The organism is Mammaliicoccus sciuri (assembly GCF_025561425.1).
GTDB classification, from domain to species: Bacteria; Bacillota; Bacilli; order Staphylococcales; family Staphylococcaceae; genus Mammaliicoccus; species Mammaliicoccus sciuri_A.
Map to the genome: position 1 here is coordinate 865,070 of NZ_CP094824.1, position 461,373 is coordinate 1,326,442.

Genomic DNA, 461,373 nt, shown 5'->3' on the forward strand with positions numbered 1-461,373 from the left:
AAGTAATGTGTCATTGGTTCAGCTACGCCCCAGAATACAATCCCGACACCGAGACCAGCAGAGAATAACATGCCGACCCATGATATAAATGAGAATTCTGGTTCTTCGTCGTCTCTACCGAGTTTAAATCGACCAAATCTCGTTATAGCCAATCCGATTAAAAAGATATCTAATACGAATACGATGATTAAGAATAACCATCCTGTACTGTTAGATATAAATGTATATAATATATTAGCGTATTTACCAAAACCATTTGGAAAAATTCCAGCAGTTAAAGTTACTAATAATATAATAGACATAGATACCCAAAATACTAATGTTGTCTTATTATTATGCTTGTCTGTATTGTCTTTTGACTGTTTCATTAATATCCCCCTTTAAATTATGCAGTCTTATTTCTATTACCCTCATCCAAATCAAACTAACATGTGTACTATAATTAATTACGTTTTCTAAGGTTCTTAATTGCGCAATGAATGTAAAATTCGTTATGATATATATAAACAAACGGGGGGATATCAATCATGAAAGCTAAATCATTCGGTGAAATCGTCATTAAACCATTTGAAGAACATATGAGAACGGCACTATATGATTTTGAATTAAATGAACGACAACAAATTTATTCTTCATTACCTAAAGAAGTGTTGGATGGTGCTATCGAAGATCCTGATAGAAGACCTAATGTTGTCGTAAACGATCAAGACGACATAGTTGGTTTTTTTGTATTGCATAAGTATTATCAACACGAAGGTTACGACACACCACATAAAGTTGTATATATACGTTCATTAGCAATTAATGAAAAGTATCAAGGAAATGGGTATGGCACAACTATAATGATGAATTTACCTGAGTACGTTCAACATGTGTTCCCTGATTTTGATCATTTATATTTAGTAGTAGATGCTGAAAATGAGGCAGCATGGAATTTATATGAAAGAGCTGGCTTTATGCATACAGCAACAAAAGAAGAAGGACCAATAGGTAAAGAACGATTGTATTATTTAGATTTAGATTCAAAATATGTATCTTCATTGAAACTTGTATTAAATGAAGATGATTTAGATAATGAATTTGTCGATATACATTTAATGAAAGATAATCAAAAAGTAGGTATCATCGTATTAGAAGATAAAGGTCACTATTTTGATATTCGTAGTATAGAAGTCGAAGAAGACGAAAGAAAAGAAGGTATTGCAGAGAGTGCTTTAAGACAGTTAAGTACTTTTGTGAGAAGAAGGTTTGAAGATAAGAAAGAAATACACATCACTTTATTCGGTTCAAACAATAAATTGAAACCTTTATGTGAGAAAGCACGATTTGTAGAAATACAAAAATCTGAGGACTATATTAAACTCATGAAATATATTAAGTATTAACTAACATTTGCTAAAAATCATCTTGTCAATTATAATCGTAAACTGTTATGATTATAAATATTAATGTGCGACAATAGTTCGATTGTTGAAAGGAAGAGTAAAGCATGAAATTAAAAGATTTCACAAAAGAAATGGTAGATGAGCATTCATTTATCGAAATGGCTTATATTTTATTAACAGAGAACGGTAAAGAAACAAACTTATATGATATGATAGACGAATTCAAAAGCTTAGGTAATTATAATGATTCAGAAATTGAGAACCGTATTTTACAATTCTATACGGACTTAAATACTGATGGACGCTTCTTAAGTGTGGGTGAGAATATTTGGGGACTTCGTGACTGGTATTCAGTTGACGATATCGAAGAAAAAATCGCACCAACAATTCAAAAATTCAACGTTCTAGACGAAGACGATGAAGCTGATTCAGAAATCTCATTATTAGGGGAAGAAGATAAATCTAAAGATCTTGATATTACAATTGATCAAGACGATGAAGAAGGTTTAAATGATCCTGAAGACCCTGAAGATGAAGATGTAGAAGATGAATTAGATGAAGCGGGTCTTGTTGTAGATGAAGAAGACGAAGAAGACGAATTTTAATTGACTTTTCTTTAAAAGATGGTAATATTTTATTTGGGCTCCTTTAAATAGGACAATCGTATAAATATAGCGCTCCCTCCTTACATTTTAAATAATGTAAGTGGGAGCGTTTTTTATTTTTTAAAAAATAAATGGAGGTACAAACATGACAAAGTTCATTTTCGTAACAGGTGGCGTAGTATCGTCTCTTGGTAAAGGTATTACAGCAGCATCACTAGGGAGATTACTTAAAAATAGAGGATTAAATGTAACAATTCAAAAGTTCGACCCATACTTAAATGTTGATCCAGGTACAATGAGTCCATATCAACACGGTGAAGTTTTTGTAACTGAAGATGGTGCAGAAACAGACTTAGACTTAGGACATTATGAAAGATTTATTGATATTAACCTTAATAAATATTCAAATGTAACGGCAGGTAAAGTTTATTCTCACGTACTTAAAAAAGAAAGACGTGGAGATTTCTTAGGTGGTACTGTCCAAGTTATCCCACATATTACAAATGAAATTAAATCAAGATTATTAATGGCTGGCGAAAGTACAAATGCTGATGTTGTTATTACCGAAATTGGTGGTACAACAGGTGATATTGAATCTTTACCATTTATAGAAGCAATTAGACAAATCAAGAGTGATTTTGGTCGTGAAAACGTTATGTACATCCATTGTACGTTACTTCCATACATTAAAGCTGCTGGTGAAATGAAGACTAAACCAACACAACATAGTGTTAAAGAATTAAGAGGTTTAGGTATTCAACCAGATTTAATTGTGGTACGTACTGAATATGAAATGACTCAAGATTTAAGAGATAAAATTGCATTATTCTGTGACATTAACAAACGTGCAGTCATTGAATGTAGAGATGCTGATACGTTATATCAAATTCCATTAGCATTAAAAGAACAACATATGGATGATATCGTGATTGAAAGATTAGATTTAGAAGCTGCTCCAGAAGCGGAATTAACAGAGTGGAACCAATTATTAGACACTGTACGTAATTTAGAAGGTTCAGTGAAAATTGGTTTAGTAGGTAAATATGTTAGTTTACAAGATGCATACTTATCAGTTGCAGAAGCTTTAAAACATGCTGGTTATGATTTTAAATCAGATGTTGAAATTAAATGGATTGACTCTGAAAAATTAAACGAAAAAAACTATCAAAAAGAACTTGCAGATGTAGATGGTATATTAGTACCTGGCGGATTCGGCGATAGAGGCATAGAAGGTAAGATATTAGCCATTCAATATGCACGTGAAAATAACGTACCATACTTAGGTATTTGTTTAGGTATGCAATTAGCAACAGTTGAATTCGCTAGAAACGTAGTTGGATTAAACGATGCACATTCAGCTGAATTAGATCCAAATACACCATACCCAATTATCGATTTGTTACCAGAACAAAAAGACATCGAAGACTTAGGCGGAACATTAAGATTAGGTGTTTACCCATGTAAAATTGAAGAAGGTACAATTGCACATAAAGTCTATGGTGAATTAGAAGTAGACGAAAGACACCGTCACCGTTATGAATTTAATAACGAATATCGCGAAAGATTAGAAGAAAAAGGCATGAAATTCTCAGGCACAAGCCCAGATGGTAGATTAGTAGAAATCGTAGAATTAGAAAATCACCCATGGTTTGTAGCATGTCAATTCCATCCAGAATTCTTATCTAGACCAACACGTCCGCAAAAATTATTCAGAGGATTTGTAGAAGCAAGTATTCAAAATAAATAATATATATAAAGCGCCCTTTATCCTAATACTTTCTCAAGTATTTAAGATAGAGGGCGCTTTTTTGTATGAATATGTGAGTGGGGATTATTAAGTGCTGCGTTGTGTACACTTTTGGGCAAACTTGTTTATAACGGGTGTGTTAATTACAAAAGTCGGCGGAATTGTAACTAAAAGCTCCGTTATCAAACTACTAGCAAACTACTCCCGTTGTCACAGACCTGTTATCTACTATTACTAGATTTCTTCATTCAAATCTTGTGTAATCTCGTGCATTTCAGCAAACATGATATAATATATATAATTTAAAGCCATTAGATGTGGGGTAATAATTTTACTGTAATCAGCGGTTGGAACGATTGCTCTTGGTGTTGATAAGTCAATATAATGCATGAGTGTTTCATGTGTTTTATTGTCTTTATCTTTGTTGGCTATTACGACAAAATCTATATCGTGGTCGTTTAATTTTGTAATCCATTCGTTGAGTTCATCAGTAAAAGAGGTACCGGCTAATAATACGCGGTCAGTAGAATCGATCTTTTCGATTTCTTCTAAAGTATTGAGTGTTTCTGCATGTGGTAAGCTTTCGTTACTGTCAGTCATAAATGTTTGTAAATGATTAATTTCATCGAAAGTTTTGATGCATATATTGCCTTCACCGTTTGCTGCTTGCATAAGCAGTTGTGATGCAATTTCAATTTCTTCGATTTGGGCATCTATTTTACTAAATATGCCATTTAATTGTGTATTAAAAATTTTAAGCAATTTGTATTCTCCTTATTAACGTCATTAAATTTATTTTATAGAAAAAGAGGGGTATCTTCAATGGATGTACTTATTATAGATGATGAAAAGAATATTAGACAATTATTAAAAGAAATTATGGAATTAAATCAATTTAATGTAGATACTGCTAAAAATGGAGCGGAGGGCATTGAATTATTTCATAAAAATACTTATAAATTGATTTTTATAGATAAAAGAATGCCTGGAATTTCTGGTGAAGAAGTATTTGCTGAAATTAGAAAATCTGACAAAAATATTCCAGTTTATATCATTTCAGCATTTCAATCATCTACCGAGTTGGAAGTTTTGAAAAAAGGAAGTATTACAGGTGTTCTAATGAAGCCGTTTACAATTGAAGAAGTTATGAAAATTGTAAGAAAACATTTAGGATAGGGCTTTCAAAAGGTGCATATATTCACAAAGTTTGATATAATAATCTTGTAAATAATTCGTGCCTTGCACATTAGGAGGAAACTCAATGCCTTTAGTTTCAATGAAAGAAATGTTAATTAAAGCAAAAGAAAACGGTTATGCTGTTGGTCAATACAACATCAATAACTTAGAATTTACACAAGCTATTCTTCAAGCTTCACAAGAAGAAAATGCGCCTGTTATCCTTGGTGTATCTGAAGGAGCTGGACGTTATATCGGTGGTTTCAAAACTGTCGTTAAAATCGTTGAAGGTTTAATTGAAGATTACAACATTACAATTCCAGTTGCTATTCACCTTGACCACGGTTCAAGTTTCGAAAAATGTAAAGAAGCTATCGATGCTGGATTCACTTCAGTAATGATTGATGCATCTCATCACCCATTCGAAGAAAACATCGAAATTACTTCTAAAGTAGTTGAATATGCTCATGCTAACGGTGTTTCTGTTGAAGCTGAATTAGGAACTGTTGGTGGACAAGAAGATGACGTAGTTGCAGAAGGCGTTATCTATGCTGACCCTAAAGAATGTCAAGAATTAGTTGAAAGAACTGGTATTGATACTTTAGCACCTGCATTAGGTTCAGTACACGGACCTTACAAAGGTGAACCAAACTTAGGTTTCAAAGAAATGGAAGAAATCGGTGCTTCAACTGGTTTACCATTAGTATTACACGGTGGTACTGGTATCCCAACTCACGATATCAAAAAAGCTATCACTTTCGGTACAGCTAAAATCAACGTTAACACTGAAAACCAAATCGCATCTGCTAAAGCAGTTCGTGAAGTGTTAAACAACGACAGCGAAGTTTATGATCCACGTAAATACTTAGGACCTGCTCGTGAAGCAATTAAAGCAACAGTTAAAGGTAAAATCCAAGAATTTGGTACTTCTAACCAAGCTTAATTTTAATTAAATTCAAACTACTACAATCATCGTGCTTGTAGTAGTTTTTTCTGTTTTTTAAGATAAATTGAATATTTATTCAAAACGTTTACTCAATTTATTTTAATGTCAAAAATTTAAAATTTGATACTTCTTTCGTAGTAAATTATGTCATTTCTATTTACTTTTTATGTTTTTGCGTTTATCTTATTGAATAGTATATAATGGAAATAATTATCTATTCATGTTGAGAGAGTATGCATTCTCTAAGACGATGAAGTAAAGGAGTAAACATATGTCTCAAGAAGTTATAAAAATAAATGGTGGCAAAAAATTAAATGGTAAAGTGCAAATAAACGGTGCTAAAAATAGTGCAGTTGCACTTATTCCAGCAAGTTTAATGGCGAATGATGTTGTGACATTAGATGGACTGCCAGATATTTCAGATGTCAAAACTTTAATGAGCCTACTTGGTGATTTAAATATTAAAACAGAATTAAATGGTGATCAGCTTGTCGTTGATTCAAGCGATGCAGTGAATCTACCTTTACCTAACAATAAAGTACAATCTTTAAGAGCATCTTATTATATGATGGGTGCTATGCTCGGACGTTTTAAAAAATGTGTGATTGGTTTACCTGGTGGCTGTCCTTTAGGCCCTAGACCAATTGACCAACATATTAAAGGTTTTGAAGCACTTGGTGCAAAAGTAACAAATGAACAAGGTGCAATGTATTTAATTGCTGAAGAATTAGTTGGCGCTAAAATATTTATGGATGTTGTGAGTGTTGGTGCAACAATCAATATAATATTGGCAGCTTCATTAGCAAAAGGTAAAACAGTAATAGAAAACGCAGCGAAAGAACCGGAAATTGTTGATGTTGCGACATTATTAAATAATATGGGTGCTAAAATTAGAGGTGCAGGTACAGATACATTGAAAATTGAAGGTGTAGAATCCTTGCACGGTACAAAACATACAATTATTCCTGATAGAATAGAAGCAGGTACATACATGTGTGCAGCAGCAGCAATGGGTGAAGAAGTGTACATCGAAAATATCATTCCTTTACATTTAGAACCATTAATCGCTAAATTAAGAGAGATGGGCACTGAAATCGATTTAGGTGAAGATTCAGTTGTTATTAAAGGTAAAGATGAATATAAACCTGTTGATATACAAACTGCAGTTTATCCTGGCTTTGCAACAGATTTACAACAACCATTTACACCTTTATTATTAAAAGCAAATGGTCAAAGTAAAATAACAGAAACGATTTATCCTGCAAGATTTAAACACGTAGATGAACTGATCAGAATGGGTGCTAATGTGAATTTAGAAAATGGCACAGCTATTTATTATCCATCTCAATTGACAGGTGCAAGTGTAGCAGCAAGTGATTTAAGAGCAGGTGCATCTTTATTAATTGCTGGATTAATGTCTGAAGGCGTTACAACGGTTTATAATGTGAAGCATATTCATAGAGGATACAGTGGAATTGTTGAAAAATTAAAAGCACTAGGTGCTGATATTTGGACTGAAACCGTATAATAAGTATAAATTATACACTTTGTATATAAAGTGTAGTATAATGGCAATATAGAAGTTAAAGAGGTGAGTAACATGGAAGTATGTCCTTATTTGGAAGAAACTTTTAAAGTAATAGGACGCAGTTGGAATGGTTTAATACTTAATTATTTATCACGTTGTGATGAACGTTCGGCTCACTTTTCTGATATGAAAAGAGACTTAAGACGTATTACACCAAGAGCATTATCTCTTAAATTAACTGAATTAAGTGATTGGGGATTAGTTGAAAAGAAAGTTGTTACAACAACGCCTCTATCAGTTGAATATCATTTAACAACTAAAGGATACGAATTAGCACAAGCGCTTGTACCATTAGAAGAGTGGGCACAAAAAAATGTGGAATTGCAAGAGAATCATTCCTAAATGAATTGAATATTATAAAGTACCCGTCAATGTGATGAAAATCATTTCGTTGGCGGGTATTTTATTTGTTTAAAATTTAAAATATTCAATTCTCAAACAGATTATTTTAATTATGACTATCATCCATACTATAATAACCAATGTAACAAATATAAAGGAGTAGATAATTCATGAGACAAGATATCAAGCAATATATAAATGGCGAATGGGTTGAAAGTCATAGTGGACAAACATTAGATGTTATTAACCCTGCTACAGAAGAAGTTATGGGTAAAATTGCTGCAGGTAACAAACAAGATGTTGATGACGCTGTAGCTGCCGCTAAAAAAGTGTACGTGAAATTTAGAAATACTTCTTTAGAAGAAAGAAAAGCTTTATTAGAACGAATTGCAGATGAATATGAAAATAGAAAAGAAGACTTAATAGATGTTATGACTGATGAGCTTGGCTCACCAATTGAAAAATCAGAATCTGTTCATTATCAAATGGGATTAAATCATTTTAGAGAAGCAAGTAAAGCGATCGATTCAATTCAATTTGAAGAACGTCGTGGTGATGATTTAGTTATTAAAGAAGCTATCGGTGTTTCTGGATTAGTAACACCATGGAACTTCCCAACTAACCAAACTTCATTAAAATTAGCTGGTGCATTTGCTGCAGGTTCACCTGTAGTCTTAAAACCATCTGAAGAAACACCATTTGCAGCGATTATTTTAGCTGAAATATTTGAAAAAGCTGGCGTGCCTAAAGGTGTGTTCAACTTAGTAAATGGTGATGGTCAAAGTGTTGGTGATCCATTAAGTTCACATCCTGATGTACGTATGATGTCATTTACAGGTTCAGGTCCAACTGGTAGAAAAATCATGGAAAACTCAGCTAAAGACTTCAAAAAAGTATCATTAGAGCTAGGTGGTAAATCACCTTTAGTAGTGTTAGATGACGTTAATATCGAAGAAGCAGCTAAAGGTGCAGTTGCTAAGTTCGTACAAAATACTGGTCAAGTTTGTACAGCAGGTACACGTACATTAGTACCAGAAAGTATTAAAGATGAATTTATCGCAGCAGCTAAAAAAGCAATTGAAAATGTTAAAGTTGGTAATCCTAGAGAAGCTGGCCAAGATGCAGGTCCAGTTGTATCTAAAAAACAATTTGATACAGTTCAAAGCTATATTCAAAAAGGTATCGATGAAGGTGCAATATTATTACATGGTGGTGTTGGTAAACCAGACGGTCTTGAAAAAGGTTACTTCGTTAAACCAACATTATTTACTGATGTAACTAATGATATGACAATTGCTCAAGAAGAAATCTTTGGTCCTGTAGGTACAATTATTACTTATAAAGATTTAGATGAAGCAATTGAAATTGCAAATGATACAATTTATGGTTTAGCAGCATATGTTTATGGTAAAGATTTAGAACGTGTAAGAGAAGTTGCTAAAGCGTTAGAAGCAGGTACTGCGGAAATTAATGACGCAGGTAGAAAACCTAATTTACCATTCGGTGGTTATAAACAATCAGGTATTGGTAGAGAATGGGGCGACTACGGAATTGAAGAATTCTTAGAAATTAAAGCAATTCCAGGTTATTTTAAAGAATAGTAAAATTACAAAAGACAATATATTTTTAAGACTGAAACATTTCGTTGTTTCAGTCTTTTTATATGATAGTTATAATTGAATAAAAAAGTGAAATATTTTAACATAATTTATATATAACTTATTTTGTCATCTTCATAAAAAAATGCTATAGTTTAAAGGCAGATTATAAATCTGATAAAAATGAATGAGATATTTAAGAAATGGGTGTCATAAATATGGCTGAAAGAGTTAGAACAAGTCCTCAGTATGAATCGTTTCACGAATTATACAAGAACTATACAACTAAAGAATTAACATCAAAGGCAAAAGAACTAAGAATAACAAATTATAGTAAATTAAATAAAAAAGAACTTGTCTTAGCAATTATGGAAGCTCAAATGGAAAAAGACGGCAACTATTATATGGAAGGTATCTTAGATGATATTCAACCTGATGGTTATGGCTTTTTACGTACAGTTAACTATTCTAAAGGTGAAAAAGATATTTATATATCTGCTAGCCAAATTAGACGCTTTGAAATTAAAAAAGGTGACAAAGTAACTGGTAAAGTTAGAAAACCTAAAGAAAATGAAAAGTATTACGGATTGTTACAAGTTGACTTTGTAAATGATCAAAATGCAGAAGAAGTTAAAAAAAGACCACACTTTCAAGCGTTAACTCCTCTATACCCACAACAACGTATCCAATTAGAAACTACAAGTAAAAATTATTCAACTAGAATCATGGATTTAATTACGCCAATAGGTTTAGGACAACGTGGAATGATTGTAGCGCCACCTAAAGCTGGTAAGACATCATTACTTAAAGAAATTGCAAATGCTATCGCAATTAACCAACCAAAAGCGAAATTATTTGTATTATTAATTGGGGAACGTCCAGAAGAAGTAACGGATATTGAACGTTCTGTTGAACAAGCTGAAGTCGTTAACTCAACATTCGATGAGCCGCCAGAACATCATGTTAAAGTGGCTGAATTATTACTTGAAAGAGCTAAACGTCTTGTTGAAATCGGTGAAGATGTCATTATTTTAATGGATTCATTAACAAGATTAGCTAGAGCATATAACTTAGTCGTACCACCAAGTGGTAGAACATTATCAGGTGGTTTAGATCCAGCATCACTTCATAGACCTAAACATTTCTTCGGAGCTGCTAGAAATATTGAAGCGGGTGGTAGTTTAACAATATTAGCGACTGCATTAGTTGAAACAGGTTCTCGTATGGACGATATGATTTATGAAGAATTTAAAGGTACAGGTAACATGGAACTTCATTTAGATCGTAAGTTGTCTGAGAAGAGAGTATTCCCTGCAATTGATATTAGAAGAAGTTCAACACGAAAAGAAGAATTGTTATTAGATAAAGAAGAACTTGAAATGATTTGGCAACTACGTAATTTATTTACTGATTCAAATGATTTCTCTGAAAGATTTATTAGAAAGTTAAAACGCACGGATTCAAACGAAGAATTCTTTGAAGTCTTAAGAAAATCTATGGTCGATAGTGCCAAGACTGGTAAACCGATTATATAAATTTAAGGTTGCATTTTAATACTTCAACATATATAATATGTAAGTATTGAGTGAATAAATCACAAATAAACTCTGTTCCAGATGGTTCAGGGCAAAGGAGCTGAAAAAAATGAAACAAGGAATTCATCCAGAGTATAATAAAGTTATCTTTTTAGATACAACTACAGACTTCAAATTCTTAAGTGGTTCAACACGTACTTCAAATGAAACTATGGAATGGGAAGATGGAAACGAATACCCAGTTATCCGTTTAGATATCTCTTCAGATTCACATCCATTCTATACAGGACGTCAAAAATTCGCATCTGCGGATGGTCGTGTGGAACGCTTCAACAAAAAATTTGGTTTCAAATCAAACAACTAATTATGAAGCGAATCAAGCATCCTTTTATAAAGGGTGCTTTTTTTGTGAAAATTAATAAATAAGTAAAAATAATATGATATAATTAAGCGATTATGTTGAAAAAGGTGGATAAGTAATATGTACGAAAATTACCATTCCGGATGGATAGAATGTATTTGCGGAAGTATGTTTAGTGGTAAGTCTGAAGAGCTTATAAGACGTCTGAGAAGAGGTTTATATGCGAAACAAAATGTAAAAGTATTTAAGCCATCTATTGATAATCGATATAGTGAAGAAGCTGTAGTATCTCATAATGGAAATCAACTTGATGCAATCAGCATAGAACATTCTAGTCAAATATTAAAATATGATTTACAAGGCATCGATATTATTGGAATAGATGAAGTCCAATTTTTTGATAATGAAATCGTAAGCGTAGCACAAAAGTTAGCAGAAGAAGGCTATCGTGTTGTTGTAGCTGGATTAGATATGGACTTTAAAAGTGTGCCATTTGAACCAATGCCTGAAATGATGGCAGTTGCGGAAATTGTTACAAAATTACAAGCGGTATGTGCAGTATGTGGATCTCCATCAAGTCGAACACAAAGACTTATAAATGGTGAACCAGCACATATTGATGACCCGATTATATTAGTTGGTGCAGACGAAAGTTATGAACCAAGATGTAGAGATCATCATATAATTAGAACTGAAATAAGGAGTGATATAAATGTTTGATCAATTAGAAATTGTTGAAAATAGATATGAACAATTAAATGAATTACTTAGTGATCCGGATGTCGTTTCGGATACAGACAAGCTAAGAAAATATTCAAAAGAACAATCCGACTTACAAAAGACAGTTGATGTATATAAAACTTATAAATCTGTTAAAGGTGACATTGAAGATGCGAAATTAATGTTAAACGAAACAACAGATAAAGAAGAACAAGATATGTTGAAAGAAGAAATTAACAGTCTTACTAAACGAGTACCTGAATTAGAATCTGAATTAAAATTCCTACTTATTCCTAAAGACCCTAACGATGATAAGAACGTTATTATGGAAATTCGTGGCGCAGCGGGTGGAGATGAAGCGGCTATTTTCGCAGGTGACTTATTCAGAATGTATTCAAGATTTGCTGAAGCACATGGCTACAAAATTGACGTCGTTGAAGAGAATATTAGTGACCATGGTGGCTATAAAGAAGTCAGCTTTTCTATTCAAGGAAACGGTGCTTTCAGTAAACTTAAATATGAAAATGGTGCACACCGTGTACAACGTGTACCAGAAACTGAATCAGGCGGACGTATTCATACTTCTACAGCAACAGTTGCAGCATTACCTGAAGCTGAAGATGTTGAAATTGATATTAGAACTGAAGATTTAAAAATCGAAACTTACCGTTCTAGTGGTTCTGGTGGTCAGCACGTCAATACGACAGACTCAGCTGTACGTATCACGCATTTACCAACTGGTATTGTTGCAACATCATCTGAAAAATCTCAAATTAAGAACCGTGAAAAAGCATTTAAAGTATTGAAAGCCAGAGTTTACGATATGATGGTTCAAGAAGAAAATGCTAAATACGCTGAAAAAAGAAAGTCAGCTGTTGGTACAGGAGATCGTTCAGAAAGAATTAGAACGTATAACTATCCTCAAAACAGAGTAACTGACCATCGTATTGGATTAACTTTACAAAAGTTAGATCAAATTATGGAAGGTAAAGTTGACGAAATTATCGATGCATTAACGTTGCATGAACAAACGGAAAAATTGGAAGAATTAAATAATGGCCAATTATAATTTTCAACAGTTACTAAATGAAACTTATGATGGATTATCAGCACGAGGGTTTGAAACTTCTCGTGCTGATTGGTTATTAGAGGATATTTCAGGCATGTCTAGAACGCAAATTGCCATGAATTTAAATCAAAATGTACCTGATAATATTTTGAATGCTTACTTAAATAGTAGAGAACGTATGTATGAAGGTGAGCCTGTACAGTATATCGCAGGTTTTGCAGAATTTTATGGTAGAAAGTTCAAAGTGAACCAACATGTATTAATACCTAGACCTGAAACAGAAGAACTTGTCTATCAAACATTACAAATGATTAAGAACGAGCAAGTAGTCGTATGTGATATAGGAACGGGTACAGGAGCTATCGCAATTACACTGAAAAAAGAGCGACCTGATTTATCTGTTATCGCAACTGATATTAGTGGAGAAGCATTATTAATCGCTCAAACAAATGCATCAACACTTGAAGCACCGATAGAATTTCTAAAAGGTAAATCTTTAGAACCACTGATCAAAGAAAATATTAAAGTGGATGTACTCGTCTCCAATCCACCGTACATTTCGTATGAAGAACAAAAAGAAATGTCTGATACTGTCTTAAAGTATGAACCACATTTGGCTTTATTTGCAGAAGATGATGGCTTAGCGATCTATAAAGATATTATTCTAAATTTAGAACACGTTATGTCGGATAATGGACTCGTCATTTTTGAAATTGGTCATTTGCAAGGTGAACTATTAAAAGACTTTATTGAAACCCATTTGAATGTTGAACATGTAAAAATCATTCAAGATATAAATCAAAACAATCGTATGATACAATTTAATTGGAATAATCAATAGAAGTTATGCACATTTAACGGGAGTTATCCACGTTGTGTGGATAACTTTTGTTTTAATACTATAAATGCTTTAAAGAAGGGAAGAATTGCATTGGAAACAAATGTTTGGGATGTGCGCAAGTATGTTCATAACTTACAAAGTTATCCACAAATCGATGAGATTATTGCAGGATATCATCAAAATAAACTGATTGCTTTACCAACTGAAACGGTATATGGATTAGGCGCTAATGCAAAAGATGAAGAAGCGGTTAAAGAAATATATGTAGCAAAAGGTAGACCGTCTGATAATCCACTTATCGTACATATACATGATAAATCTCAATTAAATGAGTTCACCCAAAATATATCTCAAGAAACTGAAATTTTAATGGATGCTTTTTGGCCAGGACCAATTTCGTTTATTGTTCCTTACAAGTCAGGATTTTTAAGTGATCATGTTACGGGTGGATTACAATCTGTTGCTGTACGCATGCCAAGTCATCATGTCGGTAGAGCAGTTCTACAATTAACGAATTTACCTATTGCGGCACCAAGTGCAAACATTAGTGGACGTCCTTCACCAACTAAATTTGAACATGTTAAACATGACTTGGATGGAAGAATATATGGCATCATTCAAGCAGAAGATATTGATGAAGGTATAGAAAGTACTGTAATAGATTGTACAAGTTATCCATTTAAAATTGCGCGACCTGGTTCTATAACAATAGAGATGATTAATAAAGTTCTGCCAAACAGTGTTATTAACGAAAAGTTAGATTTGGAAAAACCAATTGCACCAGGTATGAAATATAAACATTATGCACCTGCGCAACCTGTAACATTAATTGAAGGTGGTATTACAAAACAAATGAGTTTGCCAGATAATTCTTCTAAAAAGATAGCAGTAATAGGTCCTAAAAGTATTGAGCCATTAATCTCAGAACAAATGACTTTTATACCGCTTGGTAGAGATATTTCAGATATAAAAGGTGCACATCACGATTTGTATGATGCTTTGCGCATAGCAGATCAACTGACAAACATTGATGAAATTTATATAAGTGGCTACGAAAGAAATGACGATACAATCGCATTAATGAATAGAATTGATAAAGCAAGTGGTCACAATATTAAAGGAGAAGATGAATTGTGAAAATAGTTTTTGTATGTACAGGCAACACTTGTAGAAGTCCATTGGCTGAAGCGATAGCCAAAGATATTAAACCTGAATATAATATTCAATCTAGAGGCATTTCAGCTTTTGATGGGACACCAATATCTCCGCAATCAATGGAAATCATCTTTAAAAATGATTTGCCAATACCTGATACTGCTAAACAATTTTCTGAACAAGATTTAGATGCTGATATTATCTTAACTATGACTGAATCTCATAAAATGATTCTAGAATCACAATTTACACATCACAACATTCATTCAATAAAACAATACGTAAGAGGCGAAAAAGGAGATGTTTCAGATCCCTTTGGACAGTCACAAATCATTTATCAAAATACTTACGAAGAATTGAGAGCACTGATTGAAGATTTATTACAAAGTAATTAAGAATTCAAATAATTTGCAGAATTGCTATAACAGACATAAAAAATAAGTTATAATATTATAGTATAAACAAATTGGGAGGTGGGAAGATGAAAGTAGCTATTGCAGCAGACCATGGTGGCTATGAATACAAAGAAGCAATCAAACAATTACTTGATGAAATGAACATTGAATATAAAGATTTTGGTACACATAAAGGTGAGTCGGTAGATTATCCAGATTATGCAAGACCAGTATCTGAAAGTGTTGCAGATGGAACGTTTGATAAAGGAATTTTGATTTGTGGAACTGGAATTGGTATGTCTATCGCTTCAAATAAAGTAAAGGGGATTCGTTGTGCACTAGTGCATGATGTTTTTACTGCTGAAGTGACGAGACAACATAACGATTCTAATGTATTAGCAATGGGCCAACGTGTTATAGGTGAAGGTTTAGCACTTCTCATCGTCAAGACTTGGTTGACAAGTGAGTTCGAAGGCGGTAGGCACCAAAGACGTATAGACAAGATTGAAGGCGGTTGTTCATGAAAGAAGATTTAAAACAATTGTTGAATGAACTAAAGTCTATTGATTTTTTTAACAATCAAGAACTATGCATCATTGGGTGTTCAACTTCAGAAGTTAAAGGTTCAAAGATAGGTTCAGATGGTTCGATTGATGTTGCTAAGGTTATATATGAAAGTCTTGATTTTATACATAAAGAGACAGGTGTTCACTTTGCGTTTCAAGGTTGCGAACATATTAACCGAGCTATAACAATCGAGCGAGAAATATTTGATCCTTATACAATGACTGAAGTTTCTGTTGTACCACAAGCAAATGCTGGAGGTAGTTTGTCAACTTATGCATATCAACACATGAAAGACCCAATAGTTGTTGAACACATTCAATGCGATAAAGGTATTGATATTGGTCAAACACTAATTGGTATGCATTTAAAGCACGTCGCAGTACCTGTATCAATTGAAACTAAGCGCATTGGAGAAGCTATTGTTACAATAGCTAAGAGTCGTCCTAAATTAATAGGCGGCGAAAGAGCAAAGTATTAAATTCTTAAAAGTGAGGGATTGTACATGTCATTAATTAAAAAGCAAGACGAAGAACTTTTCAAAGCAATGGAAAAAGAGTTTGATAGACAAAATAATAATATCGAACTTATAGCATCAGAGAACTTTGTTTCTGAAACAGTAATGGAAGCACAAGGTTCTGTATTAACTAACAAATATGCAGAAGGTTACCCAGGTCGTCGTTATTATGGTGGCTGTGAATACGTTGATATCGTTGAAGATTTAGCACGCGATAGAGCTAAACAACTTTTCGGTGGAGAACACGTAAATGTACAACCTCATTCAGGATCACAAGCAAATATGGCTGTATATTTTGTGGCTTTAGAACCTGGTGATACTGTACTTGGAATGAACTTAAGTCATGGTGGACATTTAACTCATGGAGCAAAAGTTAACTTCAGTGGTAAGTTATACAACTTTGTAGAGTATGGTGTTTCTGAAGAAAATGAACAAATTGACTATGAAGAAATCTTGAGAGTTGCAAAAGAAGCGCAGCCTAAATTAATCGTAGCAGGTGCTTCAGCTTATCCAAGACAAATTGATTTTAAGAAATTCAAAGAAATAGCAGATGAAGTTGGCGCTAAATTAATGGTTGATATGGCTCATATCGCTGGTTTAGTTGCAGCAGGTTTACATCAAAACCCTGTTGATTATGCTGACTTTGTAACAACGACAACGCACAAAACATTAAGAGGACCAAGAGGCGGTATGATTTTCTGTAAAGAAGAATATGCTAAAGAAATTGATAAAACAATCTTCCCTGGTATTCAAGGTGGTCCATTAATGCATGTTATCGCTGGTAAGGCAGTTTCATTTGGTGAAGCATTACAACCAGAATTTAAGGAATATCAAAAACAAGTAATTAAGAATGCTCAAAAATTAGCAGCAACTCTAGAAGACGAAGGTTTAAGAATTGTATCAGGCGGTACTGATAATCATCTTATCTGTGTAGATGTTAAAGGTTCTCTTGGCATTACTGGTAAATTAGCTGAGAATGCTTTAGATGAAGTTGGTATTACATGTAACAAGAATACAATTCCATTTGATCAAGAAAAACCTTTCGTAACAAGTGGTATTCGTTTAGGTACACCAGCAGTTACATCTCGCGGATTTGATGAGGAAGCAGTTGAAGAAGTAGGTAGAATAATAGCACTTGTGCTTAAAAATCCAGAAGATGAACAAACATTAAAAGAAGCACATGAACGCGTATTATCACTAACTTCTAAGTTTCCACTTTACAACAAATAAATATTTATTGGAGGCTAGACTTATGGGTAAAGTACACGTTTTTGATCATCCATTAATTCAGCATAAGTTGAGTTATATTCGTGATCGTAAAACTGGCACTAAAGAGTTTAGAGAGCTTGTCGATGAAGTCGGTATGCTTATGGCGTATGAAGTTACGAGAGATTTTGAAACACAAGATGTTGAAATCGAAACACCCGTAACTAAAATGAACGCTCAAAGATTATCTGGTAAGAAATTAGCACTTATTCCTATTTTACGTGCTGGCCTTGGAATGACAGATGGTATTATGAAACTCGTTCCAGCTGCTAGAGTAGGACATGTAGGGTTATATCGTGATCCAGAAACTTTAGAAGCGGTAGAATATTTTGTGAAATTACCACAAGATATTGAAGAAAGAGAAATTATTGTAGTAGATCCTATGCTTGCTACTGGTGCATCAGCAATCGAAGCGATTCAATCATTAAAGAATCGTGGAGCAAATAAAATACGTTTTATGGGCTTAATTGCTGCACCTGAAGGGGTTAAAGCATTACAAGAAGCACATGAAGACGTAGATATTTATATTGCTGCATTAGACGAAAAATTAGATGACCATGCATACATTACACCTGGTTTAGGTGATGCAGGTGATCGATTATTTGGCACTAAATAGATAATAGGAGGATTTTATTACAATGAAGAAAATTATGACGATATTTGGTACGCGACCTGAAGCTATTAAAATGGCACCTTTAGTTTTAGAATTAAAAAATGAACCGGAGTTACAACCAATTGTTGTTGTAACAGCGCAACATAGAGAAATGCTAGATTCAGTTCTAGAAACATTTGATATTACACCAGATTATGATTTAAATATTATGAAACAAGGGCAAACACTTTCAGAAGTAACATCAAGAGTATTAGGTGGACTTGAAAGTGTTATTCAAGAAGCTAAGCCAGATATGATATTGGTACATGGAGATACAACGACTACTTTTGCAGGCAGTTTAGCAGCATTCTACAATGAAGTTGCAATTGGCCATGTAGAAGCAGGGTTAAGAACTTGGAATAAATATTCTCCATTCCCAGAAGAAATGAATCGACAAATGACGGGGGTCCTTGCTGATTTACACTTCTCACCAACTGATCAGTCTAAACATAATTTACTTCAGGAAAATAAAAAAGACGAATCTATTGTTGTGACAGGTAATACAGCTATAGATGCGTTATCAACTACTGTAACTGACGATTATGAAAGTGAAATTATTAAACGTCACGAAGGTAAACGCATCGTGCTATTAACTGCGCATAGACGTGAAAACATTGGTAAACCGATGGAGAACATTTTTAAAGCTGTGAGACAAATTGTTGAAGAGCATGAAGATGTTGTTGTCGTTTATCCAATGCACAAAAATCCTAAGGTTAGAGAAATTGCTAACCAAATATTGAGTGATCATGATCGTATAGAATTGATCGAACCTTTAGAAGTTATAGATTTCCATAACTTTGCAGCTAATTCTCACTTGATCTTAACTGATTCAGGTGGTGTTCAAGAGGAAGCACCTTCATTAGGTAAACCAGTACTTGTCTTAAGAGATACGACTGAGAGACCTGAAGGCGTTGAAGCTGGAACTTTGAAACTTGTAGGTGTAGAAGAAGAGAACATCTATAACGAAACTAAAGCGTTATTAAATGATCAATCATTATATGAAAAAATGAGTATCGCTCAAAACCCTTATGGGGATGGTCTCGCTTCTAAGAGAATATGTGTAAATATTAAATATTATTTTGATATCTTGAAAGAAGCACCGGAACCATTTAGAACAAAATAATTAAAGTGGTGGTTTGTGTCAATTCTGTGACGAAAAAATGACGAAAATTTGTTTTCTATTTTTGTCATAGCATTGACACTATAAGTCCACTATATTATCATGAAAATTGTGTGATGAAACGGTTTTCAAAGATATGCCACTTATCTAAGGAGTTTCAGCTGAATATTTGATATAAAGGGCTTTTTTAAGTCTTATTTACAGTATTTTATTTTCTTTATTATTATTCTAGTTGTAGTGTACTTCTTCTTGAAACATGAGTTCGTTTTAGGACTTATTATTGGAACAATAGCATCAGCTGTTAACTTGTTTTCATGGGAAGTTTACCTCAATCGAGCTAAAAATGCTGAATCATTACAATTATCAACAGGAAACTGGGTCAGATATCTTGTGACAATCGTTGCTTGCTGTTTTTGGCTTAAATATCCACTAATCGTTGATATTATCGGGATTTTATTTGGTTTGATGATAGCATATGTATTAATTATGTTTAAATCACTGAAAAGTCTCGATTAAATAATTAAAATTGTGAAAAGAGGTGAAGATATGGAACACGAATCACCTATGTGGTCCATCAATTTGGGAGGATTTGATTTAGTTTTCAATCTTTCAAGTATGTTAATGTTGTTAGTTTCTGCAGTTATCGTCTTTGTCATAGCTGTTGTCTGTACTAGGAATCTAAAAATTAGACCTACTGGTAAACAGAACTTTATTGAATGGGTATTTGACTTTGTAAAAGGTATTATCCAAAGCAATATGGCATGGAAAGACGGAGGAAGATTTCACTTCTTGGCGGTTACACTTATATTCTTCATATTTGTATCAAATATGTTAGGATTACCGTTCTCAATTGTTGTAGGACATACATTATGGTGGAAATCACCTACAGCAGATCCAACAGTTACATTAACGTTAGCAACATTGATGGTTCTTTTAACACATTACTATGGTGTTAAAATGCGTGGTACTGGCGCGTACTTGAAATCATTTATACAACCAGTAGCATTTATGGTGCCATTCAAAATTGTTGAAGAATTTGCTTCAACATTAACGCTTGGTCTACGTTTATACGGTAATATATTCGCAGGTGAAGTATTACTTGGTTTATTAGCAACATTAGCAGCTGGAGGCGTTTTAGGCGCGTTCGGAGCAGTTTTACCAGCGATAGTATGGCAAGGATTCTCAATATTTATTGGTTCAATTCAAGCTTACATATTCGTAATGTTATCAATGGTTTATATGTCCCATAAAGTGGCAGACGATCATTAATATATAATTTGAAAAAACAATTAATATTTTTATTTCTAGGAGGAAAATTATAATGAGTTTAGGTGTATTAGCAGCAGCAATCGCGATTGGTTTAGCAGCATTAGGAGCAGGTGTCGGTAACGGTCTTATCGTATCAAGAACAGTAGAAGGTGTTGCACGTCAACCAGAAGCACGTGGTCCATTAATGACAATCATGTTTATCGGTGTTGGTTTAGTTGAAGCCCTTCCTATCATTGCAGTAGTAGTAGCATTCATGGTAATGAATCGATAAGCTAAAATATTTTTAGAACAGGCGGAGTCTATCTAAAAAGGATTTCGCCATTCATTTATGAGATGTTATTCATCTTTAATTGCAGTGAAAGGAGTGTAGTTGGCAGTGGATCAAAACGTATTAGTTTTAGGAGCAGCAGGTGGCGGTGTCGAATGGGGAACAGTCTTATTTACATTGATCACATTTATTATCCTGCTTGCCTTATTAAAAAAGTTTGCTTGGGGACCATTAAAATCAATTATGGATGAGCGTGAGAACGCTATTAATAAAGATATTGATGATGCTCATGAAGCAAAAGTAAACGCTAAGAAATTAGAAGAAGAAAATAGAAATCTATTAAGAAAAACTCAAGAAGAAGTACAAACAATTCTTGATGATGCTAAACATCAAGCTAAAGTACAACAAGAGCAAATTATTAATGATGCAAATGTTAAAGCAAATGGCTTAGTACAATCAGCTCAAGCAGAAATTCAACAAGAGAAACAAAGAGCTATTGCAGATATTAATAATAGAGTATCAGAACTTTCTGCATTAATTGCTTCTAAAGTAATCAATAAAGAAATCTCTGAACAAGATCAAAAAGACCTTGTTGAAAAATACATTAAAGAGGCAGGGGATAAATAATGGCGAATATTAGTCAGAAATATGCCCAAGCCTTATATGATGTAGCTGAAGCGCAAGACTTAACAGACAGCGTCTTAGATGAACTTACTCAAGTAGCAGAAAGTGTTAAAGAACAAATTAGTGATTTAAAAGCAATTGATAACAATCCTAAATTAGCAAAAAACGACAGACAACAATTTGTTGACAATGTATTTAAAGGTGCTTCTAAACCTTTGTTAAACACATTATACCTACTTGCTAATAACAGTAAATTGTCACTAATTCCAGAAATTTATAAAGATTTTAGCAAAATATACAATCAGGTACATAACCAAGATTTAATGAAAGTTGAATCTGTGTATCCTTTATCTAATGAAGAATTAGACGAAATTGGTAAAGCATTTATTAAAAGAACAGGTTTGAAAAAACTTATTTTAGAAAATCAAGTTAATGATTCTTTAATTGGTGGTATTCGTGTTTCCATAGGTACTAAAGTATACGATGGTTCCATTCAGAATGACTTAAATCAATTAGCAAAATCATTTCAACAAATGAAATAATATTAAGGAGTGACATAGATGGCCATTAAAGCTGAAGAAATCAGTGCTTTATTACGCTCTCAAATTGAAAACTATGAGTCAGAAATGTCAGTTACCGATGTTGGTACAGTTATCCAAGTCGGCGATGGTATTGCATTAGCTCATGGCTTAAATGACGTTATGGCTGGCGAACTATTAGAGTTCCATACTGGCGTTTTAGGTTTAGCACAAAACTTAGAAGAAAATAATGTAGGTATCGTAATTTTAGGACCTGCAGAAGGTATTAAAGAAGGCGACGAAGTTAAAAGAACTGGTCGTATTATGGAAGTACCTGTAGGGGAAGAATTAATTGGTCGTGTTGTAAATCCATTAGGTCAACCATTGGATGGACAAGGTCCAATCAATACATCTAAGACTCGTCCTGTAGAATCACCTGCAACAGGTGTTATGGATCGTAAATCAGTTGATGAACCATTACAAACTGGTATTAAAGCGATTGATGCATTAGTACCTATTGGACGTGGACAACGTGAGTTAATCATCGGTGACCGTCAAACTGGTAAAACAACAGTTGCGATTGATACAATTCTTAACCAAAAAGACGAAGATATGATTTGTATCTACGTTGCAATTGGTCAAAAAGAATCTACGGTTCGTACAGCGGTAGAAACTTTACGTAGACATGGTGCTTTAGATTATACAATCGTTGTATCTGCGTCAGCAGCTCAACCAGCGCCATTATTATACATTGCACCTTATGCTGGTGTAAGTATGGCAGAAGAATTCATGTTTAACGGTAAACATGTATTAATCGTTTATGATGATTTAACAAAACAAGCAGCAGCTTACCGTGAGTTATCACTATTACTTCGTCGTCCGCCAGGTCGTGAAGCTTACCCAGGTGACGTATTCTACTTACACAGTCGTTTATTAGAACGTGCTGCTAAATTAAATGATGACTTAGGTGGCGGTTCTATTACTGCATTACCATTTGTTGAAACTCAAGCAGGGGACATCTCAGCATACGTTCCAACAAACGTTATCTCAATTACTGACGGACAAATATTCTTACAATCAGATTTATTCTTCTCTGGTGTAAGACCTGCGATCAACGCTGGTTTATCTGTATCACGTGTTGGTGGTTCAGCTCAAATTAAAGCGATGAAAAAAGTAGCAGGTACATTACGTCTAGATTTAGCATCATACCGTGAGTTAGAATCATTCGCTCAATTTGGTTCGGATTTAGACCAAGCTACGAAAGCTAAATTAGAACGTGGTAAACGTACAGTAGAAGTACTTAAACAAGATCAAAACAAACCATTGACTGTAGATCGTCAAGTTGTTATTTTATACGCTTTAACTAAAGGTCATTTAGATGATATCCCAGTTGAAGATATTACACGATTCGAAGATGAATTCTTAAATTGGATTGATGCAAATGCAAGCGATCTATTTAAAGAAATTCGTGAAACAAAACAATTACCATCTGATGATAAATTTGTTTCAGCAATCGATGCATTCAAAAAAGTATTTAATAAATCTCATGTAGAGTAATATTAAGCTTTAAATAAAAGGTGGTGAAATTGTGGCTTCACTAAGAGAAATCAAAGGTAGAATCACTTCTACTCAAAAGACTAGTCAAATTACAAAAGCAATGAACATGGTTTCAAACTCTAAATTGCGTAAAGCAGAAGAGAACACGAAAGCATTTCAACCATATATGGATAAGATTCAAGATGCTGTAACAGCTATTGCGTCTAAGAGTACAGATGTTAATCATCCAATGCTTAAAACAAGACCTGTAAAACGTTCTGGTTACTTAGTTATTACTTGTGATAAAGGACTTGCAGGACCATATAGTGCTAACATTTTGAAAAATGTCGTTAACGATATTAAAGAAAAACATAACAACAATAGTGACGAATACGGCATTATTGTTGTCGGACGAGTAGGCCGAGACTTCTTCAAAGCTAGAGGTTATAACATCATTGAAGAGTATGTAGGTTTACCTGACCAACCAACATTTAAAAATGTACAAGCTTTAACTGAAAAAGCTGTAGACTTGTTTAATGAAGAATTTTATGATGAGTTAACAATTTACTACAGTCATTTCGTGAGTGTGCTTGAACAACAAGTGAAATCTAAAAAAATCTTACCATTATCTGATGAAGATACTGGAAAAGGTTCTAGTATGATGGCTGGTTATGAATTTGAACCAGATAAAGAAACGATTTTAAAAGTTATCTTACCGCAATACGCAATTAGTTTAATTTATGGTGCATTATTAGATGGTAAAGCTAGTGAGCATGCATCAAGAATGACAGCTATGAAGAATGCAACAGATAACGCTACAGAATTAATTGATGAATTATCATTACAATATAACAGAGCTCGACAAGCTGCAATTACTCAACAAATTACTGAGATTGTAGGCGGAGCAGCTGCACTCGAATAATGATTAGGAGGAATTTACATGGGATTAGGCCGAGTAACGCAAATTACAGGGCCAGTTATTGATGTACGCTTCCCACATGGTGAATTGCCAGAACTTAATAATGCTTTAACTCTTAAAGTTGAACGTCCAGACGGATCAAGCTTTGACTTAGCATTAGAAGTTGCATTACACCTTGGTGATGATGTTGTACGTTCTATAGCAATGGCATCAACTGATGGTGTTAAACGTGGACAAGAAGTTACTGATACAGGAAGACCTATTTCAGTACCAGTTGGTGATGCTACATTAGGTCGTGTTTTTAATGTATTAGGAGAAAAAATTGATTTAGGTGAAGAAATTGATGAAAGCGTACGTCGCGATCCAATTCATCGTTTAGCACCTAAATTCGAAGATTTATCTACAAAAGTAGAAATTCTTGAAACTGGTATTAAAGTAGTAGACTTATTAGCACCTTATATCAAAGGTGGTAAAATCGGTTTATTCGGTGGTGCCGGAGTAGGTAAAACAGTACTTATTCAAGAATTAATCAATAACATCGCGCAAGAACATGGTGGTATTTCTGTATTCGCAGGTGTAGGTGAACGTACACGTGAAGGAAATGACTTATACTATGAAATGAGCGATTCAGGTGTTATTAAGAAAACAGCGATGGTATTCGGTCAAATGAACGAGCCACCTGGTGCGCGTGCAAGAGTTGCACTTTCTGGTTTAACAATGGCAGAATACTTCCGTGATGAGCAAGGACAAGACGTGTTATTGTTCATCGATAACATCTTCCGTTTTACACAAGCAGGTTCAGAGGTATCAGCATTATTAGGCCGTATGCCATCTGCCGTTGGTTACCAACCAACACTTGCTACTGAAATGGGACAATTACAAGAACGTATTACATCTACAAATAAAGGATCAGTTACATCTATCCAAGCAGTATTCGTACCTGCCGATGACTATACTGACCCAGCGCCAGCAACAGCTTTCGCTCACTTAGATGCTACTACTAACTTAGAACGTAAATTAACGGAAATGGGTATTTATCCAGCCGTTGACCCATTAGCTTCAACATCACGTGCTTTAACTCCAGAAATTGTTGGAGATGAACACTATGATGTTGCGCGTCGTGTACAACAAACGTTACAAAAATATAGAGAGCTACAAGATATCATTGCCATACTTGGTATGGATGAATTATCTGATGAAGATAAGAAAACAGTTGAACGTGCTCGTCGTATTCAATTCTTCTTATCTCAAAACTTCCATGTAGCTGAACAATTTACTGGTCAAAAAGGTTCATACGTACCAGTTAGTCAAACTGTACAAGATTTCAAAGCTATTCTAGAAGGACAATATGACCATATCCCAGAAGATGCTTTCCGTTTAGTCGGTGGTATTGAAGCAGTTCTTGAAAATGCTAAAAACATGGGTGTAGAGGTCTAATAATAATTAGGAGGAATGGAAAATGAATACATTTACCTTAGATGTTGTCACTCCTAATGGATCTGTTTACTCAGCAAAAGAAGTAGAACTTGTTGTTTTACATACTGAAACTGGTGAAATGGGTGTAATGGCTGGACATATTCCAACTGTTGCAGCTTTGAAAACAGGATACGTTAAAGTAAACAAAGCAAGTGGTACGGAGTATTTAGCTGTTTCCGAAGGATTTGTTGAAGTAAGAACTAATAAAGTTACAGTTCTAGTTCAAGCGGCTGAAACTGCCGATGAAATAGATAAAGACCGTGCGATTAATTCTAAAGAACGTGCTGAAGAACGATTGAAAATGAATCGTGATGAAGTAGACTTTAGACGTGCTGAACGTGCACTTCATCGTGCAATTAATCGAATTGAAGTGGCTAAATTTAGATAAAATATAAGAGTCTGGGACATAACGTAATGTCTCAGACTCTTGTATTTTTAGAAGGAGTTGTTAATATGGAATATTATGGTCAATTAGGTATTATCGGACTTTTACTACATGTCATTTGTGTATGCTTAGCATTTTGGGCACTCCAAGGCGTACGATTAGAACAAATTTTTAAGAAAAATCACGTTGCACAAGCTCAAACATTTATTATCATCTTATCTATCATATTAGGTACGGCTGTAAGTCGTTTTATTTTAGATATACTCCAATATTCGCTACAATTAAGATTGCTATTCTAATAATAAGAAAAAATTACATAAATATATGAAAAAAGAACAAAAAAGTAGTATAATATTTTGGTGATGTTTAGGAATAAAGAAAAATGTGTATTAAATAAATATATACATTTGTAAAATAAATAAAAGTGAAGTTTTTTGGAGGATAATTATATGGATAAAATCGTCGTGAAAGGCGGAGCAAGTCTTAATGGCACAGTTGTAGTCGAAGGGGCAAAAAACGCAGTATTACCAATATTAACAGCTACACTTTTACCAAGTGTTGGTCAAAGTGTATTAACGAATGTACCTAAATTAAGTGATGTAGATACAATTAACACAGTACTTACGCATTTAAATGCAGATATAGAATATGATGCAGATCAAAACACTGTAAAAATAGATGCATCAAATACATTAAAAATCGAAGCACCATATGAATACGTAAGTAAGATGAGAGCGAGTATTTTAGTTATGGGTCCTTTATTAGCAAGAGAAGGTCATGCTAGAGTCGCTTTACCTGGTGGTTGTGCAATAGGTTCAAGACCTATTGAACAACATTTAAAAGGATTCGAAGCTTTAGGTGCAGAAATTGAACTACATAACGGATTTATTGAAGCAACAACACCTAATGGCTTAAAAGGGGCTAAAATTTATTTAGATTTCCCAAGTGTAGGTGCTACTCAAAATATTATGATGGCAGCAGTACTTGCAGAAGGAAAAACTGAAATTCAAAACGTAGCAAGAGAACCAGAAATTGTAGATTTAGCTAACTATCTAAATGAAATGGGTGCACAAGTACACGGTGCTGGCACAGACACAATTAGAATCACAGGTGTTAGTCAATTAAACGGTGCAGAACATGCTATTATTCCAGATAGAATTGAAGCTGGTACTTTTATGATTGCAGCAGCGATTACTAGAGGGAACGTCAATGTTATTGGTGCAATTAGAAAACATATGACTAGCCTAATTTCTAAATTAGAAGAAGCTGGTGTTCAAATTACTGATATCGAAGATGGATTAAATATTCAAGTACCTGGTGAAATTAAAGCAATTGATGTTAAAACAATGCCACATCCAGGATTCCCTACAGATATGCAATCTCAAATAATGGCTTTATTATTAACAGCTAATGGAACTAGTAAAGTAACTGAAACAGTATTTGAAAACAGATTTATGCATGTAGAAGAATTTAAACGTATGAATGCAGATATTTTCATTAACGGTAGAAGTGCAATGATTACAGGTAACAGTAAATTACAAGGTGCAGATGTAAAAGCTACAGATTTAAGAGCGGGTGCATCATTGATTCTTGCTGGACTTGTGTCTGATGGATATACAAACGTTACAGAACTTAAACATTTAGATAGAGGTTATGTTGATTTTCATGGTAAACTTAAAGCATTAGGTGCAGATGTTGAACGCATCAATGATAATGGCAAGTTAAACGATAAAGCGAGGGTTTAGTATGGCTGAAACACAATCATCAAGATCTGACGATAAAAAAAGAAAGTCAACTTATCAATCTGTTAAAGAGAAACTTCAAAGAAATAGAGTAGAAACAATTCAAGGAGTGGAAGTGGAGCATCGTGTCATTCCATTATGGATTAAATTACTTATATTATTAGTATTAATGATTTTATTATTTATTGTTGGAACTATGATTGGATACGGTATACTTCATAATCCATTTGGGGTGTTTAATCCCGAAACTTGGCAACACATCTTTGATTTAACTGGAAGGAGCTCATAATGGAAACTATTTATGACTTTAACGAAATTAAAAAAATTATACCTCACCGTTACCCATTTTTATTATTAGATAGAATAGTAGAATTAGAAGACGGAAAACGTTGTGTAGGTATTAAACAAGTAGCAGGTAACGAACCATTTTTCCAAGGACATTTTCCTGATTATGCAGTAATGCCAGGCGTATTAATCGTAGAAGCATTAGCACAAACAGGTGCAGTTGCAATGTTACGCTTAGAAGAAAACCAAGGAAAACTAGCAATGTTTGCAGGAATTGATAAATGTCGATTCAAAAAACAAGTTACACCAGGTGACACTCTAAGACTTGAAGTAGAAATAAACAAAATAAAAGGTCCAATAGGAAAAGGAACAGCAAAAGCAACAGTAGATGGAGAAGTTGCATGTAGTTGTGAAATTAGCTTTGCTATTGTAGATCAATAAATAGAAAAGAGAAAACAGTCGCCTGTTTTCTCTTTTTTTCTGCTTGAATATGATTTGATTTTCTTAGGGACAGAATTCCGAGAAATGTCTCTAAGTTAGCACGTTCTAACTACCAGAATTCAGAATAATGGAAGTTACAGCGTTCTAACTACCACAATTCAGAATAATGGAAGTTACAGCGTTCTAACTACCAGAATTCAGAATAATGGAAGTTACAGCGTTCTAACTACCAGAATTCAGAATAATGGAAGTTACAGCGTTCTAACTACCACAATTCGGAATAATGGAAGTTACAGCGTTCTAATTACCAGAATTCAGAATAATGATCGTTAAACACCCAAATATATATCTAATAAAACATACTAAGATTAGTAGCGAAGTAATCTACGACGGTAGATGAGCTTCGCTACTTTTTTATATTCTTTATCTTACCGTTGGTAGTTATTTTAAGAATATGAAATAGTAGAAGAGAGAAGTACTCCGAATAGATTTTAGGGTCAAAGAATCCGTAATAAAAACTGGAGAACTTCACTCTCCTTATGAATTCGATTTTAGTATGTTGGGTCCACTGAGATCGTGTACAGGAAAATGAACTAAGTAAGGTTCAGTGAAGTTAAAACTTCTTAAATTAGAAGATTAGGAGTGGTTTTTATCGAATATTTTGGAATAGATGTTGGAAAAGGAAAGAGTTTTATTGCACATTATTCAAACAATGAATTTGTTAAAGAATTTGAAATTACCCATGATAATAATGGTTTTGATTCACTAAAGAAATATATAAAGAATTTCTCAGGAGTATATTTCTTGTTTGAAGCTACTGGTATATATTCAAAAGTATTGGAGAAATTTTGTACCGTTAATAAGATTTCGTTTTGTGTAATTAACCCTCTAGAGGCAAAATTACTAACTAATTCTTTAAGAAACTGGAAAACAGATAAATCTGATGCACATAAACTTGCTGTTTTAGCTAAAAATATAAACAAAAAACCTTCTAGAAATTTATTGGAAGAAAAGTATGTAAAAATTAGAGAGCTGACAAGATACTATGAAGAAATTAACAATCAACAAAATTACTTAAAAAACCAATTGATTCAGTTACTAGATATGACTTTTCCAGAATTACAAAACCTATTTAAGGACAGATATTCAAAATTGGCTTTACAAGTAGCTAGTAAGTTCCCACATCCGGACTTTGTTGATTCTAATGATATAGAAGAACTAAAAAAGATAATTAATAGTTGTACAGAAAAAAATCTATCAGAGAAAAAGAAAGCACAATATGCAAATAAACTCGTAGAGTTCTCTATGGTCAGTTATCCTTCTGTTTCTAAAGATTCATTTTTAACAGATAAATTAGTTTATGTGATTGAAGATTTATTAAGCCTAATGAAACGGCATGCTTCTATAAAACAAAGATTATTAATGTTAGCTGAAGAATTTGAAGAATTTAAAATAATTAAATCTATTCTTGGCATTGGTGATTTAACTGCCATAATGATTATTGGCGAATTAGGTGATATCAAATCCTTTGATTCTCATAAGCAATTGAATGCATATGTAGGTATTGATATAAAAAGATATCAGTCTGGTAAAACGCATTTTAAAGATAAAATAAACAAACGTGGAAACAAACATGCTAGATCATTATTTTACTTAATCATTAAAAATTTTCTGTTGGGTCAAAGGTTATTTAAAAATCATATTATCGACTATTATTACAAATTAAAAAAGCAGCCTAATGGCAAAGGCCACAAGACTGCATCAGTAGCTTGCATTAACAAACTACTTAAAACCATTCATTATCTCGTAATAAATAATAAAGAATATGATTATCACTTGTCTCCACACGGATAATATATTCATCTAAATCATAACATATTGAAAAAATTATTAAATAATAAAGGCTTATTTAGTGATGCCAATTTTAAATATTTTTTACTACGTAGTAGTTGACAAATCGTAGGAAAAAACTAGGACCGTTAGCTGTCCTAGTTTTTTCTTTATATATTGCTTTTTTCGTCTTTTAATTTTGGTTTAGATTGCATCAATCTATTAAATGATGTTTTAAGCTCATCTCCTGATAAGCCTTCATCTATGAGCTGCTCTAATAATCGTTCTGCATATACTTGTCGTAATGTATAGATATGACATTCAAATACGACGGATATTTTATCGTCTAGTTGTTCTATGTATTTGATGGTTGCATCAAATAATGCTGGGTCGTTTGAAGGTCTAGTTATTACGACACGTGTATCAAGTAAGGTTTGGTTATCGTGATATTCTTTCATTTGTTCATAATGGATATCTGAAATTAAAATCTCTAGTAGCCATCCTGTACCACTATTTTCTTTATTTATAATGATACCATCTAATAATTCATATTCTGTAATCTGTTCATCATCTACAATTTGAAAGCGTACGGCTTTAAATGTTTTCATAAACATCCCCCTTATCGTTAAATCTACGAATGTTTAACTTTATTATCTATTATAAAGCACTTTTGGATGAAATAACAATAATCATAAAATAAAGTGAAGAATAAGTGTTTATTTTATGATTTATCGGACTTTGACTGAAAAAAATTGACTCATTATATTATAAGTATAAGGAGGTGAGAATATGTTAAATAAATCTGTATTAGTTGGACGTTTAACTAAGGACCCTGCATATTATAAGAAAGGCGAAATTATCATTTCTACATTTTGTTTAGCTGTTGAACGCGGATATAAGACTAAAGATGGCACGATTGCTGTTGATTTTATTGTATGTAAAGCATTTGGTAAACTTGCACATAATATTCATGAATATACTAAGAAGGGACAGCTTGTTGCATTAACGGGGCAAATTCAATCAAGAGCATATGTTAAAGATGATAAGAAACACTATATAACAGAAATTATATGTGAAACGATTAAATTCTTAAATATGCCTGCATCAAGTAAATCAACGATCCCTCAAACGAAAGAGGAAATGAGTGAATTAATTAGTGAAAGTGCTGAAAGTTATGCTAGTGACCTTTCATCTAAAGTAGCAAAAGAAAAATTACGAGCTGAAGCATTAGCTAAAGAAAATGGTGAAAATAACTTAGATGAAAAGTTATATAGCGAATATCATAATGTCGTTGACGTTATTAAAGAAACTGAACAACAAACTCCTGATGCTGATGCATCAAAAGTAACAACCTCGTAGCATTAAACTTCAATAAAAACTGTTTATAGAAATACTTCCGAAAATAAATATTCTTGATTCTAAATTCCGAGACTTGCTGTCTTGCTGTAGGGCAGCAAGTATACATAATTAAAAGTAATTGTTTAAAAAATTACATGAATATGACAAATTGTCTGATAATTAATTTTGTTCAATCTTTATAAATCCCTTTGTTTAGCTATTTTAATCATTAATATTCAGAATATTGTCTGAAAATCAACGTAATCTAACTGTAATATTAGCTCTAATTTTTTCATATAGCTGTAACCTATGACATAAAAATTAGTGGTATAGTTTAAACAGTAAAAATCATATAAAAAGTGAAAACCTTACAGGAGGAAACATTCAATCATGAAAAAATTATTAGCAGTTTCAACTGCGGCAGTTGCAGTTACTACAGGGGTAACAGCTACAGCCGATGCAGCAACACATACAGTAAAATCTGGTGATACTTTAGGTAGTATTTCACAACAATACGGTACTTCAGTAAGTGCTATTAAAGCAGAAAATGGTTTAAAATCTAACTTAATCTTCCCTAACCAAGTAATCAAGGTTAACGAGAAAAGTTCAGAATCAACTACAGAATACACTGTAGTAGCAGGAGATACTTTAGGTGAAATCGCAGCTAAATACGATGTAACTGTATCTCAATTAAAAGCATGGAACAACTTATCTTCAGATCTAATCATTGTTGGACAAACTTTATCATTACAAGCACCAGCTCAATCAGCTGAGCCAGCCAAAGCGCCTGTAGCACAACAAGCGCCAGTTCAACAAACTCAAGAACAAGTTGCAGCTCCAGCTCAACAACAAAGCTACCAAGCGCCTGTTCAATCTTACCAAGCGCCAGCACAACAAACATATAAAGCACCAGCTCAACAATCATACCAAGCGCCAGCTCAAAAAGTTAGAACTACTCAAACTTCAACAGCTAGCACTGGTGGATCTACTAAAGCTCAATTCTTAGCTGCTGGTGGTTCAGAAGCTATGTGGAATGCAATTGTATTACCAGAATCAAGTGGTAATCCAAATGCAGTTAACCCAGCTGGATACCGTGGTCTTGGCCAAACTAAAGAATCTTGGGGTACTGGTTCAGTAGCTACACAAACTAAAGGTATGTTAAACTACGCTAAAAGCCGTTACGGTTCAGAATCAGCTGCTATTGCTTTCCGTCAAGCTAACGGATGGTGGTAAGCCACACACTTTAATCTAAAGTGGCTATAAATTAATTTATCCAATCGCCTAGGAAATATCCTAGGCGATTTTTTAATTTGACCACAATACGTCTATTTGATAATCTTAAATAAACTGAATATATGAGTGACTGCTAGGGGCGCCAATTGGCTGAGATGATTTAATTCAGTCCCTTAACACCTGATTTGGATAATGCCAACGTAGGAAAGTGGTCGATGAACGTTTTTACAACTATTAATTGACCTCTTTCTTATGAAAGAGGTCATTTTTTATGAAGTTATAGATAAAAGGATTATAAATATAAATTTGAGGTGGATTACAATGAAAAAACCGAATATAGCATTAACGATTGCTGGAACGGACCCAAGTGGTGGAGCGGGTATTATGGCAGATTTGAAGTCATTTCATGCGTCAGGCGTTTATGGAATGGCAGTTGCTACTAGTATCGTTTCTCAAAACAGTCTAGGTGTACAAGATGTTTACCATTTACCTGTTGAAGTTATTGAAAACCAATTAAAAAGTGTCTTTGATGACGAAGTACCACATGCTATCAAAACAGGTATGATTGCATCAGAAGAAATGATGCAATCGATTAAACCATTTATTGAACAATCTGGTAAGCCGTATGTAATTGACCCAGTCATGGTTGCTAAAAGTGGTGATGCGCTAATGGGTGATGAAGGGAAAGGGAAACTTAAAGAAATATTATTACCATTAGCTACAGTTGTTACACCAAATATTCCAGAAGCAGAAGATATTACTGGATTTAAAATTCAAACTGAAGAAGAAATTAAAAAAGCTGGTGCATTTTTCTTAAATGAAATTGGATCTAAAGGTGTCGTTATAAAAGGTGGGCATCTGGAAGGTGATGCAATCGACTATTTATTTACTGAAAATGGTGTGAAAAGTCGGAAAAGTGAAAGATTTAATACGAAACATACACATGGAACAGGTTGTACATTTAGTGCAGTGATAACAGCAGAATTAGCTAAAGGTCATACAATTGAAGAAGCGGTAGAAGTAGCTAAAAGATTTATTACTTTAGCTATTCAATATACACCTGAAATAGGCAAAGGTAGAGGTCCAGTAAACCACTTTGCATATCAAAAGATAGAGGGATTAGATTATGAGTAAATTAACAAATATTAGAGAAAATAGTCTATTAATCGTATGTTATACAAATGATGTTGTTAAAAACTTTACAGCTAATGGTTTAATTTCATTAGGTGCGAGTCCAGCAATGAGTGAAGAACCTGAAGAAGCAGAAGAATTCTCAAAAGCAGCAGGTGCTTTTCTTCTTAACATAGGCACGATTACGACTGATAAAGCTTATGATATGAAGCAATATGCTGAAATTATGCATCAAAGTGATGTTCCAGTAGTTCTAGATCCAGTTGCTGTTGGTGCATCACAATTAAGAAAGACTTTTTGTACGACATTATTAAATGATGAAGTAGTTGATGTTATAAGAGGCAATGCATCAGAAATATTAGCGCTTATAGAAGAAGATACGATTATGAAAGGTACAGATAGTGATGATACGCTTGATGCTGTTAAAATTGCGAAAAAAGCACATCAACAATTAAAGCTACCGATTATCATAACTGGTAAAGTCGATGTCATTGCATGTCATAATAAAATCATTGAATTGCACAATGGTAGTGAGATGTTAACGAAAGTAACTGGTGGAGGTTGTTTATTAGGTGGGGTAATTGCTGCATTCTTATCTCATGAAAAAAACATCACAATAGACGTATTAGAAGAAGCATTATCAACATATAATATTGCAAGTGAGTTGGCATATCAACAACCTGGAGCACATTTACCTGGTACATTCCAAATTTCGTTTATAGATCAACTGAATGTTATAACAGAAGAAATTGTTAAAGAGAAAAAGATTGTGAAAGAAGTGAACTAAATGTTTGATCCAAAAACGTTAAAAGTATATTTTATAGCAGGCAGTCAAGACATTACTGATGGTAATCTTATAAGAGTTGTTGAAGAAGCTTTAAAGGCAGGCATCACGATGTTTCAGTTTCGTGAAAAAGGTAAGACGAGTAAAAAAGGGGCAGAAAAAGAAGCCCTTGCGCAATCTTTATTTGAGCTTTGCAAGCAATATCAAGTTCCATTTATCGTTAATGATGATGTAGATTTAACAATTAAATTAAATGCTGATGGTATTCATGTTGGACAAGATGACCGAAACGTATCTGATTTTAAAGATAAGTTTAAAGACAAAATCATTGGCTTGAGTGTTGCAAATAAAATGGAATATGATCAATCTGATATATCCGAAGTGGATTATATTGGAACCGGACCTATACATTCTACAAATTCTAAAGCTGATGCAGGAGAAGAAGGTGGATATCAAATGATTGAGAACATGAGAAAAATCAATCAAAATATTCCTATCGTTGCAATCGGTGGCATTACTGAAGTTGATGTACAACCGCTTATTAAAGCTGGCGCAAATGGTGTAAGTGTTATTTCTGCTATAGCGAAAAGTCAAAATATTGAACAAACTGTGAAGGGCTTTCATAAACAGTATAAAAATATTTGATAAAATTAATATATTGATTTATGTTGTCGCTATTCTATGATAGAATGAGTTTTATGTGAGTATATCAATAGAGGTGGAAAAATGAAGAAAAAAGCTTTATGGCCATTATTATTTGGTGTAATGGTTGTGCTAGCTGGTTGTGATTATTCTAAACCTGAGAATAGGGATGGATTCTTTTATAATACATTCGTAAAACCGATGGATAGTGTTATTCATTGGCTTGGTACAAATTTGAATCACGATTATGGTCTAGCTATTATTGTTATAACATTAATTGTTCGTTTTGCGTTATTCCCATTTATGATGAAGACGTACAAGAATCAAAAGTTAATGCGTGAAAAAATGAAACTTGCTAAACCTGAAATGGAAGCAATTCAAGAAAAAGTTAAACGTGCTCGTACTCAAGAAGAAAAAATGGCAGCCAATCAAGAAATGATGGCATTATACAAAAAACATGGTATTAATCCTATGAACATGGGTTGTTTACCAATCGTTATACAAATGCCAATCGTCATGGGATTATTCTATGTATTAAAATATCCTACTGAAGGCGGAATTACAGAATATCCGAATTTCTTATGGTTTAATTTAACTGAACCTGATTTAATTATTACGATCATTGCAGGTATCATTTATGCATTACAAGCATTTGTTTCTATGAAGTATGCGAATGTTCCAGATGAACAGAAAAATATGATGAGAATGATGATGTTTATTTCTCCAATTATGATTATTTGGATGTCATACATTTCAGCATCTGCATTAGGTTTATACTGGGCAGTCGGTGGTGCATTCTTAGTTGTTCAAACATGGTTAGGTAATGTCTTCTATAACAACAAAGTTGAAGAAGAAATGAAACCAATCATTGAAGCACATGAAAGAAATCAACAAGAAGCTAACAAAGAGAAGAAACCAGCTAAACTCGTATCTAATAAAAAGAAAAAGAAATAAAAGCAAAAAAACAAACTAATCATCGTGATTAGTTTGTTTTTTTAGTGACATCCCATTCTTTATAAAATTGTTTTAAAAAGTTTTCCATAAATAGATGACGTTCTTCAGCGATTTGTTTGCCTCGTTTAGTATTCATTAAATCTTTTAATAATAATAATTTTTCGTAAAAATGATTGATTGCCGTATTCGGTTCATCATGATATTGACCTTCTTGTAGATCATTTAAATTACGCGGTTGTTGAGAAGAGATATGCATAGGTTCTTTAAAATGACCGGCATATTGAAATGTTCTAGCTATTCCTATCGCGCCAATCGCATCTATACGGTCTGCGTCTTGAACGATCTTTCCTGCTAAGCTTGTAAGTTTACCTTCATTTTTACCACCATTATAACTAACATACTTTAGAATATGGATAATCTCTATTTGAATCGTTTCGCTTATATCCATGTCATTCATCCATTGATAAAGTTGTTGCCACGCTGTATTCGCATCTTTGAATAATTTCTTATCAACAGCATCATGTAGTAAACTTGCTAATTCAACTACGAATAAATCCACGTCCTCAAACTGTGCAATATCTAGAGCATGATGTCTTACTCTTAGAATATGCTCAAAGTCATGACCAGTCGTATCGTTTTGGTGTAATGTTCTAACATATGATTCTGCTTCTTTAATAATCTGTTCTTTATTCATATCTTTCTCCTTAAAAAAACAGGTAGAAAAGTTTGATCAATCATCTCTTCTACCTGTTTAGAATTTATAGTAAAGGTGATAGTAAACGTGCTATACCTTCTTTTAATTTAATCCACGTGCTTCTATTTTCATATCTTTCAACTGTTAATAATGATGAATGTGTCATATCATTCTCATAAGCTAATCGTGAATTCTTTGCGATTTCTTCGTCGTAAATAAAGGCATTAACTTCGAAGTTTAATACGAAGCTTCTATTATCCATGTTTGCTGTACCAATACTTACAACTTCATCATCTATGGCCACCATCTTCGTGTGTATAAAGCCTTTTTCATAAATATGAACTTTGACGCCAGCTTTTATTAATTCTCCGACATTGGCAAATGTTGCCCAATAAACAAATGGGTGATCGGGCTTATTAGGAATCATCACATTAACATCTACGCCTGATAGGGCAGCAATCTTAATCGCATCTAAAAATGATAAATCTGGAATGAAATAAGGTGTTTGAATGTAAATATGCTTTTTAGCTTCAGATATCATTTTTAAATAACCATATTTGATTTGTTCCCATTCTTCATCGGGGCCACTTGATGCAATTTGAATACCAACTTTTCCGCCAGACTCAACATCAGGGAAATATTTGGGTTCATAGCGCATCTTGTCACGTGTAGATTGAGAGTTCCAGTCCAACATAAACCTAAGCTGTAATGCATTGACTGAGTCGCCTTCTAATCTTAAGTGCGTATCACGCCAATAACCAAATTTTTTATCTAAACCTAAATATTCGTCTCCTACATTAAAGCCGCCTACGTAACCAACTTTTCCATCAATCACAACAATCTTTCTATGGTTACGGTTGTTCATTCTAAAGTTAATGAGTGGTAGTTTAGAAGGAAAGAAACTTGCAACTTCTCCACCTTGAGCTCTAAATTTTTTAAATGAAGATAAATTTAATTTTCGAGAACCCATATCGTCGTATAACATTTTAACTTCTAATCCTTCTTGAAGTTTCTTTTCAAGTTCAAATAAGATCTTTTTACCTAAGTTATCCTTCTTAAAGATATAATATTGAATATGAATATATGACTCAGCTTTTCTAATATCTTCAATAAGTGCATCGAATTTATCATGTCCATCTGTAAACATTTCAACTTTGTTATCAGTCGTTAAGAAGGCTGAGTTATTGTAAAGCAACATATGAATCAGATGCTTATAATTAGAAATCTCAGGCTTATCAATTTCGAAATTATTTTCATCAATTGCTTTGATTTGTTCATTTATGATGTGTTCAAGACCTATTTTATCTTGTTCATCTAAGTTGAAAATACTCTTTCTTTGAATTTGTCTCCCAAATAGCAAGTAAAGTATAAATCCTAATATCGGAACAAATAAAAGCACTAACAACCAAGCCCAAATTGCACCAGCTTCTCTAGGTTCTAAGAAAATGATAATAAATCCAAACACAACATTCAGAATAAATGCTGTAATAAGTAGCACTGATACTATGATGGAAAAATCAAATGAAAAATATGAGAAGTAGTTCATATCAATGCCTCCGTTTCTTTATCTTAAACTAGTATAATACATTTAAATTAAAATTGAAAAGGTTGTATTTGACCCTTCTAAAACATATGCATATAATGATTATGAAAAGGCATCAGTTAAAATATCATTTAAATATATAGGAGTGTTATAAATGAAAGAACAAATCATTAATGTTGAAGGTATGTCTTGTGGACATTGCAAACAAGCAGTTGAGGAATCAGTAGGCCAATTAATCGGTGTAAAAGAAGTTGTTGCTAGTCCTGATGATAATCAAGTACGTGTCGTTTATGAAGATCCTGCAAGTATCGATAATATCGAAAATGCTATTTTCGATGCTGGATATGAAGTTGTTTAAGATATCATTCATATAATTATTATAAAAAAATAACAAATTAAACAAAAAAATAACAATATAGGCCGAATGAACTATAGTCAAACTACTTAATTTAGAGTAGAATGAACTTAAGGTAATTAAATTGAATAAGAGGTGGTACCCATGAATCAACCTAAGTCAAAGGTAAAGAATGTGGTCAAACTTTTATCATCATTAGGCGTAAACATAACAGAAACTAAGTCACGATTAGAAATAATGCGTAGTTTGCCGAATGTTGCAACTAACAAGTTGAAATAAATGGGTAAACTAAAAACCGCGTCCTCAAATTGAGGATGCGGTTTTTTATATGCCGGCTTTTTGGTCGGATTCAGTAAATTTCTCTTTTTCGTGGTAATAGATAGATAGTAATATACCGACACCTGCCATTAATGACCATAAAGCTGAACCACCATAACTTATAAATGGTAATGGGATACCTGTGATAGGTAGTAATTGAATGGTCATACCGATATTTTGTACAACGTGGAATAGTACGAATGATAAATATCCGATTATAAATACTACATTAAAAGGATGACGTGTCGTAGTAGCCATTCTAATTAAGTGTATGAATAACGCTAAGAAAATAATCAGTACAGCCATCGTTCCAATAAATCCAAATTCTTCACCAATGATTGAAAAAATAAAATCGGTATGATTCTCAGGGATATAAACTTCACCGTTATTTAAACCTTTACCAAATATTTGACCAGAACCAATGGCTTTTAATGATTCTGTTAAATGGTATCCATCACCTGAACTGTATGCATATGGATCTAGCCAAGAATTAATACGTCCTAATTGATACGTCTTAATACCTGAAACTTTCTCAATCACATTTGGTTTAAAAATCATTAATAAAATGATACTTGAACCAATTCCGAATAAAGCGATAAATGCTGGTGCGAGTATTCTCCATGTCACGCCAGAAACAACAACGATACCAAGAATGATCGCAATTAATACAAGTGTTGTCCCTAAATCATTTTGCAAAAGTATTAATAACATTGGTACTAATGAAGTTAAACCAATTTTTAGTAATAAATTAAAGTCTCTTGATAATGATTTGTTGTAAGTAAATCTATTATGTTGATAGATAACATTAGCTAGCGTAATAATTAAAATGATTTTCATAAACTCAGATGGTTGGATACTGACAGGTCCTAGTCTATACCAACTTTTAGCACCATTAATAATAGGTGTAAAGCTAGATTCAGGCAGGATTAATAGTCCAACTAATGATAAGTTTCCAATTATGTATATAATCCAAACATATTTTCTCAGTGTCTTTGGAGATATGAACATTAAGGCAATGGCTAAAATAAAACCAAGCACATAGTATAAGACTTGTTTAAGTAAAAAGTTTGTTTCATATTGTCCGCCAGACATTGCAGAATTGATTATTAAACAACTCGTTCCAAATAAGATAAGAATAATCGTAATTAATCGCCAATCTATTCTTTCTAGAAACGATTTATTTAATGTACGAGTAGAAGTTTCCATTAAAAGACTCCTTTAATTAACACTAAATTTCATAATTTTCATTATAACTTGATTGTACATAAAGTGATACATTTTTGCTATTCAGAAAAGCGTTATTTTTAAAATAGTCATGTTGATACGTGCAACAATAGCTAAAAACATGATAAAATATAGGCTAATAATCTACTTGGAGGCTTATATATGTCTAAAAAAAATATTTGCATTATATATGGTGGGAAAAGTGCAGAGCACGATGTATCAATTTTAACGGCTCAAAATGTGATCAATGCAGTTGATCTATCTAAATACATAATTGATATTATTTATATTACAAATGATGGGGATTGGATTAAAAGCGAGCAATCTATCGATGGAAAAGTCGAAGATATAGAACAATTAAAATTATCAAGCGAAACATTAACACCGATATCTAAATTATTAGAAGCGAGTAATGATGGAAACGCATATAGCGCAGTATTTCCTTTATTACACGGCCCTAACGGAGAAGACGGTACAATTCAAGGTTTATTTGAAGTATTGGATATTCCTTATGTTGGTAATGGTGTACTTGCAGCATCAAGTTCTATGGATAAATTAGTGATGAAACATTTATTCGCTCACAGAGGATTACCTCAATTACCATATGTAAGTTTCTTAAAAAGTGAATACGAGAAATATGAACATAATATAGTGGAGCTTATTCAAAATAAACTTGAATATCCTGTATTCGTTAAACCAGCAAATTTAGGATCTAGTGTTGGTATTAGTAAATGTACGAATAAAGAAGAATTAATTTCTGGTATTGAAGAAGCATTTCAATTTGACCGTAAACTTGTTATCGAACAAGGTGTTGATGCAAGAGAAATTGAAGTAGCCGTATTAGGAAATGATTATCCAGAAACAACTTTACCAGGTGAAGTTATTAAAGATGTACAATTTTATGATTATAAATCGAAATATAAAGATGGCAAAGTTAAACTTCAAATACCTGCTGATGTAGATGAAGAAACAGCAACAACTTTAAGAAATATGGCTATTGAAGCTTTTAAAGCAACAGATTGTTCTGGATTGGTAAGAGCAGACTTCTTCTTAACAGAAGATAATACAATTTATATTAATGAAACAAATGCAATGCCAGGATTTACACAATACAGCATGTATCCATTACTATGGGAGAACATGAACTTAAGCTATACAGAGCTTATAACTAAGTTGATTGAACTTGCTATTGAACGATACGATAACAAGAAGAATATCAAATATAAAATTGACTGAGGGTAAATAGAATGAATATTAATTTATGTAAAATTAAAGAGTGGATTGATTGTGACATTCAAGACGAATACCTTGATGTCGTTGTTCAAGGTACATGTATAGACTCAAGAAAAATTGCTAAATCAAATTTGTTTATACCATTTAAAGGTGAAAATGTAGATGGTCATAAATTTGTACGTCAAACACTTGATGATGGTGCAGGTGCATCATTTTGGCAAAAAGATGTACCAAATCCGCCAGAAGGACCCATTATTTTTGTTGATGACACTTTAGCAGCATTACAAAGTTTAGCTAAAGCATATTTGAAATATGTAAATCCTAAAGTTGTGGCAATTACTGGTTCAAATGGTAAAACAACAACTAAAGATATGGTTGAATGTGTGTTGAATAAATCATTTAAAGTTAAGAAGACACAAGGAAATTATAATAATGAGATTGGTTGTCCATTGACGATACTAGACTTAGATGAAGATACTGAAGTATCCATTCTAGAAATGGGTATGAGTGGATTTGGTGAAATTAGTGAATTAACACATTTAGCTGAACCTGATGTTGCCATTATCACGAATATTGGTGAGTCTCATATGCAAGATTTAGGTTCTAGAGAAGGTATTGCAAAAGCCAAATTTGAAATTACAGAAGGTCTAAAAGATAAAGGACTATTCATATACGATGGTGATGAACCATTACTTAAACCTTTCGTATCTGAAATGAAACATGACAAACTATCTGTAGGGATAGCGAATGATAATGATGTGATTATCAAAACGAATCAATCATCAAGTCATGGTATCAATTTTCAATTGAATAATAGTCATTTCATTTATCATTTAAATATATTAGGTGAACACAATGTTAAAAATGCCACATATGCAATACAAGTTGCTAAACATTTAGGTGTAACAGAAGACGTTATTCAAAGTTCTCTAGATGATCTTGTATTAACGGATATGCGCATGCAAAGAATTGAAACTAACCAATATGGTTTACTCATTAATGATGCCTATAATGCAAGTCCAACAAGTATGAAAGCAGCAATTGATACTCTGCATAATATGGAACAAACGGATAAGACACTTATTCTTGCGGATGTATTAGAATTAGGTGAAATGAGTAAAGAGATGCATGAGCAAGTTGGCTATTATTTAGAACATAAAGCTATACAAACGTTAATCACATATGGTGAAGAAGCGGCTCATATATCAAATATTGCGAAAGCATATATACCTGAAACTTATCACTTTGAGCATAAAGAGGAAATAACAGACTATTTAAAAAATCAATTAAATGAAGACTCTATCACTTTGTTTAAAGGTTCTAGAGGTATGTCACTCGAAACGATTATTAACGCGCTAATATGAAATTAGGTATCCTGTTTTTACATGGTTATACAGGTGGTCGTTATGAGTTATTACCATTAATTGAATATTTGAGTAGTCGCTATGATTTTATAATTGAAGCACCAGAATACCCAGGACATGGCTTGAATTTATTGATTAAAGATACAAATGAAGATATGTGGTTTGAGCGAGCGAAACAATCTTATGAAATATTAAGAAAGAAATCAGATAAAGTCATTGTGATTGGATTTTCAATGGGTGGCATAATTGCAGGTTTGTTAGCTAAAATTAAACAACCCGATCAATTAGTGTTAATTGCACCAGCTTTTGAAAATATCAATATACAATACTTGGTGAAGTCTCCTTATACATTTATCAATAATATGAGATATGCAGATTTGAAGATTCTTGATTTTATGGTGAGACGTACAATCAAAATAAACTATAAATCATTTGTGGCATTTAAAAAATTACAGCAAAGTGCGCTATATGTTCCAGAACAAATAGCATCAAAAACGTTAATCATACATGGCACAATAGATGGTCTCGTTCCAATTGAGAAATCGAGAAATTTAGTGAAGAGAATAAAGCATGCACGTTTAGTTGAAATTGATAAAGGACCACACGAAATTTGTTTATCAAAAGTTAATTATAAAGTTTTTTATGAAGTTGAAAAATTTATATTTAAAAATAAATAAAGAAGTGAAACTGTACTAAATCCCTTTTTAGTGCAGTTTTTTTATGTTTTTGTTTATGAAAATTAAATGTAAACGACGATTTAATCGCATTGCGCTATTGGTAAAAGGGTGGTAGTATATAGAAGTTGAATAAAAAAGACGAGATGAATTAACTATATAAAAGGAGAATTATTTTGCAAAAATTTAAAGAGTTAGGTATTTCTGAAGCTACCTTAAATGCTTTGGACAAAATGGGATTTACTGAACCAACACCAATACAAATCGAAAGTATTCCACATACATTACAAGGTACGGACGTGCTAGGACAAGCACAAACTGGAACAGGAAAAACTGGTGCATTTGGTATTCCATTAATTGATAAAGTAGCAGATAAACAAGGTGTACAAGCATTGATTCTTGCACCAACACGTGAATTAGCAAACCAAGTGGCAGAGCAATTACGTAGTTTTAGTAAAGGACAAAACGTAAGTGTCGTAACTGTATTCGGTGGTATGCCAATAGACAGACAAATCAAATCACTTAAAAAAGGTCCACAAATCGTAGTAGGTACACCGGGACGTGTGATTGACCACTTAAATAGAAGAACATTAAAAACAGAATCAATTTCTACATTGATCTTAGATGAAGCAGATGAAATGATGAACATGGGCTTTATAGATGATATGAGATTTATAATGTCTAAACTTCCATCTGAAAATCGTCAAACATTACTATTCTCAGCAACAATGCCAAAAGCTATTCAAGAATTGGTTCAAAAATTCATGAAGAGTCCAAAAATTGTTAAAACAATGTCTAACGAATTGTCAGATCCACAAATTGATGAATTCTACACAATCGTTAAAGAATTAGAAAAATTCGAGACATTTACGAATTTATTAGATGTTCAAAATCCTGAATTAGCAATTGTCTTCGGTCGTACGAAACGTCGTGTTGATGAATTAACAAGTGCTTTAATCACTAAAGGATACCGTGCTGAAGGTTTACACGGTGACATTACACAAGCTAAACGTTTAGAAGTATTGAAAAAATTCAAAAATGATCAAATCGATATTTTAGTAGCTACAGATGTTGCAGCTCGTGGATTAGATATTTCTGGCGTAAGTCACGTTTATAACTTTGATATCCCTCAAGATACTGAAAGTTATACACACCGTATTGGTCGTACAGGTAGAGCGGGTAAACAAGGTGTTGCCGTTACATTTGTAAATCCAATCGAAATGGATTATATCCGTCAAATCGAAAGAGCTAATAAACGTCAAATGAGCGCTTTACGTCCACCAACACCTGGTGAAGTTATGAAAGCGAAAGAATCAGATGTTAAAGATAAAGTTAAAGGTTGGGTAGAAAGTCCAATCGAAGGCCGTATTGAAAAAATTGCTGAATCATTAATTAAAGAATACGGTGACCAAAAATTAGTTGCTGCATTATTACAAGAGTTAATCACTTCTAACAACGATGCAGAAATTCAATTAACATTTGAAAAACCATTATCTAAAAAATCTAATCATAGAGGCAAACAAGGTAACCGTGGTGGTAACTCACGTGGTAAATCTAGAACTAGATTTGATGGTAAAAATAACAAACGTCGCGGAAATGATAAAAACAATCAATTTGACCGTAACAAAGGTAAAAACAATAAACCAAACAAACAACGTTCAAAAAAACAATTCTCAGGTAGAACATTTGCTGAGCATTCAAAATAAAAACTAAACAAGAAGTGTGTGTAATCTCTAAGGTTACGCACACTTTTTTTATGATATAATACACGTAAATTGAACGATAGAGGAGATTATATGTATAAACCAATACCCGAACATAAAATGCCAAAACAGTCTATAAAATATGAGTATGTAAATCATATTATAAATGTCATAGTTATCTTAGTTTTGTACAGTATATTTGTATTTTTATGGCATAAATATGATTGGTGGACATTTCTCATTTATATTGTGACACCGATTGCGCTGTTGATCATTGCGATAGGATTTATAAGTCCGATCATACGACTTAAAAGAACATCTTTTGAAATTGGAGAATGGTATATTGAAGTACAAAGCGGGCTTTATTATCAAAAGCGATTTGTACAACCATATGACAGAATACAATATGTAACGATAAAGCACGGACCGATTTCAAGATTGTTTAACATTTACTTTGTCGTTGTTGTAACAGCAGGTAATTTAGAAGTGTTACCAATGGTCAACCGAGAGATAGCTGACCAAACGAGATTAAATATCATGACTAAGGTTAAAGAGGTGATTGATGATGTTTGATCCTCAAAAATTACATCCAATATCTTATGTTAGTGGCTTTTTAGCCAGTTTAAAAGAAAATGTATTTCCATTAATAATCGCTGTGTTTATTGTTGTAACACGCGGACTTGATAATTTTTGGGACCTTACATTTCCAATTGTTCTTTTAATTTTTTCACTTATAAGTAGTATTTTTAAAGCAATTAAGATTTACAATACACGTTATTGGATTGAGAATGATCAATTGATTATGACTTGGGGTGTCTTTTCAAAAAATCGTAAAGAGTTAAATATTGAAAGGATTCAGTCTGTTGATACTTCTCAAAATATTGTACATCAGTTGTTAGGTGGTGTGAGTTTAAGTATTAAAACGCCGAGTGATGGTATTGAATTAGATACGATTACGAAGTCACAAAATGATAGTCTTTCAAAATATTTAAAAGAAAGAAAATATGCTATTAAAAATAAAGAGCAAAGCGAAGATGAGTTAAACGAGGAACATGGAACGTCGTCTGATTCTGATCAACATGATGTCATTAATGAAAAAGAAGAAGTCGTGTTCTTTAGATTATCTACTAAAGATTTATTGAAGATGAGTTTTACAAGTGGTGGCATTTTGATTGTTTTTGCGGCACTTGGCTCATTACTTGGATTTTTCACGCAAATAATCGATATCGAGGATTACATCAGTCCACTGATTAATCAAGTTGTTAATCTAACATTTGTTATCATATCAATCACACTATTATTTATTATATTGAGTTATGTCATTGGATCACTTATTGTATTTATTAAAAATTATAAATATCAATTAACATTTGATGGGGAACTTTTAACGGTTAAATATGGTTTGTTAACTGTTCAAAAGCGTACCGTTCCAATTAGAAGAATACAAGCATTAAAAGAAGAAGAATCTATATTCAGAAGAGTGATCGGATACACTAAAATATCAGCGATAATTACTTCAGATGGACATTTTGAAAATGGAGAAGATAGTGATGTCGGTACTGTTACAATCTTGCCATTTATGAAGAAGAAAGAAGCATATCAATTACTTGAAGATATTATTCCGCAATTTCAGTTTCATTCCGTTAAAAAAGGCTTACCTAAACAAGGTATTCGTAGAAGAGTGTTCATCCCGACAATTATTTTATTGTTAATTGTGATACCTATTCAAATATATTTATGGTCTTATACTTGGATGATCGGATTAGTAATATTCTTGGTTATGCTATTTTATGCAAGTATCATTACGTTGAAATCTGGATATAAAATTTATGACGACTCAATCGTCATACTTAATGCAACACCGTTTGTATATACAACAATTTGGGCGAATAGAAATAAGATATTAACTTTTGAATTACATAAAAATCCAATTATTAAACGTAAAAATATTGCACATTTCACAATTCAAATAGCATATGGAAATGGTGTGTTGTCTAAAGGATTAAGATTTATTAATAAACAAGATACGTTAAATGTTTATAAATGGTATAAAGATAAAGGAGGTCACGTAGATGCTTCCTAGATATAGAATGGATAAAAAGGGAATGGTCGTTGAACGTATTGGATCGCTCATTACAATTTCAATACTCATCATTATATTAATCGTCATGGCAGTAATTTTTAATTTATGGTGGACGACAGCTTCAAAATGGTTTCTGCTTATTCCAGTAGTGCTCATCTTGGTAATAGCTATATATGGTTTAATCATCCAGCCTTATTACATGTATAGAAATTTCAGATATGAAATAAATGATGATGAAATAAACATTAAATCAGGTGTTTTTATGATTAGAGAAACAACGATACCTATGGGTAGAATTCAAAATGTTGATTTATATGAAGGATTCATAATGAGAAAGTTTAACCTGGCTAATATTACATTGTCTACAGCTGGAGGGAATCGAACGATTCAATATTTAAATAAAGAAAAAGCCAATCGTATTAAACACACGATACAAAATAGAATTGAAAAATGATTTTAATCAGTGAAAATGAAGGTGTTAACGATGATTCAAGGTGTCGGTATAGATTTAGTCGAAATAGAACGTATACAAGATTGGTATACGAAACGACCAGAAATGGTTAATAAAATTTTAACAAAAGATGAAATAAATATTTTTAGCAAAATTAAATTAGAATCGAGAAAAATCGAATTTATCGCTGGTAGATTTGCTGTGAAGGAAGCATTTAGTAAAGCGATGGGTACTGGTATTGGTAAAAAATACGGCTTTCATTCGATTAATTGTTTACCAGATGAAAATGGAAAACCAGAAATTATATGTGAAGGGTATCGTGTTCATCCGTCCATTACACACACAAAACATTATGCAGAAGCCATTGTGATTATAGAAAATATTAAGCAAGATTGATTTCTATATGATAAAATACAAATATTATAAGAGGAGGTGCCTTGCTGTTGTCCGAAAAATATTATAGGCCAACTTATATCAACGTCGATTTAAAGGCAATACTAGAAAATTATCAAGCAGTAGGAAGACTTCATCCAAATAAGAAGATTATGGCAGTCGTTAAGGCAAATGGGTACGGATTAGGAAGTGTACCAATTGCGACTTACTTAATGAATGAAGGTGTAGACTTCTTTGCAGTTGCGACATTAGATGAAGCAATTGAATTAAGAATGCATGGTATTAAAGCCAAAATATTAGTTCTCGGCGTTATTAATACTAAAGATATTAATAAAGCTGTTCAACATAGAGTTGCATTAACCGTTCCATCAGAACAATGGTTAGATGATGCAATAGAATCAATAGATGATGATTCTGATAAACCTTTATGGATGCACGTAAAAATAGATACAGGCATGGGTAGAATTGGATTAAAAGATATTGAAACTTACCAACATGTCGTTCATAAAATAGAACAGCATGAACGCCTTATATTTGAAGGTGTGTATACGCACTTTGCTTCTGCAGACGAACCAAATGATTTCTCTAAAAAGCAATATGAATTATTTGAAGAATTTGTAGAGTCTTCTCAAACACCTGAATATATACATGCTCAAAATTCAGCAGGTGCCTTAAGATATGATGCTTCTATTTGTACAGCTGTTAGATTTGGTATTTCATTATATGGATATTATCCATCAAAATATATTCAAGAAATTTCTAATTTAAAATTAAAGCCTTCTGCACAATTAATAACAGAAGTCGTTCAAACAAAATATTTAGAACCAGGCGAAACAGTGAGTTATGGTGCAACATTTACTGCTGGTGAACGTATTAAAGTGGCCACATTACCAATAGGTTATGCAGATGGTTACTTAAGAAAGATGCAAGATACACTTGTGAATGTAAATGGTGTGAATTGTCCCGTCATAGGTAGAGTATGTATGGATCAAACGATGATTAAAGTACCAGATGATGTTCAAACAGGTGATAAAGTCATTCTCATGGATAATGATGTTGATTCAGAACAATCAGCAGAAAAGATTGCTGAAGCACAAGATACCATTAATTATGAAGTACTTTGCAACTTGAAAAAGAGATTACCACGTATCTATCATGATGGTGAAAATATTGAAATTACGAACGAATTATTAAAATAGCATAGTCAAATAGAGTTACATTTGTTATGATATTAATAACTTAATCAACAAAATTTACATTTATTTTATCAGGAGGTATTTGTTATGACATCTTTAACGCAAAATCGTACACAAAGTTTAGAACAAACACTGAAAGAAGGCTACCGTTCAATGGCCGATTTAAATCTCTCCCTTGCATCTGAAGCATACTATAGTGAATGTGAAGCTTGTGATTCAAATGAATCGCATTTAGCCTCTCAGCAAGGTGAATAAATGAGAAGAGGAGATGTATATCTCGCAGATCTTTCACCAGTTACAGGTTCTGAACAAGGGGGAACAAGACCAGTCGTAATTATCCAGAATGATACAGGTAATCGATATAGCCCGACTGTGATTGTTGCAGCAATTACTGGTAAGATAAATAAAGCCAAAATTCCCACTCATGTAGAAATTGAGGCAGCGAAATATAAATTAGACAGAGATTCCGTAATTTTGCTTGAACAAATCAGAACTATTGATAAAAAACGCTTGAAAGAAAAATTAACATATTTATCTGATGCAAAGATGAAAGAGGTTGATACTGCTATTGCCATCAGCCTCAATCTAACTTTGCAACAAAAATTTGATACATTAGGTAATACATAATGAAATTGTTTTAAAAGAATCAATATTACTTTAAAACGTCTTCCGCTTTAGGATTAACCTAAAGCTTTTTTAGTATATTTGAAACGAGGTGACTTCGTGTCAGAACAAAAGAAACAACAGTATCTTCAATTATTACTTGATTATGTTCAAACAAATGATGACGAAATTTTATCATCTTGCCAAACATTTTCAACTGAGGCCATTGAAGATAATGTTTCACCAGAGGAGATAGTACAATTACATGTAAATATTATGGAACAGGAACAAGAACTGACTAAAGAACAAATCATTCGTTCATTTGATGTTCTTTTAGAAGTCATGATTGGCTATGGCTTTACATACCGTGATTATAAGAAGTTATTAAATAAGATTAAAATTCATGATAAAGAAATGGAAGTTGCGTCTAGTTTGCAACAAACGATGCTAAAGCCTCAAGTCCCTCAATTTGATAGTATTCAAATTGGGGCAATTTCTGTTCCAGCAGAAAAAGTAAGCGGAGATTATTTTAATTTAATTGATCATAATGATGGCACAATGAGTTTTGCAGTAGCAGATGTTATCGGTAAAGGTATACCGGCAGCATTAGCGATGAGTATGATTAAATTTGGCATGGATTCATACGGTCATTCTCAATTACCAAGTGACGGTTTGAAACGTTTGAATCGAGTTGTAGAAAAGAACGTTAATCAAAATATGTTTGTAACAATGTTTTATGGTCTATATGAAGAAATAAATAATATGCTTTATTATAGTTCTGCAGGTCACGAACCAGGGTACATATATAGAAGTCAGACTGGAGAATTTGAAGAAATGTCTGAACGAGGCATTGTACTTGGAGTTAATAAACATACACGTTATAAGCAGAGTGAAATAAAAATAGAATTACAAGATATGATTATCGTGTTTACTGACGGTGTAACAGAACTGCGCAATCAGCAAAATGAATTTATCAAAACGACAGATTTATTAAGTATGATTGATGAGTACAAACAACTGCATCCGCAAGACATTGTTCAAATCTTATATGAAGAACTAGTTAAACTACAGAATCCAAATAAAAGAGATGATTTAACGATATTAATTGTTAAAAGAGTTAAATAGGTGTAAGTTAAAAATATTTAAGATGTGTTAAATAAGATTAAACATTTTAAAAACGGGTAAAAATAAATGATGAAAGTCTAATACATTTAGGGGTGTAACAAGGAATGAATCTTAACATTGAAACTACTGAACATGAAAATTACTATGAAATTAAAGTTGGCGGAGAATTGGATGTGTACACTGCGCCTCAACTTCAAGACGTATTACAACCGATTAGACAAAAAGGAACACATGATATACATGTTAATTTGGAGAACGTAAGTTATATGGATTCTACTGGTTTAGGTTTGTTTGTTGGCACATTAAAATCACTCAATGAACATGATAAATCACTATATGTGCTTGGTGTATCTGATAGAATTGAGAGATTATTTGATATTACGGGTCTTAAAGAATTAATGCATGTCAACAAAGGAACGGAGGTATAATGAGATGACATCTAACTATGATTATATAGAGATGAGATTCCCTGCAGCTCCAGAATATGTTGGACTTGTCAGATTAACATTATCTGGCGTGTTTAATAGAGCTGGTGCTTCATATGAAGATATTGAAGATTCAAAAATTGCAGTGTCAGAAGCGGTAACAAATGCAGTGAAACACGCATATAGTGATAAAGTTGAAGGTGAAATATTAATAGGTTACCTTGTATTTGAAGATAAAATAGAAATCATTGTATCAGATTCAGGTAAAAGCTTTAATTATGAAGAAGCTAAAAAAGTGCTTGGACCATACCAAGAAAGTGATAATATCAATTTCTTGAGACAAGGTGGATTAGGACTATTTCTTATTGAGTCATTAATGGATGAAGTAAGTGTCCAAAAAGATGCTGGTGTTACAATAAGTATGACAAAGTATTTATCTAAAGAGCAGGTGCAAACACATGACGGAAGAGTCCAAAGTTTATAATGAAGTTTCTCCAGAAGACATTAATGCTTGGATAGCAGATTACCAAGAAAATGATAATAGTGAAGCTCAAGAAAAGCTAGTATTACATTATCAAAAATTAGTAGAATCTTTAGCATATAAATATTCCAAAGGCCAAGCACATCATGAAGATCTTGTTCAAGTTGGTATGGTTGGTTTATTAGGTGCTATAAAAAGATTCGATGTTTCATTTGAAAGAAAGTTTGAAGCATTTTTAATTCCAACTGTAATTGGTGAGATAAAGAGATATTTAAGAGATAAAACTTGGAGTGTACATGTACCTAGACGTATTAAAGAGATTGGTCCTAAAATAAAAAAGGCAAATGAAGAATTGACCAATGAATTGGGAAGGTCACCTAAAATTATTGAAATTGCAAATAGACTAGAAGTGACAGAAGAAGATGTCCTAGAAGCAATGGAAATGGGTCAAAGTTATAATGCCTTAAGTGTTGACTATTCTATCGAAGCGGATAAAGACGGATCGACCGTTACGTTGTTGGATATTATGGGAGAATCAGAAGAAGGTTATGATTTAACTGAAAAAAGAATGATATTAGAAAAAATTCTGCCTATTTTAACGGATAGAGAAAGAGAAATAATTCAATACACCTTTATTTCGGGCTTAAGTCAAAAAGAGACCGGAGAAAAAATAGGTCTCAGTCAAATGCATGTTTCAAGACTTCAAAGAACAGCAATAAAGAAATTAAAAGAAGCTGCAATGAAATAAATAATATATTTGAAGGAGGCTGGGACATAATGTAATGTCTCAGTCTTTTTCCTACGATTTGTCAACTACTACGTAGTAAAAAATATTTAAAATTGGCATCACTAAATAAGCCTTTATTATTTAATAATTTTTTCAATATGTTATGATTTATTTGAATAGATTATCAGTGTGGAGACAAGTGATAATCATATTCTTTATTATTTATAACTAGATAATGAATGGTTTTAAGTAGCTTGTTAACGCAAGCTATTGAAGCAGTCTTGTGGCCTTTGCCATTAGGCTGCTTTTTTAATTTGTAATAATAGTCGATAATATGATTTTTAAATAACCTTTGACCCAACAGGAAATTTTTAATGATTAAGTAAAATAATGATCTAGCATGTTTGTTTCCACGTTTGTTTATTTTATCTTTAAAATGCGTTTTACCAGACTGATATCTTTTTATATCAATGCCTACATATGCATTCAATTGTTTATGAGAATCAAAGGATTTGATGTCACCTAATTCGCCAATAATCATTATGGCTGTTAAATCACCAATGCCAGGAATAGATTTAATTATTTTAAATTCTTCGAATTCCTCAGCTAACACTAATAACCTTTGTTTTATAGAAGCATGCCGTTTCATTAGATTTAATAAATCTTCAATCACATAAATTAATTTATCTGTTAAAAATGAATCTTTAGAAACAGAAGGATAACTGACCATAGAGAACTCTACGAGTTTTTTTGCATATTGTGCTTTCTTTTTCTCTGATAGATTTTTTTCTGTACAACTATTAATTGTATTTTTTAGTTCTTCAATTTCATTAGAATCAACAAAGTCAGGATGTGGGAACTTACTAGCTACTTGTAAAGCCAATTTTGAATATCTATCCTTAAATAGGTTTTGTAATTCTGGAAAAGTCATATCTAGTAACTGAATCAATTGGTTTTTTAAGTAATTTTGTTGATTGTTAATTTCTTCATAGTATCTTGTCAGTTCTCTCAGTTTTACGTATTTTTCTTCCATTAAATTTCTAGAAGGTTTTTTATTTATATTTTTAGCTAAAACGGCAAGTTTATGTGCATCAGATTTATCTGTTTTCCAATTTCTTAAAGAATTAGTTAGTAATTTTGCCTCAAGAGGGTTAATTACACAAAATGAAATGTTGTTAACTGTACAGAATTTCTCTAACACTTTTGAATATATACCAGTAGCTTCAAATAAAAAATATACTCCTGCGAAATCCTTTATATATTTGTTTAGTGACTCAAAACCATTATTATCGTGGGTAATTTCAAATTCTTTAACAAATTCATTGTTTGAATAATGTGCAATAAAACTCTTTCCTTTTCCAACATCTATACCAAAATATTCGATAAAAATCACTCCTAAGTTATTAAATTTAAGAAGCTTTAACTTCACTTAGCCTTACTTAGTTCATTTTCCTGTACACGATCTCAAGGGACCCAACATACTAAAATCGAATTCATAAGGAGAGTGAAGTTCTCCAGTTTTTATTACGGATTCTTTGACCCTAAAATCTATTCGGAGTACTTCTCTCTTCTACTATTTCATATTCTTAAAATAAGTACCAACGGTATGAAAAAGAATATGAAAAAAGTAGCGAAGTTCATCTACCGTCGTAGATTACTTCGCTACTAATCTTAGTATGTTTTAGTATCTTGGCAGTAGCTGACTGAACCCGAAATGCGCTTGTAACAAGCTTTTTTTCAACTCTAGTCATCCTTGCCGGGGCGGGACTACGAAATTTTTTTATACAAATCAGATTTCTGTCCCGCTCCCTTCTTATTTCAAAATCAAAAATGGTTATATTCTATTTATGTTAAAATAAAATATAACTATTTTTAGGAGGCAATTATGAATCAAGAACTAATAGAAATCATAAAGAAAAATCATCCTTTTACAGAAAAACAAATTAAAACTGTACTAGAATTACTAGAAGATAAGAATACCGTGCCTTTTATAGCAAGATATAGAAAAGAATTAACTGGTGGTCTTGATGAAGTTGAAATTAAACAAATTGAAAATGAATATACATATGCACTTAACTTGCATAATAGAAAAGAAGAAGTCATCAGATTAATTGATGAACAAGGTTTATTAACAGATGATTTAAAAAATGATATTTTAAAACAAACAAAATTACAAAGAATAGAAGATTTATATCGACCATTTAAGAAAAAGAAAAAAACAAGAGCTACAGAAGCAAAACGTAAAGGTTTAGAACCTTTAGCTAAATGGATACTTGAAGGTACTTCTAATATTGATTTAGTAGAAGAAGCTTCAAAATATATTTCTGAAGAAGTTACATCTCATGAAGCTGCCATTAGAGGTGCACAAGATATTATAGCTGAAATGATTTCAGATGAGCCTAAATACCGTAAATATATTTTAAACAGTGTTGAAAGACAAGGTAAATTAGTGACTGAGAAGAAAAAGAAAGCTGAAGATGAGAAAAATATCTTTGAAATGTACTATACATATGAAGAACCAATTAAGAAAATAGTACCTCATAGAGTTCTGGCTATTAACCGTGGAGAATCAGAAGGTATATTGAAAGTAGGATTCGAAATAGATACTGCTTCATTAGAAAGTTATTTAACAACTCAATTTGTGAAAAAAGAACATAAACATATTGAAGTCATTAAAGAAGCTATTCAAGATAGCTTGAAAAGATTAATCTTACCTTCTATTGAAAGAGAGATTAGAAGTGAGTTAACACAAAAAGCTGAAGAACATGCAATTGAAATCTTCTCTGAGAATTTAAAAAACCTTTTATTGCAAGCACCATTAAAAGGTAAAAAAATTCTAGGACTAGATCCAGCATACAGAACGGGTTGTAAGTTGGCTGTTATTAATGAATATGGTTCGTTTGTTGATAAAAATGTGATATATCCTCATCCTCCAGTATCTAAAACTGATCAAGCGGAAAAGATATTTGTAGATATGATCAAGAAACATAATATTGAATTAGTTGCGATTGGTAACGGAACAGCAAGTAGAGAATCAGAACAATTTGTTGCTGAAATGATTAAAAAGCATGATTTACCTTGCCAATTTGTGATCGTCAACGAAGCTGGTGCTTCGGTTTATTCAGCTTCAGATATAGCTAGAGAAGAATTTCCTGATTTTAAAGTTGAAGAGAGAAGTGCTGTATCTATAGGTAGACGTGTACAAGATCCATTAAGCGAACTTGTTAAAATAGATCCTAAATCAATCGGTGTTGGTCAATATCAACATGATGTAAATCAAAAGGCACTAAGTGAAACTTTAAAATTTGTCGTGGAAACTGCCGTTAACCAAGTAGGTGTTGATGTGAACACTGCATCTCCATCGTTACTAAGTTATGTATCTGGTCTTAGCAATACAGTTGCAAATAACATTATTAAATTCAGAGAAGAAAAAGGTGTTATTACACATCATTCAGAAATAGCTAAAGTTCCAAGATTAGGTAATAAAACATTTGAACAAAGTATTGGATTTTTAAGAATAATAGATGGAAGCGAACCACTTGATAAAACCGCTATTCACCCTGAAAGTTATGAAGCGGCTTATGCGTTGATTCAATATGTTGGTTTACAAAAAGAAGATATTGGTTCAGATGTATTAAAAGAAAAACTAAATAAATTAGATATACAAGATACAAGTAAAACATTAAATATAGGTATACCAACGCTAGAAGATATCATTGCTTCTTTAATAGCACCTTTAAGAGACCCACGAGATGAATTCGAAACACCAATTTTAAAATCAGATGTTCTTTCTATGGAAGACTTGAAACCAAATATGGATTTAAGTGGAACAGTACGAAATGTTATCGACTTTGGTGCGTTTGTAGATATAGGTGTCAAACAAGATGGTCTTGTCCATATATCTAAATTATCTAAAGGATATGTTAAGCATCCTATGAATATTGTAAGTGTAGGAGATATAGTTGATGTTTGGGTATTAGATGTAAACCAAGATAAACAAAAAGTATCATTAACTATGATAGACCCTAATGGACAATAAGGCACTTCAAGAACTTGTGTCTAATATATCAATGGAATATTTTAATAAGCCTTTTAAACACAATGCAGTATTTAACAAAAGGTTAAGAACAACTGGAGGAAGGTATCTATTAAAAAGTCATGATATAGAAATTAATCCGAAACAATATGAACATTTTGGTGTTGAAGCACTTATAGATATTATTAAACATGAACTTTGTCATTATCATTTACATATTGAAGGTAAAGGATACCAGCATAAAGACAAAGCATTTAAAGATTTAAGTAACGAAGTAGGTGCACCACGATTTTGTAAAGCCGTTCAAAGTTATGAAGAACGTGCTAACTATTTATATCAATGTGGGCAATGTAAAACAGAATTCAAACGTATTAAACGTGTTAATACACGTAAATACAGATGTGGACGATGTGGTGGAAAGTTAAAAAATATAACATAAAGAATAATTGGGAAAGTACTACACTAAAAATATGCGAGTGTAGTACTTTTTATTTAAAATTTTAATAAAAAACCATTGACGAAATAAAAGATCCGGCGTATTATAGTTAATGTTGCTTGAACGAAACGTAACAAATAATAAGACGAGTTATTCAATGTAAAATTACATTAAAAAGTTAAACGTTTGTATTGACTTTGTAAACTTAATGTAATATACTTAATGACAGTCACTTAAATAATAAATTGATTGAGTACTGCAAACCATGCGCGGTCGTGGCGGAATGGCAGACGCGCTAGGTTGAGGGCCTAGTGGGAGAAATCCCGTGGAGGTTCAAGTCCTCTCGGCCGCACCATTCATCAATTTTAATATAGCTAAGCGGGTGTAGTTTAGTGGTAAAACCTCAGCCTTCCAAGCTGATGTTGTCGGTTCGATTCCGATCACCCGCTCCAAATTATTTTATAATGAACATTGAAAACTGAATGACAATATGTCAACGTTAATTCCAATAATTGAGTACTGAAAGTACTTCAGAGTGATTGGCTTAACCAATCAAAAATGAGCTTATCAAGCTTACTTCTTTTATGGAGAGTTTGATCCTGGCTCAGGATGAACGCTGGCGGCGTGCCTAATACATGCAAGTCGAGCGAACATCAGAGAAGCTTGCTTCTCTGATGTTAGCGGCGGACGGGTGAGTAACACGTGGGTAACCTACCTATAAGACTGGGATAACTCCGGGAAACCGGGGCTAATACCGGATAATATTTTGAACCGCATGGTTCAATAGTAAAAGACGGTTTCGGCTGTCACTTATAGATGGACCCGCGCCGTATTAGCTAGTTGGTAAGGTAACGGCTTACCAAGGCGACGATACGTAGCCGACCTGAGAGGGTGATCGGCCACACTGGAACTGAGACACGGTCCAGACTCCTACGGGAGGCAGCAGTAGGGAATCTTCCGCAATGGGCGAAAGCCTGACGGAGCAACGCCGCGTGAGTGATGAAGGTCTTCGGATCGTAAAACTCTGTTGTTAGGGAAGAACAAATTTGTTAGTAACTGAACAAGTCTTGACGGTACCTAACCAGAAAGCCACGGCTAACTACGTGCCAGCAGCCGCGGTAATACGTAGGTGGCAAGCGTTATCCGGAATTATTGGGCGTAAAGCGCGCGTAGGCGGTTTCTTAAGTCTGATGTGAAAGCCCACGGCTCAACCGTGGAGGGTCATTGGAAACTGGGAAACTTGAGTGCAGAAGAGGAAAGTGGAATTCCATGTGTAGCGGTGAAATGCGCAGAGATATGGAGGAACACCAGTGGCGAAGGCGGCTCTCTGGTCTGTAACTGACGCTGATGTGCGAAAGCGTGGGGATCAAACAGGATTAGATACCCTGGTAGTCCACGCCGTAAACGATGAGTGCTAAGTATTAGGGGGTTTCCGCCCCTTAGTGCTGCAGCTAACGCATTAAGCACTCCGCCTGGGGAGTACGACCGCAAGGTTGAAACTCAAAGGAATTGACGGGGACCCGCACAAGCGGTGGAGCATGTGGTTTAATTCGAAGCAACGCGAAGAACCTTACCAAATCTTGACATCCTTTGACCGCTCTAGAGATAGAGTCTTCCCCTTCGGGGGACAAAGTGACAGGTGGTGCATGGTTGTCGTCAGCTCGTGTCGTGAGATGTTGGGTTAAGTCCCGCAACGAGCGCAACCCTTAAGCTTAGTTGCCATCATTAAGTTGGGCACTCTAGGTTGACTGCCGGTGACAAACCGGAGGAAGGTGGGGATGACGTCAAATCATCATGCCCCTTATGATTTGGGCTACACACGTGCTACAATGGATAATACAAAGGGCAGCGAATCCGCGAGGCCAAGCAAATCCCATAAAATTATTCTCAGTTCGGATTGTAGTCTGCAACTCGACTACATGAAGCTGGAATCGCTAGTAATCGTAGATCAGCATGCTACGGTGAATACGTTCCCGGGTCTTGTACACACCGCCCGTCACACCACGAGAGTTTGTAACACCCGAAGCCGGTGGAGTAACCTTTTAGGAGCTAGCCGTCGAAGGTGGGACAAATGATTGGGGTGAAGTCGTAACAAGGTAGCCGTATCGGAAGGTGCGGCTGGATCACCTCCTTTCTAAGGATATTACGGAATGACCATTAGGTCATGGAATAACGAAGACATATTGTATTCAGTTTTGAATGTTTATAACATTCAACATTGCACATTGAAAACTAGATAAGTAAGTAAAATAGATTTTACCAAGCAAAAAACCGAGTGAATTTTTAACGAAATTCAACAAGCTTAATAATCGCGCGTCGTCTTTATAGACGACATCACAGATTAATAACAGTTATTTTCTTAAACATTATGTATAAGAAAATATAGATTAAGTTATTAAGGGCGCACGGTGAATGCCTTGGCACTAGAAGCCGAAGAAGGACGTTACTAACGACGATATGCTTTGGGGAGCTGTAAGTACGCTTTGATCCAGAGATTTCCGAATGGGGAAACCCAGCATGAGTTATGTCATGTTATCCGCATATGAATACATAGTATGCGAGAAGGCACACCCGGAGAACTGAAACATCTTAGTACCCGGAGGAAGAGAAAGAATACTCGATTCCCTGAGTAGCGGCGAGCGAAACGGGAAGAGCCCAAACCAATAGGCTTGCCTATTGGGGTTGTAGGACACTCTATACGGAGTTACAAAGGAAATGATTAGACGAATGGTTTTGGAAAAGCCAACCATAGAAGGTAAAGGTCCTGTAGTCGAAAGTCATTTCTCTCCTGAGTGGATCCTGAGTACGGCGGAACACGTGAAATTCCGTCGGAATCTGGGAGGACCATCTCCCAAGGCTAAATACTCTCTAGTGACCGATAGTGAACCAGTACCGTGAGGGAAAGGTGAAAAGCACCCCGGAAGGGGAGTGAAATAGAACCTGAAACCGTGTGCTTACAAATAGTCAGAGCCCGTTAATGGGTGATGGCGTGCCTTTTGTAGAATGAACCGGCGAGTTACGATTTGATGCAAGGTTAAGCAGTAAATGTGGAGCCGTAGCGAAAGCGAGTCTGAATAGGGCGAATGAGTATCTGGTCGTAGACCCGAAACCAAGTGATCTACCCATGTCCAGGTTGAAGTTCAGGTAACACTGAATGGAGGATCGAACCGACTTACGTTGAAAAGTGAGCGGATGAGGTGTGGGTAGCGGAGAAATTCCAATCGAACTTGGAGATAGCTGGTTCTCTCCGAAATAGCTTTAGGGTTAGCCTCAAGTGATGATTATTGGAGGTAGAGCACTGTTTGGACGAGGGGCCCCTCTCGGGTTACCGAATTCAGACAAACTCCGAATGCCAAATAATTTAACTTGGGAGTCAGACTATGGGTGATAAGGTCCGTAGTCGAAAGGGAAACAGCCCAGACCACCAGCTAAGGTCCCAAAATATATGTTAAGTGGAAAAGGATGTGGTGTTGCCCAGACAACTAGGATGTTGGCTTAGAAGCAGCCATCATTTAAAGAGTGCGTAATAGCTCACTAGTCGAGTGACACTGCGCCGAAAATGTACCGGGGCTAAACATATTACCGAAGCTGTGGATTATCCGTAAGGATAGTGGTAGGAGAGCGTTCTAAACGTGTCGAAGCATGATCGTAAGGACATGTGGAATGTTTAGAAGTGAGAATGCCGGTGTGAGTAGCGAAAGATGGGTGAGAATCCCATCCACCGATTGACTAAGGTTTCCAGAGGAAGGCTCGTCCGCTCTGGGTTAGTCGGGACCTAAGCCGAGGCCGATAGGCGTAGGCGATGGATAACAGGTAGATATTCCTGTACCACCTATGATTGTTTGAACGATGGGGGGACGCAGTAGGATAGGCGAAGCGTGCTGTTGGAGTGCACGTCCAAGCAATAAGACTGAGTGTTAGGCAAATCCGGCACTCGTAAGGTTGAGTTGTGATGGGGAGTTGGATTATATATCCGACGAGTCGTTGATTTCACACTGCCAAGAAAAGCCTCTAGTTAGAAAATAGGTGCCCGTACCGCAAACCGACACAGGTAGTCAAGATGAGAATTCTAAGGTGAGCGAGCGAACTCTCGTTAAGGAACTCGGCAAAATGACCCCGTAACTTCGGGAGAAGGGGTGCTTTTTAGGGTGCAAGCCTTGAAGAGCCGCAGTGAATAGGCCCAAGCGACTGTTTATCAAAAACACAGGTCTCTGCTAAACCGTAAGGTGATGTATAGGGGCTGACGCCTGCCCGGTGCTGGAAGGTTAAGAGGAGTGGTTAGCTTCTGCGAAGCTACGAATCGAAGCCCCAGTAAACGGCGGCCGTAACTATAACGGTCCTAAGGTAGCGAAATTCCTTGTCGGGTAAGTTCCGACCCGCACGAAAGGCGTAACGATTTGGGCACTGTCTCAACGAGAGACTCGGTGAAATCATAGTACCTGTGAAGATGCAGGTTACCCGCGACAGGACGGAAAGACCCCGTGGAGCTTTACTGTAGCCTGATATTGAAATTTGGCACAGCTTGTACAGGATAGGTAGGAGCCTTTGAAACGTGAGCGCTAGCTTACGTGGAGGCGCTGGTGGGATACTACCCTGGCTGTGTTGACTTTCTAACCCGCACCATTTGATCATGGTGGGAGACAGTGTCAGGCGGGCAGTTTGACTGGGGCGGTCGCCTCCTAAAGAGTAACGGAGGCGCTCAAAGGTTCCCTCAGAATGGTTGGAAATCATTCGCAGAGTGTAAAGGCACAAGGGAGCTTGACTGCGAGACCTACAAGTCGAGCAGGGTCGAAAGACGGACTTAGTGATCCGGTGGTTCCGCATGGAAGGGCCATCGCTCAACGGATAAAAGCTACCCCGGGGATAACAGGCTTATCTCCCCCAAGAGTTCACATCGACGGGGAGGTTTGGCACCTCGATGTCGGCTCATCGCATCCTGGGGCTGTAGTCGGTCCCAAGGGTTGGGCTGTTCGCCCATTAAAGCGGTACGCGAGCTGGGTTCAGAACGTCGTGAGACAGTTCGGTCCCTATCCGTCGTGGGCGTAGGAAATTTGAGAGGAGCTGTCCTTAGTACGAGAGGACCGGGATGGACATACCTCTGGTGTACCAGTTGTCGCGCCAGCGGCATAGCTGGGTAGCTATGTATGGACGGGATAAGTGCTGAAAGCATCTAAGCATGAAGCCCCCCTCAAGATGAGATTTCCCAACTTCGGTTATAAGATCCCTCAAAGATGATGAGGTTAATAGGTTCGGGGTGTAAGCGCAGTAATGTGTGTAGCTGACGAATACTAATCGATCGAAGACTTAATCAAATTTAAATCGGTTTTAGCCGTAAAATCTACTTACTATCTAGTTTTGAATGTACAATACATTCATCATAAGTTATTACTATTTGTCTGGTGACGATAGCAAAGAGGTCACACCTGTTCCCATGCCGAACACAGAAGTTAAGCTCTTTAGCGCCGATGGTAGTTGGGCTTACGTTCCGCGAGAGTAGGACGTTGCCGGGCAAATATTTATAAATGGGTGCGATGAGCCGCACTCGAGACCTGTTAGGTCTCTTTTTTATGATTAAATTTAGTTGAAATAAAGTAGAAGATAAAGGGCATGTATACAGCACATAATAAATAATGATATAACAGGGTTTATATCAAAAAAACATCTCATTTCTTTCTGTAATAAACAGAGAAATGAGATGTTTTAATTGGGGTACGTACTTATATTAGCAATGAATAAAGCATTTTATTCTTATTAATATAGATGTATTTAGGATCAAATTCGCTAACGTTCTTATAAAGTTGGTCTAAATCGTTATGATCTTTTAGTTGAATACCTATAATAACTGAACCTGTATTTTGGCTCGATTTTTTTAAGTATTCAAATTTTGTTATATCATCATTTGGTCCAAGTACTTCGTTAACAAATTCTCTTAATGCTCCTGGTCTTTGTGGGAAGTTAACAATAAAGTAATGTTTCATATCTTCAAATAAAAGTGAGCGTTCCTCAATTTCTTTCATTCGGTTAATATCATTGTTACCACCACTAACAATACAAATAACATTTTTACCTTTAATTTCATTTTTATAATGATTAAGTGCAGTGACGCTTAATGCGCCAGCTGGTTCTGCAATAATAGCTTGTTTAGAGTACATATCTAGGATTGTACTACATACTTCACCTTCATCTACAGCCACAAAATCATCAACAACATTTTTTGAAATTTCGAATGTTAATTGTCCAACTTTTCCTACTGAAGCACCATCTACAAATTTATCGATATCCGTTAATGTAACAATTTTATTAGCTTTAACAGATTGAGCCATACTACTTGCTCCAAGTGGTTCTACACCAATGACTTGTGTAGTAGGTATTGTATCTTTAAGATAAGTGCCTACTCCAGAAATTAAGCCACCGCCACCAATTGCAGCGAAGCAATAATCAAATTTGATATCTTCTTCTTCTGCATAGTCTACTATTTCTTTAGCGATCGTACCTTGACCAGCAATTGTATTAATATTATCGAATGGATCAATAAAGCTTAATCCAAATTGTTCAGTATAATCTAACGCATGTTTTAAGCAATCATCAAAAGTATCGCCAATTAATTCTATTTGTACAAATTCACCACCGAAAAATTTAACTTGATTAATTTTTTGAGCTGGTGTTGTTACTGGCATAAATATAACAGCTTTGATTTCGAGTTGTTTAGCCGTGAATGCGATACCTTGTGCATGATTACCTGCGCTCGCACAACTAACGCCATTTGCTCGTTCTTCGTCTGTTAACTGATTAATTGCATAGTACGCACCTCTTAATTTAAAGGAACGTACCCATTGCAAATCTTCTCTTTTTAAATATACATTACAGTCAAACTTCTGTGATAAATACATATCTTTTTCTAAAGGTGTTTGTTTTACTGTATCTTTTAATTTTAAAAATGCTTCTTCTATATCTTCAGCACTTAAACGTGTTTTTAAGGTCATTCTACCACTCCCAATTAGTTGTGCAGTTTTTCATATTGGTTGATCTGTTCTTCATAAGTTAATGTAATAGCAATATCATCTAAACCGTTAACCAATTTATTCTTCCATGTAGCATCTATATCAAAATGATATTTTGCTTCAGGTGTAATAATAAGTTGGTTAGGTAAATCAATCGTTATTTCACTATGTTGCGCTATTGCTTCTCTGTCTTCTTTATTTTCAATTACAATAGGTAACATACCATTTTTAGTACAGTTCATATAAAATATATCACTAAAACTACCTGCTATGATGATTAAGAATCCAAAGTCTTTTAATGCCCAAGCTGCGTGTTCTCTTGATGAGCCACAACCAAAATTATCACCTGAAATGAGTATACTTGCACCTTTGTATTCTGGTTTATTTAAGTTGAAATCTGGATTATCAGATCCATCTTCTAAATAACGCCATTCGTCAAATAAGAAGGGGCCAAAACCAGTTTTAGAAATTCTTTTCAAAAAAGCTTTTGGAATGATTCGATCCGTATCAATATTATCATTGAGTAGGGGAACTGTTTTACCATTAAAAGTATTAATTGGTTCCATTTAAATGACCACCTTTCTAGTATCTACAAATCTTCCGTTAATAGCTGCTGCTGCTGCCATTGCAGGAGATACAAGATGCGTTCTTGCGCCTTTACCTTGACGACCTTCAAAGTTACGGTTACTTGTTGAAGCACAGTGAACACCGTTAGGAACTTGGTCAGGGTTCATTCCTAGACACATTGAACATCCAGGTTCACGCCAATCAAATCCTGATTCTTTGAAAATTTTATCTAGACCAAGCGCTTCTGCTTGAAGTTTAACACTTCTAGATCCAGGAACGACTATTGCTGTAATATCTTGATGGACTTTATGACCATCTACAATTTTACTTGCTTCAATAAGATCTGAAAGTCTTGCATTTGTACAAGAACCAAGGAAAACATAACCTAGAGGAATATCTTTAGCAGTTTGACCTGGTTGAAGGCCCATGTAATTATAGGCTCTTTCATCATTTAAATCCTTAATTTCTGGGAATGGTGTATTAAAACTAACACCCATTTCAGGACTTGTACCCCAAGTGACTTGTGGTTCAAGATCACTTACGTCTACAGTAATTACTTTATCGTAAGTAGCATCTTCATCTGAATACAAAGTCTTCCAATCTTCAATAGCTGCTTCAAAGTTCTCTGGTTGATATTTACGTCCTCTTACATATTCAAAAGTTGTTTCATCTGGCTTCATCATGCCATATTTAGCACCAGCTTCGATTGCCATATTACAAATTGTCATTCGCTCATCCATTGTCATATTAGAAATAGCTTCACCAGCGAATTCTAAAGCGTAACCAGTACCAAAATCAACTCCGTGTTGATTGATTAAGTATAGGATAATATCTTTAGCATAAACACCAGTTGGCAATGTACCATCAACTTGAATTTTCAAGTTCTTTGGTTTAGTTTGCCATAGTGTTTGAGTTGCAAAAACATGTTCTACTTCACTTGTACCTATACCAAATGCAATAGCTCCAAATGCACCATGCGTTGCAGTATGTGAATCTCCACATACGATAGTTTTACCTGGTTGTGTTAAACCTGTTTCTGGGCCAACCATATGCACGATACCTTGTTCATCTGAACCCATATCAAATAACTTTACACCAAATGCTTCACAGTTTTTTTGCAAAGCACTAATTTGTTTATTAGCAATTTCATCTCTAATATTGAATATATCAACTGTAGGTACATTATGATCCAATGTTCCAAACGTTCGATCGGGACGTCTTACTTTCCTATTTTGTAATCTTAAGCCTTCGAATGCTTGAGGAGATGTAACTTCATGAATAAGGTGTAAGTCGATGTATAATAATTGGGGTTCACCTTCTTTACCAGCTATTATATGTCGATTCCATACTTTATCAAATAATGTTTGAGACATGTCGTTTTCCTCCTTCTAAATATTATTTTTGATTGCTTCGAAGACTTCAGATGTACTGTTATTTCCACCTAAATCTTTAGTTGCAATACCTTTCTTGATTGTGCTAAATACGATATCTTCTAAATACTGAGCGCATTCAGGTTGATGTAAACTTTCTCTAATACACATTGCTAATGATAGTAACATACCACTTGGGTTTGCTTTATTTTGACCAGCTATATCAGGTGCAGAACCATGTATTGGTTCGTATAAACTTGGTCCATTCTCACCAAAACTTGCAGAAGGTGAAAGGCCAAGTGATCCTGGAATAACTGAAGCTTCATCACTTAGAATATCTCCAAATAAATTTTCAGTTACAATAACATCAAACTGTTTAGGATTTGTAATTAAATGCATGCTACATGCGTCTACTAAGAGATGATTAAGTGTGACATCTGGATATTCTTTAGAAACTTGTTCTAATGTTTGTCTCCAAAGTTTTGAAGAGCTTAGTACATTTTCTTTATCTACTGATGTAACGATTTTATTTCGTTTAGTAGCTAGCTGAAATGCAACGTGTGCGATTCTTGTAATTTCTTCTTTAGTATATGCAAGTGTGTCAATTGCTTTTTCATCATCAAAATATTTTGGTTCTCCAAAATACAAGCCACCTGTTAATTCACGTACAATAATAAAATCAGTACCTTTGACGAGTTCTTCTTTTAATGGTGATAAATGTGCAGTTGATTCAGTAACAATTGTTGGTCTAATGTTAGCAAATAATTTCAATGCTTTTCTTATACCTAATAGTCCGTGTTCTGGTCTATTTTTTGGATCAGTCCATTTAGGACCACCAACGGCTCCTAATAATATTGCATCACTATTTTGACAAGCATTTAAAGTTTCTGGAGGTAAAGGCTCGCCATGTTTATCGATGGCGATACCTCCAAAATCTTTAGTGTCTATTTCATAATCAAAATTAAATTTCTTTGATAATAATTCTAGTATTTCAATACTACCTTCTAAAATTTCTGGACCGATTCCATCACCGGGTAGGGCAGTGATTTTGTATGTCATGACTTTACGCCTTCTTTCAATTTGTTTTCACTGTGTTTAGCATGTGCTTCAACATATGCCTTACAAGAAGCATATAGGATATCGTAGTCAATACCGATACCTGTATATACTTCGTCTTCAAATTCTACTTGAACGTGTACTTCAGCTTGAGCATCCGTACCTTCTGTAATAGATTCAATTCGATATTGTTGTAATTCAGGTGTGTAATCAAAAATTCTATCAATTGCATTATAAATTGATGTAATTGAACCTGAACCTATAGATGAGTCTTTATAAGTATTTCCTTCTTTATCTTCAATAACGACAACAGCGCTTTGTAAGCCATTCGATACAAATTGAAGTTGAAGTGCATTTACTTTATAGTATGCATTTTCTTCATGTTCACTACCCTGAAGGATAGCGTGTATATCTCGATCAGTTACTTGTTTTTTCTTATCTGCGACTGATTTGAATTGTTTAAATACTTCCACTTGTTCATCTGGTGAGAGATTATATCCAAGTTCAACTAACTTTTCACTAAATGCGTGTTTACCAGATAGTTTACCAAGTGGTAATGAATTTTTAACAACACCGACAAGTTGAGGTGTCATAATTTCATAAGTTTCTGGGTTTTTCAAAATACCATCTTGATGAATACCAGATTCATGACTGAAGGCATTTTGACCAACGATCGCTTTGTTTCTAGGGACTCGAAGACCTGAATATCTACTTACCATGTCACTTGTGTTTTTAGTTTCAGCTAGATTGATATTAGTAGATAGGTTGTAATGATCTTGTCTAACGTGTAGTGCAAGTGCAATTTCTTCAAGAGCAGTATTACCAGCACGTTCACCGATACCATTAATTGCACCTTCAACTCTTCGTGCACCATTTTCAAAAGCAGATAGGGCATTTGCTACAGCAAGACCTAAATCATCGTGACAATGAGAACTATATATCACTTCATGATCACTTTTAATTGTTTCAATAAGTGTCTTAAAGATTTGACCATATTCTGTAGGATAAGAATAACCAACCGTATCTGGAATATTGATAATATCTGCACCAGCATCAACTGCTGTTTGCACTGCTTTAATTAAAAATGGTAAAGGTGTTCTTGTAGCATCTTCAGGTGAAAATTGAACTTTTTCAAATAATGTTTTTGCATAAGTTACATTTTCAGTAATAGATGCTAAGACTTGTTCTTCAGTCATTTTCAATTTATATTCCAAGTGGATAGGGCTAGTTGCTAAGAAAACATGAATGTGTCTATGTTGTGCTTCTTTTGTTGATTCATGTACAGCATCGATATCTGACTTTTTACATCTAGCTAATCCGCAAACTGCAGTTGTTGTTAATGCTTTAGCAATACTTTCTACTGATTTAAAACTACCTTCACTAGAAGCGGGGAAGCCAGCTTCTATTACATCGACTCCCCATTTTTCTAGTTGTTTAGCAATTTTGAGGCGTTCATCAAATGAAAAACTGACGCCTGGTGTTTGTTCTCCATCTCTTAGTGTTGTATCAAATATTTGAATATGGTCTGACATAATAATCCTCTCCTTAAATTCTACTACTTTTATTTAGTTTGAATACTTTTAGCTTTAACGAATGGCATCATGTCACGTAATTCTCTACCTACTGATTCGATTTGATGTCCTTGTTGCTCTTTACGCATTCTTAGGAATTCTTCGAAGCCATTTTCGTTATCTTTAATGAAGCGATCACTGAAAGCTCCAGTTTGAATATCTTTAAGTACTTCTTTCATATTTTCTTTAACATCAGGTGTGATAACACGTTCACCAGATACATAATCACCAAATTCTGCAGTGTTTGAAATAGAATAACGCATGTTTTCCATTCCGCCTTCATAAATTAAATCAACGATTAATTTCATTTCATGTAATACTTCGAAGTAAGCAATTTCTGGTTGGTAGCCAGCTTCAACTAATGTTTCGAAACCAGATTGGATAAGTTTCGTTACACCACCACAAAGTACTGCTTGTTCACCGAATAAATCAGTTTCAGTTTCTTCTTCAAAGCTTGTACCGATAACACCAGCTCTAGTAGCACCGATACCTTTTGCATAGCTTAATGCTAATTGAGTTGCTTTGCCTGTAGCATCTTGATATACAGCGTATAGTGCAGGTACAGCACTTCCTTCAGTAAATGTACGTCTAACTAGGTGACCTGGTCCTTTTGGTGCAACTAAGAATACATCTACGTTTGCTGGTGGTTGAATAACTTTAAAATGAATATTAAATCCATGAGCAAATACTAAAGCATTTCCTTCATCTAAGTTAGGTTCAATTTCTTCTTTATAAACTTGTCCTTGAATTTCATCTGGTAATAGAATCATTACAACGTCAGATTGTTTTACAGCTTCATCTACTGGATATACTTCAAAACCATCTTCTTTAGCTTGATCAAATGATTTACCTGGACGAATACCAATTACAACATCATAACCGTTATCTTTTAAGTTCTGTGCATGTGCATGTCCTTGTGAACCATATCCAACTACTGCGATTTTCTTACCTTGTAATGCGTCCTCTGTTACCGTGTTGTCATAAAATACTTTAGTCATAATAAATGCCTCCATTAATTTGTTTTATTTTGTATTATAGTAATCCTGCAGAACCTGTTCGTGACACTTGTGTCACAGGATATATTTTTAAATCATCCAATAGATTTTCTATTGTTTGATGGGTTCCAATTGCTTGAATATAAATATAATCTTCTAAATCTTTTAAAATGGTTAATTGACCTTCATAAGGCTTAATGATTTTTTCGAACGTTTGATAATCGTCAGGGTGTCCTAACTTGATTAAAATAAGTTCTCTATTAAATAGGTTGTTATCTGTAATATCTAGGGCAGATATTACATTTACTTGCTTTTCTAACTGCTTAATAATTGTTTCTGTACTACTTTCATCTGAAACATCCACAATAAATGTAATATTTGTGATGCCCTCTGTTTCAGTAGGCGTTGCAGAAAGAGAAACAATGTTGTATTGTCTCCTTACAAAAATACTTGTAAGTCGGTTGAGTGTACCCGCTCTATCGAGTACTTGAGTCTTAATTGTTCTTTTCATTATTCAACGCCCTCCATTTTGTAGTTTGGTTGTCCACTTGGAACCATTGGAAGTACTGGTTCAGAAGGGGAAATTCTAATTTCCATTAAGGCTGGGCCTTTATGAGCGAATGCTTCATCAAGTGTAGATTCTAATTTGTCGTTAGAATCAATCATGAAAGCTTTAACACCATAGCTTTCAGAAAGCTTCATAAAGTCAGGCTGCCCAGCAAATACTGAATGAGAAAAACGTTGGCTATAAAATTTATCTTGCCATTGTTTAACCATACCTAAAGCACCATTGTTGATTAATACAATTTTGATGTCATTATCAAATTCATTTAAAATGGCCATTTCTTGGTTAGTCATTTGGAAACCACCGTCACCAACAAAGGCAACAACTGTCTTGTCAGGGTGTGCAAACTTGGCACCCATAGCAGCTGGAATACCGAAGCCCATTGTTCCTAAACCACCGCTTGTAATAATTTGACCATGTGTTTTAAATGGATAATATTGTGCAACCCACATTTGATGTTGACCTACGTCAGTTGCAACAAGGGCATCTCCGTTTGTAATCTTTCCGATATACTCAATTGCTTGTTGTGGCTTAATGAAGTCATCAGTTGGTTTGTCATATCTAAATGGATATGTTGCTTTATTAGATAGACAATGTTCATACCATTCATGATGGATAAGCTCATGAGCATCATATTCTAATAGTGCTTCTAATGTTTGTTTTGCATCGGCAATAATACCTAAATCTGTAGGAATGATTTTGTTAATTTCACATGGATCGATATCTACATGAATAACTTTAGCGTCTTTTGCGAATTCATCTGGGTTACTTGCTAGACGATCATCAAATCGACTTCCAAAGTTAATTAACAAATCACATTCTGTTAATGCCATGTTACTTGCATATGAACCATGCATACCGCCCATACCTAAGAATAATGGGTCAGAGTAAGGGGTAGAACCTAATCCAAGCAAAGTGTTTACAACAGGAATTTTATATTTATTAGCAAATGCTGTAAGTTCCTTTGACGCTTCTGCATGGTTAACACCAGCCCCAGCAAGTATAATTGGTTTCTTAGCTAAACGAATCATTTGGATAACTTGTTCAATCTCTTTATCTTCTGGCGTTAAGTTAATATGATATCCAGGTAAATTAAGCTCTCTTGGAGAAACTTCAACTGTTTCTAGAACACCGATATCTTTAGGAAAATCGATTACAACTGGACCTTTACGACCAGTTGAAGCAATATGAAATGCTTCATCAATAATCTTTGGAATATCTTTTACATCTGTAATTTGATAATTATGCTTTGTAATAGGTGTTGTCATAGAGAGTAAATCCGCTTCTTGGAAAGCATCTTTACCAATACCTGGTCTGTGAACTTGTCCAGTAAGTACAACTAATGGAATTGAATCACTCATAGCATCAGCTATTCCTGTAATTGTATTAGTTGCACCAGGTCCACTTGTAACGACTACAACACCTGGTTTACCGGTAACTCTTGCATATCCTTCAGCTGCGTGAACTGCACCTTGCTCGTGTCTCGTAAGAATATGAGGCACTTTACCTTCATAAAAGGCATCATATAAAGGTAAGACAGCACCGCCAGGATATCCAAAGATGTAATCGACTTCTTGATCAATAAAGGATTGGACAAGTAATTCTGCCCCTGTGTAAGTTATTGTCTTTTCTTTAGTTGCTTCATCTGGTTCTTTGTATGATTTAGTAGTTAGTGCCATGCAAATCACTCCTTAAATTAGTTCGTCCGGTACTTTCAAGATGCCTCCTGTATTTGCACTTGTTACAAGGGCAGTGTATCTTGCAAGATAACCAGTCTTAACTTTAGCTTTAAATGGTTCAATGTTTTGTTTTCTAGCATGTAATTCTGCTTCAGAAACATTTACATCTAATGTACGATTCGTTAAATCGATGATAATTTCATCACCGTCTTGGATGAGTCCGATAGGTCCACCCGCGGCAGCTTCTGGTGAAATATGGCCGACAGCGATACCTCTTGTTGCACCTGAGAATCGACCATCTGTAATTAATGCAACATCTTTACCTAAACCTCTACCGACGATAGAAGAAGTAGGTGCTAACATTTCTGGCATTCCAGGTCCACCTTTAGGGCCTTCATAACGAATGACAACAACGTGACCCTCTCTAACAGTGTGGTTATCAATTGCTTCAACCGCTTCATCATGTGAACTAAAGCAAATCGCTTTACCGACAAATTTCTTGATTGATGGATCAACACCACCAACTTTAATAGCAGCACCATCTGGCGCGATATTTCCAAATAACATTGATAAGCCACCAGTTTCAGAGAATGGATTATCTCTTGTATGGATGACTTCTGTATTTTTAATTTCACGATGTTCGTTATTTTCTCTTAATGTTTTGCCTGTGACTGTAATACGGTCAGGATGTAAAACATTATCGAGTTTGAGTAATTCACCGATGATAGCTGGTACACCGCCTGCTTCATGTACATCATGCATTGAGTATGAAGAACTTGGTGCAATTTTAGATAGGTAAGGTGTACGTTTAGCTATTTCATTTACTCTATTTAAGTCATAATCGATACCAGCTTCATTTGCTAAAGCTAAAGTATGAAGGACTGTATTTGTAGAACCACCCATTGCCATATCTAAAGCAAATGCGTCATCAATTGCATCTTTAGTAATGATGTCTTTAGGTTTAATGTCTTTTTTAACTAAGTCCATTAGTTTAAAGGCTGCTTCTCTAATTAATTCTCTTCTTTCTTCTCCTACAGCAATAGCTGTTCCGTTATAAGGTAATGCTAATCCTAATACTTCCATTAAGCAGTTCATTGAATTTGCTGTAAACATACCTGCACATGAACCACAAGTAGGGCATGCGTTCTTTTCCATATCTAAGAATTCTTCTTTCGTCATTGAACCACCTTTGAATGATCCAACAGCTTCAAACATCGAAGATAAAGTTAATGCTTTACCAGTTGCAGATAAACCAGCTTTCATTGGGCCACCAGAACAGAAGATAGCGGGTACGTTTGTTCTAACAGATGCTAGTAACATACCAGGTGTAATCTTGTCACAGTTTGGCATGTAGAATACGCCGTCAAACCAGTGTGCGTTAATAACAGTTTCAGCTGCGTCAGCAATAACTTCTCTACTTGGTAATGAGTAGCGCATCCCGATGTGACCCATTGCTATACCATCGTCAACACCGATTGTATTGAATTCAAATGGAATACCACCTGCTTCTCTAATCGCTTCTTTTGCGATATCCGCCAATTCCCTTAAATGAACATGTCCTGGGACAATATCAATGTAAGAATTGCAAATCGCAATAAATGGTTTATTCATATCCGTCGGGCTCTTGATTTGCCCTGTTGCATGTAATAGGCTTCTTGCAGGTGCTTGGTGATCACCTTTTTTGATCATGTCACTTCTCATAATTACACTCCTCTAGAAAAATAAAAAAGCAACGTCCCAATAAATATGGGACGTTGCTTCGAGTCCCATTCAAGTAGAAATAGGACTTAAACCATACAGTAAATTGAAGCTTACTGTTGTTCGAGTCCTTCTGAGCGTAATAAAATTACTAATATGCTGTATTCGATTGTCAGTTTATTTGCCGTCATTGTGAATTTCATTACAACTCGTCCTTTCTTCTCAAATGTGAACCATATTTTTAGTTAAGATTTTTGAATAGTTAAAAAATTTATGTACTAAATTTAACGCATATCAGAATGCATGTCAACAGAAGATTTAGATTTTTCTAAAAATTTAGATAATGTAAGCGCTTTACTGATAAATAAACCATTCATTACCCAATTAAATAAATATTTGTTATAATAGTTCAGTTAGTTTAAGTAAAGAAAAGGTAGGTGCCAAATTAGTGATTATTCAAGTTGACTCATTAGAAAAAACGCAGCAAATTGCTGAAAAATTAGCTCAAGTTGTAACTGAAAATGATATTATTTTGTTGAATGGAGATTTAGGAGCGGGTAAAACCACTTTTAGCCAATATTTCGGAAAGGCTTTAGGCGTTAAAAGAAACATTAATTCACCTACCTTTAATATAATAAAGTCTTACAAAGGGAGATTGCCTTTTCATCATATGGATTGTTATAGATTAGAAGATAGTGATGAAGATTTAGGATTTGATGAATACTTTAATGATAATGGTGTTACGATTATTGAATGGAGTGAATTTATTCAAGAATATTTACCTAAAGAGCGTTTAGAAATCAACATTAAGTATATTGACGCCGATAAAAGGGTGTTTGAAATTATTTCTAAAGGTGAACATTATAAACAGATAAAGGAAGTGCTAAATGATGACAACATTACTAATTGATACTTCTAATCAACCTTTAGCAGTAGCACTTGTTAAAGATGGAAATGTATTAATCAATTATCAGTCCAATATAAAGAAGAATCATTCATTACAATTAATGCCCGTTATTGAATCGTTAATGGATGAAGCGCAATTAACACCTCAATCATTGTCAGATATAGTAGTTGCCAATGGACCAGGTTCGTATACAGGGTTAAGAATTGGTATTACAACTGCAAAAACGATGGCATATACTTTGGATATTCCTTTATATGAAGTTTCATCTTTAAAAGCGTTAGCAGCAACATACAACAACGAAAATGATCTTATTGTACCTTTATTTGATGCTAGAAGAGATCATGTATTTGCTGGTGTATATCAATATAAAGATGATAAATTAGAAACAATCAAAGAAGATAGTTATATATCTATTGAAGCATTGAATCAATTTTTAAAATCACAAAATCATCCATATATATTTATTGGTCACGATGTATTAAAGTTACAAGATAAGTTAGAAGGTAGAAGTCTTTCAAAATTACCTGATGCTTCAATAATGTATAAAATTAAGGAACAACCGGTGTTAAATGTTCATGAACTAAAACCAAGATATCTAAAATTATCAGAGGCGGAACAAAATTGGAAAAACAATCAAACGAAGCATTAGAAATCAGAAAAATGTCAATTGAAGATGTCCCTCAAGTATACGAAATAGAAAATCATAGTTTTACACAAAGTTCATGGTCTATTGACGCATTCTATCATGAGTTAGAGAAAAATGAATTTGCGCATTATTTTGTTGTATCTATAGGTGAAGAAATCATTGCATATTGTGGATTGTGGTTAGTTATTGATCAAGCACAAATTACGACAATATCTGTTGCCGAGCAATATAGAGGTAATGGAATAGGACAAATGTTATTAGAGTATGTGATGACTTTTGCAAGTGCAACTTGTACAACGATGAGCTTAGAAGTAAGAGTGGATAATGAAGCGGCCAGACACGTTTATGAGAAAGCTGGTTTTACGTATGGTGGCGTTAGGAAAAATTATTATGGCGATGGAGAGGATGCTAAAGTGATGTGGGTGAGTCTAAAAAATGTCTGAATCAATTATATTAAGTATAGAAACAAGTTGTGATGAAACAGCAGCAAGCGTCATAAAAAACGGCAATGAAATTATCAGTAATGAAGTTGTTACACAAATGATGACACATAAAAAATTTGGCGGTGTAGTACCAGAAGTAGCGAGTCGTCAACACGTTGAAGTGATGACAACAGTGATTGATGAAGCTTTGAAAAATGCAAATATGCAAATGGATGACATTGATGCAATAGCCGTAACAGAAGGTCCAGGATTAATTGGTGCTTTACTTGTCGGTGTTGCAAGTGCTAAAGCCTTAGCATTTAGTCATCAAAAGCCACTTATTCCAGTTCATCATATTGCAGGGCATATTTATGCTAATCATCTCGTTAAACCATTAGAATTTCCTTTAATTGCACTAATCGTTTCTGGTGGACATACAGAACTGATTTACATGAAAAATCATTTAGATTTTGAAGTTATAGGTGAAACGCGCGATGATGCAGTCGGTGAGGCATATGACAAAGTTGCTAGAACAATAGGTTTACCATATCCAGGAGGTCCTGAAGTTGATAGACTTGCACAAATCGGTAAAGATACTTTGAATTTCCCTAGAGTATGGTTAGAGAAAGACAGTTATGATTTCAGTTTCAGTGGGTTGAAAAGTGCGGTTATTAATACATTGCATAATAAAAAGCAAAAAAATGAAGAAATCATTAAAGAAGATGTTGCGACTAGTTTCCAAAATAGTGTTGTAGAAGTACTTGTCGGCAAAACAATGGCCGCAGTTAAAGACTATGATGTTCAACAATTAATTGTAGCTGGTGGTGTAGCTGCGAATAAAGGTTTACGTCATGCACTTGAGCAAGAATCAAACAAATTAGGAATAGATCTTAGTATTCCACCATTAAATTTATGTACAGATAATGCTGCTATGATAGGGTCAGTAGCTCATTACTTGTATGAAAATAATCGCTTTTCGAACATGAAATTAAACGGTAAAAGTTCTCTAGATATTGAAGTGTTTTAATACACAATAATTGGAATATTGCACTATAGACGTTATACTCAATATGATATAAAAAGATTGAGGAGGCGTTTTAAATTGGAAGTTAATACTTATTTTAATTTTAAAAATAGTATTGAAGCATTAAAGTTCTACGAAGAAAAATTAGGTGCAACGGATATTATGAGAGTTCCGGGTAACCATGAGATGTTTAAAGATGCACCTGATGAATTTAAATTGCCCGAATCTTTTACAATGAACGCGAGCTTTAACTTATTAGGGAAGACATTTTTATGTAGTGACACTTGGCAAAATAAAGATATCAATAACGAAGGCGCTCAAGCATGTTTTCAGTTTAATTATAACGATGAACAGGATAGAGAAGCTGTTATCGAATTGTTTAAGAAAGCAGAAGAAGCGGGTTGTAAAATTGATATGCCTTTAAACGAGGTAGAGTGGTCACCTCTCTTTGGTTCATTCCAAGATCCATTTGGTGTAACTTGGATGGTAAATGCATATACAGAATAAGATAAAAGGACGTTCAAAAATTTTGAACGTCCTTTTTTATTTGCGTGCGTATTTGCCTTCACTATTCGTATAGTCAGTATAATCTTTTATACGTTGATCATATTCTTCTTTAGTTATAATTTTATGTTTCAATAGTTCCTTAGCTTTCGTTGTATAATTTTCAATGTTAGATTGTTTCATAAATCATCATCCCTTCTGTAGCATACACAAGACCAATTAATCAATGAAATTTAACTCTAAGCACATCATTAACTTCAAAATAAAAGTAGAATTTATAACTAAAGTCTATAAACAAGAAAATTGGTTACATAAATTATAAGTCTTAATTGATATTAAATCTAGCCTAATTGATAAATATATTAATATTTTAGTCATTTCAACATTTAGAATTTAAAATATTTACACGAAATACATGAAGGTCACGTATTCATCATAAAGTCAATACAGAACATTTGTACTTGTGCAAAAAGTCAAGCATGTTCGCCTAAACCCCTTGGTATCAAAGGGATTGAGCGTTGAATGGAATGACTTCCGACACTTCTTCCGACAGTATTTTTGAAAAAGCATCTGAAACATCACGTTTGGCACTATCTATAATATGGCCATAAGTAGACTCAATCATCTTAGGTGTATTACCTAAACGTTCAGCAACATAGAATATAGACTGATTACCTTTTAATAGTAATGTAGCATGAGAATGCCTAAAAGCATGTGCATGGATTTTTATATTTAAATCCTCAGACATCTGATTGAATGCTTGGTAAATGATTGTCCTAGAAATAGGCTTTAATCCATAATTACCAACAAAAATTGCTGAATGGATATCGATAGGTGCATTACGATAAAACGATTTATTCTCGATGTATTTTTGATATTCTTTCAACATTTTTATCAATTCAGGATCTACGTGAATTGTTCTTTTTGAACGTTTCGTTTTTGTTTTTGTAAAATTGTCATGGTCATTTCTAGATTCTCTAATACTGATTGTATTATTTTTGAAATCAATATCTGTCCATCTCAATGCTTGTAGTTCACCAATTCTCATTCCTGTATAGGTGAGGGTATAAACAATGGTTTTATAAACAGGCTCCATACTATCAGCATAATGTAATATGCATTTTAAGGTACTTTGATTATAAAAAATTGGTTGGGTATCTTCTTCTTTAAAATGCATTTTTCCTGATATTTTATTTCGTTTTAATTTTTCGTTATCGACCATGAAATCCAGTATGGCAATAAAAGTACAATAGATGTTATAAGTTGTCCTATAATTCACTCTATCTTGAAGCGGATTGATTAGACTAGTTTGTACCTCATATGGTGTTAATCTGGATAAATAGGTTTTACCTATTAAAGGGATAATGTGATTATTAATATAGTTTTTGTTATTTCTTAACGTTGAGTTTGCCCAGCTGGGGCTTTTAAACTCGAAATACATTTCAGCCGCCTGTTTAACAGTAATCTTGTCTGCTTCTATAACTGAATAATCTTGTTCTTCTATATCTGTTTTTAATAACAAAACTTCTCTATATGCAGCTTTTTCAGTTAAGAATCCACTTTTTTGTTTTTCTTTTCGTTTGCCATCTAAGTAGTATTTGAGTCTATAGCAATAACGTTTATCACCATTTGTGGTCTTATAACTATATACATTTTCATATTTTTTCGAATTAATATATTTCATTGAAACTACCTCCAGTTAAGTTTGGAGACTTGGGGAGGTTGTTAAGTCTTAGGTTATCACCACCTTTCAATTGATTTTTACAAGAAACCCCCACACATGTGAGGTAACTAAATTTCTGTTTATTTTTAATTATAAATATTTATTATTTTAAACATTATTGTTTTTTAATCATTTGTAAAATTTTTAATAAGAAAATCAATAGAATTAACACAAAGTATTTGTTTTATATTTGTTGGTAGTAGATTTTCAATATTATATCTATTCAATAATTATCGGAATTCTAACAGAAATGCATACTTTTCCATTTTGTCATTATTAAGAATTAATAGTGAGATTAACAAACTTAGTAAATCGTTTTTGCCTAATCCTTTTTTACGAAATTTAGTTTTTGATATATTATAGTATGTTTTGATTTCGGTAGGAATAGAATCATAAGTTAAAGAAGTGTCTGCTTGGAATAGAGTTATAGGTGTACCATGTGCAATTTTATTTCTAAAGCTTTTTATTACTCCTAAATATATAGTCACTGGAGAGAGTATTTCAGGAAAGTATTTTTCTATTTCGCTTTTTGTATGATTATTAAATTGGGTGTAAAATATAAGTACTTGTCCAAATGTCATATTTCTCATTAATATCCATGCAGGTATATGATTTTTATTTAATTGGTAATGTATAATTGGATAATTTTCATCATTTTCTATAATTTCATTTATAAAATTTAATTTTGATAATAATTTACCATTTCTATTATGAAAATTTTTGGGATCTAAATATTGCTTTTGATGTACACCAAACTGTTGAGATAAGACATAAGATGTCTTTGTCTTAAAGCTATTTTCCAGACTTAATAACTGCTTGAATATTAACATTTGTACGTCATATTCAAAATGATTGTACATAACTAAATCATTGAATTTTATACCGTCTTTAAAAACATCATTTTCACAGAAAATGGATTTATAAGAATTAATTAACGTGTAATATGAAGTAGTAATTAGAATAGATTTTGCATATTCTTCATCTTGTATAATTAATTTTCTAGATTTTAACAATTCAATTTGTTCATCTAGTGTTTTAAATGGTTTGTCGAACACAGTTATCCTCCTTAAAACCACAAAGACCCAAGTTGACTAATGCCAACTTGGGTCTCGCTTCCCCGTTTCTGATGAATAGGTATCTCAGTTATGGCATTATTATATAATATTAATTTTGATTATGCAATTTTTTAATTGCCGTATTTCCTTTTTTAATAAAAGTTTCATCATTATCGATTAAAGGCTCGATATCATCTTCATCAATTCTAAAATTTCTAGAAATTTTTTTGAATCCTGTTGTATTTCTAGTTAAACCATACAATTCTGGGTAGACTCTGTTTGGTTTGGGAGTACATACGCAAAATTTATCGTACAGACTACTTATAATCACTGTGTCTATTTTAGTAGGAATATAGCCGAGAACCTCTTCAGTATCAACGTCTACAATTTTTTCTGAATCTGAATTAAATATTTCAAATTCATCATTTTCAGTAATTCCTTGTTCTTTGCCTGCATTAATCACAATTTCATTTAGACTTAATATTCTTATTACTTTATATTTCTCACTTTGCATTGGACAAAGCCTCCTTTATTCAAATTCTATATGTTTAAACACTATTTTATGTTGCAACTATTCATCGGTACATACTATATTTTATCTTCTATAAATTATTTTATTTACTAGATGTTAATAAAAAATTGATAGTATCAGTAGTTATCTGTGCATATTCGATTTATAGTTCCGTAGCAAGATAGGTATTTATTAAAATATCACCTAATTTACAATACTAATATAAGTTGGAATTATAGAATGTATATGCTATAAGTGTAGGTTATATATGAAAAACCAGCATTCTATCCATATATCTTATATTTTATCTTTCAAAACTTAACAAAAAAATTAATCACAAACAGTGATTTATCATAAATTATTTTGTTAAAGTAAAAAAATTATTGAACTATCTTACCGATCAGCTTGAATTGATGGTGTGGTTCAACTCTTATTGTTTCATATTTAGGATTTAATGATACTAAATTAACTGAAGCCTCTGTTATTTCAATCTTTTTAATCAATACTGTTCCATCATAGATAACTAAAGCGACTAAACCATCTCTAATTTCAATTGTTTTTCTAACAAAAGAATAAGTATCTCTCTTTATGGCAGGTTCCATAGAATCACCATTAACATAGATACAAAAATCAGCAGTTTCAAGTAGCTCTTCATCTACTTCATTTCTATCAAAATATACTGTTTCTTCAATGATATCGTCATATAAATCTTCTCCAATACCAGCACCAGTAGAACCAATTCTAGGGAAAGCTATCTTTTCATTTTCCGTTCTATTATTATTATATTTTATTTTGTATTCCTCGATAGATGATATCTTATTTGATTTATCTCTTCGTTTTTGTTCCTCGAGTTGTTTCTCAGCGTATGTAAGGACTTTTTGTTGGCGAAGAGGTGTGAGTTGAGAAGAAACATCGTTGATTTTAACTATGATATCTTGATTGTTTGATTCACTAATTAAATCTAGTGGTTCGACTCCAAAAACGTTAGCGATTTCAGGTAACTTATCTAACTTAGGACTTCTAATACCTTTCCTCCATCTTGTAACAGTTGTACGATTTACATCTACTAAAGCAGCCAAATCACTATCACTCATATCTTTTCTGTTCATAAGTCGTTCTAAATTCGAAGAAAATGATGTCATTTTTTATCTCCTTTAAACGTGTTTTGAAATTTATAACTTCATTATATGCCTAAAGTTCCAAAAATGCAACAAAAACATAAATTAATGTGTAGAGTAAAAAAATATGTTAAAAACACTTGCAATTTTGGAACAATAGGTTTAGTATTGTTGTCAGGATGTGTTCCAAAAATGCACAAAGATTTATATAGCTTTCGCAAAACAGCTAAAAAAAATCAAGACTATATGGGGAAGCTAATAGGTGTTTCAGGTCAACAATATGGAAAAAGAGAACGTGGGGAAATACCAATCAGTTTAGATGAAGCTATGGTTTTTTCTAAAGAACTCAAAATCCCCATTCAAGAGTTGTTTCCAGAATATTTTTTTTTCAAACAAGTTCCAAAAATGCACAAAAAGCCAAACCTGACTTAAAAGGAGGATAAAACAATGCAAGATTTACAGACCAAACCTGACATCGGAAAGATGTTCAATATTCAAGAAAAAGCAAATGGAGAAATTGCTATTAGTGCAAGAGAACTATATGGTGCTTTGAATGTTAAAAAACGTTTCAGCGAATGGGCTAAAACAAATTTAAAACATTTTAAAAAAGACCAAGATTTTACAAGTGTACTTACAAGTACGGTTGTTAACAACGGTGCGGTAAGACAATTAGATGATTACGCTTTAACACTAGATGTGGCAAAGCATATCGCGATGATGTCAGGCACTCAAAAAGGATTTGAATTTCGCGACTATTTCATCCAAGTCGAAAAAGCATGGAACAGTCCTGAAATGGTAATGCAGAGAGCTTTGAAGATTGCTAATAACACAATCAATCAACTTGAAGCAAAGATTGAGAAAGACAAACCTAAAATCGTATTTGCTGATGCGGTGGCTACTACTAAAACATCAATTCTGGTTGGTGAGTTAGCGAAGATTATCAAACAAAATGGTGTAGATATTGGTCAACGTAGATTATTTGAATGGTTACGCCAAAATGGATTCCTCATTAAACGTAAGGGCATTGATTACAACATGCCGACACAGTACTCAATGGAAAGAGAACTATTTGAAATCAAAGAAACAACAATCAGTCATTCAGATGGGCATACATCAATTAGTAAGACACCAAAAGTTACTGGAAAAGGACAGCAGTACTTTGTTAATAAGTTTTTAGGAGAACAACCAACTTAAAGGAGGAATAACAATGCAAGAAAACCAAGAATATATGAATGATGCTGAATGGAGAATTTACGGTCTGAAATCTGATTATGAAAAAGCAATGAGAGCAGCGAAAGAAGAAAACACGCAAATAACATTTGAAATGCACGACAAAATTTTAAAAGAACTGAAAAAAGAAGAACTTACGTATAGAGAAGCATACGCAGTCCTTCAATTAGTTTATCTTACTTTAAAACATGAGTCAGAGTTTGTAAATCTTCATCAGTAGCCAATGTGACGAATTGTACTTTTGATGATTCATTAAACTCTATGAATGAGTATGTTTCTCCAGTTTTTAGATTCTTAACGTCGAAAGCAAAATTATCCAATTGTGACGAATCAAGATCAAATTTTTCTATATATGATTTTAACAATCTATATATGTCAAAAGAATCTCTTGTGTCTAAATAACGAATTATTTTCTTTAAAGGTGCTTCTTCGAAGTCATTGACAGCACGTAATTTGTAAAATGACTGTTCAGTCATTAAAGCTATTTTTTCATTATCATCATCTGATTCTATACTACTGAAAACAGCATTTTCGCTAACAGTATTTTTAATGAAATTAGCAGTAAATAACTTGTTATTTAAATCGAAAACAATATTCCAATTTTTCGTTACAGCCTTTTTATTCGCTTTTTGAATTAAAAAATCTAAAGATTGTAAGAAATTTATATCCAAATTTATCACCTCCTTCTATAAGGAGTATATCAGAAAGGAGCATAACTATATGCAAGATTTACAAGTAGTAGAACAAAACAATGAATTTTATGTAGATAGTCGCGAAGTATCAAAAATGGTAGGGAAGAGACATGACCATTTAGTAAGAGATATAGATAACTACTTAGGTGTGATTTTACAAAACCCAAATTTGGGGTCTGCAGATTTCTTTCTCGAATCAAGCTACACATCTAACAATAACAACACACTTATTAACTGATAACAATATTATACACGAAAGGGGCATGTACGATATGCAAAAATTACAAAAAATAACCCTCCTCATCACAATAGCAGTTGTGACTTGTAAGGTTTGGAAAATTGAGAGTAATACAAGAAAGCCTAGTATTGATTTAAGGAAAATTAATATACCAAAAACTAATCGTTCTTTTGGGTCTTCTCAACGAACTCTCTAGCACGTTCGAAAGCCATTAAATAAATAGCAAATGCTTCTTCTATCATTTCTTTTTCGTTCTCATACTCTTTTAAATCAAAATTTTGAGAACTTAAATATGCATTTGCAAACTGCTGTGGATCAAACTTAATTTTGTCCATAGTTAACACCTCCCTTCATAAAGGGACAACTAAATTATACCAGAAAGGAGCATAAGTGATGGAACGAATAACATTAACCAAGCAAGAATTAGAATCATTAGAAATTATCCAAGAAGATCATATGAATCAGTTTTATTGTTTAGTAAACGATATATTTAACGATGTTATATCAAACAGTAAAACAATCAAAGAAGCTAAAGAAAAGTTGAAAGAGCTCAGAATACATTCAGGTACCAATGGTGAGACAATGCCACTTATCACTATTTATAAAAAAGTAGAAGAGATACTTGATAAAAAAATTGATGCCACCCCAATTCAAGAGTGGCATAGAGGAGAGATATAAATGTTCAAGTTTTTAAATGAGATAAAAATTTCTTTAGAAAACCACCCTTGGGGTTGGAAAGATCACTTACCTTATTTATTGATGTTATCTCTGTCACTAATTGCCCTGTTTCTTGGAATTCTGTCAATGATTCTATCGTAATAGGTTTTGTATAAATACCTTTATTAGTAGTAACTTTAATAGTCACATCCCAATTCCATATTACGGGATATTCATCAAGATAAAAAGTACACATAACACTTTCATAAGGTCCCAAAGTGAAAGGGATAGAATAATTTTTGTTTTCATAAGGAATCACGTCAAAAGTCTTTTGCTCACCAACTTTGTTTTTAATGTCGAATTTAACATCAATTATAGAAATTGGAAACTTTGTAAAATTGACAAATGTTAAATCGTTATAACTTGATTTATTTACCCCTAGGTAATGAAAACTTCTGGTTGGTATGACTTCTATGTTAAGGGCGTCTTTCATATAATCCAAATAATATTTAAGAGCAGTTAGTAAGAGACTGAAAACAGCTATACAAATCGCAATGATATCCAAATTTATCACCACCTTGTTAATTGATAACTAAATTATACCAAAAGAAAAATAAAAAAGGATGTGGTCTTTCGTGCCGAAAGGAGACTGGCTAGTTGATGCTGAAGAAATTAAAGAGCGAATGTGCATTGGAGAGAAATTCTTTAGAAATCACATCGTAAAAGATAGTCGGATGAAAGCTATTGAGATTAAAAAAACAAACAGAAAATCCTGGTGGCCATCCGACAAAGCAAAAGATATATGTATACAAATAATGTACGAGTATGATGCTTAAACAAATTGGAGACTTGGGGAGCATACTCAAAAGGAGGAAAAATGTATGAACATAGCTTGGAACTTTATCAAATACCCAGCACTTACACTAGCAATTGTAGTTGAGTTCTTTATTATATCGTCATTTAGTACAACACCTATTGAGCATTCGTTTCTATTTTGGATAGTGACAGTAGCAGGATTTGAAATGGCTGATCAAATATTTTTAAAAAAGGAGGAAATGTAAATGTCATATTTTAAAACAGGTTCACAAGTAACGAAAACAGAATATCATTACGGATTTAAATTTTTACATCGCTATGAAGTTATAGGGGATGCCCTAATTTTAGTGAAGGTATTTAGTACTAATCATGATTTGATATTTGCTGCAGAAGTACATGTTGAAGATACAGCTGAAGGTCTTTTTGAAGAAATTAATGAGACAATTTTAAGTTGGATTGACGACAACACAAGCGAAGTAGACGCACTAATGGTCGAAATACTAAAGGGCAGTAACAAACCTTATGATTTTAAAATTAAGGCACGATATTAAAAAAGCCTAATCCAACGGCAATTGGAAAAGGCACAATTTCAAATAAAAATACACGTACAGAATATCACGAAGGAGGATATTTAGCAATGCAATTAAAATTAAACAAATTAGTAATGGAGAATTTTGCAGGCTTTAAAAATCAAATTTTTGAATTTAATGGCCAAGATGCAGATATTTTTGGCCAAAACGGTACAGGTAAAACAACAACAGCTACTGCGTTACAATGGTTGCTATTTGATAAAGGATTAGACGGGACAACTAAATCTTTTAATCCTGTACCTGAAGATGAAAATGGAGAAGAACTATATGAACTAATCCCTATAGTTATTGCTGAATTTGAGATTGATGGTGGATTACTAACACTTAAGAAAGAGTCACACCCAAAATATTCTACAAATCAAAAAACAAATCGTAAAGAATATACCAGAAGTAGAACAAAGTACCAATATGTGAATGATGAAAAGGTAAAAGTTACAGATTGCAAAAATAGAGTGGCTGAGGTTGTAGATGAAGAAGTTTTTAAACTTATAACAAATCCTACAGCTTTTAATAATCTGGATTGGAAAAAGCGTAGGGAACTATTATTCCAAATTGCAGATGACATTACAGATGACGATGTCATTGCCAGCGATTCAGAACTTGAGGGATTGAAAGAATTACTTACTGATCATGATATTGAAACAAAGAAGAAGATAGTCGGAGATAAGATTAAACAAATAAATCAACAAATTAAAGATATACTAACACGTATCAATGAAGCATCACATTCATTGGTTGAAGTAGAAGAATTGAACGCATCTGAGTACAAGCAGCTAGAAGATAACATTCAAACACTCGTTAATAAGAGATACGAGTTGCAGAACGGAAGTGCAGAAATTGAGTTACGTAATCAAGTAAAAGATAAACAATCAGAATTAGAACGAATCAAAAGAGACCACTCATCTACTACTGAATCAAGAATTCATTCACTTATGAATGAGTTTAACGCAGAAGAAAGTACTATTTTGAATTACAAATCAAAAATGAAGAATAACCAAACTCAGATTCAATATGAAGAAGGTAGAAGAAAAGAACTTTTAGCAGAGCATAAAAGATTAAAGTCTGATTTAGAAAAGGCTAAAAATCACAAGTTTGAATATGTAGATGAAAAAGTTTGCTCGTGTTGTGGCCAAGATTTACCGAATGAAAAAGTTGAAGAGACAAGAGAAAATGCACTCAAAAAATTCAACAAAGAAAAGTCACTTCAACTTGAGGTTATTACAGGATCTATGGAAAGAGTGTTGGAAGACGGTAAAAAGATTAAACCAATCATTGATGCACTAAACGAAGAAAATAATAAACATCAAAAATTAATAGATTTAGCTACAGAGAAGTCTAAAAGAATTAAAAGTAAGATTGATAACCTGAAATCACAAATAACAGATGTAACGCAATCAAGCGAATACCAAGAAGTTCAAAGAGATATTGACAAACTCAATAAGAAACGTATGAACATTCAAGAAGAAGTAGATGATCGCCTTGATGAATTAGATTCACAGTTAAATGAATTGAATGCTGCAAAAGAACATTTAGATAAATTGAAGTCTATTGCTGCATCTAATAAGAACATCGAAAAACGTATTCAAGAATTAAGGAATAAAGAAGATGAGTTATTAGACGAGAAAGAAATTTATTCTGGCCAACTTTATAAACTGAACAAATTTACGATTACAAAAATCAATAAGTTAACAGATAACATCAATCAAAAGTTTAAATACGTGAAATTCAAATTATTTTATACGCAAGTAGATGGAGAAGTTAAAGAAACATGTGAAACAACTGTAAATGGTATTGAGTATCACAGGGGATTAAATAGTGCTAAAAAGCTTAATGCAGGATTAGATATCATTAATACATTGTGTGATCACTACAAAATTAATGCACCAATCTTTATTGATAATGCTGAATCAGTAATTGATATATTACCAACAAAATCACAACAGATTAGATTAGTTGTTAGTAAAGAAGACGATACATTGAGAATGGAGAAAAGCGTATGAAATACGAATTAGGTGATTATGTACAAATTAACAAGAGATGGAAGAAGACAAAAGAATATCTGAACGAGGAATCTTTAAAGATTGAAGATGCTAAGACTGTTGTTATTAGAAAGAAAATAGATTGTAAGGAAACTGGATTTATTGCTGGTTTTAGGTACGGCTGTACACAAGCAAAAGAAGTAATGAAAATTCTTGATGATGGTGCAGAGTTCATTCAAGTTTATAACCCTCAAGTTATTGATGTATACCTGGTAGCAACAAGAATGAATTGCCTGTATGAAGTAAGTAAAGAAGATATGCAATTAATTAAAGACGTGGAGGAATTAAGATGAAACTTAAAGTATTAAAATTAACACTCCTAATCATCATCTTGGCGGAGGAGATTAAAAGTGTTAATAAACTCATAATAAAGCTTTTAGAAATTAATAACAAGATTGCAAAATTAGAAACTGATGTTAACGAAATTCAACGAAATTACCAATCACATTAACTTTGTAACCTTTTTCTTCAGCTTCTGATTTTATTTCATCAATTGACATAAAATATTCATCTGAGTTAATTGCTGCTACAGGTTCTTCTGTTTTGTAGCTTTTTTCAAACACAGCTTGAAGCTTACTATTTAAATCTTCCCATCCTAGTAAGGACTTCTTATTATTAGGTTTTGGGTCTAACATGTTTTTTCACCACGCTTTCATAATAAATTAATTTAATTATACACAATAAAGGAGATTATATATATGACAAATAAAAACGAAGTATTAGTAAAAAATCAAAAAATGGGAGACAACGTCCTCGCTAGAGTTAAGAGTTTAGAAACACAGGGAGATTTAAAGTTTCCAGAAAACTATTCACCTGAAAACGCAATGAAATCCGCAATGTTAACACTTCAGGATTTAAAAGGTTCTAAGAAAGACGGTTATAAGCCAGCGCTTGAGTTCGCTAATCCAAACAGTATTGCTAACGCTTTAATGGATATGGTCGTACAAGGACTAAATCCAGCTAAGAATCAAGGTTATTTCATTATGTACGGAGATAACGTTCAGTTCCAAAGATCATATCTAGGTACAATGGCAGTTACAAGACGAGTTACTGGTGCTAAAGAAATAAATGCTGAAGTTATCTTTGAAGGTGATGAAGTTAAATATAAAACAAAGAACGGTAAAATTGTCGATTTAGAACATTCTCAATCATTTGGAAACAGAGATAGTAAAAAAATCATTGGTGCTTATGCAACTGTTGTATTTGAGGATGAAAGTAAAAACTATACAGAGATTATGAGCTTCGAAGAAATTGAAGAGGCGTGGAAACAATCTCAAATGGTATATGATGGCAAGTTTAAGGAAGATGGAACGCATAGAAGATTCCCTCAAGAAATGGCCAAAAAGACCGTCATTAATAGAGCATGTAAGAAACTATTAAATAGTTCTGATGATAGTAGTTTATTATCTAGTGAAGTTAAAAATAGAGACAATAGACAACGTAAAGAAATTTTAGATGCTGAAGAAGAAGCAAATGCGAATAAAGAGCTATTAGAATTCGAAGAAGTACCACATAAAGAGGCAACCGATGTTACAGATTTTGAAGAAGTAGAAGAGACTAAAGAAGAACCTGCACAACATCCAACAGAGGATGAAGAACCATTTTAATTGATATTATAGCAACTGGTTCAAGTGGTAACTGCTATCGTATTTCAGATGGCAGAACCACACTTTTATTAGAAGCAGGAGTGAAGTTTGAAAAGGTACAAAAAGCCCTTCAATACAGAACAAGAGATATAGCAGGTTGTCTCATCACTCATGAACATGGTGATCATGCTAAATATACAGACCAGTATTTAAAGAACGGAATTAATTGTTACATGACCAGGGGAACAATGAAAGCAAAAAATATTCAAAGTCACAGACTGCATGCAGTAAAAGCTAAACAGGAAACTAGAATCGGTACATGGTCAATTTTACCTTTTGAAATAGAACATGATGCAGCTGAACCAGTTGGCTTTTTACTAAAAAGTACACAAGGTTATAAAGTCTTGTACTTAACAGATACAAAGTATTGTAAGTATAGTTTTAAAGGTTTAACGCACTTGATGTTAGAAGTGAATTATATCTACGAAAAAATGCAAGAGAATGTGCAAAAAGGCTCTATTCATCAAGGGTTGGCTAACAGGATAATGGATTCACATTTTAGCTTAGAATATGCATTAAAACTACTGAGGGTGAATGATTTAACACAGTTGCAACAGATTCATCTAATACACCTTAGTAATACCAATTCTGATGCTCAATTAATCAAACAGCAGGTACAAGAAGCAAGTGGTGTACCTGTCTATATCGGAGGTTTATAAATGGATAATAATGATTGTAAGTTTATTGGCCGAATAACAAAAGACTTAGAGCTAAGAGAATCAACAAATGGCACAAAGTACTTACTATTTGATATTGCGGTTCAAAGAAGATTTAAAAATAATGAAGATGAATATGAGAGTGATTTTATTAATTGTATTGCCTTTAATAAAACTGCTGAATTTATAAACAACTATGCAAAGAAAGGCTATTTAATAGGTGTTGAAGGCGAGATACAAAATAATAATCGTGAACGTCAAGATGGCACGATTAATTATGGTACGCAATTGAAAGTGAGTAAAGTTAATTCACAAGTTCTATTTTTGAATAAAGAAAAATCTACTAATAGTACTAATCAATCAGGTAATGCTCAAAGTGGCCAAAGAAATAAAACGAATCAAGGTTCGTATCAATCAAATGGCAGTAATCCATTTTCAAATGCCAATGGACCGATAGATATCAACGACGATGATTTGCCATTTTAATTTAACCAGTTTTGAAAGTGAGGTGTGGAGTTATGACTGGTTGGATTAAAGTACACCGTCAAGTTATGGATCATTGGATTTGGGAAGATGCGGAAAGGTTTAAGTGGTGGATGGAAATAATACTATTAACTAACCACACTGATAAAAAAACTGTAATTGGTGGAGAACTCATCACTATTAGAAGAGGTACATTTCATACTTCAGAATTAAAACTTTCAGAACGTTGGGGAGTTTCCAGAAACAGAGTAAGAAGGTTTTTACAGTTGTTAGAAGATGACGACATGATAAGTACAAAAAAGACAACAAACGGAACAACTATAAAAGTCCATAACTACGGGGTTTATCAAGGGAAAAATGAAGAAGAAAAACAGCCAATGAAACAACCAACGAAACAACGAGCGGAACACCCAACGGAACAACAGACGGAACAACAAGAGGACAGCGGACGATACAAGACTAAGAATGTAAAGAAGGATAAGAATGTAAAGAATGAAAAGAATGAGAAGAAGAAGGTGTCCACCGTCTACGACTTTTATCAAGAATCAGGATTCGGAATTATTAATCAATACACTGCACAAGATATCACTTATTACTTAGAAAGCTTTGAGAATGATTCAGATGAAATAGTAACTGCAGCATTAAAGTTAGCACTCGATAGAAATAAAGTGAACTGGGGATATGCTAAAGCTATTTTAAAGGATTGGTTAAAGTCTAATCTTAAATCAATGGATGAGGTACGCGCATATGAAAAGCAAAAGATGACCAATTATAAAAATAAGAGCAATGAGCCTTATATATTAAAGTCAATTGAAAAAACGCCGCAATGGGTTTCAGATAACAGCTATAAAAACAAGAGAAGTAGTGAAGAGGAAAGAATGTCAACGGAAGAACGTAAAGCTTTTGAAGAAACAAAAAAACAAATGGAAAAAGAAATAATTGAATGGAGTGAAGAATTTGGGCGTACTACTTAAAGGTAAAACGATAGGTGAAGTATTTGAATTATTAGAGGAACTAAAATCTGTTAAAGCTGTAGCTGAAAGAATTGGAGTAACTACTGGTGCAGTTTATAGTTTTAGATCAGAAAATCACAAGGCATTTAAAAAATTAAAAGCAGAGTCGGAACTTAAAGAAAATGAAAACAAATTAACTAATCCAGAATTAACTTCAAGAATTATAAAACCAGATAAAAATGTTATTAATCAACAAAATGATGAGTCAACAACAAAGGTTGCTATTGCTAGAAAAATGGTTTTAGAGAAAGAAAATAAGTCACTTAATAAAAAAATAAATCAGCTAACATCTGAAAAGAATCAATTACATGGTCGTATTAATCTACTTGAAGACGAAATAAAAGTGATTAATGATGAAAAGACGGAACTGAGAAATGAGTATGAAAAGCTGTCACGTGATTATCAGAAGATTAACGAAGATAAAGAGACATACAAGCAGCAGCTAGATGAATTAGTTAAGGAATCTAATAATATTTTAGAAGAAGCTAAGAAATACCGTAAGGCAAACAAAGAATATCAAAACAAATTAGCACTGCTTAGCGAAAGACATACAGAACAAACAGAAGTTGATATTGAACGAATACAACATGAACTAGCATTTTATAAAGATCATGCGTTGTTATATTACCAGAAAGTAAATGAAGTATCATGACGGTTCATTCATTTACGATACTGTTCAAAAAAGATACAAAACACTTAGATAAACCAATGGCATCTCCTAGGCCAAGATTTAGGAACGTTGGAAAGTTTATTCAAACATACATGCCAACTAATTACGTAAAACACAAACAATTTATAAAAGAGCAAATGCCAGAACTAAATATCGATGATGCAATAAAATTGACTTTATTGTTTGAATTCCCAATGAACAAATCATGGTCTAAATCATTAATTAAAAGAATGATACATGCATTCAAAAAGAATAAGCCAGACATAGATAATTTAATTAAGACATTTATGGATGCTGCAAACCAAAAGATATGGACAGATGATGCCCTAGTGGTTGAAATTCATTGTGCTAAAAGATATGCAGAAGTACCAAAAATAAAAGTGAAAGTGGAGGAATTATAATGAGAAATATTCAATTCGCAGATGAACTAATTAAAAAGACTTTTGGAGAAAATGAACAAGATGGAGTAGTAAGAAAACAATTTAACGCTACTGATAAACATGTGACTTGGTCAATTGAGTTCTTCGCTTATGAAGCAACAATTGTATGTACAGCAAGTAAAGCTGGAACTAAATTTAAAGTTTCTGGAGATAATGTTCCAAATGGTTTTATTACTCAACAATATGGAAGAGTTGAATATATAAGACAAGAATTATTTAAAGATGAAGTAGAAAATCCAGATCAATTAACATTAGAAGATGTAGACAGTGAAGAAGAACAAGAGCAAGCAGAAAACGAAACATTATTTGATGGTGGAGAAGAGAAAGTTGAAGAATTATCAAAAGAAGAAATTGAGTAATTAAAATTTACTAATAATTTCATTCTCCAATATGTAAAATTCGAGCCATTCATTTACGAATGGCTCGAATAAAAATTAAATAATAGATTTTAAATTATTAGTAAAAGTGATAAAGGACTCTTTTGTTACGTTCATACGTACTGATAATCCTGATTCAGTGGCCATATTCATGTGGTTCAAACCAGAGTCAAAATTTATATATAAAATTAAATCATTTTCATTTAATTGAATAATTGTTAACCAAAAATCTGGTTCATTAAAAAAGTAATCTGGAGAATCATTAGTGAAATTACTAATATTCAAGTTTTGAATTTCATCATCTAATAATACTATTTCTTTTTCTATACAAGATTGTTCATAAGTAACCATTAACTTGAAGTAAGTATGTTTTATATCATCGGTAGTTGAAGACTTGGTATGTTTAAGAGATAAGACTATGTTATTTTCTTTGAAATCAATATCTTTTAACATTGTTGTAATCATAGACAATATTTAGTGCCCCTTTCTCCAGACTTTTTTAGGACTTTTTTGTTTATACGTTGTAACAACAGTTTTACCTTTTTTATCTAGAACTAAAGTCGTTTTAGAACTTTTATCATATAAGATTTTAGCACCAGTTTTTTTATCAGTATATTTTTGTCCAAATCTCATTGTATGTGCGAATTGTTGCTTTGTAATTCCTCTTTGAGCAGCACGCTGTAAAGCGTGTTTTGAAATTTTCTTTACAAGGTGTTTTCCACCTTGTTTGACAACTATACTGATCACTGCTGAAGCAAGATATGGAATAATTGGAGCGATACGAGGCGTTATAGTTGGTTCCTCGGAATCATCACTAATTATTTCATATAAATCGGCTATTTCTTCATCAGATAAATGAGCTATGTATTTATCATTATTAACTTGTTCCTCTGATGGATAATCTTCATTTTCACTAGCTTGAACATAACCAGTAGCAGTAAAAGTTAAAGTTAAAACAAAAACTGTAATAAATATTACTAATTTAGAAATTTTTGACATTTTGCACCTCCTGGATATAAATATAAATTATTTTAAAGAGAAAAACAACAAAATTTAAAAAATTAAAAGGAGGACTAACTTATGAAACTATATCTAATCACAATAACAATATCGCTTATAGCACTATACACATTTATCAAACGATCATATAAGTATGCGAGTGTGCAGGACGAAGTGGAGGCAGCTATTGATTATGAATCAGATAAGTATAAAGAGGCAGAAACATGGTTCAGTGGAGTTGGTAGACATTGATATTCGGATTAATACTATTCGCAGCAATACTGATAGCATTAATTATTATGGCAGTTAAGGAGGGATAAGAAATGGCAACAGTACAAGAGCAAATTAAAGAAATTAATACTAAAGATGAATTGATTAAATGGCTGATTAATGAATATTTCATTTTATCTAACAAAGCATATGGTGATAATTTCGAAGAAGTAATAGATAAAGAATTAAATATCATTAAGTCTAAAGCTGAAACATTAATGACATCCTGTGATTCTACTTACGAATATGAATTTACGAATAAGCAAGTATTGCATGGTTATTATAATTATTTAGGTGATAAGGATGGCCTAGAGGAACTTTATGATGTGTACAAAAAAGCGAAAAAATATAATGAAATTCACAATGCAATCAATGCACATTGGATAGAGTATCCAGAAGATTGGATGCCTGAAGTTTATATGATAGTTAATAATTATGAGGGGGATTCTAAATGCTAAACAAAGACATTAGAAATATGATGTTTGAATTAACTATAGAAGACTTTAAGAAGCAAGTACAAACTGATGAGAATAGATTAGGTTTTCGACAAATGAAAGTACTATTTGACGAATTAGTAAATGCAAAGTTTACAGAAGAACAAGCATTTAAATTTATTATCTTACAGATGAAGATGGAGGGAGAAAATAATGGAACTAAATAAATATCAAGAGATAGCGTTAAGAACTCATAACGTTGAACAAAACATGAGCGAAGCTTTAACTAATTATGCATTAGGTTTAACAGGTGAATCAGGAGAAGTTGCAGACAACATTAAGAAACATATATTCCATGGCCATGAGTTAAACAAAGACGAAATGGTTAAAGAACTCGGCGATGTTCTTTGGTACTTATCTTCACTCGCTAGTATGTGTGACGTAAAACTCGATGAAGTGGTAGGTCATAATTTAAATAAATTATCTAATAGATATCCAGGTGGATTTAATCAACAGCACAGTATTAATCGAGTAGAGAACATTTCACCAGGAGATAAAATTTTATTTAGTAATAGCCAATATATTGTGGATGATGTAATTGGAAATACATTATTGATTAGTAACGATAACGATGATCAGCAAGTTAATGTATATGATGTAAAGAAACTGTAATTAGTTTCTTCTTAATAAAGGTGGTGAGATGTATTGTTCGAGTGGCTAGAGTTATACCAGAACTTGGATATGCAACAGCAGGCATTAGAGATAAAAAAAGATATATGCATTGAAGAAATGGAGAGGTGGCACTCAATAAGTTATGCACGAGCAGACTTAGGAAAGAAGCATGACTTTCATTCTCGCTTACAACAGGTCAGCCGTATTGAGGAGGAGTTAGAGGAATTGAATGAGAGGATAAAAAAGTTAGAAGAACAGAAGGAAAGAGTATTAAGTTTGTTGGACCGTTTCCAAGGTATAGAACACAAGATACTTAGAAAGAAATATGTAGATGGTATGACATTACAAGAGATTGCATATGACTTAGGTTATAGTGAACAATACATTAGAAAGAAGCATGCTGAGTGTATCAAGAGAATCAAGTTCATTAGTTAGTAGTCAACGTTGTCAACAAACATTCTACACAAACTATTGATTAATCATGATATTGTTATAGCATAGAAAAATTATAACTAGGACTGACACATTGTGTTGGTCCTTTTATTATGTGATGAAGGAGTGATTGATATTGGTATCATGCGAAGATGTAATCATCCAACATGTAATACATTGATAAGTAGAGACGAAACATATTGTGATAAGCACAAAACATATACAAACAAAGCATATAACGATACTAGAAGAAGAAACGATCCAGAATATATCAACTTCTATAAATCAAATGCTTGGTTAACTATGAGAAAAAGAATACTTCTGAAACATGATTACTTATGTAGTAGTTGTGGAAGAATTGCTGAAGTAGTAGACCATATTATTCCAACAAAAGTAGATTGGTCAAAGAGATTGGATGAAGAAAACCTTCAACCATTATGTAATGAATGTCATAACAAAAAAACACAAGAAGATTTAAAAGGGCGAAATTAATAAAAAGTAAAAAAGTGAAAAAACAAAAATTCAGAAAATGAAAATACGAAAAAATAAAAAGTCCCCCACCAATTTTGACGGCCGAGGAAAAATTTTTCCCCGGAACGGGGCGAACTTTTCTTCTTAAAGATTTCCCTTAATTAATTAAATTTCAGTAGGAGGTGTTGATTTATGGCCGGTAGACCTAAAAAATTACTTCATAACTCAAATAAGAATTATACGTCGGAAGAAATTATCAAAAAAGAGCGTGAAGAGGCGGAATTGAATAAATTTTCGAAAATAGACCCTGAACCACCTGGTTTTTTGGACGATATAGCAAGACAAGAATACAAACGGGTAATTCCATATATGCAAGATTTGCCGATTTCTACTTTAGACCGAGCTCAACTTGCACAATATTGTAGTTTTTACAGTGACTTTGTACAAGCAACTCATTTGATAGAAGAAACAGGAGGTGTGGTTATTGAAACCGATAGAGGGCTTAAAGTTAACCCTGCATTTACAGCAAAAGAAAAAGCGGGTACACGAATGCAACAAGCAGCTAACACATTGGGCTTAACCATTGATAGTCGCTTACGTATTGTTGTACCGGAAGAAAAAGAAGATGATGATCCATTCAAAGAATTTGTGAGTGATGAATGATGGTTGATTATACAACACTTTATGCACAAAAGGTTATTAATGGCGATATTTTAGCAAGTAAAAAGAACATAGGAGTCGCTAAACGCCATTTAAAAGATTTGAAAAATCCACCAAAAGATTGTTATTGGGATGTTAAGCAGGCAAATAAAGCAATAAAATTTATTGAGATGTTGCCGGACCCTAAAACAAACGAACCTATGCCACTAATGTTATTTCAAAAATTTATTGTAGGTAGCATTTATGGTTGGCGTAGAAAAGGAGGCTTTAGAAGATATACAAAAGCGTATATCAGCATGGCACGTAAACAGGGTAAATCACTTATCGTCTCAGGTATGTCGTTAAATGGGCTATTGTTCGGTCAATACCCTAAGTTTAATCGACAAATCTATGTATCATCTTCAACATATAAACAAGCACAAACGATTTTCAAAATGGCAAGTCAACAAATCAAATTGCTACGCTCTAAAAGTGATTACATTCGAAAATCGACAGACGTACGCAAAACGGACTTAGCACACATTGCATCAGAAAGTGTGTTTGAACCACTGTCAAACAATCCTGATGCGGTAGATGGTAAAGACCCTACTGTTGCGATTTTAGATGAGTTGGCAAGTATGCCAGACGACGAGATGTATTCGCGTTTTAAAACAGGTATGACATTGCAAAAGAACCCTCTCACTCTCTTGATTTCGACAGCGGGCGACAACTTAAACAGTCAGATGTATCAAGAATACAAATACATTACTAAAATTCTTTCAGGGGAAGTTAAGGCAGACAGTTATTTTGTTTATTGCGCTGAAATGGACTCAGAAGACGAGGTTAACGATGAATCGCAGTGGATTAAAGCAATGCCACTACTCGAATCGAAAGAGCATAGAGATACTATATTGCGTAACATTAAGTCAGATATTCAAGATGAGCTTGAAAAAGGTACATCGTTTCATAAGATTCTGATTAAAAACTTTAATTTGTGGCAAGCTAACAAAGAAGATAGCTTGATTAATATTTCTGAATGGGAATCAGTAGAAGTTAATAAAGCGGATTATAATCTTTATGGTCGTGATGTTTATATTGGTGTCGATTTATCACGTTTAGACGATTTGACTTCTGTCGGTTTTATCTTTCCAAATGATAACGAATCGGTATTAATCGATAGTTATTCGTTTATAGGATTACGAACCACATTAGAACAAAAAACGAAGCGGGATAAGATTAATTATGAATATATAGTTAATCAAGGTGAAGCGGAAACAACGACCTCAGAAAGTGGCATGATTGATTATAAACGTGTGATTGAATACATTTTGCAAGTCGTTGAAGAATATGATTTAAATGTAATAGCAGTTTGTTATGATCCGTGGAACGCGCAATCGTTTATTACGAGTTTGGAAACGATGATGATTGACTGGCCATTAATCGAAGTTGGACAAAGTTTTAAAAGTCTGTCACAAACTATCAAGCAATTTAGAATGTGGGTAGCAGATAAAAAGGTACGACATTTTGGAAAACATCTTCTTACAATAGCGGTTAATAATGCCGTGTTGATGTATGACGGTGAAGATAATGTAAAAATCAATAAGAAATTGAACAGACAGAAGATTGACCCTATCATTTCGGTTATTACTGCATTTAGCGAAGCGAGAATGCATGAGTTTGAGACAGATTGGTCATCTATTTATGAAAGTGAAGAATTTGATTTTTAGGAGGTGACGTAATGAATTTTGATAAATTATATACGTTTTTAAAGATATTGGTCGCTAACATTGTTAGTATCTTTTTTTTATTGGGATTAATCACGGTCAATTTTGCAGTATACATCGGTTATGGTACAGTGATTGGATTAATCGTTACTGGTTCATTCCTGATTATAATCGCACTGATTATTGACCGTGAATCGCAAGAAAGGAGGTAAATTAATTGGGAATCTTTTATAGAGAAAAACGAGAATTACAGTATAACGAAGATGATTTACAAATGATGGTACAAACGTTGCCGGGATTCCAAGGGCAACCATTGAGAAAGTATGCAGATGTGGAGGCTATTAAACACAGTGATATTTTTACTGCTGTCATGATGATTGCATCCGACTTAGCACGTATGCCTATTCGGTTAACAAACAACGGCGAGATTGATTTTAATAACAAGATTACAAAACTTTTGAATATACGCCCTAATCCTTTTTATAACGGCTATATTTTTAAGTTAGTCGTGTTTGCTAACTCTCTACTCACATCACACGGATACATTGAAATCGCAAGAGATTACAAAGGTAATCCCGTCAATCTTGCATTTCGGAAAACATCTGAAATTGAGTTAAAACTTAGCCCATCAGGTAAGTATTATTACGAATTCAAAAAAATAGACGATAACGGCAAATCGACATCACGCAAAATTAAGTTTGAAGATATGCTCGATATTAAATTCTACTCGTTAGATGGTATTAACGGACTATCGCTACTTGATACATTGAGCAAAACTATCGATTCAGACAACAACGGTAAGACTTTCTAAACAACTTTTTAAGAAACGGTACACACGTAGGCGGAATACTTAAGATGAAAGGTGTACTTAATGATAAAAAAGCACGCGAGAGAGCAAGAACAGAATTCCACAAAGCATTTAGTGGTACAAAGCAAGCAGGTAAAGTCGTTGTACTAGATGAGTCAATGACGTTTGACCAATTGGAAGTTGATACGGAAGTTTTAAAACTGATCCGTGAAAACAAATCATCCACACGTGAGATTGCAGGGGGGTTCGGCATACCGTTGCATAAGTTTGGTATTGAAACAACGAATATGAGCATAACAGACGCAAATTTAGACTATCTATCCACACTTAAGCCTTATACAACGTGTGTATGTGCGGAGTTGAATTTCAAATTTAACGATGAAAGAACCGATGTAGCACGCGAGTTTAAGTTCGATACTACTGAAATACGTGTGGTTGATGAAAAAACGCAAGCTGAGATTGACAAGATTAATCTTGATAGCGGTAAAACCAATATTGATGAAGTTCGAAAGCGCGACGGATTACCGCCTATTCCTGGTGGAAAGGGTAGCGTACATCGTGTGGATCTAAACCACGTAAATATTGATTTAGTTGATGATTATCAGATGAATAAATCGCGTGGTACTGATAATAAATTGAAAGGTGGTGAGGAAAATGGAGAAGGAGACGAGAAAAGGTAATATTGTTGAAGTACGTTCTAACGACGATAATGACATATTTATTGAGGGCTACGCTTTAAAATTTGATACATGGTCGGAAAATTTGGGGGGCTTTAAAGAAACCATCTCAAAACAAGCGTTAGAAAACACTGATTTATCAGATGTGCGTTGCTTAGTTGACCACTTGCCATCTCAAATCATTGGTAGAACGACGGCAGGTACACTCGATTTAACTGTTGATGATACAGGTTTAAAGTATCGTTGTAAGTTACCTAACACGACATTCGCACGAGACTTGTATGAAAATATGCGTGTAGGTAACATCAATCAATGTTCATTTGGCTTTATGCTTGATGCTGATGGTGATGAAATGCGTTTTGATGAAAAAGAAAACATCTACAAACGTACATTAAAGGCAATTCGGGAACTGACAGATGTGTCAGTAGTAACTTATCCTGCTTATAAAGACACAGATGTAAAACCGGCACTCAGAAGCATCGAAAATTTTGAACACGAGAAACGCAAAAACGAAATCAGACAACGACTTGAAAAAATGAAAACTCGGTGAAGTTGAACACCGTAAAAAATACAACCATAAGACGTTTTAGACGTCTATTTTTTATGTAAATTTTAGGAGGAAAACAAATGGATAAAATTGAAATTTTGCTTGGAATGATTGAAGATACCAAGCGTCAAATCGATTTAAAAGTTAAATTTGCAACACGAGCACTTGACAGTGACGAGTTAGAAAAAGCAGAAAAATTAGAACAAGAAATCGCTGATTTACGTTCTGAATTGAAAGATAAGGAAGAGGAATTAGCTAAATCGAAAGAAGAAGAAAACGCAAACCCTGAACCGGTTACTGTTGAAAATAATGGACGTTCTACACGCTCACAATTCAACGCGTTTGATTTAGGTGTAATGCCTGAAACGAAAGTAACTTCACAAGAAGTGCGTGACTTTAAAGCTTATTTAGAATCACGTGATGACATTAAAGGCGGGTCGCTTAAAACTGATTCTGGTTTCGTCGTGATTCCTGAGGAAATCGTTACAGATATTTTGAAGTTGAAAAAAGTTGAATTCAATTTAGATAAATATGTAACAGTTAAAAAAGTTAATAACGGCTCAGGTAAATACCCCGTCGTTCGTCAATCAGAAGTGGCAGCGTTACCGGAAGTTGAAGAATTGGCTGAAAACCCAGAATTGGCAGTTAAGCCGTTCTTCCAATTAGCGTATGATATCAAAACTCGTCGTGGATACTTCCGAATTTCACGTGAAGCTATTGAAGATAGTCAAATCAATGTATTGCAAGAATTAAAAATGTGGTTAGCACGTACGATTGCTGCTACACGTAACAAAGCGATCATTGACGTTATTAAAAATGGTGGACCTGGCGAAAAAGGTGATTCTACTAAACTTGAAACAATTGAAGCAACGGGTGTTGACGGTTTAAAAGATGCAGTTAACTTAAATATCAAACCTAACTACGAGCATAACGTTGCAATCGTGTCACAAACTATGTTTGCGAAGTTAGATAAGTTAAAAGACAAAAACGGTAATTACCTAATCCAACCAGATATCAAAGAAAAATCACAACAACGTCTTTTGGGTGCAAAAGTTGAGATTTTACCGGATGAAATGCTTGGCGACAAAGGAAACGAAACACTTATTTTCGGTAACTTAAAAGATGCATTAGTGTTATTTGATCGATCTCAATATCAAGCATCATGGACTGACTACATGCATTTCGGTGAATGCTTAATGGTTGCTACGCGTCAAGATGTAAGAATTCTTGATTATAAAGCAGCGATTGTTATTAATTACACAGATGCAACTGTAATACCAGGGGCTTAATTTTAAGCCTCTTTAATTTAACAAAATTAGGAGGAATATAAAATGACAGAATTTAAAGTGAAACATATTTATAAAGATATTGAAATTGGGAAAGTTTTTAGACCTGGTGATGTTGTAAAAATGACAGTTAAGCGTGCGAATGAAATTAATGAGAAATTAAAAAAGCATGGCGTTATTTTAGAACGTGTTGAAAAAGTTGAAGAAAAAGTAGATGTGAAATCCGAAGATAAAAAATAAGAGGTGATTAAATGACAATCACTGAAGAAGATTTTAAATTATTAAAAATGCACTGCAAGGTAGATCATCACTATGAAGATGATTTATTAAAAGCTTATTATGAGTGGTCAAAAGAAGATATTGCGAGTGCAGTAACTGATGAATATGAAAAACATAAAGATTGGTTTGATAATCAGACTTCATTTAGAACTGCTGTTTTTCCACTAACAGCGTACTATTATGAAAATAGAATAGCTTTTAACGAACGAACATTATCTTATGCTCCACATATGGTAATGAGTGTAGTACATCGTTTGAGAAGTAGGTTTATTGATTACATTGGAAGTGATGAAAATGAAATTTAACTCAAATAATCTGAATGAAAGAGTATCTTTTTGCGAAGATATTAGTAAATCTGTTAATGGTTTACCATCTAGACCTAAAACAGTTGAATTATATAATTGCTTTGCTTGTATCCAAGACTCTAAAGAGACAGATACTCAAACGGCACTTTCAAACGAAAGCAAGTTTATCAAAACAATTATAATTCGTGATCCAAGAGGCGACTACAAACCGAGCAATAAGCACTATGTCTTACATGAAGGTTATAAATATAATATTAAATATTATAAACCTGATTATATAGATAAATCATTTATACGTGTTTATTGTGAGGTTACTTTTTAATGGGTGGAAAAATCGTTAAAAATACGGTTGCTGAAGGATTAAAGAGAGAATTATTACAAATGTCTACACTAGAAAAGAGAGTCTTGAAAGCTGGAGCATCTACTATCATTCCAATTCTTCGAAAGAATACACCACTTAGTGAACAGAGAAGACATGCTCGGAGTCATGTTGCTATATCTAATGTGAAAACAGATAGAAGTACATCTGAAAAGTATGTCGCTGTTGGATATGAAAAAGGGTATTCACATCGTATTCATACAACTGAATTCGGCACAATGTATCAAAGGCCACAATTATTTATTACAAAATCAGAAAGAGAAAGCAGAAATGCAGTATTCAATGCTATGAAGACTGCAATGAAAAGAGGGTTACGATGATTAAAAACATTACGAGTGAAATTTATAATGAGATAATCAAAAACAAAGAGATAACACTGGCAGATAATGTTTTTAAATACATCGTGCCTGAAAATTTTCATAAAAAAACAGATAATCCAATAGTGAGAATAGTTCCTTTACCTTTTTCACCAGAAGATTACGCTGATGATCAGCAACTTTCAAGAGAATATGATTATCAAATTGATATTTGGTGGTCAGAAAACGAACCATTTGAGCAAGCAGAAATGCTTGTTTTTTTATTGGGAAAAATGAATTTCCAAGCATATTACCGTGAACCGTTATATGAAATAGAGACCCTTACATTTAGGGAAATCATTCGTGTAAAAGGTACGGTTTTTTCATTAAGAGAAAATTAGGAGGAGTTAAACATGTTAAAAAACTTAAAACAATCTGAAAGATTACTAAAATTAAACCTACAACACTTTGCTTCAAGCACTGGAGTTACAGGGATTGCAATTGGTGTATCTAATTTTTATTGGGCACCAATTAAAAAAGATAGTGAAGAAGGTATCGAATACGGTAACGGGACTCGAACAAGATTCTTAAAAGAAATTGAAGTGGAAAGACCTCAAGAATCTGAAGACGATTATGGTGATGATATTGTTGCTGCAACTGCCGTTTCTAATGGTAAATTAGAAATTAAAACTACTTTTGTTACTGTACCAGCTGAACAAAAAGCATTCTTATCGGGTGCAACTAAAGGTACTGGTGGATTTAAATATAGTGCGAAAGATATTCTACCAGACGTAGGAGCAGTATTTGAACGTCGTAATCATGATGGCTCTAGCGAATGGGTTGGTTTATTTAAAGGTAAATTTACTAGACCGTCTATTAAAGGACAATCAAAACAAGATAAAGTAGAATTCCAAAATGACGAAGTTGAAGGTAGTTTTGTTGACCGTATTTTCGACGAAGCTTCACATGTTACAGGTTATGATGCAAAAGGTGAAACTAAAGGTCGTGACTATGTGTTTATGGAAACATTCGGTAAAACATATGAAGAATTTATGTCTACTGTTGGAGAACAAGTTGTTCCTGCAGTTGAAAAACCAGTTGTTTCTGGTGGAGTAGTACCTGGAGCATAAGAGTGGAGGACTATTGTCCTCTACTTATTTTTATTTTGGTCAAATTAAAAATAACAATAGAAAGTTGGAAAACAAATGAAACGTACATCAATTGAACTAATAACAGGTTTTACAAAAACAGGTAAACCACAATATAAAAAGTATTTAGCAAAACCAATTCTTACATTATTTGAAACAATGCAAGGTTCTAAATTATCTATGAAAATGCAAAAAGTATTTAAAGAGCCAAACTTCGATGAATTGACAGAGGAACAATACGAAGCATTATCTGAAACAGAAAAACAAGAATACGATAAGTTACAGGAAGAATATACTGAACAAGTAATGTCTCAAATGGACGTTTTAGATGAAGTGTTTGAATTTATAACTGAAGCATTTGACGAACAATTTACAACAATAGAGTTACAAAAAGGGTTACCTAGTGGTCAAGATGGCTTTGAATATCTAGGAACTATATTAAGAAATATAACAAGTGGTGGAGAACCCAGTGATACAAAAAAGTTCGTGAGCGAGAAGACGAGTTAAAAGAAGAAGATTTAACTCCAGAAGGAGTATATAACAACTATTTAAAAGTTTCAAAACAATTAATGGAAGATGGAATGGATCCTGAAAAAATAGCGAATATGCCTATTCATTTTTTCTTGGAGATTGTAGAATCAAAAATCGAAAATAAAAAAGAAGCCAAAAGCTTTAAAGATATATTTGGTTAAGTCACTCAAACATTATGAGTGACTTTTTTATTTATTTAATTTTAGAAGGAAAGGAGGAATTTTATGCCAAGTCCTATTGGAAATATGGTCATAAAAGTTGATTTAGACGGTTCAGGCTTTAATAAAGGTGTAACAGGTTTAAATCGGCAAATGAGAATGGTCAGTAAAGAAATGTCTGCGAATTTATCTAAATTTAGTAGATATGATAATTCTTTAGAAAAATCAAAAGTTAAAGTTGATGGATTAAGTAAACGTCAACAAGTACAGTCAAGAATTACTAAAGAATTACGTCAAAACTATGAAAAACTAAGTTCTGAAACAGGAGAAAACAGTGCAAAAACACAAGCTGCAGCATCTAAATATAATGAAGCAGCAGCTAAGTTAAATCAATACGATCATGAATTAGAAGAAGCTAAAAAACATATTAAATCTTTACAAGACCATCAAAGAGCCTTAAATACTACTCTTGGTAAATTAGGGAATAACTTTTCTAAATTTGGACCTCATTTAAAAACGATGGGAGATGGAATGAAAAACGTCGGTAGGTCAATGAGTATGTATGTTACAGCCCCTATTGTAGGTGGTTTTAGTGCTGCAGTTAAAGCTTCTATTGATTATGAAAGTGCTTTTGCAGGCGTTCGAAAAACAGTAAATGGTAGTGAAAAAGACTACAAAAAACTATCCGACGGAATTATCAAAATGTCTAAAAACCTACCTGTTGCAGCTACGGATATTGCTGAAGTAGGAGAAATGGCCGGTCAATTAGGTATCAAGAAAAGTAATATATTAGATTTTTCTAAAACAATAATTGATTTAGGTGAGTCAACGAACTTAACAAGAGAACAAGCAGCAACTGAGTTTGCTAGATTTGCCAATATCGTTGATATGCCACAAAAATCATTTAGTAGATTAGGTTCAAGTATCGTCGCTTTGGGTAACAATATGGCAACTACAGAATCAGAAATTATGAGTATGTCCATGAGAATAGCTGCACAAGGTAAGTTAGTAGGCATGACAGAATCAGATATAACAGGTCTTGCAGCGACAATGTCTTCTTTAGGTATTGAAGCAGAAGCAGGTGGTACTGCTATGACAACTGTGCTTAAGAAGATTGACAAAGCAGTTGGTGCAGGCGGAAAAGAATTAAAAGCATTTGCTGATGCTAGTGGAATTTCGTCAGCTGAGTTCAAGAAACAATGGGAAGAAGACCCGGTAAAAGCATTAGATACATTTATTGGTGGATTGGCCAAATCTAAAAAAGAAGGAGCCAATCTTTCTGAGATGTTAGCTGATTTAGGTATCAAAGGTATTAGAGAATCAGATACCATTTTAAGAATGGCTAATAATCACAAATTATTGGGGAAAGCTGTACAAATCTCTGGTAAGGGTTGGAAAGAAAATAAAGCTTTATCAAACGAAGCAAATCAAAGATATAAAACAATGGCATCTCAATTAAAAATATTGAAAAACAATGTCGTTGCTTTTGGTATTTCGCTAGGAAATGCTATCGCGCCAATCGTTGTAAAGTTAGCTAAGGGACTAACAGGCGTTTTAAAAAGTATGTCTAACATGTCAAGTGGTATGAAGATAACAATAGCTGTTGTTGGTTCGTTAGCTGCTGCAATTGGACCGGTGGTGTTTATATTTGGTTCGTTTATTAGTGTGATTGGTAGTGCAATGACAACATTAGGACCATTGTTAATTGGTATTAGTAAAGCTGGTGGAGTTATGGCATTTCTATCTGGAAAAGTAGCTACATTAGTCAAGCTATTTCCTATGCTTGGTCCTGCAATAAGTTTTGCAGGCGGTCCGTTATTATGGATTGTCGGTGGATTAACAGCCTTAGGCATCGCATTCACTGTCGCTTATAAGAAGTCGGAAACATTTAGAAATATTGTAAATAAAGCTGTTTCAGGTGTAATGAATGTTTTTAAAGCAGCAAAGATTGCACTTCAAGGTTTCTTCCAATTATTCAAAGGAAATGGACAAGATGGAATCATTACTCTATCTAAAATATTTCCACCGAATGTAGTAGTCGGAATAACATCCTTTGCAGATAAAATAAAAAATACATTCATTCAAGTTGTGAATGCAATAAAAGGTTTTGCTAGTCAAGTTGGTGGCCAATTAACTAGTTTTTGGAATCAAAACGGTGCTCAAATTACTGAAGCAGTCCAAAATATAGCGAATGTTATATCAACTGTTTTCAAATTTATTTGGGGTAACATAATACGTCCGATCATGACTTTGATTTGGAACCTCATGAAAATTATTTGGCCAGGTATTAAATGGCTAGTAGTCTCAGTTTGGGGTAATATTAAAGGCGTTATTTCAGGCGCATTAAATGTAATTATGGGTACAATCAAAATTTTCTCTGGATTATTTACTGGAGACTTCCGAAAAATGTGGGAGGGCATCAAACAAATCTTTAGTGGTGGATGGAAGGCTATAGTTAGTATATTTAAAAACTCATTAGGTTTCATTTACCGTTCAGCATCTAGTGTTTTCACAAAGACTTTTAAATTTACACAAAATATTTTTACTCTCATGAGAAAGACCGTAAACAAAATTTTAGAAGCCATGAGAAATGGAATTAAACATATTGTTCAATCAATATACACAAATATTAAAAGTGCTTTTACTAAATCGTTCAATTCTACAAAAAATATATTTAGTAAATTAAGAGATTTTGCAGTGCGTTTATGGAGAAAGTTAAGAGATTCAATTTCTAATTTATCTACAAAATTGTACGTCAATGTAAAAAATAGTTTTACTAGACTGTATGATAAATCAGCCAATATATTTAGAAAGTTACGTAATTATTTAAGCGATATATGGACAAAAATTCGAAAAAATACAATAGATAAAGTGGTCTCTTTATATAGAAGTGTTAAAAATCAGTTTGAACGTCTATTTTCAAGTAGTAAGAGTATTAATCAAAAGTTGAGAGATTTCATGTCTAATATTTGGCGTGGAATAAAAGATAAAACGACAAGAATGGCAAGAAATATTAAAGATGCTGTGCTTGGAAGTTTTAGATCAATGAGGGATAAATTAAAAGGTATAGTAGGGAAAATTAAAGATCATATAGGTGGTATGGTCAAAGGTGTTAAAAAAGGTTTAAACAAATTAATTGATGGTGTCAATGCAGTAGCGACCAAAATTGGTATGGATAAATTCAAACATATTAAATTATCTACTGGTACTGTAAAACATAATCATGCTTTATCCGATAGTCAGGGTCGTTTGAAACAACATACGAGAGCCATAGTTGGCGATAAAGGACCAGGCAATGGGCCAGGTGGATTTAGACATGAAATGATTGAGTATCCGAATGGACGCCTAGCAATGACACCTAAAACAGACACAGAGGTTATTTTGCCAAAAGGCTCAAGAGTTCATAACGGAACAGCAACTTATAATTATTTGAATACGCCACAGTTTAGCACGGGTACATTACCAAGGTTTAGTCTAGGTAGTTGGCTTGATGATAAGAAAAAAGATGCAGGTAAATATGCTGGTAAGAAAATGGCTCAAGCAAATAATGCAGGTAAGCAAATTATTAATGGTACCAAAGACACTGCTAAAGCTTTGAAAAAAGGATTTGATAAAGCTATAGGTGATGTCTGGGACTTTGCATCCAATCCAGGAAAACTAGTAGATAAGGTCATGTCTCATTTTGGTGTAGATTTCGGTAGTCTACCTGAATTACCTAGAAAAATGATGGCAGGAATGTATAAAAAACTAAAAGAAGGCGTAAAAGATTTATTTGGCGGATGGCTTGAAGATAGTGGTGGTGGAGATGGTAGTTCATTCACGAAGTACGCTATTACAACACCATATAGTCCTAACAAAGCCGTAGCTGGTTATGGATTTAACGGTGGACGACATTATGGAATTGATTATGCAACTCCAGTCGGTACAACACTGACAGCGCCAACTAGCGGTACTGTATCTAAGTTACACAATCATGGTGGTGGCTTAGTTGCTAAGTTATTAAGTGGTAAGTTCACTCAATTCTTTATGCATTTATCTAGCATATTAAAGACAGGTAGAGTTAAACAAGGTGACAAGTTTGCGAAGACAGGCAACAGTGGTGCATGGACGACAGGTCCTCATTTACATTACCAAGTAGAGAAAGGTCATTCAGCAGATATTACGAACAGAAATACAGTGGATCCTGCTAAATTCTTATCTGGAAAAGGTGGAGGTAAACAAGCACCTTCACAATGGCGTTCTACTATTCAAAGAGCAGCAAGAAGAATGAAAGTAAATTTATCTAGCAAAGAGGTGAATGGTATTATTGCACAAATTCAACGTGAAAGCGGTGGAGATGCAAGTGTAACGCAAGGTAATATTGGAGATATTAATAACTTAAGAGGTACACCTGCACAAGGCTTATTACAATATGTACCTAGTACATTTAAAGCATATGCCATGAAAGGACACGGAAATATTAAATCTGGATATGATCAGTTACTAGCATTTTTTAATAACTCTAACTGGAGAAGGAATTTACCTTACGGAAAATCTGGTTGGGGTCCAACTGGTAGTCGTAGATTTGCTACAGGTGGTAAGGTTTGGAATGGACTATATCATTTAGCTGAAGAAGGTTATCCAGAATGGATTGTACCTACAGACCCAAGCAGAAGTAATGATGCTTGGAAAATAATAGCATTAGCAGCTAATGATTTAGAGAAAAATTCACCGAAAAGTAAGAGACCTAATAATTTACCAAATCCTTCAACTGGTTCAGGTAGTAGTAATTCAAATCTTGAAAAGAAATTTGATATGTTATTAAGTTTGGTTTCTAAATTAGTATCAACTAACGAAGAAATAGCAAATAAAGATTATGAACATGTTATTGATAAGTATTCGCTTGAAAATGAAGTTTTTAAATTGATTGAGAAATACGAACGCATTAAAAAGAGAAAAGGTAGATATAATCCAGCGACTTAATAGGAGGTGTATAAATGCTTGATACTATTTTAGTAAATGGAAAGAAAATTGATTGGCTTGTTGTAGCAAGAGGGTTTGATATACCCTCTTTTAATTTTGCTACAGAAAGAGAAAAAGTTAATGGTAGACCAGGTAGTGTAAAAAATCAAGAAATATTGATGAAGTAGAGTTTGAATTACCTTTAATTGTGAGAAATGATTATTTATCGCCTGGTGGAATAAAAAGTCATGATGAGATAGTAAATGAATTAGTGAGATTTTTTAATTATGACGGTGAAGTTGAATTAAGATTTAAGTCGAAATCATGGTACTGGAAAGCAAGATTTGACGGCCCTATAGAAATCCCAAAAAATCCTAAAGAGTTTATTAGGTTTTCTATAAAAGTTATTTTAACAGATCCATTTAAATACTCATCTAATGAATATGAAAACACAGCTATATCAGATGAAGTTGCAATTCATAATAAAGGTACCGCAGCTACACCAGTCATAATTGAAGCAAGAGCATTGAAAGACAGTACATCTTATATGATTGCTAAAGGTCAAAATGGAGTAGCAGAAGATTATTTTATGATTGGTAAATCAGAAGATGCGAATAAAGTTAACAAAGATGAAGAACCGTTTTTATTCAATGATGAATTTCATACAGGTATAGGTAATTGGGCTTATGTTGCAGCAAATACTTCATTTGGTAATAAGTTAGATGGTGGAGATGCGAACGGGGGAAGATTCGGGGTTTCAGAATTGAAAGAGAGTATATATCCTTCAAATTATGGGACCGCAAGTACAACTAATTGGCATGGTGCAGCAATTTATAAATCACTTGGTAAAAGTTTAGGAGATTTTAGAGTGAAGTTCAAAGTACTTGTGAGATATCATGCAGATACAGGTCCTGGTAAAGGTTTTACCTATATAGTTGATGAGAATAATAGAACGTTATTCAGTATCGGTTATGTCAATACATCAACTAGTCGTAACTTCGGTCAGATTATCGCATATGCATATAATGAACATAGTGAGGCACAACGTATTTATGCTAGAGAAACGCCATTTAAATATTTAAAAATAGATAATATGCATGTCTTTATGACATTAGAACGTAAAGGCAATGAGATATACATTGAAACGTGTAAATATGATTATGGTAAAGATAAAGGTCGACGAAAACCACTCGATAAAGATTCAAAGACTTTTAAGGACAGTGGTAACTTTTATCAACGCAAGGCAAGAATAGCACAAATGTATGTTGGAAAGTCTGTTAAATATGAAAAAAGAATGTATGTAAATTTATTAGGGTTCTCTATTCAGGAATTGTTACCAAAACAATCAGACGTAACACCAATCGTGATTAGGCAAGGAGATCTGATTGTAATAGATACTGGACAAAATCTCGTTACATTAAATGATGAGAGTGCTTTGAAAATGAAAGATTTTGGATCTAATTATTTTAATGTAGATAGTGGTTTGTCGGAATTAATAATTGAACCTGCTGGAAAGTTTGATACAAAAGTAATCTGGCGTGATAGATACCATTAAGAAGGAGGTGAGAATTTGATACATGTACTTAATTTCAATAGTGAGATTATTGATTTTATCAGTCAAGATGATTCTGCAATCATTCGTGCAAAACACACTAGAAGTAAAGAAGACAAAAGTGAACTGTTAAATATCACACTTCTTTCTGAGCGTGCTGAACATTTTAAAGAGCGTAATCGTGTCATCATACAGGATAAAACCAATGCTTATCGAGAGTTTATTATTAATCGAATTGAAGAAGAAGGTAAGTATTTAGAAATTGAATGTGATGCATCTTATGTCGAAGATATCGGAAAAGCTAAGCCAATACCTGCAGGTAAATTCACCAAAATGACAGTGAATGAAGCATTATCAGAAACTTTAAGAGATTCTGGTTGGGAAGAAGGTTTATGTGAATATGGTGGTATTAAATCCATGTCATGGACATCTGTTAGAACACCACATGAAATGATTGGTCAGTTAACCACAACTTATAAATTAGAGCCAGATTATGAAATAGAAATAGAAGGCAATGAAGTCATTAGAAGAAAAGTGAATATGTTACAACCTAAACCTTTATTTGAAGGTAAAGAGATTGTATATGGTAAAGATTTAATTTCTATGAAACGTACTGTTGATATGTCAGAAGTTAAAACTGCATTATATGCAGAAGGTCCAGAAAAAGAAGATGGATCCAGAATAAGTGTGGCTATAGTGGATAAAGATGCGCAAGAACAATTTGGTTTGCCAGAACGTTATCTTTGGGGATTTTATAAACCTGAATCTGATGATCAAAACATGACACTTGAGAGATTGACAACACTCACAAAAACAGAACTAAATAAGCGTAAGTCCTCAGCTCTTAGTTATGAGATTGAAGCATTTGATTTAGAGAAAGAATATCCCTACGAAATAATAAGATTCGGTGACATTGTAAGAATTAAGAACCCAGATTATACACCTAGTTTGTATGCAGAAAGTGAAGTAATTGGTTTCACACATGAATTAATATCAGACGAATTAACATGGAACTTTGGCAATATTGTTGAATACAAAGAAGACGATTTACTTAAATACTTCAGAAGTAGAATGGAAGAAATCGAAAAGAAATTAAATAATAACATCAACAATTCTAATACGATCATCACAGATAGAATTGAAGAAGAAATTGAAAGATTACAAAGAACTATCCATAGAGGTGCCACACCACCACCAAGCCCAGAAGAAGGCGATTTCTGGTATGACACAACCAATCCAAAAGTCGCAGTGTTACGTGAATTTGTAGACGGTGAATGGCGAAATGCATCAGCACACGACGTTGAACAAATCGGCGGTATGACGAAAGAGGCTATTATTTACAACGAGATTAACGGCACATTTCTTTCTATATCTGTTCAACATGCCAAAGTAACTAATGAAGTATACGAGGTTTTAAATAGCGAATATTTAGTTGACGAGGATATAAGAGATTGGCTTAACAATGAACTAAATATACTTCTTGAAATCTATTCAAATATTTCTTCATCACTAGATAGCATGACGCAAGAAACAGCGACGATAGGGAAATTAATGGATACGCAAGCTATGATTGTTCAATATCGTGGTCAAGCGTATGCACTAAATACAGCGTTGCTTAATGCAAGACAAGCCATTGATGAACGTTTTAAATTACTTCAATCGCAATACACAGATGAAAAATACAACGAGGCAATGCAAAAGGTTGCAGACGTAATTGGTGGTACTTATGACGCAGAAACGGGTCAATTGATAGCTGATATACCAAGTAAAGAAACGCTTGAAGAAATGCGCGTGACAATCGAAAGTGCAATGAATAACATGTCGCAAGAGAACGAAGCAAAGTTACAAGAATTGCAAAATGGTATTACACAAACGAATCAACGTATTACCAGCACAGAAGAACAATTAAGTGCAGGTATTACGTCGGTAACTAAGAAAGTTGACGGAATGCAAGTTGGTGGCAGGAATTTGTTACAGTCCTTTACTGAGAAAGACAGAAACAATATTAACCCTAATATAAGAAGCACTCAATCTTTTGATTTCACTGGTTGGGCTACTGAATTATATAGTGCCAATTATCTTAAAAACGTCTTAAAAGAAGGAAAAACTTATACACTTTCTTTTGAATTAGAAATAACAGCGTTAGCCACATCTGAAATGACATATAGTAAAAGTCATGGAATGTTATTCCATATAGTTGGCGGTAGTCGTAGTAACTTTATTAATACTCGACAAAGTTTAGAACGTGAAATCGGTAATAAAATGATAGTAAAACATACTTTTACTATCAACACATTATACGACTATAGGTTACTTGCATATACCGGTAGATATACAGCAGACGGAACGGCTAACGGTTTACCTGTAACATACAACAAAGTCAGAATTACTAATTTAAAACTTGAAGAAGGTAACATAGCAACAGCATGGACGCCCGCACCAGAAGATAGCGACAAGCAATTATCCGATATTAAGACATCTGTTCAAACACAATCAGCAGACATCAAAGTATTAAAAGACGGCATCTTATTAAAAGCTGATAGCACAGAAGTTACTAAGATATACGATAACTATTTAACGCCATTGCAAACGCAAGTAAACCAACAAAAAGCTACGCTTGATATCTTACCTAGTCAGATAGCCGCCAAAGTGTCGCAGTCGCAATATACAGCGGATATGAACAATGTAGTGGGTAGATTGAATACAGCAGATTCTGAACGTACTCAATTAGGTAATGAAATAAGAGATAGAGTGACATTGAATGAGTATCAGACGACAAAAGATAAAATAAATAATCTAAAAGTCGGAGGAAAAAATTTAGTTCTGGATAGCTATGGGAAGTATACAAATCATACGACTTATGGAAAATTTTATGATTTGTCAGAAGATTGGATAGTAGGAGAAACTTATACCGTAACAATTAAAGGTCAACCTAATACCAATCACTTTTTTGGTGTATATACAGATGACGGATATGCGCATTTGTGCAATTTAGAATATAATCAAAAATTAGATTTATGGATAGGTACAGGTGTTGCGAAAGCGTCTACTCGAAATAAACCTAAACAAGTAAGTATATATGACATGCCGAAAGACGGTAACTACAACGCTACAATTCAGTGGATACAAGTCGAAAAAGGTACGATATATACAGATTATAATAAAGCGCCAGAAGATACAGCAGAACGTCTTAAAACAATGGAAACAGGCATTGAACAAAATGGTATAGACATATCCTTAAGAGCCAAAGAAACAGACTTGAACAAGACAAAACAAACGCTATCTAAAATTGCAGCCGAAATTTTAGTGAACACGACAACAGGCGTGACATTAAAGTATGACGAAAATGGTACGGTTAGTGATGTTACAGTTGGACCAAGCGGCGTTAAACTGAATACGAATGTGTTTGAGATAAACGACGGGGACGTTATCGTTAAAAACGGTGTCACAACAATTAAGGACGCTTATATAGATAAACTATTCTCTAAACAAGCGACTATCAATTATTTAAACAGTGTTGATATTACCGCAAAACGTATTGAGGCGAAAGACAATAAAGCGTCAGTAAATATTGAAAATGGCACTATAACTATGACTAGAGCAGATGGTCATAAACTTGATATGGGTATCAATGGTATTGAGATGTTAAACCCCGATGGGTCTAAACGTTTTAGTATGGATAGATTATTGGTTACAAGTGCAGCATTAGGAACATCTAATTCCAATGTGTATTTAGCAGCTCAACAAGGCTTTGAAGTTCGAGCAGTTGACATTACACAAATACCAAGTGACGGTGCATGGGATAGTTATCGCTATGTACCCATTAGAGCAGATAGTTTTATAGGTAATAAGGTTATGACTAATGGAGGTACTAATCTTTACTTGGGCAGTGATGCAGAAGTACGTGTGACATCTCGTGGTGGATATAATGGTACAGATACGATTTATAGAGATGTTAGAGCATTAGGTTTTTATGGTAATTATTTAGATTCAAACTATGTCACAGCGGGCCAAAATATTTATATTCGACCTGACAGAGGCTCAGAGGTGAGGTTTACTGTTAGAGGTACGACAGATAGCTATGTTGATATAAGAGGTGGTACGGGTTGGCTAGCATCAGTATCTCATCGAGATTCAAACGCTCGCTTTTATATCGGAAGTGATAATGGCGTTAGAATCACTGGACGTTCTCTATATAATGGTGGGGATATTATTTGGCGCGACTTAGCTGCCAATGGACTATATGCAAATTTCTTGGAAATCAATCCGAATACAAACGCCTCTAATTTATATTTAAGAGCGAATAACGAAGTCCGTATTACAAAGCGGAATTCCACTAATTCATATATACCTATTAGAGCAGCAAGTGCAACGTGGACGTCCTCTGAACGTTATAAATATGATATTGAGAATTGGGATATAGATGTATTAGAACATTTGGTTGATCGAGTGCAATTATATAGTTATAAGCTATATTCAGAAATGGAAGAAGACAGTCAACGAGTTAGGCATGGTGTTGTCTTAGAAAGAGAAACGCCAGACGAATGGAAAAACGGAGACGGTGTCGATTCTTATGAAATGACGGCATGGTGTCTTAAAGCTATACAAGAATTAACTAAAAAAGTCCGTGCATTAGAAACGGAATTGGAGGCAAAATTATGAATGAACAAAGCATACAAGCAAACCCACAAATTGTTATAAGCAATCTAGTGCAGGAAAATTCAAGACTTACGCATGAGAATGCAATTTTAAAAGCAATATTGCAAGAACAAAATGAACAACAACAAGCTGATAATAAAGCACCTACTCAAAACGAGTAAGGTGTTTTTTTATATAAAAAATTTAAAGGAGTGTTTTAAATGGAAATGACAATTACACAGTATTTTTTAGTAGAAAGAGATGAAACAGGTAAGGAAACATGTTTAGTGAAAAATTATGGTAGTGGATTTAATCGTGGTGCTACACCTCAATCAGCGCATAAGTTTAAGTCAGAAGAAGATGCCAAAACTGCATGTAAAGCACAAAATATGTTAGCTGAGTTATTTGGCACTAACATTAAAACGTATTATGTAGCTGAACAAATTGAGCGTTCTAAACATAATCCTGATGGAACAGACTATGTTGAACCATCCACAAGTACAGAAGAAGATATTCAAGAAAGTAATTCAGAATTAAGTGCACAAAACCAAGGTATTGATTAGGTTCAATGCCTTTTTATTACAGATAAATTAACAGAAAGTGAGTGATCCCATGAGTAATGAGTTCCAAAGAGCTGATTATGACAGAAGAATTAAACGGCTCGAGGACAATGATGAAAAAATATTTTCTTCTTTAGACGAAATCAAAAAGGGGCAACACGCGCAAGAACTTGTGAATCAAAAGTTAGATTTTACACTAGATGCCTTAAATAGAGAACGTGAAATAGAGAAAGAGAATAAAAAAGAAAATAACAAAAATATAAGAGACATCAAATTGTGGGTTCTAGGCTTAGTAGGTACAATAGCAGGCTCACTCATCATTACATCAATCAAAATGTTATTTGGTATATAAGGAGGTGGAACAGATGCTTAAATTATTAGGCGTAAGTTTTTGGGAGTGCTTTTGGTTTGGGAAATGTAAATAATAAGGAGGAAATAACATGAAAATTAATTGGAAAGTACGTATTAAACAAAAATCATTTTGGGTAGCCATATTATCGGCTATCCTTTTATTTGTGCAACAAGTGTCGGGCGCATTCGATTATGACATCACAGTGTATACAGACCAAATAACGAATATCGTTAACAGTGTGTTAGGCGTGTTGGTGTTACTAGGTGTGGTGCAAGACCCAACAACGCGTGGTATCAAAGATAGTGAACAAGCACAACAATATAACGAACCAAAATAAGTCGGCCAAATAATCAGTCGGCTTTTTTAATATATTAAAAGGAGTGTAATAAATAATGAAAAAACGTGACGGTGTTAAATGGGCAGTAAGTAATATAGGTAATAGGCTTACAGATGGTCAACCATATGGCGCACAATGTGCAACTTTTATAATTGAGTTTACTAAAAAATATTGGGATGTACATCCTAAAGGTAACGCAAAAGACTTTATCAATTATAAATGGCCAAAAGGTTTCCAAGTTATTAAAGGTAAAAACCAAATACCGCAACCAGGAGATATTTTTGTGTTCGGTGGAGAGTATGGTCATACAGGTATTGTCACTGAAGCAAACGCTAAGTATTTTAATAGTATTGACCAGAACTGGTATAACGAAAGCTTAACAAAAGGTAGTCCCGCAGCATTTGTAGAAGATCATGAATATACCAATTTCTTAGGTGTAATCCGACCACCATATGAAGATGCCGAAAAAGGTGCAGTTAAGAAAGCGACTAAAATAGAAACGATTAACCACACGATAAACTATAAAATGGCTAATCGTGCAGGCAATTTAAAGGGTGTAGTTATTCATAATACAGCAGGTAGCGCTACTGCTAAACAAGATTATAATAATCTTCAAAGCACATCTGTTGCTCGTTATGAAGCTGGTATTGCACATTACTATATTGATAGAAATACAGTGTGGCGTGCAATAGATACATTCAGTGTAGCGTGGCATACTGCTAATCAAGACGGTAACAATAGTTATATTGGCTATGAAGTGAATGAGTCATTAAATGCTAGTGATAAAAATTTCTTAGCAAACGAACAAGCAACATTTAAAAAAGCAGCTGCTGATTTACTATATTATGGTTTACCTGTTAATCGTTCTACAGTTAGATTACATTGTGAATTTGTACCAACTGCATGTCTACATAGAAGTATGACAATTCATACAGGTTGGAATCCAGTTACAAAAGGTGCTGCACCATCTAATATTGTTAATCAGTTAAAAGATTATTTCATTAAAGAAATTACAAAGTATTACAACGATCCATCATTACCTGCAGGTAGTCCATCAACTGATGCAGTTGTGAAAGCTACAAAACCATCAACTGTTAAACCAAATCAAGCTAAAACAAATACAGTTGTTTCTAAAAATGTAGGAAATGGTTGGAAGAAAAATAAATACGGTATCTTGTGGAAAAAAGAAAAAGGTACGTTCACTTGTAAAGCTAAAGATGGAATAGTTACAAGATATAAAGGTCCTAGTATTCATAATCCAATTGCTGGTGGATTAGAATTTAATCAATCTGTTAACTACAATGAAATACAAGACTATGAAGGTTATATCTGGATTAGTTGGGAAGTATACAGTGGTGCAACTGTTTATATGCCAATTGGTAAGTCGAACGGTAAAGGACAACGAGTTGGTAGTGCTTGGGGTACATTTAAGTAGTAAATATGATATAATTTAATTAGCTATTACTTGGTTACGACTGAACCGTCGTACATTATTAAACCCTATCTAGCGGAAACTAGGTAGGGTTATTTTTTTACTTATGCCAACATATATGATACCATTTAAACAGACATATTAAACACAATATGACGGCGAGCCTACTCATACAATTGAGTAGGTTATTATTTTGAATTGGTTCCACAAAATGATATACTAAAAACAGTTTAAACCTATTATCTCCGTTTTAGTTTTAAACTCATATTTGATAAAACCTTTTTGCACCTCACTAATAAGTGGGGTGTTATTTATTTGATTTAACACCTAAAGTGTAGTATTACTATATATAAGCACTTATATAGTGCTGGATTTTCATATATAAATAACCATTAACTTGCCCTGTCACAATAGTGATGGGGTTTATTTTTCTGGAAAGAATAACCCCAATCGAATATGTAAATATTAAAAAAGATATATTGCTCTATTAAAAATTGAGAAATAAATGTATAATATAAATAATTTGCTAGTATATGAGGTGCGAAAATGGAGGTCTTAAGTGAAATAACCGAAGATGTAGGAAATGGTGTAACCGATCCAGTAAGAGGATTGATTGGAGATAAAAGAATTGTAGCAAAGTACATTGAAAATGATGAAGGATTTATTTCTCTTTTTAATGAACTTTTAGGATATAATCTTGCTTGCTACTTTGGTATTAGGCATCCTGAATTTGGTTGCGCAGTATTTGATGAAAAGCAAACTAAAGTGAAAAATGATAAATCATATAAAAATAATAGTTTATTTTCATACACTGTGTGGCTAAAAAAATCTTTACCCATTACTTCTCCAAATATGACACTATTCGTTGATGAAAGTGAAATTACAAATTTATTATTATTTGATATTTTTATATATAATACAGATAGGAACTTAGGGAATATGTTAGTTGAGCTTCCGTCAAAGTTATTCCCAATTGATTACACTCATATTTTACCAGGAAGATGTATATGGACTGATATACTAAAGAATAATGATTATTCTATCAAATCAATTATTGAAGACATGTTTTCTTCCGGATATTATCAATATTTGATAGAAAATAGATCAAAACATACTAAGATTAGTAGCGAAGTAATCTACGACGGTAGATGAGCTTCGCTACTTTTTTATATTCTTTATCTTACCGTTGGTAGTTATTTTAAGAATATGAAATAGTAGAAGAGAGAAGTACTCCGAATAGATTTTAGGGTCAAAGAATCCGTAATAAAAACTGGAGAACTTCACTCTCCTTATGAATTCGATTTTAGTATGTTGGGTCCACTGAGATCGTGTACAGGAAAATGAACTAAGTAAGGTTCAGTGAAGTTAAAACTTCTTAAATTAGAAGATTAGGAGTGGTTTTTATCGAATATTTTGGAATAGATGTTGGAAAAGGAAAGAGTTTTATTGCACATTATTCAAACAATGAATTTGTTAAAGAATTTGAAATTACCCATGATAATAATGGTTTTGATTCACTAAAGAAATATATAAAGAATTTCTCAGGAGTATATTTCTTGTTTGAAGCTACTGGTATATATTCAAAAGTATTGGAGAAATTTTGTACCGTTAATAAGATTTCGTTTTGTGTAATTAACCCTCTAGAGGCAAAATTACTAACTAATTCTTTAAGAAACTGGAAAACAGATAAATCTGATGCACATAAACTTGCTGTTTTAGCTAAAAATATAAACAAAAAACCTTCTAGAAATTTATTGGAAGAAAAGTATGTAAAAATTAGAGAGCTGACAAGATACTATGAAGAAATTAACAATCAACAAAATTACTTAAAAAACCAATTGATTCAGTTACTAGATATGACTTTTCCAGAATTACAAAACCTATTTAAGGACAGATATTCAAAATTGGCTTTACAAGTAGCTAGTAAGTTCCCACATCCGGACTTTGTTGATTCTAATGATATAGAAGAACTAAAAAAGATAATTAATAGTTGTACAGAAAAAAATCTATCAGAGAAAAAGAAAGCACAATATGCAAATAAACTCGTAGAGTTCTCTATGGTCAGTTATCCTTCAGTTTCTAAAGATTCATTTTTAACAGATAAATTAGTTTATGTGATTGAAGATTTATTAAGCCTAATGAAACGGCATGCTTCTATAAAACAAAGATTATTAATGTTAGCTGAAGAATTTGAAGAATTTAAAATAATTAAATCTATTCCTGGCATTGGTGATTTAACTGCCATAATGATTATTGGCGAATTAGGTGATATCAAATCCTTTGATTCTCATAAGCAATTGAATGCATATGTAGGTATTGATATAAAAAGATATCAGTCTGGTAAAACGCATTTTAAAGATAAAATAAACAAACGTGGAAACAAACATGCTAGATCATTATTTTACTTAATCATTAAAAATTTTCTGTTGGGTCAAAGGTTATTTAAAAATCATATTATCGACTATTATTACAAATTAAAAAAGCAGCCTAATGGCAAAGGCCACAAGACTGCATCAGTAGCTTGCATTAACAAACTACTTAAAACCATTCATTATCTCGTAATAAATAATAAAGAATATGATTATCACTTGTCTCCACACGGATAATATATTCATCTAAATCATAACATATTGAAAAAATTATTAAATAATAAAGGCTTATTTAGTGATGCCAATTTTAAATATTTTTTACTACGTAGTAGTTGACAAATCGTAGGATAATGTCTAGGACAATTGAAAAATCAGGTGCTGTATTTTTAGAGAAAATAAAGTTATTAAAGATTGATGAAATCTATGGAAAAATTCCTCGAGAATTGATTGAAAGGTTGGATAAAAGTCATTTTGAATTATTGGAGACTTATTTTTCATATATGACGGCTAACTTTGATGATGCTATAATTATGTTAAAAAGTAAATTAGGAAAGGAGTGAAGCCAATGTATCGTGTAGAATATTCTATACTTAGTTATTATCCAGATTTGTATCTAAAAAGTAATATTGCGGTCGGAGTAGCTTTCCAAATAGTTGGGGAAGATTATTTCAAAAATGAAGTAAAGTTAATTACACAAAGAAAAAAATTATTATCATTCGATGACGAACTTGATAATTTAAATGTTGTAAATTTGTTTTTAAATGGAATCAAAGATGAGTTTGAAAATACAAACGAAAGTATTAGAGATTATGTTAAACGTTTTGTTAATAATTTTTATTTCGAAAAGATTGATTACAGAATATTTAATACATTAGAAGATGCTTTAGAATTTATTGAAGTTACTTATAAATATATACTACATTTAGGTTTAGATAAAAAAGAAAGACTTAAAAACCAAGAGAAACGTAAATATACTATGAAATATCTAGAAAGTAAATACGAGAATATTAGTTCGAAACATGTCATACATGGCGTTCATTCTTTGGATAAATTTACACCTGATTTTATTGCTGAAGATAAAACGGGAAAAAAAATATTGTTTAAGTATTTAAATAAAAATAATACAGCAATTCATAATGCAAGATCTTATATAATGTATGCACATTTTAATAATCAAGATTTAGTATTGATTTTGGAACAAGGTATGGACGAAGAAAAAGAATTATTAAAAACTTTTTCAAAAGAATTAAATGCACAAGTTACTTTTAAATTTGAAAAAGAGTTAGTTGAAATATAATAACCCACCTTAATTGGGTACTGCACCCCTAAAGTTAGAGTAAAAAAACTAACTTTAGGGGGTGTTTTAATATGACAAAATATAGTGATGAATTTAAGTTGAAAGTTGTAAGAGATTATCTAGATGGCCATTATGGTTATCGAAAATTAGCTAAAAAATATAATATACCTGATAAAATTATTATACGAACATGGGTAAAAGCCTTTCAATCATTCGGTGTAGATGGCATTAAAAAGAAACAGAAAAAGACAGTTTATTCTGTTACATTCAAAATAAATGTATTAAACTATATGAAAAGAACAGGCGATTCCTTCCAAGATACAGCGATTAAATTTGGCCTAAATACCCCATCTATTATTGTGCGATGGAAAAAGATATATGACAAAGAAGGTGTGGAAGGACTCGAAAAGCCGAAAGGACGACCTCCCATGAAAAAGAAGAAACAGAAGAAATCTAATCAAAACCTATCACGAGAAAAAGAGTTAGAGCTAGAAAATGAAAATCTTCGATTAGAGAATGCTTATTTAAAAAAGTTGAACGCTTTTCGAGAGAATCCGAGTGCCTTTCTAGAAAAGCACAAGCAGCAGTGGCATTCGAACTCAAAGAAGAAGGATTCAAATTAAAAGATATCTTAGTAAAGGTTGGTATACCAGAAGCAACCTATCATTACCATGCCAAACAATTACAAAAGGAAGATTTAGATAAAGGTTGGAAGAAAAAGATCATTGAACTTTTTCAAAAACACAACGGTAAATACGGCTATCGTCGTATATATTTAGCTTTGAGAAATCAAGGTTATCTCATTAACCATAAGAAAGTACAACGAATTATGCGAGAACTAGGATTAAAATGTCAAAAATTCACACGTAAATCACGCTATCAATCATACAAAGGTACAGTTGGTAAAGTGGCTGAAAATCGCTTGAATCGTAGATTCCATACATCTATTCGACTTCAAAAATTAGTGACAGATATCACTGAATTTAAATGTGCTGAAGAACAAAAATTATATCTCAGCCCTATTATGGATTTATACAATGGGGAAATCATTTCTTATGGTATATCCAGAAGACCAACATTAGACTTAGTACTTCAATCATTGGATAAAGCAGTTACAATCATTAAGCATGAAGCACCATATCGTACGACGATACATTCTGATCAAGGTTGGCATTATCAGCATAATGCATGGATTAGAAGATTATCGGAACAAAGGATTTATCAAAGTATGTCACGTAAAGCGACGTGTGCGGATAATGCTTCTATGGAGAATTTCTTTGGCATCATGAAGCAGGAAATGTATCATGGAGAAGAACTTGTTAACTATGAAACATTAAAAAGAAGAATTGAGGATTACATCTATTGGTATAACAATGAACGTTTGAAATTAAAATTGGCTGGACGAAGTCCAGTACAATACCGAACTCAATCCAGCCAATTAATAGCATAATGGAAACTCTAACTTTGGGGGGTCACTACCTTGGTGGGCTTTTTTTATGATATAATTTAATTAGGCGAAAGAGGTTAGAAGTATATATGAGGTGGCTGCTACAGACTGTTGCATCTTTTTTGTTATAAATTTAAATTATTCATCTATAGGGGTATTACTATTTGGTTACTCAATATTAATGCGAATAAGACATTATGCTAAGAAATCAAAATATAAAGATCAAAATTAAAAACATATATTAAAAAGCACCTGTTGATTATACGGGTGCTTTTATTAGTATCTACTACTAGTATCATGTGTTTATATATGGTACTTATAACTTTGAGTAGTATATATAACTTATCCCCAAGTCTCCGACATATTAAAAAAATCTACATTCAGCAACCTCTTTTATTTCTAAGTACGAGGGCACTTATCAACAAAACCTTTCTTACTTGGACAAGTAACAATTGTGGATACTTTTGTCTTCCGACAGTTGTTCCGACAGTTTGGGAATAAATAGGGGGTATATAGGGTTAAAATAGATATTTTGTTCGCATAAATACGAACAGTTATAACTACCTGAAAACACTGTCATATAAAGGTTTGTAAGGTATTCATCATAAAGTCAATACAGAACATTTGTACTTGTGCACAAGTTAACCACATTTTGTGGACAACATTAGTATAAGCTTTTAAATATTTGTGGATAAAATAGGTGATTTTGATTGATATTTTACATTTTACTTGTGGATAACTAGGGTAACTTTGTGGATTACTTGAAAAATAAGACTTTTTGATGTGTATAAAGATGTGCTTAATTATTTCAGAAAAAAACGACTGAGGTGTAAAATTTACCTCAGTCGCTTTTCGTTAATTTAACTTACTTTCAAGTTCTTCCCATTTTTCCATGTATTCTTCGAGCAAACGTTCTGCTTCAACTCGTAAATTATTAATTTCATTACTTTTTTCAATATCATTAAATATCTCTGGTAACGTCAGTTGATGTTCATAGTCAGAGATTTGTTCTTCATATGTGGAAATATTATTTTCAATTTCTTCTAACTGTCTTTCGAGTTTACGCTTTTCTTTTTTTAGTTGTTTTTGATTTGCGTAATATTGATCGTCTTTAGGCGTTTCAGTAGATTGGATGTCTTCTTGTTCATAACGACTAATAGCTTCACGTTGTTCTAGCTTTTCTAAATAATATTGGTAATCGCCTCTAAATAATTCATTTCCACTTTGTGTGATGTGGAAAATATTATTCGCTAGTTCGTTAATAAAATAACGGTCATGTGATACAAAGAGTAGTGTACCTTCAAAATTTTGCAAAGCTTGTTCCAACATTTCTTTAGAATCGATATCTAAGTGATTGGTAGGTTCATCTAGAATGAGTACATTGTTTTTTTCTAACATGAGTAAAGCGAGTTGAAGTCTGGCTTTTTCTCCACCAGATAAATCATTGATGACTTTTTTTACTTCTTCTTGAGTAAATAAAAATCTACCTAAAATTGTTCTTATATCTTTCTCAGGCATATGTGCATATTGATTCCAAACGTAGTCTAAGATTGTCATATTAGAAGTAAATTCTGCTTGTTTTTGGTCGTAATAACCAATTTGAATATTAGAACCATAAACAATATTACCGCCTAAAGCAGGTATTTTTTGAGCAATTGTTTTGATCAACGTAGATTTACCAATACCATTTGGACCAATTATCGCAATACGGTCATGTCGCTTCACTTCTAAGTTGATAGGCGGTGTAATGCTTTTAGAATAACCGATATCTAAATGTTGAACTTTAAGGACATCTTCACCTGTAGCTCTAGTTATTTCAAAATTTATTTGTGCACTTTTAGCATCAAGTCTCGGCTTTTCAATTCTTTCCATTCTTTCTAGTACTTTACGACGACTTTTTGCCATGCCGCTTGTTGAAGCACGTGTAATATTTTTTTCGACAAATGTTTCTAACTTTTTAATTTCACTTTGTTGTCTTTCATATTCAGCCATGACTTTTTCGTAATGTGCATCTCGTTCTTTTAAGAATTTACTATAATTACCGACATACTTTTTAACAGAACCTAAAGCGACATCATAGACTTGATTGACTATTTTATCTAAAAAGTATCTGTCATGACTGATAATAACAATCGCACCTTTAAAGTGTGTTAAATAATTCTCTAGCCATTCAGTTGTTTCCATATCTAAATGGTTCGTAGGTTCATCGAGTAACAGTAAATCAGGTTCACTTAATAACATTTGAGCCATGGATAATCTTGTTTTTTGCCCGCCACTAAATGATTGAATTTGTCTATCAAAGTCAGATTCTTTAAAATCCAAACCTGTTAATACGGTTTTAATTTTACTTTCGTAATTATAGCCATCTATTAATTCATATTGATTAGATAACGCTTCGTATTGTGACAATTTTTCTTTATATATGTCTTGGTCATACTCATCAGCATGAATACTTAACCAATCTGTTAAAGTTTTCATTTTATCTTCAATATTGATAACGTCTTTAAATGGTTTCTTCATTTCATTCATAACAGTGTCATTAGAATCTAATGTCATTTGTTGAGTAAGGTATCCCATTGTAACTTGTTTACCTTTAGAAATATTTCCTTCATCATACGATTCGACACCAGCGATGATTTTCATTAATGTTGTTTTTCCCGCGCCATTTCTACCGACAATAGCGATTCTTTCACCGGTTTTTACTTCGAAATCTACATCAGAAAAGATAACTTTTCCATCATAAGATTTCTCTAATTTATTTATTTGTAAAAGTATCATGTTTACACCTCTCTATTAGTTATTATTTTACATGAAAACGAGTGATAATTGTATGTAAATCACATACAATATTTATATAGTTATTTTACGTGAAGTTTGTTATAATTAAGCCATTAGATGTGAACGCAATCACATTATTTTATATTGGAAAAGGTGAGGATTTTGGCAAAGAATGATGTGAAGATCCCTAAAGCAACTTTGAAACGTTTGCCTCTTTATTATAGATTTGTTAGCACATTGCATAATTCTGGCATAGATCGTGTTTCATCGAAAGAATTAAGTGAAGGACTTAAAATTGATTCAGCTACTATTCGTCGAGATTTTTCGTATTTTGGTGAATTAGGTAAAAAGGGTTATGGTTACAATATTAGTTATTTACTTAAATTTTTTAGAACAACGCTTGAACAAGATGATATGACTAAAGTCGCAATCGTTGGTGTTGGTAATTTAGGTACTGCACTTGTGAATTATAACTTTACTGTTAATGATAGAATGCAAATTGTAGCTGCTTTTGATCAATCAGAAGATATCATTGGAAGTATGGTTGGTAAATTAACTGTGGATAGTATGGATGATTTTGAAAAGGTAGTTGAAGAAGTAGGTATACAAGTTGTAATATTAACAGTACCACAACAAGCAGCTCAAAAAGTTGCGGATCGTATAACATCTTCGGGTATTACTGGTATTTTGAATTTTACACCTCAAAGAATAAATGTACCTGAGAAAGTGCAGGTTCATCATATAGATTTAGGAATTGAATTACAATCTTTAATCTTCTTTATGAAGAATCAATAGGAGGGTATCAAATGGAAGCTTTAATGTTTATTAACACACTTGGTATTTCAGGACCAGTCAGTTTATTATTTATAGGGGTAGTTGCATTAATTATATTTGGACCAAAGAAATTACCACAATTCGGTAGAGCAATGGGTTCAACTTTGAAAGAATTTAAAGATGCAACTGATGGCATGACAAACTTTGATGAGAAGAAAAGCACTCCAGAAGATGGCAAAGATAAAGAAGTTAAATAGAATTTTATTTAACAGATGTTCCCAAGAATGTGGCGGGTTTCCTGCCACATCTTTTTTAGATTGGAGGTAAGACGGTGGATAAAGACAATTTAACATTTGTCGAACACTTAGAAGAACTTCGTGGACGTATTATGATCATTGCATATTTCCTTATTGGTGGTCTCATCGTTGGCTTTTTCGTAGCTAAACCCGTTATTTTTTATATAACAAATGATGATTTTACACAAACATTAGAACTCAATGCATTTAGAATAACGGATCCATTAACGATATACATAACAATGATAATTGTAATTGCATTTATCATAGTATCGCCTGTCATTTTATATGAATTATGGGCATTTATATCTCCAGGTTTACATCCGAAAGAACAAAAAGTGACATTAAGTTATATACCATTTAGTTTGATTTTATTTGTAGGTGGTTTATTATTCTCATACTTTGTGATTTTTCCATATTTAATTTCGTTCACAATGGGATTAGCCGATGATATGGGGATTAAGCAAACAATCGGGATTAAAGAGTACTTTAGTGAAATGTTTAAATTTACAATACCATTCGGATTTGTCTTTCAATTACCAATTTTATTACTATTTTTAACGCGATTAGGTATCGTTACACCGATGTTTTTAAAGAAAAATAGAAAATATGCGTATTTTATTTTACTTGTTGTGGCTGCATTAATCGCGCCACCTGACTTTATGACACATATGTTGTTTACTTTACCAATGATTTTACTTTATGAAATCAGCATTGTAATTTCAAAAATAGGCTATAAAAAATATTTAAAAGCAGAGCAAAAATTAATGGAAGAAGAACTTGGGATGGATGAAGAAGATAAGGAGCAGCTGTAGCTTAATGCTATGGCTGTTTTTTGAATTGTCTGATATTTGTAATCAAATGTTAACTTGAATATGTGTCGTATATGATATATTATTATTCCTATCATTGTAATAGGAATAAGGAGTTGTTTATATGGTTTGGATGATTATAAGTGGACTTATAGTCGGAATATTACTTGGCTTTGTTATGCAAAGAACGCGTTTTTGTTTAACGGGCGGTTTTAGAGATATGTATGTACAGAAAAATAATAAAATGTTTTATGCTTTATTAATTGCGATCTCTATTCAAAGTATTGGATTATTTACACTAGTAGGATTAGGCGTATTTAAGTTAGAAGCAGAAACATTCCCATTAGTAGGTACGATATTTGGATCATTTGTATTTGGTATCGGAATTATCTTAGCTGGTGGATGTGCGACTGGGACTTGGTACAGAGCAGGCGAAGGCTTAATTGGAAGCTGGATAGCATTAGTATTATATGGTGTAACAGCAGCAATTATGAAATCTGGACCATTAAACCCTGTTCAAGAAAAAATTAATTCATATAGTGTCGTTAACTCAAATATGGCAGAAACACTTAATGTACCTGTATGGGTATTGATTGCTATTTTAGTGATTGTTACAGTTTATTTTGTGACAAAGACTCTAAAAAAACCAAAAGTAGCAATTCCTCAATTAAAACAAAAATATACAGGCATTCGTCATATCTTATTTGAAAAAAGATATCACCCATTTGCAGCTGCTATTGCAGTAGGGATAATAGCTTTAATTGCTTGGCCAATGAGTGCTTCAACAGGAAGAATTGCTGGCCTTGGTATTACAACACCTTCAGCAAATATCGTACAATACTTAGTTACAGGTGATGCTTCATTTATAAACTGGGGTGTATTTTTAGTACTTGGTATATTTATCGGTTCATATATTGCTGCAAAAGGTTCAAGAGAATTCAAATGGAGAATGCCAGATACTAAAACTATAAGAAACAGTGTTATCGGTGGTGCTTGCATGGGTGTTGGTGCATCATTAGCAGGTGGATGTTCAATCGGTAATGGTTTAGTTTCAACAGCAGCTATGAGTTGGCAAGGTTGGGTTGCTTTACCATCAATGATCGTTGGTGCATGGTTTATGAGTTATTTCATCTTTGTTAAACCTAGAAAAGCAAGACAAACTAAGACAAAAGTAAGTACACAAAGTATTTAATAAAAGGAGTCAATATATATGGTACATGAATTAGGTACAGTAGGAATGGTATGTCCATTCCCATTAATAGAAGCACAAAATAAAATGGATGAATTACAAGTAGGCGAACAATTGAAAATTGATTTTGATTGCACGCAAGCGACAGAAGCACTTCCAAATTGGGCAGCAGAAAATGGCTATCCAGTTACGAATTATGAACAACTTGGAGATGCTTCATGGACAATAACGATTGAAAAACAATAAATTACATTTAACCTAGAAACAAAGACATTAGGCTTTGTTTCTAGGTTTTTTTGTTTAAAGCTGTATTTTATTTATAAAGAATTGGAAACGGTTTTATGATAAAATGAATGACTGAGAGGTGTATACATGAAGACAATTAAAGATATTGCTAATATGGCAGGTGTTTCTAAAAGTACAGTTTCAAGATATTTAAATGGCGGCTCCATTAGTAAAAGTACAAAAGAAAAAATACATAAAGTAGTAGAAGAAACAGGATATAAACCGAATCAATTTGCACAAAGTTTAAAGGCTAAGAGAACAGGTCTGATCGGTGCAATTGTACCTAGGCTAGATTCATATGCAACGACTGAAACGTTAAAAGGTATTGAAACAACTTTACTTAAACAAAATGTCCAAACAATGATTGTGAATACAGATTTATCAAAAGATAGAGAAATTGATTCTATTTATATGTTAGCTAAGCGTAAAGTGGATGGCATTATTTTGATGGCAACGAACATTTCTGAAGAACATATGAAAGCAATTGAGTCAGTTGAATGTCCAATTGTTATTGTTGGTCAATCGCATGAATCACTATTGTCGATTGTTCATGATGATTTCCAAGCAGGTAATCAAGTAGCACAATGGCTATTGAAACATCAAAAGCACAATATTACATATATCGGTGTTTCTGAACATGACATTGCAGTTGGTAAGACGAGAAAAGAAGGTTTGTTTATTCCACTAAAGGATCAAGGCATCAAACCAACATTTATTGAAAGTAGTTTCAGTATTAAAGATGCTCAGATATTGGGTAATGACATTAAGTTGAGAGAAGACGAAGTTATTGTCGCAGCTACTGATAATATAGCATTAGGTATATACCATACACTTTTAAAAAGAGAAGTTGATATGCCAACGATTATTGGATTTGGCGGAAATAAGATGACAGAAATTGTGGCACCACATATTGGTACTGTAAAGTTTAACTATTATTTAGCTGGTGAGACAGCTGTTCATGTATTAAATAAAAGTATTAATCACGAAACGGTAGAAAAATTAAATATTATTGAAACACAATTTGAATGGTTAAAAAATTAAGCCTTTCAAGTATGCTAAAATATATATTATGGGACCGGTCTAAATCGGATGTAAGGAGAATGATAATGGTAAATTGGACACGAGAAGAAAGATATAAAAAATTATCAGACATATCTGATGAAGCATACAATGAATTAATAGATAAAGTAAATGCATCAAAATGGCGTCAAACTTTTCATATTCAACCAAAAACAGGGTTGTTAAATGATCCAAATGGTTTGGTTTATCATAATGGCGTTTATCATATATTTCATCAATGGTTTCCGCTTGGTGCAGTACATGGTTTGAAGTATTGGTATCATTATACAAGTAAAGATTTATTAGAATTCAAAGATGAGGGAATCGCTTTAGCGCCTGATACAGAATATGATAGTCACGGTGTATATTCGGGTAGTGCTTTTGACTATAGTGGCAAGTTATATTTAATGTATACGGGAAATGTACGTAATGAAAATTGGGATCGTAAATCTGTCCAAATGATTGCAGAACAATTAGAGGATGGTACTTTTAAAAAGTTTGATCAACCAGCTATTTCAAACAAGCCAGAAGGATATACTGAACATTTTAGAGACCCTAAAGTATGGTTTGAGAATGGAAAATACTATGCAATATTTGGGATTCAAAGAGAGAATGAAACAGGTACAGCTGTTATATATGAATCTGAAAATATTCAAGATTGGACCTTTAAAGGCGAAATTGAAACACAACTGCAAAACTTCGGTTATATGTGGGAATGTCCAGATTTATTTAAGTTAAATGATAAAGATGTATTTATCTTTTCACCTCAAGGTATTGAAGCGGAAAATAACCAATTCGAGAACATCTATCAATCTGGTTATTTAATTGGTGATTTTGATATAGAATCGTTAAAGTTTGAGCATCAGAATTTTGTTGAATTAGACCAAGGATTTGACTTTTATGCACCACAAACATTTTTAGATGAACATGGTGAAAGAATTTTAATTGGTTGGATGGGTCTTCCTGAAATAGATTATGCTACAGATGAAGAAGGTTGGGCACATTGTTTAACGATTCCAAGAGTGCTCACAATTGAAGATGATAAACTGAAACAAAGACCTATAAAAGCATTAGAAAAATTAAGAACAAATAAAGAAACTGCTGAAGGTTATGCTAATAAACATTCAGTTAAACTTCATCCATATGAAGGTAAACAATTTGAATTAATGATTGAGATACTAGAGAATGAAGCTAGTGAAATATACTTTGATTTAAGAGTTTCTAAAAAATGTTCAACGCAAATTATTTATAATACACGTTCTAAACAACTTACTTTAGATCGATTTGAAAGTGGTATTGTAAGTGAAGCGGTTGAGAAGACAACTCGTACAACAACTTTAGATAACGACTTAAAAGAATTGAGAATTTATAGCGATACATCTAGTTTAGAAATTTTCGTTAACGATGGAGAAAAAGTATTAACAACGAGAATATTCCCTGATGAAGATGCTGTTAATTTCAGAACTTCTACAGAGTCTGGACAAGTTTACTTGAAGTTTACGAAATATGACTTACAATTAAAAAATTAAACGAATAAAAACACTTGTTGTTCTAATACAGCAAGTGTTTATTTTAATATCAGTAAATTGTAAGAAATATGAATAAGTTATTACAAAATATTAATTCTGTGTAACATATGACGTACAAGCATAGAAAACAAAGAAACATTCCTTTATACTTTAACTATTAATTAATGTAGAGGAGGGGAAGAATTTTTATGAAGATATTTAAAAATGCTATGATTTCAACATTACTTTTATCTTCTATGGCATTTGGAGTAGCACATGGGAATAATATAGACGCTATAGAAAGCAATGAATCTAGTACAAAAGATACTTCTCCGAACACAACTCAAGAACAATCGAATCAAAATATAGAAGCACAGCAATCCAATGAAACTGATTCAAATAGCAAAACTGAGGAAACAACTACTGAACCGAAGTCAGAAGAAGATTCAAGCACTGAGGAACAGTCATCAGAAGAACCGAAGACTGATGAAAAGCCTAGTACAGAGAAGCCATCAACAGAAGAACCAAGCACGGAAGAACCAAGTACAGAAGAGCCAAAGACAGATGATAAACCAACTTCAGAGGAACCAACAACAGAAGAGCCAAGTACTGAACCAAAATCTGGCGAAAAACCGAGCACGGAAGAAGCTTCAAGTAATGATAACAATCATCAAGTACCACCACCGAACCAATCCAATAGTGGGAAACCATCTTCTGAAGAACCTAAAACTAATGAACCAAATTCAAATAGCAATAATGATCAAAATGTAAATCAATACAAACAAACAATGCCGGCATATCCAAATACAAATGAAGTAGGGGATGGATATTACAATCCGCAAAACACTGATGAAAAAGCGCCTAAATTTATACCTGGCCATTCAGAAGCGTATTATAGTAAATTGGATGAAGATGTGTTAGAGCTCGTAACAAGTAAAGTTGGTAGTAGACCTGATTTAGCACAACCAAAATTTAAAAAGACTAATAAAACGACAGAAACTACTTCTGTAGATGATGATGATGATACTAAAACAGAAACAACTCAAACTACGACAGAAAGTTTTGAAACAGCTTCTGACGACAAAGGTGTTTCTAAACCATTCATCATTGGTATATCAATCGCCATCGTACTTGTATTAGGATTCATTATATTATTCATTATGCGAAGATTTTCAAAATCATAAATAAAATAAAAGTGAGTCTGGGACAGTAATGTTCTAGACTCTTTTTCGTATTTTTAGAAATAGGGAGGTCTGAATATTGCAAGTGAGGCGCGACTAGCAATGTTCAGGACCTCGTATTTATCAAGACAGCCCAAACAAGATAAATAGGAGATTTGTATTTATCAAGACTGGCGAAACAAGATAAATAAGCGCGTTGTATTTATCAAGACTAGTCAAGTCCATATGTTTGTGTAATATCTTTAGAATGTAATCAACCTTTGGTTTTTTAATGAATCGAACAACTATATATGTTTTGAAGTTTAAACAGATATAGTTGTTTGATCACTACTTATTTTTTAAAAAATAAGTAGCTTAATTAAGCGATAAATGGTCTGTTAGACTTATCAAATCTTTCTTGAATATCCATAAGTACTGCGCCAATTAATCTAAAAGCTGAATCTAGATTAGGGAATGTTTTAACTATTTTTTCTCGTTTTCTGAGTTGCATATTAATATTTTCAACTGAATTAGTAGTTCTTAGATTTTTATGATGTTGAGCAGGAAATCTATAGAATTGTGAGGCATCTTCGAAGCCTTCATCCAATATTTTAATAGCTTCCACATACTTAGGATTACTTTCATATTGTGCAATGAATTCATCTTTGAGCTGAACAGCGTGACGATATGTTGGTGCTTGGAATATTGATTTAAGTAACATTCTAGCTTCTTTAGAGTTCTTTTAGGAAATCTCTCTACAATATTTTTAAGAAAATGGAATGTACAACGTTGCCAAGATGAATCAATAAACTGTGACTTAATAGATTTAATAAGTCCAGAATGCGCATCAGAGATAATAAGTTCAGGTGTTGTTAAACCACGCATTCTTAAGTCTTCAAAAAACTCTGACCAAGCTAATTCTGACTCTTGATTAGAAATTTTAAAGCCAATAATGTCGCGTTTTCTATTTTCGTTGATACCCATAGCGATATAAACACCTTTAGAAACAATTTTATTATTCTCTCTTACCTTAATGTGCATAGCATCAACAAATACATACTTATACTGATGACTAACAATAGGTCTACCAGCCCATTCTTTAATTTCAGGATCTAGGTTTTTTATTACGCCTGAAACAGTTGATTTAGACACAGATTTTCCCGTTAGGGATTCCACAATTTTATTAACATTTCTAGTTGAAACACCATTAATGTATGCTTCTGTCATCGCTAAAATAAGCGATTGGTCAGAACGCGAATATTGATTAAATACTTCAGTTGTAAATTCACCGTCACGTGTTCTTGGAACTTTTAATGTCAGATTGCCAATAGGCATCAGGAAATCACGCGCATAATAGCCATTAAGTTGTGCGTTTCTTCCTGAATTCTTTTGTTTATATCCAGCATTAACATACTTGTCTCTTTCCATTTCCATGTATGCATTTATGACAGTCATAGCTATTGTTTTCATAGACGCATTCATATCACTTCCAAAAATAGCACTTGCCAATTCTTCATAATCTAAGTTAACATTTAATTGAGTCATATATAGTCACCTCTACAATTTTTTCTTAGTCGATTACATTGTACCAAAGTGAGCTATATGTGGCTCTTTTTTTATTACACAATTATATGGACATATTCTCAAGACTGGTGAAACAAGATAAATAGCGGCCTCGTATTTATCAAGACTTGTGAAACAAGATAAATAGGCGCGTTGTATTCATCAAGACTAGTGAAACAAGATAAATAGGCGCGTTGTATTTATCAAGACTAGTGAAACAAGATAAATATGCGTTCCGTATGTTGCAAGATACACCAAACAAGCAACATAGAAGCTCCCACTTATATTGATTTTTCCAAATAAAACATACTAAGATTAGTAGCGAAGTAATCTACGACGGTAGATGAACTTCGCTACTTTTTTCATATTCTTTTTCATACCGTTGGTACTTATTTTAAGAATATGAAATAGTAGAAGAGAGAAGTACTCCGATCGGTCTCTAGGGTCATAGAACCCGTAGCAAAAACTGGAGAACTTCACTCTCCTTATGAATTCGATTTTAGTATGTTGGGTCCCTTGAGATCGTGTACAGGAAAATGAACTAAGTAAGGCTAAGTGAAGTTAAAGCTTCTTAAATTTAATAACTTAGGAGTGATTTTTATCGAATATTTTGGTATAGATGTTGGAAAAGGAAAGAGTTTTATTGCACATTATTCAAACAATGAATTTGTTAAAGAATTTGAAATTACCCACGATAATAATGGTTTTGAGTCACTAAACAAATATATAAAGGATTTCGCAGGAGTATATTTTTTATTTGAAGCTACTGGTATATATTCAAAAGTGTTAGAGAAATTCTGTACAGTTAACAACATTTCATTTTGTGTAATTAATCCTCTTGAGGCAAAATTACTAACTAATTCTTTAAGAAATTGGAAAACAGATAAATCTGATGCACATAAACTTGCCGTTTTAGCTAAAAATATAAATAAAAAACCTTCTAGAAATTTAATGGAAGAAAAATACGTAAAACTGAGAGAACTGACAAGATACTATGAAGAAATTAACAATCAACAAAATTACTTAAAAAACCAATTGATTCAGTTACTAGATATGACTTTTCCAGAATTACAAAACCTATTTAAGGATAGATATTCAAAATTGGCTTTACAAGTAGCTAGTAAGTTCCCACATCCTGACTTTGTTGATTCTAATGAAATTGAAGAACTAAAAAATACAATTAATAGTTGTACAGAAAAAAATCTATCAGAGAAAAAGAAAGCACAATATGCAAAAAAACTCGTAGAGTTCTCTATGGTCAGTTATCCTTCTGTTTCTAAAGATTCATTTTTAACAGATAAATTAATTTATGTGATTGAAGATTTATTAAATCTAATGAAACGGCATGCTTCTATAAAACAAAGGTTATTAGTGTTAGCTGAGGAATTCGAAGAATTTAAAATAATTAAATCTATTCCTGGCATTGGTGATTTAACAGCCATAATGATTATTGGCGAATTAGGTGACATCAAATCCTTTGATTCTCATAAACAATTGAATGCATATGTAGGCATTGATATAAAAAGATATCAGTCTGGTAAAACGCATTTTAAAGATAAAATTAACAAACGTGGAAACAAACATGCTAGATCATTATTTTACTTAATCATTAAAAATTTCCTGTTGGGTCAAAGGTTATTTAAAAATCATATTATCGACTATTATTACAAATTAAAAAAGCAGCCTAATGGCAAAGGCCACAAGACTGCTTCAATAGCTTGCGTTAACAAGCTACTTAAAACCATTCATTATCTAGTTATAAATAATAAAGAATATGATTATCACTTGTCTCCACACTGATAATCTATTCAAATAAATCATAACATATTGAAAAAATTATTAAATAATAAAGGCTTATTTAGTGATGCCAATTTTAAATACATTTTACTACGTAGTAGTTGACAAATCGTAGGAAAGAGACTGGCACATAATGTAATGTCTCAGTCTCTTCTAGTATCTTGGCGGTAAACTTCTGTCCCACACCAACTTTTTTATTAAAATTCACTTTGATCAATATTCTGTGTTGCTTTGTATAATGTTTCTATAATGGATTTTACAGTACCTTCTTCAAATGGAGATTGTAACTGAACAGATGCCATAATATCAATAAATGATTGTGAACCGCCGATTTGACATATTTTTAAATAATCAGACCATGCTTGTTCTGGATCAGCTTCTTGTTTAATGAAAAATTGCATTGCACAAATTGTCGCTAATGTATAATCAATATAATAAAATGGTGATGCAAAAATATGACCTTGTCTATGCCAGAATGCACCATTTTCAAGATGTTGAATATTGTCATAGTCTACACTTGGGAAGTATTTATTTTCTAAATCTGACCAAGCTTTTCTTCGTTCTTCTGAAGATATGTCTGGATTTTCATAAACAAAGTGTTGGAATTCATCCACTGCTACACCATATGGTAAGAATTTAATATTATCTTCTAAGTGTGCTAGTTTAAATTTATCCGTATCTTGTTTGAAGAATAATGACATCCATGGATAAGTTAAATATTCCATGCTCATAGAATGAATTTCACATGCCTCTGAAGTAGGGAAGTAATATTCTGGTACAGAATACTTCAAGCTTTCATATACTTGGAAAGCATGTCCGGCTTCATGTGTCATAACTTCAATATCACCTTGTGTGCCATTAAAGTTTGCGAAAATGAAAGGTGATTTAAAATCATTTATGATTGTACAATAACCACCACTTTCTTTTCCTTTTTTAGCTTCTAAATCAAATAATTGTTTATCAATCATAAAATCTATAAAATGACCAGTTTCTTTAGAACGTTCATGGTACATTTTTTTAGCATTTTTCACGATTTCTTCAGTTGATATTTGTGGTTTTGGCGATCCCGTTTTAAAAGTGAAATTATTATCGTAAGCTTTTAAACTGTCAACTCCAATACGTTTTGCATGCTGTGATTTAATGTCTTCAGTAATAGGTACAACATGTTCTTTTACTTGCTCTCTAAAAATTTTTACATCATTTGCGTTGTAACCAATTCTTTGCATTCTATCATAGCCTAGTTGAACAAAGTTCTCGTATCCTAATTTTAGAGCTATTTCATGTCTTGTTTTTACAAGATCATCATAAATACGATCTAAATCCTCTAGATGATCTGCAAAAAACTGTTCTCTCGCTTTAAAAGCATCTTTTCTAATTTCTCTATCTTCATTGATTAAGTACTTACTGAATTGTGATAAATTCAAATGTTCGCCGTTATATTCAATATCTGCTGACGCAATTAATTTATCATATTCGCTTACTAATTTATTTTCTTTAACAAGTAAGTCATTAATAGAAGGATTATATGTATTGAGAGCAACTTCTGCTAAAGAAAATAGTTGTTGTCCAAAATGCTCAATTAAATCATTTTTAAATTTAGATTTTAATAAAGATTGATAGAATAAATGGTCTAAATGTTGTATTTTAGGCATTGTTTCATCAAAGAAATCTCTTTCTTTATTATAAAATTCATCATTTGTATCGATAGATGCTCTTATGAAAGCTAGATTATAATGCGTATCAGTATGGTTTCTAATCTTATTAATTTCACTAATCGTCTCAATTGCTTGATCGACCGTTTCTGCATTATCGAATTCGTTTAATAGTGATTTGGTTTGCTTTTCTTTTTCTTCAATATTGATTTGTTCATATTGGTAATCTTTAAAAGTTAACGTCATGTTAAAACCTCCCCTAATACATTTATTATAACATTTCTTAGTTGTAATCTTATTGAAAATTGCGAGAATAAAGGTAAAAGCATATAATATGAAATGAAAAGAGGTGTATATAAATGACTAAAAATAATGAACAATTATCTTTAGAAGTAGCAGCATTAACGAGGAAGACAAAAGAACTTGGAATTCCTATCATGATTGTATTTGAAGGTGTTCCCGCATCAGGTAAGACGAGACTATCAAATGAACTTCTTTTAACACTTGATGCTAAATACACACACTTTGTACCGATGAAATCACCTTCAGAAGACGATCTAAGATATCAATTTTTACAGAAGTATTGGAACAGTTTACCTTCAAAAGGTGATATCAATATTTATTTTAGAAGTTGGTATGCATATTATATAGAATATCAAGCAAACAAAATAAAACATTCTATATACAACAAATATCATGCATTACGAAGACAAATCCAAGACTTTGAATCGATGGTCCAAGATGATGGCTACGAAATTATTAAGTTTTATATTGAGATTAGCGATAAAAAGAGAAAAGAACATTTAAAAGAAATGAAAGAAAATCCATTAACAAGTTGGAAAGCACAAGAATATGAAAGTGCCATTAATGATGATGTATATCATAAAGAAATGCATAAAATACTTAAAGCATCCCCTGATGAATGGGAAATCATTGATTATACGGAGAGAGAAGAAGCTATCAATTTGATGTATAAACATATCATCAATCGTTTGAACAAAGCGATTAAATTACATAAAAAGAAAGACAAAGTAATTGACGGTGATTTTACGGAAGATTTTAAAACAGACCTATTTGATCAATCTATAGATAAAGTAAATAAAAAGACATATAAATCTCTTATAGGTGACTTACAAGATAGACTGAAAGAATTGCAATTTGCATTATACGAAAGAAAGATTCCGTTAATATTAGTATACGAAGGCATGGATGCAGCCGGTAAAGGTGGCAATATTAAAAGAGTTAGAGAAAAATTAGATCCAACCGGTTATGAAGTAAATGCAATAAGTGCTCCAACAGATGTAGAGTTGAATCATCATTACTTATGGAGATTTGCTAAAGATATGCCAAGAAGCGGCCACATTGAAATCTTCGATAGAAGCTGGTACGGAAGAGTATTAGTCGAAAGAGTAGAAGGATTTGCTACTAAAAAAGAATGGAAACGTGCCTATGAAGAAATCAATCAATTTGAGAAAATGTGGACAGACGAAGGTGCAATTATTCTAAAATTCTTCTTAACTTTAGATAAAGATGAACAATTAAGAAGATTTAAAGAACGAGAAGAAACACCAGAAAAACAATGGAAAATCACAGACGAAGATTGGCGAAATAGAGAAAAATGGGATCAATATATAGAAGCAAGTCACGATATGATTAAATTCACAAATACAGATCATGCACCATGGCTTGTCGTACCAGCAGACAATAAAAAATCAGCTAGAGTCGAAGTTATCAAATACATTATTAAAAAATGTGAAGAAGTATTATGGGGCGTCAAACAATATTAGAGTATGTTAGGGACAGAATTTGGAGAAATGTCCGTAAGAGAGCGCCCGCCTAATTACCAGAATTCAGAATAATGGAAGTTAGCCGTCCTCTAAATACAAAAAATAAGCATATCACTTAAGACTGAGTTCATCAGTTCGGTGATATGCTTATTTATTTACACTTAGCTATACATGCTCAAGATTGTATGATATATCAGTTGTGAAATTTGAGGTTGTTTCTCTAATTGTTCGTTTACTTGATCTTTAAATACAATTTGTCCTAAAACAACAATACCGTTCATTCCCATATGTGCAACCATTGGTACGATGATACGTTTCGTTAATACATAAAGTCCGCTAAATACAGTTCCCATTACAACATAAATTAATGTATGTTCTGGATCTGAATGTGCTAATGAGAAGATAAATGAACTAACTAATACTGCTACGATAAAGCTTAACCACTTAGGTGCTTTGATCATATTGTATATCTCTCCGAAAATTAATTTACGGAATATTAATTCTTCTAATATTGGACCTGCTAATACGATATAAATGATTAATATATGTGATTGTTGTGCAATCTTCATGAGATTTTGGGTATTGCCACTTTCTACTGGTTGATTAAATATATATGTATTAATCAAAGCGGCGATGATTTGTCCAAGCATGGCCATTATAATACCTGCAACACTCCAGAAAATCACGTATACCCATGGTTCTTTCTTCTGTTGTTCTAATCGAGTTGGATTTTTAATATTTGAGTTCATATACCATAATAATAAAACAGTAATGATAGCTGTTGTTGCCATCCAAGTTAAGCTGATTTCTAATCTTGTGACTTTAGATAATCCTGAATCAGCGTATAAACTATTTGGAATAATTGCGATGGTTTGTACAACACCAAATAGTAATAGGGTAGCAATATTAACAGTTAATCGATTAAATTGCATTTTCAATTCCTCCAAAAATAAACATGTAAACATTGTACCTTATTTAGCAGAAAAAGAGAAAAATTTAAGTTATATTGCTTGTAATTTTGACCAAATTTGATTATTATAAAAATGTAGTTAGCACTTAAGTATAAAGAGTGCTAATATTATTAGCGCCAAGGAGGATTTTATAAATGTTAAAACCATTGGGAGATAGAATTATTATTGAGAAAACAGAAACAGAACAAACTACAGCTAGCGGGATTGTATTGACAGATTCAGCTAAAGAATCGTCTAACGAAGGAAAAGTTGTTGCTGTTGGACCAGGTAAGCGTCTAGAAGATGGTACAAGACTTACTGTAGATGTTGCTGTAGGTGATCAAGTTGTATATCAACAATACGCAGGAACAGAAGTTAAACGTGATAAAGAAACATATATTATCCTTTCAGAAGATGACATTTTAGCAGTTATTGAATAATTTAGATAATATTTTTGAAGATATTTTATGGAGGTTTTTATAAATGGCTAAAGAACTAAAATTTTCAGAAGACGCTAGACGTTCTATGCTTGCTGGTGTTGATAAATTAGCAAATGCAGTTAAAGTAACTTTAGGACCTAAAGGACGTAACGTCGTTTTAGATAAAAAATTCACTTCACCATTAATTACAAATGATGGTGTTACAATCGCTAAAGAAATTGAATTACAAGATCCATATGAGAATATGGGTGCCAAATTAGTTGCAGAAGTTGCAAACCAAACAAATGATGTTGCAGGTGACGGTACGACTACAGCAACTGTCCTAGCTCAAGCGATGATTCAAGAAGGATTGAAAAACGTAACAAGTGGTGCAAATCCAGTTGGTATTCGTGAAGGTATTGATAAAGCAGTTAAAGTAGCTTTAGAAGAATTACACAATATCTCACAACCAGTTGAGAAAAAAGAAGAAATTGCACAAGTTGGTTCTATTTCTGCTGCCGATGAAGAAATTGGTAAATTTATTTCAGAAGCAATGGAAAAAGTAGGTAATGACGGTGTTATTACTATTGAAGAATCTAAAGGATTCAGCACAGAATTAGAAGTTGTTGAAGGTATGCAATTTGATAGAGGATATACTTCTCCATACATGGTGACAGATTCAGACAAAATGACTGCTGAATTAGAAAATCCTTACATCTTAATTACAGACAAAAAGATTTCTTCATTCCAAGATATTTTACCTATCTTAGAAAAAATCTTACAAACAAATAGACCAATTTTAATTGTTGCTGATGATGTTGATGGAGATGCATTAACAAACTTAGTATTAAACAGATTACGTGGTACATTCACAGCAGTAGCAGTTAAAGCGCCTGGATTTGGTGACCGTCGTAAAGCTATGTTAGATGATTTAGCAATTTTAACTGGTGGTCAAGTGATTACTGATGACTTAGGTTTAGATTTAAAAGAAACAACTCTAGATATGCTTGGTGAAGCAGGTAAAGTTCAAGTTACTAAAGACGACACTACAATTGTTGAAGGTCAAGGTGACTCAGTAAACATCGACGCTCGTGTTGGTCAAATTAAAGCTCAAATTGAAGAAACAACTTCAGACTTTGATCGTACGAAATTACAAGAACGCTTAGCTAAATTAGCAGGTGGTGTTGCAGTTATTAAAGTAGGTGCTGCAACTGAAACAGAATTAAAAGAACGTAAATTAAGAATTGAAGATGCATTAAACTCTACACGTGCTGCAGTTGAAGAAGGTATTGTAGCAGGTGGTGGTACAGCATTAGTATCTATTTATAATAAAGTAGCTGAAGTTGAAGCAAAAGGCGATGTAGAAACTGGTGTGAACATTGTGTTGAAAGCTCTTGAAGCACCATTACGTCAAATCGTTGAAAATGCTGGCTTAGAAGGCTCAATTATAGTTGAAAAACTTAAAAACGCTGACGAAGGTATTGGTTACAATGCAGCAACAGACGAATGGGTAAATATGTTAGACGCAGGTATTGTCGATCCAACAAAAGTTACACGTTCAGCATTACAAAATGCAGCATCTGTAGCAGCAATGTTCTTAACTACTGAAGCAGTAGTAGCAGACATTCCAGAAGAAGAACCAGCAGCACCAGATATGGGCGGCATGGGCGGAATGCCAGGTATGATGTAAAAAGACCATTAAACGCCGTCATATCAATGTTTTTAGTATTGACTGGTCATAAAATGGTCATAATTAAGTGATTTCTAGTGCATATGTAAACCTATATAATTCGTGCTCCATTTTAGAAGCATAAAGGCGTTATCCGTCCTCGAATATATAGTAGTATGCACTCTTTTTTTATACATTAATAAACCCACCTTACTTGGTGGGTTATTTAATTGGATGATTTTTATGTTAAAATGAATCTAATTTGTATTAAAGGAGTAGAGAATATGATTAGACCTGCTGTTAAAGAAGATGCGAAAAAATTAAGTGAGTTAATGTTTATGATTTGGCATGATATGGAGCTACCTTTAGTTGTTCAAAATGATAAGCAAACTGTTTTAAGATTACTTGAACAAGCGAGTGTTGATAGTGAATATAGAAACCATTATAAGCATAGTCAAGTATATGAAATTGATGGAAAAGTAGCAGGCTTTCTTAATTGCTATAGTGGCAGTGATGAAAAACCACTTGAAGAAAATTGGCACAATATTGCATTTAAAGATTCATTTAAATTAGAAGGAACGCCGTTACCTGAACAAGAAGCGGATAATGGTGATTTATATATTGATTCAGTTGCGGTCTTTTCAGAATATAGAGGTAGAGGTATTGCCTCTAAACTTATAGCAGATGCTTTTGTTCGAGCTAAAGAAAGAGGGTTTCAGCAAGTATCATTAAATTGTGAATTTGATAATGAAGGTGCAATGAAACTATATGAGAAGCTAGGATTCGAGCCTTCGTATGATCGAAAACTAAGCGGACATGACTATAAATATATGATTAAACATTTATAATAAATTAAAAAGTAACATCGGTTGATAATATTAGCCGATGTTACTTTTATTTTTCTCAATATCAAGCAAGATTTCTTTACGCTCTACGCCACTAGAATAACCACCAATTGAACCATCAGCAGCTATTACACGATGACAAGGAACAAGAATCGTAATAAAGTTCTTACCATTTGCATTAGCGACAGCACGAAAAGCAGTAGGTTTACCAATATTCTCAGCTAACTGCTTATAAGATATCGTCTCGCCAAATGGAATCTCACATAAAGCAGGCCACACTTTTTGTTGAAAAGGTGTACCAAAGTTAAAATATAGAGGTGTTGTAAAAGTAGAAAGATTACCTTCAAAATAAAGAGTTAATTCTTCCTCAAGTTTATCTAAAACATGGTTACTTTCATCATTAATTTCTGAATTAAGTTGTTTACGTACAATTTGTAATTCATCTTCTAACGAAGGTTTATTCGTAAAATGTAACATTAACAAATATTCATTATTAGCAATTGCTAACATTTCACCAGCATTCGTTTGAATTAACTTTCGATATAAAGCCATAATCATCACTCCTAAAGAGAGTTTAACATATATAAATTTGATTGACTTTAGATTACTATTAGAAGGCTTATATTTCCAAGTTGGTGTAGATAGTAAAAATAAAGACTAAGATTATCTCAAATTAATCTTAGTCTTTATTGTATTACTTCTTTTTATTAGCTTTTTTGCGGTCGCCATTTCTACTTATAAATGCGGCTATTAAAAATAATATTGATGCAAATGTAAATTGAATGCCTGAGTTGCCGCTTATTTGAATGCCTATTCCAATAATTAAGCAGATTATAGCTATACCGACAAGAACTTTTGTAATTGTAGACATATGATTTGCTCCTTTACATGATTTATTATATCAATTATTTCTTTGTTATCCAAAAAGGGATGATTTTCTAAAATTAAATGATGAAATTTAGTGAACACACTTTTAATTTTCATAATTCTCGTCTAGTATAGAAGTATCATAACAATGAAAGAGGATGACTTTCTATGAACCCACTAGCATTAGAATTAAATGAACAACTGAAAAAAGAATATCCTGTTGTATTAGATATGCTTTCCGATTTAGGTAAATCTATTTATTATCCAAAGGGTATTTTATCACAATCTGGAGAAGCAAAAGGTACAAAGTATAATGCAACGATCGGTATGGCAACTACTGATGAAGGTATTATGTACACAGATGCTTTATATAATCAATTTGGTGACCAAGATCCAAGTGATATATTCCCATATGCACCGCCACAAGGTGATGAACGTTTACGTACATTATGGCAACAGAAAATTTTAAAAGACAATCCTGATTTAAGTGCTGATGATATTTCTAAACCAGTTGTAACAAATGCATTAACACACGGTTTATCTTTAGCTGGAGATTTATTTGTAGATGGCCAAGATACAATTTTATTACCAGAACATAACTGGGGTAACTATAAATTAGCTTTTGGTGTAAGACATAGTGCGAACATTGAAACTTACAAAGCTTTTGAAGAAGATGGTAGTTACACTTTAGAATATTTCAAACATGCTTTAGAACAATATAATAAAGAAAAAGTTATTCTCGTGTTAAACTTCCCTAATAATCCAACTGGTTATACACCAGTAGTTGAAGAAGTTAAAGAAATGGTTGAAGCTATTAAACAATTAGCTGATAAAGGTACGCAAGTCATTACATTAGTGGATGATGCTTATTATGGATTGTTCTTTGAAGATGTTTATAAACAATCTGTATTTACAGCATTAACAGCGTTAAATCATGAAAATATTATGCCGGTTAAAATTGATGGCGCAACTAAAGAATACTTCTCTTGGGGCTTCCGTGTTGGTTTCTTAACATTTGGTAGTCAAAATGATGTTGTTAAAGATGTGTTAGTAGCTAAATTAAAAGGTTTAATTAGAAGTAACTTATCAAGTTGTTCTTTACCTAGCCAAACTGCAATTATTCATGCAATGGAAGATCCTTCTTTCCAAGATCAAGTTGATCATAACGTGAATATTCTAAAAGAAAGATATGAAGTAACGAAAGAAGTTGCTTATCGTGATGAATTTAAATCATTATGGACGCCATATGCATTTAATTCAGGTTACTTTATGGCACTTAAAGTGTTAGGTGTAGACCCTGAGCAATTGAGATTATATTTAATTGATAAGTATAGTATCGGTATTATTGCTTTAAATAAAACTGATATTCGTATTGCATTTAGCTGTATTGAAAAATCTGATATAGAACATGTATTTGAATCTATCGCTAAAGCAATCAATGACTTAAAATAATAAAATTAATCAGAGTGTGTATATACAATACGTATACACACTCTGTTTTTTTATGTCTAAAAACGTTGATTTATAAGCTTTTTACTAAATGAGTTTGACAATTATGTGTATAGTGTGTATATTGTTTATATACAGTTAGAGAGAGGGAGGTTAAACATGAAGATTCTACTTCAAAATAATAGTAATCAACCAATTTATGAACAAATTAAAGAACAAATCAAAGCACAAATATTACAAGGTAAAGTAGAACGGGGTGCTTCATTACCTTCTATGAGAGAGTTAGCAAGTGATTTAGGTGTCAGTTTAATAACAACTAAACGTGCATATGTTGATTTAGAACAAGAGCAATTTGTCACGACGATAAGAGGGAAAGGTACTTTTGTAAAATCACAAGATCCCTCAATCATGAAAGAAAAACAATTTATTGTCATAGAGGATTTAGCAAGAGATTTAACTAAACAAGCAAAGTTAATCGGAATGGATGTTAAAGAACTCAATGAAATCGTTAATTTGATTTATGAGGAAGGTGAATAAAATGGATAATGCGATAGAGGTTAAAAATTTAAATTTTAATCATAAAAATCTTAAATTATCAGATGTTAACTTTGAAGTACGTAAAGGTTATGTAACGGGATTTATTGGTGCGAATGGTGCAGGTAAAACAACGATTATACGTATTATTATGGGTCTACTTAAAGAACAAAGTGGAGATTTAAAAATACTTGGAGAATATTTAAGTGAAAACCCAGTTGATATTAAAAATAAAATCGGCTTTGTCTATTCTGAATTATATATGTATGAAAAATGGAATATTAAAACAATCGAGAAAGTCATCAGTAAATATTATAAACAATGGGATCACGATATATTTGAAGGTTATATTAAAGAATTCAAATTACCTTATAAACAAAAGATTAAGCAATTTTCAACAGGTATGAAAATGAAATTGTCATTAGCAATCGCATTAAGTCACCATGCTGAACTTTACATTCTAGATGAACCAACTGCAGGGCTTGATCCAGTCGTACGTAATGAAGTGCTTGAAATTTTACAAAGAGAATTAATAGATGAAGAAAAAACAATCTTTTTCTCTACACATATTATTTCAGATTTAGAGAAAATTGCTGATTATATCGTTTATTTAAAAAATGGATCCATTGTAATTAATGAAAGTGTAGAAGATTTAACAGATGGTTATCGAATTATTAAAGGAGACCAATCTATACTTGATGATGAATTAAGAGCGTTATTAATCAGTGTGAAAGAAACGAATACAGGTTTCTCAGGATTAACAAGACAAAGTTCAGTATTTGTTGAGTTATTTGGAAATGAAGTAGTCGTTGAAACACCATCAATAGAGGATATCATGGTAAGAATTGAGAAAAATCAATTCGATAAGGAAGTGGTATAAATGAAAGCTGTTTTCTACCGGAACTTTCAATATGAGAAAGGGTATTACTTACTTTATTTAATCTGTTTCGGATTAGTATTGTTAACGAAATTTACTTTATCTTATCAAAGTATAGAATTCAAGAATGTAGTAGAGGTATATTTTGTCGCAGTCGTTTCAATTCATAGTATTAATCACGCGATATTTTTAAATAAACAAAGCAGTCAAATCTTTTATATGAGTTTACCGATTTCTAAAGTTGATATTGTAAAAGGGCATTATTTATATAACTTATTAGTAACAGGTATTTCATTTATGATGATAATGGTCATAGCATTCGTGAAACAAGACACAATATTTTTACAAGCTGGGTTATTTATTGTAGCAACGAACTTATTTACGTTAAGCATCGTTTATCCAACATTTGCACATTTAAATATTAATCAGTTCGGTGCTTGGATATTAGTTGCTATGTATGGCATATTCACAATGTTTTACTTTGGGATATATTCGAATCGACATTATCCATTTGCTGAAGTTTTAGATTGGAAAATATTTTTATACTATACACCAGCTATCATATTGGTAATCGTTGCGATTATATGGTCGATTCAGTTTAGTAGAGCTATCAAACAAGCGAAACAAGATCAAATTACGGTTTATGGAGGTATAAAATGAAGGCAATCTTATATAGAAACTTAATTTTATCAAAATCATACCTATATTTAATGTTGGCTACAGCATTGTTACTACCATTAATAGTCGTAATACCTCTTAATGGATTTATTAGAATAGGTTTATTAGGAATAATCGTTGTTATGATCCATATTGTGTTCTTAGTACCAATGTATTTTCTATTTAATAGAATCAATAAAAATCATTCTGAATATACATTTTTAAGTCTACCTGTTAAGCAATCAACAGTGATTAATGCTCATTATTTAACAGGATTAATATTTATTTTATTCACACAATTACTACTTGGTTTATGTACGATAGTAGCTTTATTAATACAAGAACCAGGCATGGAAATTTCATATGATCTTTCAGGAACGTGTTTGAGTATTGCAGGGAATTTGTTGACGATTAGTTTAATCTTGCCATTTGCAGAGTATAAAAGATTAATCAAAATTCCTATTATTTTTTGGATGATAATAGTCGGAGTGATTGTACCAAACTCAATACAGTTTATAGATTCCGTGCTTAAATTCTTTTCAATACAATCGCATATATTTAAGACACACGATATGTCAATATTCTTAGGCTGTTCCATCATTCTATTTATCGTGAGTTATATCATTTCAATCAATAAAGCACGAAAGCATGCAATTACAATTTAAAGGAGAGGTGAATAATCGTGAAATTAAATAATATACAAAAGTATTACGGTAAGCAACATATCCTCAAGAATATTGACTTTGATTTTGAGGATAGCCAAATTGTCGGATTGATCGGTAAAAATGGCGTAGGTAAAACTACATTAATGAAAATTATGAACCAGAATATTATGAAGTATGATGGGAATTTCAACAAAGAAAATAGTGACAAAGTGGGTTATTTAATAGAAAATCCTAAATTATATTTAAATAAAACAGGCTATTATAATTTAAACTTCTTTAGAAAGGTATTAGGGACTAATGTAGATGATGATTATATCAATATGTTAATCGAGTCATTTGGCATTAAGCCTTATATCGATAAAAAAGTAAAAAAATATTCAATGGGTATGAAGCAGAAGTTATCTATTGCGGTGGCACTTATGAATAAACCACAATATTTGATTTTAGATGAACCGACAAATGGAATGGATCCAGACGGTTCAATTGATGTCTTAAAAACATTAGAAAAAGTAAGTGAAGATTTAAATATTAAAGTACTCATTTCAAGTCATAAGTTAGAAGATATTGAATTGATATGTGATAGAACAGTATTTATGAAAGATGGTGCGATCGTTGAAGATTATGATATGAAAGCTCAATCTAAAGACGTTACCAAATTTATCTTTGACCGTTCAAATTATAATGAAGCACTTAATCTTCTTACGATGAATTACAAAGTAGTAACAAGTAATAAACAAGAATCGATTATTTCAGTAGAAGCACTAGAGGATTATCAAGAAGTGTTAAAAACGTTAAGCGTTAAAAATATTTATCCTAAGTTTATTCAAAATAATAAAACGACTTTAAGAGATCAATACTTTAATATTAACAAAGGAGTTGAAGTATCATGAATATCGCTCAACATGTAAAATATGATTTAACGAGAATATTTAAAAGTCCATTAGGCTATTTAGGATTTCTCATTTCATTGTTTCCAGGAATAGCCATCATGATTTCTGTTAAAACTTTAGATGGACCATTTGATGCACAAGTTGTATTGGCTATGTTCTTCGTATTTGGTGGACTTGTATTATTAATGTTCTCTATAAGAACGATAGTACGTGATATGCAGTATGGTACGATTCAGTTGTTCTTAAATTCTAAAACAAATAGAGTGAAGTATTTATACGGCAAGTTACTATCTATTATCGGCATTGTTATTATATTTACGATTTTAGGTACGTTATTTACATTATTAGCATCAACTATAATTGATGCAGGCGAATTAAGTGTATCTGACTATTTCAAAATGTTTGGTGAATTTCTACTTATCATGCTATTTTACGGAACATTATTAAATATCCTTAATTTATTAACTGGTAAATCAGCAGTTATTTATACTACTGCCATCATATTAATATTATTTTTACCTAACATCTTTGATGCATTGATTTTTATTCCTGAAATAGGGGAAGATTTATCAAAAATGATGAAATACAATCCTTTAGACTTTTTACCTAAAATATTGAATCAAGGTTTACTAAAAATGAAAGTAGCACAAATATGGATATCTGTAGTATGTATTGCTATATTCACAGGTATCAATCATTACATGATAAGAAATAAGAATATTTAATGGTTTATCCCTCATTTCTATGTTAAATTTAACTTATTAGACATAAGAATGAGGGATATTTTTGGGTAAAAAATTTATTAAACATTATATCATTATTGGTATAATATGTATTGTTGCAAGTTTCTTTTTTCACGGTACACCTAGCTCATTAATGCTCGGAGCTGGACTAGGATTTTTCCTAACAGCCGTATTAGCAAAGTTTGAAAAAGAAGATAAAGTTGATGAACATCCAGATAAATTAAAAGATAAAAACGAAAAAAAGTAGCTACTACATCTTGTGGTAGTTACTTTTTATGAAATTGAGGGGGTGAATCTATGTTACGTAGTTTACTATTTAAAAAGCTGGAACAAAAAGAGCAAGATATGATTAAGCATTATCAATATTTACATCAATATCCTGAACCGTCATTTAATGAAGTGAAGACATCACAATATATAGAAGCATTTTATGAAAATAAAGACGTCGTTATACATAATCGCATTGGTGGTAATTACGGACTGATTGTAGAGATTGAAGGCAGTTTACCGGGAAGAACAATTGCATTACGAGCAGACTTTGATGCTTTAAATATTACTGAAGATACGGGTTTACCATTTAGTTCTAAAAATAAAGGATGGATGCATGCTTGTGGGCATGATGCACATACTGCATATTTGTTAATACTTGCAGAATGTTTGATTGAACTTAAACCGCATTTACCAGGTAAGATTATAATTATCCATCAACATGCAGAAGAGTTAGCACCAGGTGGCGCAATTGACATGATGCAGTCAGGTTATTTAAATGGTGTGGATGAAATCTATGGTATTCATTTATTCCCTGATTATACACCTGATGTTATTTCATATAGGAAAGGTCCTACAATGGGTGGTCGATCATTATTTCATCTTAAAGTTAAAGGAAAAGGTGGACATGGATCAAGTCCACACCTTGCGAATGATGCGATAATGGCAGCAAGTACTTTCATTACGAATGTTCAAACCGTTGTATCGAGAAGACTAAATCCATTTGATATGGGTGTTGTAACGATTAGTTCATTTAATGGTCTAGGTTCATTAAATGTTATCCAAGATAGTGTTGAATTAGCTGGTGATGTAAGATATATGGAAAGCCGTATAGGTCATCAAATCCATGATGAAATCGAACAGTTAATTAAAGGATTAGAAGATACTTTTAATATTCAATGTGAGTTTAAATATGAATTAGATTGTATTCCACTAGTCAATCACTATAAACAAACAGATTATTTAATAGATATTTTGGCAACGAGTCAAGGTGATTATTTTGAATCATTAAAAGAACATGAACAATTAACGAGTTCTGAAGACTTTGCGATATATCTTGAAAAAATACCAGGTACATTTTTCTTTGTCGGATGTAAACCTTATGGAATTGATAAAGCCCACTTTAACCATAGTCCGAAATTTGTCGTAAATGAAGATGCTTTATTAACGGCGAGTAAAGCATTAGGGGAAGTTGTACTAAACCGATTATCAATAGAATAACGCTATATTTATAAGAGTTTGGGATACAAAAATATCCTGAACTCTTTTTTTGTATTTTAAAAAATAAGCAGTAATCGTTTACAAATAATTCGAAAACGTTTACAATAACTTGTATACAAGTATACGAAGTTTGGAGGTATTTTATGAAACATCATTATCATTATCCAAGCGAATGGTTAAAGCATCGTTCAACGGGAGAGCAAGTAGCGAGTGAACTTAGGCTAGCAATTATAAGTAAGATTATAGAAGAAGGCGATAAGTTAAGTGAAAATAAAATTGCTCAACAATTTGAAGTGAGTCGATCGCCAGTAAGAGATGCACTTAAACTCCTGCAACAAGATGGGCTCATATCTTTAGAACGTATGGGAGCAGTTGTTACCGGGTTATCTAAAGCTAACCAAAAAGAAATATATGATATTAGGTTAATGTTAGAGTCATTTGTATTTGAAAGGTTACAAGATGAAAATAATGATGAAGTGATTAAACAGCTGAATAAAATATTAAAAATGATGACTGTGGCTGTGGAATTTGAAGATGCAGATGAATTCACAAGATTGGATTTACTATTTCACGAATCAATGATCACTGCTATTCACCATCAATACATTGAAATGATATGGCACAATTTAACACCTGTTATGGTATGTTTAGTTTTAATTTCAATGAGAAAAAGAATGCAGAATGAACCTGAAGATTTTAAAAGAGTCATTCATAACCATAAAGTATATATTGAAGCGATTGAAAATAAAGACAGAAATAAAATGAAAGAAGCATTTCATTTAAATTTCGATGACGTTGATGAACAAATTGATGTCTTATGGAATTCTCAAACTAATATAGATAGAAAGTAGGATTTTGTAATGAAATATATGATTGGTGTAGATATTGGTACAACGAGTACTAAAGCTGTTATTTATGATAGCGAAGGGAACTTTTTGAAAAAACATAATATAGAATATCCAATGACGACCCATGAGATTGGCGTTGCTGAAGAAAGTCCTGCAGAAATATTCGACGCTGTACTATTTACAGTAAAAAAAGTGATTAGAGAAGTTGGTGCTAAGCCAGAAGAAATCAAATTATTAAGTTTCAGTAGTGCGATGCACAGCTTGATAGCAATGGATAAAGACAATCAGCCATTAACTGAATGTATCACTTGGGCAGATAATAGAGCAAGTGAATACGCAGATAAGATAAATAATGAACATAACGGATTAGAAATATATAAAAGAACGGGTACACCTATTCATCCAATGTCTCCATTATCAAAAATTTATTGGTTAAAACATGAACATGCCGATATATTCAAGAACACAGAGAAATGGATAGATATTAAAACTTATGTATTCTATCAATTATTTGAAACATACGTTATGGACCACTCAATTGGTTCAGCGACAGGTATGATGAATTTGAATACATTAAATTGGGATAAAGATGTCTTAAACTTACTTGAAATTAATGAAACGCAATTACCTGAATTAGTGTCTACAACACATATTATGAAACAAGTTAAAAAGAATTATGCTGATATTATGGGCATCAATGAAGATACACCGATAGTAATCGGTGCTTCAGATGGCGTATTGTCCAATTTAGGTGTTAATAGCTATCGTGAAGGAGAAGTAGCCGTAACGATTGGAACGAGCGGTGCTATTAGAACAATTATTGATAAACCAAAGACAGATGATAAAGGAAGAATATTCTGTTACGTATTAACGGAAGATCATTATTGCATCGGTGGACCAGTGAATAACGGTGGTGTCGTTCTAAGATGGTTAAGAGATGAATTGTTAGCAAGTGAAGTTGAAACAGCTAAAAGACTCGGCGTTGATTCATATGATGTTTTAACTAAGATTGCAAGTAGAGTAAAACCTGGCGCAAATGGTTTGTTATTCCATCCCTATTTAGCTGGTGAGAGAGCACCGCTTTGGAATGCGAATGCTAGAGGTAGTTATTTTGGTTTAACACTGTCTCATAAAAAAGAACATATGATACGTGCTGCGTTAGAAGGCGTTCTACTTAATTTATATACAGTGTATCTTGCTTTAATAGAAGTGATGGATAAAGCGCCTGAACAAATTAAAGCAACAGGTGGATTTGCTAAGAGTGAAGTATGGCGCCAAATGATGGCAGATATATTTGATACTTCAGTTGAAGTACCAGAAAGTTACGAAAGTTCTTGTTTAGGCGCTTGCATATTAGGATTAAAAGCTATTGGGGAAATTGAGGATTTTGAAGTTTTAAACAAAATGGTCGGTAAAACATATCAACATGAACCTAATCAAGAGGATGTCGATATTTACCAATCGTTAATTCCGATTTATATCAATTTAAGTCGTAAATTAAATGAAGAATACGATTTAATTTCAGAATTTCAATCAACACATTCATAAGGAGATGTTTATATGTTTTCAGAAATTGCACCATTATTAATTGTCGCACTCGCAATTGTTATATTATTAGGTTTAATTATGTGGTTAAAACTTAACACATTTGTATCTCTGATTATTACGGCTATGTTAACGGGTATTATGCTTGGTATGCCACTAAGCAAAGTTATCGGCACAATTGAAACAGGGATGGGGTCAACAATCGGTCACATTGCTTTAATATTTGGTCTCGGTGCTATGTTAGGTAAGTTACTAGCAGACGGTGGCGGTGCAACTAGAATTGCACATACATTGATTAATAAATTTGGTCAAAAACGTATTCAATGGGCAGTTGTAACAGCATCATTTATTATTGGTATAGCGTTATTCTTCGAAGTAGGGTTAGTATTATTAATTCCGATTGTCTTTACAATTGCTAAAGAGTCTAAAGTTTCAACATTATACTTAGGTATTCCAATGACAGCTGCATTATCTGTTACACATGGATTTTTACCACCTCATCCAGGTCCAGTCATGATCGCTAAAGAATTTGGTGCAGATATTGGTCAAGTATTACTATTCGGCATTATTGTTGCAATACCAGTAACAATTATTGCAGGCCCTATTTTTACAAGATTTGCGAAAAAAGCAATTCCAGAAGCATTTACTAAGTCAGGTGACTTAGCTTCATTAGGTAAACAAAAGACATTCAATATAGACGAAACACCTAGCTTTGGAATTTCTGCTTTAACAGCTTTATTACCAGTATTTATTATGCTTATTTCAACTATTGTAGATTTATTAACTGGCTCACCAGAAAACCCACAAGGTATTTTAGGCTTTATTAGTTTTATTGGTGAAGCGGGTACTGCAATGTTAATTTCAGTATTATTCGCTATTTATTCAATGGGTCTTAAACGAGGATATAAAGTTACAGAAGTTATGGATACATTAACAAATGCCATTTATCCAATCGGTATGATGCTCTTAATCATCGGTGGTGGTGGTGCATTTAAGCAAATATTAATTGATGGCGGCGTAGGTAAAACAGTTGAGTCACTATTTACAGATACTGCAATGTCTCCAATATTATTAGCTTGGATCGTTGCAGCAGTACTAAGATTAGCGTTAGGTTCTGCAACAGTTGCTGCTATATCAACAGTTGGTATTGTTATGCCATTATTAGAATCATCAGATGCTAATTTAGCATTAGTCGTATTAGCAACTGGTGCTGGTAGTGTAATCGCGTCACACGTAAATGATGCTGGTTTCTGGATGTTTAAAGAATATTTCGGTTTAACGATGAAAGAAACATTCTTATCCTGGACGCTTCTTGAAACAGTTATCTCAGTTTCAGGTATTATCTTTATATTATTTATAAGTCTATTTGTTTAATATATTTAAATATAAATATAAAAACCTCCAAATCTGTTTATTTAAAGATTTGGAGGTTTTGTTATGTGTTTTTATTTGATGTTTACTGCGCTTGCATTTCTTTAATTCTTTTAATATCTACTCTGATTAAGAATGAAATCGCTAATGCTACAACAAAGAATGCTGCGAAAATATATAACGTTGCCATGTAACTTTGAGTAACTTCTCTGACAGTTGCCGATATAAAAGGTCCAACTAATCCAGCTGCTGCCCATGCAGTTAATATATAGCCGTGTATGGCACCGAGTTGTTTCGTACCAAATATATCACCGATATAAGCGGGGATAGAAGAGAAACCACCGCCATAACAAGAAATGATCATGAACAGAATAATTTGAAATAGCATTGAATTATCAACGATTGGTAACCATAAGAATAATGCGATTTGTATGACAAAGAAAATTGTATAGACATTTGTTCTACCAATAAAATCAGATATACTAGCCCAAATGAGGCGACCAAGACCATTAAACACACCGATAATACCAACCATTGTGGCAGCTTGAGCAGGTGTTAAGTTTACAATTTCTTGTGCCATTGGACTTGCGACAGATAAAATCGCTATACCACAAGTAACATTAATAAAGAGCATTAACCATAAATAATAAAACCTTCTAGTTCTGACGGCCTCATTAGCAGACATTTGAACTAAGTCTGATTTTTTCTTTTTTTCTTTTTGTGGATTAAAATTATTAGGTCTATAATATTCCGGTGGTCTTTCTAAATATAAACTAGAGATCAGCATGATAATACAATATACGACTGCTAAAATGATAAAAGTCGATACAAGATTAAAATGTGTTATGAGAAATTCTATAACTGGACTGGCAATCATTGATGCGAATCCAAATCCCATAATTGCTAATCCTGTAGCCATACCACGCTTATCGGGGAACCATTTCACTAATGTAGATACAGGTGCAATATAACCGATACCAAGCCCAATACCTGAGAATACACCATATCCTAAGTAAAGTAAGGGCAAGCTCTCAACGGAAATCGCATAACTAGAAAGTAACAATCCTGAGATGAAAAATATCGTAGAAACAAGTCCGGATAGACGTGGACCAAATTTCTCAACGAAATGTCCCATAAAAGCTGCAGAAAGTCCTAAAAATAATATTGCGATACTAAATATTCTTGATACTTCACTTAATGTAAAGCCTAAATCATTTTGAATATGTTTCGTGAATACACTCCATGAATAAACAGATCCTATTGAAATATGTATTCCAACAGCTGCAACAGCAATGAGCCACCTGTTTTTGATTTTCTTGTTCATCATATTCCCCCTATCGTAATTGTGTCCAATTTATGTCATTATAGCTAAATTCAGAATTTTCAGCAATCAAAATTTTAATAAAATAACATTACTGAACAGTTAGGTAGCGTTATTGCATGTTGATTTCATCGTCTTTTTAACAGTTAGGAATGCCTAACTGTTAAAAAAATAGTTGTAAAATACACTTAAGAAATGAAATATTTGAGTTAAGAATGAATCAACAAAAATTCCTATCTCACTGATATACTTTAGTCATAGATAACACAACACGAAGCACAATCCATTCAATTCCTCAAAACTATTTCGTATATGTTTTTTTCATGATTGTAAATGACTTTGTGTAGAACGTGTTTTGATAGTTATCTGTAATTGTAACGTTGAAATGGATCATAAAATGATTCAAGATATTTTTATAAAGTTTCCCGGTTTTATAAAAATACATGTTTCCTTAATTAATAACCCTTCCCCGAAAAGCGCTCGTTAATTCCCGGACGAGCGCTTTTCACTTGCCAATTTTTATATGTTAACTTTAATAACATGAATTTTCAGTTTTTATTGATTTGAAGTATAGTTATATTAGTAGCCATGGGGATGGCGAGAATTTCTCCTAAGTGAATAGGGGCATACATACATAAATAAGGCTCGGACTATATGTCCGAGCCTTTATACGTTTAATTATGAAATTGAACTAACGATTGATTCGTATACGTCATCCCAAAATTCTGTTTTATTTTGATAAGTTTCATGGATGCTATAATGTACTTCTTTTTCTTTTTCAGCATATGTTGGATCATCTTTACTTGGTAAATCTTTACGAATATTTTCTACAAATTTTTGGACGCTGATTGCTCTTGGGCCCCAAACATGTTCTTGTTCATGCTTTTCATTTAAAAATACAAAAATAGGTATAGAGCGAGCAGTACCATTTGTTAAGTATTGATCAATTAAATTAGTATCTTCATCACGATGGAAAGCTTTCACTTCAATATTAGCGTAATCAGCAATGTTTAATAGAACAGGTATGTTCATCATTGCATCTCCACACCAATCTTCAGTAATTACAAGTACTTTATAATTTTTATCTTTAATTTTATCTAATCGTTCATCATTTTTAGGTAATTGGAAAGATTGATAAATATCGAGTAATTGCTCTTTATTTGTTGTCATCTCATTAACGTATTCTTTAATGGGTTGTGCTTGTTCATAGTATGTAGCTAACTTTGTCATTATAAAAATCCCCCTTTGATATACTTAATATTATAACAATTCCGAAATATTTCGCAAAGTACAATACTTTAGAATGATAATTAATCTACAGCATTATCAATTATCGTAAATGTCTTATTATCAACATCTAATTCAGCTTGTGCTCCGTATGGAATAATGCATTTTGGTTCATTATGACCAAAACTAGCATTATAGAAAACAGGCATATCTTCTTGATGCCACTCTTTTAACATTTTAACCCAGACTTCTTTATATTCTTCATAATATACATCGTCTTGAGGTCTTCCGATAATAACGCCATTAATTCTATCAAAAATACCCATAGAACCAAATGCACGAACATAATCTTCCATCAACCAAGGTGGGGCATGAACTTCAGCTGTCTCAATGAAAAGAATAGCACCATCAAAGACACCTTTATTAGGGAACACGTCAGTAGCTTTTAAGGAATGGAATAATTCCATACAACCGCCAATAAGATGTCCTGTAGCTTTGCCAGAACCATTTAGAATTTCATATCCATTATTGTCAAAAGATTCGCGGTTAATATTTTTATTCTTTTCATCCCACTGTAAACCGAATTTTCTAATTTGTGGTGAAGTAGGTACATTACCGATAACACCATTTTGGAACCACGTTTGATTAATCGATTGAACAGTGTAGTCATCCAATTGAACATTTTCTGCAAAATCAGTTAATAACAATGGTCCGTAAAAGCTAGAAACACCTGCTTGATAAAACATAAAATGAAGTGCAGTCGTGTCTGAATAGTCACTGAAAATTTTAGGATTTTCCTTAATAATATTTAAATCTATGTATGGCCACAATCGAACAGAATCATCTCCGCCTAATGTACAAATAATAGCTTTAACTTCTGGATCTTGAAGTGCTTGATGTAAATCTTCTACACGTTTTTCTGGGTGGTTATATGTATAGTCAGCGCCTTTTAATGCGTGTGGCATGACTTTGACATTTAATCCGAACTTATCCTTTAATCTTTGTATACCAACTTCAGTTCTCCATAATATGTCTTTTTCGCCAGCTAAACCTGAAGAAGGAGAGACAATTGCTACAGTATCACCTTTAGAAAGCTTACTCGGTTTTATTAATTCTTTCACATCATTACCCCCTTATTTGTATATTGAAATTAGTATAGCATATGGGTATAACTTGAAATCAAATAATTCAAATGATAATATAAGTTTGTTTGTAAAAAGAATGGTAAAATAATGAATAATGTAAGGTTAACTTCAGAATATAAGGGGTATTTCTATGGATAAAATAACCTTCCTTAATTACCTTGAGGATGAATTATCTCGACTACCTAAAGTAGAGCGAGATAAAATAATGTACGAATATGAAACAAAATTTTTTGAATCAAAAGATGAACAAAGTTTAATACAAGAACTTGGTGAACCTAAAGCAATTGCCAAGAAAATATATGCAACAAGTGCCATTCATGATGCAGAGTTATCACCCAATTTTAAGAATGTATTTCAAGCAATTTTAGCAACATTAGGACTAAGCTTTTTTAATATATTTTTTATTATCATTCCATTTCTTATCATTGCCTTTGTACTGCTCATCGTAGTCGTAATCGGTGCTTTAATGATGTTAGGTCCAATCGTTAGTGTGATCAATGTATTTGTTCATGGTTTTTATTGGATAGATATTACAAATATCATTTTTTCAATCTCTTTCATGGGATTGGGACTGATGTTGTTAATAGCAGGACTTAAATTAATAGAAGTGAGTTACAAAGGTATCTTAAAATATTTAAGATGGTGTGTGAAACTCGTTAAGGGGCGTGCTGAATCATGAAGAAGTTATTTTTATCTGGTCTAGGCATCTTCTTAATTTTTGGCATTTTAGGAACGATACTTTGGTTTACAGTTAATAATAAATATGAAAAGCAAGAAACGTATGAAAAAGTATATAAAAACAATCAAGTTGAACAAGTTATCGTGAATGGGCAAAATACAAATGTTGAAGTTAAGAAAGGCAAATATTTAGGTATTAAATATAATGGTAATCAAGACATTAAAGAAAGCGTAGAAAATAATTTATTGCACTTTACGGAAAGAGAAAATAAATACAAATTTAATGCTAACTTTATTCCATATAGAAAAACCATTAATCACTTAGTGATCACGCTACCACCTAAAAATTACGAATCATTTAACATTACAACAAATACAGGAGACATTTCAGTTCGTGATGCTAAAAGTAATAATAGTAATATGATTACGGATACAGGTGACATTATTTATCATAATGTAAACTTAAAACACGCTAAAGCAATGACAGACTTAGGCAGTGTTAAAGTTAAACATTCAGATTTAACGGAATTTACAGGCGAAATTAAAACAGGTAATATATCTGTCGATAAAAGTAGTCTAGTAAATAGTGAAATGATTACGTCTCTCGGTAATATTAATATTAGCCAACTGAAAAATGAATGCGATATTAAATCATCTACTGAAGACGGAGATATTTCAATTTCTTATATGAATCCACCTAAAAATACTTTATCACAACTTCAATCTGAATCTGGCAATACTAAAATTGAAAATAAAGCATTTAATGGTGAAAAAGTAGGTAAAGGGAAACACGTTATTGAAAGTTACACAGATAACGGAGATATTTCTATAAAATAATAAAGAAATAGGCTGAGACATCTAAGTCTCAGCTTATTTTCATTCACTCACTAGCAAATAGAATGTCTGAATCGATCTGACCTGTTATTGTAGGAAGTGTAATAGATTTACCATCTAACCATTCTTTGAAATCAAATGAATGTATGGTGCCATTTTCACCAAGTGCTATTTTCATTTTTAATTGGCTAGGTATGTATGCCGATGTATGTATCGTACCTGACCAACTTTTAAATAACTTGCTGTATATTTCATATTGAGGATCATTAAAATATTGAAAAGCATCTTCTAAAGACATTTGGTCATTTGTGATTTGGTCAATTCGATTATATCTTTCGACAGACTCTTTAATATAATTTCGATTCTCATGACTTAATATTTCAAAATGATTGGTACATAAATTGTTTTGTTTAGTCACAACTTTTCTTGGTGTCGCTTCTACAGTAATTCTCTTGTTTGTTTTATCCATTAAAATATAGCTAAATGAGCTACGGTGAGGAATTTCATTTAATAGTCTAACAGCATCATCGACATCTTTACATGTTTCTAAGATCAGTCTTCCAATCATATAACAAACAAATCCATCTCCTGGTTTTTTACGATGCATAAAATTATAGCCCATCGCTAGACCATGTTCATTCATGCCATCCATTCTGCCAGTTACTCTGGAAGTAGGACCGATTTGTGCATATCCACCATCTGTAGGTTGGAATAGACTAAATCTCCCGTCATATGTAGCAGGACTATAGTCATAGTTTCTAACCATATAATCTTCTCCTAAGAAGATGGAACAACCACTATCTTTAGCATAAACTCTATAATGACCGTAGTTTAGCAAGATTGTTTCTAACGGAAATTTCAAAGTATCTTGAATCCCCATTAGTTCGTCCCAAATTTTTGGTGCGAATTTTTGATATATATTTTTTGTTTCATCTATATTAATATCGAAGCGGGGTCTTCTAATTCGCCATTCTTTTTCTCTATTTTGCAACATTTTAGTAGACTTTAACCATTCTGCTTGAGCAACGCCATAATCATAATGGTTACCTCTAAACTCTAATGTCTGCATCTTAACATTTTGCACATTATCACTCCTCATATATTTATTTTGATTGAACTTATGTACTTTGTCACGTAAATCCTCTCAAATAATTGGAAATATGATATTAATGAGATTGTAATAATCGCTTAACCTATGTAATTTATTACCATGTTATATTTGAATTACCAATTATCTCACAGATTATGTGAGAAGGGGGTATGTAAAATGTGGAATCAAGGATATATTTACGTAAAGAAGATATGGCAAGAATGGTATAGAAGATAATCTATTAAATGACGCTTATAGAACAGCTAGAATATATATTTTTGAAATAAAGGAGCAAGGGACATTAAATTGTCTCTTGCTCCTTAGTCTTTATATTTGATCAGTTGATGTTGTATAAGATTGCGCTTTGTTTGTCTTTTTAGTTTGTTTAGACCATATAATAGCAATTGTAGGTCCAGTGATTAAGTGGATAAAGCTGAATATTGCACCTGGAACTGCGGATAGGGGATTGAAATGTGCTGTTGCGAGTGACACAGCCAGTCCGGAATTTTGCATTCCCACCTCAATTGAAATTGCACGTTTATCAGGTCGATTAAGTTTGAATAATTTCGCTAATAAATAACCGATTGTTAAACCACTTAAATTATGAAGTAAGACAACGCCAAACATAATAACACCAGTTTCAATGATTTGCGCTTTATTACCTGCAACGACGCTTGCAAGAATAAGTGAAATAGATACAACTGAAATAATAGGTAAAATATCAATAGATTTTTCTGCTACTGGTCTAAAGAATCTTTGAACGATAAAACCTAATATAATTGGAATCAGTACAACTTGAACTACTGATATAAACATAGAAGCAAATGATACTTGCAACCATTCTCTAGCAAATAAATATATTAAACTAGGTGTAACAATAGGTGCCAATAATGTAGAAACAGTTGTGATAGAAACGGATAATGCAGTATTTGCTTTAGCTAAATAGCTAATAACATTTGATGCAGTTCCACCTGGACAACAACCTACTAAGATAACGCCTAATGCTACGTCAGGACTTAAATTAAGCCCTTTAGCGAATAAATATGCAGTTACAGGCATTACGGTATATTGAAGAATAACACCGATTAATACGCTTTTGGGTGATTTAAATACTTCCTTAAAATCATTTGTAGAAATAGTCATGCCCATTCCAAACATTACAATTCCTAATAAATAAGGAATGTAAGGTGCTATTTGAGCAATGGCATTTGGAAAGCTAAAGCCTAGCACTGCTGCTAAAAGCATCCAAAATACAAATGTTTTATTGATAAACTGACTGAACTTCTTAATATTACTCATATATACACCTTCCAATTAAATAATAATCAGAATATTAACAATAATACAAAAAAATTTCAATACTTTATTTGAATTAATTATTTATTTCCCTTATTATTGATGAAATGATACATATATTAAGTGAAATTATACTAAAATATCTATATATCGATAATATCTCCCTTAGAAAAGGATAATATCTTTTATGTATTTTAAATATTATGTTATGATGAAAGAGGTAGAAAATGATGAATGAGGTGACTTCAATGGATTGTATTAAAGGGATATTCAAATTCTTTTTCATCTTAATTGCTATAACAACAGTTGCTGTTGGGGCAGGTATTGCTGTCTTAGCATTTGTATTTAAAAAAGACTTTGAAGAATTAGAACAAAAAACAAAAGAAATTGTATCTGAAATCGAATCTAATAATTAAAATAAAGGAGCAATCACAATATTTCTGTGATTGCTCCTTTATTTTAATTAAAAATTAGGAGGGTTTATATTTGCGATATGAGCGTAATGTTTTAATATCCCCAAGACTAGAAAATGACAAGTGTCATCAATTAAAAGCTTTATCTCATAATCTCAAAGTACCAAACGAAGATGAATTGTATGCCATACTTGAAAGCATTGAATATGACCAACCATTTTTAAAATCGATTACAATTGGAACGAGTAATGAAAAAGAGATGATTAATACAGCATTTCATTTAAAAACAATCATAGAGTATATGTGGTACGAACGAAAAAAATCTGAAGTATATGTGAATATCGTCATTTGGAAGAATCATGTTGGTTCTTCTAAAAAATATGTTGATAAATTTATGAAGTATGAACCAGATGCGTGGATAATATTAGGATCTCATATAGGTTTCTGCAATTTGTTAAAAAGATTATATAGATTTGAAAGTTGGGATGCTAATCGAACATATTGTTCAAACGCGTTGTTGTCCCAAACGATGTTTCAAATAGTAGGTGAAAAATATTTCGAACATATTAAAAGTATTAATCATCTCGGTAAACCAATTATAATCGAGGGTGGTAAAATCATTTCAAGATACAATGCTATTGTTTAGACCGCTTCTTTTTGAATATAAAAAATAGAATTGATGCAATACATATGAGTAATGCACTTATTAAATAATTCAAGAAATGTTTTGAACTTTGACCAGTTTCAGGAAGCTTTGATGTTTCTGATTTGGTCTTTTTTTCTTTATGAGTGTGATCGTTAGTAAGTTTATTAGGGTTAGGAATTAAAGAGTCTTTAATGACTGAGATTTGGTATGTCTGATTTTGACTTGGAATTTGATTAGAATTTGAATTATCCGTAATTTGACTTTGTTGACCTTGATCTATTTGAGTAGGTTGATTTGTATTTTGCTCAAAAGTTGAAGTGGTCTTGTCGTCAGAATTAAATGTATAATATTTATCCTCTCCTAGTGAAATTGTTGAGTGGCTATCTATGCCGTTAATCTTCACATTAAATTTAGTAGACTTAATAAATGTATTGGGTATATTGATTGTAGTATTACCGTTCTGATCTGTTATGCCAGAAAGTTCTTGGTTATCTGCAATGAGTTTTACTTCCACATTATTTAAAGGGTGATAGGTCTTTGAAAGTACATTAATTGAAATGGATTGATTATTTGTATTTGGTGTATTGCGTTGGATATTGCTAGAAGAAGTCAATCTATATAACTTGTTAGGTTCTACAGTAAAAGTTTGATTATTTGAAGTGGTTAAAGTGTAATGAGGTTTAATATTCTTATTAGGAATTTCTATAAATGCTAAACCGTCAGATTTAGTTGTTAATGATTTAACTTCTTGATCTAACTGTAATTGGAAAGTTTCATTAGATATCGGGGTATTATCAGAAGCATAAAATTGAAAACCAATAGGTGTCATATCATTATTAGCGTGTGCAATTCGTGACGTATTGAATGATGTAGCGACCATACAAACAATACTAAATAAAAAGATTGAGAAAGGTTTCATATTGACCTCCTTTCATCTCTTAATTTATTAGATAATCATCTGTTATCATTATGCCATAAACCTAAGAGATATGCCACTATTATTTTATACTTTTTATATAAAATTTTTAACACAACTAAAATCTTCCTATATATGTCAGTCAAAATTTTTGAGAATGGACGCTTGAATCTTTTTGCAAGTGATAAAATAAAAGAGTAAAATATAATCAGAACGAGCATAATCTAAAAGGGGATGTCTTATATGAAATGTGCAAGTTGTAATCAAGAAATGGTAGATGATCTTCGTACGAATGTTCCAGGCACTCTAGTTGATGTTAGATTAATAAAAGAAGAAGAGAATGAAGATATTTTAAACAAAGCGATTGCAATACCGAAAGCAGCAGTATGTTTACAATGCGGCGAAGTGAAATATTACATAGAAGATATTGAATCATTTAGAAATGCTATTAACCATGAATAAAATTTAAATCATTAATAAAAAACAGCGTACATTTGAAATAAATCATGTACGCTGTTTTGTTTATATTTTTTTAATATTTCGTACAGATGCATAGCAATGCTCACCATTACTAAAGTATACTGCACGATCTTTCGTGTTAATAGTATCAACGTTATTACGATTAATGACATAACTGTTATGACATCGGAAGAAGCGGTCATCTAAATTAGATAAATCTTTTAAACTGCCATAAAACTCAATTTGTCTATTATCTAGATGAGCAATTAGTCGATGTGATTTTGATGATGACTCAAAGAACATAACGTCATCATATTGAACATATACAGAATTGCTACCTCTCGTTAATTCTATCTTTTCAACGTTTGTATTTTTAGAAAGCATACCTAATCTTATGTATGCAGTGTCTAAACAATCTAACACTCTTGTCTTCAGTTGATCTGGATCATCTTTAAAAATAAAATCCATCGCAGCAACTTTATAAACAAATGTTAAATAAGTCAGTTCACTGTGGCTTGTGACAAAAACAATATTACCAATAGGGTCATACTTACGTATTTCACTTGCTAAAGTAATACCATTAATATCAGCATCTAATTGAATATCTAAAAAGTAACAGCCTATATCATTTGAAGATTTAACGTGCTCCAACAATTCATACGGATCACGTGTTGCTAGTTCAATAGACATTTCTTTTTCTTCAATCATAATATAATTATTGATAATCGTCTGCATGCGCTCTAATTGTTTCGGGTCATCTTCACAAATGATGATTTTCATTGAATCACTTCCTCATTGCTATCATTTAAAATTTCAAGCTTTTGAATAAAGTATTGATTATTAATAAAAGTATCTAAGAAAACATGGTCTGTCTTCTCAGTAATTTCTTTCAACGTAGTTAACCCAATACCACGCTTACGACCTTTAGTAGAATAATGATTTTCAAATAGTTTATGTACCTTAGGCGTATCTTTAGAACATTTATTCATGAATACAAGTAAAATCGATTCCTTATTTTTAATAAATGCAATTTGAATCGTTGGATTATCAACAAACTCTGAAGCCTCAATTGCATTATCCATAATGATGCCAATACATCTACTTAATTCAACAATGTTCATATTTATATGATCAATCTGTTCAGTAATCTCAACACTAATATTGATATTCTGTTCCTGAGATTGAATAATTTTCGTCGTTAATAAACCCTTAATTTCTCTAACATGTAAATTTTGAAGACCATTAATTTTTATCGCATTTAATTTCATATCATCATGAAGATGTGCAATATTTTGGTCAAAGTATGTTCTCAAACCATCCATATCATCTTCTCTAATATATTCAGATAACGTCGCTAAAATATTTACATAATCATGACGAAACTTACGCATCTCATTATTAATCTGCTCAATCTGCAACGTATACTTATAATACTGATTGATTTCTTTCTTCGTACGCTGCAAAGCCATCTCTCTAATAACCGTGAAAGAAATTAAAATAATAAAAATAGCAGCAACACATACATAAATCACATAAAATAAAGTTTGGAATTCAAACTCTTTTTCAGTATTGTAAGACTTTGGCATGTATACATAGAACACCATGAAGGATATAGCTAAGAAAGCAGCTATCAATAATAAATAAACTCTATTATTATACAAATAACTGATCTTTAATCGATTCATTAACCGTCTTATTAAAAATGCTATTATGATTGTGAATGTACTGTGAAACATCATATAATACAAGAAAAATTGTGGTACATTATTTAAGTTATCAATTAAATATTTGGTGATAAAAACAGACATATAATCTGAAACTACTGAGATTAATATAACAATAAGTGTGTTTATAATGCCTAGTAATCTAAATTTTTTATAGAAGAAAATAAAATAGAATAGGCATACATATACTATTGCACTCATTCCAAATATATAATAAAAAGCAAGAGAAGGGATCATGTATCCCGTTGAAAGAATAACATAATCCCTTTTGCTATAACGATAATTCTGAGTTATAGCTAATAAAATCGTAAATAATAAAATTTGTAATATGCCAAATGGTAAAGATTCTATATTTGTAAATGGTTCCATATACCCTTACACTTCCCTAAAACAATCTTATTGTTTTTCTTTTAATAATTCTGCAGGAACTTCTGTTTCATCTAAAAATGCCATACAACCTCTAATTACAGCTTTTTCACCGATTGCTGAAAGGATATTTGATACTGATTTTGAAAATAGGCTAGATAATAAATTCATGATAATGTTTCCTCCTCTTTGTAAAATATAGGTAATAGTGATACTGCTTCAAAGATTAATCCTAAACATACTAATTGTTGATAGGGTTCTTTAAGGAATAAGGTTAATACTATCAAAATTGTTGCTGCTAGGATTGATCTTAGTTTAAGTCCTTTTTTCCATTTGCCTAATATTGGGTGTTTCTTTGTTTGCATTGGTGCGTACTTTATAATGATAAGATATCCGACTAACGCTATGGATAAGAATGGCCAATAGGGCATGTTGGTATTTATGATTATAAGTGGTGCAACGACAAACATAATTAGGCTTTGTATCGTACATAGAAATGTGGACTTAACGTGCGCGCCAAACGCGAAATATCGAATGGCAAAATAACTAAGATGTACAATAAGTGTGTATAAAAATATATGGCATAGAAGGGCAGCGCCGTATATAACTATGGTCTTCATGATATTCCCTACAAATACTTCTAGTCCATACTTTACCTTTAAATAACTAACATGATCTAGATTATTTGAATTTTGAAGACTTGCAGCAATTTTATCTATTTGTGTTTGGACAGGTTGATACATAGCGCCCCTCCTTCATTATGATTATAGAACAAATTGATTTACATTTTACTTCTTTTGCCTAACTGTATTATTTCAATGCCTAACTGTTTGAATTTATAATATATTTGTATTTTAACATAATTTTAATGCAGTTAAGAACTTAAATTAACGACTTAGGGAAAATATAAAATTCTATTATTGAAATACTATAATATATTTAATGAATATATAATTCTTTATGATAAATTAAAAAGTTTAAATATAAAGGAGGCTCCTTTATGGCAGGCGATATCGTTAATGCTATTTGTAGTATTTTTAATTGGTTAGTGGAACTTTTTTATGGGTTGTTTACTTAAATATCTGCTGTGTTTGATACGTGGTTATTCATATAATAAATATTTTAACGTGTACCATTTGGTATGCGTTTTTATTATAGTTATTGAGCGTTTTCATGTAGAATGATATTAAAGAACAAATTAGGGAGGAATTTAATTTTATGAAAACGAAAGGTTATATTGGTAGTTATACGAAGAAAGAAGGAAAAGGGATTTATCGTTTTGATGTTGATGAGAATGATCAAACAATCGAGAAAGTTGAAGTTGGTTATGAAGTTGAAGCATCTACATATTTAACACAACATGGTCAATTTTTATATGCTATTAAAAGAGATGGCGATGATTGCGGTGTTGCAAGTTTTAATATTAATGAAGATGGTAGCTTAACATATATAAATGATTGCTTAGCTTCACAAGAAGGAACGGGTTGTCATATTTCAGTTTCTGAAGACGGTCAATATTTATTTGAAGCTGTTTATGGAAGTGGTTATGTAAGACTTTATAAATTAAACGCTGAAAATGGGGAAATTATTGAATTAATAGATGTGTATAAAGGTGAAGGTCATGGACCAAATGAAGCAAGACAAGAAGGTAGCCATATACACTTTGCAGAACAGACACCAGATTTAGATTATATCGTTACAGTTGATTTAGGTGCAGATGTGATCAGAACATTTAAATTCTCTGATGAAGGATTGGAATTATATGAAACGTTAGAAGTTCAAGCTGGAAGCGGTCCAAGACATATTGCGTTTCATCCAAGTGGTGTTTACGCATACTTAGTAAATGAACTGAGCAATACGATTCAAGTGTTGTCATATAAAAATGGAGTGTTTGCGACAATCAGTCCAGCACTATTAACGATTCCAGAAGACTTTGATTTAAATTCACAAGTTGCTGCTGTTAGATTAAGTCATGATGGACAGTTTATTTATGTTTCTAACAGAGGACATAATAGTATAGCTGTTTATAAAATATTAGGTGATGGCGCAAATGTTGAATTAGTTGAAATTGTAACGAGTGGTGGAACATGGCCAAGAGATTTAAATATCACACCAAGTGATTCATTTATAGTTGTTGCTCATGAACATTCATATAATTTAGTATTATTTAGTCGAAATAAAGAAACTGGTAAGCTGACAGAAATAGAGAATGAACAAAAAGCTGCAGAAGGCGTTTGTGTTCAATTTATATAATGGTAGGTGATGAACGTTGAAAATAGTACTATATCAGATGCATGTAATTCCTGGAGAACCAGAAAAAAATATTAAAAAAATTAATCAATGGTTAGATGAGTTAGATGATGAAATTGACATAGCAGTGTTACCTGAAATGTGGAACACTTCTTATCGATTAAATGAGTTAACCGAACTTGCTGATGAAGATGGTCAAAGAATTTTACCTTTCTTAGAGCAAAAAGCAAAAGAAATCCACAAACATATTGTTGCTGGTTCAATTGCATATAAAAAAGGAAATGAAATTTATAATCGAACAATTGTCGTCAATAATGAAGGTAAGTGCATTAATACTTACGACAAAGCACATCTTGTGCCAATGTTTAATGAACATCATTTCTTAACTTCAGGTAGTAAGAAATCAACTGTATATGAGTTAGATGAAATAGAGATGGGAACGATTATTTGTTATGATTTAAGATTCCCAGAATTAACGCGTTCATTAGCTTTAGAAGATGCAAAAGTAATTTTTGTTGCGGCTCAATGGCCGAAATCAAGAATTGATCATTGGAAAGTATTATTACGTGCTAGAGCAATTGAGAACCAAGTATATATTATTGCTTGTAATAGTGCGGGGACTTGTGATGATAATGAATTTGGTGGACACAGTTTAGCATATGCACCAGATGGTACATTAATTGATAGTTTATACTATGATGAAGATACATTAATCGTTGATATAGACTTTGATTCGCAAGAAAAAATTCGAGAAGCTATTCCTATTTTCAATAGTTTAAGAACTGATTTATATTAGGAAGATGTAGTTAGAGACTGGGATATTTTGTCCCAGTCTCTTCTTACTTATCTTACAAATGTCATATTGAACATTTGTAGAAAAAGTATAAAATCAATTATAAGACAGAAAATTGTAAAGGCATGGAGATGATTTATTTGGAAAGTAATGTAGCAGTCCAATTTAAAAATGTAGCATATGAAATAGAACAGTCTCGTATTTTAAAAGGTGTTACAGGTGACATTTATAAAAGTAAACTCACTTCTATAATCGGACCATCAGGTGCTGGAAAGTCAACACTGCTCTCTTTAATTAATTTGTTAAGGTCTAGTACAAGTGGAGAAATATTCATTGATCAACAATCTATTCAAACATATAATCCAATGGAACTTAGAAGAAAAGTACAATTGGTTTCTCAAGAAGCAACGATGATTAAAGGAACTGTAAAAGATAATTTAGAACTGCCATTAATACTTCAAAATAAAAAAATGACAGATGAAGAAGCTAAATATTATTTGAAGATAGTCGATTTGCCAGAAAATTTCTTGAATAAAAATAGTAAAGAATTATCAGGTGGAGAAAAACAAAAGTTATCACTTGCACGATCACTCGTTAATAAACCTAAAGTGGTATTGCTAGATGAAGTGACATCGGCATTAGATCGAAACTCAAAACATGCAATTGAACAGCTATTGCAAAAAATTATTAAAGAACACGAAGTTACGATGATATGGATTACACATGATATTAATCAAGCCTTTAGAATGAGCGACTACATATGGGTTATGATCAATGGAGAAGTTGCACAAGCTGATACAGCTGAAAATGTTAAAAATACAGAACAACCAAACGTCAGAAGCTTTATAGGAGAAAAATTAATATGAGTATAACATCAATCGTGTTAATGTTTATTTTTATAATTATTCCGATAGTTATTTCGAAAAGTTTTAATTTAGGATTAGAGAAAGATACATTAATTGCAGCTATTCGATCATTTGTTCAACTGTTAATTGTAGGATATATTTTACAATTCATATTTGATCAAGAAAGCCATATTTTTATCATTTTAATGGTCATGCTCATAATAGGTGCAGCAACACAAAATGCACGAAAAAAGGTTTGGAAATACCAGGCATCACTTGGAAATTATTACTCGCTTTTGTAGCAATAGAAGTCATTACACAAGGTATCTTATTAGGATTTAAAATAACACCACCAACAGCTCAATACATCATACCTATAAGTGGTATGATCGTTGGTAATGCGATGGTATTAAGTATATTGTTCTTAAATAGATTTATGTCAGAAGTTAAACAAAATGAAAATGTGATAGAGCTTGTTCTTTGTTTGGGAGGTACGCCTAAACAAGCAATACATAAGCAACTGATCACTTCTATACAGTCTAGTGTTATACCAACTATAGAACAACAAAAGACAATAGGACTTGTCCAATTACCCGGTATGATGAGTGGTCAAATCATAGGTGGGGCAGATCCAATTGAAGCGGTACTCTTTCAAATATTAATCGTATTTATGTTATTAACAAGCGCTACAATGACGAGTGTGATATTAGGTTTCTTATCATTTCCAACTTTATTTAATAAAAAGCAACAGCTCATTGAAAGTCAATATAAATAAAAATAAGCATGTGGTTAAGACGTTAATGAATGTCTATACCATATGCTTATTTTATATGCTTAAATTTAATTGTGTCGCCGTTAGTAACACTTCTGCATTACTTTTTAAACATAGCTCTCACGTATTTAGCTTTTCCTTTATAAGGTGGGAAAAGAACGCCAGTTTCTAGTTTGGTTGTTTTAAACATGATGCTCTTTTTATTGCTAAAGAGTTCAAATGAAGCTTTGCCATGATATTTACCAATTCCTGAATGACCGACACCACCAAATGGTAAGTTATGGTTACCTAAATGTAAAAGTGTATCATTGATACAACCGCCACCGAATGATATTCTTCTTACGACTTCATCAGTATGATTTTCGTCTTCACTAAATAAATATAATGATAGTGGCTTTGGTTTATTCTTGATAAATTGAATGGCGTCGCCGAATGCTTCATACGTCATAATAGGTAATATTGGACCAAAGATTTCATCTTCCATCAGAATATCATCAAATTTAACATTATCGACAATAGTCGGTTCTATATATCGATTCTCTCTGTCCGAGCTACCACCGTATATGATGTCACCATTAGTTTGATTAAGTAAATTCACTAATCGATCTGTATGACGTTCATTTACGATTCGGCCATAATCTTCACTATTTTGTGCTGTTGACGTATAAAACTCTCGAATAGTTGCTTGAATCGCTTTAATAAATTGTTGTTTAATCGATGCATCGATAATGACATAATCTGGTGCTACGCAGGTTTGACCGGCATTAATGAATTTACCGAATGCGATTCTTTCTGCTGCTACTTTAATATTTGCAGTCTTATCTACAATTGCCGGACTCTTTCCGCCTAATTCAAGTGCTACTGGAATCAGTTGTTTACTAGCTTGTTCGTAAACGATTTGTCCAACTTTAGTAGAGCCCGTAAAGAATATAAAGTCGAATGGGTAAGTTAACAGTTCTTCAGTTACAGTTTGATCTCTAGTTCTACAAGATACATATGAAGGATTAAATGCTTCTTGTATAATTTTTTCTATCACAACACTAACATTTGGTGTGAGTTCTGAAGGCTTGATAACTGCACAATTTCCTGCAGCAATAGCACCAATTAAAGGTTCTATTACAAGTTGAAACGGATAATTGAACGGACCGATGATTAAGACTGTGCCATATGGTTCATTAATTGTGTAACTTTTACCTGGAAATAAAAATACAGGTGTGTTCACGTTTCTTCTACTTGCTAAACTCTTGACTTCTTTTAGCATGAAAGAGATACTTTTGTAAATGTAACCTATTTCAGTAGCATAAGATTCAACAGAATTTTTACCTAAATCTTGTTGCAATGCTGAAATTAAGGCACTTTCATTTGTTTTAATAGATTTTCTTAGTGCTCTTAACTGTTTTTTTCTGAATTTAATATCTTTTGTTACATCACTATCAAAAAGTGATTGTAAGTTTTCAAATTGAGTCGCGATAGTCAATATGGATGTCTCCTTTATACTTCTATTGTTTATATTTTAACAATAGTTATAATTAAAAGCGAAGTGTTTATTTATGAAATTTTTATTTTTAAAAAAATAACGAAAAGGTGAAATAATATGAGATTTGGATTTATAGGTACCAATTGGATAAGTGATAAATTTATAGAGAATGGTTTAGAAGTTGAAGCGTTTGAACCTTATGCTGTTTATTCACGTACTGAAGAAAGAGCAGACTATTATAAGGAGAAACATCAACTTACTGAAACGTTCACAGATTTAGAGTTATTTTGTCAATCACCTAATTTTGAAGCGGTATACATAGCATCACCAAATGCGTTTCATTTTGAACAAGCAGAAATAGCGATTAAAAATAAAAAACATGTCTTGATCGAAAAGCCAGCGACAATTGTTCAAGAGCAATTTGAAGCATTATCTAAACTTGCTTATGAATATAATGTTACTGTTATGGAAGCGATGAAATCAACATTATTACCGCCATTTGTAGAATTTACAAATGATCAAATTGATATTGGCGAAATTAGATATGCTGATTTTCATTATCACCAATATTCTTCAAGATATGATAACTATAAACAAGGCATCATAGAAAATACTTTTAAACCTGAGTTAGGGAACGGCGCTTTAATGGACTTAGGTGTTTATGCAGTAGCACCGATGATACATTTGTTTGGTATGCCACAAAATATTAAAGCAAATGGCTTTAAATTAGATACTGGAGCAGATGGACAAGGTAATGCGATATTAGATTATCATACTTTCCAAGCAACGATTAGTTATTCAAAAATATGTGACCGCCCCAGCCCTTCAGAAATAGTAGGGGAAAATGGTTATGTATTAATTGATAAAATAAGTGCACCTTCAAATATTAAAGTATTTAATAGAGAAGGGGTATTACAGAAAGAATATAATAATGATTCACCGTTTACAATGAAAGATGAAATAATTGAATTTATTAATTGTGTACAGAATCATAAGGTAGAGTCATCTATTAATACACATCAAAGATCATTAGAAACGATTAAAGTATTAGATAAAATTAGACAGCAAATCGGAGTTCAATTTAATGTCTAAAAAGTACTCCATCATTACGGCTGTGATTATTATCATTTTACTGTTAGTTGTGGCATTTGTGCCATTTAAACAAAATCCATCATCGACATCAAGAGTGGTCGTTGATCACTTTAATCATAAGTATGCATTTCCGAGTTGTTATGACTACGAAAAAGCATCAAATTATATCGATGAAGTAACATATAAAGATGCTCAAGATTTAAAATATACGCCTATGAATACGTGCACAGAAGAAAAGGCAAAGCCTCAATATAAATCATTGCTTAAACGGTTATTAGAAAGTACAGAAATATAAAAAATCCTGACGAAATGATATCTTTTCGTCAGGATTTTTTGATTATTTCTTTAATACATCGTGTGTGCTTTCATCTTTAGTCATAACATCTTTAACGTACGGACAAACTGGATCAATTACTTTCTCTTCTGATCTTGCTTTTTCAATAACAACATCAACCAATTTTCTAGCAATACCTTGTCCTCGTAGTGAAGGATCTACAAATGTATGATCAACCACAAGTGTCTTGCCATCTAAGTCTTGATACGTAATTTCCGCTTCAAAATCATTCTCAGAATTGCCTACATAAAATTTGTTTGTACCTTGTTTGATTTCCATTTAAAGCACACTCCTTATAAATTATTTACCTAATAATTCATCAATAGGTGGAACGACTTGTTTCTTACGAGAAACAACGCCAGGTAATACAGCGACATTTCCATTTAATTCAGTGTTGAATGCTTTTGTTACGACTTGTTGTTCTTTACCTAAAACAATAGCAGTTGAGTCACTGTTTAAGATATCTGTAATAACAAATACAAATAAGTCATATTGTTCTTTTGCAATAATTGTGTTGATTTCATTTTCAACTTCTTCTTGAATTTCAAGAACTTCGTTTACATCAACAGTATTAACTTGTGCAATACGTACGACTTTATCACCCATGTTGAATGATTTAGCATCCATATTTAAAAGGAATTCAGGTGATTTACCTTTTACTGAAGCACCAGCTTTTAACATTTCTAAACCATATTCATTTAAATCAACATTGGCAATTTTAGCTAATGCTTCACAAGCTTGTTTATCTTGTTCTGTGCATGTTGGTGATTTAAATAATAATGTATCAGAAATAATAGCTGAAATCATAAGACCAGCAATTTCAGGTTTAATTTCAATACCATTTTCTTCGTACATTTTTTTAAGGATTGTAGTCGTACAACCAACTGGTTCAGCTCTGTAATATAATGGAGCTGCTGTTTCAAAATTGCTGATACGGTGGTGATCAACAACCATTGTAATTGTAGCATCTGTAATATCATCAGCACTTTGTTGGAATTCATTGTGATCGACTAAAATAACGTCTTTATCTTTTAAAGGTGTTTCTAATAATGCAGGTGCTTGAACTTTGAAATAATCCAATGCGAATTGTGTTTCGTCTGAAACGTCTCCAAGTCTTGCTGCTTGTACGTCATTTCCAAGTTCTTTTTGTAAATCTTCCATTACTAATGCTGAAGCAATTGTATCTGTGTCAGGATTCTTATGTCCAAATATAAATGTGTTTACCAATGTAATTTCTCCTTTTGCTTTGAATATTCTGTCACTTTATTTTAACATGAACACCTTGTCTATTCTACAACTGCGCCTATACTATTTTCAAAATGTGTAAGCGCCCAATCGTGCCCAGCTTGATTAAAAGAAGCGACACAATTCTTCGGAATGATAATATGATAATTTAAATTGTAAGCATCGACAGCAGTATGTAACACACAAATATCTGTACAAACGCCGACAATTTCAACAGTATCAATATGTCGTTCTCTTAATAAACTATCAAGATTTGTACCGAAAAATGCACTATATCTTGTCTTATCTATCCAAAATACATGATTAGAATGTTTGATTGAATCGTATTGAGGCTTTAATGTGTTATATAAATTTCTACCTTCTGTGCCTATGATATTATGAGGTGGAAATAATTTTGTTTCAGGATGATATGGATCATTCTCATGGTGATAGTCCATTAAATAAAAAATTAAATCTTCATTCGAGTTGTATGTTTCGATTTTATGGTGAATATTTTGTTCAATTTTTTGACCAGGTTCTCCGCAAGTTAACTTACCATCTGACGCAACGAAATCATTTGAATAATCAACGATAATGAGTGCTTTCTTCAATTATATTCCCCCTAATTGTTTATAAAATGTTTTCAGTGTAATATAAATATACATGCAAGTATACGCTATATTAAGGTGGTTATGAAGTATGAAGCATATTGTTAATGTAAATCGTTATGGTGCTAAAGGTGGTTGTGGAATAACGGATACAGTTGGTATTCAATTGGCTTTGTTACAAGCTAAGAAAGGACCAGTAACTGTTTATATACCTAAAGGTGTCTATCATATTATTTATGAATTAGTGATATATGAGAATACAACGCTTATTTTACATGATGAAGCAGTGTTAATTAGAAAATCGCCTACAGCTATGCTGAAAAACGGACATAGATTGAAAAAATACTATGGCTATGACGGTCATGGTAATATCAATATTATCGGTGGGACATTTGATGCATATGGACACACAAATAATACAAATAACACAATCATGTCTATTGGTCATGCGCGCAATATTCAAATACATAATGTGACATTTAAGAATGTTGTAGGTGGACATGCGATTGATGCATGTGGCTTAGATGGCTTTTATGTAAATGAATGTAAGTTCCTTGGATTCCGCGACGATAGTGGAACGAGATTATTTAGTGAAGCAGTTCAAATAGATATTCAAACTGAAGGGGCATTTCCTAAATTTGGAGCGGCAGATGGTACGATAACTAAAAATGCACTAATCGAAAACTGTTATTTCGGAAATTCAGGTGATCCAAACATGTTACCTTGGAATAGAGCAGTCGGATCTCATGCAAGTATGTATGATGTGTTTTATGAGAATATAAATATTCAACATAATACATTTGAAGGGTTAGGGGATTTCGCAGTTACTTTATTAAAAGCGAAAGATTCAACTGTTACACACAATCAATTTATAAATTGTGAGGGTGGCGTAAGATATTTAGCTGTACCAACAGGTAAATATTCATTAGATATCCATAAATTAAATAGAGGCGGACAAGCAGGGTCAACTATTTTGATAGGTGATAATACATTTAAAGAAATTAAAAGTAAACCAAGTATTTTAATTAAAAGTTATGAAGACGTTATGAATAAAGATATTTATATTTATAATAATCATTTTGAAGGAGAATCTTCAAATAATATTAAATTCATTAAGACGACAGATATTTATTTATACAATAACCGTAATTTAAGCAATATCAAACAAGATCAAGTTGAGAACCTTATTCATATTTAATTAAATTGGAGGACATGATGAATAGCATAGACCGTTATATCGAACAAATTGATGAAAAGAAAAAAGAAGCATATATTCATTTGCTAGATACAATCAAAACACATTTACCACCTGGCTATGAACTAGTCATGCAATACGGTATGCCGACATTTGTAGTACCTTTAGAGAAATATCCAAAAGGTTATTTAAATAGAGCAGACGAACCACTTCCATTCATGAGTCTTGCTGCTCAAAAAAATCATATTGCACTATATCATATGGGGTTATATGGGATGAAAGAATTGAAAGAATGGTTTGAGAATAAATACAGTGAACAAGTACCAACTAAATTAAACATGGGAAAAAGTTGTATTAGGTTCACAAACAATAAAAACATACCCTTTACTTTAATAGGTGAGCTGTGTGAAAAAGTCACTATAGATGAATGGATACAAAAATATGAATCAGGACATAGAAATCAAAAATAATAGTTTTTGTGATGATTAATTAAATTATAAGAGTTTGATTTATTTTATGCATAAAATTGGAGATTTGTATCGATTTTGTAAAGTGCTGAAGCCTGAGGGAATAGTATGAGCGAGAGACTACAGGCTCGAGCCATACCCCTAGGCAAGTATGCACGAACAAAATCGTAGATTATAAAATAACACCCTTTTACTGAATAAATCAGTAAATAAGGTGTTTTTTAATTTTAGTTAGGAATTATATCCCAAACGATTTATTTATGTAATTCGCTTATCAAAATTACCTAGCACCTTGACATTAAAGTCTAATGTTTTTAGGATTGTGATGACTTTTTTCATCTCTACATCTTCAGCGCTACAATCTGCTTGAACAAAGAAATGATACATGCCGAGTTGCGTTTTGAGTGGTCGAGATTCAATCCATGATAAGTTGATATTAAATAAAGCAAATGTATTTAATATACTTGCTAATAAGCCTGGTTTATCTTGGTCAGGTGTAATTAACAAAATACTATCTGTTGCTTTTTCAACATGTTTTTCTTGTGCTGATAAAATCAAAAATCTTGTTGTATTATGTGGGTAGTCTTCGATATGTTCATGTAATGCTTCAACATCGTCATTAGATTTTTCTAAATCAATTGGTGCTATTGCGCCAGTATGTGCATCTATTTCATCTAAACTTTGAACAGTACTGTCAGAATATCTGTATGCAAAGTTATGATTTTTAATAAATTTAGATGTTTGATTGATCGCTGGGGCAATAGAAACAACTTTTTTAATATCTTCTAATTTTGCGCCTTTTTGAACATAAAGAGAAAATGATATATCTAGATGTAATTCGTCTATAACGTGGATTTTCTGTTCTGTTAATGAATCGGCAATGATGTTGATTGTACCTTCGATAGAATTTTCAATTGGGGCAATTGCGATGTTTTGTGGGTCAGCTTCAATTGCTTTAACCACTTCGTATAAATTTGACTTAGGAATATATTCATTAATATCATCTGGCTTATATTTAAGTGCTGCCATATGTGAAAATGTACCTAGTGGTCCTAAATAATATAACTTCATAAATGACTTCCTTTCTAATGCATTGGACAACCTTTTTGATTTTGTCTATATAAAAAGTTTGGACTTCTCATCTCATTATCATAGCCTTTATGATAATTATGTACAAGTGAAGGTGAAAGAGGAGGTGCAAGCCAACTCCATTTTCCAGTCACTTTTCTATTAGCTTTACATTCATTTTCTTCAAATTTCTTAAATTGTTTAGAAGCATTATAATGATCAACAATTGCAACACCCGCTTCTTTATACGAATGATAAATAGCATAATTAAACTCTACTAAAGCCCTATCTCTCCAGTAACTTGATGTTGTCGTCGTGTCAAAATCAAATGCTTGTGCAATATCTTTTAATTTATTGTAACGATATTCGTCTGTAAAATTTCTAACGCCTATTTCAGTTTCCATGTACCACCCGTTGAATGGGGCAGTATGATAATATATACCACCAATTTCTAAATCCATATTTGAAATGATGGGTACTGCATACCATTTCAGTTGTAGTGATGCTAACTTAGGATACTGTTTATGAGTGATGTCAATTTGTTTAATGAGTTCTTTAGGATATTGATGAATTTTAGGGCGTTGTTGATTAATTCGATACATTAAAGGGAGTACATCAAAATCAGTATGAGCACTTTCCCAATTTAAATGGTGTGCTAATTTCGTCATTTCAATAGATTTAGGGTCGCCCTTATCTTCGTATCCTGCATATCTAATCAGTTGTTCATTCATAATTTCTATTTGATTGTTATATATGCTGATCATTGGTTTGATTTTTCCATCATTTGTAGCGTCTTTAATGTGATCTTCAATTGAAGTGATAAATGTTTGTTCATCTTGAATATGTCTTAAATCTCTAACCGTCAATTTATCCCAAAAAAGTCTACCAATACATCTATTTGAATTTCTCCAAGCTACTTTTGCACCATATTCTAATTCATCATTTGTGTGGGTATAAGTACCAGTTTGAGAAATTTCATGTTCTATTTCTTGTATTCTTTTATTCATTTGTAATTCTGATATTTCTAATTCTTTATACATATCATTAATAAAAGCAGTCGCTTTATCTCGTAACATAAATACACCTCTATGTACTAGTATAAGCGACTGCTATTTTTTGACAATATATGAATTATGACAATTTACCAATTATTGATATCTTGTCGTTCACCTTTAAAGTTACCTGACTTTTTATGACGTTCTTTCAATACTGATATGACATCTTCAAATTTAACGCCTCTATCATGTAGTAATACGAATAAATGATAAAGTACATCAGCGACTTCATTTGTGAGTTCTAATTTATCATTTTTCATCGCTGCGATAACAACTTCAAATGATTCTTCTCCATATTTTTTTGAAATTTTATCTATACCTTTATTAAGTAAATAATTTGTATATGATTTTGGATTATTTGAATCAACACTTTCTTGAATAGTCGTTTCTAATGATTCGAGCGTGTAAGGTTCTTCAGTATTAAAACAACTAACAGATCCAGTATGGCAAGTAGGGCCATCAGGATTGACTTGTAACAAAATTGTATCTTGGTCACAATCTAATTGTATATCGATAACATGCTGGATATGATTGGATGATTCGCCTTTTTTCCATAGACGATCTTTACTTCTTGAATAAAACCAACAGACTTTCTCTTGAATGGTTAAGCTATAAGCTTCTTCGTTCATATAACCTAACATTAATACTTGTCCAGTTTCGTAATGTTGTAAAATGGCTGGTACAAGACCTTTAGAAAAATCAGGTGATAATTCACTCATCGTACATTCACTCCTTCATTAGATAAATGTGTTTTGACTGCTTGTATCGTTGTTTCTTTATCGTGAAAAATACTTGCAGCAAGACCTGCAGATACATCCGTTTGTTTAAATAAATCAACAAAATGCTGACTATTACCGCCACCACCTGATGCAATAACAGGTAAAGAAACCAGTTGATTAATTTCGGTTAATAAACGATGATCAAATCCTTGTTTAACACCATCGTAATCCATACTGGTAATTAATAATTCACCAGCGCCGAGATTTTCAACTTCTTGAACCCAATCTAACACACGTTTATCTGTGCGCTGTTTACCACCATGAGTATAGCAGTACCAATCTTGATGTTCTTCTTCCCATTTAGCATCAACTGCGATACAGATACATTGTTTTCCGAACTTATCACTCGCTTCACGAATAAATGATGGGTTACGTAGTGCACTTGAGTTTAATGAAATTTTATCAGCACCATGATTAAGTAATACCGAAATATCTTCAAGTGTACTAATACCACCACCAATTGTAAGTGGAATGAATAATTTTGAAGCTGTTTCTGATATGATATCTAACATCATTTGATGTCCATTTTCTGTCTTAGAAATATCTAAGAACACAAGCTCATCTGCCGCTTCTTGATTATAATATTCAGCTAATTCAACTGGATGTCCAATATCTCTCAAACCTTTAAATTTTATGCCTTTAACGACACGTCCATCTTTAATATCTAAGCATGGGATGATTCTTTTTTTGATCATTCAATACCCTCCCAAAATGCATCGGTATTTGCTGCTTTTCCAACAATAGCAGCATGCACATTTAATGCATCCAGTTGATCAATATCATCTTTATTTCTTATACCACCAGATGCAATGACAGGAATAGATGTTGATTGGACTAATTTGCCAGTTAATTCAAAATTTGGCCCAGATAATTTGCCGTCTTTTGAAATATCTGTATAGATAATTCCGCCAAGAGGGAATGTGTTGATTTTTTCAATGAAATCAAATAGGTTTATTCCGGCATCATCGAGCCAACCGTTTAGTTTGATTTTCTCAACATATGCATCGACAGATAGATATATTTTATTTGGAAATGTTTGCGTTACTTCTTTTAACCAGTCTAAGTCTTGTATGCCTTTAGTGCCGACGATAATGTACTCAACGCCTCTATTTAAATATGATTCAATCGTTTCAACACTTCGAATACCGCCACCAACTTCAATTGGTAAATGAGTTAAACTGACGAGTTGTTCTATGTAATCTGCTTCTGTTGGTTGTTGATTTTTAGCGCCGATTAAATCGATGACATGAATTCTAGAAACTTGTTTAAATTTTGAATAGAAAGTAATTGCTTCTTCTGCAGTTCTAGGCATAGATTCTTTAGAATCATATTTACCTTCAGTCAATCTCACACTTGTGGAGTCTATTAAATCTATTGCTGGCCAAATTTCAATCATTTAAAAAACCTTCTTTCAATGCTTGGTCTAGTATTTTGAGTCCGTAATCGCCACTTTTTTCTGGGTGGAATTGTATACCAATAATATTTTTTTGTTGCACGATTGCAGTGATTGGTTGTCCATAGTCTGCAGTAGCAACTATAGGTAAATCAGTAGAGACATGATAAGAATGTATAAAGTAAACATCACCATCAAGAAGTGGATGTTCACTTTGTAAATTGTTCCATCCTAAATGTGGAACAGGGTAGGGACTCTCTATAGGTATAACGTTCCCTTGCAATAAATTTAATCCATTTGATAAACCCTCCGCACTGTATTCAAATAGAACTTGCATACCTAAACAAATGCCAATGATTTTATGTGTATCTTTAATATCTTTAATCACTTTGTCTAAACCACTTGATGTTAATTGTGTCATAGCATCTTTGAAGTGCCCGACACCTGGAAGAATAACATGTGTACTATTTTTTATAATTTCTTCATCTGAAGTTAATATGGCATCATATCCTAAATGTAAGAGGGCCCGTTCAATATTTTTAATATTGCCAAGTCCGTAATCAATGATTGCAATCATTATTCAATCACACCCTTAGAAGAAGGGATACCTGCATAATCATCTTGTGTTAATGCGATTTTTAAACTTTTAGCAAATGCTTTAAAGATTGCTTCGATTTCATGGTGTGTATTGCCACCTCTAATTAAATCAATATGTGTCGTTAATCTTGCATTAATCACAAGTGCTCTAAAGAATTCCTCTACAAGTTCTGTATCAAACGTGCCAACTTTTTCACGAGAAAATGTCGCATTAAATGATAAATATGGTCTGCCACTAATATCCGTTACAACACGTGCTAAAGTTTCATCCATTGGTATATAGAATAAACCATATCTCGTAAATGATTTTTTATCTTTAACGACTTCAAGCAGTAATTGACCTATTACAATGCCAATATCTTCAACAGTATGATGGTCATCTACATGTGTATCTCCATTAACTTCTATATTTAATGCAATACCACTATGAAAACTAAACAACGTTAACATATGGTCTAAGAAACCAACACCTGTATTAATGTGTGAATCTTCCCCATCTAATCGTAGTTGAATTTTGATATCTGTTTCTTTAGTTGATCTTTCTTTTTGATAAGTCATATTCTTGTCTCCATTCTTTAACGATTTTTTCAAGTTCATTTAATTCAGATTCTGTAGCAATAGAGTATCTAACAGTTTGTTGCATGTTTGGTTCATCATAAAATCTTGGTAAATAGCCATGGTCATAGATATACTGACCTAATGATTCTGCTAAATCTCCATAAGTTAATACGAAATTTGTTTTTGAAGGTATGACATGGATAACATCGCTCACATGTTGTTCGAAAATATTTCTTAACTGAATACTCAATTGTCTTTGTTGCGTTAATAATGAGTGTACAAGTTCTTTGTTGCTGAAAATTTCAGTCGCTATATTTAAGGTTAATGTGTTTAATGGATATGGATGTGCAATACGATTTAAAGTTTGAATGGTCTTCTCAGTTGAAATGACGATGCCGACTCTTAAACCAGCTATTGCAAATGCCTTACTTAAAGTACGCATTTGAATGATATGGTCTTGTAATTTGATATCATATGCATCTCCAAAATCTAAATAAGCTTCATCAATAATAAAATAACCACCAATTGCCTTCATTTCATTCGCAATTTCTTCTAAAAATGCTTTAGGATATTGAATGCCTGATGGATTATGAGGCACGCTCATAATGAAAAATGCTGGCTTTAATTTTTGGATTGATTGCTTAATTTTATCTAACGAGAATGTATAGTCATCTTCTGCATCTACATAATGAATAGGGCGATTAATCTGGTGTGCATATGCAGTATACATGAAGAAATCTGGATTAAGCGTTAGGACTGGTCCATCTGGTAATGCAATCATGCATTTTTGGATCCACTCATCTGAACCATTCGCTGCAGAAACTTCGTTAGGTGATAATTGATAGTAGTCTGCATAAGACTTGGTAAAGGCATCATATTCTTCATCAGGATAAAAATTAAAATTTGAATTGGCGATAATATTTTTTAAAGTTGCATCATCTAATGCAGGAATAGGACTTTCATTCTTGTTTATTCTAATCATGTTTCACGACTCCTCGTTGTTTGTTAATCTCACTTCTAAAGATTGTTTATGTTGATATAAACCTTCTTGTTCAGCTAAAGCTATAGCACTAGGTGCGATACTTTGATAAGTGTGTTCATCTAAATGAATGACTGAATGACTCGTTAAGAAATCATTGACTGTTAAGCCATTCGAGAATCTTGCTGTTTTATCAGTCGGTAATACATGACTTGGTCCGGCAGCATAGTCACCAATTGCTTCTGGTGAGTATTGACCTAAGAACATTGCGCCGACGTATTTAATTTTACCAATATATTTACTTGGATCAGTCGTTTGAATAGATAAATGTTCTGGCGCAATATAATTAATGACTTCTATCGTTTCATGAATATCACGCGTTAAAATTGGATAATGATAATTTTTGATACTTTGTTCGATAATCTGTTTTCTTGGTGCTTGATCTATAGCTTGTTGTAGTTTCTGTTGAACTTTTGTTAAGAATGAAGAATCTGTTGATACTAGAAATGTTCTAGCCTGTTCATCATGCTCTGCTTGCGCTAATATATCTTGAATGATGTAATCTACATTGGAATTTTCATCAGCAATTAGCGCAATTTCACTTGGTCCAGCTATTTGATCAATACCAACTACACCGTATAATAACTGTTTGCTTAGTGAGACAAATTGGTTACCAGGTCCAACAATTTTATCTACTTTCGGAATTGTTTCCGTACCGAAAGCTAATGCAGCGATACTTTGAGCACCACCAACTTGGAATACACGATTAACACCCGTAATATGGCACGCAGCTAGTATTGCCGGATCGATACCATCTTTTTGAGGTGGGGTAACAACAATAATTTCTTGAACATTTGCTACTTTAGCAAGGATAGCTGTCATCAGAACTGTTGATGGGTAACTTGCTTTTCCACCTGGTACATAGATGCCGACTTTTTCAATAGGATGATAAAGTTGGTAAGTCTGACCTGTTGTTACATTTTCATGTTTAATTTTTTGTTGGAAATTTTTAATTTGTTCAAAGCTTGTCTCAAGTGCTGATCTTAAAGTGTCTGATATAAGGTTGATGCTGTTTTTTATATCATATTGTGGGACTTCAAGTTGCTCTAAATCAACATTGTCAAATTTCTTGTTATAGCGAAATAAAGCTTCGTCTTGATGTTCTTTTACATCTTGGATAATTTTTTTAACATCTTCAGTATTACTTTCGTCTGTTAATCTATCTTGTTCAAATTTATTTATGAATTCCGTTTTAGATAGCATTCATCGACACCCCGATTTCTTCTATAAATGATTCAATCATATTTGATTTACTAAAAAATGCATGTTTATTTGTAATCAATTTAGCATTGATGTCACTAATATATTCTTTTTCAACGAGTCCATTAGATTTTAAAGTCGTACCTGTTTGTACGATATCTACGATTGCATCAACCATATTCACTACTGCTGCTAATTCTACAGATCCTGATAATGGAATAATTGAGACATCTTGACCTTTATTTTTAAAGTATGCTTTCGTTGTTTTAACATAAGTCGTCGCAATTTTTTTGTATTCTGTTACTTCAGGTTTACTTGCAACAGCAAAGTGACAATAACCAAATGGCAAATCAACTAAGTTGTTTACATTGAGTTTATCTTTTTTATCAAGAATATCACTGCCTGTAATACCAATATCAGCAATGCCTTCTTCAACATATGTTGATACATCATTTCCTTTAACAAGAATAAATCTAACGTTCTCAACTTCTATTTGAAGTTTACGTTCTCTATTATTTAATGCGTCTGCCCATTTCGGGTTACCATTTTCATCAATAAATTTTATGAAATCTTTTAATAAACGTCCTTTACTTAATGCAACTGTTAACATAATGACCTCCTATGATAGTTGAATACCAAATCCAAAACCTTCTAACGTACCGTTATAATGTCCGCCTGAAGCGATTGGATTTCGATTGTTATTTTCATAAAGCTGAATGAAGCTCCCAACATAATATGATTTTGGGGGCATTGTTGTTATATCTAAATGTATATGGTTAATACCTGATGCTTCTAATGTTGCTTTCCAATATTGTAAAGATTTATAAGTTGGATGGTCAGTATCAGCAAAAGTTGTTAAAAAGTCTAATTGTTGATGAGTAGGTGTTTTAAGTAATTGTACGAGTGAATGATTTTGTGATAGTAGTTTAGAAATTTTTGAAATATTTCTTTCACTAATAGCCGTAAATAATTCTTCGTTTTGTTCTTCTTTAGAAAGTAAAAGATCAAATAATTGATAATGTCCAATAACAGCAAAATCAACATTTAAATCAAGTTCATTTTGGATAAAGTCATGTATATATTCATAACATTGCAACATGTCAATCCTTTTAGGATTAAATATTTCAACACCTAAATTCGTATATATATGTTCATTAATTGCGATAGGGCCAGCATATGTTACAGAACGTGCATCAAGATTATATTCACGACTATAATGTTGGATTTGATCTGTCCAATCATTTCTTAAACTATAAAATGCATCGCCATTTTTCCAAATGCTTCTAGTATCTAAACTATTCAAATCATCTTGCGTTAACTGTTTCCAATGAAGTTTCTCTATGAAGCTCATATCAATCACTTCGAAATCTCGAGCACTAAAATATTTTAGAAATTTAAGTTCTTTTTCTTTCTTTTGAATAACGTCATCTCTGTATTTTACATAATCCATATTATAAACCTCGCTTTTACTCTCTACCAAGTTAAAGTATTTATTTAATTATAAATGATACTATAACATGCATAACGAAACATATCAATTGAAAGTTCTGAATATTTAAAATATCAAAAAAATATATATAAAATAAACCCATAGACATTTGAATTGATCAAAGTCTATGGGTTCTCATTATATTTTAACGATGCGATTTTAATTTTTATTAATACCTTAAATTACGTTTCAATTTTTGTAGGTGTTCTATGAACAAGTAATAGAATAAACACGATAAATACAAACGCAGCAATCATCGTAAAGAATAATGTGCCATTTGATAATTGTATAATCGTTCCACCAAGCATTGGGCCAATGATACTACCGACACTAAATGACATGGCTATCATTAAATTACCAGCTGGTAGATTATGCTTTGGTGTTAAATCTGTCATAAAGCTTACACCTAATCCATAAAAAGATCCTGTAAATAGTCCTGCGATTAAGAATAATCCCATCATAATAAATGTACTCGTTGGTAAAAAGTCACCTAACATAAACACGATGCTGCCGATCAATGTTAATCCAGTTAATACTTTCTTTCTACCATGAATGTCACTAAACATGCCTAATGGTACTTGGAAAAGAATAGCACCAAGACTAAAAGCAGGTAAGATTAACGTAATACTTGTGACATCAAGTCCATTTCTTAAACCATAAACAGGGAAGTTACTATGTAATCCTGCTTCAAATAATCCATATAATAGTGGAAACATAAACGCTATCCATGATGTTCTTATAACATCTCCAAAGTTTTTTAACGTATTTAATATACTGACTGGTCTAACATTAGATGATGGGAATTCATTGTGTATTAACAGGACTAATGAAATTGTTATTAATGAAAGTATTGCTGAAAGGATAAATGGTAAAGCTTCCGAAACGTCTACAAGTTTAGCTAAAAGGGGTCCTAACATAAAACCTGCTGAGAAACTGAAACCATAAACAGAAATCGTTCTTCCTAATTTTTCTTTAGGTGTAATATGTGTTAACCAAGTTTGCGTGCTAAAGTGTAACATATTATCACCAATTCCAATTAATAGTCTTAAAATAAACCAAATAGATAATGTCTTTAAAGTTGGAAATAACAATAAAGATAAGGCAACTATGGCTCCACCAACTAATATCATATATTTAAACCCAGACTTTCTAACAAGCCCTTCGATAAAGAATGATGATAAGAATACACCTATATATAATGAAGTTGCATGTAAACCATTCAATGAACTTGAAATACCATTTCGTTCAAAGATGACCGATATAAGTGGTAAGAGCATTCCTTGTGAAAAACCAGAGACAGCTACAATAATTGAAAGTATAATAAATAATTTTTTGAATGAAGAATTTTTCATTTGTATGCCTCCTTCTAAATTTTACATCTTTAGTATTTTATCACAGAGGTAAATGACTTTATATATTTAAGTTACTTTTTAATTTTTAATTTAAAAAGTATGATAAAATAATATAAAATTAGATAACCTGAGGAGTATTGAATAATGTATAAATATGAAGACGATAGTTTGATGTTACACACGGATTTATATCAAATCAATATGGGTGAAACTTATTGGAATGATGGTATTCATGAGCGTACTGCTATTTTTGATTTGTATTTTAGAAGCATGCCATTTAATAGCGGTTATGCTATTTTTAGTGGGTTAGAAAGAATTGTGCAATTTATTGAGCATTTCAAATTTACAGAGTCAGATATTGAGTATTTAAGAGAAGTTGGATATCAAGATGATTATTTAGATTATTTAAAATCATTGCGATTTACAGGGAACATTAGAGCTATGAGAGAAGGGGAACTTTGTTTCAATAATGAACCACTCATTAGAGTAGAAGCGCCACTTATTCAAGCACAACTTATTGAAACAGCACTTTTAAATATCGTGAATTTCCAAACATTAATTGCGACTAAAGCAAGTAGAATTAAACAAGTTGTTCGTGATGAAATAGTAATGGAATTTGGTACTAGAAGAGCGCAAGAAATGGATGCTGCAATTTGGGGTGCTAGAGCAGCGATGATTGGTGGATTTGATTCTACAAGTAATGTTAGAGCAGGTAAATTATTTGGTATTCCGATTTCAGGAACACATGCGCATTCAATGGTTCAAACATACGATGATGAATATACAGCGTTTAAAAAATATGCTGAAAGACATAAAAATTGTGTGTTTCTTGTAGATACTTTCCATACTTTAAAATCAGGTGTGCCAAATGCGATTAAAGTAGCGAAAGAATTAGGAGATAAAATTAATTTTATCGGTATTCGACTAGACTCAGGAGATATCGCTTATTTATCTAAAGAAGCAAGAAGAATGTTAGATGAAGCTGGCTTTACAGATGCAAAAATCTTCGCTTCAAATGATTTAGATGAACAAACAATTACAAGTTTAAAAGCACAAGGTGCTAAAGTAACGGCATGGGGTGTCGGTACGAAACTGATAACAGCATATGATCAACCAGCATTAGGTGCAGTATATAAACTTGTAGCAATCGAAGAAGAAAATGGTGAATTATCAGATCGCATCAAAATTTCTAACAATGCTGAAAAAGTTACAACACCAGGTAAGAAAAATGTTTATAGAATTATCAATACTAAAACGAATAAATCTGAAGGCGATTATATTACTTTAGAAGATGAAGAGCCGAATAAAGAAGAACGACTAAAAATGTTCCATCCAGTTCATACTTATAAAATGAAATACATCAAACATTTTAAAGCTGTCGATTTACATCATGACATTTTTAAAGACGGTAAACGTGTGTACACACTTCCAGAAATTAAAGAAATTAGGGAATTTGCATTTAATAATTTAGATATACTATGGGAAGAAAATAAACGTTACTTAAATCCTGAAGAATATCCAGTAGATTTAAGTAAAGCATGTTGGGATAATAAAAATAAAAAGATATTCGAAGTGGCAGAAAGAGTTGCAGAAGCGATAAAGGATGTGGAAGAGTCATGAGAGATTTACAATCAATCATTGTCAAAGAAATGAATGTTAAAAAATCAATTGATCCCAAAAAGGAATATGAAGAAATAAAGCAGTTCTTAAAATCTTACGTTAAAGCACATAGTTTTGTTAAATCTTTAGTGTTAGGTATTTCTGGCGGGCAAGATTCAACATTATTAGGTAAAATCGCGCAATTAACAGTAGATGAATTAAATGCTGAAGAGAATCATCAATATGAATTTATCGCAGTAAGGTTACCTTATGGTGAACAATTTGATGAACAAGATACACAAGATGCATTAGATTTTATCAATCCTAGTAAACGTGTAACAGTCAATATTAAACCGGCAGTGGACGCGAGTATTCAATCTTTGAAAGAAGCGGGCGTTGAATTAACAGATTTCCAAAAAGGAAATGAAAAAGCGAGAGAACGTATGAAAGTTCAATATTCAATTGCTTCTGCTAATAGCGGACTCGTGCTTGGTACGGATCATTCTGCTGAAAATATTACAGGTTTCTATACGAAATTTGGAGATGGCGCTTGTGATGTTGCGCCGTTATTTGGACTTAATAAACGCCAAGGCAAAGCAATTTTAAAATATTTAGGTGGTCCAGATCATTTAATCAATAAAGTACCAACTGCTGATTTAGAAGAAGATAAACCTGCTTTACCAGATGAAGAAGCGTTAGGTGTGACTTATGATGCAATTGATGACTTCTTAGAAGGTAAAAAAATCAGTGAGAAAGATCAAGAAATTATTCAAAATCACTATGTAAGAAATGCGCATAAACGAGAAATACCTTATAACCGTTATACATGGCCAAAATAATTCGTGACTTTCATAAGTTTGCTTGATAAAATGATTCCAGTATTTTGATTTATGGAGGGTTTAAATGTCAGCTATATTAGATAATCCATGGTTAATGGTGCTATCTATATTTGTCATTAATATAGTATATGTATCTTGTTTAACAATGAGAACAATTTTAACATTAAAAGGATATCGATATGTGGCCGCTGCTGTTAGTGTACTTGAAGTAGTTGTTTATGTTATCGGGTTAGGTTTAGTTATCAATAGTCTTGACCAAATTCAGAATATATTAGCTTATGCGCTTGGATTTGCTGCAGGCATCATTGTCGGCATGAAAATTGAAGAGAAAATTGCATTAGGATATATTGTTGTAAATGTTACAACAGCTGAATATGAAACGGATTTACCAAGAACGTTAAGAGATTTAGGTTACGGTGTAACACATTACGTTGCTAAAGGACGAGATGGAGATCGCTTAGTGATGCAAATTTTAACACCACGTAGATTCGAATTAAAATTAATGGATACAATTAAGCAATTGGATTCTAAAGCCTTTGTAATCGCTTATGAACCTAAGAATATACACGGTGGATTCTGGGTTAAAGGTGTACGAAGCAAAAAATTAAAGGCGTATGATACGGATGAAGTTTAGAGTAGAAGACAACGAAACGATTGAAATGTGTCTCAAAAGAATGAAAGCTCAAGGTTATACACCCGTAAAAAGATTTGAAAAACCTGTATTTATTGAGAAAGAAAATGGTGACATTGAAGTTCTTAAACAAGAAATACAATTCGTAGGTAAGAAAATCAAAGAATGATTATAAATCTGGGACATGAGAATGTGGCCCAGATTTTTTTCTACTTTTAGTTTATTCTCCTACTGTTACAATATATAATGAAAGATATTAGGAATAAAAATATAAATAACGAACAATTTTGTATTTTTTACAAAAAATGTACGTATTCAACGAAGTCTGTTATACTATAAATGACTAAAATATGTTAGGAGAATTTATCAATGATTGAACGTTATTCAAGAGAAGAAATGGCTAATATTTGGACAGAACAAAATCGTTTTGAAGCTTGGTTAGAAGTTGAAATACTAGCTTGTGAAGCATGGAGTAAATTAGGACACATTCCTGCAGAAGATGTAAAGCTTATAAGACAAAATGCTAAGGTCGACGTTGATAGAGCTAAAGAAATTGAACAAGAAACACGTCACGATGTTGTGGCATTCACAAGACAAGTTTCTGAAACTTTAGGAGAAGAACGTAAATGGGTACATTACGGTTTAACTTCAACAGATGTTGTTGACACAGCTTTAAGTTATGTCATTAAACAAGCAAATGAAATCATTGAAAAAGACTTAGAAAGATTTTTAGAAGTATTAAAAAATAAAGCAATTGAACATAAAACAACTTTAATGATGGGTAGAACACATGGTGTACATGCTGAACCAACAACATTTGGTATTAAAATGGCACTATGGTATACAGAAATGAAACGTAACTTAGAAAGATTTAAACGAGTTCGTGAAGAAATTGAAGTTGGAAAAATGAGTGGTGCTGTTGGTACATTTGCAAACATTCCACCAGAAATTGAAGAGTATGTATGTACAGAATTAGGATTAGGTTGTACGCCAGTTTCTACGCAAACACTTCAACGTGATCGTCACGCTTATTACATTGCGACATTAGGATTAATCGCAACATCTATAGAAAAATTTGCAGTAGAAGTTCGTGGTTTACAAAAAACTGAAACACGTGAAGTTGAAGAAGCATTTGCTAAAGGTCAAAAAGGTTCATCAGCAATGCCTCATAAACGTAATCCAATCGGTTCTGAAAATGTGACAGGTTTAGCACGTGTTATTAGAGGATATATTACGACCGCTTATGAAAATGTACCATTATGGCACGAAAGAGATATTTCTCATTCATCTGCTGAAAGAATTATGTTACCAGACGTAACAATCGCATTGGATTATGCATTAAATAGATTTACGAATATCATCGATCGTTTAACAGTATATCCAGAAAATATGAAACGTAATATCGATAAAACATTTGGTTTAATTTATTCACAACGTGTTATGTTAACGTTAATTAATAAAGGTATGGTAAGAGAAGAAGCATATGATATCGTTCAACCAAAAGCAATGGAATCATGGGAAACTCAAACACCATTTAGAACATTAGTAGAACAAGACGAAAAAATTACAAACTTGTTAAGTGCTGATGAATTAGATGAATGCTTCAATGAGAAACACCATTTAAATCAAGTCGATACAATATTTAGAAGAGCAGGTATAGAATAAGACACGTTTTACTGTACTTTAATAGATTAGTGCGTTAAAATGCAATTAATGAACTTATATTAAACAGGGGTTGATTTTTTGCAAATTGAAAAATTAAGAGGAAAAGCATTAGATGAACTATTTGATGCAATTCTTACACTAGAAACGCGAGAAGAATGTTATCAATTTTTTGATGATTTATGTACAGTAAATGAATTACAGTCATTGTCACAAAGATTACAAGTAGCTAAAATGATTAAACAAGGATACACTTATGCTCATATAGAAAAAGAATCAGGTGCGTCAACTGCAACAATTTCAAGAGTTAAACGTTCATTGCAATGGGGTAATGATGCATATACGATGATTCTTGAAAGAATGAATATTGACTTCGAAAAATAATCATAAATATGTATGAGAGGCTGAGACATTAATGGATGTCTCAGCCTTAATTAGTTAAAATAGTATATAAATAGTAAATTTTATGAAATAAGGAGCTTTACGCATGAAGAAATTATTTTTAATAATTGGCATATCTACTTTAGTATTAAGCGCATGTAGTGATGATCAGAATACAGATAAGCAATCTACTAAAGAAGAACATACTCAAAAAGATAAAAAAGAGACAGCACAAAAATCTAAAAAGCAAGAAGAGAAGAAACATAAAGTTACAAAGAAAGATGGCATCACTTATGTTGACGGTCATATTTTTGTAAACAAAAAAGTAGGCTTACCACATGATTATGCCCCAGGTGAAAATAGTACTGCAAGAAATCAATTAAATAAACTAATACAAGATGGAACGAATGAAGGTTTAGACTTAGTATTTAGAAGCGGATATCGTTCTTATGAAAATCAAAAACAACTATATAATGATTATGTAGCAAGAGATGGAGAAGAAGCAGCTAACCAATATAGTGCTAAACCAGGACAATCAGAACATCAGACAGGATTAGCGTTTGATGTAGGTTCTAACTCAGCAACTGATGATTTTAGAAAGTCGTTCGGTAATACAAACGAAGGAAAATGGATTAAAACACACGCACATCAATATGGTTTTATCATTAGATATCCATTAGGCAAAGAAAAAATAACAGGATATCAATATGAACCATGGCATTTAAGATATGTCGGTAAAGAATTAGCAGAAAAAATTTATAAACAAGACACAACATTAGAAGAATACTTTGATTACGGTAAGTAGAAGTTGTAAGAGATTATATAGTCATGAGATCGTCCGAGTCGTGGCTTAAGTGTTGAATAAAGCCAAGAGATCGCTGAAGTCGTGGCTTAAGTGTTGAATAAAGCCAAGAGTGTACTGAACCCAAAAATCTAAACCTTAATTAGTATATTATTTCAAAGGTTTGTCTCCTGTAATTTTTGGGAGATAAGCCTTTTAATTTTGATTTGATTCTTTCGTTATTATAAAAATCGATATATCGATGAATAGCTTGTTCAAGGTCCTGAAAATCTTTAAATTCTTGGCCATAATACATTTCTTGTTTAAGTAACCCAAAAAAGTTTTCCATAACTGAATTATCTAGACAATTACCTTTTCTAGACATACTCTGAAATATTTTATGGTCTTTTAATAATCTAGTGTATTGTGAATGTTGATAATGCCAGCCTTGATCTGAATGAATCGTTAAACGATGATCTAGGTTTGGACGACGCTTTATCATTTCTTTTAATGGATTGATGACTATATCTAATGTAGGACGACTTGAGATTTTAAAGCTGATAATCTCTGAACTATATAAGTCCATAAAAGGTGATAAATATAATTTCTGACCATTCATTAATTTGAACTCTGTAATATCTGTTACGACTTTTTGAAATGGGAGACTTGTTTTAAATCTACGATTTAATATATTTTGAGCTACTTTACCAACTTTACCTTTAAAGGAACGATACTTACGACCTCTATGTGTGAACTTTGTACAAGTTAGATTATGTTCTTTCATAATTCTTAGTACTTTTTTATGATTTACGATAAGACCTCTATTTCTTAGTGCTTGTGTAACACGACGATAACCATAGGTATGGTTTGATTCTTCACATATTTCTTTTATTACTTGAATCAATGTTTCATCTTTATCAGCTTTACTAAATTTATTTATCCAATAATAGTATACAGATTTAGCTATTTGAGCGACTTTAAATAAGATACTTAATCGTATATTATATGTTTCATTTAGTTCCTTAATGACCTTTACTATTTCTGATTTTTGCTTCCGTAAATGTCGGTCAAGGCTTGTAACTTTTTTTGATAAGCTATACCTGCCTTTAATGTCTCATTTTCATTTCTAAGTCTTTCAAGTTCTTCACGTTCATTTTCATTTAAAGGTAAATTTTTATTATCTGATTTAGATCGTTTTTTAGTCATAGTGTGAGATCGTCCCTTTTGTTTATTATCTATATCAAGACGACACTTTTCATCAAATTGATGTTGCCAATTGGCAATGATAATAGGATTAATAATTCTAAAGTGATTCGCAGTATCTTGATAAGACAACATATTTTCTTGTCTAAATTTTAAAACAGATAATTTAAATTCGCTAGTATAAACAGTATTTCTACTTTTTATTTCTAAACCTTCTTCTCCAAACTCTTTACATTGATTGACCCAAATCCGAAGGACAGACCAACTTGAAATACCATATTTTAAAGCAATTGTTCTATAACTTTGATGTCCTTCTAAATATTCTTTTACAAGTTTTAGTTTGAATTTAAATTCATATTTTTTCCTCATTAGAATGCACCCCAATATTTTGATTTGTTTAGTTCAAATATTTGGGTTCACATCATTTCGGCTTTTCGAGTCCTTCCACACCTTCTTTGTCATATATCTTTTTCCATCGCACAATAATAGATGGGGTATTTAGGCCAAATTTAATCGCTGTATCTTGGAAGGAATCGCCTGTTCTTTTCATATAGTTTAATACATTTATTTTGAATGTAACAGAATAAACTGTCTTTTTCTGTTTCTTTTTAATGCCATCTACACCGAATGATTGAAAGGCTTTTACCCATGTTCGTATAATAATTTTATCAGGTATATTATATTTTTTAGCTAATTTTCGATAACCATAATGGCCATCTAGACAATCTCTTACAACTTTCAACTTAAATTCATCACTATATTTTGTCATATTAAAACACCCCCTAAAGTTAGTTTTTTTACTCTAACTTTAGGGGTGCAGTACCTAAGCTACGTTAGTTTCAATTTCTTTAATAGTTTGCCTCATTGATTTTATGCCAAATAATCTTTGAATCAGTAAGATCTTAACTAAGATAACAGGATCAATAGAAGGACGTCCGTTATCTAAACAGTATTTATCTTCAACAAGTTCATAAACGAAGTTTAAATCTAATACTTTATCAACTTTTCTCAATAAATGATTTTTAGGTACTAACTCTGAAACAGAAATCATTTCATATTGGTCACGTTTATTCTCGGATTTATTTAACATAGAATCAACTCCTAAATAAAATTTCAACTATATTATAAAATGGATTATTAATTTTTGGTATTTTTTTAGCGCTGACTCCTGCGGGAACAGCATGATTCGAAGACTACAGGCTGAGAACATGCCCGCGGAAAGCATGCGCATAAAAAAATGCCGGCAAAGTCTAAGACTTTGTCGACACTCTGAGAAGCGAAATTTTTCGCTTCTTTTTTTATGATAATTGTCCTATTTCATTTCGGAATTTAATCTTAAAAATGCTATAATTAATCTTATGATAATTAAAGGAGTTTAAGTATGTACGATATAAATTTGTGGAGTCACGTATTTAAATTAGATCCAGCGAAATCAATATCAGATGAGGACTTAATGAAAATATGTGAATCTGGTACGGATGCTATTATAATTGGCGGTACTGATAATGTTACGGAAGATAATGTACTAAATTTAATGAGCAGAATTAGACGTTATCCGCTACCATGCGCACTTGAAATTTCTAATATTGAAAGTGTTGTGCCTGGTTTTGATTTTTATTTTGTACCGAGTGTTTTAAATAGTAATAATGTTGACTTCCATAATGGTCTGCTTCAAAAAGCTGTTAAGGAATATGGCTATATGATGGATTTTGATGAAATTTTCTTAGAAGGCTATGTTGTCATGAATGAAGACAGTAAAGTAGCGCAATTGACTAGTGCGAAAACGGATTTAGATGAAGAAGATTTAATCAGTTATGCAAGAATGGTAGATAAACTTTATCATTTACCAATTTTTTATTTAGAATACAGTGGTAAGTATGGAAAAGTGGAAGAGGTTAAAGCTGTTAAAGAACATTTAGAAAACGCCTTACTTATTTATGGTGGCGGTATAGATAATTTAGACAAAGCGAAAGAAATGGCAGAATATGCTGACATAATTGTAGTCGGTAATGCCATTTATGAAGATTTGAAAAAAGCTTTACAAACAGTAAAAGTAAAACAATAAAGGAAGGTTTTTATGAACGCATTGTTAGATAGAATGAATGACGAACAGAAACAAGCAGTCAAAACAACTCAAGGGCCATTACTGATTATGGCAGGTGCAGGTAGTGGTAAAACGAGAGTATTAACGCATAGAATTGCGTATTTATTAGATGAGAAAGATGTTTCTCCTTATAATGTTTTGGCGATTACATTTACTAATAAAGCAGCTAAAGAGATGAAAGAAAGAATTAGCCATTTAGTTGGTCCTGAAGCTGAAAGTATTTGGATATCTACATTCCACTCAATGTGTGTAAGAATCTTAAGAAGAGACATTGACCGAATTGGAATTGAAAGAAACTTTACAATTATAGATCCGACTGACCAAAAATCAGTTATTAAAGAAATATTGAAAAAACAAAATATAGATAGTAAAAAATATGACCCAAGAACATTTATTGGTGCGATTTCTAATTTAAAAAATGAATTAAAAACAGCAGAAGATGCTGAAAAAGAAGTTAGTGATTTTCATGCCAATATGGTCGCTAGTGTATACAAAGGCTATCAAGAAAAGTTGCTTAGAAATCATGCATTAGACTTTGATGATTTAATCATGATGACAATTCAATTATTTAATAGAGTGCCTGAAGTTTTGGAATACTACCAAAATAAATTCCAATATGTTCATGTCGACGAGTATCAAGATACTAACAAAGCACAATATACGCTTGTTAATTTATTAGCAAGTAAATTTGAAAATATATGTGTCGTAGGTGACTCTGACCAATCAATTTATGGTTGGAGAGGTGCAGACATTAAAAATATTTTATCATTTGAAGAAGACTATCCAAATGCACAAACAATTTTCTTGGAACGTAACTATAGATCAACAAAGACGATTTTAACTGCAGCAAACGAAGTGATTCGTAATAATGCTGAACGTAAACCTAAAGCATTATGGACTGATAATAACTCAGGCGAAAAGATAAAATATTATGAAGCAACAACTGAAAGAGATGAAGCAGAATATGTTATTCGTCAAATATTAAAGAAAAAACAAGAAGGTTATAAAAACCAAGACATAGCCGTGTTATATCGAACAAATGCGCAATCACGTGTACTTGAAGAAACGTTCATGAAATCTAATATTCCTTATACAATGGTTGGCGGAACAAAGTTCTATGACAGAAAAGAAATTAAAGATATTTTGAGTTATTTAAGATTAATTTCAAATAGCAATGATGATATCAGTTTTGAAAGAATCATTAACGTACCTAAAAGAGGTATTGGACCGACATCTGTTCAAAAAATTGCGCAATATGCAGCGATGAATCAATTGAGTTACTTTGATGCGTTAGGAGAAGTGGATTTTATTGGTTTATCTAAAAAAGTTACTGAAGAAGGCGCAGCATTTTATGAGATGATGAACAACTTTATGCAACAACAAGAGTTCTTATCTGTAACTGAAATAGTAGAACAAATATTAGAAAAATCTGGTTATAGACGTATGTTAGAGAACGAACAAACGATTGAATCACAAAGTAGACTTGAGAATATTGACGAGTTCTTATCAGTAACAAGAGACTATGAGAAAAACACACCAGTTGAAGAGCAATCATTGATGAACTTCTTAACAGATTTATCACTCGTTGCAGATGTTGATGATGCAGATTTAGAAGCGGGTGTAACATTGATGACAATGCACTCAGCGAAAGGTCTAGAGTTCAAAGTTGTATTTATCATTGGTATGGAGGAAAGTATTTTTCCACACTTTAGAAGTCTTCAATCAGGTGAAGAACATGAAATGGAAGAAGAACGCCGAATTGCGTATGTAGCTATTACGAGAGCTGAAGAAGAGTTACACTTATCTCATGCGACAACTCGTACATTGTTTGGTAGATCTCAAGCGAACTTAAAATCAAGATTTTTAAAAGAAATTCCAGAAGATTTACTGGATGGCGTGAAACCAAAAACATCATTCAAGCAAAAACAAACATCAACACCTAAACGTAGTTTTGCAGGTCGTATGAATACGAAGCAAAAACCAGAAACATCTTGGAATGTTGGGGATAAAGTAACTCACAAATCATGGGGTGAAGGAATGGTAAGTGCTGTGAATGATAAAAATGGTTCTGTTGAATTAGATATCATTTTCAAAAAAGAAGGACCAAAACGTCTATTAGCACAATTTGCACCTATTGAGAAGAAAGGGGAGTAAACTATGGAAGATTTAAAATCAAGAGTTAAAGAACTTCATCAATTGTTACATCGTTATAACCATGAATATCATGTCTTAGATAATCCAACTGTTCCGGACAGTGAATATGATCAATTATTGCATGAGTTAATCTCTATAGAAGAAAAGCACCCTGAACTAAAAACGGACGATTCACCAACTGTTAGAGTTGGTGGACCACCGTTATCTCAATTTGAAAAAATTAATCATGATACACCTATGCTGTCATTAGGTAATGCTTTTAATGAAGAAGATTTAAGAAGATTTGATCAAAGAGTTAGAGAAAAAGTAGACAATGTTCGATACACTTGTGAATTAAAAATTGATGGTTTAGCGGTATCTTTAAAGTATGTAAACGGACGATTTGTTCAAGGATTAACACGTGGAGATGGTACAACTGGTGAGAATATCACTGAAAATTTAAAAACGATCCATGCCATTCCTTTAACAATTAAAGAACCTCTTTCTATTGAAGTTCGTGGTGAAGCATACATGCCAAGAAAATCTTTTGTTTCTTTAAATGAACAAAAAGAACAAAACGGTGAACAACTATTTGCAAACCCTAGAAATGCTGCTGCTGGTTCATTAAGACAGCTTGATTCTAAATTAACTGCTAAAAGAAAGCTCGATATATTCTTATATAGTGTTAATGACTTAACGGAAATAGAAGCGGATAGTCAATCAGAGGCATTAAATAATTTAGATGAACTTGGCTTTAAGACAAACAAAGAAAGAGAAACTTATGATAATATAGAAGGCGTATTATCTTTTATAAGTAAGTGGACTGAACAACGCAATAATTTATCGTATGATATAGATGGCATTGTGATCAAAGTTGACGATTTAAGTCAGCAAGAAGAACTTGGATTTACTCAGAAATCACCTAGATGGGCAATTGCGTACAAGTTCCCAGCTGAAGAAGTATTAACTACATTAACAGATATTGAATTGAGTATAGGTAGAACGGGTGTTGTGACACCAACTGCGATATTAGAGCCTGTTAAAGTGGCAGGAACTACTGTTTCTCGTGCATCATTACATAACGAAGACTTAATCCATGAAAAAGATATCCGTATAGGAGATAAAGTTGTCATCAAAAAAGCAGGTGATATTATACCTGAAGTCGTTAAAAGTATTGCTGAAGAAAGAAGCGAAGATAGTGAAGTTTATCATATGCCAACACACTGTCCAAGTTGTGAGCATGAATTGGTTAGAATAGAAGGTGAAGTTGCATTAAGATGTATTAACCCTAAATGTTCTGCTCAATTAGTAGAAGGTATGATTCATTTCGTATCACGACAAGCAATGAATATTGATGGTTTAGGAGATAAAATCATCGAACAACTTTATCAAAATGATAAAATTAAAGACGTTGCAGATTTATATTATTTAACTAAAGATGATTTACTACCATTGGAAAGAATGGGCGAGAAGAAAGTTCATAAATTATTAACAGCAATCGAAGCTTCTAAAGAAAAATCACTTGAACATTTATTATTTGGTTTAGGTGTGAGACATTTAGGTACGAAAGCAAGCCGTGTAATAGCTGAAAAATATGAAACAATTGATCGCTTATTCGAAGTAACGATAGAAGATTTAACTGAAATTCCAGATGTGGGGCATAAGATGGCTCAATCACTTGTTACATATATGGAAAATGATGATATAAAAGTATTAATCGATAAACTTAAACAGAAAAATGTTAACATGACTTATACAGGTATTAAGCAATCTGAAATTGAAGGTCATCCAGATTTTACTGGAAAAACATTTGTCTTAACTGGTAAAATGACAGAGATGACAAGACCTGAAGCAACAAAAGTAATCCAATCATTAGGTGCAAAAGTAACAGGAAGTGTCACTAAAAATACAGATGTTGTTATTGCTGGTGAAGATGCTGGATCCAAACTTGAAAAAGCAGAAAAATTAAATATAGAAGTTTGGTCAGAAGAAGATTGGTTAAACAAATATCGTAATATCAATGAATAGAGGTTAAAGATATGAAAAAAGGATTTCTTATTTTAGCGTCTGTAATATTGCTTACAGCATGTTCATCAGATACTACCCAAAAAGATAATCAAGATAATTCAGATAAAGAAAAAGAGCAAACAAAGCAAATTTCTACAGGTATGCAAATTTCCAGTGATTATTATCGAACATTACTACCATTTAAAGTAAGTGCTGCTAGAGGTTTAACACAAGATAATATGACCTCTAGTTATAACAGTGAAGCATTTGAAAGTGGATTGTTAGATATAAGTAAACAAACATTTTCACCTGATGATTACTTATACAGAGATGGCCAATTCTTAGATAAAGATACTGTGAGAGCATATTTAGCACCTAAATATACAAAAGCAGAAATCAAAGATATGAGTGATGATGAAAAAGAACAAAATAATGCACGAGAAAACTTAGGTTTGAATCCAACTCATAAAGGAGAAACAGATCCTGAAAAAATAGCTGAGAATTCACCTACATATTTATCACATATCATCGAACAAGATTACTTCACAGAAAGTGATGCTAAAAAACAAAAGATTTCTGGTATGACAATTGGTTTAGCGATGAATAGTGAATATGTTTACCAAAAAGAAGAATACGGCGAAACATATACGAAGAAACTTGATAACAAAGAAGTAGAGAAAAAAGGTAAAGAGATGGCTGAAGAAATCCTTTCACGACTTCGTGTAAGAGATGACCTCAAAAATATTCCAATTAACTTTGGTATATTCATACAGTCTGGAGAAGGTGACATCAAACCAGGTAAATTCGTTTCTTATGCTTCTAGTGAAGGCGGTAAGCGTAACGTTAAAAGTTGGGAAAAAATGAACCAAAAATATGTCACAATCCCATCAAACGATGCAGCAGATTTAGATGAAAATTTAAATTCTAATTTTGAACAGTTCAATCAAGACTTACAAAAATACTTCCCGAACTTTACACAATCAGTAGGAACAGGTAAATTTGATGACGATAAATTGACAGAACTTGAAATAAAAGTACCACTTGATTATTATGGAAAAGCAGAAGTAATTGGTGTGACTCAGTACGTAGCAGACCTATCTCAAAAATACTTTAAAGGTATAGATGATTTAGAAATATCTATCGTAGACGGAGAAGAACCACAAGCACTAATTACAAAGACTAAAGACGATGACGAACCACAAATTCATATTTATAAATAATTAAAAAGAGAGTCTGGAACAGAAATGTTCTAGACTCTTTTCGTATTTTTAGAAATATGGGTCTGAATATTGCAAGTGAGGTGTGACAAGCAATGTTGGAAGTCTGAATATTGCAAGTGAGGCGTGACAAGCAATGTTCAGGACTTAGTATTTATCAAGACTGCCCAAACAAGATAAATATGAGCCTCATATATTGCAAGACTCCCTAAACAAGCAACATAGTCCCTAAAGTTACAGCTATTTTTCCATAAGAAAAAGACTGGCACATTATATGTACCAGTCTCTTCTATATTAATCTTCTTTTAAAATACGTTTCATACGATCTAAGTTATCGGTAACTTCTTTATCTGGCTTTTTAGTAAATGAACTTACAATAACTGTAACGACAATGTTTGTGAAGAATCCTGGGATAATTTCGTATAATTCGAAAATACCACCATGACTTTTCATCATAATCCAGAATAGTACGACGATTGAAGAAGTAACCATACCTGCGATTGCACCGTTTTTTGTTAAGCCTTTCCAGTATAATGCCAATAATACAAGTGGTCCAAATGCTGCACCGAATCCTGCCCAAGCATTACCTACGAGGTTAAGGATAGTGTCGTTTGGAGTCCAAGCAAGTAATATTGCCACAACTGCTACAACTAATACAGCAAATCTACCTACCAAAACAAATTCTTTATCTCTATTTGATTCATTACCACGTTTTTTAGTTATGATTTTATAGAAGTCTTGTGTTAAAGCACTTGATGTAACGAGTAATTGAGATGAAATTGTACTCATAATAGCTGCTAAAATTGCTGCTAAGAAGAACCCGCCAACTAATGGGTGGAATAACACTTGACTCATTAAGATGAAGATTGTTTCTGGGTTATCAATTGTTTGGCTTGTATCATGAATGTATGCAATACCAGTTAAACCAACTAAACATGCACCTAATAATGAAACTGCCATCCAACTAATACCGAATCTTCTTGCTGTTGGTAATTGTTTATGTGATTTAATAGACATAAATCTTACAATAATATGTGGTTGTCCAAAATAACCAAGTCCCCATGCAATTAATCCTATGATACTTACAACTGAAGTTCCTTTAAACCAATCTAAGTTTGTTGGTTTAACTTCTGCTACAGTGTGGAAAGTATCTAACCCGTTTAAAGTTAATAATGCCGCGATAGGTACCATAATCATCGCTATTAACATGATCACACCTTGGAAGAAGTCTGTTAGTGAAACAGCTAAATATCCTCCGAAGAATGTATATATTACAACGATACCAGCAGTAAATATAATACCAAGACGATAATCCATACCGAATGCACTTTCGAATAAAGTACCGCCTGAAACCATACCAACTGAAGTATATAGTGTAAAGAATACTACAATGATAATACCTGAAATAATTTTTAAAGCATGTGTATTATCTGCAACACGTTTCTCGAAGAAATCTGGAATCGTAATAGCATTTCCAGTATGTTCAGTATATACACGTAATTTCGGTGCTACTAATATGTAATTTAACCATGCACCTACTGTTAAACCGATAGCAAGCCATGTTGCTGATAATCCAACATTGTAAACTTCACCAGGAAGTCCCATAATCATCCAACCACTCATATCGGATGCACCAGCGGATAATGCTGTTACATAAGGACCTATACTACGGCCACCTAACATGTACTCATCTAAATTGCTTGTTGATTGTTTATAAGCATAATATCCAATTGCTAATAGAACAACAAAATAGACTAAAATCATGAAATAAGTTTGCCAGCCTGAAGCTACTCCAGTGCTCGCATCAATTTGTCCTAAAATAAACATATTCCCGCTCCTTTATATTTATATTTTAAAGTTGCACGTTGACCATTATACACAAATGAAATAATAATCAAAGGGTAAAAAGTAAATTATCCGTATATTCAGTTTATCATTTATATAGAATGATGTCACAATTTGTTCATATTTAATATTGCTCTATGCCTTGCGGTGTAAATGTTTACAAAGGATTTGCCTATGACGTATTTTGCTCATAAAATTTCGATGTAAACTTTTTTTAAAATTTTTAGCTTTTTAAAATTTGTTCCATGTCGTAAAACTTTTTAAGGTCATATTCAACAGGTGGTTTCGTCATTAAGCTCACAATAACTGTTATGATCATACATGAAATAAATCCAGGTATGATTTCATAAAATTCAAAAATACCACCATGATCTTTCATGAGTATCCAGAAAATAACGACTAATGAACCAGTCAAAATTCCTGCAATTGCGCCGTATTTAGTTAGACGTTTCCAATATAGTGATAATAAAACTATAGGTCCAAATGCTGCGCCAAATCCAGCCCAAGCATTACCAACTAAATTTAAAATTGTATCATTTGGATTCCACGCGATGTACATCGCAACGATTGATACAAGTAAAACAGATAAGCGTCCTACAAGAACGAATTCCTTTTCATGACTTTTATCTTGCAAAGTTTTTCTGCGCAATAACATGTAAAAGTCTTGCGTTAATGCACTAGATGTTACAAGAAGCTGTGAAGAAATTGTACTCATAATCGCAGCTAAAATTGCTGCTAAGAAGAACCCTGCAATGAGTGGATGGAATAAAATTTGACTCATCACGATAAAGATTGTTTCTGGGTTTTTAACTTCTATATTAGAGTGTTCAACAAAAGCAATACCAATTAATCCTGTCAAACAAGCACCTAATAAAGAGATTGCCATCCATGAAATACCAATTCTACGTGCTCTAGGCATTAATTTATGCGTTTTGATAGACATAAAACGTACTATAATATGTGGTTGACCGAAGTATCCTAATCCCCAAGCAAGTAAACTGATGATACCAACTGTAGTTGTTCCTTTGAACCAATCTAAATTCGTAGGCTTTAAATCACCAACTTCACTAAATGTGTCGAGACCGTTTAACTTTAACAGCGCAACGATAGGCACTAATACCAATGCTAAGATCATAATGACACCTTGGAAGAAGTCCGTTAATGATACAGCTAAATAACCGCCGAAAAGTGTATACAAAATAACAATACTAGCGGCTATAAATAAACCGACATGGTAATCTAGTCCAAATGCACTATTAAATAGTACGCCACCAGCTACCATTCCAGAATGTGTGTATAACGTAAAGAATACAACGATAACTATCCCTGAAATGATTTTAACGATTCTTGTATGATCTGATAATCTTTTTTCAAAAAAGTCAGGTAAAGTAATAGCGTTATCAGTCAGTTCAGTATAAATTCTCAAACGTGAAGCGACGAGTATGTAATTAAGCCAAGCACCAATTGTAAGACCAATCGCAATCCAAGTTGCTGATAGACCAATACTATATACAGATCCCGGCAAGCCCATAATCATCCAACCACTCATGTCTGAAGCACCTGCTGATAGGGCAGTAACAAGTGCACCTAAATCTCTGCCGCCTAACATATATTCATCAAGCGTGCTTGTCGAACGTTTGTAAGCATAAAATCCAAATGCTAATAAAATGGCAAAATAAATAGCAATCATGACATATGTTTCCCAAGAAGTTTCGACTTTAACATTCTTAAAAGTATTTCCAAGTATAAACATGAAAAACCACCTCTCACTCATTGACATAAAATTCAGAAAAAAATTCTGATAATTTATTATACACAATGTATGCGCTTTCATGTAGTTAATTTTTAATAACTTTAGATTTTTATATGAAAATTTGTTAAAATTATATGATGTTAGATTAACTAAGGAGGCGTCGCACATGACGAAGGTAACATCTGAGCAAGTTGAACATGTTGCTAATTTAGCTAGACTTGAAGTTTCACAAGACGAAGTCAATGAATTAACACAATCTTTAGAAAAGATCTTAAACTTTGCAGGACAATTAGATGAAGTTGATACTGAAAATGTTGAACCAACATTCCACGTATTAGACTTACAAAATGTTCTAAGAGAAGATAAGAGTGAATCAGGAATTCCTCAAGAACAAGCATTACTTAATGCGAAAGAAAAAGAAGCGGGGCAATTTAAAGTTCCAGCAATTATGAATGAGGAGGACTAAAGCATGACAATTCGTTATGAAACAATTGAACGTTTATCAGAAATGATTAAAAATAATGAAATTAAGCCATCTGAAATTGTTAGAGATATTTTTGATGCGATAGAAGCAGACGACGCAAATATTAAAGCATTCTTAGCTTTAGATAAAGAACAAGCAATTAAAAAAGCTGAAGAACAAGATAAATTACAAGCTGAAGGTAAAATGGAAGGTAAGCTATTTGGTATTCCAATGGGTATCAAAGACAATATTATTACTGAAGGTGTAGAAACTACATGTGCAAGTAAAATGTTAGAAGGCTTTATTCCTATATATGAATCAACAGTTATGAATAAATTAAATGCTGAAAATGGTATTTTAGTTGGTAAACTTAACATGGATGAATTTGCTATGGGTGGTTCAAATGAGAACTCTTATTTCAAGACAACTGTTAATCCATTTGATCATAACGCCGTACCAGGTGGTTCATCAGGTGGTTCAGCAGCAGCAGTTGCAGCAAGCTTAGTACCGTTTGCATTAGGTTCTGATACTGGTGGTTCAATCCGTCAACCAGCATCATACTGTGGTGTTGTTGGTATGAAACCTACATATGGACGTGTATCACGTTTTGGTCTAGTAGCATTTGCTTCTTCATTAGATCAAATTGGACCTATTACACGTAGCGTTAAAGATAATGCGTTAATCTTAGAAACGATTTCTGGACATGATGCACATGATTCAACAAGTGCACCGATCGAAGATGTAGACTTTACGTCTGAAATTGGTAAAGATATTAAATGCTTAAAAGTAGCTGTACCAGAAGAATTCATTGGCTCTGGTGTATCTGAAGAAGTTAAGAATTCAGTAAATGAAGCGGTTAAAACTTTAGAATCTTTAGGTGCAACAGTTGATCGCGTATCATTACCAAATACTAAATATGGTGTAGCAAGTTACTATATTATTGCATCTTCTGAAGCATCAGCTAACTTAGCTAGATTTGATGGTATCCGTTATGGTTATCATTCAAAATCAGCAAATACACTAGAAGAACTATACAAAAAATCTCGTGGTGAAGGCTTTGGAGATGAAGTTAAACGTCGTATTATGCTTGGAACATTCGCATTAAGTTCTGGTTATTACGATGCTTACTACAAAAAAGCTCAAAAAGTTCGTACATTAATCAAACAAGACTTCGAAAAAGTATTTGAAGACTATGATGTTATCGTAGGACCAACTGCACCAACGACAGCATTCAATATTGGTGAACAAATTGATGACCCATTAACAATGTACGCTAATGATATTTTAACGATTCCAGTTAACTTAGCAGGTGTACCATCAATCTCTATTCCTTGTGGTAAATCAAATGGTCGTCCAATTGGTTTACAAATTGTTGGTAAACCATTTGATGAAAAAACGATATACAAAGTTGCTTATCAATATGAAACACAATATAACTTACATGATGACTATAAAACTTTACAAGGAGTGTGAAACTGAATGCATTTTGAAACAATTATCGGCCTAGAAGTTCACGTCGAATTAAAAACAGAATCAAAAATGTTTTCACCATCACCCGCTCATTTTGGTGCGGAACCTAATACAAATACAAACGTTATTGACTTAGCATACCCAGGTGTATTACCAGTTGTAAACAAGACAGCTGTTGATTGGGCTATGCGTGCAGCAATGGCATTAAATATGGATATTGCGAAAGAATCTAAATTTGATAGAAAAAACTATTTCTACCCAGATAATCCAAAAGCTTATCAAATTTCTCAATTCGATCAACCAATTGGTGAAAATGGTTGGATTGATATTGAAGTAGATGGAGAAACTAAACGTATTGGTATCACACGTTTACACATGGAAGAAGATGCAGGTAAATTAACTCATAAAGATGGATATTCTTTAGTTGATTTAAACCGTCAAGGAACACCTTTAATCGAAATCGTTTCTGAACCTGATATTCGTTCTCCTAAAGAAGCATATGCTTACTTAGAAAAATTACGTGCAATTATTCAATATACAGGCGTATCAGATTGTAAAATGGAAGAAGGTTCATTACGTTGTGATGCCAACATTTCATTACGTCCGTATGGTCAAGAAGAATTCGGTACAAAAGCTGAGCTTAAAAACTTAAACTCATTTAACTATGTCCGTAAAGGTCTTGAACATGAAGAAAAACGCCAAGCAGAAGTATTATTAGCTGGTGGAGAAATTTTACAAGAAACACGTCGTTTCAACGAATCAACTGGCGAAACAATTTTAATGCGTGTTAAAGAAGGTTCAGATGACTATCGTTACTTCCCAGAGCCAGACTTAGTACCATTATACGTTGATGATGAGTGGAAAGAACGTGTACGTCAAACAATCCCAGATTTACCAGACGTACGTAAAGAACGTTATGTTAATGAATTAGGATTACCAGCTTATGATGCACATGTATTAACATTAACTAAAGAAATGTCAGATTTCTTTGAAGCAGCAATTGAACATGGTGCAGACGTTAAATTAACATCTAACTGGTTAATGGGTGGCGTTAATGAATACTTAAATAAAAATCATATCGAATTACAAGATACTGCATTAACACCAGAAAACTTAGCAGGTATGATTAAACTTATTGAAGATGGTACAATGAGTAGTAAAATTGCTAAGAAAGTATTCCCTGAATTAGCTGAAAATGGTGGAGACTCACATCAAATTATGAAAGACAAAGGTCTTGTACAAATATCTGATGAAGCAACACTATTAGGATTCGTAACAGAAGCATTAGATAATAATCCTCAATCAGTAGAAGACTTCAAAAATGGTAAAGGCAAAGCGATGGGCTTCTTAGTAGGTCAAATTATGAAAATTTCAAAAGGCCAAGCAAACCCACAAATCGTAAACCAATTACTAAAATCAGAATTAGAAAAAAGATAATAAATATTATGAAAATCTCGTCACAGAGTGAAGTACTCGTGACGAGATTTTTTTGTTGAATGAGATGGTGGCGTGGCTGTTAGGGACATAATTCTGAGAAATGTCCGTAAGAGAGCGTGCATTCTAATTACCAGAATTCGAAATAATGGAAGTTAGCCGACTCTAATTACCAGAATTCGAAATAATGGAAGTTAGCCGACTCTAATTACCAGAATTCAGAATAATGGAAGATACACCACCATTAATTCTTGATTTTATTAAATTACAAATTCTATATCTAATTACTTGCATGGTTGGTGTGTTGAAGTACAATAGTATTAAATCAAAATGATGATGGAGGAGTAACTACATATGACACAAATTAAAATAGCTAAAAATGAAAATGAAATCAATTTAGAATTAGGCCAAGCTAATAGACATGGCTTGATTGCTGGTGCTACTGGTACTGGTAAAACAATTACTTTAAAAGTATTGGCTGAACAATTTTCTAAAGCTGGTGTTCCAGTCTTTATGTCAGATGTTAAAGGGGACATCTCAAGTATTGCAGAGGCTGGCTCTATCAATGATAAGATTCAAGAACGTATTGATATGATGAAAATTGACGATTACAAAAATAATGCTTTTCCTGTAACATTGTTTGATGTATTTCAAAAAACGGGTGTACCTGTTCGTACAACGATCACAGAAATGGGTCCGCTATTAATCGGTAAATTATTAGATTTAAATAATACTCAATTAGGTGTGTTAGATATTGTATTTAAAGTTGCTGATGAAAATGGTCTGCTTCTGATTGATATGAAAGATTTAAAGCACTCTTAAAAGAAATTAATGAAAACAGAGCAGAGTATGCTGAAAAGTACGGTAATATTTCTTCTGCATCAATTGGTGCAATTCAACGTGCATTATTAAGATTAGAATCTGAAGGTGCTGAAACATTCTTCGGAGAACCTGCTTTACAATTAGAAGATTTTATTAAGTTTGATGATTCAGGCTGAGGAATGATCAATGTTCTTGATACACCTGTTTTATATCAAAAGCCTAAATTATATGCAACGTTCTTATTATGGTTATTATCTGAGCTCTTTGAAAGTCTTCCAGAAGTAGGCGATCCTGAAAAACCAAAAATTGTCTTCTTCTTTGACGAAGCACATCTTTTATTTAATGACAGTTCAAAAGAGTTAATTGAAAAAGTTGAACAAGTTGTACGTTTAATCCGTTCTAAAGGTGTAGGTATTTATTTCGTAACTCAAAATCCAATTGATATTCCAGAATCAGTGCTTGGACAACTAGGTAATAGAGTACAACATGCACTTAGAAGTTACACACCTAAAGATCAGAAAGCAATTAAAAGTGCTGCACAAACTTTCCGTCAAAATGAAAGCTTCGACACTGCTCAAGTAATCGGAGAATTGAAAACAGGGGAAGCGTTGATTTCATTCTTAAATGATGATGGCCAACCGAATGTTGTTGAACGTGCATTTATTCGTCCACCTGAAAGTAAAATTGGTGTAATCGATGAATCTGTTAAAAAAGATTTAATAGAAAATGCGCCATTAAATGAAACGTATAAAGAAACATTTGATCGTGAAAGTGCATATGAAATGTTACAAAATAAAATTGAAAAACAACCTGAAGAAGAACCTGAAGAAGAACCAAAAACTAAGAAATCACAGTCAACTAAGAAAGAAACAACATCTAAAAAGAAAGAAAAACCTTCACAATTCCAAAAAGAAGCGACTAAGTTCTTATCAACAGTTGGAAGACAAATTGGTAGAGAAATCGTACGTAATATATTTGGAACGAAAAGACGCTAATTATTTTTTGCTTTCTTATATTTAGTATATGCTTTAATATAAAGATATAAGAATATACAAGAGGGATCATAATGAAGAAAAAAGCTAGAATCATTTACAACCCAACATCAGGAAGAGAGTTATTTAAAAGAACATTACCTGATGTACTAATTAAGTTAGAACAGGCTGGTTATGAGACAAGCGCTCATGCTACAACAAGTGCTGGAGATGCGACACATGCTGCTAGGGAAGCTCTAAAATATGATTATGATGTTATCATTGCTGCTGGTGGAGATGGTACTTTAAATGAAGTTATCAATGGTATTGCAGAAGCAAAGAAGCGACCTAAACTAGGGTTAATTCCTATGGGGACAGTTAACGATTTTGGTAGAGCACTTCTTATTCCAAACAATATAATGGAAGCTGTAGATACAATCATTAAAGGTGATCTTGTACCTGTAGATGTTGGTAAAATGAACAATCGCTATTTTATTAATATTGCTGGTGGCGGTAAAATAACAGAAGTTTCTTATGAAGCGCCAAGTAAATTGAAAACAATGGTTGGACCACTCGCTTATTACATTAAAGGCTTAGAGATGTTACCACAAATTAAAGCGACTGATATACGTATCGAATATGATGGTAATGTATTCCAAGGCGAAGCGATGATGTTTTTAATTGGCTTAACAAATTCAATAGGTGGCTTTGAAAAGCTTGTACCAGATGCTGATATTAATGATGGTAATTTTACTTTGCTTATATTAGAGAAAGTGAATATAGCAGAACTTGGACATATTATGACATTGGCTTCTAGAGGTGATCATATCAATCATCCGAAAGTACATTACACAAAAGCTAAAACAATTAATGTCTCATCATTTGAGCAAATTCAATTAAATGTTGATGGTGAATTTGGTGGCGTATTACCTGCTAATTTCTTAAACTTAAAACAACATATACAAGTCTTTTCTAAACTTGAAAGGGTTAAGAGAGAGCACGGCATTGAAACAGTAGAAAGAGAACGAGAAAGACTACACGAAGAACAAACAGAAGAATAAATACATAGGGACATTATTTTGTCCCTTTTTTCTATGTTTATCGTGAAAGAGGGAGTTAATATGGCAGGAGTCGTAAATAAGAATGAAATATATACTGGAGAGGTTATCGATTTTACACATGAAGGGCATGGTGTTGTAAAATTCGATCGTTATCCAATTTTCGTACCAAATGCAATTAAAGATGAAAACATTTCATTTAAAGTCATCAAAGTGAAAAAGCAATTTGCTATTGGAAAATTAATCTCGATTGAAGAAGCATCAAAGGACAGAATTGAACCACCATGTGAATATTATAAAGTTTGTGGTGGATGTCAACTTCAACATTTAAGCTACAATGCACAATTAGAAATGAAAAAAGAACAAGTGATTAATCTATTCAAGAGAAAATCACATTTTGAAGATACAATTATTCACGATACAGTTGGTATGGAGAATCCGTGGCATTATCGTAATAAATCTCAAATACCAGTCGGGAAAAATAAATCTGGTGAAATTGAACTAGGATTCTATAGACAAAGAAGTCACGATATCGTGAATATAGATCATTGTATGATTCAAGATGAAAAGCATGATTTAATTATGAAGAAACTTAAGCAACTTTTAGATGAAACAAACATCAGTATTTATAATGAACAAAAACATAAAGGTGAATTAAGACATATCATCTTGAGAACTGGCTATTATACTGGGGAAACTATGGTTATATTCGTGACGAATAGTAAACAACTTAGCCATAAAAATAAAGTAATTGATTTTATACAAACAGAATTTGAAAATGTGGTCAGCATTAAACATAATATTAATTTAGAAAAATCAAATGTTATTATGGGACATACGTCACATACTTTATATGGGAAAGATACAATTACAGATAAACTTTCTGAATATGAATTTAAAATATCCGACACTTCTTTCTATCAAATTAATCCAACACAAACAGAAAAGCTTTATCATAAAGCGCTAGAATATGCACAATTAGATGGAGAAGAGACGGTCATTGATGCGTATTGTGGTATTGGGACAATCGGTTCATACATGTCACAAAAAGCAAAACATGTTTATGGCGTGGAAGTCGTAGAACAAGCTATAGAAAACGCAAAAGAAAATGCGCAAATCAACCATATAGACAATGCGACATGGGAAGCAGGAAAAGCAGAAGAAATCATTTTAAAATGGCAACAAGAAGGTATTAAACCAGAAGTTGTAATGGTCGATCCACCAAGAAAAGGATGCGATCAAACATTTATTGAAACATTAATCGAATTATCACCAAAAAGAATCGTATATATTTCATGTAACCCAGCAACTCAGGTGAGAGATGTAGAATTGTTGAAAAATAGCGGTTATCAACTTAAAGAAATCACACCAGTGGATATGTTTCCACATACAACACACGTCGAAACAGTAGCTTTAATCGAAAAAATAACAGAATAGAATTCACTAAACACCCAAGCCAACTTATACGTTGGCTTGGGTGTTTGAGCGTTATGTTTGTGTGAAAGTGTTTACAACTGTATAAATAATGTAAGGAGGGTTGTTTATGAAGCGACTAATGATCAGTGCGATTTCGGCTAGTTTTATTTTATCTGCTTGTGGTAATGATTCGCGTGATGAAACTGAAGATAAAGGTAAGCAAACTCAGAATGAAATAGAACATGAACAGAGTCAATCAAATGACAACCAAGAACGTAAGGAAACTAAAGGTATTGAAACGGTAGCTCAAGGTTTAGATACACCGTGGAGTATTGCGAGATTAAATGATGTGTTTTATTTATCAGAACGACCTGGTAAAATTATTAAAATCGATGGCAATAAAAAGACGGAGCAACAAGTGGATTTAGAGAAGGAAGTTTCTACTGCTGCTGAAGCGGGTTTATTAGGATTCGTTCTTGCACCTGATTTTAAAGATTCTAAAGAAGCATATGCGTATTACACATATGAAGATAATGGCCAGTTTAATCGTATCGTAAAATTAAAATTAGAAAATGATACGTGGAAAGAGGATGAGGTATTAATTGATAAAATACCGAGTGGTCTATATCATCATGGTGGTCGTTTAAAAATTGGACCGGATGATAAATTATACGCGACAACTGGAGATGCTTCAGACGAACAAAATGCACAAGATAAAGATACTTTGGGTGGTAAAATTTTAAGAATTAATCTTGATGGTAGTAAGCCTAAAGATAATCCGATGTCTAATTCATATATTTATAGTTATGGTCACAGAAATCCACAAGGAATTGTATGGACCCCTGATGGACAGATGTATGCGAGTGAACATGGTAATCAGGCTAATGATGAAATAAATGAGATTAAAGAAGGTCATAATTACGGATGGCCAGTAATTGAAGGTAAAGAAAAAAATAATAATATGGAAACACCGATATTTACTTCTGGGTCAGATGATACATGGGCACCTTCAGGCATCGCATTTAAAGATGGGATTATTTATTCAGCTGCGTTACGTGGAGAAGGTATTATGAAATTTGATGTAGAAAAAGAAGAAATGAAAAAAGTAGCGACTAAATTTGGAAGAATTAGAGATATTTACATTGTAAATGATGATTTATATTTTGTAAGTAACAATACAGATGGTAGGGGTAATCCATCTCAAAATGATGATAAGATGTATAAGGTTTCACTAAGTCAATTAAATTCATAATTCAAACCGAGCATAAAATCATTAGTATAAATTGAATTTATATTTTATAATCATTATGTAAAGGTTATTAAGAAATGGTTTCACGGGGGTATTGGATGCTTAAAATTGACTTAGTTAACAATATATCTGTATTAAAAAGGTTAGCACTTTTACAATTTGTTTTATTTCTTTCATTAATATTAATTAGTTTTAAGTTAATTGCGAATATCATATATATTTATGAAGAAGGCTTTGTAAGAAATATAATAGTCGGGTTAGTTGGTTTAATTATATTAGTGTTTATCCATGAGTTAATACACGCTATTTGTTTTAAAATATTTAACCCAAAGGGAAAGGTTAAATATGGATATATGAAAGGCATGTTTTATGCAACGATGCCAAATGCTATTTTTACAAGAAAACAATTTTATATCATATTATTAGCACCTTTTGTTTTAATTAGTATAGGATTATTAATTGTATTATTATGGCTTCAAGTCACTTCTATTATTTATGTGTTTGCTTTTCATGGTGCAGCATGTATCGGTGATTTTTACATGGCGCAAGTGATATATAGTAATAAGCAGATGAATTATGTAGAAGATACTGAAGTAGGCATTAATTTATTCACGGATAATAAAGACGTTCAATCAACAAGTTAAAAAGATTTTTGATATAATATATAGGAATTTGGGCAACCAACTTCCTATTTTTTTGTAGAGGTGTATAGAATGGAACGGCGAATCATTCACATTGATATGGATGCTTTCTTTGCTCAAGTAGAAATAAGAGATAATCCAAAATTAAAAGGAAAACCAGTGATTATAGGTGGACGTGCTTCAGGTAGAGGGGTAGTTTCGACAGCTAGTTATGAAGCTCGTAAATTTGGTGTTCATTCAGCTATGCCCATGGCTCAAGCACATCAACTTTGTCCGGATGGTTATTATGTACGCCCAAGAATTAATTATTATCGAGAAGTGTCGAATGATATAATGGCAATATTTAAAAGTTATACAGATATTGTAGAACCGTTATCGTTAGATGAAGCTTATTTAGACGTAACTGAACTTGTGAGAAAAGACTTACCTGCGTCAACGATTGCACAATACATTCAACGAGATATTTATGATAAGACGCATCTTACTTCTTCAGCAGGTGTTTCTTATAATAAATTTTTAGCAAAGCTTGCTAGTGGTATGAATAAACCGAGTGGGCGTACGGTAATAGATTATGAGAATGTACATGATTTGTTGATGTCGTTGCCTATAGGAGATTTCGCGGGTATTGGAAAAGTAACCGAAGAAAAGATGAAATCATTGGGAATTAATAGTGGTAAAGATTTATATGCATATGACCAAATGGAATTGATTCAAATATTCGGTAAACGTGGTGTAAGCTTTTATAATAAAGTACGCGGTATTGATCATTCTCCAGTGAAACCAACACGTGTTAGAAAATCAATCGGTCGTGAAACAACTTTTGAAACAGATCAAAATGATGATGACTTTATACTCAATACAATTAGAAAGTTGAGTACTGAAGTTGCCTATAGAGCTGATAAACATGAACTAGCAGGGCGAACGATAACAGTTAAACTTAAAACACATAACTTTGAAACATTATCTAAACAAACAAGTAGTCATACACCAGTCTATGACGAAGTTGAAATATATAATATAGCATATGATTTATATAATTCATTAAAAGACCCCGAGACTTCTATACGTTTAGTAGGTGTATCAATCGGGAATTTAGTTTCGAGGACTTATCGCAATTTAACAATATATGATTTTATTTAAACCGATTTACTTGATATCATCATGTATCCTTAGTATTCTGAATATTGTTGAATGCGCGTTTCGACTACACGAGAAGTGGGTATTTATTAATACTTATAATAAGAAAGTAGAGATTGATATGAAATTTAAATTTTCAATTATTGCAATTACAGTATTATTAATCATTTTATTTATTAAAAGTTCTATTGAAACAGGTTCATTCGATATTATCAAATTACTAGGTATTATTGCAATAGCAATATTATTATTCTGGGTTGATAGAAAATTAGAAAGACCTGTTAATAAAGCGAGTTTAAAAAGAGACATAAAAAAAGAATTCCAACACAAAGAGTAAATAAAAAATAAAAGCTTCTAGGATGCGTCATGATATCCTGGAAGCTTTTTATTTATACATATTTTTATCGGTTAATGTTTTGCCGTAAATACTCAATACAGAATCTAAGTCTGGGTAATGTTTTAACAATCGATACGTAATAATCGCACATGCTTTAGCATCATTTAACGCATGGTGGTGACCTTTAAAATCAATATTATAATAATCCATCATTGGCGTAAGTCCATATCTATGATTGTTGACTGTTTTTCTAGCTAATATACATGAACAAAAATACGTTAATTCAGGAATTTCGATTTGGTGTTTAATGAGTGATTTAAACAATACAGTCATATCAAATTTAGCATTATGTGCTACAACTGGTAGTGTACCGATGAAATCCATCATATATGGAAACACGACATCGAAAGTAGGTGAATTTGTCACATCAGAAGGTTTAATTTTATGAATTTTAATATTTATATTTGAAAAATAATCTTCGGGATTCACTAATGTATAAAAAGTTTCTGTAATTTGATGATCAATTACTTTGACCATTCCAACAGAACAAATACTTTCCGGACTTCCATTTGCTGTTTCAAAATCAAGTGCTACAAATGAAGACATGCCATCACTTCCTTTAGAAAGTTATTATAAACATTTGTTGGAATAATGTAAATGATGATAGTTTGTGTTCACAATGAATAAAGACCATCCACCATGAGTAGCTCACGGAGATGGTCTTCATTTAAGTATTGTAAATTTATAAATTATTCAGCATCTTCATCGAAGTGACGAGAAGCTAAATCTTTTTCATAGATAAATAATGCGTTATTGTCTTCTTGAATTCTTTCTAAGTAGTCAATATGTGTTTCAAACATAGACTCTTCTTCAACTTGCTCATCTAAGAACCAGTTTAAGAATGAAATTGTAGCAAAGTCTTTTTCTTCTTTAGCAATTTCAGATAAATTATAGAATCGACGTGTAACATCTTGTTCTTGAGCTAATCCATCTTTAAATGTCTCTAATAAAGAACTGAATTCAGTCTTAGGTGCATCTAAAGCTGTGAAAATAGCTTTTTCACCACGATCGTTAATATAGTTATATATTTTCATACCATGGAAACGTTCTTCTTTAGCTTGTTGAATATAGAAGTTTGCAAATCCATCGTAACTCTTATCTGCACAATAAGCTGCCATTGCCATATATGCATGTGCTGCGTAAAATTCATGATTCAACTGATTGTTTAAAGCATCTAAAATATTTTTAGATAACATAGAAATCTTCCCTTCTATAATATTTTTAACTTACATTTTTATTATACAATAACAACAAAATGAAACCAACGATTTGATACAGTTAAACACTTTTTTTAAAGCTTTTGAACGTGGTATAATGATGTGACATAACAAGGAGGTAACGTATGAAGAAGTATGTTGCGAAAAATATAGCAAAGCTAGCTCGATATGCTAGTAGAAAAGTAGGTAAACAAGGTACGGATCTTCCGGGACAAATAGCTCGAAAAATAGACCCGCTTATTTTAAGAAAGTTAGCAAATGAAGTAGATGAAATCGTGATGATTAGTGGTACGAACGGTAAAACGACGACATCGAATTTAATAGGTTATACATTAAAGAAGAACAATATTGAAATTATACATAATACTGAAGGTGCCAATATGGCAGCAGGGATTACTTCAAGCTTTATTGTTCAATCTAATAAAAATACTAAAATTGCTGTTATAGAAATAGACGAGGGTTCTATACCAAGAGTGTTAAAAGAAATGACACCTTCTATGATGGTAGTGACAAACTTCTTTAGAGACCAAATGGATAGATTTGGTGAAATCGATACGATGGTAGATAATATCGCCAACTCAATCAAAGATAAAGGGATCAAACTATTACTGAATGCAGATGATCCTTTCGTAAGTCGATTGAAAATAGAAAGTGATGACATCGTATATTATGGTATGCAAAAAGGCATACACGACTTTGAACAAAGTACAATGGTTGAAAGTAAATATTGCCCTAATTGTGGTAGATTATTAAATTATAGTCATATTCATTACAATCAAATTGGTCATTATACGTGTGAATGTGGATTTAATAGAGCGACTCCACAATATGAAGTGACTGCATTTAAACAAGAACCATTTATACATGTAGGCTTAAATGATGCATATTTTGATATGAAGATTGCTGGTGATTTTAATGTATTTAATGTCATTGCAGCTTATTCAGTATTAAAAGAATTAGGTTTAAATGATCAATCTATTAAAGCTGGATTTGAAACATATACTTCTGATAATGGGCGTATGCAATACTATAGAAATAGTAAAAAAGAAGCACTTATTAACTTAGCTAAAAACCCTGCAGGTCTGAATGCAAGTTTATCTGTTGGTGAACAAATTGATGGAGAAAAAGTTTATTTAATCAGTTTGAATGATAACGGCGCAGATGGAAGAGATATTTCATGGATTTATGATGCAGACTTTGAAAAATTATCTAGACAGAATATCAAAACCATCATCTGTACAGGACAAAGAGCTGAAGAATTAGCATTAAGACTGAAATATGCTGAAGTTGAAGCGGAAGTTATTATAGAACATTCAATAGAAAAGGCAACGGTACTATCAATGACATACAGTCAATTTACAGTTGCAATTCCAAACTATACATCTTTATCACCAATGCATCGAACATTGAATAAAGCCTTCAAGGAGGAAGCATAATGTCAGCAATAAAAATATTTCATTTTATGCCAGATAAATTAAATTTATACGGCGATATTGGCAATATTATTGCACTGAAACAACGTGCGAAATGGCGTAATATAGAAGTAGAAGTAATAGATATAACAGATACTGATCAATTAAGTTTAGATGATTGTGACATTTTCTTTATTGGCGGTGGAAGTGATAGAGAACAAAGTTTAGCAACAGAACAATTAAAGAAAATTAAAACACAACTCAAAGATGCAATTGAAGACGGCATGCCAACCTTAACAATATGTGGAGGCTATCAATTTTTAGGATCTGAATATGTAACACCAGATGGAACAAGATTAGAAGGTTTAAACATTCTTGATATTTATACAGAATCTAAGAAAGACCGTCTAATAGGAGATATTGTCATTGAATCAGAAACATTTGGACAAATCGTCGGTTTTGAGAATCATGGAGGTAGAACATATCACGAATATCCTACATTAGGTAAAGTCGTTGATGGTTATGGTAACAATGATACAGATAAGAAAGAAGGTATCCATTATAAGAATTTATTAGGTACATATTTACATGGACCAATATTACCTAAAAACCATGAAATCACGGATTACTTATTAAAACAAGCATGTATCCGAAAAGGTATAACATTCGAACCAGAACAACTAGACAATACAGTTGAAGAAGCGGCAAAACAAGCTATTATAAAACGATTGTTAAAAGCAAAATAATAAAAGCGGCTGGGACATATTTTAATGTCCTAGCCGCTTTACTATGTTTTATCTTAGTTATTTTGTTAATCTTGAATATCTATCGTTTAAAATTTTATTAATCATGAGTATTTCATAAATAATGTGACTTTTTATTTGGTTTTCATCAAATTCATTCAGTCCTTTAACACTATTTTTTAATGTGGATGCTGCATTTTTTTGTTTTTTATATTCATTTGCTTTTATTAAATGTTCATAGGATTTAATGAAATTTGAGATTGCTGTGCGTTCTTTCACCGTAAAGACGATGTGCGTATTCTCTGGCAAATATACTAAGTTTAATAAATGTGCTTTTAGTAGTCGGTTAATGTGATATTTCATTTCGACTTTTCTAATGTGAGATTTAGATTCTTTCTTTGCTCTATGGTAATTGTATTCTTCTTTTTGGTATTTTATAAGTTGTTCAATTTTAGTAGCTTGTTGTTCCAATGCTGATACTTTTTTCATGGATAGGGTAGATTCATATTCACCTAATAAAAGTTCTTTAAGTCTAGCTATGTATATTTCCAATATACTTTGATCCATCTTATGATTGATGTCTTCTATTTGATTTATATATTTAGGTGGCAAAATAATGAAGTTGACGATGCCTGCTGTTGCAAGACCAATTGTAGTCGTCGCTAGACGTGACACGAAATTATATACAAATGCTTCATGGATAACAGGAACCATTGCGACAGCTGTAATGGCAGCTACCAACATACCATCAAATAATTTAAGCTTATAACATACTAAAATTGTTACGGTTGCTGCTAATGAATAACTTAAAGGTGATTCCCCAAAAAAGTATGTACTAATAACGGCTATAAATGCACCGAGTATAGAAGCAGGGAACCTCACAAATGCTTTCTTTAAGGATGCTTTAGCTGTAGGTTCAATTGTCACAATAGATGTGATAACCGCAAATATAGGATTTAAATTTAAAGACATACATATTAAACCTGTTAAAAATGTTGCTAATCCAGTTTTAATAATTCTTGCACCGATAATTCGAGATAACCAATTTTCTTTCATATTCAAAACTCCGAAATCATTTTTTTATAGTATAACATGCATTTTCTGATATAATGATAAACGACAAAAAAATTTAAAAGAAAGAACGGGATTTAAATGATAATTCAAAACAATGAAGAACTTGAAGGCCTAAAAGAAATAGGTAAAATTTGTGCAATAATTCGTGATGAGTTAAAAGAAGCAACTAAACCCGGAATTACAACTAAAGAATTAGATAACATCGCAAAGGAAAGATTTGAAGAGTTAGAAGCAGAATCAGCACCTATTGCAGAGTATGATTTTCCTGGTTACACATGTATAAGTGTAAATGAAGAGGTTGCACACGGTATACCTGGTAAACGTGTGATTAACGAAGGCGATCTTGTAAACATAGACGTTTCTGCTCGTAAAAATGGCTATTATGCAGATACAGGTATTTCATTTGTTGTTGGTAATGCAGATGATCCGAAAAAACAATTAGTAGTAGATGTAGCAGCTATGGCTTTTGAAGAAGCAATGAAGAAAGTTAAGCCAGGTGCTAAATTATCTCAAATTGGTAGAGCAGTAAATGCTACTGCACGTAAAAATGGCTTAAAAGTTATTAAAAACTTAACTGGACATGGTGTTGGACGTTCATTACATGATTCACCACAACATGTTATGAACTATTATGATCCATTAGAAAAACAATTGCTTAAAGAAGGTATGGTACTTGCAGTAGAACCATTTATCTCATCAAACGCAACAATCGTTAGCGACGGTAAAAATGATTGGGCATTTGAAACGAAAGATAAAAGTTTCGTCGCTCAAATTGAGCACACAATTGTTGTAACTAAAGAAGGACCATTATTATTAACTAAATTAGAAGACTAAAAATATAAGAGGAGTGGATAGAATTGATTAAACATACAAGATTCTATACTACTCCTTTTTATTTTTCTAAGACTAAGGTCCTATTGAAAATTCAATCCTAGGTCCATTTTTAGATTTGAAATAACATTTTATAATAGAGTCTAATATGACAGAAGTAGGTGATTCTATGTTTAATGTTGTTTCAGATCAATTAAAGCAATTAATTCTTGTTTCGTATTATGAAAGTTTAGATACATGTGCTAAACGCTTAGATGTTAAAATTAAAGCTATGAAACAGTACATCACGTATCTCGAAGAAAAACGTTGTCAATTAAGTAAATTAATTGATAAATATACTTTAGAATTAGACAATAAGTATATGGACAAGATAGAAGATTTTAAAATTAAATGTGCTAAGAAATTAGAAGATCATGATTTACAATGGTTACAAAAGGAAATTAATATGTTAGAAAGTGAATTAGCGAAAATTGACGAAGCTATGAAAAGTACTTTAGATAAAATTGCTGATACTATAGCTGAGCGTACGATGCTTACTCAGATGAATTCACTTCTCTAAAAAAGGAGTGGTATGTTGAAGAATAAATTTATATCAACTGAATTGTTGATCGTATTATCTGTATTGATTTTGTTATCAAACATTTACTATATTTTCTTTGAGAAAATAGGCTTATTACTCGTTGTTGTAATGGGTACGATATTTATATATATAGGATATTTATATTTTCATAAATTACGGGGATTAATTATATTTTGGATAGGCGCCATTTTAATGATTTATGCATTACTTTCTAATCCATACATGCTTGCCATTTTATTTTTATTCTTAGTATTTTTAGTTATTAGATATCTTCTATATCGTAAGAAACCATTAAGAGTAGAACATGTCGATCAAACATCAAATGAAAATATTAACGAATCATTTATAAAACAGCGATGGTTCTCCCCACAAAAGGCACCACACTATATTTATAAATGGGAAGATATACAAATTCAACAAGCAATTGGAGATATTGAATTAGATTTATCTTTAGCTGCTAATTTATCTGAGCATAATGTTATTGTCGTGAGACAATATATTGGAAAGACACAAGTTATAGTGCCATATAATTACCATGTACATGTACATATAACTGCTTTATATGGCAGATTATATATGAATGATCAAGTGTACAGAGTGAAAAATGAAACAGTACATTATGAGGAAAATAGTCATAAAAATTCTTTTAAAGTTAATATATTCTTCTCAACATTTATGGGAGATGTTGAGGTGATTTATCGATGAATAACTACACGAGAATTATAGGGTCAATGCTTATTCTTGTTTATACAATTGTCGGCATTTTATTTTTCTTAGACCGAATTTTTATTAATATTATATATTTTCAAGGTTTATTTTACACTCAAATATTAGGTGTACCAGCATTTCTGTTTATCAATATTGTAGTGATTTTACTATGTATCATAATAGGGACAGCAGTAGCTTACAAAATTAATCAACAGCATCATTGGATTAAAGAACAAATCGAAAGATCTTTTCAAGGAGAAATGTTAGGTGTGAATCACCATGAAATTGATTTGCACAAAGAAACATTAGAAATTTATCAAACATTAATTCCTTTGCACGAAGAACTATACACGTTGAGATTAAAGTCTCAACAAATTATTAATGAATCGTATCAAATGCAAGATCCCGTCGTTAAAAAAATCATAGAAGATGAGCGACAAAGATTAGCAAGAGAATTACATGACTCAGTAAGTCAGCAATTATTTGCGGCAAGTATGATGTTATCTGCAATTAAATCATCAGAATTAAAAGAGCCATTAGCTAAACAAGTAGACTTATTAGAAAAAATGATACAAGATTCGCAATTAGAAATGCGTGCTTTATTATTACATTTAAGACCTTTAGGATTAAAAAATAAATCTCTTGGTGAAGGTATTAAAGATTTAGTAGTCGACTTGAAACAAAAAATACCAATGAAAGTTGTTTATGATATAGAAGATATAGAAATAGCCAAAGGTACGGAAGACCATCTATTCCGTATAACTCAAGAAGCCATATCTAATACGTTACGTCATTCTAAAGGTACAAAAGTTTCAATAGAGTTAATAGATACGAATGATTATGTTATATTACGTATACAAGATGACGGTGTAGGTTTTGACACATCTAAAAGAGATCCACAGAGTTATGGGCTAAATACTATGAACGAACGAGCATTAGAAATTGGAGCCACTCTCAATATTATTTCAATGCCTGAATCGGGAACGCGTATTGAAGTTAAGGTACCAAATAATAAGGAGGAACAATATGACAATTAGAGTATTATTTGTAGATGATCATGAAATGGTTCGAATCGGAATTTCTAGTTATTTATCTACACAAGAAGATATTTCCGTCATAGGAGAAGCAGCATCAGGAAGAGAAGGTATTGAAAAAGCTGAAGAATTAGAACCCGATGTCATTTTAATGGATTTAGTGATGGATGATATGAATGGTATAGAAGCAACACAACATATAAAAAAGCATCAACCAAGTGTTAAAATCGTCATGTTAACAAGTTTCATTGAAGATAATGAAGTCTACCAAGCCTTAGATGCAGGTGTTGATAGTTATATATTAAAGACGACTTCTGCAGATGATATCGCAAATGCGATACGTAAGACGTACAACAAAGAGTCTATTTTTGAACCAGAAGTACTTGTAAAAATGAGAAATAGAATGAACCAGAAAGCTGAATTATTCGAAATGTTGACTGAACGTGAAATGGAAATATTATTATTAATCGCTAAAGGTTATTCAAACCAAGAAATAGCAAGTGCTTCACATATTACGATTAAGACAGTTAAAACGCACGTTAGTAATATATTAAGTAAATTAGAAGTACAAGATAGAACACAGGCTGTTATATACGCCTTTCAACATAATTTAATATCATAATAAAAGAAGTTGAGCTTCCAGAAAGGAGCTCAACTTCTTTTATTTAGTAAATTCATATCCATTTTGTATAACTTCTAAATCACCATTATGTGGATCAATAACGAGTCCATGTATCGGAACAGATTGATCAAATAATGGATGGTTATATACTTTTTGTATATTTGTTTGAACATTTTCAGTTACATCATCAAATCCTCTTAAGAATTGATGAATATTAATACCTGAATGTTCGATTGTGTTAAGTGTATCATCTGTGATACCACGACTTTTCATAGTATCTATTACTGAATCAACATCTAAATTCCCCATTCCACAGTCTTTATGACCCATGATAATGATTTCTTCAGCACCAAGTGCATAAATCGCTACTAATAAACTTCGCATTGTAGAACCATATGGATGAGAAATTGTTGCGCCAGCATTTTTAACAACTTTGATATCGCCATTTTTAAAGCCTAATGCACGCGTAGAAAGTTCTGTTAATCGTGTATCCATACACGTGAGCAATACTGCTTTAGCGTTAGGTGTCTTTGTTGTTATAAGATTTTCATATTCCTTATTTTCTATAAAAGCTGCATTATATTCTAAAATATCATTCAATAGAGGCATTAGTCATATCACCGTTTTCTGTTAAGTTATTAAATGCTTGTTCTTCTAGTGATCCATTTTTAAGCATTTTCTTCTGATGTAGTACTGCGTTTATTTCTGCACCGATGATAATAATTAATCCTGTTAAGAATAACCAAATCATGAGTACGATAATACCTCCGATACTACCATATGTTTTAGAGTAGTTAGCGAAATTATTAACATATACACCAAATAATGCACTTGAACCTAACCATGCAATTGTTGTAAAAGTTGCACCAGGAACAACTGATAATAATTTAATTTTGATGTTTGGTGCAAGTGTATAAAGTGTGATAAATACGATAAATGTCACAATTAATGGTAGTACGACTTTAATTAAACTAAATATCCAACGTAATTCAGATTCTAATCCTAAAGGACCAAATAATAAATTGCCGATTTGTTGACCAAATATAGGTAGTGCTATTGCAATACCGAATACAACAACCATAATAACTGTGAAGAAGACACTCATGATTTTAAGAATGATAGCATTTCTTCCATCTTCAACATCATAAGCGACATTAAATGCGTTCATTAAAGCAGTCATACCATTTGATGCAGACCATAATGCTGCGATTAAACCGAATGAGAATAAGCCACCACTAGCATTATTCATAACGTCATCAATTATGCCAGTAATTAAGTTTGCCGTATCACCAGGTGCATTCTCTGATATCATATTTGTAATTGTATCAGGATTGACTTGGAATAGCGGTATCAACGTTAACACAAATATTAGAGTAGGGAATAACGCAAGTAAGAAGTAATATGAAAGCTGTGCTGCAAGTCCTGTAGCATTATCCTTACCGATTCTGTAAATTAAAGTTGATAAAATATTACCGTCTTTCGTAAATTTAGCTGGCTTATTAATCTTTGAAACATAAAATATTTGGTTATCTTTCTTTGGTGTCTTAGATTCAAATTTTTGTGGTGGAATATAATATTCTTTCTTAATAGACTTTTTTTGTTCGTCTTTAAAGTTTTTAGCTTGTTCTAAAAATTTTGAGCTCGATTTATCATTTCCCATATAAATTCTCCTAATTTAATATGATGTTAAAAAAGACTAGGTTAGATGAATAAGCCTAGTCTTTAATATAAATTATGAATGGTTTGAACCTGAGATTTGTCTTTGATTCTTTTTCTCAATGAATGTATCTTTAGCATCCATAATTGATTGTTCTAATTCTGGATTTTTACGACGAATTTCTTCGATTACATCTTTCCAGTATAGAACTTCATCTTTAATTTGATCTAATTTAGAAGGTTCTCTTGAAGTGTTGCCTTCTTTAATGTTTTGCACTTGGTTTGATAACGATTGGCGAGTGTTTTTATCAGCTAATGCAATAATTGCGCCAATTGTACCACCTATTAAAATAGCAGGAACTAATTTGTTTTGCATAATGTTTTTCCCCTTTCAAGAATATAACTTTAAATTAACATTGACCTACATATCATATCACATATGGATCTCAAATTAGAGAATATAGGCGTTAATAAATGTTATAAATATCACTAATGTTGTTTATTCCCATAAATTTAGAGATATAAACACAATTGTAGTTTATAATAGTGCATTAGACAATAGCTTTTCAAAAGGCATAATATCTAAATTTCTGCCTATTTTAATTTTAAAATGTCCAGCTCTCGTCCATAATGTGATTTCACCGTTTAAATCAAGTAGTTTACCAGCATTCTCAGTAGACCATATCAGTATAATGTTATAAGGTATAGAGTAAGTTTCTATTTTCTTACCGGTGATACCTTGCATATCTCGAATGATAATTCGTTTGTTTGTAAATACGGCAGTATCTCTGAACGTCTTAAAAGCACTATATGCTTCTTCGCCATCAACGAGATATTGCGAAATATTATCTGGAACTGCAACTTGTTCGAAAAGCGTCCATGAAAGTATATCTTGAACAGCCACTAGAATCACTCCTCACCTTATAATTCATGTTTATTGTATAAAATATTTATATAAATTGTAAAGTGAATATATAAGTTTGATAGTTTTAATTATAATTACTTTTTGCTAAACTAAATTTTGAAAGGATGATAAAAAATATGACTGAATCAATAGAACAAATGGTAGATGATTTAAAAGGCAAGCTTCGATTAGTAAATACAAGTGTATTGAATAAAGATGCAATACCTGAAGAAAAGAAAGAAGAATTGAAAGAAATACATACTATGGTCATGTCTAGAAAAAACATTTCAGCTAGTGAAATGACAGCTATTACACAAGCTTTAGGTGACCTTAGAAAATAAACAAAGGTGGTTAAACAAATGGGTTATGAAAAACAGCTTCAAAAATATGCAGAGTTATTAGTTAAAGTTGGTTTGAATGTTCAGGAAAAAGAACCTGTATATATTCAAGCTTCAATTGATGCAAGTGAATTTGTACATTTAGTTGTTGAGGAAGCATACAAAATAGGGGCAGAAGACGTAAAAGTTAGTTACAAAGATGATAGAATTGCACAGCTTAAATATCAATATGAACCTGAAGCATTTTTTGAGAATGTTAAACAATATGATATTGATGAAAAAATGGATTATTTAGATAGAAAAGCAGCGTTCTTATCAATTGTTTCATCTAGTCCAGATAGTTTGAAAGATGCAGATCCTAATAAAATTCGCAAAGCTATGGCAGCAAACGGGAAAGCATTTAAAGACTATATGGTTGCTGTTCAAAGTGATCGCATGAGCTGGTGTGTAGCTTCATATCCATCAGTAGGTTGGGCTAAAATGATGTTCCCTGAATTAAGTGATGATGAAGCGGTCAATAAATTACTTGAAACAATTTTAAAAACAGTACGAGTTGATCAAGAAGACCCAGTGAAAGCTTGGGAAGAACATGATCACTTATTACATGAAAAAGCGGATTATTTAAATAACAAAAAATATAAAGCATTGCATTACAAATCAGAAGGTACTGACTTAACAATTGAATTACCAAACGGTCAATATTGGTCTGGTGCTAGTTCTGTAAACTCAAAAGGCAACAGCTTTGTAGCGAATATGCCTACTGAAGAAGTATTTACTGCACCACATAAAAATGGTGTTAATGGAACAGTAAGTAATACATTACCTTTAAGTTATTCTGGTAATATTATTGATGACTTTACTTTAACATTTAAAGATGGTGAAGTAGTAGACTATAAAGCCGGTGTTGGTGAAGAAATTTTGAAATCGATTCTAGAAACAGATGAAGGTTCAAAACGACTTGGTGAGGTAGCATTAGTACCTGTTGATTCACCAATTTCTAACATGAACACGTTATTCTATAATACACTATTTGATGAAAATGCTTCTTGTCATATTGCATTAGGTTCAGCATATGCATTTTGTATTGAAGGTGGTAAAGATATGTCAGCTGAACAATTAGCTGAAAATGGTTTAAATGATTCAACAACACATGTTGACTTTATGATTGGTAGCAAAGATTTAGCAATTGATGGCATTTTAGAAAATGGTGAAAAAGAACCAGTATTTAGAGATGGTAATTGGGCATTTTAAAAGATAGCCATTTAAGAATACATCATGTATAATAAAGATAAATAAAGTCTTTATAGCCATTCAAAGGAGGGGATATCATGAGTACACCAATGGAATGGAGTGTAATGATCGCATTTGTGTTCGCAATTTTTACATTTGGCGGAGCATTAATGATGTATCTTATTCAAACATTCGATAGTAGAGAGTCTGTACGAATTGATACTGCTGAAGAAGCACTAGAGAAGAAAGTCTTTGATGATGAGGAACATTATCATTAATAAGAATGAATAGCCAGGGAAACCTGGCTATTTTTTTCAATAAAAATAAGCAAAATCGAACGGGGTTATAATATGAAAACGAAGAAACCAATGAAAGAATCAAGAAGTGTCAAATCCATTCAAATATTTCCAGAGGACACAAATCACCACAATACGATGTTCGGTGGTAAATTAATGGCGGAAATTGATGAAATCGCAGCAATCGCAGCGATGAGACATAGTGGGAATTCAGTTGTAACAGCATCTACGGATTCAGTAGACTTCTTACAACCAATCGGAACGGGTGAAGTGATATCGTTAGTATCATTTGTCACTTATGCAGGTAAATCATCTATGGAGATTTGTGTAAAAGTCATTAGTGAAGACAATATTAATCAAAAGAAACATTTAGCAGCGTATAGCTTTTTAACATTTGTTGCTTTAGATAAAGAAGGGAATAAAGCAGAAGTTCCAGCAATTTATCCTGAAACAGATGATGAAAAATGGTTCTATGAAAGTGCACAAGATAGAGTGAAATTACGCCAAGAAAGAAGAAAAGAAAGCAAGAAAACATTAGACTTCATGTCTACAAAACTGTATATCTAATTAAAAAAAGGGCTAGGACAACAATCGTTATACTAGCCCTTTATATTATTGATTCATTCTTAATTCGTTTGCTTTAAAGTCAACATCTTTATAATACATATCTTTTACGAGTAAATTTGGACCTAAACATCTCACTTTAGGGCAGTGACAGTTAAGTGATTTTGCTAAAGATGAATTCATCCATGTTTGATAAACATCTTCAAGTTTATCTTGTTTAATATTTGCGATAGATCCCGTTTCATCGCCGAAGTCTGTAACGATTACATCTCCAGAAAATACATTTACGTTTAATCTGCTTCTTCCATCTGGATCATTTCTTAAACTTACATTTTTAGATGATTTTAATCTAGATAATAAGTTCTGGTCTGATTCATTCATGAAACAAGGGTAAAAAGGTAACGTACCAAATAACATCCATGTATCTTCATCTCTAAAGTCTAAAATTTCATGAATAGTATCTTTCATTTCATCTAAACTCATAATATTTAACTGACTCGCAAAGTCAGAAGGGTACATAGGATGTATTTCATGACGACTACATTTCATATCATGAACAATTTCATTATGGATTTTTTGTAAATAAGGTTTAGTACTTTTATTTAACATCGTTTCAGCAGATACAAACATGCCTTGTTCTGATAGTGTGGCAGAGTTTTGAATCATTTGTTCATATAGTCGATATCTTGCTTTTAAAGGTGGTTTCTTGTCCATTACATGGAAACCAACTTCACTGAACTCATCGATTGTTCCCCAGTTGTGTGAAATGTGCATAACATCAATATACTCAGCAATTTCCAAATAACGATCAAGTGGTAGAGTTAAATTAGAATTCATTTGCGTATAAATGCCTCTTTTGTGCGCATATTTTAATAAAGGAACGACAGTTTCTCGAATTGATTTTTTACTGAACATTGGTTCTCCGCCAGTAATTGAGATTGTTTTTAAGTGAGGAACTTCATCAAGTCTCTTTAAAATTAAATCCATCGGTAACGTGTCAGGGTCTCGTAATTGTAACGTATAACCTACTGCACAATGAGCACAACGCATATTACAGAGTGTAGTCGTTGTAAATTCTATATTACTCAGTTGTAATGAACCATGTTCATCTATGTCGTTATAGGCTTCCCACGGGTCGTTTTTTATTGAAATAGGACTTTTCAAGTCGTATATCATGATATATCCTTCTTTCTGAATTTTTTCCTATCTATGAGCGTAACACTTGTTATCAAATTTTCCAATACTGATTTATGATTGTTTTTATACTTGTTATCATTCATAATAATATTATTAAAAATAAAGGAGTATTAAAATGAGTAAAAAAACATCACTTAATGAAATCAAACAAAGGTTATCAGACTTTTTAGATGAAATGGAAGCAATGAATCCTGAAGATATGGAAGTATCTGATGTAGATGAATGGATTGCTTTGCTTGATGAACTTGAGAAAAAAGTTCAAGCTATGCATGATTAATGGTGAGCATAGATGAATGTTTCAGTAAAAGTAGGACAGAAGTTTCCTTTAACAATCAAACGATTAGGTATTAATGGTGAAGGTATTGGTTATTATAAAAAGAAGATAACATTTGTAGAAGGTTTATTGCCGGGAGAAGTTGGACTTGTCCAAGTCGTAAAAGCGAAACCAAACTTTATCGAAGCGAAAGTAGTCAAAATACGTGAACGTAGTAAAGAAAGGGTTAAACCTAAATGTAAAGTTTATGATATTTGTGGTGGATGCCAACTGCAACATTTAAATTATGATGCGCAACTTGTATTTAAATCACAAATTGTAAAAGATGCGTTAACTAAATATGCGAAAAATATCCCAACAAAAATTGTAAAACCTACAATCGGTATGGATAACCCTTGGGGATACCGTAATAAAAATCAATTTCCTGTTCAGAAGAAAGGAAATCAACTCATTGCAGGCCTTTATGAAAAAGACAGTCATCAATTAATTGATATTAAAAAATGTCCAGTTCAAGACAAACGTACGATTCAAGTTACGAATGAGCTGAGAAATATTTTGATGAATTTACAAGTTAAAGTATCTAGAAATCCAAATAAAGAACAAGGGCTAAGATATATTGTTACGAGAGTAGCAAAGCATAGTCAACAGATACAAGTTACATTAGTTTGTACGGACGATCAATTGAAGTATAATCAGTCTCTTATTGATCAAATCATGAATTTGTCTTTCGTGGAAAGTTTATCCATCAATATTAATAAAGAGAAGACATCACGAGTACTAGGCAGCCAAACAATTCATGTAAGTGGTAAAAAACAAATTACAGAAACGCTTGGTCAATACTATTATGATTTATCGCCAGATTCATTTTTCCAATTAAACCCGGAACAAGCTACAAAAATGTACGGTGAAATTGAAGCTCAAGCGAATTTAACAGGTAATGAATCAGTTGTAGATGCATTTTGCGGAACAGGTACAATAGGTATTTGGCTTTCTAAAAATGCGAAAGAAGTAAGAGGTATGGATATCATTAAAGAAGGTATTGATGACGCTAAGAGAAATGCTGAACTCAATAATCGTCATAATGTACACTATGAAGTTGGTGATGCATATAAAGTTATGGATAAATGGATTAAAGAAGGCTTTAAACCAGACGTGATAACAGTTGATCCGCCAAGAACTGGATTAGGTATTAAAGCTGTTGAACTTATTAAATCCGTTCATCCAAAAACATTTGTGTACACAAGTTGTAATCCATCAACTTTAGCGAAAGATTTAGCACACTTATCTAAAAAATACAAAGTCGTAAGCATGCAACCTATTGATATGTTTCCACAAACAGCACAAGTAGAAGTCGTAGCAAAATTAGTTGCAAAATAAGTTTAAAACCTTTCAAAAGTGGTATATAGATATTAGATATACTATGAAAGGAAGAGATTGATATTATGAGTAAAAAAGTAGCAGCAGTTGTAACAGATTTATTCGAGGACGTTGAATTAACAAGTCCACAAAAAGCATTAACTGACGCTGGACATGAAGTTGTGATTATTGGTGAAGAAAAAGGTAAAGAAATCACTGGTAAAAAAGGCGAAAAAGTTACAGTAGAAGTTGGTATTGATGAAGCAAATGCTGCAGATTATGATGCAGTCTTAATTCCTGGCGGATTTTCACCAGATTTATTACGTGGAGATGAACAAGGACGTTTTGGCGAATTTGTTAAACATTTCGTACAAAATGAAAAACCTTCATTTGCAATTTGCCACGGACCTCAATTATTAATTGATACAGATTTATTAAATGGCAGAACTGTTACTAGTTTCTTGTCAGTTAGAAAAGACTTACAAAATGCAGGTGCAAAAGTCGTTGACGAATCTGTAGTCGTTGACAATGGCATCGTCACAAGTCGAACTCCAGACGACTTAGAAGACTTTAACCGTGAATCACTTGCATTGCTTCAATAGATGCTTTGATGAGCCACTCACTTTTATAGTGAGTGGTTTTTTTGCGTAGGCTATTATATAATTTTTTTATAATATATAAGGAGCGTGGTTTATGGAAAGTAAGCATGATACAAAGTATTTTCAGTCATTAATAGGGCGCGCTGAATTAACCGAAAATGTTTTGAAATCAATCCAAAATAAATCAAGTGGAAACGATGGCGAAAATTATTTTAATGCTATTTTAGATTGTGATACGGATATAATATATTTGAATGACTTTCAATTTACATACAATAGTCAAGTTCAAATAGATACAATCGTCATCGATGATCAAGCAATATATTTATTCGAGATAAAGAATTATAAAGGCATTTATTATTTAGAAGACACGTTGTTAAAAAATAATTTTGGAAGTTCATTTACCTCACCGTTCATACAAATGGAACGAGCTAGAAATGAATTTAGTAAACTATGTCGCTATATAGAAATTGGTAAACCTGTTATTTCTAAATTAGTCTTTACCAATCCTTACTTTAACTTTAAAAATAGAAACCTCTTAAAAGATCAAGTTATCTTACCCTCAGAATTAGGCTCCATTACACAACTTTTTAAAAATCAAAATCAATCAGAAAATATAAGAATTAAACAGAAACTATTAACTGTAAGAAATTCATTTGATTCACAATACAATAAAGGTGTGACAATACCGTTTGAACAAATCAAACCAGGTATCAAATGCCCTAGATGTCATCGCATGTTCACAGTGAAAATTGATCAAGACAAACAGAAATGTACATGCCAATATTGTGAGTCTGTCATGGATAAAAAGTATCTTTATGAATATAATTTGCAAGAACTGTATTATTTAAAACAAGAGCCATTCACTATCACCGAAGCAGTATGGTGGTTAGGAGGGAATAGTAAAACAATTAGACGAATTTGTGATAAATGTTTCTTAAGTAAAGGTGCTAGAAATAAAAAATACTATTTAAGCTAATGATATGAAGTTTAATGTAAGGTCGTTAGGGACAGAATTCCGAGAAATGTCCGTAACACCCCCTAACAACTTCCATCACAATCTATACAATTCCACATCTCAGCGCGCTATTTTAAAAATTTTATTGAAAATACTTAAATTTAACCTAATACAAAAAGCAGTGAAGTTCGGCATAAACTTCACTGCTTCTTTATTTTGATTAGAAGAATCTTCTTATTAGTGTTTTGAGTGGTGGCATTTTTTCAAGTCTGTTTTCTTCTAATGCTGTTCTAATTTCGAATTTTGCATATCCTTTTGCTTCGTCCCATATTATTTTACCTGGTAATGGGGCAGCATCTGGATCTACTTTTACGTTTACAACTACAGGTTTATTTGCATTTTTAGCTTTTTCAAGGGTAGGGGCGATATCTTCTACATCTACGACATTATAGCCTATACCGCCACAGCTATCTGCAAATTTAGCGAAGTCGATATCGCCTAAATCAATAGCGTATTCTAACTCACCAGCTGCTTGTTGTTCGTATTTTATGAATGCTAATTCTTGGTTATTCAGTACGACGACGATAATAGGTAGTTTATATTGTACCGCTGTAACGAAGTCTTGCATAACCATTGCAAATCCACCGTCACCAGTGATAGCAATCGCTTGTTTATCTGGATTTGCGACTTTACTTGCAATCGCTCCTGGTAATGCACAGCCCATCGTACCTAACCAAGATGACGTGATAAATTTGTGATTATGACCGAGTTGTAAATATCGTGTACTCCATACTGTTGAAGTACCGACATCAACTGAAAATACTGTGTCATCTGTTGAAATTTTTTCGATTTCAGACATTAATAATTCTGGTCTGATTGGTTTGCTGTCATTATTTCTATCTTCTTCTAACCATCTGTTCCATGCTTTCATATTTTCTTGACATGCTTTTAAGAATTTACGACCAGTTACTTTTTCAGATGCTTCTGTTAAAGCAGCTAATACATTTTTTGTATCGCCTATTAAGCCGACATCGACATTAAAACGTTTGCCAATATTTGTTTGATTAATATCAATTTGTATACATGGTATATCTTTATCAGGTAAATAATCTACATATGGATAATTCGTACCAACTAAAATTAATAAATCAGCATCTTTAGACGCTTCAAATGCTGGTTTAGTACCAATTTTACCTAAGTTACCCATGAAATTAGGATGTTTATCCGGTATGATACCTTTTGCAGGTAATGTAATTAAACCAGGTGCATCGATATGATCTAAGAAATTAAGTAATTCGTCTTTGGCATCTTTAGCACCAACACCAGTAAGGACGACCGGTTTTTCACTTTTATTTATAAGTTCTGCAGCTTTTTTAACATCTTCATCTTTAGCGTAAGTTACTGCATTTTCAAATTTATAAGTTTCTCTTGGGACATTGTCTTCAATTTTCTCACCTAGAACATCACTTGGAATCGTTAATACTGCAACACCTTTTTTAGCATATGCAGTTTTGATAGCTTCATCTACAATTTCATGTACATTTTCAGCTGATTCTAATTGTTTATTATAAACGGCTACATCTTCGAAAAGGGCTGTTAAATTAACTTCTTGGAAGAATTTCGTACCCAATAATTTCGAATCTGTTTGACCTGCTAAAACGAGCATAGGGACATTATCCATTTTAGCGTCATACATACCATTTAACATATGTATTGCGCCCGGACCACCAATACTTAATGCCACTGCTATCTTGCCTGTTAATTTGGCATAACTACTAGCAGCTAAAGTTGCAACTTCTTCATGTCTTACATCATAGAATTTAATGTTATCTTCTTCTGTTTTAAGTGCATCTACGACTTTATCTATTGAATCACCAGGTATGCCATATACGTGGTCAATTTGCCAATTCTTTAACATTTGTACGAGTGCTTTGTTTGCTTTAATTTTTGCCATATAAAATTCCTCCTTATCGTTATCTATACCCAAATACGCTAAAAGTTATACTTATAAATAAGACTCAGGACTGATTTTGTTGTTTTTCAGTAAAAAGAAGTGTTTAAATTCATGATTACAAGCTATAATGATGTAAGAAATATGAATAAGGGAGAATACAGATGGGGCTATTTAAGAATAAGAAGAATGAAATACCACAACCTAATTCAGAAGAAGTTCAATATAGAAGATATCAACATTATTATCAAGAACCTGTACAGCCGAGAAAGAGGAAAAGAATTTCAAAGCTATTTGGTCTTGTAACAATACTTATTATACTTGCGATTGTTTTTTATTTAGCAGTTATGTATATGTGGTCAAGAACATCTGATGTTGATGATTTAGTTAAAATTGAAGATAAACAATCTTATGTTCAAGTTGAAGATATGCCTGATTATACTAAAAATGCTTTTGTAGCAGTTGAAGATAAACGATTTTATGATCATGATGGAATTGACTTAAGAGGTGTATCACGTGCGCTTGCTGTAAGTTTGAAAAATGGAGAACTTACGCAAGGTGGTAGTACGATTACACAACAAGTCGTTAAAAACTATTTCTATACGAATGAAACGCAACTGACAAGAAAAGTGAAAGAGATGTTTGTGGCGAAACGTGTTGAAGATAAGTATAGTAAGAATGATATTTTGAGTTATTATGTCAATAATATCTATTTCGGTCAAAATAATTATACGATTGAAGAAGCGGCAAATTACTACTTCGGTGCGACAGTCGATAAAAATAATCCAAACCTTCCTCAAGTAACTGTATTACAAAGTGCAATTTTAGCTAGTGTCGTAAATGCACCATCCAATTTCGATATTAATAATATTAGTGATAGTTATATGACACGTATCAAAACAACACTTGAAAAAATGAAACAACAGAATTATATTACTGAATCAGAGTATACTGAAGCTATAAATGAATTAAATCAATAATAAACACACTGAGTTAAGAGATTAAACTTTTAAACTCAGTGTGTTTTATTGTATCCTATATATATGTGTGGAGGGATGTAAAATGCTTAAAATAACTAAACTTGAAGTACAAAAGAAAAACAAAGAACGTTTAAATTTATTTATTAATAATGAATTTGAAATGGGTATTGATCAAGCAACATACATCTACTTTAATTTAAGAAAAGATTTAGAAATTACAAAAAGTAAGTTACAAGAAATTAAGGACTACGATCAATATAGACAGGCACTTAATCAAGCGATTGTCTATTTATCACATAAAAAGCGTACGAAATATGAAGTAGAAAAATATTTAACAGACAAAGAATATGGCAGTGGCTTAATTGATAGAGTGATAGAATATTGTCAATCTAATAAATACATAGACCATAAAGATTATATTGAAAGTTTAAAAAACACCATTTTAAAAACAACGGATAAAGGTCCTGATCATTTTGAAAGAGTTGCTAAAGAAAAAGGTATAGAACAAGATTTAGTATACGAATTCAAAGAAAAGTTTGAAATGGAAATGGCGGAAGATCGCATTCCGAATATCGCCAAAAAGATTATGCAAAAAAAGAAAGAACCTCCTAACCGTTTAAAGCAAACGATTGTCCAAACACTTCAACAAAGAGGCTATGCTTTTTCATTAATCAATGAACATCTAACAGATTTGAATATTGAACCGACATCTGATGATGTTGAAAATATTTTGATGAAAGATTTGGAAAAGGTATATAATAAATATCAAAAGAAATATAATGGATATGAACTTAAGTCACATGTTATTCAAGCACTCGTAAGAAAAGGGTATACATTTGAAATGATTAATGACAAATTAGTAGAAAGTGGTATTGTAGATGAATAATGATAAAAAATTTGTTGAAATGACAGAATATGAACTTAAAAACGCAATTGCTGAATATCGCGAAAAGATGAGAAAATCAGAAATGAGGGGTATACTAAATGAATATGAAGTATATAAGAGAAAAGCGCTCATAGCAGAAAGTTACCTTGTCGACACTTCAAAAATAGAAGTAGGTAAAGTATATGGCTTAATAGGTGACACACCTAGTTACTTTAAAGTAGAACGCATTAATGGTGTATTTGCTTGGGGATTTAGATTAAAAGGATCAAAAATTGAAGAAGGCATTCCTGTAAGTCTTCTACAACTATAATGGTGGTGCAGAATGACACAGCAAATATTACTAAGAGTTGTTAACGCAACTAAATATTATTATATAAGTAAAGAACAGAATAAATTTAAATCATTATTTAAGTTAAAGCACCTTAATAAAGACATTGTACTTAAAAATGTTACCGTGCATCTTTATAGAGGCGAAGTGCTAGGCATTATCGGCGATGATCAGTCTGGTAAAGAAATGATCAGTAAATTAATGATTAAAGAAGTTGCACCTAATTTAGGTAAAGTAACAAACCATGCCCAAACATTTTTAGCGGATGTTAGACATAAAGCTGATGATCATCAAACATTAAATGAAATGATTATTCGTACTTTGAGTTTATCCGGTGTAGAAATTAGAGACATTACGACGATTCAAAGACAAATATTAAGCTTTGCTAAATTATCGGATAAAGCTTCAAAGACGTGCCAAGATATTAATGAAGCGGAATATGCTCAGTTGTTAGTTAGTATAGCTAAATATATGAGACCGACTGTTGCAATTTTTACTAACATCATTCAATACTTAGACGAATCATTTCAAAAGAAGTTCCATGAATTTTTAAATGAACAAAAAGAATATGATCGTGCAGCTGTCGTAATTGATGACCATATACACTCAATTGAGAAGATGAGTAACTATCTTATCTGGTTAACTTATGGACAAGTTAGAAAAGAAGGCACCGTTAAAGAAGTGCTAAGTCACTACCGAGAATACCATAAGAAATATAATCAAATTCAAGATAAAGACCAAAAAGAACTTTACGATCTTAAATGGAGGATGGCTCAACAAGAACTTCCTATAGCGCATGGCGAAGGTTATAAAAGAATGCGTAAATATCAATACGGTAGAGTGCCGAAATCTGTTGAGAAAATGATATTTTATGGCTTTACGTTTATCTTTGGTGCTACATTAGCAGCGCTATTTATGTTTATAGGTGTCGGGAGTTCTCCTACAGAAAAAGAAGTTACATCAAAACAGGTCATCACAACAAATAGTGAACCTAAATACATAGATAAGTCAGCTTATGTCCTATCGCTGAAACATGATACAGAACTCACACCTTCGTCCAAAAGCTCAAAGTTGAAATTACCTCAATATAGTTTTGTAGATGTAACAGGTGAAAATCAATCTAATTATAGACTTGAAGTAGATGACAAGACTTATATCTCTAAGAAGAATAACTTGTACTTTTTCAATCCGGCAGGACTATATGAAGACGTTGATTGGTCAGATTTAGAAGATTATGTTGATGATAGTTATTTAAATTATATTGATTTTTATAACAGTTTTATGCATAAATCACATAAGAAAGTTTCCGAAACGATCACAGCTGATAAAGCAAACCGATTTAATGAACAAATGGAAGGCCAAAAAGTACATATGGTTTTCGACAGTGATAATCAACTAACTGGTTTTACATTTGATATGAAAAACAAAGCTAAATTAGTTAAGAAATATAATATTACAAGTGACAATTGGGTTGTTAAATCAAGAGACGGTTTTATGATAACAGACTTAGCAGAAAACAAATGGATTTTTATACAATTATAGGAGGTCAATATGAACGAATTATTTGAACAACATATTAAACATTTTCCACATATGCTTAAATATTGCTTCTATGAAGTTAAAACTCATTATAAATATTATGTTTCTGCTTTTGCTATCATGTTAGTATTATTGATTTTCACATATTTAAAGTTATGGTTTACTGATGCGATAGATGTACAACAATCAACGTCTTATTATAAGTTGATTGGCTTTTTCGCTTACATGTGGGTCTTTTTATCACTTTTTAATTCTGAAAAGACAGTCAGAAAACAAGGGGCACTTTATAATAGATTATCAGTACCGTACTATGTTGGTGCTTCTTCACAAGTATTTTTAACGATGATCATATTCTTGATTGTTGTAACGCTTACTGGGATTGTTTCAACATTTTCGACATCAAATTTAATCGAAATTAACCATTTAGGATTTTTCTATTATTTAGTGATGGCATACATATTACTTGTACCAGTAGCATCGATTATTGGCGTGTTTGGTAAATATGTCTATTCAGCTCGGTTTATTGTTTTCGGATTATTGATTGTATTATTATTTGTCGTACCGATATTGTACGTACCTAATAATATGTATGCAGTTTGGGTCAATGTCCTAAAACTCAATCCATTATTCTATATTATTAATGGGTTCCAACAATCAATGGTGTTAGGTAACGCATCCGTTACGAATTTGCCATATCATATTCTGTTCTATTTTGAAGTAGCATTTATCTATTTAGCTTGGATTAATATTAATAAAGCTTATAAAACTGAATACTTTAAATAAACAAATAAGGCTGAGACGATTTAATCGTCTCAGCCTTATTTGTTTTGTTATGCTTCAAGTTTTTTCATTAATTTCTCTTCAGTAAATACCCAGCCGATATATGAGTTTGTCACTTTCATATCATCATCTAAATGTAGTATAGCTACAAATGGGTAATGACCATTCTTCAAATATCTTAAATCAATAAATCTTAGTTCTGTTGTTTTTTTATCTATTCTTGTAACTTCCCATCGATAAATAGAACTGAAACTTAAGAAAGATCTTAAATTCTCATCATATTTAGCATAAGCCATTATATGGTCATTCGGGAATGCTTGTCTTTTGAATACATCATTAAATGCTACGTTACGACCATAACTGCGCCCAACATAATCATGTGTTTCAGTTTGAATGGCAATTCGCCATTCCATAAATCGTATTGTGGGTGCAACAAATATTTTAACGGGATTATCTTCTTGTTGTATTTGTTTTAAAGCTTGGTCTTTTATCGCTTTTTGTAATATGAATCGAACAATATAATAGAATATTAACAAGAAGTATAATGTACCAAAGGCAATGCCAGCATTAACACCGAGTGTCCAGAACAGTATGGCAACTAAGTGTGCTACAAAAATAATGGGGTCGAACGTATTAATGATACTTAATTGAATCCATTTATTAGATATCGGTCTAAGCGCCTGTGTACCATATGAATTAAAAATATCTACAAAAACATGAAAGAATACGGCAAATTGCGTCCATAACCAAATATGCAAGACATCAACTCCTGGAAAGATAACGAATATTAGAAACGTTAATATTAAAGGCCATAATAATGTAAAAGGTATAGAATGTGTTATACCTCTATGGTTTTTTACATATATCGCATTATTTTTTAATTTTAATACTGTATCAATATCAGGTATTTGTGATCCAACCATTATACCAGTTGCCACTGCAGCAAATGTAGGTGTAACATGTGGATCTAATGTCGCAAGACCAGTTAACGCAACACCCATAACAACGTGTGTACCAGTATCCATAAAAATCACCACTTTACTTTAATCTATATGATATATATTATATAGCATATGCATAGTAATCTGAAGCAATTCACAAGAAAGTAGTGTCATAAATGATAGAAACGAAACAATTTAAAGACGATTTGCTTAATTGGTTCCATAAAAATAAACGACAAATGCCATGGAGAGAAACATCAAATCCATATTATATTTGGTTAAGTGAAGTAATGTTGCAACAAACACAGGTTAATACGGTTCGACCATATTACAAAGCATTTATTGAGCGTTTCCCAACTATAGAAAGTTTGAGTGAAGTAAACGAAGAAGATGTACTTAAATATTGGGAAGGTTTAGGTTATTATTCTAGGGTTAGAAATTTTCAAGAAGCGGTTAAAGAAGTTCACCGTAGTTATCACGGAGTAGTACCAGATAACCCTGATGATTTTAAAAAGTTAAAAGGTGTTGGACCATATACAAATGCAGCAGTTATGAGTATCGTGCATAATCATCCGATACCAGCAGTTGATGGTAATGTGTTAAGAGTGTGGAGTAGATTGACTGGTAATGACAGTGATATAGGTGCCCCGAAGACTAAAAAAATATATGAAGATGAATTACAGCCATTTGTAGAAGAACATTCAGGAGATTTTAATCAAGCAATGATGGAATTAGGAGCAACCATTTGTACACCTAAAAAGACTTTGTGTATTATGTGCCCTGTTCAAAAACATTGTTATGCATTTGCTAATGGTATAGTGGATGAATTACCGGTTAAAAAGAAAAAAATAAAGAAAAAGACAATTGATTTTAACGTATTATATATCACGAATCGTTCTGGAGAGATATTAGTACGCCAAAGAGATACGAAATTATTAAATGGCATGTGGGAGTTTCCAATGTTTGAGGCTGATGAAAGTATACACAGCATTGAAGAAGCATTAGATGCAGTCATTGATATTAATCAAACGCCTGAATTTACGACTAAGCATGTTTTTACACATATGACATGGAATATGAATGTGTACCGAGCGCATACTCAAAAAAGCGCATTTGATTACCCATATAAATGGATTAAAAAAGAAGAAAAAGACCAGTTATCATTTTCAACATCTATGAGCAAGATTTTTAATCAACTCAATGGATAATGATAAGAAACATAATTTTAGCTTATTTATTTAAATATGATATAATAACTTGGTAAATATTTAAAAGGTGGTGTGGAACATGGTCAAAGAATCCATACCAAAAGAAGGCCAAGTAATTAAAATACAAAGTTATAAGCATGATGGTAATATACATCGTGTGTGGTCTGAAACAACAATTCTTAAAGGTACGAGTCATGTTATTATCGGTGGGAATAATCGTACACTCGTAACAGAAAGTGATGGTAGAACTTGGGTAACAAGGGAACCAGCGATTGTTTATTTCCATTCAGAATATTGGTTTAACGTCATTTGTATGTTCCGCGAAGACGGTGTTTATTATTATTGTAATTTATCATCACCATTTGTTTGTGATGAAGAAGCGATTAAATATATCGATTATGATTTAGACATTAAAGTTTATCCAAGCGGCAAGTATCATTTGTTGGATGAAGATGAGTATAAACAACATATGAAACAAATGAATTATCCTAAAGACATTGATGTAATACTTAGAAGAAATGTTGATATTCTACAACAATGGATTGAACGCAAGAAAGGACCATTTGCGCCAGACTTTATTAAAGTTTGGCAAGAAAGATTTCATTCAATTGATAGACGTAATTCTTGAGAATGAAAATATCACAGCCTAGCTAAAGCTAGGCTGTTTCGTTTGGACTAAGATTGGGGGAACAATAATGATTAAAAGGTATTTACAATTCGTAAAACCATACAAATGGCATATTGTAGGTACGATTATCATTGGAATTTTAAAATTTGGTATCCCGTTATTACTTCCATTACTGATTAAATATGTAATCGATGATGTAATTAATAATGGCGCACTATCAATTGGAGAAAAAACAGAAAAATTAACATATGCAATGTTAATTATGGGATTCATATTTGTTGTACTAAGACCACCTATAGAATATTTCAGACAATATTTAGCACAATGGACATCTAATAAAATTCTGTATGATATTCGTAAAAAATTATACACTCACTTACAGGCATTAAGTTCAAGATTTTATGCGAATAATAAAGCAGGGGAAGTTATATCAAGAGTGATTAATGACGTTGAACAAACTAAAGACTTTATCCTTACAGGACTTATGAAGGTTTGGTTAGATTTAGTGACAATCGTCATCGCATTAAGTATTATGTTTGTTTTAGATATTAAATTAACATTTACGGCAATTGCGATTTTCCCAGTATTTATATTTAGTATTTATTACTTCTTCGGAAAATTACGAAGTTTAACGAGAAGAAGATCGCAAAGTTTAGCAGAACTTCAAGGATTTCTTCATGAACGTGTTTCAGGGATGTCTGTTATAAAAAGTTTTGCTATAGAAAAAAATGAAGAAAAACGATTTGATAAAAGGAACCAAAACTTCTTAACTAAAGCAACCAAAACTTCTTAACTAAAGCAACTGATCATACGAAATGGAATGCCAAATCATTTGCAGTTATTAATACAGTTACAGATATTGGTCCGTTATTGGTAGTAGGTATCGGTGGTTTTCTTGTTATTCAAGGGAATTTAACTGTTGGGACATTAGCAGCATTTGTAGCATATCTTGAACAGTTATACGGACCTTTAAGAAGATTGGTTTCATCATCTACAACTTTAACGCAAAGTATCGCTTCAATGGACAGAGTATTTCATTTGTTTGATGAAAAATATGATGTCAAAAATGAAGATGACGCACAAGACATTGTCATTAAAGAAGGGCACATTACGTTTAATGACGTATCATTTAAATATAATGATTATGAAGATGAAGTGCTTAAACATATTAACTTAGATATTAATAAAGGTGAAACGGTCGCATTTGTAGGTATGAGTGGTGGCGGTAAATCAACACTTATTAGTTTACTGCCTAGATTCTATGATGTGACAAAAGGTTGCATTAGTATTGATAATCATAACGTTAAAGATTTCACAACTGAAAGCCTAAGAAATCAAGTTGGTATGGTTGAACAAGATAATATTTTATTCTCTGATTCTATTAAAGAAAATATTTTATTAGGTAAACCAGATGCATCTGACGAAGAAGTTATAGAGGCAAGTAAAAAAGCGAATGCACATGACTTTATTATGTCATTACCAAATGGTTATGATACAGAAGTCGGCGAACGTGGTGTGAAATTATCAGGTGGACAAAAGCAAAGAGTTTCTATTGCGAGAATATTCTTGAATAACCCTCCTGTATTAGTACTTGGTGAAGCGACGAGTGCACTTGATTTAGAAAGTGAAAAAATCATCCAAGATGCGCTTGAAATATTAAGTACTGAAAGAACGACTTTAATAGTTGCGCATAGATTATCAACGATTACACATGCAGATAAAATAGTTGTTATTCAAAATGGACAAATTGAAGAAGTTGGTTCACACAAAGAATTAATGGCAGCACAAGGAAGTTATTACAACTTATATAATATTCAATCGTTCGGGTAAAATTACAACGCCCCCTCATTCTATGCTATTATTAATTTAATAGAGATAGACTGAGGGGGAATTTTTATGACTTTTTTAAGCATACTACAATTGATTGTGAATATTTTATTCTTTGTCATCATTATTGGGGGTATTATTGCTTGTATTTCTTTATATGTTATAGATAAAAGGCAAAAGCATCATAGTGTTTTAAGAAATTACCCGGTACTTGGTAGAGTGAGATACTTTTTAGAAAGTATAGGACCAGAACTTAGACAGTATTTAATATTAAATGATAATGCTGGAAAACCATTTTCAAGAAAGCAATATTTGAATATCGTCATGCCAGGAAAATATAAAAATAGAATCGAAAGTTTTGGATCGTTGAGAAAATTTGAAGAGCCAGGATTTTATTTACAAAATACAATGTTTCCAGTAGACCATGATGAATTAGAAATTAACCAAGATGAACAAATGTCTACTTTTATTTATGAAATTTCTAATGAAGGACTTTTTGATCGTAAAGAAGAACAAAAACAAAAAAATGTTGATCCATATAAATTAACAACAGACAACCAAATTATTATAGGTGGTGACTTAAAACATCCCTTTATTGTTAATAGATTGGTTGGACAATCAGGTATGAGTTATGGTGCACTAGGTAAAAATGCGATTACTGCATTGTCAAAAGGATTGGGCAGAAGCGGTTCATGGATGAATACAGGAGAAGGAGGATTAAGCAATCATCATTTAAGTGGAGATTGTGATATCATCTTTCAAATAGGATCAGGTTTATTTGGCGTTCGAGATAAAGAAGGGAATTTCGATGAGAAAGAATTTATTGAAAAAGCTAACATGAAACAAGTGAAGGCATTTGAATTAAAGTTAGCGCAAGGTGCCAAAACGAGAGGCGGACATATTGAAGGGGCAAAAGTAACAGAAGAAATTGCTGAAATTAGAAATGTAACGCCTTTTGAAACAGTTAACTCACCTAATAGATTTGAGTTTCTTCATAATAATAAAGAGTTATTACAATTTGTTCAGAAGTTAAGAGAACTATCTGATAAACCAGTTGGCATAAAAATAGTTGTCGGAAACATAAGTGATTTAAAGAAATTAATACATGAAATGGTATCATCAAACATTATTCCTGATTTTATTACAGTCGATGGTGGAGAAGGTGGAACAGGTGCGACATATCAAGAACTTGTCGATACTGTTGGTTTGCCATTATTTTCTGCATTACCAATATTAGATGTTGAACTTAAAAAATTTAAAATAAGAGATAAAGTGAAAGTATTTGCATCTGGAAAGCTTATTACACCTGATCAAATTGCTATTGCTTTAGCGTTAGGTGCAGATCTCGTTAATGTAGCAAGAAGTTTAATGATTAATGTAGGTTGTATTATGGCTCAACAATGTCATACAAATAATTGCCCTGTAGGTGTAGCTACTACAGATCCAAAAAAAGAATCTGCTTTAGTTGTATCAGAAAAAGAATACAGAGTTTCAAATTATATTGTGAGTTTACATGAAGGATTATTTAATTTAGCAGCAGCAGTAGGTGTGAAAAGTCCTAATCAAATAAATGAAAACCATTTATTATATAGAAGTGCTAATGGAAATGTCATGAATGTAAATCAATATAAAAAATCCATATATAAAGAGAATTAAAAATAGACCTGAACAGTTATCTGTTCAGGTCTATTTTTATAAATCAAAATCTTCATCTTCAATTTGAATGTCGCTATCTTCTGGATGATATTTGAAATAACTAGAAGATAATTTGTCTAAATGTAAAATAGTCGCTTTATAATCTAACATAGCTGAAATAACTTGCATGACATTCTCAATATAGTAATCTTCTTGATCAGGATTTTCCATAATATCTTTAATAAATATTTCCATTAAATCTTCTTTATAAGGTTCTACTAAATAATCGGGAACTTGATCAATTTCGTGTTTAGCTTTTTGTGATATCCTTACTAATATTTGTTCATGCTGCGCCATCAGTTCATCCAGTTCAAACTTCATTTGTACTTTGAGATCATCATTTAAATTATGAATATCGTTTTCGTAACGATTCATTTTCCTTAAAACTTCGTATGCTCTTCGTGTTGATGCAATAATCTCTTTGAAAAGAATCTTCTTACGCATTTGGCTAAAAGCTTGTTTCTTAGTGTAGGCTCTTTCTTCTTTATAATATAAATAAAATTGTTCAAGCTTTACGATACGTGTTCTGATTGTTTCTAAATCTTGTTTTACGTAGTGAAATTCAGTTGTACCATTTAACACTAATCTAAACCATTTAAATATATCAGTAGAAATATTAAGTGAGTTATAATACATTTTAGTTTCGAATTTCGGTGGTAGAAACGTAAAGTTAACAAGGAAAGCACTTAACACACCAATCATAACTAAGACAAAACGATAGAATGCAGAGATATAGAAATCTCCTTCGTGATGTCCAAGTATGATTAAAGCTGTAACAACTGCTAAGTTAGAAACATGTTGTAGATTAAATTTGTAAAGTATTGAAATAATGATAATCGCTGTTAAACCGATAAATACAACATTGTTCCCAAAGATAGAGAATATGGTAACAGCCGTAATCGCACCAATAACATTACCTTGAAATTGTTCTACAATTGTTTTGAACGAACGATAGACACTTGGTTGCATGGCGACCATTGCAGCAACACCAGCTATTGTTGTTATCATTGCTGGTCCTGGCAGTAAATTAGCTATAAATATTGCTAGGACAATCGCGATACCAGTTTTAAATATTCTTGCCCCAAATTTCATAGAACCATTCCTTTTTATTTTTAAAACAGGGTTGTAACAAATATCACAAGCCTAGTATATATTGGTTATACAACGTTTTGGCTAACTTTTCAAGTTTATAATTGAGAGAAAGCGTAATCAACTGCATTTAATGTTTGTTTTATGTCTTCTTCAGTATGCTCAGTCGTTAAGAACCATGCTTCATATTTAGAAGGTGCTAAATTAATACCTTGATTTAACATTAACTTAAAGAATTTTGCGAACTGTTCGCCGTCAGTATTTTCAGCTTGAACATAGTTTTCAACTTTGTCATCTGTAAAGTAAAGTGTTAAAGCACCTTTGATTCTATTAACTGTTGCTTTAACGTTATGCTTTTTAATTAAATCCAATAAACCGTCTTCTAATTGTTGACCTAATTGATCTAATTTATCGTATACACCAGGTTGTTCCAATATTTCCAATAATGCAATTCCAGCTCTCATAGAAAGTGGGTTACCTGCCATTGTACCTGCTTGGTATGCTGGACCAAGTGGTGCAACATGTTCCATGATTTCTTGACGTCCGCCATATGCACCGATTGGTAAACCGCCTCCAATAACTTTACCAAATGCAGTTAAGTCAGGATAAACGCCTAATAAATCTTGTGCAGCGCCGTAATGGAATCTAAAAGCTGTAATAACTTCATCATAAATAACTAAACCACCGTATTGATGTGTTACTTCATTTACTGCTTCTAAAAAGCCTTCTTTAGGTTCAACCATACCAAAGTTTCCAACGATTGGCTCCACTAATACACCAGCAACTTGATCGCCCCAATGTTCCATAGCTTCTTTAAATGAATCTATATCATTAAAAGGAACTGTAATAACTTCTTGTGCTACACTTTTCGGTACTCCAGCAGAATCAGGTGTGCCAAGTTGAGATGGACCACTTCCTGCAGCAACAAGTACTAAGTCAGAATGTCCATGATAACATCCAGCGAATTTAATGATTTTATCTCGCTTAGTATATGCACGTGCAACTCTAATAGTTGTCATAACAGCTTCAGTACCAGAGTTTACAAATCTAATTTTTTCTAACGATGGAATAGCGTTACGTAGTTTTTTAGCAAATGTAATTTCATATTCAGTAGGTGTACCGAATAATACACCATCTTCAGCTGCAGCTTTAATGGCTTCTGTTATATGTGGATGTGCGTGTCCAGCTATGATTGGTCCATATGCTTGAAGATAGTCAATATATTTATTACCATCAACATCGTAAAAATACGCACCTTTACCTTTTTGCATAACTACAGGTGCGCCACCACCTACAGCTTTATATGAACGAGATGGTGAATTGACACCACCAAGAATATATTCATTAGAAAGTGTTTGTAAGTACTCACTTTTTGTAAATTCCATATTATCAACCTCTTTTAATTTAATTATTTTCATTTATATCGTATCATAAAATTAAACATCTATCGTTTATAAGGAGTGTAAAATATGATACAAATTGGTGAAAAATTTCCGAATTTCAAGTTAAAAAATCAAAATGGTGAATTAATTAGTAATGAGGACTTAAAAGGGTCTAAAGTCGTTGTTTATTTTTATCCTAGAGACAACACACCGACATGTACGACAGAAGCATGTGATTTTAGAGATAACTTAGAAGATTTTAATGAATTAAATACGAAAGTTTATGGTATTAGTGGAGATAGTGAAAAGAAACATGCTAATTTCTCTAATAAACATAATTTGAATTTTGATTTACTAGTAGATGAAGACTATAAGCTTTCTGAAGAAGTAGGCGTATATCAATTAAAGAAATCATTTGGTAAAGAATCAATGGGGATCGTTAGAACGACTTTTGTTTTAGATGAAGAAGGTACTGTCATACATAAAATTGACAAAGTAAAAGTTAAAACTCAAATTGAAGACTTAAAAAACTTTATAAAGGAATGATATAAATGAAAGTCGTTACTTTAATGAGGCTAAAAGAACAAGAAGAGAGATTAAAAGAAACGTTTCCTAATGTAGATTTTAAATTTTATAAGCATCCGAATGAAGCACGTGATGAAGATTTAGAAGATGTTGATGTACTAGTTAGTTACCATGGAGAAGTAAATCCTTCATTTTTAAATAAATGTAAGAACATTAAACTGATCGCATGGTTTGCAACAGGGGTGAATCAATTACCTTTAGATTACATACAAGATAGAGGAATTAAGTTGACTAATGCAAGAGGGGTTCACGCCATTCAAATCGCTGAATTTATTTTTGCATATATCCTAAATGATATTAAACTATTCAGTACTTCATATAAATCTCAAAAGAAACGTGAATTCAATCATAAGCTCAAACCAGATTCAATAAATGAAAAGACGATTTTATTTTTAGGTACAGGCAAGATTCCGCAAAGAACTGCTGAAGTAGCTAAAGCATTTAATATGAAGGTTATTGGTATTAATACAACCGGACATGAAGTGCCAGGATTTGATGAAGTTTATTCTATAGAAGAAAGACGTCATGTATATCATAAAGCTGACTTTATTGTGAATGTATTACCTGAAACAGAAGATACGATACATTTACTACAAAAAGAAGACTTTAAACAAATGAATGAAGATACACATTTTATAAATGTAGGTAGAGGTACAGTCGTATCAGAAAGTGTCTTATATGAAACATTGGATAGTAAAGAAATTAGATATGCATCTTTAGATGTATTTGAAGAGGAACCATTACCTGAAAACTCTAGACTATATGATTTAGATAATGTGTTTATCACAGCTCATATTACAGGTAATGATCTTAACAATTTAAAGAGAAGTACAGATATTCTAATTGAAAACCTTAAACATATTGAAAATGATGAACTAGATCAGTTAATAAACATTGTTAACACAGAAGTGGGATACTGATTAATTGTTTGACAAAATACTACTAAAAGGGATATATTATAAATAATAATCATTATAAATTAGAAGGTGGGTGTAAGGATGCAACAAAATATTGAGAATGTTGAACATATGTTAGACGATGCAATTGGTACTTTAAGAAGTACTGGTGTTAGAATTACACCACAACGTCAATCGATACTTCAATATTTAATCGAAACAGATAGTCATCCTACTGCTGATGAAATTTATCAGTCACTTTCACCACAATTTCCAAATATGAGTGTTGCTACAGTTTATAATAACTTAAAAGTTTTTAAAGAAACTGGGCTTGTTAAAGAATTAACGTATGGTGACGCTTCAAGTCGTTTTGATTTTGAAACACATAATCACTATCATATTATCTGTGATCAATGTGGTAAGATATCTGATTTTCATTATCCACGATTAGATGAAGTAGAACAATTGGCACAACATGTCACTAGTTTTTCAGTAACGCACCACAGAATGGAAATATATGGTGTTTGTCCAGAATGTCAAAACAAGAATAAATAAAACAAAAAGCTAAAGGCGGATGCCTTTAGCTTTTTTTCTTTTCTTCACTATGTTCTTCAGTTTGCTGCTCTTCTAGTTTCTTAGATTTGCGCTTATTATTATAATCTTGATTAAAGGCTTTACCCTCTAAATTCTTATCTAATGTAAGAGGTTGATTACAATTAGCACAAATATCTGCTCGTCCTAACATTTTTGTATAATGGTCACAGTTTGGACATTGCACTTGTATAGTCCGAGAACTCAACATGCCAATCCAAAAGTAAACTATAAATGAAAGACCAAGAGCTAACATTCCTAAAACTAAGAAAATACTAAATACAATTTGGCTCTTAAAATAGTAAAAGAAGAATACACCTATGTACATAACAATCATACCTAAGAAGATTAATCCTAATGCAAAAGATCTAATTCTATTTATTTTACTAGTAGGTTTTTTGCGAAATAGCTTCAAATCTATTCCCTCCATACTTATTAATACTGATAAAGTATAGCATAATTTCTATTAAAATATATAGTCCCTAATAAAGCGAAATAATACACAATTTTGTTTAAATAAATCGTTGACGTATAGTATATATCTTGATATTATATAAAAGTCGTCGAAACAGACAGACATCGCAAAATAAAACGATTGTTAAAAAGGTTAATAAAGTGTAAATTTAACGCTTGAAATTAACTAAATAACAATGTAATATAAATTATGCAAGTTGATTGAAACGGAAACGACCACTTGAAAAGCTGAGTCAAACCGAACAAAATAAATTATTATTTTCTAAAAATAATACTTGACTTGATATTTAATAACTAGTATAATTGTTTCTTGTAGCGATTAAAATGAACATTGAAAACTGAATGACAATATGTCAACGTTAATTCCAATAATTGAGTACTAAAAGTACTTCAGAGCAATTGGCTTAACCAATCAAAATGAGCTTATCAAGCTTACTTCTTTTATGGAGAGTTTGATCCTGGCTCAGGATGAACGCTGGCGGCGTGCCTAATACATGCAAGTCGAGCGAACAGATGAGAAGCTTGCTTTTCTGATGTTAGCGGCGGACGGGTGAGTAACACGTGGGTAACCTACCTATAAGACTGGGATAACTCCGGGAAACCGGGGCTAATACCGGATAATATTTTGAACCGCATGGTTCAATAGTGAAAGACGGTTTCGGCTGTCACTTATAGATGGACCCGCGCCGTATTAGCTAGTTGGTAAGGTAACGGCTTACCAAGGCGACGATACGTAGCCGACCTGAGAGGGTGATCGGCCACACTGGAACTGAGACACGGTCCAGACTCCTACGGGAGGCAGCAGTAGGGAATCTTCCGCAATGGGCGAAAGCCTGACGGAGCAACGCCGCGTGAGTGATGAAGGTCTTCGGATCGTAAAACTCTGTTGTTAGGGAAGAACAAATTTGTTAGTAACTGAACAAGTCTTGACGGTACCTAACCAGAAAGCCACGGCTAACTACGTGCCAGCAGCCGCGGTAATACGTAGGTGGCAAGCGTTATCCGGAATTATTGGGCGTAAAGCGCGCGTAGGCGGTTTCTTAAGTCTGATGTGAAAGCCCACGGCTCAACCGTGGAGGGTCATTGGAAACTGGGAAACTTGAGTGCAGAAGAGGAGAGTGGAATTCCATGTGTAGCGGTGAAATGCGCAGAGATATGGAGGAACACCAGTGGCGAAGGCGGCTCTCTGGTCTGTAACTGACGCTGATGTGCGAAAGCGTGGGGATCAAACAGGATTAGATACCCTGGTAGTCCACGCCGTAAACGATGAGTGCTAAGTGTTAGGGGGTTTCCGCCCCTTAGTGCTGCAGCTAACGCATTAAGCACTCCGCCTGGGGAGTACGACCGCAAGGTTGAAACTCAAAGGAATTGACGGGGACCCGCACAAGCGGTGGAGCATGTGGTTTAATTCGAAGCAACGCGAAGAACCTTACCAAATCTTGACATCCTTTGACCGCTCTAGAGATAGAGTTTTCCCCTTCGGGGGACAAAGTGACAGGTGGTGCATGGTTGTCGTCAGCTCGTGTCGTGAGATGTTGGGTTAAGTCCCGCAACGAGCGCAACCCTTAAGCTTAGTTGCCATCATTAAGTTGGGCACTCTAGGTTGACTGCCGGTGACAAACCGGAGGAAGGTGGGGATGACGTCAAATCATCATGCCCCTTATGATTTGGGCTACACACGTGCTACAATGGATAATACAAAGGGCAGCTAATCCGCGAGGCCAAGCAAATCTCATAAAATTATTCTCAGTTCGGATTGTAGTCTGCAACTCGACTACATGAAGCTGGAATCGCTAGTAATCGTAGATCAGCATGCTACGGTGAATACGTTCCCGGGTCTTGTACACACCGCCCGTCACACCACGAGAGTTTGTAACACCCGAAGCCGGTGGAGTAACCTTTTAGGAGCTAGCCGTCGAAGGTGGGACAAATGATTGGGGTGAAGTCGTAACAAGGTAGCCGTATCGGAAGGTGCGGCTGGATCACCTCCTTTCTAAGGATATTACGGAATGACCATTAGGTCATGGAATAACGAAGACATATTGTATTCAGTTTTGAATGTTTATAACATTCAATTTAAGAATGGGCCTATAGCTCAGCTGGTTAGAGCGCACGCCTGATAAGCGTGAGGTCGATGGTTCGAGTCCATTTAGGCCCACCATTAAAATTTAATTCCCAATTAGGGGGCTTAGCTCAGATGGGAGAGCGCCTGCTTTGCACGCAGGAGGTCAGCGGTTCGATCCCGCTAGTCTCCACCATATTATATTGTACATTGAAAACTAGATAAGTAAGTAAAATAGATTTTACCAAGCAAAAAACCGAGTGAATTTTTAACGAAATTCAACAAGCTTAATAATCGCGCGTCGTCTTTATAGACGACATCACAGATTAATAACTCGTAAAACTGGTGAACAAGTATCATTATTGATACATTCGTTTGACCAAGCTTTTACACGATTAAGTTATTAAGGGCGCACGGTGGATGCCTTGGCACTAGAAGCCGAAGAAGGACGTTACTAACGACGATATGCTTTGGGGAGCTGTAAGTACGCTTTGATCCAGAGATTTCCGAATGGGGAAACCCAGCATGAGTTATGTCATGTTATCCGCATATGAATACATAGTATGTGAGAAGGCACACCCGAAGAACTGAAACATCTTAGTACCCGGAGGAAGAGAAAGAAAACTCGATTCCCTGAGTAGCGGCGAGCGAAACGGGAAGAGCCCAAACCAATAGGCTTGCCTATTGGGGTTGTAGGACACTCTATACGGAGTTACAAAGGAAATGATTAGACGAATGGTTTTGGAAAAGCCAACCATAGAAGGTAAAGGTCCTGTAGTCGAAAGTCATTTCTCTCCTGAGTGGATCCTGAGTACGGCGGAACACGTGAAATTCCGTCGGAATCTGGGAGGACCATCTCCCAAGGCTAAATACTCTCTAGTGACCGATAGTGAACCAGTACCGTGAGGGAAAGGTGAAAAGCACCCCGGAAGGGGAGTGAAATAGAACCTGAAACCGTGTGCTTACAAATAGTCAGAGCCCGTTAATGGGTGATGGCGTGCCTTTTGTAGAATGAACCGGCGAGTTACGATTTGATGCAAGGTTAAGCAGTAAATGTGGAGCCGTAGCGAAAGCGAGTCTGAATAGGGCGAATGAGTATCTGGTCGTAGACCCGAAACCAAGTGATCTACCCATGTCCAGGTTGAAGTTCAGGTAACACTGAATGGAGGACCGAACCGGCTTACGTTGAAAAGTGAGCGGATGAGGTGTGGGTAGCGGAGAAATTCCAATCGAACTTGGAGATAGCTGGTTCTCTCCGAAATAGCTTTAGGGCTAGCCTCAAGTGATGATTATTGGAGGTAGAGCACTGTTTGGACGAGGGGCCCCTCTCGGGTTACCGAATTCAGACAAACTCCGAATGCCAAATAATTTAACTTGGGAGTCAGACTATGGGTGATAAGGTCCGTAGTCGAAAGGGAAACAGCCCAGACCACCAGCTAAGGTCCCAAAATATATGTTAAGTGGAAAAGGATGTGGCGTTGCCCAGACAACTAGGATGTTGGCTTAGAAGCAGCCATCATTTAAAGAGTGCGTAATAGCTCACTAGTCGAGTGACACTGCGCCGAAAATGTACCGGGGCTAAACATATTACCGAAGCTGTGGATTATCCGTAAGGATAATGGTAGGAGAGCGTTCTAAACGTGTCGAAGCATGATCGTAAGGACATGTGGAATGTTTAGAAGTGAGAATGCCGGTGTGAGTAGCGAAAGATGGGTGAGAATCCCATCCACCGATTGACTAAGGTTTCCAGAGGAAGGCTCGTCCGCTCTGGGTTAGTCGGGACCTAAGCCGAGGCCGATAGGCGTAGGCGATGGATAACAGGTAGATATTCCTGTACCACCTATGATTGTTTGAACGATGGGGGGACGCAGTAGGATAGGCGAAGCGTGCTGTTGGAGTGCACGTCCAAGCAATAAGACTGAGTGTTAGGCAAATCCGGCACTCGTAAGATTGAGTTGTGATGGGGAGTTGGATTATGTATCCGACGAGTCGTTGATTTCACACTGCCAAGAAAAGCCTCTAGTTAGAAAATAGGTGCCCGTACCGCAAACCGACACAGGTAGTCAAGATGAGAATTCTAAGGTGAGCGAGCGAACTCTCGTTAAGGAACTCGGCAAAATGACCCCGTAACTTCGGGAGAAGGGGTGCTTTTTAGGGTGCAAGCCTTGAAGAGCCGCAGTGAATAGGCCCAAGCGACTGTTTATCAAAAACACAGGTCTCTGCTAAACCGTAAGGTGATGTATAGGGGCTGACGCCTGCCCGGTGCTGGAAGGTTAAGAGGAGTGGTTAGCTTCTGCGAAGCTACGAATCGAAGCCCCAGTAAACGGCGGCCGTAACTATAACGGTCCTAAGGTAGCGAAATTCCTTGTCGGGTAAGTTCCGACCCGCACGAAAGGCGTAACGATTTGGGCACTGTCTCAACGAGAGACTCGGTGAAATCATAGTACCTGTGAAGATGCAGGTTACCCGCGACAGGACGGAAAGACCCCGTGGAGCTTTACTGTAGCCTGATATTGAAATTTGGCACAGCTTGTACAGGATAGGTAGGAGCCTTTGAAACGTGAGCGCTAGCTTACGTGGAGGCGCTGGTGGGATACTACCCTGGCTGTGTTGACTTTCTAACCCGCACCATTTGATCATGGTGGGAGACAGTGTCAGGCGGGCAGTTTGACTGGGGCGGTCGCCTCCTAAAGAGTAACGGAGGCGCTCAAAGGTTCCCTCAGAATGGTTGGAAATCATTCGCAGAGTGTAAAGGCACAAGGGAGCTTGACTGCGAGACCTACAAGTCGAGCAGGGTCGAAAGACGGACTTAGTGATCCGGTGGTTCCGCATGGAAGGGCCATCGCTCAACGGATAAAAGCTACCCCGGGGATAACAGGCTTATCTCCCCCAAGAGTTCACATCGACGGGGAGGTTTGGCACCTCGATGTCGGCTCATCGCATCCTGGGGCTGTAGTCGGTCCCAAGGGTTGGGCTGTTCGCCCATTAAAGCGGTACGCGAGCTGGGTTCAGAACGTCGTGAGACAGTTCGGTCCCTATCCGTCGTGGGCGTAGGAAATTTGAGAGGAGCTGTCCTTAGTACGAGAGGACCGGGATGGACATACCTCTGGTGTACCAGTTGTCGCGCCAGCGGCATAGCTGGGTAGCTATGTATGGACGGGATAAGTGCTGAAAGCATCTAAGCATGAAGCCCCCCTCAAGATGAGATTTCCCAACTTCGGTTATAAGATCCCTCAAAGATGATGAGGTTAATAGGTTCGGGGTGTAAGCGCAGTAATGTGTGTAGCTGACGAATACTAATCGATCGAAGACTTAATCAAATTTAAATCGGTTTTAGCCGTAAAATCTACTTACTATCTAGTTTTGAATGTACAATACATTCATCATAAGTTATTACTATTTGTCTGGTGACGATAGCAAAGAGGTCACACCTGTTCCCATGCCGAACACAGAAGTTAAGCTCTTTAGCGCCGATGGTAGTTGGGCTTACGTTCCGCGAGAGTAGGACGTTGCCGGGCAAGTAATAATATTACATAATTTTAAATGGAGAATTAGCTCAGCTGGGAGAGCATCTGCCTTACAAGCAGAGGGTCGGCGGTTCGAACCCGTCATTCTCCACCATTTAAAGCCGGCCTAGCTCAACTGGTAGAGCAACTGACTTGTAATCAGTAGGTTGGGGGTTCAAGTCCTCTGGCCGGCACCATGTTTTAGAGCCATTAGCTCAGTTGGTAGAGCATCTGACTTTTAATCAGAGGGTCAGAGGTTCGAATCCTCTATGGCTCACCATTTAAGCGGGTGTGGCGGAATTGGCAGACGCACTAGACTTAGGATCTAGCGCCGCAAGGCATGGGGGTTCGACTCCCTTCACCCGCATTATTATTATTATGATTTAAGCATTTAATTTTGCAGAAGTAGTTCAGCGGTAGAATACAACCTTGCCAAGGTTGGGGTCGCGGGTTCGAATCCCGTCTTCTGCTCCATTATTTGCCGGGGTGGCGGAACTGGCAGACGCACAGGACTTAAAATCCTGCGGTAAGTGATTACCGTACCGGTTCGATTCCGGTCCTCGGCACCATATTAATATGCGCCCGTAGCTCAATTGGATAGAGCGTTTGACTACGGATCAAGAGGCTAGGGGTTCGACTCCTCTCGGGCGCGTAATGACCATTTTGGTTACGGGAAGTAGCTCAGCTTGGTAGAGCACTTGGTTTGGGACCAAGGGGTCGCAGGTTCGAATCCTGTCTTCCCGACTCTTTAAAAATTTAAATATTAAATGGGGGCTTAGCTCAGATGGGAGAGCGCCTGCTTTGCACGCAGGAGGTCAGCGGTTCGATCCCGCTAGTCTCCACCATTTAAAAATAATACCATTATGGCGGCGTAGCTCAGCTGGCTAGAGCGTACGGTTCATACCCGTGAGGTCGGGGGTTCGATCCCCTCCGCCGCCATTAAAATTTTCAATATGATACATATTTTAAATTTTGGACCTTTAGCTCAGTTGGTCAGAGCAAACGGCTCATAACCGTTGGGTCGCAGGTTCGAGTCCTGCAAGGTCCATACTTATATATTGGAGGAATACCCAAGTCCGGCTGAAGGGATCGGTCTTGAAAACCGACAGGGGCTTAACGGCTCGCGGGGGTTCGAATCCCTCTTCCTCCGCCATTATATTTGTAACTTAATATTATTATCGCGGGATGGAGCAGTTCGGTAGCTCGTCGGGCTCATAACCCGAAGGTCGGTGGTTCAAATCCGCCTCCCGCAATAGCTTTAATGATGGTCCCGTGGTGTAGCGGTTAACATGCCTGCCTGTCACGCAGGAGATCGCGGGTTCGATTCCCGTCGGGACCGCCATTTTTTAAAAATTAATGTATGGCTCAGTAGCTCAGTCGGTAGAGCAAAGGACTGAAAATCCTTGTGTCGGCGGTTCGATTCCGTCCTGAGCCATCTTTTAACTTTTTGCCGGCCTAGCTCAACTGGTAGAGCAACTGACTTGTAATCAGTAGGTTGGGGGTTCAAGTCCTCTGGCCGGCACCATCTAACGGAGGGGTAGCGAAGTGGCTAAACGCGGCGGACTGTAAATCCGCTCCTTCGGGTTCGGCAGTTCGAATCTGCCCCCCTCCACCATTATTATTTTAATTTAATAGGGGCATAGTTCAACGGTAGAATAGAGGTCTCCAAAACCTTTGGTGTGGGTTCGATTCCTACTGCCCCTGCCATGGCGGCTGTGGCGAAGTGGTTAACGCATCGGATTGTGGTTCCGACACTCGTGGGTTCGATTCCCATCAGCCGCCCTTATTTTATATTAATGGGCTATAGCCAAGCGGTAAGGCAACGGACTTTGACTCCGTCACTCGCTGGTTCGAATCCAGCTAGCCCAGTATTCTGGCGGCATAGCCAAGTGGTAAGGCCGAGGTCTGCAAAACCTCTATTCACCGGTTCAAATCCGGTTGCCGCCTCCATTAATAACTTTGCGGGAGTATTTCAACTTTTAGAATACATTCCTTCCCGGAATGAGATATAGGTGTAAGTCCTATCTTCCGCTCCATTTATTTCTTCCATTGGGAAGATTTTTTTGTAGGATTTTTATTAAGCCGGTGTGGTGGAATTGGCAGACACGCGGGACTCAAAATCCCGTGTCCGTTGAGGACGTGTCGGTTCGAACCCGACCACCGGTATATATTAATAAACCATTTTAGAACTATTTAAGTCGTAAACGTTGATTTTACGGCTTTTTTGTTTGTTAATCAACCATTTAGAAACATATAAGTTCAAATTTTTGGTCACTTTGTGGTCACAGTTAGGGCTATAAAAGCAGATATATTAACGATTTTGGAAGTGCTGACGCCTGAGGGAAAAGTATGAGTGAGAGACTACAGGCTCGAATCATACCCTAGGCAAGCATACACGGACAAAATCGTAGATTTAAAAAATAACATCTCATTTTTACTGTAGATCAGTAGAATGAGATGTTATTTTTTTAGAGTTTTTTAAAGTTTAATAATATAATCAATTTTCTTATCTTTATACATTTTACTTCTTGTCATTACTTGAGGGATATCATATTTGTTTTTCATACTAATTGCTTTTGAAAGGCTCTCATCAGTACAAGCGACAATATCAATATTGCTAGTGTGTTGAAGTATTTCTACATAAATTTCTGAAGTAATATTACAACCATCAATACCAACTTTTTGTTTGTTCATTTTAATTACCCCCTAATATTTGTGATTGATTAAAGGATAATCTATGAAATGCATTTCATGTCAATGGTTTAATTTAAATGCTGAGTTTCTTTTAATAAGTTTTGTTTCAAATAAATAGTTATTCAGTTTATCTTCATATAGTTGATTAAACAAACTTTTACCAATTTGGAAGAGGGGAATCTCTATTGTAGTAAGGTCTAGCAATTTAGATATTTTATGATTTTCAAATCCAATGATAGATATGTTTTTCTTTTGCTCGTCATTTAAGCTAATAAACAATCCAGCAGCTGTGTTATCTCCAGAAACAACAATTGCTGTAGGTGTATTTTCTTTATTATCAATTCCTTGAGCAAGTCTTTGGCCATCTTCTAATAATACAAAATTCTCATATATATCTTGATCATTGAAGGGTAAAGCATTCTCACTGCAAAAGTCTTTATATGCTTTTATTCTTAAAATTGAACTAGTACTATTTCTTCTATTTATGGCACATGCAATATGTCTATGTCCGTTGTTGTATAGATGATTTAATGCTTGTTTGAAGGCGTTGTAGTGATCAATATATGTTGTTCTAAATTTGGAGTTTGAAATATTTTCGAATATAGAAATTGGTCCATACTCTATGTACTGTTCAACTATATTTAATGAAATATTCCTTGAACAAATAATAAGTGCGTCTATTTGTTTTAATTTTAACATTTCCAAAGCGTCAATTTCTTGATCTGTATCATAGGCAGTTTGGAATAAAACAATTTTTTTGTTTGATTTAATCGCTTCTTCAGAAATACCTTGAATTAATTGTGAAAAATAGGGGTGATTAGAGAACGGCAATACAACACCTATTAAATTTGTTTTACCTTTTTTTAAATGAATTGCATTGATATTTGGTATATAATTTAATTCTTCTATAGTATCAAGTACTTTTTGTCTTTTTTCTTCATTAACATAAGGGTGGTTATTAATTACTCGTGATACGGTACTTGGTGAAACGCCAGCTCGTTTAGCTACTTCTTTTAAATTTGTCATTTACTTACCCCCTCGATTATACTTATTACTATGTTATTATTTTAGCATATAAGTTGAACTATATTTACAAAGATAAAGTAGGTGTAATTTATTAAACAACAATTTTATGAATTAGAATGTGCACATTTGGATGCGAGTAATAGAAAGGATAAATCGTTTATCTTAAATTTACTTGATGATGATTTTAAAGAAATAGCGAGGATTTCAAGTTTAAGTTAGCCACCTATAATGACTGAGGTGTACACAAGGGTTAACCGTATTCGAACCTGTTGAGGATTGATTGGTTTTAATCAATTAATACTCAACAGGTAACCAAAGCTAAGACTTTAGCTTTGGAAAGATTCATACAGATTGAGGTGCTTTAAACTTTCTGCCATATTATGATGAGCTGTGTTGTAATTTAAAGTCTTTCTAGGATAGTCATTCATATATTGTTGTATGGCTTTTATGAAGCGTTTTTGAACATTGGATAAATCATGTGCTTTTGGAATAAAACGACGAATCATTTTATGTTGGTTTTCACTTGTCCCACGTTCATATGATGAGAATGGATGTGTGAAGTATATTTCTATCATATGGCCAAATTCTTCATACAGCGATGCAAATTCTGAACCATTGTCAGATGTGATAGATTTGAAGATTTTTGGTGCTTTTTCGCCTAAGGAGTCAAATAAGTTTTTCAATGCGTGAGACACTGCATCAGCACTTTTACTCTCTATTATTTCTAGTATTTCAAAACGCGTTTGTCTCTCAACAAGTGTTAAGATAACTGGCTTTGACTTGTCTTTAGTTCCTATTACGGTATCTATTTCCCAGTGACCAAAAGACTGACGTGATTCAATTTCACTAGAACGTGTCTCAATACTTGGACCGAGCACTCGACTGTGTGGATGATTATGGTAGCTATTCTGAGTAGAATGACGTCTTTTTAATTTTTCTAGTAGATCAATATTCTTAGTTTCCATGATTTGTTGATCTATCCAAGCATATACTGTCGTTGTTGAAGGGATTTTTTCTCTTTCAAAACATTGTTCCTTGTGAGCATATGCCACGACTGCTTCAGGTGACCAGCGTTTCTTTTTCATGAGGTGATCTGCCCATGGAATAAATAATGGGTTCTTCTTCCATAAGGGCTGAGCACCACATTGTTGTCTGTTTTGTCGATAACGTTGTTGACCTAGTGAAGAAAAATAAATTTGCGTCTCATATTCATAGACTTTATGTTGCTGTTTTTGTCGTTTAATTTGACGTGTTGTTCCTCGATGAATTTCGTTATTGATTGTTTGAGGTGCACGTCCTAATTCACGCGCGATTGCACGATTTGAAAAACCTAAATTTTTAAGTGTTTCTATTTGAACACGTTCTTCATAACTTAAGTGTGTTCCTTTATGGTTTGTCATGTTAGAATAAGTATGCGTCATGTGAATTCATTCCTTTATTGATTTGGTCTGGTAGCCTCAATAATAACATGAAATTCACGTGGCGTTTTTTTGTCTAAAGGTGGCTAAGTTGATTATAAAATCCACCTTTTAAAGAAATAGGTAAGTCTGGCAGAATGATATATAAACGAGATATTGAAGAGGGCACTTTACATACATTTGATTATGAGATTTCGGATTTTATAGTTGAAAAAATTCAAAAAGGTATTGTACTAACGACTTATGAATTAATCAATAAAACTGATCATATTACAACTAAGCGAAGTACATTATGGATTAGAAGGCAATCTGAGTGGAAGATGAGATTCCATCAAGGAACAACAGTAAAAAAATGACTACAAAATTGTAGTCATTTTTTTGTCTTTATTTCCGCTTTACTAATTCAGGCTCAAGATGATAGACATTTGGTTGATTTTCTTTAGATTCAATAGCATTGATAAGGATATTAACTAATGTTTCAGCAATTTTCTTAGTTGGGACACCAACTGAATGAATTACTGTATCCATATGGTCAAATTGAGGTACGTTGTCGTATGAGTACACAATATGTTGATCAAGTGAATCTTTTAAAGTGTGCACGAGTCCTAAAGTAATATCATAACTTCCGCAAATGATACCTTCTGGTAAAGTATGATTGTTTAAATATGATTTTAATGCAAAAAATGTATCTTCAGCAGATAGTCCTTTTGAATCAATCATATTATATTCAAGATTATGTTCTTTACAATACCTTTCAAAAGTTTCTTTCTTTATAATTTGTCGAATATCATCAGTGTTGAGATCACCAATATAACAAATATTTGTTATATTATTTTGCATTAAATCATCTAAAGAAAGAATCATTGCTTGTTTATGATTTACATTTACAATAGGGTATTCGAGCTCTCGGTCTGTACCATAAGCTACTACTGGGATATTTGAACTAATGATACTTGGTAAGGTAGAAGCTTCACCTTCATCAAATACGATGATGCCATCAAAACGTAATTCTAAAAATTTATGTGCAGCAGTTTCCACATCATCGATTGATACAGACATAAAATATCCAGTATTCTTTAAAAAGTTATTGATTTCTGAAACAAGAGTTGAAACTGCAACTCTGTCTACTGATGGCCAGATGAGTCCAATTGTTTGGCTCTTGTTTGAGACTAAAGAGCGAGCGGAATTATTAGGAATATAATTCATTTCTCTTGCCTTTTGTTGTATGCGCTCTGTTGTTTCAGCAGTAACTAAAGGAGAATTTTTTAAAGCTTTACTTACTGTTGAATAACTAACACCACAGGCATTTGCTATGTCTTTTAATGTTACAGCCATGTGAGTCTCCTTTAAATATTATTTTCTACATTATACCATAAGCACACATTTTCTATAAATAACAACGTTGTTATTTTGTTTCATTTGATTTATACTTATCAATAAGTATTAAAGAAGTAGTCAATTAGATTACTTTTTTAAAATTAATGGGGGATGGAGAGATGAAAAAATTTTTACTGTTAATTCTAAGCGTATTCACTGTTTTGTATGGATGCCAACAAAGTGACGCACAAGATAAAGATGTTAAGACTTTAACATTAGCACATAATCAATCAACAACACATCCAGTACATAAATCGTTAGTAGAATTTAAAAACGAAGTAGAAAAGGAATCTCATGGTAAATTAAAAATTAAAATATATGCGAACGGACAACTTGGAAGTGAACGGGAAGCAATTGAAATGACACAAACAAATGCCATTCAATTTACAAAAGTGTCAGCAAGTGCACTTGAAAGTTTCTCTGAATCGTATTCTTTATTTAGTATGCCATATCTATTTAAATCTCAAGATAGTTTCCGATCTATTATGAAAAAACCTGAAGTACAAAATTCATTCTTTAATACAACTAAAGATAACGGATTTGTAGGTATTACTTACTATGATGCTGGAATAAGAAATATTTATACAAAAGATAGAGAAATAAAGACGAATAAAGATTTACATGGTTTGAAAATTCGTGTTCAACCTAGTAAAACAAGTGTGCAACTTGTTAAGTCATTAGGTGGTACGCCAACTCCTATGGCTTTTGGTGAAGTTTATACTGCACTTCAATCTGGTGTTATTGATGCAGCTGAGAATAATGAAACAGCATTGACGGACAATAAACATGGAGAAGTCGCAAAGAATTATTATAATACAGAGCACGCTATCGTTCCTGATATTTTAATTATGAACAAGGATGCATACAATGATTTAACGAAAGAAGAAAAAGGATGGATAAAAAGCGCAGCAAGATCATCTACTGAAAAACACGAAGTCATCTGGGATAAAGCCATTAAAGAAGCAATCAAATCAGCTAAAAAAGACATGAATGTTAAATTCCATGATGTAGATAAAACTTCATTCGAAAAGGCTGTAAAACCTCTACAAGAAGAATTTAAAAATAATAAAGGAACTGAAAAACAATACAAATTGATTAAGGAGCCAGAACAAAATGAATAAATTAACACATTATATTGATAGAACTTTGCTTTCTGTGTCTGGTGTATTGATAACTGTAATGGTCATTTTATCAGTTTGGCAAGTGATAACACGATATATATTGAACACGCCAAGTACGACAAGTGAAGAAATCATTCGCTTCTTGTTAATCTGGTTTGCATTGTTAAGTGCAGCATATGTATTTGGTAAGAAAAAGCATATTGCAATTTTATTTATAAGAGAAAAGTTTCCTCTTAAAGCACAGTTATTTATAGAAAGACTCACGAATATCATTATTTTATTAGTTGCTTTAATTTTGATGATATATGGTGGTATTAAAATTGTAGCACTTACTTGGACTCAATATGCACCAGCTACAGGTGTTTCAATGGCGCTAATGTATGGTGCGTTACCTATATCAGGACTTTTTATTGCATTTTATTCAATTCGAGGCATTATTACGAATGAGTTACCAGAAAATGATGAAGGCGGTGAAGTGTAATGACGACAATTGCTGGAATCGTATTATTTGTATCTTTAGCAATATTTTTAGCTTTTGGTATTCCAATCGCTATTTCAATTATTTTAAGTTCAATATTAACGTTAATACTTATTTTCCCGTTTGATGTCACAATACTTACTGCTGCCCAAAGAATGGTAACTGGTATTGATAACTTTACAATGCTTGCCATTCCGCTATTTGTACTTGCTGGAATATTGATGAATAACGGTGGTATTGCATTTAGATTAATTAACTTTGCAAAAGTGTTAGTAGGTAGATTACCTGGTTCTTTAGCACATACGAATATTGTGGGGAATATGTTGTTTGGTTCGATTTCAGGATCAAGTGTAGCAGCAGCTGCCGCTATGGGTAGAATTATGACACCGATGGAAACAACTCAAGGTTATAAAAAATCATATTCTGCAGCTGCCAATATTGCTTCAGCACCTTCAGGATTATTAATTCCACCAAGTTCATTATTGATTGTTTATTCACTTGTAAGTGGTGGAACATCAATTGCTGCATTATTTATTGCAGGTTACGTTCCTGGAATTCTATGGGGTCTAGGTTGTATGGTTGTTGCTTACTTTTTAGCTAAAAAACATGGCTATCCAGTTTCTGAAAAAGTGAGTTGGAAAGATAAATTATTTTTAACTTTAGATGCTATTCCAAGTTTACTATTAATAATTATTGTAATTGGTGGTATTGTAGCTGGAATATTCACAGCAACAGAGGGTGCAGCAGTCGCAGTTCTATATGCGTTTATACTTTCACTCATTTATAAAAATTTAAAAATTAAAGATATACCTGCGATTATTATAGAAACAGTAGAAATTACAGGTATGATTTTATTCTTAATTACAGCATCTGCATTGTTCTCACTCGTAATGAATTTCACAGGATTACCAGAAGCGATATCTGACGGTATATTATCATTAACTGAAAATCCTATTTTATTATTACTGTTAATGAATTTAATTTTATTAATCATTGGTACATTTATGGACATAACACCAGCAGTACTTATCTTCACACCAATTTTCTTACCGATTGCAGAAAGTATCGGATTAGATCCAGTTCATTTCGGTATTGTGATTGCATTTAACTTATGCATTGGTAATATAACACCACCAGTAGGTAGTGCGTTATTTGTTGGTAGTAGTGTTGCAAATGTAAGAATTGAAAGTGTCATTAAGACATTAATACCATACTTTATTATTTTAATTATTCTATTGTTATTATTTACGTTCGTACCACAATTATCGTTATTCTTACCAAAATTACTTGGGCTATAGGAAAGGTGAGTATTTATGAGTTTAATTAAAGAAAATTTTATTGTTCAATCTGAAAAAGGGCAGGCTTTATACAATATAGCTAAAGATATCCCAATTTTTGATTTTCATTGTCATTTAGATCCGAAAGAAATTTATGAGAATAAACCTTTTAATACGATTACTGAAGTTTGGCTAAAACGTGATCATTATAAATGGCGTTTAATGCGCACATATGGAATAGATGAGTCGTATATTACAGGAGATAAATCTGACAAAGAAAAATTCGAAGCATTTATAAGTTTATTGCCTAAAAGTATTATGAATCCGATGTATCACTGGTGTCATTTAGAGTTAGCAAGGTATTTCAACATCAATGAAAATTTAAATAAAATCGATAAAGATCAATTATATAATCAGTTAAATGAAAGTTTGCAAGAACCAGAATTTCTTCCAAGAAAATTAATAGAAAGAAGCAACGTCCAAATTATCTGTACAACGGATGATCCATGTGATGATTTGAAATATCATCAATTACTTCGTGAGGATAAGTCTTTTGATGTTAAAGTGTTACCAACATTTAGACCTGATCGTTATATCGCTTTAACGAAAGATAATGTAGAAGCATCTATTAACCAATTAGAAATTGCTACAGAAACAAAAATAAATCATTTGGAAGAATATATTAATGCGCTCAATGCACGAATTGAATACTTCCATCAAAATGGCGCAAGAAGTTCTGATCAAAGCTTTGCTAAAGTACTTAAAGTGGATGTAACTAAAGACCAAGCTGAACAGTATTTTGAACAAATTAAACAAGGTAAACACATAGATGAGGAAGATTTAAGTAGATTATCTGGATATATTTTAACTGAAGTAAGTAAAACGTATAAAAAATATAATTGGGTTGTACAGTTTCATCTTGGACCAGTGAGAAATAATAATACATTATTGTTTGAAAAAGTTGGGGCAGATGCAGGATTTGATAGTGTAGGTGATATGCTCAGTTCTTCTGACTTAAATAGATTTTTAGATCATTTAAATCAAAATGATGCATTATCAGATACAATTATTTATCCTAATAATGCTAATGATCACTTAATGGTGCAAGCTACAGCTGGTAACTTTACTTCAGATAAAGTTAAAGTGCAGCTTGGTGCTGCATGGTGGTTCAATGATACTAAAGAAGGTATGGAACAACATTTAGTAGAATACGCAAATGTTGGATTATTATCTACTTTCGTTGGTATGTTAACTGATTCAAGAAGTTTATTATCATATACGAGACATGAATATTTTAGAAGAATTTTATGTAAAATGATTGGTAAACGTGTAGAAAGAGGAGAAATCATTGATGATGATGAAATTCTTACTGAAATCATTAAGGATATTTGCTTTAATAACGCCGTATCACTCTATAATATCGAAGGCGTAGATGCTATATAAAATTAGAGAACCTAAGACGATGTTGTCTTAGGTTCTTATTTATTTAGAACTGTAGATTTTCAATTGTTTTTAGATCATCTTGATAAACTGGTATCGTTGCGCCTTTTACTACAAATGTTGGGATATGTTGTAAAGTTGTTTTTACGGTTATTGTTTGACCATCTTCAAATTGTTCGCCACTATGAAAATCAATCCAACCTTTGTTGTTTTTAGGTAAATAGACTGTTCTTTCTTGTTGAGCTTTTTCTAAGATAGGGGCAATTAACATATGGTCACCTAACATAAATTCATCATTATCTTCAAAAGTACTTATATCACTTTCAAATTGGTAAAAAGTTGGTCTAATAATTGGTTCATACGCTTCATGTGCCTGTACAACTAATGACTGAAGATATGGTTTAAGTTTTTCGTGGAAGTGCATGGCTTGTTTAACTTCAGACAAGACTTCATTATGCATCCAAGGTTCATTTACAGAACCATCATCATTCCATGAGTGGATTGAAAATCTTGGATAATAAGAACCACATTGCACCCATCTTAAAAATAATTCTGCTTCTGGTTTATCACCAGAAAAACCGCCAATATCATGTCCAAAGTTATAAACACCAGATAGACTTAACCCAATTGCCATAGCATTATTATATTTTAATGTATGCCAACTCGTATAGTTATCACCTGTCCAAGTTTGAACATATTTACTCATACCAGCTGCACCAGATCTACTTATGATATATGAATATTGTTCTTTATGATATTTTTGCTGTATCTCTCTTGATGCTTTCATCATTAATATAGGCATGATTGCTTTATAATCTTGGAAATTTGCTTCATTGCCGAAACCATTTACTTTAGCCTTATCATCCCAAATTTCGAATTCGTTATTATCATTCCATGTACAGTTAACATGATTAGATAATAATTGTTGTTCTATTTTAGATTGCCACCATTTAATAGTGTCTTTATTTGTAAAGTCTAGGTAGTATCCTTTTTCATCCCAAAATTGTACAAGAAGCGGTTGGCCATTCATATCTTTAATAAATCCATCAAAGGCTAATACTTCATCTAGTAAAGGATGATCTGTAAGTAGGCTAGGTTTAATATTCGCAACTAATTCTACATTTTGATCTGTATAAGCTTTTCCAAAAGATTTTGGGTCTTTAAATTTATCATAATTCCAATTAAAAACGTATCTCTTATCATGAATCGATGTATAACCTGATGAAAGGTGGAAAGATCTAATCGTAATATTATGTGTGTTACATTGATCTAGAAAAGATAATAGTCTTTCATCTGAATTTGGCAAATCTGTATATTGCATTGTTGAGCCGGAATAAGACAAACTCCATTCAGGCATAAGTGTTGGTCTACCTGTTAAATGACTAAAACGCGTCGTTACTTGTTGAATAGTCGGACCGGCAATGACGTAATAATCAAGAAAATCTGACTTAGTTTCATAATATCTATAGTGACCGTGATAATTATCTAATTCTTGTCCAAGATCTACAATGGAGTCTTGATAATCATCATAGAAGATACCAAATGCTATATTTTCGTCAGATTTGTATGTGAGATAATAAGGAATATGTTTATAAAGTGGATCAGTCGTTTCAGCATTATAACCCATAGCATCTATATTCTTCATTCTAAATCGTCTGCCATGCTTATTTACTTTTCCGCTCTTTTCTCCGAGTCCAAAATACATTTCATTTTTATCTCTATTTAAATAATGACAAGTCGGATGATTTTTTGATATTTGATGATGATAACTGCCTGTCTTACGGTCTTGCATGATTTCAATTTCTTTGTCAGATGAACTTAAATCATACCAACTACAATAGAAATCTTCTTTATCAATGACGAGTTTTAATAACTTTGTCTTAATTATAATATGGTGCTGTTCTTCTGAAATTTCATATTGTGGACATGAAAAGTTAGATTGATCATATCTAGAAATTCCTTCAAAAGGTAAGTCAGTATCACCAGGTGTAATGGTCCAAGTTGGTAAAGTGATATCTTTCTCTGAAGAAGATTTAATATTGATTAAGTAATCTTCTAATATGTGGATTGTAAAGAAATGCTCGTTTTGCTTGTCACTGATTACAATTATATTTTTATCTTGTGAAATCAAATTAAACATGTAAATAGCCTCCTATAACAACGTTGTTATTTAGACTATTACATTAATCTATACCAAAGTAAAGTAAAATAGTAAAAATAGCATTGTTTATGAAAATAAAGTCATATATCATTAATACATATGATTTCAGGAGGCATTTTATGGATAAACATTTCTCAGTAAAGGAATTTTTCTCTAATATTTTAAATGGTATAGGTATAGGTATTGTAATAGCATTAATACCAAACGCCATACTTGGTGTGTTATTTAGTTATTTATCACAGTTTCATCCGCTATTAGAAATGTTTAACCAAGCATTATTACTCATGCAGTTTGCAATGAGTTTTATAATTGGCATAGTTGTTGCACATCAATTTAAATTCCAAGCTACTGATGCAGTTATGATTGGCGCTGCAGGATTAATAGGTTCAGGCGCTGTGAAAATACAAAATGGTCAATTTATATTTGTAAGTATAGGGGATGTCGTCAATTTAATCGTTGTGTTAATTATCAGTTGTTATTTGATGATTAAATTGAAAGGAAAATTTGGTTCTTTAGATATGTTGATTATGCCAATAATCATTTCAGTTGTCAGTGGATTTATAGGTATGCTGACACTTCCATATGTTAGTAATGTAACTAAAGGTATAGGCAAATTAATAGAACAATTTTCTACAGTGAATCCTTTAATGATGTGTATATTGATCGCGATTACTTATGCATTATTAATGGTAACCCCAATTTCAGTTGTCGCAATTGCTACTGCGGTCGGTTTAAATGGTTTAAGTTCAGGAGCTGGCAATATGGGGATTGTTGCAGCATGTGTGACTTTCTTAATGGGCTCATGGAAAGTAAACGATAAAGGTATCAATATCGTACTTATCATCGGAGCTACTAAAATGATGATTCCAGTATATTTCAAAAATCCTATCATCGCAGTACCATTAATCATAAATGGATTAATGAGTGGATTACTCACTTATTTCGTCGGCATAAAAGGTACGCCAATGTCTACAGGATTTGGTTATACCGGGTTTGTTGGACCAGCAAACGCATTAAAATTTATGGAAGGATCAGTATTCTTAAATATATTAATACTAGGCGTAGCATATTTCATCATACCGTTTGTATTTGCATATATCGTACATAAAGTTTGTTTAATAATACTTCCAAAATACAATCAAGAAATGTTTTTATTTAAAGAAAATAATTAGAATGAAGAGAAGGCTGAGACAAGAAAAAATGTCTCAGCCTTTAAATATGGCTGAAAACTGGTGCCGTTAAAAGCAGTTTGGGTTAGAAGTGCAAATACTAGGTGCGTTATTAGCAAGTTTGAGTAGAAGTGCAAATAAGGAGACCACTAATTACAATTCTCAGTAGTTTTGTAATTAAGGCCGTCCATAGTAACACTTCGGCCGAGTTTTGTAACTAACAATCCCGTTATGAACAAGTTTATACAAAACTGTTCACAAGGACGCTATTAGTATCACTTCTTGATAAATATGTTATTAACCATACAACATACATACACTTTTAATTGTAAGAATATTATGAAAAAATAGATTATTTGTTTTCATAAAGTGTTGTAGAATTAATCATTATTTATTTTTTACTGAAAGGAAGTACGAATTATGCGATTTAAATTATTTAATATAAGAGAAGATGAAAAGCTTTATGCATATCAGTGGGGTCAAACTAATGGTCATGAAATTGAATGTACGGAGGAGGATTTAACTTTAGACAATGTACATACTTTATCGTCTTTTGATGGTGTGAGTACTCAACAGTTATTTAAGTTTGATGACAGAATATATGAAGCACTTAAGGATGTTGGTATTAAACAAATTGCAGGTCGTGCTGCTGGTTTTGATATGTTTAATTTAGATGAAGCTGCAAAACATGATATAAAAATTACAAATATTCCTTCATATAGTCCAAATGCGATAGCGGAATTTGCAGTTTGTAGAGCATTAGAATTAATAAGAAACATGAATAAAATAAATAAAAAGGTAGAACGTCAAGATTTTACTTGGGATGAAACAGTTATCGCTAAAGAACTAAGAAATATGACGGTACTGGTTATTGGCGTTGGTAGAATTGGTAAAGTGTCAGCACAATTATTTAAAGGATTTGGTGCGGAAGTTATTGGTTATGACCCATATGATCAATCGGTAAGCGAAATTGAATATGTACAAAGTTTACAAGAAGGGCTATCTAAAGCGGATTTAATCACATTACATGTTCCTGCAAATGAAGAAACGCACATATTATTAATGAAGAGACGATTAAATATATGAAAAATGGTGCATATTTAGTGAATACAGCTAGAGGTGCGACAGTGAATACTAATGATGTCATTCAAGCATTAAATAGCGGTAAAATACATAGTGTCGCGTTAGATGTATATGAGAATGAGTTTGCATATTTCTCATATGATTATACAGATAAAGAAATTGAAGATGGTACTTTAAAAGAATTGATGTCACGTGACGATGTATTAATTTCACCTCATATTGCATTTTATACACATACAGCAGTACAAAATATGGTTGAAATTTCATTGGATAGTGCACTTGAAGTTATTACAACTGGATATAGTGAAAATGAAGTTCAATTAAGTAAAGTGTGAATGAACATTCGTTCATACTTTTTTTATAAAAAGCTATTGCATAAAATTACATAAATTCGTATAATAATGAATATTATTAATTCAGGAGGTAACGAATTTGAAAAGAAATGTATTTACTAAAGTAGTTATAGCAACAATTTGTTTACTACTTACAATTCCTTATTTAGCCCCCATAAAGTCACAAGCTGCAGAGACTGATCAATGGGATAAAGCTAAAGAACGAGGCGAGTTAAGAGTAGGGTTATCAGCAGATTATGCACCTTATGAGTTTGAGCACACTAAAGATGGTGAACGTGAATATGCTGGGATAGATATAGAACTTGCTAAAAAAATTGCAAAAGACAATGATATTAAACTTAAAATTGTGAATATGCAATTTGATAGTTTACTAGGTGCTTTAAAAACTGGAAAAATCGATATGATTATTTCTGGTATGGCTCCGACTCCTGAGAGAAAGAAACAAGTTGATTTTTCTGATGATTATATGGAAGTTAACCAAAGAATGATTATACAGAAAAAAGATAAAGATAAATTAAAAACGATTGATGATTTTAAAGGAAAAATGGTCGGTGTGCAAAAGCAAACGACTCAAGAAGAATTGGCAAAAACAGAAATGCCAGAATCTCAAATTAGCTCATTAACGAGAGTACCTGAAGTTATTATGTCACTTAATTCTGGAAAAGTAGACGGCATGATTATTGAAGGACCTGTTGCTGATGCATATTTAGAGAAGAATCCTAATTTAACATATTCAGATGTTACATTTTCAGATGCAGACAAGACAACAGCTATTGCATTACCGAAAAATTCACCTGAATTAATGAAGAGGGTTAATAAGAGTGTTAAAGAAGTTCGAGACAATAATTTGATTAAAAATTATCAAGATAAAGCAACTGAAGCGATGTTCGATGATGGTTCTTTCTTCAGTAAATATGGCTCATATTTCTTACACGGTGTAGGGTATACGATTCTATTATCATTCTTAGGTGTAGTAGCAGGAGCATTAATTGGTTGCTTCTTAGCGCTTATGAAATTAAGTAATAGTAAGATATTTAAATCGATTGCTTCAGTTTACATCGAATTTATAAGAGGTACACCATTACTCGTTCAAGTATTCTTAGTTTATTTCGGCACAACAGCAGTACTTGGACTAGATTTATCAGCATTAATTTGTGGTATTATCGCACTCATCATTAACTGTAGTGCATATATTGCAGAAATTATTAGAGCTGGTATTAACGCGGTAGATAATGGCCAAATGGAAGCGGCTAGATCATTAGGATTAAATAAAACGCAGGCTATGACTAAAGTTATCTTGCCACAAGCCATTAAAAATATTTTACCTGCATTAGGTAATGAATTTGTAACAGTTATTAAAGAATCTTCTATAGTTTCTGTTATCGGCGTAAGTGAATTGATGTTTAATGCTCAAGTTGTTCAAGGGGCATCATTTGATCCATTTACACCATTATTAGTAGCAGCAATATTGTACTTTATCTTAACGTTTACGTTATCTAGAGTGATGTACTTTGCTGAAAGGAGGTTTAGTGTAAGTGATTAAAGTTAACGATTTACACAAATCATTTGGTAAAAATGAAGTATTAAAAGGTATTAATTTAAATATTGAAAAAGGGGAAGTTGTTGCGATTATCGGCCCATCTGGTAGTGGTAAAAGTACGCTTCTTAGATGTTTGAATTTATTAGAAGAACCTTCCTCAGGACAGATTGTATTTGAAAATAATGAATTAACAAATACTAAAGGTGCAAAGTTGGATCAATTAAGACAAAAAATGGGCATGGTTTTCCAAGGTTTTAATCTTTTTCCACATAAAAAAGTAATCGAAAATATTACACTAACACCTTTAACTTTGAAAAAAGGACAAAAATCCGAATTAGAAGATCAGGCTAAACAATTACTTAAAAAAGTTGGTCTTGAAGATAAAGCAGATGTTTATCCATCTAAATTATCAGGTGGACAAAAACAACGTGTAGCGATTGCCCGTGCGTTAGCAATGAACCCAGCAGTTATTTTATTTGATGAACCAACTTCAGCATTAGACCCCGAAGTTGTTGGTGAAGTGTTAAGTGTTATGAAAGATTTAGCCAAAGAAGGCATGACAATGGTCGTTGTAACGCATGAAATGGGATTTGCTAAAAATGTCAGCGATCATGTAATTTTTATGGATGAAGGTATAGTTCAAGAAGAAGGTACACCTGAACAAATATTTGATAATCCTCAAAACGAAAGAACGAAACAATTTTTATCTAAAGTATTATAATACTAAAAATAGAAGAGGTGTTTTCGTGTTAGATATAGGTATAGTCGGTGGTAGTGGATACGGAGCAATAGAATTGATGAGGTTATTAAATCAGCATAAAGACGTGAACATCAAATATGTATTCTCACATTCGAAATCTGGTCAAGATATAAAGGAAACATATCCACATTTACAAAATAATATTATTGAACAATTCACAAGTTTAGATGTAGAAACAGTGCAATGTGATTTAATATTTTTTGCGACCCCCTCAAATGTGAGCAAGAATTTTATTCCTAAATTAATAGAACGTGGTATTAAAGTAATCGATTTATCTGGAGACTTTAGGTTGAAAGCCCCCACAATTTATGAAAAATATTACGGAGAAAAGCCAGCTCCTCAGAGTGTATTGGATGAAGCGGTGTATAGCTTGCCTGAGTGGTCAAATGTAGACGTATCATCGACACAAATTATTGCAAACCCGGGTTGTTTCCCAACTGCAATACTTTTATCTTTACACCCTCTTTTAGAAAGTGACTTAATTAATAAAGACACGATTATAATAGACGCTAAAACTGGTGTTTCAGGTGCTGGTAGAACATTAAGTCAAAATGTTCATTTTGGCGAAGCAAATGAAAACTTTTCAGCTTATAAATTAGGTTCCCATAAGCACACACCAGAAATTGAACAGTATTTATCACAAGTCTCGAAATCAGACATAAAAGTGACATTCACACCTCATCTCGTTCCTATGACAAGAGGTATATTGGCTACTATTTATGTAGATTTAAAAGATCAAACAAGTGAAGCAGCATTACATCAATTATATAAACAGAAATATGATGAAAAACCATTTGTTCGTGTAAGAGACCTTGGCGAATTCCCAACAACCAAAGAAGTTCTAGGTAGTAATTACTGCGATATTGGCATTTATGTTGATGAAGATAGACAAAAAGCTATTATCGTTGCAGTTATCGATAATCTCGTTAAAGGTGCAAGTGGTCAAGCAATTCAGAACATGAATAGATTATTTGGATTTAATGAAGTTGAAGGTTTAAATTTATTACCAATATACCCATAGAATAGGAGGAATTTGATGTTAGATAAGACTGAAGAATTAATTGACTCTGAAATGATCGTTATAGAAGAAGGTGATGTCGCATCACCTAAAGGATACATTGCTGGCGGCATGCATGTTGGATTACGTAGAGAAAAGAAAGACTTTGGTTGGTTATATTCATCAGTTCCAGCTAATTGTGCAGCGGTATATACACAAAATGCTTTTAAAGCAGCCCCATTAAAAGTTACTGAAGAAAGTATTAATGTTGAACATAAACTTTCAGCAATTGTTATTAATTCTGCCATCGCAAATGCTTGTACAGGTCAAAGAGGTTTAGATGATGCAAAGCAAACTCAGAAATGGATTTCATCTAAACTACAACTACCTGAACATCAAATCGCAATTGCATCAACAGGTTTGATTGGCGAATTTTTACCTATGCAAAAAATTGAATATGGTGTGAATAATATTGATATTCTCAATAATTCACATTCTTCTGATTTTAATGAAGCTATTTTAACAACTGATAAAGAGACTAAACATATAGCAGTACAAATTAAAATTGATGATGAAGTGATTACGATTGGCGGTTCATGTAAAGGGTCAGGCATGATTCATCCAAATATGGCTACAATGCTTGGCTTTATGACAACAGATGCAAATGTTGACTCTGAAGATTTGAATGGCTTACTAAAAGAATCTGTTGATGAAACGTTTAATATGATTACAGTTGATGGTGATACAAGTACAAATGATATGGTTATACTTTTAGCTAATGGTGAAAGTGGTCAAACATTAACTCAATCACATCCAGAATGGGAAAAGTTCGCTCAAGCTGTCCAATATGTGAATCAATTTTTAGCTCAAAGTATTGCAAGAGATGGTGAAGGGGCGACGAAGTTAATCAAAGTTAATGTCAAAGGTGCTAAGACGAAAGCTCAAAATAGTGCAATTGCTAAAACAATTGTTGGTTCAAGCTTAGTGAAAACAGCGATACACGGTGCTGATCCAAACTTTGGAAGAATCGTAACATCAATTGGTTATGCAGATCATACTGTAGATACTAACGAAGTAGACGTCTGGCTTTGTGGACATTTATTAGTTAGTAAAGGTATGAATGTATCATTTGATGAGTTAGATTTAAAAGCTAAAATGGAGCAAGATACAATTGAAATAGAAGCGAAAGTTGGAAATTCTCCTCATACATCTACTGCTTTCGGATGCGATTTGAGTTATGATTACGTAAAAATTAATGCATTATATAGAACTTAATAGGAGGTCATAAAGTGAAGTATGCAGTCATTAAAATTGGTGGTAGTGTATTAAGCAACTTAAGTCAAACGATAATAGAAGATATACTTACTTTAAAAAGTCAAAATTATATGCCAATCATCGTCCATGGTGGCGGCCCGTTTATTAATAAACAACTAACTAAAATTGGTATCGAAAGTAAATTTGTAGATGGCTTACGTGTTACTGATGAAGAAGTGTTACTACAAACTTCAAGTACATTGATCGGTGAAGTCAACCCACAAGTTGTGTTTCAAATTAATCAACATGACTCATTAGCATTAGGTATAAATGGCATCGATATGAATTTATTTGATATAAAACCATTAGATTCTAAATATGGATTTGTAGCAGAATGTACATCCGTTAATAAAGAAACACTGGCTAATATATGTTCGAACAGTATTCCAGTTATCGCACCAATCGGTATCGATAGAAATACTGGTCAAAGATATAATATTAATGCAGATAGCCTTGCATATAAAATAGCGAGTGAAATGGAAGGCGACTTATTCTTAATAAGTGATATTCCAGGAGTACTGATTAAAGATGAAGTACAAAGCCATTTAAGTATCAATGATATTCATAATTATATAGAAACAACTGAAATATATGGCGGTATGATTCCTAAAGTTACTGGCGCAATTTCTGCAATAAAAGAAGGCTGTAAAAGCGTCAAGATTATTTCAGGATCATCAGACCATGCATTATTAAAAAGTTCTCATTCAAATAAAATAGGTACAACAATTACATTATAAAGTAAAAAATCCGACAGAGTCTTTGGGCACTGTCGGATTTTTTGTTCGCTTATTAGCAGTTTTGGAAAGAAGTGCAAATAGTGGTGTCGTTATTAGCAGTTTTGGAAAGAAGTGCAAATAACGAGTGTCTTGTTTACAATTCTCAGGAGTTTTGTAACTAAGGCCGCCCATAGTAACACTTCGACCGAGTTTTGTAACTAAGGCGGTCCATAGTAACACTTCGGCTGAGTTTTGTAACTAAGACGGTCCATAGTAACAGTTTGGCCGAGTTTTGTAATTAACGCCCCCGTTATAAACAAGTTTGGGCGAAAGTGTTCACAACAGCCTCAACCACAAACAAGCAAAATACTGTCTTGCCATACCATTTACCACACATTATATGAAAGCAATTTTTTATATACTTATTTAATTGAATTAATACGAATACCGTAAATTTATTTATTAAATGTGTTAAAATGTATTAGCATGTTTGATAGTGAGGTGAATAAATTTGAATTTAGATCAATTGAAGCAAGAAGTGATAGATTATGCACATTCTATTGGTATTGATAGTATTGGATTTACAACTGCTGATCCTTTTGATGAATTAAAGAAAAAGTTAGAAGATTATCATTCTAAAGGATATGCTTCTGGGTTTGAAGAAAGTGATATTGAGTTAAGAACAGTCCCTAAATTATCATTACCATCTGCTCGCTCAATTATAGCAATTGCTGTAGGGTATCCGAATAAATTAAAGGGTGCTCCTAAAAGTGTTAGAGGAGATAGAAGAGGTATGTTTGCGCGTGCTTCATGGGGCCAAGATTATCATACTATTATGAGAAATCGCCTTGATAAACTCAGTTTATTCCTAAAAGAAAAAGTGCCTGATGTAGAAATTAAATCAATGGTCGATACTGGTGTCTTGTCTGACCGTTCAGTAGCTGAAAGAGCTGGTTTAGGATTTGCAGGTAAAAATGGATTTATTATTAATGAAGAACTTGGTACTTGGAGTTATCTTGGTGAAATGTTAGTCAGTATTCCATTTAAACCTGATGATCCAGTTATAGATAGTTGTGGTGATTGTAACATTTGTGTTGATAGATGTCCGACAGGTGCCTTAGTAGGTAATGGTCAATTAAATAGTCAAAAATGTATCAGCTTTTTAACACAAACAAAAGGTTATTTAAAAGATGAATACCGCTATAAAATAGGAAATCGTTTATACGGATGTGACACATGCCAACAAGTGTGCCCGCGAAATAGAGGAATTAATACTGAACATGACGACATTATATTAGAACCTGAGGTACTGAAACCTAGACTTGTCCCACTACTTAAAATGTCTAATAAAGAATTTAAAAATACTTATGGACATTTAGCTGGTGCATGGAGAGGTAAAAAGCCGATTCAACGAAATGCGATTGTCGCACTAGCTCACTTTAATGAAGAAAGTGCAATACCAGAATTGAAAGATGTTGCGTTAACAGATCCGCGACCAATGATAAGAGGTACTGCATTTTGGGCTATCGGTCAAATACAAGGTGAAGAGGCAAGACCATTCATAATGTCACACTATGAACGTGAAATAGAAGAAGTCCAAGAAGAAATGATAAAAGGATTAGAGATTAGGAGAAAATAAATTATGACAAATCATGTAGTTTTATATCAACCAGAAATTCCAGCGAATACTGGAAATATTGCACGTAGCTGTGCAGCAACAGATACAACTTTACACTTAATTAGACCTTTAGGTTTTAGTACGGATGATAAAATGTTAAGAAGAGCGGGTTTAGATTACTGGAAATTTGTAAATATTGTTTATTATGATAGTATTGAAGAATTTTTCGAAAAGACTGAAGGTGGCAACTATTACTTACTAACGAAGTTTGGTACTCAACCACATACTCAGTTTGATTACAGTAATGTTGAAGAAAATCATTACTTTATATTTGGTAGAGAAACAACAGGACTTCCTGATTGGGTTAAAGAAAAATATAAAGATACAGCATTAAGAATTCCAATGAATGATAATGTAAGATCTTTAAATTTATCTAATACTGCTGCAATATTAATTTATGAAGCGTTAAGACAACAAAATTATCCTAATTTATCATAGAAATAAAAAAACTGAGGCCATATGGTCTCAGTTATTAATTATTATTTGATTTTAAAGATTCAAGTTCTTTGTTTAAATCTTCTTCCTTAAGACCATAGTCTTTAGAATCGCGACCAGCAGTTAACATCGCAGTAATAAATGCTACACCAACCATACAGATTAATAGCGTGTTCATTTAATTAGCCCCCTCGTAATGTTATGTTATCTTTATTATATACGAATTAAGGCAATAATTAAATACATTTTTAAGGAGACATTGATATGGATAATTATATTTTGAAAAACGCACAAATTTATACTGAAACATATAAAATTGATCATGGCTATATCGAAGTGCGTAATGGATGTATTCACGATATTCAAGAAGGGGAATATACAGGTAGATTACAAACGATAGATGCAAATGGTCAACATGTACTTCCGGGATTTATTGATATACATATTCATGGCGGTTATGGCCAAGATGCAATGGATGCAACACCAGAAACATTGGATTTATTATCTGAGAAATTATTGTCTGAAGGTACGACTAGCTTTTTAGCCACTACAATGACACAGTCAACTGAAGCCATCAATGCTGCATTAGTAAATGTTGCAAACTATAAACCGATAGATGATAAACGTGCTGAAATACTCGGTGTACATTTAGAAGGTCCATTTATTTCAGAACATAAAGTTGGTGCTCAAAATCCTGCATTTGTTGCAAGACCTACAGTACAAAAATTTAAAGATTTTCAAGATAAAGCAAATGGCGCGATTAAAATAGTGACAATTGCGCCAGAAGTTGAAGGTGCAGAGGAAGTTATTAAAGAACTTCATGAAGATGTTATTTTTTCAGCAGGACATACCGTATCTGATTACGATGGTATTGAAAAAGCAGTTCAAAATGGTCTTAAGCATATTACACATTTATATAATGCACAAACAACATTTACACATAGAGAACCAGGCGTATTTGGTGCCGCTCTGACTGATGAAAGATTAACAACAGAAGTTATTGTTGATGGCATTCATTCTCATCCTGCTGCAGTGAAATTAGCATATCTTGCTAAAGGAAATGAGAATTTCTGCATTATTACAGATGCAATGCGTGCAAAAGGCATGAAGGATGGTAAATACGATCTTGGTGGCCAAGATGTATTTGTTAAAAATAACGAAGCTAGATTAGAAACTGGTTCACTTGCAGGAAGTATATTACTTATGAACAAAGGCTTAAAAAATTTAATGGACTTTGCAAATATACCGCTTGAAGAAGCATGGCGTACTGCAAGTTTAAACCAAGCTATTCGATTGAAAGTTGATGATAGAATTGGCTCAATCAAAGTTGGGAAACAAGCAGATCTTGTTATAGCTGATTCAGAATTAAATGTTTTAACTACTATTAAAAAGGGTATATTATAGATAATGACTAAAGGTTATGATTTTTGTAAATATACAAGTTGAAATGAGGAGTGGACAAAATGACTTTAAACTTTAAAGTATTTGAAACAAAAGATATTGCTGCACGATATGCTGCAGATGTAGTTCGCAAACAATTTAATTCAGACAGCACTTCAGTTGTCGGTGTACATTTAGAAGCAGAGCAAACATCATTTTTCGATGAACTATTAGATGATGTTAAGAAAAATCCTGTGAACTTCAGTCAAATTCATATTTTAGATTTTGATGGTAAAGAAGATTATTACACAGAATTAGGAGTTCCTGCTAAACAAGTATTAAAAACTGATGTCGGTAGTGATGTTGAAGCATTTATTAAAGAAAAAGTGAATACTGACAAAAAGAAAAACAAATTAATGTTAGATGTTGTCACTTTAACTGAAGATAGCAGAACTGGATTAGACTATGATCAAGCAATTCACCCAGCAAGAGAAGTTATCGTACTTGTCACTGGTAAAGAAAAAGCTAAAGCAGTAAGTCAGTTATATCAAGAACCTGCAAATGGTTCTGTTGAATCCGCTAAATTAAAACAACATAGAATGGTAACAGTTGTATTAGATAATGAAGCGGCACAAGGCTTACCTGAAGACGTTAGATCTTACTTCTCAATTCAATTTTCATAAGAAGGTGAGAAATTTGAATAAAAATCTAGAAGAAGAAAATGAAATGGTTCAAGACCTAGAAGATGTTAAGGAACTAGGTAAAGAAATGGAACAAATATCAGAACAAAATGACGAAGCTTTTGAAGAAAAGAAATCTGAACAAGAGTCTTAAAATAGAGATTGAGACAATACGCTATGTCTCAATCTTTATTTTTTTCGTTAATTTAAATTATCTGACAACTGAGAGTTTAAATCGCTTTCTTTATACGATATAATAGAGTTGAATAAAGAATGATGAATTCAAGAAATAAAGGGGAGTATTGAAATGAGTTACAGAATTGAACATGATACATTTGGTGAAATTAAAGTTCCAAGCGATAAATATTGGAAAGCACAAACACAAAGAAGTAAACAGAATTTCCCAGTAGGTAAAGAACAAATGCCAATTGAAGTGATTTATGGATTTGCACATTTAAAAAGAGCAGCAGCGATTTCAAATCATGAACTTGGTAAATTATCTGATGATAAGAAAGATGCCATTGTATATGCTACTGATGAAATTTTAAATGGAAACTTAGATGAACATTTTCCTCTAGTAGTTTGGCAAACAGGTAGTGGTACACAAAGTAATATGAACGTGAACGAAGTTGTGAGCTACGTTGCAAATGAATACTTGAAAGAAAAAGGTTCAGAAGAGTCCGTTCATCCAAATGATCATGTTAATATGTCTCAAAGTTCAAATGATACATATCCAACTGCAATGCATGTTGCTTTATATCATGAAATTGAATCTAAATTATTACCAGCAATTGGTACGTTAAGAGATACATTTAAGAAAAAAGAAGAAGATTTCAAAGATATTATTAAAATCGGTAGAACACATCTACAAGATGCAACACCTTTAACTTTAGGTCAAGAAGTTAGTGGTTGGAGATATATGTTAGATAAATGTGAATCATTATTAAATGAATCTAAAGGTCAATTATTAAACTTAGCAATTGGTGGTACAGCAGTTGGTACTGGTATCAACGCACATCCAGAATTCGGCGATAAAGTAGCTAAACAAATTAGCGAACAATTAGGCTATCCATTTGTATCATCTGAAAATAAATTCCATGCATTAACTGCTCATGATGAAGTTGTTTATGTTCATGGCGCCCTTAAAGCATTAGCAAGTGACTTAATGAAGATTGCGAATGATGTAAGATGGTTAGCTTCTGGCCCAAGAGCTGGATTAGCTGAAATTTCAATTCCAGAGAACGAACCAGGTTCATCAATCATGCCAGGTAAAGTAAACCCAACTCAATGTGAAATGTTAACAATGGTTGCTGTTCAAGTACTAGGAAATGATGCAGCAGTAGGCATAGCAGCATCACAAGGTAACTTTGAATTAAATGTATTTAAACCAGTTATTTTATACAATACATTACAATCTATTTATTTATTAACAGATGGTATTGAAACATTTAATAACAATTGTGCTGTTGGAATAGAACCGATTGAAGAAAATATCGATAAATATTTAAATCAATCATTGATGCTTGTTACTGCATTAAATCCACATATTGGATATGAAAATGCAGCAGCAATCGCGAAAAATGCTCACAAAAATGGATTAACATTAAAAGAATCAGCAATTGAATCTGGACTTCTAACAGAAGAACAATTTGATGAATGGATTAAACCAGAAGATATGATAAGCTCTAAAAAATAATAGCAGCTTTAAGATACAAATATAAAGAACAGAAAAAAGGTGCTATAGGCACCTTTTTCTGTATCAAAATATAACTTTGGAGGCAATTTATGAAGATATTAGGATTAATAGATATAGGTTCCAATACTATAAGACTTGTTATTTTTGAATACTCTAAAGATACAGGTTTAAATGAACTACAAAACGTTAAAACACCAGCACGTTTGAGTCAATATTTAGAAGAAGATAAAACAATGAATAAAGATGGAATCAATATTTTAGTAGAAACTTTAAATAGTTTTAAAAAAGTTGCCGAAAAATTTCAAGTGGAAGAACTTGTCCCTGCAGCTACAGCAGCAGTCAGACAATCTAAAAATATAGATGAAATTATAAAAAGTGTAAAAGACAAAACGAATCTTGATATTGAAATTATCCCAGAACAAGATGAGGCGTTTTATGGATTTTATGCAGCAACACATACTTTAAATATAAATAATGGTATTACAGTTGATATAGGTGGTGGTTCAACAGAAATAACTTATTTTGAAGATAAAAAGTTAAAAGAGGCAATAAGTTTTCCTTTCGGTGTTGTAACTTTAGAGAAAATGTTTTTCGCTGATAAAGATCACAATGATAAAAATGCGATTAAAAAATGTGAGAAGTATGTTAAAGAACAGTTTGAATCTGAAAAATGGATAAAGGATAAAAACGTTCCTATTATTGGAATTGGTGGATCTGCCCGAAATAATGCGCGTATACATCAGTCTTTAAATAATTATCCAATTGCTGGTGTACATGGCTATGACATGACTAAAAAAGGGCTTGAAGAAGTGTTTGATGTATTGAAAAAATCTGATAAAAGTGAATTGAAAGATTTAGATGGTTTAAGTAGAGACCGTACAGATATCATTTTACCTAGTTCTATTGTTTTTAATACATTATATGATATCGCAGATGCAAATCGTTTTACATTCTCAAGAAAAGGTCTTCGTGAAGGTTTAGTGATGACAAGAATTAAAGAAGAATTTTCAAAGGCATTTAATAAAAATAATGTCACAAGTGATGCATTAAAACATATAGCAAATGAATATAATATCAATGCTTCAAATGGTAAACAGCGCATGAAATTAGCTGAAGATTTGTTAAACAAATTAGAAGAAATCACTAGCTTCAAAATTTCAAAAGAAGATAGAGATATATTTAATGAAGCGGCATATTTATATTATTTAGGTTCATTTATAGATGCAGATTCTAGTTCACAACATACGTATTATATTATAGCCAATTCAAGTATTAATGGCTTATCGCATAAAGAAAGGGTTAAATTAGCACTTTTGGCAAGTTTTAAAAACAAGACATTATTAAAATTCTATATAAAGGGGACGCCTTGGTTTGAAGATGAAGAAATTGAACTTATTCAAAAGCTTGGCGGCATCATTAAGTTTGCACATGCTTTAAATGTTTCTAATACCGATTGCATCGAATCAATGGCATTAATTGAAAAGAAAAATGAATTTGAATTAAGAGCCAAATACGTTACAGACCCAATCGCTGAAGAATATCAATCTGATAGACAGAAAAAACATTTAGAAAAGTTATTACCGAAAAAACTTAATATTATATTTACACAAGATTAATAAACTTACGTTTAAATGAAGTAGTGTGATTTTATAATCTTGATTGGAAATTTGTAAAGGGTGAGATAATTATGGAAGCACAAGCGGAACAATTTTATTTAGACAATCCAGAATATTACAACAACCGAGAATTAAGTTGGCTAGACTTTAATTATCGTGTTCTTGAGGAAGCAATTGATCCTAACAATCCTTTATTAGAACAGTTGAAATTTTTAGCAATTCATAGTTCTAATTTAGATGGATTTTTTATGGTTAGAGTAGCGGGGTTGAAAGACCAAGTTAAGATGAATTTTAATGAACCAGAGAATAAAGCGCAATTGACACCTAAAGAACAACTTATCGGCATTGAAAAGAAAAATAGAGTGAACGTCGAGCTTCAATATAAGCGATTTAATGAATTAAAAGATTTGTTAAAGAACTATAAAATATTTATTACACAACCAGAAAGATTGCCAGAACCATTGATTGAGCAGCTTCAACATCAATTTAACACTGAAATATTACCAACACTTTCACCGTTAGGGATAGATGCATACAGGCCATTCCCAAAACTAAATAACAAAATGTTGAATTTGTTTGTAGATATTAGGTTAAATGATGGTGAAATTAAATCAGCAATCGTACCCGTTCCAACATTATTAGATAGAATTATTAAGTTAGAACATGAAGGGGTTAAATATATTGTATTTCTTGAAGACGTCATTTCATTATTTATAAAACAATTATTTAATGGGTATGAAGTGATTAATACGTACACATTTAGGGTGACAAGAAATGCAGATTTAACAATTCATGAAGAAGGTGCAGAAGATTTATTAATAGAAATTGAACGATTTTTGAAAGAAAGAAAAAGTGGTGCAGCAGTTAGACTTGAAATTGATCGTAGACATATAGATTCAGAAGTGAAGAGTATTTTCTTAATGAATGAACTTGAGTTATCAAATGAAGATATTTACAGAGTTAATGGTCCACTAGATTTAACAGTGTTATTCTCTCTTGTAGGACAATTAGAAGATTTATTCCCAGAACTATTATTTAAACCATATACACCACAATTACCTTCCTCATTAAGTAAAAATAATGTTTTTGAATTAGCATTGGAAAGAGACGTATTTTTCCATCATCCATATGAATCTTTTGAGCCGATTGTTGAATTTATAAAAGAAGCTTCAGAAGATCCAGATACACTTGCTATTAAGCAAACACTTTACCGTGTGAGTAGTGATTCACCGATCATTCAAGCTTTAAAAAATGCAGCTGAAAATGGTAAACAAGTTACAGTACTTGTTGAATTAAAAGCGCGTTTTGATGAAGAAAACAACGTTCAGTGGGCTAGAATGTTGGAGGATGCAGGTTGTAATGTTATATATGGTATGACATTCCTTAAAACACATAGTAAAATTACGCTAGTTATTAAGAAAGTTAAAGGAAAAGTGACACCTTTCGTTCATTTAGGAACAGGAAATTACAATGATAAGACAGCTAAAATATATACAGATATGGGTATTATTACGACAAACCCACAAATAGGGCAAGATGCGATTAACTTCTTTAACTATTTAAGTGGTTATTCATTAAAGCCTGATTATAATGAGCTAATCGTCGCACCATTTGAAATACGAGATTTCTTTGTTGAACATATTGAACAAGAAATGAAGTCTCATAAAGAACATGGCAATGGTCTCATTATCGCTAAAATGAATTCGTTAACAGATAAAAAAGTAATTAAAAAATTATTTGAAGCATCACAATGTGGTGTTAAAATCAAACTGATTATCCGAGGAATTTGTTGTCTTAAACCAGGTATTAAAGGTGTAAGTGAAAATATCGAAGTCATCAGTATTGTAGGTAGATTTTTAGAACATTCAAGAATCTATTATTTCTATCATAATGGACAAGAAAAAATGTATCTTTCTTCAGCTGATATGATGACAAGAAATATGATTAAACGTGTAGAAATATTATTCCCAGTATTAGATCCTAATTTAGTTAAACGTTTAAAAGGTATTGTTGATTTACAACTCAATGATGGACTAAAAGGACGTATTCAAAATAATGAAGGTGTATATCAATACAATGATGCAGGGAATAAACATATGAACTCACAAGAAATGTTAATGGATGAGGCAATGTTAGCAGGGAAAGAAATGAGAAAGTCTCATTTGAATATAGGGAGACCTGTAACGAGTAAAAGAAGTAACTTAATTAATAAATTTAAAGAAAGATTAAAGCGATAAATAGATAAAGAGGCTGGGACATAATGTAATGTCTCAGTCTTTTTCCTACGATTTGTCAACTACTACGTAGTAAAATGTATTTAAAATTGGCATCACTAAATAAGCCTTTATTATTTAATAATTTTTTCAATATGTTATGATTTATTTGAATAGATTATCAGTGTGGAGACAAGTGATAATCATATTCTTTATTATTTATAACTAGATAATGAATGGTTTTAAGTAGCTTGTTAACGCAAGCTATTGAAGCAGTCTTGTGGCCTTTGCCATTAGGCTGCTTTTTTAATTTGTAATAATAGTCGATAATATGATTTTTAAATAACCTTTGACCCAACAGGAAATTTTTAATGATTAAGTAAAATAATGATCTAGCATGTTTGTTTCCACGTTTGTTAATTTTATCTTTAAAATGCGTTTTACCAGACTGATATCTTTTTATATCAATGCCTACATATGCATTCAATTGTTTATGAGAATCAAAGGATTTGATGTCACCTAATTCGCCAATAATCATTATGGCTGTTAAATCACCAATGCCAGGAATAGATTTAATTATTTTAAATTCTTCGAATTCCTCAGCTAACACTAATAACCTTTGTTTTATAGAAGCATGCCGTTTCATTAGATTTAATAAATCTTCAATCACATAAATTAATTTATCTGTTAAAAATGAATCTTTAGAAACAGAAGGATAACTGACCATAGAGAACTCTACGAGTTTTTTTGCATATTGTGCTTTCTTTTTCTCTGATAGATTTTTTTCTGTACAACTATTAATTGTATTTTTTAGTTCTTCAATTTCATTAGAATCAACAAAGTCAGGATGTGGGAACTTACTAGCTACTTGTAAAGCCAATTTTGAATATCTATCCTTAAATAGGTTTTGTAATTCTGGAAAAGTCATATCTAGTAACTGAATCAATTGGTTTTTTAAGTAATTTTGTTGATTGTTAATTTCTTCATAGTATCTTGTCAGTTCTCTCAGTTTTACGTATTTTTCTTCCATTAAATTTCTAGAAGGTTTTTTATTTATATTTTTAGCTAAAACGGCAAGTTTATGTGCATCAGATTTATCTGTTTTCCAATTTCTTAAAGAATTAGTTAGTAATTTTGCCTCAAGAGGATTAATTACACAAAATGAAATGTTGTTAACTGTACAGAATTTCTCTAACACTTTTGAATATATACCAGTAGCTTCAAATAAAAAATATACTCCTGCGAAATCCTTTATATATTTGTTTAGTGACTCAAAACCATTATTATCGTGGGTAATTTCAAATTCTTTAACAAATTCATTGTTTGAATAATGTGCAATAAAACTCTTTCCTTTTCCAACATCTATACCAAAATATTCGATAAAAATCACTCCTAAGTTATTAAATTTAAGAAGCTTTAACTTCACTTAGCCTTACTTAGTTCATTTTCCTGTACACGATTTCAAGGGACCCAACATACTAAAATCGAATTCATAAGGAGAGTGAAGTTCTCCAGTTTTTGCTACGGGTTCTATGACCCTAGAGACCGATCGGAGTACTTCTCTCTTCTACTATTTCATATTCTTAAAATAAGTACCAACGGTATGAAAAAGAATATGAAAAAAGTAGCGAAGTTCATCTACCGTCGTAGATTACTTCGCTACTAATCTTAGTATGTTTTAGTATCTTGGCAGTAGATGAGTGAATTGAAATGCGCTTGTATCAAGCTTTTTCAACTCTAGTCATCCTTGCCGGGGCGGGACTACGAAATCTTTTTTTACAAATTAGATTTCTGTCCCGCTCCCCTTAATTCATGTATATATGAAAATTTTCAAAGATATTTGGTATCATAGGTAAAGAGGTGATGACATGGTAACTTGTTTAGTTGTAGATGATGATAAATTTATCTTAAATGATTTGAAGCGAGAAATTGAACGTGAACATATAAATGTTATAACAAGTCTCAGTGGTGAGGAAGCTTTAGAAGTTGTAGAGCATAAATATATTGATATTGCTGTTGTAGATATTATGATGCCAGGTATGGACGGCTTTGAATTGTGTCAAATACTTAAAGATAGTTTTGATATTCCAGTTATCATGTTAACTGCAAGAGATGAGTTGAGTGATAAAGAAAATGCATTTCTAGCAGGAACAGATGATTACGTAACAAAACCATTTGAAATTAAAGAGTTAATATTTAGAATAAAAGCTGTACTACGCAGATTTAAAATTAATTCATCCAATGAACTTCAAATAGGTAATACACATATTAATAGTGTTGATATGGAAATAACGATTAATCAGAAAACAATGCTTTTACCAAAGAAAGAATTTGCATTACTAGATTATTTAATGCGTAACAAAGATAAAGTATTACAACGAGACAAAATCATTGAAGTTGTATGGGGTATTGATTTTGAGGGAGACGAGCGGACGCTCGATGTACATATTAAACGTATTAGAAAGCGATTAGAAAAGTTAGAGAGCGATGTCTTGATTAAAACCGTGAGAGGCGTTGGTTACAAGGCGGTGCTTGCTCATGAGGTTTAAGTCTTTAGCGCAACGTATAACGATTTATACAATAGTTGTGATGCTCGTAAGTGCTATTTTAGGGTTCATTCTGACAAATATTTATTATCATATAGATTTAAAAGAAAAAAATGACCACAAAGTATTTAATACTTTAAAAGATGTTCAAGATTATATTGATCATGACAATGAAATGTCGTTAGATAATTATTTAAATCACTTAAGCGAACTTCATTATCAGGCTGTAATATATAACGATAAGTTGAAACCGACTTACTATGGTGATAACTTTAGAAAATATAATTTAGATAATCAAGCAGTTGAAGATGTATTAGACGGTAAAACGTATCATGGTATTAAGAATAGACCGTTTAATATTTTTATTACAGGATTCTTTGATAATGAAACGAGAAACACTGTCGGTATCAAGATTCAACATCAAGGTAATGATTATGCCTTATTCTTAAGACCTAGTGTCGGTTCTATGTTAGGTGAATTTAGAATATTTTTAGCGATATTACTTGTGTTACTTGTCGTTATTTCATTAGTGCTCGTGCTATTTTCAAGTTATTCATTGGCAAACCCAATTAGACGACTTATGAAGACAACAGAATCATTACGTAAAGGTGATTTTGATGTGGATATCAAAGTAACACGTGACGATGAAATAGGTATATTACAACATCGATTTATTAAGATGAGAGATGAACTTAAACAACTAGAAATGATGAGACAATCCTTTGTTCAAAATGTATCTCATGAAATTAAATCTCCACTTCAATCTATTTTAAGTTTATTAAGAGAACTTGAACATGAACAAGATGAAAATAACAAAATACAAATTATAGAAGATATATATGCTAGGGCATACCGTTTGAGTAATTTAACGAAACAATTACTGCTGTTATCGGAGTTAGATAATAGTGAACATCTATCATTTAATGAAACAGTACATGTTCAAAAAGTCATCAAAGAAGTCGTTCAAAATCTGAATTTCTTATTAGAAGATAATGAAATCTCAGTTCTGTTTGATATGGATGATTTAACTATTAAAGGTAATCATAAATTACTTTATCAAGCGCTCTATAATATATTAAATAATGCTATTAAATACTCACCTAAACATAGTATGATACAAATTGATCTTAAAGAAGAAAATGAATTTGTAAAAGTTTCTATTATTGATGAAGGTTATGGCATGACTGAGAAACAACTGAAACATATTAAAGATCGATTTTATAAAGGCGATCAATCACATAATATTCATGTTGATAGTAACGGTCTTGGTTTATCAATTGTGGATTCAATTATTGAACATCATGATGCTCAAATCTTCTTCGAAAGTGAAGTCGATAAAGGGACGGAAGTAACGATTTTGTTTAAGCAACATAAATAATTGATTATTTAAGCAGTATGATTTGGTATAATTAAAATAAAATGAGGTAGGTGTTATATTGAAAACGGGTCGTATTATTAAATCAATAAGTGGAGATTATTCAGTACAAGCTGACGATGGTATATATATTACGAGAGCTCGAGGGTTATTCAGAAAGAAAAAGACATCTCCTGTTGTCGGAGATATTGTTGATTTTCAAGTTGAAAATGAAACGGGTGGGTATATTCAACATATTCATGAACGTGAGAATATATTATTAAGACCACCAGTCTCAAATATTCATAAAGTTATTGTCGTGATGAGCGCATCAGAACCAGCGTTTAGTCAACAATTATTAGATAGATTTCTCGTAGTCGTTCATTCATACAATATTACACCGATAATATGTGTAACTAAAAAAGATCTCGCTACTGATGATGAAATTCAACAAATTCAAGATAAATTAGCTCAATATCAATCAATTGGATATGAAACTTTATTTATAGGCGAAGAAGATGATGTATCAAATGCGATTAAACCTTTAATTGACGGTATAATCGTGTTAAGCGGCCAATCTGGTGTTGGTAAATCCACGATTATGAATAGATTATTCGAGGATTTGAATTTAGAAACGAACAAAATCTCAAAAGCGCTTAATCGTGGTAAACATACGACAAGACACGTTGAGTTGTATGAGCTAGATGGTGGTTATTTAGCGGATACACCTGGATTTAGCGCATTAGACTTTTCACATATTGAAAAGGAAGAACTTGCAGATTTATTCCCAGAATTTGAAGCTATTAAATCACAGTGTAAATTTAGAAATTGTACGCACATTAATGAACCTAAATGTGCAGTAAAAGAAAGCATACAAGACAATCATTTTTATCAGTTAAGATATAAGCACTATTTGACATTATTCGAAGAAATTCAAAATAGAAAGGTAAGATATTAATGGTAAAAATAGCACCTTCACTTTTAGCTTGTGATTTTGCAGAATTAAAACAAGAAGTAACACGCGTTAAGGAATCTGGCGCAGACATTTTACATTTTGATGTAATGGATGGTCAGTTTGTATCGAATATATCAATTGGTTTACCTATTTTAGAATCATTAAGAAAAGTAACTGATATGACGATTGATACACATTTAATGATCGAGAACCCAGAACAAATGATTGACGCGTTTTGTGAAGCGGGTAGTGACATGGTATCTGTTCACTTCGAGGCGACGCCACACATTCATAGAGCGATACAACAAATCAAAGCGTATGATAAATTAGCAGGTGTTGTGATCAATCCTGGAACGCCTGTAGAATCATTAACTCAAATTTTAGGAGACGTGGACTTTGTTTTAATTATGACTGTGAATCCTGGATTTGGTGGTCAAAGCTTTATAGAATCTACGCTAAGTAAAATTTCTTGGTTAGACGAATATAGAAATGAACATGACTTAAACTTTGAAATTGAAGTTGATGGTGGTGTTAATGAAGAAACAGGTGCGTTATGTAAAGCACAAGGAGCAGACATATTAGTTGCAGGATCTTATTACTTCAAGCATGAAGACTACAAAGAACCTGTACACAAATTAAAGGGTGATTAATCGTGAAAGTAAATCTATTATGTAGTATGCGTCATATCAATGAACATATTCTTCAAGATGAAAAGCACATTGATTGGATAGGTGTAGATAGAGGCACAATTGAATTAATTAAACATGATATTAAACCTGTTGCTGCTATAGGAGATTTTGATTCGGTATCAGATGAAGAGTATCAACAAATTATTAATCATATCGATATTGATCCGGTTAATAAAGAAAAGGATGATACGGATCTTGCATTAGCGGTTAACTTAGCAGTAGAACTCGGATATGAAGAAATTAGAATATATGGTGCGACAGGTGGCAGATTAGATCATTTTATGGGTGCTGTTCAAATATTAACGAAACCAGAATTTCTGGAAGATAATATTCAAATCACGCTCGTAGATGAGCAGAATGAAATTACAGTATTAAAAGCAGGAAATCATCGAATTTCACAAGTAGAAGGCATGAAATATGTGTCGTTTATTCCGTTAAGTACGAATATTAGAATAAAATTAGAAGAATTTAAATATGATTTGCCATTTACTACTTTGGCACAAGGCTCAACGTTAACAATTAGCAATGAGTTTAAAGCCGGTCATGAAAACCCATTAGTGACAGTTGAACTTGGCAATATATTGATGGTACAAAGTAAAGATAAATAAAAAAAGAGAACCTTCCACACAAAGGTTCTCTTTATTATATGTGACTTATATTCATTAAACGCGTGTAACTTTACCTGATTTAAGCGCACGAGCTGAAACCCATACACGTTTAGGTTTACCGTCAACTAAGATTCTAACTTTTTGTAAATTAGCGTTCCAACGACGTCTGTTAGCATTTAATGCGTGAGAACGGTGGTTACCAGTTCTAGCTTTACGACCTGTTACGAAACATTCTTTAGCCATAAATATCCTCCTTTAATGAAATATAAATACACATTTATTTACGTTTACACACTTTAATAATATAACACGCACTTTTAATTTATTCAACGGCTTTTTTGCAATTTAGCGAAAAAATAATAACAAATTTCGAAAAAAGTATTTTAAAGTTCAATTTATTTGTTATAATAATATCTTGTGAAAACGTTGTATAAAAAACGTGATTAAAATGATGAATTCTTGCGATGTGAATGTGATATTAAGTATAATTAAACAGAACATATAAAAGTAGTTTATAAAACGAAAAAATTTAAATGTGTAGGAGGGACGTAATCATGACTTTAGAAATTACAAATGAGTATGGAAGTATCGATATTTCAAATGACGTTATTGCAACGCTTGCTGGCGGAGCTGCCGTAGAATGTTATGGTATCGTTGGTATGGCAAGTAAACATCAAGTTAGAGACGGCATTGCAGAAATTCTTGGGCGTGATAATTATGCCAAAGGTGTTATTGTATCTCAAAACGAAGGTGTTCTTGATGTAGATATGTATATAATTGTGAGTTATGGTACGAAAATCTCAGAAATAGCAAACAATGTCCAATCTGCTGTTAAATATACTTTAGAACAATCATTAAATTTAAAAGTCAATGCAGTCAACATATATATCCAAGGTGTTAGAGTTATTAATGATGATGAGGAAGCATAGGGAGGCAAATACAGTATGAATAAGATTGACGGCAAATTGTTTGCTGATATGATCGTACAAGGATCAGATAGTTTATCAAACAATGCAGATTTTGTAGATTCTTTAAATGTGTTCCCTGTACCAGATGGAGATACAGGAACAAATATGAATTTATCAATGTCATCAGGTGCAGCAGAGGTTAAAGCTCATAGTAATGCACATATCGGTGAGGTTGGTAAAATATTTTCTAAAGGATTGTTAATGGGCGCAAGAGGTAACTCAGGTGTTATCTTGTCTCAATTATTTAGAGGATTCTCAAAATCGATTGAGAATGAACAAGAAATTGATGCTCAACAATTCGCTAAAGCGTTCCAAGCAGGTGTGAATACAGCATATAAAGCTGTAATGAAACCAGTTGAAGGAACGATTTTAACAGTTGCGAGAGTAGCTGGAGAAGCGGCTGTTAAAGCAGCTGAATCAACAGAAGATGTTATAACAGTTATGGAAGTAGTTATTAAAGAAGGTCAAACAGCATTAGAAAACACACCAAACCAACTACCTGTACTTAAAGAAGTAGATGTTGTGGATAGTGGTGGACAAGGTTTAATGTTTGTTTATGAAGGCTTCTTAGCAACATTAAAAGGCGAAAGAATTCAACCAGCTAAAGAAAAAGTAGATACAGACAAATTTATTAATGATGACCATGATTTCGGTGGTGTCATAAATACTGAAGATATCGTCTACGGCTACTGTACTGAAATTATGGTTCGCTTTGGAAAAGATAAAAAAGCATTCGATGAAGAACAATTCAGAGAAGATATGAGTCAATTCGGTGATTCATTGCTTGTAATCTCTGATGATGAAATCGTAAAAGTACATGTTCATTCTGAAACACCAGGTGAAGTATTATCTTACGGTAGCCAATACGGTGAACTCATTAAAATTAAAATCGAAAATATGCGTGAACAACATAGAGAAGTACTTCGTAAAAACGCAGATAAAAAGATCAAACAAGAACAACAGCAAGAAGAGATTGAAACAGCAGTTATTACAATTTCAATGGGTGAAGGAATCACAACATTATTTAAATCACTTGGTGCAACACATGTCATCAGCGGTGGCCAAACTATGAATCCTTCAACAGAAGATATCGTAAAAGTTGTAAAACAATCAGGTTGTAAAAATGCAATCATCTTACCAAATAATAAAAATATTATTATGGCAGCTGAGCAAGTTGAACATTTAGTTGATATACCTGTAGCTGTTGTCGCATCAAAAACAGTATCTCAAGGTCTTTCAGCAATGTTAAATCTTAACTTAGAGCAATCAATCGAAGAGAATAAAGCGCATATGGAAGATGCAATGCGTTTTGTAAAATCAGGTTCTGTAACATATGCTGTAAGAGACACAAATATAGATGGTATTACAATTAAAAAAGGTGAGTTCATGGGTATCCATGAAAGTAGTATTAAAGTAAGTGATGCTGACCACCTAACAGCTAGTAAAAAGCTTATCGATGAAATGATTGATGAAGACAGTGAAATTTTAACAATTATTAAAGGTGAAGACGCTACTGATGAAGAAGTCGATCAACTAGTATCATATGTTGAAGAAAACTATGATGAAGTTGAAGTAGAAGTACATCAAGGTGACCAACCAATTTACTCATTCTTATTCTCAGTAGAATAATCTCAAGATAAAAGACAACAATGTTAAACAAAAGCGTTGTTGTCTTTTGTGTTGTAAAACGCTTACAAAACGAGCGAAAGTTGTTATAATGGTATGGTGAAATTAAAAGAGAAACGAGTGATTATTGATGAAATATAGAAGTGTCTTTGACATTATTGGTCCAGTAATGGTTGGACCATCTTCATCACATACTGCTGGTGCAGTAAGAATTGGATTAATAGCTAGAGGTTTATTTGATGGTAAACCTGAACATATTGATATATATTTATATGGGTCTTTCATGGAAACTTATAAAGGACATGGAACTGATGTTGCATTAGTCGGCGGTATTTTAGGCTATGATACAGACGATGATCGAATTAAAACAAGTCTTCAAGATGCTGAGCAACAACAGATTGATGTAAACTTTATCGAAATGTTTGAAGAGCGATCACATCCGAATACTGCAATTATCAACATGAGAAATAAAGAAATGGAAATTTCAGTAGAAGGTATTTCTATTGGTGGTGGTAAAGTTGAAATCGTTGCGATCAACGGATTCCAAATTGCCATTAGTGGAAATTATCCTGCGTTACTTGTTTTTCATAAGGATACTTTTGGCACAATCGGGAAAGTGACCAATGTCTTTGGTGATTATCGTATTAATGTTGGTAGTATGCAAGTGGCTCGTAAAGAAAAAGGTGAGCTTGCATTAATGACGTGTGAATTAGATGATGATATTCCACAAGAAGTCTTAAATAAAATTAAAGAAATTGATGGTGTACAAACAGTCACATTAATGGGGGAATCATAAAAGGAGGGTTATCATGTTTCAAAGTGTAAAAGAACTTATTGAAATTTGTGAAAGAGAAAATAAAAAAATTTATGAAGTCATGATTGAACAAGAAATGCGTGTGTCTAAACTCTCTAAAGAAGAAGTTTATCAAAATATGGAACGCAATTTAGATACAATGGAAAAAGCAATTGAACGTGGTATAAATGGTGTAACGTCAACAACAGGTTTAACTGGAATGGATGCTGTACTTTTACAAGATTATTTAGAAAGTGGTCAATCACTTTCGGGTGATTTAATGATTGATGCAGTAAGTAAAGCTGTTGCGACGAACGAAGTGAATGCAGCAATGGGTAAAATATGTGCCACGCCAACTGCCGGTTCTGCAGGGGTTGCGCCTGGTGTATTATTTGCACTGAAAAAAAGACTAAACCCAACTAGAGAAGATATGTTACATTTCTTATTTACAACAGGTGCATTTGGATTTGTTGTTGCGAATAACGCATCTATATCAGGTGCGGCTGGTGGTTGCCAAGCTGAAGTTGGTTCAGCGGCTGCGATGAGCGCTGCTGCAACAGTAGAAATGGCAGGCGGTACACCTCAACAATCTGCAGAAGCTTTTGCAATAAGCTTAAAAAATATGTTAGGACTTGTTTGTGATCCAGTTGCAGGTTTAGTAGAAGTACCTTGTGTTAAGAGAAACGCTGCAGGTGCTTCAAATGCAATTATTTCAGCTGATATGGCTTTAGCAGGCGTAAAATCAAGAATTCCTACTGATGAAGTAATAGAAGCTATGTATAAGATTGGCCAAACAATGCCTTCAGCACTACGTGAAACAGGTCGTGGTGGTTTAGCAGGTACGCCAACAGGTGAAAGATTAAAACAAGAGATATTTGGTAATTAACTATAACATTAATTTATAAGGCTGGGACATATTTCATTGTCCTGGTCTTTATTTGTTTGTATCAAGCTCATTTTGATGAAATCGATTGGTTTATATCATGTATCTGTTCTATAATTAGAGTATTAATAAATATAGGTGATAAAAATGAATAAGCAACATCTAATATATACAGAGCGAACTTTGCAAGAACTTAAAGGTGTTGGACCAAAAAGTTTACAGTTATTAAATGAATTAAATATCTATACATTAGAAGATTTAGTGTTGTATTTACCAACACGTTACGAAGATGAATCTGTCATAAATTTAAACGAAGCAACTGATGGTGATGTTGTCACTGTTACTGGAGAAGTGTACTCTAGTCCGACAGTTGCATTTTTTGGTAGAAATAAATCTAAATTAACGTGCCATATGTTGATTGATCAAATTGCCGTTAAAGTCACATTCTTTAATCAACCCTATTTGAAAAAAAGACTCATTATGGGTGAATCAGTTACGATTAAAGGTAAATGGGATCAAAAGAAACAAATTATTGCTGGTCAAAAAGTAATGGCTGAAAAAGAAGACGGTGGAAACGCGTTAACACCTATTTATCGATTAAAAGAAGGCTTAAAACAAAAGCAACTTAATAAATACATTGAACAAGCATTACAACTTGTTGAAATTGATGAATGGTTATCTCCAAATTTAATGGATAAGTACAAATTAATGCCATTAAAAGATGTCATTCCAATTTTACATAAACCACTTCAATTTAATCATCTCAAATTAGCACGTCGCACATTTTCATTTAATGAATTATTTTTATTTCAGTTAAAGATGAAATGGTTAAGCAAATTAGAAAAAGAATCTAATAAAATAGAAGGTTTAAATTATGATGTTAATGCGGTGAAATCTTTTATCGAAACATTACCATTTGAATTAACAGATGCTCAGAAAAATAGTGTGAATGAAATTTTTAGAGATTTAAAAGCACCTATTAAAATGCATCGATTATTACAAGGTGATGTAGGTTCGGGTAAAACAGTTGTTGCAGCTATTGCGATTTATGCAATGTTTAATGCAGGTAAGCAAAGTGCGCTTATGGTCCCAACAGCTATATTAGCTGAACAACATGCAATCAGTTTAGATGAGTTGTTTGGTGGGCAATTGAATGTCGCTTTATTAACAAGTTCAGTTAAAGGTAAAAAAAGAAAATTATTACTTGAACAATTGGAAGCAGGAGAAGTTGACGTCATTGTAGGGACGCATGCACTTATTCAAGATGATGTAGCGTTCAATGATATTGGATTAGTTATTATTGATGAACAGCATCGATTTGGTGTAAATCAACGTAAGAAGTTGCGTGAAAAAGGTGCAGATACAAATGTCTTATTTATGACAGCAACACCAATACCGAGAACATTGTCTATCTCTGCGTTCGGTGAAATGGATGTAACTTCAATTAAACAAATGCCTAAAGGTAGAAAAGAAATTTTGACATCGTGGGCTAAACATGAAGAAATTGATCATGTACTAAATCAACTAAACAGTGAAATATCAAAAGGTCGACAAGCGTATGTCATTTGTCCATTAATAGAAGAAAGTGAAGCATTAGATGTTCAAAATGTGGTCGCAATTTATGAGCAATTACAGTTGCGTTTCGGTGCTGATAAAGTTGGACTTGTGCATGGTAAAATGCATGCAGATGAAAAAGATGAAATCATGAATAAATTTAGTAATAATGAAATCGCGATATTAGTTTCTACAACAGTTGTTGAAGTTGGTGTGAACGTCCCTAATGCAACATTTATGATTATCTATGATGCAGACCGATTTGGTTTATCTACATTACACCAATTAAGAGGACGTGTCGGTAGAAGTCATCATCAAAGTTACTGTACGTTAGTAGCATCACCTAAAACTGAGAGTGGTGTAGAACGTATGCACATTATGACTGAATCTACTGACGGCTTTTATTTATCAGAACGAGATTTGGAAATGAGAGGACCAGGTGACTTCTTTGGCGTTAAACAAAGTGGTTTGCCTGATTTCAGAGTTGCAAATATCGTAGAGGATTATAGAATGTTAGAAGTCGCAAGAGACGAAGCGAGTGAATTAGTGCAGTCAGGTGAATTTTTCAAACCTGAATACGATAAATTGAGATTATTAGTACAAGAGTCTATGTCAGAACAAAATTTTGATTGACATTGTAACACGTATTGTATAAATTTGAATTACCATATTTTGAGAGTAGGTTAGAAACATGAGATGGTTATATAAAATTATAGGTATCTTATTAATCATGACGGCAATATCTATTTTCTTCTGGAATGATATTAGAACGTATTTTACAGACCGTGTTAATGATAAAGTCATCGAGTCGTATGAAAATCATGATGACAGCGTTAAAATAAATCCAATAGAATCATGGATTACAAAAACAGAAACAGATAACTTAAAAGTAAATGAACATATGGTTGGTTATTTAAAAGTACCAGCAGCAGATATATCAGAGCCTATATTTAAAGGGCCAGCAACAGAACAAAATTTAAAAAACGGATTGTCTTTAGTAGATGAGAATGAAAAGTTAAGTGAGCAAAATGTCGCAATCGCAGGACATCGTGTAGAAGGTGCGGGAATAAGATTTAACTATCTCGATCGCGCAAAAGTTGGCGATAAAGTAGAACTCATCACATTAAAAGGTAAAAAAACATATATAATTAAAAACATTAAAAATGTGAAGCCAAATCAAGTAGAAGTATTAGATGAACATAAAGGTAAACCGAATCAATTAACATTAATAACATGTGATAATTATAATCCAGATACTTTATTGTTCGAAGAGCGCATGATATTTACAGCAGTAGAAGAAAAAGCAGCATAACTATGATAGAGGAGAGCAAAATTTCAAATTTTGCTCTTTTTTTGTTGTGAGAAATGAGTTGGATGGAGTGGGTATGGGAGAATGTGAGATATTCGAGAAGATGTGAGTTAAAGAGGCAGTAAACTCACATCTTTTCAAAAATTAAATGATTATATAGAAATGAACATTTTTGATTACTTAAAAAATTACCAAAGTCATGGCTTAAGTCCTGCATTAAGCCAAGAGATCGTCCAAGTCGTGATGTGAACCCAAATATTTGAACTAAACAAATCAAAATATTGGGGTGCATTCTAATGAGGAAAAAATATGAATTTAAATTCAAACTAAAACTTGTAAAAGAATATTTAGAAGGACATCAAAGTTATAGAACAATTGCTTTAAAATATGGTATTTCAAGTTGGTCTGTCCTTCGGATTTGGGTCAATCAATATAAAGAGTTTGGAGAAGAAGGTTTAGAAATAAAAAGTAGAAATACTGTTTATACTAGCGAATTTAAATTATCTGTTTTAAAATTTAGACAAGAAAATATGTTGTCTTATCAAGATACTGCGAATCACTTTAGAATTATTAATCCTATTATCATTGCCAATTGGCAACATCAATTTGATGAAAAGTGTCGTCTTGATATAGATAATAAACAAAAGGGACGATCTCACACTATGACTAAAAAACGATCTAAATCAGATAATAAAAATTTACCTTTAAATGAAAATGAACGTGAAGAACTTGAAAGACTTAGAAATGAAAATGAGACGTTAAAGGCAGGTATAGCTTATCAAAAAAAGTTACAAGCCTTGACCGACATTTACGGAAGCAAAAATCAGAAATAGTAAAGGTCATTAAGGAACTAAATGAAACATATAATATACGATTAAGTATCTTATTTAAAGTCGCTCAAATAGCTAAATCTGTATACTATTATTGGATAAATAAATTTAGTAAAGCTGATAAAGATGAAACATTGATTCAAGTAATAAAAGAAATATGTGAAGAATCGAACCATACCTATGGTTATCGTCGTGTTACACAAGCACTAAGAAATAGAGGTCTTATCGTAAATCATAAAAAAGTACTAAGAATTATGAAAGAACATAATCTAACTTGTACAAAGTTCACACATAGAGGTCGTAAGTATCGTTCCTTTAAAGGTAAAGTTGGTAAAGTAGCTCAAAATATATTAAATCGTAGATTTAAAACAAGTCTCCCATTTCAAAAAGTCGTAACAGATATTACAGAGTTCAAATTAATGAATGGTCAGAAATTATATTTATCACCTTTTATGGACTTATATAGTTCAGAGATTATCAGCTTTAAAATCTCAAGTCGTCCTACATTAGATATAGTCATCAATCCATTAAAAGAAATGATAAAGCGTCGTCCAAACCTAGATCATCGTTTAACGATTCATTCAGATCAAGGCTGGCATTATCAACATTCACAATACACTAGATTATTAAAAGACCATAAAATATTTCAGAGTATGTCTAGAAAAGGTAATTGTCTAGATAATTCAGTTATGGAAAGCTTTTTTGGGTTACTTAAACAAGAAATGTATTATGGCCAAGAATTTAAAGATTTTCAGGACCTTGAACAAGCTATTCATCGATATATCGATTTTTATAATAACGAAAGAATCAAATCAAAATTAAAAGGCTTATCTCCCAAAAATTACAGGAGACAAACCTTTGAAATAATATACTAATTAAGGTTTAGATTTTTGGGTTCAGTACAGTCGTAGCTTAACTCCTAACTTAAGCCAAGAGATCGCTCAAGTCGTAGCTTAACATCCTAATAAAGCCAAGAGATCGCCCAAGTCAGAATATGTCCATATAATTGTGTAATAAAAAAAGAGCCACATATAGCTCACTTTGGTACAATGTAATCGACTAAGAAAAAATTGTAGAGGTGACTATATATGACTCAATTAAATGTTAACTTAGATTATGAAGAATTGGCAAGTGCTATTTTTGGAAGTGATATGAATGCGTCTATGAAAACAATAGCTATGACTGTCATAAATGCATACATGGAAATGGAAAGAGACAAGTATGTTAATGCTGGATATAAACAAAAGAATTCAGGAAGAAACGCACAACGTAATGGCTATTATGAGCGTGATTTCCTGATGCCTATTGGCAATCTGACATTAAAAGTTCCAAGAACACGTGACGGTGAATTTACAACTGAAGTATTTAATCAATATTCGCGTTCTGACCAATCGCTTATTTTAGCGATGACAGAAGCATACATTAATGGTGTTTCAACTAGAAATGTTAATAAAATTGTGGAATCCCTAACGGGAAAATCTGTGTCTAAATCAACTGTTTCAGGCGTAATAAAAAACCTAGATCCTGAAATTAAAGAATGGGCTGGTAGACCTATTGTTAGTCATCAGTATAAGTATGTATTTGTTGATGCTATGCACATTAAGGTAAGAGAGAATAATAAAATTGTTTCTAAAGGTGTTTATATCGCTATGGGTATCAACGAAAATAGAAAACGCGACATTATTGGCTTTAAAATTTCTAATCAAGAGTCAGAATTAGCTTGGTCAGAGTTTTTTGAAGACTTAAGAATGCGTGGTTTAACAACACCTGAACTTATTATCTCTGATGCGCATTCTGGACTTATTAAATCTATTAAGTCACAGTTTATTGATTCATCTTGGCAACGTTGTACATTCCATTTTCTTAAAAATATTGTAGAGAGATTTCCTAAAAAGAACTCTAAAGAAGCTAGAATGTTACTTAAATCAATATTCCAAGCACCAACATATCGTCACGCTGTTCAGCTCAAAGATGAATTCATTGCACAATATGAAAGTAATCCTAAGTATGTGGAAGCTATTAAAATATTGGATGAAGGCTTCGAAGATGCCTCACAATTCTATAGATTTCCTGCTCAACATCATAAAAATCTAAGAACTACTAATTCAGTTGAAAATATTAATATGCAACTCAGAAAACGAGAAAAAATAGTTAAAACATTCCCTAATCTAGATTCAGCTTTTAGATTAATTGGCGCAGTACTTATGGATATTCAAGAAAGATTTGATAAGTCTAACAGACCATTTATCTCTTAATTAAGCTACTTATTTTTTAAAAAATAAGTAGTGATCAAACAACTATATCTGTTTAAACTTCAAAACAAATATGGTTGTTCGATTCATTAAAAAACCAAAGGTTGATTACATTCTAAAGATATTACACAAACATATGGACTTGACTCCAAGTCATGGCTTAAGTCCCAAATAAAGCCAAGAGATCGCCCAAGTCATGGCTCAAGTCCCAAATAAAGCCAAGAGATCGTCCAAGTCATAGCTTAATTACTACATTAAGCCAAGAGATAGCTTAAGCCTCAGCTCCCAATCGCCAACACCTAACCTTGCACCCAAAATAACCCCAACCTCCTCAAATTCACATATTCCACCATGTATTCACATCTTATTATTTAAGTCTTATGACCAAATTTTTAAATTTCGTTCTTTTTTATTGTATAATTTGTTGAGTATATTGTTATACCCGTGTTAGTATAAGTAAGGTAGGTCATGATAGCAGGTGCTAATTTTAGCTATAAGTACATAATAGAATGGATTTGGATGAAATGAAATTATCAAAAGCAGATCGCCAGAGGGAATTAACAAATCGTTTGAAAGCTGAACCTTTCATAACTGACGAAACTTTAAGTGAATATTTTAAAGTAAGCATCCAAACTATTAGACTGGATAGAATGGAGCTAGGTATTCCAGAATTAAGACGCCGCATCAAAGATGTAGCAACACAAAATCATGATGAAATTAAATCATTACCCATTGAAGATGTCATTGGGGAAATTATAGATATTGAATTAGATAAATCAGCAATATCTATTATAGATATTAAGGAAGAACATGTTTTTACACGTAACGGTATTGCTAGAGGACACTATTTATTTGCCCAAGCTAACTCATTATGTGTAGCATTGATTAATGATGAATTAGCATTAACGACTAAGAGTAATGTTCAATTCAAAAAATCAGTAAAACTAAATGAAAGAGTCATTGCTAAAGCTACTGTGATTCATAAATCGAAACATATAGCTAAAGTTGATGTCACAAGCACTGTTCATGGAGAAACTGTTTTCCAAGGACAATTTGAAATGTATTATTCGAGCGAGGGTGAAAATAATGGTTAAGATTGCGATAGATATGATGGGCGGAGATGACGCGCCAGGTATCGTAATAGAAGCGGTTAAACAAGCAGTTAATGATTTTCCAGATTTAGAGATTTTGTTATATGGTGACGAAAAACAATTTGATTACAAACATGATCGTATCACTTTTTATCATACTGATGAAAAGATAACAATGGATGATGAACCTGTTAGATCAATTAAGAAAAAGAAAAATGCTTCAATGGTTTTAATGGCGAATGCTGTTAAAGAAGGTAAAGCTGAAGCATGTGTATCAGCTGGTAATACAGGTGCACTTATGAGTAGTGGATTATTTATTGTCGGCAGAATAAAAGGTATTGAAAGACCTGCATTAGTTGCGACTTTCCCAACTGTTACAGGTAAAGGATTTGTATTTTTAGATATTGGTGCAAACTCAGATGCTAAACCTGAACATCTTGTGCAATATGCTAAAATGGGTGAAATTTATGCCAAACAAATTAGAAGTATTGAAAAACCTTCATTAGCACTTTTAAATATTGGTACTGAAGAAACAAAAGGTAATGCTTTAATGAAAAAGACTTATCAATTACTTAAAGAAGAACAATTTGATAACTTTATTGGTAATGTTGAAGCAAAATCTTTATTGTTGGATGCATGTGATGTCGTTGTATCAGATGGTTATAACGGTAACATGGTGTTAAAAACAATCGAAGGTACAGCAACAGGTATATTTAAAATGTTAAAAGAAGCGATGACTGCTTCAACTAAAAATAAACTTGCTGCACTCACTTTGAAAAAAGATATTAAAAAAATCAGCAATAAAATGGACTATGCAGAATACGGTGGTTCAGTACTATTAGGATTAAATGGTGTTGTTGTTAAAGCACACGGATCATCAGATCAACGTGCATTCTATAATGCAATTAAACAAGCTAAGCTAGCTGCAGATATTAAAATAGTAGATAAAATGAAGAAAGCAGTAGGTGAAATAAATGGGTAAAGTTGCAATCATGTTCCCTGGTCAAGGGTCACAAAAAGTTGGAATGGCAGAAGATTTATATCAAGAAGAAATTAATGCAACATCAATTTTAGAAAGAGCAAATGAATCTTTATCATTTGATTTGCTTGAAATTATGTTTAAAGATCCAGAAGATATTCTTGGATTAACTGAATATACACAACCAGCATTGTTGACGCATAGTTCAGCTTTAATGAATGCTTTAAAAGATTTGAATTATGACTACGCATTAGGACATAGTTTAGGTGAATATTCAGCGTTAGTATCAGAAGGTGTATTAAAGTTTGAAGATGCCGTTCAAATCGTACATAAACGTGGTACATTAATGTCTGAAGCTTTTCCACAAGGTGTAGGTTCTATGGCAGCAGTACTAGGTTTAGATATTGAAAAAGTGAGAGAAATCTGTGAACAATTATCAACAGAGGACAAACTTATTGAACCAGCAAACATCAATTGTCCAGGTCAAATCGTTGTATCTGGTCATGCAGAACTCATTGATAAACTTGCGGCAGAAGGTAAATCACTAGGTGCTAAACGTGTTATGCCTTTAAAAGTTTCAGGTCCATTTCATTCTTCAATGATGAAAACTATAGCAGATGATTTTGAAAACTACATTAATCAATTTGAGTGGAATGATGCAGAACACCCAATTGTACAAAATGTATATGCTAAACCTGAAACAGATCATGAAGTTATTAAAGCGAACATGGTTAAACAATTATTCTCACCAGTTGAATTCAGTCAATCTGTTGAGTATTTAATTGATCAAGGTGTAGATTACTTTATCGAAGTCGGTCCTAATAAAGTATTATCTGGGTTAGTTAAAAAAATTAGTCGTGATGTTAAAATAACATCAATTCAAACAATTGATGATATTAAAGGATGGAATGAATAATGACAAAAACAGCTATCGTTACAGGTGCTTCTAGAGGTATTGGTCGTAAAATTGCATTAGAACTTGGTAAAGAAGGTTATAATGTAGTTGTAAACTATGCAGGAAATAAAGAAAAAGCAGAAGAAGTCGTTTCTGAAATTAAATCATTTGGTGTAGAATCATTTGCTTTTCAAGCAAATGTAAGTGAGCAAGATGAAGTAAAAGCTATGATTAAAGAAACAACATCTCAATTTGGTACTATCGACGTACTAGTCAATAATGCAGGTATTACAAGAGATAATTTATTGATGCGTATGAAACAAGACGAATGGGATGACGTAATCAATACAAACTTAAAAGGTGTATTTAACTGTGTTCAAGCAGTAACTAGACCAATGTTAAAACAAAAATCTGGTCGCATTATTAACTTATCAAGTGTTGTAGGATCATTAGGAAACGCAGGACAAGTGAACTATGTAGCAACTAAATCAGGTGTTGAAGGTATGACAAGAACATTTGCTAGAGAATTAGCATCTAGAGGCATTACTTGTAATGCAGTTGCACCAGGATTTATCGTATCAGATATGACAGATCAATTATCTGATGAATTAAAAGAACAAATGAAATCACAAATTCCGCTTGCACGATTTGGGGAAGATAGTGATATTGCACATACAGTAGCATTTCTTGCAAGTGATAAAGCAAGCTATATTACTGGTCAAACAATTCACGTTAATGGCGGAATGTATATGCAATAAAAGCTACTTTTATAGTAGAATAGGATAGTAAGAGAAATTGAATTTCTTATTATATAAGATTTAAATCATTTAAAGGAGGTGAATGGAATGGCAAGTTTCGACAAAGTTAAAGACATTATTGTAGATCGTCTAGGTGTAGACGCTGAAAAAGTAACGCCTGAAGCTTCATTTAAAGATGATTTAGGTGCTGATTCTTTAGATATCGCAGAATTAGTAATGGAATTAGAAGATGAATTTGATATGGAAATTCCTGATGAGGAAGCAGAAAAAATCAACACAGTTGGTGACGCTGTAAAATATATTGAATCATTAGAAAAATAATTAGATTCCTATCGCCCGTATGCCATTGGCTACGGGCTTTTTATTATGCTTTTTTATAGAAGGTGTAAAATCTATATTTTTAGTGTTTTAATAGTTATGGAAAATTTAACAATAATTCAAATAAGTAAATGGATAATTCATTCAGTTAAGTTTTTTTGTTTATTAATATTGCCAAATAGTGTTAAGGGTCTATAATAATATAATGTAAAATTAATATTTAAAACTCAATATTAGCCAATCTCCTAATAATACATTGATTTATTTTTTAGATATTCAAATAAATGACTTAGGTAGTACTTTTACTCGAGCGCTAAAAAAGAATGACTAAAGTCGTCATAAAAAATTTGAGTACGCATTATATTTTTATATTAATTATACTAAAAGACTTTAAGGAGAAATATCATGAATGAATTAACAATTATCATAACTTATTATAATAAAGAAGATTATATACTTGATTGTATTGATAGTATTAAAAGCCAAAGAAATCAAAACTTTGATTTAATCATAGTTAATGATGGCTCTACAGACTCATCTAATAGATTAGTTAATGAAGCGATAAATAATTATGATAAAAATATAAATCACATTAATTTAGAAAGAAACTATGGGCACGCCTATGCTAGAAATATAGCTTTAGAAAATGTTGAAACAAAATATTTTATGTTTTTAGATGCTGATGACCAACTTGCAAGCTATTCAGTTGAGTATTACTTATCTAAAATCAATGGATTAGACGGCTTAATTGGGCCAATAAATAAATTCTCATTAAAAAAACCTCAATATGTAAATAAAGATAAAATTAGAATTGACTACTTAACTAAAGATAATAATCCTAATTCCTTTTTAAGAAAAAATACAGTTTGTAATATTTTGTTTAAAACTTCTATTGTCAAAGCGCATAACATTAGATTTAATGAAGATTTAAAAATATATATCGATACTTCATTTACACTTGAATATATTAAATACGTAGAGAGGTTTGTAAGGTTACGTAATTTTCCTTTTTATTATAGGGGTGAAATTTATGATCCATTTGAAGGTAATACTTTAAGTGATCAAGATTTCATTTTTACTTTCGAAGATTATGTTAATAGTTATCTTGATTCAATTAAAAGAACGGATAATATAAAAATTCTAAACTTTTTATCTCAAAAAATGAAACAGGAAATTAAAAAAGGGTTTGATCCATCTCTGAGAGATATCAATATAAGATATAGTGTTCTTGAGAAACCTTTAATTAATATTGTTAAAACACTAAAGTGGAACATTATAAAAGATGGGAAAATACTCTATAAATTAGAATTATTGTTTTTATCTATGGACGACATTGACAATGCTAAATATATAAATAATATCAGAAGTGTAAGTAGACATGTAAAAAATATAGTTCAGAATAATAAAATGAAGAATAGATCAAAATATCAACTATTAGATAAAGAAGAAGCTGTTAATAATGAAACTATCGTTTTTGAATCTTTCGGTGGTAAAAATTATAGTGATAGTCCTAAATATATTTATGAATATATGCAAAAACATTATCCTAAATTAAACTATATATGGGTGTTTAAAAATCCCAATCAAAATGTCATAACAGGTAATGCAGTAAAGGTTAAAAAAGGATCTAAAGAATATTATGATGCATACTCAAAAGCTAAATTCTGGGTTACGAATGCAAGGTTACCACTGTATTTAAATAAAAAAGATAACCAAATTTACATACAAACATGGCACGGAACACCATTAAAGCGTTTGGCTAATGATATGAAGGTAGTAAGAATGACAGGAACAACTACACCTAAATATAAAAAGAATTTCTACGCTGAAACATCAAGATGGGATTATTTAATTTCTCCTAATAGGTACTCAACGAACATTTTTAAAACGGCATTTTGGATGGATGAGAATAGAACTTTAGAAATAGGATATCCTCGGAATGATATATTAGTTAATAGAAGTAATGATCAAGAATATATAGAAAAACTGAAAAAAGAATTAAACATACCAAAAGATAAGAAAATTATTATGTACGCTCCAACATGGAGAGATGATAAATTTGTTAAAAAAGGTAAATATTTATTCGATTTAAAATAAATTTAGAAAACCTACAAAAAGAACTAGGTGATGAATTTGTCATTTTACTAAGAATGCATTATTTAATTTCAAATGCACTAGATTTAAGTGGATATGAAGATTTTGCAATCGACGTATCTAATTATAATGATATTTCCGAATTATATTTAATATCTGATGCACTCATTACAGATTATTCTTCAGTCATGTTTGACTTTGGAATTCTAAAAAGACCACAATATTTCTTTGCTTATGATATTGAGAAATATGATAAAGGTTTGAGAGGATTTTATATGGATTATATGAATGATTTACCTGGAGAAATCATTACAGATGAGTTTAAATTAGCTGAGGAATTAAAAGATATTGATAAACATAAAGAAAAATATAAAGATAAAATAGAAAAATTTTACGATGAATTCTGTTCAATAGAAAAAGGTCAATCTTCTAAAATTATTGGAGATTTTATATATGATAAGACAAAGTAAAAATATCCCCGCCTTAAGGTAGTGCCCCCCAAAAGTTAGAGTTTCCATTATGCTATTAATTGGCTGGATTGAGTTCGGTATTGTACTGGACTTCGTCCAGCCAATTTTAATTTCAAACGTTCATTGTTATACCAATAGATGTAATCCTCAATTCTTCTTTTTAATGTTTCATAGTTAACAAGTTCTTCTCCATGATACATTTCCTGCTTCATGATGCCAAAGAAATTCTCCATAGAAGCATTATCCGCACACGTCGCTTTACGTGACATACTTTGATAAATCCTTTGTTCCGATAATCTTCTAATCCATGCATTATGCTGATAATGCCAACCTTGATCAGAATGTATCGTCGTACGATATGGTGCTTCATGCTTAATGATTGTAACTGCTTTATCCAATGATTGAAGTACTAAGTCTAATGTTGGTCTTCTGGATATACCATAAGAAATGATTTCCCCATTGTATAAATCCATAATAGGGCTGAGATATAATTTTTGTTCTTCAGCACATTTAAATTCAGTGATATCTGTCACTAATTTTTGAAGTCGAATAGATGTATGGAATCTACGATTCAAGCGATTTTCAGCCACTTTACCAACTGTACCTTTGTATGATTGATAGCGTGATTTACGTGTGAATTTTTGACATTTTAATCCTAGTTCTCGCATAATTCGTTGTACTTTCTTATGGTTAATGAGATAACCTTGATTTCTCAAAGCTAAATATATACGACGATAGCCGTATTTACCGTTGTGTTTTTGAAAAAGTTCAATGATCTTTTTCTTCCAACCTTTATCTAAATCTTCCTTTTGTAATTGTTTGGCATGGTAATGATAGGTTGCTTCTGGTATACCAACCTTTACTAAGATATCTTTTAATTTGAATCCTTCTTCTTTGAGTTCGAATGCCACTGCTGCTTGTGCTTTTCTAGAAAGGCACTCGGATTCTCTCGAAAAGCGTTCAACTTTTTTAAATAAGCATTCTCTAATCGAAGATTTTCATTATCTTTATAACCTATCCAGTATATTTTATATATGATAAAATGTTTTAATATATTATTTAAGAATATATATAATACATATTTATTAGGGGGATGTATGAAGATTAAAAGCAAATTATTGTTAGCTATTGCATTTACGAGCTTGACTGCACTGAATTTGAATTTGCATGCTGACGCTAAGGATGGCGGCGGTATTGATACATCTAAAGATAAGACACCTAAGATACAGAACGTAGAGGTTGAACATAGAGATTATGATAAGAAATCGAGCAAGGTCCAAAAAGAAGTTGCAAAATCTTCATCGGCTGCCATGAATTATGTTTATTCATTGGAAGGGAAGGGTTGGGATTTTGATGGCTACTACGGTTGGCAATGTTTTGATTTAGTGAATTATTATTGGAATTATTTATATGGTCACGGTTTACATGGTGACTATGCAAAAGATATTCCAACTGCTAATAATTTTAGTGGTGAAGCAACAGTGTACAAAAACACACCATCATTTGTAGCACAGCCTGGAGACGTTGTTGTATTTAATGAAGATTTCGGATCAGGTGCTGGACATACAGCGATTGTGTTAAACGGTAATGCAGATGGTAACGTCATGCAATTTACAAGTTTAGATCAAAATTGGTATGGTGGCGGCGCTGGCAAGACAGAAGTTGCACAACGTATCACGCATGATTATGAAACTGAAATGTGGTTTATAAGACCAAATTAAACAATTAATGATGATTACATAAGATAATATAAACGTCTGAACAATGCAATTTGTTCAGGTGTTTTATATATCATGTCAATGGATATTGTCGTTTATGATAATATTCTTTTTTTTTTATGAAATATAACGTAAAATAGATAGGAAACATAATATTAGGGAGGATAGGCATGGTTAAAAATAAAGCACAAATCATAGCACAATTTAAAGCTCAATTCGATGTGTTTATGAAAAAAATAGATATCGAATTTGAACAATATGATATTTATGTTCAAGCATTTTCGCATTCAAGTTTTATCAATGACTTTAAATTAGATAAGTTAAGTCACAATGAACGTTTAGAGTTCTTAGGAGACGCGGTGTTAGAATTGACGGTGTCACAGTTTTTATTTAAGAAATTTCCATTACTTCCAGAAGGTAAGCTCACTAAACTGCGCGCATCAATTGTATGTGAACCATCACTTGTAACATTTGCAATGAGTTTAAATATGAACGAATTACTTTTACTTGGTAAAGGTGAAGAAAAAACAGGTGGTCGTGAACGTCCATCATTAATCGCCGATGCATTTGAATCATTTATTGGTGCATTGTATTTAGATAAAGGACTTGAAATTGTAGAGCAATTTTTAGAAAAAGTTGTATTTCCACATGTCGTTGATGAAAATTATACTGCGAATCGTGATTATAAAACAGAATTGCAGGAATTTATACATCGTCATAATAAAGGTAATATTACGTATCATTTATTAGATGAAAGTGGTCCAGCACATCACAAGATGTTTACTTCTGAAGTACTATTAAATGGCAAACCTTTAGAAACAGGAAAAGGTAGAACGAAAAAAGAATCAGAACAAAATGCTGCTAAAAAAGCGTTGAATAATGGTCAATAAGGGGTAGTTTATGGTTTGTTTAAAATCAATAGATGCATATGGATTTAAATCTTTTGCTGAACATACACATGTAGACTTTGATAATGGTGTAACAGCTATTGTCGGCCCAAATGGTAGTGGTAAAAGTAATATTACGGATGCTATAAAATGGGTTCTCGGTGAGCAATCAGCAAAAAGTTTACGTGGATCTAAGATGGAAGATGTCATCTTTAATGGGTCGAAAGAACGTAAAAAGTGCCAATATGCAGAAGTAAAATTAACATTGGATAATCATTCAAGAAAATTAAATATAGATGAAGATACAATAACAGTTGAACGCCGCTTATATAGAAATGGTGACAGTGAATATTATTTAAATAAAGAACGAACACGCTTAAAATCAGTCCTTGATCTATTTTTAGATTCAGGTCTTGGTAAAGAAGCTTTTAGTATTATTTCTCAAGGTAAAGTTGATGAAGTATTAAATGCTAAACCTAGTGATAGAAGATATCTCATAGAAGAAGCTGCTGGCGTATTAAAATATAAAAAACGTAAAAAAGAAGCGACGCAAAAATTAGACGAAACAGAACAAAATTTAAATCGTGTTGAAGACATTGTATTCGATTTAGAAGCTAGAGTTGAGCCACTAAGAGAAGAAGCTGCGATTGCTGAAGAGTATATTGCTTTAAAAGAAGAAATGAAAAAGAGTGATATTACTGTAACGGTATATGATATTGAAAGTTTAAATAAAGATTTTAAAAAGCTTGAACAAGAAATTGAGCATTTTCAATATCAAAAGGAACAAAAAACAAATGAATTAGACGCTATGACATTTGAATTAAATGAAAAGAAAAAATCGAGAGATCAGATTTCTAATCAAATTCAAAATGATAACAAGGCTTTAGTTGAAGCGACTGAATCATTAGAACGATTTACTGGTCAATTAGAAGTCTTAAAAGAACGTCAAAAAAATAGTGATGCGACAAATGAAAGACTTGAAGAAGAAAAGCAAGCTTCTCAAACGAGAATTAACAAAATTACTGAACAAATTAAAGAAATTGATGTGGAATTGAAAGAATTTAAAGATAGATATCAAGCATTAGTGCAAGAAATTAATGGACTTGAAGGTCAATTATCGAATCAAGAAGGTACATTTGAAGAGAAAATTGAACAACTGAAAAATCGTTATTATCAACTAATGACAGAGCAATCAGACATTAATAATGATATTAGATTTTTAGAAGACAAATTAGCAACACATCAAGAAAAACAATCAAGATTAGATGGCAGACAAAAAGAAGTATACGAAGAACTTCAACGTGTTTGGGAAGATAAAGCTTTATATACAGAAAAGTTACAATCTGTTGAAAAAGAAATTCAAGAAACAACTGAAAAATATAAAGCTGACCATAAGTTGTTAAAAAGTAAAGAACAAGCATATAAAGATACGGAATCAAAACTGTATCAAGCGTATCGTTATACAGAACAAATGAAGACACGTATTAATACGTTAAAGAGTATGCAAGATGAATACTCTGGATTTTATTCTGGTGTTAAACATGTGCTGAAAGAAAAGTCACTCAATGGTATTGAAGGTGCAGTTGCTGAAATTATCGATACACCTTCGAAATTGACAACAGCTATTGAAATAGCGCTAGGTGCTTCTTTGCAACACATTATTGTACAAGAAGAGAAAGATGCGCGATTAGCGATTAAATATTTAAAAGATAAAAAGCTAGGCCGTGCTACATTCTTACCAATGAATGTGGTTAAAAAACGATTTATACCACAATCTGTTATCGAGCAAATTAATGATCAACAAGGCTTCATTACAGTAGCTTCTGAAGGTGTTAAATATGACGAGAAATATCGAAATACTGTAGAGCATTTGTTAGGTAGTACAATTATTGCTAAAGATTTAGAAACTGCCAATCAACTTGCGAGGTTAATTCAGTTCAAGCATAGAATCGTGACACTTGAAGGCGATGTGATTACGCCAGGCGGTGCTATGACTGGTGGTGGCAAAGAGAAGAAAGCAAGTTTGTTATCACAAAAAGATGAACTGAAAACGACTGAAGATAAGTATCAGAACTTTATGCAACAAACAACTCAAATTGAGGAGAATGTTAAAGCATTAAAACAAGAAGTTCAAAATATCGAACAGTCCTTAACTGAAACGCAAGAAAAAGGTACTGAATTAAGAGCTAAAGAGCATGAAGTAACATTGCAATTAGATGCGGTATTAGCTAAAGAAAAACGATTGAAAGACGAAAATGAAACGTTTGAATTTGAAAAAAATGATGGCTATAACTTTGTGAAAGGTCAAGAAACATTACAAGAAAAGCAAAATAAACTTGTAACGATTAAACAAGATATAGAGAAAATTGATAACGAAATCAATCAATTAAATGCATCTCTTTCACATAGTAAAGATAGCGAAAAAACAATTCAAAATACATTAAATGAAAAACGTTCGAATCTTGCCGTTGAAAAAGAACGAAATCGTTTGAAAGAACAAGACAAAAAACGACTTAAAGAAGATTTAAACGAGTATGAACATACGTTAACTAAGATTAATGACCAAATTGAATTAATCAATTCTGATGATTATATGGGTAGCGGTCAATTTGAAAAAGTCGAAAGTCAAATTCAACTATTTACAGCTAAAAAGCAAGAAATAGAAACGAAAATGATGGATGATCAAGATAAATATAAATCTATTCAAGAAGAAATCGAGCAAATAGAGCGCGATACGCAATCTATGCATCAAAGTATTTCTGGTTTAGAAACAGGCTTACAAGATATGGTTAGTAAGCATTCGAAAATAGATATTATGATTGAGCATCAATTGACACATTTAAATGAAACGTATCAATTAACTTTTGAAAAAGCACAATCATTGTATGAAATGCCTGAAGATATTTCAGAAGCAAGAAAAACTGTTAAATTAACGAAAATGTCTATAGATGAACTTGGACATGTAAATTTAAATGCGATTGAACAATTTAAAGAAGTTAATGAAAGATATACATTCTTAAGTGATCAAAGAACAGATTTATTAGAAGCAAAAGAAACATTAGAACAAGTCATATTAGAAATGGATGGCGAAGTATCGACTAGATTTAAAGAAACATTTGACGAAGTGAATCATCATTTTGGACATGTGTTTAAATCACTCTTCAATGGTGGACGTGCTGAGTTACAACTTACAGACAAAGATATTTTAGATGCAGGAGTTGAAATTGTCGTACAACCTCCAGGTAAGAACAGACAATACTTATCATTACTGAGTGGTGGGGAACGTGCGCTATCTGCTATTAGTTTACTCTTTGCAATATTAAAAGCACGTACAGCGCCTTTTGTAATTCTAGATGAAGTTGAAGCTGCATTAGATGAACAAAATGTCATAAGATATGCAGAATATTTAGATCAACTTAAAACAGAAACTCAATTTATCGTCATTACACATAGAAAAGGTACAATGTCATACGCGGATAGCTTATATGGTGTTACAATGCAAGAAGCGGGCATTTCTAAACTTGTGAGTGTTAACTTAAAATCAATTAAAGAAGAAGAATTGGAGGCATTACAATCATGAGTTTTTTTAAACGATTAAAGGATCGATTCTCTCCTAGTGAAGAAAAAAACAAAGAGATTGAAAACCAAGAAGAACAACCAGTCCAAGACTTAGAACCTGAGTCTAATGAAAAAGAAAATCCTGAAGCGGTTCAGTTTGACGACGGCTTAATGTCATTAGATGAGTTTGAAGAATGGGAATCAGAACAACTTGGTGCGAAGTTCAAACAAGGATTAGAAAAATCTAGAGAGAACTTCCAAAATAAATTAAATGATTTATTAGCTGTTTATCGTAAAGTTGACGAAGATTTCTTTGAAGCATTAGAAGAAATGTTAATTCAAGCAGATGTTGGATTTAACACAGTTATGGAACTTGTTGATGAGTTACGTATGGAAGCTAAACGCCAAAATATTAGTGAAACATCTGAATTAAGAGAAGTCATCGTTGAAAAAATAGTCGAAATTTATGTACAAGATGATGAAGATATTGATCGAATGAATATTGAAAATGACCGATTAAATGTTATATTAATGGTTGGTGTTAATGGTGTCGGTAAAACGACGACTATTGGTAAATTAGCACACCGTTATAAACAAGAAGGTAAAAAAGTCATGTTAGCAGCTGGAGATACTTTCCGTGCAGGTGCTATTGATCAATTGAAAGTATGGGGAGAACGTGTTGGCGTAGAAGTTATTAGTCAAAAAGAAGGTTCTGACCCAGCAGCAGTTATGTATGATGCTGTAAATGCCGCTAAAAATAGAGGTGCTGATATTTTAATTTGTGATACGGCAGGACGATTACAAAATAAAGCAAACTTAATGAATGAATTACAAAAAGTTAGAAAAGTTATTGATCGTAACGTACCTGGCGCACCTCATGAAGTGTTATTAGCATTAGATGCGACAACTGGACAAAATGCATTATCTCAAGCTAAGTCATTTAAAGAAGTGACACAAGTTACAGGTATCGTATTAACGAAACTTGACGGAACAGCAAAAGGTGGTATCGTGTTAGCGATACGTAATGAATTACAAATTCCAGTTAAATTTGTAGGACTCGGTGAAAAACTTGATGACTTACAACCATTTGATGCAGAAAGCTATGTTTATGGATTATTTGCAGATATGATAGATGCGAATGAATCTGTTGAAAATACTACTACTGAAGAAGCTGATCAAAATGACGGAAAATAATGAACTTATAAAAACAATGAGAATGAATTACTTATTTGATTTTTATCAAGGTTTATTAACTGAAAAACAACGCAATTATTTAGAGTTATATTATTTACAAGATTATGCACTAAGTGAAATTGCAGAGACATTTCATGTGAGTCGACAAGCAGTATATGATAATATAAAACGAACAGATGAATTATTAGAAGAGTATGAAACGAAATTACAACTCTTTAAAAAATTTAAAGAAAGACAATCTATTATTGATGAATTAAAAAGATTGTCAGGAGATAATCAAGAACTTAATCAGGCGATTGAACGCTTAGAAATTCTTGAATAGGAGGAGAAATTTATGGCATTTGAAGGGTTATCCGAAAGACTTCAAGCCACGATGCAACGCATCAAAGGTAAGGGTAAAGTTACAGAGTCAGATATTAAAGCAATGATGCGTGAAGTACGATTAGCATTATTAGAAGCAGACGTTAACTTTAAAGTTGTTAAATCTTTTGTAAACACAGTATCTGAGCGCGCGTTAGGTGCAGATGTTATGCAATCTTTAACACCAGGACAACAAGTCATCAAGATTGTTCAAGATGAATTAACAACTTTAATGGGTGGAGAAAATAGTAAAATTAACATGAGCAGTAAACCACCTACTGTTGTAATGATGGTCGGTTTACAAGGTGCAGGTAAAACAACAACTGCAGGTAAATTAGCATTATTAATGAGAAAAAAATATAACAAAAAACCATTACTTGTTGCATGTGATATTTATAGACCAGCTGCAATTCAACAATTACAAACTGTTGGTAAGCAAATTGATATACCTGTATATACTGAAGGCGATCAAGTAAGTCCGAAACAAATTACTGAGAACGCGTTGAAATATGCGCGTGAAGAACATTTAGACTTTGTTATTATCGATACAGCAGGTCGTCTGCATATTGATGAACCATTAATGAATGAACTTGTAGACGTTAAAGAAGTATCTAAACCAGATGAAATTATGCTTGTTGTAGACTCTATGACAGGTCAAGATGCTGTAAATGTTGCAGAATCATTTGATAATACATTAGATGTAACAGGTGTAACATTAACTAAATTAGATGGTGACACACGTGGTGGTGCAGCACTTTCAATCCGTTCTGTTACTGAAAAGCCAATTAAATTTATTGGTATGAGTGAAAAGCTAGATGGACTTGAATTGTTCCATCCAGAACGTATGGCATCTAGAATTTTAGGTATGGGTGACGTATTAAGTTTAATTGAAAAAGCCCAACAAGGTGTCGATGAAGAAAAAGCTAAAGAATTAGAAAAGAAAATGAGAACATCTTCATTTACGTTTGATGATTTCTTAGAACAATTAGAACAAGTTAAAGGTTTAGGTTCGTTAGATGATCTGATGAATATGATTCCAGGTGCAAACAAAATGAAAGGCATGAAAAATGCTAACATGGATCCTAAACAAATCGATAATGTTCAAGCGATTATCCGTTCTATGACTTTAGAAGAAAGAAATAATCCTGACATTTTAAATGTTTCTAGAAAACGTCGTATTGCTAAAGGTTCAGGTCGTTCTTTACAAGAAGTAAATAGATTGATCAAACAATTTGGCGATATGAAGAAAATGATGAAACAATTTACAGGAAGCAATAAAAAAGGTAAAAAAGGTAAACGAGGCGGAAATCCTTTCCAAGGCATGAACTTACCATTCTAATAGAAGCGTGACGCATCTATAATATAGAGCAAAGTTATGGCAGCTATCTTTAAGTGATAATGCCAGCTTTGCTCTCTTATTTTGCATGAAATTTAAATTGGTAAAGAGAAAACACTTTACAAACAATTTATATCCTGTTATAGTATTTACTTGTAGAAAAGAAATTATAAATGAGTAAGGAGTTTTTTAAACATGGCAGTTAAAATTCGTTTAACACGTAAAGGGTCAAAAAGAAACCCATTCTATCGTATAGTAGTAGCAGATGCACGTTCTCCACGTGATGGTCGTATTATCGAACCAATCGGTACTTACAATCCAGTTGCTAAACCAGAAGCAGAAATCAAAGTTGACGAAGAGTTAGCTTTAAAATGGTTAGCTGACGGTGCAAAACCTACTGATACAGTTCGTGATATCTTATCAACTCAAGGTATCATGGAGAAATTCCATAATTCTAAACTTTCTAAGTAAAGCGTAGATTATATTGGAAAAATTAATACAAACAATTATAGTACCGCTCGTAGATTATCCGGAGAACATCAATATATCTAAAGATGAACAAGATTCTAGCATTACGTTCAATATAGACGTTCATGAAGAAGACATTGGCAGAATTATTGGTAAGAAGGGCAGAATGATTAAAGCAATTCGTACAATTCTGTCTGGTTCAATGAACGAGCAAGGCAAGAAAGTGTTTGTAGAAGTTAATTAAGAGTACCTAATTGGTGCTCTTTTTTATGTTAATAATGAAAGAAACAGTTGAGGAGGCACAGCTCAATGAATGTTGAAATAGGCAAAATTGTTAATACACATGGTATTAAAGGTGAAGTGAAAGTATTATCAGATTCTGACTTTACCGATGAACGATTTCAAAAAGGTCAACTTATTACAGTTAAGAAAAATAATGAATCATTTTCATTTACTATAGCATCACATAGAATCCATAAGAATTTTCATCTATTAACGTTTGAAGGCATTCATAACATCAACGATATCGAACATCTAAAAGGTTCTAAAATTTATCAAGAACAATCAAATGAAGCGATTGAACTTGAAGAGAATGAATACTATTATTCAGATATTATTGGTTGTACAGTGTTTGTTGAAGAAGAAGCGTTAGGTAGAGTAATTGAAATTATGGAAACAGGTGCTAACGATGTATGGGTCGTTAAGGGAGATAAAGAATATTTAATTCCTTATATTGAAGATGTTGTTAAACATGTTGATGTTGATCTGAAGACTATTAAAATTGAACCATTAGAAGGTTTATTAGACTGATGAAGATTGATTATTTAACACTGTTTCCAGAAATGTATGAAGGTGTACTCAATCATTCCATAATGAAACGAGCACAAGATAAAGAAATTGTTCAATTTAATACAGTGAATTTTAGAGATTTTGCGAATAATAAACATTCACAAGTTGATGATTACCCTTATGGTGGCGGACAAGGTATGGTTCTTAAACCAGAACCTGTATTCAATGCACTTCGTTCATTAGATAAAGATGAAAACACGCGTGTGATTTTAATGTGTCCACAAGGTGAACCATTCACACAAGCGAAAGCCGAGTCTTTATCTGAAAGTGATCATATTATTTTTATTTGTGGTCATTATGAAGGCTATGATGAGCGTATTAGAGAACATTGTGTAACGGATGAAATATCGATTGGGGACTTTGTATTAACAGGTGGAGAACTTGCAAGCATGACAATGACAGATGCAATCGTAAGACTATTACCAGGTGTACTAGGCAATCAAGTATCACATGAAGATGATTCATTTTCATCTGGATTATTAGAACATCCTCAATACACAAGACCAGCAGATTATGAAGGCTTAAAAGTACCAGATGTATTATTATCTGGGAATCATGCAAACATTGAAAAATGGAGACATGAACAATCATTGTTAAGAACACAACAGAGAAGACCAGATTTGTTAGATAGTTATCCATTAACAGAAGCGGATAAACGTTTCTTAAATGATAACAAAAAATAGATTGAATTAACTTGTGCAATGTGATATATTGATATAAGTGTGTGAGCACAAATTCACTATGATCCGCTGCTAGCATTTATATGAAACAATTACATTGGGCAAGAACATAGTCAGAAGGAGAGAATATAATGAGTAATAATAAGTTAATCGAAGCAGTAACAAAAGACCAATTACGTACGGATATTCCAACATTCCGTGCTGGTGACACTTTAACTGTACACGTACGTATCGTTGAAGGTAGCCGCGAACGTATCCAAGTGTTTGAAGGTGTAGTTATTAAACGTCGTGGTGGCGGAATTTCTGAAACGTTTACAGTTCGTAAAATTTCTTACGGTGTTGGTGTTGAGCGTACATTCCCTGTACACACTCCAAAAATCGAGAAAATCGAAGTTAAACGTCGCGGTAAAGTACGTCGTGCGAAACTTTACTACTTACGTAGCCTACGTGGTAAAGCTGCTCGTATTAAAGAAATTAGATAATATAAACCTTGGCATTGCTTGCTAAGTGTTTAAGTGATTAGGACATGTATCCTGACACAAAATAAATAAGCATATCACTGAACTGATTACTCAGTTGCTGGTGATATGCTTATTTTTTATTTACTAAAATGAATCGAATATATTTAGGTTTGCTGCTTTGAATTCACTTTTCTTGTGAAGACAATACTTAAAATAATTGAAACAATTGAAACCAAGATCATCGTTTTAAAATAGGGTGGGTGATACGTGATTTCTATATCTTTGTCTTGTTGTTCTATATCAATACCTGTCATAATGTGATTAACCTTATGAATGGCTTTATCTTTACCGTCTACTTTAGCTTTTAAGCCTTCTCTATACGGTATATTGATGACTGCGGTCCCTTTTTTTGTGTTCTTTTAAAGATATATTAATTTTCCCGTTTGTTTCATGGTAAGTATAACGCTTCTCTTTATGAGCTTGCTTCAATGTTTGATAATTTTCACCATATAAACCTTGTAACTGTAATTTATATTTTCCATTCGTTAATGAGATAAATATTTTACCATCTTTAGGTACTGGCACACGATAAAGTAAATCATCTTGATTCATGCGATATTTCGAATCTTGGAAGAGACGATTATTTGGATAATCATTTACTTGAATCGTAAAGTTTGATTGCGGTAATTCACGTTCTGAATGTAACATCAAATATAAATCTTGATATTGATTCGTTAACTTTTCAGGAAGCTGAATCGTTAAACCATCTCCATTTTGAGGCACGGTCAACATATTGTGTTGATAATCCGCATCACGCGTTGTAATGGTCGTTTGGTTTAGTAGATTCGGTGCTTTGTTTATTTCTGAATTAACTTTACTTTTATCTGTTGTAACAACACCTTTTATCATGGCATGTTCAAGATCTAATGGATTATCAATATCATGGGCATCATAATATTGATCGGTTACTTTAACAGCAGGTAATGGTTGCTCGTTTTCTAATATTTGATATTTGCCATCGTCTTGAATTAATTTAAAGTTTGCTGGCGATGATTTCTGGTACGATTTCTTCATTATATACTTTGTTGACCAAAGGCTGTATAAGTTAGATCGATCTTGCATATCGCTATAACGACTTAATGATTCATTCTGTAGATTAACTTTTGCATCTTCAAAAAGATATTGATTCAAACCACCATCAAATATACTCGAGTATAAACTAAGACCTTTAAAATGTTGATACATAGGTGTGTTGTCTTGTGTTAATACGCGCCATCCTAATCTTTCATCAGGCTTCAATTGTTGGTTTAAATGTGATACATGACTTCGTTGTAAACCACTATCAAACGTACTTGCTTGAATAAAGAAATTATTCGCACGTCTTTCATGATCATCGTGATAGATTTGGTTCTTACTGTGATCTTTTGAAACTAAGAAAGAAGTTAACAAAATCATTGTCGCAAATACAAGTGTTAATAAACGTGTAAAACGCTTTATGGTTAATACGAGCAATCCTATTATAAATAGAATAGGTACCATCCAAATCCAACTGACATAATCTTTAGTTATATAATAACTTGAAAAGATAACAACAAAACCTGGTATAGCCGTGATGATATATTGCTTGATACTGATCGATTTAAAGTAATATACGTAACTCGCAATTAAACCACTAGAAAAGAACGTTAATAAATAGTGCCATCTTTTTTGTGGAGCAGAAAAGCCATTAAAAATACTATCTACATAAGGTATGAAACTCGCTATCATTAAGATAATCGTGAAGATACTAAATAATCTATAATAATAATGTTTGTAAAGCTTTATTGTTAAAAGCGCCTGAATGGCTATAAAAAGTACAACAATTAAATAATTGTCATAGAATATATTGTCGTGTTTATTAAAGTTAGACAGTAATGGAATCGTTCCATTATAAATTGCACGATTATTTCCAATGAAACTATGGGCAGAGTGGAAGAATATAAATAAACTACTTCCAAGACCAAGTATACTCGCTACTACAAGTAATTTAAGTTGTTGCATTCTTGGTACGATATCAGCCTTATGTTGAAAAATAAATCGATAGAAAAAGTAAATGAGTCCTGTTAAAAATTGATAGTATGCAAAATAAAAGTTATTGATAAACGTTAAGGCAACGATTAGGATAAACATGCCTATTTTTTTATCTTTTAAAAATCTTTCAATACTGAATAATAATAATGGTAATAGCATAAAGACATCACTAAAGAATGGCCAATATACAGTAAACCTAAAATAAATAGGAGAAACTGCAAATAGAAAAGCAGCAACTATTGAAGCAGTTCGATTTAAGCCAATCTTCTTAACATATAAAAAGGTAAAACTCATAATTAAAAATGACTTTACGATTGATAAGACAATGGCATTCTGAGCCCAAAATAACATATGGTCCGTATTGAAATGAAAGATAAATGAGCCTAAGCAAATAAAAATAACATTTATAATGAACAAAATATTCGTAGAGAAGTAATAAGACAAATCCATAAACATATCTCCACCAAGACCTAAATCAGTTGAATAGAAAAATGTTCCATGTGTCCAATGTTCATATAAATACATTTGAATTGGTACCATTTGTTCGATACCATCATTTGGACCAGTGAAAATAATACCATCTTTAAAATAGCGGTATAGTATATAACTATGACCTAAAATGGCTAATATACCGAAAAGCAAAATGTATTTGAAAATAGCGTTGTTATTTAAAAATGTTTTTATTTTATTTATCATTTGATTCACCTATATGTGTTATTCGTGAGATTTAAGGTTTGTTTGTTGAATAATATATTTTGGTCTATCTTTCGTTTCATAATAAATACGGCCAATGTATTCACCTATAACACCTAAACTAAATAATTGAAGACCGCCCAGGAATAAAATGGCGGAAATAATTGTGAAATAACCAGGTTCTTCGATGCCATGAATCATAATATTTATAAATGTAATTAAAATATATAGAAGACAGATAAACATTGTAATACCACCAAAATAAAAGCATAGTCGAAGCGGTTTATTATTAAAACTAACGATACCATCTATTGCGTAATCGATTAATTTAAAGTTGGAATATTTAGAACGTCCTTGATTTCTATCTAGATGATCATATGTAATAGTTGTCTTATTAAAACCAACCCATTCAAATATACCTTTAGAGAAGCGATTATATTCTGTCATTTTAATGATAGACTCAACAACTTCTTTAGATATTAAGCGAAAGTCACCTTCACCGCTTTTTAATTTAACATCAATCATTTTTCTAGATAATTTATAGAAAATTTTAGCTGGGATTCTTTTTAAAAATGACTCTTTGTCGCGATTGCGTAATGCGACGACTTGTTGATAGCCTTCAAGGTGTAATTCAATCATTTGTGGGATTATCTCAGGTGGGTGTTGAAGGTCTAAATCCATGATGATAACAGCATCGCCTATGCTGTGCTCAAGGCCACAATACATAGCAGATTCTTTGCCGAAATTTTTAGAGAAAGATATGTATTTAACATGTTCGTCTTTTTCTGATAGTGTTTGAATTAAATTTAGTGAAGCATCTGTAGAACCACCATCAACAAAAATGATTTCGAATTGATGAGGCAAATTTAAAAAGACGTTTGATACTTTTTCATGTAAAATAGAGATGTTAGTTTCCTCATTATAAAGAGGAACTATAATTGAAATAAACATAACAAACCTCCTATATAGATATGGTTAATATATCATATTTCGATAGTTTAAGATAAGAAAGGATAAATATAAATGACAATTCAATGGTTTCCAGGTCATATGGCCAAAGCGAGACGCGAAGTAACAGAACAATTAAAAATGGTAGATGTGGTATTCGAATTAGTCGATGCACGTATTCCGCTATCTTCAAGAAATCCAATGATTGATGACATTGTTAAACAAAAACCTCGTGTTGTAATACTTAATAAAAAAGATATGTCTAAACAAAGTGAAACAGATAAATGGACGCAATACTTTAAAAATCAAGGCTTTTTCCCAGTTCAAATTGATTCGAAACATGGTAAGCATTTAGGTGAGCTTATGAAAGCTGCACAAGCTGCTACTAAAGAAAAATTTGATAGAGAAAAACGTAAAGGTCTTCGTCCGAGAGCAATTAGAGCTATGATAGTTGGTATTCCGAATGTAGGTAAATCCACACTTATCAATAAATTAGCCAAAAAATCAATTGCTAAAACAGGTAATACACCGGGTGTAACGAAAAAACAACAATGGATTAAAGTAGGCAAAGAATTAGAATTGTTAGATACACCAGGGATTTTATGGCCGAAATTTGAAGACCAAACAATCGGTAAAAAGCTAAGTTTAACAGGCGCAATTAAAGACAGCATTGTACATTTAGATGAAGTTGCGATATATGGATTAAACTTTTTAATCGATTATGATCCAGAAAAATTAAAACAATTTTATCAAATTGAATTACCTGAAGACGGTGACGTTATTGGTTTGTTCGATCAAATAGGTAAAAGAAGAGGCATGTTAAAACGTGGTAACGAAGTAGATTATGAGTCTGTTACTGAGTTGATTATTAGAGATTTACGTAATGCTAAAATTGGTCATTACTGCTTCGATATATATGAAGAAATGAAGGATGGCATGCATGAAACAGAAGAGCATTAAAGAAATTGTTGAAGAGATTAATCAATTTTTAACGATTCAAGAAGTTGAAGCATCACCTTATAACGAAGATGAACGTAAAGGCGTTCAAAATGCTTTAAGCAAAAGAATCAAGCAGTTAGAAAAAATAGAACAACTTCACCATAAATATATTCAAATGAATCAATATGAAAAACAAGTATTAGACTTAAACAAAGATGCTGTTATTTGTGGAATTGATGAAGTAGGGAGAGGTCCACTTGCAGGCCCAGTCGTAGCAAGTGCGGTCATTCTTGAACAAGACCATCAATATTTAGGCATTACAGATTCGAAAGCTTTATCACAAGCTAAACGTTCTTATTTCGAACAAGAAATATATAATCGTGCACGTTCAGTAGGTATTGGCATTGCTACAGTTGAAGAAATTGATGAACTTAATATATATGAAGCAACAAAGGTAGCGATGCAACGAGCAATAGACCAATTGTCAGTTAAACCAGATCACTTATTAATAGATGCGATGAAGCTAGATAATGGCATTCCACAAACATCTATTATAAAGGGTGACTTAAATAGTGTTTCTATAGCAGCAGCGAGTGTGATTGCTAAAGAATATCGTGATAAGTTAATGTCTCAATACCATAATGATTATCCTGGATATGATTTTGATAAAAATAAAGGATACGGCACAAAAACACATTTAGAAGGTCTCGAAAATTATGGTATTACACCTATACATCGTAAAACTTTCGAACCTATCAAATCAAAAGTGAAATATTAGTCTAACAATTCGTAAAATTGGACTCTCCTTGTTTACAATAACGCTTACATTTTCTATAATTGAGAAGTAAGCAAACATTATTGTATGTATTAGGAGGATGGAGAATGAATATCCATGAGTATCAAGGTAAAGAGATTTTTCGCTCTATGGGCGTAGCTGTACCTAATGGTTCAGTGGCTTTTTCACCTGCTGAAGCAGTAGAAAAAGCGAAAGAATTAGATTCAAATGTATATGTTGTTAAAGCGCAAATCCATGCTGGTGGACGTGGTAAAGCTGGTGGCGTTAAAATTGCTAAATCAATTGATGAAGTACGTGAATATGCTAAAGAATTATTAGGCAAAGTACTTGTTACACATCAAACTGGCCCTGAAGGTAAAGAAGTAAAACGTCTTCTTATCGAAGAAGGATGCGATATTCAAAAAGAATATTACATTGGGTTCGTTATCGATAGAGCTACAGACAGAATTACTTTAATGGCTTCAGAAGAAGGCGGAACTGAAATTGAAGAAGTTGCTGCAGCAACACCTGAAAAAATCTTCAAAGAAGTGATTGATCCTGTTACTGGATTAATGCCTTACCAAGCTAGAAGAATAGCATTTAATATTAACATCCCTAAAGAATCAGTTAACAAAGCTGTTAAATTAATGATGTCTTTATATAATGTGTTTGTAGAAAAAGACTGCTCAATTGTTGAAATTAACCCACTTGTTACAACAGGTAGTGGTGAAGTATTAGCTCTTGATGCAAAAGTAAACTTCGATGATAATGCTTTATTCAGACATAAAGATATCGTTGAAATGCGTGATTTAGAAGAAGAAGATGAAAAAGAAATCGAAGCTTCTAAATACGACTTATCTTATATCGCGCTAGATGGAAACATCGGTTGTATGGTAAACGGAGCTGGCTTAGCTATGGCTACGATGGATACAATTAATCACTTTGGCGGTAATCCGGCTAACTTCCTTGACGTTGGGGGCGGCGCAACAAAAGAAAAAGTTACTGAAGCATTCAAAATCATCTTAGGTGATTCACAAGTAGAAGGTATCTTTGTAAATATCTTCGGTGGAATCATGAAATGTGATGTCATTGCTGAAGGTATCGTAGCTGCTGCTAAAGAAGTTGAATTAGATATGCCTTTAGTTGTAAGACTTGAAGGTACTAATGTTGAACAAGGTAAACAAATCTTAAAAGAATCTGGTTTAGCAATCGAGCCAGCATCTATCATGGCTGATGGTGCTCAAAAAATTGTTAAATTAGTTCAAGAACGATAAGAAAGGCGGAGAGTTACGTGAGTGTATACATCGATAAAAATACAAAAGTATTAGTTCAAGGTATTACGGGTGCAACAGCACTTTTCCATACTAAACAAATGCTAGAATACGGTACTCAAATCGTTGCTGGGGTAACACCTGGTAAAGGTGGGCAAGTTGTTGAAGGTGTACCAGTATTTAACACTATAGAAGAAGCAGTCGCTGAAACTGGCGCAACTGTTTCAGTAATATATGTACCAGCTCCATTTGCGGCTGATGCAATTATTGAAAGTGCAGATGCTGAATTAGACTTAGCTATTTGTATCACAGAACATATTCCTGTTATTGATATGATTAAAGTTAAGAGATACTTAGAAGGTAAGAAGACACGCTTAGTAGGACCAAACTGTCCTGGTGTGATCACTGCAGATGAATGTAAAATTGGTATTATGCCTGGTTACATCCATAAAAAAGGTCACGTAGGCGTAGTTTCACGTTCAGGTACATTAACATATGAAGCGGTTCATCAATTAACTCAAGCAGGTATCGGTCAAACGACAGCTGTTGGTATTGGGGGAGACCCAGTTAATGGTACAGACTTCATTGATGTATTAAAAGCATTTAATGAAGACGACGAAACATATGCAGTTGTTATGATTGGTGAAATCGGTGGTACAGCTGAAGAAGAAGCAGCTGAATGGATTAAAGCTAACATGACAAAACCAGTAGTAGGATTCATTGGTGGTCAAACAGCACCTCCAGGAAAACGTATGGGTCATGCTGGTGCAATTATTTCAGGCGGTAAAGGTACCGCATCTGAAAAAATCAAAACTTTAAATGACTGTGGTATTGATACAGCAGATACACCATCTGTTATCGCTGAAACACTTATAAACCGCATTAAAAAAGAAGACGGTTTATATGAAAAATGTCTAACAGTTAAATAATAACCATATATATAAGTACAGTGTCTTTCTTCAATAGAAAAGCACTGTGCTTATTTGGTGTTTAAATTTATATATCCCACTAATGAACTAAATTTTAGTTTGTTAGTGGTTTTTTTGTAGACAATATTAAATGCATAAACTATAATATATGTAAAATATTAACAAACAGGAGTGAGGCATGAATCACAACAATGAAACAGCATATGTAAATGCACTACCATCAAGATTAAATGAAGACAGTCATGATTTTGAAATCATGAATAAATTTAAAGGTTATGAAGGCGAACAAATAGTAGAAAATCTACTAAAGCAACAACATCAAATTGTGTTTAGTCATAATCTTGAATTTGTATCTTCAAATGCAGTACAAATAGATTTTTTAATCATACATAACAGTCATATAAGTATATTAGAAGTTAAACACTACTATGGTGATTTCGAAATCTATGACAACTATATAAAGAATTCTTACAATAAACGTTACACATCACCATTTGTACAATTATACAAAGCTAAAAATACCCTCCAATCAATACTTCAAGAAATGAATCTAAACCTACCAATAAATCACTATTTAGTATTTTCAAATCCCACATTTACACTAAGAAACCACATACCTAACCGCTCGCAAGTACTATTGCGCTCAGAATTCTATAAATTTCCAAAGCTATTTCAATCTCAACAAATCGATAAAGATAATCAAATACTTCAGCAAATTATAGCTAAGCAGCAAATATTTTCTCATAGATTTAAACCAGTCGAAAGAGTTGCTTTTAATAAGATAACTAAAGGTATTAAATGTCCAGAATGTAAAAAGTTACATACTATTATAATTGAAGAAAAGAAGAAGATTATACCTTGTAAAAATTGTTTGAAAACTTTTAGAAGAGTGGAACTTTACTATTTCAACATAATAGAACTAGGCATAATAAAAGGAAAAGAAGGATTTATAATACCAGAAGCAGTTGAATGGTGTGAGGCAAATAATGTTCAAACTGTAAAAAGAATATGCAATCAACATTTTAAGAGTAAAGGTCAAAGGTATAAGACGTATTACTTAGAAGAATTTAGTAGGTGATGCGGTGCTAACGATCAAGACTGAGAAAAAAGATCGTTAGAAATTCTAACGTCCAAGAAACCAAAACAAGATCGTTAGCCGCCCGCCCAAAACAGAAAAAATCTACATTATAAGAGGTGTACATTTATGAATGATTATCAACAAACAATTTTAAAACTAATATACAGTGGTTCTTTAATCACGATAGACTTGGCATTGGAACAAAATAGAAATGTATATTGTTGCCCAGGCACGATTTTTCAATCTTTAAGTAAAGGCGGCAATAATAGAATAAAAGAAGGTGCCAAGCTCGTACAAAATGCTCAAGATATCATTGAGGATTATTGTATATTTACTAAGCAAAAATAAATTTTATAAAATGTTTTAATTGACAAAGCTGAATTTATCAGTTTATCATTTACATTTGTAATCAATAGAATAGCAAGGGGGACTTACTTTGGCAGAAAATCTTGTCATCGTTGAATCGCCCGCAAAAGCAAAAACCATTGAAAAATATTTAGGAAAAAAATATAAAGTCGTTGCATCTATGGGGCATGTTAGAGATTTACCTCGTAGTCAAATGGGCGTAGATGTTAAAAATAATTATGAACCTAGATATATTACGATTCGCGGCAAAGGGCCAGTTGTAAAAGATTTAAAACGCTATGCAAAAAAAGCAAAAAACGTTTATCTCGCAAGTGACCCCGACCGTGAAGGTGAAGCAATTGCGTGGCATTTAGCACATATATTAGATATAGATGAAAATAAAAAATCAAGAGTCGTATTTAACGAAATCACAAAAGATGCAGTAAAAGATAGCTTTAAGCATCCTAGAGAAATAGAACATGAATTAGTTGATGCACAACAAGCGAGACGTGTACTTGATAGACTTGTTGGGTATAACATTTCTCCAGTGTTATGGAAAAAAGTTAAAAAAGGTTTGTCAGCAGGTCGTGTACAATCTGTTGCATTAAGACTCGTTATAGATCGTGAAAACGAAATTAATAATTTTAATCCAGAAGAATACTGGACAATTGAAGGTTTATTTAAACATAAAACTAAAACATTTAGTGCGAAGTTTTTACATGAGAAAAGTAAACTCGTTAAATTAAAAAATGAAAAAGACGTACAAAAAATTACAACACAATTAGATGGGGATAAATTTGAAGTTACGCAAGTTACTAAGAAAGAAAAATTAAGATATCCTGCGAAATCATTTACAACTTCATCTTTACAACAAGAAGCATCACGTAAGTTGAATTTTAAAGCTAGAAAAACAATGATGTTAGCACAACAATTATACGAAGGTATAGATTTGAAAAAACAAGGTACTGTTGGTTTGATTACTTATATGAGAACGGACTCTACACGTATAGCTGATAGTGCTCAAGCTGAAGCAGCATCATTTATTGAAAAAGAGTATGGTAAAGAGTATTTATCTAAAGCAAAGGCAGCAAAAGGTAAACAAGGCGCACAAGATGCCCATGAAGCTGTTAGACCGACAAGTGTGGAACGTACACCAGATCAGATGAAAACATTCTTATCTAGAGATCAATATCGATTATATAAATTGATTTGGGAACGTTTTATGGCAAGTCAAATGGCACCTGCTATTGCTGATACAGTTGCGGCAGATATTACACAAGGCGATTTGAAATTCAGAGCAAATGGTCAAACAATCAAATTTAAAGGTTTCATGAAAGTATACGTTGAAGCTAAAGATGATACTGATGAAGAAAAAGAAGGTAAATTACCACCGTTAGAAAAAGGTGATATCGTTACGGCTGAGAAAATCAATCCAAAACAACATTTCACTCAACCACCACCACGATACACTGAAGCACGCTTGGTTAAAACTTTAGAAGAATTAAAAATCGGTAGACCTTCAACTTATGCCCCTACAATCGATACGATTCAAAAACGAAACTACGTAAAATTAGACCAGAAAAGATTTGTACCTACAGAGTTAGGAGAAATCGTACATGAGTCAGTAAAAGAATACTTCCCTGAAATTATAGATGTTGACTTTACAGTTAACATGGAAACATTGCTAGATAAAGTAGCAGATGGTGAAATTGAGTGGAAGAAAGTCATAGATATGTTCTATGAAAACTTTAAAATCGATGTAGCAAGAGCAGAAGAAGAAATGGAGAAAATTGAAATCAAAGATGAACCAGCTGACGAGGATTGCGAATTATGTGGTTCACCAATGGTTTATAAAATGGGCCGATACGGTAAATTTATGGCTTGTTCAAATTTCCCAGATTGTAGAAATACAAAAGCAATCATTAAAACGATTGGCGTTAAATGTCCTAAATGTAAAGAGGGCGAAGTTGTCGAACGTAAATCTAAAAAGAACAGAGTATTCTATGGTTGTTCAAGATACCCAGAATGTGATTATACATCATGGGATAAACCTTTAGATCGTTCATGTCCTAAATGTGAAACAGTACTTGTTGAACGTAAAAAAGGAAAATCAGCTCAAGTTATATGTCCAAATTGTGACTATAAAGAGCAAGAACAAAAATAGTTATAATACAGTGCAAAAAGTTATTTTAATGATAACTTTTTGCACTTGTTTTTTGATTTAATGTTTTAATAGTAAAACGTCACTAATTTTTAAAATTTATCATCACTTTATCATTTGATTAAATTCAGATTTGTTATACAATTCAATATGGAATGAAAAATTCGAAAATCAAGGAGGTATAAATAATGACTTCAATAAATGTTATCGGTGCTGGATTAGCAGGTTCAGAAGCGGCATATCAAATTGCCAAGAGAGGATTCAATGTTAATCTATACGAAATGAGACCGGTAAAACAAACACCAGCGCATCATACAGATAAATTTGCAGAACTTGTATGTTCTAATTCCCTAAGAGGTAATCAATTAACAAATGCTGTCGGTGTCTTAAAAGAAGAAATGAGACAATTAGATTCATTAATTATAAAAGCAGCAGATAATGCGCGTGTACCAGCGGGAGGTGCACTAGCTGTCGATCGACATGATTTTGCGGGATACATTACAGATACGCTTAAGAATCATCCGAATATTACTGTAAAGAATGAAGAGATTACTGAGATTCCTGACGGACCAACAATTATTGCAACAGGTCCTTTAACGACAGAAAGTTTAACGAAACAAATTATGAATATTACAGGTGAAGAACAACTGTACTTCTATGATGCAGCTGCACCAATTATTGAAAAAGAATCTATTAACATGGATAAAGTATATTTGAAATCACGCTATGACAAAGGTGATGCAGCATACTTGAATTGTCCAATGACTGAAGAAGAATTCAATACTTTTTATGATGCACTCATAAATGCTGAAGTTGTGCCATTAAAAGAATTTGAAAAAGAAATTTATTTTGAAGGTTGTATGCCATTTGAAGTAATGGCAGAACGTGGCAAAAAAACTTTATTATTTGGTCCTATGAAGCCTGTAGGTTTAGAAGATCCTAAAACTGGTAAAAGACCATATGCAGTTGTTCAACTAAGACAAGATGACGCAGCTGGAACGTTATATAATATTGTAGGTTTCCAAACACATCTAAAATGGGGCGCGCAAAAAGAAGTTATTTCGCTTATACCTGGATTAGAAAATGTTGATATCGTACGATACGGTGTGATGCATCGAAATACATTTATTAATTCACCAAACGCGCTTAAAGAAACGTATCAATTAAAATCAAGAGAAGATTTATTCTTTGCTGGTCAAATGACAGGTGTAGAAGGATATGTTGAAAGTGCAGCAAGCGGATTGATTGCAGGAATTAATGCAAGTAAACTCGTTTCAGGTCTTGATCCAATTGTTTTCCCTCGAGAAACAGTAATCGGAAGTATGGCTTATTACATTACACATGCGAATAATAATAAGAACTTCCAACCAATGAATGCGAACTTTGGTTTGTTACCTACATTAGAAAAACGTATTAAAGATAAGAAAGAACGTTATGAAACACTTGCAAATCGTGCATTAAAACATTTAGATTCATTTAAAGTAATGCTTTAGTAAATTATTTTAAGATTTTTTAGAATTGTGATACAATTCAGATAAAATGGGAGGAATGAGTTATGCTACATACAATTGAACAACAGTTTGTTGATATGTTAACTTATGAAAAACATTTTTCCACCCATACTTTAAATGCATATCAACTTGATTTGAATGAATTTAATGATTTTTTACAGTCAGAACATTTATCCTTAGAATCATTTGAATATAAAGATGCAAGGAGATACCTTGCGTTTTTGTATGATAAAGGACATAAAAGGACGAGTGTTTCGCGTAAAATTTCTACATTAAGATCTTTATATCAATATTGGATGAGTGTTGATAGCGATATTCAGAATCCATTTATTCAACTTGTACATCCAAAAAAAGAACATCATTTACCAAGTTTTTTCTATGAAGAAGAAATGGAAAAGCTATTTAAAACACTTGATGATGGTAAAAAAACGAATATAAGAGATCGCGTCATTCTTGAGTTGCTTTATGCGACAGGTATTCGAGTGTCAGAATTAGTTCATATTCAAATGAGTGATATTGATTTGAATTATGCATTTGTCAAAGTGCTAGGTAAAGGGAATAAAGAACGTATCGTCCCTTTTGGAGAGTATTGTCAAAGTGCAATCGTTGACTATATTGAACAGTTTAGAAGTCAGGTGCATTTAGATCATGATTTCTTGATAGTAAACATGAGAGGTAAACCTATAACTGAACGTGGTGTAAGGTATGCGCTGAACGAAATTGTTAAGAGAACGCAAGGTGTGTATCACATTCACCCTCATAAATTAAGGCATACTTTTGCGACGCATTTGCTAAATCAAGGAGCCGATATGAGAAGTGTTCAAAGTTTACTGGGACATGAAAGTTTATCAACGACAAGTCAATATACACATGTTACAAAAGATCAATTAAGAAAAGTATACTTATCAGCACATCCACGTGCGTAAAGGAGATTTGATAATGAGTTCTTCATTACATGCTACAACTATATTTGCAATAAGACATAATGGTCATTCTGCAATGGCAGGTGACGGTCAAGTTACATTAGGTGAGCAAGTCATCATGAAACAAACAGCAAGAAAAGTTAGAAGATTATATCATGATAAAGTTGTTGCTGGTTTCGCTGGCAGCGTTGCGGACGCATTTACTTTATTCGAAAAATTTGAAGTTAAATTACAAGAATATAGCGGTAATTTAACGAGAGCTGCAGTTGAGCTTGCTCAAGAATGGCGTGGAGATAAAATGTTACGTCAACTTGAAGCGATGCTCATTGTTATGAATGAAACTGATTTATTAGTCGTAAGTGGTACTGGAGAGGTGATTGAGCCAGATGATGGTATCATTGCTATTGGTTCTGGTGGTAATTACGCTTTAAGTGCTGGTAGAGCGCTTAAATCATATGCACCTCATTTATCGGCTAAAGAAATTGCAGAAGCTTCACTTAATACGGCTGCAGATATTTGTGTGTTTACAAACCATGAAATAAAAGTTGAAGAAATATAATTGGAGGGGTTTAAGGTTGTCACAAAATCAATTAAAAATGACACCGCATGATATCGTTGATCGATTAAATGATCATATCATTGGTCAACAAGATGCTAAGCGTAAAGTAGCAATTGCTTTAAGAAATCGCTATAGACGAAGTTTATTAGATGAACAACTTAGAAACGAAATCATACCTAAAAACATTCTCATGATAGGTCCTACAGGTGTAGGTAAGACTGAAATAGCTAGAAGAATGGCTAGATTAGTTGGTGCGCCTTTTGTAAAAGTAGAAGCTACTAAATTTACTGAAGTAGGTTATGTAGGTAGAGATGTTGAAAGTATGATACGTGACCTTGTTGAAGTAGGGCGTCGACTTGTTAAAGAAGAAAAGAAAAAAGGCGTACTCGATGAGGCGACTCAAAAAGCTAATGAAAAATTAGTGAAATTGCTTGTGCCTAGCATGAAGAAAAAAGCACAAAGTAATAGTAATAATCCGTTAGAGTCATTGTTTGGTGGACAATTCCCGAACTTCAATCAACAAGAAGAAGTTGAAGAAACACCAACTGAAGAAATAAAAACAAAACGTGAAGATATTAAAAAACAATTATTAAACGGTGAACTTGAAGAAGAAATCGTTAAAATAAAAGTAGAACAAGAACAACAAACACTTGGCATGATGGGTATGGAAAATAACCCTCAAATGCAAGATATGCTTAGTCAGATGATGCCTAAGAAAAAAGTTGAAAGAAACTTGCCAGTTAAATCAGCACGAAAAATTTTAACAGATGAGATTGCGAATGAATTGATTGACCAAGAATCCGTTAATGAAGAAGCAATACAATTAACTGAACAAATGGGTATGGTATTCATCGATGAAATCGATAAAATTGCTGTGAGCAACAGTAACGGTGGACAAGATGTATCTCGACAAGGTGTACAAAGAGATATCTTACCAATTGTTGAAGGTAGTGTCGTTCAAACGAAATATGGTTCAATTAATACTGAGCACATATTATTTATTGGTGCAGGTGCGTTCCATATGTCTAAACCAAGTGATTTAATACCTGAGTTACAAGGTAGATTTCCAATTCGCGTTGAATTAGATAGTTTAACAACTGAAGATTTCGTTAAAATATTAAAAGAACCGAAACAATCGCTTCTTGATCAATACAAAGCATTGTTGGAAACTGAGATGGTGACAATCAACTTTACAGATGAAGCCATTAATCGTTTAGCTGAAATTGCTTTTCAAGTTAACCAAGAGACAGATAATATCGGTGCAAGAAGGCTGCATACTATACTTGAAAAAATGCTAGAAGATCTTTCTTTTGAAGCTTCGAATATGCCAAATGCAGTTGTAGATATAACACCTGAATATGTTAATCAAAAATTAGAATCTATTGCGACAAATAAAGACTTAAGCGCATTTATTCTATAAAAAAGGAGAAAAAATTAAATGAGTTTATTATCAAAGACAAGACAATTAAATACGTTATTACAAAAGCATAAAGGTATTGCTGTAGACTTTAAAGATATGGCTAAAACTATCAGTGATGTAACGGTGACAAACGTATTCATCGTATCAAGAAGAGGTAAAATTTTAGGTTCAAGCTTAAATGAATTATTAAGCAATGAACGTATTATCAAAATGTTAGAAGACAGACATATTCCTAAAGAATATACTGATCAATTAATGCACGTAGAACAAACGAAATCAAATATCGGTATTGAAGAAGTATTAACTGTATTCCCACCAGAAAACAAAGAATTATTCGTTGATAGTCAAACAACTATTTTCCCAATCCTTGGTGGTGGTGAACGTTTAGGTACATTAGTAGTTGGACGTGTATCTCAAGATTTCAATGACAATGACTTAGTACTTGGTGAATACGCAGCTACTGTTATTGGTATGGAAATATTAAGAGAAAAACATAATGAAATTGAACAAGAAGCTAGAGACAAAGCAGCAATCAATATGGCAATTAACTCACTTTCATATTCAGAAAGAGAAGCAATTGAACATATCTTTGAAGAACTTGGTGCACCTGAAGGTTTATTAGTTGCTTCTAAAGTTGCTGATAGAGTAGGTATCACAAGATCAGTAATCGTCAATGCATTAAGAAAATTAGAAAGTGCTGGCGTAATTGAATCTCGTTCTTTAGGTATGAAAGGTACATTTATTAGAATTAAAAAAGAAAAATTCTTAGATGAGTTAGGATTATCTAAATAAAATACTTGATGAACAGTATAATATATGATATATTTGAAAACGGCTATAAAAGCCAAATTCACACATAATCACGGAAATTATGGATTGGTGCAACTTAACTAAGTTGTTTCTATAATAAGTGTTTATGGCGGAATAAAACCAATTAGGAGGAATTATCATGGCAGTTATCTCAATGAAACAATTGCTTGAAGCAGGTGTTCACTTCGGTCACCAAACACGCCGTTGGAACCCAAAAATGAAAAAATACATTTTCACAGAAAGAAACGGTATCTACATTATCGATTTACAAAAAACAGTTAAAAAAGTTGACGAAGCATACAACTTTATTAAATCTGTTTCTGAAGAAGGCGGTAAAGTATTATTCGTAGGTACTAAAAAACAAGCACAAGAGTCAGTTAAAGAAGAAGCTGAACGTGCTGGACACTACTACATTAACCAAAGATGGTTAGGTGGTATCTTAACTAACTATAAAACAATCTCTAAACGTGTAAAACGTATTTCTGAAATTGAAAAAATGGAAGAAGACGGTACGTTTGATGTATTACCTAAAAAAGAAGTTGTAGAACTTAAAAAAGAATATAGCCGTTTAATCAAATTCTTAGGCGGTATTCGTGATATGAAATCAATGCCTCAAGCATTATTCGTAGTAGACCCTCGTAAAGAGCGTAATGCGATTGCTGAAGCACGTAAATTAAACATTCCAATCGTTGGTATTGTTGATACAAACTGTGATCCAGATGAAATCGACTATGTTATCCCTGCGAACGATGATGCTATTCGTGCTGTTAAATTGTTAACTGGTAAAATGGCTGATGCTATTTTAGAAGGTCAACAAGGCGTTTCAAATGAAGATGTTGCTGAAGAGCAAAACATCGACTTAAACGAAACAGAACAAGCACTTGAAGAAGAATCAACTGAAACTACTGAAGCATAATTTCAAAAAGGTGATAAGGTTCTATAACTTATCACTTTTTTTTAGAAAGATTTAAGATAAACAATATATTATTTAAATAAATGGAGGAATTAGATTATGGCTATTTCAGCTAAACTTGTTAAAGAACTACGTGAAAAAACTGGCGCAGGTATGATGGACTGTAAAAAAGCTTTAACAGAAACTGATGGTGACATCGATAAAGCGGTAGATTACTTACGTGAAAAAGGTATCGCTAAAGCTGCTAAGAAAGCAGACCGTATTGCTGCAGAAGGTACTACTTTTGTTGCATCTAAAGGTAACGATGCAGTAATTCTTGAATTAAACTCAGAAACTGACTTCGTTGCTCGTAACGAAGGTTTCCAAAACTTAGTTAAAGAAATGGCTGATCATATTCTTGATGTTAAACCAGCTGACGTTGATGCATTAAATGCTTCAAAATTAGCTAGTGGTCAAACTGTTGAAGAAAAAATGAACGAAGCTATCTCTACTATTGGTGAAAAATTAACTTTACGTAGATTTACATTAAAAACAAAGACTGATAACGATTCATTCGGTGAGTACTTACACATGGGTGGACGTATTGGTGTATTAACTGTTGTTGAAGGTTCAACTAATGAAGAAGCAGCTAAAGACGTTGCTATGCACATCGCTGCATTAAATCCTAAATTTGTTTCTCGTGACCAAGTATCTGAAGAAGAATTAGCTCACGAAAAAGAAATTTTAAAACAACAAGCTTTAAACGAAGGTAAACCTGAAAATATCGTTGAAAAAATGGTTGAAGGTAGAATGCGTAAATATTTAGAAGAAATCTGTGCTGTTGACCAAGCATTCGTTAAAAATCCAGACCAAACTGTTGCTGAATTCTTAAAAACAGACGGTGGCGTGCTTGTAGATTTCGTTCGTTACGAAGTTGGGGAAGGTATCGAGAAACGTTCTGATAACTTTGCTGATGAAGTAAAAGGACAAATGAAAGGCAACTAAGATTGCTTTTTAGGAAGAAGACACGCTTTGTGTCTTCTTTCGTTATATATAAAGACCTAATTATAAGCATAGAGAGGGATCAAGATGACTAAGAATTCTAAATATAAACGCGTCGTATTAAAACTAAGTGGTGAAGCTTTAGCAGGAGACTCAGGCTTTGGCATTAACCCAGTCGTAATTAAAAGCATCGCTCAACAAGTGTCAGAAGTTGCTCAAATGGATTGCGAAGTTGCTGTAATCGTTGGTGGCGGAAACATTTGGAGAGGTAAAACTGGTAGCGATTTAGGTATGGATCGTGGAACAGCTGATTATATGGGCATGTTAGCCACTGTTATGAATGCTTTAGCATTACAAGATAGTTTAGAACAATTAGATTGTGATACTCGTGTATTAACTTCAATCGAAATGAAACAAGTTGCTGAACCATATATTAGAAGACGTGCGATTCGTCACTTAGAGAAAAAGAGAGTCGTTATATTTGCAGCGGGAATAGGGAATCCTTACTTCTCTACTGATACGACTGCAGCTTTAAGAGCAGCCGAAGTTGAGGCTGACGTTATCTTAATGGGTAAAAACAATGTTGATGGTGTTTATTCTGCTGACCCTAAAGTAGATCCTAATGCAGAAAAATACGAAAAATTAACATATATTCAAATGTTACAAGAAGGATTACAAGTTATGGATTCAACTGCTTCATCATTCTGTATGGACAATGATATCCCACTTGTTGTATTCTCAATTATGGAAGAAGGAAATATTAAACGTGCTGTTCAAGGTGAAGAAATCGGCACGATTATTACAAAATAAACTTGAGGTGTAATTCCATGGCAGATGTTATTCAAGAAACGAAGTCAAAAATGAACAAAACTATTGAAAGTTTCAATAGAGATTTAGCTGGAATCAGAACTGGACATGCAAATGCGAATCTTTTAGAAAGAGTAAATGTTGAGTACTACGGTGTTCCAACACCTATTCAACAATTAGCAGGTATTTCAGTACCTGAAGCGCGTTTGTTAGTTGTTCAACCATATGACAAATCATCAGTTGAAGATGTACTTAAAGCAATTAATGCAGCTAACTTAGGTGTTAATCCAACAAGTGATGGTACAGTTATTAGAATTTCAGTACCAGCATTAACTGAAGAACGCAGAAAAGAATTAGTAAAAGAAGCTAAAAAAGAAGCTGAAAATGCTAAAGTTGCAATTCGTAATGTTCGTCGTGATTCAAATGAAGATTTGAAGAAACAAGAAAAAAATGGCGAAATTACAGAAGATGATTTAAGAAATCAAACTGAAGAAGTTCAAAATATTACAAATGATTTCATCAAACAAATAGATGATTTAACGACTCAAAAAGAAAATGACATTTTGGAAGTTTAAAGATAAGAGCTGTACCAAATCAGACTTTGGTACGGTTTTTTCTTTATATATAACAGAATCACTCTTTTTGTGATAAAATGTATTATGATATGTTTAATTAATTTTACATATAAATTCGCGTTTGTTTGATGGAGGACGCTATGATAAAAAAGTTTATAAAGCAAAAACAACAAATAAATAATCAAGACAAAGAATTATCGATACCTGAACATATAGCAATTATTATGGACGGAAATGGTAGATGGGCTAAAAATAGAAAAATGCCTCGCATAAAAGGACATTATGAAGGTATGCAAACGGTTAAGAAAATAACACGTAAAGCAAGTGATTTAGGTGTGAAATATTTGACTTTATATGCTTTTTCTACGGAAAATTGGTCGAGACCAGAAGATGAAGTGAAATATTTAATGAAATTACCGGTTGATTTTTTAAAAACTTTTCTACCAGAATTGATCGAAAAAAATGTTAAAGTCACAACGATTGGTTTTACCGAAGCTTTACCAAAGCATACTAAAAATGCAATTGAAGAAGCTATCGAAAAAACGAAACATAATACAGGGCTAAATCTTGTATTTGCATTGAACTATGGTGGTAGAGCAGAAATTCTTAACGCTGTTAAAGAACTTTACCATGAAGTTGAAGAAGGCAATTTAACAATTCATGATTTATGTGAAGATAATATTAAGAAATATTTATTCACTTCAGATATTCCAGATCCAGAGTTGCTCATTCGTACATCAGGTGAAGAAAGATTAAGTAATTTTTTAATATGGCAATCATCTTATAGTGAATTTATATTTACTAAGACATTATGGCCAGATTTTGATGAACAATCACTTATAGACTGTTTGAAAATTTATCAGTCGAGACAACGAAGATTTGGTGGGCTGTAAAGGAGATAAAAATGAAGACAAGAACAATATCGGCAATTGTTGCTATGGCTGTATTTCTTCCAGTTGTTATATATGGTGGATTACCCGTAATAGTATTAGCATATTTATTAGCGATTATTGCTTTAAAAGAAATTTTAAATATGAATAATTTATCAATTATTTCTATACCAGGTTTTTTGTCCGTCGTTTCACTATGTATAATATTATTGCCTCAAGAACTCATTAATAACGATATTAGTGTTCAACTTAAACTTCTAATCGTAATGAGTTTCTTAATGTTGAGTTATACAGTGATGTCTAAAAATAGATTTAATTTTATGGATGCCTCTTTCTGTGTCATGTCCGTTACATATATTGGAATAGGCTTTATGTATTTCTATGAGACAAGAGAACATGGCTTACAATTTATCTTATTCGCATTATTATTAGTGTGGTTAACTGATACAGGTGCATATATATTTGGTAGATTATTTGGTAAACATAAACTTTGGCCATTAATTAGTCCGAACAAAACGATTGAAGGATTTATTGGAGGTATTTTCTCAAGTTTAATCGTTGCAGTTATTTTTGGACAATATTTTGATATGGATGTATCATTATGGTTATTAATTCCATTAACGATGTTATTAAGTATGTTTGGACAATTAGGTGACTTAGTAGAATCAGGGCTTAAAAGACATTTCGGTGTGAAAGATTCAGGGAATATTATGCCAGGACATGGTGGTATATTAGATAGATTTGATAGCTTTATCTTTGTATTACCACTGTTAAATCTATTCCTATTTCAATTGTAAATTGGGGTGAAGTCTTTGAAAAATATAGCTATTTTAGGAGCTAGTGGTTCTGTTGGACAGCAAGCATTAGATGTTATAAGAGAACATGCATCACAATTTAATTTAGTTGCATTTTCAGTCGGTAAAAACATTGCTTATGCACAGAATATAATTGAAGAATTTCATCCAGAACTCATATCTGTTCAAAATGAAGAAGATATAGATAAACTTAAACATTTAAATATTGAAATTGTACATGGGGACGCAGGTTTATTAGCAGTTGCAACATACCATAATACCGATATTTTATTAAATTCAATTGTCGGTAGTATAGGTTTAAGACCTACTATCGCAGCTATAGAAGCTGGTATAGATATAGGACTAGCGAATAAAGAAACTTTAGTTGCAGCTGGTGAACTTGTGATGTCAAAAGCTAGAGAACATAATGTTAACATTCTACCTGTAGATTCAGAACACTCAGCAATATTTCAATGTTTAAATGGTGAGAAGAAAGAGCAAGTTAATAAATTAATCATAACTGCGAGTGGTGGATCATTTCGTGATTTAACACGTGCAGAACTCAAATCTGTAACACGTGATGAAGCACTTAACCATCCTAACTGGTCTATGGGGCAAAAGATTACGATAGATTCTGCAACAATGGTGAATAAAGGTTTAGAAGTCATTGAAGCAAAATGGTTATTTGATTTAGATATTGACCAAATTGAAACAGTCTTGCATAAAGAAAGTATTATTCATTCTATGGTTGAATTTAAGGATACGAGTCTGATTGCACAATTGGGTACACCAGATATGAGAACACCCATTCAATATGCATTTACATATCCAGAAAGATATACAAGAGATGCAGAAAAATTAAATTTAGCTCAAATCGGTCAGTTAAATTTTAAAGAAATGGATTTCGATCGCTTTAAATGTATACAGTATGCTTATGAAGCAATTAAAATAGGTGGTACAATGCCCGTTGTTTTAAATGCTGTAAATGAAGTAGCTGTAAATAAGTTCTTGAACAATGAAATAACATTTTTGGAAATTGAAGACATGATTGGGGAAGCAATGAAAAATCATGAAGTTATTGAGCATCCAGATTTAGAAACGATTCTAAAAATTGATGCTACATATAAATCTAAGGATTACGGGGTGTAGGCGTGATTTATACAATATTAGCATTTATTTTTGTATTTGGACTATTAGTGACAGTACATGAATATGGACATATGTTCTTTGCGAAACGTGCAGGTATCATGTGCCCAGAGTTTGCCATAGGTATGGGACCTAAAATTTATTCATATAAGAAAAATGAAACACTTTATACAATTAGACTACTTCCAGTAGGTGGTTATGTCAGAATGGCTGGAGATGGATTAGAACAAAATCCATTAACACCAGGTATGCATATCGCAATTAAATTAAACGATCAAAACGAAATAACACATGTTATTATGGATGATCAACATAAATTCCAACAAATTGAACATATCGAAATTAAAGATAGTGATTTTGAAAATGATATTTTCATTGAAGGTATTACAGCAAGTGATGAAGAAAGACATCATTTTAAAATAGCGAGAGAATCTTACTTTGTTCAAGGTGGAGATTTAATACAAATTGCACCTAAAGATAGACAATTAATGTCTAAAAAGCCTTATCAAAGATTCTTAACTTTATTTGCAGGTCCGTTATTTAATTTTATTCTTGCTTTTGTTATTTTTATTGGGCTTGCTTATTGGAATGGTGTACCAACGAATGAACCAGTATTTGGAGATTTAGAAGACGGTGCTCCTGCACAAACTGCAGGTATTAAAAAAGGTGACGAAATTTTATCAGTAGATGGACAAAAAATTCAAAAGTTCACAGATTTACAACCTATTTTTAAAGAGAAGAAAACTGAGCCTGTAGAAATCAAAGTTGATCGTGATGGTCAAGAAAAGACTTTCAAAGTAGCAGCTAAAAAAGATAAACTAGAAGTTAGTAAAGGTAAATATGAAACACGATACATTATCGGTGTTGCACAACCGACAGAACACACTGTGTTTGGTCCATTAATTGCGGGTATTGAAAAAACAATAGTGGCAGGTCAATTAATATTCCAAGCAGTTCTTGGCTTGATTACGAGCATATTCACGGGTGGATTCTCCTTTGATATGTTAAATGGACCTGTTGGTATATATAGCAATGTAGATTCTATTGTGAAGCAAGGATTTATTACATTAATGGGTTACACAGCGTTATTAAGTGTTAACTTAGGTATTATGAATTTATTACCTATTCCAGCTTTAGATGGCGGAAGATTATTATTTGTTATTTATGAAATGATTTTCAGAAGACCGATTAATAAAAAAGCAGAAATGGTTATGCTTTCAATTGGTGCTGTATTTTTAATATTTGTAATGATTATGGTTACATGGAATGATATTCAAAGGTACTTCATGTAGCTTATAGGAGGAAACTTATGAAACAGTCGAAAATATTTATACCAACATTAAGAGAAGTTCCTGCAGAAGCGGAAGCAATTAGTCATAAACTTTTATTAAAGTCAGGTATGATTAAACAAAATGCAAGAGGTATATATAGTTATTTACCAACTGCTAAGCGTGTACTCAACAAAATTGAGCAAATTGTACGTGAAGAAATGGAAAAAATTGATGGCGTAGAAGTACTTATGCCTGTTTTACAACAAGCTGAACTGTGGAAAGAATCAGGTAGATGGGATGCATACGGTCCTGAGTTAATGAGATTGCACGATCGTAATAAACGTGAATTTAGTTTAGGACCTACACATGAAGAAGTTGTGACTTCTCTTGTAAGAGATGAATTGAAATCTTATAAACGTTTACCAATCACTTTATTCCAAATTCAAACAAAATTTAGAGACGAACAACGTCCAAGATTTGGATTATTACGTGGCCGTGAATTTATAATGAAAGATGCTTATTCTTTCCATGCTAATGAAGATTCATTAGATGATACTTACCAAGATATGTATCGTGCTTATCATAATATCTTTACAAGAGTAGGATTAAACTTTAGACCAGTACTTGCTGACTCTGGTGCTATCGGTGGAGATCATACGCATGAGTTTATGGCATTAGCTGATATTGGTGAAGACACAATTGTTTATAGTGAAACAAGTGACTATGCTGCAAATATTGAAAAAGCTGAAGTAGCTTATACACCTAATCATGAACATACACCATTAAAAGATTTAGAAAAAGTTGAAACACCAAACGTTACGACAGCACAAGCATTAGCAGACTTTTTAAATGTGACTTTAGATAAAATCATTAAATCAATGATTCTTAAAGTTGATGATGAGTATGTCATGATATTAATTAGAGGTCATCATGAAGTAAATGATGTTAAGTTAAAATCATATTTCAAAACAGATAATATCGAAATGGCAACTGAGTCTGAAATCGTGAATATTTTAGGTGCTAAGCCAGGTAGTCTAGGACCAGTTAATGTAGACCAAATCAAAATTTATGCAGACAATTTCGTTCAAGATATTAATAATTTAGCTGTTGGTGCGAATGAAACAGGTTATCATTTTATTAATGCGAACGTAGATAGAGACTTTAAGATTGAAGCATATGGAGACTTCAGATTTATTCTTGAAGGAGAAGCTTTACCAGGCGATTTAGGTGCTGCTAAATTCGCTGAAGGTATCGAAGTTGGTCAAGTCTTCAAACTTGGAACGAAGTACTCTGAAAGTATGAATGCGACATTCTTAGATGAACAAGGTAAAGCACAACCTCTTATTATGGGTTGTTACGGTATTGGTGTCTCTAGAACATTATCAGCAGCAATTGAACAATATCATGATGATAAAGGGATTATTTGGCCAAAAGCCATCGCTCCTTATGAAGTACATTTAATTGCGATTAATCCTAAAAAAGAAGAGCAACAAGCACTAGCGGATCAACTTTATGGACAATTACAAAATAAATATGATATCTTATATGATGATCGTAAAGAAAGTGCTGGTGTAAAATTTAATGATGCAGATTTAATAGGTTTACCAGTACGTGTTATGGTTGGTAAGAAAGCTTCAGAAGGTATCGTAGAAGTAAAACGTCGTGATAATTCAGAAAGTAAAGAAGTCCATATTGATGAATTAGATGAAGTACTTGCTACTTTCTATGATGCAGTAAAATAGACTGATAAAAACAACTAAATCTGATATAATATAAGATATTTAAAGAGGCTATTTAATGATTAGCCTCTTTTTCATTTTGATGAAGGTGGTCGTATAAGTGTCAATGACAGGGCAAGAGAAATTCCAAACGCTTCTCACACAAATGAACATAACAGATGAACTTGATAAAGATATCGTAGAACAAGGTGAACTTACAAGAATTGATGTGTCCCAATCAAAAAGATTGTGGCATTTCTACATTAAGTTGCAATATTATTTATCAAGTGAAATGTATCTTGTTTTTACAAATCAACTGAAAAGTGCTTTTAGTAGTATTGCGCAAGTTGATTGGACAATTGAAGTGACAACTAAAGAACAAATAGATGAACATATATTGAAATATATTCCACATTGTATTGATGGTACTGAATTAAGTGATAAAGTGAAACATCAACTTAAACAAAAGCCTATTATCTTTGCTGATGATATCGTGAAAGTTCAAGTGAACAATGATATTGAACGCGATTATTTCGATAAGCGTGTTAATGGTTCATTAGTAAAAGCGCTCCAGAAATGTGGCTTTCAAATAAGTCGTGTTATATTCGAAACGATGGATAATGAAGAACAAATAAGAAGAGAACTTGAATCATTTGAAGCGCACATCCAACAAGAAGATGAAGAAGCTGCACGAATTGCATCAGAAAAAATGGAACGTATGAAAAAAGAAAAAGCAGAATCTAGTGATAATGAAAATGCTGTATCACGATGTCAAATAGGTAAAGATATTCCTGTAGATTCTATTCGCAAAATAGAAGATATTATTGAAGAAGAGTTCAAAGTAGCACTTGAAGGTGTTATTTTTGATATTGAAATGAAAGAACTTAAAAGTGGTAGACATATTGTCACATTAAAAATTACGGACTACACCGATTCACTTATACTTAAGATGTTTACGAGAAAAGGTAAAGATGACCTTGAACATTTTAAAGCTTTAAAAGTAGGTACTTGGGTTAGAGCACAAGGTAGAATTGAACAAGACCAATTTATTCGTGATTTAGTGATGATGATGACGGATATCCATGAAATTAAGAAATCTCCTAAACTTGATAAAGCAGATGAAAAAAGAGTTGAATTTCACTTACATACATCTATGAGTCAAATGGATGGCATAACACATATCGGTAAGTATGTTGAACAGGCTGCTAAATGGGGACACAAAGCAATCGCGATAACAGACCATAATGGTGTTCAAGGATATCCAGATGCGCATGCAGCGGCAATGAAAAGTGGTATTAAAATGATTTATGGTATGGAAGGTATGCTTGTAGATGATGGTGTGCCGATTGCGTACAAGTCACAAGATATTCCGCTTAAGACAGCAACGTATATTGTATTTGACGTCGAAACAACAGGACTTTCAAGTCAATATGATCAAATTATAGAATTAGCTGCCGTTAAGGTTAAAGATGGCGAAGTAATAGACACATTTGAACGTTTTTCTGATCCAGGAGAACGTCTATCAGAAACAATTAAAAATTTAACAGGTATTACAGATGAAATGTTACGTGGACAACCTGATATTGAAACAGTTCTAAAAGATTTCCATGAATGGGTTGGAGACGCAATTTATATTGCGCATAACGCATCATTTGATATGGGCTTTATAGATACAGGATTTGAACGTATCGGACTTGGTGCTACGACAAATGGTGTTATCGATACGCTTGAATTATCACGTACAGTGAATACTGAATACGGTAAACATGGATTGAATTTCTTAGCTAAAAAATATGGTGTAGAACTTACACAACACCATAGAGCGATTTATGATGCGGAAACAACAGCACATATCTTTATTAAGATGTTAAAACAGTTAGAAGAACTCAATGTTCATAATCATAATCAAATAAACGAGAAGCTATCAAATGATGAAGCATATAAACGTGCAAGACCATCTCATGTAACGCTAATCGTACAAAACCAAGTAGGACTGAAAAATTTATTCAAAATTGTCAGTGCCTCATTAGTTGATTACTTTTATCGTACACCACGTATACCACGCTCGTTATTAAACAAATACAGAGAAGGTATTCTAGTAGGTAGTGCATGTGATGAAGGTGAAGTATTTACAACGGTTATGCAAAAAGACCAAGATGAAGTTGAGAAAGTTGCGAAATATTATGACTATATAGAGGTTCAACCAAAAGGATTATATCAAGATTTAATTGATAGAGAATTGATTAAAGATAATGAAACGATGGAAGAAATATATAGTCGTATATTAAGCGTTGGTGAGAAACTTGATATTCCAGTTATTGCAACAGGAAATGCTCATTATTTATATGAGCATGATGCAGTAGCACGAAAAATATTAATCGCTTCTCAACCAGGTAATCCATTGAATAGACAAACATTACCTGAAGCACACTTTAGAACAACAGATGAAATGTTAGACGAATTCCACTTCTTAGGTGAAGAAAAAGCATATGAAATTGTAGTTAAAAATACGAACGAACTAGCAGATAGACTCGAAACAGTAATACCGATTAGGGATGAATTATATACACCTAATATGGAAGGTGCGAACGAAGAAATTCGTGAAATGAGTTATGAGAATGCTAGAAAATTATATGGTGAAGACTTACCACAAATTGTTATTGATAGACTTGAAAAAGAATTAGAAAGTATTATCGGAAATGGTTTTGCGGTTATTTATTTAATCTCGCAAAGGTTAGTTAAAAAATCCTTGAATGATGGTTATTTAGTTGGTTCGCGTGGTTCTGTAGGATCTAGTTTTGTTGCGACAATGACTGAAATAACTGAAGTGAATCCGTTGCCGCCACATTATATTTGCCCATCTTGTAAAGAAAGTCATTTCTTTGATGATGGTTCAGTCGGATCAGGTTTCGACTTACCGGATAAACAATGTGAAAAATGTCATGTTGATATGATTAAAGAAGGACAAGATATACCGTTTGAAACATTCTTAGGTTTCAAAGGAGATAAAGTACCGGATATTGACTTGAACTTTAGTGGTGAATATCAACCTGTAGCCCATAATTATACGAAAGTACTGTTTGGTGAAGATAAAGTGTTCAGAGCAGGTACAATCGGTACGGTAGCTGAAAAAACAGCTTTTGGTTATGTTAAAGGATATTTAAATGATCAAGGTATTCATAAAAGAGCAGCTGAAGTTGATAGACTTGTTAAAGGTTGTACCGGTGTTAAAAGAACGACTGGGCAACATCCAGGGGGTATCATTGTTGTACCAGATTATATGGATATTTATGATTTTACACCAATCCAATACCCTGCCGACGATCAAAAATCACCATGGAAAACAACGCATTTCGATTTCCATTCTATTCATGATAATATTTTGAAACTGGATATATTAGGACACGATGATCCAACGATGATTAGAATGTTACAAGATTTATCAGGCATTGACCCTAAGACAATTCCAGTAGATGATAAAGAAACAATGAAAATCTTTAGTACACCTGAATCATTAGGTGTAACAGAAGAAGATATTCTTTGTAAGACTGGAACATTTGGTGTACCTGAATTTGGTACAGGATTCGTTAGACAAATGCTTGAAGATACGAAACCAACTACTTTTTCAGAACTCGTTCAAATATCTGGGTTATCACACGGTACAGACGTTTGGTTAGGAAACGCACAAGAGTTAATCAAGTCAGGTACATGTGATTTATCAAGTGTTATCGGTTGTCGTGATGATATTATGGTTTACTTAATGTATAACGGCTTAGAACCATCACTTGCCTTTAAAATTATGGAAGCAGTTCGTAAAGGTAAAGGCTTAACAGATGAATTTGAAGAAGCCATGAAAGAAAATAATGTACCAGATTGGTATTTAGATTCATGTAAAAAAATTAAATACATGTTCCCTAAAGCCCATGCTGCTGCATACGTTTTAATGGCATTAAGAATTGCATACTTCAAAGTTCATCATCCGTTGTTCTATTATGCAAGTTACTTTACAGTACGTGCGACAGACTTTGATTTAAAAACAATGACAAAAGATAAAGAGTCTATTAAAGCAACGGTGAAAGAATATTATAGCCGATTCCATGAATTAGCTAAAAAAGAAAAAGATGTATTAACAGTTTTAGAAATTACAAATGAAATGGCACATAGAGGTTACAAAATCCAGCCAGTAAGCTTAGAGAAAAGTGATTCGTTTGAATTCAAAATTGAAGGTGATTCACTTATTCCACCATTTATCGCAGTTCCTGGACTAGGTGAAAACGTTGCGAAACGTATCGTTGAAGCAAGAGAAGAAGGTCCATTCTTAGCTAAAGAAGACCTTAATAAAAAAGCAGGTGTGTCTCAAAAAATCATCGAATATCTCGATGAACTTGGATCATTACCAAATATGCCTGATAAAGCTCAGCTTTCAATATTTGATTTATAATGCATGTTCTTGAGCATAGCGCCATTATGTGATATACTGTTATTGCTTAAAATAATACTCTGACGTTTAAAGAGTGGGACATTTCCCGCTCTTTTCTGTTTGTATTAAGAGGGAGGTCATTATGAGTAAAGTTGCAGCACACGTTGAGGAAATTATTCAACCAATACTTGAAGATTTAAATTATGAACTTGTAGATGTCGAATATGTCAAAGAGGGATCAGACTATTATCTACGTATTGCAATTGATAAAGAAGGTGGCGTTGATTTGAACGACTGCACAATTGCCTCTGAAAAGATTAGTGAAGTTATGGACAAAGAAGATCCTATTAAAGAACCTTATTTCATGGATGTATCTTCACCTGGTGCAGAACGCCCATTGAAAAAAGAAAAAGACTATCAAAATGCAATTGAACAACCTGTATTTATCTCGTTATACGAACCTGTTGAAGGAGATAAAGAATGGTTAGGTGTTTTAAAAGAAGTTACTGAAACATCTATAACGCTAGAAGTGAAAATTAAAACAAGAACTAAGAATGTCACGTTGCCACGCAAGAAAATCGCTAAAGCACGTCGATCAGTAATGTTATAATATAAAGGAGGATACATTGTGAAAGGTAATGAATTATTACTTGCAATTGAATACCTTGAAAAGGAAAAAAGAATACCTCGTGAGGTACTTATTGATGCAATAGAAGCGGCTTTAATCACAGCTTACAAAAAGAACTATGACAGTGCCAAAAATGTTAGAATCGAATTGAATCTTGATGAAGGTACTTATAGAGTTATTTCAAGAAAAGACGTTGTAGAAGATGTTGAAGATTATAGAGATCAAGTAGCATTAGATACAGCATTAGTTACAAACCCAGCATACGAAATTGGAGATGTCTTTGAAGAAGACGTTACACCTAAAGACTTCGGTCGTGTTGGTGCTCAAGCAGCTAAACAAGCAGTTATGCAACGTTTAAGAGATGCTGAAAGAGGCATTCTTTATGATGAGTTTATCGATAAAGAAGATGACATTGTAACAGGTGTTATCGATAGAGTCGATCATCGTTATGTATATGTTAATTTAGGCCGTACTGAAGCTGTACTTTCTGAAGCTGAAAGAAGTCCAAATGAGCAATATTTACCAAATGAACGTATTAAAGTATATGTGAATAAAGTTGAACAAACGACTAAAGGTCCTCAAATCTTTGTATCACGTACACATCCTGGTTTATTAAAGCGTTTGTTCGAGCAAGAAGTTCCTGAAATTTATGACGGTACTGTTATTGTTAAATCTGTAGCACGTGAAGCTGGAGACCGTTCTAAAATTAGTGTCACTTCAGAAAATGGCGATATCGATGCTGTAGGTGCATGTGTTGGTGCTAAAGGTGTTCGTGTTGAAGCAGTCGTTAATGAATTAGGTGGCGAAAAAATCGACATCGTTGAGTGGGACGAAGATCCAAAAGTATTCGTAAGAAATGCTTTAAGCCCTTCACAAGTTGTAGAAGTTATTGTAGACGAAGAAAATCAATCGACTACAGTTGTCGTACCAGATTACCAATTATCATTAGCAATCGGTAAACGTGGACAAAATGCACGACTTGCTGCAAAATTAACAGGTTGGAAGATTGATATTAAATCAGAAACTGATGCAAGAGAAGCAGGCATTATTTCAACTGAAGAATCATAAAGTGAGGTGCTTTTATCATGAAAAAGAAAAAGATACCAATGCGTAAATGTATACTTTCAAATGAAATGAAACCTAAAAATGATATGATTCGTGTCGTTAAAAATAAAGAAGGCGAAATAACAGCAGATGCGACAGGTAAAGCACCAGGTCGCGGTGCATATGTTTCTAAAGATCTAGAAGTTATCGAAAATGCACAGAAACAAGGCAAGTTAGAACGTTATTTTGACAGTAATAAAGAAACACTTGAACCTGTCTATAAAGAAATCATTCGTTTAATTTACCGTGAGCGTATACCTAAATGAGTATAGAAAAGAAAGATCAAATTTTAAATTTTCTTGGTCTGGCAACAAGAGCTAGAAAGATTAAGACTGGCGAAGAAATTGTCATAAGTGAGTTAAGAAAAGGCAATGTTAAACTTGTCATACTTTCAGAAGATGCTGCAGCAAATGTTACAAAAACAATAAAAAATAAATGTGCAACTTATCATGTAACACTTTTAACTTTTGCTACACGCTATGAATTAGGCTACGCAATTGGAAAAGAAAGCAGAGTGGTGTTGGGCATAACTGACATTGGATTTAGCAAAAAGCTAAAAACGATGATTCATGATTTTCATGAGGAGTGAGTATATGAGTAAAAAGAGAATATATGAGTATGCAAAAGAAATCGATGTAAAGAGTAAAGCAATCATAGATGAATTAAAAAAGAATAACATAGAAGTATCAAATCACATGCAAGCATTAGAGGAGAATGACATTAAAATTTTAGATAAAGCATTTAAAAAGCAGGATTCTACTAAAAAAGACCAATCAACTACTCACGCAAATACAAATAAATCAAATAACAACAAACAGAATAACAAACAAAACAATAAACCTAATCATCAACAAAAGAATCAAAAGAATAAAAAGCAAAATAACAAAAAACAACATAATCAACAACAGCAACAACCTAAACCGGAAGTTAAAGAAACACCATCTTTAATTACGTATGAAGAAGGTATTACAGTTGGTGAATTAGCTGATAAAATCAACAAAGATGCTTCTGAAATTATCAAGAAGTTATTCTTACTTGGTGTCGTAGCTAATATTAACCAAGCATTAGATACTGAAACTGTTGAATTAATTTGTGCAGATTATGATATTGAAGCTGAGTTAGAAGTACATGTAGATGCTACTGACTTAGAAAATTACTTTGAAGTTGATGAAAATGATGCAGACTTAATTGAAAGACCTGCAGTTGTTACAATCATGGGACACGTTGACCATGGTAAAACAACACTTCTAGATTCAATCCGTAATACACGTGTTACAGCTGGTGAAGCGGGTGGTATTACACAACATATTGGTGCATACCAAATTGTTAACAATAACAAGAAAATTACATTCCTTGATACACCAGGACATGCTGCTTTCACAACAATGAGAGCGCGTGGTGCTCAAGTAACAGATATCACAATTTTAGTAGTTGCAGCTGATGATGGTGTTATGCCTCAAACAATTGAAGCAATTAACCATGCTAAAGCAGCAGAAGTACCAATTATTGTTGCGGTAAACAAAGTTGATAAACCAACAGCTAATCCTGATCGCGTTATGCAAGAATTAGGTGAATATGGTCTTTATCCTGAAGACTGGGGTGGAGATACAATCTTCGTTCAACTTTCAGCAATCCAAGGAGACGGAATCGATGATTTATTAGAAATGATTGGTTTAGTTTCTGAAGTTGAAGAATTAAAAGCTAATCCTGACCGTGCTGCAGTAGGTACTGTAATCGAAGCTGAGCTTGATAAATCACGTGGACCTGCAGCTTCTCTATTAGTACAAAATGGTACTTTAGAAGTAGGTGACTCATTAGTAGTGGGTAACACATACGGTAGAGTACGTGCGATGGTTAACGATTTAGGTAAAAGAATCAAAACAGCTGGACCATCAACACCTGTTGAAATTATTGGTTTACATGATGTACCACAAGCTGGTGATCGCTTTGTAGTATTCAAAAATGAAAAACAAGCGCGTCAAATCGGTGAAAAACGTCAACAAGAAAATATCTTAAAACAACGTCAAGATAGTAAGAGTGTTTCATTAGATAACTTGTTCGAACAAATGAAACAAGGTGAAATGAAAGATTTAAATATCATCATTAAAGGTGATGTGCAAGGTTCTGTAGAAGCTTTAGCAGCATCATTAATGAAAATAGATGTTGAAGGTGTTAATGTACGTATTATTCATACAGCAGTTGGTGCGATTAATGCATCAGACGTTACATTAGCAGCAGCATCAAACGGTATTATTATCGGATTTAATGTAAGACCAGATGCAGGTGCTAAACGTGCTGCAGAAGAAGAAAATGTTGATATGAGATTACACCGTATTATTTATAAAGTAATCGAAGAAATCGAATCAGCTATGAAAGGTCTTTTAGACCCTGAATTTCAAGAACAAGTTATTGGTCAAGCTGAAGTACGTCAAACATTTAAAGTATCTAAAGTTGGTACAATCGCTGGTAGTTACGTAACAGACGGTAAGATTACAAGAGATGCAAGTGTACGTATTATTCGTGACGGCATTGTTATCTTTGAAGGTGAATTAGATACACTTAAACGTTTCAAAGATGACGCTAAAGAAGTAGCAGCTGGATATGAATGTGGTATCACAATTGAAAAATTCAACGACATTAAAGAAGGCGACATCTTCGAAGCTTTCAAAATGGTTGAAATTGAAAGAAAATAAAGTGAATAGTTTAATATAAATCTTAAGAGACTGGGACATTATTTATTTATTTATTGTCTCAGTCTTTTTTGATATAGCATATAATTTTGGGGTTTTCACGAAAGGAGGAAAACGATGAAAATAATTTATCATGGTATTCTTAAGCATCTTAATAAACAACTCGATATTTATGCTAGTGATAAAGGTCTCGTATTTGTAGGCTCTTTTGATAAAGAAAATGAAATACATCAGTTTATTTCAAATATAGAAATTAAAGAAAATCAAGACAAAGTAAAACCTTATATCGATCAGTTGAATGAATATTTTAATGGAACAAGAAAAACTTTTGACTTAAAAATAGATATAAATTTCACACCTTTTAACGAAACCGTGTGGCAAGCGTTGACTAAAATACCATATGGAGAAACAATTACTTATTCAGATTTAGCCAATAAAATTAATAAACCAAATGCTGTAAGAGCCGTTGCATCAGCAGTCGGTAAAAATCCAATAAACATTGTGATACCTTGCCATCGTGTTATAGGCAAAGACGGACAACTAAGAGGCTATAGAGGCGGACTTGAAATGAAGCAATCATTATTAGAGTTAGAATCAGGACATTCTTAAGAGATGATATGAATTTCAAATAAACTAATAAATAGTTACAAATATGTTAAAAAATATTAAAATATTGAAGTATATAATGAGGTTTTGTAGATATATATTAACCACCATAGATTCTATCAACATTGAGGTGTATATAACTATGATTGAAGTAATAGATTTGGGACATTCTTATAAAAATAATGATGTATTTAGTAATGTAAATATTAAATTTAAACCAGGTAATATTTATTGTTTAGTTGGTGAAAATGGAGCGGGGAAAACAACATTTATTGAGTTAATTTTACGCATGAAATCAATACAATCAGGAAAAATTTTATTTGATAATAAGGAAACTATAGATTTAGAATTGTTAAAGAAGATTGGTGTCGTATTTCAAGAAAATACTTTAAAGCCTAGATTAAAAGGTAAAGAAGAGATTGATGCATATTCTGATTTATATAAAGTGAAAAAGGAATGGAAGAATAAGATAATTGATGTTTTTAATATAAAACCTATTTATAATAAATTCGGTAATTCATTAAGTGGTGGAGAGCGAAGAAGAGTATTGATGTCACTCGCTTTTATTAATAATCCTGAATATGTGATATTAGATGAACCGTTTACAGGTATTGACACAAAATTAAGATATGAAATAAGAAACTTTATAAGTGAGTATGTGAATAAAACAAATGCTACTGTTCTATTTAGTGAACATAATATATTAGAATGCCAAAAATATTCATATAACTTTATCTTTTTAAATAAAGGTGAATTTATAGATTTAGGAAATAGTTATAAGATAATGGAAAATAATTCAGATGGTAAAATAAAATTTAAAGATTTACAAGAATTATATTTAGAATTATCAAAAGGAGGTTCTCTATATGAAGACACTATTAAAAAATGAATTATTATCATATATAAGGGAACCTTTTGCATTATTTTTTAGTATTGTTTTACCTATTGTTCTTGTCTTTATATATGGCGATGCGTATGGCAAATATGATTATAACAAAGTTCTTTCTGGATATGATATGTCAGTTCTTTTTAATATTGTATTTTTAGTAGGAAATATTGGATTAATGGGTTTAACTATGACAATTATTGAAAAGAGAACTACTTTTTCTTCAAAAAGAGATCAAATTTTACCAATAAATGATCGAGGATTTCAAGTTTAAGTTAGCCACCTATAATGACTGAGGTGTACACAAGGGTTAACCGTATTCGAACCTGTTGAGGATTGATTGGTTTTAATCAATTAATACTCAACAGGTAACCAAAGTGATGTGAACCCAAATATTTGAACTAAACAAATCAAAATATTGGGGTGCATTCTAATGAGGAAAAAATATGAATTTAAATTCAAACTAAAACTTGTAAAAGAATATTTAGAAGGACATCAAAGTTATAGAACAATTGCTTTAAAATATGGTATTTCAAGTTGGTCTGTCCTTCGGATTTGGGTCAATCAATATAAAGAGTTTGGAGAAGAAGGTTTAGAAATAAAAAGTAGAAATACTGTTTATACTAGCGAATTTAAATTATCTGTTTTAAAATTTAGACAAGAAAATATGTTGTCTTATCAAGATACTGCGAATCACTTTAGAATTATTAATCCTATTATCATTGCCAATTGGCAACATCAATTTGATGAAAAGTGTCGTCTTGATATAGATAATAAACAAAAGGGACGATCTCACACTATGACTAAAAAACGATCTAAATCAGATAATAAAAATTTACCTTTAAATGAAAATGAACGTGAAGAACTTGAAAGACTTAGAAATGAAAATGAGACGTTAAAGGCAGGTATAGCTTATCAAAAAAAGTTACAAGTCTTGACCGACATTTACGGAAGCAAAAATCAGAAATAGTAAAGGTCATTAAGGAACTAAATGAAACATATAATATACGATTAAGTATCTTATTTAAAGTCGCTCAAATAGCTAAATCTGTATACTATTATTGGATAAATAAATTTAGTAAAGCTGATAAAGATGAAACATTGATTCAAGTAATAAAAGAAATATGTGAAGAATCAAACCATACCTATGGTTATCGTCGTGTTACACAAGCACTAAGAAATAGAGGTCTTATCGTAAATCATAAAAAAGTACTAAGAATTATGAAAGAACATAATCTAACTTGTACAAAGTTCACACATAGAGGTCGTAAGTATCGTTCCTTTAAAGGTAAAGTTGGTAAAGTAGCTCAAAATATATTAAATCGTAGATTTAAAACAAGTCTCCCATTTCAAAAAGTCGTAACAGATATTACAGAGTTCAAATTAATGAATGGTCAGAAATTATATTTATCACCTTTTATGGACTTATATAGTTCAGAGATTATCAGCTTTAAAATCTCAAGTCGTCCTACATTAGATATAGTCATCAATCCATTAAAAGAAATGATAAAGCGTCGTCCAAACCTAGATCATCGTTTAACGATTCATTCAGATCAAGGCTGGCATTATCAACATTCACAATACACTAGATTATTAAAAGACCATAAAATATTTCAGAGTATGTCTAGAAAAGGTAATTGTCTAGATAATTCAGTTATGGAAAACTTTTTTGGGTTACTTAAACAAGAAATGTATTATGGCCAAGAATTTAAAGATTTTCAGGACCTTGAACAAGCTATTCATCGATATATTGATTTTTATAATAACGAAAGAATCAAATCAAAATTAAAAGGCTTATCTCCCAAAAATTACAGGAGACAAACCTTTGAAATAATATACTAATTAAGGTTTAGATTTTTGGGTTCAGTACAAAGCTAAGACTTTAGCTTTGGAAAGATTCATACAGATTGAGGTGCTTTAAACTTTCTGCCATATTATGATGAGCTGTGTTGTAATTTAAAGTCTTTCTAGGATAGTCATTCATATATTGTTGTATGGCTTTTATGAAGCGTTTTTGAACATTGGATAAATCATGTGCTTTTGGAATAAAACGACGAATCATTTTATGTTGGTTTTCACTTGTCCCACGTTCATATGATGAGAATGGATGTGTGAAGTATATTTCTATCATATGGCCAAATTCTTCATACAGCGATGCAAATTCTGAACCATTGTCAGATGTGATAGATTTGAAGATTTTTGGTGCTTTTTCGCCTAAGGAGTCAAATAAGTTTTTCAATGCGTGAGACACCGCATCAGCACTTTTACTCTCTATTATTTCTAGTATTTCAAAACGCGTTTGTCTCTCAACAAGTGTTAAGATAACTGGCTTTGACTTGTCTTTAGTTCCTATTACGGTATCTATTTCCCAGTGACCAAAAGACTGACGTGATTCAATTTCACTAGAACGTGTCTCAATACTTGGACCGAGCACTCGACTGTGTGGATGATTATGGTAGCTATTCTGAGTAGAGTGACGTCTTTTTAATTTTTCTAGTAGATCAATATTCTTAGTTTCCATGATTTGTTGATCTATCCAAGCATATATTGTCGTTGTTGAAGGGATTTTTTCTCTTTCAAAACATTGTTCCTTGTGAGCATATGCCACGACTGCTTCAGGTGACCAGCGTTTCTTTTTCATGAGGTGATCTGCCCATGGAATAAATAATGGGTTCTTCTTCCATAAGGGCTGAGCACCACATTGTTGTCTGTTTTGTCGATAACGTTGTTGACCTAGTGAAGAAAAATAAATTTGCGTCTCATATTCATAGACTTTATGTTGCTGTTTTTGTCGTTTAATTTGACGTGTTGTTCCTCGATGAATTTCGTTATTGATTGTTTGAGGTGCACGTCCTAATTCACGCGCGATTGCACGATTTGAAAAACCTAAATTTTTAAGTGTTTCTATTTGAACACGTTCTTCATAACTTAAGTGTGTTCCTTTATGGTTTGTCATGTTAGAATAAGTATGCGTCATGTGAATTCATTCCTTTATTGATTTGGTCTGGTAGCCTCAATAATAACATGAAATTCACGTGGCGTTTTTTTGTCTAAAGGTGGCTAAGTTGATTATAAAATCCACCAAATATATTTTCTTCAGTTTTACTGACTATTATAATTACGATACTTATTATTGCACTAAATTATTTCTTGTATCCTTTAACGTTAAAATTCAATATATTACATATACTTGCATTTGTAATTATTTTATTCAATTTTTTTGCTATTGGATATATCACTGCAACGTTAAATATATCACCACGTACAGCTCAAGCTATTGGAATATTAGTGTTTTTTATATGTTTATTTTTTTCAGGTTTAGTTATTCCTTTTGATGAGTCAAATATTATTTTAAACAAAGTATCTACTATATCTCCATTTAGAGTTTCTATAAATGTTTTAACTGCAGTTACTGATATAGAACATATATTCAATTATTCAAAATATCTCATCATAATTTTAGTTTATACAATAATTAATTTATTAATTATTGTTTTGAAAGGTAGATTTAGCAAAGAAATTATTCAAAAGTAAATATATACATATATCATTAACGTTCATACTCAATATTTAAAAACTAACAATAATTTGGTAGTGCCCCCCCAAAGTTAGAGTTTCCATTATGCTATTAATTGGCTGGATTGAGTTCGGTATTGTACTGGACTTCGTCCAGCCAATTTTAATTTCAAACGTTCATTGTTATACCAATAGATGTAATCCTCAATTCTTCTTTTTAATGTTTCATAGTTAACAAGTTCTTCTCCATGATACATTTCCTGCTTCATGATGCCAAAGAAATTCTCCATAGAAGCATTATCCGCACACGTCGCTTTACGTGACATACTTTGATAAATCCTTTGTTCCGATAATCTTCTAATCCATGCATTATGCTGATAATGCCAACCTTGATCAGAATGTATCGTCGTACGATATGGTGCTTCATGCTTAATGATTGTAACTGCTTTATCCAATGATTGAAGTACTAAGTCTAATGTTGGTCTTCTGGATATACCATAAGAAATGATTTCCCCATTGTATAAATCCATAATAGGGCTGAGATATAATTTTTGTTCTTCAGCACATTTAAATTCAGTGATATCTGTCACTAATTTTTGAAGTCGAATAGATGTATGGAATCTACGATTCAAGCGATTTTCAGCCACTTTACCAACTGTACCTTTGTATGATTGATAGCGTGATTTACGTGTGAATTTTTGACATTTTAATCCTAGTTCTCGCATAATTCGTTGTACTTTCTTATGGTTAATGAGATAACCTTGATTTCTCAAAGCTAAATATATACGACGATAGCCGTATTTACCGTTGTGTTTTTGAAAAAGTTCAATGATCTTTTTCTTCCAACCTTTATCTAAATCTTCCTTTTGTAATTGTTTGGCATGGTAATGATAGGTTGCTTCTGGTATACCAACCTTTACTAAGATATCTTTTAATTTGAATCCTTCTTCTTTGAGTTCGAATGCCACTGCTGCTTGTGCTTTTCTAGAAAGGCACTCGGATTCTCTCGAAAAGCGTTCAACTTTTTTAAATAAGCATTCTCTAATCGAAGATTTTCATTTTCTAGCTCTAACTCTTTTTCTCGTGATAGGTTTTGATTAGATTTCTTCTGTTTCTTCTTTTTCATGGGAGGTCGTCCTTTCGGCTTTTCGAGTCCTTCCACACCTTCTTTGTCATATATCTTTTTCCATCGCACAATAATAGATGGGGTATTTAGGCCAAATTTAATCGCTGTATCTTGGAAGGAATCGCCTGTTCTTTTCATATAGTTTAATACATTTATTTTGAATGTAACAGAATAAACTGTCTTTTTCTGTTTCTTTTTAATGCCATCTACACCGAATGATTGAAAGGCTTTTACCCATGTTCGTATAATAATTTTATCAGGTATATTATATTTTTTAGCTAATTTTCGATAACCATAATGGCCATCTAGATAATCTCTTACAACTTTCAACTTAAATTCATCACTATATTTTGTCATATTAAAACACCCCCTAAAGTTAGTTTTTTTACTCTAACTTTAGGGGTGCAGTACCAAACCTGAGACGAAATTTGTCTCAGGTTTTTCTAATTATACGATTTTTGTACCGTGTACTTCATCGAATGGTATGTCTTCTATGAGTTGAGATAAGTTATCTTTATTGAGTCCGCCACCTGGCATGATTGTGATATTGCCTTTTGAGTGAATCAACAACTTACCTAAATGGTTAATGTTATCAAATATCACACTATCACTAGGTCCGCCATGTGTGAGTAGGCGACTGAATTGGTGTTTAATTAACCAGTCTAATGATTTTAATTGATGATATGGATTAATAGAATCAAACGCCATATGACAAACGGCGGGTATGATACCACATGTTTCTTTTAATGCTTTCATCTTCCATTCGTCAAGATGTCCGTGTTCATCTAAGCATCCAAATACAAATGCATCAACTTTCAAGTCTTTCAATTGTAATATATCTTGTCGCATGATTTCATATTCGAAATAATTATAGTTAAAATCTCCACCACGAGGTCTAATCATGACTGCGACTTCGACGTTATGTTGATGACATAGTTCTATCGCAATCTTTACCATTCCATAACTTGGTGTTGTACCTCCAACTGAAAGGTTATCGCAAAGTTCTATTCGATTTGCACCGTTTTTAATCGCATGTTCAATTTGCGAAATTGTTTCTACACAAGCTTCTTTAATCATTTTTGGTAGCCTGTTAGTATGCGATGTCCGTCTTCAGTTACAACGATATCGTCTTCAATTCTAACACCAGCAACACCAGGAACGTATATTCCAGGTTCAACTGTTAATACCATGCCTGGTTTGAATTCATCAGTATTTGCACTTGAAATGTCTGGGAATTCATGGACGCTTAATCCAAGTCCGTGACCAAGTCTATGTGGGAAGTATTCACCATAACCAGCATTGCTAATAATATCTCTAGCTACTTTATCGCAGTCAGCAATTTTAGCACCTGGTTTAATCATTTCAATCGCTTGTTTGTTAGCATCAAGTACGACATTGTAAATTTCTTGTGCTTTATCAGAAGGTGTACCGAATGGAACAGTTCTTGTAATATCTGAACAATAACCTTTATAAATGACACCTAGGTCAAATAGTACATATTCGTTTTCTTTTAAAGTTCTTTCTCCTGGTGTACCATGAGGAGCTGCTGCATGATCGCCGAATAATACCATAGTATCAAAGCTCATCTTAGAAATACCATGTTGTTTCATAGTTGTTTCAATATGATTTAATACTTCAATTTCAGAAACGCCAACTTCTAATTTATCAACGCCAGCTTGAATAGCTAAATCTGCATATTTAGCCGCTTCTTGTAACAACTCAATCTCGTCATTTGTTTTTACATTTCTAATATCTTTTAATACTTGATCAATATCAACAATTGTTTCAACATTAAATGCTTTTTCAATTTCACGAAGTCTTTTAACTGATAAATGCTCTGACTCAATCGCGAAAGTTTTATAAGATTGTTGTTCAATTAAATCGAATGGTGATTCTGTATCTAAGTATCCAACAATGTTTCCAGTGAAACCTGCATTTTTAGCTTCTTCAACTTCCATTTTTGGACAAAATAGTGTTTCTTCACCATCTTTAGTGACTAATAAACTAAATAGACGTTCATGTGGTTCAGATAAATAACCTGTTAAATAAAAGATGTTTAAAGGCGTTGTTATCCATGCTGCATCCGCACCTTTATCTTTTAAAAATGTTGCAATTTCATTATGTTCCATTATTCTTCCTCCCAAATCTCTTTCTTACATCATCATTTTAGACTTCTTGATTCATAAGTTCAAATTTAGGGTATATAATATACGGAAAAGACAATGTGAGGAGGGAGATTCATGAAAGTATCATTTCATGGACAATCAGTAATCTATTTTGAAAGTAAAGGACATAAAGTGATTGTGGATCCATTTATAACAGGGAATCCATTATCAGATTTGACGGCAGATGAAGTAGAAGCAGATTATATTATATTAACTCATGGTCATGGCGATCATTTAGGTGATACTGTTAGCATAGCAAAAAGAACAGGTGCAACTGTTATTGCATTACCTGAAGCGATTGATTATTTATCAAATAAACACGGATTAGAAAACTTACATCCAATGAATATTGGTGGAAATATTGAATTTAATTTTGGAAAGGTAAAATATGTACAAGCCTTTCATAGTAATAGCTTTACAGAGGAAGATGGAGAAATCGTCTATTTAGGTATGCCAGCAGGAATTGTATTAGAAACTGAAGCAGGTACTATTTATCATACAGGTGACACAGGTTTATTCAGCGATATGAAATTAATCGCAGATAGACATCCGGTTGATTTATGTTTTATTCCGATAGGCGATAACTTTACAATGGGCATTGATGATGCAAGTTATGCAGTTAATGAATTTATTAAGCCGAAAAAAGTAGTACCTATTCATTACGATACATTTGATTTTATTAAACAAGACCCTAAAGATTTTGAAAAAGCTGTTATAGAATCAGAAGTTCATATTTTAAAACCTGGTGAATCGGTAGAATTATAAATGAATATGTAAGTAAGTTTAGTAAGCTGAGATGATTTTGTCGTCTCAGCTTTTAAGTTTAGCAAGTAAATCTGTATTTAAGACTTAATTTAATAAGCGTTGTTTCAATCTTTTATTAAATTTTTAAGATATCATTTAAGACATTAAAAATGTATAATAGAAAGTAATTCATAAAATTTGATAGAGGGTATAAACATGACGAAACATGAGCAAATTATTAAGTATATTGAATCGTTATCTGTTGGACATAAAATCTCTGTCAGACAGATAGCAAAAGATTTAAATGTCTCTGAAGGTACAGCTTATCGTGCAATTAAAGAAGCGGATAATCAAGGGCTTGTAGCATCTATTGATAGAGTAGGGACAGTTAGAATTGAGAGAAAATCTAGAGAACAAATTGAAAATTTAACATTTAATGAAATTGTTAAAATTGTAGATGGGCAAGTATTGGGCGGTAAACAAGGTTTATATAAAACTTTATCAAAATTTGCAATAGGCGCAATGGAATTAAATGATGTCGTTAAATATTTAACTAAAAATACTTTACTGATTGTTGGTAATAGAGCAGATGTACAAATGGAAGCTTTAAAAAGAGGTTCTGCCGTGTTAATTACAGGTGGTTTTGAAGCCCATGAAGATATTATAAACTATGCTGATGAACACAAACTTCCAATTATTTCTTCTAATTATGATACATTTTTAGTTGCCAATATTATTAACAGAGCCATATATGATCAAATGATTAAAAAAGAAATTTTAATGGTTGAAGATATCATGATCCCAATTGAATCAACTTCTTATTTAGATGATAAACAAAAAGTGCGAGATTGGAATGAATTATCTCAACAAACATCACATACGCGTTTTCCAGTTGTTGATAGCGAAATGAAAGTTGTAGGTATTTTAACGAGTAAAGATATTGTAAATGAAGAACAAGATAAAAGTATCAGGACGTTGATGACTAAATCACCTATCATTGCACATTTAAATACGACAATCGCAACTTGTGCCCATCTTATGATCTGGGAAGGAATTGAATTGTTGCCAGTTGTATCAACCTCTAAAGTATTAATCGGTATCATTTCTCGTGAAGATGTATTAAAGACGATGCAATTAATGAGTAGACAACCACAAATTGGTGAAACCATTCATGACCAAATTGCAAAACAAATCACAATGGACAATGGTAATGTTGTGGTGAATATATCTCCACAATTAACAAATCAATTCGGTATGTTAACGAAATCCGTCTATATTGCGGTTATTGAAGAAGCGTTACGTTATGAAATAAGAAAAATGAAAAAATCAGAAATCATGATTGAACATATAGATATTTATTATTTGAAAACTGTTCAAATCGATGACGATGTAGAAGTGAAGATTACAACATTAGATATCGGTAGAATATTTGCTAAATTCGAAGTTACAATGGTGAGCGGTAGTGCCACAGTTGCGAAAGCATTACTGATGTGTCAAATTCTCGAAAAATAAAAAAGCGTTATATAATACAACGCTTTTTAAAATATTATTGATGTTTTTTTTGTTCGAATTCTTCCCAAGCTTTGTTCTCGATAGGTAAGTTACCTTTAAAGTATTTACTTGCTCTATAGCCATAAGATACGTTTAAAATACCAAAGAATAATAATACTAAAACAATAATATAAGTGACTAATGTTGGGAATAACAATACTTGGTCTGCTGCAAAGGCAATCATAAATATACCAAAGTAAAATCTTGAACGCGCTTTATGATAAGCTTTTCTAACGTCACGTTTCGTTCTAAATGAACGTGCTAAATTTAAAATAGCAAATATTAAAGCAATAATCATAACAGTTACTGCCAAAGCAACAAGTGTAGACATAATTTCAGATGACATGTTTGATTCCTCCTACCAAGTCGAATTATATCAATTAATAAAATATAAGTAAATATAAAGAAAGAAGGATCACAATGGAAGAAATATTAAATAAAATAAAGCAATATGAAACAATTATCATACATAGGCATGTTAGACCAGACCCTGATGCATATGGCTCTCAATTAGGCTTGAAATATATATTACAAGAGGCTTTTCCTGAAAAGCATATATATGCAGTCGGTCAACCTGAACCGACGCTAACATTTATTGGAGATTTGGATGAAATTGCAGATGACACATATAATGGCGCGCTTGTGATTGTGTGTGATACAGCAAACGCACTACGTATAGATGATAATCGCTATAATACTGGTGACGAATTAATTAAGATTGACCATCATCCACCAGTAGACTCATATGGTGATATTAATTTTGTAAATACAGAATCATCATCTACAAGTGAAATTATCTTTGATTTAAATAAATCATGGAATTTAAATGATTCAAACGTAAGTGATAAAGCAAGTAGAGTCTTATATTTAGGGATTGTTGGTGACACAGGTAGATTCTTATTTGATAATACGTCTACACATACAATGGAAGTTGCAGCAGAGTTAATGACGAAAGAATTCGAACGTACTCAATTACTTAACCAATTGAGTGAAAGAGAGCCGGCTTTACTTCACTTCCAAGGATATATTCTTCAGAATTTCAAATATGATGGTGAAGGATTCTGCTCAATTAAAATTACGAAAGATATACTTGAACAATTCAACTTAAAACCTAACGAAGCTTCATTATTCGTGAATACTGTTTCAGATATTAAAGGATTAAAAGCATGGGTATTTGCTGTCGATGAAGGTAAAGAAATAAGATGTAGAATTCGTTCAAAAGGCATAAAAATTAATCATATCGCAGCTAAATATAACGGTGGAGGACATCCAAATGCTTCAGGTGCATCTGTATATAGTTGGGAAGAGTTTGATGCATTAGCAGCAGATATTAAATCTGAAATATAGGAGGTGAGCGCATGGTAAGTCATTTAAATATTCATTCATCATATGATTTGCTCAATTCAAGTATAAGAATCCCAGATGTTGTTCAAAAAGCTAAAAATGAAAATTATCAAGCGCTTGCTCTTACAGATTTAAATGTTCTGCACGGTGCTTTACAATTTTATGATGCATGTATAAAAGAAAATATAAAACCAATCTTCGGATTAACTATTTATTTAGATGACCAACTTAATCAAGTTGAATGTGTGGTCTTAGCTAAAAATAAAACAGGCTACCATAATTTAATTAAGTTATCGTCTGCTATATCCATTAAAGAACGATTTTCAGCACCCATTGATTGGGTTAATGCTTATTCAGAAGGTCTTATAATCATTGGTAAACAAATCAATGAAGCCAACTATTATTTATTCCAAGCTATAACAATCGAGGATCATGATAAATATATTTCTCATGATTCTGCGATTGATATGGATCATAAAAAAGTCTTTATGAAGTCGGCACTTTATTTGAATGAAGATGATGGTGATAGTTTAATTGCACTTCACGCAATTAAAAATAATGAAAAATTAACGATGAGTGATTTTCAACAAAATTTAAATCATCATTTTCTAACTAAAGAAGATATATCGCAAATTAATATAGATGAAGCGTACATACAAAATACAGATGAAATAGCTCAAAAATGTCAGGTCGAAATTGAATATCATCAAGATTTATTACCAAAATATAAAACGCCTGATAATCAATCAAGTGATGAATATCTTTGGGAATTATTAATGATGAATAAATCGAAGTATCCACAATTTAATGAAGTATATGAAAAAAGACTTCAATACGAATACGATATTATTGTAAAAATGGGTTATTCAGATTATTTTCTTATCGTTAGTGACTTAATCAATTATGCGAAAGAGCAAAATGTATTAGTTGGACCAGGACGTGGTTCATCTGGTGGGTCTCTTGTTAGTTTTATTTTAAATATTACAACTATTGATCCGATCGAATTTGATTTGTTATTTGAAAGGTTTTTAAACCCAGAACGTGTGACGATGCCCGATATAGATATCGACTTTCAAGATACTAAACGCGATAAAGTGATTCAATATGTGCAAGAAAAATACGGTGATAATCGTGTTGCCGGTATTGTAACCTATGGACATCTTCAAGCGAGAGCAGTAGCAAGAGATGTAGGTAGAATATTGCAGTTTGATGACGCTACACTCAATTACATTTCAAAATTGATTCCGCATAAATTGGGTATTACGTTAAATGAAGCATATGAAGATGAGGCGTTTAAACAATTTGTTAACCAGAATCATTTGCATGAAAAATGGTTTCAACTAAGTAAACAATTAGAAGGTTTACCGAGACATACTTCTACGCATGCAGCAGGTATCATTATTAATGATCAGTCTTTACACCAATTTGTACCTACAATGATGGGTGATACAGGTGTCTTAACGCAGTGGACTATGACAGAAACTGAAAAGATCGGTTTATTAAAAATTGACTTTCTTGGTTTAAGAAATTTATCGATTATACAACAAGTCGTCAATCAAGTAAAATATCAAGAAAATCAAATTGTAGATATTGAAAAAATTCCTTTTGATGATCCTAAAGTCTTTCAACTATTGTCTAAAGGTGAAACAACAGGTATTTTCCAACTTGAATCTCAAGGTGTTAGAAGTGTATTAAAAAGGTTAAAGCCTGACCATTTTCTCGATATTGTAGCAGTTACCTCTTTATATAGACCTGGACCAATGGAAGAAATACCAACATATATTAAAAGACGTAGACAAAATGCAGAGATAGAATATTTACATCCAGACTTAAAAGAGATATTGAAATCAACATATGGCGTTATTATTTATCAAGAACAGATTATGCAGATCGCAAGTAAGTTCGCAGGATTCTCATATGGTGAAGCGGATATTTTGAGACGTGCGATGAGTAAGAAGAATAGAGCAGTATTGGAAAATGAAAGAAAACATTTTGTGAATGGTAGCTTAGAAAGAGGTTACGAGGAAACAACAGCTGTAAAAATATTTGATTTAATACTGAAGTTTGCAGACTATGGTTATCCAAAAGCACATGCTGTAGCATATAGTAAAATTGCGTATATCATGACTTATTTGAAAGTCCATTATCCGACATACTTTTATGCTGCGATTCTTTCTAATGTAGTTGGAAATGAAGTTAAGACAGAACAAATGGTGACGGAACTTAAAAGAATTGGTGTGAAAATATATCCACCGTCCATTAATCATAGTGAATGGTTCTATAAAGCAACTAAAAAAGGTATATATACGTCGCTTGGTGCAATTAAAAGCGTTGGTTATCAAAGTGTAAAAGTGATCGTTGATGAAAGAAAAGCAAACGGAACGTACAAAGATATGTTTGATCTTGTACATCGATTACCGACTAAAGCTAAAAGTAAAAAAATGATACAAGCACTTATATATGCTGGTGCTTTAGATGATTTTGGTCAGACTAGAGCGACATTGTTACAGTCTATTGACGATGTTTATGAAAGTAGCGAGTCTGTCGGAGATTCTAATAATTTATTGAAAGAATTAGGTTTAAACGTCAAAAAAGAATTTAAAGAAGTTGAAGAAATGCCTAATCTTATGAAAAGTGAATATGAAAAAGAATACTTAGGGTTCTATGCAACTGAGCATCCAATCATTTCATTATTCAATCAACATCAATATTTATCGATATATCCATTAAGAATAGACCATAATAAAGTACCGATGCTCGTAATGATTGCGTCACTAAGAAAAATTAGAACTAAAAAAGGTCAAAATATGGCTTTCGTCAATTTAATAGACGGATTAAATGAAGTTGAAGGTGTTATATTCCCTGATGCATATAAACAAATTGAAACAACTGATATCATCAATGTCCCAGTAATTATCAATGGCAAATTTGAAAAAAGAAATGGTAAGACACAAATTATTATTAATCAAATAGATACATTAGAAGCATTTAAACAACATAAATTTAATACGACAAAAGAAGTCGTCGTAAGAAATGTAGAAGATTTAGCAGAGTGGATTACAAAAGACCACGATCCTCAAATTAAAGTAACGTATTTTAATGATAAAGATTATAGTTCAAAAATGCTTGGCTATTTAAACTTAAATCATGGTAATTTCGAAGAATTTATTCATAAAATCGGTTATGAAAATGTACGCCTTTTATAGTCTTTATTAATTAAATAATTTATGATATAGTATTCTTCATGGTGGTCTGACCACTATGAAGAATTTTTTTAATTTAATTATAGAAATTTAATGTATAATAAAGGGATAGATACATACAATGAAGGGATGATTATTTTGTCATTAAGAGATGATGCACTATATATGCATAAAGAAAAACAAGGTAAATTAGGCGTTTATGCCAAAGTTAAAGTTACTAATAAAGAGGAGTTAAGTCTTGCTTATTCTCCAGGTGTTGCTGAACCTTGTAAAGATATACATGAAGAAGTAAGAAAAGTATATGACTATACAATGAAATCAAATGCAGTAGCTGTAATTACAGATGGAACAGCTGTATTAGGTTTAGGTGATATTGGTCCTGAAGCAAGTATTCCTGTTATGGAAGGGAAAGCAGTTTTATTCAAAAGTTTTGCTGGTGTAGATGGTGTACCAATCGCACTTAATACGACAGACGTTGATGAAATTGTGAATACTGTTAAATTATTAGAACCTAACTACGGTGGCGTTAACTTAGAAGATATTTCAGCACCTCGATGCTTTGAAATTGAAGAACGTCTAAAAAAAGAAACCAAAATACCTGTCTTTCATGATGATCAGCATGGTACGGCTATCGTAACGGTTGCTGGTTTGATTAATGCATTGAAAATTACTGACAGAAAATTATCCGATATAAAAGTTGTTTTAAACGGTGCAGGTGCAGCAGGAATTGCAATTATTAAATTATTATACAGTTATGGTGTAAGAAATATGATTATGTGTGATTCTAGAGGTGCGATTTACGAAGACCGTTCTTATGGTATGAATCCTACTAAAGACTTTGTTGCGAAATGGACAAACAAAGACAAAACAAAAGGTCAATTATCAGATGTTATTAAAGATGCGGATGTATTCGTAGGTGTATCTGTTGAAGGCGCATTAACTAAAGAATTAGTTGAAACAATGGCTGAAGATCCAATTATCTTTGCTATGGCTAACCCAGTTCCTGAAATTATGCCAGATTTAGCAAAAGAAGCGGGCGCTAAAGTTATTGGTACAGGGCGTTCTGATTTCCCTAACCAAATTAATAATGTATTAGCATTTCCTGGTATTTTTAGAGGTGCATTAGATATTCGTGCAACTCATATAAATGAAGAAATGAAACAAGCTGCAGTTGAAGCAATTGCTAGCCTTGTTTCAGAGGAAGAATTAAACGCTGATTATGTCATCCCTGGACCATTCGATCCTAGAGTTGCACCATACGTTGCGAAAGCAGTAGCAAAAGCTGGTATGGAATCAGGTGTAGCACGTATTGAAGTGGATGTTGATGAAATAGAACGTAGAACATATGAATTAGCAGAATTGTCATAATTTTGGAAGGAGACTCACGTTGGATAAAGAAAAGCAAAAAGGATTAATCAAGATTGTCGAACAAATTCAGTCAATTATTGTTGAAAAAAATATTCAAGTGGGTGAAAAACTGCCTTCCGAAAGATTTTTAAGTGAAACCTTAAATGTTGGACGTTCAAGTATCAGAGAAGCCCTAAGAGCATTAGAACTTTTAGGGGTGATACATACTAGAAGAGGTGAAGGTACATTCTTAAGTGATATGTACCAACACCAACTTTTTGATTTAATCGGAAGGTTCTTAATTCATAATGAATCACAACTAGATGAAATTAATGAATTAAAATGGATGATTGAAAATTTCTGTGAAGAACACAATAACATTGAAACAAATTCAAAAGAAGAACTTGTTTCAAATAATAATAATCAAATTATGTATATGATTTGGAAGCTACTCTCTCAATATAGTGATAGATTTGAAAGAGACAATTGTAAATAAAATCAGGGGGATAGTGACATGTTTAAAGACTTGTTCAATCGAAGCCAGAAAAAGAAGAAATATGTAACTGTTCAAAACAGTAAAGATAATGACGTGCCTGAAGGTATCATGACAAAATGCCCTAAATGTAAAAAAATCATGTATACGAAAGAGCTCGTACAAAACCTAAATGTCTGTTTTAACTGTGATCATCATATTGCATTAACTGCTCACGATAGAATTAGAGCTGTGAGTGATGAAGATGCATTTAAAGAGTTTGATGTTGGTATGACTGCTTCAAACCCATTAGAATTTCCTGGATATGAAGAAAAATTAGAAAAAGATAGAAAAAGCACTGGTTTAAATGATGCAGTTGTTACAGGTGTAACGTCAATTGACGGTATTCCTTATGGTATCTGTGTTATGGATTCTAGATTTAGAATGGGAAGTATGGGTGCAGTAGTTGGAGAGAAAATTTGTAGAATTGTCGATTATTGTGCAGATCATAATTTACCATTTGTATTATTCACAGCAAGTGGTGGTGCAAGAATGCAAGAAGGCATCATCTCACTTATGCAAATGGCGAAGACAAGTGTATCTATTAAACGTCATAGTGATAAAGGCTTACTATTCATTTCATATATGACACACCCTACAACTGGAGGCGTTTCAGCAAGCTTTGCTTCTGTAGGTGATTTAAACTTTGCAGAACCGAAAGCTTTGATTGGATTTGCAGGTAGAAGAATCATTGAACAAACGATTAGTGAAAAACTACCTGACGATTTCCAAACGGCAGAATTTTTATTAGAACATGGCCAATTAGATAAAGTTGTACATCGAAAAGATATGTATAAAACTTTAAGTACTGTGCTTAAGATGCATCATAACGAGGTGAAAGACAATGCTTGAATTTGAAAAACCTTTAGAAGAAATTAAAGAAAAAATAGCATCTCTACAATCTTATCAAGAAAAACATGGTGTAGACTTAACAGATGAAATAGAAATGTTGGAAGCCACTTTAACAAAAGAAACCGAACACATTTATAATAATTTAAAGCCATGGGATAGAGTACAAGTTGCGAGATTACAAGAAAGACCTAAAACTTTAGATTATATCCCTTACATATTTGATGATTTTATCGAACTTCACGGTGATCGTACTTTCCGTGATGATCCAGCATTAATAGGTGGATTGGCTTACTTTAATGGGTTACCAGTAACAGTTATAGGTCATCAAAGAGGTAAAGACACTAAAGATAATATTTTTAGAAACTTTGGTATGGCACATCCAGAGGGATATCGTAAAGCTTTGCGTTTAATGAAGCAGGCTGAGAAGTTTAATAGACCGATCATTACGTTCATTGATACGAAAGGTGCATATCCTGGTAAAGCTGCAGAAGAACGTGGACAAAGTGAATCTATTGCTAAAAACTTAGTCGAAATGGCATCTTTAACAGTTCCAGTTATTTCTATTGTCATTGGTGAAGGCGGAAGTGGTGGCGCACTTGGATTAGGCGTAACCAATCGTCTACTCATGTTAGAAAATAGTACTTATTCAGTTATTTCTCCAGAAGGTGCAGCAGCATTGTTATGGAAAGATTCTGGGCTTGCTAAAATGGCAGCTGAAACAATGAAAATTACAGCACCTGACTTATTTGATTTAGATGTTGTAGATGAAGTTGTTAAAGAACCATTTGGTGGCGCTCATAAACATCTAGAATCACAAGCTTCACTTATAAAGACATCAATAGAAAAACATCTTTCAGACTTAAAAACATTAAATGCAGAAAGTTTAGTTGAAGATCGTTTTAATAAGTATCGTAATTTAGGAAGTTATATCGATTAGGATATTTAAAATGACAAGTAATCATTTATACTGATATAATTTCTTTTCATAAATTGATGTATATGTGCATAATTGAATTAAAATTAAGCGATTCCAACTTTTGAAAAATTACAAAAGTTGGAATCTTTTTTTAAGAAGACGTTTACATATTTAAATAACAGTAGTTTTAATGGAATCAAGCCAATATTTGTGTTATTTTTAAATTAACAATCATATAACAAGAGAGGTCTGTATATTTATGAAAAAAATTGCGGTTTTAACGAGCGGTGGAGATTCACCAGGGATGAACGCAGCAATTCGTGCAGTTGTTCGTAAAGCTATTTATCATGATATTGAAGTTTATGGTGTATACCAAGGTTACTTAGGCTTAATAAATGATAATATCAAAAAACTTGAATTAGGTTCAGTTGGTGACATGATTCAAAGAGGTGGTACATTCCTTTATTCTGCTAGGTGTCCAGAATTTAAAGAAAAAGAAGTGCGTGCGAAAGCAATTGAAAACCTTGAAAAAAGAGGTATAGAAGGATTAGTTGTTATCGGTGGAGATGGAAGTTATAGAGGTGCACAAAGATTAAGCGAAGAAGCTAAAAATCTTAAAACAATCGGTGTACCCGGTACTATCGATAACGATATTAATGGTACAGACTTTACAATTGGTTTTGATACAGCACTTAACACAATCATTGATGCTGTCGATAAAATAAGAGATACAGCATCAAGTCATGAACGTACTTTTATTATTGAAGTAATGGGAAGAGACGCTGGAGATTTAGCTCTTTGGTCAGGATTAGCTGCTGGAGCAGAAACAATCTTAATTCCAGAAGTTAAATCAGACATCGAAGAAATCGCTGAAAAAATTCAACATGGTATGAATAGAGGGAAAAAGCATTCTATCATTATTTGTGCTGAAGGTGTCATGACTGGTCATCAATGTGGGGAAGAATTGAAGAAATTTATTAACATTGATACAAGAGTTTCATGTTTAGGCCATATTCAAAGAGGTGGTACACCTACTGGAATGGATAGAGTACTTGCTTCTCGTTTAGGCGGTTATGCAGTTGAATTACTTATGCAAGGTGATAGTGCTAAAGCAGTTGGAATCCAACAAAATGAATTAACATGTACGCATTTTGATGAAATATTCCAAGCAGAACATAACATCGACAAGAAAATGTATGATTTAGCACATCAATTATCTATATAAAAAAAGAAAAATTACGGAGGTCATTTTAATATGAGAAAGACAAAAATTGTATGTACGATAGGTCCAGCATCAGAATCAGAAGAAATGTTAGAAAAATTAATGCTTGCAGGCATGAACGTTGCTAGATTGAACTTCTCACACGGAAGTCATGAAGAACACAAAGGTCGTATAGATACAATTAGAAAAGTAAGTTCTAAATTAAATAAAAATATTGGTATCTTATTAGATACTAAAGGTCCTGAAATTAGAACTCATAACATGAAAGATGGTTTAATTGAACTTACTAAAGGTAGTGAAGTAACAGTTAAAACAACTGAAGTAGAAGGTACTAAAGAAGCGTTCTCAGTTACTTACGAAAAATTAGCAGAAGATGTAGAAGTTGGATCAACAATTCTACTTGATGATGGTTTAATCGAACTTACAGTTAAATCAATTGATATCGCTAAAGGTGAAGTTCACTGTGCAGTAGAAAATACTGGCGAATTAAAAAATAAAAAAGGTGTTAACTTACCAGGTGTTAAAGTAAACCTTCCTGGTATTACTGATAAAGACGCTAGTGATATCCGCTTCGGTATCGAACAAGGTGTAGACTTTATTGCAGCTAGTTTCGTAAGACGTCCATCAGATGTATTAGATATTCGTGCAATTTTAGAAGAAAAAGAAAATAACGTTATTAAAATTATTCCTAAAATTGAAAATGAAGAAGGTATTGAAAATATCGATGAAATTCTTCAAGTTTCAGATGGTTTAATGGTTGCTCGTGGTGATATGGGTGTTGAAATTTTACCAGAAGCAGTTCCAATGGTACAAAAACAATTAATCCAAAAATGTAATAAATTAGGTAAACCAGTTATTACAGCAACACAAATGTTAGACTCAATGCAAAGAAACCCACGTTGTACAAGAGCAGAAGCAAGTGACGTAGCAAACGCAATCTACGATGGTACAGATGCAGTCATGTTATCTGGTGAAACTGCAGCGGGATTATATCCAGAAGAAGCAGTACGCACAATGCAAAATATCGCAGTAGCTGCTGAAGAAGCTCAAGATTACAAAAAATTATTATCTGATCGTTCAAAAATGATCGATACGAATTTAGTTAATGCAATTGGTGTATCAGTTGCACATACAGCTTTAAACTTAAATGTAGAATCAATCGTTGCAGCAACTGAAAGTGGTGCTACAGCTCAAACAATCTCTAAATATAGACCACATTCACACATTATTGCAGTAACACCTAATGAAACAACTGCTCGTCATATGACATTAGTATGGGGCGTATTACCAGTTGTGAAAAAAGGTAAACAAACAACTGATGAATTATTAAATAATGCTGTATCAACAGCTGTTAACACAGGTTTAGTTGATAATGGTGATTTAATCATTATTACTGCAGGTGTACCAACAGGTGAAACAGGTACAACTAACTTAATGAAGATTCATTTAGTAGGTGACGAATTGGCTAAAGGTCAAGGAATCGGTCATCATTCAACAGTAGGTAAAGCTGTAGTAGCAAATACTGCTGACGATTTAAAAGGTAAAGATTTAAGTGAATCAATCGTAATTACACAATCAACAGATGCTGATATGGTTCCATATTTAGAAAATGCTAAAGGAATTGTAACAGAAGAAGGCGGATTAACTTCTCACGCTGCAGTTGTTGGCCTTAACTTAGGCGTTGCAACAATCGTTGGTGTTGAAGGCGCTCGCGAAAAAATAGCAGATGGTACATTAATTACATTAGATCCAAAACAACACAAAGTGTTCGAAGGATATGCTAATGTATTATAATATATATAAGATAGAGGCTGGATATCATATCCTAGCCTTTATTTTTAATTATGAATGCTTATGCCGTTATTAGCAGTTCTGGCAAAAGATGCAAATACTGATGCCAGTACTTACCCTTCTATGGAATTTTATAAATAAGGATACAAAAAAACATCTCATTTTCTGATTTGCTCAGGAAAATGAGATGTTTTTAATTTACTTTATTTCAATACTTTACGTTTTTGATTAAAGTACATGAATGTCAAAATGATAAACCAAATTGGTGTAATTAATATAGCGATTAATGTCACTTTATTAGTCATCAATAACACGAATACGAAAATAAAGAATATTAATGTAATCCATGCTACTGGAACACCACCAGGTAATTTGAAATCAGATGCTTTGTTTAATTCTGGTGATATTTTACGATATCTAATATAAGCAACAATGATTAATGACCATACTACTAAGAAAAGAACCGTTGAAACTGATGTTACATATTTAAATACTTCACCAGCATCTTTAATCACGTAGTTTAAAAGTACCGAGATCATTAATAAGAAACAACTAAATAGTGTTGCTTTATAAGGGACACCAGTTTTGTTTGTTTGACCAAACCTCTTATTTGCTTGTCCATTTTGTGATAAACCATAAAGCATTCTACTATTTGAGAAAATACCACTATTACAAGATGAAGCTGCAGCTGTTAAAACAACAAAGTTGATAATTGCTGCTGCGATTGGAATACCAATGAGTCCGAATAATTTTACGAATGGACTTTCGGCAGGGTCGATTTTGTCCCAAGGTGTAATAGACATGATGATAATAAGTGAACCTACATAGAAAAGCATAATTCTAACTGGAACGCTATTTATCGCTCTTGGTATTGTCTTGTGTGGATCTTTCGTTTCACCAGCTGTAACACCGATTAATTCAATTCCTACAAATGAAAAAGCTGCCATTTGGAATGATAAGAAGAAACCGTTCATACCATTTGGGAAAATACCATTATGATCCCAAATATGTGTTAGTGAAGCAGTACCGTATGGTGTTTCATATGCCATTACGATCATGATAATACCGACAACGATTAAAGCTACGATTGTTGTAATTTTAATAATAGAGAACCAAAACTCTAATTCACCAAATAGTTTAGCAGTCATTAAATTCATTGTCATTAATATGAGTATTGTGAATAATGCTGTAATCCATGTTGGTATTTCAGGAAACCAAAAACTTATGTATTTTGCTACTGCAGTTACTTCGGCCATACCAGTGACAATCCAACAGAACCAATAAGTCCATCCTGTTATATATCCTGCGAACGGGCCGATGTATGTATGTGTGACATCTGCAAAAGAATGAAAATCAGTGTTTGAGAGTAATATTTCCCCTAGAGCTCTCATAAACAGAAATAAAATTAAACCTATTATAATATAGGTCAGTAGTATTGAAGGGCCTGCTGAACTGATTGTTTCTCCAGCACCTAAGAATAAGCCTGTACCTATAGCACCACCTATCGCAATAAGTTGTACATGCCTATTGCTTAGCTCCCTTTGTAAATTGTTAGCCATATAAACTTTATCCCTCTTTCATATACAAACTTTTATGTTATTATTATGCGCTTACTGTAAGAAAATAGCAATTAAAAAATGAATGTTTAACAACTGTTTGATACCTGTTAACATGATTTATTATTTTTATCATATATAATAATAAAAATGAATGGATGAGCGATGAAATGACTTATTCTGATAAAAATGATAGGGTATTACTCACTCGTAAATCCTTTTGTGTTCACGTTTTTGGGATATATTTAATTTACTATAGCAATATTATAAAAAATATAAAATTACAACTGTTTATTTTTATTCATCTAAAATTACTAAAGAATTTAAAGTTTAAAAGTCCTTCGCATTCACAAATCTCAAGAAATTATATATAATGATAGATGAAAGCCATTACACATATGGGCAATTATTTAGTAAGGGGGATATTATTATGGCACAAGTAGCAAAAGGGTTAGAGGGCATCATTGCTTCTGAAACTCAAATTAGTTCAATCATAGATAATCAATTAACTTATGTAGGTTATGAAATAGATGATCTAACTGAAAATGCTTTATTTGAAGAAGTTATGTTTTTACTATGGAATTTAAGATTACCAAACAAAGAGGAATTAGCAGAATTAAATGAGAAACTACTAGGATATATGACTCTAAACCCTAGAATGTATACACATTTTGAAGATTATGCGACTGATAAAGTTCATCCAATGACTGGATTACGTACTTCATTATCATATTTAGCACATTTCGATCCAGATGCTGAAAAATTTGATGAAGAAATGAACTATGAACGTGCAATTAGAATTCAAGCAAAAGTTGCATCATTAGTAGCAGCATTTTCTCGTGTAAGACAAGGTAAAGAAGTTGTAAAACCTAAAAAAGATTTAACATATGCAGCAAACTTCTTATATATGTTAAGAGGTGAAGTTCCAACTGATGTTGAAGTAGAAGGTTTTAACAAAGCGTTGATTTTACACGCTGACCATGAATTCAATGCTTCAACATTCACAGCACGTGTAGCAGTTTCGACATTATCTGATATGTATTCTGGTGTGACAGCAGCAGCTGGCGCATTGAAAGGCCCATTACATGGTGGTGCTAACGAACAAGTTATGAAAATGTTAACTGAAATTGGCACTGTCGACAAAACTGATGATTACATTAAGGAAAAAATCGCAAACAAAGAAAAAATTATGGGCTTCGGACACAGAGTATATAAAAATGGTGATCCGAGAGCGAAGTACTTAAAAGAAATGAGTCGTCGTATTACGGATGAATCAGGTCAAAAAGAATTGTTTGAAATTTCATTAAGAATTGCTGAAATTATGAAAGAAGAAAAAGGATTATTACCTAACGTTGACTTCTACAGTGCAACTGTATATCACAGCATGGGTATTGATCACGATTTATTCACACCAATATTTGCAATTAGCCGTATGTCAGGTTGGACAGCTCATATTCTTGAACAATACAGAACAAATAGAATTATGAGACCAAGAGCTGAATATACTGGTGAACTTGATCGTAAATATGAACCAATTGAAAACCGTTAATTTAATTAATATAATATAACTAACAAATTTAGATGGAGGAATCATATAATGACAGCAGAAAAAATTACAACAAATCAAGGCGTTCTAAATGTTCCAAATAATCCAGTTATCCCATTTATTATCGGGGATGGAATTGGACCAGATATCTGGAATGCTGCAAGTAGAGTATTAGATACAGCTGTAGAAAAAGCATATAATGGCGAAAAGAAAATCGAATGGAAAGAAGTATTAGCAGGTCAAAAAGCATTCGATGAAACAGGTGAATGGTTACCAAACGAAACTTTAGAAACGATTAAAGAATATTTAATCGCTATTAAAGGTCCATTAACTACACCAATTGGTGGCGGAATTCGTTCATTAAACGTTGCTTTACGTCAAGAGTTAGATTTATTCACTTGTCTACGTCCGGTACGTTGGTTTAAAGGTGTTCCTTCACCAGTTAAACGTCCTGAAGATACAGATATGGTTATCTTCCGTGAAAATACTGAAGATATTTATGCTGGTATTGAATTCCAAGAAGGCTCAGATGAAGCTAAAAAAGTTATAGACTTCTTACAAAATGAAATGGGTGCTAAAAATATCAGATTCCCTGAAACTTCAGGTATCGGTATTAAACCAGTTTCTAAAGAAGGTACTGAAAGATTAGTAAGAGCAGCAATTAACTATGCATTCGATAATAATCGTAGAAATGTTACATTAGTTCATAAAGGTAACATCATGAAATTCACTGAAGGTGCATTCAAAAAATGGGGTTACGATTTAGCTGAACGTGAATTCGGAGATCGTGTATTTACTTGGCAACAATATGATAAAATTGTTGAAGAAGAAGGTAAAGATGCTGCTAATAAAGCACAATCAGATGCAGAGGCTGAAGGTAAATTAATTATCAAAGATTCTATCGCTGATATCTTCTTACAACAAATTTTAACACGTCCTGCTGAATTTGATGTAGTAGCTACTATGAACTTAAATGGTGACTACATTTCAGATGCATTAGCAGCTCAAGTTGGTGGTATTGGTATTGCACCTGGTGCAAACATTAACTACGAAACAGGACATGCAATTTTCGAAGCGACACACGGTACAGCTCCTAAATATGCTGGTTTAGATAAAGTTAACCCTTCATCAGTATTATTAAGTGGTGTATTAATGTTAGAACACTTAGGTTGGCAAGAAGCTGCTGATAAAGTAACTCAATCTGTTGAAGCTACAATTGCTTCTAAAGTAGTAACATATGACTTTGCTCGTTTAATGGATGGCGCAACTGAAGTTAAATCTTCAGAATTCGCTGATGAATTAATTAAAAATTTACCATAATAGATGTTATTTGAGGAAGGTTATTTAATAACCTTCCTTTTATTATAAGGAGATGAACAACATGGCAAGAAAGAAAATTTCAATTATTGGAACAGGATTTACTGGCGCTACAGCTGCATTTATAGCAGCTCAAAAAGAGTTAGGTGATATTGTACTTGTTGATATGCCTCAATCTGAAAATCCAACAAAAGGTAAAGCGTTAGATATTGCAGAAAGTGCACCTGTATTAGGCTTTGATTCAAAAGTAACGGGAACTGCTAATTATGAAGATACAAAAGATTCAGATGTCGTCATTATTACAGCGGGGATTGCAAGAAAGCCTGGAATGTCACGTGATGATTTAGTACAAACAAATCAAAATGTTATGAAATCCGTAACGAAAGAAATTGTTAAATATTCACCTAATTGCGTTATCTTAGTCTTAACAAATCCAGTTGATGCAATGACTTATACAGTATATAAAGAGTCAGGATTTCCGAAAGAGCGCGTGATTGGTCAATCTGGCGTATTAGATACTGCTAGATTTAGAACATTTGTTGCTGAAGCATTAGATCTTTCTGTTAAAGATGTAACAGGATTTGTATTAGGTGGTCATGGAGATACAATGGTTCCACTTATTAGATACTCAGCAGCTGGTGGCGTACCTTTAGAAAAGTTATTATCTGAAGAAAAAATTACTGAAATTGTTGATAGAACAAGAAAAGGTGGAGCTGAGATCGTTAACTTACTTGGTAATGGTTCAGCATATTATGCTCCAGGAGCAGCTTTAATTGAAATGACAGAAGCAATATTGAAGGATCAAAAGAGAGTATTACCTTCAATTGCTTATTTAGAGGGCGAATATGGTTATCAAGACATTTATTTAGGTGTACCAACTGTATTAGGTTCTAATGGTATTGAAAAAGTCATTGAGTTAGACTTAACTGACGAAGAAAAACAATTACTAGATGAATCTGCTCAATCTGTTGAAGCAGTGAAGAATATTTTACAATAAAATAACAGTTAAAAGACGCATTCTGCTTTGAATGCGTCTATTTTATTTAGCTAGTGTTAACTTTTTGTAAAGTTCTCTAAATAACCATTATTTTTTTAATAATTTAAGTTATAATTATATTAAATCGCTTAAGGAGGACCTTGAATGTCACAAAAAGTATTGGTAGTAGACGATGAGCAATCTATCGTTACATTGCTTAAATATAATATAGAACAAGCTGGTTACCAAGTAATTGTAGCTTATGATGGAGTTCAAGCGTTAGAGAAAGTAAATGAAGAGAAACCAGATTTAGTAGTATTAGATGTAATGTTACCTGAGAAAGATGGAATTGAAGTTTGTAAAACGATTCGATCAGATAAAAACCAAGTTCCGATTCTTATGCTTACAGCTAAAGACGATGAATTTGATAGAGTGTTAGGTCTAGAATTAGGTGCAGATGATTATATGACTAAACCATTTTCACCTCGTGAAGTTGTAGCACGTGTTAAAGCTATATTAAGACGCGTTGGGCAAGTTGAAAATAAAAACTTAGATGAAGATGAAGATATTATTCTTGGTGCAATTAGAATTAGACCAGACTTCTTTGAAGTGTATAGAAATGATGAATTATTAGAATTGACACCAAAAGAATTCGAACTTTTACTTTACCTTATTGAGAGACAAGGTCGTGTGATAACTAGAGAACATATGTTGAATTCTGTCTGGAATTATGAATTTGCTGGAGACTCTAGAATAGTCGATGTGCACATTAGTCATTTGAGGGATAAACTTGAAGAAAATCCTAAGCAACCTCAATTCATTAAAACGGTGAGAGGTTTAGGCTATAAGCTAGAAAGACCTAAGAATAATGATTAAGTTCTATAATAAATTACTAATTATACTTACAACGGTTACTGTTGTAAGTTTTCTTATATTAGGTTTTTTCCTTCATAATTCTAGTTACGATTTAATTTCTAAACAACAGCAAAAATTATTAAAGACTGAATCCAAAAAAGTTTATGATATTGCAAAAAATAATCCTGAAAATCTTAAAGATATTTTGAGTGTGTTTAATCAAGATATTTTACTGCAAAAAGATGGACGTGTGTTATATAGTTCAAGTAAAAAAGATACAAACATATTTAATCAAAATAAAAAGCAAGCTTTATCTGATGCAAAAGCATTTGATGAATACTTCGCAGTAGATAAGTCAGAATCTGAAGTCATGTATGCAAGAACGTATGGTGATTATACAGTTGTCATTGCAAAACATACAGATACGATAGCAATTATTCAAAAAGATATCTGGAAATATTTATTAATAGTCTTATGTTTTACATTACCTTTAATCTATTTTGTCGTTCGATATATTAACACTTCTTATATTCATCCAATTAAAGAAGTGACATATGCTACTAAATTATTAGCTTCTGGTAAATATCGTGTCAGAGTGCCAGAAAGTAATGTGAAAGAAACGAAAGAACTCTTTGTTAATACGAATGAACTTGCTAGAACATTAGATAATTTAAATAATGAACAGAAATTGCAACGTAATCGATTGGAAACGACTTTAGAGAATATTCCAAGTGCAATTTTAATGTTAGATAGAGAAGGTTATATTGTCATTGCAAACAAAACGTATCATGACTTATTTGATAGAGACAGTTATTCTGAAGGACAGTTATTTAAAGAAGCAATGCCTAATGTTGAGATTATACAGATGATGAACGAAGCTTTAAAATTAGAAAAACCTATGTATGAACAAGTCGAAATGTATATCAATGATGTACATAATAAGTTCTTTGAAGTTTCAGTTATTCCAGTATTATCTCGAAAAAAACGAAATCTATTAGGTTTAGTTGTCGTTATGCATGATATAACGAAGTTGAAAAAATTAGAACATATGCGAAAAGATTTTGTGGCTAATGTATCTCATGAATTAAGAACACCAATTACATCGATAAAAGGATGTGCTGAAACATTATTAGATGGTGCTAAAAATAATCCTGAATCGTTAGATATGTTCTTAAATATCATGTTAGATGAATCTAATCGAATTCAATCACTTGTTCAAGATTTACTCGAGTTATCAAAAATCGAACAAAATAGCGAGATACCGAAAGAACAAATATCATTAACAGAAATTGGTGAACATTCGATTAATACAGTATCCAATGTTGCTACTAAAAAAGATATTCACATTACAAATCGTATTGATAAAGAAGTGTATGGATACGGAGATAAAGATAAGTTAACACAAGTGTTGATTAATTTATTATCGAATGCCATTAGTTATTCACCGAAATCTAGTGAAGTTATTATAACGATTAAAGAAGTAGATGATGGTCAAATCATTTCTGTGAAAGATAATGGTATAGGTATATCTAAAGATGAACAAAAACGAATTTTCGAAAGATTTTATCGTGTAGATAAAGCGCGTAGTAGAGATTCAGGAGGAACAGGACTTGGTTTATCCATTACGAAACATATTGTAGAAGCACATAATGGACAAATCAAAGTAGAATCAGAAGTTGGAAAAGGATCTAACTTTATTGTGAAACTCTTTAATAAGTAATCTTCATATAATCTTTACAATTTATTCATATTGAATTAATCATGAACAAATAGAATAAAGATAGACCCCTTCATTTTGATGATTATGCGAAATACATTGCGTATTTCGTTTTTTTTTGTGAAAAATTAAAGGTTGGTGTAACAATTAATATCATTAATCTATGATAACGTTTTATTTATGCGAAACAATCTTATTATATAGTGAGATATGATAAAATATAATCAATATAAAGATGGAGGTATCTTATCGTGGAAAAATTGGTACTGATTGATGGTAATAGTTTATCATTTAGAGCATTTTTTGCTTTGCCGTTATTAACAAATAAAGCTGGCGTTTATACGAATGCTATATATGGTTTTACGATGATTTTAGATAAAATAATTAAAGAAGAAGAACCAACTCATTTTATGGTTGCTTTTGATGCTGGAAAAACAACCTTCAGAAATAATATGTACAGTGAATATAAAGGTGGTCGTGAGAAGACGCCTGATGAATTAAGAAGCCAATTACCATATATCCGTCAACTTGTGGAAAGTTATCATATTAAACATTATGAATTAGAAAATTATGAAGCGGATGATATTATCGGTACATTATCTCGTGAAGCAGATGAGAAAAATATTAAGACAATCATCATTACGGGTGACCGAGATTTAACTCAGTTAGCAAGTGAAAATGTAACGATTTATTATACTAAAAAAGGTGTAACAGATATTGATCATTATACGCCTGAATTTATCGCTGAAAAATATGATGGTTTAGTACCTAACCAAATTATTGATATGAAAGGGCTTATGGGTGATAAGTCAGATAATATACCAGGTGTGCCTGGAATTGGTGAGAAGACAGCGATTAAATTACTGAAACAGTTTGAGACTGTAGAAGGTGTTTATGAAAATATTAATGAGTTAAAGAAATCAAAAATGAAAGAAAAATTAATAGATAACGAAGACAATGCTAAGTTAAGTAAAGAGCTTGCTACGATTAATCGTGAGTCGCCTGTAGAAGTCACAATTGATGACTTGAAGCTTACGGATCAAAGTAATGACGAGAAGATAAAGTTATTTAAGACATTAGAATTCAAACAATTGTTTGATCAAATGGATGCAAGTGCTGAAGCAACAGATGACCGAGAGATTAAATACTCAACTGATATTGATGACTTTGATTTTGATAATGTAACTGAAGCGGCTATTCATTTTGAAACGAACGAAGCTAATTATTTAAAAGCAGATATACTTGGATTTGCGATTCATGCAAATGACGAAACTTATGTTGTTTCTCCTGATGTTTTAAAAGAACATAAAAAATTACAGCAATGGCTTGAAAATGATCAAGTAACATTTGCAACTTATGACGCTAAAAAGACGATTATAATATGTAAAAGATTAGGTATTGAAATTAATGGAATTCAGTTCGATACAATGTTAGCGAGTTATATTTTAGATCCTTCTAGAACAATTGATGATGTATACTCAGTCGTATCAGAATTTGGCATTTATTATGTACCGAATGACGAAAGTATATATGGCAAAGGTAAAAAGTTACACGTCCCAGAACAAGATATGCTTTTTGAAAGTATCGCTAAAAAGGTAACGGCAGTTTATGAAACAAAAGATAAAATGATACAATTACTAGATGAAAAAGATCAATTGAGTTTACACGATGACTTAGAATTACCGTTAGCACGTGTATTAGCTGAAATGGAATATATCGGTATAACGGTTGATAAAGATACTTTAGTTGAAATGCAAGAAGACTTGAAAGTACGTATCGATAAATTGATTGAAAAAATTCATCATCATGCCGGTTTGGAATTCAATATTAATTCACCAAAACAGTTAGGTGTCGTATTATTTGAAGATTTAAAACTACCAATTATTAAAAAGACAAAGACTGGATACTCAACTGCAGTTGATGTGTTAGAACAATTGCGTAATGAACATCCAATTATTGAAGATATATTAGTCTATAGACAGCTCGCTAAACTTCAATCTACTTATATTGAAGGATTGCAAAAAATGATTACGTCTGAAGGTAAGATTCATACGAGATTTAATCAAACATTAGCTCAAACGGGTCGTTTAAGTTCTGTAGATCCTAATCTACAAAACATACCTATAAGATTAGAAGAAGGTAGAAAAATTAGAAAAGCATTTAGACCAAGTAAAGAGAATCACGTTATATTTGCTGCTGACTATTCTCAAATCGAATTACGTGTATTAGCAGATATTACTGGTGACGAGCATATGAAAGAAGCCTTTACTGCTAATGAAGATATTCATACGACAACTGCAATGCGTGTGTTCAATGTCAGTAAAGACGAAGTAACTTCAAATATGAGAATACAAGCAAAAGCAGTTAACTTTGGTATTGTGTATGGTATTAGTGACTATGGTTTAAGTCAAAGTTTAGGCATTACAAGAAAAGCTGCTAAGCAATTTATTGATGATTACTTAGATAGTTTCCCTAAAGTAAAAGAATACATGGATACAATCGTACAAGATGCTAAACAAAAAGGTTATGTAGAAACGCTACTTCATAGAAGAAGATATACACCAGACATCACAAATCGTAACTTTAATCTAAGAAGTTTTGCTGAGAGAACAGCTATGAATACACCAATTCAAGGTAGTGCAGCGGATATTATTAAATTAGCAATGGTACAATTTGCGAACAAAATGAAAGATAAAGATTTTAAAGCTAAATTATTATTACAAGTACACGATGAGTTAATATTTGAAGTACCAGAAGATGAATTAGAAGCATTCCAACCGTTTGTAGAAGACATCATGGATAATGCACTCGAGTTATCTGTACCATTAAGTGTAGAATCTAGTTCAGGACAAACTTGGTATGATGCTAAATAATAATAGGAAAGAAGATTATATATGCCAGAGTTACCAGAAGTAGAAAGTGTTAAAAAAGTGATAGAACCTAAAATTGTCGGTGCCACAATACAAAAAGTAACATTTTCAGAAAAAGTTGAAGTGGGCAAATCGACAGGTAAAGAAACAATTATAAAAGGTAGTTCATTAGCTGTATTCAAAGAACGTACTGAACATTACAAGATTATGAGTGTCTATCGTAGAAGTAAATATATTTTTATGGAAATTGATAACGGTGAAAATGGCAATGTTATCATGTGTCACTTCGGTATGACGGGGGCATTCTTTACAGTTCCAGAATTAAGTCATATTGAAGTTGATAATCATAGAAAGCATTGGCACGTTATATTTGAATTAGATAACGGATTACAGCTTATTTACACAGATATTAGAAGGTTCGGTGAACTAAGAGCATTGGAAGATTTAAGTGAATATCCTTCAGTCTTAAAAATTGCACCAGAACCGTTTGTAGAAGAAGCGTACCAACATTACTTAAATAAAGTATTGTCAAATAAATTTATAAATAAACCAATTAAAGTCGCGATATTGGATCATACAGTTATATCAGGTTGCGGTAACATTTATGCTTGTGAAGCCTTGTTAAGAGCTGGCGTTCTTCCGATGAGACCAGTGAAAGACTTAACTTCAAAAGAACGTAAAGCGGTCTTTGATGAAGTGGTTAACGTGTTAAAAGAAGGTATTGATAACGGAGGTTCAAGTATATCTGATTACTATAATGCAGATGGTGAAAAAGGGACAATGCAAGAAAAGCATAGAATATATGGTAAAAAAGTGTGTGGTCAATGTGGCGGGCAAGTATTACAAAAAGTCATTGCTACAAGAAATACACACTATTGTCCAAATTGTCAAAAGTAGGTGTAAAAATGGCGAAAGTAATAGGTTTAACTGGAGGTATTGCAACTGGAAAGTCTACAGTATCTCGTATTTTAAAAGATAAAGGGTTTTGTATAGTAGATGCCGATGTAGCTAGTCGAAAAGCAGTCGAAAAAGGTAGCGTTGGTCTACAACAAGTTAAAGAAGTATTTGGAGAAAAAGCGATTATAGATGGTGAAATGAATAGACAATATGTTGGATCTATTGTATTTAAAGATCCGACAATGCGAGAAAAACTAAACAATATCATTCACCCAATAGTAAGAACAATAATGGATAAAGAAAAAGAAGCGGCATTAAGTCATGGTAAAAATGTCATTATGGATATTCCGTTATTGTTTGAGAACAAACTGCAAAATACAGTCGATGAAACATGGTTAGTTTATACAGATGAAGAAACTCAAATACAACGACTTAAAGAACGTAATCAGTTAAGTGATGAAGAAGCAGAAGCAAGAATTCAATCACAAATACCAATAGATGAAAAGAAAGCATTAGCTGATTGTATTATTGATAACAATGGATCTTTAGACGACTTACACTATAATATTAATGCTTTACTTAAAAGTAAGGCATTAAATCTTTAAAATTAAATAAGATTAAAATGAAAGTGGATGAATAGCATTTGTTATTCATCCACTTTTTTAATTTATTTTAGAAAAAGATAATAGAAAACGTTTTCAACAAACTTTTAATGTGATATACTAATTGCAACAAATAGTATATCACATTAAAAGGGGTTCTCGACTATGAAGAAAAATATCGCAATTAATGGTTTAGGAAGAATTGGAAGAATGGTCTTAAGAGGTGCACTTAAATCAAATGATTTAAATATTGTGGCTATTAATGCTTCATATCCACCAGAAACAATTGCTCATTTAATTAAATATGATTCTACGCATGGCAAATTAGATGGAGAAATTAAAGCAGTTGAAGATGGCATCATTATTGATGGTCATAAAATTTTACTTGTATCTGAAAGAAATCCTAAATTATTACCGTGGGGAACTTTAGGAATTGATATTGTTATAGAAGCAACTGGTAAATTTAATCATGGAGATAAAGCTATCGCACATATTGACGCTGGCGCTAAAAAAGTTATTTTAACGGGGCCATCTAAAGGTGGACATGTTCAAACAATTGTTAGAGGTGTGAATGACGATGCACTCGATTTAAATGATTTTGATATTGTGTCAAATGCATCTTGTACAACAAATTGTTTAAGCCCAGTAGCCAAAGTTTTAAATGATACATTTGGAATCGAAAATGGTTTAATGACAACTGTACATGCATTTACGAATGACCAAAAGAACTTAGATAATCCTCATAAAGATTTGAGAAGAGCACGTTCTTGTACGGATAGTATCATTCCAACTTCAACAGGTGCAGCAAAAGCATTGTCACTTGTACTACCTGAATTAGAAGGTAAAATGCATGGAATGGCATTAAGGGTACCAACGTCTAATGTTTCACTAGTAGATTTAGTTGTGGATTTAAAACAAAATGTAACAGTTGAAGAAGTAAATGAAGCATTACGTCAAGCTAGTAATGGACCATTAAAAGGGATTATGGATGTTAATGATGAGCCACTTGTTTCAATTGATTTCAAAACGAATCCACATTCAGCAATCGTTGACGAACAATCTACAATGGTCATTGCAGATAATAAAGTGAAAGTACTTGCTTGGTATGATAATGAATGGGGCTACTCAATGAGAGTTGTTGAACTAGCAGAACAAATTGCTCAAATACTTTCAGAAGTGAGAGAACAAAAAATTTCATAAGTGATATAAGTTACAATTAAAACGTAATGTGGTAAATTAAATACCGCATTACGTTTTTTATTTAATAATAATACTGTTAAGTATCTATAAGTGCATTTTGAAAAGTAGTGAGCGTTTAAAAAAATAACAAACTACTGTATAATCAATCTATGTAATAAGTATATAAGGGGTGAAACGAATGAGATGTCCAAACTGTAAATATGAAAATTCCAAAGTTGTAGACTCTAGACACGCGGATGATTTAGTAGCAATTAGACGACGAAGAGAATGTGAATCATGTGGATTTCGTTTCACAACTTTTGAAAGAGTAGAGCTCACACCTTTAATCGTCGTAAAAAAAGACGGCGCAAGACAAACATTTAATAGAGATAAAATATTAAACGGTTTAGTACGTTCTTGTGAAAAAAGACCGGTTGCTTATCAAAAATTAGAAGAAATTACAAATCAAGTTGAAAAAGAATTAAGATCTGAAGGTAACACAGAAGTATCTTCAAATGATATCGGTGAAAAAGTTATGGAACATTTAATGGATGTCGATCAAGTATCTTATGTAAGATTTGCATCAGTATATAGAGAATTTAAAGATGTCGATCAATTATTAAAGTCTATGCAAGGCATATTGAAAGACCGAAAGTAAGGTGAGTATTAATGGCGGAATATTTTAGTGGTATCAAGCCAAGTGATGGCTTCTATGTTGAATCGAATTATAATTATACACATGTACATCAGGATATATTAGTTAGTTTATATACGCCATTAATCGGAACTGATGCAATTGGTGTTTATTTATATTTATCGCAGTTTAATTATCATCATGAAACAGAAGCGTATAATCATTATACAATTATGAATGATTTAAGAATTAATCTGTCTAGCTTTAGAGATGCTTTAGACTTGTTAGAGGGTATCGGCTTACTGAAGACGTATTTTAAGACGAATCAAGAAGCGCAATCATTTATTTATCAATTAGAGCAACCTGCTACAGCAGAGCAATTCTTTAATGATCCTTTATTATCTGTATTTTTATATCAACAAATTGGTAAGGCGAGATATATTAGGTTAAAAAATAGATATAAAGATGACAGTGTGACGACACAAGGCTTTCATGAAGTGACTAAGAGCTTTACTGATGTATTTAAAGTGCCAAAGTTGACGAATGTTGAACAACAAGATGATATCAATATTCGACCTGAATATAAAAGTAAAGGACTCGATTTGTCAGACGTTCAATTTGATTTTGAAATGTTAGAATTATTGTTGAGTAATCATTTAATTTCTAAAGAGATTTTAAATAAACAGACGAAAGAAGTCATCATACAAATCGCTACGTTATACGGTATTACACCGGTTGAAATGAAATCTATTATCTTAAAATCCATTACAGAGAACCAAACGATTTCACTACAAGATTTAAGAAAACATGCGCGCACAATCTATCAAATCGAGCATGAAGGTAAATTGCCGACTTTAGATTTAAAAAATGAAAAACCTAAAGTAAATACGCATTCTGAAAACAGCGAAGTGAACTCTTTGTTGTCATGGTTTGAATTGTTGGATACGACAAGTCCAATAGACGTGTTATCATCATTTACGCAATCTGAACCAACAATTGCACAAAAGAGAACTGTTGAAGATATTATTACACGCGAAAAATTACCGTATGGTGTAATTAACATCTTGTTAGAGTATGTAATGTTTAAAAATAATATGCAATTACCGAAAGCATATATTGAAGAAATTGCTTCGAATTGGAAGAAACTTAAATTATCTTCAGCTGAAGAAGCCTATCATTATGTTAAAAATCTTGATAAACAAAAAGCTGAGAAGAAAAAAGAACGTAAAAATAATGCAAATAACCCTTATAAATTAAAATCAATTGAAAAGACACCAGAATGGTTATTAAAACAAAAATCTTCTGAATCAACTAAAGAAGAGAAACAAAATGATCATGAATCTGATGCTGCGTTTGAAAAAAGAAAACAAGCGCTTCAAAAAGAAATGGAAGCTTTTTGGAAAGAAGGTGATCAATAATGGAACCACTTGGACAACATTTAAAACAAAATAAAGATTTTCAAAAACGATTAGAAAAAATTAAAAAAGATACATTGTCTCATAAAGAGGTAAAGGCATTTTTAGAAGAACATCAATCTGAATTAACGAACGAAATGATTGATAGAGATTTAGATCAATTACAAGCGTATAAAGATCAATCGAAATGTTGTGAGAAATGTGGTAGTTATGGCACTTGTATCAACTTTGTGAAAGGTCATGTACCTGAACTATACATTGAGAATGACCACATCAAAACAAGATACTTACCTTGTCCGAATAAAATTGAATATGATGAACAAAGGTTTGAATCAAGTTTAGTGACATCATTCCAAATGCCAGAAGAAACGTTGAAAGCGACAATTAAAGATATCTACATCGAAAATGAGTCTCGAATGCAAATCATTAAGAAAGCTATGGATATCTGCAATAAAATCGTAGCAGGTGAAGAAGTTAAAGGACTATATATACATGGATCATTCGGAACGGGTAAATCATATATATTAGGTGCAATTTCAAATCAGTTAAAAGTCAAAAAGCAACCTTCTACAATTATATATTTACCTGAATTTATTAGAGTGCTTAAAAATGGATTTAATGATGGTTCGTTCAGTAGTCGATTTGAAGCGGCTCGTGAAGCTAAAGTATTGATGTTAGATGATGTTGGTGCAGAAGAACTGACGCCATGGGTCCGTGATGAAATATTGGGTCCATTATTGCATTATAGAATGGTCCATAAATTACCTACATTCTTTAGTTCAAATTTTAACTTTGAAGAATTAGAATTTCATTTGAGCAAAACACGCCAAGGTTCAGAAATAACGAAGGCTAGTCGAATAATGGAACGTATTAAAACAATCTCTGAACCATATGAGCTAGATGGTAAAAACTATCGCGCTTAATTTTAGCTTGATATTTTACAGTAGAGTTGTATAATTGAATTATCTTAAATGAATATACAAATTTAGAGGACATGACGTCTATAAAGCATTCACAGAGAGTCTCATTGAGCTGAAATTGAGATAATGCAATATAAATGGTTACTCCCTCAATACATGATGTGTTAATCCACATTCGGCTCAAGACCGTTATCTTATGTAGAGTTATCGTACTTATACGTTAAGTGCGTTAATGAGGGTGGTACCGCGAGAGATTTCGTCCCTTTGGATGAGGTCTCTTTTTTGTGTTCTTTAATAAAAAAGAGGAGGAAGTCGTTATGAGTGAGATAAATATTAAGTTTCCGGATGGTAATGTGAAAGGGTTTGAACAAGGCACAACTACTGAAGAAATCGCTCAATCTATTAGCCCAGGTTTAAGAAAAAAAGCTGTAGCTGGTAAATTTAATGGACAATTAGTAGATTTAACAAGACCTTTAGAAAATGATGGGGAAATTGAAATCGTTACACCTGGAAGCGACGAAGCTTTAGAAGTGTTAAGACATTCAACTGCACATTTAATGGCACAAGCTTTACAAAGATTATATGGAGATGTGAAGTTTGGTGTAGGTCCTGTAATCGAAGGTGGTTTCTACTACGACGTTGATACAGAACATAAAATTTCTAGTGACGACTTTGAAACAATTGAAAAAGAAATGAAACAAATTGTGAATGAAAACTTTAAAATTGAACGTAAAGTTGTAAGTCGCGATGAAGCGAAAGCATTCTTTAAAAATGATGAATATAAATTAGAGTTAATCGATGCTATTCCTGAAGACGAAAATGTAACACTTTATTCTCAAGGTGAATTTACAGATTTATGTCGAGGCGTACATGTTCCTTCAACTTCAAAAATTAAAGAATTCAAATTGTTATCTACTGCAGGTGCTTATTGGAGAGGTGACTCAAACAATAAGATGTTGCAACGTATTTATGGTACAGCATTCTTTGATAAAAAAGAATTAAAAGCATACTTGAAAGTATTAGAAGAAAGAAAAGAACGTGATCACCGTAAAATTGGTAGAGAACTAGAATTATTTACTACTAATCAAGATGTTGGTGCTGGATTACCTTTATGGTTACCAAATGGTGCGACAATTAGACGTGAATTAGAACGTTATATTGTAGATAAAGAAGTCGCAATGGGCTATGACCACGTGTATACACCAATTATGGCTAATGTAGATTTCTACAAGAGATCTGGACATTGGGATCACTATCACGAAGATATGTTCCCTCCAATGGATTTAGGTAATGAAGAACTTGTGCTTAGACCTATGAACTGTCCACATCACATGATGATTTATAAAAATAGTCGTCATTCATATAGAGAGTTACCAATTCGTATAGCTGAATTAGGTATGATGCATAGATATGAAGCAAGTGGTGCAGTATCAGGTTTACAACGTGTTAGAGGTATGACTTTAAATGATGCGCATATCTTTGTTCGTCCAGACCAAATTAAAGAAGAATTTAAACGCGTTGTTAACATGATTCTTGATGTGTATAAAGATTTTGGTTTCGAGGATTATAAATTCAGATTAAGTTATCGTGATCCAGAAGATAAAGAAAAATACTTCGACGATGACGAAATGTGGAATAAAGCACAAGCGGTTCTTAAAGAAGTAATCGATGAGATGGCATTACCATATGAAGAAGCAATCGGTGAAGCGGCATTCTATGGCCCTAAATTAGACGTTCAAGTTAAAACAGCAATGGGTAAAGAAGAAACACTATCTACTGCTCAAATAGATTTCTTATTGCCACAAAAATTTGATTTAACTTATATCGGTAATGATGGTGAAGAACACCGTCCAGTTGTTATTCATAGAGGTGTAATTTCTACTATGGAAAGATTTACTGCATTCTTAATAGAAGAAACTAAAGGTGCATTCCCACTTTGGTTAGCACCAAAACAAGTGGAAATTATACCTGTAAATGTTGACTTACATTACGATTATGCAAGAGCATTAAACGATGAATTAAAATCTCAAGGTGTACGTGTTCATATTGACGACCGTAACGAAAAAATGGGATATAAAATTCGTGAAGCACAAATGAAAAAAATACCGTACCAAATCGTTGTCGGTGATAAAGAAGTAGAAAACCAAGAAGTAAATGTACGTCAGTATGGATCTAAAGATTCAAAAACTGTTGAAAAAGACGAATTCATCTGGAATATAGTGGATGAAATTCGACTAAAAAAGTAATATCCTATTGAAATTTCTGGAATCATCGGGTATAGTTTTAATAGTGAAATTTAATTAAATATTCCTCAGTAATGAGTTAGAGGTTGCGATGTTCAAGAGTAATTATTCAGAAGCGAAATGGCGCGTATGTTGAAATAATGAAAGGGTGCATCGCCGAAACGAATCATATCCATAATATGGTTTGTTGGGTCAGTGTTTAATAAATACTGGACTGTCACACTAAGTGATGTGCTACCAATTTGTATGGAATGTTCATATATCGGTCGCATATCTCTTGAGATATGCGACTTTTTTAGTGGCTCGATTGTGGAATGGAGAAAGGAAATAGCAATGAATCAAGAAAAATCAACGAACAATATTCAAAGGAAACTCAAAGATAGACATATCTCTATGATAGCCATCGGTGGTTGTATTGGTACTGGTTTATTTATGACTTCTGGCGGAGCGATTAGAGATGCTGGACCGGGTGGTGCATTACTAGCATATGCAATAGTTGGCTTGATGGTCTTCTTCCTTATGACATCATTAGGAGAAATGGCAACTTATTTACCAGTCTCAGGTTCTTTTAGTACTTACGCAACTCGATTTGTCGATCCTTCACTAGGATTTGCATTGGGATGGAACTATTGGTTTAACTGGGTTATTACAGTTGCAGCTGATATTACAATTGCATCTCAAGTTGTGAGTTACTGGGAACCACTAGAAATCATTCCATCATGGTTATGGAGTGTCATTTTTATGGTTATCATATTTGGCCTTAATGCACTTTCAGTTAGAGTATACGGGGAAAGTGAATACTGGTTTGCATTTATTAAAGTAGCTACAGTAATTATTTTCATTGGTGTAGGTTTATTAACGATATTTGGTTTACTAGGTGGCGAATACTTAGGGTTCGACAACTTTGTAGCAGGTGATGCACCATTCTTAGGTGACTCGAACGTTAATACATTCTTACTTGTATTAGGTGTATTCTTAGTTGCGGGATTCTCATTCCAAGGTACTGAGTTAATTGGTATTACAGCTGGAGAATCTGAAAATCCTGAAAGAGCTGTACCTAAAGCGATTAAACAAGTATTCTGGAGAATTTTACTATTTTACATTTTAGCAATCTTTGTAATTGGTATGATTATTCCTTATACAAATCCAAACTTAATGGGTGGAGACGAAATTGCGAAATCACCATTTACACTTGTATTTGAGAATGCCGGTTTAGCATTTGCTGCTTCATTTATGAATGCTGTTATTTTAACTTCAGTATTATCAGCAGGTAACTCTGGTATGTATGCTTCAGTTAGAATGCTATTCTCAATGAGTAAAGATAGATTAGCATCACCAGTATTTTCAAAAACAAATAAATCAGGTGTTCCTTACACAGCATTATTTGCAACGGCAGTAGTTGTTATACTTATATTTGCAATTGAGCATTTAAGTGGTGGGGCATACGAATATATTATCGCTGCTTCTGGTATGACAGGCTTTATTGCTTGGTTAGGAATCGCGATCAGTCATTATAGATTTAGAAGAGCATTTGATCTACAAGATTATGATAAGACAAAATTAAAATATAAAGCTAAATGGTTCCCATTTGGCCCATTGTTCGCATTTGCTTTATGTGCGATTGTAATCGTAGGACAAGATGTTGATTTCATCCAAACTGGTGAATTCGAACCAAGAAGATTCTTTATTACTTATATGGGTATTCCTGTATTTTTAGCGTTTTTTATTTTCCATAAACTAAAATATAGAACTAAAATGATTCCACTTGATAAAGTTGACTTAAGTCAAGATGTGGATATGAAAGAATTTGAAAAGAATATTAAATAAACATTGACATAAGGGTTTATAATTGGTAAGATAAGTTTTGTTGAATACGAAACGGACCAAGTAGAAGCATACCCGCTTCTCACCTGTAGTGACGCGTAAAGCAGTTAGCAGGTACAATAAACCTTTAAAGTTTATGGATGAGAACGGGTGCATTATGCATTCGTTCTTTTTTTCTTGGACGACTTCGTAAAAATTCTAGGAGGTGTCAACCATAGCTAAAGATCAGACTCAAGTTAACGACAAAATTCGTGCAAAAGAACTTCGCCTTATTGGCCAAGATGGTGAGCAAATTGGTGTTAAATCTAAATATGAAGCCCTTGAAATGGCTGAACGAGTAGATTTAGACGTTGTAATCGTAGCGCCTAATGCTAAACCACCTGTTGCAAGAATTATGGATTACGGTAAATACAAATTCGAACAGCAGAAGAAAGAAAAAGAAATGCGTAAGAAACAAAAAGTAGTCAATGTTAAAGAAATTCGATTAAGTCCAACTATCGAAGAACATGACTTCGAAACTAAATTGAAACATGCTCAAAAATTCTTATCTAAAGAAGATAAAGTTAAAGTATCGATTAGATTTAGAGGTCGTGCGATCACGCATAAAGAAATTGGTCAACGTGTGTTAGAACGCTTTGCAGAATCTTGTAAAGACATAGCAACAGTTGAACAAAGACCTAAAATGGAAGGGCGTTCAATGTTCTTAATGTTAGCGCCAATTTCAAACGACAAATAAACCGAAATTATAGGAGGAAATCTCAATGCCTAAAATGAAAACTCATCGTGGAGCAGCAAAACGTGTTAAAAGAACTGGTTCAGGTCAATTAAAACGTTCTAGAGCGTTCACTTCACACTTATTCGCAAACAAATCTACAAAAGCAAAACGTAAATTGCGTAAAGCTTCATTAGTTTCTAAATCAGATGCTAAACGAGTTAAACAAATGTTAACGTACGTAAAATAATAAACATAGCGGACTAATGGTCCATTTTAAGGAGGAATTATCATGCCACGTGTTAAAGGTGGAACAGTGACGAGAGCTCGTCGTAAAAAAGTTTTAAAATTATCTAAAGGTTACTTTGGTTCAAAACATACATTATACAAAGTTGCTAAGCAACAAGTTATGAAATCTGGTAACTACGCTTACCGTGACCGTCGTCAGAAAAAACGTGAATTCCGTAAATTATGGATTGCACGTATTAATGCAGCAGCTCGTCAAAACGACATCAGCTATAGCCGTTTAATGAATGGTCTTAAAGTAGCTGGTATTGAAATTAACCGTAAAATGCTTTCTGAAATTGCTATTTCAGACGAAAAAGCATTTGCTGAATTAGCTACTAAAGCTAAAGACGCTTTAGCTAAATAATTGCATTTCATTGTTGTATAAGCTGTCAATAAAGTTATTAACTTTATTGATGGCTTTTTTTGTGAAATAATATAGTAGAAGATACGTCTTCTTTACGCTTCAAATTCGCTTTGATAAAATAGTGTAGAAATAAGAATAAGGAGTTTATTATGTCTAAATTTGATGAAATGATAACAGTAGTACCACGTAAATTAATATTTAAAGACGAAGCTTATCAATTTGATGGGTTTAAATCTATTCAAGATGAAGAAACTAAATATATTTATGAAACAATTAGTCAATTTGAAACAAAACGTCGTGGTGATATGGAAGAAGATCCTTCATATAAACAACTCATTTCATATTGTATATTAGAAAATGAGGACGACGAAGTACTTGTATATGAAAGATTAACAGGTGGTGGCGAAAGCCGATTACACGGTTTAAGTTCAATTGGCGTAGGTGGTCATATGAATGATGTCCCTGAAGCTGTAACAGTTGAAGAAGTAATCAGAGAGAATGCTGCAAGAGAACTTGAAGAAGAAGTTGGTTTAAATAAACAAGATGTAGCAAACATGGAGTTAATTGGATTTATAAATGATGATCAAGATGAAGTAGGAAAAGTTCATATTGGTGTTGTTTTTAAATTAAAAGTTAATAAATCTAGCGTTGAAGCAGTTGAAACAGACACGTTAAAAATTAAGTGGGCTGACCAAACAGAATTGTTGAATCATAAGAATTATGAAACATGGAGTAGTCTTATTATAGATGGTATATACAGAAGAGGTGAGTAACCTTGAGTGAAATTATTCCATTTCCAAAATTAAAAAAACAACTGGTTAACAATATTAATCTTGCGATTCGAAATGAACAATTTGATGAAGCATATGAATTGTTTGAAACGTATGAGCAACATTTTGAGATGGATGATGACATATCCATAAAAAAATGTGAAGTCTTAAAATCTTGCGGTTATTATCTTGAATTGCGAGAAGAAGCGAGTATATTGCTCAATCAAGGTCATCCATTCTATGACAAAATAGTTATTTATTTTGTAGAAAGTTTATACTTTTTAGAACAATATCAAACGGTAGTTGAAATTATTAATCAAATTAAAGATGAAAATATCGAACATGCTACGAGAATGGCATTGCTACCTATACAAGATATGGCTAAAGAAAAGTTAAACCAAAGACAGTTGAAAGCTTCAGAGGTATTGAGAACATTTAGAGAAACACAATTTGAAGAACAAATTAATCTACTTATAGATTTAATTGATCATCACTTAGGTATATTTAATTTAACTTTAGCTCAAATTATTGAGAATGAAGTATTGCATCCAAATGTGCAAAGTTTAATATTAGAATATTTAAGATTAAGTGAATGGTCAGCTGAAGTTAAATTCAATAAAATAGATGAGAATATTACAGTTATACCGACTGAATTACCTGGTATAGAAAGAACAAATTTTACACAAAATATCATTCCTAAAGTAATTGATCAACTTGAAATTGATAGTCCTTCATCTATAGAGTTAGCTAAAAGTTTATTAAACCAACATGCCATTATTATGTATCCAATTACACTAAATGATATAAATGATGATGTTTTAGTTGCATGTTACTTGAAACTTTTATCAGAACGTTTTAATATAGACGCTAACTACGAAAGTGTGACTCAACAAGATTGGGACATATTCATTGAAGTCATTCAAAAATTGCAATGAATATAAACACTATAGTTGAAACATTAGAAAGCTATGTTATAATTAAAGAGTTGAAAATTTATAAAATTAGGATAATCACGGAGGTTTTTATTCATGACAGCAACATGGGAAAAGAAAGAAGGTAACCAAGGTTTATTAACTGTTACGGTTCCTAAAGAAGAAGTAGATAAAGGATTAGACAAAGCATTCAAAAAAGTTGTTAAACAAATTAATGTACCTGGTTTCCGTAAAGGTAAAATGCCAAGACCATTATTTGAACAAAGATTTGGTGTTGAATCATTATACCAAGATGCTTTAGATTTCATTTTACCTGAAGCATATGGTAATGCAGTAGAAGAGGCAGAAATCAACCCAGTTGATCGTCCAGAAATCGACGTTACACAAATGGAAAAAGGTAAAGAACTTATCTTTGAAGCAACTGTAACTGTTGAACCAGAAGTTGAATTAGGAGACTATAAAGGTCTTTCAATCGAGAAACAAGATCGTGAAGTAACTGACGAAGAATTCAATCAAGCAATTGAAGATGCAGTAAGCCGTCAAGCTGAATTAACAGTTAAAGAAGGCGAAATCGCTGAAGGAGACGTTGTTAACATTAACTTTGATGGTTATGTTGATGGTGAAGCTTTCGAAGGTGGTCAAGCAGAAGGTTATGATCTTGAAATTGGTTCTGGATCATTCATCCCTGGATTTGAAGAACAATTAATCGGTCTTAAAGCTAACGATAGCAAAGATGTTGTTGTCACATTCCCAGAAGAATACCACGCTGAAGAATTAGCTGGTAAAGAAGCTACTTTCAAATGTGAAGTTAACGAAGTAAAATCTAAAGAAATTCCAGAATTAGATGACGAGTTAGCACAAGAACTTGATGAATCAGTTAGCACAGTTGATGAATATAAAGAAAAATTACGTAAAGATTTAGAAGAAGCTAAAGTTAATCAAGCAGAAGCAACTGAAAAAGAAGAAGCTATTACAAAAGCTACTGACAATGCAAAAGTTGATATTCCTGAAGCTATGGTTAATACAGAATTAGATCGTATGATGCAAGAATTTGAACAACGTATTTCTCAACAAGGTTTAAACCTTGAGTTATACTATCAATTCTCAGGTCAATCAGAAGAAGAACTTAAAGCACAAATGAAAGAAGATGCTGAAAAACGTGTTAAAACTAATTTAACTTTAAGAGCTATTGCTGATGCAGAGAATATCGAAGTATCTGATGCAGATGTTGAAGCTGAATTCGCTAAAATGAGCGAACAATTTGGATTATCTGTTGAAGATATTAAAGCAACATTAGGTAATAACGATATTTTAGTTAATGACCTTAAAATCCAAAAAGTTATCGATTTATTAGTAGCTGAATCAGCTGGAGAATAATAATTATTCGGTATTAAAGTAATTATAGTAGCAGAATATTTCTGCTACTATTCTTTTTTAGTCCGTTTAATTTGAAAAAGTAAAAAACATTTAGTATAGTCTAAAAAGAATAGGGGTGTAAAAATGTTTAAATTTAATGATGGTGAAGAAAACTTAAAATGTTCTTTTTGTGGTAAAGAACAGGATCAAGTTAAAAAACTTGTTGCTGGTAGTGGCGTATATATTTGTAATGAATGTATAGAATTATGTTCTGAAATTGTAGAGGAAGAATTAAAGTCACAAGAACCAGAACAGTTTACTGATGTTCCTACACCTAAAGAAATTATGGAACAATTAAATGATTATGTTATCGGTCAAGAAAATGCAAAAAAATCATTAGCTGTAGCTGTTTATAATCATTATAAACGTGTACAACAACCTTCTGAAAGTGAAGATGGTGTTGAATTACAGAAAAGTAATATTGCATTAATCGGACCTACTGGTAGTGGTAAAACATTGCTTGCACAAACATTAGCTAAATCATTAAATGTACCATTTGCAATTGCAGATGCAACAAGTTTAACTGAAGCAGGTTACGTTGGTGAAGACGTTGAAAATATATTATTAAGATTAATCCAAGCAGCAGATTTCGATGTTGAAAGTGCTGAAAAAGGTATCATTTACGTGGATGAAATTGATAAGATTGCACGTAAATCAGAGAATACGTCAATTACACGTGACGTATCTGGTGAAGGTGTACAACAAGCGTTACTTAAGATCTTAGAAGGTACAACAGCAAGTGTGCCGCCACAAGGTGGAAGAAAGCATCCAAACCAAGAGTTTATTCAAATAGATACAACAAATATTCTATTTATCCTTGGTGGTGCCTTTGATGGTATTGATGAAGTTATTAAACGTAGACTTGGTGAAAAAGTTATCGGCTTTAGTAGCTCAGGTGATGAAATTAGTGACGAAGAATCATTACTATCACAAATTAGACCAGAGGATTTACAGTCTTATGGTTTAATTCCTGAATTTATTGGTAGAATTCCAATTGTAGCTAACCTAGAAACATTAGATGTTGATGCATTGAAAAATATTTTAACGCAACCTAAGAATGCGTTAGTTAAACAATATACTAAGATGCTTGAATTAGATGATGTTGAATTACAATTTGATGAACAAGCACTTACGGCTATTAGTGAATTAGCAATAGAACGTAAAACAGGTGCACGTGGACTTCGTTCAATTATTGAAGAAGCTTTAATTGATATTATGTTTGATATTCCATCTAGCTCTGATGTAAGTAAAGTAGTTATTACTGAAGATACAATTAGAGATCATAAATTACCTAACTTATATGATAGTGAAGGTAATTTAATCAATGATGAAAAAACATCAGCATAATCACATATGATTATAAAGGCTGAGACATGTTATTAACTGTCTCAGCCTTCTTTAATGTTTAAAAATGATTTGATAGACCTATCGTTACTGTGTTTAAAATATAAGTAAGATAAGATATAATAAAAGAAACAAACTTGTAGGAGAAAACGATGAAAATTAATCCGAATAATGTAGATATTATAATCAGTGCAGTAGATCCAAAACAATATCCTGAGACTGGTTTGCCAGAAATAGCACTTAGCGGACGTTCAAATGTTGGGAAATCAACATTTATCAATACGTTAATTTCAAGAAAAAAAGTTGCAAGAACGTCATCGAAACCAGGTAAGACACAAACATTAAACTTCTTTAATATCGATGAGCAACTTATCTTTGTAGATGTGCCAGGTTATGGATATGCTAAAGTTAGTAAAAAACAAAGAGAACAGTTTGGTAAGATGATTGAACAGTATTTAACAACTAGAGAAGCATTAAGATGTGTAATTCAATTAGTTGATATTAGACATAAGCCAACTCAAGATGATGTGTTGATGTATAACTATTTGAAACATTTTGAAATACCAACCATCGTCATTGCGACTAAAGAGGATAAAATTCCTAAAGGTAAAGTTCAAAAGCATTTAAAAATCATTAGACAAACCTTAGAAATTGATCCTGAAGTTAAATTGATTAGTTACTCATCTTTAAACAAAGATAAGACAGACAATATTTGGGCATTATTGTCACAATTTATTTAAACAAATTACTCACATTTCTAGATTAGAAATGTTATAATTTAGACATTGGACATAAATTAATGGGGGCGTTAGAAGTGCATGTTGTTGTAGTAAGCGTAAACTATAAGACTGCAGATGTTGCAATGCGTGAAAAACTAGCTTTTAATGATCAAGAAATTGAGAATGCGCTTGTAACACTAAACAATCAAAAATCTATATTAGAATGTGTAATCTTATCGACTTGTAATAGAACTGAAGTATATGCTGTTGTAGATCAAATTCACACTGGTAAATATTATATTCAGTCATTTTTAGCAGATTGGTTTGATCAATCTTTAGATACAATTAAACAATATACAAATGTTTTAACTGAGAATGATGCAGTGGAACATTTATTCAGAGTAACTTCTGGATTAGACTCTATGGTTCTAGGAGAGACTCAAATTCTAGGTCAAATGAAAGACGCATTTCAAATTGCTCAAACAGAGGTTACAACTGGAACGATGTTTAACCGTCTGTTTAAACAAGCAATTACTTTAGCTAAACGTGCGCATCATGAGACTGATATTGCGTCAAATGCTGTTTCAGTTTCTTATGCAGCTGTTGAATTATCTAAAAAAGTTTTAGGTAAATTAGATAATAAGAAAGCATTAATCATTGGTGCTGGTGAAATGGCTGAGTTAGCTGTTGCGAATTTAAATGGCAGTGGCGTTAATGACATCACTGTTTTAAACCGTACAGTAGCTAAAGCAGAATCTCTTGCAATGCAATATAAAGGTGTAGCGAAAAGCATCAATGAATTACAATGTTCATTAATGGAAGCTGATATTGTGATCAGTTCTACTAGTGCGGAACATTATGTATTAACTAAAGATATGATGCGTGATGTAGAGCGTTTTAGAAGAAATAAACCGTTAGTATTAATTGATATTGCGGTACCTAGAGATATAGACCCAGGTGTGAATGATTTAGATTCAATGTTTAATTATGACGTGGATGATTTAAATGGACTTGTTGATGCTAATTTAGCTGAACGTGAACAAGCAGCACGTGAAATTGAATTATTAATTGCTAAAGAAATTGATAAACACGATGAATGGGTGAATATGTTAGGTGTTGTGCCAATTATTACGGCATTAAGAGACAAAGCATCACATATACAACAAGATACAATGATGAGTGTTGAAAGAAAACTTCCTGATATGACTGACAGAGAGCGTAAAGTTATTTCTAAACACATGAAGAGTATCGTCAATCAACTATTAAAAGATCCGATTACACAAGCAAAAGAATTATCAACGGACAAAAAATCAAAAGAAAAATTAGAATTATTCCAAGAAATCTTCAATATCTCAAGTGAAGTTGAGCGAATAAATGAAACTAAGAAAGAATTAAAACAAGATCAATTGTCTCCTAAAACAGTTGAATCTTAATACAAAATAATGGTGATGCTATGCAAGATGTAATTTCTGTACGTTTGCATGAAATAGTATTAATTATTTACATGATTTGTTTAGGGTGCTATTTTTATGACTTTATTCAAAAGAATTCTAAAGTTAGAAAGTTTGGGTATTATGCGCTAGGGATTGTTTGGATTTTTCAAACAATCTTTTTGTGCATGTATATTGTTACAACTAAACAATTCCCTGTACTGACAATTTTCGAAGGATTTTATTTTTATACATGGATGATTATCACTGTTTCATTAGTTTTAAATTATTTTAAATCCACAGATTTAACAGTCTTTATTATCAATTTGATTGGATTTGTATTTTTAGTTATTCATACATTTAGACCAGAACAGTATGATACAGAAAATACTGCTGCAAATATAATGAATGAATTACTTTTAATACATATTTCTTTAGCTATTATAAGCTATGTTCTTTTTGCATTGAGTACATCACATGCAATTTTGTATTTGTTACAAAGAAAAAATTTAAAAGAGAAAAAATTTAATCAAAAGTTCTTTAGAATGGGCAGTATTGAACAATTAGAACAAAATGTATTTAGATTTACATTAGTAGGATTTTTAGTCTTATTAATTAGTTTAATACTTGGCATTCAATGGGGACTTATAATAATTGGTAGTGAAATATGGATTGATAGTAAAGTAGTCGGTTCCTTAATTGTCTTACTACTTTATGGTATTTATTTATTTTTAAGAGTAAGAAAATCAATCAACACAAAAACGTTAGTTATAGCAAATATTATGATGTTTCTCGTGTGTATGATAAATTATTTGGTGGTCTCAAAATTTTCAGGATTTCATCAATGGTTTAACTAAACAATGGTGGAGGAAATTATGCGTAAAATTATTGTAGGTTCTAGAAAAAGTAAATTAGCTATGACGCAGAGTCAGCAATTTATAGATAAACTAAAAGAAAAACACCCAGAATTAGATATTGAAATTAAAGAAATCGTTACGAAAGGTGACAAAATTGTTGATGTTCAACTATCTAAAGTTGGTGGTAAAGGATTATTCGTTAAGGAAATACAACAAGCATTATTCAATCATGAAATTGACTTTGCTATTCATTCCTTAAAAGATGTTCCAAGTGAATTGCCTGATGAATTAACATTAGGATGTATTCCAGAACGTGAAAATCCATTTGATGCATATATCGCAAATAACCATGTCAAACTTGCGGATTTGAAACCAGGTAGTATTGTTGGTACAAGTTCATTAAGACGTGGTGCACAATTATTAGCAAAATATCCTCATTTAGAAATTAAGTGGATTCGTGGAAATATTGATACACGCTTAAATAAATTAGAAACTGAAGACTTCGATGCGATTATACTTGCTGCAGCTGGATTAAAACGTATGGGCTGGAGTGATGATATCGTTACTGAATATTTACAAGAAGATACGATGGTACCTGCTATAGGGCAAGGTGCACTAGGTATCGAATGTAGAAGTGATGATCAAGAATTATTAGATATTCTTAAATCAGTTCATGATGAGAATGTAGAAACATGTGTAACGTGTGAAAGAACATTCTTAAATGAAATGGATGGTAGTTGTAAAGTGCCAATAGCTGGTTACGCAACACTTGAAAATGATGAAATTTCATTTACAGGTTTAATCATGTCTCCTGACGGTAAAGAAAGATATGAATCAACAATCAAAGGAACTGACCCTGTTGAAATAGGTAAACAAGTTTCTGAAGAACTAAAAGCACAAGGTGCATATGAAATCATTAAGAAATTGAACGAAGAAGCATAATAAGGAGTCGTTAACATGAAGCCAATCATTGTGGTTACAAGTACAAGAACTGTTCAACGTGAAGATGTCGAAATTCGTCATTATCCGTTTATTGATATTGTTCCTATCAAATTTGAACAATCTTGTTTAAAACCACACTATGATTGGCTTATTTTTACGTCTGTAAATGCGATCAAAATATTTGAACCATATTTAAACCAAATAGAAGTCGATCGTATAGCAGTTATCGGTACAAAAACAAAAAAAGTAGCAGATCAGTACAACATCCCAGTAGATTTAATGCCAGATTCATTTACTCAAGAAGGTTTATTACATGAATTTAAAGATCAGTTCACAAATCAATCTATATTAATCCCGTGTAGTAAACAAGCTAGAGATAAACTGGCGAAAGAACTTATGAAATGGGATAATCAAGTACAAGTACTGCATCTTTATGAGCCTGTTACAAATATAGAAAATGTTAGAAAAGTACATGAACTCATACAACAGCAAGAAGTAACGAATGTTACTTTTTCAAGTTCATCAGCTGTTTCTAGTTATTTTGATAACTATCATCGAATTCCGGACTCAGTTGAAGTTTATGCAATTGGTGCGATAACAGAGCGAAAGTTAAATACATATCATCAACCTTCTAAAGTAGCAGAAGAATATACATTAGAAGGCATGATAAATACAATTTTGAAAGAGGTAAAATCATGAAATTTGATAGACATAGAAGACTTAGATCATCTCAAGTAATGAGAAATATGGTGAAAGAAACGTATGTTCATAAATCAGATTTAATCTATCCGATTTTTGTAATTGAAGAAGATAATATTAAAAATGAAATATCTTCAATGCCAGGTATTTATCAATTAAGTTTAAACTTATTAGAACAAGAGCTTAAAGAAGCTTATGATTTAGGCATTAGAGGTGTTATGTTCTTTGGTATACCAAATGAGAAAGATGCTTGTGGAACAGGTGCTTTTATTGATGATGGTATTATACAAAAAGCAACACGATTATCTAAAAGTAAATTCCCAGATATGCTAGTTGTAGCGGATACGTGTTTATGTGAATATACAGACCACGGACATTGCGGTGTAATAAACGAAGAAACAAAAGATGTAGACAACGATCAATCATTAGAATTACTTGTAAAAACAGCTGTATCACAAGCTAAAGCTGGTGCAGATATTATTGCACCAAGTAATATGATGGACGGATTTGTTGCTGAAATTAGAGAAGGTTTAGATCAAGCAGGATTTATAAATATTCCTATTATGAGTTATGGTATTAAATACGCATCTAGTTTCTATGGCCCATTTAGAGAAGCAGCAGAAGGGGCACCTTCATTTGGTGATCGTAAGACTTATCAAATGGATCCAAGTAATCGATTAGAAGCATTCAGAGAATTAGAGAGTGATATTAAAGAAGGTTGCGACATGATGATTGTTAAACCAGCACTTAGCTATTTAGATATCATTAGAGATGTTCGTAATCGATCAGACTTACCAATTGTTGCATACAATGTAAGTGGAGAATACAGTATGACAAAAGCAGCTGCATTAAATGGCTGGATTGATGAAGAAAAAATCGTGATGGAACAAATGACGTCAATGAAACGTGCTGGTGCTGACATGATTATTACTTATTTTGCTAAAGATATTTGTAAATATTTAGATGGAGGAGACTACTAATATGAGATATGAACGTTCAATAAATGCCTACGATGAAGCCGTAAATTTAATGCCAGGTGGCGTAAATAGTCCAGTACGTGCTTTTAAATCAGTAGATACACCACCGATTTTTATGGACCACGGACAAGGATCTAAAATTTATGATGTAGATGGTAATGAATATATTGATTATGTATTAAGTTGGGGACCGTTAATTCTAGGTCATACACATGAAAAAGTAAAAGCTGCATTACATGAAGCAGTTGACAAAGGAACTTCATTCGGTGCATCAACTGAACTTGAAAATAAAATGGCTAAACTTGTTATTGAACGTGTGCCATCTATTGAAATGGTAAGAATGGTTTCTTCAGGTACAGAAGCGACATTAGCCGCTTTACGTCTTGCTAGAGGATACACTGGCAGAAATAAAATATTGAAATTTGAAGGATGCTATCACGGTCATAGTGATTCATTATTGATTAAAGCAGGTTCTGGTGTTGCAACTTTAGGTTTACCAGATTCTCCTGGTGTACCAGAAGGCACAGCTAAAAACACTGTAACTGTACCATATAACGATATTGAAGCAGTGAAAGTTGCGTTTGAACACTTTGGTGAAGATATTGCAGGTGTTATAGTTGAACCAGTTGCTGGTAACATGGGTGTCGTGCCACCAGTTGAAGGCTTCTTAGAAGGTTTACGCGATATTACGAAAGAATATGGCTCATTACTTATTTTCGATGAAGTCATGACTGGATTTAGAGTTGGCTATAACTGTGCGCAAGGTTACTTCGGAGTAACACCTGATTTAACATGTTTAGGTAAAGTTATAGGTGGCGGACTACCAGTTGGCGCATTTGGTGGTAAGAGAGAAATTATGGAAGAAATAGCACCAGTCGGTAATGTATATCAAGCTGGTACACTTTCAGGTAACCCGTTAGCAATGACAAGTGGTTACGCAACACTAAGTGAATTAACTGAAGAAAGCTATCAATACTTTAATGAACTTGGAGATTTACTTGAAAAAGGTCTAAAAGAAGTGTTTGCGAAACATGCTGTTCCGATTACGGTTAATCGTGCAGGTTCAATGATCGGTTATTTCTTAAATGAAGGACCTGTAACTAACTTTGATGAAGCGAATTCTTCAGATTTAGAACTATTTAGCAAAATGTATAGAGAAATGGCTCAAGAGGGCGTATTCTTACCACCTTCACAATTCGAAGGAACATTCTTATCTACAGCACATACTAAAGAAGATATTGAAAAAACAATTCAAGCTTTTGACACTGCTTTAGAAAGAATTACAAACGAATAAAACATGCCTCAAACTATAGAATGATAAATGATATAATTTTTTTGAGGTGTTAAATCATGAATAGAAATAAATGGAACATTGTACTCGTTAGTTTGTTAGCAATTATACTCGGTTTTGTTTTACAAAGTATTCACATGATATTACCATGGTTATTTGGACCAATATTTGCGAGTTTAATTGTAATTAAAGTGTTGAAAAGAACGATTAAATGGCCAATATGGTTAGGTAATATCGGGTTACTGATATTAGGTGTTCAAATGGGCTCTACATTTACGCCTAACGTCCTTCATGATATTAAAGATGAATGGATACAAATTATTTTAATGTCAGTTTGTATCTTAATACTTGCGTTAATTGTATCAATAGCGTTTAGAAAAATTGCAAATGTGACTTTCGAAACGGCATTGTTAAGTGCAATTCCTGGTGCTTTAAGTCAGATGGTTATTATGGCTGAAGAAAATAAAAAAGCAGATTTGTTAATTGTTACACTGACTCAAACATCTCGAATCATGTTTGTCGTAATATTAGTTCCAATTATTTCATCTATTTATAGTAATGATAGCACGGCATCAGGACAAATTGAAAAGGCGCCATCTATATTTACAGCGCTAGATATCTCAGGACTATTTGTGCTATTAATCGGTATCATAGCTTTATACTTTATATTCTATAAATTGAAAGTGCCTGTACCGCAATTACTTGCACCGATATTTGTATTATTAGTATGGAATTTATATACTGGGCAAATCTTCTCGTTAGATTATCCGATCATTGTCTTTGCACAAGTATTATTTGGTATAAGAATTGGTGTTCAAATATCTGATTTGATTAATAGTTTAACGAAAAAGACAATATTTGCTATCGCATTTCAAAATGTATCACTCATTATTGGCGCATTTGTACTTGTCTTTGTATTTGAGTTATTTATTGACGACAATATAAACGATTTATTCTTAAGTGCAGCACCTGGCGGCATGGCTCAAATTATCGTTGTAGCATTAGAAACAGGTGGAGATGTTGCGATGATATCAAGTTATCACATATTTAGGATATTCTTTATTCTGTTGATCGTTGCGCCACTAATTAAAATATTCTTAACAGCTCGAGCTAGAAAATATGGAAATTAAATTGAATCAATATTGACTTATATGGATTCTGCTTATATTATTAAAGTAATCGAATATTTATCAAGGAAGAGTAAATCATTGATTAATGATAGAGAGTGCATGGTTGGTGTAAATGCATATTAATGATGATTGAAGGTAGCCTTAAATTGAACGTTAATTGAAACTAAGTAGGTTAATGCGTGTGCGAGCGATAATCGTTAGAGTGCAATATAAGTGATTATATTGAATTTAGGTGGTACCACGGTTTAACCCGTCCTATTTATTAGGACGGGTTTTTTATATTATAAAGGGAGTGATTTTAATGGAAATGGAACCTAAGTATAACCCTAAAAAGGTTGAAGAAGGCCGTTATCAATTTTGGTTAGATCATAATTATTTTAAGCCAAGTGAAAATAAAGAAAAGGAAACATACACAATTGTTATTCCGCCACCAAACGTAACAGGGAAGTTGCATTTAGGACATGCATGGGATACAACTTTACAAGATATTTTAACAAGAATGAAAAGAATGCAAGGTTATGACACATTGTATTTACCAGGTATGGACCATGCAGGTATTGCGACTCAAGCTAAAGTTGAAGGTAAATTAAGAGAACAAGGTTTATCGAGACACGATTTAGGAAGAGAAAAATTCCTTGAACATGCTTGGTCATGGAAAGAAGAATATGCTGACTTTATTAGAGCTCAATGGGCTAAATTAGGTTTAGGATTAGATTATAGCCGTGAACGTTTTACATTAGATGAAGGCTTATCTCAAGCAGTTAAAAAAGTGTTTGTTGATATGTATAACAAAGGTCTTATCTATCGTGGTGAAAGAATTATTAACTGGGATCCACAAACTAAAACAGCTATTTCTGATATTGAAGTTATTCACGAAGATATTACAGGTCATTTCTATCATATTAAATATCCTTTTAAAGACGGTGAAGGCGCAATTGAAATTGCAACGACACGTCCTGAAACGATGTTAGGTGATACAGCAATCGTTGTTAACCCAAATGATGATCGTTACAAACATTTAATTGGTAAATCAGTTATCTTACCGATTATTGGCCGTGAATTACCGATTATTGGTGATGACTATGTTGATATTGAATTCGGTAGCGGTGCAATGAAAGTTACACCAGCTCATGACCCTAATGACTTCGAAATTGGTGAAAGACATCAACTAGAAAAAATTAATGTTATGAATGAAGACGGTACAATGAATGAGCTTGCTGGTAAATATAATGGTTTAGATCGTTTTGAATGCCGTAAACAATTAATCGAAGACTTAAAAGAAACTGGCGAATTAATTAAAATAGAAGAACATGTTCATTCTGTTGGTCACTCAGAAAGAAGTGGCGCAGTAGTAGAACCTTATTTATCTACACAATGGTTTGTTAAAATGGAGCCATTAGCTAAACAAGCATTAGACAATCAAGATACAGATGGTCGTATTAACTTTGTACCAGAACGTTTTGAAGGCACATTCAATAGATGGATGGAAAACATTCGTGACTGGACAATTTCAAGACAATTATGGTGGGGTCATCAAATCCCAGCATGGTACCATAATGAAACAGGCGAAACATACGTTGGTGAAGAACCACCAGCAGATATCGAGAACTGGACTCAAGATGAAGATGTTCTTGATACATGGTTTAGTTCTGCGTTATGGCCATTCTCAACATTAGGTTGGCCAGATGAAAACAATGAAGATTTCAAACGTTACTATCCAACTAATACGTTAGTAACAGGTTATGATATTATTTTCTTCTGGGTATCTAGAATGATTTTCCAAGGTTTAGAATTTACAGGTAAAAAGCCGTTCAATGACGTTTTACTACATGGTTTAGTAAGAGCTGAAGATGGCCGTAAAATGAGTAAATCACTTGGTAATGGTGTTGACCCAATGGATGTAATTGATGAATATGGTGCAGATAGTTTAAGATACTTCTTAGCTACTGGTTCATCTCCAGGTCATGACTTACGTTATTCTACTGAAAAAGTTGAAGCGGTATGGAACTTTATCAATAAAATTTGGAATGCGTCTCGTTTCAGCATTATGAATATCGGCGAAGATTTCAAATTTGAAGATATAGATTTATCTGGTGAAAAATCAGTTGCAGATGAATGGATTCTTACACGATTAAATGAAACAATTGCGAACGTTACGGATTTAAGTGATAAATATGAATTCGGTGAAGTTGGTCGTGTATTATATAACTTCATTTGGGATGAATTCTGTGATTGGTATATCGAAATGAGTAAAATACCAATGAATGGTGATGACGAAGCTAAAAAACAAATGACACGTTCAGTATTAGCTTATACGTTAGATCAAACAATGCGTATGCTTCATCCATTAATGCCATTCGTAACAGAACATATTTGGCAAGCATTACCACATGAAGGTGAAACAATTATTCAAGCTTCATGGCCTGAAGTAAGACCAGAATTATCAAATGAAAATAGTAAAGTATCTATGCAACTATTAGTTGAAATCATTAAATCTGTAAGACAAGCACGTCGAGAAGTGAATACGCCAATGTCTAAAGAAGTACCAATTCACATTGAAGCTAAAGATGAAACAGTGAAAAAACAACTTTTAGACAATAAAGATTATTTAATGCGTTTCTGTAATCCAAGTGAGTTAGTGATTGATACGAAAGTTGATATACCAGAAAAAGCAATGACTGAAGTTGTATTTGGTGCGACAGTTGTATTACCTTTAGAAGGTTTAATTGACATGGATAAAGAAATAGAAAGACTTGAACAAGAACTTCAAAAATGGCAAAAAGAATTAGATCGTGTTAATAAAAAATTAAGTAATGAAAAATTCGTTGCAAATGCACCTGAAAAGATTATTAACGAAGAAAAAGATAAAAAAGTTAATTATCAAGAAAAATATGATGGTGTATTAGCAAGAATTGAACAACTGAAAGGCTAGGAAATCTTATGAATTATTTAGATAGTTTACACTGGATACATGAACGCACGAAGTTCGGTATTAAACCAGGCGTTAAAAGAATGAAGTGGATGCTCGACAAATTAGGTAATCCTGAAGAAAAGATTCAAGCAGTTCACGTAGTCGGTACAAATGGTAAAGGTTCAACTGTCAGTTATTTAAGAGAAGCCCTAGTAGCTAATAACTATGAAATCGGTACTTTCACATCGCCATTTATAGTCACTTTCAATGAAAGAATCAGTATTAATGGAACACCAATTACTGATGACGAATTGGTTGAGTTAGTTCAGATAGTTAAACCAATCTCTGAACGACTTGAATCTGAAACTGATTTAGGTCCAGCTACTGAATTTGAAATCATTACATTAATGATGTTTGTATTTTTTGGTACAGTACATCCTGTAGACTTTGTCATCATCGAAGCGGGATTAGGTGCTTTAAATGATTCAACGAATGTATTTCAACCAATAATGACGGTGTTAACAAGTATCGGTTTAGATCATACGAATATTTTAGGCGATACGTATATGGATATTGCAAGAGAGAAAGCTGGTGTCATTAAACCAAGTGTTCCGCTTGTATATGCCATTAAGCCTAAAGATGCGTTACATTTCGTTAGAGAAGTAGTTGAGAAAAATTACAATAAAGGTCTAGAATTAGATCGCGATTTTCATGTACTGTCAGATGATACTGAATTTACGTATCGATATGGTAGTTATGAATTAGAAAACATTCAACTCAAAATGATAGGTCAACATCAGCATGAAAATGCTGCACTAGCGATCACAACACTTATTGAAATGTATCAAAGAGGTATGATTCAATTAAACTTTAATACAATGATTGATGCGATAGAACATACAACATGGTCAGGTCGAATTGAAAAAGTTCAAGAAGAACCACTCATTTTAATAGACGGTGCCCATAATAGAGAAAGTATTGATGCGTTAGTAGATACATTAAAACAATACTATTCAGACAAAAAAATCGATGTATTATTTGCAGCGATAGACGGTAAGCCAATTGGGAAAATGATGAATAGCATAGAAGAAATTGCCAATAGATTTTATGTGACAACATTTGATTTTCCAAAAGCATTACCAATAGATGCAGTATACGATTATTTAGAACACCACCATATTGAAAAAGTTCAAGACTATCCTCAATTTATTGAACAATACGACGGAGAATTACTCGTTGTAACAGGAAGTTTATACTTTATTAGTGAAGTAAGAAAATTATTTAAAGATTAATAAAAATGCCGGCAAAGTCATTGACTTTGCTGGCATTTTTTTATGCATAGGTATGTTCTAATATTTTTTATGAAGAATTAATTATTGCATGATAATTTTTTAATAAACGTTCTGATTCATTAATTAATCTTGATAATTCTTCATCAGATAATATATTTAAAGATTTTAGGTCTTCAAGTTCGGTACCTTCATGTACTAAACTTAAAATTTCTTCCGAAACATTATTTTATTTACAACTTATTCATTATGTAAGTTGTAAATAAAATATGCTCTGCATTTTCGATAGTTATGAGATTTAATCTAATTTGGTTAAATAGTCCATGCATTGTAATAAGTGTAAATTTTTCTAGCTCCTTTGTATTTTTAAATGTAATCATTATATAACTCCACCTTTGTTTAATTATTTGATAATTATCTATGTATACCATTAGTCAATCTATATTTTAAATCATCTATCATATATCTCAATAACTTATATTTTTTAGGGTATTAAAACTTTATAAGAGTTTTTAAAAGTTAAACGATAGTATTAATAACGATTTTGTAACGTGCTGACGCCTGAGGGAATTGTATGAGTGAGAGACTACAGGCTCGAACCATACCCTAGGCAAGCATGCGCGAACAAAATCGAAGATTTTTATATAATATTCAATATTTTCTGATAATAGTGTATGATGGTACTTATAAATAGGGGGGATTAATTTGAAAGATATAGTTGGAAAATTTATAAGGTTCAAGAATCCTCATACATATGCTATATTGCTTTTCATTATTGCTATGAGTTGTTTACTGACATATGTGATACCTTCTGGGGAATTTGACAGGAAGTCTGTTAATGACCGGGAAGAGGTTGTTTCGGGTACATATCATTTAGTAGATAGTGAACCTTCTGGCTTTTTAGAAATATTTAGATCAATACCTGAAGGATTAATCAGTGGTGCTGATAGTATCTTTTACATATTTTTAGTTGGTGGTGCATTTGGCATTATTCATAAGACAGGTGCCATTACCAATGGCGTCAATGCCGCGATGAATAAGCTTGGTAAAAATGGTAAGTTAATGATCCCATTAACGATGTTCATTTTTTCATTGCTTGGTTTCTCTATAGGTTTAGCTGAAGAGACGATTATTTTTGTTCCAATCGGTATAGCGATTGCTAGAGCGGTCGGATATGATGCAATGACAGGTGCTGCAATGATTATCATGGGTGCTGCTGCTGGCTTTCTGGGCGGAATGCTCAACCCATTTACAGTTGGTGTTGCTCAACAGATTGCAGAAATTCCACTCTTTTCAGGATGGGAATTTAGAACGATAATTTATATTTGTGTATTAATTGTTGGTATTGTATATGTTATGTTTTACGCTCGAAAAGTTAAAAAGAATCCAAAGAAAAGTTTAGTATACGACTTAGAACAACAAGAAAAGGATCAAATAGAACCACAAGAAGAGATAGGTAGATTTACAAAGCGACAAATGTTTTGTTTAATTTTATTAGTCAGTGCAATATGTTTTAACGTATTTGGCATTTTCACATTCGGTTGGTCATTTAATGAAATGAGTGCCAATTTCTTGCTTGTCGGATTATTGGCAGGTTTTATTGCTGGTCTTGGTTTTAACGGTACTTTCGACGCTTTAATCGAGGGTATGCAGTCTATTTTGTTTGGAGCATTAATTGTTGGTTTCGCTAAAGCAATCGTCGTTGTATTAGAAAATGGTAAAATTATCGACACAATCGTTTATTATTTAACAAATACAATTCAAGATTTGCCAGCAAGTATTACGGTAGGGATGATGTTTATCATACAAATGCTCCTGAACTTCTTTATCCCATCTGGTTCTGGTCAAGCAATGACTACCATGCCGTTAATGGTGCCTATTTCTGATTTATTAAATATCAATAGACAAATGGCAGTAATTGCCTTCCAATATGGTGATGCAGTAAGTAATAGTATTTTCCCAACATCAGCTTCGTTAATGGGTGGATTAGCTGTAGCAGGTATTTCTTATACAACTTGGGTTAAATTTATTTGGAAGTTATTATTACTTTGGGTAGTTATATGCTTAGTTGGTATTTTTATCGCGTTATCCCTAGGTTATTAAAATTTTAAAAATTATACAAAACTTGAAAAACACATGCTATTTTTAGATGTTTTTCAAGTTTTTTTTAATGGATTTATAAAGCGTTTAAAAGTATTAGAGCTATTTACTAACAAAATGCGATTATAAATATTGAGGTGTTATTTGGTATATTAATTTATATCAAAAAGGAGTTAAAAAGCATGTTTAAAATGTTTATATTCGGTACAATCATTGCAAGTTATATGTATCAACTTACGGGTGTGAAGAAAGTGAACTTTCATTTGTTAACGAAGCGTTCTGTTTGTGAATCCTGTTTTACATCACTTAAACCGATAGATTTAATACCCATTGTAAGTTATTTAGCATTACGCGGTAAATGTCGTTATTGTAAGAAGGATATTCCAATAAGTTTATTAATTTGTGAAGTCCTTTTAGGCATACTATTTCTTATTCCCATTCTTTCAACAGTTCAACTAAATCCTCTTTTGTATTACTTCTTAATAATATTTTTAATACCTTTAACTATTTATGATTTTCATCATTTTGTCATTCCGAATCATATGCTCATCATTATGTTAGTATGTAGCATTTATTTATTTGGAATAACGCGAGAACAATTTTTTTACGCACTGTTTATCATAATGATTTTGCATACATTATATTTCATATCAAGAGGAGGGCTAGGTTATGGAGATATTAAATTATTTTCGTTACTCAGTTTAATTTTGACGATATCACATTTTATATTATGTTTTATGTTTACTTTTATATTTGCGGGTGTATTGATCACACTTTATGTATGTATCACACGAAATAAAATTCAAAAAGTACCACTCGTTCCTTTTATGACACTTGCAGTTATATTTGTACAATTATTCCAAACTCAACTTAATGATTATTTTTTAGGAGGCTACTATGGTTATTAAAATTAAAGATTTACAACATGAAGATAAACCGAGAGAAAGACTTAAATCATATGGTCCGGATAAATTAACAAATAGAGAACTATTAGCGATCATAATTAATTCTGGAAGCAAACAATATTCCAGTCTAGAATGTGCGAATAAAGTATTGAATTTAGTTGAAAATACTAGAGAGCTAAGACATTTAACGTTATCTGAATTGCTAAGTGTTAATGGTATTGGTGAATCTAAAGCAATTACTATTTTAGCAGTTATTGAATTAGCTAAAAGAATGCATAGCAATACTGTTCTCGACAAAGTAGAAATCAATGAACCACAAGATGTTGCAGATTATTTAATGGAAAAATTAAGATATTTAAAGCAAGAACACTTTGTGGCTTTATTATTAAATACAAAGAATCAAATTATACATGAACAATCGATTTTTATTGGATCGTTAAATATGGCGGTTGTTCATCCGAGAGATTTATTAAGAGAGGCAGTTAAGCATTCTGCTGCTTCAATTGTAATTGCACACAATCATCCAAGTGGTGATCCGACACCATCATTAGAAGATATTAAAACGACTAAGCGAATTTTATATTGTTGTGATTTAATGGGTATCGATTTATTAGATCATATTATCATTGGTGATGGAGAATTTATTAGTATATTTGAAAATGACTATATCATGCGTGAAGACTTAGAAATTAATAATATAACTGAATGATTCAATGTTATAATGTAATTAAAAATGAGTCAGGAGTTTTTATTTTGCAAATCATAACGTTCATATTTGTCGTATTACCGTTACTATTTATCATTTCTTTATTTCAACGCAAGAAAAAGCGACCAATTGTTAGAAAAGACTATGGCATCACGTTGGTGTTAGGCATCATTGGCTTTTTCTTAGCGTCCATTATTCTTACTTTAACAAAAGATGGTTCTGCACTTTCAATTAATTTAATACTTGGTTCAATTGTGGCAGGAATTGCTTGGGGTATTCTCGTTTCAATTACATTATTCATTTTAAACAAAATATTAAACAAATAAATAAAATTGTAAATTTTCGGTTATTATATTTACAATAATTTTTGAAAAGGCTATCATTAATTTAAATTTACGAGAGAGGAGGTAGTGACTTATGAGAAACATCAGAAGAAGATTTTATAAACAAACAACATCATACATCACTACCCCTACGTTAAATATGAAGCATTAGGGAATAGTATATTCACTTCCTTTAGAATGTAATTTAAGCACACGCTTTCTTTAAGGATGCGTGTGCTTTTTTGTGTTTAATGATAGGGGTCAAGGGGGGACAACATGTTTCAAGCAATTAAAAAGTTAATGTGGTTTTTTAAAGATCATTGGAAGAGATATACGATTGCAATTATTCTTTTACTTATTGCAAATGTTATTGAAGTATTGCCACCTTGGATAGTAGGGCAAACTATAGATAAGATAAGTGACTGTTCTTTAACTGAACAAATATATCATCAATTAGTAATTATATTTATAATTGTATTAATTTTAGCTTATATCGTGAATTATATTTGGAGAACTTTAAATTTTTCAGGTTCTCAAATACTTGAATCAATTATGAGACGTAAATTGATGCAAAAATTTTTATCAATGAGTCCAACATTTTTTGAGAAAAATCGAACTGGAGATTTGATGGCAAAGTCTACAAACGATTTGAATCAAATTAGAAATACTGCAGGGATAGGGATTTTAACTTTAATTGATTCTACGACATTTATGGGAACGATTATATTAACAATGGGTATTACAGTGTCATGGAAACTTACTTTATGTGCACTAATTCCATTACCGTTACTAGCCATATTAGAAATTGAATTAGGTAAAAGAATCCATAAACGATATTTAATATCACAAAAATCATTTGGTGATATGAATGACACTGTTCTTGAGTCAATTGAAGGTGTTCGTGTTACGAGAGCGTATGTACAAGAAGATAAACTCAACAAAGATTTTAAAAATATGACTGAAAGTGTCGTAGAAAAATTTATGAATGTTGAAAAGATGGATGCATTTTTTCAGCCAATAACGATTATTATAACGGCCATGAGTCAAGTTATTGGAATAGGTTATGGAGCTTTTCTCGTTAACAGTGGAGAAATGACAATTGGTGGACTGATTTCATTTACCGTATATTTAAATATGCTTGTATGGCCAATGTTTTCAGTTGGTATTTTGATTAATATTATGCAAAGAGGAAATGCGTCTATAGATCGTGTTGAAGAAACGTTAAATGAAGCGGAAACTGTACTAGATGTAGAAAATAATGGCATGTCTTCACATGATATTGGTATGAATTCTGTTGTGTTTAAATATCCATCAAGTGAATCTATTAACTTAAACAACATCAATATCATACTAGGTAAAGGTGAAACTTTAGGTATTGTCGGCGCAACTGGTTCTGGTAAGACGACGTTAATCAAACAAATTTTGAAAGAATATCCTACTGGTGATGGAGAAATCGTACTTGGAGATACTAATATTAATCAAATTTCAAAAAGTGATTTAAGAAGTTTAATTGGTTATGTATCTCAAGAGAACATTTTATTCTCTAGATCTATTAGAGATAATATTAGATTTGGAAAATCGGATGCTACTGATAATGAAATCGAAGAAGCGATCAAATTAGCATACTTTGAAAAAGATATCGAACGTTTACCACAAGGATTGGAAACCTTAGTAGGAGAAAAAGGTATAGCTATTTCTGGAGGTCAAAAGCAAAGAATAGCGATTGCTAGAGCATTGATTATGGATCCTAAAATATTAATTTTAGACGATGCACTATCTGCTGTTGATGCAAAAACCGAAAAGAAAATTATTCAAAATATACAAAAATATAGACAAGGTAAAACAACCATTATTGCGACACATCGATTATCAGGTGTGAAACATGCAAATCAAATTGTTGTAATGGATCATGGAGAAATCACAGAGTCAGGTACGCATGACAAATTACTCCAAATGAATGGTTGGTACAAATCTCAATTTGAAAGACAACGGTTGAAGGAGGTGTATAGCAAGTGAGTATTGTAAATCAACTCTTTCCATTTGTTAGCAAATATAAGAAAAGATTCATCATTGGTATTGTTATTTTAATTGGAGCAGTGGGGTTTGAATTATTAGGTCCATTGGTCGCGATGTATATTATTGATCATTATGTTAAAACATCTGCTTCACAAATCATACAATTACGACCAGTGCTACTATTATTGAGTTTGTTCTTTGTTGTGTCACTTATTCATGCGATATTAAGTTGTTTTCAAACACTTGTACTGCAACGCGCTGGATCAGATGTTATTAAAGAGTTAAGAATTAAGCTCTTTGAACACGTTCAAAAGTTACCGATTAAATACTTTGATAATTTACCAGCTGGAAAAGTAGTAGCTAGAATAACGAATGATACACAAATGATACTCGAACTATTCACTGTTATATTACCAAACTTTATTTCGGCTTTTATCACGATGATAGGTGTCATTATTGCGATATTCTTTATTAATACAAAAATTGGACTCATCGCGCTGGTTACAATTCCATTTGTCATGCTTTGGTTGTTGTGGTACAAAAAAAGTAACAGGTAAATACAACTATGTCATTCGTGAAAAAAACAGTGATATGAATGCACTTATCAATGAATCTATAAATGGTATGAATATCATTCAAGCCTTTAAACAAGAAAAAACAAATTATGAATGATTTCGATGAAATGAATCAAGCATATTTAAACAATTATAAAAAAATCATACAATTTGATTCACTGACAGAACATAACTTGTTAAGTACGATTAGAAGTATTGTGTTTTTAATGTTGATTGTCGTATTTGGAACACAATTTCTAAATTCTTCAGTCGCAATTTCAGTTGGTACGTTATATATACTTGTAAACTATATCACAAGATTATTTGATCCTTTGTTTGGCGTATTAAATGTATTGGGACAATTAGAACAAGCAATAGTTTCTTGCGTAAGAGTATTTGAAATGATGAATGTATCTGAAGAAAAGATGCCAGAACATAAAATCCAGTTGCCTGAAAAAATAGGAGGTCATGTACATTTTAACAATGTATCGTTTGCTTATAATGAAGGTGAATATGTATTGGAAAATATCAATTTAGAAGTCGAAAAAGGACAAACAATTGCGTTAGTTGGACATACAGGATCAGGGAAAAGTTCTATCATGAATTTACTATTCAGATTCTATGATCCTACTAATGGAACAATTGAAATTGATGGTGTACCGACCATTAAGACTGATAAAAGAGATATGCGTAAACATATGGGCATTGTATTACAAGATCCATACTTATATACAGGGACTATTTTATCCAACATTACATTAGATGATCCAAAAATAACACGAGAAAAAGCTGTTGAAAGTTTAAATGCTGTAGGTGGAGATAGAGTGTTAGAACACTTTAAAAAAGTATTGATGAGCCAGTTATTGAAAGAGGTCGAACATTAAGTTCTGGACAACGACAAATCATTTCATTTGCGAGAGCACTTGCATTTGATCCGGAAATTTTGATTTTAGATGAAGCGACATCAAGTATTGATTCTGAAACAGAAGAAATCATACAAAAAGCAATGACTGTGTTGGCTAAAGGGCGAACATCATTTATTATTGCACACCGACTTTCAACGATTAAGAATGCCGATCAAATTATTGTTCTTGACAAAGGTCGCATCATTGAAAAAGGGAATCATGATGAGTTAATCAAGTTAGAAGGACAATATTACAACATGTATCAAATATAGTCTTTAACAGATTAATCATGCTAAACAAAAACAATCAGGCTGAGACATAATGTAATGTCTCGGCCTATTTCAGTATCTTGGCAGTAGATGACTGAATTGAAAATGCGCTTGTATCAAGCTTTTTTCAATTCTAGTCATCTTTGCCGGGGCGGGACTACGAAATCTTTTTATTCAAATTAGATTTCTGTCCCGCTCCTATTGTTTTATATTTTTTAAACTCATCATTGCGGTCACATAAAGTAAAGTACGCCTTGATATATGAAGTAAATAACTAAAGCGATGATTGCTAATTTTATTACAACTCTTAATAGTCCAACGAAAAATCTAAAAAAGATAATTAAAAACAAGATAGCTAAAAATATATATATTAATTCCAAATTTATCACCTCTTGAATTCATTATAAAGAATAGAACAAATAATTACATCAGACTACAGAATGATTAAAGGTTTAGGTCTAAAGCCCGATGATGTTATTTGAGCAATTCTCGTATAATATAAATGAATGAGAGGTGTCTATAATTTTGAGATGGTTATTTAGATTAATTAGAAATTTATTAGCATTATTAGCAATTGTCATTATCATTGTTATTGTATATAGAAACGTACCAGCATTGAGTGATTTAAACCCATTTGATCATAGTAATGAACAAACAACTGAAGAAATGGCTCCACAACATGCAAATGCAACTTACAAAATTGAAGATAATCCATTATTACAAAATGTGCCATTAGGTCAGACTAAACAAGCATTTAATTGGATTAATAAAAGTGAATTCATGGATGTTTCAGGACTAGAACGTATGGGATATGACGACAACTATGTTGCAGGGCAAAGAGGAACAGAGTATATCCTATATAAATTTGGTGAACCAAAGATGTATGTGTATCAAACAGAACAAGATTTAATGAATGATTTAAGTGCTATGCACTCAAATATAGAATTATTACCTAAAACTGCGTATTAAATTTTTATTTCGGCAGTCTCTTACTTTATTTAAAGTGCTGTGTAAGCTAAAATAGTAATATCATTGTTAATGAGTCATTTGAAGATTAAGAGGTGTTTGGATTGTCGAATTTTTTTAAAAATAATAAAATAATGATTTTTCTAATTTCTATGGTTTTATTAATTGTAATTGTTGGTTATTCAGTGAGAGCACAATCTGCATCGCTTAGTGAACAATATGCGAGTGATACATCATCGTTTGGTGGAAGAATCGTATCTTATCCAGTTACTTTTGTTTCTGATTTCTTCTCTGGAATTTTCACTTCAGACGAAGACGTTGATAAACTAAAAGAAGAAGTAAAAAGTATAGATCAAATTAAAGCTGATAAAGCAAGATTAGAAAAAGAAAACAAAGCCTTAAAAAAGGAATTGGATATGAAGGATATTTCGCAATTCAATCCAATATCAGCTACTGTAATTGGTAGAAGCCCGGATCAATGGATGAATACAATCATTATTGATAAAGGAAAAAAGAGCGGCATGAAAGAAAATATGGCTGTTATTACGAGTGAAGGTTTAGTAGGTAGAATTAAAAAAGCAAACCAATTTTCTTCACAAGTTGAGTTAATATCTACAAGTGTTAAAACGAGTAAGCTTTCAGTAGATATACAGCAAGATGATGATAATATCTTTGGTATGATTAATCGATATGACGAAGATAAGGATTTACTTGTTATTAGTGATATCGATAATAAATACAGTATCAAAAAAGGGTCTAAAGTTGTAACAAATGGTTTAGGAGATCAACTTCCTAAAGGTTTATTAGTTGGTAAAGTTGAAAAAGTAGAAAATGATGAATATGGTTTATCTAAAGTCGCCTACATCAAGACATCTACAAATATTAAAGAATTAAACCATGTATACGTTGCTAAACGTGATCCAGAAACGATACCTTCATCTGAAGAAAGTGGTGAGGAATAATGAGATTTTACGTTATTCCTTTAATTGGTGTCTTATTATTTTACTTAGATTCATTATTAACACGTTTATCACCTTTAACTTTATTTAATGAGTCATTTATTATCGTGCCTCGATTAACATTTTTGTACTTGCTCATAATTGCTGTATACAAAAATCCTAAAGTTGCTATTATTTTAGCAATCGTTACAGGTATATTTACTGATATTTATTATGGCGGTATTTACGGTGTCTATACATTTGGATATGCAATTTTTGTCATTATGATGGATAAACTATTTAAAGTATTTTATAGAGATATTTTGATGATGGTTATTCTTTTAATATCTTCAGTTGTATTACTTGAAATATGGGTCATGGTTTTTTATGGATTTTTAGGCATTGTTTCTATCAATATAGGCAGTATTATTCTATTTAGATTAATTCCAACTGTCGTATTTAATTTGATATGTTTAATTATCATTTTCCCATTTGTATTAAAATTATTAGAAAGAAATACTAATTAATGAAAGATTATTGACATCAATAGCTGTAGGTGGTACTCTATTGAAGTTGAGTAGTTTCTAGCTACATACAACCGCTCGATCATAGGTCTTAAAGTACGTATGTCACCTATGAATGGCGTGACTTAAAAATTAGGAGGTGCAAGTATGTTTGCTATAATTGAAACTGGCGGAAAGCAAGTTAAAGTAGAAGAAGGTCAAACAATTTGGGTTGAGAAATTAGACGTAAATGAAGGTGATTCATTCACATTTGACCAAGTATTATTTGTAGGTGGAGATTCAGTTAAAGTTGGATCACCTGTTGTTGAAGGTGCTTCAGTTACTGCTAAAGTTGAAAAACAAGGACGCGGTAAAAAAATCACTGTATTCAAATACAAAGCTAAGAAAAACTACAAACGTAAACAAGGTCATCGTCAACCTTACACTAAATTAACAATCGAAAAAATCAACGCATAATTTATGATTAATGTAGATGTTAGTTTGAATCAAGAAGGGCAAGTTACAGATATTGTAATGTCTGGACATGCTGATTCAGGTGAATACGGTAAAGACTTAGTCTGTGCCGGTGCTTCAGCAGTTGTCTTTGGTACAACAAATGCTATCATTGGATTAACTGATGAGTCGCCTGATATAGATTACAGTGACGACGGTGGATATTTTCATATACGTAGTGTAAACTTAGAAAATGAACAAGCGCAAATATTATTACAAGGCCTTATTGTTTCTTTGAAAACTATCGAAGAAGAATATGGGCAATATATTAAACTAAATTACAAGTGAGGTGTAACTCATGTTAAAATTAAACTTACAATTTTTCGCATCGAAAAAAGGGGTAGGTTCTACAAAGAACGGTCGTGACTCTGAATCAAAACGTTTAGGTGCTAAACGTGCTGACGGTCAATTCGTTACTGGTGGTTCTATTCTTTATCGTCAACGTGGAACTAAAGTTTTCGCTGGTGAAAACGTAGGTCGCGGTGGAGACGATACATTATTCGCTAAAATCGACGGCGTTGTTAAATTCGAACGTTTTGGTCGTGACAAAAAGAAAGTATCTGTATACGCAGCTGCTGAATAATCTTTATATTTAGATGAGGCTGGGACATGTATAATTGTCCCAGCCTCAATCATTATGTTGGCAGTTATTTATATAAACATGAATGGTACGTTTTATTTATAATGAAGGTATTCAGAAATGCAGTTCCTTTTTTTATTCATAATACGAAAATGTTATAATGAGTGTTATGAATAACGATAATAAAGGTGATGGAATGAATAATTTAGATGTGTATTTAAAGTCTAGACATGATTTTGTGAATCAGTTCCAATTGTTATATACATATAAACAGTTAGGAAAACATGAAGAGGTTGATTTATTAATTGATGAATTGTACAAAAATCTCAAGCAAGAACAGTTGTTTTTAAATGCACCGTGTAGAAAATTTGTTCATAATGTATTTGAATACAAACTATCTTTGTCAGGCTCTAAATGGACATTTGAAATTGACAATTCAAATATCGATTATTATCAAAAGAATTTAGAAAGAACAGATAATACTTTAACAAATATATTTAATGATTTGAAATATGTTGTGATGAACGATATGGATGAAAAAAATATTCATATGAGTCTTATAGTAGAAGAAGAATTTGTCACAATGATTGTTTGGTTAAGTGCGACTAATCAGGAGCTTAATCAAATTGAACAATCATTTTCTAAATATAACGTTGAAATTTTATCAGAAAGTCAAAATCATATAGAATTAGAATTTTTTATTAACATAAAAGAAATAGAGGTGTAAACATGTTTATAGATCAGGTCAAAATATCGTTAAAAGCTGGTGATGGCGGTAACGGTTTAGTAGCTTTTCGTCGTGAAAAGTATGTTCCATTTGGTGGACCAGCAGGTGGCGATGGTGGTAAAGGTGCTTCAGTCGTATTTGAGGTAGATGAAGGTTTACGTACTTTATTAGACTTTAGATTCCAAAGAAAATTTAAAGCTGATAAAGGTGAAAATGGACAAAGTAGTAATATGCACGGTCGTGGAGCAGACGACTTAGTATTAAAAGTACCACCTGGTACAATTATTAAAAATGCTGAAAATGAAGAGATTTTAGCTGACCTTGTTGAACATGGTCAACGCGCTACAGTTGCTAAAGGTGGCCGTGGTGGTAGAGGTAACTCAAGATTTGCTTCAGCAAGTAATCCGGCACCAGATTTCTGTGAAAATGGTGAGCCTGGTGAAGAACTTGAAGTTATGTTAGAACTTAAACTTATGGCAGATGTAGGTTTAGTTGGTTATCCAAGCGTTGGTAAATCAACATTATTATCTATCGTTTCTAAAGCAAAGCCAAAAATCGGTGCTTATCACTTTACGACAATTAAACCTAATTTAGGTGTTGTTCAAACAAATGATGGTAGAGGCTTTGTAATGGCAGATTTACCAGGATTAATAGAAGGTGCTTCTGAAGGTGTTGGTTTAGGCCATCAATTCTTAAGACATATTGAACGTACAAGAGTAATTGTTCATATAATCGATATGAGTGGTATGGAAGGCAGAGACCCATATGAAGATTATGTTACAATTAATCAAGAATTAAAATCATATAATGAAAATCTTTCTAGAAGACCACAAATTGTCGTTGCGAATAAAATGGATTTACCAAATTCAGAAACACAATTAGAAATGTTTAAAGAACAACTTCAAGAAGATGTTAATATTATTCCTATTAGTACAGTTACACGTCATAATGTTGATAAACTACTTTATCAAATTGCTGATTTATTAGATGAAACTGAAGGAATGGACTTTGATTCAGTCGAAGAAGAAACTGGCGTACATCGTGTTGTATATAAACACGAAAAATCACGAGATCATTTTGTTATTACAAGAGATGACGATGGTGCCTATGTTGTATCAGGTAATTCGATTGAAAGATTATTCAAAATGACGGACTTTAATCGTGATGCAGCAGTTAGAAGATTTGCAAGACAAATGCGTTCAATGGGTATTGATGATGCCTTAAGAGAACGTGGTGCATCAAATGGTGATATTGTAAGAATTTTAGGTGGAGAATTTGAATTTGTCGAATAGGGCGTGTTCCAATTGAAAAAATCAAATGAATCAACAAAAAGGTTTTATTTAATCAGAGAAGATGTTTTGCCAGAGTCAGTGCAAAAGACAATCAAAGTTAAAAATGCATTATTAAAAAATAATAATTTAACGATTTATGATGCAGTTAAAGAATTTAATTTATCTAGAAGTGCTTTTTATAAATATAAAGATACAATATTTCCGATTGATAGATTAGAAGAACAGACCAAAAATTTAACATTAATTTTATATGTACAAGATGAAGTGGGGATGCTCGCAACTGTCTTGAATAAAATTGCTGAAGTTAAAGGTTCTGTTCTTACCATTCATCAAAGTCTACCAATAAAGGATAGAGCAACGATTACAATTTCTCTTAATGCTGCAAATATTGAGTTATCATTAGAAGAATTAATGGATGCAATTAAAGAAAGTCCATATGTTGATGAAGTAGAAGTTATTGGAATGAGTATGTAAAGGAAGTTGTCTAAATGTATGCATATATAAAAGGAATCGTTACACAATTATATCCTTCTCATATTGTAGTTGAGGCAAATGGTATAGGTTATGAAATTCAAACACCTAACTCATATCGCTTTCAATCTCAATTAGATAAAGAAACGCAAGTATATACACAATTAATTGTGCGTGAAGATGCCCAATTATTATATGGATTTGTGAATCTTGAAGAAAAGGATATGTTTTTAAGCTTAATTAAAGTGACAGGTATTGGACCGAAGTCAGCTTTAGCAATTTTAGCCACAAGCACGCCTAATGAAGTAGCAATTGCTATAGAAAATGAAAACGAATCATATTTAACAAAGTTTCCAGGTATCGGTAAAAAAACAGCGAGACAAATTATTCTTGATTTAAAAGGGAAATTAATCATCACAGAAGAGTCTGAGTTATTCCCAGAAAGTAAAGATGCCGGTCAAGATGTATTAGAAGAAGCATTGTTAGCTTTAGAAGCATTAGGTTACTCTAAACGAGAAATTACAAAAGTTAAGAAGAACCTAGAAAAAGAATCATTTGATTCAGTAGATGCTTGTGTTAAAAGAGGTTTAGCATTACTTATTCAGTAAATGAGGTGATTTTTTGGATGAGCGATTAATGGATGAACATGGGCATGAAGATGATATCCAAAGTGAACTTTCATTAAGACCAGATACTTTAAATCAATATATTGGTCAAAACAATATTAAATCAAATTTAGATATATTTATTAAAGCTGCTAAGTTAAGGGAAGAGCCTTTAGATCATTGTTTACTTTACGGTCCACCTGGTCTAGGTAAGACAACTTTAGCGCATATTATATCAAATGAGATGAATGTTAATTTACGAACTGCAAGTGGACCTTCTATTGAAAGACCTGGTGATTTAGCAGCCATACTTTCTGCGCTACAACCTGGAGATGTACTTTTCATAGATGAGATACACCGATTAAGCAGAGTTGTTGAAGAAGTGTTATACCCTGCAATGGAAGATTTCTTCTTAGATATCGTTGTAGGTAAAGGTGAAGAAGCTAGAAGTATTAGAATCGATTTGCCGCCATTTACGCTAGTAGGTGCAACAACGCGTGTAGGGAGCCTTTCAGCACCTTTGAGAGATCGTTTTGGTGTACATCTTAGATTAGAATATTACGATGATAATAGTTTACAAGAAATTATAAAGCGTACTGCTGAAGTATTTGAAGTAGACATTGATCAAAATAGCACGGTTGAATTATCTAAACGAAGTAGAGGGACACCTCGTATAGCAAATCGTTTATTACGTAGAGTGCGTGATTTTGCTCAAGTAGAAGGTGACGAAGCTATTTCTATAGATATTACAAAACATGCTTTAGATTTGTTGCAAGTAGATGAAGAAGGACTTGACCATATAGATTATAAAATTATGCACTGTATCCTGAATAATTATAAAGGTGGTCCAGTTGGATTAGATGCAATAGCAGCTACGATTGGTGAAGAGCGTGTAACACTTGAAGACGTTTATGAACCTTATCTCATCCAAAAAGGATTTATAGAAAGAACGCCAAGAGGTCGTCGTGCAACTGCATTAAGTTATGATCACTTCGACATTAAAAAGGATTAGGAAAGAGGCAAAGTTTGTGAATATTGAAGATTTCGATTTTGATTTACCTGAATCGTTAATTGCACAAACACCACTGTTAGATAGAGAAAGCAGTAGGTTATTAAAATGTAATAAAACAACAGGTGAATTGGAAGATTTAACATTTAAAGAAGTTGTCAATCAACTTTCACCAGGTGACTGTTTAGTATTAAATGATACGAAAGTGATGCCAGCAAGATTGTTTGGTATCAAAGAAGAAACTGGTGCAAAAGTAGAAATGCTGATGTTAACGCAACAAGAAGATAATGAATGGGAAGTATTAATTAAACCAGCTAAACGTATTAGAGTTGGTCAATCTGTTTCATTTGGAGAAGGTAAAATCATTGCGACTTGTGTCAAAGAACTTGATCAAGGTGGACGCATTATGAAACTTTCATATGAAGGTATTTTACAAGAAAGATTAGATGAACTTGGTGAAATGCCTTTACCACCATATATTAAAGAGCGATTAGATGACCAAGATAGATATCAAACAGTTTATGCTAAAGCAGTTGGGTCTGCAGCTGCGCCTACAGCAGGTTTACACTTCACTGAGCATTTATTACAAGAAATTGCTGATAAAGGTGTACACATTGCTTTTATTACATTACACGTTGGTTTAGGTACATTTAGACCAGTCAGTGTAGATAATATAGATGATCATGAAATGCATTCAGAATATTACCAAATGACTGCTGAAACAGCTGATTTATTAAACCGTGTAAAAGCAAGTGGTCATAAAATCATATCTGTAGGTACAACGTCTACAAGAACACTAGAAACAATTCGTTCTAAAAATGACCAATTTGATGCAGCAAGCGGTTGGACAGATATATTTATTTATCCAGGATATGAATTTAAAGCGATAGATGGATTAATTACTAATTTCCATTTACCAAAATCAACACTTATCATGTTGGTATCTGCATTATCAACTAGAGAACATATTTTAAATGCATATAAACATGCAGTTGAAGAAAAGTATAGATTCTTTAGTTTTGGCGATGCAATGATTTTAATATAGAAAAGGAGTAACAATATGCCTGCAGTAACATATGAGCACATTAAGACTTGTAAGCAATCAGGTGCAAGACTCGGGATTGTGCATACACCTCATGGTTCATTTGAAACGCCAATGTTCATGCCTGTTGGAACTAAAGCAACCGTTAAGACAATGAGCCCTGAAGAGCTTAAACAAATGGAAGCAAAAATTATACTTAGTAATACCTATCATTTGTGGTTACAACCTGGAAGTGATATCATTTCTAAAGTGGGTGGATTACATAAGTTTATGAATTGGGATGGACCTATACTAACTGATTCTGGTGGTTTTCAAGTATTCAGCTTAAGTGATATGAGAAAAATCGAAGAAGAAGGTGTACATTTTAGACATCATTTAAATGGTTCTAAATTGTTCTTAAGTCCTGAAAAAGCGATGCATATTCAAAATGATCTTGGTTCAGATATTATGATGGCGTTTGATGAATGTCCTCCAATGCCATCTGAATATGAATATGTAAAAAATTCAATTGAGAGAACATCAAGATGGGCGGAAAGATGTCTAGAAGCTCATCGTTGCCCTGAAGATCAAGCTTTATTTGGTATTATCCAAGGTGGAGAATATAAGGATCTTAGAGCGCAAAGTGCTAAAGACCTCGTTTCACTTGATTTTCCTGGCTATGCTATTGGTGGTTTGTCTGTTGGTGAACCTAAACCTGTCATGTACAGAATGGTTGAACACACAACGCCATTAATGCCATTTAATAAACCAAGATATTTAATGGGAGTTGGTTCTCCAGACGCATTAATCGAATGTTCTATTAGGGGCATCGATATGTTTGATTGCGTATTACCTACACGTATAGCTAGAAATGGTACATGTATGACATCTCAAGGTAGAGTCGTTATAAAAAATGCTAAATATCAGCAAGATTTATCTCCACTTGATCCAGAGTGTGATTGTTATACATGTAGAAACTATACTAAAGCATATTTGCGTCATCTGATTAAAGCAGATGAAACATTTGGAATTCGTCTTACTACATATCATAATTTGTATTTCTTATTAAAACTTATGGAGAACATTCGCCAAACAATAAGAGAAGATCGATTACTTGATTTCAAAGATGAATTTTTCGAGCAGTATGGACTAAATGTAGATAACCCCAAAAACTTTTAAAGGAGATTGAATATGGAAGTATTAGTACAATTATTACCTATTATCTTAATTTTTGCGCTTGTTTGGTTCTTAATGATTAGACCACAACAAAAGCGTGCAAAAGAACATCGTGAATTATTAAACCGTTTAGAAGTTGGCCAAAAAGTAACTTCAATCGGCGGTATCAAAGGTACAGTTAGAGCAGTTGATGAGTCTATCGTTGTTGTTTCTGTAAACGATAAAGGACACGAAATTACATTTGAAAAACCAGCTATCAAACAAGTAGACCCTTCCTAAAATAGTTTACTTTTTTAGGAAATTGGTTTAATATTATGTATCATATTTGATGTTAAAAGACATGGTTATCCATGTCTTTTTTTCATTCATGAATGTTATGGCTATTCAACTATAGTTGATGTATGCTATAACATATATAGTGAATTAAATATATGTAAGAGGTGTTATCGTGAAAAAGCGGAGTAGAATTATAGCCTTTTTACTTCTTGCAGTGTTGGTTTTTAGTTTAATAGGATCAACAACAAAAGATATAACAAAGAATGTAAATTTAGGTCTAGACTTACAAGGTGGTTTTGAAGTATTATATCAAGTTAATCCTTTAGAAAAAGGTGATAAGATTGATAATGATGCGGTTAAATCTACTGCAAAGACTTTAGAATCACGTGTAAACGTATTGGGTGTTTCTGAGCCGAAAATTCAAGTTGAGGAAGGTAATCGTATTCGCGTTCAATTAGCTGGTATTAAAGACCAGAATGAAGCTCGAGAAGTGCTTTCTACACAAGCGAATTTAACAATCAGAGATGCAAAGGATAGAGTTTTACTATCTGGTAAAGATTTAGTTCAAGGTGGCGCTAAGCAAGGCTTTAAAGACAATACAAACGAAGTAGCCGTTACACTTAAGCTTAAAGATGCCAAAAAGTTCAAAGAAGTAACTGAAAAAGTTTCTAAAATGAATCCTAATTTAATGGTCATTTGGATGGACTATGAAAAAGGAGACAGTTACGCGAAAGAAGCTAAGAAAGAGCAAGAAGGTAAAGATCCGAAATATATTTCTGCAGCAACAGTAAGCCAACCAATCAATTCAGAAAATGTTGAAATTTCTGGTGGATTCAATGGTGAAGAAGGTGTTAAAGAAGCAAAACAAATTGCAGACTTATTAAATTCAGGTTCACTACCTGTTAAATTAGATGAAGTGTATTCTACATCAGTAGGTGCGCAATTTGGTAAAGATGCATTAGATGAAACTGTACTTGCCTCTTCAATAGGTGTAGGTATCATATTCCTATTCATGCTCATTTACTACCGATTACCTGGTGTTGTTGCTGTTATTACATTAAGTACATATGTTTACTTAACATTAGTAGCATTTAACTTTATTTCAGGGGTATTAACATTGCCAGGACTTGCAGCCTTAGTATTAGGTGTAGGTATGGCCGTAGATGCTAATATCATCATGTACGAACGGATAAAAGATGAATTACGGATCGGAAGGACTTTACAACAAGCCTTCAAAAAAGGTTCTGGCTCTTCATTTATTACGATATTAGATGCTAACTTAACAACAATTTTAGCAGCTCTCGTATTATTCGTATTTGGTGAAAGTTCAGTAAAAGGTTTCGCAACAATGTTATTACTTGCGATTTTAATGAGTTTCCTAACTTCAGTATTCTTCACAAGAATATTATTAGGTTTATTAGTAAACTCAAATTACTTCAAGAAAAAATACAATTGGTTTGGTGTTTCTAAGAAAGACAGACATGATATTAGTGAAAGATTAGATGTTCATGATTTAAGAACAGTCTATGACAAAATTAATTTCGTAAAACTTTCTAAACCATTATTAACATTTAGTATTATTACAATTATCGTTGGTGCCATCATCGTATCGATATTTAAATTGAATTTAGGTATTGATTTCACAAGTGGTACACGTGTTGACTTACAATCTGATCAAGCTATCAAGACTGAACAAGTTTCTAAACAGTTTAAAGATATGGGATTAGATCCGTCACAAGTTACAACAAGTGGAACTGGAAACAAAATGGCAACTATACAATTTAAAGATGCATTAGACAAATCTGAAATACAAAAAATTAAATCTGACTTTGGTAAATCATTGGGTCATGATCCAAACGTAAGTACGGTTTCACCAGTTGTTGGTCAAGAGTTAGCTGCAAATGCTTTAAAAGCAATGCTATATGCAGCAATAGGAATCGTCTTATATGTAACATTTAGATTTGAATGGAGAATGGGTACTACTGCAGTACTTGCCTTATTACATGACGTATTCATGATTGTAGCGGTATTCAGTTTATTCAGACTTGAAGTGGATATTACATTTATTGCAGCAGTTCTAACAATTATTGGTTATTCAATCAATGACACAATCGTTACATTTGACCGCGTAAGGGAAAATTTACGTAAAGTGAAAGTGATAACGAAACCAGAAACTGTTGATATGATTGTTAACTCATCTATTAGACAAACGATGACAAGATCAATCAATACCGTATTAACAGTTGTTATAGTAGTTGTCGCATTATTAATACTTGGTTCATCAAGTATCTTCAACTTCTCATTAGCACTATTAATCGGTTTAGTATCCGGTGTGTTCTCATCAATATTCGTCGCAGTACCTTTATGGGGTATCTTGAAAAAACGACAACTTAAAAAATCAGAAAATGGTAAATTAGTAGTATATACTGAGAAAAAATCAAACGATGAAAAAATATTAGTTTAATAAATCGAGTACCTGTCCTTATTAAAAAGGGCAGGTATTTTTTTGTTTTAGAATAAAGGTTTAACTAAGCGGTCATGATTACAAAAGTCGGAGAATTGTAACTAAGGATACCCATAGTAACAAAATCCCGACAAATTGTAACTAACAACTGTCATTTTATTCATACATACTCTTTAATTATGTTTTTTTGTTTAGTAGAGAAAGTATGATATTTCATGTATAATGTTTTGAGTAGAAATGAGGAGATTTGATATGACTAAAGCTTGTTATCAATGGAAAAAATCAGAACTCAATCAAAATATTGATCCGCAAATAATAAAAAATTATAAAATTTCGCCACTTTTAGAAAAAATTTTAATTTCAAAAGGCTATACGTCTGAAGAACAAATTGAAAGTTTATTATCTAATGAAGTGTTATTCCACGATACTATGTTATTAAGTGATATGGAAAAGGCAACTTCGAGAATACATAAAGCTATTGAAAATGATGAAAGAATATTAGTATATGGTGATTATGATGCAGATGGTGTTACATCTACAACGATTCTCGTTAAGACTTTAGAGTCAATGGGCGCTACAGTAGGTTGGTATATTCCTAATAGGTTTACTGAAGGATATGGACCAAGTGAAGCAGCGTTTAGAAATGCGCATGATGAAGGTGTTTCTCTTATCATTACAGTGGATAATGGTATTCAAGGTCATCACGAAATTGATATTGCCAATGAACTTGGTATTGATGTGATTGTGACAGACCATCATGAATTTGGCGAAACAAAGCCTAATGCATATGCGATTGTTCACCCTATGCACCCTGATTTTAATTATCCGTTTAAATATTTAGCTGGTGTGGGTGTTTCTTATAAACTTTCTAAAGCACTTAAAGCAGATATACCAGATGCATTCTTAGGACTAGTTGCTATCGGTACGATTGCCGACTTAGTGAGCTTAACGGATGAAAATAGATATATGGTTAAACAAGGGTTACGTATATTAAATGAACAACCTTTACCAGGGATAAAAAGTTTGTTATCAGTAGCTGATTTTACGGATGAAGTGAGCGAACAAACAGTCGGCTTTATTATCGGACCTCGTCTGAACGCAGTTGGTAGATTAGATGATGCTCGTTTAGCTGGAGAATTGCTTATGAGCGATGATGACGATGAAGCGATGTTCTTAGCTGAGGAAGTTGACCAATTTAATACAGAACGTAAAGCAATCGTTGAAAATATTACGAATGAAGCTATGGAGCTAGCTGAAATTGAAATGCAACAAAATGCCCAATTTCTAATACTTGCAAAAGAAGATTGGAATGAAGGTGTATTAGGTATTGTGGCTTCTAGAATTGTTGAGAAGTATCATTTACCAACAATTGTTTTAAATGTGGATATTGAACAAAATCACGCGAAAGGTTCTGCTAGAAGTATAGAACAAGTTTCAATGTTTGAATTTCTTCAAAATCATAGCGACTTGATTCGTAAATTCGGTGGTCATCATATGGCAGCTGGTATGACATTAGATATCGACGCGATTGAACCATTGAAGAAAGCTTTGAATGAAGATATGCAACAAATAACAGAAGGTAAAAAATTATTACCTCAATTAATCGTTGATGCAGAAATAGAAACTTCTGATATTACGGTTGATAACATATTTGATTTAGAAAGATTAAGACCTTTTGGTACGGATTTATTAGCACCGCTATTTTCAATCAATAATGTTCAAGTCAAATCTGTTAAAGGTATCGGACAAGGTAATAAACATCTTAAATTAACATTAACAGACAAAAATATTGCAGCTTTACATTGGAATGCTGGACATCTCGTTCATGATATTTCAAATGATACAACAGTAAATGTTGCAGGTAGTTTAAATGTTAATGAATGGAATGGACATCAATCTCCACAAATTATTCTTAAAGATTTAGCATTGAGTAATGACCATGCAATTTTTGATTATAGAAGTAAAAATAAGCATTACTTGTTAAAAATTGATCAAGATAATGCATTGTTTGTGATTAATCCGTCATCCGAGAAATTAAATGAGCAATATATACATTATGGTGAAGCATATTCAAATGAAATAGAAACGTGTGTGCTGAGAGATTTACCACAAGACTTAGAATCATTTAAACAAACTTTATCTCATATTAAAGCAGAAAAATATTATTTAGTATTTAAAGGGCAAACTAATTCATACTTTGAAGGTATTCCAAGTGATGAAAAGTTCAAGCAAGCTTATAAAGCTTTATATATGAATCAATCAACCAATATTCAAAATGATGGTATGAAATTATGTGAAGCATTAAAAATTAAACCAGATCAATTGAAATTCATTTTAAATTGTTTTTATGAGTTAAACTTTATTACAATGAATCGTGGTATAATTGAAATAAATAAAGATGCGGGAAAAAATGATATTCAAAACGCACCGTTATATCAAGCAAGAAAACAACAAATAGAAATAGAAAAGACATTGTTGTACAATGATAGCCAATCATTAATTAAGTGGGTGCATTCATTGTTAAGTGATGTTGAGGAGGAAGTATAATGGATTTAAAACAATACGTTTCAGAAGTACAAGATTGGCCAAAACAAGGTGTTAACTTTAAAGATATCACGACAATTATGGATAATGGTGAAGCATACAAGTATGCCACTGACCAAATTGTACAATATGCTCAAGACAAACAAGTTGATGTTGTAGTAGGACCAGAAGCAAGAGGGTTTATTATTGGTTGTCCTGTGTCATATGCAATGGGTATTGGGTTTGCACCGGTACGTAAAGAAGGGAAATTACCACGTGAAGTAATTCGTTATGAATATGACCTTGAATATGGATCAAATGTGTTAACGATGCACAAAGATGCTATCAAACCAGGTCAACGTGTTTTGATTACAGATGATTTATTAGCAACAGGTGGTACAATTGAAGCGGCAATTCACTTAGTAGAATCATTAGGTGGAATCGTAGTGGGGATCGCATTTTTAATTGAACTTAAATATTTAAACGGCGTTGAAAAATTAAAAGGTTACGATGTTGTTTCGTTAATTTCATACGATGAATAAAATAGTCACTTTGTGGCTATTTTATTTTTAATTATTATAATTAACGGTGGCATATTACTATTGAAAATTGCTATAATAGTAATATTCAAGAGAATTTTATTTGATGAGGTGGTGTCCCTATGAATAAAGAATATCCATACAGTGCTGATGATGTTTTATATAAAGCTAAAAGTTACTTATCTGAAGATGCATATCGTTTAGTAGAAAAGAGTTATGATTTGGCTTTTAAAGCACATCAAGGACAAATTAGAAAAAATAATTTGCCATATATCATGCATCCTATTCAGGTAGCGGGTATTTTAACCGAAATGAAATTGGATGGTCCAACTATAGTTGCTGGATTCCTTCATGATGTAATTGAGGATACACCTTATACGTATGATGATTTGGTAGAAATGTTTAATGAAGAAGTAGCCATTATTGTAGATGGTGTTACAAAATTAAAAAAAGTTAAATATAAATCTAAAGAAACGCAACAAGCTGAAAATCATAGAAAATTATTTATAGCAATTGCTAAAGATGTCCGAGTTATATTAGTTAAATTAGCAGATAGATTACATAATGTTCGTACTTTAAAAGCGATGCCTAAAGAAAAACAAAAACGTATTGCTAAAGAAACGTTAGAAATCTATGCACCACTTGCGCATAGATTAGGTATCAATACAATTAAGTGGGAACTTGAAGACATCTCATTAAGATATATTGATAGTGTACAATATTTTAGAATTGTTAACTTGATGAAAAAGAAAAGAAGCGAACGAGAAACGTATATCGCAAATGCTATTAAAGATATAGAGTCTGAAATGGAAGTTATGAATATTTCTGGCGATATCAGTGGTAGACCTAAACATATCTATAGTATTTATAGAAAAATGGTCAAACAGAAAAAGCAATTCGAACAAATTTTTGACTTACTTGCAATAAGAGTAATCGTTCCGTCAATCAAAGATTGTTATGCTGTGTTAGGTCTTGTCCATACATTATGGAAACCAATGCCTGGTCGATTTAAAGACTATATTGCTATGCCTAAACAGAATATGTATCAATCATTGCATACTACAGTCGTTGGTCCAAATGGAGATCCGTTAGAGATACAGATCAGAACATTTGAAATGCATGAGATTGCAGAACATGGGGTTGCTGCACACTGGGCATATAAAGAAGGTAAAAATTTAAGCAATAAATCAGAAGAATATTTACAAAAAATGAGTTGGCTACAAGAAATAGCTGAAACTGACAATACTTCACCTGATGCAGAAGAATTTATGGAATCATTAAAATATGACCTTCAAAGTGATAAAGTGTATGTCTTTACACCTGAAAGTGATGTTGTTGAATTACCATATGGCGCACTTCCGATTGATTTTGCTTACGCTGTGCACAGTGAAGTAGGTAATAAAATGATAGGTGCGAAAGTTAATGGTAAAATCGTCCCTATTGATTATAAGTTATCTACTGGTGATATTGTCGAGATTAGAACGAGTAAACATTCATATGGGCCAAGTCGAGATTGGTTAAAAATCGTCCGCTCTTCAAGTGCCAAAAGTAAAATCCGCAGTTTCTTCAAGAAACAAGACCGCTCTGCCAATATTGAAAAAGGTAAATTCATGATTGAAGCGGAAATTAAAGAGCATGGCTACAATGTAGATGAAGTATTAAATGCTGAAAACATTAAACTTGTTAACGAAAAATATAATTTTTCAAATGAAGATGATTTATATGCTGCAGTTGGTTTTGGTGGCATAACTGCCTTACAAGCTGTTAATAGACTTACAGAAAAGCTTAGACTTGAACGTAAGAAACAAACGCTTAACCAAGTGCAAGAAGTCAATAAATCCATTCCAATTAAACAAGATATTAGAACAGATACTGGTGTTTATGTCGAAGGTTTAGATAACATGCTTATTAAACTTTCTAAATGTTGTAATCCAATACCTGGTGATGAAATCATTGGCTATATTACAAAAGGTCATGGCGTTAAAGTTCATCGTAAAGATTGCCCGAACATCGTTAACGAAAATGAACGATTAATCAATGTTGAATGGGTTAAAAATACAAATGAACAAAAAAATTATCAAGTAGACTTAGAAATTACGGGTTACGACAGAAATGGACTATTAAACGAAGTACTTCAAGTTGTGAATGCAATTAAAGTACAATTAGTAAAAGTTTCAGGTAAAGCTGATATAGATAAAAATGCTGTTATTAACATTAGCGTAATGGTTAAAAATGTGAATGACGTATATAGAATTGTTGATCGAATTAAGCAATTAGGCGATATCTATACAGTAAGTCGTGTATGGAATTAAGAGGTGAATTTTTTTGAAAGTTGTTCTACAAAAAGTAAGCCAAGCTAAGGTGACATCTGAAAATGCTCAAAATGAAATTAAACAAGGATTCTTATTATTAGTCGGTGTTGGACAAGAATCTACTTATACAGATGCAGATGTTATCGCTAAGAAAATAGCAAAGACAAGAATTTTTGAAGATCAAGACGGTAAAATGAATTTAGATATACACCAAGTCGGTGGTGAAATCTTGTCGATATCACAATTTACAATATATGCTTCAGTGAAAAAAGGTAATAGACCTGGATTTACAAATGCTAAAAGTCCAGATGAAGCATTAAAGATATATGAATATTTTAATGAACAGTTAGCTTCTTATAACATTAACGTGAAAACAGGAGAGTTTGGCGCACATATGGATGTGTCATTAATCAATGATGGACCAATTACGATTATATTCGAAAGTAAGGATGGTAACATTCAATGAACCGAATTAATTTATGGTTTAAAAAGAGGAGAATAAAGCCTGTTCCTGTCATCAGTGTTGCCATTTTACTGATTGTTTTGTTAATCATTATTATTTATTTATTGATTCCTAAAGAGGACGAGCCTAAAACATTATCTATGAAAGAAGATGGTGAGTTAAGAACTGGACCTGCCGCTTATTATCCAATTATCTTTGATGTAAAAAAGGGAGATAATTTTTATATAACAGATAGAGAAGGTAAATGGTTCGAAGTTAAAAATGATCAAAATGAAAAAGGCTGGATTGCTGGTTGGCATACAAATCTTGATATTAAAGAAGATGTTAATCCAGTACTAAAACCATTAAAAGGAAAAGTGATTATTTTAGATCCTGGTCATGGTGGAAGTGACCAAGGTGCATCGAGTTCAATACATAAAGATGTAACTGAAAAAGTCATTACATTAAAAACTGCAAAAGAACTTAAAGAAATGCTTGAAGCTGAAGGTGCTAAAGTAAAAATGACGAGAACAAAAGATGAATATGTTAAATTAAAAGATCGACAAGGTGATGGAGATGTCTTTATTAGTATCCATAATGATGCATTAGATTCATCAGCACCACATGGTTTAACAGTTTATTACCACCATGATTCTCAAAAAGAATTTGCAGATACGTTACAAACATCAATTAATCAAAAATCCATACTATCTGATAGAGGCGTAAGAAACGAAAACTTCCAAGTGATTCGTCAAACTAAAATGCCTGCCGTATTGCTAGAGTTAGGTTATATTAGTAATCCTACAGATGAAGAATTAATAGTTGATAGAAAATATAGACACATTGTAGAAACAGGTATTGTTGACGGTTTGAAATTTTACTTTTCAAATTAGATATTGACTACTACAGATTATGGGTTTAATATTAATATAAATTATGAAATAGATTATACACCGTTTATTCTTGAATAGTATGCCGATATAGTAGGAGACAGAGAGTATAACATTTGCTGAAAGTTATATGAATACTGTGTATACTTTTGAACACAAGAAGAGGGAATCTTACGAAAATAAGATCGGTTAACATCCGTTATAATGTTGTTAAGTGAGTATTTAATGAATCATTAAATACTAATTAGGGTGGCAACACGGATAATTCGTCCCTTGTATGTATATGCATACAAGGGACTTTTTATATTTTAAAGGAGGAAATATTATGATTAATATACCACGTGGTACACAAGATTTATTACCAAAAGATACTTATAAATGGCAATACATTGAGAACAAATTACATGAGTTAATGAAAATATATAATTATAAAGAAATTAGAACACCAATATTTGAAAGTACTGAACTTTTTAGTAGAGGTGTAGGTGATTCAACAGATGTTGTACAAAAAGAAATGTACACATTTAAAGATAAAGGTGATAGAAGCATTACATTAAGACCTGAAGGCACTGCAGGTGTTGTTAGAAGTTACATCGAAAACAAAATGCAAGGTGAACCGAATCAACCTGTTAAGCTTTATTACAATGGTCCAATGTTCCGATATGAAAGAAAACAAAAAGGGCGTTATCGTCAATTTGTTCAATTCGGTGTAGAAGCGATAGGATCAGAAAATCCTGCAATTGATGTTGAAATTATTTCAATGCTCGTACACATTTACAAATCTTTCGGATTAAAAGACTTAAAATTAGTCATCAATAGTATTGGTGATGCAGAATCAAGAGCTGATTACACGAAAGCATTACAAGCGCACTTTGAACCAGTAATTGATACTTTCTGTAGCGATTGTCAAAGTCGATTACACACAAATCCAATGCGTATATTGGATTGTAAAGTAGACCGTGATAAAGAAGCCGTTAAAAATGCGCCTAAAATTACGGAATATTTAAATGATTATTCTAAACAATATTTTGAAGAGGTAAAAAGTTTATTAGACGAACTTGGTATCGAGTATGAAATAGATACGAATTTAGTGCGTGGTTTAGATTATTATACACACACAGCATTCGAAGTAATGAGTAACGCTGAAGGATTCGGCGCTATTACAACTTTATGTGGTGGCGGTAGATATAACGGCTTACTAGAATTACTTGATGGTCCTAAAGAAACAGGTATTGGTTTCGCATTGAGTATTGAACGTTTGTTACTAGCGCTTGAAGCTGAAGGTATTGAAATCGAAGAAGAAGATACAATCGACTTATTTATTGCGACAATGGGTGAAGAAGCGGATAGATTGTCAGTACAATTAATCAATCAATTAAGAATGGCTGGTATTAGTTGTGATAAAGACTATTTACAACGTAAATTAAAAGGTCAAATGAAACAAGCCGATAGATTAAATGCGAGATATACGATTGTATTAGGTGAAAATGAATTAGAAAAACAAGAAGTGGAAGTTAAGAATATGGAAACTGGTGAAAAGACACTTGTTTCGTTATCAGAATTAGAGAATTATTTAAAGGTGGAATCATAATGGAAAAAAGAACAACATATGCTGGTAAAATAACTGAAGAATATATTGGTCAAACCGTTACTTTAAATGGTTGGGTACAAAAAAGACGTGACTTAGGTGGTTTAATATTTGTTGATTTACGTGACCGCGAAGGCATTGTACAAATCGTTTTTAACCCAGACTTCTCTCAAGAAGCTTTAAGTGTTGCTGAGAAAATCCGTTCTGAATACGTCATTCAAGTTAAAGGCTTAGTAACTGAAAGAGATGAAAAATCAATTAATGACAAAATCAAGACTGGTAAAGTCGAAGTACAAGTTTCTGAAATTACAATTTTAAATGAATCTGAAACACCACCATTTTCTATTACAGATATGAATGATATTGACGAAAATGTACGTTTAAAATATCGTTATATCGACTTAAGAAGAGAAAGTTTAACTCAAACATTCAAAATGAGACATCAAATTACACGTGCAGTAAGAAATTACTTAGATGAAGGTGAGTTTTACGAAGTAGAAACACCTGTATTAACTAAATCAACGCCAGAAGGTGCAAGAGACTATTTAGTACCATCTCGTGTACATGATGGAGAATTCTATGCTTTACCTCAATCTCCACAAATATTTAAACAATTATTAATGATTGGTGGATTTGATAAATACTATCAAATCGTTAAATGTTTTAGAGACGAAGATTTAAGAGCTGATAGACAACCTGAATTTACGCAAATCGATATCGAGATGAGCTTTGTCGATCAAGAAGACGTTATCAAAATGAATGAAGGTCTTATGAAACGTATCATGAAAGATGTAAAAGGTATTGATATTACAACACCATTTCCACGTATGACATACGCTGAAGCAATGGAAAGATACGGAATTGATAAGCCAGATACAAGATTTGGTATGGAACTGATTAACTTATCAGAACTTGCTTCAAAAATGGACTTTAAAGTGTTTAAATCTGCAGTTGAAAATGGTGGAGAAGTTAAAGCAATCGTCGTTGAAGAAGGTGCAGCTGACTACTCTAGAAAAGATATCGACCAATTACAATCATTTGCAAGTATTTATGGTGCTAAAGGTTTAGCGTGGGTTAAAGTAACAGACGAAGGCTTAAACGGTCCAATTAGCAAATTCTTTGATGAAGACATTACTGCTGAGTTATTAAATCAAACTGAAGCTAAAGCTGGAGACTTAGTATTATTTGTAGCAGACAAAAAAGATGTCGTAGCAGCAAGTTTAGCGCAGTTAAGAAATAAACTTGGTAAAGATCGTGGTTTAATTGACCCAAATAAATATAATTTCTTATGGGTAACTGATTGGCCCTTATTTGAATACGATGAAGAATCAGAACGTTACGTTGCAGCACACCATCCATTTACTGCACCTAAAAAAGAGCATGAAGCAATGCTTGAAACGGATCCAACAAATGTTGAAGCGAATGCATATGATATCGTTTTAAATGGTTTCGAATTAGGTGGAGGATCTATTAGAATTCATAAATCAGAACTACAAGAAAAAATGTTTAAAGCGCTTGGCTTCACTGAAGAGCAAGCACAAGAACAATTTGGATTCTTAATTGAAGCGTTCAAATATGGTGCCCCACCACATGGCGGAATTGCTTTAGGTTTAGATAGATTAGTTATGTTATTGTCAGGAAGAACAAACTTAAGAGATACAATTGCATTCCCTAAAACAGCAAGTGCCTCTTGTCTATTAACAGATGCGCCAAGTGAAGTATCTAACAGTCAGTTACATGAATTACATTTGCAACTTGATTTAGATGAAAAATAATTAAAAGTATAAATACTTGTTATTTAGAAGAATTATGATAAAATAAATTTATAAGGTAGTCATCTGAAGTGTTCGTAATAAGCTTTTTATATTTTGACCTAACACTTTTGATCAAGGGAGCCTAATTGGTTTTCTTAATAGCGCATACGCCTCGAAAGGAGGACATGCAAAATAAGAAACAGGGCACCCACCTGTATATAGCAGGCCAAAATGATCTAGCACTAAATATTACGGCACAATTGGATTCTATCGGTACGCAAGACTTTATGTCTTGCGTATTTTTGTGTAAAGGAGTAAATAATGATGAAGCATCAATTTTCAAGAAATGAATTAGCGATTGGTAAAGAAGGCTTAGATTTATTAAAAAGTAAAACTGTAGTTGTCCTTGGCGTAGGTGGTGTAGGTTCATTTGCTGCTGAAGCACTAGCGAGAACTAATATTGGTCATATCATATTAATAGATAAAGATGATGTAGATATCACAAATGTAAATAGACAATTACATGCATTAACAACAACAATAGGTCAATCTAAAGTGGATTTAATGGAAGAGCGTATTAAATTAATTAATCCTGATTGTAAAGTCACTTCATTGCATATGTTCTATACTGAAGAAACTTACGAAGCTTTATTTAATGAATACGACATTGATTATTTTGTAGATGCTAGTGATACAATCATGTATAAAGTTCATCTTATGAAAGAATGTTTGGAAAGAGGTATTAACGTTATCTCTAGTATGGGTGCTGCAAACAAAACAGACCCTACTAAATTTGAAATAGCTGATATTTCTAAAACACATACAGATCCTATGGCGAAAATTATACGTCTGAAATTACGAAAAATGGGCATTCATAAAGGTATTAATGTAGTATTTAGTGATGAAAGTCCTATTATGATAAGAGAAGATGTAAAAGAAGTTGTAGGCGATAAAAACGCTAAAGTTAGAAAGGCACAAATGCCACCTTCATCAAATGCTTTTGTACCAAGTGTTGTTGGTTTAATTTGTGCGAGTTATGTTGTTAATGATATTTTGAAAGATATCCCAGTAAAAAGAATCAAAGATAAATAAAGAGCAGCTTTGATAATAAAAATGAGACTGGATACGTCCAGTCTCATTTTTTTATGTTGCGATATATTTCTGCTAATTTTTGTTCAGATTTAGATGTGAGTTTAGGTTGATAATATTGTTTGCCTTTTAAAGTATCAGGTAAATATTGTTGTTCAACATATCCATTTTCATAGTTATGTGGGTATTTATAACCAATTGCATTTCCTAAATCTTTTGCACCTTGATAGTGTCCATCTTTCAAATGTTTCGGAACTAACCCAGCTTTACCTTTTCTGATGTCTGATAGAGCTTCATCAATAGATACAATAGCTGAATTAGATTTAGGTGATAAGCATAGCTCGATGACCGCTTGGCTTAATGGTATACGTGCTTCTGGAAAGCCGAGGCGTTCACTCGCTTCAATAGCTGATAATGTTCTAGCTGCAGCACCCGGAGAAGCTAAACCGATATCTTCGTAGCTAATCACAAGAAGGCGTCTTGCAATAGTAGGTAAATCTCCCGCTTCAATTAATCTAGCTAAATAATGAAGTGCTGCATCGACATCACTACCTCTAATAGATTTTTGAAATGCACTCATAACATCATAGTGTTGATCGCCATCTTTATCGTGTTGGAAAGCATTCTTTTGAATACAAACTTTTGCATCTTCAATTGTGACGTGACGTTTATCATCTTGAACATCAGCACTGAGTACAGCGAGTTCTAGCGCATTTAATGCACTTCTCACATCACCGTAACTTGCTTTTGCGAAATATTCTAAAGCGTCTTTGTCTACGATAGGGGCATATGAGGCTAAGCCATTTTCTTCATCTTCAATCGCTCTTTTTAAAGCAATGATGATATCATCTTCATTAAGAGGGTAAAGTTCAAAGATTTGCGTTCTGCTTCGTATAGCTGGATTGATAGCATGGTATGGGTTTGACGTCGTTGCGCCAATAAGAACAATTTTGCCTGATTCTAAATGAGGTAATAAGAAATCTTGTTTTGCTTTATCTAAGCGATGAATTTCGTCTAGTAAAAGTATAACTTGTCCAGACATTTTGGCTTCTTCAACGACAAGTTGCATATCTTTTTTAGTGTTAGTGACAGCATTAAGTTGTCTAAATTTATATTGAGTACTCCCGGCAATGGCTTGGGCGATACTCGTTTTTCCAATTCCCGGAGGTCCATAAAAAATCATAGAAGTTAACTTTTTAGTGTTAACCATTCTTCTAATAATGGCTTTCGGACCAACTAAGTGTTCTTGGCTTATAACATCATCTATCGTTTGAGGACGCATTCTATAAGCTAATGGTTCGTTTTTCATTTGGAATCAACCTTTCTAATTACTCAAAGTGTACAAAAAATGATAAAATGAATTAATAATATTTTTTTTAGAAAATAAGAGGTGTAGTACATGAAAATTTCTACTAAAGGACGATACGGCTTAACACTTATGATATCGTTGACTAAGCGTTATGGTCAAGGATGTACATCTTTAAAGTCAATCGCTGAAGAAAACAATTTAAGTGATTTATATTTAGAACAATTAGTAGGACCACTACGTAATGCTGGTCTTATTAAAAGTGTAAGAGGTGCCAAAGGGGGCTATCAATTACAAAAAGCACCATCAGAAATTACAGCTGGTGATGTGATTAGATTGTTAGAAGGGCCAATTACACCTGTTGAAGGTATAGAAGACGAGCCACCTGCACAACAACAATTATGGATTCGTATTAGAGACGCGGTAAAAGAAGTTCTAGATAATACAACACTAGAATACTTAGCAAATTATACAAATGAAGATGAACTAGAAGGCTATATGTTCTATATCTAGTTCACAAATTAAATAAGAAAGCAATTTTCAAGACGAATATTGAAGATTGCTTTCTTATTTTTTATTTCTTAACTGTATGGAGTTCATGCCTAACTGCACAAAATATTTCTTTATTTTAACAGTTAAGCATGAATATGTGTTAAGTAGTGTAATATTCTCCTTCGAGGTTATTTTCATATTAAGATAGTTGTACACTACAACAAAGGGGAGAGTATATGAAAAATTTAAAACGATACATATTAAGTGTAGTAGCAGTTTTATTATTAAGTTTCATTGCATTACCGTTTTGAAGTTAACGCAAAGACAGATGGTCCGTCATCAAGAGTTATATTACCGAAAAATGATCGTACACAAATTACGAATACAACATCTGCACATTATCAATCGATTGCATTCGCTGATATCGGAGGTACATCAATTGCGTCAGGTGTAGTTGTCGGTAAAAATACCGTTCTTACAAATAAACACGTTGTAGATGCAACTAATGGTGATGCTTCTGTATTAAAATTCTCACCATCAGCAAATGGCAATGGTAATTTTCCAGTAGGAACATTTACAGCAACTGATTACAAAGTAGCACCAGGCGGTGAAGATTTAGTAGTCGTTACAGTCGGTAAAAATAGTAAAGGTCAATCTATTGGTGACGCTGTTCAATCAGCGACAATAGCAGATACATCTTCAGTTAAAAAAGATGATAACATCACAGTAACAGGTTATCCAGGAGATAAACCTATTGCCACATTATGGGAAAGTAAAGGTAATGTGTTATCTGCTTCAGGTAGTAACATATCTTACGACTTAAGTACTTATGGTGGTAATTCAGGTTCACCAATCTTTAATGCAAATAACCAAGTTATTGGTTTACATTATGGTGGCGTACCAAATAGCCATAACAGTGGCGTATTATTTAACAGCAACGTTCAACAATTTATACAAAGTAATTTAAAATAAAAAAACGATCATAAAGTGATGATTCATCACTTTATGATCATTTTTTTTATGCTTCCCCGTATACATCATCTACAATTTTCTTGAATGATTCATATGATTGATATTGTTTATCTAAATCATAAATATAGCTCACCGCCATAATTTCATCTACATTGTATTTGTTTTGGAAATCTATTAATTGTTGTTTTACAGTTTCTTCACTACCTATGAAAGAAGTGTTTGTTTTAGATTGCGCCATATATTTTTCTTGTGGTGACCAAATGTTTTCAAGTTGATCAGTAGGAGGTTGTAATGGCATGCGCGCATTTCTTACAATGCTTAAGAACATTAAGTGCATTGTTGAAGATAAATATGTCGCTTCTTCATCTGTTTCACCAACAATAACATTTAAACAAACGGTCATGTAAGGCTCATCTAAATACTCTGATGGCTCAAATAAGTCTCTATATATTTCGATTGCTTGAGCCATTTGATCTGGTGCAAAGTGTGCTGCGAAGACGTATGGTAAACCTAATCGAGCAGCTAAATGTGCAGAGTCCGTTGAAGATCCTAACACATAAATCGGAATGTTTGTATTTACACCTGGATATGGTCTTACATATGATTGTTGTTCTTCAGGACCAAAATATTGTAGTAATTGTTTAATATCGTCACCAAATGTATATACACCTTTATGTGAATCTCTTCTTAGTGCAGAAGCGGTCATCATATCTGTACCTGGTGCACGTCCTAAGCCAAGATTTAATCGATTAGGAAACATTGTAGCCATTGTTCCAAATTGCTCAGCAACAATAAGAGGTGCATGGCTAGGTAACATGATACCACCAGAACCTACTTGTATAGACTCTGTATGTTCAAGTGTATGTTGAATGAGTAAAGCAGTTGCAGAACTTACTAAATTTGGTGCATTATGATGTTCTGCAATCCAGTAACGTTCATAGCCTAATTTTTCTACATTTTGAGCAAGTGATACCATATTCTTAATGGCATCTTGTTCCGTTTCACCTTTTCTAAGTGGAACTAGATTTAATGCAGAAACTGGGAAATTTGATTTCATTTTGTGACGCTCCTTACATAATTATATATTGGAAGTATATCAACTGTATTTATGTTGTACTATTTAATTGCTCAACAACATTTGACTAATATGTAACTAAAAGTTATAATTAATGCAAAATTACAGAGAGGTGGCATCAACAATAGGCATGGATATCCAATAATTTTTTGCGCTAATAGTAAATAACGTAAAAAAACCATTGTGTTACGCAATGATGATTGGATAAGTATGTCTATAATATGATGTTGCCGTTACAAACTGAGAATAGTGTAATGGTGCGTCTTCGTGTGTAATACATGGGTAGAGGAGGCTACATTATGCTATTTTTATTTGAAGAAAAGGCATTAGAAGTTGAACATAAAGTATTAATACCCAAGTTGACTTTTTCAATAGAGGACCATGAACATTTAGCGATTGTTGGTGTTAATGGTGTTGGAAAGTCTACATTATTAAAAGTCATTCATCAAGATCAAACAGTTGATTCAGCGATGATGCAACAGGATTTAACACCTTATTATGATTGGACTGTTATGGATTATATAATTGAATCTTATCCTGAAATCGCAAAGATTAGATTGCAACTTAATCATACAGATATGATTAATAAATATATTGAATTAGATGGATACCTTATAGAAGGTGAAATCATAACAGAAGCAAAAAAGCTCGGTATAAAAGAGGAACAACTAGAACAGAAAATTGTTACTTTAAGTGGTGGAGAACAGACAAAAGTATCATTTTTAAAAGTGAAAATGTCTAAGGCATCATTATTATTAATAGATGAACCAACAAATCATATGGATTTAGAAATGAAGGAATGGTTGAGGATAGCTTTTAAGCAAGAACAACGTGCTATATTATTTGTCTCTCATGACCGAACATTCTTAAATGAAACACCAGATGCTATATTAGAATTGAGTCGTGATGGGGCTAAAAAATATATCGGTAAATACGATAAATACAAACAACAAAAAGATATAGAGCATGAAACTTTAAAGCTATAGTATGAAAAGCAACAAAAAGAACAAGCGGCTATTGAAGAAACGATTAAAAAATATAAAGCATGGTATCAAAAAGCAGTACAAAGTGCTTCTGTAAGAAACCCATATCAACAAAAACAATTAAGTAAGTTAGCGAAACGGTTTAAATCAAAAGAACAACAATTAAATCGTAAACTTAATCAAGAGCACATCGCTAATCCACGTAAAAAAGAGAAAGCTTTCTCAATACAACATCATGATTTTAAATCACATTATTTAGTTCAATTTAATCATGTTTCGTTTGCTTATGATAATCGAAAAATATTCGAAGATGTATCATTCTATATTAAGCGATATCAAAATGTGATTATAGAAGGCAGAAATGGTACAGGTAAATCAACTTTAATCAAATTGATACTCGGTGAACTCGATCCGACTAAAGGTGATATAACTGTTCATCCTGAATTAGAAATTGGATATTTCTCTCAAGATTTTGAGAATTTAAATATGCACCATACTTTTTTAGATGAAATATTAGAAATTCCTGAAATGAAAGAAGCTGATGCAAGAACCATATTAGCAAGTTTTTATTTTGATAAAGATAGAATAAATGATGTTGTTGAAACGCTGTCGATGGGTGAAAAATGTAGGTTACAATTTGTGAAATTATATTTTTCAAATCCTCATATTATGATTTTAGATGAGCCAACAAACTATTTTGATATTGGCATGCAAGAAAAAATCATTCAATTAATACAATCATTTCAAGGTACGGTCCTTATTGTATCTCATGATGATTATTTTAAATCACAAATTAAAGATCAAACTTGGACGATAAAAAATTATCAAATGACGCATGAAAATGTTCAAGTTAAAGCTCCTATTAATACAGAATCTATGAAACATCAATTAAAAGAATTAGAACAATATACAGATGAAAGAAATCGTGAAACAGAGTTCTAGTCTTTTCATAAAAATGGTGCTAGACTAGAATAGGTACATTGAAAACTAAGAAAGGACGTTCAACATGAAAGTATATGCAGATTATGCAGCAACTACTCCAGTTAAGCCCGTTGTAACTGAAAAAATAACAGAAATATTATCTGAACACTTTGGTAACCCGTCATCTATTCATTCGATAGGGAGAGACGGCAGAAAGTATTTAGATCAATCAAGACGAGAGATTGCTACATTATTAGGTGCAAAGCCTCAAGAAGTTATTTTTACAAGTGGGGCAACAGAGTCTAATAATACAGCAATAAAAGGTATAGCACGAAAACGAAAACATATAGGTCAACATATTATAACGAGTAGAATAGAGCATCATTCTGTACTGCATGTCTTTGAAGAACTTGAACGTGAAGGTTTCGATGTTTCGTATATAGATGTAAATTCAGAAGGTATTGTCGATATTGATGCTTTGAGACAAGCAATCCGACCTGATACGACATTAGTATCAATTATGTTAGTGAATAATGAAGTCGGTACAGTTCAACCTATGTATGATATTGCAGAAGTCATAGAGAATACGGATATCGTATTTCATGTTGATGCTGTTCAAGCTATCGGTCATATGCCAATTGAATTCGATGAAATGCCAGTTGATATGTTAAGCATAACTGCGCATAAATTTGGCGGTCCAAAAGGAATAGGTGCATTGTTGGTTAAACAAGGTGTTCAGTTCGAAACGTTTATACAAGGTGGCGAACAAGAAGTAAAGCGAAGAGCGGGTACAGAGAATGTTCCATATATATGTGGTATGGCAACAGCGCTGAAAGACGCTTATGAACATATGAATGAAAGTAATATCCATTTAATGAACTTAAAAGAAAAGCTCATTGTAGGTTTACAACAACGTGTAATTCCGTTTGAACTCAATGGTAGTATGACAGATACAACTGGTCATATCACAAATTTATATTTCCCATTTATTGAAGTTGAAACGATGTTAACGTTACTAGATATGGCAAATATATATGTTTCAAGTGGATCTGCATGCACAGCCGGTTCAACATTACCATCTCACGTTCTAGAAGCGATGTTCGGTGAAGATAATAGAGTAAAACAATCAGTAAGATTTAGTTTCAGTTCAATAACGACTGAAGAAGAAATTAATTATATCGTAAGTACGATAATGAAAATATATCAACAATTTAAGGAGGAAGAAAATGAATAATCAATCAACCCGCGTTGTCGTTGGGATGAGCGGGGGCGTAGATAGCTCGGTAACTGCACATATACTAAAAGAACAAGGTTATGATGTAGTTGGTATTTTTATGAAAAATTGGGATGATACAGACGAAAATGGTGTATGTACAGCTACTGAAGACTATAATGATGTCATCGAAGTGTGTAACCAATTAGATATACCTTATTATGCAGTTAACTTTGAACAAGAATATTGGGACAAAGTATTTACGTATTTCTTAGACGAATATAAAAAAGGTAGAACGCCTAACCCAGATGTAATGTGTAATAAAGAAATTAAATTTAAAGCATTTTTAAATCATGCGCTTAAACTTGGTGCGGACTATGTTGCTACAGGTCATTACGCACGTGTTAATCGTGATGGTGATAAAGTAGAAATGTTACGTGGAGTAGATAATAACAAAGATCAAACTTATTTCTTAAATCAACTTACAAAAGATCAATTATCTAAAGTGATGTTCCCAATTGGTGAATTAGAAAAAAGTGAAGTAAGAAGAATTGCTGAAGAACAAAACTTAGCAACTGCTAAAAAGAAAGACTCTACTGGTATCTGTTTTATCGGTGAGAAAAACTTTAAAACATTCTTATCTCAATATTTACCTGCACAAAACGGTAAAATGCAAACATTAGACGGTGTTGACATGGGTCAACATAGTGGCTTAATGTATTACACTATTGGCCAAAGACATGGTCTTGGTATAGGTGGAGACGGAGATCCTTGGTTTGTAGTCGGTAAAAATCTTAAAGAAAACATTCTATATGTTGAACAAGGTTTCCATCATGAAGCATTATATAGTGACTATTTAATCGCTTCTGATATATCATTTGTGAATGAGCTTGATTTTTCACAACCGGTGAAATGTTCAGCAAAATTCAGATATAGACAAAAAGATACACAAGTAACTGTAGAAAAAATTTCTGACAATCAAATTAAAGTGATATTTGACGAACCAGTGCGTGCAATTACACCTGGTCAAGCTGTCGTATTATATGACGGTGATGTTTGTTTAGGTGGCGCAACAATCGATGAAGTTTATAAAACAGAAAAGCAATTAGATTATATGGTATAAAATATATAGACTGAGATAAATTTATGTCTCAGTCTATTTTTATTTTTGTTATAATAGCAAGTAATGATATTTAAAGGAGTCACAACATGCATAGTGAAGAACAAATTGTAAAATTAATTCAAAATAAAAAATTCGACGAAGCATTGTCGCATTTATTTGAAAACATAGAAGAAGATTCAAAAGAAGTAACCAATTATATCAATGCAGGGACAATATTAGCAGAAGCAAATGATATTGAAAGAGCTGAAAAATTCTTTCAAAAAGCCATTACTGTAAACGAAAGTCACGGTGGTGCTTATTATAGTCTTGCAAATTTATACTACAACCAACAGCGCTTTGAAGAAGCAATCAAATTATATCAACATGCGATTAAAAGAGGGCTTAATGATGCAGATACTAATTTTATGTTAGGAATGAGTTTCAATGAATTGGGTGCGCATACTGAAGCTATGCCGTATGTAATGAGAGCTCATGAGCTAAATGAAGATGATGTAGAAATTGGATTCCAATATGGATTAACATTATGCCAATTAGAAATGTTCGATGAGGCCATTGTGCAACTAGAGAAAGTATTAGAAAAAGATTCTGAACATGTTGATGCATTATACAATTTAGGTTTGGCTAAATATATGAAAAACGAAA

General features: G+C 32.7%; 449 protein-coding genes, 26 tRNA genes, 6 rRNA genes, 1 other RNA gene, 13 pseudogenes, 2 riboswitches and 3 other annotated features (2 of these 500 only partly in view). Of the genes and pseudogenes, 394 read left to right on the forward strand and 101 right to left on the reverse strand.

The genetic code is table 11. From position 1 onward, the window contains the following. Nucleotides 1-368, reverse strand: the 5' end (the start) of a protein-coding gene (locus MUA60_RS04360) for a BCCT family transporter (RefSeq protein WP_262649927.1). 1,231 nt of this gene lie to the left of the window's left edge; only the first 368 of its 1,599 coding nucleotides appear in the window; its start codon is at nucleotides 366-368; the stop codon falls past the left edge of the window. Nucleotides 369-524: 156 nt separating this feature from the next. Between MUA60_RS04360 and MUA60_RS04365 the strand changes: the two genes are divergently transcribed. The 3 genes from MUA60_RS04365 (at nucleotide 525) to MUA60_RS04375 (ending at nucleotide 3,737) form a co-directional block, all read left to right on the forward strand. Continuing rightward, the gene (locus MUA60_RS04365; RefSeq protein WP_394812740.1) at nucleotides 525-1,385 is read left to right on the forward strand and encodes a GNAT family N-acetyltransferase; all 861 of its coding nucleotides are present in this window, start codon (nucleotides 525-527) and stop codon (nucleotides 1,383-1,385) included. A 104-nt stretch (nucleotides 1,386-1,489) separates the two neighbouring features. Beyond that, complete coding sequence (rpoE, locus tag MUA60_RS04370) at nucleotides 1,490-1,990, forward strand: DNA-directed RNA polymerase subunit delta (protein WP_262649930.1); 501 nt, start codon at nucleotides 1,490-1,492, stop codon at nucleotides 1,988-1,990. Nucleotides 1,991-2,135: 145 nt separating this feature from the next. After that, on the forward strand, nucleotides 2,136-3,737 hold the full coding sequence (locus MUA60_RS04375; RefSeq protein ID WP_262649931.1) for a CTP synthase: 1,602 nt from the start codon (nucleotides 2,136-2,138) through the stop codon (nucleotides 3,735-3,737). Nucleotides 3,738-3,971: 234 nt separating this feature from the next. Here the strand turns inward: MUA60_RS04375 and MUA60_RS04380 are convergent, their stop codons facing one another. Then, nucleotides 3,972-4,499, reverse strand: coding sequence for a DUF2529 family protein (locus MUA60_RS04380; RefSeq protein WP_262649932.1), 528 nt, complete (start codon nucleotides 4,497-4,499; stop codon nucleotides 3,972-3,974). A gap of 60 nt (nucleotides 4,500-4,559) precedes the next feature. On the opposite strand from MUA60_RS04380, the gene MUA60_RS04385 reads away from it, so the two are divergent. The 31 genes from MUA60_RS04385 to MUA60_RS04535 all read left to right on the forward strand — a co-directional run bounded on the left by MUA60_RS04385 (nucleotide 4,560) and on the right by MUA60_RS04535 (nucleotide 30,899). Then, entirely contained in the window at nucleotides 4,560-4,913 is a 354-nt protein-coding gene (locus MUA60_RS04385) for a response regulator (protein ID WP_262649933.1), read from the forward strand. A gap of 85 nt (nucleotides 4,914-4,998) precedes the next feature. Continuing rightward, the gene (fdaB, locus tag MUA60_RS04390) at nucleotides 4,999-5,856 is read left to right on the forward strand and encodes a class IIb fructose-bisphosphate aldolase FdaB (protein ID WP_025904462.1); all 858 of its coding nucleotides are present in this window, start codon (nucleotides 4,999-5,001) and stop codon (nucleotides 5,854-5,856) included. 274 nt (nucleotides 5,857-6,130) lie between these two features. Further along, entirely contained in the window at nucleotides 6,131-7,387 is a 1,257-nt protein-coding gene (locus MUA60_RS04395; RefSeq protein ID WP_262649934.1) for a UDP-N-acetylglucosamine 1-carboxyvinyltransferase, read from the forward strand. Nucleotides 7,388-7,459: 72 nt separating this feature from the next. After that, nucleotides 7,460-7,789 carry a winged helix-turn-helix transcriptional regulator gene (locus MUA60_RS04400; RefSeq protein WP_025904464.1) on the forward strand — a complete coding sequence of 110 codons (330 nt, stop codon included), beginning with the start codon at nucleotides 7,460-7,462 and terminating at the stop codon, nucleotides 7,787-7,789. Between the two features lie 170 nt (nucleotides 7,790-7,959). After that, nucleotides 7,960-9,390 (forward strand): aldehyde dehydrogenase family protein, encoded by a 1,431-nt coding sequence (locus MUA60_RS04405; protein WP_262649936.1) that lies wholly within the window; start codon nucleotides 7,960-7,962, stop codon nucleotides 9,388-9,390. A gap of 215 nt (nucleotides 9,391-9,605) precedes the next feature. After that, the gene (gene rho, locus MUA60_RS04410; RefSeq protein WP_025904466.1) at nucleotides 9,606-10,922 is read left to right on the forward strand and encodes a transcription termination factor Rho; all 1,317 of its coding nucleotides are present in this window, start codon (nucleotides 9,606-9,608) and stop codon (nucleotides 10,920-10,922) included. A gap of 109 nt (nucleotides 10,923-11,031) precedes the next feature. Continuing rightward, entirely contained in the window at nucleotides 11,032-11,286 is a 255-nt protein-coding gene (locus MUA60_RS04415; RefSeq protein WP_025904467.1) for a type B 50S ribosomal protein L31, read from the forward strand. Between the two features lie 117 nt (nucleotides 11,287-11,403). After that, nucleotides 11,404-12,003: a thymidine kinase gene (locus MUA60_RS04420; protein ID WP_262649938.1), complete on the forward strand. Its 600-nt coding sequence runs from the start codon at nucleotides 11,404-11,406 to the stop codon at nucleotides 12,001-12,003. Further along, nucleotides 11,996-13,072: a peptide chain release factor 1 gene (prfA, locus tag MUA60_RS04425; protein WP_262649939.1), complete on the forward strand. Its 1,077-nt coding sequence runs from the start codon at nucleotides 11,996-11,998 to the stop codon at nucleotides 13,070-13,072. Before MUA60_RS04420 ends, prfA begins: the two co-directional genes overlap by 8 nt. Then, nucleotides 13,059-13,913 carry a peptide chain release factor N(5)-glutamine methyltransferase gene (prmC, locus tag MUA60_RS04430; RefSeq protein WP_262649940.1) on the forward strand — a complete coding sequence of 285 codons (855 nt, stop codon included), beginning with the start codon at nucleotides 13,059-13,061 and terminating at the stop codon, nucleotides 13,911-13,913. Before prfA ends, prmC begins: the two co-directional genes overlap by 14 nt. A gap of 90 nt (nucleotides 13,914-14,003) precedes the next feature. Continuing rightward, on the forward strand, nucleotides 14,004-15,050 hold the full coding sequence (locus tag MUA60_RS04435) for an L-threonylcarbamoyladenylate synthase (protein WP_262649942.1): 1,047 nt from the start codon (nucleotides 14,004-14,006) through the stop codon (nucleotides 15,048-15,050). Further along, entirely contained in the window at nucleotides 15,047-15,463 is a 417-nt protein-coding gene (locus MUA60_RS04440; protein ID WP_025904472.1) for a low molecular weight protein arginine phosphatase, read from the forward strand. The genes MUA60_RS04435 and MUA60_RS04440 overlap by 4 nt, the downstream gene beginning before the upstream one ends. Nucleotides 15,464-15,549: 86 nt before the next feature. Beyond that, on the forward strand, nucleotides 15,550-15,987 hold the full coding sequence (gene rpiB / locus MUA60_RS04445; protein ID WP_025904473.1) for a ribose 5-phosphate isomerase B: 438 nt from the start codon (nucleotides 15,550-15,552) through the stop codon (nucleotides 15,985-15,987). Further along, nucleotides 15,984-16,508, forward strand: a complete 525-nt coding sequence (locus MUA60_RS04450; RefSeq protein ID WP_048540920.1) for a TIGR01440 family protein — start codon at nucleotides 15,984-15,986, stop codon at nucleotides 16,506-16,508. Before rpiB ends, MUA60_RS04450 begins: the two co-directional genes overlap by 4 nt. A gap of 24 nt (nucleotides 16,509-16,532) precedes the next feature. Further along, nucleotides 16,533-17,774, forward strand: a complete 1,242-nt coding sequence (locus tag MUA60_RS04455; RefSeq protein WP_025904475.1) for a serine hydroxymethyltransferase — start codon at nucleotides 16,533-16,535, stop codon at nucleotides 17,772-17,774. Between the two features lie 22 nt (nucleotides 17,775-17,796). Beyond that, nucleotides 17,797-18,426 (forward strand): uracil phosphoribosyltransferase, encoded by a 630-nt coding sequence (gene upp, locus MUA60_RS04460; RefSeq protein WP_025904476.1) that lies wholly within the window; start codon nucleotides 17,797-17,799, stop codon nucleotides 18,424-18,426. Between the two features lie 22 nt (nucleotides 18,427-18,448). After that, nucleotides 18,449-19,585 (forward strand): non-hydrolyzing UDP-N-acetylglucosamine 2-epimerase, encoded by a 1,137-nt coding sequence (gene wecB, locus MUA60_RS04465; RefSeq protein ID WP_262649944.1) that lies wholly within the window; start codon nucleotides 18,449-18,451, stop codon nucleotides 19,583-19,585. A gap of 246 nt (nucleotides 19,586-19,831) precedes the next feature. Then, a complete protein-coding gene (locus MUA60_RS04470; protein WP_262649945.1) occupies nucleotides 19,832-20,098 on the forward strand; it encodes an ATP synthase subunit I in 267 nt (88 codons plus the stop codon). Between the two features lie 30 nt (nucleotides 20,099-20,128). Then, complete coding sequence (gene atpB, locus MUA60_RS04475) at nucleotides 20,129-20,851, forward strand: F0F1 ATP synthase subunit A (protein ID WP_262649947.1); 723 nt, start codon at nucleotides 20,129-20,131, stop codon at nucleotides 20,849-20,851. A gap of 52 nt (nucleotides 20,852-20,903) precedes the next feature. Continuing rightward, nucleotides 20,904-21,122 (forward strand): F0F1 ATP synthase subunit C, encoded by a 219-nt coding sequence (gene atpE / locus MUA60_RS04480; RefSeq protein WP_262649949.1) that lies wholly within the window; start codon nucleotides 20,904-20,906, stop codon nucleotides 21,120-21,122. 99 nt (nucleotides 21,123-21,221) lie between these two features. Then, nucleotides 21,222-21,746, forward strand: a complete 525-nt coding sequence (locus MUA60_RS04485) for a F0F1 ATP synthase subunit B (protein ID WP_262649950.1) — start codon at nucleotides 21,222-21,224, stop codon at nucleotides 21,744-21,746. Beyond that, a complete protein-coding gene (locus MUA60_RS04490; RefSeq protein ID WP_262649951.1) occupies nucleotides 21,746-22,285 on the forward strand; it encodes a F0F1 ATP synthase subunit delta in 540 nt (179 codons plus the stop codon). Before MUA60_RS04485 ends, MUA60_RS04490 begins: the two co-directional genes overlap by 1 nt. Nucleotides 22,286-22,303: 18 nt before the next feature. Further along, nucleotides 22,304-23,818, forward strand: coding sequence for a F0F1 ATP synthase subunit alpha (gene atpA / locus MUA60_RS04495; protein ID WP_025904482.1), 1,515 nt, complete (start codon nucleotides 22,304-22,306; stop codon nucleotides 23,816-23,818). 31 nt (nucleotides 23,819-23,849) lie between these two features. After that, nucleotides 23,850-24,719 (forward strand): ATP synthase F1 subunit gamma, encoded by an 870-nt coding sequence (gene atpG, locus MUA60_RS04500; RefSeq protein WP_262649952.1) that lies wholly within the window; start codon nucleotides 23,850-23,852, stop codon nucleotides 24,717-24,719. An 18-nt stretch (nucleotides 24,720-24,737) separates the two neighbouring features. Beyond that, nucleotides 24,738-26,153: a F0F1 ATP synthase subunit beta gene (atpD, locus tag MUA60_RS04505; protein ID WP_025904484.1), complete on the forward strand. Its 1,416-nt coding sequence runs from the start codon at nucleotides 24,738-24,740 to the stop codon at nucleotides 26,151-26,153. A 22-nt stretch (nucleotides 26,154-26,175) separates the two neighbouring features. After that, nucleotides 26,176-26,580 carry a F0F1 ATP synthase subunit epsilon gene (locus MUA60_RS04510; protein ID WP_025904485.1) on the forward strand — a complete coding sequence of 135 codons (405 nt, stop codon included), beginning with the start codon at nucleotides 26,176-26,178 and terminating at the stop codon, nucleotides 26,578-26,580. 65 nt (nucleotides 26,581-26,645) lie between these two features. Then, complete coding sequence (locus tag MUA60_RS04515; RefSeq protein WP_025904486.1) at nucleotides 26,646-26,876, forward strand: DUF1146 family protein; 231 nt, start codon at nucleotides 26,646-26,648, stop codon at nucleotides 26,874-26,876. 150 nt (nucleotides 26,877-27,026) lie between these two features. Then, the gene (murA, locus tag MUA60_RS04520; protein WP_262649953.1) at nucleotides 27,027-28,322 is read left to right on the forward strand and encodes a UDP-N-acetylglucosamine 1-carboxyvinyltransferase; all 1,296 of its coding nucleotides are present in this window, start codon (nucleotides 27,027-27,029) and stop codon (nucleotides 28,320-28,322) included. Between the two features lies 1 nt (nucleotide 28,323). After that, on the forward strand, nucleotides 28,324-28,608 hold the full coding sequence (locus tag MUA60_RS04525) for a DNA-directed RNA polymerase subunit beta (RefSeq protein ID WP_053076874.1): 285 nt from the start codon (nucleotides 28,324-28,326) through the stop codon (nucleotides 28,606-28,608). Further along, complete coding sequence (fabZ, locus tag MUA60_RS04530; RefSeq protein WP_025904489.1) at nucleotides 28,608-29,045, forward strand: 3-hydroxyacyl-ACP dehydratase FabZ; 438 nt, start codon at nucleotides 28,608-28,610, stop codon at nucleotides 29,043-29,045. Before MUA60_RS04525 ends, fabZ begins: the two co-directional genes overlap by 1 nt. Before the next feature lie 642 nt (nucleotides 29,046-29,687). Then, nucleotides 29,688-30,899 (forward strand): IS110 family RNA-guided transposase, encoded by a 1,212-nt coding sequence (locus tag MUA60_RS04535; protein ID WP_262648425.1) that lies wholly within the window; start codon nucleotides 29,688-29,690, stop codon nucleotides 30,897-30,899. 146 nt (nucleotides 30,900-31,045) lie between these two features. Here the strand turns inward: MUA60_RS04535 and MUA60_RS04540 are convergent, their stop codons facing one another. Beyond that, on the reverse strand, nucleotides 31,046-31,483 hold the full coding sequence (locus MUA60_RS04540; RefSeq protein WP_262649954.1) for a YwpF-like family protein: 438 nt from the start codon (nucleotides 31,481-31,483) through the stop codon (nucleotides 31,046-31,048). A 181-nt stretch (nucleotides 31,484-31,664) separates the two neighbouring features. Here MUA60_RS04540 and MUA60_RS04545 point away from each other — a divergent pair, with 181 nt between their 5' ends. The 6 genes and pseudogenes from MUA60_RS04545 to yidC all read left to right on the forward strand — a co-directional run bounded on the left by MUA60_RS04545 (nucleotide 31,665) and on the right by yidC (nucleotide 36,957). Then, complete coding sequence (locus MUA60_RS04545; RefSeq protein ID WP_037589776.1) at nucleotides 31,665-32,234, forward strand: single-stranded DNA-binding protein; 570 nt, start codon at nucleotides 31,665-31,667, stop codon at nucleotides 32,232-32,234. 939 nt (nucleotides 32,235-33,173) lie between these two features. After that, nucleotides 33,174-33,446: pseudogene (locus tag MUA60_RS15535) on the forward strand (aggregation-promoting factor C-terminal-like domain-containing protein); the annotation flags it as partial. Nucleotides 33,447-33,571: 125 nt separating this feature from the next. Beyond that, a riboswitch (TPP riboswitch) is annotated at nucleotides 33,572-33,670 on the forward strand. Between the two features lie 97 nt (nucleotides 33,671-33,767). After that, nucleotides 33,768-34,580, forward strand: coding sequence for a bifunctional hydroxymethylpyrimidine kinase/phosphomethylpyrimidine kinase (thiD, locus tag MUA60_RS04555; protein ID WP_262649956.1), 813 nt, complete (start codon nucleotides 33,768-33,770; stop codon nucleotides 34,578-34,580). After that, nucleotides 34,573-35,364 carry a hydroxyethylthiazole kinase gene (gene thiM / locus MUA60_RS04560; protein WP_262649957.1) on the forward strand — a complete coding sequence of 264 codons (792 nt, stop codon included), beginning with the start codon at nucleotides 34,573-34,575 and terminating at the stop codon, nucleotides 35,362-35,364. The genes thiD and thiM overlap by 8 nt, the downstream gene beginning before the upstream one ends. Further along, the gene (gene thiE / locus MUA60_RS04565) at nucleotides 35,365-36,006 is read left to right on the forward strand and encodes a thiamine phosphate synthase (RefSeq protein ID WP_262649959.1); all 642 of its coding nucleotides are present in this window, start codon (nucleotides 35,365-35,367) and stop codon (nucleotides 36,004-36,006) included. It begins immediately after the preceding gene. Nucleotides 36,007-36,087: 81 nt separating this feature from the next. After that, nucleotides 36,088-36,957, forward strand: coding sequence for a membrane protein insertase YidC (yidC, locus tag MUA60_RS04570; protein ID WP_025904496.1), 870 nt, complete (start codon nucleotides 36,088-36,090; stop codon nucleotides 36,955-36,957). A 28-nt stretch (nucleotides 36,958-36,985) separates the two neighbouring features. Here yidC and MUA60_RS04575 read toward each other — a convergent pair whose 3' ends face one another. Further along, entirely contained in the window at nucleotides 36,986-37,651 is a 666-nt protein-coding gene (locus tag MUA60_RS04575) for an HD domain-containing protein (protein ID WP_262649961.1), read from the reverse strand. Between the two features lie 64 nt (nucleotides 37,652-37,715). Further along, nucleotides 37,716-39,197: a cardiolipin synthase gene (cls, locus tag MUA60_RS04580; protein ID WP_262649962.1), complete on the reverse strand. Its 1,482-nt coding sequence runs from the start codon at nucleotides 39,195-39,197 to the stop codon at nucleotides 37,716-37,718. A gap of 151 nt (nucleotides 39,198-39,348) precedes the next feature. Between cls and MUA60_RS04585 the strand changes: the two genes are divergently transcribed. Both MUA60_RS04585 and MUA60_RS04590 read left to right on the forward strand, forming a co-directional pair. Then, a complete protein-coding gene (locus MUA60_RS04585; protein WP_025904499.1) occupies nucleotides 39,349-39,552 on the forward strand; it encodes a copper ion binding protein in 204 nt (67 codons plus the stop codon). Nucleotides 39,553-39,693: 141 nt separating this feature from the next. After that, the gene (locus MUA60_RS04590) at nucleotides 39,694-39,828 is read left to right on the forward strand and encodes an Lmo0850 family protein (protein ID WP_262649964.1); all 135 of its coding nucleotides are present in this window, start codon (nucleotides 39,694-39,696) and stop codon (nucleotides 39,826-39,828) included. A gap of 45 nt (nucleotides 39,829-39,873) precedes the next feature. Here MUA60_RS04590 and MUA60_RS04595 read toward each other — a convergent pair whose 3' ends face one another. After that, entirely contained in the window at nucleotides 39,874-41,073 is a 1,200-nt protein-coding gene (locus MUA60_RS04595) for an FtsW/RodA/SpoVE family cell cycle protein (RefSeq protein WP_262649965.1), read from the reverse strand. Nucleotides 41,074-41,253: 180 nt separating this feature from the next. Between MUA60_RS04595 and MUA60_RS04600 the strand changes: the two genes are divergently transcribed. The 15 genes from MUA60_RS04600 (at nucleotide 41,254) to sigB (ending at nucleotide 53,570) form a co-directional block, all read left to right on the forward strand. Continuing rightward, nucleotides 41,254-42,327 carry a D-alanine--D-alanine ligase gene (locus tag MUA60_RS04600; RefSeq protein WP_262649966.1) on the forward strand — a complete coding sequence of 358 codons (1,074 nt, stop codon included), beginning with the start codon at nucleotides 41,254-41,256 and terminating at the stop codon, nucleotides 42,325-42,327. Between the two features lie 11 nt (nucleotides 42,328-42,338). After that, nucleotides 42,339-43,688 (forward strand): UDP-N-acetylmuramoyl-tripeptide--D-alanyl-D-alanine ligase, encoded by a 1,350-nt coding sequence (locus MUA60_RS04605; protein ID WP_262649967.1) that lies wholly within the window; start codon nucleotides 42,339-42,341, stop codon nucleotides 43,686-43,688. Next, nucleotides 43,685-44,365, forward strand: coding sequence for an alpha/beta hydrolase (locus MUA60_RS04610; RefSeq protein WP_262649968.1), 681 nt, complete (start codon nucleotides 43,685-43,687; stop codon nucleotides 44,363-44,365). Before MUA60_RS04605 ends, MUA60_RS04610 begins: the two co-directional genes overlap by 4 nt. A gap of 173 nt (nucleotides 44,366-44,538) precedes the next feature. Next, on the forward strand, nucleotides 44,539-46,068 hold the full coding sequence (locus tag MUA60_RS04615; RefSeq protein ID WP_262649970.1) for a degradosome RNA helicase CshA: 1,530 nt from the start codon (nucleotides 44,539-44,541) through the stop codon (nucleotides 46,066-46,068). Between the two features lie 90 nt (nucleotides 46,069-46,158). Then, the gene (locus MUA60_RS04620; RefSeq protein WP_262649971.1) at nucleotides 46,159-46,638 is read left to right on the forward strand and encodes a PH domain-containing protein; all 480 of its coding nucleotides are present in this window, start codon (nucleotides 46,159-46,161) and stop codon (nucleotides 46,636-46,638) included. Next, nucleotides 46,628-48,148, forward strand: a complete 1,521-nt coding sequence (locus MUA60_RS04625; protein ID WP_262649973.1) for a PH domain-containing protein — start codon at nucleotides 46,628-46,630, stop codon at nucleotides 48,146-48,148. The genes MUA60_RS04620 and MUA60_RS04625 overlap by 11 nt, the downstream gene beginning before the upstream one ends. After that, nucleotides 48,138-48,602 carry a PH domain-containing protein gene (locus MUA60_RS04630; RefSeq protein ID WP_262649975.1) on the forward strand — a complete coding sequence of 155 codons (465 nt, stop codon included), beginning with the start codon at nucleotides 48,138-48,140 and terminating at the stop codon, nucleotides 48,600-48,602. The genes MUA60_RS04625 and MUA60_RS04630 overlap by 11 nt, the downstream gene beginning before the upstream one ends. 30 nt (nucleotides 48,603-48,632) lie before the next feature. Continuing rightward, nucleotides 48,633-48,995 carry a holo-ACP synthase gene (acpS, locus tag MUA60_RS04635; protein WP_103361832.1) on the forward strand — a complete coding sequence of 121 codons (363 nt, stop codon included), beginning with the start codon at nucleotides 48,633-48,635 and terminating at the stop codon, nucleotides 48,993-48,995. A gap of 47 nt (nucleotides 48,996-49,042) precedes the next feature. Further along, nucleotides 49,043-50,191: an alanine racemase gene (gene alr, locus MUA60_RS04640; RefSeq protein WP_262649978.1), complete on the forward strand. Its 1,149-nt coding sequence runs from the start codon at nucleotides 49,043-49,045 to the stop codon at nucleotides 50,189-50,191. Nucleotides 50,192-50,275: 84 nt separating this feature from the next. Beyond that, nucleotides 50,276-50,443: a type II toxin-antitoxin system antitoxin MazE gene (gene mazE, locus MUA60_RS04645; protein ID WP_048540868.1), complete on the forward strand. Its 168-nt coding sequence runs from the start codon at nucleotides 50,276-50,278 to the stop codon at nucleotides 50,441-50,443. Then, on the forward strand, nucleotides 50,444-50,815 hold the full coding sequence (locus MUA60_RS04650; protein WP_025904511.1) for a type II toxin-antitoxin system PemK/MazF family toxin: 372 nt from the start codon (nucleotides 50,444-50,446) through the stop codon (nucleotides 50,813-50,815). It abuts the gene before it with no gap. A 96-nt stretch (nucleotides 50,816-50,911) separates the two neighbouring features. Beyond that, nucleotides 50,912-51,916: a PP2C family protein-serine/threonine phosphatase gene (locus tag MUA60_RS04655; RefSeq protein WP_262649980.1), complete on the forward strand. Its 1,005-nt coding sequence runs from the start codon at nucleotides 50,912-50,914 to the stop codon at nucleotides 51,914-51,916. A 104-nt stretch (nucleotides 51,917-52,020) separates the two neighbouring features. Next, nucleotides 52,021-52,344 carry an anti-sigma factor antagonist gene (locus tag MUA60_RS04660; RefSeq protein ID WP_025904513.1) on the forward strand — a complete coding sequence of 108 codons (324 nt, stop codon included), beginning with the start codon at nucleotides 52,021-52,023 and terminating at the stop codon, nucleotides 52,342-52,344. 4 nt (nucleotides 52,345-52,348) lie between these two features. Then, nucleotides 52,349-52,825, forward strand: a complete 477-nt coding sequence (gene rsbW / locus MUA60_RS04665) for an anti-sigma B factor RsbW (RefSeq protein WP_025904514.1) — start codon at nucleotides 52,349-52,351, stop codon at nucleotides 52,823-52,825. Then, the gene (gene sigB / locus MUA60_RS04670) at nucleotides 52,800-53,570 is read left to right on the forward strand and encodes an RNA polymerase sigma factor SigB (RefSeq protein WP_262649982.1); all 771 of its coding nucleotides are present in this window, start codon (nucleotides 52,800-52,802) and stop codon (nucleotides 53,568-53,570) included. The genes rsbW and sigB overlap by 26 nt, the downstream gene beginning before the upstream one ends. A gap of 163 nt (nucleotides 53,571-53,733) precedes the next feature. Here sigB and MUA60_RS04675 read toward each other — a convergent pair whose 3' ends face one another. Continuing rightward, complete coding sequence (locus tag MUA60_RS04675; protein ID WP_262648674.1) at nucleotides 53,734-54,978, reverse strand: IS110 family RNA-guided transposase; 1,245 nt, start codon at nucleotides 54,976-54,978, stop codon at nucleotides 53,734-53,736. Nucleotides 54,979-55,434: 456 nt separating this feature from the next. Here MUA60_RS04675 and MUA60_RS04680 point away from each other — a divergent pair, with 456 nt between their 5' ends. The 7 genes from MUA60_RS04680 (at nucleotide 55,435) to rrf (MUA60_RS04710) (ending at nucleotide 63,531) form a co-directional block, all read left to right on the forward strand. Next, nucleotides 55,435-57,588 (forward strand): Tex family protein, encoded by a 2,154-nt coding sequence (locus MUA60_RS04680; protein WP_262649984.1) that lies wholly within the window; start codon nucleotides 55,435-55,437, stop codon nucleotides 57,586-57,588. After that, complete coding sequence (locus MUA60_RS04685; protein ID WP_107576538.1) at nucleotides 57,578-58,024, forward strand: SprT family protein; 447 nt, start codon at nucleotides 57,578-57,580, stop codon at nucleotides 58,022-58,024. The genes MUA60_RS04680 and MUA60_RS04685 overlap by 11 nt, the downstream gene beginning before the upstream one ends. Before the next feature lie 266 nt (nucleotides 58,025-58,290). Further along, nucleotides 58,291-58,376, forward strand: a tRNA-Leu gene (locus MUA60_RS04690). 23 nt (nucleotides 58,377-58,399) lie between these two features. After that, nucleotides 58,400-58,473: transfer RNA gene (locus MUA60_RS04695), tRNA-Gly, on the forward strand. Nucleotides 58,474-58,602: 129 nt separating this feature from the next. Further along, nucleotides 58,603-60,155: ribosomal RNA gene (locus tag MUA60_RS04700) — 16S ribosomal RNA — on the forward strand. A gap of 251 nt (nucleotides 60,156-60,406) precedes the next feature. Next, a 23S ribosomal RNA gene (locus MUA60_RS04705) occupies nucleotides 60,407-63,333 on the forward strand. 83 nt (nucleotides 63,334-63,416) lie between these two features. After that, nucleotides 63,417-63,531 (forward strand): 5S ribosomal RNA (rrf, locus tag MUA60_RS04710). Together the 16S, 23S and 5S rRNA genes with 2 tRNA genes alongside form the textbook arrangement of a ribosomal RNA operon. 207 nt (nucleotides 63,532-63,738) lie before the next feature. Here rrf (MUA60_RS04710) and ilvA read toward each other — a convergent pair. The 9 genes from ilvA to ilvD are packed head-to-tail and all read right to left on the reverse strand — an operon-like array spanning nucleotide 63,739 to nucleotide 74,526. Further along, entirely contained in the window at nucleotides 63,739-65,004 is a 1,266-nt protein-coding gene (gene ilvA / locus MUA60_RS04715; protein WP_262649985.1) for a threonine ammonia-lyase IlvA, read from the reverse strand. A 14-nt stretch (nucleotides 65,005-65,018) separates the two neighbouring features. Further along, complete coding sequence (gene leuD, locus MUA60_RS04720) at nucleotides 65,019-65,588, reverse strand: 3-isopropylmalate dehydratase small subunit (protein WP_262649986.1); 570 nt, start codon at nucleotides 65,586-65,588, stop codon at nucleotides 65,019-65,021. Beyond that, entirely contained in the window at nucleotides 65,589-66,962 is a 1,374-nt protein-coding gene (gene leuC / locus MUA60_RS04725) for a 3-isopropylmalate dehydratase large subunit (protein ID WP_262649988.1), read from the reverse strand. Nucleotides 66,963-66,977: 15 nt separating this feature from the next. After that, entirely contained in the window at nucleotides 66,978-68,018 is a 1,041-nt protein-coding gene (gene leuB, locus MUA60_RS04730) for a 3-isopropylmalate dehydrogenase (protein WP_204977272.1), read from the reverse strand. Continuing rightward, the gene (locus MUA60_RS04735) at nucleotides 68,015-69,547 is read right to left on the reverse strand and encodes a 2-isopropylmalate synthase (protein ID WP_262649989.1); all 1,533 of its coding nucleotides are present in this window, start codon (nucleotides 69,545-69,547) and stop codon (nucleotides 68,015-68,017) included. Before MUA60_RS04735 ends, leuB begins: the two co-directional genes overlap by 4 nt. Before the next feature lie 29 nt (nucleotides 69,548-69,576). Beyond that, nucleotides 69,577-70,584, reverse strand: a complete 1,008-nt coding sequence (gene ilvC / locus MUA60_RS04740; protein WP_262649992.1) for a ketol-acid reductoisomerase — start codon at nucleotides 70,582-70,584, stop codon at nucleotides 69,577-69,579. Between the two features lie 34 nt (nucleotides 70,585-70,618). After that, complete coding sequence (gene ilvN / locus MUA60_RS04745; RefSeq protein WP_025905048.1) at nucleotides 70,619-71,092, reverse strand: acetolactate synthase small subunit; 474 nt, start codon at nucleotides 71,090-71,092, stop codon at nucleotides 70,619-70,621. Next, the gene (gene ilvB, locus MUA60_RS04750; RefSeq protein ID WP_262649993.1) at nucleotides 71,092-72,825 is read right to left on the reverse strand and encodes a biosynthetic-type acetolactate synthase large subunit; all 1,734 of its coding nucleotides are present in this window, start codon (nucleotides 72,823-72,825) and stop codon (nucleotides 71,092-71,094) included. Before ilvB ends, ilvN begins: the two co-directional genes overlap by 1 nt. A gap of 12 nt (nucleotides 72,826-72,837) precedes the next feature. After that, nucleotides 72,838-74,526 (reverse strand): dihydroxy-acid dehydratase, encoded by a 1,689-nt coding sequence (gene ilvD, locus MUA60_RS04755; protein WP_025905050.1) that lies wholly within the window; start codon nucleotides 74,524-74,526, stop codon nucleotides 72,838-72,840. Nucleotides 74,527-74,974: 448 nt separating this feature from the next. Here ilvD and tsaE point away from each other — a divergent pair, with 448 nt between their 5' ends. The 5 genes from tsaE (at nucleotide 74,975) to MUA60_RS04780 (ending at nucleotide 78,029) form a co-directional block, all read left to right on the forward strand. Next, complete coding sequence (gene tsaE / locus MUA60_RS04760) at nucleotides 74,975-75,433, forward strand: tRNA (adenosine(37)-N6)-threonylcarbamoyltransferase complex ATPase subunit type 1 TsaE (RefSeq protein WP_025905051.1); 459 nt, start codon at nucleotides 74,975-74,977, stop codon at nucleotides 75,431-75,433. After that, nucleotides 75,414-76,079, forward strand: coding sequence for a tRNA (adenosine(37)-N6)-threonylcarbamoyltransferase complex dimerization subunit type 1 TsaB (gene tsaB / locus MUA60_RS04765; protein WP_262649995.1), 666 nt, complete (start codon nucleotides 75,414-75,416; stop codon nucleotides 76,077-76,079). The genes tsaE and tsaB overlap by 20 nt, the downstream gene beginning before the upstream one ends. Continuing rightward, on the forward strand, nucleotides 76,052-76,519 hold the full coding sequence (rimI, locus tag MUA60_RS04770) for a ribosomal protein S18-alanine N-acetyltransferase (RefSeq protein ID WP_262649997.1): 468 nt from the start codon (nucleotides 76,052-76,054) through the stop codon (nucleotides 76,517-76,519). Before tsaB ends, rimI begins: the two co-directional genes overlap by 28 nt. Then, entirely contained in the window at nucleotides 76,512-77,525 is a 1,014-nt protein-coding gene (tsaD, locus tag MUA60_RS04775; RefSeq protein ID WP_262649998.1) for a tRNA (adenosine(37)-N6)-threonylcarbamoyltransferase complex transferase subunit TsaD, read from the forward strand. The genes rimI and tsaD overlap by 8 nt, the downstream gene beginning before the upstream one ends. Nucleotides 77,526-77,600: 75 nt before the next feature. Further along, nucleotides 77,601-78,029, forward strand: a complete 429-nt coding sequence (locus tag MUA60_RS04780; RefSeq protein WP_037589607.1) for a VOC family protein — start codon at nucleotides 77,601-77,603, stop codon at nucleotides 78,027-78,029. Between the two features lie 36 nt (nucleotides 78,030-78,065). On the opposite strand, the gene MUA60_RS04785 is transcribed toward MUA60_RS04780, so the two are convergent. The 5 genes from MUA60_RS04785 to MUA60_RS04805 all read right to left on the reverse strand — a co-directional run bounded on the left by MUA60_RS04785 (nucleotide 78,066) and on the right by MUA60_RS04805 (nucleotide 82,457). Next, complete coding sequence (locus MUA60_RS04785; protein WP_164961626.1) at nucleotides 78,066-78,209, reverse strand: hypothetical protein; 144 nt, start codon at nucleotides 78,207-78,209, stop codon at nucleotides 78,066-78,068. Between the two features lie 319 nt (nucleotides 78,210-78,528). Beyond that, nucleotides 78,529-79,710: a tyrosine-type recombinase/integrase gene (locus MUA60_RS04790; protein WP_262650000.1), complete on the reverse strand. Its 1,182-nt coding sequence runs from the start codon at nucleotides 79,708-79,710 to the stop codon at nucleotides 78,529-78,531. Nucleotides 79,711-79,979: 269 nt separating this feature from the next. After that, nucleotides 79,980-80,804 carry an Abi family protein gene (locus MUA60_RS04795; protein ID WP_262650001.1) on the reverse strand — a complete coding sequence of 275 codons (825 nt, stop codon included), beginning with the start codon at nucleotides 80,802-80,804 and terminating at the stop codon, nucleotides 79,980-79,982. Between the two features lie 109 nt (nucleotides 80,805-80,913). Further along, entirely contained in the window at nucleotides 80,914-81,318 is a 405-nt protein-coding gene (locus MUA60_RS04800) for a hypothetical protein (protein ID WP_262650003.1), read from the reverse strand. A gap of 377 nt (nucleotides 81,319-81,695) precedes the next feature. Then, a complete protein-coding gene (locus MUA60_RS04805) occupies nucleotides 81,696-82,457 on the reverse strand; it encodes a helix-turn-helix domain-containing protein (protein ID WP_262650004.1) in 762 nt (253 codons plus the stop codon). Nucleotides 82,458-82,520: 63 nt separating this feature from the next. Between MUA60_RS04805 and MUA60_RS04810 the strand changes: the two genes are divergently transcribed. From MUA60_RS04810 to MUA60_RS04820, 3 genes are read left to right on the forward strand one after another with little or no spacing between them, the layout of a single operon-like run. Beyond that, on the forward strand, nucleotides 82,521-82,865 hold the full coding sequence (locus MUA60_RS04810) for a helix-turn-helix transcriptional regulator (protein WP_262650005.1): 345 nt from the start codon (nucleotides 82,521-82,523) through the stop codon (nucleotides 82,863-82,865). Between the two features lie 15 nt (nucleotides 82,866-82,880). Then, nucleotides 82,881-83,627, forward strand: coding sequence for a phage antirepressor KilAC domain-containing protein (locus MUA60_RS04815; protein WP_262650006.1), 747 nt, complete (start codon nucleotides 82,881-82,883; stop codon nucleotides 83,625-83,627). Between the two features lie 13 nt (nucleotides 83,628-83,640). Beyond that, nucleotides 83,641-83,883 carry a hypothetical protein gene (locus MUA60_RS04820; protein WP_262650007.1) on the forward strand — a complete coding sequence of 81 codons (243 nt, stop codon included), beginning with the start codon at nucleotides 83,641-83,643 and terminating at the stop codon, nucleotides 83,881-83,883. On the opposite strand, the gene MUA60_RS04825 is transcribed toward MUA60_RS04820, so the two are convergent. Beyond that, nucleotides 83,840-84,334: a hypothetical protein gene (locus MUA60_RS04825; protein WP_262650008.1), complete on the reverse strand. Its 495-nt coding sequence runs from the start codon at nucleotides 84,332-84,334 to the stop codon at nucleotides 83,840-83,842. The genes MUA60_RS04820 and MUA60_RS04825 overlap by 44 nt on opposite strands. Before the next feature lie 49 nt (nucleotides 84,335-84,383). Between MUA60_RS04825 and MUA60_RS04830 the strand changes: the two genes are divergently transcribed. Then, nucleotides 84,384-84,593, forward strand: coding sequence for a Rha family transcriptional regulator (locus MUA60_RS04830; protein ID WP_262650009.1), 210 nt, complete (start codon nucleotides 84,384-84,386; stop codon nucleotides 84,591-84,593). Between the two features lie 158 nt (nucleotides 84,594-84,751). Here MUA60_RS04830 and MUA60_RS04835 read toward each other — a convergent pair whose 3' ends face one another. Next, entirely contained in the window at nucleotides 84,752-84,928 is a 177-nt protein-coding gene (locus MUA60_RS04835; RefSeq protein ID WP_262650010.1) for a hypothetical protein, read from the reverse strand. A gap of 58 nt (nucleotides 84,929-84,986) precedes the next feature. Here MUA60_RS04835 and MUA60_RS04840 point away from each other — a divergent pair, with 58 nt between their 5' ends. Continuing rightward, nucleotides 84,987-85,271 (forward strand): hypothetical protein, encoded by a 285-nt coding sequence (locus tag MUA60_RS04840; protein WP_204183910.1) that lies wholly within the window; start codon nucleotides 84,987-84,989, stop codon nucleotides 85,269-85,271. 4 nt (nucleotides 85,272-85,275) lie between these two features. Here MUA60_RS04840 and MUA60_RS04845 read toward each other — a convergent pair whose 3' ends face one another. Next, entirely contained in the window at nucleotides 85,276-85,815 is a 540-nt protein-coding gene (locus MUA60_RS04845) for a hypothetical protein (protein WP_262650012.1), read from the reverse strand. Nucleotides 85,816-85,885: 70 nt separating this feature from the next. On the opposite strand from MUA60_RS04845, the gene MUA60_RS04850 reads away from it, so the two are divergent. The 5 genes from MUA60_RS04850 to MUA60_RS04870 all read left to right on the forward strand — a co-directional run bounded on the left by MUA60_RS04850 (nucleotide 85,886) and on the right by MUA60_RS04870 (nucleotide 88,988). Further along, on the forward strand, nucleotides 85,886-86,086 hold the full coding sequence (locus tag MUA60_RS04850) for a hypothetical protein (protein ID WP_070369236.1): 201 nt from the start codon (nucleotides 85,886-85,888) through the stop codon (nucleotides 86,084-86,086). 45 nt (nucleotides 86,087-86,131) lie between these two features. Beyond that, nucleotides 86,132-86,311: a hypothetical protein gene (locus tag MUA60_RS04855; protein ID WP_232196568.1), complete on the forward strand. Its 180-nt coding sequence runs from the start codon at nucleotides 86,132-86,134 to the stop codon at nucleotides 86,309-86,311. Then, nucleotides 86,312-86,617 (forward strand): hypothetical protein, encoded by a 306-nt coding sequence (locus MUA60_RS04860; protein WP_262650015.1) that lies wholly within the window; start codon nucleotides 86,312-86,314, stop codon nucleotides 86,615-86,617. Nucleotides 86,618-86,703: 86 nt separating this feature from the next. Continuing rightward, the gene (locus MUA60_RS04865) at nucleotides 86,704-88,656 is read left to right on the forward strand and encodes an AAA family ATPase (RefSeq protein WP_262650017.1); all 1,953 of its coding nucleotides are present in this window, start codon (nucleotides 86,704-86,706) and stop codon (nucleotides 88,654-88,656) included. Further along, nucleotides 88,653-88,988 carry a hypothetical protein gene (locus tag MUA60_RS04870; protein ID WP_262650019.1) on the forward strand — a complete coding sequence of 112 codons (336 nt, stop codon included), beginning with the start codon at nucleotides 88,653-88,655 and terminating at the stop codon, nucleotides 88,986-88,988. Before MUA60_RS04865 ends, MUA60_RS04870 begins: the two co-directional genes overlap by 4 nt. Before the next feature lie 123 nt (nucleotides 88,989-89,111). Here the strand turns inward: MUA60_RS04870 and MUA60_RS04875 are convergent, their stop codons facing one another. Next, the gene (locus MUA60_RS04875; protein ID WP_262650020.1) at nucleotides 89,112-89,330 is read right to left on the reverse strand and encodes a hypothetical protein; all 219 of its coding nucleotides are present in this window, start codon (nucleotides 89,328-89,330) and stop codon (nucleotides 89,112-89,114) included. A gap of 63 nt (nucleotides 89,331-89,393) precedes the next feature. Here MUA60_RS04875 and MUA60_RS04880 point away from each other — a divergent pair, with 63 nt between their 5' ends. The 7 genes from MUA60_RS04880 (at nucleotide 89,394) to MUA60_RS04910 (ending at nucleotide 93,962) form a co-directional block, all read left to right on the forward strand. After that, entirely contained in the window at nucleotides 89,394-90,302 is a 909-nt protein-coding gene (locus MUA60_RS04880) for a recombinase RecT (RefSeq protein ID WP_262650021.1), read from the forward strand. A gap of 80 nt (nucleotides 90,303-90,382) precedes the next feature. Next, entirely contained in the window at nucleotides 90,383-91,000 is a 618-nt protein-coding gene (locus MUA60_RS04885; protein WP_262650022.1) for an MBL fold metallo-hydrolase, read from the forward strand. Then, nucleotides 91,001-91,483: a single-stranded DNA-binding protein gene (ssb, locus tag MUA60_RS04890; RefSeq protein WP_262650023.1), complete on the forward strand. Its 483-nt coding sequence runs from the start codon at nucleotides 91,001-91,003 to the stop codon at nucleotides 91,481-91,483. A gap of 32 nt (nucleotides 91,484-91,515) precedes the next feature. Then, complete coding sequence (locus MUA60_RS04895; RefSeq protein ID WP_262650024.1) at nucleotides 91,516-92,454, forward strand: DnaD domain protein; 939 nt, start codon at nucleotides 91,516-91,518, stop codon at nucleotides 92,452-92,454. After that, entirely contained in the window at nucleotides 92,438-93,145 is a 708-nt protein-coding gene (locus MUA60_RS04900; RefSeq protein ID WP_262650025.1) for a hypothetical protein, read from the forward strand. The genes MUA60_RS04895 and MUA60_RS04900 overlap by 17 nt, the downstream gene beginning before the upstream one ends. Continuing rightward, nucleotides 93,142-93,564, forward strand: coding sequence for a RusA family crossover junction endodeoxyribonuclease (locus MUA60_RS04905; protein ID WP_262650027.1), 423 nt, complete (start codon nucleotides 93,142-93,144; stop codon nucleotides 93,562-93,564). Before MUA60_RS04900 ends, MUA60_RS04905 begins: the two co-directional genes overlap by 4 nt. Beyond that, entirely contained in the window at nucleotides 93,564-93,962 is a 399-nt protein-coding gene (locus MUA60_RS04910) for a hypothetical protein (protein ID WP_070369226.1), read from the forward strand. Before MUA60_RS04905 ends, MUA60_RS04910 begins: the two co-directional genes overlap by 1 nt. A 75-nt stretch (nucleotides 93,963-94,037) precedes the next feature. Here MUA60_RS04910 and MUA60_RS04915 read toward each other — a convergent pair whose 3' ends face one another. Further along, nucleotides 94,038-94,451 carry a hypothetical protein gene (locus MUA60_RS04915; RefSeq protein ID WP_262650030.1) on the reverse strand — a complete coding sequence of 138 codons (414 nt, stop codon included), beginning with the start codon at nucleotides 94,449-94,451 and terminating at the stop codon, nucleotides 94,038-94,040. Between the two features lie 3 nt (nucleotides 94,452-94,454). Further along, on the reverse strand, nucleotides 94,455-94,979 hold the full coding sequence (locus MUA60_RS04920; protein WP_262650031.1) for a DUF4258 domain-containing protein: 525 nt from the start codon (nucleotides 94,977-94,979) through the stop codon (nucleotides 94,455-94,457). An 81-nt stretch (nucleotides 94,980-95,060) separates the two neighbouring features. Between MUA60_RS04920 and MUA60_RS04925 the strand changes: the two genes are divergently transcribed. The 34 genes and pseudogenes from MUA60_RS04925 (at nucleotide 95,061) to MUA60_RS05095 (ending at nucleotide 124,963) form a co-directional block, all read left to right on the forward strand. Further along, nucleotides 95,061-95,231 carry a hypothetical protein gene (locus MUA60_RS04925; protein ID WP_262650032.1) on the forward strand — a complete coding sequence of 57 codons (171 nt, stop codon included), beginning with the start codon at nucleotides 95,061-95,063 and terminating at the stop codon, nucleotides 95,229-95,231. 71 nt (nucleotides 95,232-95,302) lie between these two features. Further along, on the forward strand, nucleotides 95,303-95,707 hold the full coding sequence (locus tag MUA60_RS04930; protein WP_262650034.1) for a hypothetical protein: 405 nt from the start codon (nucleotides 95,303-95,305) through the stop codon (nucleotides 95,705-95,707). Beyond that, the gene (locus tag MUA60_RS04935; protein ID WP_262650035.1) at nucleotides 95,701-95,910 is read left to right on the forward strand and encodes a hypothetical protein; all 210 of its coding nucleotides are present in this window, start codon (nucleotides 95,701-95,703) and stop codon (nucleotides 95,908-95,910) included. Before MUA60_RS04930 ends, MUA60_RS04935 begins: the two co-directional genes overlap by 7 nt. Further along, on the forward strand, nucleotides 95,897-96,355 hold the full coding sequence (locus tag MUA60_RS04940) for a nucleoside triphosphate pyrophosphohydrolase family protein (RefSeq protein ID WP_262650037.1): 459 nt from the start codon (nucleotides 95,897-95,899) through the stop codon (nucleotides 96,353-96,355). Before MUA60_RS04935 ends, MUA60_RS04940 begins: the two co-directional genes overlap by 14 nt. A 33-nt stretch (nucleotides 96,356-96,388) precedes the next feature. After that, on the forward strand, nucleotides 96,389-96,790 hold the full coding sequence (locus MUA60_RS04945) for a sigma factor-like helix-turn-helix DNA-binding protein (protein WP_048542361.1): 402 nt from the start codon (nucleotides 96,389-96,391) through the stop codon (nucleotides 96,788-96,790). Between the two features lie 132 nt (nucleotides 96,791-96,922). Next, nucleotides 96,923-97,279 (forward strand): HNH endonuclease, encoded by a 357-nt coding sequence (locus MUA60_RS04950; RefSeq protein WP_239775241.1) that lies wholly within the window; start codon nucleotides 96,923-96,925, stop codon nucleotides 97,277-97,279. 171 nt (nucleotides 97,280-97,450) lie between these two features. After that, the gene (locus MUA60_RS04955) at nucleotides 97,451-97,921 is read left to right on the forward strand and encodes a phage terminase small subunit P27 family (protein WP_262650038.1); all 471 of its coding nucleotides are present in this window, start codon (nucleotides 97,451-97,453) and stop codon (nucleotides 97,919-97,921) included. Further along, the gene (locus tag MUA60_RS04960; RefSeq protein WP_262650585.1) at nucleotides 97,921-99,624 is read left to right on the forward strand and encodes a terminase large subunit; all 1,704 of its coding nucleotides are present in this window, start codon (nucleotides 97,921-97,923) and stop codon (nucleotides 99,622-99,624) included. Before MUA60_RS04955 ends, MUA60_RS04960 begins: the two co-directional genes overlap by 1 nt. Before the next feature lie 11 nt (nucleotides 99,625-99,635). Further along, entirely contained in the window at nucleotides 99,636-99,833 is a 198-nt protein-coding gene (locus MUA60_RS04965) for a hypothetical protein (RefSeq protein WP_262650040.1), read from the forward strand. Nucleotides 99,834-99,994: 161 nt separating this feature from the next. After that, a pseudogene (locus MUA60_RS15425) lies at nucleotides 99,995-101,109 on the forward strand (phage portal protein). Next, the gene (locus tag MUA60_RS04980) at nucleotides 101,084-101,656 is read left to right on the forward strand and encodes an HK97 family phage prohead protease (protein ID WP_262650045.1); all 573 of its coding nucleotides are present in this window, start codon (nucleotides 101,084-101,086) and stop codon (nucleotides 101,654-101,656) included. The pseudogene MUA60_RS15425 and the gene MUA60_RS04980 overlap by 26 nt, the downstream one beginning before the upstream one ends. 77 nt (nucleotides 101,657-101,733) lie before the next feature. Next, complete coding sequence (locus MUA60_RS04985) at nucleotides 101,734-102,942, forward strand: phage major capsid protein (RefSeq protein WP_262650046.1); 1,209 nt, start codon at nucleotides 101,734-101,736, stop codon at nucleotides 102,940-102,942. Between the two features lie 42 nt (nucleotides 102,943-102,984). After that, entirely contained in the window at nucleotides 102,985-103,179 is a 195-nt protein-coding gene (locus tag MUA60_RS04990; protein ID WP_070369218.1) for a hypothetical protein, read from the forward strand. Between the two features lie 11 nt (nucleotides 103,180-103,190). Next, the gene (locus MUA60_RS04995) at nucleotides 103,191-103,523 is read left to right on the forward strand and encodes a head-tail connector protein (RefSeq protein ID WP_262650048.1); all 333 of its coding nucleotides are present in this window, start codon (nucleotides 103,191-103,193) and stop codon (nucleotides 103,521-103,523) included. Next, a complete protein-coding gene (locus tag MUA60_RS05000) occupies nucleotides 103,513-103,845 on the forward strand; it encodes a head-tail adaptor protein (protein ID WP_179926225.1) in 333 nt (110 codons plus the stop codon). Before MUA60_RS04995 ends, MUA60_RS05000 begins: the two co-directional genes overlap by 11 nt. Further along, a complete protein-coding gene (locus MUA60_RS05005; RefSeq protein WP_262650049.1) occupies nucleotides 103,845-104,222 on the forward strand; it encodes an HK97-gp10 family putative phage morphogenesis protein in 378 nt (125 codons plus the stop codon). Before MUA60_RS05000 ends, MUA60_RS05005 begins: the two co-directional genes overlap by 1 nt. Next, nucleotides 104,219-104,599, forward strand: coding sequence for a DUF806 family protein (locus MUA60_RS05010; protein ID WP_262650050.1), 381 nt, complete (start codon nucleotides 104,219-104,221; stop codon nucleotides 104,597-104,599). Before MUA60_RS05005 ends, MUA60_RS05010 begins: the two co-directional genes overlap by 4 nt. Nucleotides 104,600-104,611: 12 nt before the next feature. After that, a pseudogene (locus MUA60_RS05015) lies at nucleotides 104,612-105,292 on the forward strand (major tail protein); the annotation flags it as partial. Nucleotides 105,293-105,403: 111 nt separating this feature from the next. Beyond that, nucleotides 105,404-105,853: a hypothetical protein gene (locus MUA60_RS05020; RefSeq protein WP_179926227.1), complete on the forward strand. Its 450-nt coding sequence runs from the start codon at nucleotides 105,404-105,406 to the stop codon at nucleotides 105,851-105,853. Between the two features lie 62 nt (nucleotides 105,854-105,915). Further along, entirely contained in the window at nucleotides 105,916-106,038 is a 123-nt protein-coding gene (gene gpGT / locus MUA60_RS05025) for a phage tail assembly chaperone GT (protein WP_179926228.1), read from the forward strand. A gap of 63 nt (nucleotides 106,039-106,101) precedes the next feature. Beyond that, entirely contained in the window at nucleotides 106,102-110,997 is a 4,896-nt protein-coding gene (locus MUA60_RS05030; RefSeq protein WP_262650052.1) for a phage tail tape measure protein, read from the forward strand. A gap of 14 nt (nucleotides 110,998-111,011) precedes the next feature. Next, on the forward strand, nucleotides 111,012-111,164 hold the full coding sequence (locus MUA60_RS05035) for a hypothetical protein (RefSeq protein ID WP_262650053.1): 153 nt from the start codon (nucleotides 111,012-111,014) through the stop codon (nucleotides 111,162-111,164). Between the two features lie 20 nt (nucleotides 111,165-111,184). Further along, complete coding sequence (locus MUA60_RS05040) at nucleotides 111,185-112,531, forward strand: phage distal tail protein (RefSeq protein ID WP_262650054.1); 1,347 nt, start codon at nucleotides 111,185-111,187, stop codon at nucleotides 112,529-112,531. A gap of 15 nt (nucleotides 112,532-112,546) precedes the next feature. Next, a complete protein-coding gene (locus tag MUA60_RS05045) occupies nucleotides 112,547-117,190 on the forward strand; it encodes a phage tail spike protein (RefSeq protein WP_262650056.1) in 4,644 nt (1,547 codons plus the stop codon). Further along, entirely contained in the window at nucleotides 117,187-117,348 is a 162-nt protein-coding gene (locus MUA60_RS05050; protein ID WP_262650057.1) for a hypothetical protein, read from the forward strand. The genes MUA60_RS05045 and MUA60_RS05050 overlap by 4 nt, the downstream gene beginning before the upstream one ends. Nucleotides 117,349-117,387: 39 nt before the next feature. Further along, entirely contained in the window at nucleotides 117,388-117,729 is a 342-nt protein-coding gene (locus tag MUA60_RS05055) for a hypothetical protein (RefSeq protein ID WP_262641676.1), read from the forward strand. 49 nt (nucleotides 117,730-117,778) lie between these two features. Next, a complete protein-coding gene (locus MUA60_RS05060) occupies nucleotides 117,779-118,078 on the forward strand; it encodes a DUF2951 family protein (protein WP_204167081.1) in 300 nt (99 codons plus the stop codon). An 88-nt stretch (nucleotides 118,079-118,166) separates the two neighbouring features. Continuing rightward, nucleotides 118,167-118,415 (forward strand): phage holin, encoded by a 249-nt coding sequence (locus MUA60_RS05065; protein ID WP_262648599.1) that lies wholly within the window; start codon nucleotides 118,167-118,169, stop codon nucleotides 118,413-118,415. A 55-nt stretch (nucleotides 118,416-118,470) separates the two neighbouring features. After that, nucleotides 118,471-119,850 (forward strand): SH3 domain-containing protein, encoded by a 1,380-nt coding sequence (locus MUA60_RS05070; protein ID WP_262650059.1) that lies wholly within the window; start codon nucleotides 118,471-118,473, stop codon nucleotides 119,848-119,850. A 543-nt stretch (nucleotides 119,851-120,393) separates the two neighbouring features. After that, nucleotides 120,394-120,999 (forward strand): HipA family kinase, encoded by a 606-nt coding sequence (locus MUA60_RS05075; protein WP_262650060.1) that lies wholly within the window; start codon nucleotides 120,394-120,396, stop codon nucleotides 120,997-120,999. Nucleotides 121,000-121,241: 242 nt separating this feature from the next. Next, nucleotides 121,242-122,453 (forward strand): IS110 family RNA-guided transposase, encoded by a 1,212-nt coding sequence (locus MUA60_RS05080; protein ID WP_262648055.1) that lies wholly within the window; start codon nucleotides 121,242-121,244, stop codon nucleotides 122,451-122,453. A gap of 328 nt (nucleotides 122,454-122,781) precedes the next feature. Continuing rightward, the gene (locus tag MUA60_RS05085; RefSeq protein WP_262650062.1) at nucleotides 122,782-123,513 is read left to right on the forward strand and encodes a hypothetical protein; all 732 of its coding nucleotides are present in this window, start codon (nucleotides 122,782-122,784) and stop codon (nucleotides 123,511-123,513) included. Nucleotides 123,514-123,584: 71 nt separating this feature from the next. Beyond that, entirely contained in the window at nucleotides 123,585-124,136 is a 552-nt protein-coding gene (locus MUA60_RS05090; protein ID WP_025907016.1) for a helix-turn-helix domain-containing protein, read from the forward strand. Continuing rightward, the gene (locus MUA60_RS05095) at nucleotides 124,100-124,963 is read left to right on the forward strand and encodes an IS3 family transposase (protein ID WP_103361549.1); all 864 of its coding nucleotides are present in this window, start codon (nucleotides 124,100-124,102) and stop codon (nucleotides 124,961-124,963) included. The genes MUA60_RS05090 and MUA60_RS05095 overlap by 37 nt, the downstream gene beginning before the upstream one ends. An 852-nt stretch (nucleotides 124,964-125,815) precedes the next feature. Here the strand turns inward: MUA60_RS05095 and MUA60_RS05100 are convergent. Further along, on the reverse strand, nucleotides 125,816-127,738 hold the full coding sequence (locus MUA60_RS05100) for an ABC-F family ATP-binding cassette domain-containing protein (protein ID WP_262650063.1): 1,923 nt from the start codon (nucleotides 127,736-127,738) through the stop codon (nucleotides 125,816-125,818). Between the two features lie 162 nt (nucleotides 127,739-127,900). On the opposite strand from MUA60_RS05100, the gene MUA60_RS05105 reads away from it, so the two are divergent. The 8 genes from MUA60_RS05105 to MUA60_RS05140 all read left to right on the forward strand — a co-directional run bounded on the left by MUA60_RS05105 (nucleotide 127,901) and on the right by MUA60_RS05140 (nucleotide 134,845). Next, nucleotides 127,901-128,533, forward strand: a complete 633-nt coding sequence (locus MUA60_RS05105; protein WP_262650064.1) for a redox-sensing transcriptional repressor Rex — start codon at nucleotides 127,901-127,903, stop codon at nucleotides 128,531-128,533. A gap of 11 nt (nucleotides 128,534-128,544) precedes the next feature. Continuing rightward, nucleotides 128,545-128,769 carry a twin-arginine translocase TatA/TatE family subunit gene (tatA, locus tag MUA60_RS05110; protein WP_025905058.1) on the forward strand — a complete coding sequence of 75 codons (225 nt, stop codon included), beginning with the start codon at nucleotides 128,545-128,547 and terminating at the stop codon, nucleotides 128,767-128,769. 74 nt (nucleotides 128,770-128,843) lie between these two features. Further along, a complete protein-coding gene (gene tatC / locus MUA60_RS05115; protein ID WP_262650065.1) occupies nucleotides 128,844-129,623 on the forward strand; it encodes a twin-arginine translocase subunit TatC in 780 nt (259 codons plus the stop codon). 121 nt (nucleotides 129,624-129,744) lie between these two features. After that, nucleotides 129,745-130,812, forward strand: a complete 1,068-nt coding sequence (locus tag MUA60_RS05120; RefSeq protein ID WP_262650066.1) for a YeeE/YedE family protein — start codon at nucleotides 129,745-129,747, stop codon at nucleotides 130,810-130,812. An 18-nt stretch (nucleotides 130,813-130,830) separates the two neighbouring features. Further along, nucleotides 130,831-131,055 carry a sulfurtransferase TusA family protein gene (locus MUA60_RS05125; protein WP_262650067.1) on the forward strand — a complete coding sequence of 75 codons (225 nt, stop codon included), beginning with the start codon at nucleotides 130,831-130,833 and terminating at the stop codon, nucleotides 131,053-131,055. A gap of 126 nt (nucleotides 131,056-131,181) precedes the next feature. After that, nucleotides 131,182-132,135 (forward strand): LacI family DNA-binding transcriptional regulator, encoded by a 954-nt coding sequence (locus tag MUA60_RS05130; protein ID WP_262650068.1) that lies wholly within the window; start codon nucleotides 131,182-131,184, stop codon nucleotides 132,133-132,135. A gap of 65 nt (nucleotides 132,136-132,200) precedes the next feature. After that, nucleotides 132,201-133,682, forward strand: a complete 1,482-nt coding sequence (locus tag MUA60_RS05135) for a glycoside hydrolase family 32 protein (RefSeq protein WP_262650069.1) — start codon at nucleotides 132,201-132,203, stop codon at nucleotides 133,680-133,682. A gap of 188 nt (nucleotides 133,683-133,870) precedes the next feature. Next, nucleotides 133,871-134,845: an SdrH family protein gene (locus tag MUA60_RS05140; RefSeq protein WP_262650071.1), complete on the forward strand. Its 975-nt coding sequence runs from the start codon at nucleotides 133,871-133,873 to the stop codon at nucleotides 134,843-134,845. A 355-nt stretch (nucleotides 134,846-135,200) separates the two neighbouring features. Here the strand turns inward: MUA60_RS05140 and MUA60_RS05150 are convergent. Next, nucleotides 135,201-136,366 (reverse strand): annotated as a pseudogene (locus tag MUA60_RS05150) (IS256 family transposase). Nucleotides 136,367-136,939: 573 nt separating this feature from the next. On the opposite strand from MUA60_RS05150, the gene MUA60_RS05155 reads away from it, so the two are divergent. Further along, the gene (locus MUA60_RS05155) at nucleotides 136,940-138,184 is read left to right on the forward strand and encodes an IS110 family RNA-guided transposase (protein WP_262648674.1); all 1,245 of its coding nucleotides are present in this window, start codon (nucleotides 136,940-136,942) and stop codon (nucleotides 138,182-138,184) included. A gap of 194 nt (nucleotides 138,185-138,378) precedes the next feature. On the opposite strand, the gene MUA60_RS05160 is transcribed toward MUA60_RS05155, so the two are convergent. Then, nucleotides 138,379-140,079: a M3 family oligoendopeptidase gene (locus MUA60_RS05160; RefSeq protein WP_262650074.1), complete on the reverse strand. Its 1,701-nt coding sequence runs from the start codon at nucleotides 140,077-140,079 to the stop codon at nucleotides 138,379-138,381. A 113-nt stretch (nucleotides 140,080-140,192) separates the two neighbouring features. Here MUA60_RS05160 and MUA60_RS05165 point away from each other — a divergent pair, with 113 nt between their 5' ends. Then, entirely contained in the window at nucleotides 140,193-141,620 is a 1,428-nt protein-coding gene (locus MUA60_RS05165; protein WP_262650076.1) for a phosphate--AMP phosphotransferase, read from the forward strand. Nucleotides 141,621-141,781: 161 nt separating this feature from the next. Here MUA60_RS05165 and mroQ read toward each other — a convergent pair whose 3' ends face one another. Continuing rightward, complete coding sequence (gene mroQ / locus MUA60_RS05170) at nucleotides 141,782-142,552, reverse strand: intramembrane glutamic endopeptidase MroQ (protein ID WP_262650077.1); 771 nt, start codon at nucleotides 142,550-142,552, stop codon at nucleotides 141,782-141,784. Between the two features lie 173 nt (nucleotides 142,553-142,725). Between mroQ and groES the strand changes: the two genes are divergently transcribed. From groES to MUA60_RS05185, 3 genes are all read left to right on the forward strand, one after another. After that, nucleotides 142,726-143,010, forward strand: a complete 285-nt coding sequence (groES, locus tag MUA60_RS05175; protein ID WP_025905068.1) for a co-chaperone GroES — start codon at nucleotides 142,726-142,728, stop codon at nucleotides 143,008-143,010. Nucleotides 143,011-143,053: 43 nt separating this feature from the next. After that, nucleotides 143,054-144,679: a chaperonin GroEL gene (groL, locus tag MUA60_RS05180; protein ID WP_262650079.1), complete on the forward strand. Its 1,626-nt coding sequence runs from the start codon at nucleotides 143,054-143,056 to the stop codon at nucleotides 144,677-144,679. 263 nt (nucleotides 144,680-144,942) lie between these two features. Then, nucleotides 144,943-145,506, forward strand: coding sequence for a GNAT family N-acetyltransferase (locus MUA60_RS05185; protein WP_262650081.1), 564 nt, complete (start codon nucleotides 144,943-144,945; stop codon nucleotides 145,504-145,506). A gap of 30 nt (nucleotides 145,507-145,536) precedes the next feature. On the opposite strand, the gene MUA60_RS05190 is transcribed toward MUA60_RS05185, so the two are convergent. Beyond that, entirely contained in the window at nucleotides 145,537-146,055 is a 519-nt protein-coding gene (locus MUA60_RS05190) for a methylated-DNA--[protein]-cysteine S-methyltransferase (RefSeq protein ID WP_262650083.1), read from the reverse strand. A 142-nt stretch (nucleotides 146,056-146,197) separates the two neighbouring features. Next, nucleotides 146,198-146,374 (reverse strand): hypothetical protein, encoded by a 177-nt coding sequence (locus MUA60_RS05195; protein WP_262650084.1) that lies wholly within the window; start codon nucleotides 146,372-146,374, stop codon nucleotides 146,198-146,200. 164 nt (nucleotides 146,375-146,538) lie between these two features. Between MUA60_RS05195 and MUA60_RS05200 the strand changes: the two genes are divergently transcribed. From MUA60_RS05200 to MUA60_RS05255, 12 genes are all read left to right on the forward strand, one after another. Beyond that, nucleotides 146,539-147,822 carry an aminotransferase class I/II-fold pyridoxal phosphate-dependent enzyme gene (locus MUA60_RS05200; RefSeq protein ID WP_262650086.1) on the forward strand — a complete coding sequence of 428 codons (1,284 nt, stop codon included), beginning with the start codon at nucleotides 146,539-146,541 and terminating at the stop codon, nucleotides 147,820-147,822. 156 nt (nucleotides 147,823-147,978) lie between these two features. Continuing rightward, nucleotides 147,979-148,356: a PSM export ABC transporter transcriptional regulator PmtR gene (pmtR, locus tag MUA60_RS05205; RefSeq protein ID WP_262650087.1), complete on the forward strand. Its 378-nt coding sequence runs from the start codon at nucleotides 147,979-147,981 to the stop codon at nucleotides 148,354-148,356. A 1-nt stretch (nucleotide 148,357) separates the two neighbouring features. Further along, a complete protein-coding gene (pmtA, locus tag MUA60_RS05210; protein WP_262650089.1) occupies nucleotides 148,358-149,233 on the forward strand; it encodes a phenol-soluble modulin export ABC transporter ATP-binding protein PmtA in 876 nt (291 codons plus the stop codon). Next, nucleotides 149,234-149,890, forward strand: a complete 657-nt coding sequence (locus tag MUA60_RS05215) for an ABC-2 transporter permease (protein WP_262650091.1) — start codon at nucleotides 149,234-149,236, stop codon at nucleotides 149,888-149,890. Next, on the forward strand, nucleotides 149,887-150,552 hold the full coding sequence (pmtB, locus tag MUA60_RS05220; protein WP_262650093.1) for a phenol-soluble modulin export ABC transporter permease subunit PmtB: 666 nt from the start codon (nucleotides 149,887-149,889) through the stop codon (nucleotides 150,550-150,552). Before MUA60_RS05215 ends, pmtB begins: the two co-directional genes overlap by 4 nt. Nucleotides 150,553-150,569: 17 nt before the next feature. Further along, on the forward strand, nucleotides 150,570-151,442 hold the full coding sequence (gene pmtC / locus MUA60_RS05225) for a phenol-soluble modulin export ABC transporter ATP-binding protein PmtC (protein ID WP_262650095.1): 873 nt from the start codon (nucleotides 150,570-150,572) through the stop codon (nucleotides 151,440-151,442). Then, nucleotides 151,439-152,167, forward strand: coding sequence for an ABC transporter permease subunit (locus MUA60_RS05230; RefSeq protein ID WP_262650096.1), 729 nt, complete (start codon nucleotides 151,439-151,441; stop codon nucleotides 152,165-152,167). The genes pmtC and MUA60_RS05230 overlap by 4 nt, the downstream gene beginning before the upstream one ends. A gap of 61 nt (nucleotides 152,168-152,228) precedes the next feature. Further along, nucleotides 152,229-152,432 carry a hypothetical protein gene (locus MUA60_RS05235; protein WP_262650098.1) on the forward strand — a complete coding sequence of 68 codons (204 nt, stop codon included), beginning with the start codon at nucleotides 152,229-152,231 and terminating at the stop codon, nucleotides 152,430-152,432. 50 nt (nucleotides 152,433-152,482) lie between these two features. Further along, nucleotides 152,483-153,673, forward strand: coding sequence for an amidohydrolase (locus tag MUA60_RS05240; RefSeq protein ID WP_262650099.1), 1,191 nt, complete (start codon nucleotides 152,483-152,485; stop codon nucleotides 153,671-153,673). Nucleotides 153,674-153,816: 143 nt separating this feature from the next. Then, a complete protein-coding gene (locus MUA60_RS05245; RefSeq protein WP_262650101.1) occupies nucleotides 153,817-154,524 on the forward strand; it encodes a GntR family transcriptional regulator in 708 nt (235 codons plus the stop codon). Between the two features lie 9 nt (nucleotides 154,525-154,533). Next, nucleotides 154,534-156,069, forward strand: a complete 1,536-nt coding sequence (gntK, locus tag MUA60_RS05250; RefSeq protein WP_262650102.1) for a gluconokinase — start codon at nucleotides 154,534-154,536, stop codon at nucleotides 156,067-156,069. 12 nt (nucleotides 156,070-156,081) lie between these two features. After that, nucleotides 156,082-157,440: a gluconate:H+ symporter gene (locus MUA60_RS05255; protein ID WP_262650104.1), complete on the forward strand. Its 1,359-nt coding sequence runs from the start codon at nucleotides 156,082-156,084 to the stop codon at nucleotides 157,438-157,440. Nucleotides 157,441-157,522: 82 nt separating this feature from the next. Here MUA60_RS05255 and MUA60_RS05260 read toward each other — a convergent pair whose 3' ends face one another. From MUA60_RS05260 to MUA60_RS05270, 3 genes are all read right to left on the reverse strand, one after another. Further along, nucleotides 157,523-158,761, reverse strand: a complete 1,239-nt coding sequence (locus MUA60_RS05260) for an L-lactate MFS transporter (protein WP_262650106.1) — start codon at nucleotides 158,759-158,761, stop codon at nucleotides 157,523-157,525. Nucleotides 158,762-159,436: 675 nt separating this feature from the next. Next, nucleotides 159,437-159,988 carry a thioredoxin family protein gene (locus tag MUA60_RS05265; RefSeq protein ID WP_262650108.1) on the reverse strand — a complete coding sequence of 184 codons (552 nt, stop codon included), beginning with the start codon at nucleotides 159,986-159,988 and terminating at the stop codon, nucleotides 159,437-159,439. 80 nt (nucleotides 159,989-160,068) lie between these two features. Next, nucleotides 160,069-161,106 carry a S66 family peptidase gene (locus tag MUA60_RS05270; RefSeq protein WP_262650110.1) on the reverse strand — a complete coding sequence of 346 codons (1,038 nt, stop codon included), beginning with the start codon at nucleotides 161,104-161,106 and terminating at the stop codon, nucleotides 160,069-160,071. Nucleotides 161,107-161,260: 154 nt separating this feature from the next. On the opposite strand from MUA60_RS05270, the gene MUA60_RS05275 reads away from it, so the two are divergent. Both MUA60_RS05275 and MUA60_RS05280 read left to right on the forward strand, forming a co-directional pair. After that, on the forward strand, nucleotides 161,261-161,809 hold the full coding sequence (locus tag MUA60_RS05275; RefSeq protein ID WP_262642883.1) for a DUF1700 domain-containing protein: 549 nt from the start codon (nucleotides 161,261-161,263) through the stop codon (nucleotides 161,807-161,809). After that, nucleotides 161,806-162,645 carry a DUF4097 family beta strand repeat-containing protein gene (locus MUA60_RS05280; protein ID WP_262650112.1) on the forward strand — a complete coding sequence of 280 codons (840 nt, stop codon included), beginning with the start codon at nucleotides 161,806-161,808 and terminating at the stop codon, nucleotides 162,643-162,645. The genes MUA60_RS05275 and MUA60_RS05280 overlap by 4 nt, the downstream gene beginning before the upstream one ends. A 43-nt stretch (nucleotides 162,646-162,688) precedes the next feature. Here the strand turns inward: MUA60_RS05280 and MUA60_RS05285 are convergent, their stop codons facing one another. After that, nucleotides 162,689-163,726, reverse strand: coding sequence for a C45 family autoproteolytic acyltransferase/hydrolase (locus MUA60_RS05285; RefSeq protein WP_394812734.1), 1,038 nt, complete (start codon nucleotides 163,724-163,726; stop codon nucleotides 162,689-162,691). A gap of 333 nt (nucleotides 163,727-164,059) precedes the next feature. After that, entirely contained in the window at nucleotides 164,060-165,031 is a 972-nt protein-coding gene (locus MUA60_RS05290) for a bile acid:sodium symporter family protein (RefSeq protein ID WP_262650114.1), read from the reverse strand. A 224-nt stretch (nucleotides 165,032-165,255) separates the two neighbouring features. Here MUA60_RS05290 and MUA60_RS05295 point away from each other — a divergent pair, with 224 nt between their 5' ends. Together MUA60_RS05295 and MUA60_RS05300 are read left to right on the forward strand one after the other, a co-directional pair. Next, complete coding sequence (locus MUA60_RS05295; protein WP_037560030.1) at nucleotides 165,256-165,444, forward strand: hypothetical protein; 189 nt, start codon at nucleotides 165,256-165,258, stop codon at nucleotides 165,442-165,444. A gap of 70 nt (nucleotides 165,445-165,514) precedes the next feature. Beyond that, nucleotides 165,515-166,087 (forward strand): hypothetical protein, encoded by a 573-nt coding sequence (locus MUA60_RS05300; RefSeq protein ID WP_262650116.1) that lies wholly within the window; start codon nucleotides 165,515-165,517, stop codon nucleotides 166,085-166,087. Here the strand turns inward: MUA60_RS05300 and MUA60_RS05305 are convergent. Then, nucleotides 166,077-167,006, reverse strand: a complete 930-nt coding sequence (locus tag MUA60_RS05305) for an LPXTG cell wall anchor domain-containing protein (protein WP_262650117.1) — start codon at nucleotides 167,004-167,006, stop codon at nucleotides 166,077-166,079. The two genes, MUA60_RS05300 and MUA60_RS05305, sit on opposite strands and share 11 nt — an antisense overlap. Before the next feature lie 240 nt (nucleotides 167,007-167,246). On the opposite strand from MUA60_RS05305, the gene MUA60_RS05310 reads away from it, so the two are divergent. After that, entirely contained in the window at nucleotides 167,247-167,465 is a 219-nt protein-coding gene (locus MUA60_RS05310; RefSeq protein ID WP_025905095.1) for a hypothetical protein, read from the forward strand. A 60-nt stretch (nucleotides 167,466-167,525) separates the two neighbouring features. Here the strand turns inward: MUA60_RS05310 and agrA are convergent, their stop codons facing one another. Genes agrA through MUA60_RS05330 form a run of 4 tightly spaced genes read right to left on the reverse strand, consistent with a single transcriptional unit; the run spans nucleotide 167,526 to nucleotide 170,295 of the window. Further along, complete coding sequence (agrA, locus tag MUA60_RS05315) at nucleotides 167,526-168,242, reverse strand: quorum-sensing response regulator AgrA (protein ID WP_037589542.1); 717 nt, start codon at nucleotides 168,240-168,242, stop codon at nucleotides 167,526-167,528. Continuing rightward, entirely contained in the window at nucleotides 168,239-169,555 is a 1,317-nt protein-coding gene (gene agrC, locus MUA60_RS05320; RefSeq protein WP_262650119.1) for a quorum-sensing sensor histidine kinase AgrC, read from the reverse strand. Before agrC ends, agrA begins: the two co-directional genes overlap by 4 nt. Nucleotides 169,556-169,582: 27 nt before the next feature. Next, a complete protein-coding gene (gene agrD, locus MUA60_RS05325) occupies nucleotides 169,583-169,723 on the reverse strand; it encodes a cyclic lactone autoinducer peptide AgrD (RefSeq protein ID WP_078099959.1) in 141 nt (46 codons plus the stop codon). Continuing rightward, nucleotides 169,720-170,295: an accessory gene regulator AgrB gene (locus MUA60_RS05330; protein ID WP_262650120.1), complete on the reverse strand. Its 576-nt coding sequence runs from the start codon at nucleotides 170,293-170,295 to the stop codon at nucleotides 169,720-169,722. Before MUA60_RS05330 ends, agrD begins: the two co-directional genes overlap by 4 nt. 475 nt (nucleotides 170,296-170,770) lie before the next feature. On the opposite strand from MUA60_RS05330, the gene pglS reads away from it, so the two are divergent. The 4 genes and pseudogenes from pglS to MUA60_RS05350 all read left to right on the forward strand — a co-directional run bounded on the left by pglS (nucleotide 170,771) and on the right by MUA60_RS05350 (nucleotide 174,215). Then, nucleotides 170,771-171,805 carry a 6-phosphogluconolactonase gene (gene pglS, locus MUA60_RS05335; RefSeq protein WP_025905099.1) on the forward strand — a complete coding sequence of 345 codons (1,035 nt, stop codon included), beginning with the start codon at nucleotides 170,771-170,773 and terminating at the stop codon, nucleotides 171,803-171,805. A 16-nt stretch (nucleotides 171,806-171,821) separates the two neighbouring features. Continuing rightward, complete coding sequence (locus MUA60_RS05340) at nucleotides 171,822-172,598, forward strand: carbon-nitrogen family hydrolase (RefSeq protein ID WP_262650121.1); 777 nt, start codon at nucleotides 171,822-171,824, stop codon at nucleotides 172,596-172,598. A gap of 128 nt (nucleotides 172,599-172,726) precedes the next feature. Beyond that, nucleotides 172,727-173,461: an ABC transporter ATP-binding protein gene (locus MUA60_RS05345; RefSeq protein ID WP_262650123.1), complete on the forward strand. Its 735-nt coding sequence runs from the start codon at nucleotides 172,727-172,729 to the stop codon at nucleotides 173,459-173,461. Then, nucleotides 173,458-174,215, forward strand: a pseudogene (locus MUA60_RS05350) (ABC transporter permease). Before MUA60_RS05345 ends, MUA60_RS05350 begins: the two are co-directional and overlap by 4 nt. Nucleotides 174,216-174,312: 97 nt before the next feature. On the opposite strand, the gene MUA60_RS05355 reads toward MUA60_RS05350, so the two are convergent. Beyond that, nucleotides 174,313-175,692, reverse strand: coding sequence for an aldehyde dehydrogenase (locus MUA60_RS05355; protein WP_394812741.1), 1,380 nt, complete (start codon nucleotides 175,690-175,692; stop codon nucleotides 174,313-174,315). Nucleotides 175,693-175,806: 114 nt separating this feature from the next. Between MUA60_RS05355 and MUA60_RS05360 the strand changes: the two genes are divergently transcribed. Together MUA60_RS05360 and MUA60_RS05365 are read left to right on the forward strand one after the other, a co-directional pair. Further along, nucleotides 175,807-176,781, forward strand: a complete 975-nt coding sequence (locus tag MUA60_RS05360) for a Gfo/Idh/MocA family protein (protein WP_262650125.1) — start codon at nucleotides 175,807-175,809, stop codon at nucleotides 176,779-176,781. Then, complete coding sequence (locus MUA60_RS05365; protein WP_262650126.1) at nucleotides 176,774-177,076, forward strand: hypothetical protein; 303 nt, start codon at nucleotides 176,774-176,776, stop codon at nucleotides 177,074-177,076. Before MUA60_RS05360 ends, MUA60_RS05365 begins: the two co-directional genes overlap by 8 nt. Nucleotides 177,077-177,118: 42 nt before the next feature. On the opposite strand, the gene MUA60_RS05370 is transcribed toward MUA60_RS05365, so the two are convergent. The 3 genes from MUA60_RS05370 to MUA60_RS05380 are packed head-to-tail and all read right to left on the reverse strand — an operon-like array spanning nucleotide 177,119 to nucleotide 178,950. Then, complete coding sequence (locus MUA60_RS05370; RefSeq protein ID WP_025905106.1) at nucleotides 177,119-177,394, reverse strand: GNAT family N-acetyltransferase; 276 nt, start codon at nucleotides 177,392-177,394, stop codon at nucleotides 177,119-177,121. 21 nt (nucleotides 177,395-177,415) lie between these two features. Then, nucleotides 177,416-178,342 carry a manganese-dependent inorganic pyrophosphatase gene (locus tag MUA60_RS05375; RefSeq protein ID WP_262650127.1) on the reverse strand — a complete coding sequence of 309 codons (927 nt, stop codon included), beginning with the start codon at nucleotides 178,340-178,342 and terminating at the stop codon, nucleotides 177,416-177,418. Between the two features lie 59 nt (nucleotides 178,343-178,401). Next, on the reverse strand, nucleotides 178,402-178,950 hold the full coding sequence (locus tag MUA60_RS05380) for a cysteine hydrolase family protein (protein ID WP_262650129.1): 549 nt from the start codon (nucleotides 178,948-178,950) through the stop codon (nucleotides 178,402-178,404). An 88-nt stretch (nucleotides 178,951-179,038) separates the two neighbouring features. On the opposite strand from MUA60_RS05380, the gene MUA60_RS05385 reads away from it, so the two are divergent. Next, nucleotides 179,039-180,145, forward strand: coding sequence for a pectate lyase family protein (locus MUA60_RS05385; RefSeq protein WP_262650130.1), 1,107 nt, complete (start codon nucleotides 179,039-179,041; stop codon nucleotides 180,143-180,145). Between the two features lie 17 nt (nucleotides 180,146-180,162). Beyond that, nucleotides 180,163-180,612, forward strand: coding sequence for a DUF1801 domain-containing protein (locus MUA60_RS05390; RefSeq protein WP_262650131.1), 450 nt, complete (start codon nucleotides 180,163-180,165; stop codon nucleotides 180,610-180,612). 255 nt (nucleotides 180,613-180,867) lie between these two features. Here the strand turns inward: MUA60_RS05390 and MUA60_RS05395 are convergent, their stop codons facing one another. The 12 genes from MUA60_RS05395 to MUA60_RS05450 all read right to left on the reverse strand — a co-directional run bounded on the left by MUA60_RS05395 (nucleotide 180,868) and on the right by MUA60_RS05450 (nucleotide 191,139). Then, nucleotides 180,868-181,680, reverse strand: coding sequence for a prephenate dehydratase (locus tag MUA60_RS05395; protein ID WP_262650132.1), 813 nt, complete (start codon nucleotides 181,678-181,680; stop codon nucleotides 180,868-180,870). Nucleotides 181,681-181,694: 14 nt separating this feature from the next. Next, on the reverse strand, nucleotides 181,695-182,753 hold the full coding sequence (locus MUA60_RS05400; protein WP_262650134.1) for a nitric oxide synthase oxygenase: 1,059 nt from the start codon (nucleotides 182,751-182,753) through the stop codon (nucleotides 181,695-181,697). A gap of 65 nt (nucleotides 182,754-182,818) precedes the next feature. Continuing rightward, nucleotides 182,819-183,451, reverse strand: coding sequence for a bifunctional phosphoribosyl-AMP cyclohydrolase/phosphoribosyl-ATP diphosphatase HisIE (gene hisIE / locus MUA60_RS05405; protein WP_262650136.1), 633 nt, complete (start codon nucleotides 183,449-183,451; stop codon nucleotides 182,819-182,821). Continuing rightward, complete coding sequence (gene hisF, locus MUA60_RS05410) at nucleotides 183,448-184,206, reverse strand: imidazole glycerol phosphate synthase subunit HisF (RefSeq protein WP_262650138.1); 759 nt, start codon at nucleotides 184,204-184,206, stop codon at nucleotides 183,448-183,450. Before hisF ends, hisIE begins: the two co-directional genes overlap by 4 nt. Next, nucleotides 184,203-184,907 (reverse strand): 1-(5-phosphoribosyl)-5-((5-phosphoribosylamino)methylideneamino)imidazole-4-carboxamide isomerase, encoded by a 705-nt coding sequence (hisA, locus tag MUA60_RS05415; RefSeq protein ID WP_262650140.1) that lies wholly within the window; start codon nucleotides 184,905-184,907, stop codon nucleotides 184,203-184,205. The genes hisF and hisA overlap by 4 nt, the downstream gene beginning before the upstream one ends. Continuing rightward, nucleotides 184,900-185,481: an imidazole glycerol phosphate synthase subunit HisH gene (hisH, locus tag MUA60_RS05420; RefSeq protein WP_262650142.1), complete on the reverse strand. Its 582-nt coding sequence runs from the start codon at nucleotides 185,479-185,481 to the stop codon at nucleotides 184,900-184,902. Before hisH ends, hisA begins: the two co-directional genes overlap by 8 nt. Next, nucleotides 185,481-186,059: an imidazoleglycerol-phosphate dehydratase HisB gene (hisB, locus tag MUA60_RS05425; protein ID WP_262650143.1), complete on the reverse strand. Its 579-nt coding sequence runs from the start codon at nucleotides 186,057-186,059 to the stop codon at nucleotides 185,481-185,483. Before hisB ends, hisH begins: the two co-directional genes overlap by 1 nt. Then, nucleotides 186,031-187,041, reverse strand: coding sequence for a pyridoxal phosphate-dependent aminotransferase (locus MUA60_RS05430; RefSeq protein ID WP_262650145.1), 1,011 nt, complete (start codon nucleotides 187,039-187,041; stop codon nucleotides 186,031-186,033). Before MUA60_RS05430 ends, hisB begins: the two co-directional genes overlap by 29 nt. Before the next feature lie 3 nt (nucleotides 187,042-187,044). Continuing rightward, nucleotides 187,045-188,301, reverse strand: coding sequence for a histidinol dehydrogenase (gene hisD / locus MUA60_RS05435; protein ID WP_262650147.1), 1,257 nt, complete (start codon nucleotides 188,299-188,301; stop codon nucleotides 187,045-187,047). After that, nucleotides 188,291-188,908 (reverse strand): ATP phosphoribosyltransferase, encoded by a 618-nt coding sequence (gene hisG, locus MUA60_RS05440; RefSeq protein WP_262650149.1) that lies wholly within the window; start codon nucleotides 188,906-188,908, stop codon nucleotides 188,291-188,293. Before hisG ends, hisD begins: the two co-directional genes overlap by 11 nt. Nucleotides 188,909-188,917: 9 nt before the next feature. Then, entirely contained in the window at nucleotides 188,918-189,748 is an 831-nt protein-coding gene (locus tag MUA60_RS05445) for an ATP phosphoribosyltransferase regulatory subunit (RefSeq protein ID WP_262650151.1), read from the reverse strand. Between the two features lie 221 nt (nucleotides 189,749-189,969). After that, a complete protein-coding gene (locus MUA60_RS05450) occupies nucleotides 189,970-191,139 on the reverse strand; it encodes an MFS transporter (protein WP_262650153.1) in 1,170 nt (389 codons plus the stop codon). A gap of 144 nt (nucleotides 191,140-191,283) precedes the next feature. Between MUA60_RS05450 and MUA60_RS05455 the strand changes: the two genes are divergently transcribed. The 7 genes from MUA60_RS05455 (at nucleotide 191,284) to MUA60_RS05485 (ending at nucleotide 197,056) form a co-directional block, all read left to right on the forward strand. Then, on the forward strand, nucleotides 191,284-192,759 hold the full coding sequence (locus MUA60_RS05455; protein ID WP_262650155.1) for a nicotinate phosphoribosyltransferase: 1,476 nt from the start codon (nucleotides 191,284-191,286) through the stop codon (nucleotides 192,757-192,759). Further along, nucleotides 192,756-193,577: an NAD(+) synthase gene (nadE, locus tag MUA60_RS05460; RefSeq protein WP_262650156.1), complete on the forward strand. Its 822-nt coding sequence runs from the start codon at nucleotides 192,756-192,758 to the stop codon at nucleotides 193,575-193,577. Before MUA60_RS05455 ends, nadE begins: the two co-directional genes overlap by 4 nt. A gap of 64 nt (nucleotides 193,578-193,641) precedes the next feature. After that, a complete protein-coding gene (locus MUA60_RS05465) occupies nucleotides 193,642-194,211 on the forward strand; it encodes a DUF2179 domain-containing protein (RefSeq protein ID WP_025905125.1) in 570 nt (189 codons plus the stop codon). Then, nucleotides 194,201-194,377, forward strand: a complete 177-nt coding sequence (locus MUA60_RS05470) for an NETI motif-containing protein (RefSeq protein WP_049320405.1) — start codon at nucleotides 194,201-194,203, stop codon at nucleotides 194,375-194,377. The genes MUA60_RS05465 and MUA60_RS05470 overlap by 11 nt, the downstream gene beginning before the upstream one ends. A gap of 200 nt (nucleotides 194,378-194,577) precedes the next feature. Continuing rightward, the gene (purB, locus tag MUA60_RS05475) at nucleotides 194,578-195,873 is read left to right on the forward strand and encodes an adenylosuccinate lyase (protein WP_262650158.1); all 1,296 of its coding nucleotides are present in this window, start codon (nucleotides 194,578-194,580) and stop codon (nucleotides 195,871-195,873) included. Between the two features lie 78 nt (nucleotides 195,874-195,951). Then, a complete protein-coding gene (locus MUA60_RS05480; protein ID WP_262650160.1) occupies nucleotides 195,952-196,254 on the forward strand; it encodes a YerC/YecD family TrpR-related protein in 303 nt (100 codons plus the stop codon). A gap of 103 nt (nucleotides 196,255-196,357) precedes the next feature. Continuing rightward, nucleotides 196,358-197,056, forward strand: coding sequence for a M15 family metallopeptidase (locus MUA60_RS05485; protein WP_262650161.1), 699 nt, complete (start codon nucleotides 196,358-196,360; stop codon nucleotides 197,054-197,056). Between the two features lie 139 nt (nucleotides 197,057-197,195). Here MUA60_RS05485 and MUA60_RS05490 read toward each other — a convergent pair whose 3' ends face one another. From MUA60_RS05490 to MUA60_RS05505, 4 genes and pseudogenes are all read right to left on the reverse strand, one after another. Next, complete coding sequence (locus MUA60_RS05490) at nucleotides 197,196-198,143, reverse strand: IS3 family transposase (protein WP_316964807.1); 948 nt, start codon at nucleotides 198,141-198,143, stop codon at nucleotides 197,196-197,198. Beyond that, the gene (locus MUA60_RS05495; protein WP_262650163.1) at nucleotides 198,068-198,604 is read right to left on the reverse strand and encodes a transposase; all 537 of its coding nucleotides are present in this window, start codon (nucleotides 198,602-198,604) and stop codon (nucleotides 198,068-198,070) included. The genes MUA60_RS05490 and MUA60_RS05495 overlap by 76 nt, the downstream gene beginning before the upstream one ends. A 52-nt stretch (nucleotides 198,605-198,656) precedes the next feature. Next, nucleotides 198,657-199,004 carry a transposase gene (locus MUA60_RS05500; RefSeq protein ID WP_262650164.1) on the reverse strand — a complete coding sequence of 116 codons (348 nt, stop codon included), beginning with the start codon at nucleotides 199,002-199,004 and terminating at the stop codon, nucleotides 198,657-198,659. Nucleotides 199,005-199,061: 57 nt separating this feature from the next. Then, nucleotides 199,062-199,325: pseudogene (locus MUA60_RS05505) on the reverse strand (transposase); the annotation flags it as partial. 291 nt (nucleotides 199,326-199,616) lie between these two features. On the opposite strand from MUA60_RS05505, the gene pcrB reads away from it, so the two are divergent. The 4 genes from pcrB to MUA60_RS05525 are packed head-to-tail and all read left to right on the forward strand — an operon-like array spanning nucleotide 199,617 to nucleotide 205,699. After that, the gene (gene pcrB / locus MUA60_RS05510) at nucleotides 199,617-200,300 is read left to right on the forward strand and encodes a heptaprenylglyceryl phosphate synthase (RefSeq protein WP_262650166.1); all 684 of its coding nucleotides are present in this window, start codon (nucleotides 199,617-199,619) and stop codon (nucleotides 200,298-200,300) included. 12 nt (nucleotides 200,301-200,312) lie between these two features. After that, a complete protein-coding gene (gene pcrA / locus MUA60_RS05515; RefSeq protein WP_262650168.1) occupies nucleotides 200,313-202,493 on the forward strand; it encodes a DNA helicase PcrA in 2,181 nt (726 codons plus the stop codon). A gap of 3 nt (nucleotides 202,494-202,496) precedes the next feature. Further along, nucleotides 202,497-204,500, forward strand: a complete 2,004-nt coding sequence (gene ligA, locus MUA60_RS05520) for an NAD-dependent DNA ligase LigA (protein WP_262650169.1) — start codon at nucleotides 202,497-202,499, stop codon at nucleotides 204,498-204,500. Nucleotides 204,501-204,511: 11 nt separating this feature from the next. Next, nucleotides 204,512-205,699 carry a CamS family sex pheromone protein gene (locus MUA60_RS05525; protein WP_262650170.1) on the forward strand — a complete coding sequence of 396 codons (1,188 nt, stop codon included), beginning with the start codon at nucleotides 204,512-204,514 and terminating at the stop codon, nucleotides 205,697-205,699. A gap of 291 nt (nucleotides 205,700-205,990) precedes the next feature. Here the strand turns inward: MUA60_RS05525 and putP (MUA60_RS05530) are convergent, their stop codons facing one another. Both putP (MUA60_RS05530) and putP (MUA60_RS05535) read right to left on the reverse strand, forming a co-directional pair. Further along, complete coding sequence (gene putP / locus MUA60_RS05530; RefSeq protein WP_316964782.1) at nucleotides 205,991-207,523, reverse strand: sodium/proline symporter PutP; 1,533 nt, start codon at nucleotides 207,521-207,523, stop codon at nucleotides 205,991-205,993. Nucleotides 207,524-207,764: 241 nt separating this feature from the next. Then, nucleotides 207,765-209,294, reverse strand: a complete 1,530-nt coding sequence (gene putP, locus MUA60_RS05535; protein ID WP_262650171.1) for a sodium/proline symporter PutP — start codon at nucleotides 209,292-209,294, stop codon at nucleotides 207,765-207,767. A gap of 166 nt (nucleotides 209,295-209,460) precedes the next feature. On the opposite strand from putP (MUA60_RS05535), the gene gatC reads away from it, so the two are divergent. The 10 genes and pseudogenes from gatC (at nucleotide 209,461) to MUA60_RS05585 (ending at nucleotide 220,292) form a co-directional block, all read left to right on the forward strand. Next, entirely contained in the window at nucleotides 209,461-209,760 is a 300-nt protein-coding gene (gatC, locus tag MUA60_RS05540) for an Asp-tRNA(Asn)/Glu-tRNA(Gln) amidotransferase subunit GatC (RefSeq protein ID WP_262650173.1), read from the forward strand. Between the two features lie 3 nt (nucleotides 209,761-209,763). After that, nucleotides 209,764-211,230, forward strand: a complete 1,467-nt coding sequence (gene gatA / locus MUA60_RS05545; protein WP_262650175.1) for an Asp-tRNA(Asn)/Glu-tRNA(Gln) amidotransferase subunit GatA — start codon at nucleotides 209,764-209,766, stop codon at nucleotides 211,228-211,230. A 6-nt stretch (nucleotides 211,231-211,236) separates the two neighbouring features. Next, complete coding sequence (gene gatB, locus MUA60_RS05550) at nucleotides 211,237-212,664, forward strand: Asp-tRNA(Asn)/Glu-tRNA(Gln) amidotransferase subunit GatB (protein ID WP_262650177.1); 1,428 nt, start codon at nucleotides 211,237-211,239, stop codon at nucleotides 212,662-212,664. Between the two features lie 351 nt (nucleotides 212,665-213,015). Next, nucleotides 213,016-214,478, forward strand: a pseudogene (locus MUA60_RS05555) (helicase HerA-like domain-containing protein). 71 nt (nucleotides 214,479-214,549) lie between these two features. Next, a complete protein-coding gene (locus tag MUA60_RS05560; RefSeq protein WP_262650179.1) occupies nucleotides 214,550-215,515 on the forward strand; it encodes a diacylglycerol kinase in 966 nt (321 codons plus the stop codon). A 60-nt stretch (nucleotides 215,516-215,575) separates the two neighbouring features. Next, complete coding sequence (rlmD, locus tag MUA60_RS05565) at nucleotides 215,576-216,949, forward strand: 23S rRNA (uracil(1939)-C(5))-methyltransferase RlmD (protein WP_262650181.1); 1,374 nt, start codon at nucleotides 215,576-215,578, stop codon at nucleotides 216,947-216,949. A gap of 106 nt (nucleotides 216,950-217,055) precedes the next feature. Beyond that, the gene (locus tag MUA60_RS05570; protein WP_262650183.1) at nucleotides 217,056-218,180 is read left to right on the forward strand and encodes a PQQ-dependent sugar dehydrogenase; all 1,125 of its coding nucleotides are present in this window, start codon (nucleotides 217,056-217,058) and stop codon (nucleotides 218,178-218,180) included. A 95-nt stretch (nucleotides 218,181-218,275) separates the two neighbouring features. Then, complete coding sequence (locus MUA60_RS05575) at nucleotides 218,276-218,821, forward strand: DUF3267 domain-containing protein (RefSeq protein WP_262642941.1); 546 nt, start codon at nucleotides 218,276-218,278, stop codon at nucleotides 218,819-218,821. A 69-nt stretch (nucleotides 218,822-218,890) separates the two neighbouring features. Next, nucleotides 218,891-219,958: a DNA polymerase IV gene (gene dinB, locus MUA60_RS05580; protein ID WP_262650184.1), complete on the forward strand. Its 1,068-nt coding sequence runs from the start codon at nucleotides 218,891-218,893 to the stop codon at nucleotides 219,956-219,958. A gap of 118 nt (nucleotides 219,959-220,076) precedes the next feature. After that, complete coding sequence (locus MUA60_RS05585) at nucleotides 220,077-220,292, forward strand: hypothetical protein (protein WP_048540669.1); 216 nt, start codon at nucleotides 220,077-220,079, stop codon at nucleotides 220,290-220,292. A 48-nt stretch (nucleotides 220,293-220,340) separates the two neighbouring features. On the opposite strand, the gene MUA60_RS05590 is transcribed toward MUA60_RS05585, so the two are convergent. Both MUA60_RS05590 and MUA60_RS05595 read right to left on the reverse strand, forming a co-directional pair. After that, the gene (locus MUA60_RS05590) at nucleotides 220,341-220,898 is read right to left on the reverse strand and encodes a 3'-5' exonuclease (protein WP_262650186.1); all 558 of its coding nucleotides are present in this window, start codon (nucleotides 220,896-220,898) and stop codon (nucleotides 220,341-220,343) included. Nucleotides 220,899-221,041: 143 nt separating this feature from the next. Then, a complete protein-coding gene (locus MUA60_RS05595; protein WP_262650187.1) occupies nucleotides 221,042-221,548 on the reverse strand; it encodes a ferritin in 507 nt (168 codons plus the stop codon). Between the two features lie 146 nt (nucleotides 221,549-221,694). Here MUA60_RS05595 and murT point away from each other — a divergent pair, with 146 nt between their 5' ends. Together murT and gatD are read left to right on the forward strand one after the other, a co-directional pair. Continuing rightward, nucleotides 221,695-223,005 carry a lipid II isoglutaminyl synthase subunit MurT gene (gene murT / locus MUA60_RS05600; protein WP_262650189.1) on the forward strand — a complete coding sequence of 437 codons (1,311 nt, stop codon included), beginning with the start codon at nucleotides 221,695-221,697 and terminating at the stop codon, nucleotides 223,003-223,005. After that, a complete protein-coding gene (gene gatD / locus MUA60_RS05605; protein ID WP_025905148.1) occupies nucleotides 223,005-223,727 on the forward strand; it encodes a lipid II isoglutaminyl synthase subunit GatD in 723 nt (240 codons plus the stop codon). The genes murT and gatD overlap by 1 nt, the downstream gene beginning before the upstream one ends. Before the next feature lie 57 nt (nucleotides 223,728-223,784). Here gatD and MUA60_RS05610 read toward each other — a convergent pair whose 3' ends face one another. Then, entirely contained in the window at nucleotides 223,785-224,780 is a 996-nt protein-coding gene (locus MUA60_RS05610) for an FUSC family protein (RefSeq protein WP_262650191.1), read from the reverse strand. Between the two features lie 96 nt (nucleotides 224,781-224,876). Between MUA60_RS05610 and map the strand changes: the two genes are divergently transcribed. From map to MUA60_RS05635, 5 genes are all read left to right on the forward strand, one after another. Further along, entirely contained in the window at nucleotides 224,877-225,632 is a 756-nt protein-coding gene (gene map / locus MUA60_RS05615) for a type I methionyl aminopeptidase (RefSeq protein ID WP_025905150.1), read from the forward strand. A 145-nt stretch (nucleotides 225,633-225,777) separates the two neighbouring features. Then, nucleotides 225,778-226,188 (forward strand): hypothetical protein, encoded by a 411-nt coding sequence (locus MUA60_RS05620; RefSeq protein ID WP_262650192.1) that lies wholly within the window; start codon nucleotides 225,778-225,780, stop codon nucleotides 226,186-226,188. Between the two features lie 15 nt (nucleotides 226,189-226,203). Then, nucleotides 226,204-226,914, forward strand: coding sequence for a cell wall-active antibiotics response protein LiaF (gene liaF / locus MUA60_RS05625; protein WP_262650194.1), 711 nt, complete (start codon nucleotides 226,204-226,206; stop codon nucleotides 226,912-226,914). Beyond that, nucleotides 226,911-227,954 carry a sensor histidine kinase gene (locus MUA60_RS05630; protein WP_262650195.1) on the forward strand — a complete coding sequence of 348 codons (1,044 nt, stop codon included), beginning with the start codon at nucleotides 226,911-226,913 and terminating at the stop codon, nucleotides 227,952-227,954. The genes liaF and MUA60_RS05630 overlap by 4 nt, the downstream gene beginning before the upstream one ends. Beyond that, nucleotides 227,944-228,573 carry a response regulator transcription factor gene (locus tag MUA60_RS05635; protein WP_025905154.1) on the forward strand — a complete coding sequence of 210 codons (630 nt, stop codon included), beginning with the start codon at nucleotides 227,944-227,946 and terminating at the stop codon, nucleotides 228,571-228,573. Before MUA60_RS05630 ends, MUA60_RS05635 begins: the two co-directional genes overlap by 11 nt. Nucleotides 228,574-228,612: 39 nt before the next feature. Here the strand turns inward: MUA60_RS05635 and MUA60_RS05640 are convergent, their stop codons facing one another. The 4 genes from MUA60_RS05640 to MUA60_RS05655 form a co-directional block, all read right to left on the reverse strand. After that, nucleotides 228,613-229,182, reverse strand: coding sequence for a beta-class carbonic anhydrase (locus MUA60_RS05640; RefSeq protein ID WP_025905155.1), 570 nt, complete (start codon nucleotides 229,180-229,182; stop codon nucleotides 228,613-228,615). Continuing rightward, nucleotides 229,166-230,233 (reverse strand): YihY/virulence factor BrkB family protein, encoded by a 1,068-nt coding sequence (locus MUA60_RS05645; RefSeq protein ID WP_262650196.1) that lies wholly within the window; start codon nucleotides 230,231-230,233, stop codon nucleotides 229,166-229,168. Before MUA60_RS05645 ends, MUA60_RS05640 begins: the two co-directional genes overlap by 17 nt. 72 nt (nucleotides 230,234-230,305) lie before the next feature. Next, a complete protein-coding gene (locus MUA60_RS05650) occupies nucleotides 230,306-230,605 on the reverse strand; it encodes a YtxH domain-containing protein (protein WP_025905157.1) in 300 nt (99 codons plus the stop codon). A 162-nt stretch (nucleotides 230,606-230,767) separates the two neighbouring features. Beyond that, nucleotides 230,768-231,133: a PH domain-containing protein gene (locus tag MUA60_RS05655; protein ID WP_262650198.1), complete on the reverse strand. Its 366-nt coding sequence runs from the start codon at nucleotides 231,131-231,133 to the stop codon at nucleotides 230,768-230,770. Nucleotides 231,134-231,270: 137 nt separating this feature from the next. Here MUA60_RS05655 and MUA60_RS05660 point away from each other — a divergent pair, with 137 nt between their 5' ends. The 4 genes from MUA60_RS05660 (at nucleotide 231,271) to MUA60_RS05675 (ending at nucleotide 233,564) form a co-directional block, all read left to right on the forward strand. Next, nucleotides 231,271-231,474, forward strand: a complete 204-nt coding sequence (locus tag MUA60_RS05660; RefSeq protein WP_025905159.1) for a DUF1128 family protein — start codon at nucleotides 231,271-231,273, stop codon at nucleotides 231,472-231,474. Nucleotides 231,475-231,492: 18 nt separating this feature from the next. After that, nucleotides 231,493-232,722 (forward strand): aminopeptidase, encoded by a 1,230-nt coding sequence (locus MUA60_RS05665; protein WP_262650200.1) that lies wholly within the window; start codon nucleotides 231,493-231,495, stop codon nucleotides 232,720-232,722. A 77-nt stretch (nucleotides 232,723-232,799) separates the two neighbouring features. Continuing rightward, a complete protein-coding gene (locus MUA60_RS05670; RefSeq protein WP_262650202.1) occupies nucleotides 232,800-232,979 on the forward strand; it encodes a hypothetical protein in 180 nt (59 codons plus the stop codon). A gap of 72 nt (nucleotides 232,980-233,051) precedes the next feature. Next, the gene (locus MUA60_RS05675) at nucleotides 233,052-233,564 is read left to right on the forward strand and encodes an acyl-CoA thioesterase (RefSeq protein ID WP_037590456.1); all 513 of its coding nucleotides are present in this window, start codon (nucleotides 233,052-233,054) and stop codon (nucleotides 233,562-233,564) included. 45 nt (nucleotides 233,565-233,609) lie between these two features. On the opposite strand, the gene yfkAB is transcribed toward MUA60_RS05675, so the two are convergent. Further along, nucleotides 233,610-234,737, reverse strand: coding sequence for a radical SAM/CxCxxxxC motif protein YfkAB (gene yfkAB / locus MUA60_RS05680; RefSeq protein ID WP_025905632.1), 1,128 nt, complete (start codon nucleotides 234,735-234,737; stop codon nucleotides 233,610-233,612). Nucleotides 234,738-234,873: 136 nt separating this feature from the next. Here yfkAB and MUA60_RS05685 point away from each other — a divergent pair, with 136 nt between their 5' ends. From MUA60_RS05685 to MUA60_RS05700, 4 genes are all read left to right on the forward strand, one after another. Beyond that, the gene (locus MUA60_RS05685; protein WP_049320382.1) at nucleotides 234,874-235,035 is read left to right on the forward strand and encodes an SE1561 family protein; all 162 of its coding nucleotides are present in this window, start codon (nucleotides 234,874-234,876) and stop codon (nucleotides 235,033-235,035) included. Nucleotides 235,036-235,047: 12 nt separating this feature from the next. Next, a complete protein-coding gene (gene rlmD, locus MUA60_RS05690) occupies nucleotides 235,048-236,409 on the forward strand; it encodes a 23S rRNA (uracil(1939)-C(5))-methyltransferase RlmD (protein WP_262650203.1) in 1,362 nt (453 codons plus the stop codon). Nucleotides 236,410-236,474: 65 nt separating this feature from the next. Beyond that, a complete protein-coding gene (locus MUA60_RS05695) occupies nucleotides 236,475-236,990 on the forward strand; it encodes a type 1 glutamine amidotransferase domain-containing protein (protein ID WP_025905630.1) in 516 nt (171 codons plus the stop codon). A 91-nt stretch (nucleotides 236,991-237,081) separates the two neighbouring features. Next, entirely contained in the window at nucleotides 237,082-237,966 is an 885-nt protein-coding gene (locus MUA60_RS05700) for a nuclease-related domain-containing protein (RefSeq protein ID WP_262650204.1), read from the forward strand. 199 nt (nucleotides 237,967-238,165) lie between these two features. Here MUA60_RS05700 and MUA60_RS05705 read toward each other — a convergent pair whose 3' ends face one another. Continuing rightward, nucleotides 238,166-239,899 (reverse strand): pyruvate oxidase, encoded by a 1,734-nt coding sequence (locus MUA60_RS05705; RefSeq protein ID WP_262650205.1) that lies wholly within the window; start codon nucleotides 239,897-239,899, stop codon nucleotides 238,166-238,168. A gap of 161 nt (nucleotides 239,900-240,060) precedes the next feature. Here MUA60_RS05705 and sgtB point away from each other — a divergent pair, with 161 nt between their 5' ends. The 5 genes from sgtB to MUA60_RS05730 all read left to right on the forward strand — a co-directional run bounded on the left by sgtB (nucleotide 240,061) and on the right by MUA60_RS05730 (nucleotide 244,412). Further along, a complete protein-coding gene (gene sgtB, locus MUA60_RS05710) occupies nucleotides 240,061-240,876 on the forward strand; it encodes a monofunctional peptidoglycan glycosyltransferase SgtB (protein ID WP_025905627.1) in 816 nt (271 codons plus the stop codon). 82 nt (nucleotides 240,877-240,958) lie between these two features. Then, nucleotides 240,959-241,762: a recombination regulator RecX gene (gene recX / locus MUA60_RS05715; RefSeq protein WP_262650206.1), complete on the forward strand. Its 804-nt coding sequence runs from the start codon at nucleotides 240,959-240,961 to the stop codon at nucleotides 241,760-241,762. Beyond that, a complete protein-coding gene (locus MUA60_RS05720; protein ID WP_262650208.1) occupies nucleotides 241,755-242,072 on the forward strand; it encodes a YfhH family protein in 318 nt (105 codons plus the stop codon). Before recX ends, MUA60_RS05720 begins: the two co-directional genes overlap by 8 nt. A 12-nt stretch (nucleotides 242,073-242,084) precedes the next feature. Beyond that, nucleotides 242,085-243,632: an ABC transporter ATP-binding protein gene (locus MUA60_RS05725; protein ID WP_262650209.1), complete on the forward strand. Its 1,548-nt coding sequence runs from the start codon at nucleotides 242,085-242,087 to the stop codon at nucleotides 243,630-243,632. Between the two features lie 9 nt (nucleotides 243,633-243,641). After that, complete coding sequence (locus tag MUA60_RS05730) at nucleotides 243,642-244,412, forward strand: ABC transporter permease (protein WP_262650211.1); 771 nt, start codon at nucleotides 243,642-243,644, stop codon at nucleotides 244,410-244,412. A 47-nt stretch (nucleotides 244,413-244,459) separates the two neighbouring features. Here the strand turns inward: MUA60_RS05730 and MUA60_RS05735 are convergent, their stop codons facing one another. Then, nucleotides 244,460-245,434 (reverse strand): metal-dependent hydrolase, encoded by a 975-nt coding sequence (locus MUA60_RS05735; RefSeq protein ID WP_025907185.1) that lies wholly within the window; start codon nucleotides 245,432-245,434, stop codon nucleotides 244,460-244,462. A 92-nt stretch (nucleotides 245,435-245,526) separates the two neighbouring features. Here MUA60_RS05735 and mutY point away from each other — a divergent pair, with 92 nt between their 5' ends. The 4 genes and pseudogenes from mutY (at nucleotide 245,527) to MUA60_RS05755 (ending at nucleotide 250,669) form a co-directional block, all read left to right on the forward strand. Beyond that, on the forward strand, nucleotides 245,527-246,558 hold the full coding sequence (gene mutY / locus MUA60_RS05740) for an A/G-specific adenine glycosylase (protein ID WP_262650213.1): 1,032 nt from the start codon (nucleotides 245,527-245,529) through the stop codon (nucleotides 246,556-246,558). A gap of 79 nt (nucleotides 246,559-246,637) precedes the next feature. After that, nucleotides 246,638-247,186, forward strand: coding sequence for a nucleoside tri-diphosphate phosphatase (gene ntdP / locus MUA60_RS05745; protein WP_025907189.1), 549 nt, complete (start codon nucleotides 246,638-246,640; stop codon nucleotides 247,184-247,186). Nucleotides 247,187-247,253: 67 nt separating this feature from the next. Beyond that, a pseudogene (locus tag MUA60_RS05750) lies at nucleotides 247,254-249,016 on the forward strand (ABC transporter ATP-binding protein). Between the two features lie 66 nt (nucleotides 249,017-249,082). Beyond that, entirely contained in the window at nucleotides 249,083-250,669 is a 1,587-nt protein-coding gene (locus MUA60_RS05755) for an FMN-binding glutamate synthase family protein (RefSeq protein ID WP_262650214.1), read from the forward strand. A 36-nt stretch (nucleotides 250,670-250,705) separates the two neighbouring features. Here MUA60_RS05755 and MUA60_RS05760 read toward each other — a convergent pair whose 3' ends face one another. Together MUA60_RS05760 and MUA60_RS05765 are read right to left on the reverse strand one after the other, a co-directional pair. Then, on the reverse strand, nucleotides 250,706-251,800 hold the full coding sequence (locus tag MUA60_RS05760; protein ID WP_262650215.1) for an FUSC family protein: 1,095 nt from the start codon (nucleotides 251,798-251,800) through the stop codon (nucleotides 250,706-250,708). Nucleotides 251,801-251,895: 95 nt separating this feature from the next. Beyond that, nucleotides 251,896-253,182 carry a glutamate-1-semialdehyde 2,1-aminomutase gene (locus MUA60_RS05765; RefSeq protein ID WP_262650216.1) on the reverse strand — a complete coding sequence of 429 codons (1,287 nt, stop codon included), beginning with the start codon at nucleotides 253,180-253,182 and terminating at the stop codon, nucleotides 251,896-251,898. Nucleotides 253,183-253,266: 84 nt separating this feature from the next. On the opposite strand from MUA60_RS05765, the gene bcp reads away from it, so the two are divergent. The 3 genes from bcp (at nucleotide 253,267) to perR (ending at nucleotide 255,215) form a co-directional block, all read left to right on the forward strand. Beyond that, complete coding sequence (bcp, locus tag MUA60_RS05770) at nucleotides 253,267-253,725, forward strand: thioredoxin-dependent thiol peroxidase (protein ID WP_119495485.1); 459 nt, start codon at nucleotides 253,267-253,269, stop codon at nucleotides 253,723-253,725. Between the two features lie 5 nt (nucleotides 253,726-253,730). Continuing rightward, nucleotides 253,731-254,684: a phosphoglycerate dehydrogenase gene (locus MUA60_RS05775; RefSeq protein WP_262650217.1), complete on the forward strand. Its 954-nt coding sequence runs from the start codon at nucleotides 253,731-253,733 to the stop codon at nucleotides 254,682-254,684. 78 nt (nucleotides 254,685-254,762) lie between these two features. Further along, the gene (perR, locus tag MUA60_RS05780) at nucleotides 254,763-255,215 is read left to right on the forward strand and encodes a peroxide-responsive transcriptional repressor PerR (RefSeq protein ID WP_025907200.1); all 453 of its coding nucleotides are present in this window, start codon (nucleotides 254,763-254,765) and stop codon (nucleotides 255,213-255,215) included. A gap of 25 nt (nucleotides 255,216-255,240) precedes the next feature. Here the strand turns inward: perR and MUA60_RS05785 are convergent, their stop codons facing one another. Continuing rightward, nucleotides 255,241-255,681, reverse strand: a complete 441-nt coding sequence (locus MUA60_RS05785) for a YgzB family protein (protein ID WP_316964783.1) — start codon at nucleotides 255,679-255,681, stop codon at nucleotides 255,241-255,243. A gap of 484 nt (nucleotides 255,682-256,165) precedes the next feature. Here MUA60_RS05785 and MUA60_RS05790 point away from each other — a divergent pair. The 27 genes from MUA60_RS05790 (at nucleotide 256,166) to MUA60_RS05920 (ending at nucleotide 263,459) form a co-directional block, all read left to right on the forward strand. Further along, nucleotides 256,166-257,718 (forward strand): 16S ribosomal RNA (locus MUA60_RS05790). A gap of 91 nt (nucleotides 257,719-257,809) precedes the next feature. Next, a tRNA-Ile gene (locus MUA60_RS05795) sits at nucleotides 257,810-257,886 on the forward strand. A 21-nt stretch (nucleotides 257,887-257,907) separates the two neighbouring features. Next, nucleotides 257,908-257,983, forward strand: a tRNA-Ala gene (locus MUA60_RS05800). 197 nt (nucleotides 257,984-258,180) lie between these two features. Next, nucleotides 258,181-261,107, forward strand: a 23S ribosomal RNA gene (locus MUA60_RS05805). Nucleotides 261,108-261,190: 83 nt separating this feature from the next. Then, a 5S ribosomal RNA gene (gene rrf, locus MUA60_RS05810) occupies nucleotides 261,191-261,305 on the forward strand. Between the two features lie 27 nt (nucleotides 261,306-261,332). Then, nucleotides 261,333-261,408: transfer RNA gene (locus tag MUA60_RS05815), tRNA-Val, on the forward strand. A gap of 6 nt (nucleotides 261,409-261,414) precedes the next feature. Further along, a tRNA-Thr gene (locus MUA60_RS05820) sits at nucleotides 261,415-261,490 on the forward strand. A gap of 7 nt (nucleotides 261,491-261,497) precedes the next feature. Next, nucleotides 261,498-261,573, forward strand: a tRNA-Lys gene (locus tag MUA60_RS05825). 5 nt (nucleotides 261,574-261,578) lie between these two features. Then, nucleotides 261,579-261,660, forward strand: a tRNA-Leu gene (locus tag MUA60_RS05830). A gap of 32 nt (nucleotides 261,661-261,692) precedes the next feature. After that, nucleotides 261,693-261,767: transfer RNA gene (locus MUA60_RS05835), tRNA-Gly, on the forward strand. A gap of 6 nt (nucleotides 261,768-261,773) precedes the next feature. After that, nucleotides 261,774-261,862, forward strand: a tRNA-Leu gene (locus MUA60_RS05840). Nucleotides 261,863-261,871: 9 nt separating this feature from the next. Next, a tRNA-Arg gene (locus MUA60_RS05845) sits at nucleotides 261,872-261,945 on the forward strand. A gap of 18 nt (nucleotides 261,946-261,963) precedes the next feature. After that, nucleotides 261,964-262,037 (forward strand) — tRNA-Pro (locus MUA60_RS05850). Nucleotides 262,038-262,062: 25 nt separating this feature from the next. Further along, a tRNA-Ala gene (locus MUA60_RS05855) sits at nucleotides 262,063-262,138 on the forward strand. Between the two features lie 20 nt (nucleotides 262,139-262,158). Then, a tRNA-Met gene (locus MUA60_RS05860) sits at nucleotides 262,159-262,232 on the forward strand. A 35-nt stretch (nucleotides 262,233-262,267) separates the two neighbouring features. After that, nucleotides 262,268-262,341, forward strand: a tRNA-Ile gene (locus MUA60_RS05865). 12 nt (nucleotides 262,342-262,353) lie between these two features. Further along, nucleotides 262,354-262,446, forward strand: a tRNA-Ser gene (locus MUA60_RS05870). A 26-nt stretch (nucleotides 262,447-262,472) separates the two neighbouring features. Beyond that, nucleotides 262,473-262,546: transfer RNA gene (locus tag MUA60_RS05875), tRNA-Met, on the forward strand. Nucleotides 262,547-262,559: 13 nt separating this feature from the next. After that, nucleotides 262,560-262,635: transfer RNA gene (locus MUA60_RS05880), tRNA-Asp, on the forward strand. Between the two features lie 20 nt (nucleotides 262,636-262,655). Next, nucleotides 262,656-262,728, forward strand: a tRNA-Phe gene (locus tag MUA60_RS05885). Nucleotides 262,729-262,742: 14 nt separating this feature from the next. Further along, nucleotides 262,743-262,818: transfer RNA gene (locus tag MUA60_RS05890), tRNA-Thr, on the forward strand. Nucleotides 262,819-262,824: 6 nt separating this feature from the next. Beyond that, a tRNA-Tyr gene (locus tag MUA60_RS05895) sits at nucleotides 262,825-262,908 on the forward strand. An 18-nt stretch (nucleotides 262,909-262,926) separates the two neighbouring features. Then, nucleotides 262,927-263,000: transfer RNA gene (locus MUA60_RS05900), tRNA-Trp, on the forward strand. 2 nt (nucleotides 263,001-263,002) lie between these two features. Next, nucleotides 263,003-263,075: transfer RNA gene (locus MUA60_RS05905), tRNA-His, on the forward strand. A 15-nt stretch (nucleotides 263,076-263,090) separates the two neighbouring features. After that, nucleotides 263,091-263,162 (forward strand) — tRNA-Gln (locus MUA60_RS05910). 6 nt (nucleotides 263,163-263,168) lie between these two features. Continuing rightward, nucleotides 263,169-263,243 (forward strand) — tRNA-Cys (locus tag MUA60_RS05915). Between the two features lie 131 nt (nucleotides 263,244-263,374). Then, nucleotides 263,375-263,459, forward strand: a tRNA-Leu gene (locus MUA60_RS05920). Nucleotides 263,460-263,771: 312 nt separating this feature from the next. On the opposite strand, the gene MUA60_RS05925 is transcribed toward MUA60_RS05920, so the two are convergent. The 3 genes from MUA60_RS05925 to MUA60_RS05935 all read right to left on the reverse strand — a co-directional run bounded on the left by MUA60_RS05925 (nucleotide 263,772) and on the right by MUA60_RS05935 (nucleotide 266,434). Further along, nucleotides 263,772-263,987: a hypothetical protein gene (locus tag MUA60_RS05925; RefSeq protein WP_048539822.1), complete on the reverse strand. Its 216-nt coding sequence runs from the start codon at nucleotides 263,985-263,987 to the stop codon at nucleotides 263,772-263,774. Between the two features lie 60 nt (nucleotides 263,988-264,047). Next, nucleotides 264,048-265,013 carry a LacI family DNA-binding transcriptional regulator gene (locus MUA60_RS05930; protein WP_262650220.1) on the reverse strand — a complete coding sequence of 322 codons (966 nt, stop codon included), beginning with the start codon at nucleotides 265,011-265,013 and terminating at the stop codon, nucleotides 264,048-264,050. 326 nt (nucleotides 265,014-265,339) lie between these two features. Continuing rightward, on the reverse strand, nucleotides 265,340-266,434 hold the full coding sequence (locus MUA60_RS05935; RefSeq protein ID WP_262647968.1) for an IS30 family transposase: 1,095 nt from the start codon (nucleotides 266,432-266,434) through the stop codon (nucleotides 265,340-265,342). Nucleotides 266,435-266,568: 134 nt separating this feature from the next. Between MUA60_RS05935 and MUA60_RS05940 the strand changes: the two genes are divergently transcribed. Then, the gene (locus tag MUA60_RS05940; protein WP_262650221.1) at nucleotides 266,569-266,787 is read left to right on the forward strand and encodes a hypothetical protein; all 219 of its coding nucleotides are present in this window, start codon (nucleotides 266,569-266,571) and stop codon (nucleotides 266,785-266,787) included. 28 nt (nucleotides 266,788-266,815) lie between these two features. Here the strand turns inward: MUA60_RS05940 and MUA60_RS05945 are convergent, their stop codons facing one another. Next, nucleotides 266,816-267,766 (reverse strand): LacI family DNA-binding transcriptional regulator, encoded by a 951-nt coding sequence (locus MUA60_RS05945; RefSeq protein ID WP_262650222.1) that lies wholly within the window; start codon nucleotides 267,764-267,766, stop codon nucleotides 266,816-266,818. A 161-nt stretch (nucleotides 267,767-267,927) separates the two neighbouring features. On the opposite strand from MUA60_RS05945, the gene MUA60_RS05950 reads away from it, so the two are divergent. The 4 genes from MUA60_RS05950 to uxaC are packed head-to-tail and all read left to right on the forward strand — an operon-like array spanning nucleotide 267,928 to nucleotide 272,127. Further along, complete coding sequence (locus tag MUA60_RS05950; RefSeq protein WP_262650224.1) at nucleotides 267,928-268,929, forward strand: TRAP transporter substrate-binding protein; 1,002 nt, start codon at nucleotides 267,928-267,930, stop codon at nucleotides 268,927-268,929. Next, entirely contained in the window at nucleotides 268,922-269,410 is a 489-nt protein-coding gene (locus tag MUA60_RS05955) for a TRAP transporter small permease (protein WP_025904787.1), read from the forward strand. The genes MUA60_RS05950 and MUA60_RS05955 overlap by 8 nt, the downstream gene beginning before the upstream one ends. Continuing rightward, the gene (locus MUA60_RS05960; RefSeq protein ID WP_262650227.1) at nucleotides 269,410-270,705 is read left to right on the forward strand and encodes a TRAP transporter large permease; all 1,296 of its coding nucleotides are present in this window, start codon (nucleotides 269,410-269,412) and stop codon (nucleotides 270,703-270,705) included. Before MUA60_RS05955 ends, MUA60_RS05960 begins: the two co-directional genes overlap by 1 nt. Before the next feature lie 15 nt (nucleotides 270,706-270,720). Then, the gene (gene uxaC / locus MUA60_RS05965) at nucleotides 270,721-272,127 is read left to right on the forward strand and encodes a glucuronate isomerase (protein WP_262650228.1); all 1,407 of its coding nucleotides are present in this window, start codon (nucleotides 270,721-270,723) and stop codon (nucleotides 272,125-272,127) included. Between the two features lie 43 nt (nucleotides 272,128-272,170). Here the strand turns inward: uxaC and MUA60_RS05970 are convergent, their stop codons facing one another. Then, nucleotides 272,171-274,264 carry a glycoside hydrolase family 31 protein gene (locus MUA60_RS05970; RefSeq protein WP_262650229.1) on the reverse strand — a complete coding sequence of 698 codons (2,094 nt, stop codon included), beginning with the start codon at nucleotides 274,262-274,264 and terminating at the stop codon, nucleotides 272,171-272,173. Between the two features lie 140 nt (nucleotides 274,265-274,404). Between MUA60_RS05970 and MUA60_RS05975 the strand changes: the two genes are divergently transcribed. The 9 genes and pseudogenes from MUA60_RS05975 (at nucleotide 274,405) to trmL (ending at nucleotide 284,333) form a co-directional block, all read left to right on the forward strand. Next, a complete protein-coding gene (locus MUA60_RS05975; RefSeq protein WP_262650231.1) occupies nucleotides 274,405-275,457 on the forward strand; it encodes a PTS sugar transporter subunit IIC in 1,053 nt (350 codons plus the stop codon). Between the two features lie 417 nt (nucleotides 275,458-275,874). After that, a pseudogene (locus MUA60_RS05980) lies at nucleotides 275,875-276,872 on the forward strand (D-2-hydroxyacid dehydrogenase). Between the two features lie 97 nt (nucleotides 276,873-276,969). Next, nucleotides 276,970-278,433, forward strand: a complete 1,464-nt coding sequence (locus MUA60_RS05985) for an ABC transporter substrate-binding protein/permease (RefSeq protein ID WP_394812735.1) — start codon at nucleotides 276,970-276,972, stop codon at nucleotides 278,431-278,433. Further along, nucleotides 278,426-279,151: an amino acid ABC transporter ATP-binding protein gene (locus MUA60_RS05990; RefSeq protein ID WP_262650232.1), complete on the forward strand. Its 726-nt coding sequence runs from the start codon at nucleotides 278,426-278,428 to the stop codon at nucleotides 279,149-279,151. Before MUA60_RS05985 ends, MUA60_RS05990 begins: the two co-directional genes overlap by 8 nt. A 25-nt stretch (nucleotides 279,152-279,176) precedes the next feature. Continuing rightward, complete coding sequence (argC, locus tag MUA60_RS05995; RefSeq protein WP_262650233.1) at nucleotides 279,177-280,211, forward strand: N-acetyl-gamma-glutamyl-phosphate reductase; 1,035 nt, start codon at nucleotides 279,177-279,179, stop codon at nucleotides 280,209-280,211. Nucleotides 280,212-280,226: 15 nt separating this feature from the next. Beyond that, a complete protein-coding gene (gene argJ, locus MUA60_RS06000; RefSeq protein ID WP_262650234.1) occupies nucleotides 280,227-281,462 on the forward strand; it encodes a bifunctional glutamate N-acetyltransferase/amino-acid acetyltransferase ArgJ in 1,236 nt (411 codons plus the stop codon). 14 nt (nucleotides 281,463-281,476) lie between these two features. After that, entirely contained in the window at nucleotides 281,477-282,238 is a 762-nt protein-coding gene (argB, locus tag MUA60_RS06005; RefSeq protein ID WP_107577217.1) for an acetylglutamate kinase, read from the forward strand. Between the two features lie 490 nt (nucleotides 282,239-282,728). Then, complete coding sequence (queG, locus tag MUA60_RS06010) at nucleotides 282,729-283,856, forward strand: tRNA epoxyqueuosine(34) reductase QueG (protein WP_037589731.1); 1,128 nt, start codon at nucleotides 282,729-282,731, stop codon at nucleotides 283,854-283,856. Between the two features lie 3 nt (nucleotides 283,857-283,859). Continuing rightward, nucleotides 283,860-284,333 carry a tRNA (uridine(34)/cytosine(34)/5-carboxymethylaminomethyluridine(34)-2'-O)-methyltransferase TrmL gene (trmL, locus tag MUA60_RS06015; protein WP_025904798.1) on the forward strand — a complete coding sequence of 158 codons (474 nt, stop codon included), beginning with the start codon at nucleotides 283,860-283,862 and terminating at the stop codon, nucleotides 284,331-284,333. Nucleotides 284,334-284,367: 34 nt separating this feature from the next. On the opposite strand, the gene MUA60_RS06020 is transcribed toward trmL, so the two are convergent. Further along, a complete protein-coding gene (locus MUA60_RS06020) occupies nucleotides 284,368-284,508 on the reverse strand; it encodes a hypothetical protein (protein WP_162841915.1) in 141 nt (46 codons plus the stop codon). A gap of 86 nt (nucleotides 284,509-284,594) precedes the next feature. On the opposite strand from MUA60_RS06020, the gene nagA reads away from it, so the two are divergent. The 6 genes from nagA to MUA60_RS06050 all read left to right on the forward strand — a co-directional run bounded on the left by nagA (nucleotide 284,595) and on the right by MUA60_RS06050 (nucleotide 291,939). Then, on the forward strand, nucleotides 284,595-285,734 hold the full coding sequence (gene nagA, locus MUA60_RS06025) for an N-acetylglucosamine-6-phosphate deacetylase (RefSeq protein ID WP_262650236.1): 1,140 nt from the start codon (nucleotides 284,595-284,597) through the stop codon (nucleotides 285,732-285,734). 59 nt (nucleotides 285,735-285,793) lie between these two features. Next, nucleotides 285,794-286,393 carry a 6-phosphogluconolactonase gene (locus MUA60_RS06030; protein WP_262650238.1) on the forward strand — a complete coding sequence of 200 codons (600 nt, stop codon included), beginning with the start codon at nucleotides 285,794-285,796 and terminating at the stop codon, nucleotides 286,391-286,393. Beyond that, nucleotides 286,332-286,544 (forward strand): SAS053 family DNA gyrase inhibitor, encoded by a 213-nt coding sequence (locus MUA60_RS15540; RefSeq protein ID WP_370622769.1) that lies wholly within the window; start codon nucleotides 286,332-286,334, stop codon nucleotides 286,542-286,544. The genes MUA60_RS06030 and MUA60_RS15540 overlap by 62 nt, the downstream gene beginning before the upstream one ends. 153 nt (nucleotides 286,545-286,697) lie before the next feature. Continuing rightward, nucleotides 286,698-288,086, forward strand: a complete 1,389-nt coding sequence (gene fumC / locus MUA60_RS06040) for a class II fumarate hydratase (RefSeq protein WP_262650240.1) — start codon at nucleotides 286,698-286,700, stop codon at nucleotides 288,084-288,086. 89 nt (nucleotides 288,087-288,175) lie between these two features. Next, on the forward strand, nucleotides 288,176-289,702 hold the full coding sequence (gene ppx / locus MUA60_RS06045) for an exopolyphosphatase (RefSeq protein WP_262650241.1): 1,527 nt from the start codon (nucleotides 288,176-288,178) through the stop codon (nucleotides 289,700-289,702). 71 nt (nucleotides 289,703-289,773) lie between these two features. Next, nucleotides 289,774-291,939 carry an RNA degradosome polyphosphate kinase gene (locus tag MUA60_RS06050; RefSeq protein ID WP_262650242.1) on the forward strand — a complete coding sequence of 722 codons (2,166 nt, stop codon included), beginning with the start codon at nucleotides 289,774-289,776 and terminating at the stop codon, nucleotides 291,937-291,939. A gap of 157 nt (nucleotides 291,940-292,096) precedes the next feature. Here MUA60_RS06050 and MUA60_RS06055 read toward each other — a convergent pair whose 3' ends face one another. Beyond that, entirely contained in the window at nucleotides 292,097-293,341 is a 1,245-nt protein-coding gene (locus MUA60_RS06055; RefSeq protein ID WP_262648674.1) for an IS110 family RNA-guided transposase, read from the reverse strand. 442 nt (nucleotides 293,342-293,783) lie between these two features. On the opposite strand from MUA60_RS06055, the gene MUA60_RS06060 reads away from it, so the two are divergent. The 5 genes from MUA60_RS06060 to MUA60_RS06080 are packed head-to-tail and all read left to right on the forward strand — an operon-like array spanning nucleotide 293,784 to nucleotide 298,067. Continuing rightward, complete coding sequence (locus tag MUA60_RS06060; protein ID WP_025904559.1) at nucleotides 293,784-294,464, forward strand: response regulator transcription factor; 681 nt, start codon at nucleotides 293,784-293,786, stop codon at nucleotides 294,462-294,464. After that, nucleotides 294,454-295,839, forward strand: coding sequence for a sensor histidine kinase (locus tag MUA60_RS06065; protein ID WP_262650243.1), 1,386 nt, complete (start codon nucleotides 294,454-294,456; stop codon nucleotides 295,837-295,839). The genes MUA60_RS06060 and MUA60_RS06065 overlap by 11 nt, the downstream gene beginning before the upstream one ends. A gap of 58 nt (nucleotides 295,840-295,897) precedes the next feature. Then, entirely contained in the window at nucleotides 295,898-296,773 is an 876-nt protein-coding gene (rsgA, locus tag MUA60_RS06070; RefSeq protein ID WP_262650245.1) for a ribosome small subunit-dependent GTPase A, read from the forward strand. Beyond that, on the forward strand, nucleotides 296,773-297,420 hold the full coding sequence (gene rpe / locus MUA60_RS06075) for a ribulose-phosphate 3-epimerase (protein WP_262650247.1): 648 nt from the start codon (nucleotides 296,773-296,775) through the stop codon (nucleotides 297,418-297,420). Before rsgA ends, rpe begins: the two co-directional genes overlap by 1 nt. A 2-nt stretch (nucleotides 297,421-297,422) precedes the next feature. Then, nucleotides 297,423-298,067, forward strand: coding sequence for a thiamine diphosphokinase (locus tag MUA60_RS06080; protein WP_262650249.1), 645 nt, complete (start codon nucleotides 297,423-297,425; stop codon nucleotides 298,065-298,067). A 54-nt stretch (nucleotides 298,068-298,121) separates the two neighbouring features. On the opposite strand, the gene rpmB is transcribed toward MUA60_RS06080, so the two are convergent. Next, the gene (gene rpmB, locus MUA60_RS06085) at nucleotides 298,122-298,310 is read right to left on the reverse strand and encodes a 50S ribosomal protein L28 (protein ID WP_262650251.1); all 189 of its coding nucleotides are present in this window, start codon (nucleotides 298,308-298,310) and stop codon (nucleotides 298,122-298,124) included. A 311-nt stretch (nucleotides 298,311-298,621) separates the two neighbouring features. Between rpmB and MUA60_RS06090 the strand changes: the two genes are divergently transcribed. The 15 genes and pseudogenes from MUA60_RS06090 to MUA60_RS06160 all read left to right on the forward strand — a co-directional run bounded on the left by MUA60_RS06090 (nucleotide 298,622) and on the right by MUA60_RS06160 (nucleotide 314,887). Then, nucleotides 298,622-298,996, forward strand: coding sequence for an Asp23/Gls24 family envelope stress response protein (locus tag MUA60_RS06090; protein WP_016911554.1), 375 nt, complete (start codon nucleotides 298,622-298,624; stop codon nucleotides 298,994-298,996). A 15-nt stretch (nucleotides 298,997-299,011) separates the two neighbouring features. Beyond that, the gene (gene fakA, locus MUA60_RS06095; RefSeq protein ID WP_262650252.1) at nucleotides 299,012-300,664 is read left to right on the forward strand and encodes a fatty acid kinase catalytic subunit FakA; all 1,653 of its coding nucleotides are present in this window, start codon (nucleotides 299,012-299,014) and stop codon (nucleotides 300,662-300,664) included. Between the two features lie 127 nt (nucleotides 300,665-300,791). Next, a complete protein-coding gene (gene sdaAB, locus MUA60_RS06100; RefSeq protein ID WP_025904553.1) occupies nucleotides 300,792-301,457 on the forward strand; it encodes an L-serine ammonia-lyase, iron-sulfur-dependent subunit beta in 666 nt (221 codons plus the stop codon). Between the two features lie 13 nt (nucleotides 301,458-301,470). Continuing rightward, nucleotides 301,471-302,340, forward strand: coding sequence for an L-serine ammonia-lyase, iron-sulfur-dependent, subunit alpha (gene sdaAA, locus MUA60_RS06105; protein WP_058591368.1), 870 nt, complete (start codon nucleotides 301,471-301,473; stop codon nucleotides 302,338-302,340). Nucleotides 302,341-302,484: 144 nt separating this feature from the next. After that, on the forward strand, nucleotides 302,485-304,524 hold the full coding sequence (gene recG, locus MUA60_RS06110) for an ATP-dependent DNA helicase RecG (RefSeq protein WP_262650253.1): 2,040 nt from the start codon (nucleotides 302,485-302,487) through the stop codon (nucleotides 304,522-304,524). Between the two features lie 58 nt (nucleotides 304,525-304,582). Then, nucleotides 304,583-305,203, forward strand: coding sequence for a class A sortase (locus MUA60_RS06115; RefSeq protein ID WP_025904550.1), 621 nt, complete (start codon nucleotides 304,583-304,585; stop codon nucleotides 305,201-305,203). Nucleotides 305,204-305,496: 293 nt separating this feature from the next. Next, the gene (locus MUA60_RS06120; RefSeq protein ID WP_262648361.1) at nucleotides 305,497-306,033 is read left to right on the forward strand and encodes a transposase; all 537 of its coding nucleotides are present in this window, start codon (nucleotides 305,497-305,499) and stop codon (nucleotides 306,031-306,033) included. Between the two features lie 8 nt (nucleotides 306,034-306,041). Beyond that, nucleotides 306,042-306,905, forward strand: a complete 864-nt coding sequence (locus MUA60_RS06125) for an IS3 family transposase (protein ID WP_262650589.1) — start codon at nucleotides 306,042-306,044, stop codon at nucleotides 306,903-306,905. A 213-nt stretch (nucleotides 306,906-307,118) separates the two neighbouring features. Further along, nucleotides 307,119-308,285 (forward strand): IS256 family transposase, encoded by a 1,167-nt coding sequence (locus MUA60_RS06130; protein WP_262650254.1) that lies wholly within the window; start codon nucleotides 307,119-307,121, stop codon nucleotides 308,283-308,285. A gap of 521 nt (nucleotides 308,286-308,806) precedes the next feature. Further along, a complete protein-coding gene (gene fapR / locus MUA60_RS06135) occupies nucleotides 308,807-309,376 on the forward strand; it encodes a transcription factor FapR (RefSeq protein WP_025905295.1) in 570 nt (189 codons plus the stop codon). Further along, on the forward strand, nucleotides 309,369-310,355 hold the full coding sequence (plsX, locus tag MUA60_RS06140; protein ID WP_262650255.1) for a phosphate acyltransferase PlsX: 987 nt from the start codon (nucleotides 309,369-309,371) through the stop codon (nucleotides 310,353-310,355). The genes fapR and plsX overlap by 8 nt, the downstream gene beginning before the upstream one ends. Next, entirely contained in the window at nucleotides 310,348-311,268 is a 921-nt protein-coding gene (fabD, locus tag MUA60_RS06145; RefSeq protein WP_262650257.1) for an ACP S-malonyltransferase, read from the forward strand. Before plsX ends, fabD begins: the two co-directional genes overlap by 8 nt. Next, nucleotides 311,268-312,005 (forward strand): 3-oxoacyl-[acyl-carrier-protein] reductase, encoded by a 738-nt coding sequence (gene fabG / locus MUA60_RS06150; protein WP_048542526.1) that lies wholly within the window; start codon nucleotides 311,268-311,270, stop codon nucleotides 312,003-312,005. The genes fabD and fabG overlap by 1 nt, the downstream gene beginning before the upstream one ends. 87 nt (nucleotides 312,006-312,092) lie before the next feature. Beyond that, complete coding sequence (locus tag MUA60_RS06155) at nucleotides 312,093-312,326, forward strand: acyl carrier protein (protein ID WP_017000113.1); 234 nt, start codon at nucleotides 312,093-312,095, stop codon at nucleotides 312,324-312,326. Between the two features lie 402 nt (nucleotides 312,327-312,728). Further along, nucleotides 312,729-314,887: pseudogene (locus MUA60_RS06160) on the forward strand (bifunctional glycosyltransferase/CDP-glycerol:glycerophosphate glycerophosphotransferase). Nucleotides 314,888-314,934: 47 nt separating this feature from the next. On the opposite strand, the gene MUA60_RS06165 reads toward MUA60_RS06160, so the two are convergent. Next, the gene (locus MUA60_RS06165; RefSeq protein ID WP_103361549.1) at nucleotides 314,935-315,798 is read right to left on the reverse strand and encodes an IS3 family transposase; all 864 of its coding nucleotides are present in this window, start codon (nucleotides 315,796-315,798) and stop codon (nucleotides 314,935-314,937) included. Next, complete coding sequence (locus tag MUA60_RS06170) at nucleotides 315,762-316,001, reverse strand: hypothetical protein (RefSeq protein ID WP_262650259.1); 240 nt, start codon at nucleotides 315,999-316,001, stop codon at nucleotides 315,762-315,764. The genes MUA60_RS06165 and MUA60_RS06170 overlap by 37 nt, the downstream gene beginning before the upstream one ends. Between MUA60_RS06170 and MUA60_RS06175 the strand changes: the two genes are divergently transcribed. The 11 genes from MUA60_RS06175 (at nucleotide 315,985) to rplS (ending at nucleotide 326,419) form a co-directional block, all read left to right on the forward strand. Beyond that, a complete protein-coding gene (locus MUA60_RS06175) occupies nucleotides 315,985-316,608 on the forward strand; it encodes a CHAP domain-containing protein (RefSeq protein ID WP_262650260.1) in 624 nt (207 codons plus the stop codon). The genes MUA60_RS06170 and MUA60_RS06175 overlap by 17 nt on opposite strands. A gap of 167 nt (nucleotides 316,609-316,775) precedes the next feature. After that, nucleotides 316,776-317,495, forward strand: a complete 720-nt coding sequence (gene rnc, locus MUA60_RS06180; RefSeq protein ID WP_262650261.1) for a ribonuclease III — start codon at nucleotides 316,776-316,778, stop codon at nucleotides 317,493-317,495. Between the two features lie 10 nt (nucleotides 317,496-317,505). Next, complete coding sequence (smc, locus tag MUA60_RS06185) at nucleotides 317,506-321,072, forward strand: chromosome segregation protein SMC (RefSeq protein WP_262650262.1); 3,567 nt, start codon at nucleotides 317,506-317,508, stop codon at nucleotides 321,070-321,072. Further along, the gene (gene ftsY / locus MUA60_RS06190; protein WP_262650264.1) at nucleotides 321,069-322,244 is read left to right on the forward strand and encodes a signal recognition particle-docking protein FtsY; all 1,176 of its coding nucleotides are present in this window, start codon (nucleotides 321,069-321,071) and stop codon (nucleotides 322,242-322,244) included. Before smc ends, ftsY begins: the two co-directional genes overlap by 4 nt. After that, entirely contained in the window at nucleotides 322,231-322,566 is a 336-nt protein-coding gene (locus MUA60_RS06195) for a putative DNA-binding protein (protein ID WP_025905303.1), read from the forward strand. The genes ftsY and MUA60_RS06195 overlap by 14 nt, the downstream gene beginning before the upstream one ends. 12 nt (nucleotides 322,567-322,578) lie before the next feature. Further along, entirely contained in the window at nucleotides 322,579-323,943 is a 1,365-nt protein-coding gene (gene ffh, locus MUA60_RS06200; RefSeq protein WP_262650265.1) for a signal recognition particle protein, read from the forward strand. Nucleotides 323,944-324,135: 192 nt separating this feature from the next. Continuing rightward, nucleotides 324,136-324,411: a 30S ribosomal protein S16 gene (gene rpsP, locus MUA60_RS06205; RefSeq protein ID WP_016910739.1), complete on the forward strand. Its 276-nt coding sequence runs from the start codon at nucleotides 324,136-324,138 to the stop codon at nucleotides 324,409-324,411. Between the two features lie 13 nt (nucleotides 324,412-324,424). Next, a complete protein-coding gene (locus MUA60_RS06210) occupies nucleotides 324,425-324,652 on the forward strand; it encodes a KH domain-containing protein (RefSeq protein WP_262650266.1) in 228 nt (75 codons plus the stop codon). 65 nt (nucleotides 324,653-324,717) lie between these two features. Next, on the forward strand, nucleotides 324,718-325,218 hold the full coding sequence (gene rimM, locus MUA60_RS06215) for a ribosome maturation factor RimM (RefSeq protein ID WP_126476473.1): 501 nt from the start codon (nucleotides 324,718-324,720) through the stop codon (nucleotides 325,216-325,218). After that, nucleotides 325,218-325,940, forward strand: a complete 723-nt coding sequence (gene trmD, locus MUA60_RS06220) for a tRNA (guanosine(37)-N1)-methyltransferase TrmD (protein WP_262650267.1) — start codon at nucleotides 325,218-325,220, stop codon at nucleotides 325,938-325,940. Before rimM ends, trmD begins: the two co-directional genes overlap by 1 nt. Nucleotides 325,941-326,068: 128 nt before the next feature. Next, nucleotides 326,069-326,419, forward strand: a complete 351-nt coding sequence (gene rplS, locus MUA60_RS06225) for a 50S ribosomal protein L19 (protein WP_025905308.1) — start codon at nucleotides 326,069-326,071, stop codon at nucleotides 326,417-326,419. Between the two features lie 143 nt (nucleotides 326,420-326,562). Here the strand turns inward: rplS and MUA60_RS06230 are convergent, their stop codons facing one another. Genes MUA60_RS06230 through MUA60_RS06240 form a run of 3 tightly spaced genes read right to left on the reverse strand, consistent with a single transcriptional unit; the run spans nucleotide 326,563 to nucleotide 330,112 of the window. Continuing rightward, nucleotides 326,563-326,790, reverse strand: coding sequence for a YfhO family protein (locus MUA60_RS06230; protein ID WP_316964809.1), 228 nt, complete (start codon nucleotides 326,788-326,790; stop codon nucleotides 326,563-326,565). After that, nucleotides 326,774-329,164: a YfhO family protein gene (locus MUA60_RS06235; RefSeq protein ID WP_262650268.1), complete on the reverse strand. Its 2,391-nt coding sequence runs from the start codon at nucleotides 329,162-329,164 to the stop codon at nucleotides 326,774-326,776. The genes MUA60_RS06230 and MUA60_RS06235 overlap by 17 nt, the downstream gene beginning before the upstream one ends. A gap of 18 nt (nucleotides 329,165-329,182) precedes the next feature. After that, nucleotides 329,183-330,112, reverse strand: a complete 930-nt coding sequence (locus tag MUA60_RS06240; protein ID WP_262650269.1) for a glycosyltransferase family 2 protein — start codon at nucleotides 330,110-330,112, stop codon at nucleotides 329,183-329,185. Nucleotides 330,113-330,184: 72 nt separating this feature from the next. On the opposite strand from MUA60_RS06240, the gene ylqF reads away from it, so the two are divergent. The 32 genes and pseudogenes from ylqF to MUA60_RS06400 all read left to right on the forward strand — a co-directional run bounded on the left by ylqF (nucleotide 330,185) and on the right by MUA60_RS06400 (nucleotide 364,101). Then, nucleotides 330,185-331,069 (forward strand): ribosome biogenesis GTPase YlqF, encoded by an 885-nt coding sequence (gene ylqF, locus MUA60_RS06245; protein WP_106417618.1) that lies wholly within the window; start codon nucleotides 330,185-330,187, stop codon nucleotides 331,067-331,069. Beyond that, complete coding sequence (locus tag MUA60_RS06250; protein ID WP_262650270.1) at nucleotides 331,050-331,826, forward strand: ribonuclease HII; 777 nt, start codon at nucleotides 331,050-331,052, stop codon at nucleotides 331,824-331,826. The genes ylqF and MUA60_RS06250 overlap by 20 nt, the downstream gene beginning before the upstream one ends. Before the next feature lie 104 nt (nucleotides 331,827-331,930). Then, nucleotides 331,931-333,097 (forward strand): ADP-forming succinate--CoA ligase subunit beta, encoded by a 1,167-nt coding sequence (sucC, locus tag MUA60_RS06255; RefSeq protein WP_025905313.1) that lies wholly within the window; start codon nucleotides 331,931-331,933, stop codon nucleotides 333,095-333,097. Between the two features lie 17 nt (nucleotides 333,098-333,114). Next, on the forward strand, nucleotides 333,115-334,023 hold the full coding sequence (gene sucD / locus MUA60_RS06260; protein WP_025905314.1) for a succinate--CoA ligase subunit alpha: 909 nt from the start codon (nucleotides 333,115-333,117) through the stop codon (nucleotides 334,021-334,023). A gap of 178 nt (nucleotides 334,024-334,201) precedes the next feature. Then, entirely contained in the window at nucleotides 334,202-335,101 is a 900-nt protein-coding gene (locus tag MUA60_RS06265) for a nuclease-related domain-containing protein (protein ID WP_262650271.1), read from the forward strand. A 165-nt stretch (nucleotides 335,102-335,266) separates the two neighbouring features. Next, nucleotides 335,267-335,449: pseudogene (locus MUA60_RS06270) on the forward strand (DNA-processing protein DprA); the annotation flags it as partial. An 88-nt stretch (nucleotides 335,450-335,537) separates the two neighbouring features. After that, complete coding sequence (gene topA, locus MUA60_RS06275) at nucleotides 335,538-337,610, forward strand: type I DNA topoisomerase (RefSeq protein WP_262650273.1); 2,073 nt, start codon at nucleotides 335,538-335,540, stop codon at nucleotides 337,608-337,610. Between the two features lie 185 nt (nucleotides 337,611-337,795). Next, nucleotides 337,796-339,100, forward strand: coding sequence for an FADH(2)-oxidizing methylenetetrahydrofolate--tRNA-(uracil(54)-C(5))-methyltransferase TrmFO (trmFO, locus tag MUA60_RS06280; protein ID WP_025905318.1), 1,305 nt, complete (start codon nucleotides 337,796-337,798; stop codon nucleotides 339,098-339,100). Between the two features lie 62 nt (nucleotides 339,101-339,162). Then, nucleotides 339,163-340,044, forward strand: a complete 882-nt coding sequence (gene xerC, locus MUA60_RS06285; RefSeq protein WP_262650274.1) for a tyrosine recombinase XerC — start codon at nucleotides 339,163-339,165, stop codon at nucleotides 340,042-340,044. A gap of 13 nt (nucleotides 340,045-340,057) precedes the next feature. Beyond that, complete coding sequence (hslV, locus tag MUA60_RS06290; protein ID WP_037560086.1) at nucleotides 340,058-340,600, forward strand: ATP-dependent protease subunit HslV; 543 nt, start codon at nucleotides 340,058-340,060, stop codon at nucleotides 340,598-340,600. A 37-nt stretch (nucleotides 340,601-340,637) separates the two neighbouring features. Next, a complete protein-coding gene (gene hslU, locus MUA60_RS06295; protein ID WP_048542780.1) occupies nucleotides 340,638-342,020 on the forward strand; it encodes an ATP-dependent protease ATPase subunit HslU in 1,383 nt (460 codons plus the stop codon). 18 nt (nucleotides 342,021-342,038) lie between these two features. Then, nucleotides 342,039-342,812 (forward strand): GTP-sensing pleiotropic transcriptional regulator CodY, encoded by a 774-nt coding sequence (gene codY, locus MUA60_RS06300; protein ID WP_262650276.1) that lies wholly within the window; start codon nucleotides 342,039-342,041, stop codon nucleotides 342,810-342,812. 157 nt (nucleotides 342,813-342,969) lie between these two features. Beyond that, nucleotides 342,970-343,746 (forward strand): 30S ribosomal protein S2, encoded by a 777-nt coding sequence (rpsB, locus tag MUA60_RS06305; RefSeq protein WP_262650277.1) that lies wholly within the window; start codon nucleotides 342,970-342,972, stop codon nucleotides 343,744-343,746. Between the two features lie 93 nt (nucleotides 343,747-343,839). After that, complete coding sequence (tsf, locus tag MUA60_RS06310) at nucleotides 343,840-344,727, forward strand: translation elongation factor Ts (protein WP_185805765.1); 888 nt, start codon at nucleotides 343,840-343,842, stop codon at nucleotides 344,725-344,727. 84 nt (nucleotides 344,728-344,811) lie between these two features. Further along, nucleotides 344,812-345,534 carry a UMP kinase gene (pyrH, locus tag MUA60_RS06315; protein ID WP_262650278.1) on the forward strand — a complete coding sequence of 241 codons (723 nt, stop codon included), beginning with the start codon at nucleotides 344,812-344,814 and terminating at the stop codon, nucleotides 345,532-345,534. A 17-nt stretch (nucleotides 345,535-345,551) separates the two neighbouring features. After that, nucleotides 345,552-346,106 carry a ribosome recycling factor gene (gene frr / locus MUA60_RS06320; RefSeq protein ID WP_025905326.1) on the forward strand — a complete coding sequence of 185 codons (555 nt, stop codon included), beginning with the start codon at nucleotides 345,552-345,554 and terminating at the stop codon, nucleotides 346,104-346,106. 140 nt (nucleotides 346,107-346,246) lie between these two features. Continuing rightward, nucleotides 346,247-346,999, forward strand: coding sequence for an undecaprenyl pyrophosphate synthase (locus MUA60_RS06325; RefSeq protein WP_262650279.1), 753 nt, complete (start codon nucleotides 346,247-346,249; stop codon nucleotides 346,997-346,999). 11 nt (nucleotides 347,000-347,010) lie between these two features. Beyond that, a complete protein-coding gene (locus MUA60_RS06330) occupies nucleotides 347,011-347,793 on the forward strand; it encodes a phosphatidate cytidylyltransferase (protein WP_262650280.1) in 783 nt (260 codons plus the stop codon). 15 nt (nucleotides 347,794-347,808) lie between these two features. Continuing rightward, complete coding sequence (gene dxr, locus MUA60_RS06335; protein WP_262650281.1) at nucleotides 347,809-348,939, forward strand: 1-deoxy-D-xylulose-5-phosphate reductoisomerase; 1,131 nt, start codon at nucleotides 347,809-347,811, stop codon at nucleotides 348,937-348,939. Between the two features lie 2 nt (nucleotides 348,940-348,941). After that, nucleotides 348,942-350,228: an RIP metalloprotease RseP gene (gene rseP / locus MUA60_RS06340; protein ID WP_262650282.1), complete on the forward strand. Its 1,287-nt coding sequence runs from the start codon at nucleotides 348,942-348,944 to the stop codon at nucleotides 350,226-350,228. Nucleotides 350,229-350,245: 17 nt separating this feature from the next. Then, nucleotides 350,246-351,949 carry a proline--tRNA ligase gene (locus MUA60_RS06345; RefSeq protein ID WP_262650283.1) on the forward strand — a complete coding sequence of 568 codons (1,704 nt, stop codon included), beginning with the start codon at nucleotides 350,246-350,248 and terminating at the stop codon, nucleotides 351,947-351,949. A gap of 97 nt (nucleotides 351,950-352,046) precedes the next feature. Further along, on the forward strand, nucleotides 352,047-356,366 hold the full coding sequence (locus MUA60_RS06350) for a PolC-type DNA polymerase III (protein WP_394812736.1): 4,320 nt from the start codon (nucleotides 352,047-352,049) through the stop codon (nucleotides 356,364-356,366). Nucleotides 356,367-356,487: 121 nt separating this feature from the next. Beyond that, on the forward strand, nucleotides 356,488-356,955 hold the full coding sequence (gene rimP / locus MUA60_RS06355; protein WP_262650285.1) for a ribosome maturation factor RimP: 468 nt from the start codon (nucleotides 356,488-356,490) through the stop codon (nucleotides 356,953-356,955). Between the two features lie 18 nt (nucleotides 356,956-356,973). Beyond that, the gene (gene nusA / locus MUA60_RS06360; RefSeq protein WP_037587793.1) at nucleotides 356,974-358,041 is read left to right on the forward strand and encodes a transcription termination factor NusA; all 1,068 of its coding nucleotides are present in this window, start codon (nucleotides 356,974-356,976) and stop codon (nucleotides 358,039-358,041) included. Nucleotides 358,042-358,058: 17 nt separating this feature from the next. Further along, a complete protein-coding gene (gene rnpM, locus MUA60_RS06365) occupies nucleotides 358,059-358,343 on the forward strand; it encodes an RNase P modulator RnpM (protein WP_025905335.1) in 285 nt (94 codons plus the stop codon). Then, on the forward strand, nucleotides 358,340-358,666 hold the full coding sequence (locus tag MUA60_RS06370; protein ID WP_262650286.1) for a ribosomal L7Ae/L30e/S12e/Gadd45 family protein: 327 nt from the start codon (nucleotides 358,340-358,342) through the stop codon (nucleotides 358,664-358,666). Before rnpM ends, MUA60_RS06370 begins: the two co-directional genes overlap by 4 nt. Before the next feature lie 4 nt (nucleotides 358,667-358,670). Continuing rightward, nucleotides 358,671-360,770, forward strand: coding sequence for a translation initiation factor IF-2 (gene infB, locus MUA60_RS06375; RefSeq protein ID WP_262650288.1), 2,100 nt, complete (start codon nucleotides 358,671-358,673; stop codon nucleotides 360,768-360,770). A 114-nt stretch (nucleotides 360,771-360,884) separates the two neighbouring features. Next, nucleotides 360,885-361,376: a methylated-DNA--[protein]-cysteine S-methyltransferase gene (locus tag MUA60_RS06380; RefSeq protein WP_262650289.1), complete on the forward strand. Its 492-nt coding sequence runs from the start codon at nucleotides 360,885-360,887 to the stop codon at nucleotides 361,374-361,376. A 139-nt stretch (nucleotides 361,377-361,515) separates the two neighbouring features. Next, nucleotides 361,516-362,262 carry an ATP-binding cassette domain-containing protein gene (locus MUA60_RS06385; RefSeq protein WP_262650290.1) on the forward strand — a complete coding sequence of 249 codons (747 nt, stop codon included), beginning with the start codon at nucleotides 361,516-361,518 and terminating at the stop codon, nucleotides 362,260-362,262. Then, nucleotides 362,240-362,533: an ABC transporter permease gene (locus MUA60_RS06390; RefSeq protein ID WP_262650291.1), complete on the forward strand. Its 294-nt coding sequence runs from the start codon at nucleotides 362,240-362,242 to the stop codon at nucleotides 362,531-362,533. Before MUA60_RS06385 ends, MUA60_RS06390 begins: the two co-directional genes overlap by 23 nt. Before the next feature lie 159 nt (nucleotides 362,534-362,692). Further along, a complete protein-coding gene (locus tag MUA60_RS06395; RefSeq protein WP_262650292.1) occupies nucleotides 362,693-363,229 on the forward strand; it encodes a transposase in 537 nt (178 codons plus the stop codon). 8 nt (nucleotides 363,230-363,237) lie between these two features. Beyond that, entirely contained in the window at nucleotides 363,238-364,101 is an 864-nt protein-coding gene (locus MUA60_RS06400; protein WP_262650532.1) for an IS3 family transposase, read from the forward strand. Nucleotides 364,102-364,141: 40 nt separating this feature from the next. Here MUA60_RS06400 and MUA60_RS06405 read toward each other — a convergent pair whose 3' ends face one another. Further along, nucleotides 364,142-365,236 carry an IS30 family transposase gene (locus MUA60_RS06405; protein WP_262650294.1) on the reverse strand — a complete coding sequence of 365 codons (1,095 nt, stop codon included), beginning with the start codon at nucleotides 365,234-365,236 and terminating at the stop codon, nucleotides 364,142-364,144. 155 nt (nucleotides 365,237-365,391) lie between these two features. Here MUA60_RS06405 and MUA60_RS15545 point away from each other — a divergent pair, with 155 nt between their 5' ends. Then, complete coding sequence (locus MUA60_RS15545) at nucleotides 365,392-365,793, forward strand: ABC transporter permease (RefSeq protein ID WP_394812742.1); 402 nt, start codon at nucleotides 365,392-365,394, stop codon at nucleotides 365,791-365,793. 86 nt (nucleotides 365,794-365,879) lie between these two features. Here MUA60_RS15545 and MUA60_RS06410 read toward each other — a convergent pair whose 3' ends face one another. The 4 genes from MUA60_RS06410 to MUA60_RS06425 form a co-directional block, all read right to left on the reverse strand. Then, the gene (locus MUA60_RS06410) at nucleotides 365,880-366,743 is read right to left on the reverse strand and encodes an IS3 family transposase (protein WP_103361549.1); all 864 of its coding nucleotides are present in this window, start codon (nucleotides 366,741-366,743) and stop codon (nucleotides 365,880-365,882) included. Then, nucleotides 366,707-367,258: a helix-turn-helix domain-containing protein gene (locus MUA60_RS06415; RefSeq protein WP_025907016.1), complete on the reverse strand. Its 552-nt coding sequence runs from the start codon at nucleotides 367,256-367,258 to the stop codon at nucleotides 366,707-366,709. Before MUA60_RS06415 ends, MUA60_RS06410 begins: the two co-directional genes overlap by 37 nt. A 90-nt stretch (nucleotides 367,259-367,348) precedes the next feature. Beyond that, nucleotides 367,349-367,978 (reverse strand): copper homeostasis protein CutC, encoded by a 630-nt coding sequence (locus MUA60_RS06420; RefSeq protein WP_204976758.1) that lies wholly within the window; start codon nucleotides 367,976-367,978, stop codon nucleotides 367,349-367,351. Then, nucleotides 367,975-369,030, reverse strand: a complete 1,056-nt coding sequence (locus MUA60_RS06425; RefSeq protein WP_103354277.1) for a M24 family metallopeptidase — start codon at nucleotides 369,028-369,030, stop codon at nucleotides 367,975-367,977. The genes MUA60_RS06420 and MUA60_RS06425 overlap by 4 nt, the downstream gene beginning before the upstream one ends. 111 nt (nucleotides 369,031-369,141) lie before the next feature. Here MUA60_RS06425 and MUA60_RS06430 point away from each other — a divergent pair, with 111 nt between their 5' ends. Together MUA60_RS06430 and MUA60_RS06435 are read left to right on the forward strand one after the other, a co-directional pair. Further along, a complete protein-coding gene (locus tag MUA60_RS06430; RefSeq protein WP_262650296.1) occupies nucleotides 369,142-369,831 on the forward strand; it encodes a metal-dependent hydrolase in 690 nt (229 codons plus the stop codon). 195 nt (nucleotides 369,832-370,026) lie between these two features. Continuing rightward, entirely contained in the window at nucleotides 370,027-371,322 is a 1,296-nt protein-coding gene (locus MUA60_RS06435; protein ID WP_262650297.1) for a DRTGG domain-containing protein, read from the forward strand. Between the two features lie 34 nt (nucleotides 371,323-371,356). Here MUA60_RS06435 and MUA60_RS06440 read toward each other — a convergent pair whose 3' ends face one another. Further along, nucleotides 371,357-371,707: a YtpI family protein gene (locus MUA60_RS06440; protein ID WP_025904319.1), complete on the reverse strand. Its 351-nt coding sequence runs from the start codon at nucleotides 371,705-371,707 to the stop codon at nucleotides 371,357-371,359. Nucleotides 371,708-371,781: 74 nt separating this feature from the next. Between MUA60_RS06440 and MUA60_RS06445 the strand changes: the two genes are divergently transcribed. The 8 genes from MUA60_RS06445 (at nucleotide 371,782) to pyk (ending at nucleotide 382,571) form a co-directional block, all read left to right on the forward strand. Then, nucleotides 371,782-372,708 (forward strand): DHH family phosphoesterase, encoded by a 927-nt coding sequence (locus tag MUA60_RS06445; RefSeq protein ID WP_262650299.1) that lies wholly within the window; start codon nucleotides 371,782-371,784, stop codon nucleotides 372,706-372,708. A gap of 11 nt (nucleotides 372,709-372,719) precedes the next feature. Next, complete coding sequence (locus tag MUA60_RS06450) at nucleotides 372,720-375,911, forward strand: DNA polymerase III subunit alpha (protein ID WP_262650300.1); 3,192 nt, start codon at nucleotides 372,720-372,722, stop codon at nucleotides 375,909-375,911. A gap of 135 nt (nucleotides 375,912-376,046) precedes the next feature. Then, nucleotides 376,047-377,276 carry an NADP-dependent malic enzyme gene (locus MUA60_RS06455; RefSeq protein WP_262650301.1) on the forward strand — a complete coding sequence of 410 codons (1,230 nt, stop codon included), beginning with the start codon at nucleotides 376,047-376,049 and terminating at the stop codon, nucleotides 377,274-377,276. A gap of 19 nt (nucleotides 377,277-377,295) precedes the next feature. Then, on the forward strand, nucleotides 377,296-377,751 hold the full coding sequence (locus tag MUA60_RS06460; RefSeq protein ID WP_025904315.1) for a FadR/GntR family transcriptional regulator: 456 nt from the start codon (nucleotides 377,296-377,298) through the stop codon (nucleotides 377,749-377,751). A gap of 18 nt (nucleotides 377,752-377,769) precedes the next feature. After that, a complete protein-coding gene (accD, locus tag MUA60_RS06465) occupies nucleotides 377,770-378,639 on the forward strand; it encodes an acetyl-CoA carboxylase, carboxyltransferase subunit beta (protein ID WP_025904314.1) in 870 nt (289 codons plus the stop codon). Beyond that, on the forward strand, nucleotides 378,632-379,576 hold the full coding sequence (locus MUA60_RS06470) for an acetyl-CoA carboxylase carboxyltransferase subunit alpha (protein ID WP_262650302.1): 945 nt from the start codon (nucleotides 378,632-378,634) through the stop codon (nucleotides 379,574-379,576). The genes accD and MUA60_RS06470 overlap by 8 nt, the downstream gene beginning before the upstream one ends. A 238-nt stretch (nucleotides 379,577-379,814) precedes the next feature. After that, nucleotides 379,815-380,780, forward strand: a complete 966-nt coding sequence (gene pfkA, locus MUA60_RS06475; protein WP_262650303.1) for a 6-phosphofructokinase — start codon at nucleotides 379,815-379,817, stop codon at nucleotides 380,778-380,780. Between the two features lie 30 nt (nucleotides 380,781-380,810). Next, a complete protein-coding gene (pyk, locus tag MUA60_RS06480; protein WP_204976745.1) occupies nucleotides 380,811-382,571 on the forward strand; it encodes a pyruvate kinase in 1,761 nt (586 codons plus the stop codon). A gap of 200 nt (nucleotides 382,572-382,771) precedes the next feature. On the opposite strand, the gene MUA60_RS06485 is transcribed toward pyk, so the two are convergent. Next, on the reverse strand, nucleotides 382,772-384,127 hold the full coding sequence (locus tag MUA60_RS06485; protein WP_262650306.1) for an amino acid permease: 1,356 nt from the start codon (nucleotides 384,125-384,127) through the stop codon (nucleotides 382,772-382,774). Nucleotides 384,128-384,554: 427 nt separating this feature from the next. On the opposite strand from MUA60_RS06485, the gene MUA60_RS06490 reads away from it, so the two are divergent. The 31 genes from MUA60_RS06490 to MUA60_RS06640 all read left to right on the forward strand — a co-directional run bounded on the left by MUA60_RS06490 (nucleotide 384,555) and on the right by MUA60_RS06640 (nucleotide 421,193). Beyond that, entirely contained in the window at nucleotides 384,555-385,673 is a 1,119-nt protein-coding gene (locus MUA60_RS06490; RefSeq protein WP_262650308.1) for a citrate synthase, read from the forward strand. 48 nt (nucleotides 385,674-385,721) lie between these two features. Next, nucleotides 385,722-386,990: an NADP-dependent isocitrate dehydrogenase gene (icd, locus tag MUA60_RS06495; protein WP_262650309.1), complete on the forward strand. Its 1,269-nt coding sequence runs from the start codon at nucleotides 385,722-385,724 to the stop codon at nucleotides 386,988-386,990. Between the two features lie 61 nt (nucleotides 386,991-387,051). Continuing rightward, the gene (mdh, locus tag MUA60_RS06500; RefSeq protein ID WP_262650311.1) at nucleotides 387,052-387,984 is read left to right on the forward strand and encodes a malate dehydrogenase; all 933 of its coding nucleotides are present in this window, start codon (nucleotides 387,052-387,054) and stop codon (nucleotides 387,982-387,984) included. A gap of 144 nt (nucleotides 387,985-388,128) precedes the next feature. Continuing rightward, nucleotides 388,129-388,839, forward strand: coding sequence for a response regulator transcription factor (locus MUA60_RS06505; protein WP_078355898.1), 711 nt, complete (start codon nucleotides 388,129-388,131; stop codon nucleotides 388,837-388,839). Beyond that, on the forward strand, nucleotides 388,832-390,538 hold the full coding sequence (gene pnpS / locus MUA60_RS06510; protein ID WP_262650313.1) for a two-component system histidine kinase PnpS: 1,707 nt from the start codon (nucleotides 388,832-388,834) through the stop codon (nucleotides 390,536-390,538). The genes MUA60_RS06505 and pnpS overlap by 8 nt, the downstream gene beginning before the upstream one ends. Nucleotides 390,539-390,786: 248 nt before the next feature. Then, nucleotides 390,787-393,408, forward strand: coding sequence for a DNA polymerase I (gene polA / locus MUA60_RS06515; RefSeq protein ID WP_262650314.1), 2,622 nt, complete (start codon nucleotides 390,787-390,789; stop codon nucleotides 393,406-393,408). A 21-nt stretch (nucleotides 393,409-393,429) separates the two neighbouring features. Continuing rightward, nucleotides 393,430-394,302 carry a bifunctional DNA-formamidopyrimidine glycosylase/DNA-(apurinic or apyrimidinic site) lyase gene (mutM, locus tag MUA60_RS06520; protein ID WP_262650316.1) on the forward strand — a complete coding sequence of 291 codons (873 nt, stop codon included), beginning with the start codon at nucleotides 393,430-393,432 and terminating at the stop codon, nucleotides 394,300-394,302. A gap of 8 nt (nucleotides 394,303-394,310) precedes the next feature. After that, the gene (gene coaE, locus MUA60_RS06525) at nucleotides 394,311-394,907 is read left to right on the forward strand and encodes a dephospho-CoA kinase (RefSeq protein ID WP_262650317.1); all 597 of its coding nucleotides are present in this window, start codon (nucleotides 394,311-394,313) and stop codon (nucleotides 394,905-394,907) included. A gap of 162 nt (nucleotides 394,908-395,069) precedes the next feature. Then, nucleotides 395,070-396,104, forward strand: coding sequence for a glyceraldehyde-3-phosphate dehydrogenase (locus MUA60_RS06530; RefSeq protein ID WP_262650318.1), 1,035 nt, complete (start codon nucleotides 395,070-395,072; stop codon nucleotides 396,102-396,104). Nucleotides 396,105-396,282: 178 nt separating this feature from the next. After that, nucleotides 396,283-396,741 carry a transcriptional regulator NrdR gene (nrdR, locus tag MUA60_RS06535; protein WP_025904300.1) on the forward strand — a complete coding sequence of 153 codons (459 nt, stop codon included), beginning with the start codon at nucleotides 396,283-396,285 and terminating at the stop codon, nucleotides 396,739-396,741. Between the two features lie 11 nt (nucleotides 396,742-396,752). Next, a complete protein-coding gene (locus MUA60_RS06540; RefSeq protein WP_262650319.1) occupies nucleotides 396,753-398,135 on the forward strand; it encodes a replicative helicase loading/DNA remodeling protein DnaB in 1,383 nt (460 codons plus the stop codon). Further along, nucleotides 398,135-399,055, forward strand: coding sequence for a primosomal protein DnaI (dnaI, locus tag MUA60_RS06545; protein ID WP_262650320.1), 921 nt, complete (start codon nucleotides 398,135-398,137; stop codon nucleotides 399,053-399,055). The genes MUA60_RS06540 and dnaI overlap by 1 nt, the downstream gene beginning before the upstream one ends. Before the next feature lie 314 nt (nucleotides 399,056-399,369). Then, the gene (thrS, locus tag MUA60_RS06550) at nucleotides 399,370-401,298 is read left to right on the forward strand and encodes a threonine--tRNA ligase (protein ID WP_204976727.1); all 1,929 of its coding nucleotides are present in this window, start codon (nucleotides 399,370-399,372) and stop codon (nucleotides 401,296-401,298) included. Between the two features lie 69 nt (nucleotides 401,299-401,367). Then, a riboswitch (Lysine riboswitch) is annotated at nucleotides 401,368-401,540 on the forward strand. Between the two features lie 88 nt (nucleotides 401,541-401,628). Continuing rightward, on the forward strand, nucleotides 401,629-403,122 hold the full coding sequence (locus MUA60_RS06555) for an amino acid permease (protein WP_262650594.1): 1,494 nt from the start codon (nucleotides 401,629-401,631) through the stop codon (nucleotides 403,120-403,122). A gap of 52 nt (nucleotides 403,123-403,174) precedes the next feature. Further along, nucleotides 403,175-403,300: a sequence feature (ribosomal protein L20 leader region), on the forward strand. A 24-nt stretch (nucleotides 403,301-403,324) separates the two neighbouring features. Continuing rightward, nucleotides 403,325-403,855, forward strand: a complete 531-nt coding sequence (gene infC, locus MUA60_RS06560) for a translation initiation factor IF-3 (protein WP_025904295.1) — start codon at nucleotides 403,325-403,327, stop codon at nucleotides 403,853-403,855. 25 nt (nucleotides 403,856-403,880) lie between these two features. After that, nucleotides 403,881-404,081 carry a 50S ribosomal protein L35 gene (gene rpmI / locus MUA60_RS06565; RefSeq protein WP_262650321.1) on the forward strand — a complete coding sequence of 67 codons (201 nt, stop codon included), beginning with the start codon at nucleotides 403,881-403,883 and terminating at the stop codon, nucleotides 404,079-404,081. A 42-nt stretch (nucleotides 404,082-404,123) separates the two neighbouring features. Beyond that, complete coding sequence (rplT, locus tag MUA60_RS06570) at nucleotides 404,124-404,483, forward strand: 50S ribosomal protein L20 (RefSeq protein WP_025904294.1); 360 nt, start codon at nucleotides 404,124-404,126, stop codon at nucleotides 404,481-404,483. A gap of 149 nt (nucleotides 404,484-404,632) precedes the next feature. After that, nucleotides 404,633-405,256 carry an NUDIX domain-containing protein gene (locus MUA60_RS06575; RefSeq protein WP_025904293.1) on the forward strand — a complete coding sequence of 208 codons (624 nt, stop codon included), beginning with the start codon at nucleotides 404,633-404,635 and terminating at the stop codon, nucleotides 405,254-405,256. A 2-nt stretch (nucleotides 405,257-405,258) separates the two neighbouring features. Beyond that, nucleotides 405,259-406,188 carry a hypothetical protein gene (locus MUA60_RS06580; RefSeq protein WP_262650323.1) on the forward strand — a complete coding sequence of 310 codons (930 nt, stop codon included), beginning with the start codon at nucleotides 405,259-405,261 and terminating at the stop codon, nucleotides 406,186-406,188. A 93-nt stretch (nucleotides 406,189-406,281) separates the two neighbouring features. Continuing rightward, nucleotides 406,282-407,562 (forward strand): trigger factor, encoded by a 1,281-nt coding sequence (gene tig, locus MUA60_RS06585; protein ID WP_058592064.1) that lies wholly within the window; start codon nucleotides 406,282-406,284, stop codon nucleotides 407,560-407,562. Nucleotides 407,563-407,685: 123 nt separating this feature from the next. Continuing rightward, nucleotides 407,686-408,948 (forward strand): ATP-dependent Clp protease ATP-binding subunit ClpX, encoded by a 1,263-nt coding sequence (gene clpX, locus MUA60_RS06590; protein ID WP_164960772.1) that lies wholly within the window; start codon nucleotides 407,686-407,688, stop codon nucleotides 408,946-408,948. 149 nt (nucleotides 408,949-409,097) lie between these two features. Continuing rightward, entirely contained in the window at nucleotides 409,098-409,685 is a 588-nt protein-coding gene (gene yihA, locus MUA60_RS06595) for a ribosome biogenesis GTP-binding protein YihA/YsxC (protein ID WP_262650325.1), read from the forward strand. Nucleotides 409,686-409,759: 74 nt separating this feature from the next. Further along, a complete protein-coding gene (gene hemA / locus MUA60_RS06600) occupies nucleotides 409,760-411,097 on the forward strand; it encodes a glutamyl-tRNA reductase (RefSeq protein WP_262650326.1) in 1,338 nt (445 codons plus the stop codon). A gap of 44 nt (nucleotides 411,098-411,141) precedes the next feature. Beyond that, nucleotides 411,142-411,951 carry a cytochrome C assembly family protein gene (locus tag MUA60_RS06605; RefSeq protein ID WP_262650327.1) on the forward strand — a complete coding sequence of 270 codons (810 nt, stop codon included), beginning with the start codon at nucleotides 411,142-411,144 and terminating at the stop codon, nucleotides 411,949-411,951. 18 nt (nucleotides 411,952-411,969) lie between these two features. Beyond that, nucleotides 411,970-412,893: a hydroxymethylbilane synthase gene (hemC, locus tag MUA60_RS06610; RefSeq protein ID WP_204255407.1), complete on the forward strand. Its 924-nt coding sequence runs from the start codon at nucleotides 411,970-411,972 to the stop codon at nucleotides 412,891-412,893. A gap of 15 nt (nucleotides 412,894-412,908) precedes the next feature. Further along, the gene (locus tag MUA60_RS06615) at nucleotides 412,909-413,592 is read left to right on the forward strand and encodes a uroporphyrinogen-III synthase (RefSeq protein ID WP_262650332.1); all 684 of its coding nucleotides are present in this window, start codon (nucleotides 412,909-412,911) and stop codon (nucleotides 413,590-413,592) included. Continuing rightward, the gene (gene hemB, locus MUA60_RS06620; protein ID WP_025904284.1) at nucleotides 413,589-414,572 is read left to right on the forward strand and encodes a porphobilinogen synthase; all 984 of its coding nucleotides are present in this window, start codon (nucleotides 413,589-413,591) and stop codon (nucleotides 414,570-414,572) included. Before MUA60_RS06615 ends, hemB begins: the two co-directional genes overlap by 4 nt. A 1-nt stretch (nucleotide 414,573) precedes the next feature. Continuing rightward, the gene (hemL, locus tag MUA60_RS06625) at nucleotides 414,574-415,863 is read left to right on the forward strand and encodes a glutamate-1-semialdehyde 2,1-aminomutase (protein ID WP_096791837.1); all 1,290 of its coding nucleotides are present in this window, start codon (nucleotides 414,574-414,576) and stop codon (nucleotides 415,861-415,863) included. 56 nt (nucleotides 415,864-415,919) lie between these two features. Then, complete coding sequence (locus MUA60_RS06630; protein ID WP_262650333.1) at nucleotides 415,920-416,990, forward strand: AbrB family transcriptional regulator; 1,071 nt, start codon at nucleotides 415,920-415,922, stop codon at nucleotides 416,988-416,990. A 48-nt stretch (nucleotides 416,991-417,038) separates the two neighbouring features. Continuing rightward, nucleotides 417,039-417,251 (forward strand) — a binding site (T-box leader). Between the two features lie 40 nt (nucleotides 417,252-417,291). After that, the gene (locus MUA60_RS06635; RefSeq protein WP_239739217.1) at nucleotides 417,292-419,922 is read left to right on the forward strand and encodes a valine--tRNA ligase; all 2,631 of its coding nucleotides are present in this window, start codon (nucleotides 417,292-417,294) and stop codon (nucleotides 419,920-419,922) included. Between the two features lie 8 nt (nucleotides 419,923-419,930). Next, a complete protein-coding gene (locus MUA60_RS06640) occupies nucleotides 419,931-421,193 on the forward strand; it encodes a bifunctional folylpolyglutamate synthase/dihydrofolate synthase (protein ID WP_262650335.1) in 1,263 nt (420 codons plus the stop codon). Between the two features lie 230 nt (nucleotides 421,194-421,423). On the opposite strand, the gene MUA60_RS15430 is transcribed toward MUA60_RS06640, so the two are convergent. Next, complete coding sequence (locus MUA60_RS15430; protein WP_316964784.1) at nucleotides 421,424-421,621, reverse strand: DUF3969 family protein; 198 nt, start codon at nucleotides 421,619-421,621, stop codon at nucleotides 421,424-421,426. 274 nt (nucleotides 421,622-421,895) lie between these two features. On the opposite strand from MUA60_RS15430, the gene MUA60_RS06650 reads away from it, so the two are divergent. From MUA60_RS06650 to MUA60_RS06795, 30 genes and pseudogenes are all read left to right on the forward strand, one after another. Further along, on the forward strand, nucleotides 421,896-423,293 hold the full coding sequence (locus MUA60_RS06650; RefSeq protein WP_262650336.1) for a YfcC family protein: 1,398 nt from the start codon (nucleotides 421,896-421,898) through the stop codon (nucleotides 423,291-423,293). Nucleotides 423,294-423,472: 179 nt separating this feature from the next. Next, on the forward strand, nucleotides 423,473-424,198 hold the full coding sequence (locus MUA60_RS06655) for a prepilin peptidase (RefSeq protein WP_262650337.1): 726 nt from the start codon (nucleotides 423,473-423,475) through the stop codon (nucleotides 424,196-424,198). Continuing rightward, nucleotides 424,188-424,904, forward strand: a complete 717-nt coding sequence (gene radC / locus MUA60_RS06660) for a RadC family protein (RefSeq protein WP_037588446.1) — start codon at nucleotides 424,188-424,190, stop codon at nucleotides 424,902-424,904. Before MUA60_RS06655 ends, radC begins: the two co-directional genes overlap by 11 nt. 44 nt (nucleotides 424,905-424,948) lie before the next feature. Continuing rightward, the gene (locus MUA60_RS06665) at nucleotides 424,949-425,227 is read left to right on the forward strand and encodes a hypothetical protein (RefSeq protein ID WP_262650338.1); all 279 of its coding nucleotides are present in this window, start codon (nucleotides 424,949-424,951) and stop codon (nucleotides 425,225-425,227) included. A 273-nt stretch (nucleotides 425,228-425,500) separates the two neighbouring features. Continuing rightward, entirely contained in the window at nucleotides 425,501-427,240 is a 1,740-nt protein-coding gene (locus MUA60_RS06670; protein WP_262650339.1) for an ABC transporter ATP-binding protein, read from the forward strand. Further along, nucleotides 427,237-428,971 (forward strand): annotated as a pseudogene (locus tag MUA60_RS15600) (ABC transporter ATP-binding protein). The gene MUA60_RS06670 and the pseudogene MUA60_RS15600 overlap by 4 nt, the downstream one beginning before the upstream one ends. A gap of 522 nt (nucleotides 428,972-429,493) precedes the next feature. Next, nucleotides 429,494-429,937, forward strand: coding sequence for a DUF4930 family protein (locus tag MUA60_RS06680; protein WP_037588438.1), 444 nt, complete (start codon nucleotides 429,494-429,496; stop codon nucleotides 429,935-429,937). A gap of 101 nt (nucleotides 429,938-430,038) precedes the next feature. Next, nucleotides 430,039-430,896, forward strand: a complete 858-nt coding sequence (gene mreC, locus MUA60_RS06685; RefSeq protein WP_262650341.1) for a rod shape-determining protein MreC — start codon at nucleotides 430,039-430,041, stop codon at nucleotides 430,894-430,896. After that, nucleotides 430,896-431,399, forward strand: coding sequence for a rod shape-determining protein MreD (gene mreD, locus MUA60_RS06690; protein ID WP_262650343.1), 504 nt, complete (start codon nucleotides 430,896-430,898; stop codon nucleotides 431,397-431,399). The genes mreC and mreD overlap by 1 nt, the downstream gene beginning before the upstream one ends. A gap of 59 nt (nucleotides 431,400-431,458) precedes the next feature. Continuing rightward, nucleotides 431,459-431,532: a sequence feature (ribosomal protein L21 leader region), on the forward strand. 11 nt (nucleotides 431,533-431,543) lie between these two features. Further along, nucleotides 431,544-431,852, forward strand: a complete 309-nt coding sequence (gene rplU / locus MUA60_RS06695) for a 50S ribosomal protein L21 (protein ID WP_016911517.1) — start codon at nucleotides 431,544-431,546, stop codon at nucleotides 431,850-431,852. A gap of 3 nt (nucleotides 431,853-431,855) precedes the next feature. Then, nucleotides 431,856-432,176 (forward strand): ribosomal-processing cysteine protease Prp, encoded by a 321-nt coding sequence (locus tag MUA60_RS06700; RefSeq protein WP_262650345.1) that lies wholly within the window; start codon nucleotides 431,856-431,858, stop codon nucleotides 432,174-432,176. Between the two features lie 10 nt (nucleotides 432,177-432,186). Then, on the forward strand, nucleotides 432,187-432,471 hold the full coding sequence (gene rpmA / locus MUA60_RS06705; RefSeq protein WP_025904267.1) for a 50S ribosomal protein L27: 285 nt from the start codon (nucleotides 432,187-432,189) through the stop codon (nucleotides 432,469-432,471). Between the two features lie 193 nt (nucleotides 432,472-432,664). After that, nucleotides 432,665-433,195: a Spo0B domain-containing protein gene (locus MUA60_RS06710; protein WP_262650347.1), complete on the forward strand. Its 531-nt coding sequence runs from the start codon at nucleotides 432,665-432,667 to the stop codon at nucleotides 433,193-433,195. 2 nt (nucleotides 433,196-433,197) lie between these two features. Then, entirely contained in the window at nucleotides 433,198-434,487 is a 1,290-nt protein-coding gene (gene obgE, locus MUA60_RS06715) for a GTPase ObgE (RefSeq protein WP_262650348.1), read from the forward strand. Nucleotides 434,488-434,499: 12 nt separating this feature from the next. Beyond that, a complete protein-coding gene (locus MUA60_RS06720; RefSeq protein WP_058592080.1) occupies nucleotides 434,500-434,961 on the forward strand; it encodes an ACT domain-containing protein in 462 nt (153 codons plus the stop codon). Nucleotides 434,962-434,975: 14 nt separating this feature from the next. Then, complete coding sequence (ruvA, locus tag MUA60_RS06725; RefSeq protein ID WP_025904263.1) at nucleotides 434,976-435,566, forward strand: Holliday junction branch migration protein RuvA; 591 nt, start codon at nucleotides 434,976-434,978, stop codon at nucleotides 435,564-435,566. A gap of 28 nt (nucleotides 435,567-435,594) precedes the next feature. After that, a complete protein-coding gene (gene ruvB, locus MUA60_RS06730; RefSeq protein WP_394812743.1) occupies nucleotides 435,595-436,575 on the forward strand; it encodes a Holliday junction branch migration DNA helicase RuvB in 981 nt (326 codons plus the stop codon). A 16-nt stretch (nucleotides 436,576-436,591) separates the two neighbouring features. Continuing rightward, nucleotides 436,592-437,617: a tRNA preQ1(34) S-adenosylmethionine ribosyltransferase-isomerase QueA gene (queA, locus tag MUA60_RS06735; protein ID WP_262650351.1), complete on the forward strand. Its 1,026-nt coding sequence runs from the start codon at nucleotides 436,592-436,594 to the stop codon at nucleotides 437,615-437,617. 15 nt (nucleotides 437,618-437,632) lie between these two features. Then, complete coding sequence (tgt, locus tag MUA60_RS06740; protein ID WP_262650352.1) at nucleotides 437,633-438,772, forward strand: tRNA guanosine(34) transglycosylase Tgt; 1,140 nt, start codon at nucleotides 437,633-437,635, stop codon at nucleotides 438,770-438,772. Between the two features lie 12 nt (nucleotides 438,773-438,784). Then, the gene (yajC, locus tag MUA60_RS06745; protein ID WP_025904259.1) at nucleotides 438,785-439,048 is read left to right on the forward strand and encodes a preprotein translocase subunit YajC; all 264 of its coding nucleotides are present in this window, start codon (nucleotides 438,785-438,787) and stop codon (nucleotides 439,046-439,048) included. 169 nt (nucleotides 439,049-439,217) lie between these two features. After that, entirely contained in the window at nucleotides 439,218-441,509 is a 2,292-nt protein-coding gene (gene secDF, locus MUA60_RS06750; protein WP_262650354.1) for a protein translocase subunit SecDF, read from the forward strand. A 252-nt stretch (nucleotides 441,510-441,761) separates the two neighbouring features. Continuing rightward, nucleotides 441,762-444,056, forward strand: a complete 2,295-nt coding sequence (gene recJ, locus MUA60_RS06755; protein ID WP_262650356.1) for a single-stranded-DNA-specific exonuclease RecJ — start codon at nucleotides 441,762-441,764, stop codon at nucleotides 444,054-444,056. After that, complete coding sequence (locus MUA60_RS06760) at nucleotides 444,056-444,574, forward strand: adenine phosphoribosyltransferase (RefSeq protein ID WP_262650358.1); 519 nt, start codon at nucleotides 444,056-444,058, stop codon at nucleotides 444,572-444,574. Before recJ ends, MUA60_RS06760 begins: the two co-directional genes overlap by 1 nt. 119 nt (nucleotides 444,575-444,693) lie before the next feature. Beyond that, the gene (locus MUA60_RS06765; RefSeq protein ID WP_262650360.1) at nucleotides 444,694-446,883 is read left to right on the forward strand and encodes a RelA/SpoT family protein; all 2,190 of its coding nucleotides are present in this window, start codon (nucleotides 444,694-444,696) and stop codon (nucleotides 446,881-446,883) included. A 13-nt stretch (nucleotides 446,884-446,896) separates the two neighbouring features. Beyond that, a complete protein-coding gene (gene dtd / locus MUA60_RS06770; RefSeq protein ID WP_262650362.1) occupies nucleotides 446,897-447,349 on the forward strand; it encodes a D-aminoacyl-tRNA deacylase in 453 nt (150 codons plus the stop codon). Further along, complete coding sequence (locus tag MUA60_RS06775; protein ID WP_262650363.1) at nucleotides 447,346-448,218, forward strand: N-acetylmuramoyl-L-alanine amidase family protein; 873 nt, start codon at nucleotides 447,346-447,348, stop codon at nucleotides 448,216-448,218. The genes dtd and MUA60_RS06775 overlap by 4 nt, the downstream gene beginning before the upstream one ends. 322 nt (nucleotides 448,219-448,540) lie before the next feature. After that, nucleotides 448,541-449,806 (forward strand): histidine--tRNA ligase, encoded by a 1,266-nt coding sequence (hisS, locus tag MUA60_RS06780; protein ID WP_204182753.1) that lies wholly within the window; start codon nucleotides 448,541-448,543, stop codon nucleotides 449,804-449,806. Further along, entirely contained in the window at nucleotides 449,806-451,578 is a 1,773-nt protein-coding gene (gene aspS, locus MUA60_RS06785; protein ID WP_262650364.1) for an aspartate--tRNA ligase, read from the forward strand. The genes hisS and aspS overlap by 1 nt, the downstream gene beginning before the upstream one ends. Nucleotides 451,579-451,635: 57 nt before the next feature. Then, nucleotides 451,636-451,828: non-coding RNA, 6S RNA (ssrS, locus tag MUA60_RS06790), on the forward strand. 53 nt (nucleotides 451,829-451,881) lie between these two features. Next, nucleotides 451,882-452,649, forward strand: a complete 768-nt coding sequence (locus MUA60_RS06795; RefSeq protein ID WP_025904250.1) for a tRNA threonylcarbamoyladenosine dehydratase — start codon at nucleotides 451,882-451,884, stop codon at nucleotides 452,647-452,649. A gap of 43 nt (nucleotides 452,650-452,692) precedes the next feature. Here MUA60_RS06795 and MUA60_RS06800 read toward each other — a convergent pair whose 3' ends face one another. Then, entirely contained in the window at nucleotides 452,693-453,955 is a 1,263-nt protein-coding gene (locus MUA60_RS06800; protein WP_262650365.1) for a replication-associated recombination protein A, read from the reverse strand. Between the two features lie 90 nt (nucleotides 453,956-454,045). Between MUA60_RS06800 and cymR the strand changes: the two genes are divergently transcribed. Next, a complete protein-coding gene (cymR, locus tag MUA60_RS06805) occupies nucleotides 454,046-454,465 on the forward strand; it encodes a cysteine metabolism transcriptional regulator CymR (RefSeq protein WP_025904248.1) in 420 nt (139 codons plus the stop codon). Nucleotides 454,466-454,738: 273 nt separating this feature from the next. Then, entirely contained in the window at nucleotides 454,739-455,416 is a 678-nt protein-coding gene (locus tag MUA60_RS06810) for a trypsin-like serine peptidase (RefSeq protein ID WP_262650366.1), read from the forward strand. 46 nt (nucleotides 455,417-455,462) lie between these two features. On the opposite strand, the gene MUA60_RS06815 is transcribed toward MUA60_RS06810, so the two are convergent. Then, nucleotides 455,463-456,473, reverse strand: a complete 1,011-nt coding sequence (locus MUA60_RS06815) for an LLM class flavin-dependent oxidoreductase (RefSeq protein WP_262650368.1) — start codon at nucleotides 456,471-456,473, stop codon at nucleotides 455,463-455,465. Nucleotides 456,474-456,790: 317 nt separating this feature from the next. Between MUA60_RS06815 and sal(A) the strand changes: the two are divergent. From sal(A) to MUA60_RS06840, 4 genes and pseudogenes are all read left to right on the forward strand, one after another. Further along, a pseudogene (gene sal(A), locus MUA60_RS15450) lies at nucleotides 456,791-458,416 on the forward strand (ABC-F type ribosomal protection protein Sal(A)). A 64-nt stretch (nucleotides 458,417-458,480) separates the two neighbouring features. Continuing rightward, nucleotides 458,481-459,629, forward strand: a complete 1,149-nt coding sequence (locus tag MUA60_RS06830; RefSeq protein ID WP_262650372.1) for a cysteine desulfurase family protein — start codon at nucleotides 458,481-458,483, stop codon at nucleotides 459,627-459,629. Then, nucleotides 459,622-460,731, forward strand: coding sequence for a tRNA 2-thiouridine(34) synthase MnmA (mnmA, locus tag MUA60_RS06835; RefSeq protein ID WP_262650374.1), 1,110 nt, complete (start codon nucleotides 459,622-459,624; stop codon nucleotides 460,729-460,731). Before MUA60_RS06830 ends, mnmA begins: the two co-directional genes overlap by 8 nt. Before the next feature lie 86 nt (nucleotides 460,732-460,817). Next, on the forward strand, nucleotides 460,818-461,373 hold the 5' portion of the coding sequence (locus MUA60_RS06840) for a tetratricopeptide repeat protein (protein ID WP_262650376.1). It continues 113 nt past the right edge of the window; only the first 556 of its 669 coding nucleotides appear in the window; its start codon is at nucleotides 460,818-460,820; the stop codon falls past the right edge of the window.

Coding starts and splice junctions, on each gene's coding strand:
- rpoE (WP_262649930.1), top strand. CDS start 1,490: ATGAAATTAAAAGATTTCACAAAAGAAATGGTAGATGAGCATTCATTT.
- MUA60_RS04375 (WP_262649931.1), top strand. CDS start 2,136: ATGACAAAGTTCATTTTCGTAACAGGTGGCGTAGTATCGTCTCTTGGT.
- MUA60_RS04385 (WP_262649933.1), top strand. CDS start 4,560: ATGGATGTACTTATTATAGATGATGAAAAGAATATTAGACAATTATTA.
- fdaB (WP_025904462.1), top strand. CDS start 4,999: ATGCCTTTAGTTTCAATGAAAGAAATGTTAATTAAAGCAAAAGAAAAC.
- MUA60_RS04395 (WP_262649934.1), top strand. CDS start 6,131: ATGTCTCAAGAAGTTATAAAAATAAATGGTGGCAAAAAATTAAATGGT.
- MUA60_RS04400 (WP_025904464.1), top strand. CDS start 7,460: ATGGAAGTATGTCCTTATTTGGAAGAAACTTTTAAAGTAATAGGACGC.
- MUA60_RS04405 (WP_262649936.1), top strand. CDS start 7,960: ATGAGACAAGATATCAAGCAATATATAAATGGCGAATGGGTTGAAAGT.
- rho (WP_025904466.1), top strand. CDS start 9,606: ATGGCTGAAAGAGTTAGAACAAGTCCTCAGTATGAATCGTTTCACGAA.
- MUA60_RS04415 (WP_025904467.1), top strand. CDS start 11,032: ATGAAACAAGGAATTCATCCAGAGTATAATAAAGTTATCTTTTTAGAT.
- MUA60_RS04420 (WP_262649938.1), top strand. CDS start 11,404: ATGTACGAAAATTACCATTCCGGATGGATAGAATGTATTTGCGGAAGT.
- prfA (WP_262649939.1), top strand. CDS start 11,996: ATGTTTGATCAATTAGAAATTGTTGAAAATAGATATGAACAATTAAAT.
- prmC (WP_262649940.1), top strand. CDS start 13,059: ATGGCCAATTATAATTTTCAACAGTTACTAAATGAAACTTATGATGGA.
- rpiB (WP_025904473.1), top strand. CDS start 15,550: ATGAAAGTAGCTATTGCAGCAGACCATGGTGGCTATGAATACAAAGAA.
- MUA60_RS04450 (WP_048540920.1), top strand. CDS start 15,984: ATGAAAGAAGATTTAAAACAATTGTTGAATGAACTAAAGTCTATTGAT.
- MUA60_RS04455 (WP_025904475.1), top strand. CDS start 16,533: ATGTCATTAATTAAAAAGCAAGACGAAGAACTTTTCAAAGCAATGGAA.
- upp (WP_025904476.1), top strand. CDS start 17,797: ATGGGTAAAGTACACGTTTTTGATCATCCATTAATTCAGCATAAGTTG.
- wecB (WP_262649944.1), top strand. CDS start 18,449: ATGAAGAAAATTATGACGATATTTGGTACGCGACCTGAAGCTATTAAA.
- atpB (WP_262649947.1), top strand. CDS start 20,129: ATGGAACACGAATCACCTATGTGGTCCATCAATTTGGGAGGATTTGAT.
- atpE (WP_262649949.1), top strand. CDS start 20,904: ATGAGTTTAGGTGTATTAGCAGCAGCAATCGCGATTGGTTTAGCAGCA.
- MUA60_RS04490 (WP_262649951.1), top strand. CDS start 21,746: ATGGCGAATATTAGTCAGAAATATGCCCAAGCCTTATATGATGTAGCT.
- atpA (WP_025904482.1), top strand. CDS start 22,304: ATGGCCATTAAAGCTGAAGAAATCAGTGCTTTATTACGCTCTCAAATT.
- atpD (WP_025904484.1), top strand. CDS start 24,738: ATGGGATTAGGCCGAGTAACGCAAATTACAGGGCCAGTTATTGATGTA.
- MUA60_RS04510 (WP_025904485.1), top strand. CDS start 26,176: ATGAATACATTTACCTTAGATGTTGTCACTCCTAATGGATCTGTTTAC.
- MUA60_RS04515 (WP_025904486.1), top strand. CDS start 26,646: ATGGAATATTATGGTCAATTAGGTATTATCGGACTTTTACTACATGTC.
- murA (WP_262649953.1), top strand. CDS start 27,027: ATGGATAAAATCGTCGTGAAAGGCGGAGCAAGTCTTAATGGCACAGTT.
- MUA60_RS04525 (WP_053076874.1), top strand. CDS start 28,324: ATGGCTGAAACACAATCATCAAGATCTGACGATAAAAAAAGAAAGTCA.
- fabZ (WP_025904489.1), top strand. CDS start 28,608: ATGGAAACTATTTATGACTTTAACGAAATTAAAAAAATTATACCTCAC.
- MUA60_RS04540 (WP_262649954.1), bottom strand. CDS start 31,483: ATGAAAACATTTAAAGCCGTACGCTTTCAAATTGTAGATGATGAACAG.
- MUA60_RS04545 (WP_037589776.1), top strand. CDS start 31,665: ATGTTAAATAAATCTGTATTAGTTGGACGTTTAACTAAGGACCCTGCA.
- thiD (WP_262649956.1), top strand. CDS start 33,768: ATGAAAAAACCGAATATAGCATTAACGATTGCTGGAACGGACCCAAGT.
- thiM (WP_262649957.1), top strand. CDS start 34,573: ATGAGTAAATTAACAAATATTAGAGAAAATAGTCTATTAATCGTATGT.
- thiE (WP_262649959.1), top strand. CDS start 35,365: ATGTTTGATCCAAAAACGTTAAAAGTATATTTTATAGCAGGCAGTCAA.
- yidC (WP_025904496.1), top strand. CDS start 36,088: ATGAAGAAAAAAGCTTTATGGCCATTATTATTTGGTGTAATGGTTGTG.
- MUA60_RS04575 (WP_262649961.1), bottom strand. CDS start 37,651: ATGAATAAAGAACAGATTATTAAAGAAGCAGAATCATATGTTAGAACA.
- cls (WP_262649962.1), bottom strand. CDS start 39,197: ATGAACTACTTCTCATATTTTTCATTTGATTTTTCCATCATAGTATCA.
- MUA60_RS04585 (WP_025904499.1), top strand. CDS start 39,349: ATGAAAGAACAAATCATTAATGTTGAAGGTATGTCTTGTGGACATTGC.
- MUA60_RS04590 (WP_262649964.1), top strand. CDS start 39,694: ATGAATCAACCTAAGTCAAAGGTAAAGAATGTGGTCAAACTTTTATCA.
- MUA60_RS04595 (WP_262649965.1), bottom strand. CDS start 41,073: ATGGAAACTTCTACTCGTACATTAAATAAATCGTTTCTAGAAAGAATA.
- MUA60_RS04600 (WP_262649966.1), top strand. CDS start 41,254: ATGTCTAAAAAAAATATTTGCATTATATATGGTGGGAAAAGTGCAGAG.
- MUA60_RS04605 (WP_262649967.1), top strand. CDS start 42,339: ATGAATATTAATTTATGTAAAATTAAAGAGTGGATTGATTGTGACATT.
- MUA60_RS04610 (WP_262649968.1), top strand. CDS start 43,685: ATGAAATTAGGTATCCTGTTTTTACATGGTTATACAGGTGGTCGTTAT.
- MUA60_RS04620 (WP_262649971.1), top strand. CDS start 46,159: ATGTATAAACCAATACCCGAACATAAAATGCCAAAACAGTCTATAAAA.
- MUA60_RS04625 (WP_262649973.1), top strand. CDS start 46,628: ATGATGTTTGATCCTCAAAAATTACATCCAATATCTTATGTTAGTGGC.
- MUA60_RS04630 (WP_262649975.1), top strand. CDS start 48,138: ATGCTTCCTAGATATAGAATGGATAAAAAGGGAATGGTCGTTGAACGT.
- acpS (WP_103361832.1), top strand. CDS start 48,633: ATGATTCAAGGTGTCGGTATAGATTTAGTCGAAATAGAACGTATACAA.
- mazE (WP_048540868.1), top strand. CDS start 50,276: ATGACATCTTTAACGCAAAATCGTACACAAAGTTTAGAACAAACACTG.
- MUA60_RS04650 (WP_025904511.1), top strand. CDS start 50,444: ATGAGAAGAGGAGATGTATATCTCGCAGATCTTTCACCAGTTACAGGT.
- MUA60_RS04660 (WP_025904513.1), top strand. CDS start 52,021: ATGAATCTTAACATTGAAACTACTGAACATGAAAATTACTATGAAATT.
- rsbW (WP_025904514.1), top strand. CDS start 52,349: ATGACATCTAACTATGATTATATAGAGATGAGATTCCCTGCAGCTCCA.
- sigB (WP_262649982.1), top strand. CDS start 52,800: ATGACGGAAGAGTCCAAAGTTTATAATGAAGTTTCTCCAGAAGACATT.
- MUA60_RS04680 (WP_262649984.1), top strand. CDS start 55,435: ATGAATCAAGAACTAATAGAAATCATAAAGAAAAATCATCCTTTTACA.
- MUA60_RS04685 (WP_107576538.1), top strand. CDS start 57,578: ATGGACAATAAGGCACTTCAAGAACTTGTGTCTAATATATCAATGGAA.
- ilvA (WP_262649985.1), bottom strand. CDS start 65,004: ATGACCTTAAAAACACGTTTAAGTGCTGAAGATATAGAAGAAGCATTT.
- leuD (WP_262649986.1), bottom strand. CDS start 65,588: ATGGAACCAATTAATACTTTTAATGGTAAAACAGTTCCCCTACTCAAT.
- leuC (WP_262649988.1), bottom strand. CDS start 66,962: ATGTCTCAAACATTATTTGATAAAGTATGGAATCGACATATAATAGCT.
- leuB (WP_204977272.1), bottom strand. CDS start 68,018: ATGACATACAAAATCACTGCCCTACCCGGTGATGGAATCGGTCCAGAA.
- MUA60_RS04735 (WP_262649989.1), bottom strand. CDS start 69,547: ATGTCAGACCATATTCAAATATTTGATACAACACTAAGAGATGGAGAA.
- ilvC (WP_262649992.1), bottom strand. CDS start 70,584: ATGACTAAAGTATTTTATGACAACACGGTAACAGAGGACGCATTACAA.
- ilvN (WP_025905048.1), bottom strand. CDS start 71,092: ATGAAAAGAACAATTAAGACTCAAGTACTCGATAGAGCGGGTACACTC.
- ilvB (WP_262649993.1), bottom strand. CDS start 72,825: ATGGCACTAACTACTAAATCATACAAAGAACCAGATGAAGCAACTAAA.
- ilvD (WP_025905050.1), bottom strand. CDS start 74,526: ATGAGAAGTGACATGATCAAAAAAGGTGATCACCAAGCACCTGCAAGA.
- tsaB (WP_262649995.1), top strand. CDS start 75,414: ATGACAACATTACTAATTGATACTTCTAATCAACCTTTAGCAGTAGCA.
- tsaD (WP_262649998.1), top strand. CDS start 76,512: ATGTCTGAATCAATTATATTAAGTATAGAAACAAGTTGTGATGAAACA.
- MUA60_RS04785 (WP_164961626.1), bottom strand. CDS start 78,209: ATGAAACAATCTAACATTGAAAATTATACAACGAAAGCTAAGGAACTA.
- MUA60_RS04790 (WP_262650000.1), bottom strand. CDS start 79,710: ATGAAATATATTAATTCGAAAAAATATGAAAATGTATATAGTTATAAG.
- MUA60_RS04800 (WP_262650003.1), bottom strand. CDS start 81,318: ATGCAAAGTGAGAAATATAAAGTAATAAGAATATTAAGTCTAAATGAA.
- MUA60_RS04805 (WP_262650004.1), bottom strand. CDS start 82,457: ATGACATCATTTTCTTCGAATTTAGAACGACTTATGAACAGAAAAGAT.
- MUA60_RS04810 (WP_262650005.1), top strand. CDS start 82,521: ATGCAACAAAAACATAAATTAATGTGTAGAGTAAAAAAATATGTTAAA.
- MUA60_RS04815 (WP_262650006.1), top strand. CDS start 82,881: ATGCAAGATTTACAGACCAAACCTGACATCGGAAAGATGTTCAATATT.
- MUA60_RS04820 (WP_262650007.1), top strand. CDS start 83,641: ATGCAAGAAAACCAAGAATATATGAATGATGCTGAATGGAGAATTTAC.
- MUA60_RS04830 (WP_262650009.1), top strand. CDS start 84,384: ATGCAAGATTTACAAGTAGTAGAACAAAACAATGAATTTTATGTAGAT.
- MUA60_RS04835 (WP_262650010.1), bottom strand. CDS start 84,928: ATGGACAAAATTAAGTTTGATCCACAGCAGTTTGCAAATGCATATTTA.
- MUA60_RS04840 (WP_204183910.1), top strand. CDS start 84,987: ATGGAACGAATAACATTAACCAAGCAAGAATTAGAATCATTAGAAATT.
- MUA60_RS04855 (WP_232196568.1), top strand. CDS start 86,132: ATGAACATAGCTTGGAACTTTATCAAATACCCAGCACTTACACTAGCA.
- MUA60_RS04860 (WP_262650015.1), top strand. CDS start 86,312: ATGTCATATTTTAAAACAGGTTCACAAGTAACGAAAACAGAATATCAT.
- MUA60_RS04865 (WP_262650017.1), top strand. CDS start 86,704: ATGCAATTAAAATTAAACAAATTAGTAATGGAGAATTTTGCAGGCTTT.
- MUA60_RS04870 (WP_262650019.1), top strand. CDS start 88,653: ATGAAATACGAATTAGGTGATTATGTACAAATTAACAAGAGATGGAAG.
- MUA60_RS04875 (WP_262650020.1), bottom strand. CDS start 89,330: ATGTTAGACCCAAAACCTAATAATAAGAAGTCCTTACTAGGATGGGAA.
- MUA60_RS04880 (WP_262650021.1), top strand. CDS start 89,394: ATGACAAATAAAAACGAAGTATTAGTAAAAAATCAAAAAATGGGAGAC.
- ssb (WP_262650023.1), top strand. CDS start 91,001: ATGGATAATAATGATTGTAAGTTTATTGGCCGAATAACAAAAGACTTA.
- MUA60_RS04895 (WP_262650024.1), top strand. CDS start 91,516: ATGACTGGTTGGATTAAAGTACACCGTCAAGTTATGGATCATTGGATT.
- MUA60_RS04905 (WP_262650027.1), top strand. CDS start 93,142: ATGACGGTTCATTCATTTACGATACTGTTCAAAAAAGATACAAAACAC.
- MUA60_RS04910 (WP_070369226.1), top strand. CDS start 93,564: ATGAGAAATATTCAATTCGCAGATGAACTAATTAAAAAGACTTTTGGA.
- MUA60_RS04920 (WP_262650031.1), bottom strand. CDS start 94,979: ATGTCAAAAATTTCTAAATTAGTAATATTTATTACAGTTTTTGTTTTA.
- MUA60_RS04925 (WP_262650032.1), top strand. CDS start 95,061: ATGAAACTATATCTAATCACAATAACAATATCGCTTATAGCACTATAC.
- MUA60_RS04930 (WP_262650034.1), top strand. CDS start 95,303: ATGGCAACAGTACAAGAGCAAATTAAAGAAATTAATACTAAAGATGAA.
- MUA60_RS04935 (WP_262650035.1), top strand. CDS start 95,701: ATGCTAAACAAAGACATTAGAAATATGATGTTTGAATTAACTATAGAA.
- MUA60_RS04940 (WP_262650037.1), top strand. CDS start 95,897: ATGGAACTAAATAAATATCAAGAGATAGCGTTAAGAACTCATAACGTT.
- MUA60_RS04955 (WP_262650038.1), top strand. CDS start 97,451: ATGGCCGGTAGACCTAAAAAATTACTTCATAACTCAAATAAGAATTAT.
- MUA60_RS04960 (WP_262650585.1), top strand. CDS start 97,921: ATGGTTGATTATACAACACTTTATGCACAAAAGGTTATTAATGGCGAT.
- MUA60_RS04965 (WP_262650040.1), top strand. CDS start 99,636: ATGAATTTTGATAAATTATATACGTTTTTAAAGATATTGGTCGCTAAC.
- MUA60_RS04980 (WP_262650045.1), top strand. CDS start 101,084: ATGGAGAAGGAGACGAGAAAAGGTAATATTGTTGAAGTACGTTCTAAC.
- MUA60_RS04985 (WP_262650046.1), top strand. CDS start 101,734: ATGGATAAAATTGAAATTTTGCTTGGAATGATTGAAGATACCAAGCGT.
- MUA60_RS04990 (WP_070369218.1), top strand. CDS start 102,985: ATGACAGAATTTAAAGTGAAACATATTTATAAAGATATTGAAATTGGG.
- MUA60_RS04995 (WP_262650048.1), top strand. CDS start 103,191: ATGACAATCACTGAAGAAGATTTTAAATTATTAAAAATGCACTGCAAG.
- MUA60_RS05000 (WP_179926225.1), top strand. CDS start 103,513: ATGAAATTTAACTCAAATAATCTGAATGAAAGAGTATCTTTTTGCGAA.
- MUA60_RS05005 (WP_262650049.1), top strand. CDS start 103,845: ATGGGTGGAAAAATCGTTAAAAATACGGTTGCTGAAGGATTAAAGAGA.
- MUA60_RS05010 (WP_262650050.1), top strand. CDS start 104,219: ATGATTAAAAACATTACGAGTGAAATTTATAATGAGATAATCAAAAAC.
- MUA60_RS05020 (WP_179926227.1), top strand. CDS start 105,404: ATGAAACGTACATCAATTGAACTAATAACAGGTTTTACAAAAACAGGT.
- gpGT (WP_179926228.1), top strand. CDS start 105,916: ATGGAAGATGGAATGGATCCTGAAAAAATAGCGAATATGCCTATTCAT.
- MUA60_RS05030 (WP_262650052.1), top strand. CDS start 106,102: ATGCCAAGTCCTATTGGAAATATGGTCATAAAAGTTGATTTAGACGGT.
- MUA60_RS05035 (WP_262650053.1), top strand. CDS start 111,012: ATGCTTGATACTATTTTAGTAAATGGAAAGAAAATTGATTGGCTTGTT.
- MUA60_RS05050 (WP_262650057.1), top strand. CDS start 117,187: ATGAATGAACAAAGCATACAAGCAAACCCACAAATTGTTATAAGCAAT.
- MUA60_RS05055 (WP_262641676.1), top strand. CDS start 117,388: ATGGAAATGACAATTACACAGTATTTTTTAGTAGAAAGAGATGAAACA.
- MUA60_RS05060 (WP_204167081.1), top strand. CDS start 117,779: ATGAGTAATGAGTTCCAAAGAGCTGATTATGACAGAAGAATTAAACGG.
- MUA60_RS05065 (WP_262648599.1), top strand. CDS start 118,167: ATGAAAATTAATTGGAAAGTACGTATTAAACAAAAATCATTTTGGGTA.
- MUA60_RS05070 (WP_262650059.1), top strand. CDS start 118,471: ATGAAAAAACGTGACGGTGTTAAATGGGCAGTAAGTAATATAGGTAAT.
- MUA60_RS05075 (WP_262650060.1), top strand. CDS start 120,394: ATGGAGGTCTTAAGTGAAATAACCGAAGATGTAGGAAATGGTGTAACC.
- MUA60_RS05085 (WP_262650062.1), top strand. CDS start 122,782: ATGTATCGTGTAGAATATTCTATACTTAGTTATTATCCAGATTTGTAT.
- MUA60_RS05090 (WP_025907016.1), top strand. CDS start 123,585: ATGACAAAATATAGTGATGAATTTAAGTTGAAAGTTGTAAGAGATTAT.
- MUA60_RS05100 (WP_262650063.1), bottom strand. CDS start 127,738: ATGATACTTTTACAAATAAATAAATTAGAGAAATCTTATGATGGAAAA.
- tatA (WP_025905058.1), top strand. CDS start 128,545: ATGGAAGCTTTAATGTTTATTAACACACTTGGTATTTCAGGACCAGTC.
- MUA60_RS05120 (WP_262650066.1), top strand. CDS start 129,745: ATGGTTTGGATGATTATAAGTGGACTTATAGTCGGAATATTACTTGGC.
- MUA60_RS05125 (WP_262650067.1), top strand. CDS start 130,831: ATGGTACATGAATTAGGTACAGTAGGAATGGTATGTCCATTCCCATTA.
- MUA60_RS05130 (WP_262650068.1), top strand. CDS start 131,182: ATGAAGACAATTAAAGATATTGCTAATATGGCAGGTGTTTCTAAAAGT.
- MUA60_RS05135 (WP_262650069.1), top strand. CDS start 132,201: ATGGTAAATTGGACACGAGAAGAAAGATATAAAAAATTATCAGACATA.
- MUA60_RS05140 (WP_262650071.1), top strand. CDS start 133,871: ATGAAGATATTTAAAAATGCTATGATTTCAACATTACTTTTATCTTCT.
- MUA60_RS05160 (WP_262650074.1), bottom strand. CDS start 140,079: ATGACGTTAACTTTTAAAGATTACCAATATGAACAAATCAATATTGAA.
- MUA60_RS05165 (WP_262650076.1), top strand. CDS start 140,193: ATGACTAAAAATAATGAACAATTATCTTTAGAAGTAGCAGCATTAACG.
- mroQ (WP_262650077.1), bottom strand. CDS start 142,552: ATGCAATTTAATCGATTAACTGTTAATATTGCTACCCTATTACTATTT.
- groES (WP_025905068.1), top strand. CDS start 142,726: ATGTTAAAACCATTGGGAGATAGAATTATTATTGAGAAAACAGAAACA.
- groL (WP_262650079.1), top strand. CDS start 143,054: ATGGCTAAAGAACTAAAATTTTCAGAAGACGCTAGACGTTCTATGCTT.
- MUA60_RS05185 (WP_262650081.1), top strand. CDS start 144,943: ATGATTAGACCTGCTGTTAAAGAAGATGCGAAAAAATTAAGTGAGTTA.
- MUA60_RS05190 (WP_262650083.1), bottom strand. CDS start 146,055: ATGGCTTTATATCGAAAGTTAATTCAAACGAATGCTGGTGAAATGTTA.
- MUA60_RS05195 (WP_262650084.1), bottom strand. CDS start 146,374: ATGTCTACAATTACAAAAGTTCTTGTCGGTATAGCTATAATCTGCTTA.
- MUA60_RS05200 (WP_262650086.1), top strand. CDS start 146,539: ATGAACCCACTAGCATTAGAATTAAATGAACAACTGAAAAAAGAATAT.
- pmtR (WP_262650087.1), top strand. CDS start 147,979: ATGAAGATTCTACTTCAAAATAATAGTAATCAACCAATTTATGAACAA.
- pmtA (WP_262650089.1), top strand. CDS start 148,358: ATGGATAATGCGATAGAGGTTAAAAATTTAAATTTTAATCATAAAAAT.
- MUA60_RS05215 (WP_262650091.1), top strand. CDS start 149,234: ATGAAAGCTGTTTTCTACCGGAACTTTCAATATGAGAAAGGGTATTAC.
- pmtB (WP_262650093.1), top strand. CDS start 149,887: ATGAAGGCAATCTTATATAGAAACTTAATTTTATCAAAATCATACCTA.
- MUA60_RS05230 (WP_262650096.1), top strand. CDS start 151,439: ATGAATATCGCTCAACATGTAAAATATGATTTAACGAGAATATTTAAA.
- MUA60_RS05240 (WP_262650099.1), top strand. CDS start 152,483: ATGTTACGTAGTTTACTATTTAAAAAGCTGGAACAAAAAGAGCAAGAT.
- MUA60_RS05245 (WP_262650101.1), top strand. CDS start 153,817: ATGAAACATCATTATCATTATCCAAGCGAATGGTTAAAGCATCGTTCA.
- gntK (WP_262650102.1), top strand. CDS start 154,534: ATGAAATATATGATTGGTGTAGATATTGGTACAACGAGTACTAAAGCT.
- MUA60_RS05255 (WP_262650104.1), top strand. CDS start 156,082: ATGTTTTCAGAAATTGCACCATTATTAATTGTCGCACTCGCAATTGTT.
- MUA60_RS05260 (WP_262650106.1), bottom strand. CDS start 158,761: ATGAACAAGAAAATCAAAAACAGGTGGCTCATTGCTGTTGCAGCTGTT.
- MUA60_RS05265 (WP_262650108.1), bottom strand. CDS start 159,988: ATGACAAAGTTAGCTACATACTATGAACAAGCACAACCCATTAAAGAA.
- MUA60_RS05275 (WP_262642883.1), top strand. CDS start 161,261: ATGGATAAAATAACCTTCCTTAATTACCTTGAGGATGAATTATCTCGA.
- MUA60_RS05280 (WP_262650112.1), top strand. CDS start 161,806: ATGAAGAAGTTATTTTTATCTGGTCTAGGCATCTTCTTAATTTTTGGC.
- MUA60_RS05290 (WP_262650114.1), bottom strand. CDS start 165,031: ATGAGTAATATTAAGAAGTTCAGTCAGTTTATCAATAAAACATTTGTA.
- MUA60_RS05295 (WP_037560030.1), top strand. CDS start 165,256: ATGATGAATGAGGTGACTTCAATGGATTGTATTAAAGGGATATTCAAA.
- MUA60_RS05305 (WP_262650117.1), bottom strand. CDS start 167,006: ATGAAACCTTTCTCAATCTTTTTATTTAGTATTGTTTGTATGGTCGCT.
- MUA60_RS05310 (WP_025905095.1), top strand. CDS start 167,247: ATGAAATGTGCAAGTTGTAATCAAGAAATGGTAGATGATCTTCGTACG.
- agrA (WP_037589542.1), bottom strand. CDS start 168,242: ATGAAAATCATCATTTGTGAAGATGACCCGAAACAATTAGAGCGCATG.
- agrC (WP_262650119.1), bottom strand. CDS start 169,555: ATGGAACCATTTACAAATATAGAATCTTTACCATTTGGCATATTACAA.
- agrD (WP_078099959.1), bottom strand. CDS start 169,723: ATGAATTTATTATCTAGCCTATTTTCAAAATCAGTATCAAATATCCTT.
- MUA60_RS05330 (WP_262650120.1), bottom strand. CDS start 170,295: ATGTATCAACCTGTCCAAACACAAATAGATAAAATTGCTGCAAGTCTT.
- pglS (WP_025905099.1), top strand. CDS start 170,771: ATGAAAACGAAAGGTTATATTGGTAGTTATACGAAGAAAGAAGGAAAA.
- MUA60_RS05345 (WP_262650123.1), top strand. CDS start 172,727: ATGATTTATTTGGAAAGTAATGTAGCAGTCCAATTTAAAAATGTAGCA.
- MUA60_RS05360 (WP_262650125.1), top strand. CDS start 175,807: ATGAGATTTGGATTTATAGGTACCAATTGGATAAGTGATAAATTTATA.
- MUA60_RS05365 (WP_262650126.1), top strand. CDS start 176,774: ATGTCTAAAAAGTACTCCATCATTACGGCTGTGATTATTATCATTTTA.
- MUA60_RS05370 (WP_025905106.1), bottom strand. CDS start 177,394: ATGGAAATCAAACAAGGTACAAACAAATTTTATGTAGGCAATTCTGAG.
- MUA60_RS05385 (WP_262650130.1), top strand. CDS start 179,039: ATGAAGCATATTGTTAATGTAAATCGTTATGGTGCTAAAGGTGGTTGT.
- MUA60_RS05390 (WP_262650131.1), top strand. CDS start 180,163: ATGAATAGCATAGACCGTTATATCGAACAAATTGATGAAAAGAAAAAA.
- MUA60_RS05395 (WP_262650132.1), bottom strand. CDS start 181,680: ATGAAGTTATATTATTTAGGACCACTAGGTACATTTTCACATATGGCA.
- MUA60_RS05400 (WP_262650134.1), bottom strand. CDS start 182,753: ATGTTACGAGATAAAGCGACTGCTTTTATTAATGATATGTATAAAGAA.
- hisIE (WP_262650136.1), bottom strand. CDS start 183,451: ATGAGTGAATTATCACCTGATTTTTCTAAAGGTCTTGTACCAGCCATT.
- hisF (WP_262650138.1), bottom strand. CDS start 184,206: ATGATCAAAAAAAGAATCATCCCATGCTTAGATATTAAAGATGGACGT.
- hisA (WP_262650140.1), bottom strand. CDS start 184,907: ATGATTGAAATTTGGCCAGCAATAGATTTAATAGACTCCACAAGTGTG.
- hisH (WP_262650142.1), bottom strand. CDS start 185,481: ATGATTGCAATCATTGATTACGGACTTGGCAATATTAAAAATATTGAA.
- hisB (WP_262650143.1), bottom strand. CDS start 186,059: ATGACTTATCAAAAAGAAAGATCAACTAAAGAAACAGATATCAAAATT.
- MUA60_RS05430 (WP_262650145.1), bottom strand. CDS start 187,041: ATGATTAGAATAAACAAGAATGAAAGTCCTATTCCTGCATTAGATGAT.
- hisD (WP_262650147.1), bottom strand. CDS start 188,301: ATGCTATCTAAAACGGAATTCATAAATAAATTTGAACAAGATAGATTA.
- hisG (WP_262650149.1), bottom strand. CDS start 188,908: ATGTTAACAGTTGCATTAAGTAAAGGACGTTTATTAAAAGATTTCATA.
- MUA60_RS05445 (WP_262650151.1), bottom strand. CDS start 189,748: ATGGATTATGTAAAATACAGAGATGACGTTATTCAAAAGAAAGAAAAA.
- MUA60_RS05450 (WP_262650153.1), bottom strand. CDS start 191,139: ATGAAAAATTCTTCATTCAAAAAATTATTTATTATACTTTCAATTATT.
- MUA60_RS05455 (WP_262650155.1), top strand. CDS start 191,284: ATGTATAAATATGAAGACGATAGTTTGATGTTACACACGGATTTATAT.
- nadE (WP_262650156.1), top strand. CDS start 192,756: ATGAGAGATTTACAATCAATCATTGTCAAAGAAATGAATGTTAAAAAA.
- MUA60_RS05465 (WP_025905125.1), top strand. CDS start 193,642: ATGTCAGCTATATTAGATAATCCATGGTTAATGGTGCTATCTATATTT.
- MUA60_RS05470 (WP_049320405.1), top strand. CDS start 194,201: ATGAAGTTTAGAGTAGAAGACAACGAAACGATTGAAATGTGTCTCAAA.
- purB (WP_262650158.1), top strand. CDS start 194,578: ATGATTGAACGTTATTCAAGAGAAGAAATGGCTAATATTTGGACAGAA.
- MUA60_RS05485 (WP_262650161.1), top strand. CDS start 196,358: ATGAAGAAATTATTTTTAATAATTGGCATATCTACTTTAGTATTAAGC.
- MUA60_RS05495 (WP_262650163.1), bottom strand. CDS start 198,604: ATGAGGAAAAAATATGAATTTAAATTCAAACTAAAACTTGTAAAAGAA.
- MUA60_RS05500 (WP_262650164.1), bottom strand. CDS start 199,004: ATGACAAAATATAGTGATGAATTTAAGTTGAAAGTTGTAAGAGATTGT.
- pcrB (WP_262650166.1), top strand. CDS start 199,617: ATGTACGATATAAATTTGTGGAGTCACGTATTTAAATTAGATCCAGCG.
- pcrA (WP_262650168.1), top strand. CDS start 200,313: ATGAACGCATTGTTAGATAGAATGAATGACGAACAGAAACAAGCAGTC.
- ligA (WP_262650169.1), top strand. CDS start 202,497: ATGGAAGATTTAAAATCAAGAGTTAAAGAACTTCATCAATTGTTACAT.
- MUA60_RS05525 (WP_262650170.1), top strand. CDS start 204,512: ATGAAAAAAGGATTTCTTATTTTAGCGTCTGTAATATTGCTTACAGCA.
- putP (WP_316964782.1), bottom strand. CDS start 207,523: ATGTTTATTTTAGGACAAATTGATGCGAGCACTGGAGTAGCTTCAGGC.
- putP (WP_262650171.1), bottom strand. CDS start 209,294: ATGTTTATACTTGGAAATACTTTTAAGAATGTTAAAGTCGAAACTTCT.
- gatC (WP_262650173.1), top strand. CDS start 209,461: ATGACGAAGGTAACATCTGAGCAAGTTGAACATGTTGCTAATTTAGCT.
- gatA (WP_262650175.1), top strand. CDS start 209,764: ATGACAATTCGTTATGAAACAATTGAACGTTTATCAGAAATGATTAAA.
- gatB (WP_262650177.1), top strand. CDS start 211,237: ATGCATTTTGAAACAATTATCGGCCTAGAAGTTCACGTCGAATTAAAA.
- MUA60_RS05560 (WP_262650179.1), top strand. CDS start 214,550: ATGAAGAAAAAAGCTAGAATCATTTACAACCCAACATCAGGAAGAGAG.
- rlmD (WP_262650181.1), top strand. CDS start 215,576: ATGGCAGGAGTCGTAAATAAGAATGAAATATATACTGGAGAGGTTATC.
- MUA60_RS05570 (WP_262650183.1), top strand. CDS start 217,056: ATGAAGCGACTAATGATCAGTGCGATTTCGGCTAGTTTTATTTTATCT.
- MUA60_RS05575 (WP_262642941.1), top strand. CDS start 218,276: ATGCTTAAAATTGACTTAGTTAACAATATATCTGTATTAAAAAGGTTA.
- dinB (WP_262650184.1), top strand. CDS start 218,891: ATGGAACGGCGAATCATTCACATTGATATGGATGCTTTCTTTGCTCAA.
- MUA60_RS05585 (WP_048540669.1), top strand. CDS start 220,077: ATGAAATTTAAATTTTCAATTATTGCAATTACAGTATTATTAATCATT.
- MUA60_RS05590 (WP_262650186.1), bottom strand. CDS start 220,898: ATGTCTTCATTTGTAGCACTTGATTTTGAAACAGCAAATGGAAGTCCG.
- MUA60_RS05595 (WP_262650187.1), bottom strand. CDS start 221,548: ATGTTATCTAAAAATATTTTAGATGCTTTAAACAATCAGTTGAATCAT.
- murT (WP_262650189.1), top strand. CDS start 221,695: ATGAAGAAGTATGTTGCGAAAAATATAGCAAAGCTAGCTCGATATGCT.
- gatD (WP_025905148.1), top strand. CDS start 223,005: ATGTCAGCAATAAAAATATTTCATTTTATGCCAGATAAATTAAATTTA.
- MUA60_RS05610 (WP_262650191.1), bottom strand. CDS start 224,780: ATGAAAGAAAATTGGTTATCTCGAATTATCGGTGCAAGAATTATTAAA.
- map (WP_025905150.1), top strand. CDS start 224,877: ATGATAATTCAAAACAATGAAGAACTTGAAGGCCTAAAAGAAATAGGT.
- MUA60_RS05620 (WP_262650192.1), top strand. CDS start 225,778: ATGACAGAAGTAGGTGATTCTATGTTTAATGTTGTTTCAGATCAATTA.
- MUA60_RS05630 (WP_262650195.1), top strand. CDS start 226,911: ATGAATAACTACACGAGAATTATAGGGTCAATGCTTATTCTTGTTTAT.
- MUA60_RS05635 (WP_025905154.1), top strand. CDS start 227,944: ATGACAATTAGAGTATTATTTGTAGATGATCATGAAATGGTTCGAATC.
- MUA60_RS05640 (WP_025905155.1), bottom strand. CDS start 229,182: ATGCCTCTATTGAATGATATTTTAGAATATAATGCAGCTTTTATAGAA.
- MUA60_RS05645 (WP_262650196.1), bottom strand. CDS start 230,233: ATGGGAAATGATAAATCGAGCTCAAAATTTTTAGAACAAGCTAAAAAC.
- MUA60_RS05650 (WP_025905157.1), bottom strand. CDS start 230,605: ATGCAAAACAAATTAGTTCCTGCTATTTTAATAGGTGGTACAATTGGC.
- MUA60_RS05660 (WP_025905159.1), top strand. CDS start 231,271: ATGACTGAATCAATAGAACAAATGGTAGATGATTTAAAAGGCAAGCTT.
- MUA60_RS05665 (WP_262650200.1), top strand. CDS start 231,493: ATGGGTTATGAAAAACAGCTTCAAAAATATGCAGAGTTATTAGTTAAA.
- MUA60_RS05670 (WP_262650202.1), top strand. CDS start 232,800: ATGAGTACACCAATGGAATGGAGTGTAATGATCGCATTTGTGTTCGCA.
- MUA60_RS05675 (WP_037590456.1), top strand. CDS start 233,052: ATGAAAACGAAGAAACCAATGAAAGAATCAAGAAGTGTCAAATCCATT.
- yfkAB (WP_025905632.1), bottom strand. CDS start 234,737: ATGATATACGACTTGAAAAGTCCTATTTCAATAAAAAACGACCCGTGG.
- MUA60_RS05685 (WP_049320382.1), top strand. CDS start 234,874: ATGAGTAAAAAAACATCACTTAATGAAATCAAACAAAGGTTATCAGAC.
- rlmD (WP_262650203.1), top strand. CDS start 235,048: ATGAATGTTTCAGTAAAAGTAGGACAGAAGTTTCCTTTAACAATCAAA.
- MUA60_RS05695 (WP_025905630.1), top strand. CDS start 236,475: ATGAGTAAAAAAGTAGCAGCAGTTGTAACAGATTTATTCGAGGACGTT.
- MUA60_RS05700 (WP_262650204.1), top strand. CDS start 237,082: ATGGAAAGTAAGCATGATACAAAGTATTTTCAGTCATTAATAGGGCGC.
- MUA60_RS05705 (WP_262650205.1), bottom strand. CDS start 239,899: ATGGCAAAAATTAAAGCAAACAAAGCACTCGTACAAATGTTAAAGAAT.
- sgtB (WP_025905627.1), top strand. CDS start 240,061: ATGGGGCTATTTAAGAATAAGAAGAATGAAATACCACAACCTAATTCA.
- recX (WP_262650206.1), top strand. CDS start 240,959: ATGCTTAAAATAACTAAACTTGAAGTACAAAAGAAAAACAAAGAACGT.
- MUA60_RS05720 (WP_262650208.1), top strand. CDS start 241,755: ATGAATAATGATAAAAAATTTGTTGAAATGACAGAATATGAACTTAAA.
- MUA60_RS05725 (WP_262650209.1), top strand. CDS start 242,085: ATGACACAGCAAATATTACTAAGAGTTGTTAACGCAACTAAATATTAT.
- MUA60_RS05730 (WP_262650211.1), top strand. CDS start 243,642: ATGAACGAATTATTTGAACAACATATTAAACATTTTCCACATATGCTT.
- MUA60_RS05735 (WP_025907185.1), bottom strand. CDS start 245,434: ATGGATACTGGTACACACGTTGTTATGGGTGTTGCGTTAACTGGTCTT.
- mutY (WP_262650213.1), top strand. CDS start 245,527: ATGATAGAAACGAAACAATTTAAAGACGATTTGCTTAATTGGTTCCAT.
- ntdP (WP_025907189.1), top strand. CDS start 246,638: ATGGTCAAAGAATCCATACCAAAAGAAGGCCAAGTAATTAAAATACAA.
- MUA60_RS05755 (WP_262650214.1), top strand. CDS start 249,083: ATGACTTTTTTAAGCATACTACAATTGATTGTGAATATTTTATTCTTT.
- MUA60_RS05760 (WP_262650215.1), bottom strand. CDS start 251,800: ATGAAATTTGGGGCAAGAATATTTAAAACTGGTATCGCGATTGTCCTA.
- MUA60_RS05765 (WP_262650216.1), bottom strand. CDS start 253,182: ATGGAATTTACAAAAAGTGAGTACTTACAAACACTTTCTAATGAATAT.
- bcp (WP_119495485.1), top strand. CDS start 253,267: ATGATACAAATTGGTGAAAAATTTCCGAATTTCAAGTTAAAAAATCAA.
- MUA60_RS05775 (WP_262650217.1), top strand. CDS start 253,731: ATGAAAGTCGTTACTTTAATGAGGCTAAAAGAACAAGAAGAGAGATTA.
- perR (WP_025907200.1), top strand. CDS start 254,763: ATGCAACAAAATATTGAGAATGTTGAACATATGTTAGACGATGCAATT.
- MUA60_RS05785 (WP_316964783.1), bottom strand. CDS start 255,681: ATGGAGGGAATAGATTTGAAGCTATTTCGCAAAAAACCTACTAGTAAA.
- MUA60_RS05925 (WP_048539822.1), bottom strand. CDS start 263,987: ATGAACAAACAAAAAGTTGGTATTGATGGTTGTAATATTACTTCAGAA.
- MUA60_RS05930 (WP_262650220.1), bottom strand. CDS start 265,013: ATGACAAATTTAAAAGAAGTAGCTAAACGAGCTGGCGTTTCACCAAGT.
- MUA60_RS05935 (WP_262647968.1), bottom strand. CDS start 266,434: ATGACGCATACTTATTCTAACATGACAAACCATAAAGGAACACACTTA.
- MUA60_RS05940 (WP_262650221.1), top strand. CDS start 266,569: ATGATATATAAACGAGATATTGAAGAGGGCACTTTACATACATTTGAT.
- MUA60_RS05945 (WP_262650222.1), bottom strand. CDS start 267,766: ATGGCTGTAACATTAAAAGACATAGCAAATGCCTGTGGTGTTAGTTAT.
- MUA60_RS05950 (WP_262650224.1), top strand. CDS start 267,928: ATGAAAAAATTTTTACTGTTAATTCTAAGCGTATTCACTGTTTTGTAT.
- MUA60_RS05955 (WP_025904787.1), top strand. CDS start 268,922: ATGAATAAATTAACACATTATATTGATAGAACTTTGCTTTCTGTGTCT.
- MUA60_RS05960 (WP_262650227.1), top strand. CDS start 269,410: ATGACGACAATTGCTGGAATCGTATTATTTGTATCTTTAGCAATATTT.
- uxaC (WP_262650228.1), top strand. CDS start 270,721: ATGAGTTTAATTAAAGAAAATTTTATTGTTCAATCTGAAAAAGGGCAG.
- MUA60_RS05970 (WP_262650229.1), bottom strand. CDS start 274,264: ATGTTTAATTTGATTTCACAAGATAAAAATATAATTGTAATCAGTGAC.
- MUA60_RS05975 (WP_262650231.1), top strand. CDS start 274,405: ATGGATAAACATTTCTCAGTAAAGGAATTTTTCTCTAATATTTTAAAT.
- argJ (WP_262650234.1), top strand. CDS start 280,227: ATGTTAGATAAGACTGAAGAATTAATTGACTCTGAAATGATCGTTATA.
- trmL (WP_025904798.1), top strand. CDS start 283,860: ATGACAAATCATGTAGTTTTATATCAACCAGAAATTCCAGCGAATACT.
- MUA60_RS06020 (WP_162841915.1), bottom strand. CDS start 284,508: ATGAACACGCTATTAATCTGTATGGTTGGTGTAGCATTTATTACTGCG.
- nagA (WP_262650236.1), top strand. CDS start 284,595: ATGGATAATTATATTTTGAAAAACGCACAAATTTATACTGAAACATAT.
- MUA60_RS06030 (WP_262650238.1), top strand. CDS start 285,794: ATGACTTTAAACTTTAAAGTATTTGAAACAAAAGATATTGCTGCACGA.
- MUA60_RS15540 (WP_370622769.1), top strand. CDS start 286,332: ATGAAGCGGCACAAGGCTTACCTGAAGACGTTAGATCTTACTTCTCAA.
- fumC (WP_262650240.1), top strand. CDS start 286,698: ATGAGTTACAGAATTGAACATGATACATTTGGTGAAATTAAAGTTCCA.
- ppx (WP_262650241.1), top strand. CDS start 288,176: ATGAAGATATTAGGATTAATAGATATAGGTTCCAATACTATAAGACTT.
- MUA60_RS06050 (WP_262650242.1), top strand. CDS start 289,774: ATGGAAGCACAAGCGGAACAATTTTATTTAGACAATCCAGAATATTAC.
- MUA60_RS06060 (WP_025904559.1), top strand. CDS start 293,784: ATGGTAACTTGTTTAGTTGTAGATGATGATAAATTTATCTTAAATGAT.
- MUA60_RS06065 (WP_262650243.1), top strand. CDS start 294,454: ATGAGGTTTAAGTCTTTAGCGCAACGTATAACGATTTATACAATAGTT.
- rpe (WP_262650247.1), top strand. CDS start 296,773: ATGGTAAAAATAGCACCTTCACTTTTAGCTTGTGATTTTGCAGAATTA.
- rpmB (WP_262650251.1), bottom strand. CDS start 298,310: ATGGCTAAAGAATGTTTCGTAACAGGTCGTAAAGCTAGAACTGGTAAC.
- MUA60_RS06090 (WP_016911554.1), top strand. CDS start 298,622: ATGACTTTAGAAATTACAAATGAGTATGGAAGTATCGATATTTCAAAT.
- fakA (WP_262650252.1), top strand. CDS start 299,012: ATGAATAAGATTGACGGCAAATTGTTTGCTGATATGATCGTACAAGGA.
- sdaAB (WP_025904553.1), top strand. CDS start 300,792: ATGAAATATAGAAGTGTCTTTGACATTATTGGTCCAGTAATGGTTGGA.
- sdaAA (WP_058591368.1), top strand. CDS start 301,471: ATGTTTCAAAGTGTAAAAGAACTTATTGAAATTTGTGAAAGAGAAAAT.
- recG (WP_262650253.1), top strand. CDS start 302,485: ATGAATAAGCAACATCTAATATATACAGAGCGAACTTTGCAAGAACTT.
- MUA60_RS06115 (WP_025904550.1), top strand. CDS start 304,583: ATGAGATGGTTATATAAAATTATAGGTATCTTATTAATCATGACGGCA.
- MUA60_RS06120 (WP_262648361.1), top strand. CDS start 305,497: ATGAGGAAAAAATATGAATTTAAATTCAAACTAAAACTTGTAAAAGAA.
- MUA60_RS06130 (WP_262650254.1), top strand. CDS start 307,119: ATGACTCAATTAAATGTTAACTTAGATTATGAAGAATTGGCAAGTGCT.
- fapR (WP_025905295.1), top strand. CDS start 308,807: ATGAAATTATCAAAAGCAGATCGCCAGAGGGAATTAACAAATCGTTTG.
- plsX (WP_262650255.1), top strand. CDS start 309,369: ATGGTTAAGATTGCGATAGATATGATGGGCGGAGATGACGCGCCAGGT.
- fabD (WP_262650257.1), top strand. CDS start 310,348: ATGGGTAAAGTTGCAATCATGTTCCCTGGTCAAGGGTCACAAAAAGTT.
- fabG (WP_048542526.1), top strand. CDS start 311,268: ATGACAAAAACAGCTATCGTTACAGGTGCTTCTAGAGGTATTGGTCGT.
- MUA60_RS06155 (WP_017000113.1), top strand. CDS start 312,093: ATGGCAAGTTTCGACAAAGTTAAAGACATTATTGTAGATCGTCTAGGT.
- MUA60_RS06175 (WP_262650260.1), top strand. CDS start 315,985: ATGAAGATTAAAAGCAAATTATTGTTAGCTATTGCATTTACGAGCTTG.
- rnc (WP_262650261.1), top strand. CDS start 316,776: ATGGTTAAAAATAAAGCACAAATCATAGCACAATTTAAAGCTCAATTC.
- smc (WP_262650262.1), top strand. CDS start 317,506: ATGGTTTGTTTAAAATCAATAGATGCATATGGATTTAAATCTTTTGCT.
- ftsY (WP_262650264.1), top strand. CDS start 321,069: ATGAGTTTTTTTAAACGATTAAAGGATCGATTCTCTCCTAGTGAAGAA.
- MUA60_RS06195 (WP_025905303.1), top strand. CDS start 322,231: ATGACGGAAAATAATGAACTTATAAAAACAATGAGAATGAATTACTTA.
- ffh (WP_262650265.1), top strand. CDS start 322,579: ATGGCATTTGAAGGGTTATCCGAAAGACTTCAAGCCACGATGCAACGC.
- rpsP (WP_016910739.1), top strand. CDS start 324,136: ATGGCAGTTAAAATTCGTTTAACACGTAAAGGGTCAAAAAGAAACCCA.
- rimM (WP_126476473.1), top strand. CDS start 324,718: ATGAATGTTGAAATAGGCAAAATTGTTAATACACATGGTATTAAAGGT.
- trmD (WP_262650267.1), top strand. CDS start 325,218: ATGAAGATTGATTATTTAACACTGTTTCCAGAAATGTATGAAGGTGTA.
- rplS (WP_025905308.1), top strand. CDS start 326,069: ATGAGTAATAATAAGTTAATCGAAGCAGTAACAAAAGACCAATTACGT.
- MUA60_RS06235 (WP_262650268.1), bottom strand. CDS start 329,164: ATGATAAATAAAATAAAAACATTTTTAAATAACAACGCTATTTTCAAA.
- MUA60_RS06240 (WP_262650269.1), bottom strand. CDS start 330,112: ATGTTTATTTCAATTATAGTTCCTCTTTATAATGAGGAAACTAACATC.
- ylqF (WP_106417618.1), top strand. CDS start 330,185: ATGACAATTCAATGGTTTCCAGGTCATATGGCCAAAGCGAGACGCGAA.
- MUA60_RS06250 (WP_262650270.1), top strand. CDS start 331,050: ATGAAACAGAAGAGCATTAAAGAAATTGTTGAAGAGATTAATCAATTT.
- sucC (WP_025905313.1), top strand. CDS start 331,931: ATGAATATCCATGAGTATCAAGGTAAAGAGATTTTTCGCTCTATGGGC.
- MUA60_RS06265 (WP_262650271.1), top strand. CDS start 334,202: ATGAATCACAACAATGAAACAGCATATGTAAATGCACTACCATCAAGA.
- trmFO (WP_025905318.1), top strand. CDS start 337,796: ATGACTTCAATAAATGTTATCGGTGCTGGATTAGCAGGTTCAGAAGCG.
- xerC (WP_262650274.1), top strand. CDS start 339,163: ATGCTACATACAATTGAACAACAGTTTGTTGATATGTTAACTTATGAA.
- hslV (WP_037560086.1), top strand. CDS start 340,058: ATGAGTTCTTCATTACATGCTACAACTATATTTGCAATAAGACATAAT.
- hslU (WP_048542780.1), top strand. CDS start 340,638: ATGACACCGCATGATATCGTTGATCGATTAAATGATCATATCATTGGT.
- codY (WP_262650276.1), top strand. CDS start 342,039: ATGAGTTTATTATCAAAGACAAGACAATTAAATACGTTATTACAAAAG.
- rpsB (WP_262650277.1), top strand. CDS start 342,970: ATGGCAGTTATCTCAATGAAACAATTGCTTGAAGCAGGTGTTCACTTC.
- pyrH (WP_262650278.1), top strand. CDS start 344,812: ATGACTAAGAATTCTAAATATAAACGCGTCGTATTAAAACTAAGTGGT.
- frr (WP_025905326.1), top strand. CDS start 345,552: ATGGCAGATGTTATTCAAGAAACGAAGTCAAAAATGAACAAAACTATT.
- MUA60_RS06325 (WP_262650279.1), top strand. CDS start 346,247: ATGATAAAAAAGTTTATAAAGCAAAAACAACAAATAAATAATCAAGAC.
- MUA60_RS06330 (WP_262650280.1), top strand. CDS start 347,011: ATGAAGACAAGAACAATATCGGCAATTGTTGCTATGGCTGTATTTCTT.
- MUA60_RS06345 (WP_262650283.1), top strand. CDS start 350,246: ATGAAACAGTCGAAAATATTTATACCAACATTAAGAGAAGTTCCTGCA.
- rimP (WP_262650285.1), top strand. CDS start 356,488: ATGAGTAAAGTTGCAGCACACGTTGAGGAAATTATTCAACCAATACTT.
- rnpM (WP_025905335.1), top strand. CDS start 358,059: ATGAAAAAGAAAAAGATACCAATGCGTAAATGTATACTTTCAAATGAA.
- MUA60_RS06370 (WP_262650286.1), top strand. CDS start 358,340: ATGAGTATAGAAAAGAAAGATCAAATTTTAAATTTTCTTGGTCTGGCA.
- infB (WP_262650288.1), top strand. CDS start 358,671: ATGAGTAAAAAGAGAATATATGAGTATGCAAAAGAAATCGATGTAAAG.
- MUA60_RS06380 (WP_262650289.1), top strand. CDS start 360,885: ATGAAAATAATTTATCATGGTATTCTTAAGCATCTTAATAAACAACTC.
- MUA60_RS06385 (WP_262650290.1), top strand. CDS start 361,516: ATGATTGAAGTAATAGATTTGGGACATTCTTATAAAAATAATGATGTA.
- MUA60_RS06390 (WP_262650291.1), top strand. CDS start 362,240: ATGAAGACACTATTAAAAAATGAATTATTATCATATATAAGGGAACCT.
- MUA60_RS06395 (WP_262650292.1), top strand. CDS start 362,693: ATGAGGAAAAAATATGAATTTAAATTCAAACTAAAACTTGTAAAAGAA.
- MUA60_RS06405 (WP_262650294.1), bottom strand. CDS start 365,236: ATGACGCATACTTATTCTAACATGACAAACCATAAAGGAACACACTTA.
- MUA60_RS06415 (WP_025907016.1), bottom strand. CDS start 367,258: ATGACAAAATATAGTGATGAATTTAAGTTGAAAGTTGTAAGAGATTAT.
- MUA60_RS06420 (WP_204976758.1), bottom strand. CDS start 367,978: ATGATTAAAGAAGCTTGTGTAGAAACAATTTCGCAAATTGAACATGCG.
- MUA60_RS06425 (WP_103354277.1), bottom strand. CDS start 369,030: ATGGAACATAATGAAATTGCAACATTTTTAAAAGATAAAGGTGCGGAT.
- MUA60_RS06430 (WP_262650296.1), top strand. CDS start 369,142: ATGAAAGTATCATTTCATGGACAATCAGTAATCTATTTTGAAAGTAAA.
- MUA60_RS06435 (WP_262650297.1), top strand. CDS start 370,027: ATGACGAAACATGAGCAAATTATTAAGTATATTGAATCGTTATCTGTT.
- MUA60_RS06440 (WP_025904319.1), bottom strand. CDS start 371,707: ATGTCATCTGAAATTATGTCTACACTTGTTGCTTTGGCAGTAACTGTT.
- MUA60_RS06445 (WP_262650299.1), top strand. CDS start 371,782: ATGGAAGAAATATTAAATAAAATAAAGCAATATGAAACAATTATCATA.
- MUA60_RS06450 (WP_262650300.1), top strand. CDS start 372,720: ATGGTAAGTCATTTAAATATTCATTCATCATATGATTTGCTCAATTCA.
- accD (WP_025904314.1), top strand. CDS start 377,770: ATGTTTAAAGACTTGTTCAATCGAAGCCAGAAAAAGAAGAAATATGTA.
- MUA60_RS06470 (WP_262650302.1), top strand. CDS start 378,632: ATGCTTGAATTTGAAAAACCTTTAGAAGAAATTAAAGAAAAAATAGCA.
- pfkA (WP_262650303.1), top strand. CDS start 379,815: ATGAAAAAAATTGCGGTTTTAACGAGCGGTGGAGATTCACCAGGGATG.
- pyk (WP_204976745.1), top strand. CDS start 380,811: ATGAGAAAGACAAAAATTGTATGTACGATAGGTCCAGCATCAGAATCA.
- MUA60_RS06485 (WP_262650306.1), bottom strand. CDS start 384,127: ATGGCTAACAATTTACAAAGGGAGCTAAGCAATAGGCATGTACAACTT.
- MUA60_RS06490 (WP_262650308.1), top strand. CDS start 384,555: ATGGCACAAGTAGCAAAAGGGTTAGAGGGCATCATTGCTTCTGAAACT.
- icd (WP_262650309.1), top strand. CDS start 385,722: ATGACAGCAGAAAAAATTACAACAAATCAAGGCGTTCTAAATGTTCCA.
- mdh (WP_262650311.1), top strand. CDS start 387,052: ATGGCAAGAAAGAAAATTTCAATTATTGGAACAGGATTTACTGGCGCT.
- MUA60_RS06505 (WP_078355898.1), top strand. CDS start 388,129: ATGTCACAAAAAGTATTGGTAGTAGACGATGAGCAATCTATCGTTACA.
- pnpS (WP_262650313.1), top strand. CDS start 388,832: ATGATTAAGTTCTATAATAAATTACTAATTATACTTACAACGGTTACT.
- mutM (WP_262650316.1), top strand. CDS start 393,430: ATGCCAGAGTTACCAGAAGTAGAAAGTGTTAAAAAAGTGATAGAACCT.
- coaE (WP_262650317.1), top strand. CDS start 394,311: ATGGCGAAAGTAATAGGTTTAACTGGAGGTATTGCAACTGGAAAGTCT.
- MUA60_RS06530 (WP_262650318.1), top strand. CDS start 395,070: ATGAAGAAAAATATCGCAATTAATGGTTTAGGAAGAATTGGAAGAATG.
- nrdR (WP_025904300.1), top strand. CDS start 396,283: ATGAGATGTCCAAACTGTAAATATGAAAATTCCAAAGTTGTAGACTCT.
- MUA60_RS06540 (WP_262650319.1), top strand. CDS start 396,753: ATGGCGGAATATTTTAGTGGTATCAAGCCAAGTGATGGCTTCTATGTT.
- dnaI (WP_262650320.1), top strand. CDS start 398,135: ATGGAACCACTTGGACAACATTTAAAACAAAATAAAGATTTTCAAAAA.
- thrS (WP_204976727.1), top strand. CDS start 399,370: ATGAGTGAGATAAATATTAAGTTTCCGGATGGTAATGTGAAAGGGTTT.
- MUA60_RS06555 (WP_262650594.1), top strand. CDS start 401,629: ATGAATCAAGAAAAATCAACGAACAATATTCAAAGGAAACTCAAAGAT.
- rpmI (WP_262650321.1), top strand. CDS start 403,881: ATGCCTAAAATGAAAACTCATCGTGGAGCAGCAAAACGTGTTAAAAGA.
- rplT (WP_025904294.1), top strand. CDS start 404,124: ATGCCACGTGTTAAAGGTGGAACAGTGACGAGAGCTCGTCGTAAAAAA.
- MUA60_RS06575 (WP_025904293.1), top strand. CDS start 404,633: ATGTCTAAATTTGATGAAATGATAACAGTAGTACCACGTAAATTAATA.
- tig (WP_058592064.1), top strand. CDS start 406,282: ATGACAGCAACATGGGAAAAGAAAGAAGGTAACCAAGGTTTATTAACT.
- clpX (WP_164960772.1), top strand. CDS start 407,686: ATGTTTAAATTTAATGATGGTGAAGAAAACTTAAAATGTTCTTTTTGT.
- yihA (WP_262650325.1), top strand. CDS start 409,098: ATGAAAATTAATCCGAATAATGTAGATATTATAATCAGTGCAGTAGAT.
- hemC (WP_204255407.1), top strand. CDS start 411,970: ATGCGTAAAATTATTGTAGGTTCTAGAAAAAGTAAATTAGCTATGACG.
- MUA60_RS06615 (WP_262650332.1), top strand. CDS start 412,909: ATGAAGCCAATCATTGTGGTTACAAGTACAAGAACTGTTCAACGTGAA.
- hemB (WP_025904284.1), top strand. CDS start 413,589: ATGAAATTTGATAGACATAGAAGACTTAGATCATCTCAAGTAATGAGA.
- hemL (WP_096791837.1), top strand. CDS start 414,574: ATGAGATATGAACGTTCAATAAATGCCTACGATGAAGCCGTAAATTTA.
- MUA60_RS06630 (WP_262650333.1), top strand. CDS start 415,920: ATGAATAGAAATAAATGGAACATTGTACTCGTTAGTTTGTTAGCAATT.
- MUA60_RS06635 (WP_239739217.1), top strand. CDS start 417,292: ATGGAAATGGAACCTAAGTATAACCCTAAAAAGGTTGAAGAAGGCCGT.
- MUA60_RS06640 (WP_262650335.1), top strand. CDS start 419,931: ATGAATTATTTAGATAGTTTACACTGGATACATGAACGCACGAAGTTC.
- MUA60_RS15430 (WP_316964784.1), bottom strand. CDS start 421,621: ATGGTATACATAGATAATTATCAAATAATTAAACAAAGGTGGAGTTAT.
- MUA60_RS06655 (WP_262650337.1), top strand. CDS start 423,473: ATGTTTAAAATGTTTATATTCGGTACAATCATTGCAAGTTATATGTAT.
- radC (WP_037588446.1), top strand. CDS start 424,188: ATGGTTATTAAAATTAAAGATTTACAACATGAAGATAAACCGAGAGAA.
- MUA60_RS06670 (WP_262650339.1), top strand. CDS start 425,501: ATGTTTCAAGCAATTAAAAAGTTAATGTGGTTTTTTAAAGATCATTGG.
- mreD (WP_262650343.1), top strand. CDS start 430,896: ATGAGATTTTACGTTATTCCTTTAATTGGTGTCTTATTATTTTACTTA.
- rplU (WP_016911517.1), top strand. CDS start 431,544: ATGTTTGCTATAATTGAAACTGGCGGAAAGCAAGTTAAAGTAGAAGAA.
- MUA60_RS06700 (WP_262650345.1), top strand. CDS start 431,856: ATGATTAATGTAGATGTTAGTTTGAATCAAGAAGGGCAAGTTACAGAT.
- rpmA (WP_025904267.1), top strand. CDS start 432,187: ATGTTAAAATTAAACTTACAATTTTTCGCATCGAAAAAAGGGGTAGGT.
- MUA60_RS06710 (WP_262650347.1), top strand. CDS start 432,665: ATGAATAATTTAGATGTGTATTTAAAGTCTAGACATGATTTTGTGAAT.
- obgE (WP_262650348.1), top strand. CDS start 433,198: ATGTTTATAGATCAGGTCAAAATATCGTTAAAAGCTGGTGATGGCGGT.
- ruvA (WP_025904263.1), top strand. CDS start 434,976: ATGTATGCATATATAAAAGGAATCGTTACACAATTATATCCTTCTCAT.
- ruvB (WP_394812743.1), top strand. CDS start 435,595: ATGGATGAACATGGGCATGAAGATGATATCCAAAGTGAACTTTCATTA.
- tgt (WP_262650352.1), top strand. CDS start 437,633: ATGCCTGCAGTAACATATGAGCACATTAAGACTTGTAAGCAATCAGGT.
- yajC (WP_025904259.1), top strand. CDS start 438,785: ATGGAAGTATTAGTACAATTATTACCTATTATCTTAATTTTTGCGCTT.
- recJ (WP_262650356.1), top strand. CDS start 441,762: ATGACTAAAGCTTGTTATCAATGGAAAAAATCAGAACTCAATCAAAAT.
- MUA60_RS06760 (WP_262650358.1), top strand. CDS start 444,056: ATGGATTTAAAACAATACGTTTCAGAAGTACAAGATTGGCCAAAACAA.
- MUA60_RS06765 (WP_262650360.1), top strand. CDS start 444,694: ATGAATAAAGAATATCCATACAGTGCTGATGATGTTTTATATAAAGCT.
- MUA60_RS06775 (WP_262650363.1), top strand. CDS start 447,346: ATGAACCGAATTAATTTATGGTTTAAAAAGAGGAGAATAAAGCCTGTT.
- hisS (WP_204182753.1), top strand. CDS start 448,541: ATGATTAATATACCACGTGGTACACAAGATTTATTACCAAAAGATACT.
- aspS (WP_262650364.1), top strand. CDS start 449,806: ATGGAAAAAAGAACAACATATGCTGGTAAAATAACTGAAGAATATATT.
- MUA60_RS06795 (WP_025904250.1), top strand. CDS start 451,882: ATGAAGCATCAATTTTCAAGAAATGAATTAGCGATTGGTAAAGAAGGC.
- MUA60_RS06800 (WP_262650365.1), bottom strand. CDS start 453,955: ATGAAAAACGAACCATTAGCTTATAGAATGCGTCCTCAAACGATAGAT.
- cymR (WP_025904248.1), top strand. CDS start 454,046: ATGAAAATTTCTACTAAAGGACGATACGGCTTAACACTTATGATATCG.
- MUA60_RS06815 (WP_262650368.1), bottom strand. CDS start 456,473: ATGAAATCAAATTTCCCAGTTTCTGCATTAAATCTAGTTCCACTTAGA.
- MUA60_RS06830 (WP_262650372.1), top strand. CDS start 458,481: ATGAAAGTATATGCAGATTATGCAGCAACTACTCCAGTTAAGCCCGTT.
- mnmA (WP_262650374.1), top strand. CDS start 459,622: ATGAATAATCAATCAACCCGCGTTGTCGTTGGGATGAGCGGGGGCGTA.